General features: G+C 63.5%; 430 protein-coding genes, 8 tRNA genes and 5 pseudogenes (2 of these 443 running past the window's edge). 220 read left to right on the forward strand and 223 right to left on the reverse strand.

Features of this window, described 5'->3' with window-relative positions:
- Positions 1-569 carry the 5' portion of a VIT1/CCC1 transporter family protein gene (locus ACFQ2F_RS00255; RefSeq protein ID WP_379083985.1) on the reverse strand. Its footprint begins 169 nt before the window's first position, so the window shows 569 of its 738 coding nt (coding positions 1-569); the start codon lies at positions 567-569; the stop codon falls past the left edge of the window.
- A gap of 228 nt (positions 570-797) precedes the next feature.
- On the opposite strand from ACFQ2F_RS00255, the gene ACFQ2F_RS00260 reads away from it, so the two are divergent.
- The 9 genes from ACFQ2F_RS00260 to trxA (ACFQ2F_RS00300) all read left to right on the forward strand — a co-directional run bounded on the left by ACFQ2F_RS00260 (position 798) and on the right by trxA (ACFQ2F_RS00300) (position 16,723).
- Entirely contained in the window at positions 798-1,352 is a 555-nt protein-coding gene (locus ACFQ2F_RS00260) for a glyoxalase superfamily protein (protein WP_379083988.1), read from the forward strand.
- Between the two features lie 277 nt (positions 1,353-1,629).
- A complete protein-coding gene (gene ahcY, locus ACFQ2F_RS00265; RefSeq protein WP_379083991.1) occupies positions 1,630-3,018 on the forward strand; it encodes an adenosylhomocysteinase in 1,389 nt (462 codons plus the stop codon).
- 122 nt (positions 3,019-3,140) lie between these two features.
- On the forward strand, positions 3,141-4,772 hold the full coding sequence (locus ACFQ2F_RS00270; protein WP_379083994.1) for an outer membrane beta-barrel protein: 1,632 nt from the start codon (positions 3,141-3,143) through the stop codon (positions 4,770-4,772).
- 346 nt (positions 4,773-5,118) lie between these two features.
- Complete coding sequence (locus tag ACFQ2F_RS00275) at positions 5,119-7,503, forward strand: sensor histidine kinase (RefSeq protein WP_379083997.1); 2,385 nt, start codon at positions 5,119-5,121, stop codon at positions 7,501-7,503.
- A complete protein-coding gene (gene tsaE / locus ACFQ2F_RS00280) occupies positions 7,500-9,032 on the forward strand; it encodes a tRNA (adenosine(37)-N6)-threonylcarbamoyltransferase complex ATPase subunit type 1 TsaE (RefSeq protein ID WP_379084000.1) in 1,533 nt (510 codons plus the stop codon). The genes ACFQ2F_RS00275 and tsaE overlap by 4 nt, the downstream gene beginning before the upstream one ends.
- A gap of 11 nt (positions 9,033-9,043) precedes the next feature.
- Positions 9,044-9,766: a nucleotidyltransferase family protein gene (locus ACFQ2F_RS00285; protein ID WP_379084003.1), complete on the forward strand. Its 723-nt coding sequence runs from the start codon at positions 9,044-9,046 to the stop codon at positions 9,764-9,766.
- Positions 9,759-12,809, forward strand: a complete 3,051-nt coding sequence (gene addB / locus ACFQ2F_RS00290) for a double-strand break repair protein AddB (protein WP_379084006.1) — start codon at positions 9,759-9,761, stop codon at positions 12,807-12,809. Before ACFQ2F_RS00285 ends, addB begins: the two co-directional genes overlap by 8 nt.
- Positions 12,810-12,812: 3 nt before the next feature.
- Positions 12,813-16,307 (forward strand): double-strand break repair helicase AddA, encoded by a 3,495-nt coding sequence (gene addA, locus ACFQ2F_RS00295; RefSeq protein ID WP_379084009.1) that lies wholly within the window; start codon positions 12,813-12,815, stop codon positions 16,305-16,307.
- A gap of 80 nt (positions 16,308-16,387) precedes the next feature.
- Entirely contained in the window at positions 16,388-16,723 is a 336-nt protein-coding gene (gene trxA / locus ACFQ2F_RS00300) for a thioredoxin (RefSeq protein ID WP_379084012.1), read from the forward strand.
- Positions 16,724-16,783: 60 nt separating this feature from the next.
- On the opposite strand, the gene ACFQ2F_RS00305 is transcribed toward trxA (ACFQ2F_RS00300), so the two are convergent.
- The 11 genes from ACFQ2F_RS00305 to aroA all read right to left on the reverse strand — a co-directional run bounded on the left by ACFQ2F_RS00305 (position 16,784) and on the right by aroA (position 28,232).
- Positions 16,784-18,148: a bifunctional folylpolyglutamate synthase/dihydrofolate synthase gene (locus tag ACFQ2F_RS00305; RefSeq protein WP_379084015.1), complete on the reverse strand. Its 1,365-nt coding sequence runs from the start codon at positions 18,146-18,148 to the stop codon at positions 16,784-16,786.
- 10 nt (positions 18,149-18,158) lie between these two features.
- Complete coding sequence (accD, locus tag ACFQ2F_RS00310; RefSeq protein WP_379084018.1) at positions 18,159-19,283, reverse strand: acetyl-CoA carboxylase, carboxyltransferase subunit beta; 1,125 nt, start codon at positions 19,281-19,283, stop codon at positions 18,159-18,161.
- 43 nt (positions 19,284-19,326) lie between these two features.
- Positions 19,327-20,169: a tryptophan synthase subunit alpha gene (gene trpA, locus ACFQ2F_RS00315; RefSeq protein ID WP_379084021.1), complete on the reverse strand. Its 843-nt coding sequence runs from the start codon at positions 20,167-20,169 to the stop codon at positions 19,327-19,329.
- The gene (trpB, locus tag ACFQ2F_RS00320) at positions 20,166-21,392 is read right to left on the reverse strand and encodes a tryptophan synthase subunit beta (protein WP_379084024.1); all 1,227 of its coding nucleotides are present in this window, start codon (positions 21,390-21,392) and stop codon (positions 20,166-20,168) included. Before trpB ends, trpA begins: the two co-directional genes overlap by 4 nt.
- Before the next feature lie 21 nt (positions 21,393-21,413).
- Entirely contained in the window at positions 21,414-22,082 is a 669-nt protein-coding gene (locus tag ACFQ2F_RS00325) for a phosphoribosylanthranilate isomerase (RefSeq protein ID WP_379084026.1), read from the reverse strand.
- Between the two features lie 167 nt (positions 22,083-22,249).
- Complete coding sequence (locus ACFQ2F_RS00330) at positions 22,250-22,588, reverse strand: LapA family protein (RefSeq protein WP_379084029.1); 339 nt, start codon at positions 22,586-22,588, stop codon at positions 22,250-22,252.
- A gap of 137 nt (positions 22,589-22,725) precedes the next feature.
- The gene (ihfB, locus tag ACFQ2F_RS00335; protein ID WP_379084032.1) at positions 22,726-23,037 is read right to left on the reverse strand and encodes an integration host factor subunit beta; all 312 of its coding nucleotides are present in this window, start codon (positions 23,035-23,037) and stop codon (positions 22,726-22,728) included.
- A gap of 52 nt (positions 23,038-23,089) precedes the next feature.
- Positions 23,090-24,052 (reverse strand): signal peptide peptidase SppA, encoded by a 963-nt coding sequence (gene sppA, locus ACFQ2F_RS00340; RefSeq protein WP_379084035.1) that lies wholly within the window; start codon positions 24,050-24,052, stop codon positions 23,090-23,092.
- A gap of 87 nt (positions 24,053-24,139) precedes the next feature.
- Positions 24,140-26,014: a 30S ribosomal protein S1 gene (gene rpsA / locus ACFQ2F_RS00345; protein WP_379084037.1), complete on the reverse strand. Its 1,875-nt coding sequence runs from the start codon at positions 26,012-26,014 to the stop codon at positions 24,140-24,142.
- 226 nt (positions 26,015-26,240) lie between these two features.
- The gene (gene cmk / locus ACFQ2F_RS00350) at positions 26,241-26,882 is read right to left on the reverse strand and encodes a (d)CMP kinase (protein ID WP_379090537.1); all 642 of its coding nucleotides are present in this window, start codon (positions 26,880-26,882) and stop codon (positions 26,241-26,243) included.
- A 36-nt stretch (positions 26,883-26,918) separates the two neighbouring features.
- A complete protein-coding gene (aroA, locus tag ACFQ2F_RS00355) occupies positions 26,919-28,232 on the reverse strand; it encodes a 3-phosphoshikimate 1-carboxyvinyltransferase (RefSeq protein ID WP_379084040.1) in 1,314 nt (437 codons plus the stop codon).
- A gap of 105 nt (positions 28,233-28,337) precedes the next feature.
- Here aroA and ACFQ2F_RS00360 point away from each other — a divergent pair, with 105 nt between their 5' ends.
- Positions 28,338-28,760: a TIGR02300 family protein gene (locus ACFQ2F_RS00360; protein ID WP_379084043.1), complete on the forward strand. Its 423-nt coding sequence runs from the start codon at positions 28,338-28,340 to the stop codon at positions 28,758-28,760.
- Positions 28,761-28,899: 139 nt separating this feature from the next.
- Positions 28,900-28,975: transfer RNA gene (locus tag ACFQ2F_RS00365), tRNA-Ala, on the forward strand.
- A 215-nt stretch (positions 28,976-29,190) separates the two neighbouring features.
- Here the strand turns inward: ACFQ2F_RS00365 and ACFQ2F_RS00370 are convergent.
- From ACFQ2F_RS00370 to ACFQ2F_RS00380, 3 genes are all read right to left on the reverse strand, one after another.
- Positions 29,191-30,477, reverse strand: coding sequence for a glycosyltransferase (locus ACFQ2F_RS00370; protein ID WP_379084046.1), 1,287 nt, complete (start codon positions 30,475-30,477; stop codon positions 29,191-29,193).
- A gap of 95 nt (positions 30,478-30,572) precedes the next feature.
- Entirely contained in the window at positions 30,573-30,824 is a 252-nt protein-coding gene (locus ACFQ2F_RS00375) for a YdeI/OmpD-associated family protein (protein WP_379084049.1), read from the reverse strand.
- A 71-nt stretch (positions 30,825-30,895) separates the two neighbouring features.
- On the reverse strand, positions 30,896-31,645 hold the full coding sequence (locus ACFQ2F_RS00380) for a methyltransferase family protein (RefSeq protein ID WP_379084052.1): 750 nt from the start codon (positions 31,643-31,645) through the stop codon (positions 30,896-30,898).
- A gap of 134 nt (positions 31,646-31,779) precedes the next feature.
- On the opposite strand from ACFQ2F_RS00380, the gene ACFQ2F_RS00385 reads away from it, so the two are divergent.
- The 4 genes from ACFQ2F_RS00385 to ACFQ2F_RS00400 all read left to right on the forward strand — a co-directional run bounded on the left by ACFQ2F_RS00385 (position 31,780) and on the right by ACFQ2F_RS00400 (position 33,532).
- Positions 31,780-31,845, forward strand: a tRNA-OTHER gene (locus ACFQ2F_RS00385).
- A gap of 291 nt (positions 31,846-32,136) precedes the next feature.
- Positions 32,137-32,562 (forward strand): hypothetical protein, encoded by a 426-nt coding sequence (locus ACFQ2F_RS00390; RefSeq protein ID WP_379084055.1) that lies wholly within the window; start codon positions 32,137-32,139, stop codon positions 32,560-32,562.
- 197 nt (positions 32,563-32,759) lie between these two features.
- The gene (locus ACFQ2F_RS00395) at positions 32,760-33,209 is read left to right on the forward strand and encodes an Hsp20 family protein (RefSeq protein WP_379084058.1); all 450 of its coding nucleotides are present in this window, start codon (positions 32,760-32,762) and stop codon (positions 33,207-33,209) included.
- A 50-nt stretch (positions 33,210-33,259) separates the two neighbouring features.
- The gene (locus ACFQ2F_RS00400; RefSeq protein WP_379084061.1) at positions 33,260-33,532 is read left to right on the forward strand and encodes a BQ00720 family protein; all 273 of its coding nucleotides are present in this window, start codon (positions 33,260-33,262) and stop codon (positions 33,530-33,532) included.
- Positions 33,533-33,643: 111 nt separating this feature from the next.
- Here ACFQ2F_RS00400 and ptsN read toward each other — a convergent pair whose 3' ends face one another.
- The 8 genes from ptsN to ACFQ2F_RS00440 form a co-directional block, all read right to left on the reverse strand.
- Positions 33,644-34,108: a PTS IIA-like nitrogen regulatory protein PtsN gene (gene ptsN, locus ACFQ2F_RS00405; RefSeq protein WP_379084064.1), complete on the reverse strand. Its 465-nt coding sequence runs from the start codon at positions 34,106-34,108 to the stop codon at positions 33,644-33,646.
- Positions 34,109-34,170: 62 nt separating this feature from the next.
- Positions 34,171-34,764 carry a ribosome hibernation-promoting factor, HPF/YfiA family gene (hpf, locus tag ACFQ2F_RS00410; protein ID WP_379084067.1) on the reverse strand — a complete coding sequence of 198 codons (594 nt, stop codon included), beginning with the start codon at positions 34,762-34,764 and terminating at the stop codon, positions 34,171-34,173.
- A 234-nt stretch (positions 34,765-34,998) separates the two neighbouring features.
- Positions 34,999-36,585, reverse strand: coding sequence for an RNA polymerase factor sigma-54 (rpoN, locus tag ACFQ2F_RS00415; RefSeq protein WP_379084070.1), 1,587 nt, complete (start codon positions 36,583-36,585; stop codon positions 34,999-35,001).
- Positions 36,586-36,633: 48 nt separating this feature from the next.
- Complete coding sequence (lptB, locus tag ACFQ2F_RS00420; RefSeq protein WP_379090539.1) at positions 36,634-37,497, reverse strand: LPS export ABC transporter ATP-binding protein; 864 nt, start codon at positions 37,495-37,497, stop codon at positions 36,634-36,636.
- Positions 37,498-37,591: 94 nt separating this feature from the next.
- Positions 37,592-38,551 (reverse strand): LptA/OstA family protein, encoded by a 960-nt coding sequence (locus tag ACFQ2F_RS00425; RefSeq protein ID WP_379084073.1) that lies wholly within the window; start codon positions 38,549-38,551, stop codon positions 37,592-37,594.
- Complete coding sequence (gene lptC / locus ACFQ2F_RS00430; protein ID WP_379084076.1) at positions 38,548-39,297, reverse strand: LPS export ABC transporter periplasmic protein LptC; 750 nt, start codon at positions 39,295-39,297, stop codon at positions 38,548-38,550. Before lptC ends, ACFQ2F_RS00425 begins: the two co-directional genes overlap by 4 nt.
- A 182-nt stretch (positions 39,298-39,479) precedes the next feature.
- Positions 39,480-40,091 carry a ribonuclease D gene (locus ACFQ2F_RS00435; protein WP_379084079.1) on the reverse strand — a complete coding sequence of 204 codons (612 nt, stop codon included), beginning with the start codon at positions 40,089-40,091 and terminating at the stop codon, positions 39,480-39,482.
- An 85-nt stretch (positions 40,092-40,176) separates the two neighbouring features.
- Positions 40,177-40,263, reverse strand: a tRNA-Leu gene (locus ACFQ2F_RS00440).
- 124 nt (positions 40,264-40,387) lie between these two features.
- On the opposite strand from ACFQ2F_RS00440, the gene ACFQ2F_RS00445 reads away from it, so the two are divergent.
- Positions 40,388-41,371, forward strand: a complete 984-nt coding sequence (locus tag ACFQ2F_RS00445; protein WP_379084082.1) for a complex I NDUFA9 subunit family protein — start codon at positions 40,388-40,390, stop codon at positions 41,369-41,371.
- Here ACFQ2F_RS00445 and ACFQ2F_RS00450 read toward each other — a convergent pair.
- Positions 41,362-42,159, reverse strand: coding sequence for an undecaprenyl-diphosphate phosphatase (locus tag ACFQ2F_RS00450; RefSeq protein WP_379084085.1), 798 nt, complete (start codon positions 42,157-42,159; stop codon positions 41,362-41,364). The two genes, ACFQ2F_RS00445 and ACFQ2F_RS00450, sit on opposite strands and share 10 nt — an antisense overlap.
- Before the next feature lie 103 nt (positions 42,160-42,262).
- Between ACFQ2F_RS00450 and ACFQ2F_RS00455 the strand changes: the two genes are divergently transcribed.
- Genes ACFQ2F_RS00455 through ACFQ2F_RS00465 form a run of 3 tightly spaced genes read left to right on the forward strand, consistent with a single transcriptional unit; the run spans position 42,263 to position 44,982 of the window.
- Positions 42,263-42,952: a glutathione S-transferase family protein gene (locus ACFQ2F_RS00455; RefSeq protein ID WP_379084088.1), complete on the forward strand. Its 690-nt coding sequence runs from the start codon at positions 42,263-42,265 to the stop codon at positions 42,950-42,952.
- Between the two features lie 48 nt (positions 42,953-43,000).
- On the forward strand, positions 43,001-44,119 hold the full coding sequence (gene queG, locus ACFQ2F_RS00460) for a tRNA epoxyqueuosine(34) reductase QueG (protein WP_379084091.1): 1,119 nt from the start codon (positions 43,001-43,003) through the stop codon (positions 44,117-44,119).
- Positions 44,116-44,982 (forward strand): SDR family oxidoreductase, encoded by an 867-nt coding sequence (locus ACFQ2F_RS00465; RefSeq protein WP_379084094.1) that lies wholly within the window; start codon positions 44,116-44,118, stop codon positions 44,980-44,982. The genes queG and ACFQ2F_RS00465 overlap by 4 nt, the downstream gene beginning before the upstream one ends.
- 9 nt (positions 44,983-44,991) lie before the next feature.
- Here ACFQ2F_RS00465 and ACFQ2F_RS00470 read toward each other — a convergent pair whose 3' ends face one another.
- Complete coding sequence (locus tag ACFQ2F_RS00470) at positions 44,992-45,792, reverse strand: alpha/beta hydrolase (protein ID WP_379084096.1); 801 nt, start codon at positions 45,790-45,792, stop codon at positions 44,992-44,994.
- A 47-nt stretch (positions 45,793-45,839) separates the two neighbouring features.
- Between ACFQ2F_RS00470 and ACFQ2F_RS00475 the strand changes: the two genes are divergently transcribed.
- From ACFQ2F_RS00475 to ACFQ2F_RS00485, 3 genes are all read left to right on the forward strand, one after another.
- Positions 45,840-47,024 carry a glycosyltransferase family 4 protein gene (locus tag ACFQ2F_RS00475; protein ID WP_379084099.1) on the forward strand — a complete coding sequence of 395 codons (1,185 nt, stop codon included), beginning with the start codon at positions 45,840-45,842 and terminating at the stop codon, positions 47,022-47,024.
- 103 nt (positions 47,025-47,127) lie between these two features.
- Positions 47,128-48,093 carry a sulfotransferase family 2 domain-containing protein gene (locus ACFQ2F_RS00480; RefSeq protein WP_379084102.1) on the forward strand — a complete coding sequence of 322 codons (966 nt, stop codon included), beginning with the start codon at positions 47,128-47,130 and terminating at the stop codon, positions 48,091-48,093.
- 109 nt (positions 48,094-48,202) lie between these two features.
- On the forward strand, positions 48,203-49,489 hold the full coding sequence (locus tag ACFQ2F_RS00485) for an O-antigen ligase family protein (protein WP_379084105.1): 1,287 nt from the start codon (positions 48,203-48,205) through the stop codon (positions 49,487-49,489).
- Positions 49,490-49,520: 31 nt separating this feature from the next.
- On the opposite strand, the gene ACFQ2F_RS00490 is transcribed toward ACFQ2F_RS00485, so the two are convergent.
- Positions 49,521-49,832: a hypothetical protein gene (locus ACFQ2F_RS00490; protein WP_379084107.1), complete on the reverse strand. Its 312-nt coding sequence runs from the start codon at positions 49,830-49,832 to the stop codon at positions 49,521-49,523.
- 342 nt (positions 49,833-50,174) lie between these two features.
- Between ACFQ2F_RS00490 and infC the strand changes: the two genes are divergently transcribed.
- Entirely contained in the window at positions 50,175-50,696 is a 522-nt protein-coding gene (gene infC / locus ACFQ2F_RS00495) for a translation initiation factor IF-3 (RefSeq protein ID WP_379084109.1), read from the forward strand.
- Between the two features lie 58 nt (positions 50,697-50,754).
- Here the strand turns inward: infC and ACFQ2F_RS00500 are convergent, their stop codons facing one another.
- Positions 50,755-52,422 carry a putative bifunctional diguanylate cyclase/phosphodiesterase gene (locus tag ACFQ2F_RS00500; RefSeq protein ID WP_379084111.1) on the reverse strand — a complete coding sequence of 556 codons (1,668 nt, stop codon included), beginning with the start codon at positions 52,420-52,422 and terminating at the stop codon, positions 50,755-50,757.
- A gap of 306 nt (positions 52,423-52,728) precedes the next feature.
- Here ACFQ2F_RS00500 and rpmI point away from each other — a divergent pair, with 306 nt between their 5' ends.
- From rpmI to pheT, 5 genes are read left to right on the forward strand one after another with little or no spacing between them, the layout of a single operon-like run.
- The gene (rpmI, locus tag ACFQ2F_RS00505; protein ID WP_069094385.1) at positions 52,729-52,932 is read left to right on the forward strand and encodes a 50S ribosomal protein L35; all 204 of its coding nucleotides are present in this window, start codon (positions 52,729-52,731) and stop codon (positions 52,930-52,932) included.
- A 35-nt stretch (positions 52,933-52,967) separates the two neighbouring features.
- Positions 52,968-53,324, forward strand: a complete 357-nt coding sequence (gene rplT / locus ACFQ2F_RS00510; RefSeq protein ID WP_379084114.1) for a 50S ribosomal protein L20 — start codon at positions 52,968-52,970, stop codon at positions 53,322-53,324.
- A gap of 41 nt (positions 53,325-53,365) precedes the next feature.
- Positions 53,366-54,454, forward strand: coding sequence for a phenylalanine--tRNA ligase subunit alpha (gene pheS / locus ACFQ2F_RS00515; RefSeq protein ID WP_379084116.1), 1,089 nt, complete (start codon positions 53,366-53,368; stop codon positions 54,452-54,454).
- The gene (locus tag ACFQ2F_RS00520) at positions 54,454-54,900 is read left to right on the forward strand and encodes a GNAT family N-acetyltransferase (RefSeq protein ID WP_379084120.1); all 447 of its coding nucleotides are present in this window, start codon (positions 54,454-54,456) and stop codon (positions 54,898-54,900) included. The genes pheS and ACFQ2F_RS00520 overlap by 1 nt, the downstream gene beginning before the upstream one ends.
- On the forward strand, positions 54,897-57,311 hold the full coding sequence (gene pheT / locus ACFQ2F_RS00525) for a phenylalanine--tRNA ligase subunit beta (RefSeq protein ID WP_379084123.1): 2,415 nt from the start codon (positions 54,897-54,899) through the stop codon (positions 57,309-57,311). The genes ACFQ2F_RS00520 and pheT overlap by 4 nt, the downstream gene beginning before the upstream one ends.
- On the opposite strand, the gene mbfA is transcribed toward pheT, so the two are convergent.
- The 3 genes from mbfA to ACFQ2F_RS00540 form a co-directional block, all read right to left on the reverse strand.
- Entirely contained in the window at positions 57,308-58,261 is a 954-nt protein-coding gene (gene mbfA, locus ACFQ2F_RS00530; protein WP_379084126.1) for an iron exporter MbfA, read from the reverse strand. The two genes, pheT and mbfA, sit on opposite strands and share 4 nt — an antisense overlap.
- Positions 58,262-58,368: 107 nt before the next feature.
- A complete protein-coding gene (locus ACFQ2F_RS00535) occupies positions 58,369-59,751 on the reverse strand; it encodes a CapA family protein (RefSeq protein ID WP_379084129.1) in 1,383 nt (460 codons plus the stop codon).
- A gap of 9 nt (positions 59,752-59,760) precedes the next feature.
- Positions 59,761-61,413 carry a GMC oxidoreductase gene (locus ACFQ2F_RS00540; RefSeq protein WP_379084132.1) on the reverse strand — a complete coding sequence of 551 codons (1,653 nt, stop codon included), beginning with the start codon at positions 61,411-61,413 and terminating at the stop codon, positions 59,761-59,763.
- Between the two features lie 174 nt (positions 61,414-61,587).
- Between ACFQ2F_RS00540 and msrA (ACFQ2F_RS00545) the strand changes: the two genes are divergently transcribed.
- Genes msrA (ACFQ2F_RS00545) through ACFQ2F_RS00555 form a run of 3 tightly spaced genes read left to right on the forward strand, consistent with a single transcriptional unit; the run spans position 61,588 to position 63,841 of the window.
- The gene (gene msrA / locus ACFQ2F_RS00545; protein ID WP_379084135.1) at positions 61,588-62,193 is read left to right on the forward strand and encodes a peptide-methionine (S)-S-oxide reductase MsrA; all 606 of its coding nucleotides are present in this window, start codon (positions 61,588-61,590) and stop codon (positions 62,191-62,193) included.
- A 29-nt stretch (positions 62,194-62,222) separates the two neighbouring features.
- Positions 62,223-63,047, forward strand: coding sequence for a cytochrome b/b6 domain-containing protein (locus ACFQ2F_RS00550; RefSeq protein WP_379084138.1), 825 nt, complete (start codon positions 62,223-62,225; stop codon positions 63,045-63,047).
- Positions 63,044-63,841, forward strand: a complete 798-nt coding sequence (locus tag ACFQ2F_RS00555; protein ID WP_379084141.1) for a molybdopterin-binding protein — start codon at positions 63,044-63,046, stop codon at positions 63,839-63,841. Before ACFQ2F_RS00550 ends, ACFQ2F_RS00555 begins: the two co-directional genes overlap by 4 nt.
- 74 nt (positions 63,842-63,915) lie before the next feature.
- Here the strand turns inward: ACFQ2F_RS00555 and ACFQ2F_RS00560 are convergent, their stop codons facing one another.
- Together ACFQ2F_RS00560 and ACFQ2F_RS00565 are read right to left on the reverse strand one after the other, a co-directional pair.
- Positions 63,916-64,122 (reverse strand): hypothetical protein, encoded by a 207-nt coding sequence (locus ACFQ2F_RS00560; RefSeq protein WP_379084144.1) that lies wholly within the window; start codon positions 64,120-64,122, stop codon positions 63,916-63,918.
- A gap of 113 nt (positions 64,123-64,235) precedes the next feature.
- Complete coding sequence (locus ACFQ2F_RS00565; protein WP_379084147.1) at positions 64,236-64,442, reverse strand: hypothetical protein; 207 nt, start codon at positions 64,440-64,442, stop codon at positions 64,236-64,238.
- Positions 64,443-64,649: 207 nt separating this feature from the next.
- On the opposite strand from ACFQ2F_RS00565, the gene lepA reads away from it, so the two are divergent.
- Together lepA and ACFQ2F_RS00575 are read left to right on the forward strand one after the other, a co-directional pair.
- Positions 64,650-66,467, forward strand: coding sequence for a translation elongation factor 4 (gene lepA / locus ACFQ2F_RS00570; protein ID WP_379084150.1), 1,818 nt, complete (start codon positions 64,650-64,652; stop codon positions 66,465-66,467).
- 36 nt (positions 66,468-66,503) lie between these two features.
- On the forward strand, positions 66,504-67,619 hold the full coding sequence (locus tag ACFQ2F_RS00575; protein WP_379084153.1) for an AI-2E family transporter: 1,116 nt from the start codon (positions 66,504-66,506) through the stop codon (positions 67,617-67,619).
- On the opposite strand, the gene ACFQ2F_RS00580 is transcribed toward ACFQ2F_RS00575, so the two are convergent.
- Complete coding sequence (locus tag ACFQ2F_RS00580) at positions 67,616-69,721, reverse strand: AI-2E family transporter (protein WP_379084156.1); 2,106 nt, start codon at positions 69,719-69,721, stop codon at positions 67,616-67,618. The two genes, ACFQ2F_RS00575 and ACFQ2F_RS00580, sit on opposite strands and share 4 nt — an antisense overlap.
- 393 nt (positions 69,722-70,114) lie before the next feature.
- Between ACFQ2F_RS00580 and ACFQ2F_RS00585 the strand changes: the two genes are divergently transcribed.
- A complete protein-coding gene (locus ACFQ2F_RS00585; protein ID WP_379084159.1) occupies positions 70,115-70,393 on the forward strand; it encodes a hypothetical protein in 279 nt (92 codons plus the stop codon).
- 79 nt (positions 70,394-70,472) lie between these two features.
- On the opposite strand, the gene ACFQ2F_RS00590 is transcribed toward ACFQ2F_RS00585, so the two are convergent.
- Positions 70,473-71,624, reverse strand: a complete 1,152-nt coding sequence (locus ACFQ2F_RS00590) for a class I SAM-dependent methyltransferase (RefSeq protein ID WP_379084162.1) — start codon at positions 71,622-71,624, stop codon at positions 70,473-70,475.
- Positions 71,625-71,802: 178 nt separating this feature from the next.
- On the opposite strand from ACFQ2F_RS00590, the gene ACFQ2F_RS00595 reads away from it, so the two are divergent.
- Positions 71,803-73,008, forward strand: coding sequence for an alpha/beta fold hydrolase (locus tag ACFQ2F_RS00595; protein WP_379084165.1), 1,206 nt, complete (start codon positions 71,803-71,805; stop codon positions 73,006-73,008).
- A 90-nt stretch (positions 73,009-73,098) separates the two neighbouring features.
- On the opposite strand, the gene ACFQ2F_RS00600 is transcribed toward ACFQ2F_RS00595, so the two are convergent.
- The gene (locus ACFQ2F_RS00600; RefSeq protein WP_379084168.1) at positions 73,099-73,266 is read right to left on the reverse strand and encodes a DUF1328 domain-containing protein; all 168 of its coding nucleotides are present in this window, start codon (positions 73,264-73,266) and stop codon (positions 73,099-73,101) included.
- A gap of 144 nt (positions 73,267-73,410) precedes the next feature.
- Positions 73,411-73,854, reverse strand: coding sequence for a L,D-transpeptidase (locus ACFQ2F_RS00605; RefSeq protein WP_379090541.1), 444 nt, complete (start codon positions 73,852-73,854; stop codon positions 73,411-73,413).
- Between the two features lie 226 nt (positions 73,855-74,080).
- On the opposite strand from ACFQ2F_RS00605, the gene mepA reads away from it, so the two are divergent.
- Positions 74,081-75,244, forward strand: a complete 1,164-nt coding sequence (mepA, locus tag ACFQ2F_RS00610) for a penicillin-insensitive murein endopeptidase (protein ID WP_379084171.1) — start codon at positions 74,081-74,083, stop codon at positions 75,242-75,244.
- 22 nt (positions 75,245-75,266) lie between these two features.
- The gene (locus ACFQ2F_RS00615) at positions 75,267-75,662 is read left to right on the forward strand and encodes a DUF2237 family protein (RefSeq protein WP_379084174.1); all 396 of its coding nucleotides are present in this window, start codon (positions 75,267-75,269) and stop codon (positions 75,660-75,662) included.
- Between the two features lie 151 nt (positions 75,663-75,813).
- Here the strand turns inward: ACFQ2F_RS00615 and msrA (ACFQ2F_RS00620) are convergent, their stop codons facing one another.
- Positions 75,814-76,467, reverse strand: coding sequence for a peptide-methionine (S)-S-oxide reductase MsrA (gene msrA, locus ACFQ2F_RS00620; RefSeq protein ID WP_379084177.1), 654 nt, complete (start codon positions 76,465-76,467; stop codon positions 75,814-75,816).
- Between the two features lie 36 nt (positions 76,468-76,503).
- Entirely contained in the window at positions 76,504-76,821 is a 318-nt protein-coding gene (locus tag ACFQ2F_RS00625; protein WP_379084180.1) for a hypothetical protein, read from the reverse strand.
- Between the two features lie 341 nt (positions 76,822-77,162).
- On the opposite strand from ACFQ2F_RS00625, the gene ACFQ2F_RS00630 reads away from it, so the two are divergent.
- Positions 77,163-77,252 (forward strand) — tRNA-Ser (locus ACFQ2F_RS00630).
- Between the two features lie 313 nt (positions 77,253-77,565).
- Here the strand turns inward: ACFQ2F_RS00630 and ACFQ2F_RS00635 are convergent.
- A complete protein-coding gene (locus ACFQ2F_RS00635; RefSeq protein WP_379084183.1) occupies positions 77,566-78,552 on the reverse strand; it encodes an MBL fold metallo-hydrolase in 987 nt (328 codons plus the stop codon).
- A 32-nt stretch (positions 78,553-78,584) separates the two neighbouring features.
- Positions 78,585-78,815, reverse strand: a complete 231-nt coding sequence (locus ACFQ2F_RS00640) for a DUF1413 domain-containing protein (protein WP_379084186.1) — start codon at positions 78,813-78,815, stop codon at positions 78,585-78,587.
- Between the two features lie 139 nt (positions 78,816-78,954).
- On the opposite strand from ACFQ2F_RS00640, the gene ACFQ2F_RS00645 reads away from it, so the two are divergent.
- Positions 78,955-79,494 (forward strand): hypothetical protein, encoded by a 540-nt coding sequence (locus tag ACFQ2F_RS00645; protein ID WP_379084189.1) that lies wholly within the window; start codon positions 78,955-78,957, stop codon positions 79,492-79,494.
- 12 nt (positions 79,495-79,506) lie between these two features.
- Here the strand turns inward: ACFQ2F_RS00645 and ACFQ2F_RS00650 are convergent, their stop codons facing one another.
- Both ACFQ2F_RS00650 and ACFQ2F_RS00655 read right to left on the reverse strand, forming a co-directional pair.
- On the reverse strand, positions 79,507-80,415 hold the full coding sequence (locus tag ACFQ2F_RS00650) for an alpha/beta fold hydrolase (RefSeq protein ID WP_379084192.1): 909 nt from the start codon (positions 80,413-80,415) through the stop codon (positions 79,507-79,509).
- Positions 80,416-80,437: 22 nt separating this feature from the next.
- Complete coding sequence (locus tag ACFQ2F_RS00655; protein ID WP_379084195.1) at positions 80,438-81,508, reverse strand: NAD(P)H-dependent flavin oxidoreductase; 1,071 nt, start codon at positions 81,506-81,508, stop codon at positions 80,438-80,440.
- A gap of 226 nt (positions 81,509-81,734) precedes the next feature.
- Here ACFQ2F_RS00655 and ACFQ2F_RS00660 point away from each other — a divergent pair, with 226 nt between their 5' ends.
- Positions 81,735-83,993, forward strand: coding sequence for an ATP-binding protein (locus ACFQ2F_RS00660; protein WP_379084198.1), 2,259 nt, complete (start codon positions 81,735-81,737; stop codon positions 83,991-83,993).
- Positions 83,986-84,402, forward strand: a complete 417-nt coding sequence (locus ACFQ2F_RS00665; protein WP_379084201.1) for a response regulator — start codon at positions 83,986-83,988, stop codon at positions 84,400-84,402. The genes ACFQ2F_RS00660 and ACFQ2F_RS00665 overlap by 8 nt, the downstream gene beginning before the upstream one ends.
- A gap of 71 nt (positions 84,403-84,473) precedes the next feature.
- Here ACFQ2F_RS00665 and ACFQ2F_RS00670 read toward each other — a convergent pair whose 3' ends face one another.
- Positions 84,474-85,565, reverse strand: a complete 1,092-nt coding sequence (locus ACFQ2F_RS00670) for a linear amide C-N hydrolase (RefSeq protein WP_379084204.1) — start codon at positions 85,563-85,565, stop codon at positions 84,474-84,476.
- Positions 85,566-85,717: 152 nt separating this feature from the next.
- Between ACFQ2F_RS00670 and ACFQ2F_RS00675 the strand changes: the two genes are divergently transcribed.
- Positions 85,718-86,602 carry a DUF72 domain-containing protein gene (locus tag ACFQ2F_RS00675; protein WP_379084206.1) on the forward strand — a complete coding sequence of 295 codons (885 nt, stop codon included), beginning with the start codon at positions 85,718-85,720 and terminating at the stop codon, positions 86,600-86,602.
- 11 nt (positions 86,603-86,613) lie between these two features.
- On the opposite strand, the gene ACFQ2F_RS00680 is transcribed toward ACFQ2F_RS00675, so the two are convergent.
- Complete coding sequence (locus tag ACFQ2F_RS00680) at positions 86,614-87,534, reverse strand: transglutaminase family protein (protein ID WP_379084209.1); 921 nt, start codon at positions 87,532-87,534, stop codon at positions 86,614-86,616.
- 114 nt (positions 87,535-87,648) lie between these two features.
- Between ACFQ2F_RS00680 and ACFQ2F_RS00685 the strand changes: the two genes are divergently transcribed.
- The 15 genes from ACFQ2F_RS00685 (at position 87,649) to ACFQ2F_RS00755 (ending at position 100,758) form a co-directional block, all read left to right on the forward strand.
- Complete coding sequence (locus ACFQ2F_RS00685) at positions 87,649-88,527, forward strand: transglutaminase-like domain-containing protein (protein WP_379084212.1); 879 nt, start codon at positions 87,649-87,651, stop codon at positions 88,525-88,527.
- Positions 88,528-88,573: 46 nt separating this feature from the next.
- A complete protein-coding gene (locus tag ACFQ2F_RS00690) occupies positions 88,574-89,104 on the forward strand; it encodes a DUF421 domain-containing protein (RefSeq protein WP_379084215.1) in 531 nt (176 codons plus the stop codon).
- A gap of 106 nt (positions 89,105-89,210) precedes the next feature.
- On the forward strand, positions 89,211-90,131 hold the full coding sequence (locus ACFQ2F_RS00695; RefSeq protein WP_379084218.1) for a PfkB family carbohydrate kinase: 921 nt from the start codon (positions 89,211-89,213) through the stop codon (positions 90,129-90,131).
- A 140-nt stretch (positions 90,132-90,271) separates the two neighbouring features.
- Positions 90,272-91,675 (forward strand): hypothetical protein, encoded by a 1,404-nt coding sequence (locus tag ACFQ2F_RS00700; protein WP_379084221.1) that lies wholly within the window; start codon positions 90,272-90,274, stop codon positions 91,673-91,675.
- 185 nt (positions 91,676-91,860) lie between these two features.
- Complete coding sequence (locus tag ACFQ2F_RS00705) at positions 91,861-93,369, forward strand: hypothetical protein (protein ID WP_379084224.1); 1,509 nt, start codon at positions 91,861-91,863, stop codon at positions 93,367-93,369.
- 193 nt (positions 93,370-93,562) lie between these two features.
- On the forward strand, positions 93,563-94,699 hold the full coding sequence (locus tag ACFQ2F_RS00710) for an ABC transporter permease (protein WP_379084226.1): 1,137 nt from the start codon (positions 93,563-93,565) through the stop codon (positions 94,697-94,699).
- 3 nt (positions 94,700-94,702) lie between these two features.
- Positions 94,703-95,482: an ABC transporter ATP-binding protein gene (locus ACFQ2F_RS00715; RefSeq protein WP_379084229.1), complete on the forward strand. Its 780-nt coding sequence runs from the start codon at positions 94,703-94,705 to the stop codon at positions 95,480-95,482.
- Between the two features lie 7 nt (positions 95,483-95,489).
- Positions 95,490-96,731 carry an ABC-type transport auxiliary lipoprotein family protein gene (locus ACFQ2F_RS00720; protein WP_379084232.1) on the forward strand — a complete coding sequence of 414 codons (1,242 nt, stop codon included), beginning with the start codon at positions 95,490-95,492 and terminating at the stop codon, positions 96,729-96,731.
- Positions 96,732-96,850: 119 nt separating this feature from the next.
- Positions 96,851-98,164: a bifunctional sulfur transferase/dioxygenase Blh gene (gene blh / locus ACFQ2F_RS00725; RefSeq protein ID WP_379084235.1), complete on the forward strand. Its 1,314-nt coding sequence runs from the start codon at positions 96,851-96,853 to the stop codon at positions 98,162-98,164.
- Positions 98,165-98,182: 18 nt separating this feature from the next.
- Entirely contained in the window at positions 98,183-98,518 is a 336-nt protein-coding gene (gene bigR / locus ACFQ2F_RS00730) for a sulfite-sensing transcriptional repressor BigR (protein ID WP_379084238.1), read from the forward strand.
- Positions 98,515-98,928, forward strand: coding sequence for a YeeE/YedE family protein (locus ACFQ2F_RS00735; RefSeq protein WP_379084241.1), 414 nt, complete (start codon positions 98,515-98,517; stop codon positions 98,926-98,928). Before bigR ends, ACFQ2F_RS00735 begins: the two co-directional genes overlap by 4 nt.
- Complete coding sequence (locus ACFQ2F_RS00740) at positions 98,928-99,380, forward strand: DUF6691 family protein (protein ID WP_379084244.1); 453 nt, start codon at positions 98,928-98,930, stop codon at positions 99,378-99,380. Before ACFQ2F_RS00735 ends, ACFQ2F_RS00740 begins: the two co-directional genes overlap by 1 nt.
- On the forward strand, positions 99,374-100,150 hold the full coding sequence (locus ACFQ2F_RS00745; protein WP_379084247.1) for a sulfite exporter TauE/SafE family protein: 777 nt from the start codon (positions 99,374-99,376) through the stop codon (positions 100,148-100,150). The genes ACFQ2F_RS00740 and ACFQ2F_RS00745 overlap by 7 nt, the downstream gene beginning before the upstream one ends.
- A 35-nt stretch (positions 100,151-100,185) precedes the next feature.
- Complete coding sequence (locus ACFQ2F_RS00750) at positions 100,186-100,329, forward strand: hypothetical protein (RefSeq protein WP_379084250.1); 144 nt, start codon at positions 100,186-100,188, stop codon at positions 100,327-100,329.
- A 45-nt stretch (positions 100,330-100,374) separates the two neighbouring features.
- A complete protein-coding gene (locus tag ACFQ2F_RS00755; protein ID WP_379084253.1) occupies positions 100,375-100,758 on the forward strand; it encodes a hypothetical protein in 384 nt (127 codons plus the stop codon).
- 15 nt (positions 100,759-100,773) lie between these two features.
- Here ACFQ2F_RS00755 and ACFQ2F_RS00760 read toward each other — a convergent pair whose 3' ends face one another.
- On the reverse strand, positions 100,774-101,253 hold the full coding sequence (locus ACFQ2F_RS00760; RefSeq protein WP_379084256.1) for a DUF3617 domain-containing protein: 480 nt from the start codon (positions 101,251-101,253) through the stop codon (positions 100,774-100,776).
- A 169-nt stretch (positions 101,254-101,422) separates the two neighbouring features.
- Positions 101,423-102,205 carry a LuxR family transcriptional regulator gene (locus ACFQ2F_RS00765; RefSeq protein ID WP_379084259.1) on the reverse strand — a complete coding sequence of 261 codons (783 nt, stop codon included), beginning with the start codon at positions 102,203-102,205 and terminating at the stop codon, positions 101,423-101,425.
- A 91-nt stretch (positions 102,206-102,296) separates the two neighbouring features.
- Here ACFQ2F_RS00765 and ACFQ2F_RS00770 point away from each other — a divergent pair, with 91 nt between their 5' ends.
- From ACFQ2F_RS00770 to ACFQ2F_RS00785, 4 genes are all read left to right on the forward strand, one after another.
- Positions 102,297-102,956 (forward strand): acyl-homoserine-lactone synthase, encoded by a 660-nt coding sequence (locus tag ACFQ2F_RS00770; RefSeq protein WP_379084262.1) that lies wholly within the window; start codon positions 102,297-102,299, stop codon positions 102,954-102,956.
- Positions 102,916-104,205 (forward strand): cytochrome P450, encoded by a 1,290-nt coding sequence (locus ACFQ2F_RS00775; RefSeq protein ID WP_379084265.1) that lies wholly within the window; start codon positions 102,916-102,918, stop codon positions 104,203-104,205. The genes ACFQ2F_RS00770 and ACFQ2F_RS00775 overlap by 41 nt, the downstream gene beginning before the upstream one ends.
- Before the next feature lie 5 nt (positions 104,206-104,210).
- Positions 104,211-104,435: a hypothetical protein gene (locus tag ACFQ2F_RS00780; RefSeq protein WP_379084268.1), complete on the forward strand. Its 225-nt coding sequence runs from the start codon at positions 104,211-104,213 to the stop codon at positions 104,433-104,435.
- A gap of 206 nt (positions 104,436-104,641) precedes the next feature.
- Complete coding sequence (locus ACFQ2F_RS00785; protein WP_379084270.1) at positions 104,642-105,121, forward strand: hypothetical protein; 480 nt, start codon at positions 104,642-104,644, stop codon at positions 105,119-105,121.
- Here ACFQ2F_RS00785 and ACFQ2F_RS00790 read toward each other — a convergent pair.
- The 11 genes from ACFQ2F_RS00790 to mutS form a co-directional block, all read right to left on the reverse strand.
- Positions 105,118-105,960: a lysophospholipid acyltransferase family protein gene (locus ACFQ2F_RS00790; RefSeq protein WP_379084273.1), complete on the reverse strand. Its 843-nt coding sequence runs from the start codon at positions 105,958-105,960 to the stop codon at positions 105,118-105,120. The two genes, ACFQ2F_RS00785 and ACFQ2F_RS00790, sit on opposite strands and share 4 nt — an antisense overlap.
- An 8-nt stretch (positions 105,961-105,968) precedes the next feature.
- Positions 105,969-106,421, reverse strand: a complete 453-nt coding sequence (locus ACFQ2F_RS00795; protein ID WP_379084276.1) for a Fur family transcriptional regulator — start codon at positions 106,419-106,421, stop codon at positions 105,969-105,971.
- Positions 106,422-106,459: 38 nt separating this feature from the next.
- Positions 106,460-106,969: a ribosomal protein S18-alanine N-acetyltransferase gene (gene rimI / locus ACFQ2F_RS00800; protein ID WP_379084279.1), complete on the reverse strand. Its 510-nt coding sequence runs from the start codon at positions 106,967-106,969 to the stop codon at positions 106,460-106,462.
- Complete coding sequence (gene tsaB, locus ACFQ2F_RS00805) at positions 106,969-107,646, reverse strand: tRNA (adenosine(37)-N6)-threonylcarbamoyltransferase complex dimerization subunit type 1 TsaB (RefSeq protein WP_379084281.1); 678 nt, start codon at positions 107,644-107,646, stop codon at positions 106,969-106,971. The genes rimI and tsaB overlap by 1 nt, the downstream gene beginning before the upstream one ends.
- Positions 107,647-107,650: 4 nt before the next feature.
- Positions 107,651-108,265: a malonic semialdehyde reductase gene (locus ACFQ2F_RS00810; protein WP_379084284.1), complete on the reverse strand. Its 615-nt coding sequence runs from the start codon at positions 108,263-108,265 to the stop codon at positions 107,651-107,653.
- Positions 108,258-108,821 carry a NifU family protein gene (locus ACFQ2F_RS00815; protein ID WP_379084287.1) on the reverse strand — a complete coding sequence of 188 codons (564 nt, stop codon included), beginning with the start codon at positions 108,819-108,821 and terminating at the stop codon, positions 108,258-108,260. Before ACFQ2F_RS00815 ends, ACFQ2F_RS00810 begins: the two co-directional genes overlap by 8 nt.
- Positions 108,822-109,090: 269 nt before the next feature.
- Positions 109,091-109,759 carry a universal stress protein gene (locus tag ACFQ2F_RS00820; RefSeq protein ID WP_379084290.1) on the reverse strand — a complete coding sequence of 223 codons (669 nt, stop codon included), beginning with the start codon at positions 109,757-109,759 and terminating at the stop codon, positions 109,091-109,093.
- Positions 109,760-109,843: 84 nt separating this feature from the next.
- On the reverse strand, positions 109,844-110,881 hold the full coding sequence (trpS, locus tag ACFQ2F_RS00825) for a tryptophan--tRNA ligase (RefSeq protein ID WP_379084293.1): 1,038 nt from the start codon (positions 110,879-110,881) through the stop codon (positions 109,844-109,846).
- An 85-nt stretch (positions 110,882-110,966) separates the two neighbouring features.
- Entirely contained in the window at positions 110,967-112,538 is a 1,572-nt protein-coding gene (gene murJ / locus ACFQ2F_RS00830) for a murein biosynthesis integral membrane protein MurJ (RefSeq protein ID WP_379084296.1), read from the reverse strand.
- 66 nt (positions 112,539-112,604) lie between these two features.
- On the reverse strand, positions 112,605-115,379 hold the full coding sequence (locus tag ACFQ2F_RS00835) for a [protein-PII] uridylyltransferase (RefSeq protein WP_379084299.1): 2,775 nt from the start codon (positions 115,377-115,379) through the stop codon (positions 112,605-112,607).
- Positions 115,380-115,466: 87 nt separating this feature from the next.
- Positions 115,467-118,244: a DNA mismatch repair protein MutS gene (mutS, locus tag ACFQ2F_RS00840; protein ID WP_379084302.1), complete on the reverse strand. Its 2,778-nt coding sequence runs from the start codon at positions 118,242-118,244 to the stop codon at positions 115,467-115,469.
- Positions 118,245-118,439: 195 nt separating this feature from the next.
- Here mutS and rph point away from each other — a divergent pair, with 195 nt between their 5' ends.
- The 3 genes from rph to hemW are packed head-to-tail and all read left to right on the forward strand — an operon-like array spanning position 118,440 to position 120,974.
- Positions 118,440-119,153 (forward strand): ribonuclease PH, encoded by a 714-nt coding sequence (gene rph / locus ACFQ2F_RS00845; protein WP_379084305.1) that lies wholly within the window; start codon positions 118,440-118,442, stop codon positions 119,151-119,153.
- Between the two features lie 8 nt (positions 119,154-119,161).
- The gene (rdgB, locus tag ACFQ2F_RS00850) at positions 119,162-119,797 is read left to right on the forward strand and encodes an RdgB/HAM1 family non-canonical purine NTP pyrophosphatase (RefSeq protein ID WP_379090545.1); all 636 of its coding nucleotides are present in this window, start codon (positions 119,162-119,164) and stop codon (positions 119,795-119,797) included.
- Positions 119,772-120,974 carry a radical SAM family heme chaperone HemW gene (gene hemW, locus ACFQ2F_RS00855; RefSeq protein WP_379084308.1) on the forward strand — a complete coding sequence of 401 codons (1,203 nt, stop codon included), beginning with the start codon at positions 119,772-119,774 and terminating at the stop codon, positions 120,972-120,974. Before rdgB ends, hemW begins: the two co-directional genes overlap by 26 nt.
- On the opposite strand, the gene ACFQ2F_RS00860 is transcribed toward hemW, so the two are convergent.
- Complete coding sequence (locus tag ACFQ2F_RS00860) at positions 120,971-122,203, reverse strand: penicillin-binding protein activator (RefSeq protein WP_379084310.1); 1,233 nt, start codon at positions 122,201-122,203, stop codon at positions 120,971-120,973. The genes hemW and ACFQ2F_RS00860 overlap by 4 nt on opposite strands.
- A 178-nt stretch (positions 122,204-122,381) precedes the next feature.
- On the opposite strand from ACFQ2F_RS00860, the gene rsmI reads away from it, so the two are divergent.
- From rsmI to gshB, 3 genes are all read left to right on the forward strand, one after another.
- Positions 122,382-123,329 (forward strand): 16S rRNA (cytidine(1402)-2'-O)-methyltransferase, encoded by a 948-nt coding sequence (gene rsmI, locus ACFQ2F_RS00865; protein WP_379084313.1) that lies wholly within the window; start codon positions 122,382-122,384, stop codon positions 123,327-123,329.
- Positions 123,326-123,682 carry a YraN family protein gene (locus ACFQ2F_RS00870; RefSeq protein ID WP_379084316.1) on the forward strand — a complete coding sequence of 119 codons (357 nt, stop codon included), beginning with the start codon at positions 123,326-123,328 and terminating at the stop codon, positions 123,680-123,682. The genes rsmI and ACFQ2F_RS00870 overlap by 4 nt, the downstream gene beginning before the upstream one ends.
- A gap of 81 nt (positions 123,683-123,763) precedes the next feature.
- Positions 123,764-124,720, forward strand: coding sequence for a glutathione synthase (gene gshB / locus ACFQ2F_RS00875; protein WP_379084319.1), 957 nt, complete (start codon positions 123,764-123,766; stop codon positions 124,718-124,720).
- On the opposite strand, the gene ACFQ2F_RS00880 is transcribed toward gshB, so the two are convergent.
- Complete coding sequence (locus ACFQ2F_RS00880; RefSeq protein WP_379084322.1) at positions 124,717-124,932, reverse strand: 2TM domain-containing protein; 216 nt, start codon at positions 124,930-124,932, stop codon at positions 124,717-124,719. The two genes, gshB and ACFQ2F_RS00880, sit on opposite strands and share 4 nt — an antisense overlap.
- A 167-nt stretch (positions 124,933-125,099) precedes the next feature.
- Between ACFQ2F_RS00880 and ACFQ2F_RS00885 the strand changes: the two are divergent.
- Positions 125,100-125,834, forward strand: a pseudogene (locus ACFQ2F_RS00885) (magnesium chelatase domain-containing protein); the annotation flags it as partial.
- Between the two features lie 57 nt (positions 125,835-125,891).
- Here ACFQ2F_RS00885 and ACFQ2F_RS00890 read toward each other — a convergent pair.
- The 3 genes from ACFQ2F_RS00890 to ACFQ2F_RS00900 all read right to left on the reverse strand — a co-directional run bounded on the left by ACFQ2F_RS00890 (position 125,892) and on the right by ACFQ2F_RS00900 (position 127,827).
- Positions 125,892-126,632 carry a hypothetical protein gene (locus tag ACFQ2F_RS00890; protein WP_379084325.1) on the reverse strand — a complete coding sequence of 247 codons (741 nt, stop codon included), beginning with the start codon at positions 126,630-126,632 and terminating at the stop codon, positions 125,892-125,894.
- Positions 126,610-127,335, reverse strand: a complete 726-nt coding sequence (locus ACFQ2F_RS00895; protein WP_379084328.1) for a hypothetical protein — start codon at positions 127,333-127,335, stop codon at positions 126,610-126,612. The genes ACFQ2F_RS00890 and ACFQ2F_RS00895 overlap by 23 nt, the downstream gene beginning before the upstream one ends.
- A 252-nt stretch (positions 127,336-127,587) precedes the next feature.
- Entirely contained in the window at positions 127,588-127,827 is a 240-nt protein-coding gene (locus ACFQ2F_RS00900; RefSeq protein ID WP_379084331.1) for a DUF6471 domain-containing protein, read from the reverse strand.
- 102 nt (positions 127,828-127,929) lie between these two features.
- Here ACFQ2F_RS00900 and ACFQ2F_RS00905 point away from each other — a divergent pair, with 102 nt between their 5' ends.
- The 3 genes from ACFQ2F_RS00905 to ACFQ2F_RS00915 all read left to right on the forward strand — a co-directional run bounded on the left by ACFQ2F_RS00905 (position 127,930) and on the right by ACFQ2F_RS00915 (position 129,926).
- On the forward strand, positions 127,930-128,886 hold the full coding sequence (locus tag ACFQ2F_RS00905; protein WP_379084334.1) for an IS1595 family transposase: 957 nt from the start codon (positions 127,930-127,932) through the stop codon (positions 128,884-128,886).
- A gap of 344 nt (positions 128,887-129,230) precedes the next feature.
- On the forward strand, positions 129,231-129,425 hold the full coding sequence (locus tag ACFQ2F_RS00910; protein WP_379084337.1) for a hypothetical protein: 195 nt from the start codon (positions 129,231-129,233) through the stop codon (positions 129,423-129,425).
- Between the two features lie 90 nt (positions 129,426-129,515).
- Positions 129,516-129,926: a hypothetical protein gene (locus ACFQ2F_RS00915; protein ID WP_379084340.1), complete on the forward strand. Its 411-nt coding sequence runs from the start codon at positions 129,516-129,518 to the stop codon at positions 129,924-129,926.
- A 297-nt stretch (positions 129,927-130,223) separates the two neighbouring features.
- Here the strand turns inward: ACFQ2F_RS00915 and ACFQ2F_RS00920 are convergent, their stop codons facing one another.
- Positions 130,224-130,661, reverse strand: a complete 438-nt coding sequence (locus tag ACFQ2F_RS00920) for a hypothetical protein (RefSeq protein WP_379084343.1) — start codon at positions 130,659-130,661, stop codon at positions 130,224-130,226.
- A gap of 68 nt (positions 130,662-130,729) precedes the next feature.
- Between ACFQ2F_RS00920 and ACFQ2F_RS00925 the strand changes: the two are divergent.
- From ACFQ2F_RS00925 to pyrE, 8 genes and pseudogenes are all read left to right on the forward strand, one after another.
- Positions 130,730-131,572 (forward strand): annotated as a pseudogene (locus ACFQ2F_RS00925) (YifB family Mg chelatase-like AAA ATPase); the annotation flags it as partial.
- A 160-nt stretch (positions 131,573-131,732) separates the two neighbouring features.
- On the forward strand, positions 131,733-132,839 hold the full coding sequence (locus ACFQ2F_RS00930; RefSeq protein ID WP_379084346.1) for an OpgC family protein: 1,107 nt from the start codon (positions 131,733-131,735) through the stop codon (positions 132,837-132,839).
- Positions 132,785-133,600, forward strand: coding sequence for an SGNH/GDSL hydrolase family protein (locus tag ACFQ2F_RS00935; RefSeq protein ID WP_379084349.1), 816 nt, complete (start codon positions 132,785-132,787; stop codon positions 133,598-133,600). Before ACFQ2F_RS00930 ends, ACFQ2F_RS00935 begins: the two co-directional genes overlap by 55 nt.
- A gap of 168 nt (positions 133,601-133,768) precedes the next feature.
- On the forward strand, positions 133,769-136,033 hold the full coding sequence (locus ACFQ2F_RS00940; RefSeq protein WP_379084352.1) for a PAS domain-containing hybrid sensor histidine kinase/response regulator: 2,265 nt from the start codon (positions 133,769-133,771) through the stop codon (positions 136,031-136,033).
- A gap of 372 nt (positions 136,034-136,405) precedes the next feature.
- The gene (locus ACFQ2F_RS00945; RefSeq protein ID WP_379084355.1) at positions 136,406-137,260 is read left to right on the forward strand and encodes a GNAT family N-acetyltransferase; all 855 of its coding nucleotides are present in this window, start codon (positions 136,406-136,408) and stop codon (positions 137,258-137,260) included.
- Between the two features lie 97 nt (positions 137,261-137,357).
- The gene (gene hrcA / locus ACFQ2F_RS00950) at positions 137,358-138,455 is read left to right on the forward strand and encodes a heat-inducible transcriptional repressor HrcA (RefSeq protein WP_379084358.1); all 1,098 of its coding nucleotides are present in this window, start codon (positions 137,358-137,360) and stop codon (positions 138,453-138,455) included.
- Positions 138,456-138,534: 79 nt separating this feature from the next.
- Complete coding sequence (gene grpE / locus ACFQ2F_RS00955) at positions 138,535-139,200, forward strand: nucleotide exchange factor GrpE (protein WP_379084361.1); 666 nt, start codon at positions 138,535-138,537, stop codon at positions 139,198-139,200.
- A 95-nt stretch (positions 139,201-139,295) separates the two neighbouring features.
- Positions 139,296-139,829: an orotate phosphoribosyltransferase gene (gene pyrE, locus ACFQ2F_RS00960; RefSeq protein WP_379090547.1), complete on the forward strand. Its 534-nt coding sequence runs from the start codon at positions 139,296-139,298 to the stop codon at positions 139,827-139,829.
- Between the two features lie 156 nt (positions 139,830-139,985).
- On the opposite strand, the gene ACFQ2F_RS00965 is transcribed toward pyrE, so the two are convergent.
- Positions 139,986-140,585 carry an alpha-ketoglutarate-dependent dioxygenase AlkB family protein gene (locus tag ACFQ2F_RS00965; RefSeq protein ID WP_379084364.1) on the reverse strand — a complete coding sequence of 200 codons (600 nt, stop codon included), beginning with the start codon at positions 140,583-140,585 and terminating at the stop codon, positions 139,986-139,988.
- 82 nt (positions 140,586-140,667) lie between these two features.
- Between ACFQ2F_RS00965 and ACFQ2F_RS00970 the strand changes: the two genes are divergently transcribed.
- From ACFQ2F_RS00970 to pyrF, 6 genes are all read left to right on the forward strand, one after another.
- Positions 140,668-141,519, forward strand: coding sequence for a class I SAM-dependent methyltransferase (locus ACFQ2F_RS00970; RefSeq protein WP_379084367.1), 852 nt, complete (start codon positions 140,668-140,670; stop codon positions 141,517-141,519).
- A 282-nt stretch (positions 141,520-141,801) separates the two neighbouring features.
- On the forward strand, positions 141,802-143,730 hold the full coding sequence (gene dnaK / locus ACFQ2F_RS00975) for a molecular chaperone DnaK (RefSeq protein ID WP_379084371.1): 1,929 nt from the start codon (positions 141,802-141,804) through the stop codon (positions 143,728-143,730).
- Between the two features lie 106 nt (positions 143,731-143,836).
- Positions 143,837-144,994, forward strand: a complete 1,158-nt coding sequence (gene dnaJ, locus ACFQ2F_RS00980) for a molecular chaperone DnaJ (RefSeq protein WP_379084374.1) — start codon at positions 143,837-143,839, stop codon at positions 144,992-144,994.
- A 71-nt stretch (positions 144,995-145,065) separates the two neighbouring features.
- Entirely contained in the window at positions 145,066-146,142 is a 1,077-nt protein-coding gene (locus ACFQ2F_RS00985; RefSeq protein ID WP_379084377.1) for an AI-2E family transporter, read from the forward strand.
- Positions 146,143-146,249: 107 nt separating this feature from the next.
- Complete coding sequence (locus ACFQ2F_RS00990; RefSeq protein WP_379084380.1) at positions 146,250-146,816, forward strand: NADPH-dependent FMN reductase; 567 nt, start codon at positions 146,250-146,252, stop codon at positions 146,814-146,816.
- Positions 146,813-147,529, forward strand: coding sequence for an orotidine-5'-phosphate decarboxylase (gene pyrF / locus ACFQ2F_RS00995; RefSeq protein ID WP_379084383.1), 717 nt, complete (start codon positions 146,813-146,815; stop codon positions 147,527-147,529). Before ACFQ2F_RS00990 ends, pyrF begins: the two co-directional genes overlap by 4 nt.
- A 9-nt stretch (positions 147,530-147,538) precedes the next feature.
- Here the strand turns inward: pyrF and ACFQ2F_RS01000 are convergent, their stop codons facing one another.
- On the reverse strand, positions 147,539-147,853 hold the full coding sequence (locus tag ACFQ2F_RS01000; RefSeq protein WP_069094461.1) for a DUF167 family protein: 315 nt from the start codon (positions 147,851-147,853) through the stop codon (positions 147,539-147,541).
- Positions 147,854-147,880: 27 nt separating this feature from the next.
- The gene (locus ACFQ2F_RS01005; protein ID WP_379084389.1) at positions 147,881-148,177 is read right to left on the reverse strand and encodes a YggT family protein; all 297 of its coding nucleotides are present in this window, start codon (positions 148,175-148,177) and stop codon (positions 147,881-147,883) included.
- Between the two features lie 307 nt (positions 148,178-148,484).
- Between ACFQ2F_RS01005 and ACFQ2F_RS01010 the strand changes: the two genes are divergently transcribed.
- Positions 148,485-148,560: transfer RNA gene (locus ACFQ2F_RS01010), tRNA-Ala, on the forward strand.
- Between the two features lie 242 nt (positions 148,561-148,802).
- On the opposite strand, the gene ACFQ2F_RS01015 is transcribed toward ACFQ2F_RS01010, so the two are convergent.
- Entirely contained in the window at positions 148,803-149,147 is a 345-nt protein-coding gene (locus ACFQ2F_RS01015) for a DMT family transporter (RefSeq protein WP_379084392.1), read from the reverse strand.
- Positions 149,148-149,162: 15 nt separating this feature from the next.
- Complete coding sequence (locus tag ACFQ2F_RS01020; RefSeq protein WP_379084395.1) at positions 149,163-150,062, reverse strand: SDR family NAD(P)-dependent oxidoreductase; 900 nt, start codon at positions 150,060-150,062, stop codon at positions 149,163-149,165.
- A gap of 348 nt (positions 150,063-150,410) precedes the next feature.
- On the opposite strand from ACFQ2F_RS01020, the gene ACFQ2F_RS01025 reads away from it, so the two are divergent.
- The 3 genes from ACFQ2F_RS01025 (at position 150,411) to ligD (ending at position 154,889) form a co-directional block, all read left to right on the forward strand.
- Complete coding sequence (locus ACFQ2F_RS01025) at positions 150,411-151,301, forward strand: hypothetical protein (protein WP_379084398.1); 891 nt, start codon at positions 150,411-150,413, stop codon at positions 151,299-151,301.
- 108 nt (positions 151,302-151,409) lie between these two features.
- A complete protein-coding gene (ku, locus tag ACFQ2F_RS01030) occupies positions 151,410-152,294 on the forward strand; it encodes a non-homologous end joining protein Ku (RefSeq protein ID WP_379084401.1) in 885 nt (294 codons plus the stop codon).
- Between the two features lie 6 nt (positions 152,295-152,300).
- The gene (ligD, locus tag ACFQ2F_RS01035; RefSeq protein WP_379084404.1) at positions 152,301-154,889 is read left to right on the forward strand and encodes a DNA ligase D; all 2,589 of its coding nucleotides are present in this window, start codon (positions 152,301-152,303) and stop codon (positions 154,887-154,889) included.
- 15 nt (positions 154,890-154,904) lie between these two features.
- Here ligD and ACFQ2F_RS01040 read toward each other — a convergent pair whose 3' ends face one another.
- Positions 154,905-155,846 (reverse strand): NAD(P)/FAD-dependent oxidoreductase, encoded by a 942-nt coding sequence (locus ACFQ2F_RS01040; protein ID WP_379084407.1) that lies wholly within the window; start codon positions 155,844-155,846, stop codon positions 154,905-154,907.
- A 108-nt stretch (positions 155,847-155,954) separates the two neighbouring features.
- Between ACFQ2F_RS01040 and ACFQ2F_RS01045 the strand changes: the two genes are divergently transcribed.
- Positions 155,955-156,716 carry an extensin-like domain-containing protein gene (locus tag ACFQ2F_RS01045; RefSeq protein ID WP_379084410.1) on the forward strand — a complete coding sequence of 254 codons (762 nt, stop codon included), beginning with the start codon at positions 155,955-155,957 and terminating at the stop codon, positions 156,714-156,716.
- 48 nt (positions 156,717-156,764) lie between these two features.
- Complete coding sequence (locus ACFQ2F_RS01050) at positions 156,765-157,643, forward strand: diacylglycerol/lipid kinase family protein (RefSeq protein ID WP_379084413.1); 879 nt, start codon at positions 156,765-156,767, stop codon at positions 157,641-157,643.
- 12 nt (positions 157,644-157,655) lie between these two features.
- Here ACFQ2F_RS01050 and ACFQ2F_RS01055 read toward each other — a convergent pair whose 3' ends face one another.
- Both ACFQ2F_RS01055 and ACFQ2F_RS01060 read right to left on the reverse strand, forming a co-directional pair.
- A complete protein-coding gene (locus ACFQ2F_RS01055) occupies positions 157,656-161,252 on the reverse strand; it encodes an autotransporter outer membrane beta-barrel domain-containing protein (protein ID WP_379084416.1) in 3,597 nt (1,198 codons plus the stop codon).
- 321 nt (positions 161,253-161,573) lie between these two features.
- Positions 161,574-161,649 (reverse strand) — tRNA-Thr (locus ACFQ2F_RS01060).
- Between the two features lie 128 nt (positions 161,650-161,777).
- On the opposite strand from ACFQ2F_RS01060, the gene ACFQ2F_RS01065 reads away from it, so the two are divergent.
- Positions 161,778-162,518, forward strand: coding sequence for a DUF4336 domain-containing protein (locus tag ACFQ2F_RS01065; protein WP_379084419.1), 741 nt, complete (start codon positions 161,778-161,780; stop codon positions 162,516-162,518).
- A gap of 14 nt (positions 162,519-162,532) precedes the next feature.
- Here ACFQ2F_RS01065 and ACFQ2F_RS01070 read toward each other — a convergent pair whose 3' ends face one another.
- From ACFQ2F_RS01070 to hemC, 4 genes are read right to left on the reverse strand one after another with little or no spacing between them, the layout of a single operon-like run.
- Positions 162,533-164,359: a heme biosynthesis protein HemY gene (locus ACFQ2F_RS01070; protein WP_379084422.1), complete on the reverse strand. Its 1,827-nt coding sequence runs from the start codon at positions 164,357-164,359 to the stop codon at positions 162,533-162,535.
- Between the two features lie 33 nt (positions 164,360-164,392).
- Complete coding sequence (locus tag ACFQ2F_RS01075) at positions 164,393-165,829, reverse strand: COG4223 family protein (protein ID WP_379084424.1); 1,437 nt, start codon at positions 165,827-165,829, stop codon at positions 164,393-164,395.
- Positions 165,830-165,874: 45 nt separating this feature from the next.
- Positions 165,875-166,591 (reverse strand): uroporphyrinogen-III synthase, encoded by a 717-nt coding sequence (locus ACFQ2F_RS01080; RefSeq protein ID WP_379084427.1) that lies wholly within the window; start codon positions 166,589-166,591, stop codon positions 165,875-165,877.
- Positions 166,591-167,514, reverse strand: coding sequence for a hydroxymethylbilane synthase (gene hemC, locus ACFQ2F_RS01085; RefSeq protein ID WP_379084430.1), 924 nt, complete (start codon positions 167,512-167,514; stop codon positions 166,591-166,593). The genes ACFQ2F_RS01080 and hemC overlap by 1 nt, the downstream gene beginning before the upstream one ends.
- A 41-nt stretch (positions 167,515-167,555) precedes the next feature.
- Here hemC and tsaD point away from each other — a divergent pair, with 41 nt between their 5' ends.
- From tsaD to acs, 6 genes are all read left to right on the forward strand, one after another.
- Positions 167,556-168,644, forward strand: a complete 1,089-nt coding sequence (tsaD, locus tag ACFQ2F_RS01090) for a tRNA (adenosine(37)-N6)-threonylcarbamoyltransferase complex transferase subunit TsaD (RefSeq protein WP_379084433.1) — start codon at positions 167,556-167,558, stop codon at positions 168,642-168,644.
- Positions 168,645-168,727: 83 nt separating this feature from the next.
- Entirely contained in the window at positions 168,728-169,723 is a 996-nt protein-coding gene (locus ACFQ2F_RS01095; RefSeq protein WP_379084436.1) for an NAD(P)H-dependent glycerol-3-phosphate dehydrogenase, read from the forward strand.
- Between the two features lie 25 nt (positions 169,724-169,748).
- The gene (locus ACFQ2F_RS01100; RefSeq protein ID WP_379084439.1) at positions 169,749-170,039 is read left to right on the forward strand and encodes a YciI family protein; all 291 of its coding nucleotides are present in this window, start codon (positions 169,749-169,751) and stop codon (positions 170,037-170,039) included.
- 5 nt (positions 170,040-170,044) lie between these two features.
- Complete coding sequence (locus ACFQ2F_RS01105) at positions 170,045-170,476, forward strand: EVE domain-containing protein (protein WP_379084441.1); 432 nt, start codon at positions 170,045-170,047, stop codon at positions 170,474-170,476.
- A 37-nt stretch (positions 170,477-170,513) separates the two neighbouring features.
- Positions 170,514-170,903, forward strand: a complete 390-nt coding sequence (locus tag ACFQ2F_RS01110; protein WP_379084444.1) for a DUF1761 domain-containing protein — start codon at positions 170,514-170,516, stop codon at positions 170,901-170,903.
- Between the two features lie 99 nt (positions 170,904-171,002).
- Positions 171,003-172,961: an acetate--CoA ligase gene (acs, locus tag ACFQ2F_RS01115; RefSeq protein WP_379084447.1), complete on the forward strand. Its 1,959-nt coding sequence runs from the start codon at positions 171,003-171,005 to the stop codon at positions 172,959-172,961.
- Positions 172,962-172,975: 14 nt separating this feature from the next.
- Here acs and ACFQ2F_RS01120 read toward each other — a convergent pair whose 3' ends face one another.
- Positions 172,976-173,383 (reverse strand): hypothetical protein, encoded by a 408-nt coding sequence (locus tag ACFQ2F_RS01120; protein ID WP_379084450.1) that lies wholly within the window; start codon positions 173,381-173,383, stop codon positions 172,976-172,978.
- 19 nt (positions 173,384-173,402) lie between these two features.
- Positions 173,403-175,028: an FAD-dependent oxidoreductase gene (locus ACFQ2F_RS01125; protein ID WP_379084453.1), complete on the reverse strand. Its 1,626-nt coding sequence runs from the start codon at positions 175,026-175,028 to the stop codon at positions 173,403-173,405.
- Positions 175,029-175,201: 173 nt separating this feature from the next.
- Between ACFQ2F_RS01125 and ACFQ2F_RS01130 the strand changes: the two genes are divergently transcribed.
- Positions 175,202-176,317 (forward strand): acyltransferase family protein, encoded by a 1,116-nt coding sequence (locus tag ACFQ2F_RS01130; protein ID WP_379084456.1) that lies wholly within the window; start codon positions 175,202-175,204, stop codon positions 176,315-176,317.
- Between the two features lie 24 nt (positions 176,318-176,341).
- On the opposite strand, the gene ACFQ2F_RS01135 is transcribed toward ACFQ2F_RS01130, so the two are convergent.
- Positions 176,342-176,797 (reverse strand): globin domain-containing protein, encoded by a 456-nt coding sequence (locus tag ACFQ2F_RS01135; RefSeq protein WP_379084459.1) that lies wholly within the window; start codon positions 176,795-176,797, stop codon positions 176,342-176,344.
- A 206-nt stretch (positions 176,798-177,003) separates the two neighbouring features.
- Here ACFQ2F_RS01135 and htpX point away from each other — a divergent pair, with 206 nt between their 5' ends.
- From htpX to purH, 4 genes are all read left to right on the forward strand, one after another.
- The gene (gene htpX / locus ACFQ2F_RS01140; RefSeq protein WP_379084462.1) at positions 177,004-177,975 is read left to right on the forward strand and encodes a zinc metalloprotease HtpX; all 972 of its coding nucleotides are present in this window, start codon (positions 177,004-177,006) and stop codon (positions 177,973-177,975) included.
- 109 nt (positions 177,976-178,084) lie between these two features.
- Positions 178,085-179,437 carry an RsmB/NOP family class I SAM-dependent RNA methyltransferase gene (locus tag ACFQ2F_RS01145; protein WP_379084465.1) on the forward strand — a complete coding sequence of 451 codons (1,353 nt, stop codon included), beginning with the start codon at positions 178,085-178,087 and terminating at the stop codon, positions 179,435-179,437.
- A 215-nt stretch (positions 179,438-179,652) separates the two neighbouring features.
- Positions 179,653-181,413: a heparinase II/III family protein gene (locus ACFQ2F_RS01150; protein ID WP_379084468.1), complete on the forward strand. Its 1,761-nt coding sequence runs from the start codon at positions 179,653-179,655 to the stop codon at positions 181,411-181,413.
- 147 nt (positions 181,414-181,560) lie between these two features.
- Positions 181,561-183,147 (forward strand): bifunctional phosphoribosylaminoimidazolecarboxamide formyltransferase/IMP cyclohydrolase, encoded by a 1,587-nt coding sequence (gene purH, locus ACFQ2F_RS01155; protein ID WP_379084471.1) that lies wholly within the window; start codon positions 181,561-181,563, stop codon positions 183,145-183,147.
- Positions 183,148-183,156: 9 nt separating this feature from the next.
- Here purH and ACFQ2F_RS01160 read toward each other — a convergent pair whose 3' ends face one another.
- The 5 genes from ACFQ2F_RS01160 to ACFQ2F_RS01180 all read right to left on the reverse strand — a co-directional run bounded on the left by ACFQ2F_RS01160 (position 183,157) and on the right by ACFQ2F_RS01180 (position 187,916).
- Positions 183,157-184,482 (reverse strand): MFS transporter, encoded by a 1,326-nt coding sequence (locus ACFQ2F_RS01160; protein ID WP_379084474.1) that lies wholly within the window; start codon positions 184,480-184,482, stop codon positions 183,157-183,159.
- Between the two features lie 37 nt (positions 184,483-184,519).
- Positions 184,520-185,161 carry a TPM domain-containing protein gene (locus tag ACFQ2F_RS01165; RefSeq protein WP_379084478.1) on the reverse strand — a complete coding sequence of 214 codons (642 nt, stop codon included), beginning with the start codon at positions 185,159-185,161 and terminating at the stop codon, positions 184,520-184,522.
- A gap of 37 nt (positions 185,162-185,198) precedes the next feature.
- On the reverse strand, positions 185,199-185,972 hold the full coding sequence (locus ACFQ2F_RS01170; RefSeq protein ID WP_379084481.1) for a TPM domain-containing protein: 774 nt from the start codon (positions 185,970-185,972) through the stop codon (positions 185,199-185,201).
- 27 nt (positions 185,973-185,999) lie between these two features.
- Positions 186,000-186,611: a LemA family protein gene (locus ACFQ2F_RS01175; protein WP_379084484.1), complete on the reverse strand. Its 612-nt coding sequence runs from the start codon at positions 186,609-186,611 to the stop codon at positions 186,000-186,002.
- A gap of 165 nt (positions 186,612-186,776) precedes the next feature.
- Complete coding sequence (locus ACFQ2F_RS01180; RefSeq protein ID WP_379084487.1) at positions 186,777-187,916, reverse strand: mechanosensitive ion channel family protein; 1,140 nt, start codon at positions 187,914-187,916, stop codon at positions 186,777-186,779.
- Positions 187,917-188,352: 436 nt separating this feature from the next.
- Between ACFQ2F_RS01180 and ACFQ2F_RS01185 the strand changes: the two genes are divergently transcribed.
- Positions 188,353-189,960 (forward strand): L,D-transpeptidase family protein, encoded by a 1,608-nt coding sequence (locus ACFQ2F_RS01185; protein ID WP_379084490.1) that lies wholly within the window; start codon positions 188,353-188,355, stop codon positions 189,958-189,960.
- A gap of 91 nt (positions 189,961-190,051) precedes the next feature.
- On the opposite strand, the gene ACFQ2F_RS01190 is transcribed toward ACFQ2F_RS01185, so the two are convergent.
- Complete coding sequence (locus ACFQ2F_RS01190; RefSeq protein WP_379084493.1) at positions 190,052-190,714, reverse strand: TetR/AcrR family transcriptional regulator; 663 nt, start codon at positions 190,712-190,714, stop codon at positions 190,052-190,054.
- A 397-nt stretch (positions 190,715-191,111) separates the two neighbouring features.
- On the opposite strand from ACFQ2F_RS01190, the gene glnT (ACFQ2F_RS01195) reads away from it, so the two are divergent.
- The 4 genes from glnT (ACFQ2F_RS01195) (at position 191,112) to ACFQ2F_RS01210 (ending at position 195,466) form a co-directional block, all read left to right on the forward strand.
- Positions 191,112-192,467: a type III glutamate--ammonia ligase gene (gene glnT / locus ACFQ2F_RS01195; protein WP_379084496.1), complete on the forward strand. Its 1,356-nt coding sequence runs from the start codon at positions 191,112-191,114 to the stop codon at positions 192,465-192,467.
- 35 nt (positions 192,468-192,502) lie between these two features.
- Positions 192,503-193,849: a type III glutamate--ammonia ligase gene (glnT, locus tag ACFQ2F_RS01200; protein ID WP_379084499.1), complete on the forward strand. Its 1,347-nt coding sequence runs from the start codon at positions 192,503-192,505 to the stop codon at positions 193,847-193,849.
- A gap of 242 nt (positions 193,850-194,091) precedes the next feature.
- Entirely contained in the window at positions 194,092-194,967 is an 876-nt protein-coding gene (locus tag ACFQ2F_RS01205; protein WP_379084501.1) for an aldo/keto reductase, read from the forward strand.
- Between the two features lie 196 nt (positions 194,968-195,163).
- Complete coding sequence (locus tag ACFQ2F_RS01210) at positions 195,164-195,466, forward strand: hypothetical protein (RefSeq protein ID WP_379084504.1); 303 nt, start codon at positions 195,164-195,166, stop codon at positions 195,464-195,466.
- Between the two features lie 36 nt (positions 195,467-195,502).
- Here the strand turns inward: ACFQ2F_RS01210 and arsH are convergent, their stop codons facing one another.
- Genes arsH through ACFQ2F_RS01235 form a run of 5 tightly spaced genes read right to left on the reverse strand, consistent with a single transcriptional unit; the run spans position 195,503 to position 198,673 of the window.
- Positions 195,503-196,228, reverse strand: coding sequence for an arsenical resistance protein ArsH (arsH, locus tag ACFQ2F_RS01215; protein ID WP_379084507.1), 726 nt, complete (start codon positions 196,226-196,228; stop codon positions 195,503-195,505).
- Positions 196,215-196,640 (reverse strand): arsenate reductase (glutaredoxin), encoded by a 426-nt coding sequence (arsC, locus tag ACFQ2F_RS01220; RefSeq protein ID WP_379084510.1) that lies wholly within the window; start codon positions 196,638-196,640, stop codon positions 196,215-196,217. The genes arsH and arsC overlap by 14 nt, the downstream gene beginning before the upstream one ends.
- A gap of 13 nt (positions 196,641-196,653) precedes the next feature.
- Positions 196,654-197,730: an ACR3 family arsenite efflux transporter gene (gene arsB / locus ACFQ2F_RS01225; RefSeq protein WP_379084513.1), complete on the reverse strand. Its 1,077-nt coding sequence runs from the start codon at positions 197,728-197,730 to the stop codon at positions 196,654-196,656.
- Between the two features lie 56 nt (positions 197,731-197,786).
- On the reverse strand, positions 197,787-198,311 hold the full coding sequence (locus ACFQ2F_RS01230; RefSeq protein WP_379084515.1) for an arsenate reductase ArsC: 525 nt from the start codon (positions 198,309-198,311) through the stop codon (positions 197,787-197,789).
- A complete protein-coding gene (locus ACFQ2F_RS01235; protein ID WP_379084518.1) occupies positions 198,308-198,673 on the reverse strand; it encodes an ArsR/SmtB family transcription factor in 366 nt (121 codons plus the stop codon). Before ACFQ2F_RS01235 ends, ACFQ2F_RS01230 begins: the two co-directional genes overlap by 4 nt.
- Positions 198,674-198,813: 140 nt before the next feature.
- Here ACFQ2F_RS01235 and ACFQ2F_RS01240 point away from each other — a divergent pair, with 140 nt between their 5' ends.
- Together ACFQ2F_RS01240 and ACFQ2F_RS01245 are read left to right on the forward strand one after the other, a co-directional pair.
- Entirely contained in the window at positions 198,814-199,338 is a 525-nt protein-coding gene (locus ACFQ2F_RS01240) for an Lrp/AsnC family transcriptional regulator (protein ID WP_379084521.1), read from the forward strand.
- Between the two features lie 234 nt (positions 199,339-199,572).
- Positions 199,573-200,988 carry a glutamine synthetase family protein gene (locus ACFQ2F_RS01245; RefSeq protein WP_379084524.1) on the forward strand — a complete coding sequence of 472 codons (1,416 nt, stop codon included), beginning with the start codon at positions 199,573-199,575 and terminating at the stop codon, positions 200,986-200,988.
- Positions 200,989-201,007: 19 nt separating this feature from the next.
- On the opposite strand, the gene ACFQ2F_RS01250 is transcribed toward ACFQ2F_RS01245, so the two are convergent.
- Complete coding sequence (locus ACFQ2F_RS01250; RefSeq protein WP_379084527.1) at positions 201,008-202,222, reverse strand: hypothetical protein; 1,215 nt, start codon at positions 202,220-202,222, stop codon at positions 201,008-201,010.
- Between the two features lie 113 nt (positions 202,223-202,335).
- On the opposite strand from ACFQ2F_RS01250, the gene ACFQ2F_RS01255 reads away from it, so the two are divergent.
- Positions 202,336-202,929, forward strand: a complete 594-nt coding sequence (locus ACFQ2F_RS01255; RefSeq protein WP_379084531.1) for an SAM-dependent methyltransferase — start codon at positions 202,336-202,338, stop codon at positions 202,927-202,929.
- Between the two features lie 88 nt (positions 202,930-203,017).
- Positions 203,018-204,055 carry an FUSC family protein gene (locus ACFQ2F_RS01260; protein WP_379084534.1) on the forward strand — a complete coding sequence of 346 codons (1,038 nt, stop codon included), beginning with the start codon at positions 203,018-203,020 and terminating at the stop codon, positions 204,053-204,055.
- 26 nt (positions 204,056-204,081) lie between these two features.
- Here ACFQ2F_RS01260 and ACFQ2F_RS01265 read toward each other — a convergent pair whose 3' ends face one another.
- From ACFQ2F_RS01265 to ACFQ2F_RS01295, 7 genes are all read right to left on the reverse strand, one after another.
- The gene (locus ACFQ2F_RS01265; RefSeq protein ID WP_379084537.1) at positions 204,082-205,533 is read right to left on the reverse strand and encodes a gamma-aminobutyraldehyde dehydrogenase; all 1,452 of its coding nucleotides are present in this window, start codon (positions 205,531-205,533) and stop codon (positions 204,082-204,084) included.
- Between the two features lie 20 nt (positions 205,534-205,553).
- A complete protein-coding gene (locus ACFQ2F_RS01270) occupies positions 205,554-206,369 on the reverse strand; it encodes an ABC transporter permease (protein WP_379084540.1) in 816 nt (271 codons plus the stop codon).
- Entirely contained in the window at positions 206,359-207,309 is a 951-nt protein-coding gene (locus ACFQ2F_RS01275; RefSeq protein WP_379084543.1) for an ABC transporter permease, read from the reverse strand. Before ACFQ2F_RS01275 ends, ACFQ2F_RS01270 begins: the two co-directional genes overlap by 11 nt.
- Complete coding sequence (locus tag ACFQ2F_RS01280; RefSeq protein ID WP_379084546.1) at positions 207,306-208,295, reverse strand: ABC transporter ATP-binding protein; 990 nt, start codon at positions 208,293-208,295, stop codon at positions 207,306-207,308. Before ACFQ2F_RS01280 ends, ACFQ2F_RS01275 begins: the two co-directional genes overlap by 4 nt.
- A 157-nt stretch (positions 208,296-208,452) precedes the next feature.
- Positions 208,453-209,622: an ABC transporter substrate-binding protein gene (locus tag ACFQ2F_RS01285; RefSeq protein ID WP_379084550.1), complete on the reverse strand. Its 1,170-nt coding sequence runs from the start codon at positions 209,620-209,622 to the stop codon at positions 208,453-208,455.
- A 276-nt stretch (positions 209,623-209,898) separates the two neighbouring features.
- Complete coding sequence (locus ACFQ2F_RS01290; RefSeq protein WP_379084553.1) at positions 209,899-210,804, reverse strand: LysR substrate-binding domain-containing protein; 906 nt, start codon at positions 210,802-210,804, stop codon at positions 209,899-209,901.
- 78 nt (positions 210,805-210,882) lie between these two features.
- Entirely contained in the window at positions 210,883-211,839 is a 957-nt protein-coding gene (locus tag ACFQ2F_RS01295; RefSeq protein ID WP_379084556.1) for a LysR family transcriptional regulator, read from the reverse strand.
- Between the two features lie 116 nt (positions 211,840-211,955).
- Between ACFQ2F_RS01295 and ACFQ2F_RS01300 the strand changes: the two genes are divergently transcribed.
- The 5 genes from ACFQ2F_RS01300 (at position 211,956) to eutC (ending at position 217,125) form a co-directional block, all read left to right on the forward strand.
- A complete protein-coding gene (locus tag ACFQ2F_RS01300) occupies positions 211,956-212,666 on the forward strand; it encodes an SDR family NAD(P)-dependent oxidoreductase (RefSeq protein WP_379084559.1) in 711 nt (236 codons plus the stop codon).
- 67 nt (positions 212,667-212,733) lie between these two features.
- The gene (locus ACFQ2F_RS01305) at positions 212,734-214,008 is read left to right on the forward strand and encodes an aromatic ring-hydroxylating oxygenase subunit alpha (RefSeq protein WP_379084562.1); all 1,275 of its coding nucleotides are present in this window, start codon (positions 212,734-212,736) and stop codon (positions 214,006-214,008) included.
- Positions 214,009-214,014: 6 nt separating this feature from the next.
- A complete protein-coding gene (locus ACFQ2F_RS01310) occupies positions 214,015-214,785 on the forward strand; it encodes a creatininase (RefSeq protein ID WP_379084565.1) in 771 nt (256 codons plus the stop codon).
- A 132-nt stretch (positions 214,786-214,917) separates the two neighbouring features.
- On the forward strand, positions 214,918-216,282 hold the full coding sequence (locus ACFQ2F_RS01315; RefSeq protein WP_379084568.1) for an ethanolamine ammonia-lyase subunit EutB: 1,365 nt from the start codon (positions 214,918-214,920) through the stop codon (positions 216,280-216,282).
- Positions 216,283-217,125 (forward strand): ethanolamine ammonia-lyase subunit EutC, encoded by an 843-nt coding sequence (gene eutC, locus ACFQ2F_RS01320; protein ID WP_379084571.1) that lies wholly within the window; start codon positions 216,283-216,285, stop codon positions 217,123-217,125. It abuts the gene before it with no gap.
- Positions 217,126-217,128: 3 nt separating this feature from the next.
- Here eutC and ACFQ2F_RS01325 read toward each other — a convergent pair whose 3' ends face one another.
- The 4 genes from ACFQ2F_RS01325 to dinB all read right to left on the reverse strand — a co-directional run bounded on the left by ACFQ2F_RS01325 (position 217,129) and on the right by dinB (position 221,794).
- Positions 217,129-219,213, reverse strand: a complete 2,085-nt coding sequence (locus tag ACFQ2F_RS01325; RefSeq protein ID WP_379084574.1) for a vWA domain-containing protein — start codon at positions 219,211-219,213, stop codon at positions 217,129-217,131.
- The gene (locus ACFQ2F_RS01330; RefSeq protein ID WP_379084577.1) at positions 219,203-219,766 is read right to left on the reverse strand and encodes an RNA polymerase sigma factor; all 564 of its coding nucleotides are present in this window, start codon (positions 219,764-219,766) and stop codon (positions 219,203-219,205) included. Before ACFQ2F_RS01330 ends, ACFQ2F_RS01325 begins: the two co-directional genes overlap by 11 nt.
- Before the next feature lie 128 nt (positions 219,767-219,894).
- The gene (locus ACFQ2F_RS01335; protein ID WP_379084580.1) at positions 219,895-220,608 is read right to left on the reverse strand and encodes a type 1 glutamine amidotransferase domain-containing protein; all 714 of its coding nucleotides are present in this window, start codon (positions 220,606-220,608) and stop codon (positions 219,895-219,897) included.
- Positions 220,609-220,687: 79 nt separating this feature from the next.
- On the reverse strand, positions 220,688-221,794 hold the full coding sequence (dinB, locus tag ACFQ2F_RS01340; protein ID WP_379084583.1) for a DNA polymerase IV: 1,107 nt from the start codon (positions 221,792-221,794) through the stop codon (positions 220,688-220,690).
- A 130-nt stretch (positions 221,795-221,924) separates the two neighbouring features.
- Between dinB and ACFQ2F_RS01345 the strand changes: the two genes are divergently transcribed.
- The 6 genes from ACFQ2F_RS01345 (at position 221,925) to ACFQ2F_RS01370 (ending at position 227,524) form a co-directional block, all read left to right on the forward strand.
- A complete protein-coding gene (locus ACFQ2F_RS01345) occupies positions 221,925-223,196 on the forward strand; it encodes a DUF763 domain-containing protein (RefSeq protein WP_379084586.1) in 1,272 nt (423 codons plus the stop codon).
- A 144-nt stretch (positions 223,197-223,340) separates the two neighbouring features.
- Positions 223,341-224,486, forward strand: a complete 1,146-nt coding sequence (locus tag ACFQ2F_RS01350) for an alkene reductase (protein ID WP_379084589.1) — start codon at positions 223,341-223,343, stop codon at positions 224,484-224,486.
- A 178-nt stretch (positions 224,487-224,664) separates the two neighbouring features.
- Positions 224,665-225,441, forward strand: coding sequence for a transglutaminase-like domain-containing protein (locus ACFQ2F_RS01355; protein ID WP_379084592.1), 777 nt, complete (start codon positions 224,665-224,667; stop codon positions 225,439-225,441).
- On the forward strand, positions 225,442-226,152 hold the full coding sequence (locus ACFQ2F_RS01360) for an SDR family NAD(P)-dependent oxidoreductase (RefSeq protein WP_379084596.1): 711 nt from the start codon (positions 225,442-225,444) through the stop codon (positions 226,150-226,152).
- A gap of 73 nt (positions 226,153-226,225) precedes the next feature.
- A complete protein-coding gene (gene gntA / locus ACFQ2F_RS01365) occupies positions 226,226-226,912 on the forward strand; it encodes a guanitoxin biosynthesis heme-dependent pre-guanitoxin N-hydroxylase GntA (protein WP_379090549.1) in 687 nt (228 codons plus the stop codon).
- A gap of 6 nt (positions 226,913-226,918) precedes the next feature.
- Complete coding sequence (locus ACFQ2F_RS01370) at positions 226,919-227,524, forward strand: DUF1989 domain-containing protein (RefSeq protein WP_379084599.1); 606 nt, start codon at positions 226,919-226,921, stop codon at positions 227,522-227,524.
- A 12-nt stretch (positions 227,525-227,536) separates the two neighbouring features.
- Here the strand turns inward: ACFQ2F_RS01370 and ACFQ2F_RS01375 are convergent, their stop codons facing one another.
- Together ACFQ2F_RS01375 and ACFQ2F_RS01380 are read right to left on the reverse strand one after the other, a co-directional pair.
- On the reverse strand, positions 227,537-228,514 hold the full coding sequence (locus tag ACFQ2F_RS01375; RefSeq protein WP_379084602.1) for a DMT family transporter: 978 nt from the start codon (positions 228,512-228,514) through the stop codon (positions 227,537-227,539).
- On the reverse strand, positions 228,511-229,545 hold the full coding sequence (locus tag ACFQ2F_RS01380) for an LLM class flavin-dependent oxidoreductase (protein ID WP_379084605.1): 1,035 nt from the start codon (positions 229,543-229,545) through the stop codon (positions 228,511-228,513). The genes ACFQ2F_RS01375 and ACFQ2F_RS01380 overlap by 4 nt, the downstream gene beginning before the upstream one ends.
- A 189-nt stretch (positions 229,546-229,734) precedes the next feature.
- On the opposite strand from ACFQ2F_RS01380, the gene ACFQ2F_RS01385 reads away from it, so the two are divergent.
- The 5 genes from ACFQ2F_RS01385 to pncB all read left to right on the forward strand — a co-directional run bounded on the left by ACFQ2F_RS01385 (position 229,735) and on the right by pncB (position 234,541).
- The gene (locus ACFQ2F_RS01385) at positions 229,735-230,739 is read left to right on the forward strand and encodes a zinc-dependent alcohol dehydrogenase family protein (RefSeq protein ID WP_379084608.1); all 1,005 of its coding nucleotides are present in this window, start codon (positions 229,735-229,737) and stop codon (positions 230,737-230,739) included.
- 219 nt (positions 230,740-230,958) lie between these two features.
- Positions 230,959-231,627 (forward strand): DUF1326 domain-containing protein, encoded by a 669-nt coding sequence (locus ACFQ2F_RS01390; protein ID WP_379090551.1) that lies wholly within the window; start codon positions 230,959-230,961, stop codon positions 231,625-231,627.
- Between the two features lie 74 nt (positions 231,628-231,701).
- Positions 231,702-232,439 carry a DUF2182 domain-containing protein gene (locus ACFQ2F_RS01395; RefSeq protein WP_379084612.1) on the forward strand — a complete coding sequence of 246 codons (738 nt, stop codon included), beginning with the start codon at positions 231,702-231,704 and terminating at the stop codon, positions 232,437-232,439.
- Positions 232,440-232,531: 92 nt separating this feature from the next.
- Positions 232,532-233,197 carry a TetR/AcrR family transcriptional regulator gene (locus ACFQ2F_RS01400; RefSeq protein ID WP_379084615.1) on the forward strand — a complete coding sequence of 222 codons (666 nt, stop codon included), beginning with the start codon at positions 232,532-232,534 and terminating at the stop codon, positions 233,195-233,197.
- A 39-nt stretch (positions 233,198-233,236) separates the two neighbouring features.
- Positions 233,237-234,541 carry a nicotinate phosphoribosyltransferase gene (pncB, locus tag ACFQ2F_RS01405; RefSeq protein ID WP_379084618.1) on the forward strand — a complete coding sequence of 435 codons (1,305 nt, stop codon included), beginning with the start codon at positions 233,237-233,239 and terminating at the stop codon, positions 234,539-234,541.
- On the opposite strand, the gene ACFQ2F_RS01410 is transcribed toward pncB, so the two are convergent.
- Positions 234,538-235,410, reverse strand: a complete 873-nt coding sequence (locus tag ACFQ2F_RS01410) for an SDR family oxidoreductase (protein ID WP_379084620.1) — start codon at positions 235,408-235,410, stop codon at positions 234,538-234,540. The two genes, pncB and ACFQ2F_RS01410, sit on opposite strands and share 4 nt — an antisense overlap.
- A gap of 117 nt (positions 235,411-235,527) precedes the next feature.
- On the opposite strand from ACFQ2F_RS01410, the gene ACFQ2F_RS01415 reads away from it, so the two are divergent.
- Entirely contained in the window at positions 235,528-236,418 is an 891-nt protein-coding gene (locus ACFQ2F_RS01415; protein ID WP_379084623.1) for a LysR family transcriptional regulator, read from the forward strand.
- Positions 236,419-236,429: 11 nt separating this feature from the next.
- Here the strand turns inward: ACFQ2F_RS01415 and ACFQ2F_RS01420 are convergent, their stop codons facing one another.
- The 3 genes from ACFQ2F_RS01420 to ACFQ2F_RS01430 form a co-directional block, all read right to left on the reverse strand.
- Complete coding sequence (locus tag ACFQ2F_RS01420) at positions 236,430-237,320, reverse strand: phytanoyl-CoA dioxygenase family protein (protein WP_379084626.1); 891 nt, start codon at positions 237,318-237,320, stop codon at positions 236,430-236,432.
- Positions 237,321-237,455: 135 nt separating this feature from the next.
- Positions 237,456-238,073 carry a helix-turn-helix domain-containing protein gene (locus ACFQ2F_RS01425; protein WP_379084630.1) on the reverse strand — a complete coding sequence of 206 codons (618 nt, stop codon included), beginning with the start codon at positions 238,071-238,073 and terminating at the stop codon, positions 237,456-237,458.
- Between the two features lie 176 nt (positions 238,074-238,249).
- Positions 238,250-238,324: transfer RNA gene (locus tag ACFQ2F_RS01430), tRNA-Gly, on the reverse strand.
- Positions 238,325-238,615: 291 nt separating this feature from the next.
- On the opposite strand from ACFQ2F_RS01430, the gene trxA (ACFQ2F_RS01435) reads away from it, so the two are divergent.
- From trxA (ACFQ2F_RS01435) to ACFQ2F_RS01445, 3 genes are read left to right on the forward strand one after another with little or no spacing between them, the layout of a single operon-like run.
- On the forward strand, positions 238,616-239,527 hold the full coding sequence (gene trxA / locus ACFQ2F_RS01435; RefSeq protein ID WP_379084633.1) for a thioredoxin: 912 nt from the start codon (positions 238,616-238,618) through the stop codon (positions 239,525-239,527).
- Between the two features lie 25 nt (positions 239,528-239,552).
- Positions 239,553-240,239 (forward strand): LON peptidase substrate-binding domain-containing protein, encoded by a 687-nt coding sequence (locus ACFQ2F_RS01440; protein ID WP_379084636.1) that lies wholly within the window; start codon positions 239,553-239,555, stop codon positions 240,237-240,239.
- A gap of 9 nt (positions 240,240-240,248) precedes the next feature.
- Positions 240,249-240,452, forward strand: a complete 204-nt coding sequence (locus ACFQ2F_RS01445; RefSeq protein WP_379084639.1) for a Trm112 family protein — start codon at positions 240,249-240,251, stop codon at positions 240,450-240,452.
- A gap of 202 nt (positions 240,453-240,654) precedes the next feature.
- On the opposite strand, the gene ACFQ2F_RS01450 is transcribed toward ACFQ2F_RS01445, so the two are convergent.
- Positions 240,655-241,920: an FAD-dependent oxidoreductase gene (locus tag ACFQ2F_RS01450; RefSeq protein ID WP_379084642.1), complete on the reverse strand. Its 1,266-nt coding sequence runs from the start codon at positions 241,918-241,920 to the stop codon at positions 240,655-240,657.
- A gap of 101 nt (positions 241,921-242,021) precedes the next feature.
- Between ACFQ2F_RS01450 and ACFQ2F_RS01455 the strand changes: the two genes are divergently transcribed.
- The 12 genes and pseudogenes from ACFQ2F_RS01455 to ACFQ2F_RS01510 all read left to right on the forward strand — a co-directional run bounded on the left by ACFQ2F_RS01455 (position 242,022) and on the right by ACFQ2F_RS01510 (position 255,433).
- The gene (locus ACFQ2F_RS01455) at positions 242,022-242,915 is read left to right on the forward strand and encodes an acyl-CoA thioesterase (RefSeq protein WP_379084645.1); all 894 of its coding nucleotides are present in this window, start codon (positions 242,022-242,024) and stop codon (positions 242,913-242,915) included.
- Positions 242,916-243,155: 240 nt separating this feature from the next.
- Positions 243,156-243,494, forward strand: coding sequence for a P-II family nitrogen regulator (locus tag ACFQ2F_RS01460; protein ID WP_069094522.1), 339 nt, complete (start codon positions 243,156-243,158; stop codon positions 243,492-243,494).
- Positions 243,495-243,512: 18 nt separating this feature from the next.
- Positions 243,513-244,823, forward strand: coding sequence for an ammonium transporter (locus ACFQ2F_RS01465; protein ID WP_379084648.1), 1,311 nt, complete (start codon positions 243,513-243,515; stop codon positions 244,821-244,823).
- 422 nt (positions 244,824-245,245) lie between these two features.
- Positions 245,246-247,144 (forward strand): linalool dehydratase/isomerase domain-containing protein, encoded by a 1,899-nt coding sequence (locus tag ACFQ2F_RS01470; RefSeq protein WP_379084651.1) that lies wholly within the window; start codon positions 245,246-245,248, stop codon positions 247,142-247,144.
- Between the two features lie 196 nt (positions 247,145-247,340).
- The gene (locus tag ACFQ2F_RS01475) at positions 247,341-247,733 is read left to right on the forward strand and encodes a diacylglycerol kinase family protein (RefSeq protein ID WP_379084654.1); all 393 of its coding nucleotides are present in this window, start codon (positions 247,341-247,343) and stop codon (positions 247,731-247,733) included.
- Between the two features lie 8 nt (positions 247,734-247,741).
- A pseudogene (locus tag ACFQ2F_RS01480) lies at positions 247,742-247,885 on the forward strand (ammonium transporter); the annotation flags it as partial.
- Positions 247,886-247,967: 82 nt separating this feature from the next.
- Complete coding sequence (locus ACFQ2F_RS01485) at positions 247,968-248,675, forward strand: class I SAM-dependent methyltransferase (protein WP_379084657.1); 708 nt, start codon at positions 247,968-247,970, stop codon at positions 248,673-248,675.
- Between the two features lie 123 nt (positions 248,676-248,798).
- On the forward strand, positions 248,799-250,016 hold the full coding sequence (locus ACFQ2F_RS01490) for an aminotransferase class I/II-fold pyridoxal phosphate-dependent enzyme (protein WP_379084661.1): 1,218 nt from the start codon (positions 248,799-248,801) through the stop codon (positions 250,014-250,016).
- 3 nt (positions 250,017-250,019) lie between these two features.
- Positions 250,020-252,692, forward strand: coding sequence for a DNA translocase FtsK (locus ACFQ2F_RS01495; protein ID WP_379084664.1), 2,673 nt, complete (start codon positions 250,020-250,022; stop codon positions 252,690-252,692).
- Between the two features lie 123 nt (positions 252,693-252,815).
- Positions 252,816-253,718, forward strand: a complete 903-nt coding sequence (locus tag ACFQ2F_RS01500) for a LolA family protein (RefSeq protein ID WP_379084667.1) — start codon at positions 252,816-252,818, stop codon at positions 253,716-253,718.
- Positions 253,719-254,241: 523 nt separating this feature from the next.
- Positions 254,242-254,505: a hypothetical protein gene (locus ACFQ2F_RS01505; protein ID WP_379084670.1), complete on the forward strand. Its 264-nt coding sequence runs from the start codon at positions 254,242-254,244 to the stop codon at positions 254,503-254,505.
- A gap of 109 nt (positions 254,506-254,614) precedes the next feature.
- Complete coding sequence (locus ACFQ2F_RS01510; RefSeq protein WP_379084673.1) at positions 254,615-255,433, forward strand: exodeoxyribonuclease III; 819 nt, start codon at positions 254,615-254,617, stop codon at positions 255,431-255,433.
- A 58-nt stretch (positions 255,434-255,491) separates the two neighbouring features.
- On the opposite strand, the gene ACFQ2F_RS01515 is transcribed toward ACFQ2F_RS01510, so the two are convergent.
- Positions 255,492-256,172 (reverse strand): DJ-1/PfpI family protein, encoded by a 681-nt coding sequence (locus ACFQ2F_RS01515; RefSeq protein WP_379084676.1) that lies wholly within the window; start codon positions 256,170-256,172, stop codon positions 255,492-255,494.
- Entirely contained in the window at positions 256,173-256,859 is a 687-nt protein-coding gene (locus tag ACFQ2F_RS01520; protein WP_379084679.1) for a response regulator transcription factor, read from the reverse strand.
- 109 nt (positions 256,860-256,968) lie between these two features.
- Here ACFQ2F_RS01520 and ACFQ2F_RS01525 point away from each other — a divergent pair, with 109 nt between their 5' ends.
- Entirely contained in the window at positions 256,969-257,493 is a 525-nt protein-coding gene (locus tag ACFQ2F_RS01525) for a L,D-transpeptidase family protein (RefSeq protein ID WP_379084682.1), read from the forward strand.
- A 12-nt stretch (positions 257,494-257,505) separates the two neighbouring features.
- On the opposite strand, the gene ACFQ2F_RS01530 is transcribed toward ACFQ2F_RS01525, so the two are convergent.
- On the reverse strand, positions 257,506-258,195 hold the full coding sequence (locus ACFQ2F_RS01530; RefSeq protein WP_379084685.1) for a YggS family pyridoxal phosphate-dependent enzyme: 690 nt from the start codon (positions 258,193-258,195) through the stop codon (positions 257,506-257,508).
- Positions 258,196-258,335: 140 nt separating this feature from the next.
- On the opposite strand from ACFQ2F_RS01530, the gene leuS reads away from it, so the two are divergent.
- From leuS to holA, 3 genes are read left to right on the forward strand one after another with little or no spacing between them, the layout of a single operon-like run.
- Entirely contained in the window at positions 258,336-260,957 is a 2,622-nt protein-coding gene (leuS, locus tag ACFQ2F_RS01535; protein ID WP_379084688.1) for a leucine--tRNA ligase, read from the forward strand.
- Complete coding sequence (gene lptE / locus ACFQ2F_RS01540; protein ID WP_379084691.1) at positions 260,944-261,528, forward strand: LPS assembly lipoprotein LptE; 585 nt, start codon at positions 260,944-260,946, stop codon at positions 261,526-261,528. The genes leuS and lptE overlap by 14 nt, the downstream gene beginning before the upstream one ends.
- A gap of 23 nt (positions 261,529-261,551) precedes the next feature.
- On the forward strand, positions 261,552-262,556 hold the full coding sequence (holA, locus tag ACFQ2F_RS01545) for a DNA polymerase III subunit delta (RefSeq protein WP_379084694.1): 1,005 nt from the start codon (positions 261,552-261,554) through the stop codon (positions 262,554-262,556).
- A 20-nt stretch (positions 262,557-262,576) separates the two neighbouring features.
- On the opposite strand, the gene ACFQ2F_RS01550 is transcribed toward holA, so the two are convergent.
- The 4 genes from ACFQ2F_RS01550 to mnmG all read right to left on the reverse strand — a co-directional run bounded on the left by ACFQ2F_RS01550 (position 262,577) and on the right by mnmG (position 266,995).
- Positions 262,577-263,452: a ParB/RepB/Spo0J family partition protein gene (locus ACFQ2F_RS01550; protein WP_379084696.1), complete on the reverse strand. Its 876-nt coding sequence runs from the start codon at positions 263,450-263,452 to the stop codon at positions 262,577-262,579.
- A 95-nt stretch (positions 263,453-263,547) separates the two neighbouring features.
- Positions 263,548-264,390 carry a ParA family protein gene (locus ACFQ2F_RS01555; RefSeq protein WP_379084699.1) on the reverse strand — a complete coding sequence of 281 codons (843 nt, stop codon included), beginning with the start codon at positions 264,388-264,390 and terminating at the stop codon, positions 263,548-263,550.
- Entirely contained in the window at positions 264,387-265,079 is a 693-nt protein-coding gene (rsmG, locus tag ACFQ2F_RS01560) for a 16S rRNA (guanine(527)-N(7))-methyltransferase RsmG (RefSeq protein WP_379084702.1), read from the reverse strand. The genes ACFQ2F_RS01555 and rsmG overlap by 4 nt, the downstream gene beginning before the upstream one ends.
- Positions 265,076-266,995, reverse strand: a complete 1,920-nt coding sequence (mnmG, locus tag ACFQ2F_RS01565; protein ID WP_379084705.1) for a tRNA uridine-5-carboxymethylaminomethyl(34) synthesis enzyme MnmG — start codon at positions 266,993-266,995, stop codon at positions 265,076-265,078. The genes rsmG and mnmG overlap by 4 nt, the downstream gene beginning before the upstream one ends.
- A gap of 161 nt (positions 266,996-267,156) precedes the next feature.
- Between mnmG and ACFQ2F_RS01570 the strand changes: the two genes are divergently transcribed.
- Positions 267,157-267,600, forward strand: coding sequence for a VOC family protein (locus ACFQ2F_RS01570; RefSeq protein WP_379084708.1), 444 nt, complete (start codon positions 267,157-267,159; stop codon positions 267,598-267,600).
- A 58-nt stretch (positions 267,601-267,658) separates the two neighbouring features.
- Here the strand turns inward: ACFQ2F_RS01570 and mnmE are convergent, their stop codons facing one another.
- Entirely contained in the window at positions 267,659-268,978 is a 1,320-nt protein-coding gene (gene mnmE, locus ACFQ2F_RS01575) for a tRNA uridine-5-carboxymethylaminomethyl(34) synthesis GTPase MnmE (RefSeq protein ID WP_379084711.1), read from the reverse strand.
- 90 nt (positions 268,979-269,068) lie between these two features.
- Between mnmE and ACFQ2F_RS01580 the strand changes: the two genes are divergently transcribed.
- From ACFQ2F_RS01580 to ACFQ2F_RS01590, 3 genes are all read left to right on the forward strand, one after another.
- Positions 269,069-271,114: a thioredoxin domain-containing protein gene (locus ACFQ2F_RS01580; protein ID WP_379084713.1), complete on the forward strand. Its 2,046-nt coding sequence runs from the start codon at positions 269,069-269,071 to the stop codon at positions 271,112-271,114.
- A gap of 94 nt (positions 271,115-271,208) precedes the next feature.
- Positions 271,209-271,865: a peroxiredoxin gene (locus tag ACFQ2F_RS01585; RefSeq protein WP_379084716.1), complete on the forward strand. Its 657-nt coding sequence runs from the start codon at positions 271,209-271,211 to the stop codon at positions 271,863-271,865.
- On the forward strand, positions 271,862-272,248 hold the full coding sequence (locus ACFQ2F_RS01590) for an ArsR/SmtB family transcription factor (protein ID WP_379084719.1): 387 nt from the start codon (positions 271,862-271,864) through the stop codon (positions 272,246-272,248). Before ACFQ2F_RS01585 ends, ACFQ2F_RS01590 begins: the two co-directional genes overlap by 4 nt.
- A gap of 20 nt (positions 272,249-272,268) precedes the next feature.
- On the opposite strand, the gene ACFQ2F_RS01595 is transcribed toward ACFQ2F_RS01590, so the two are convergent.
- The 7 genes from ACFQ2F_RS01595 to hemE all read right to left on the reverse strand — a co-directional run bounded on the left by ACFQ2F_RS01595 (position 272,269) and on the right by hemE (position 281,813).
- Positions 272,269-273,048, reverse strand: coding sequence for a sulfite exporter TauE/SafE family protein (locus tag ACFQ2F_RS01595; protein WP_379084722.1), 780 nt, complete (start codon positions 273,046-273,048; stop codon positions 272,269-272,271).
- 41 nt (positions 273,049-273,089) lie between these two features.
- Complete coding sequence (locus ACFQ2F_RS01600; RefSeq protein ID WP_379084725.1) at positions 273,090-274,781, reverse strand: TIGR01244 family sulfur transferase; 1,692 nt, start codon at positions 274,779-274,781, stop codon at positions 273,090-273,092.
- A gap of 70 nt (positions 274,782-274,851) precedes the next feature.
- Complete coding sequence (locus tag ACFQ2F_RS01605; RefSeq protein ID WP_379084728.1) at positions 274,852-275,718, reverse strand: MBL fold metallo-hydrolase; 867 nt, start codon at positions 275,716-275,718, stop codon at positions 274,852-274,854.
- Between the two features lie 257 nt (positions 275,719-275,975).
- Positions 275,976-278,345: a transporter substrate-binding protein gene (locus tag ACFQ2F_RS15285; protein WP_449288915.1), complete on the reverse strand. Its 2,370-nt coding sequence runs from the start codon at positions 278,343-278,345 to the stop codon at positions 275,976-275,978.
- A gap of 356 nt (positions 278,346-278,701) precedes the next feature.
- Positions 278,702-279,967, reverse strand: a complete 1,266-nt coding sequence (rho, locus tag ACFQ2F_RS01620; protein ID WP_379084731.1) for a transcription termination factor Rho — start codon at positions 279,965-279,967, stop codon at positions 278,702-278,704.
- Between the two features lie 297 nt (positions 279,968-280,264).
- Complete coding sequence (gene hemJ / locus ACFQ2F_RS01625; RefSeq protein WP_379084734.1) at positions 280,265-280,693, reverse strand: protoporphyrinogen oxidase HemJ; 429 nt, start codon at positions 280,691-280,693, stop codon at positions 280,265-280,267.
- 76 nt (positions 280,694-280,769) lie between these two features.
- Positions 280,770-281,813, reverse strand: coding sequence for a uroporphyrinogen decarboxylase (hemE, locus tag ACFQ2F_RS01630; protein WP_379084737.1), 1,044 nt, complete (start codon positions 281,811-281,813; stop codon positions 280,770-280,772).
- A 423-nt stretch (positions 281,814-282,236) separates the two neighbouring features.
- On the opposite strand from hemE, the gene ACFQ2F_RS01635 reads away from it, so the two are divergent.
- From ACFQ2F_RS01635 to dnaQ, 5 genes are read left to right on the forward strand one after another with little or no spacing between them, the layout of a single operon-like run.
- Positions 282,237-283,076 carry a pyruvate, water dikinase regulatory protein gene (locus ACFQ2F_RS01635; RefSeq protein ID WP_379084740.1) on the forward strand — a complete coding sequence of 280 codons (840 nt, stop codon included), beginning with the start codon at positions 282,237-282,239 and terminating at the stop codon, positions 283,074-283,076.
- Positions 283,073-283,696, forward strand: a complete 624-nt coding sequence (locus ACFQ2F_RS01640) for a Maf family nucleotide pyrophosphatase (RefSeq protein WP_379084743.1) — start codon at positions 283,073-283,075, stop codon at positions 283,694-283,696. The genes ACFQ2F_RS01635 and ACFQ2F_RS01640 overlap by 4 nt, the downstream gene beginning before the upstream one ends.
- Before the next feature lie 10 nt (positions 283,697-283,706).
- Positions 283,707-284,546, forward strand: a complete 840-nt coding sequence (locus tag ACFQ2F_RS01645) for a shikimate dehydrogenase (protein WP_379084746.1) — start codon at positions 283,707-283,709, stop codon at positions 284,544-284,546.
- Positions 284,546-285,172, forward strand: coding sequence for a dephospho-CoA kinase (coaE, locus tag ACFQ2F_RS01650; protein ID WP_379084749.1), 627 nt, complete (start codon positions 284,546-284,548; stop codon positions 285,170-285,172). The genes ACFQ2F_RS01645 and coaE overlap by 1 nt, the downstream gene beginning before the upstream one ends.
- Positions 285,173-285,191: 19 nt before the next feature.
- Entirely contained in the window at positions 285,192-285,881 is a 690-nt protein-coding gene (gene dnaQ, locus ACFQ2F_RS01655) for a DNA polymerase III subunit epsilon (protein WP_379084752.1), read from the forward strand.
- Between the two features lie 21 nt (positions 285,882-285,902).
- On the opposite strand, the gene secB is transcribed toward dnaQ, so the two are convergent.
- Positions 285,903-286,409: a protein-export chaperone SecB gene (gene secB / locus ACFQ2F_RS01660; protein ID WP_379084755.1), complete on the reverse strand. Its 507-nt coding sequence runs from the start codon at positions 286,407-286,409 to the stop codon at positions 285,903-285,905.
- 337 nt (positions 286,410-286,746) lie between these two features.
- On the opposite strand from secB, the gene ACFQ2F_RS01665 reads away from it, so the two are divergent.
- Positions 286,747-287,478 carry a Tim44/TimA family putative adaptor protein gene (locus tag ACFQ2F_RS01665; RefSeq protein ID WP_379084758.1) on the forward strand — a complete coding sequence of 244 codons (732 nt, stop codon included), beginning with the start codon at positions 286,747-286,749 and terminating at the stop codon, positions 287,476-287,478.
- A 42-nt stretch (positions 287,479-287,520) separates the two neighbouring features.
- Positions 287,521-288,123: a Smr/MutS family protein gene (locus tag ACFQ2F_RS01670; protein WP_379084761.1), complete on the forward strand. Its 603-nt coding sequence runs from the start codon at positions 287,521-287,523 to the stop codon at positions 288,121-288,123.
- 830 nt (positions 288,124-288,953) lie between these two features.
- Here ACFQ2F_RS01670 and hslU read toward each other — a convergent pair.
- Together hslU and hslV are read right to left on the reverse strand one after the other, a co-directional pair.
- Positions 288,954-290,261 carry an ATP-dependent protease ATPase subunit HslU gene (gene hslU / locus ACFQ2F_RS01675; protein WP_379084764.1) on the reverse strand — a complete coding sequence of 436 codons (1,308 nt, stop codon included), beginning with the start codon at positions 290,259-290,261 and terminating at the stop codon, positions 288,954-288,956.
- 105 nt (positions 290,262-290,366) lie between these two features.
- A complete protein-coding gene (gene hslV, locus ACFQ2F_RS01680; protein ID WP_379084767.1) occupies positions 290,367-290,933 on the reverse strand; it encodes an ATP-dependent protease subunit HslV in 567 nt (188 codons plus the stop codon).
- 153 nt (positions 290,934-291,086) lie between these two features.
- On the opposite strand from hslV, the gene hisB reads away from it, so the two are divergent.
- The 4 genes from hisB to hisA are packed head-to-tail and all read left to right on the forward strand — an operon-like array spanning position 291,087 to position 293,655.
- Positions 291,087-291,680, forward strand: coding sequence for an imidazoleglycerol-phosphate dehydratase HisB (gene hisB / locus ACFQ2F_RS01685; protein WP_379084770.1), 594 nt, complete (start codon positions 291,087-291,089; stop codon positions 291,678-291,680).
- Between the two features lie 33 nt (positions 291,681-291,713).
- A complete protein-coding gene (locus tag ACFQ2F_RS01690) occupies positions 291,714-292,247 on the forward strand; it encodes a DUF2628 domain-containing protein (protein WP_379084773.1) in 534 nt (177 codons plus the stop codon).
- A 17-nt stretch (positions 292,248-292,264) separates the two neighbouring features.
- The gene (gene hisH / locus ACFQ2F_RS01695; RefSeq protein ID WP_379084776.1) at positions 292,265-292,915 is read left to right on the forward strand and encodes an imidazole glycerol phosphate synthase subunit HisH; all 651 of its coding nucleotides are present in this window, start codon (positions 292,265-292,267) and stop codon (positions 292,913-292,915) included.
- Positions 292,912-293,655, forward strand: coding sequence for a 1-(5-phosphoribosyl)-5-[(5-phosphoribosylamino)methylideneamino]imidazole-4-carboxamide isomerase (gene hisA / locus ACFQ2F_RS01700; RefSeq protein ID WP_379084779.1), 744 nt, complete (start codon positions 292,912-292,914; stop codon positions 293,653-293,655). Before hisH ends, hisA begins: the two co-directional genes overlap by 4 nt.
- Here the strand turns inward: hisA and ACFQ2F_RS01705 are convergent.
- A complete protein-coding gene (locus tag ACFQ2F_RS01705; protein ID WP_379084782.1) occupies positions 293,652-294,143 on the reverse strand; it encodes a DUF421 domain-containing protein in 492 nt (163 codons plus the stop codon). The genes hisA and ACFQ2F_RS01705 overlap by 4 nt on opposite strands.
- Before the next feature lie 141 nt (positions 294,144-294,284).
- Between ACFQ2F_RS01705 and hisF the strand changes: the two genes are divergently transcribed.
- Genes hisF through coaA form a run of 3 tightly spaced genes read left to right on the forward strand, consistent with a single transcriptional unit; the run spans position 294,285 to position 296,401 of the window.
- Positions 294,285-295,061 (forward strand): imidazole glycerol phosphate synthase subunit HisF, encoded by a 777-nt coding sequence (gene hisF, locus ACFQ2F_RS01710; protein WP_379084784.1) that lies wholly within the window; start codon positions 294,285-294,287, stop codon positions 295,059-295,061.
- 48 nt (positions 295,062-295,109) lie between these two features.
- Positions 295,110-295,433, forward strand: coding sequence for a phosphoribosyl-ATP diphosphatase (locus ACFQ2F_RS01715; protein WP_379084787.1), 324 nt, complete (start codon positions 295,110-295,112; stop codon positions 295,431-295,433).
- Between the two features lie 11 nt (positions 295,434-295,444).
- On the forward strand, positions 295,445-296,401 hold the full coding sequence (coaA, locus tag ACFQ2F_RS01720) for a type I pantothenate kinase (protein ID WP_379084790.1): 957 nt from the start codon (positions 295,445-295,447) through the stop codon (positions 296,399-296,401).
- A 25-nt stretch (positions 296,402-296,426) separates the two neighbouring features.
- Here coaA and ACFQ2F_RS01725 read toward each other — a convergent pair whose 3' ends face one another.
- Together ACFQ2F_RS01725 and ACFQ2F_RS01730 are read right to left on the reverse strand one after the other, a co-directional pair.
- Positions 296,427-297,467: a hypothetical protein gene (locus tag ACFQ2F_RS01725; RefSeq protein ID WP_379084793.1), complete on the reverse strand. Its 1,041-nt coding sequence runs from the start codon at positions 297,465-297,467 to the stop codon at positions 296,427-296,429.
- Between the two features lie 121 nt (positions 297,468-297,588).
- Positions 297,589-298,569, reverse strand: a complete 981-nt coding sequence (locus tag ACFQ2F_RS01730; protein WP_379084796.1) for an adenosine kinase — start codon at positions 298,567-298,569, stop codon at positions 297,589-297,591.
- Between the two features lie 106 nt (positions 298,570-298,675).
- Between ACFQ2F_RS01730 and ACFQ2F_RS01735 the strand changes: the two genes are divergently transcribed.
- Entirely contained in the window at positions 298,676-299,356 is a 681-nt protein-coding gene (locus tag ACFQ2F_RS01735; protein ID WP_379084799.1) for a sulfate transporter family protein, read from the forward strand.
- A 68-nt stretch (positions 299,357-299,424) separates the two neighbouring features.
- Here the strand turns inward: ACFQ2F_RS01735 and ACFQ2F_RS01740 are convergent, their stop codons facing one another.
- The 3 genes from ACFQ2F_RS01740 to nth form a co-directional block, all read right to left on the reverse strand.
- Positions 299,425-300,540, reverse strand: a complete 1,116-nt coding sequence (locus tag ACFQ2F_RS01740; RefSeq protein WP_379084802.1) for a linear amide C-N hydrolase — start codon at positions 300,538-300,540, stop codon at positions 299,425-299,427.
- Between the two features lie 201 nt (positions 300,541-300,741).
- Positions 300,742-301,857 carry a linear amide C-N hydrolase gene (locus ACFQ2F_RS01745; RefSeq protein WP_379084805.1) on the reverse strand — a complete coding sequence of 372 codons (1,116 nt, stop codon included), beginning with the start codon at positions 301,855-301,857 and terminating at the stop codon, positions 300,742-300,744.
- A gap of 91 nt (positions 301,858-301,948) precedes the next feature.
- Positions 301,949-302,764 carry an endonuclease III gene (nth, locus tag ACFQ2F_RS01750; RefSeq protein ID WP_379084808.1) on the reverse strand — a complete coding sequence of 272 codons (816 nt, stop codon included), beginning with the start codon at positions 302,762-302,764 and terminating at the stop codon, positions 301,949-301,951.
- A gap of 31 nt (positions 302,765-302,795) precedes the next feature.
- Here nth and ACFQ2F_RS01755 point away from each other — a divergent pair, with 31 nt between their 5' ends.
- Together ACFQ2F_RS01755 and ACFQ2F_RS01760 are read left to right on the forward strand one after the other, a co-directional pair.
- Positions 302,796-303,302, forward strand: coding sequence for a DUF2244 domain-containing protein (locus ACFQ2F_RS01755; RefSeq protein WP_379084811.1), 507 nt, complete (start codon positions 302,796-302,798; stop codon positions 303,300-303,302).
- A gap of 120 nt (positions 303,303-303,422) precedes the next feature.
- A complete protein-coding gene (locus ACFQ2F_RS01760; RefSeq protein ID WP_379090555.1) occupies positions 303,423-304,295 on the forward strand; it encodes a methylated-DNA--[protein]-cysteine S-methyltransferase in 873 nt (290 codons plus the stop codon).
- Positions 304,296-304,297: 2 nt separating this feature from the next.
- Here the strand turns inward: ACFQ2F_RS01760 and ACFQ2F_RS01765 are convergent, their stop codons facing one another.
- The 7 genes from ACFQ2F_RS01765 to ACFQ2F_RS01795 all read right to left on the reverse strand — a co-directional run bounded on the left by ACFQ2F_RS01765 (position 304,298) and on the right by ACFQ2F_RS01795 (position 312,304).
- Positions 304,298-304,924: a 2,3-bisphosphoglycerate-dependent phosphoglycerate mutase gene (locus tag ACFQ2F_RS01765; protein ID WP_379090557.1), complete on the reverse strand. Its 627-nt coding sequence runs from the start codon at positions 304,922-304,924 to the stop codon at positions 304,298-304,300.
- 17 nt (positions 304,925-304,941) lie between these two features.
- A complete protein-coding gene (gene dapB, locus ACFQ2F_RS01770; protein WP_379090560.1) occupies positions 304,942-305,739 on the reverse strand; it encodes a 4-hydroxy-tetrahydrodipicolinate reductase in 798 nt (265 codons plus the stop codon).
- 194 nt (positions 305,740-305,933) lie between these two features.
- Positions 305,934-307,925 carry a putative bifunctional diguanylate cyclase/phosphodiesterase gene (locus ACFQ2F_RS01775; RefSeq protein ID WP_379084814.1) on the reverse strand — a complete coding sequence of 664 codons (1,992 nt, stop codon included), beginning with the start codon at positions 307,923-307,925 and terminating at the stop codon, positions 305,934-305,936.
- 178 nt (positions 307,926-308,103) lie between these two features.
- Positions 308,104-308,610, reverse strand: coding sequence for a GNAT family N-acetyltransferase (locus tag ACFQ2F_RS01780; protein WP_379084817.1), 507 nt, complete (start codon positions 308,608-308,610; stop codon positions 308,104-308,106).
- A 141-nt stretch (positions 308,611-308,751) separates the two neighbouring features.
- Positions 308,752-309,021, reverse strand: coding sequence for a hypothetical protein (locus ACFQ2F_RS01785; RefSeq protein WP_379084820.1), 270 nt, complete (start codon positions 309,019-309,021; stop codon positions 308,752-308,754).
- Positions 309,022-309,210: 189 nt separating this feature from the next.
- Positions 309,211-311,043, reverse strand: a complete 1,833-nt coding sequence (typA, locus tag ACFQ2F_RS01790; protein WP_379084823.1) for a translational GTPase TypA — start codon at positions 311,041-311,043, stop codon at positions 309,211-309,213.
- Positions 311,044-311,173: 130 nt separating this feature from the next.
- On the reverse strand, positions 311,174-312,304 hold the full coding sequence (locus ACFQ2F_RS01795) for a site-2 protease family protein (protein WP_379084826.1): 1,131 nt from the start codon (positions 312,302-312,304) through the stop codon (positions 311,174-311,176).
- Between the two features lie 164 nt (positions 312,305-312,468).
- Here ACFQ2F_RS01795 and ACFQ2F_RS01800 point away from each other — a divergent pair.
- The 3 genes and pseudogenes from ACFQ2F_RS01800 to asnB all read left to right on the forward strand — a co-directional run.
- A pseudogene (locus ACFQ2F_RS01800) lies at positions 312,469-312,561 on the forward strand (pyridoxamine 5'-phosphate oxidase family protein); the annotation flags it as partial.
- A 109-nt stretch (positions 312,562-312,670) separates the two neighbouring features.
- The gene (locus tag ACFQ2F_RS01805; RefSeq protein ID WP_379084829.1) at positions 312,671-312,904 is read left to right on the forward strand and encodes a pyridoxamine 5'-phosphate oxidase family protein; all 234 of its coding nucleotides are present in this window, start codon (positions 312,671-312,673) and stop codon (positions 312,902-312,904) included.
- Positions 312,905-313,150: 246 nt separating this feature from the next.
- Complete coding sequence (gene asnB, locus ACFQ2F_RS01810; RefSeq protein ID WP_379084832.1) at positions 313,151-315,160, forward strand: asparagine synthase (glutamine-hydrolyzing); 2,010 nt, start codon at positions 313,151-313,153, stop codon at positions 315,158-315,160.
- A gap of 199 nt (positions 315,161-315,359) precedes the next feature.
- Here the strand turns inward: asnB and ACFQ2F_RS01815 are convergent, their stop codons facing one another.
- The 3 genes from ACFQ2F_RS01815 to ACFQ2F_RS01825 all read right to left on the reverse strand — a co-directional run bounded on the left by ACFQ2F_RS01815 (position 315,360) and on the right by ACFQ2F_RS01825 (position 317,531).
- Positions 315,360-316,577, reverse strand: coding sequence for an argininosuccinate synthase (locus ACFQ2F_RS01815; RefSeq protein ID WP_379084835.1), 1,218 nt, complete (start codon positions 316,575-316,577; stop codon positions 315,360-315,362).
- Between the two features lie 93 nt (positions 316,578-316,670).
- A complete protein-coding gene (locus ACFQ2F_RS01820) occupies positions 316,671-317,105 on the reverse strand; it encodes a hypothetical protein (RefSeq protein WP_379084838.1) in 435 nt (144 codons plus the stop codon).
- A 33-nt stretch (positions 317,106-317,138) separates the two neighbouring features.
- Positions 317,139-317,531: a GFA family protein gene (locus tag ACFQ2F_RS01825; protein ID WP_379084841.1), complete on the reverse strand. Its 393-nt coding sequence runs from the start codon at positions 317,529-317,531 to the stop codon at positions 317,139-317,141.
- A gap of 130 nt (positions 317,532-317,661) precedes the next feature.
- Here ACFQ2F_RS01825 and ACFQ2F_RS01830 point away from each other — a divergent pair, with 130 nt between their 5' ends.
- A complete protein-coding gene (locus ACFQ2F_RS01830) occupies positions 317,662-318,261 on the forward strand; it encodes a 2-hydroxychromene-2-carboxylate isomerase (protein ID WP_379084844.1) in 600 nt (199 codons plus the stop codon).
- 10 nt (positions 318,262-318,271) lie between these two features.
- Here ACFQ2F_RS01830 and ACFQ2F_RS01835 read toward each other — a convergent pair whose 3' ends face one another.
- The 3 genes from ACFQ2F_RS01835 to ACFQ2F_RS01845 all read right to left on the reverse strand — a co-directional run bounded on the left by ACFQ2F_RS01835 (position 318,272) and on the right by ACFQ2F_RS01845 (position 322,167).
- Complete coding sequence (locus tag ACFQ2F_RS01835; protein WP_379084847.1) at positions 318,272-320,350, reverse strand: acyltransferase family protein; 2,079 nt, start codon at positions 320,348-320,350, stop codon at positions 318,272-318,274.
- Between the two features lie 59 nt (positions 320,351-320,409).
- Positions 320,410-321,591 (reverse strand): 23S rRNA (adenine(2503)-C(2))-methyltransferase RlmN, encoded by a 1,182-nt coding sequence (gene rlmN, locus ACFQ2F_RS01840; RefSeq protein WP_379084850.1) that lies wholly within the window; start codon positions 321,589-321,591, stop codon positions 320,410-320,412.
- Between the two features lie 105 nt (positions 321,592-321,696).
- On the reverse strand, positions 321,697-322,167 hold the full coding sequence (locus tag ACFQ2F_RS01845; RefSeq protein ID WP_379084853.1) for an invasion associated locus B family protein: 471 nt from the start codon (positions 322,165-322,167) through the stop codon (positions 321,697-321,699).
- A gap of 356 nt (positions 322,168-322,523) precedes the next feature.
- Between ACFQ2F_RS01845 and ACFQ2F_RS01850 the strand changes: the two genes are divergently transcribed.
- Entirely contained in the window at positions 322,524-323,504 is a 981-nt protein-coding gene (locus tag ACFQ2F_RS01850; RefSeq protein ID WP_379084856.1) for an NADPH:quinone oxidoreductase family protein, read from the forward strand.
- Positions 323,505-323,535: 31 nt separating this feature from the next.
- Here the strand turns inward: ACFQ2F_RS01850 and ACFQ2F_RS01855 are convergent, their stop codons facing one another.
- A complete protein-coding gene (locus ACFQ2F_RS01855; RefSeq protein ID WP_379084863.1) occupies positions 323,536-323,949 on the reverse strand; it encodes a YkvA family protein in 414 nt (137 codons plus the stop codon).
- A 96-nt stretch (positions 323,950-324,045) separates the two neighbouring features.
- Here ACFQ2F_RS01855 and ACFQ2F_RS01860 point away from each other — a divergent pair, with 96 nt between their 5' ends.
- Together ACFQ2F_RS01860 and ACFQ2F_RS01865 are read left to right on the forward strand one after the other, a co-directional pair.
- Positions 324,046-324,597: a low molecular weight protein-tyrosine-phosphatase gene (locus ACFQ2F_RS01860; RefSeq protein WP_379084866.1), complete on the forward strand. Its 552-nt coding sequence runs from the start codon at positions 324,046-324,048 to the stop codon at positions 324,595-324,597.
- A gap of 137 nt (positions 324,598-324,734) precedes the next feature.
- Positions 324,735-325,133, forward strand: coding sequence for a VOC family protein (locus ACFQ2F_RS01865; RefSeq protein WP_379084869.1), 399 nt, complete (start codon positions 324,735-324,737; stop codon positions 325,131-325,133).
- On the opposite strand, the gene thpR is transcribed toward ACFQ2F_RS01865, so the two are convergent.
- Positions 325,118-325,678, reverse strand: coding sequence for an RNA 2',3'-cyclic phosphodiesterase (gene thpR, locus ACFQ2F_RS01870; RefSeq protein WP_379084872.1), 561 nt, complete (start codon positions 325,676-325,678; stop codon positions 325,118-325,120). The genes ACFQ2F_RS01865 and thpR overlap by 16 nt on opposite strands.
- Before the next feature lie 300 nt (positions 325,679-325,978).
- Between thpR and aat the strand changes: the two genes are divergently transcribed.
- A complete protein-coding gene (gene aat / locus ACFQ2F_RS01875) occupies positions 325,979-326,932 on the forward strand; it encodes a leucyl/phenylalanyl-tRNA--protein transferase (protein WP_379084875.1) in 954 nt (317 codons plus the stop codon).
- Positions 326,929-328,299, forward strand: a complete 1,371-nt coding sequence (locus ACFQ2F_RS01880) for an oligosaccharide flippase family protein (RefSeq protein WP_379084878.1) — start codon at positions 326,929-326,931, stop codon at positions 328,297-328,299. The genes aat and ACFQ2F_RS01880 overlap by 4 nt, the downstream gene beginning before the upstream one ends.
- Here ACFQ2F_RS01880 and ACFQ2F_RS01885 read toward each other — a convergent pair.
- Positions 328,240-328,539, reverse strand: coding sequence for a hypothetical protein (locus ACFQ2F_RS01885; RefSeq protein WP_379084881.1), 300 nt, complete (start codon positions 328,537-328,539; stop codon positions 328,240-328,242). The two genes, ACFQ2F_RS01880 and ACFQ2F_RS01885, sit on opposite strands and share 60 nt — an antisense overlap.
- 95 nt (positions 328,540-328,634) lie before the next feature.
- On the opposite strand from ACFQ2F_RS01885, the gene ACFQ2F_RS01890 reads away from it, so the two are divergent.
- A complete protein-coding gene (locus tag ACFQ2F_RS01890; RefSeq protein WP_379084884.1) occupies positions 328,635-329,396 on the forward strand; it encodes a phosphatase PAP2 family protein in 762 nt (253 codons plus the stop codon).
- Here ACFQ2F_RS01890 and ACFQ2F_RS01895 read toward each other — a convergent pair.
- The 5 genes from ACFQ2F_RS01895 to ACFQ2F_RS01915 form a co-directional block, all read right to left on the reverse strand.
- A complete protein-coding gene (locus tag ACFQ2F_RS01895; RefSeq protein ID WP_379084887.1) occupies positions 329,320-330,297 on the reverse strand; it encodes an SDR family NAD(P)-dependent oxidoreductase in 978 nt (325 codons plus the stop codon). The two genes, ACFQ2F_RS01890 and ACFQ2F_RS01895, sit on opposite strands and share 77 nt — an antisense overlap.
- A gap of 57 nt (positions 330,298-330,354) precedes the next feature.
- On the reverse strand, positions 330,355-330,792 hold the full coding sequence (locus ACFQ2F_RS01900) for a MarR family winged helix-turn-helix transcriptional regulator (protein WP_379084890.1): 438 nt from the start codon (positions 330,790-330,792) through the stop codon (positions 330,355-330,357).
- 60 nt (positions 330,793-330,852) lie between these two features.
- Positions 330,853-333,966: an efflux RND transporter permease subunit gene (locus ACFQ2F_RS01905; protein ID WP_379084893.1), complete on the reverse strand. Its 3,114-nt coding sequence runs from the start codon at positions 333,964-333,966 to the stop codon at positions 330,853-330,855.
- Positions 333,967-333,984: 18 nt separating this feature from the next.
- Entirely contained in the window at positions 333,985-335,355 is a 1,371-nt protein-coding gene (locus ACFQ2F_RS01910) for an efflux RND transporter periplasmic adaptor subunit (protein WP_379084896.1), read from the reverse strand.
- Between the two features lie 81 nt (positions 335,356-335,436).
- Positions 335,437-335,871 carry a hypothetical protein gene (locus ACFQ2F_RS01915; protein ID WP_379084899.1) on the reverse strand — a complete coding sequence of 145 codons (435 nt, stop codon included), beginning with the start codon at positions 335,869-335,871 and terminating at the stop codon, positions 335,437-335,439.
- 149 nt (positions 335,872-336,020) lie between these two features.
- Here ACFQ2F_RS01915 and ACFQ2F_RS01920 point away from each other — a divergent pair, with 149 nt between their 5' ends.
- From ACFQ2F_RS01920 to ACFQ2F_RS01930, 3 genes are all read left to right on the forward strand, one after another.
- Entirely contained in the window at positions 336,021-336,482 is a 462-nt protein-coding gene (locus tag ACFQ2F_RS01920) for a ferritin-like domain-containing protein (RefSeq protein ID WP_379084902.1), read from the forward strand.
- Positions 336,483-336,603: 121 nt separating this feature from the next.
- On the forward strand, positions 336,604-338,418 hold the full coding sequence (locus tag ACFQ2F_RS01925) for a DUF4153 domain-containing protein (RefSeq protein WP_379084905.1): 1,815 nt from the start codon (positions 336,604-336,606) through the stop codon (positions 338,416-338,418).
- Positions 338,419-338,489: 71 nt separating this feature from the next.
- Positions 338,490-338,762, forward strand: coding sequence for a DUF6582 domain-containing protein (locus ACFQ2F_RS01930; RefSeq protein WP_379084908.1), 273 nt, complete (start codon positions 338,490-338,492; stop codon positions 338,760-338,762).
- A 55-nt stretch (positions 338,763-338,817) separates the two neighbouring features.
- Here the strand turns inward: ACFQ2F_RS01930 and ACFQ2F_RS01935 are convergent, their stop codons facing one another.
- Positions 338,818-339,063, reverse strand: a complete 246-nt coding sequence (locus ACFQ2F_RS01935) for a hypothetical protein (protein WP_379084911.1) — start codon at positions 339,061-339,063, stop codon at positions 338,818-338,820.
- Positions 339,064-339,198: 135 nt separating this feature from the next.
- Between ACFQ2F_RS01935 and ACFQ2F_RS01940 the strand changes: the two genes are divergently transcribed.
- Positions 339,199-340,152, forward strand: a complete 954-nt coding sequence (locus ACFQ2F_RS01940) for a TQO small subunit DoxD (RefSeq protein WP_379084914.1) — start codon at positions 339,199-339,201, stop codon at positions 340,150-340,152.
- A gap of 90 nt (positions 340,153-340,242) precedes the next feature.
- Positions 340,243-341,016, forward strand: a complete 774-nt coding sequence (locus ACFQ2F_RS01945) for an SDR family NAD(P)-dependent oxidoreductase (protein ID WP_379084917.1) — start codon at positions 340,243-340,245, stop codon at positions 341,014-341,016.
- Between the two features lie 95 nt (positions 341,017-341,111).
- Here the strand turns inward: ACFQ2F_RS01945 and ACFQ2F_RS01950 are convergent, their stop codons facing one another.
- Entirely contained in the window at positions 341,112-341,798 is a 687-nt protein-coding gene (locus ACFQ2F_RS01950; RefSeq protein ID WP_379084920.1) for a type 1 glutamine amidotransferase domain-containing protein, read from the reverse strand.
- Positions 341,799-341,974: 176 nt separating this feature from the next.
- Positions 341,975-342,574 (reverse strand): TetR/AcrR family transcriptional regulator, encoded by a 600-nt coding sequence (locus tag ACFQ2F_RS01955; RefSeq protein WP_379084922.1) that lies wholly within the window; start codon positions 342,572-342,574, stop codon positions 341,975-341,977.
- A 165-nt stretch (positions 342,575-342,739) separates the two neighbouring features.
- Between ACFQ2F_RS01955 and ACFQ2F_RS01960 the strand changes: the two are divergent.
- The 4 genes and pseudogenes from ACFQ2F_RS01960 to ACFQ2F_RS01975 form a co-directional block, all read left to right on the forward strand.
- Positions 342,740-342,841, forward strand: a pseudogene (locus tag ACFQ2F_RS01960) (3-oxoacyl-ACP reductase); the annotation flags it as partial.
- A 138-nt stretch (positions 342,842-342,979) separates the two neighbouring features.
- The gene (locus ACFQ2F_RS01965; RefSeq protein ID WP_379084925.1) at positions 342,980-343,576 is read left to right on the forward strand and encodes a GNAT family N-acetyltransferase; all 597 of its coding nucleotides are present in this window, start codon (positions 342,980-342,982) and stop codon (positions 343,574-343,576) included.
- 193 nt (positions 343,577-343,769) lie between these two features.
- Complete coding sequence (locus ACFQ2F_RS01970) at positions 343,770-346,100, forward strand: glycoside hydrolase family 15 protein (RefSeq protein ID WP_379084928.1); 2,331 nt, start codon at positions 343,770-343,772, stop codon at positions 346,098-346,100.
- A 180-nt stretch (positions 346,101-346,280) separates the two neighbouring features.
- Positions 346,281-348,623, forward strand: a complete 2,343-nt coding sequence (locus tag ACFQ2F_RS01975; protein WP_379084931.1) for an FdhF/YdeP family oxidoreductase — start codon at positions 346,281-346,283, stop codon at positions 348,621-348,623.
- Here ACFQ2F_RS01975 and ACFQ2F_RS01980 read toward each other — a convergent pair.
- Together ACFQ2F_RS01980 and ACFQ2F_RS01985 are read right to left on the reverse strand one after the other, a co-directional pair.
- On the reverse strand, positions 348,620-350,302 hold the full coding sequence (locus ACFQ2F_RS01980) for an acyl-CoA dehydrogenase family protein (protein WP_379084934.1): 1,683 nt from the start codon (positions 350,300-350,302) through the stop codon (positions 348,620-348,622). The genes ACFQ2F_RS01975 and ACFQ2F_RS01980 overlap by 4 nt on opposite strands.
- 19 nt (positions 350,303-350,321) lie before the next feature.
- Positions 350,322-351,107: a hypothetical protein gene (locus ACFQ2F_RS01985; protein ID WP_379084937.1), complete on the reverse strand. Its 786-nt coding sequence runs from the start codon at positions 351,105-351,107 to the stop codon at positions 350,322-350,324.
- Positions 351,108-351,324: 217 nt separating this feature from the next.
- Between ACFQ2F_RS01985 and ACFQ2F_RS01990 the strand changes: the two genes are divergently transcribed.
- Positions 351,325-351,549, forward strand: a complete 225-nt coding sequence (locus ACFQ2F_RS01990; protein WP_379084940.1) for a hypothetical protein — start codon at positions 351,325-351,327, stop codon at positions 351,547-351,549.
- A gap of 295 nt (positions 351,550-351,844) precedes the next feature.
- A complete protein-coding gene (locus tag ACFQ2F_RS01995) occupies positions 351,845-353,626 on the forward strand; it encodes a tetratricopeptide repeat protein (RefSeq protein WP_379084943.1) in 1,782 nt (593 codons plus the stop codon).
- Between the two features lie 149 nt (positions 353,627-353,775).
- Here the strand turns inward: ACFQ2F_RS01995 and ACFQ2F_RS02000 are convergent, their stop codons facing one another.
- Complete coding sequence (locus ACFQ2F_RS02000; protein WP_379084946.1) at positions 353,776-354,366, reverse strand: YcxB family protein; 591 nt, start codon at positions 354,364-354,366, stop codon at positions 353,776-353,778.
- A 26-nt stretch (positions 354,367-354,392) separates the two neighbouring features.
- Positions 354,393-355,283, reverse strand: a complete 891-nt coding sequence (locus ACFQ2F_RS02005) for an HpcH/HpaI aldolase/citrate lyase family protein (RefSeq protein ID WP_379084949.1) — start codon at positions 355,281-355,283, stop codon at positions 354,393-354,395.
- 262 nt (positions 355,284-355,545) lie between these two features.
- Here ACFQ2F_RS02005 and sthA point away from each other — a divergent pair, with 262 nt between their 5' ends.
- The gene (gene sthA, locus ACFQ2F_RS02010; protein ID WP_379084951.1) at positions 355,546-356,964 is read left to right on the forward strand and encodes a Si-specific NAD(P)(+) transhydrogenase; all 1,419 of its coding nucleotides are present in this window, start codon (positions 355,546-355,548) and stop codon (positions 356,962-356,964) included.
- Positions 356,965-356,973: 9 nt separating this feature from the next.
- Here sthA and ACFQ2F_RS02015 read toward each other — a convergent pair whose 3' ends face one another.
- Positions 356,974-357,870: a LysR family transcriptional regulator gene (locus ACFQ2F_RS02015; protein ID WP_379084954.1), complete on the reverse strand. Its 897-nt coding sequence runs from the start codon at positions 357,868-357,870 to the stop codon at positions 356,974-356,976.
- Between the two features lie 114 nt (positions 357,871-357,984).
- Between ACFQ2F_RS02015 and ACFQ2F_RS02020 the strand changes: the two genes are divergently transcribed.
- Positions 357,985-359,187, forward strand: coding sequence for an MFS transporter (locus tag ACFQ2F_RS02020; RefSeq protein WP_379084957.1), 1,203 nt, complete (start codon positions 357,985-357,987; stop codon positions 359,185-359,187).
- 18 nt (positions 359,188-359,205) lie between these two features.
- Here ACFQ2F_RS02020 and ACFQ2F_RS02025 read toward each other — a convergent pair whose 3' ends face one another.
- Positions 359,206-359,793, reverse strand: coding sequence for an NADPH-dependent FMN reductase (locus tag ACFQ2F_RS02025; protein WP_379084960.1), 588 nt, complete (start codon positions 359,791-359,793; stop codon positions 359,206-359,208).
- A 184-nt stretch (positions 359,794-359,977) separates the two neighbouring features.
- Between ACFQ2F_RS02025 and ACFQ2F_RS02030 the strand changes: the two genes are divergently transcribed.
- The gene (locus tag ACFQ2F_RS02030; protein ID WP_379084963.1) at positions 359,978-360,595 is read left to right on the forward strand and encodes a methyltransferase family protein; all 618 of its coding nucleotides are present in this window, start codon (positions 359,978-359,980) and stop codon (positions 360,593-360,595) included.
- Positions 360,596-360,631: 36 nt separating this feature from the next.
- Here ACFQ2F_RS02030 and ACFQ2F_RS02035 read toward each other — a convergent pair whose 3' ends face one another.
- The 3 genes from ACFQ2F_RS02035 to ACFQ2F_RS02045 are packed head-to-tail and all read right to left on the reverse strand — an operon-like array spanning position 360,632 to position 362,225.
- A complete protein-coding gene (locus ACFQ2F_RS02035; protein ID WP_379084966.1) occupies positions 360,632-361,285 on the reverse strand; it encodes an FMN-dependent NADH-azoreductase in 654 nt (217 codons plus the stop codon).
- Entirely contained in the window at positions 361,282-361,752 is a 471-nt protein-coding gene (locus ACFQ2F_RS02040; RefSeq protein WP_379084969.1) for a GNAT family N-acetyltransferase, read from the reverse strand. Before ACFQ2F_RS02040 ends, ACFQ2F_RS02035 begins: the two co-directional genes overlap by 4 nt.
- A complete protein-coding gene (locus ACFQ2F_RS02045; RefSeq protein ID WP_379084972.1) occupies positions 361,749-362,225 on the reverse strand; it encodes a carboxymuconolactone decarboxylase family protein in 477 nt (158 codons plus the stop codon). The genes ACFQ2F_RS02040 and ACFQ2F_RS02045 overlap by 4 nt, the downstream gene beginning before the upstream one ends.
- A gap of 66 nt (positions 362,226-362,291) precedes the next feature.
- Between ACFQ2F_RS02045 and ACFQ2F_RS02050 the strand changes: the two genes are divergently transcribed.
- Positions 362,292-362,762, forward strand: coding sequence for a MarR family winged helix-turn-helix transcriptional regulator (locus ACFQ2F_RS02050; RefSeq protein ID WP_379084975.1), 471 nt, complete (start codon positions 362,292-362,294; stop codon positions 362,760-362,762).
- 169 nt (positions 362,763-362,931) lie between these two features.
- Here ACFQ2F_RS02050 and ACFQ2F_RS02055 read toward each other — a convergent pair.
- Positions 362,932-363,021: transfer RNA gene (locus tag ACFQ2F_RS02055), tRNA-Ser, on the reverse strand.
- Between the two features lie 154 nt (positions 363,022-363,175).
- The gene (locus ACFQ2F_RS02060) at positions 363,176-363,931 is read right to left on the reverse strand and encodes a hypothetical protein (protein ID WP_379084978.1); all 756 of its coding nucleotides are present in this window, start codon (positions 363,929-363,931) and stop codon (positions 363,176-363,178) included.
- A 326-nt stretch (positions 363,932-364,257) separates the two neighbouring features.
- Here ACFQ2F_RS02060 and rplU point away from each other — a divergent pair, with 326 nt between their 5' ends.
- From rplU to ACFQ2F_RS02095, 7 genes are all read left to right on the forward strand, one after another.
- Positions 364,258-364,869, forward strand: coding sequence for a 50S ribosomal protein L21 (gene rplU / locus ACFQ2F_RS02065; RefSeq protein WP_379084980.1), 612 nt, complete (start codon positions 364,258-364,260; stop codon positions 364,867-364,869).
- Between the two features lie 28 nt (positions 364,870-364,897).
- Positions 364,898-365,152: a 50S ribosomal protein L27 gene (rpmA, locus tag ACFQ2F_RS02070; RefSeq protein WP_069094616.1), complete on the forward strand. Its 255-nt coding sequence runs from the start codon at positions 364,898-364,900 to the stop codon at positions 365,150-365,152.
- 94 nt (positions 365,153-365,246) lie between these two features.
- Entirely contained in the window at positions 365,247-365,777 is a 531-nt protein-coding gene (locus tag ACFQ2F_RS02075; protein ID WP_379084984.1) for a GNAT family N-acetyltransferase, read from the forward strand.
- Between the two features lie 43 nt (positions 365,778-365,820).
- The gene (gene obgE / locus ACFQ2F_RS02080; protein WP_379084987.1) at positions 365,821-366,858 is read left to right on the forward strand and encodes a GTPase ObgE; all 1,038 of its coding nucleotides are present in this window, start codon (positions 365,821-365,823) and stop codon (positions 366,856-366,858) included.
- Complete coding sequence (proB, locus tag ACFQ2F_RS02085; RefSeq protein WP_379084990.1) at positions 366,846-368,003, forward strand: glutamate 5-kinase; 1,158 nt, start codon at positions 366,846-366,848, stop codon at positions 368,001-368,003. Before obgE ends, proB begins: the two co-directional genes overlap by 13 nt.
- Positions 368,000-369,295, forward strand: a complete 1,296-nt coding sequence (locus tag ACFQ2F_RS02090) for a glutamate-5-semialdehyde dehydrogenase (protein ID WP_379084994.1) — start codon at positions 368,000-368,002, stop codon at positions 369,293-369,295. Before proB ends, ACFQ2F_RS02090 begins: the two co-directional genes overlap by 4 nt.
- A gap of 13 nt (positions 369,296-369,308) precedes the next feature.
- Entirely contained in the window at positions 369,309-369,941 is a 633-nt protein-coding gene (locus ACFQ2F_RS02095; protein WP_379084997.1) for a nicotinate-nucleotide adenylyltransferase, read from the forward strand.
- Here the strand turns inward: ACFQ2F_RS02095 and ACFQ2F_RS02100 are convergent.
- A complete protein-coding gene (locus ACFQ2F_RS02100) occupies positions 369,935-371,005 on the reverse strand; it encodes a hypothetical protein (RefSeq protein ID WP_379084999.1) in 1,071 nt (356 codons plus the stop codon). The genes ACFQ2F_RS02095 and ACFQ2F_RS02100 overlap by 7 nt on opposite strands.
- 93 nt (positions 371,006-371,098) lie before the next feature.
- On the reverse strand, positions 371,099-371,560 hold the full coding sequence (locus ACFQ2F_RS02105) for a thermonuclease family protein (RefSeq protein ID WP_379085002.1): 462 nt from the start codon (positions 371,558-371,560) through the stop codon (positions 371,099-371,101).
- Between the two features lie 266 nt (positions 371,561-371,826).
- On the opposite strand from ACFQ2F_RS02105, the gene rsfS reads away from it, so the two are divergent.
- The 6 genes from rsfS (at position 371,827) to ACFQ2F_RS02135 (ending at position 377,482) form a co-directional block, all read left to right on the forward strand.
- Positions 371,827-372,255 carry a ribosome silencing factor gene (gene rsfS / locus ACFQ2F_RS02110; protein WP_379090562.1) on the forward strand — a complete coding sequence of 143 codons (429 nt, stop codon included), beginning with the start codon at positions 371,827-371,829 and terminating at the stop codon, positions 372,253-372,255.
- Between the two features lie 43 nt (positions 372,256-372,298).
- On the forward strand, positions 372,299-372,784 hold the full coding sequence (gene rlmH / locus ACFQ2F_RS02115) for a 23S rRNA (pseudouridine(1915)-N(3))-methyltransferase RlmH (protein ID WP_379085005.1): 486 nt from the start codon (positions 372,299-372,301) through the stop codon (positions 372,782-372,784).
- Between the two features lie 166 nt (positions 372,785-372,950).
- Positions 372,951-374,345, forward strand: a complete 1,395-nt coding sequence (locus ACFQ2F_RS02120; RefSeq protein WP_379085008.1) for a murein hydrolase activator EnvC family protein — start codon at positions 372,951-372,953, stop codon at positions 374,343-374,345.
- The gene (locus ACFQ2F_RS02125; RefSeq protein ID WP_379085011.1) at positions 374,342-375,721 is read left to right on the forward strand and encodes a S41 family peptidase; all 1,380 of its coding nucleotides are present in this window, start codon (positions 374,342-374,344) and stop codon (positions 375,719-375,721) included. Before ACFQ2F_RS02120 ends, ACFQ2F_RS02125 begins: the two co-directional genes overlap by 4 nt.
- Before the next feature lie 118 nt (positions 375,722-375,839).
- Complete coding sequence (locus tag ACFQ2F_RS02130; protein WP_379085014.1) at positions 375,840-376,904, forward strand: divergent polysaccharide deacetylase family protein; 1,065 nt, start codon at positions 375,840-375,842, stop codon at positions 376,902-376,904.
- Positions 376,905-376,963: 59 nt separating this feature from the next.
- A complete protein-coding gene (locus ACFQ2F_RS02135; RefSeq protein ID WP_379085017.1) occupies positions 376,964-377,482 on the forward strand; it encodes an RNA pyrophosphohydrolase in 519 nt (172 codons plus the stop codon).
- A 6-nt stretch (positions 377,483-377,488) separates the two neighbouring features.
- Here ACFQ2F_RS02135 and ACFQ2F_RS02140 read toward each other — a convergent pair whose 3' ends face one another.
- The 6 genes from ACFQ2F_RS02140 to ACFQ2F_RS02165 all read right to left on the reverse strand — a co-directional run bounded on the left by ACFQ2F_RS02140 (position 377,489) and on the right by ACFQ2F_RS02165 (position 384,908).
- A complete protein-coding gene (locus ACFQ2F_RS02140) occupies positions 377,489-379,843 on the reverse strand; it encodes an efflux RND transporter permease subunit (protein WP_379085020.1) in 2,355 nt (784 codons plus the stop codon).
- 188 nt (positions 379,844-380,031) lie between these two features.
- Complete coding sequence (locus ACFQ2F_RS02145; protein WP_379085023.1) at positions 380,032-380,436, reverse strand: F0F1 ATP synthase subunit epsilon; 405 nt, start codon at positions 380,434-380,436, stop codon at positions 380,032-380,034.
- A gap of 2 nt (positions 380,437-380,438) precedes the next feature.
- A complete protein-coding gene (gene atpD / locus ACFQ2F_RS02150; protein WP_379085025.1) occupies positions 380,439-381,890 on the reverse strand; it encodes a F0F1 ATP synthase subunit beta in 1,452 nt (483 codons plus the stop codon).
- Positions 381,891-381,908: 18 nt separating this feature from the next.
- Positions 381,909-382,796 carry a F0F1 ATP synthase subunit gamma gene (locus ACFQ2F_RS02155; protein ID WP_379085028.1) on the reverse strand — a complete coding sequence of 296 codons (888 nt, stop codon included), beginning with the start codon at positions 382,794-382,796 and terminating at the stop codon, positions 381,909-381,911.
- A gap of 22 nt (positions 382,797-382,818) precedes the next feature.
- Positions 382,819-384,348: a F0F1 ATP synthase subunit alpha gene (gene atpA / locus ACFQ2F_RS02160; protein WP_379085031.1), complete on the reverse strand. Its 1,530-nt coding sequence runs from the start codon at positions 384,346-384,348 to the stop codon at positions 382,819-382,821.
- Entirely contained in the window at positions 384,348-384,908 is a 561-nt protein-coding gene (locus ACFQ2F_RS02165; RefSeq protein WP_379085034.1) for a F0F1 ATP synthase subunit delta, read from the reverse strand. Before ACFQ2F_RS02165 ends, atpA begins: the two co-directional genes overlap by 1 nt.
- A gap of 317 nt (positions 384,909-385,225) precedes the next feature.
- On the opposite strand from ACFQ2F_RS02165, the gene ACFQ2F_RS02170 reads away from it, so the two are divergent.
- Complete coding sequence (locus tag ACFQ2F_RS02170) at positions 385,226-387,115, forward strand: chloride channel protein (RefSeq protein WP_379085037.1); 1,890 nt, start codon at positions 385,226-385,228, stop codon at positions 387,113-387,115.
- Between the two features lie 190 nt (positions 387,116-387,305).
- Here ACFQ2F_RS02170 and ACFQ2F_RS02175 read toward each other — a convergent pair whose 3' ends face one another.
- The gene (locus tag ACFQ2F_RS02175; RefSeq protein ID WP_379085040.1) at positions 387,306-389,492 is read right to left on the reverse strand and encodes a primosomal protein N'; all 2,187 of its coding nucleotides are present in this window, start codon (positions 389,490-389,492) and stop codon (positions 387,306-387,308) included.
- An 82-nt stretch (positions 389,493-389,574) separates the two neighbouring features.
- Here ACFQ2F_RS02175 and ACFQ2F_RS02180 point away from each other — a divergent pair, with 82 nt between their 5' ends.
- On the forward strand, positions 389,575-390,531 hold the full coding sequence (locus tag ACFQ2F_RS02180) for a tyrosine recombinase XerC (RefSeq protein WP_379085043.1): 957 nt from the start codon (positions 389,575-389,577) through the stop codon (positions 390,529-390,531).
- A 17-nt stretch (positions 390,532-390,548) separates the two neighbouring features.
- On the opposite strand, the gene ACFQ2F_RS02185 is transcribed toward ACFQ2F_RS02180, so the two are convergent.
- From ACFQ2F_RS02185 to zapE, 11 genes are all read right to left on the reverse strand, one after another.
- Positions 390,549-391,274 (reverse strand): lysozyme inhibitor LprI family protein, encoded by a 726-nt coding sequence (locus tag ACFQ2F_RS02185; RefSeq protein WP_379085045.1) that lies wholly within the window; start codon positions 391,272-391,274, stop codon positions 390,549-390,551.
- Positions 391,275-391,398: 124 nt separating this feature from the next.
- Positions 391,399-392,034: a hypothetical protein gene (locus ACFQ2F_RS02190; protein ID WP_379085048.1), complete on the reverse strand. Its 636-nt coding sequence runs from the start codon at positions 392,032-392,034 to the stop codon at positions 391,399-391,401.
- Between the two features lie 162 nt (positions 392,035-392,196).
- The gene (gene lpdA / locus ACFQ2F_RS02195) at positions 392,197-393,594 is read right to left on the reverse strand and encodes a dihydrolipoyl dehydrogenase (RefSeq protein ID WP_379085051.1); all 1,398 of its coding nucleotides are present in this window, start codon (positions 393,592-393,594) and stop codon (positions 392,197-392,199) included.
- A 42-nt stretch (positions 393,595-393,636) separates the two neighbouring features.
- Complete coding sequence (locus ACFQ2F_RS02200; protein ID WP_379085053.1) at positions 393,637-394,062, reverse strand: VOC family protein; 426 nt, start codon at positions 394,060-394,062, stop codon at positions 393,637-393,639.
- Positions 394,063-394,077: 15 nt separating this feature from the next.
- Positions 394,078-395,430, reverse strand: a complete 1,353-nt coding sequence (gene odhB / locus ACFQ2F_RS02205; RefSeq protein WP_379085056.1) for a 2-oxoglutarate dehydrogenase complex dihydrolipoyllysine-residue succinyltransferase — start codon at positions 395,428-395,430, stop codon at positions 394,078-394,080.
- A 59-nt stretch (positions 395,431-395,489) separates the two neighbouring features.
- Complete coding sequence (locus tag ACFQ2F_RS02210; RefSeq protein WP_379085059.1) at positions 395,490-398,381, reverse strand: 2-oxoglutarate dehydrogenase E1 component; 2,892 nt, start codon at positions 398,379-398,381, stop codon at positions 395,490-395,492.
- A gap of 67 nt (positions 398,382-398,448) precedes the next feature.
- Entirely contained in the window at positions 398,449-399,327 is an 879-nt protein-coding gene (gene sucD, locus ACFQ2F_RS02215; protein WP_379085062.1) for a succinate--CoA ligase subunit alpha, read from the reverse strand.
- The gene (locus tag ACFQ2F_RS02220) at positions 399,324-400,202 is read right to left on the reverse strand and encodes a class I SAM-dependent methyltransferase (protein WP_379085065.1); all 879 of its coding nucleotides are present in this window, start codon (positions 400,200-400,202) and stop codon (positions 399,324-399,326) included. Before ACFQ2F_RS02220 ends, sucD begins: the two co-directional genes overlap by 4 nt.
- Positions 400,199-401,365, reverse strand: coding sequence for an ADP-forming succinate--CoA ligase subunit beta (sucC, locus tag ACFQ2F_RS02225; protein ID WP_379085069.1), 1,167 nt, complete (start codon positions 401,363-401,365; stop codon positions 400,199-400,201). Before sucC ends, ACFQ2F_RS02220 begins: the two co-directional genes overlap by 4 nt.
- A gap of 163 nt (positions 401,366-401,528) precedes the next feature.
- Entirely contained in the window at positions 401,529-402,497 is a 969-nt protein-coding gene (gene mdh, locus ACFQ2F_RS02230) for a malate dehydrogenase (protein WP_379085071.1), read from the reverse strand.
- Between the two features lie 103 nt (positions 402,498-402,600).
- A complete protein-coding gene (zapE, locus tag ACFQ2F_RS02235) occupies positions 402,601-403,731 on the reverse strand; it encodes a cell division protein ZapE (protein WP_379085074.1) in 1,131 nt (376 codons plus the stop codon).
- Positions 403,732-404,090: 359 nt separating this feature from the next.
- On the opposite strand from zapE, the gene ACFQ2F_RS02240 reads away from it, so the two are divergent.
- The gene (locus tag ACFQ2F_RS02240; protein WP_379085076.1) at positions 404,091-405,524 is read left to right on the forward strand and encodes a DUF1254 domain-containing protein; all 1,434 of its coding nucleotides are present in this window, start codon (positions 404,091-404,093) and stop codon (positions 405,522-405,524) included.
- A 178-nt stretch (positions 405,525-405,702) separates the two neighbouring features.
- Here the strand turns inward: ACFQ2F_RS02240 and ACFQ2F_RS02245 are convergent, their stop codons facing one another.
- Together ACFQ2F_RS02245 and ACFQ2F_RS02250 are read right to left on the reverse strand one after the other, a co-directional pair.
- On the reverse strand, positions 405,703-406,170 hold the full coding sequence (locus ACFQ2F_RS02245) for a cupin domain-containing protein (protein ID WP_379085079.1): 468 nt from the start codon (positions 406,168-406,170) through the stop codon (positions 405,703-405,705).
- A complete protein-coding gene (locus ACFQ2F_RS02250) occupies positions 406,167-407,144 on the reverse strand; it encodes a cobalamin-binding protein (protein ID WP_379085082.1) in 978 nt (325 codons plus the stop codon). Before ACFQ2F_RS02250 ends, ACFQ2F_RS02245 begins: the two co-directional genes overlap by 4 nt.
- A gap of 144 nt (positions 407,145-407,288) precedes the next feature.
- Here ACFQ2F_RS02250 and ACFQ2F_RS02255 point away from each other — a divergent pair, with 144 nt between their 5' ends.
- On the forward strand, positions 407,289-407,702 hold the full coding sequence (locus ACFQ2F_RS02255; protein WP_379085085.1) for a hypothetical protein: 414 nt from the start codon (positions 407,289-407,291) through the stop codon (positions 407,700-407,702).
- Positions 407,703-407,705: 3 nt separating this feature from the next.
- Here ACFQ2F_RS02255 and ACFQ2F_RS02260 read toward each other — a convergent pair whose 3' ends face one another.
- The 7 genes from ACFQ2F_RS02260 to pqqA (ACFQ2F_RS02290) all read right to left on the reverse strand — a co-directional run bounded on the left by ACFQ2F_RS02260 (position 407,706) and on the right by pqqA (ACFQ2F_RS02290) (position 413,295).
- Positions 407,706-408,497, reverse strand: a complete 792-nt coding sequence (locus ACFQ2F_RS02260) for a succinate dehydrogenase iron-sulfur subunit (protein WP_379085088.1) — start codon at positions 408,495-408,497, stop codon at positions 407,706-407,708.
- Entirely contained in the window at positions 408,497-410,323 is a 1,827-nt protein-coding gene (gene sdhA / locus ACFQ2F_RS02265; protein ID WP_379085091.1) for a succinate dehydrogenase flavoprotein subunit, read from the reverse strand. Before sdhA ends, ACFQ2F_RS02260 begins: the two co-directional genes overlap by 1 nt.
- A gap of 4 nt (positions 410,324-410,327) precedes the next feature.
- The gene (gene sdhD, locus ACFQ2F_RS02270; protein ID WP_379085094.1) at positions 410,328-410,702 is read right to left on the reverse strand and encodes a succinate dehydrogenase, hydrophobic membrane anchor protein; all 375 of its coding nucleotides are present in this window, start codon (positions 410,700-410,702) and stop codon (positions 410,328-410,330) included.
- Between the two features lie 3 nt (positions 410,703-410,705).
- On the reverse strand, positions 410,706-411,113 hold the full coding sequence (sdhC, locus tag ACFQ2F_RS02275; RefSeq protein ID WP_379085097.1) for a succinate dehydrogenase, cytochrome b556 subunit: 408 nt from the start codon (positions 411,111-411,113) through the stop codon (positions 410,706-410,708).
- Between the two features lie 168 nt (positions 411,114-411,281).
- Positions 411,282-411,827, reverse strand: a complete 546-nt coding sequence (locus ACFQ2F_RS02280) for a superoxide dismutase family protein (RefSeq protein ID WP_379085100.1) — start codon at positions 411,825-411,827, stop codon at positions 411,282-411,284.
- Between the two features lie 120 nt (positions 411,828-411,947).
- A complete protein-coding gene (locus tag ACFQ2F_RS02285; RefSeq protein ID WP_379085103.1) occupies positions 411,948-413,003 on the reverse strand; it encodes a MaoC family dehydratase in 1,056 nt (351 codons plus the stop codon).
- Positions 413,004-413,205: 202 nt separating this feature from the next.
- Positions 413,206-413,295 (reverse strand): pyrroloquinoline quinone precursor peptide PqqA, encoded by a 90-nt coding sequence (pqqA, locus tag ACFQ2F_RS02290; protein ID WP_379085106.1) that lies wholly within the window; start codon positions 413,293-413,295, stop codon positions 413,206-413,208.
- A 75-nt stretch (positions 413,296-413,370) separates the two neighbouring features.
- On the opposite strand from pqqA (ACFQ2F_RS02290), the gene ACFQ2F_RS02295 reads away from it, so the two are divergent.
- Positions 413,371-413,577: a hypothetical protein gene (locus ACFQ2F_RS02295; RefSeq protein ID WP_379085109.1), complete on the forward strand. Its 207-nt coding sequence runs from the start codon at positions 413,371-413,373 to the stop codon at positions 413,575-413,577.
- Here the strand turns inward: ACFQ2F_RS02295 and pqqA (ACFQ2F_RS02300) are convergent.
- The 3 genes from pqqA (ACFQ2F_RS02300) to ACFQ2F_RS02310 all read right to left on the reverse strand — a co-directional run bounded on the left by pqqA (ACFQ2F_RS02300) (position 413,574) and on the right by ACFQ2F_RS02310 (position 414,681).
- Positions 413,574-413,735, reverse strand: a complete 162-nt coding sequence (gene pqqA / locus ACFQ2F_RS02300; RefSeq protein ID WP_379085112.1) for a pyrroloquinoline quinone precursor peptide PqqA — start codon at positions 413,733-413,735, stop codon at positions 413,574-413,576. The genes ACFQ2F_RS02295 and pqqA (ACFQ2F_RS02300) overlap by 4 nt on opposite strands.
- Positions 413,736-413,837: 102 nt before the next feature.
- Positions 413,838-414,323, reverse strand: a complete 486-nt coding sequence (locus ACFQ2F_RS02305) for a cupin domain-containing protein (protein ID WP_379085114.1) — start codon at positions 414,321-414,323, stop codon at positions 413,838-413,840.
- 34 nt (positions 414,324-414,357) lie between these two features.
- Positions 414,358-414,681: a nuclear transport factor 2 family protein gene (locus tag ACFQ2F_RS02310; RefSeq protein WP_379085117.1), complete on the reverse strand. Its 324-nt coding sequence runs from the start codon at positions 414,679-414,681 to the stop codon at positions 414,358-414,360.
- A 104-nt stretch (positions 414,682-414,785) separates the two neighbouring features.
- On the opposite strand from ACFQ2F_RS02310, the gene ACFQ2F_RS02315 reads away from it, so the two are divergent.
- Positions 414,786-415,691, forward strand: a complete 906-nt coding sequence (locus ACFQ2F_RS02315) for a LysR family transcriptional regulator (RefSeq protein WP_379085119.1) — start codon at positions 414,786-414,788, stop codon at positions 415,689-415,691.
- 109 nt (positions 415,692-415,800) lie between these two features.
- On the opposite strand, the gene pqqA (ACFQ2F_RS02320) is transcribed toward ACFQ2F_RS02315, so the two are convergent.
- The 3 genes from pqqA (ACFQ2F_RS02320) to ACFQ2F_RS02330 form a co-directional block, all read right to left on the reverse strand.
- Entirely contained in the window at positions 415,801-415,890 is a 90-nt protein-coding gene (pqqA, locus tag ACFQ2F_RS02320; protein WP_069094653.1) for a pyrroloquinoline quinone precursor peptide PqqA, read from the reverse strand.
- A gap of 182 nt (positions 415,891-416,072) precedes the next feature.
- Positions 416,073-416,201, reverse strand: coding sequence for an MFS transporter small subunit (locus tag ACFQ2F_RS02325; protein ID WP_379085122.1), 129 nt, complete (start codon positions 416,199-416,201; stop codon positions 416,073-416,075).
- 14 nt (positions 416,202-416,215) lie between these two features.
- On the reverse strand, positions 416,216-417,583 hold the full coding sequence (locus ACFQ2F_RS02330; RefSeq protein WP_379085125.1) for an L-lactate MFS transporter: 1,368 nt from the start codon (positions 417,581-417,583) through the stop codon (positions 416,216-416,218).
- A gap of 171 nt (positions 417,584-417,754) precedes the next feature.
- On the opposite strand from ACFQ2F_RS02330, the gene ACFQ2F_RS02335 reads away from it, so the two are divergent.
- Positions 417,755-418,429, forward strand: coding sequence for a carbonic anhydrase (locus ACFQ2F_RS02335; RefSeq protein ID WP_379085128.1), 675 nt, complete (start codon positions 417,755-417,757; stop codon positions 418,427-418,429).
- Here ACFQ2F_RS02335 and ACFQ2F_RS02340 read toward each other — a convergent pair.
- From ACFQ2F_RS02340 to ACFQ2F_RS02350, 3 genes are all read right to left on the reverse strand, one after another.
- Positions 418,426-419,046 carry a fused MFS/spermidine synthase gene (locus ACFQ2F_RS02340; RefSeq protein WP_379085131.1) on the reverse strand — a complete coding sequence of 207 codons (621 nt, stop codon included), beginning with the start codon at positions 419,044-419,046 and terminating at the stop codon, positions 418,426-418,428. The two genes, ACFQ2F_RS02335 and ACFQ2F_RS02340, sit on opposite strands and share 4 nt — an antisense overlap.
- 52 nt (positions 419,047-419,098) lie before the next feature.
- Positions 419,099-420,001: a spermidine synthase gene (locus tag ACFQ2F_RS02345; protein WP_379085134.1), complete on the reverse strand. Its 903-nt coding sequence runs from the start codon at positions 419,999-420,001 to the stop codon at positions 419,099-419,101.
- A gap of 83 nt (positions 420,002-420,084) precedes the next feature.
- Positions 420,085-421,110, reverse strand: a complete 1,026-nt coding sequence (locus ACFQ2F_RS02350) for an aspartate-semialdehyde dehydrogenase (RefSeq protein WP_379085137.1) — start codon at positions 421,108-421,110, stop codon at positions 420,085-420,087.
- 185 nt (positions 421,111-421,295) lie between these two features.
- On the opposite strand from ACFQ2F_RS02350, the gene ACFQ2F_RS02355 reads away from it, so the two are divergent.
- The gene (locus tag ACFQ2F_RS02355; RefSeq protein WP_379085140.1) at positions 421,296-422,660 is read left to right on the forward strand and encodes a PQQ-dependent sugar dehydrogenase; all 1,365 of its coding nucleotides are present in this window, start codon (positions 421,296-421,298) and stop codon (positions 422,658-422,660) included.
- Between the two features lie 26 nt (positions 422,661-422,686).
- Here ACFQ2F_RS02355 and ACFQ2F_RS02360 read toward each other — a convergent pair whose 3' ends face one another.
- A complete protein-coding gene (locus ACFQ2F_RS02360) occupies positions 422,687-423,079 on the reverse strand; it encodes a DoxX family protein (RefSeq protein ID WP_379085143.1) in 393 nt (130 codons plus the stop codon).
- 189 nt (positions 423,080-423,268) lie between these two features.
- Between ACFQ2F_RS02360 and ACFQ2F_RS02365 the strand changes: the two genes are divergently transcribed.
- Positions 423,269-423,631 carry an Mpo1-like protein gene (locus ACFQ2F_RS02365; protein WP_379085146.1) on the forward strand — a complete coding sequence of 121 codons (363 nt, stop codon included), beginning with the start codon at positions 423,269-423,271 and terminating at the stop codon, positions 423,629-423,631.
- A gap of 25 nt (positions 423,632-423,656) precedes the next feature.
- Here ACFQ2F_RS02365 and ACFQ2F_RS02370 read toward each other — a convergent pair whose 3' ends face one another.
- Complete coding sequence (locus ACFQ2F_RS02370; RefSeq protein WP_379085148.1) at positions 423,657-424,445, reverse strand: hypothetical protein; 789 nt, start codon at positions 424,443-424,445, stop codon at positions 423,657-423,659.
- Positions 424,446-424,635: 190 nt separating this feature from the next.
- On the opposite strand from ACFQ2F_RS02370, the gene ACFQ2F_RS02375 reads away from it, so the two are divergent.
- Positions 424,636-425,406 carry a hypothetical protein gene (locus ACFQ2F_RS02375; protein ID WP_379085151.1) on the forward strand — a complete coding sequence of 257 codons (771 nt, stop codon included), beginning with the start codon at positions 424,636-424,638 and terminating at the stop codon, positions 425,404-425,406.
- Here the strand turns inward: ACFQ2F_RS02375 and leuB are convergent.
- On the reverse strand, positions 425,403-426,503 hold the full coding sequence (leuB, locus tag ACFQ2F_RS02380; protein ID WP_379085154.1) for a 3-isopropylmalate dehydrogenase: 1,101 nt from the start codon (positions 426,501-426,503) through the stop codon (positions 425,403-425,405). The two genes, ACFQ2F_RS02375 and leuB, sit on opposite strands and share 4 nt — an antisense overlap.
- Positions 426,504-426,597: 94 nt before the next feature.
- Between leuB and ACFQ2F_RS02385 the strand changes: the two genes are divergently transcribed.
- Positions 426,598-427,017 carry a hypothetical protein gene (locus ACFQ2F_RS02385; protein ID WP_379085157.1) on the forward strand — a complete coding sequence of 140 codons (420 nt, stop codon included), beginning with the start codon at positions 426,598-426,600 and terminating at the stop codon, positions 427,015-427,017.
- 228 nt (positions 427,018-427,245) lie between these two features.
- On the opposite strand, the gene leuD is transcribed toward ACFQ2F_RS02385, so the two are convergent.
- From leuD to ACFQ2F_RS02460, 15 genes are all read right to left on the reverse strand, one after another.
- The gene (gene leuD, locus ACFQ2F_RS02390; RefSeq protein WP_379085160.1) at positions 427,246-427,851 is read right to left on the reverse strand and encodes a 3-isopropylmalate dehydratase small subunit; all 606 of its coding nucleotides are present in this window, start codon (positions 427,849-427,851) and stop codon (positions 427,246-427,248) included.
- Positions 427,852-427,998: 147 nt separating this feature from the next.
- Positions 427,999-428,586, reverse strand: a complete 588-nt coding sequence (locus tag ACFQ2F_RS02395; protein ID WP_379085163.1) for a hypothetical protein — start codon at positions 428,584-428,586, stop codon at positions 427,999-428,001.
- A gap of 99 nt (positions 428,587-428,685) precedes the next feature.
- On the reverse strand, positions 428,686-429,084 hold the full coding sequence (locus tag ACFQ2F_RS02400; RefSeq protein ID WP_379085166.1) for a metallopeptidase family protein: 399 nt from the start codon (positions 429,082-429,084) through the stop codon (positions 428,686-428,688).
- Positions 429,081-429,851 carry a class I SAM-dependent methyltransferase gene (locus ACFQ2F_RS02405; RefSeq protein WP_379085169.1) on the reverse strand — a complete coding sequence of 257 codons (771 nt, stop codon included), beginning with the start codon at positions 429,849-429,851 and terminating at the stop codon, positions 429,081-429,083. The genes ACFQ2F_RS02400 and ACFQ2F_RS02405 overlap by 4 nt, the downstream gene beginning before the upstream one ends.
- A 17-nt stretch (positions 429,852-429,868) precedes the next feature.
- On the reverse strand, positions 429,869-431,299 hold the full coding sequence (gene leuC, locus ACFQ2F_RS02410; protein ID WP_379085172.1) for a 3-isopropylmalate dehydratase large subunit: 1,431 nt from the start codon (positions 431,297-431,299) through the stop codon (positions 429,869-429,871).
- A 255-nt stretch (positions 431,300-431,554) separates the two neighbouring features.
- Positions 431,555-432,283: a 50S ribosomal protein L19 gene (gene rplS, locus ACFQ2F_RS02415; protein ID WP_379085175.1), complete on the reverse strand. Its 729-nt coding sequence runs from the start codon at positions 432,281-432,283 to the stop codon at positions 431,555-431,557.
- Positions 432,284-432,587: 304 nt separating this feature from the next.
- Positions 432,588-432,848 (reverse strand): hypothetical protein, encoded by a 261-nt coding sequence (locus ACFQ2F_RS02420; RefSeq protein WP_379085178.1) that lies wholly within the window; start codon positions 432,846-432,848, stop codon positions 432,588-432,590.
- A 115-nt stretch (positions 432,849-432,963) separates the two neighbouring features.
- Entirely contained in the window at positions 432,964-433,668 is a 705-nt protein-coding gene (gene trmD, locus ACFQ2F_RS02425; RefSeq protein ID WP_379085181.1) for a tRNA (guanosine(37)-N1)-methyltransferase TrmD, read from the reverse strand.
- A gap of 3 nt (positions 433,669-433,671) precedes the next feature.
- Positions 433,672-434,259 carry a ribosome maturation factor RimM gene (rimM, locus tag ACFQ2F_RS02430; RefSeq protein WP_379085184.1) on the reverse strand — a complete coding sequence of 196 codons (588 nt, stop codon included), beginning with the start codon at positions 434,257-434,259 and terminating at the stop codon, positions 433,672-433,674.
- Between the two features lie 6 nt (positions 434,260-434,265).
- Positions 434,266-434,796: a 30S ribosomal protein S16 gene (gene rpsP, locus ACFQ2F_RS02435; RefSeq protein ID WP_379085187.1), complete on the reverse strand. Its 531-nt coding sequence runs from the start codon at positions 434,794-434,796 to the stop codon at positions 434,266-434,268.
- A gap of 59 nt (positions 434,797-434,855) precedes the next feature.
- Positions 434,856-436,379 carry a signal recognition particle protein gene (gene ffh / locus ACFQ2F_RS02440; RefSeq protein WP_379085189.1) on the reverse strand — a complete coding sequence of 508 codons (1,524 nt, stop codon included), beginning with the start codon at positions 436,377-436,379 and terminating at the stop codon, positions 434,856-434,858.
- Positions 436,380-436,805 carry an integron gene (locus tag ACFQ2F_RS02445; protein WP_379085192.1) on the reverse strand — a complete coding sequence of 142 codons (426 nt, stop codon included), beginning with the start codon at positions 436,803-436,805 and terminating at the stop codon, positions 436,380-436,382.
- Positions 436,805-437,224: an integron gene (locus ACFQ2F_RS02450; protein WP_379085195.1), complete on the reverse strand. Its 420-nt coding sequence runs from the start codon at positions 437,222-437,224 to the stop codon at positions 436,805-436,807. The genes ACFQ2F_RS02445 and ACFQ2F_RS02450 overlap by 1 nt, the downstream gene beginning before the upstream one ends.
- 250 nt (positions 437,225-437,474) lie before the next feature.
- The gene (locus ACFQ2F_RS02455; RefSeq protein WP_379085197.1) at positions 437,475-437,765 is read right to left on the reverse strand and encodes a hypothetical protein; all 291 of its coding nucleotides are present in this window, start codon (positions 437,763-437,765) and stop codon (positions 437,475-437,477) included.
- A 118-nt stretch (positions 437,766-437,883) separates the two neighbouring features.
- The gene (locus tag ACFQ2F_RS02460; protein ID WP_379085200.1) at positions 437,884-439,125 is read right to left on the reverse strand and encodes an amidase; all 1,242 of its coding nucleotides are present in this window, start codon (positions 439,123-439,125) and stop codon (positions 437,884-437,886) included.
- Between the two features lie 108 nt (positions 439,126-439,233).
- Between ACFQ2F_RS02460 and dapF the strand changes: the two genes are divergently transcribed.
- Both dapF and mtaB read left to right on the forward strand, forming a co-directional pair.
- Positions 439,234-440,103, forward strand: coding sequence for a diaminopimelate epimerase (dapF, locus tag ACFQ2F_RS02465; RefSeq protein ID WP_379085203.1), 870 nt, complete (start codon positions 439,234-439,236; stop codon positions 440,101-440,103).
- A 42-nt stretch (positions 440,104-440,145) separates the two neighbouring features.
- Positions 440,146-440,611 carry the 5' end (the start) of a tRNA (N(6)-L-threonylcarbamoyladenosine(37)-C(2))-methylthiotransferase MtaB gene (mtaB, locus tag ACFQ2F_RS02470; protein ID WP_379085206.1) on the forward strand. It continues 791 nt past the right edge of the window, so 466 of the gene's 1,257 nt are visible here — the first part of the coding sequence; it begins with the start codon at positions 440,146-440,148; the stop codon falls past the right edge of the window.

Here is a 440,611-nt window from a genome sequence, read left to right on the forward strand (position 1 = left end):
ACGATGTAGCTTTCCGGCGTCAGCAGAACGAGGAGCAGCGGCGGCAGAGCGCCGGCGGTGAAGGTCGCCGCCGAGGTGAGCGCCGCCTGGATGGGCCGTGCCGTGGTGATCTCCGAAATGCCGAGCTCGTCGCGGGCATGGGCCTCCAGCGCATCCTTCGCCATGAGCTGCTTCGCCACTTCGTGGGCGAGCTTCGGCTCGACGCCCCGGCCCACATAAATTTCGGCGAGCTCCTCGGTCTCCTTCTCCGGCATGGTCGCAAGCTCGCCGCGTTCTCGGTTCAGGTCAGCGGTTTCCGTATCGGATTGAGAGCTGACGGAGACGTATTCACCGGCCGCCATGGACATGGCGCCGGCCACCACGGCCGCCACGCCGGCCAGCAGAATATCGCCCTTGGCCGACGACGCGCCCGCCACACCGAGGATTAGGCTAGCGGTGGAAATGATGCCGTCATTGGCGCCGAGCACGGCCGCCCGAAGCCAGCCGATGCGGGAGACGAGATGGGTCTCGGCATGGGCTGCGCGCAGATCGCGCCCTTCCTGATGGGGGTCGGTCTTGGTGGAGGTCATGGCTCGGCTCCTCATCTCGTTAGGCTGAAACCATACTGCTTAGAGATTGCGTCTGCCTGAACGGCGGAATATTTTTGTCGAAGGCCGATGCAGCCTGCCGCTCGCGCCCCGCACGGGGTTCGGTGAATGCATCCGAACACGAAGCCTTCGCACGATCCTTCTTCGACACGGCGATCGCGTCAGCAATGCGAGCCCTGATCCCCATCGCCGAGCAAGGATTGATGCATCATGGCTGACACCATCCAAAGACCTTTGGCCGACCCCAAGAGCATGGCGAAGCGCCTGCTTGCATCGCTGTCGGAGCGGGATATCGACGTCTCCCACAGCGAAGCTCTCGAGATCGTCGCCCGCCAATTCGGGATGCGCGACTGGAACGTGCTCGCCGCCCAGTTCGATGACGGAGCCGGCACCGGCATCCGCTTTACGGAGACCTGCCCGGTCCTGCGCATCTTTGACGAGGACAAGGCCAAGGAATTCTATGTGGAGTTTCTCGGCTTCACCCTCGATTGGGAGCACCGTTTCGGCGACGACTTTCCCCTCTACGCTCAGGTCTCCCGGGCTGGGCTGACGCTCCATCTTTCGGGTCATCACGGCGACGGCACGCCGGGCTCGGGCGTGTTCGTTCGCATGCAAGGCGTGCGGGACTTCCAGGCCGAGCTGATCGCAAAGAACTACCGGCATATGAAGCCGGGGCTGGAGGAAGCGCCCTGGGGCCTCGTGACCTCGGTGACCGACCCGTTCAACAACCGCATCCATTTCTGCGAGTCGGAGGCGGGGTCGTAGACGCTGCGACCGAGAATGCGTGTCATCCCTGCGAAAGCAGGGATCCAGTAACCCCTGTGGTCGCGATCACGGGAACACCGGGGTTACTGGATTGCCCGGTCAAGCCGGGCAATGACGGCGATATGGGTAGAGGCTTATCAAAGGCCGACAATTTGCCCCAATTGGCCCCTAGCCTGCGGCGGCGAGAGTGGATATATAAGGACTTCTTTATATCTTTATCGGACGCAAACGGGCCGCGAGGGCCCATAACCCGAGTGCAACGAGTGGACGCCGCCAGATGAACTATCACGTCAAAGACATCGAGCTCGCCGATTGGGGCCGCAAGGAAATCGCCATCGCCGAGACGGAAATGCCCGGCCTGATGGCGGTGCGCGAGGAATACGGTGCCGCGCAGCCGCTGAAAGGCGCCCGCATCGCCGGCTGCCTGCATATGACCATCCAGACCGCCGTGCTGATCGAGAGCCTGAAGGCCCTCGGCGCCGATGTCCGCTGGGCGTCGTGCAACATCTTCTCCACCCAGGACCATGCGGCCGCGGCTATCGCGGCCACGGGCACGCCGGTCTTCGCCTATAAGGGCGAGACCCTGGAAGAGTATTGGGACTATGTCGACCGGACCCTGGACTGGGGCAATGGCGAGACCGCCAATCTCATCCTGGACGACGGTGGCGACGCCACGCTGATGGTGATCTTGGGCGCCCGCGCCGAGTCCGATGCTTCGCTGCTCGAAGATCCGGAGAACGAGGAAGAGCGCGTCCTCTACGAGACGATCAAGAAGCGCCTGGAGAAGGAACCGGGCTTCTATTCCAAGGTGCAGGCGAACATGAAGGGCGTCTCGGAAGAGACCACCACCGGCGTGCATCGTCTCTACGACATGCAGAAGGAGGGCACGCTGCCCTTCCCGGCGATCAATGTGAACGACAGCGTCACCAAGTCGAAATTCGACAATCTCTACGGCTGCCGCGAGAGCCTGGTCGACGGCGTGAAGCGCGCCACCGACGTGATGCTCGCCGGTAAGATTGCCGTGATCTGCGGCTATGGCGATGTGGGCAAGGGCTGCGCCGAATCCCTGCGCGGCCAGGGCGCCCGGGTGACGGTCACCGAGATCGATCCGATCTGCGCACTGCAGGCCTCCATGGAAGGCTATGAAGTCGCCACCATGGAAGACGTGGTCGAGAAGGGCGACATCTTCGTCACCGCGACTGGCAATGCCGACGTGATCACCACCGATCACATGAGCCAGATGAAGGACCGCGCCATCGTCTGCAATATCGGCCACTTCGACTCCGAGATTCAGGTCGCGGGCCTGAAGAACTACAAATGGCACAACGTGAAGCCGCAGGTGGACGAGATCGAGTTCCCCGACGGCCACCGCATCATCCTGCTGGCCGAAGGCCGGCTGGTGAATCTCGGCTGCGCGACCGGTCACCCGAGCTTCGTGATGAGCGCCTCCTTCACCAACCAGGTGCTGGCGCAGATCGAGCTCTGGCAGAACAACGAGAAGTACGAGAACAAGGTCTATGTGCTGCCGAAGCCGCTGGACGAGAAGGTGGCGGCGCTGCATCTGGGCCGGCTGGGCGCCAAGCTCACCAAGCTGACCGAAAAGCAGGCCAAGTATATCGGCGTGCCTCAGGAAGGCCCGTATAAGCCCGAGCATTACCGCTACTAGGGGCGTTTCTTCCCGGAAACGCTTACCCACAGTCTCTGCCGCCCCTGTACGCTCTTCATGGCGTACAGGGGCGAATCATTTCACACTTCTCCCTTCGGATCGCCGCTTGGGGGGACGGTCGAATGGCGGGCCGCGCGGGGACTTTATTCTTCACATTGCTATTGCCGATGGGACTGGCGGCACCGGTTGCCGCCGAGCCCGCGGTGCCGTTCGACTGGACGGGCTTTTATCTCGGCTATCACACGGGCGGGGCGCTCGACCTCGCCGATGTGAGCGATCCGTTCGGCGCACCCATCTTCGGCGACGAGGTGCGCAGCCCCGGCCCCATCCATGGCGGCCAGATCGGCTATAGCTGGCAATCGGGCAGTTTCGTTTATGGGCTTGAGGCGGAGGCGAGCCTTGCCGATCTAGAAGGCTCGAATTCCTGCTTCGCCTATAGCGGCTTCTATATCAGCGCAAATTGCCGGCGTAAGATCGACGCGATGGGGACGCTCACCGCACGGGCCGGCTTCCTGCTCGATAGCGACACGCTTCTCTATGGCAAGGCAGGCCTGGCTCTCGTCCATAGCGAGACCACCACTACACCGAATGCGAATTTGGCTTCTGCGGTTCGCGAAAGTGGGACCGACCTCGGATGGACGGTCGGCGCAGGCCTGGAGCGGGCGATCGGCGGCGGCTGGAGCCTCAAGGGCGAATATGCCTATCTTTCCTACGATGCGGCTCTGTCGGCGCCGGTGAGCGCCGCCCAGCCCGCCCCACCAGCCGGTCCTTTCGCCATCGTGACCGGCAGCCCGAGCGGCATCTCGTCGGATCTGCATCAGGTGAAGCTCGGCGCGAATTACCGCTTCGGTCAGGGCGATGCGACCTCCCTGTTCCGGCCTTCGAGGGAGCCCGGTCTTCCCAACGGCTATTCTTTGGAGGTCGGTGCCCGTTACACCTATGGCTGGGGTCAGTTCCACAAGGATCTCGGCATTCAAGGGGCTGGCGACTACACGCTTGCCTCGCGACTGACCTATGAGAACACCGACAGCAATGGCGGCGAGGTGTTTGCACGGCTCGATACGCCGTCGGGCGTCATGGTCAAGGGCGTGCTGGGCGGCGCGACCAGCGGCGGCAAGATGAACGACGAAGACTGGGACCTGCAGTTTTTAACCGCAGCGATCCCTTATTCGAACACGGTCTCCTCCGTCGACAACGAGATCAAATACGGCACCGTCGACGTCGGCTACGCCTGGTGGCGGGGGCAGCGCTATTCCATCGCCCCCTTCATCGGCTACAGCCAGTTCCGGCAGGACATGGACGGCAACGGGTGCCGCCAGATCGCCAATCCCAATTCCGACTGCGCGACCGAGATTCCGGTGAGCGTGCTTGGGATCAGCGAGGACGATACCTGGCACGCGCTCCGGCTGGGTAGCGCGGTGCAGGTCGACCTGACGGAACGCCTGAGCTTCGCAGGCGAAGCCGCCTATCTGCCTTACGTCGATTTCGACGGGATCGACGATCACGTCCTGCGGAGTCTGATCTCGCCGGAAAGCGGGCGCGGCATCGGCGTGCAGCTCGAGGCCACGCTCTCCTACGCCATGACCGATGCTTTCAGCCTCGGTGTCGGCGGGCGCTACTGGTCCATGTGGACCGAGACGGGCAACGTGAATTTCGGCGGGTTGGGATACATCATCCCCATGCGCTACGCCTCGGAGCAAGCGCAGCTTCTCTTCCAGGGCTCCTATCGATTCAGCACCGGCGGCGGCTCCTGATTCCGGGTCGGGACGCCCTCCCCGCGCTTGAGCGTTGCCCGTCCGCATCCGGTTAATGATTGCTTAACTCGATACGGTGTCCCGTGGTGGGCAAGAGTCATCGATGTGGCTAAGCTACACGTGATTCGCCGACACGCGCTGGCGGACCTGCACTCTCCCGTACATCGTTTTGCGCAGCGTTCAGCACTTCCAGCGTGGACGGCTAACTGGAGTTCACGCAATGCGGACCAAATGGGGGAGGGCTGCATCAGTGGCGGTATGTCCGCGGCACCTTTTTCCGTCTGCGTTGCTATCCTTCTGCCTGCATCTCGCGGCGAGCTCCGAAGCCGCCGCGCAGGACGGAGGCTTGGACGGCAGCGGGCTGGATATCCGGCTTCTTCTGATTCTCGGCACCATGATCGGCGTGATGGCCTTCGCCATCGGCACGGCGCTCTATGCGATGCGCATGACCCGGCAATCGCGGGCGCGGGCCGAGGCAGCGTCGGCCGAGGCCGAGACCCTGCGCAGCCGGAAGATGCGGCTGGAATCGATCCTCGCCGCGGAGCCTCAACTCCTCTTCGCCTGGACCGAGTCTCAGGCGCCGAAGCTGCTGATCGCCAACCTCCCCCAGAGCCTCGGCGTTCCGAGCGCAGCGGACGCCTTCATGCGGTTTTCCGAATGGCTGCCCCAGGACGGCGTCGATAGCCTGAAGAAGGCGATCGCGTCCCTGACCGAGACGGGCCATGGGTTCAACCTGATGCTCGCCACTCTTGCGGGCAAGCATATCGAGATCGACGGGCGGGCCGCCGGGCCCTGCCTGACCCTGAAGGTGCGCGACGTGACCGGCCAGCGGCTCGACGCGGCCCGGGTGGGTGAGCGGCACCGGCTTCTGGATGCGCAGGTCGGCGCGCTGAAATCCCTTCTCGACAGCATGCCAGAACCGGCTTGGCTGCGCGGCCCGGACCGAAACATCACCTGGGTGAACCAGGCCTACGCGGAAGCGACGGAAGCGGATGCCGCGACAACCGCCGTGCAGGAGCAGATCGACATCCTGCCGCCCGACAACCGCAAAGCGGCGGAAAAGAGCTTGGCACGCGTCGGCGAATTCCGCGATCAGATCCTGGTCTCGACGAGCCGGGGCGCGCAGCGCTATTCCGCCCAGGTCGTGGGCCGAGGCGGCGTCTCGGCCGGGCTCGCCCGCGAGGTCATTGGCTCCACCCAAAGCGACCGGAGCTTCGATGCCCAGCTGCGCGGCTTCGACCGCATGGCCACAGCGTTTGCCGTCTTCGACTCAGAGCAGCGGCTGGTTCATTTCAACCAGGCCTATGCAGATCTCTGGAAGCTCGACAGCGACTGGCTCGCCAACCGCCCCTTCGATGCGGAGATCCTGGATAAGCTGCGCTTCGCACGTCAGCTGCCGGAGAAGGCCGACTATCGCGATTGGAAGCAGAGCTGGCTGGAGGTGTATGGCCGCGACGCCCAGTTCGACGATGAATGGCACCTGCCCGACGGGCGCGCGCTCCATGTCGTGATCGACAGCGTGCCGGGTCAGGGCGTGACCTATCTCTATGAGGATGTCACCGAGCGGTTTGCCCTGGAGAGCCGCTACAACGAGATGACCCAGGTGCAGCGCGAGACCATCGACACGCTGCGCGAAGGCGTCGCCGTGTTCTCCCAGGACGGCGCGCTTAGGCTCTACAACAAGGCGTTCGCGAACCTGTGGCGGCTCAATCCGCGCCAGCTCGACGGCAACCCCCATATCGACGAGGTGATCGAGAGCTGCCGGGTTCTCTATAACGACGACGAGGAATGGGCGCGCACCAAGGCGGCCGTCACCTCCATCACCTCGGAGCGCTACCCCTACGAGAGCCAGTTCGACCGGGAAGACGACAGCGTGATCGCGGCGGCCGCCCTGCCGCTTCCCGATGGGGGCACACTGCTCACCTATGTCGACGTCAGCGACTCGGTCCGCGCCGAGCGCGCCCTGATCGAGAAGAACGAGGCGCTCGAGACCGCCGACCGGCTGAAGACCACCTTCATCCGCCATGTTTCCTACGAGCTTCGGACGCCGCTCACCAATATCGTCGGCTTCACCGACTTCCTGCTTGACGTCGCGCCGGACCCCCTGTCGGAGAAGCAGGTGGAATATCTCGGCGACATCCGCTCTTCGGGCCGCACCTTGCGGACCATCATCGACGACATTCTGGATCTCGCCAGCATCGATGCCGGTGCGCTGCATCTGGAGAAAGACGGGGTCGATGTCCGCAATGTCGTCTCGTCACTGGAGACGGCGCTGGCGGACGAGCTGCAGCGAAACGGCGTGCAGCTCTCCGTGAAGATCGGCGAGAATGTCGATCGGGTGACGGCGGACCAGCAGCGGCTGGACCAGATTCTGTACAATCTCGTCTCCAACGCCGTCAGCTTCTCGCCGAGCGGCAGCGCCGTGCAGCTGACCTGCAGCGAAGAGGACGACATGATCCGCTTCTGCGTGAAGGACGAGGGTCCGGGGATTCCCGACGAGATGCAGGATTCCATCTTCGAGCCATTCGAGAGCCGGGCGTCCGGCGCAGGCCGCCGCGGTGCCGGACTGGGGCTCGCCATCGTGAAAAGCCTCGTGGAGCTCCATGGCGGCCGTATCGCGCTCAGCACCGAGGTCGACCGAGGCACCGAGTTCCGGGTCTGGCTGCCGCGCGGCGGGCACGATGCGTCCGAAGGCTCTAGCGCCGACAAGAAATCCAGCCTTGCAGGATGAGCGACACCCAGTGGCGAGTTGAGAGAGTGGATCTGGCCGGCCTCGACCGGCTGGCGCAGCTGATCGGCCTGTTTCTGCTTCCGGGCGATTTCGTCGGTCTCGAAGGGCCGCTGGGCGCGGGCAAGACGACATTCGCGCGGGCGCTGATCCTGCGGCTCGGCAGCACCGAGGAGGTGCAGAGCCCCACCTTCGGTCTTGTGCAGAGCTACACGACGCCGCGCTTTCCTATCCATCACTGCGATTTCTACCGGCTGGAAGCGGGCGAGGCCGAAGAGCTTGGGCTGGAGGATGCACTGGCCGACGGGGCTGTGCTCGCCGAATGGCCGGAGCGGGCGGATCGGGATTTCGCCGACGACCGGCTCTCCATCGCATTTCATGAGACGGACGATCCGGAGACCCGCGACCTGGTTCTGACCGGCCATGGCGGCTGGGCCGGCCGGCTCGATCGGATGAGGGCGCTGCATGTCTTCCTCGACGGGACCGACTTCGCCACCGCCCAACTCGAGTTCGTGCAGGGCGATGCCTCGACGCGGAGCTACGCAAGGGCGGTGCTCCATAGCGGCGACAGCGCGATCCTGATGAATTCGCCGGCCATGCCGGACGGTCCGCCCATCGAAGACGGCAAGCCCTATAGCCAGCTCGTCCATCTGGCGGAGAGCGTCACGCCGTTCGTGGCGGTGGGGATCGCCTTGCGGGACCGTGGGCTCTCGGCGCCGGAGATCTATGATGGCGATCTCGATGCCGGCTTCCTGTTGCTGGAGGATCTCGGCGATCACGTCTTCACGCCGTCCTACGGTCACGGCGATAGCCAGGCGGCGCTGATGCGCGAGGCGGTGGATGTGCTGCTGGCCTTGTCTGAGGCCCCGCCGACCGGCCCGCTCCCAATTCCAGGGCACGCGCCCTATACGCTGCCCCATTTCGATCCGAACGCGATGCTGATCGAGGCTTCGCTTTTGATCGACTGGCTGTGGCCGGCCGTGCAAGGCCGCACACCCGAGGCGGCGGAGCGCGAGGCTTATCTGGATGTGTGGCGGCCGTTGCTGGAGTCAGTCGCACCTGAAGACCCAGGGTGGGTCCTGCGGGACTACCATTCCCCCAACCTGATCTGGCTGGAAGAGCGGGAAGCCGTGCGCCGCGTCGGGCTGCTGGACTTCCAGGACGCGATGATCGGGCCGCTGGCCTACGACCTCGTCTCACTGCTGCAGGACGCCCGCATTGACGTGCCCGCACCGCTCGAGGCGGAGCTGCTCGACTACTACTGCTCGCGCCGGGACGACATGGACCCGGCTTTCACCACGGAAGACTTCCTGCGCGACTACGCCATTCTTGGCGCCCAGCGGGCGAGCAAGATCCTCGGCATCTTCGCACGCCTCGCCTCGCGCGACGGCAAGCGGCGCTATCTCGACCACATGCCGCGGGTGGCGCGCTATCTTGAGCGCAGTCTCCATCACCCGGACTTGTCCGGCCTACGATCGTGGTACAAGGATGCGCTTCCGGAGGCCGACGCGCTTCCGCCCCCTGGCCTTTGAGAGACCGCCCTTTGACTTCCGTTTCTACCGCCATGGTGCTCGCCGCAGGTCTCGGCACGCGCATGCGTCCCTTGAGCGAAAGCCGGCCGAAGCCGCTTGTGCCCGTCGCAGGCAAGGCGTTGATCGATCATGTGCTGAACGGGCTGGCGAACGCTGGGGTCAACCGCGCCGTGGTCAATGTCCACTATCTGGCGGATATCATCGAAGACCATCTGAAAGCGCGTTCCGGTGCGCCGGAGATCACCATATCCGATGAGCGCGATGCCCTGCTGGATACTGGCGGCGGAGTGAAAAAGGCGCTGCCCCTGCTCGGCGACGGCCCGTTCCTTATCCACAACTCGGATGCGCTATGGCGGGAGAACGGGACGTCGGCCCTTAACGCGCTTGCCGAGCTGTGGGACCCTTCCGCCATGGATGCACTGCTTCTCTTGGCGGAGCGGGAGACGAGCCTCGGCTATCCCGGCAAGGGCGACTTCTTCCTCGACGATGCCGGGCGGCTGACCCGCCGGGGCGATGCGCCCCTCGCGCCCCTGGTCTTCGCCGGCGTGTCGCTGTGCGATGCGCGGCTGTTCGATGATGCGCCCGATGGCGCCTTCTCCCTTAACGTACTTTGGGACCGCGCGCTTTCTGCCGGACGGCTCTATGGCGCGACGCTCGACGGTGAGTGGATGCATATCGGCACGCCGGATGCGGTCGCCCAGGCGGAAGCGCGGCTCGAGGAAACCGGTGGCTGAGCCCTCGGGACAGCGCCCGCGCCTCTACACCATCCCGCCTTCGGCGCCGTTTCTTGAGACGCTGGCGAAAGCGATCCTGTCGGGCGACCTGCCACAGGCAGGCGGGGCCGCGCCGGACCCCTTCGATCTTCCCGATCTGACCATCTATCTGCCGACCCGGCGCGCGGCACGGGGGCTTCGCGAGGCATTCCTCGCAGCGGCCGGCGGCAAGACCCTGCTGCTGCCGCAGATCCGCGCGCTGGGCGATCCGGAGGAGGAGACTCTGCTGTTCAGCGCCGAGCTGAACGAAGGCGAGGGCGTGGCGGGGAAGCCAGCTATCTCCAACTTGCAGCGGCGCTTCGCCCTGATGCGGCTGATCCTCGCCTGGGAAAAATCCCTGCCGAAGAATGAAGACCAGCCGCCACCTATCACGCCTGCGCAAGCCTCCCATCTCGCCGACGATCTCGGGCGCTTCATGGACGAGATCGGCCGCGAGGAGGCGGATATCTCCGAGCTCGAGTCGCTGGTGCCGGAAGAGCTTGCCGGGCACTGGGCTCAGACCATCGACTTCCTGAAGATCGTGACGGAGAATTGGCCGGATTATCTCGACGAGAACGGCCTGGTCTCGCCGGCGGAGCGGCGGCGGATCCTGATGGATCAGGAGCGGGAGCGGCTTGCCGCGATCGGCGATGCCCCTGTGATCGCGGCAGGCTCGACCGGCACCGTGCCCGCCACGGCGCGGCTGCTGCAGACCATCGCGACCCTGCCCAATGGGGCTGTCGTATTGCCCGGGCTCGATCTCGCTCTCGACGATGAAAGCTGGGACGCGCTTGGGCGCCATCCGGAGCATCCCCAGGCCGGCATGTGGGAGTTGTTGCGGCGGCTCGAGGTCGAGCGGTTCGAAGTCGCGACCGTGGCCGGTGCAGAGCCCGACACGCGCCGCCAGGCAAGGCTGCGTCTGGTCAGCGAGGTGTTGCGCCCGGCGGAGACGACGGATCGCTGGCAAGCTCTGCCGGGGGATGAAGAAATCGCCGGGGCACTAGACGGCGTGTCACTGATCGAGGCGCCGGGCCCTCAGGACGAGGCGGAGGCCATCGCGCTCATCCTGCGCAGTGTCGTGGAAGTGCCGGACCGGAAGGCCGCGCTCATCACGCCGGACCGGGCGCTTGCGCGCCGGGTCGCTGCGCGGGTCCGCCAGTTCGGTCTGGCCATCGACGATTCCGCCGGCACCCCCGTCACGCGGACTGTGCCGGGCGCGTTTCTCTCCCTGGTGCTGGATGCGGTGGATTCGGACTTCGCGCCGCCGGAGCTGATGGCACTTCTGAAGCATCCGCTGACGCGTCTGGGACGCAATGCTGGCGCCATGCGGACGGTCGCGCGGCTGCTGGAGCGGGCAGCTTTCCGAGATGTCTATCTCGGTCAGGGCTTCGCCGGCATCCGCGCCGCGGTAACGACCGAGCCGGACCGGCCTCACGCAGCCCGGCGGCTGAAGGGCGAAGAGATCGAGAAGGTGCTCGCTCTGGTCGACGAGCTGGAGGCCGCCTTCGCCCCGCTCACCGGTCTGGGGCGCGAAGCAACGGCCTCCGCTTTCGCCGAGGCCCATGCCGCGTCCGCCGAGGCTCTGGCGACCGACGAGACGGGCACGAGCGACCGGCTGTGGCTGGGGGATGCTGGCGAGGCGCTCTCGGTCTTCTTGCGGGATCTGATCGCGGAAGGCGGCGGGACGACATTACGCGCTGCCGACTACCCGGCGTTCTACCGCAGCCTGCTGGCGGGCCAGGTGGTGCGTCCGTCCCGTGGCGCTCATCCGCGGCTCTTCATCTGGGGTCCGCTGGAAGCCCGGCTGCAGCAAACCGATGTGGTGATCCTCGGCGGGCTCAACGAGGGCGCATGGCCGAAGCCGCAAGAGCCCGGCCCCTGGCTCAACCGCACCATGCGGACGGCGTTGGGGCTCCCCGCGCCGGAGCGGCGGATCGGGCTGTCGGCTCATGACTTCGCTCAGAGCCTAGGCGCGGACCACATCTTCCTCACCCGCTCCCTTAAGGTGGACGGGGTGCCCACGGTTCCGTCGCGCTGGGTGCAGCGGCTGACGGCTTTGACCGAGGCCATTGCGGCAGACGACGCGCTGAAGCCGACCGCGCCTTGGACCGCCTGGGCGAAGATGCGGGATCACGTGGAGAGCTTCTCTCCTGTGGAGCAGCCGGCCCCCAAGCCGCCGCTCGATGCACGCCCCCGCAGGCTGAGCGTCAGCCGCATCGAGCGCTGGATCGCCAATCCCTACGACGTCTACGCCCGGGACATCCTGCGGCTCGAGCCCCTGCCGCCTCTCGGCCAAGCGGCCGATCCGGCGCTGCGGGGCAAGGTGGTGCATGCGGCCCTATCGATCTTTGCCGCACGCTATCCGGATCATCTGCCTGACGATATCGCGGCCACGCTGATCTCTATCGCCGACGAGCTTTTCGCAGGGCTCGGCGGAGCGGCCCGGATCGAAGCGTTCTGGCGGCCCCATTTCGAGAACTTCGCCCGCTGGTTCGCCGAGACCGAGCCCATGCGCCGGGAAGGCGTGAGGGAGATCGTCAGCGAGGTGCGCGGCAGCTTGCGGCTGGATGCGGTCGATTTCGAGCTCTCGGCCCGGGCCGACCGGATCGATCTCCGCGAGGACGGGACGCTCGCGATCTACGACTACAAGACGGGCGCTCCGCCGGCGCCGAAGGCGGTGGACGGGATGCATGCACCGCAGCTCCCTCTCGAAGCGGCGATCGCGCGCCTCTCCGGTTTCGGCGAGATCGGGCCACACCCCGTTTCGGCGCTCCGCTACATCCAGGCCTCCGGCCGGCGGGATGGCGGCGAGGAGCGCGAGGCCGGCCAACAATCGCCCGAGGCTCTCGCCGAGGAGGCGGTGGTGGCGCTCGCCGGGCTGGTGAAGGAGTTCGACGACGAGGCCCGCGCTTACGAAGCGATGCGCCGAAGCGGTACCCATTTCGGCAGCGCCTATCGCTACGACGATTACGCCCAGCTCGCCCGGGTGGACGAGTGGGGCAATGCCGGCGGCGAGGGAGAGTAGGCGATGAGCGAGCTGCTTCAGATCGCCGACCGCAACCAGGCGAAGGCCTCGGAGCCGGAGGCGTCCGTCTGGGTGTCCGCCAATGCGGGCACGGGCAAGACGGCCGTGCTGGTCCGGCGCATCTTGCGGCTGTTGCTGGCAGGCTTCGCGCCGGAATGCATCCTCTGCCTGACCTACACCAAGACGGCGGCAGCGGAGATGCAGAACCGTCTGCTCGATACGCTCGCCGGCTGGGCGAGGGCGGAAGACGAGAAGCTGCAGGAGTCGCTCACGCGGGTGCTGGGCCGGGCGCCGGAGCTCAAAGACATGGTGACGGCGCGGCGGCTGTTCGCCTGCACCCTGGAAGCGCGGGGCGGGCTGAAGATCCACACCATCCACGGCTTCTGCGAACGGCTGCTGCAACGCTTTCCACTGGAGGCGGGCGTGGCACCAAATTTCACCATCCTGGAGGAGCGCGAGCAGGCGCGGCATTCGTCGGATGCCTTCGATGAGGTGCTGGGCAAAGCCGCGGCAAACCGGGACAGCCGGCTGGGCCGCGCGCTGACCCGGGTCGTACGGCTCGCGGGCGAGGATCAGTTCCGCACGGTAATCCAGGCAGCGCTGGAGAAGCGGCACGCTCTCTTGGAGCTTCAAGGGCTGCACGGTCAGGCCGATGACTGGCCGGACCGGGAATGCGCAGCACTGAAAAGTCTGTTCGGGCTGGAGGCGCGCAGTGACGCAGGCGCGCTCCAGGCCTCGCTTGGGGATGTGCTTTCCGACGCGGAGCTAGCCGATCTCGTCGAAGCGATCACGGCCTATGGCGGCACGACGGGCGACGACGAGCGGGTCCTGAAGGCCGCTGCAAACGCGAAGGGAACGAAAGGCCCGGCCCGCGCCGCGGCGCTCCGGCCGATCTTCTTCACGGGCGAAGGCAAGGCGCGGTCGCGGGTTTGCAGCGCGGCGGTCAAGAAGGCCGCCCCCGATCTCTGCGCCAAGCTCGACGTGGCCCAGAGCCGCTATGCCGCAATCGACCGGGATATCCAGGCGCTCACCTGCGCCGAGGCCAGCACCGCCCTGCTGACCCTGGCCGATGCCATCCAAGGCGCCTACACCCGTGCGAAGCAGGCGGAAGCGGCGCTCGATTACGACGATCTCATCGAGAAGGTCCTGCGGCTCTTCAACCGGAGCATGGCGGCGGCCTGGGTGCTCTACAAAATCGACGGCGGGATCGACCACATCCTGGTGGACGAGGCCCAGGACACAAACCCGGCCCAGTGGCAGATCGTGAAGGCGCTTGCCGCGGAATTCTTCGCCGGAGAAGGCGCGAGCGCGCGGGTACGGACCCTGTTCGCCGTGGGCGACGAGAAGCAATCCATCTACAGCTTCCAGGGGGCGGACCCGGCCCAGTTCGGCTCCTATGGGCGCCAGTTCGCCGCTCAGGCCAAGCAGGCGGAGCAGCTTTGGCACGACGTCCCCCTCAACCTTTCCTTCCGCTCCGTGGCGCCGGTGCTGCAATCGGTGGATCAAGTCTTCTCAAACGCATGCGCGGCAAGGGGGCTGAGCTGGCAAACGGAAACGGTGATTCAGCATCACGCCTTCCGGGAGGGCCAGGCCGGGCTGGTGGAGCTGTGGGAGGCCGAAGAGGAGGAGAAGCCGAATCCGACGCCGCCCTTCGAGCCGTGGAATGAGGAGCGCGCCATCAAGCGGGCGGTCGAGGCCCTGGCCGAACGAATCGCCCGGACCATCCGACGCTGGCTGGACGAGAAGGAGATGCTGCTTTCCGCCGACCGGCCGGTGCGGTCCGGCGATATCCTGATCCTGGTGCAGCGGCGGAACCCGTTCGTGCCTTCCATGATCCGCTGGCTGAAGCGGTTGAACATTCCGGTGGCGGGCGCCGACCGCATGGTGCTGACCGATCAGCTCGCGGTGCAGGATTTGCTGTCTCTGGCGGATGTCCTGTTGATGCCGGAGGACGATCTCGCCCTGGCCGTGGTGCTGAAGAGCCCGCTCTTCGGTCTCGACGACGACGACCTCTTCGCGTTGGCCCATGACCGGCGGGGCTCGCTCTGGCGGGCATTGCAGGATCGCGCTGACGACTCGCGGTTTGCCGAGGCGGCGATCACCCTCGCCGACTGGCTCGGCATGGCGGACCTGATGCCGCCCTATGAGTTCTTCGCACATGTGCTGGGCCATGACGGGCAGGATATGCGCAAGCGCTTCCTGACCCGGCTCGGGCCGGAGGCGGCGGAGGCGATCGACGAGATGCTGGAACTGGCGCTCGCCTATGACGGGGAGGAGGCGCCTTCGCTTCAGGGCTTCGTGCATCAGCTCCGGGCGGGCGATCTGGAGATCAAGCGGGATATGGAGCAGGAGCGCGACGAGGTGCGCATCATGACCGTGCACGGGGCCAAGGGGCTCCAGGCGCCGGTGGTGTTTCTGCCCGACACCTGCCGCCTGCCCAATCACGGGCGGCGCACTCTGTTCGAGATCCCCCGCCCCAACACGCCTGAGGATACGCGCGCCCATATCGTCTGGGCGGCAGGCGCCAAGGGAATCGGGCCGCTGGACGACGCCAAGCAGACCGCGAAGGATGCGGAGCTGGAGGAGTATCACCGGCTCCTCTACGTGGCGATGACCCGGGCGCGGGACCGGCTCTATATCTGCGGCTGGAAGCCGGGTAAGGAAGGCAACGGCTCCTGGTACGACCTGGCGCGCATCGCCCTGCGCGGTCTCCTGACTGAGACGGAAGACGCCGAGGGCCGGCCCGTCTACCGGCTGACCTCGCCGCCGGAGAAGGTTGTACGGGAAGAAGATCGACGGGGTGGTGAGGACACGGCGGAAGCCCTCCCCGACTGGGCCCATGGGCCGGTGCCGGAAGAGCGCGGCATGGCCCCGCTCACGCCATCGGGCATCGAGACGGAAGCGCCTCCCGGAACAGCGAAGAGCTTCGAATCGCCACCGCTGGGGCCGAAGGCGCTGGCAGAAGATCATCGCTTCACCCGAGGCCGGCTGGTCCATGCTCTGCTGGAGCATCTGCCGCAAATCCCGGTGGAAGAGCGGGAGACGGCAGCAAAGCGCTTCATTGCCGTGCGGGGCGCGGGACTGCCGGAAACCCTGCAGGACGAGATCGTAGCCGAATCGCTCGCCGTTGCCGGACATCCGGACTTCTCTGCCCTCTTCGCGCCCGGAAGCCTGGCCGAAGTGCCCGTGGTGGCACGAATCGGAAGCGGCGAAAGCGCGCGGCTGCTCAGCGGTCAAATCGACCGGCTGGTCCTCTCCGAGTCCGAAGCGCTGATCCTCGATTACAAGACAAATCGTCCGCCCCCGTTGGAACCGGAGGACGTCGCACCCGCTTATATCTCCCAGTTGGCGGCCTACCGGATCGCCCTCAAGGATCTCTATCCAAACAGGAAAATCCGCTGTTGCCTGCTATGGACAGACGGCGCACGCCTGATGGAAATCCCCGAAGACCAACTTGCACGGGCCGAAACAAAGATATTGCAAGGAAGCCAGTCTTGACGCCGATGGGGGGCATACCTAGGTTGCCCCTTAGGCGACGGGCTTCTTCCTGAGGCCCGCCTGCGGCAGAGGAGAAAAACATGGCAACCTCCACGATTTCCGACGACACCTTCGAAGCCGAAGTTCTGCAATCCTCGACCCCTGTGGTGGTGGATTTCTGGGCCGAATGGTGCGGACCCTGCCGTCAGATCGCGCCGGCGCTGGAGGAGATCGCGGAAGAGTATGGCGGCAAGATCAAGGTCGCCAAGATCAATATCGACGAGAATCCGCGTACGCCCTCCCGCTACAATGTGCGGGCGATCCCGACCCTGATGATCTTCAAGGACGGCGAGCTGGCCGCGACCCATACGGGTGCGCAGCCGAAGAGCCGTCTGGCCGAGTGGATCGAGGGCACGATCGGCGCCGCTGCGGCGTAGCCGGACAACCGTCCTTCTCGAAAATCTGAAGAAAATAGCCGGCGGCTAGGCGCGCTTATCTCAAGCGCGGCTGCCGCGGTGGTAGCGCATGGCGTGGCCCGCTAGATAAAGCGAGCCGCAGATGAGGATGCGCGCCGTGTCGCCGGCGTCGGCCTGAGCCCGCTCAAGGGCTTCGATCAACCCGTCAGTGGCTACGGCCTCGAACCCCTCCTGGGTGGCAATGTCAACCAGCACGCCGGGCTCGAAGGAATTGTGCTCGTCGGGGATCGGCACTGTGTAGATGCGCTCGATGAGCCCCTTGAAGGGCGCGAGGAAGGCCTCAGCCTCCTTGCCTTCCATCATACCCCAGATGAGTTGAAGCGGCGCGGGCGCCTTCTCGTCCATCTCGGCGAGCGCCAGGGCTACGGCCGAGCCGCCGGCGGCGTTATGTCCGCCGTCGAGCCAGATCTCCGTTCCTTCGTCCACATGATCGTAGAGCGCGCCGGGCGCGAGCCGTTCCAGCCGGGCCGGCCATTTGGCGTTGGCGAGGCCGGCTTCCAGGGCCGGCGCCGTCAGCTCCTCGCCGAAGATCAGGCTGGCGGCGGCGATGGCCGCGCCGGCGTTCTCAACCTGATGCTGGCCCACCAGGCGCGGCAGGGACAGATCGAGCAGCACGGACTCCGTCTGGAAGACGAGCCGCTGATGCTGCTCGAAAACGTTCCAATCCCGGCCCGCCACGTGGAGCGGCGCGCCGATCTCGGCTGCGCGCCGCTCGATGACCTTAAGCGCTTCGGGCGGCTGGCGGCCGACGATGCAGGGCACGCCGGGCTTGAGGATGCCGGCCTTCTCGGCGGCGATCTTCTCGATCGTGTCGCCAAGGAAAGAGACGTGGTCGATGGAGATCGGCATGATAACCGTGAGCAGCGGCTTCTCCACCACGTTGGTGGCGTCCAGCCTGCCGCCCAGACCCGTCTCCAACAGGAGCAGATCGGCCGGCGCCTCGGAGAACGCGACCATGGCCGCGGCAGTGGTGATCTCAAACAGGGTGATCAGCTCGCCGCCATTAGCCTCTTCGGCACGGGCCAGGCATTTCACCAGATCTGCTTCGGGAATCGGCTTGCCGCCGCCCTCGCCCGCCAGCACGACGCGCTCGTGAAAATCCACCAGATGGGGCGAGGTGTAGACATGAGCCTTCTTGCCCATCGCTTCCGCGATGGCGCGCAGGAAGGCGATGAGCGATCCCTTGCCGTTGGTTCCGGCCACATGAACGATCGGCGGAAGCTTCTCTTCCGGGTGGCCGAGCGCAGCCAATAGCCGCTCCATGCGCCCCAGGGACAGGTCGATGACCTGAGGGTGGAGCTGCTGCAGCCGCTCAAGCAGCGTGGCGCTGGTATAGGTGCCGGAGAGAGGCGAGGCGCCCGCGAGATCGGGTGGACGTTTGTTCAACCTAGCTGGCCTAAGCGTTGGGCGGGCGATCGGATTGCTGGCCATCGCCCGATGCGTGGCTCTGCCGGTCGGCGGAATCGTCATTCGCCACGTCGTCGGCATCGGACTCGGCGGAAATCGGGCTGGCGCCATTCCCCTTCGATGCGCTGTGGGGGCGCTCGTGAGGCTCTTCGACCATGGCCTCGCCATCCTCAACGGTGATGGAGGAGTCGGGCATATCCTTAGCCTCGACGCCGTTCATCTCCTCGGGGACGGAAACCTCGGGGATCGCGACCTGACGGCCGCTTTCGCGCTCCATCAGAAGATGGCAGATGCGGGACAGCGTATCCCGGAGCTCGTGGCGGTGAACCACCATGTCCACCATGCCGTGCTCCAGCAGGTATTCGGCGCGCTGGAAGCCCACGGGGAGCTGCTCGCGAATGGTCTGCTCGATGACGCGCGGTCCGGCAAAGCCGATCAGGGCGCCCGGCTCGGCAATATGGATGTCGCCCAGCATGGCGTATGAGGCCGTGACGCCGCCGGTCGTCGGATGGGTGAGCACGACGATGTAAGGAAGCCCCGCCTCGCGAAGCTCCTGCACCGCGACCGTGGTGCGCGGCATCTGCATGAGGGAGAGAATGCCCTCCTGCATGCGCGCGCCGCCGGAGGCGGCAAACAGAATGAAAGGCGTTTTGCGGTTGACCGCGGTGCGCATGGCGGTCACCACCGCCTCGCCCGCCGCGCGGCCCAACGAGCCACCCATGAAGGCGAAATCCTGCACGGCGGAGACAACCTTCAGGCCATCCACGGTGCCTTCGCCGGCCACCACCGCATCGTTAAGGCCGGTCTTGTTGCGGGCATCCTTAAGGCGCTCGGTATAGCGGCGCTCGTCGCGGAATTTCAGGGGATCGGCGGACACCTCGGGCATCGCGATCGGCTCGAACACGCCCCGGTCGAAAAGCGACTTGAGCCGCGTCTCGCCGCTCATGCGCATGTGATAATTGCTGCCGGGCACCACGAAGCCGTTGGCCTCGAGATCCTTGTAATAGATCATTTGCCCGGTATCGGGGCATTTCACCCAGAGGTTATCCGGCACCTCCTTCTTGCGAAGGATGTTGCGGATCTTGGGCCTGACAACTGAATTGATCCAATTCACGGGTCTTAAACTCTCACAACCGGCAAAAAGATGCGAATTTCCGTTAAATCGCGGCGGCCTTCTCGGGCTGGCGGAGCGCATCGCTCAAGCTCTTCACCAGCTCCAGAACCCGGTCCCGGGTGGCAGCCGCCGCCCGCCCGTTCTCATCCAGGTTCTCTTCGATCGTCTTCACCAGGGCCGAGCCGACGACCACGCCCTCGGCGCCTTGCGACAGCGCCCGGGCTTGGTCCGGGGTCTTGATCCCGAAACCAACGGCTACGGGAAGATCGGTCTTGGCTTTGATACGCCCCACATGGGCTCGCACTTTGGCAGCATCGGGAGCGCCCGTGCCAGTGATCCCGGCGATGGACACGTAATAGACGAAACCTGAGGTGTTGGCGAGGACCTTGGGGAGCCGCCGCTCGTCGGTGGTGGGCGTGGCGAGACGGATGAAGTTCAGTCCCGCCTGCATGGCCGGCAGGCAAAGCTCCTCGTCTTCCTCCGGGGGCACGTCGACGACGATGAGCCCGTCCACACCGGCGTCCAGGGCCTCCTTCAGGAAGGCGTCGACGCCGAAGACGTAGATGGGATTGTAGTAGCCCATGAGCACGATGGGCGTCTCGCCATCGGATTCACGGAAGGCGCGCACCATATCGAGGGTCTTGTGCATGTTCTGGCCGGCCTTGAGGGCCCGCTGAGACGCGGCCTGGATGGCCGGTCCGTCAGCCATGGGATCGGAGAACGGCATGCCGAGCTCGATCACGTCGGCGCCCGCCCCCGGCAGCCCTTTCAGCAGATCCAGGGAGGTGTCGTAGTCCGGATCGCCGGCCGTGACGAAGGTCACCAGAGCGGCGCGGCCCTCGCGCTTCAGGGCGGCGAAGCGTTTATCGATACGCGTCTCGGTCATCCCATCTCCATGCCGAGGTGGTCGGCGACGGCGAAGATGTCCTTGTCGCCGCGTCCGCACATATTCATCACGAGCAGATTGTCCTTTGGCAGAGTCGGCGCCAGCTTGATCACATGGGCCAGCGCGTGAGACGGCTCCAGCGCCGGAATGATACCCTCCAGGCGCGTGCAGAGCTGGAAGGCGTCCAGCGCCTCCTTGTCGGTGACGGGCACGTAGTTCACCCGGCCCGTATCCTTCAGCCAGGAATGCTCAGGCCCAACGCCGGGATAATCCAGACCGGCGGAAATGGAATGGCCTTCGAGGATCTGGCCGTCGTCGTTCTGGAGAAGATAGGTGCGGTTGCCGTGGAGCACGCCGGGCTTGCCGCCAGTCATGGAGGCCGCGTGGCCGTTCTCTGTATCGACACCGTGACCGCCCGCCTCGACGCCGTAGATTGCCACCCCCGGATCGTCCAGGAATGGGTGGAACAGGCCGATGGCGTTGGAGCCACCGCCGATGCAGGCGACGAGGGTGTCGGGAAGACGCCCCTCCATCTCCATCATCTGTTCGCGGGTCTCCTCGCCGATCACCGACTGGAAATCGCGCACCATGGCCGGATAGGGGTGCGGACCGGCCGCCGTACCGATGATGTAGAAGGTGTCCTCCACATTGGCGACCCAGTCGCGAAGGGCGTCGTTCATGGCGTCCTTCAGGGTGCCAGCGCCGGAGGTCACAGGCTTCACCTCGGCGCCCAGCAACTTCATGCGGAAAACGTTGGGCTTTTGGCGCGCGATATCGGTGGCGCCCATATAGATGACACAAGGCAGGCCGAAGCGGGCGGCCACCGTGGCCACGGCCACGCCGTGCTGGCCTGCACCTGTCTCGGCGATGATCCGCGTCTTGCCCATGCGCCGGGCGAGCTGGATCTGGCCCAAACAGTTGTTGATCTTGTGAGAGCCGGTGTGGTTCAGCTCGTCGCGCTTGAAGTAGATCTTCGCGCCGCCAAGCTCCTCGGTCATGCGCTCGGCGAAATAGAGCGGGCTCGGCCGGCCGCCGTAATGGGCCAGCATGCTCTTCAGCTCCGCCTGAAACTCCGGATCCTCCTTGGCGTCGTTATACGCCTTCTCCAGATCGAGGATCAGCGGCATCAGGGTCTCGGCAACGAAGCGCCCGCCAAACAGGCCGAAACGCCCCCGCTCGTCGGGGCCGTTGCGATAGCTATTCAAGGTCTGCGATGCAGCCATAATCTTCTTTCCGCAAGCGCCTCACTGGGCGGCTTGCTGCTCCTCCGCTTCGGACAGCTTCGCGACATTGATGAAGGACCGGACCAAGTCCGCATCCTTTACGCCCGGCGCGCTTTCGACGCCCGACGAGACGTCCACCAGATCCGGATCGGTCACGGCCACGGCCTCTAGCACGTTGCTGGCATCGAGGCCGCCGGACACTCCGAAGGGGCGCGGCACGCCCGGCTCGGACAGCAGCTCCCAGTCGAAGGCCTCGCCGCGGCCGCCGGGAATCTTGCTGCCCTTGGGCGCCTTGGCGTCGAACAGGATGATGTCGGCGATCTCGACATAACCGCCGGCCTCCTCCACGTCCTCGGCCTTCTCAACGGGCACGGCCTTGATCACCGGCAGCTCGCTGCGAACCTTGATCGCGGCGACGCGCTCCGGGCTCTCTTTTCCATGGAGTTGCAGGTAATCAGGGTTCACGGTGGTTACAATACGATCGATCATCTCATCGTCGGGATCGACCAAAACCGCAACGGTGGGCACGCGGCCGTCGATCGTCTTCACGAGAGCCGCGCCCTCCTCGAGGGAGACATTGCGCGGAGAGGGCGGGAAAAAGACTAGGCCGAGATAGTCTGCGCCGGCCTCAATGGCCACCTCGGCGATCTCTTTCGTCTGAACGCCACAAATCTTGATCTTTACCGACACGATCTACGCTTCTTCCGAAGAAAATTCGTCAATTTTGGAGAAATCTGCCCGCATTGCCCGTTCGTGATCCGGACGCTGTCGCAGCCTCCGCAGACTAGGCAATCCGGGCGTTCGAGTCTATCCGCGGCGCCTTCCTTCCCTAACGGAGAGCGACCGGGTGTGCCGTGTTATTCGGCGGTCAGCCGGGCCTGATGAGGATTGGCCTCGCGAGATTCCAGCTCCCGCTCCAGCCGGTCCGCCTGGCGGCGGAGATCGTAGGCCTCTCGGCGCCGGTTGCGGGCCGTCTTGCGCCACTTGCCCTGGCTGAGCCAGGTGGCGAACCCGCCGATCAACAGGCCGAAGGCGAGGCTTCCAAAAATGAGCAGGAAGAGCGGCACCTCGATCACGAAGCGGCCCGCGAAGGGGTCGAGCACCAGATCGACGGGCGCACGGTTTGCGACAGCCAGAGCGATCAGGATGATCGCCAGGGGCAGAACGATCAGGACGAAACCGAAACTACGCCACACCGGGCCTTACCTCATGCAACTGGGTGCCTCATGGATTTGGGCGCTTGGGCAAATCCGAAGCTTCGCATGCGCGTTCACCTTCCGGCAGCCCGCAAACTTCGGCCCGGCCTCGCCCAAGCTCTCGCTTGGCTTCGGCCTCAGCTCGCTTCCGCTTGGGGCTGGTTCTCGTGCTCTCCGTTCAAGCGCTCGCGCAGCTCCTTGCCGGTCTTGAAGAAAGGCACGTATTTGTCCTCGACGAAGACCGTGTCGCCGGTGCGCGGATTGCGCCCCTGGCGCGCCGCACGGTGCTTGACGGTGAATGCGCCGAAGCCGCGCAGCTCCACCCGCTCGCCGCGCGCAAGTGCTGCAACGATCTCATCCAGGATGATGTTGATGATGCGCTCAACATCCCGCTGAAAGAGATGCGGGTTCGCAGCGGCAATCCGCTGGATCAATTCAGATTTTATCATATTACGCCCCGCTCGGCCGGTCGTTATTCCCGATATCGGCCGTACCCCCCAACTAACGGTTGTTAACGTGCCAAAGCGAGACCAGACCGTCAAGCTGGAGGGAGTCGGTGAGTGCTCCAGCGACTTGTCTCATCTCCTTCAATGGTAAGCCAAAACTGGTCGCGACGCTGCCGAAGAGCTGGGTGAAGAGACCCTCGTCCTCCTCTTCAACCGTCCAGTCGATAACCTTGGTGCTCATGGCGATGCCTTTTTCGTCCGCCAGCCATTTGCGGGCGGCGCGCTCGTCGCCAACGACGTCGGCCAGATCGTATTTCACAGCCTGGCGGCCGGAGTAGACGCGGCCCTCTTTCAGGCCCGGGACGTCGTCAAGATCGATCTTGCGGCGCTCCTTCACCAGGCCGAAGAACCAGTCCTTGGCGTCGTCGACCATCTCCTGGGTGAGCTCGCGGGCGGGCTCGCTGGCCGGCTCGAATGGGTTCGGCACGGCCTTGAGCTTGCCGCTGCGAACCTCCTCAACCTTCACACCGACATGGTCCAGCAGCTCGGTGACGTTCACCCACTGGAAGATCACGCCGACGGAGCCGGTGATGGTGTTGCCCAGAACGAAGATACGGTCGGCTGCGATGGCCGCAATATAGCCGCCGGACGCCGCGAGCGTGCCGCAGGTCGCGACCACAGGCTTCTTTTCGGCCAGGCGCCGGATCGCGAGAAACAGGGTTTCGCCGCCGGTGGTGGTGCCGCCGGGGCTATCGATGGCGATGATGACCGCCTTGACCTGATCGGCCTTGCGCAGACGCTCCAGGAGCTCGGTCTGCTTGCGGTCGTCGGTGATGATGCCGTTGATTTCGACCCGGGCAACATGAGGCAGGACACCTGCCTGGCCGGCAAACTTCGCGTTGCTCAGCAGCACCGCCATGATCAGCAGCAAGCCAAGGGTCACGGCCGCGAAACGCCAGAAGGTCAGGCGCCGTCGGGTTCGGCGGCGGTCGATCAGAACTTCGCTGTCAGGAGCCATCAGTCATGCCCGGCGGGTTCGAGATTGCCGCTATATAGCATGAAAGCCGCGCCCCGAAGCGGAATTCGGGGCGCGGCGATAGGATCGTTACTTGTCCGTTTCGGAGGACTCGTCGGACGCTTCGTCCTTGGTCTCTTCGGCGGATTCGTCAGCCGTTTCTTCGGCCTTGTCCTCAGCCTTCTCTTCGGCTTTGGCGGCGGCCTTGGTCTTCTTCTTCGGCTTGGCTTCTTCCTCGGCCGGGGCTTCGTCGCCATCGCCAGCCTTGTTCAAAGCCGCACCGAGAATGTCGCCGAGGGACGCACCGGAATCGGTGGAGCCGTACTGGGCGACCGCCTCCTTCTCTTCGGCGATCTCGAGCGCCTTGATGGAGACGTTGACCTTGCGGTTCTTCGGATCGAACTGGGTGATCACGGCGTCGAACTTCTCGCCAACGCCGAAGCGGTCGGGCCGCTGCTCGGAACGCTCGCGGGACAGGTCGGCGCGGCGGACGAAGGCCGGAAGATCGAAATCGACCAGCTTCACATCCAGGCCGCCGTCCTTGACGTCGGTGACCTCGCAGGTGACGCGGGCGCCCTTCTTGAGCTTCTCGGCACCGGGCTCACCTTCGAAGGGATCGCCGCCGAGCTGCTTGATGCCCAGGCTGATGCGCTCCTTCTCGGCATCGGCCTCGAGCACGACAGCCTTGGCCATCTCGCCCTTCTTGTAGTCCTTCAGAGCCTCTTCGCCCGACTTGTTCCAGTCGAGGTCGGAGAGGTGAACCATGCCGTCGATACCGCCTTCGAGGCCGATGAACAGACCGAACTCGGTGATGTTGCGGATCTCGCCCTCGATTTCGGTTCCGGCCGGGTGGGACTCGGCGAAGGCCGACCAGGGGTTCTCCTGGGTCTGCTTCAGGCCGAGAGAGATACGACGCTTCTCGGCGTCGACCTCGAGCACCTGCACCTCGACCTGCTGGCTGGTGGAGATGATCTTGCCGGGATGAACGTTCTTCTTGGTCCAGCTCATCTCGGAGATGTGGATCAGACCCTCAACGCCCGGCTCCAGCTCCACGAAGGCGCCGTAGTCGGTGATGTTGGTGACCGTGCCCTGGAAGCGCGCACCCACCGGGTATTTCGATGCGATGCCTTCCCACGGATCGGCCTCCAGCTGCTTGATGCCGAGGCTGATGCGCTGGGACTCGGTGTTGATGCGGATGATCTGCACCTTCACCGTGTCGCCGACATTGACGATCTCCGACGGGTGAGACACGCGGCGCCAGGCCATGTCGGTGACATGAAGCAGGCCGTCGATGCCGCCCAGATCGATAAAGGCGCCGTAGTCGGTGATGTTCTTGACCACGCCCTCGATGACCTGGCCTTCCTCGAGACGGCCGACGATCTCGGAGCGCTTCTCCGCGCGATGCTCTTCCAGAACCGAGCGGCGGGAGACGACGATGTTGCCGCGGCGGCGATCCATCTTGAGGATCTGGAAGGGCTGCGGCACGTTCATGAGCGGCGAGACATCGCGCACGGGGCGGATGTCGACCTGGCTGCCGGGCAGGAACGCCACGGCGCCGTCGAGGTCGACGGTGAAGCCGCCCTTGACGCGGTTGAAGATCATGCCTTCGACGCGCTCGTTGTTCTTGTACTTCTCTTCCAGGCGGACCCAGCTCTCTTCGCGGCGGGCTTTCTCGCGCGACAGAACGGCTTCGCCGAGCGCATTCTCGACGCGCTCCAGGTAGACGTCGACGATGTCGCCGACATTGAAATCTTCGGATTTTGCAGTGGCGCCGAATTCCTTCAGAGCCACGCGGCCTTCGGTCTTCAGACCGACATCGATAACCGCAACGTCCTTCTCGATGCCGACGACGGTGCCCTTAACAACGGTGCCTTCTTCGAGCGCGACATTGGCAAGAGATTCTTCAAGAAGCGCTGCGAATTCGTCGTGGCTCGGCTGTTCTACGCTGGTTTGCGGTTCGCTCATCAATACTCCTAAGCCCCTTTGGGCGTCTTGCGACGGTCTTGTCCGTCCTCGTCCGATCGTTTCCGATCGTCCAAATTGCTGTTCAAATACCCGAAGACATGCGTCAGATCGCTGCCGTCATCTCTTCTGGTAGCTCTGTTCGGGCTGCAAGCTGCGCCTGTTCGTCCGGCCGCGATTTTTTCAGTGGCGGAAAGGCGAAATAGGGGACCGCGATTAGGGGGCTTCTTTAGGAAGCGGACCCGGTGCGGCCCAAAGCGGCATCGATCACATCGATGGCAGCCTTGAACGCCGCGTCTATACTCAAATTCGTGGTGTCGAGCAAGTGCGCGTCGTCAGCTTTGAGAAGAGGCGCGGCCTCTCTTCCCTGGTCCCTCTCGTCCCGGCGGCGAATATCGGCCAGGACCTCGTCCTCCGTAACCTGGACGCCGCCATCGATCAGTTGGAGATAGCGGCGGTGGGCGCGTTCCTCCGGAGTGGCGGTGACGAAGAGTTTCACGGTGGCGTCGGGGCAGATGACGGTACCGATATCCCGGCCGTCGATCACCGCGCCGGCGGGCTGTTTTGCGAAGCTTCGCTGATAGGCCAGCAGAGCTGTCCGGACCTTGGCATGGGCCGCAACGATCGAGGCGGCCTCGCCAACACCACGGGCGCGCAAGCCCGGATCCTCAAGAGTATCGGGGTCGATCTTCTCCGCGGCCGCTACCGCCGCGTCCTCGTCGCGCGGATCGCCGCCGGCGATGACCGTATCGCGGGCCACGGCCCGGTAGAGCGAGCCCGTGTCGAGATAGGCCAGCGCGTAATGCACCGCCACGCGCTTGCTCAAGGTGCCTTTGCCGCTCGCGGCCGGCCCGTCAACGGCGATGATCATCATGAGCGGCTCCCCCGGAGAACGTGTCGCTACACTCTAGCTGATCTCGGCGCCCATGCCCGACAGGAGCTCGACGAAGCCGGGGAAGCTGGTGGCGATCATGCTGCCGTCGTCCACGGTGACCGGCTCCGCCGCCCCTAGCCCCAAGATCAGGAAGGACATGGCGATGCGGTGATCCATATGGGTGGTGATCATGGCGCCGCCTTCGACCGCACCGGCGCCCTGGACGATCAGATTGTCGCCATCGACTTCCGCCTCCACGCCACAGGCGCTAAGCCCTGCGGCCGTTGCGGCCAGGCGGTCGCTTTCCTTCAATTTCAGCTCGGCGAGCCCTTCCATGCGGGTCTCGCCCTCGGCGAAGGCCGCCAGCATGGCGAGCACCGGATATTCGTCGATCATGCTGGGAGCGCGGTCGGCCGGGACCGTGACGCCTTTCAGGCTGCTGGTCCGGGCGCGGACATTGGCGATGGTCTCGCCGCTCGCCTCGTGCTGATCCAGGATCTCAATATCGGCGCCCATCTCCTGCACTGTGTCCAGGAAGCCGGTGCGGGTCGGGCTCATGAGCACGCCTTCGACCGTCACGTCGGAGTTCGGCGTGATGAGCGCAGCGGCCAGCAGGAAAGCGGCCGAGCTCGGATCGGACGGGACGTAGACGCTAGCGCCCGTCAGCTCCGCATCGCCGCAGACGGTGACGATCTTGCCGCCGCCCTCGCGATCCTCCACAGAAATCTCCGCACCGAAATAGCGCAGCATGCGCTCGGTGTGGTCCCGGGTGGGCATGGTCTCGATCACGCTGGTGCGGCCCGGCGCATGGAGTCCCGCCAACAGGATCGCCGACTTCACCTGGGCGGAGGCCACGGGAAGCTCGTAGCGCAGGGGGATCAGATCCTGGGTGCCGCGCAAGGTGAGTGGCAGGGTCGTTCCCTCGCCTTCCACCTCAAGCCCCATCTCCTGGAGAGGCGTGAGCACGCGAGCCATGGGACGGCGGCAAAGAGATTCGTCGCCTGTGAACTCCGCCGTCATGGCGTGGCCTGCGACGACACCCATCATGAGCCGAGCGCCGGTTCCGGAATTTCCGAAATCGAGCGGACCGTCGGGCTGCTTCAGTCCACCGACCCCCCGGCCGATCACCGTGTAGCGATCGCCATCCTTGGAAACATCGGCGCCGAGCGCCGCGACCGCGCGGGCCGTGGCGAGGATATCCTCGGCTTCGAGCAGACCGCTAATCTGGGTGCGGCCCGTTGCGAGCGCGCCGAGGATGAGGGCGCGGTGAGAAATCGACTTATCGCCGGGAACTTTGAGACGACCGGTGAGGCCCTCAGATCGGCGTGCGGTCAGAGGCTGTGACATTGGCAAAATTCGATGATGTTGCGACTCGACCATTAGCTTTTGACAGCACTGAAAAGCCGTGGCAATGGGGTGAAAAATTGGGTTGATGGAGCACGAGGGGTCCAAATGTCCACATCTGCCCGGGGAACCAAGCGTGTTTGCCCCAGCTGTGGGGCGAAATTTTACGACCTGAACAAGTCGCCGATTACCTGCCCCGTCTGCCAGGCGGCCTATCAAGCACCGTCTGGGCGCCGGAGCAAGGCGGCGGCTGTTGCCGAAGAGCCGAAGCCGAAAGCCAAGGCCAAGGCGGAAGAGGAGGATGTCGAAGTCGTCGAGGAGGACGCGGACGTCATCAGCCTCGAAGATGCGCGGGAAGACGAGACCGACGATAACGACGACGACGATGAAAACATCGATCTCGGCGACGACGATGCGGATATCCCCGACGATAATGACGACGACGATACATTCCTCGAAGACGACGAGGACGACGAAGAAGGCGTCAGCGGACTGATCGGCGGCGCAAAGGACGACGACGACGACACCTGATCTTCACCAAAAATTTGATTCGAAACCGATCTACCCATGCATGGGCTTGCGTTTGGCCGCTCGCTCATTTACTTGATCGGTCTCGCTTCGGGCCCCAGATAAATCTGGCCGGCGAACGAGGCGAGCTTCACACCAAGATGGGGCCATAGCTCAGTTGGGAGAGCGCGTGAATGGCATTCACGAGGTCGGCGGTTCGATCCCGCCTGGCTCCACCATCTCTCTTTTGATCTCACGCTAGCGTGCTTTGCGCGCAGCTCCGATGGGCGGCCTGACCGGCCGGCGGGCCGTCGCCCTTGCGAGTGCTAAGGCGCTCGGTTTTCCAATTCTCGATTTCGCTCACGCTGATCCGCTTCGCGGATAGCTCCGCGAGGGCGCGCTGACCGCGCGACGCCCGGTCGGGCTTGCGAGCGCTAAGGCGCTCGATCTTTCCTCACGACAATTCGCTCACTTTGGCCAAGCGCTCGATGAGGCCGACGGCGTTGGCAACGCCGTGCTCCTTTCGGATCTCGGCGCCGAGGCTTGCAGCTTTGTCGATGATATCCTGATTGGTCGTCGCCTCCTTCAGCGCCGCCGCGAGCTTATCCACCGTCAGCCTCTTTCGCGGAATCGCCTTCGGTCCCGCTCCGAGCGCATAGACGCGGGAGGCCCAAAACGGCTGGTCGGCGAAGAACGGGACCAGCACAGACGGCTTTCCTGCACGCAAGCCTGCCGCCGTGGTGCCGGCGCCCCCGTGATGGACGACGGCGGCCATCTTTGGGAACAGCCACTCGTGGGGCGCCTCATCGATCTTGAGGATCGTCTCGGGCAGGTCGTCCGCGCTCAGCCCTCCCCATCCTGTCGCGATGATGCCCCGCAAACCCACCCGTTGCAGGGCTTCGACAACGATCTCCGCCATGCGTTTAGGATCGCGTCCGGCCATAGAGCCGAAGCCGACATAGACGGGCGGCGGACCGGCCTCCAGGAAGTCAGTCAGCGTCTGGGGCGGTTCCCAGTCATTTGGACCGTCGAGAAACCAGTAGCCGGTGATGTAGGCGTAGTCAGGCCAGTCGTCGGGCCGGGGAAGTACGGCCTCGCTATGAGCGTGGATGATCGGGATCGGCGTCCCGTCCGCTTCTTTCAGAAAATCGAACTCGGCGATAGGCGGCAGGTCCAGCCCGGCGCGAAAGCTGCGCACGTATTTGCGCCAGACGCGATTCACAAGGAGATGGATCAGCCGGTAGCTCGCCCGATTGTACCAGGCTCCCAGGTTCCAGTCGGGGGCGACCACAAAGCGCCACGCGCCGGTCGGCACGAACATGGGGATGGGCGTTGCGAGCGCGCACCCGATGCCGAGTTTCTCGGCGATGTGGGGCGCGGCTCCGCCCTTGGAATGAAAGACGATGAAGTCGGGCTGGAAGGTTTTCGCGACCTCCCAGCTTTCGCGCATCAGCTGCTTCTGCAGCGGCGCGACCTGGCGCGCCATGGTGTAGGTCCGCTTGGCGATCTCGTAGAGATTGCCGGCCTTCTCGATAAGCTCCTTTCCCTGGTCCGTATCGATGATGGAGAGGAGGTCGTCGTTCAAATAGCCGTAAGCGAGGCCGTTGCTCTCGACGAATTCCTCGAAGCGGACGCTCGTTGCGAGCATCACCTCATGGCCGGCGTCCTGCAGCCCTCGGCCCAGCGCCACGTAGGGCTGGACGTCGCCCCGGCTGCCATAGGTGATGATGAGAACCTCCATGGCCTCAGATCATAGCGCACGCAGGCGTGTCGTCCGCCTGGGCGCGACAACGCGAAATGCTCGATTGGTCGTGCTTGAGCCGCTGCGCAGGACGATTAGCGATGGGGGCAGCCCGGCCAGCAGCACGGGCGGCGCTTGCCATCCTCAAGGTTTTCACAACCCCAGGCGATACGCTTCTTCCGCGTCTGCTCTTTCTTGGCGGATTCGATCCAGCAGATCCATTCGTTGCGCGCGAGAGGCGTAATATCCTCCCACGTCTTCAACGCGCGCTCGTTCGATCGAAGAGCGTCCTCGAAATCGGCCGGCAACCCATGCACTGTGCCGCCCGATACCGCAGTGTGATCCATCTCTGCACCGTCCTCAGCCGCAAAGTCTAATCTCCGTACGGCTGGCTTTCCAGACGCCAGCGTCGGGGCGGCTAGATCGAATTGAGCAGGCTCGTCCGGCGGCGCAGCAGCTTCGAAGTGCAATAGAGCGCCACGCCGAGTGCAAGGAACGCCAGCCAGTCGGGCTCTCGGCGGATCCATTGCACGAGACCTTCGTGCTCGAACAGCACATCCTCGACGATCTCGAACAGGGTGAAGACGCTCACCACCAGAAGCCAGCCCGGGGTCTCCCGCCGGAACACCTTGCGGACGGAGAAGCCGCGGCTGGGCGCACGCCACAGAAACGGATTGGGGAAGAAGGCCGGCACCCGCGCGCTCCAGCGCCGGTAGCGCTCGCCGAACTTGCCTTCCAGGAAGCTCTCCTCGGCGGAGGCGATTCGCTCGTAGTAGAGGAAGAATGCCAGGGTGCCGATCAGGAAGAAGCCGAGGCTCTCGAAGAGCAGCAGGAAGCCGGCAAAGATCAGAAAGTTCGCGGTGTAGAGCGGATGACGCACGATCGAATACGGGCCCTTGGTGTTCAGGCGGTCCGCTTTCTGCTGCTTGGTATTCCGGCCGGAGGTGTTGGGTGGGGTGTAGCCGACGGTGAAGGCCCGGAGGGCGAGACCGGAGAGGGAGACCAGCAGCGCGAGGTGCTGGATAAGCTGCTCTGCGCCTTCCCCGCCCGTGTCCCGCGCCATGAAGACCGCGAAGTAATAGATCGCGAGCGGCAGGATCAGGAACGGCAGGAAGGAGCGGTAGCGGAACAGCGTCGCCCCGTGCTTGGTCATCTCATCGCGCAACATACGTAAAGTCCCCGTCGGCACTGCAATTTGCGGCAAGTTGCGAAGAAAATGCGGCCTCACAGCGACGTGGCTAGTTCACCTGGATATATCCTTGGGTGACGGGAAAGGTCGGTCTCAATCGACAAAATTTGGTCGTAGCTCAGTAGGGAGCGTGCGTGATGGCATTCACGAGGTCGGCGGTTCGATCCCGCCTGGCTCCACTATCTCACGCTAGCGCGCTACGCGCGCAGTTCCGATGGGCGGCCTGACCACCGGCCGGCGGGCAATTGCCCTTGCGAGCACTAGGGCGCTCGGTCCTCCATTCTCGATTTCGCTCATGCTAGTCCGCTTCGCGGGGGCGAGCTGACCGCGCAGCGCCCGGTCGGGCTTGCGGACGCTTTGCGTCCGATTCTGCGCCTGACGCTGATCTGCTGCGTACGGAGTTCCGATGCCCCCAACGTGCAATCAGAAAGCATGCTATTTATAGATTGTTCTACGGTGGAGGGAGTCTGATGGGGGATTTTGACGCTTTAGCTAACCAATTTTCCGGACGGCGGTTTGCCGAGCTCATCTTGGAGCATGCATCTAAGCAGAGTCCGCGCGAAGTGATTACGGCTCTCTCAGCTCTACAATCCGGCCTTTCGCCTGAGTTGAAAGAACCCGTTGTCGAGCTAGTGGATTTTGTAAATGCAATGCCTCAGCCACAGTTGCGGAAGTTCTTCTCGGGCGATTGCGGCGACAAATTTCTTGAACTGATGGACGTTATAAAAGGCTTTCTCATTTCTAACTATGGCCTTCAGGTATCGCGGAATGAGGCGTTCGACATATTCAATATTATCGTTCTGAACTACGCGGCAGCTTGCCAATCATTCCCGCAAACGAACGCCGCGATGAGAAAGGCAGCAGGGCACGGTTTTCTGCGGCGTCTTCTCACGTAGGAGGTGGCGGGGGGTCGAATCGGCATTTGCTTGCGTTTTTCAACGCCTTGAAAGGCTTGAGAAGCTCCCCATATATCGCTCATCGGTAAAGCCCGGTGCCTATAGGTAGGGCCGGGTGACGCTTTTCGAGGTGCCGGTTGGGCTTCGAAAACGAGCCGGGATGTCTGAAGCCGCTTAAAGGTTAAGGGCTTTTGTCGATGTCGCGGATGACGTATCTCCACGGTGCGGTTTGGCTCGGTTCCAGCCGAGACGGACCTGCGAGCGAGGGCAAATCCCCGCAAGGGAAATCCCGACCCGACGGCTACCCTCCCTTTAACATCGAGCTTGTGCCGGAAACGGCAGATCGTCCTGAATCCTTGCGCATCACGCTCGCAGTCGCGGGCTTCTCGCGGGAGGATCTCCAGGTGACAGCCGGCAATGGCGAGCTGGTGATCGAGGGCCGGCAAAGCGATGCTGAGGACAGCGTTTCCCGGGAGTATCTCCACAGAGGAATCGCAGCCCGGCAATTCAAGCGGAGCTTCGGACTGGCGCATGGCGTCGAAGTCTGCGAGGCTGAGCTACACAACGGTCTCTTAACCGTCGAGCTCCGCCGACCGCGAAGGGCGGAACCGGTCAGAAAAGTGGGCATCGTCACGGGCGATCAGTAATGGCCGCTTCGAAACGTCCCGCTGCAGAGCCTCTGCACGAGGAGATGGAAATGAACGAGCACGAAAAAGAAGACCGCGAACAGTTTTTGCCGATCAGCGAGGGCGAGCTCGCCATGCTGGGCGACGGCGAGGTGGCTTACATCAAACAGCTCGATGCCGGGATTGCCCAGAAGCTTTTCCCGTCCCTGCGCGAGGCCCCGCAAGGAATCGATCTCTACGCCGTGCTCGGTGCGGACGGCACACCGCTGGCGCTGACCGATAGCTGGAACGCCGCCGTGGCGAATGTCATGGAGAACGATCTCGTGGCGGTGAGCCTGCACTAAGAGTTCATACCGGCAACAAGGCGCTTGGCGTCAGTTGCCCCTGAAATTGAAAAGGCCCAGTCCGCTTAAAGCGCGCCGGGCCTTTTCTTTGTCTTCCGTCCGCTATCCGCTTCAGGCGGCGTTGGAGGCGGCCTCTTCGGTCAGGATGGCGTAGAGGGCCGACTGGTCCTTGGCGCCGCGCAGCTTCTCCCGGGCGTAGTGATCGCGCATCACGCGGGAGACCCGCGCCAGGGCCTTCAGGTGGTCGGCGCCCGCGCCTTCCGGCGCCAGCAGCAGGAACACCAGATCGACCGGCTCGCCGTCGGCCGCATCAAAGTCCAGCGGCGTGGCGAGGCGGGCGAACATGCCCATGATGTGTTTGAGGCCGGCGATCTTGCCGTGCGGGATGGCGATGCCCTGCCCTAAGCCGGTGGAGCCCAGCCGCTCGCGCTGGAGCAACACGTCAAACACATCGCGCTCTTCGAGGCCCGTCAGCTTGGCGGCACGGGCCGCAAGCTCTTGGATCAGCTGCTTCTTGCCGTTCGCCTTCAGCGCCGGCACCACCGCGTCGGGGCCGATCAGGTCGCCTAATTCCATGGTGAAAATCCCCACCCAATGAAGATCGCTCGATTCGCCCGCTTCGGCGGGGCTTCTGCGTCTTATGCGTCGTTTTGCGCGTCGTCGCCGGCGAGGCCCTTGAGATCGAGCCAGCCGATATTTCCGTCGGCGCGGCGATAGACCAAGTTTATGGCGTTATTGCCAGCGTTCCGAAAAACCACCACCGGGTAATCGGAGAGGTCCATTTGCATGACCGCGTCGCTCACACTCATTTCGTGCACGACGGTCTCCGATTCGGCAATGATAACCGGATCGCCATCCTCGTTTTCCAGACCTTCCTCTTCGGGAGACTGGATCACGTATGACGCCGCAGGCCATTGATTCCGAACGGTTTCCATACCGCCATGGGCCTTCAGGCGCCGTTTGTAGCGTCTCAGACGCTTATCCAACCGTTCGCAGGCAAGATCTGCGCTCTGGTGCGGGTCGGCCGCGTCGCCGTGGGCTTCCAGGGTCGCCCCTTGCCACAGATGAACGGAGCATGCGGTCCGGAACTGACCGTGCTCCTTCTCGATACGCACATGGCCGGACGGTTCGCGGCCGAGATATTTGTCGAATATTTGAGCGATCCGGTCCTGCACATAGGTCCGCATCGCGTCCCCGACGTCGAGGTTCTTGCCAGTAATCTGTAATGTCATCGTCTATTTGCGAGGCTGCTGGGACCCGTCTTTTGCGCCATTCTCTCAGGGGCGCCGCGGAGCCGCTTTCTAAGCGGAGGGTTTTGTTTTCCGGGCCTTCGCCGGGCGTTTCCCTGGTCGAGCCAACCCAATCGCGGGCGGAAGCTAGCCTTCCCTTCTTATGGTGTCAAACGCATTCAGGGCTGCCTACAACCGTTCTAAACCGCTCCTTTCGGGCAGCCGGTGGGCCTAGTCTCAAGCGGTGGCGCTCAGCGCGAGCCGCTTCAATCTGCGGCGCTGCACGGAAGACGGTATCCGCAAGGATTCGCGGTACTTCGCAACCGTCCGGCGCGCGATGTCGATTCCGTCGTCCTTCAGTTTCTCCACGATCTTGTCGTCGGAAAGGACGTCCTGTGGCTGTTCCAGGTCGATCATCTCCTTGATGCGGTGGCGGACCGATTCGGACGAATGGGCATCGCCATTGGCGGTGGCCGGCACCGAGGAGGTGAAGAAGTATTTCAGCTCGAACAGGCCGCGATTGGTGGCCATGTATTTGTTGGCGGTGACCCGGCTGACGGTCGATTCGTGCATAGAGATGGCATCGGCGACCTGCTTGAGATTCAGGGGCCGCAGATGGCGCACGCCGTAGGTGAAGAAGCCGTCCTGCTGGCGGACGATCTCCTGAGCCACCTTGAGGATCGTGCGGGCGCGCTGGTCGAGGCTCTTCACCAGCCAGTTGGCGGTGTGGAAGCACTCGGTCAGGTATGTCTTGTCTTCCTTGCGCTTCGCGGTCTTGGAGACCGTCGTGTAGTAGCTCTGATTGACCAGGACCTTGGGAAGGGTCTCGGTGTTGAGCTCCACATGCCAGCTGCCGTCGGGGAGCTCACGCACCATGACATCGGGCACGATGGGCTGGGCGGGGCTTGCGCCGAAGCTTAGGCCGGGCTTCGGATCGAGGCGCTTTATCTCCTGGATCATCTCGCAGAGATCCTCGTCGGAGACGCCACAGAGGCGGCGCAGCGCGGGCAGATCGTGGGCCGCCAGCCGGTCGAGATTGTCCAGAAGCGCCGCCATGGCGGGATCGCAACGGTCGCGTTCCTTGAGCTGGAGAGCGAGACATTCCTGCAAATCCCGGGCGAAGACGCCGCAAGGCTCGAAGGTCTGCAGCACGGCCACAACCTCCTCCACCAGCTCCAGGGGCGCGTCGAGCTGTTCGGCGCTTGCCTCCAGGTCACCCTGGAGATAGCCGGTCTCGTCCACATTATCGATGAGGTGATGGCCGATGACGCGCTGGACCGGATCGGTGATCGTGAGATTCAGCTGCTCCGACAGATGCTCGCGCAGGGTCTTGGACTGCGCGACATAGGCCTCGAGATTGGGCGCATCGCCGTCGTCATGGCCCTGGCCCCGCACCATGTCGAGCCCCTGGCCGTTCCAGGCCGGCTCGGGCTGGGCCGGCGGGGCGGAGGCCTCGTTGTCCGGGAAGATATCGCCGGGATCGGCGTCCAGGCTGTCGTTGGAGGCGGTGCTGTCCTTGGATTGAAGGTCGAGCCACTCGCCGTCGCCTTCACCGTCGCTACCGTCGCTCTCTGAGGACGATTTGCGGCCGTCGTGGCCGTCATAGCTGTCAGCGCCGTTGCTGTGCTCGGACTGGCGCTCGTGGCCCGGCGCAGGGTCATCGTCCTGGGAGCGTTCCAGCAGCGGATTGCGCTCCAGCTCACCGTCGACGAATTCCGTCAGCTCGAGATTCGACAGTTGCAGCAGCTTGATAGCCTGCTGCAGCTGCGGCGTCATGACGAGAGTCTGCGCCTGACGAAGTTCGAGCTTTGTGGTGATCGACACTTACACCTACTCCACGATCAGCGACACTATACACCCAGGATCGGCCGATCAGATCCTAAACTGGTCACCCAGATAGACGCGCCGGACATCCTCATTGGCGATGACCTCCTGAGCCGTTCCGTGGGTGAGGACGGAGCCATCATAGATGATGTAGGCGCGGTCGATGAGTTCGAGCGTTTCGCGCACATTGTGATCGGTGATGAGAACGCCGATCCCACGCCCGGTAAGATGCCGGACAAGGGCGCGGATGTCGTTAACGGCGATCGGATCGATGCCCGCGAAGGGCTCGTCGAGAAGCATGAAGGACGGACGGGTCGCCAGGGCGCGCGCGATTTCGACTCGGCGGCGCTCGCCGCCCGAAAGGCTGAGGGCAGCTGATTTGCGCAGGTGCGTGATGCGAAACTCTTCAAGCAAACCATCAAGCTGATCTTGCCGCGCCTTCTTGTTCGGTTCCACCATTTCCAGCACGGCCAGGATATTCTCTTCCACATTGAGCCCGCGGAAAATGGAGGCTTCCTGCGGCAAATAGCCAATGCCGAGGCGGGCGCGGCGGTACATGGGGAGCTTGGTCACGTCCCGCCCATCGATGGTGATGGTGCCGGTGTCGGCCGGAATCAGGCCGGTGATCATATAGAAGACGGTGGTCTTGCCCGCGCCGTTGGGGCCGAGCAGGCCCACGGCCTCGCCGCGACGGATGTCGATGCTGACGCCGCGCACGACCCGGCGCTTCTTGAAGGCCTTGGTGACCTCCCGGATGGAAAGGCTGCCGGCCGGCGCCTGGCGGGCTTGCGGCCTTGCGGGTTGAGGCGGCTGTCCCGGATGCGGCTGGCCCGGTTGCGGACGGCTCCGCTGGGCCTGGGCAGGATCTGCGCCCTGCTCCGCGAGCGCCCGTTGGTCTGGAAACGACAGCAACTTGCCCACTAACCTTTCCGTTTCGTGATGCGTTGGCGTGAGCCGCCTAGCTTAGCTTGGGCGTTCGCAAGAACCGGTCAATCGCTCGTACCGGTCAATTGCTCGGCGGGAACAGCGGTGTCGGACCGCCTTCTTCATCCGCCTCTCCGGACTTGCCCTTCTTCTTCTTCCCCTTGCCGCCCTCGTTGGGCATGAAAAGGGCGCGAATGCGGTTATTGGCGGCAGCGTTGCCGGTGTTTTCGAACCTGCTTTCACCCGTCGCCAGATTGATGACTAGCTTATTCCCCTTTAGCACATTCTGGCCTTGGGTTAACACAACATTGCCACCTACGGTTACCAGCTCGCCGGGCACATCATAGATCGCCCAGTCGCTGTGGGCCGTCTGATCCTTGCCCTTTGAGAGCTCCACATTGCCGCGCACGGTGACCGTTTCGTCGGTCATGTCGTAGACGGCTGTCTCGCTCCTGGTCTTCTGGTCCTTGTCGCTTTCGATCAGGACGTTACCGGTCAGCGTGACGGTCTGGGCTTCCACGTCGTAGAGCAGATGGTCGCCCTTGGTGCTCTGGTTGTCCGCGCTCTTGATCTTGACGTTGCCCTTGGCCTCGATCTTGGTGAGCTGGCTTCCGGGGCCTTGCTCACCTTGCGCCGCGTCCGACTGATCAGATGCGTCGCTTTGGGTCTGAGCGCCCTCTGCCTCAGCCACCTGGGTCGGCCCATTGCCCATCGGGTTCGCCGAGCCCTTGTAGAAGACGTCCAGCCTTGTGGTGGTGAGGACGCTATCGCCTTGCACCGCTCTCACATTGCCGGTGAACACGGCGACCTTCTCGGCGTCGTAGACCGTGAGCTTCTCCGAGGCGATATCGATGGGCTGGTCGGAATTCTTCGAAAGGCCTTTGAAGGCGCCGGGCTTGGCGCCCACGGCGCCCGAGCTGCTGGTGATCGTCTGGGCCGTCGCGGGTGCGCTCAGCGCGAGAAAGATCGCGCCCAGACCCGCGGCGACGGCGAGGGCGCTCCGGATCGTCCGGGCCTTGCGGGTTTGCCGGCGCTGCATCATGGCAGGGTCTTCCGCGTCGGCATCGGCGCCGACGCCGGGGCGGCACCGGACCCCTGGCCGCTCACCGCCTCTTTCGCCTTGTTCGCTTTCGGCACCAGGTGAACCCTCACCTCGCCGGCGAACTCCAGCTCTTTCTTCGCCGAATGGAAGGTGAGCGTTTTGGAGCGGATGGTGCTGCCGTCCATCTGGAAGACCACCGGATTGGGCGAATGGAGCACCTGCTTGGCCATGTCGATCTCGGCGAGGGAAAGCTGGCCTGTGATGCCGGAGCTGGTCTGCACGCGGATCTTCTCGTTCATCACGAGCTTTTCGTTCTCGCTGTCGAAGGTGCCGCGCAGCGCGCTCATGCGGGACCATCCCTCATCGCCGTTGTTCACATCGGCCTTGATCTCGTGAAGCTTGATGAGATTTGGGTTCGCCACCTCCTGATCCGCATAGGCGGCACTGATGACGTAGTCGCCGTTCTCCTCATCTACGCCCTTCAGGGTCGGATTGGTCATCCGCAAGGCGCCGTCGGTCACCTCGATACCGCTGATGCTCGCCTCCACGTCGCCGACGGTCACCTTCATGCTGGAGGAGATGAAATAGGCTGCCAGCACGCTCACCGCCACGACAGGCAGGGCGATCCGCAGGATGCGCACGGCGCGGCTATGGCGGGCCGCCTTGACGAAGGCGCGATTCCGCTCTGCCTGGGTGCGCAGGTGAAACGTCTCGCCGCGCTGGCCTCTGAGAGTTTCCGTCGTCATGGATAAGCGGGCTTGCTCCTTGAGCGCTGTCGGATGACCCGCTCGCGGCGACCTAGCGTGACGATTTTGATGATAATGCGACGCGAGGTTCGCGCGGGCCGCAACTTCCGGCGCTTTCCCCCGCAGCTTAACGTCTTTCGCTCAGCTTGTCTTACAGGGGTTTTCAGGCCCCGACGTCCACCCTAATGGGCGAACGGGTCGAGATCGTACCAGCCGGACAGGTCGAGAGCGGCGCGAATGGGCAGAAACGCAAAGCAGCCTTGGGCCAGGGCGGTACGCCCCTCGCGGGCCAGCATGGCGTCCAGGCGCATCTTGATCTCGTGCAGATAGAGCACGTCGGCGGCGGCGTATTGTACCTGCTCTTGGGTCAGCTGCTCGGCGCCCCAGTCGGAGGATTGCTGTTGCTTGGAGATCTCCACGCCCAGAAGTTCGCGGCAGAGATCCTTCAGCCCATGCCTGTCGGTGTAGGTGCGGGCGAGCTTTGAGGCGATCTTCGTGCAGTAGACCGGGCCGGTCATCACGCCCAGGTAATGCTGCATCACCGCCATGTCGAAACGGGCGAAATGGAACAGCTTCAGCACCGACTGGTCCGTAAGGAGCTGCCTCAGCACCGGCGCGTCGTACTGGCCGTTGAGCTGCACCAGATGGGCATTGCCGTCGCCGGAGGAGAGCTGGACCAAGCAGAGCCGGTCGCGCATGGGATTTAGCCCCAAGGTCTCCGTGTCGATGGCGACCTGCTGGACGCCGTCGAAAAGCCCTTGCGGCAGATCGCCCTTATACAGCTTCACTGTCATCGGCGATCGTTACCCTCGTTCGCGTTGGATTTTCGGTTCGTCAGGATCGACTGGCGCGCCGCTCAAGCGGCGAAGATCCGAAGAATGGTGCCCAGGAGAAGACTCGAACTTCCACGCCCTTTCGGGCACTAGCACCTGAAGCTAGCGCGTCTACCAATTCCGCCACCTGGGCCAAGGAGGTTCTGCCTATTATCGGCGCAGGCGCTTGTCAATCGGATCAACACCGCTTGAGGCCGGCGCCAGGCTGTTATACTTCGCTAGATGGGAGTGAATCGTGTGCGAGTAAAGAGGCTGAAATGGCGGTCGATCTCAACTTAACAAGCCGGGTCACGATCTTCGGTGGCTCTGGCTTTCTCGGGCGCCATATCGTTCGCGCCATCGCCAAGACGGGCGCGCGCATGCTGATTGCGGTGCGCCGGCCCCATTTGGCCAATTATCTCCAGCCTTTGGGCGGTGTGGGCCAGATCAACTTCGTGCAGGCCAATGTCCGCTATCCGGAAACCCTGGTGCGGGCGGCCGCCGGCTCCGATGCGGTGGTCAATCTCGCGGGCATCTTGGCGCCGAGCGGCAAGCAGACCTTCGAATCGATCCATGCGGAAGGCGCGGAGAACGCCGCCAAGGCGGCGGTCGAGGCCGGCGTCTCGACCATGGTTCATATCTCGGCCATCGGCGCCGATCCCGATTCGCCCGCTGCGTATGGACGCACCAAGGCGGCCGGCGAAGCTGCGATCCTGAAGCATTTTCCAGATGCGACGATCCTGCGCCCGTCCATCGTGTTCGGGCCGGAGGATGATTTCTTCAACCGGTTCGGCGCCATGGCGCGGATGTCGCCCGCTCTGCCGCTGATCGGCGGCGGCAAGACAAAGCTTCAGCCGGTCTTCGTGGGCGACGTGGCGAAAGCCGTGGTGGCAGGCCTCGTGGGCCGGGCCCGCGGCGGCTATATCTACGAGCTCGGCGGGCCTGAGATCCTCACCATGGAGGACGTGATGCGCCGGGTGCTGGCCTATACGGACCGCAACCGGATGCTGGTGAACCTGCCGTTCTGGGCGGCGAACTTCATGGCGCAGTTCCTTCAGTATCTGCCCAACGCGCCGCTAACGCCGGATCAGGTCCGCATGCTGCGGGACGACAATGTGGTGAGCGAAGCGGCCGAAGAGGCCGGACGGACCCTGGAAGGGCTCGGCATCACCGAGGTGCCGATCCAGGCAGTCGTGCCGGATTATCTGGAGCGCTTCCGGCCGCGGGGTCAGTTCTCGCCGCGCCCGCCGGCTCACGTATAGAGCAGCACCACCAGGAAGCCGGAGAGCACCATCCGGTAGATCACGAAGGGCAGGAAGCTCACCCGCTTCACGATCGCCATCAGGAACGCGATGGCCGCCAGGCCCGCGAAAAAGGTCAGGCCGGCGCAGATGAAGCTGTCGGCGGAAATGGTGTCGCCGGCGGCCAGCGCATCACCCAGGGTCAGGGTGCCGGCACCCAGCATGGCCGGGATGCCCAGCAGAAACGAAAAGCGCGCCGATTCGGTGCGGGTGAAACCCAAGAACCGCGCCGCCGACATGGTGATGCCGGAGCGGCTGGTGCCGGGAATCAGGGCCAGGGCCTGGGCCACGCCGATGAAGACCGCCTGGAACAAAGTCATGTTCTGCATGGTCTTCACCTGCTTGCCGACCATGTCGGCAACCAGCATGACGATGCCGTAGAAGAAGGTGTTGAAGGCGACGACGCCGACGCTGCGTTCCAGCTCGGCGAAGCCGAACTTCTTCAGGAAGAGGCCGAAGATGATGGCAGGAATCGTGGCGACGACGATGAAAACGGCGAGCTTGCCTTCTTCGGTGAGCTTTCCCTGTAGAAGCTCGAAGGCACCGCCAATCAGGCGAATGACGTCGCGCCAGAAATAGATCAGGATGGCGAGCAGCGTGCCCAGATGGACCATCACGTCGGTGAACTGTCCCTGGTCCGGCCAGCCTGTGAGATAGGGGATGAGAACCAGATGCCCGGAGGACGAAATCGGCAGGAATTCCGTGATGCCCTGCACGACGGCAAGGACGATGATCTGCTCGATCGACATGAGCCCCCTTTTCTAGCCGCCTTGTTACGACCGGCTGCAGGTTCTATACGGAGCGACCGACTCGCGCGATGCTTTTTGCGGCTCCACGGCGCCGAATAGGTCGATGTCCAAACTCCTACACTATCCCCTATGTCCATTATCCCGCTCCGTGCGGCTTGCGCTTGCGGAGTGCGGCGTGGCCTTCGAACTGCAGGAAGAACGGCCATGGGAATGGCGGCCGGACTTTATCCGACTGAACCCGGCCGGGTCAGTACCGGTTTTTGTCACAGACGACGATTTTCCGATCTGCGGCGCCTACGCCATCTCGGAATATTTCCAGGAGACGGAGCTTTCGGACGGCGAGCCGCTCAGCTTTCAGCTCTTCCCAGGCGATCCGGAAGAGCGCGCCGAGGTGCGCCGGCTGATCGACTGGTTCCACCGGAAGTTCAACGATGAGGTGACCGCCTATATCCTGGACGAGAAGGTATTCCGCAGCTTCGGGCCGCGGAGCACGTCGCCGGACATGGAGGCGATGCGGGCAGGCCGTGAGAATTTGCGCTATCATCTGGCCTATATCGGCCATCTGATCGATGCGCGGAGCTGGCTTGCCGGCGAGGCCCTGAGTTTCGCCGACCTGGCCGCTGCGGCGCATCTTTCCGCGCTGGACTATCTCGGCGAGGTGCCCTGGGAAGAGTTTGAGCCGGCGAAGAACTGGTATGCGCTTCTGAAGTCGCGCCCGTCTTTCCGGCCGTTGCTGACGGACCGGGTGCCCGGCTTCACGCCGCCGGATAGCTACGCCGATCTGGATTTTTGATCGCGGGCTTTGGCCCCTGGACGAGCCCCAGACGAGGGGCGATGTGCTTTGACCCTGAAGGACGAAATCGCAAACGAGGCTGACGCGCTGGGTTTCGATGCGGTGGCTTTCACGTGCGCCGATGCGCCAGAGCACGCAGGGCCGGGGCTGGAGGAATTTCTCGCCCACGGGCGGCAGGGCGATATGGGCTGGATGGCCGATAATGCCGACCGCCGGAAAGATCCTAAGACCCTTTGGCCCGAGGCGCGGAGCGTCATTCTGCTCGGCGTGAATTATGGGCCCGAGGGCGATCCGATGGCTGCACTCCAGCGCCGCGAGATCGGAACGGTCGCGACCTACGCCAAGCGGCGCGACTATCACGACGTCATCAAGAAGAAGCTGAAGCAGCTCGCACGCTTCGTTCAGGGCGAATCGGGTGCGGATGTGAAGGTGTTCGTCGACACCGCGCCGGTCATGGAGAAGCCGCTGGCCGCCAAGGCCGGGCTGGGTTGGCAGGGCAAGAATACCATGCTGGTGAGCCGCAGCTTCGGCTCCTGGCTCTTTCTCGGCGCGATTTTTACCACCGCAGAGATCGAACCGGACGCGCCCGAAGCCGACCATTGCGGCGGCTGCACGCGCTGTCTCGACATCTGCCCAACGGACGCTTTCGCCGGGCCGTATAAGCTCGATGCGCGGCGCTGCATCGCCTATCTCACCATCGAGCACAAAGGCCACATCCCGGCGGAATTCCGCAAACCCATCGGCAACCGGATCTTTGGCTGCGAGGACTGCCTGGCGGTCTGCCCCTGGAACAAGTTTGCTGGTGCTGCCAAGGAGGCGAAGCTCGCGGTGCGGGAGGAGACCGACAATCCACCCCTCGCCGAGCTGCTGGATCTGGACGATGCGGCGTTCCGGGAGCGCTTCCGCGGCACGCCCATCAAGCGGACGGGGCGTGACCGGTTCCTGCGCAACGTGCTGATCGCGGCGGGCAATTCCGGCGATCGGGGTCTGCTGCCGCAAGTCGAGCGGCTTCTCTCCGACGAATCGCCTTTGGTTCGGGCCATGGCGGTCTGGGCGCTGAAGGAGCTGGCGCCGGCGCGGGCCGACGAGCTGCGGCCTGCGCATCTCGACCGGGAGACGGACCGCGAGGCCGCATCCGAATGGGACGAGACGAAGGTCGCGGCATGAGCAAGCTATTCTGTTTCGGACTCGGGTTTTCCGCCGAGGCGCTTTCGGCACGGCTGAAGCGTGAGGGCTGGGAGATCGCCGGCACAGTGCGCAGCGAGGAGAAGGCGGAGCGCCTGCGTGGGCTGGGCTACGAGATGGTCACCTTCGAAGGGCCGGAGGGCAAGGCGAAAGTCCTGAGACTGCTCGAGGGCACCACGCATCTGCTGCTTTCCATCCCGCCGCGGGATGGCGATCCGGCCCTTGAGATCTTCGCCGACGAGATCGGCGCCCTGAAGAGCCTCCAATGGATCGGCTATCTCTCGACAGTGGGGGTCTATGGCGATCACGAAGGCGCAGCCGTCGACGAGACGACGACGCCGAAACCCGAAAAGGATCGCAGCAAGGCGCGAGTGGAGGCGGAAGCCGCCTGGCTGGCGCTCGGCGAGGAGATCGGCGTACCGACCCAAGTCTTCCGGCTTGCGGGCATCTACGGGCCCGGGCGGAGCGCGGTCCAGAAGGTCCAAGACGGCACGGCGAAGCGGATCGTGAAGCCTGGCCAGGTGTTCAGCCGCATCCATGTGGAGGACATCGCGACAGTGGTGGCGGCCTCCATCGATAAGCCCCGCCAGGGCGCAATCTACAACGTGGCCGACGACGAGCCGGCCCCGCCCCAGGACATCATCGCCTATGCGGCGGAGCTGCTGGGCATCGAGCCGCCGCCGGAGGTGCCGTTCGAGGAGGCCGACATGTCGCCCATGGCGCGGAGCTTCTACAGCGAGCGGCGGCGGATCGTGAACGACCGGATCAAGTCGGAGCTGAAGGTGACGCTCGCCTATCCGACCTACCGGGAAGGCTTGCGCTCACTCGTGCCGCCACAGGACTAGCGATCCAGATTAGTTTTCGACGAGCCCCTGCAGGGTCCGCTCCAGGCGCTTCAAATCTTGAGGCCGGGACAGGCGATGGTCGCCGTCCTTGATCAGATCCAGCTCCACATCGTCATTGGCCAGGAGATCCATCAGGGCAAAGGCGTGGCGCCAGGGCACGTCCGGATCTTCCATGCCTTGCAGGATGCGCACCGGGCAGCCGGGATCGAGCTTGCCGCCGCCCAGGAGATGATTGCGCCCCTCCTCGATGAGAAAGCGGCTGATGGGATACGGCTCATCGTAGTCGGACGGCGCGTAATAGACGCCGTCCTCCTCCAACTTCTGGCGCGAGGCGGGCGAGAGCTTCTGCCACATCAGCGCTTCGGTCATGTCGTGGGCCGGGGCGATCAGAACCATGCCGGCCAGCCGGTCGCTCATGTCCTGACGCGCCAGATGGCGGGCGAGGAGCAGCGCGATCCAGCCGCCCATGGACGAGCCGATGACGATGGTCCGGCGGGCGTTCATCAGCTCGAACATGGCAACCGCCTCTTCCAGCCAGTCGCCGATGGAGCCTTGCGCCACATCGCCGCTGGAGAGGCCGTGACCGGAAAAATCGAATCGGGCGAAGGGCAGGGAACGAGACGCCGCCCAGTCGGTCAGCGCCGCGACCTTCGTCCCCGCCATGTCAGAGAGAAAGCCGGAAAGCCAGAGAAGGCTCGGCCCTTCGCCTTGCATATCGCCATCGGTGCGATAAGCGATACGCCTGGGCTCCCCATCGGGCGTGCTGCGCGGGGGGCCGAGCTGCAGGAATTGCGGTTCGTCTTCGCTCACCGTATCACACCACTTCTTTTCGCTTCCTCGAGGATGAGCTTCCGCCCATGGCCGGCCCGACCATAATGCAGATCGTCCCCCGGGTCGAAACCGGGGGCAGCGAGCAATCGGCGCTGGAGATCAACGCCGCGCTGGTGCGCGCCGGGGCAACCTCCGTGGTCGTCTCCCAAGGCGGCCGGATGGCGGACAAGATCGAGGCGGATGGCGGCAAGAACATCATCCTGTCCGCGGCGAGCAAGAATCCCATCACCATGGTGAGCAACGCGGCGAAGCTCGCCCGGCTGATCGAGACGGAGTTCGTCGATCTCGTTCATGCGCGAAGCCGCGCGCCGGCCTGGAGCGCGCTCTACGCGGCGCGGGCCATGAAGCGGCCCTTCGTGACGACCTATCACGGCTCCTATGCGAGCCCGGCGCCCTTCAAGACGACCTATAATAGCGTGATGGCGCGCGGCGATCTGGTGATCGCCAACTCCCAATGGACCGCCCATATGGTCCATGAGCGCCACGGCACCCCTTACGAGAAGATGCCCGTGATCCCGCGTGGGCTGGATGCGAGCGAGTTCGATCCGGCGCGCGTCACGGAGGAGCGCAAGGCGCGGCTACGGGCCGCGTGGGGGCTCCAGCCCGACGACGTGGTGCTGCTCCAGGCAGCGCGGCTCACCGGCTGGAAGGGGCAGCGGACGGTGATCGAAGCGGCGGCGCGCATGAAGGCGCAAGGCCGTCTCGGGCGTGCCGTGTTCATTCTCGCGGGCTCCGCGCAAGGGCGCGACAAGTATGAGGCGGAGCTGCGCGAGATGATCGCAAGCGCCGGGCTGCAGGATCGCGTTCGCATCGTCGGCCATTGCGACGACATGGCCGCGGCTCATGCGCTGGCCCATGTCACGATCATCGCGTCCGTTCAAGCGGAGACATTCGGGCGGGCGAGCATCGAGGCCCAGGCCATGGGCTCGCCGGTGATCGTGACCGCTATCGGCGCGACGCCGGAGACCCTGGTGCCTCAGCATAGGGACGCCGCTAACTTCACTGGATGGCTGGTCCCGGCAGGCGATCCGGGCGCTCTCGCCGAGTTGCTCGCCGAGACTCTAACGCTCTCCAAGGCCGACCGCGACGAGATCGGAGCGCGCGCCCGCGACCATGTAGCGCGTAATTTCTCTCTCGCCTCCATGCAGCGCCGCACGCTATCGGTCTACGACACGCTCTTGGGCACGAACCTCGCCGAGCGCTTCGGCTAATTTGCCGCAAACCTGCCTCACTTCTGCCCTCACCGGGTAACCATCTATTAAGCATATTGGGGCGATCTTTAAGCTCCCCGTTCGCTTGCTCTTGTTGCGTATAATGCTGATCGAAAATCCTGAGACATTCCAAGGCGCTCCGCTGAAACCCAAGGGCGAGGACGCACCCGTCTACTACCTGTTTCACGTGCCGAAATGCGCCGGCCGGACCATCGACCGCCACCTGTCGCTTTACGCCCAGGAAGGCCGGTATTTCCGGGCCAAGAAGCGTAGAGGAATCGGGCGCCTTTTCTCACCGCGCCACACCCTTGCCGGCATGCCCGACCCACGCCAGCTGAACGCTGTCGGGAGCCATTATCTCGGGGCGTCGATGGAGCGGATCTGCGAGGGAAGGGAGATCCGGCGCGCGCTGCTGCTGCGCGATCCGGTGAGCCACATGGTCTCCTATTACAATTTCCGGATGCAGCGCTACATCGCGCAGGGCATGCAGCCCTACAGCTTCGAGCTGGCCTATCGCGCGACCCAGCGGGACTTCATCACCCACTACATTCTGCGCAACTTCCTGGAGATCCCTCTGCCCCGGCTTTGGCTTATGACCCGGCCGCAGAAATGGACTCTGGTGAACGAGTTCCTGTCGCGGTTCTGGTTCGTCGGCGACTACCGGAAATGCTCCGAGCTGATCTCGGCCATGGCGCCGGATCTGGGCGTTCCGGCCCGGGCCGTGCCGCAGAACACCTGCACAGGACACTCCAACCACCCGACATGGCGGCCGCTCAGCGTCGCCGATCTGTCGCCGGAGCTGATTCGCCGGATCCGCGAGGAGAATTCCCTCGACCAGCGTCTGTGGCAGACATGGCGCGGGGCCGGTCTCGACGTCCAGAGCGTGAACGAGACGGCGCTGATGGCGCCCGCCAAGCTTCAGTTCTCGGTGCAGGAAGCCGCAAGGCTCGTCTACCAGGTGCGGCGCCGGGTGGCGCGGCGCTGGAACATGCCCGAGCAGCCCGTACCGGCGCCGGAGCCCGCTCCTGTCCAGGCTCAACCGGTCAGCCGCGCCGTGCAGGCCGGCTAAGTGCGGCTGGAGAGCCACAGAAGCGCTCTTTTTCCTTTCCCTATAGGCTTCGTCAGCTGATTGCGGTATTGCGGTTCGGCACGACACGGTTGCCCTGGGGGATAGGAGTATGAGGTCTTTCGGCGTCTGGCTGGCCGCCGCGCTGACGCCGCTGATCGGTATCGCGTCCTTCCTCTGCCTCGTCACTCCGCGCATCACCGTCGTCGCTCTCGCGCTCTTCGCTCTGGTGATCCTCTCCCTCGCCCTGCTCGAGGGATCGCGGCTGCGCGACCTGATCACCCCCGATCTCGGGTTCTGGCTCTTCGTCGGGACGGGCGTCTATCTCGCCATCAACGCGACCTGGTCGGAAGATCTGGGCCGCGCCCTGAACAAGGCGGTCCTGTTCATCCTGTTCGCCTTGTTGAGCATCGGAACGGTTCGGGCCGTGCTCGCCTGGCCCGAGGAGCGAGCGAGACGCGCCGCCAGGGGGTTCGTCATCGGCGTCGCGCTCGGCAGCCTCTATCTCTTCATCGAGGTGATCTCCGATCAGATTCTGGTGCGGGGCCTGTTCAACCTGCTCCCGTTCACGCGGCCGGGCGACTTCAAAGGCATGGTGGTGGAGGACGGGGTGATCCTGTCCATCCGCCTGGCCGAGCTCAATCGCGGGATCGCGCTTCTCCTGATGAGCCTGTGGCCGGTGCTGCTTTGCGTCGTCGGACGGCGGCGCGGTCTTCAAGGCTGGCTGATCGGCGGCGCGGTGTTCGCTTATGCCACGTTCATCATCCTCGCCTCGGAGCACAACACGTCGCAAATGGCGATCGTCGTGACCCTGGTGGCGTTTCTGGCGGCCTATTTCTTCCCCAGGCCAAGCTGGCTGGCGGTAACCGCCGCCTGGTGCCTGAGCTTCGTGGTGGTCGTGCCGCTGGCGATCACCGCCTACCAGGCCGACCTGCACCATGCGAAATGGCTGCCCTACTCGGCCCAAGCCAGGATTGTGCTCTGGTCCTACACGGCCCACGCGGTGCCCGATGCCCCGGTGCTGGGCATCGGAGGAAGCTCGAGCCGCGCCATGGCCGCGGAACCGGAAGCGATCGCGAAGGCCAAGGCCGCGAAGGAAGAAGGCAAGGCCTACGCCTGGCAGGCGGGGCCCCATGCCCATAACCAATATCTGCAAGCCTGGTACGAGCTCGGCCTTGTCGGCGTGGTGCTGGTGCTTGCCTCGGGCGCCTGGGTGCTCTGGATCATCGGGCGGCTGCCGGACGCACAGCTTCCCTACATGGTCGCCCATTTCGCGGCCTTCGCCGCACTTTCGGCTTCGGCCTGGGGGATGTGGCAGACATGGCTGATGGCTCTGCCCGGGCTCGCGGCGGTCTATGGCGCGATTGCGGTCGCCGCGACGCGAAAGCCCGCGGCCTGAACTCTTCCGCGCCGTCGGCCCGGCGAGGCGGTCAGTAGCAAAGCCTGGCGCCGGCCGTGCAAACCACCGGCGAGACGACGCCGCGCCAGCAGATCGTGTAGCTCTGAGACGTGACGATATCCGGCTTGAAATAAAGGTCCGGGGTCACCGTGCTCCGCCAATAGGGGTTGGGCTCAGCCCGCTCGGCGCTGCGCACGGGATTGATGCCTGGATGCTGACGCCGCCAATCGGCGATCGCGTTTTCCAGTGCCTCGTTGGCCCCTTCGACCGCAGCCTCCTGCACCACGCCGTCATCGGTGCCGGAGATCTTCACGCAGGCCCGAAATTGCGCCTGAGCGTCCATCGGCGCCAAGGCTGCCAAACCGGAAAAAATCAGCGTGGCAGCCAGAATTGTCCTTAAGCGAATCGATGCAGATGAGAAAACTTCCATCCCGTCCCCGTCTCAATGTCCCTACCGTCGCGATGAAACCTGTTACAAGGGATCGCGGTTTAACCTAGCGCAGTCGCGAAAGGGGCAATCCTTCTTTATCGGAATGGCCCCTGCCGATTGACTTGTCAGCCAGGTTTCCCATCCTATAGAAAATCGCTTGCAATCGGTCACGCGAGCGCGCTTGGAATATAATTTTTATCAGCAGCGCTCGACGATTTGGACAATAGAGGAGTTCGACACATCGCAAGACGGCCTATGAAAAAAGCTCCCACACGGGAGGGGCCCCGCACCAACGAGGCCATCAATTCTGAGAAGATTCAGCTGATTAACGCGGAAGGCGACAATATCGGCGTGGTCGACCTGGAAGAAGGGCTCTCGCAAGCCGGCGAGGCCGGGCTCGATCTGGTCGAGATTTCACCGAATGCCGATCCGCCGGTCTGCAAGATTCTCGATTACGGGAAGTACAAGTATCAGGCTCAGAAGAAGGCAGCCGAAGCGCGCAAAAAGCAGCGCACGGTGGAGGTCAAAGAGATCAAGATGCGGCCGAACATCGATGTGCATGACTACGACGTGAAAATGCGCTCGATGCTCCGGTTCTTCGAGGACGGCGACAAGGTCAAGGTGACCCTCCGGTTCCGCGGCCGCGAAATGGCGCACCAGGATCTCGGCATGGACCTTCTGAAGCGCGTCCGCGAGGACGTCATCGATCTGGCCAAGGTCGAGCTCGAGCCGAAGCTCGAAGGCCGCCAGATGATCATGGTGCTCGCACCGCGCTAGTGGCAGCAGCCGCGTTTCCGGCGGCTCAGTCTTTCGACATCACGCGCGCCGATCGCCGTTACGCGATGCGGCGCGCTTCTTTTTCCGGCAGGGTTTGGATGGCGGGGAGCTCCGGTACCGGTGCACCGAACAGATAGCCCTGGCCGGTCTCGCAGCCTAAGGCTAGCAGGGTCTCGGCGAGAGCCTGGCTCTCGATCCCCTCCGCCGTGGTCTGCAGCTCCAGGGCGCGCCCGAGGCGGATCATCGCCTCGACGATACGCAGCTCCTCCGGATTTCTCATGATCTTCGCGACGTAGCTCCGATCGATCTTCATGGCGTCCAGCTTCAGCTCGCGCAGATGGTAGAGGCCGGCATAGCCGGTGCCGAAATCGTCCAGGGCCACGCGCAGGCCCAGCGCATGGAGCTGGTCGAGGGTGGCTTTCGCCTCGTCGATGCGCGTCACCATGGCCGTCTCGGTGATCTCGATCTGCAGGCGCTCGGGCGGAAACCGGGTCTCGGCGAGGATGCCGCCAATGGTCGTGGTGAGCAGGCTGTCGGCGAATTGGCGCGGCGAGAGATTGATGGAGAGGTAGGGGGCGTCGGACGCGATCCCGATGTCCTGAATGCTCCGGCGCAGAAGGCTGTAGGTCAGCCGTCCGATGAGCCCCGTCTCCTCGGCGATGGGGATGAAACTGTCCGCCGTGAGAAGCCCCTGCTCGGGGTGGTGCCAACGCGCGAGAACCTCGTAGCCGACGACATCGCGGGTCCGGAGATCGATCAGGGGCTGGTAGTAGGGCCGGATCTGGCCGCTGTTGATGGCGCCGCGCATTTCCCCTTCCAGGACGAAGCGCTGCTGCAGCCGTTCGTCCATGTCTTCGTCGAAGAAGCGATAGGAGCCGCGCTGCTCGCTTTTGGCCCGGTACATGGCCATGTCGGCCCGGTGCAGCAGCATATCGATGCTGTCGTCTTCTGGAATGTCGAATTGCTCGGGGGGCGTGTCGCCACGATAGACCGCCGTGCCGAGGCTCACCCCGATCCGCAGCTCCAGGGCCGAGATATGCATCGGCTGAGGTACCTCGTCGACGATGCGCTTGGCCATGTCGCTCGCCGCTTTGCCGTCGCCTTGATAGCGGTAGAGAATGCCGAATTCGTCGCCGCCCAGCCTGGCGACGAGGCCCTGATTGCCGGCAATTCGGAGGAGGCGTTCGGCGACGGCCTTCAGCACCTTGTCGCCCAGGCCGTGGCCATAGAGGTCGTTGATCGGCTTGAAGCGGTCGAGATCGAGCAGAAAGATGGCGCAGCCGCCGTCTTTCGGCAGGTGATCGACCCATCGCGGGAAGGCTTCCAGAAAGTAGCGGCGGTTGGGCAGCCCGGTGAGGGTGTCGTGGCGTGCCAGACGATGGGCATGACGCTCCGCCTGCTTGCGCTGGGCGATCTCGCCGCGAAGCTGCTGCATGCGCCGCGCGGCATAGAGGAAGCCTGCGATACCGGACAAGGTCAGGGCGTGGAGCAGCTCGTCGAGCTCGTAGAATTCGTTGGCGTGGAACCAGCGTTCCAGAGAATCGTGGAAGTCGATCCTGTAGAGGATGCCGTAGAGCACCAGCGTACCAATGACGAAGAGGATGGTGTCGCTGGCGGCCGGATTGCGCTCCCGAAGCCGCCGCCAGGCATGGCGGGCCCTGCGCCCTGCTCGTTCGAGCAGCGCGAAGTCCGTCTTCTGCCTTAGGACCTCAATCAAAGCTGGCATTCCTCCCGCAAACGTTGCGTCGCATGGAAATGCATCTAGGTTGGGATTTCGTAAGCGCGGCGCGTTAACTTGGCTAACAACTGGTTAAAGCCGGTTCTCCTGCGGCGGAGGGCAGAAGGACGCCCCCTCCGGTACTTGCTAAAAACGGCCAATTGGCCTTATAAGGCGCGCTTGAACCAATGCAGGAGCGGCCTGGCGGGGCATGCCATGGCGGCTTGCAATGCTTCATTCATCCATAGAGGGATGTTTTCCAACGCCGGACCGGTGGCCCGCGCCCCGGTCCCTATCGAGAATTAAGGAAGCAAAATGCCCAAGATGAAGACCAAGAGCGGTGCCAAGAAACGCTTCAAGATCACGGCCAATGGCCGGGTCAAGTGTCAGGCCGCCGGCAAGCGTCACGGGATGATCAAGCGTACCAACAAGTTCATCCGGGATGCCCGCGGCACCTTTGTCCTGTCCGATGAGGACGCAAAGGTCGTGAAGAAGCATTTCCTCCCTTACGGCCGATAGAGCCTAAGGCTGAGACCTCTTAAAGGAGCACCGATATGTCTCGTGTGAAACGCGGCGTCACCAGTCACGCCCGCCACCGTAAGGTTCTGACCCAGGCGAAGGGCTATCGGGGCCGCCGGAAGAACACCATTCGCGTCGCCAAGCAGGCCGTCGACAAGGCGGGTCAGTACGCCTATCGCGACCGCAAGGTGAAGAAGCGGACCTTCCGTTCGCTGTGGATCCAGCGCATCAACGCCGCGGCCCGCCTGCACGGCCTCACCTATGCCCGGTTCATCGAAGGGCTGAAGAAGTCCGGCATCGAGCTGGACCGCAAGGTGCTGGCCGACATCGCCGTGCGCGAACCGGATGCCTTCAAGAGCCTGGCAGAGACCGCCGCTTCGGCGCGCAGCTAGGCATCGCGTAAGGACGTTCGAAACTCAAGGACTGAGAAGCGATGGCTGCGCCCGAGCTCGACACCCTAAAGGCCGAGCTTCTGGCGGCCATTGGCGATGCGGACGATCTCGCAAGTCTCGATGCCGTGCGCGTCTCCGCGCTCGGCAAGAAGGGGCGTGTCTCCGGGCTGATGAAATCGCTCGGAGAGATGCCGCCTGAGGAGCGCAAGAGCTTCGGCCAGGCGGTCAATGCGCTGAAGGACGAGATCGGCGCGGCTCTCCAGGAAAAGCATGACGCGCTGTCCCGCGCCGCCCTGTCTGAGAAGCTGGCGGCGGAGCGGGAAGACGTCACCCTGCCCGTACAGCCCGGTCCGCTGGCGCAAGGGCGCATCCATCCGGTGAGCCAGGTGATCGACGAGATCACCGAGATCTTCGGCGACATGGGCTTCGCCATCGCCGAAGGGCCGGATATCGAGACGGACTTCAACAACTTCACCGCGCTGAACATCCCGCCGGAGCACCCCGCCCGGCAGGATCACGACACGTTCTATTTCTCTCCCGACGAGAACGGCGAGCGGGCCGTGCTGCGGACCCATACGAGCCCGGTGCAGATCCGCACCATGCTCGCCGAGGAGCCGCCGCTTCGAATTATCGCGCCGGGCCGCGTCTACCGCTCCGATTCCGATCAGACCCATACGCCCATGTTCCATCAGGTCGAAGGGCTGGTGATCGACGAGGAGACCCATCTCGGCCATCTGAAATGGGTGCTGGAAGAGTTCTGCAAGGCGTTCTTCGAGGTCGATAGCGTCAAGATGCGCTTTCGCGCGAGCCACTTCCCCTTCACCGAGCCCTCCATGGAGGTCGATATCGGCTACGCCAAGGTGGGTGACGAAATCCGCATCGGCGAGGGCGACGAGTGGCTTGAGATTCTCGGCTGCGGGATGGTCCATCCCAACGTGCTGCGGAACGTGAATATCGATCCCGACCGCTATCAGGGCTTCGCCTTCGGCGTCGGCATCGACCGGCTTGCCATGCTGAAATACGGCATGCCCGACCTGCGGGCGTTCTTCGCCGCCGATCTGCGCTGGCTGAAGCATTACGGCTTCAGCGCGCTCAATGTGCCCACTCTGGCGGGCGGGCTGTCCGGCTGATGAGCGTGTCGGTGATCCATCTCCTGAGCGATTCCCAGGTCGAGGACCTGGTGGCGCTCTATCAGAAGGAATGGTGGTCCAAGAGCCGGACGCTCCACGACGTGCGGACCATGCTGGCAAATTCCGATCTGATCTTCGGCCTGGTCGACGACGAGACCGGCCGGCTGGTCGGCTTCGCGCGCGTGCTGACCGACATGGTCTATCGCGCCATCATCTACGATGTGATCGTCGCCGACGACCGGCGGGGCCAGAATCTCGGCAAGCGGCTGATGGACGCCATGATGGCCGACAACGTGCTCACCAGCGTCGCGAGCGTCGAGCTTCACTGCCTGCCTTCCATGGAAAGCTTCTACGGCAAGTGGGGCTTCGTTCCGAACAATTCGGGGACCCGACCTTTACGCATTCGCCGCGGCGATGCGCCGATCGGCGATAAGGCAAGCGCATGAAGTTCACCCTTTCCTGGCTGAAGGAGCATCTCGATACGGATGCGAGCCTTGAGGAGATCGCCGAGAAGCTGACGGTGATCGGGCTGGAGGTCGAGGAGATCGTCGATCCGGCGGAAGCCTTCAAAGCCTACCGCGTGGCCCAGGTGGTCGCGGCGGAGAAGCATCCGGACGCCGACAAGCTTCAGGTCTGCACTGTCAATACGGGCACCGAGACGCTGCAGGTGGTCTGCGGCGCACCGAACGCGCGGGCGGGCATGAAGGGCGTGTTCGCGCCTGTGGGGACCTATGTGCCCGGCATCGATCTGACGCTGACGAAAGCGAAGATTCGCGGCGTGGAATCCTTCGGCATGCTCTGCTCGGAACGCGAGCTTGAGCTCTCCGACGAGCATCAGGGAATCATCGATCTTCCGGCGGATGCCGAAGTCGGAAGCCCGGCAGCGAACGCGCTGGGGCTGACGGATGCGATGATCGACATCGCCATTACGCCGAACCGTCCGGACTGCCTGGCGGTCTCCGGTATCGCGCGGGACCTGGCCGCGGCGGGGCTCGGCACCTTCAAGGACGAGGCCGTCGAGCCGGTGAAGGGATCTTTCAAGAACCCGCAGCCCATCGCGCTGAAATTCGACGCCGACACGGCAGATGCCTGCCCGGTCTTCGCCGGGCGCGTCGTCAAGGGCGTGAGGAATGGGCCGAGTCCGGACTGGCTGCAGGCGAAGCTCAAGGCCATCGGCCTGCGCCCCATAAACGCCCTGGTCGACATCACCAACTACATCTCCTTCGACCGGGCGCGCCCCCTACATGTCTATGACGCGGACAAGCTGGAAGGCACGATCTGCGCGCGCCTCGGAAAGACGGGCGAAAAGTTCGAAGCGCTGGACGGCAAGACTTACGAGGTCGATACCGAGGCCACGGTGATCGCCGACGACGAAAAGGTGCTCGGCTTCGGAGGTATCATGGGCGGCGAGGAGACGGGCTGCACGGAAGAGACGACCAACGTCTTCATCGAGAGCGCCTATTTCGATCCGATCCGTACCGCCAAGACGGGCCGCCGCTTCAACATCGTTTCGGATGCACGCTACCGGTTCGAACGGGGCGTCGATCCGCAATTCGTCGTGCCCGGCTTGGAGCTCGCGACCCAGATGATCCTGGACACTTGCGGGGGCGAACCCAGCGAGATCGAGGTGGCCGGCGAGGCGCCGGAAGGCCGCCCCGGCTTCGGATTCGATCCGGCGCGGGTGAAGCGGCTGACCGGGCTCGACATCTCCAACAAGGAGATCGAGGTCACCCTTGAGAAGCTCGGCTTCGAGCTTGCGGGGAGCGCGCCCAATCTCGAAGTGACCCCGCCGAGCTGGCGGCCCGATATTTTCGGCCCCGCCGATCTCGTGGAAGAGATCGTCCGGTTGGTCGGCGTGGACAAGGTCGCCCCGACGCCCATGCCGCGCGCTTCCGGCGTCGCAAAGCCCGTGCTGACGGACAAGCAGATCCGCCAGCGTCTCGCACGTCGCGTGCTTGCGTCACGCGGGCTGGTCGAGGGCGTGACGTGGTCGTTCATTCCGGAAGCCCACGCCAAGCTGTTTGGCGGTGGCGCGCCTGCGCTGAAGCTCGACAATCCCATCTCCACGGAGATGAGCGATATGCGGCCGAGCCTTTTGCCGGGTCTCGTGACCGCGGCCCAGAGGAACAAGGATCGCGGCTTTTCCGATGGCGGGCTGTTCGAGCTTGGCCAGGCCTATTCGGGCGCGAAGGCGGAAGATCAGTATCTGGCCGCGAGCGGCGTTCGCTTTGGCAATGTCTCGCTCGAAGGGCTTGGCCGCGACTGGCAGGGCGATGCCCCGAAGGCAGACGTATTCTCGGCAAAAGCCGATCTCGCCGCGCTGCTGCAGAGCTTCGGGCTGGATCCGTCCAACTTGATGGTCGTGGCGGAGGCGCCCGACTGGTTCCACCCGGGCCGCTCCGGCTCCTTCAAGCTGGGGCCGAAGGTGACGCTGGGCGTGTTCGGCGAGCTGCACCCGGAGACCTTGCGGGCCCTCGATGCGGACGGACCGATGGCTGCTTTCGAGCTCTATCTCGACGCGCTGCCGAAGCAGAAGAAGAAAGGCTCGGGCCGCTCGGCGCTCGGTGCCTCCGACCTTCAGGCGGTACGCCGCGACTTCGCATTCCTGGTGGATGGATCCGTTCCCGCCGGCGATCTCCTGAAAGCCGCGCGCTCCGCCGACAAGGCGCTGATCACGGAGGTGGGGCTGTTCGACGTCTTCACGGGCAAGGGCGTGCCTGACGGCAAGAAGTCTCTCGCCATCGAGGTGACGCTGCAGCCGACGGAGAAGACGCTGACGGACAAGGAAATCGACGCGGTGGCGGAGAAGATCGTCGCGTCTGTCGTGAAGGCCACCGGCGGCGAACTGCGGGGCTAAGCGCTCCCGATCAGCACGCCGACGACGAAGACGATCGTGCCGCCGACGACCACCTCGAAGACCGCCTGAAGGAAGCGCGTGTCCATGTAGCGGGCGCGGACCCAGGCGATGGCCCAGAGCTCGATCACCACGATCACGCAAGCCACGACGAAGGCCGTCCAGAAATGGGGGATCAGGAACGGCAGGGTGTGGCCGAGACCGCCGACCGCCGTCATGAGACCGGTGATGAAACCGCGCATCCAGGGATGGCCGCGGCCGGTGAGCGAGCCGTCGTCGGAGAGCGCTTCGGCGAAGCCCATGGAGATGCCCGCGCCGATTGAGGCGGCGAGGCCCACCAGGAAGGTGGCCCAGGTGTCGCCTGTGGCGAACGCAGCAGCGAAGATCGGCGCCAGGGTCGAGACCGAGCCATCCATGAGGCCGGCAAGGCCCGGCTGCACCACCTGGAGCACGAAGAGGCGGCGGCGCGTCTCGGCTTCGGCCTTCTCCACCGAGGTGGAGATGATCTTCTCGCCGAGCTTCTCGGCCAGGGCTTCGTGGCTCTGCTCGGCCTGGGCAAGATCGCCCAGCAGCTTGCGAACGCCCGCATCGGTCGCCTTGGGGATGGCGCGCTCGTAGAAGCGGCGGGTCTCAAACTCCATCTCCTCCACTTGCTTGCGCACGCGTTCGGGCCCTAAGGATTTCACCATCCAGAGGGGCTTGTGGGAGACGAAGCCGGAGATGTCCTGGCGGCGGATGAGCGGGATGTGGTCGCCGAACTTTTCGCGATGCAGGTCGATCAGCCATTGGCGGTGGCTGTCCTCCTCCTTCGCCATCTCGTTCAGGACTTCCGCCGAGGCCGGGTAGTGCTCTTCAAGCGCGCGGGCGTAGTCGCGGTAGATGCGCGCGTCCTCTTCCTCCAGGGAGATCGCCAGGGCAACGATCTGCTCCTCGTTCAGCTCTGAAAACCGCATGGTCCGGCCCGTTTTATGACTTCAGCTTTCGTAATTTAGAATTGTTCTAAAATACAGAAGCGAGGGCGGGAGAGCAAGGGGCCGGGAGCTATGTCCGACTTTGAGGACTAAAACCAGCTGAAGGGATTGAAGGGCTTCACCTTGGGCTTGGGCGGCTCCTTCGGCTTCTCCTTGCAGGCTTCGGCGATCTGATGGAGCAGACGGTCGGAGGGGCGGCTCGCGGGCTGCCAGGCTTCGCAGAGCCGTCCGACCTTGCCGCTGAGCGCATCCGCTTCTGGCGCGCAGTAGAGGCCTGAGCCGTCGGGCTGCGGTGTGAACTGAACGCCGCGGGATTCCTCGCGATTGCCTAGGCGGGCACCGAGATAATTCAGCGCAGCGATCCGGTTGTGAGCTGCCGAGACCGGTTCAAAGCGTTTCGGCTTGAGATGGGTTTCACGGATGGGGATCGCCTCGATGGCCATGACCTCGAAACGTCCGGTCGGCCCACGCGCCAGATGGACCTTGGCCAGCAACCCGTAATCCCGGCAGACGCCGAAGCGCGCCATGTTGGTGGTGCCTGGGTGCAGGAAGTTGCCGAGCCCATAGAAGATCAGGGAATCGCCGGCGAGCTCTACGCCCTGCACCACGTGGGGGTGATGACCGACGATGAGATCGATACCCTCCTCGAGCGCGGCTTCGTTGCGGAAATCCTGGATCTGGCGGCCGTCGGCGAAGACGCGGCCCTCCTTGCCGTAATGGACCGACAGGATGCGGTAGTCGGCTTCCATCCCGGCGAGCCGGTCGAGGGTGGCACGAAAATCCTCTTTCAGACGGTATGAGGCCTGGCCCGGCTTGTTTTCACCGGCGCGGTGCTGGGGCCTGGCGCCCGTGATGATGCCGGCGGCGGCGAAGCCGATGCGTGTGCCGTCCACCTCGAGACAGGCGGGCCGCGTCGCCTCCTCAAAATTCGCGCCCACGCCTGCAAAGGCGATCGGCTGTTCATGGCGGGCGACGGCGAGATGAAACAGCGTCTCTTCCACGCCTGCCGCGCCGAAATCCATGGAGTGGTTGTTGGCCAGGGAGAAGAGATTGAAGCCACGACCGATGAGGCTGTCGAGCCCGTTCGGATGGCTGCGGAAGTTGAACGACGTGCCCTGCTCCTTGTCGTCGGGCGGGATGTCGTTCCGGTCCGTGACCACGGTCTCGATATTGGCGAAGGCGAGATCGCCGTCGATCTCCGCGGCGATGTCTTCCGAGGACTCCTGGAAGCTCCAGAGCTCGCCCTTTCGGAATCCTTCCGCCTCGACGATCTGGCCGGAGCGGTTGAAGCCGGTATCGCCTGCGAGAATGATGGTGAGAGTTTCGGGCCCGTCGTCCGGTCCGCGCGCAGCGACGGCATCGGCCGCGATCACATTCTCGGTGCAGCGTGTGACGGTCTTGGTGTGGCCCGTCGAGGTCACGGCGAGAAGAGCGAGGGGCAGGAGAAGCGCTTTTGAAATCCCCAGCCCCATATCCGCCCCTTACGCGCTTCGCGCCTCGGCGTAACCGCCAGCCGACGGCTCGCGGGGGATGAGCTGATGGTCCCGCGCGTAGAGCATCATGGCGCGCTCGGCCAGCGCGGTGATGGTGAGCAGCGGATTGCAGCCGATGGAGCGCGGGATGATCGCGCCATCGCAGACATAGAGCCCGGAGTGGACGTCCTCCCCGGTGGTGCCGGAGAAGACCTGGCCCTTGTGATTGACGACGCCTGTGCTGGCATCCTCGCCCATGCCGCAACCGCCCAACGGGTGGGCCGTGGCGGGCTTGGCGCCGGTGGCGGACAGCGGATGCTTGATATAGCGGGCGCCGACGCTTTCGGCCGCTTTGGTGAGCGCGTCGTCGACGCGCGAGAAGACCGCCTCCTTCTCCACGCCGGGCCAGCGGAGCTTGGTCTTGCCCTTCTCCAGAACCAGTTTGCCGGAGGCGCTGTCGTGGGAGACCACGAAGAAGGTGTGAAGGTGCGAGAGCGGTCCCTGATAAACGCCCTTCACCAGGCTCTGGGCGGCGCCGAGAAGCCGGCCGCCCGAGAGGAAGAAGACGGGCAGCAGCGGGGCGAGCGCGGACGGGAGAACGCCTTCCTGGATGGTCATGCTGCGGGCGAGGTCGGTTTCGTCGGGCAGCTCGATCTGGCCGGTGACGCAAGCGCCCACGGTGTCGCCTTCGAATTTCGGCGGGATGCCGACTCCGATGGCATTGACCCGCGTCTCTTTGCCGAGTGCGAATGCGATGATGTCGCCATTGGCAGAGAAGTGCTCGCCGAGCTTGTCCGATACGGACAGACCGTTTTCGCGGGAACGCAGCAGGATCTCCGTGGAGCCCAGAGTGCCGGCGGCCAGCACAACGCTCTCGGCACCGACGGATGCCAGCGGCACCTCTTCGCTGCCCGTGGGGCGGAAATGGATGCGCCAGCCCGCGCCTTCGCGAGAGAGATGATCGACGGCAAGCTCGGTGAAGATCTCCGCGCCATGAGCATGAGCGTCGGGCAGATAGGTCATGGCGACGGTATTCTTCGCGCCGATATTGCAGCCCGAGCAGCAATCGCCGCACAGCTCGCAGGCCGGCTGCTCGACGCCGAAGGCATTCACGCTGTCTTCGAAATTGACGACCACCGGTGCTGCCACGGGCCGCTTGCCGATGCGCTCGCCGATCTTGTCCAGCGCCTTGAACTTGGTGATGGAGTCAGCGTGCATGTAGCGGGCGGGGCGAAGCGAGGCGCGCGCCGCGTCGTAGCCGCGGGCGAGCAGACCGTCTTCGCGGATCTCGTCCGGCCAGGCCGCGTCGGCGAAGACCCGGGCGTCGGGCTGGAGCGCCACGGCGGCATTGATGAGAGAACCGCCGCCCAGGCCGCAGCCGACCAGCACGTGCATGTCCTCGCCCATGCGGAAATCGTAGAGGCCGGTGGCGGAGCCGGAGCGCATCTTGCCACCGCGAATCTGAAGCTCGCGGCGCAGCTCGGGCAGGCGCGCGGGAAAGTCGCCATTGGCGAACTCGCGGCCCCGCTCGATCACGCAGACCCGCTTGCCGAGCCGCGCGAGACGGGACGCTGCGACGCCGCCGCCATAGCCGGAGCCGATGACGACCACGTCATAGGCGCTCTTCATCTGCTCGGGGATCGACGACAGGCGGTTCGGCATGTCTCATCCATAGCGAAATCGAAGGATCATCTAAAGACCGCGTTGGGCCCATGAAGCCGACCAGGCGGGCTTGCCCACAGGGAGTCACTTCATATCACGGCTTTGCGATTGGCTATTTCCGCCGCCCCGCGCGCTCCGTATCCTCCCCTCAAAGACCAACAAATGGAGCATTTGATGACAGGGAAGCGGATCGGATGGAGGGGTGCGACGCTGCTGACGGGCGTATTGCTCGCTCTCGGCATCTCAGCGGGGGCCGCGCGGGCCGCGGACAGCGAGACGGCCATCTTCGCCGGCGGCTGCTTCTGGTGCGTGGAAGACGCCTTCGACCATGTGAAGGGCGTGACGGAGACCATCTCCGGCTATGCGGGCGGCACGAAGCCCAACCCGACCTATGGAAGCCATGAGGGCTACAAGGAGGCGGTGAAGGTTACTTACGATCCGGACCAGGTCACTTACGCGGAGCTGCTGGATACCTTCTGGCACAATGTCGATCCGTTCGATCCGCGCGGTCAGTTCTGCGACAAGGGCCCGGCCTACGAGTCGGCAATCTTTATCGGCAATGCGGAGGAGAAGGCGCTCGCGGAGAAGACCAAAAAGGAGATCGCCGAGCGCTTCGATCAGGAGGTGGCAACCGAGATCGTGCCGGAGACGACCTTCACGGCAGCTGAGGATTACCACCAGAATTATCACTCGGTGAATCCGATCAGCTATAAATTCTACAAGTGGAACTGCGGCCGTGCCCAGCGGCTGGAGCAGATCTGGGGCCCGGCTCATTCATGACGCCGGACTTTTCGAGATAGGGGCGAGCGATGGCGCAGAAGAAGCTGGTCTATCGCCATTCCGGATGGGTGCGCTCCACCCACTGGATCAACGTGCTCGCGCTGCTCGTTCTCTTGATGAGCGGGCTGCAGATCTTCAACGCGCATCCTGCGCTCTATTTCGGCTCGGCCTCTACATTCGACGCACCCGCTGTCGCCATGACCTATGAGCGGACCGACGAGGGCTATCGCGGCGTCACGGAGATCTTCGGCAAGAGCTACGACACCACGGGCTGGCTCGGCGGCGGTGAGGATGCCGACGGCGAGTTCACCCGCTACGGCTTCCCCTGGTCGATCACTCTGCCCGGTTTCCGGTCGCTCGCCATGGGCCGGCATTGGCACTTCTTCTTCGCTTGGGTCTTCGTGATCAACGGGCTGATCTATCTGATCTATTCGCTCACGAGCGGCCATCTGCGACGCGATCTGACGCCGGACGGCAAGGAAATAAAAGGCATCGGCCACAGCATCGTGGAGCATGCCAAGTTCCGCTTCGATCACGGCAACAGCTACAACGTGCTGCAGAAGCTCTCCTATCTCGTGGTCATTCTCGTTCTGCTGCCGCTGATGCTCGGCACTGGGCTGACCATGTCGCCGGGCATGGATGCCGCCTTCCCATGGCTGCTCGATATCTTCGGCGGCCGGCAATCGGCGCGGACAATCCATTTCATCTCCGCCACCCTCATCGTGCTGTTCGTGGTGGTGCACGTGTTCATGGTTCTGGTCTCCGGGGTCTGGAACAACCTCCGCTCCATGGTGACCGGGCGCTACGCGGTGCGGACAGACGAGCCTGCCCACGCGAAGGAGGCCGCGGAATGAGCGAGCACGAGAAGAAAGAGAAGCCGGGCATGGACCGGCGGAGCTTCCTGGCCCGGGGCGGCGCGGTGATGGGCACGCTCTTGCTTGGCGGCTGCGACGAGCTTTCCCGAAACGACACGGTGAAGCGGATCCTGGCGAGCGCCGAAGGTCTGACGGAAACGGTGCAGCGGGCGCTGCTGACGCCGGAGTCCCTCGCGCGGGAATATGCGCCGGAGGATATTTCGCCGGACTTCAAGGCGAACGGCTCCACCAATCCCCAGACGCCGGACTATCTGAAGCTTGCCCAGAACGACTTCAAGGATTGGCGGCTCAAGGTCGGCGGACTGGTGGAAACTCCGCTGACGCTTTCCCTGGACGAACTGCGTGCCATGCCGTCCCGCAGCCAGATCACGCGCCATGACTGCGTCGAGGGCTGGAGCTCCATCGGCAAGTGGACGGGCGTTCAGCTCTCCCATGTTCTCGATCAGGCCAAGCTGAAGGAGAACGCGAACTACGTGGTCTTCTACTGCCTCGATGATCTCGGCCGCCGGGGCACCGAGGAGAGCCGCTACTACGAGTCCATCGCGCTGGTGGACGCCTATCACCCGCAGACGATCCTCGCCTACGACATGAACGACGAGACCCTGCCTATTCCCCACGGCGCGCCCCTGCGCGTCCGTGTGGAGCGGCAGCTCGGCTACAAGATGGCGAAATACATCCGCGCCATCGAAGCGGTGGAGAGCTACGACGACATCCGCGGCGGTGAGGGCGGCTTCTGGGAAGACCGCGGCTACGCCTGGTACGCGGGCATCTAACGGCTAGACAGCAGACATGAAAAAAGCCCGCCGGCAGGACCGGCGGGCTTTCAATTTCTTCAGCTCAAACGAGCTTACATCGTGCCGCCAGAGGCTTTGCACTCCTCACGGAACGCCTTGCGCATGGCGCGGTCGTCCGGATAGTGCTCCTTGGCCAGCTTGCGACAGCTCATGCTGGACTTCATGCCGTCCATCATGCCGGCCTGCACAGGCGCGGAGACGACGAAAGCGCCGCCGAGGAAAGCGAAAGCGGTGGTCGCGAGAACAATTTTCTTGATCATTAGGAGTACTCCTGTTGGTGGCATCGGCTTTCCGGCCGATACCGAAGAGACCCCGCTACCGAACCCTCGGTGCGCTGGTGTGGGCAAAAAAATGGGAGCTCTTTTAGAGCTCCTTACATGTTGGACTCAGTGGCCTCTTTGCAGTTCTTCCGGAACTCTTTGCGCATTTCGCGGTCTTCCGGGTAGTGCATCTTGGCCATCTTGCGGCAATCCATGCCCTTCTTCATGCCGTCCATCGGGCTCGCGTGAACCGGGGCCGTCAGGGAAGCGGCACCCACAAAGGCGAGCGTGGTAGCGGCGAAAAGAAAAGTCTTAAACATCTAAGTAGCTCCATCTTTGAAAGGTGGGGAATAGGCTGTCCGCCTGTTCCTCCAACGCAGCGATCAATATTTGAGTTCGGCCATTTGACCAGAAAAAAATTGTGATTTTATCGGGACAACCGAACATGGTTTCGCCTTTATTTCGCAGGCCTTGCGAGTTGATAACTCCGCTTGACCGACGTTGCGCCCCTGCTACAAGCCCAGGCTATGAGCGAAACGCCCTTTACCCCGCAGTCTCACATCCGCAATTTCTCCATCGTCGCCCATATCGACCACGGGAAGTCGACGCTCGCCGACCGCTTGATCCAGCTCTGCGGCGGGCTGACCTTGCGCGAGATGAAGGAGCAGGTGCTCGATTCCATGGATATCGAGCGCGAGCGCGGCATCACCATCAAGGCCCAGACCGTCCGCCTGGAATACAAGGCGAAGAACGGCGAGATGTACGAGCTCAATCTCATCGATACGCCGGGTCATGTGGACTTCGCCTATGAGGTGAACCGGAGCCTGGCGGCCTGCGAAGGCTCGCTGCTGGTGGTCGATGCGACCCAAGGCGTCGAGGCCCAGACGCTCGCCAATGTCTATCAGGCGATCGAGGTGAACCACGAGATCATCCCGGTCCTGAACAAGACCGATCTGCCTGCCTCGGAGCCGGAGCGGGTTCGCGCTCAGATCGAGGACGTGATCGGGCTCGATGCCTCGGATGCGCTGGAGATCTCCGCCAAGACGGGCGCGGGCGTGGAAGACGTGCTGGAGGCCATCGTCCACCGGCTTCCCCCGCCGGACGGCGAGGTCGAGGCCCCGCTGAAGGCGCTTCTGGTGGATAGCTGGTACGACGCCTATCTCGGCGTGGTCGTGCTGGTGCGCATCATCGACGGCTCGTTGCGCAAAGGCATGCGCATCAAGCTGATGCAATCGGACGCCTCCTATCAGGTGGACCGGGTCGGCATTTTCCGCCCCAAGCAGGAGGTGCGCAACGCACTCGGTCCGGGCGAGATCGGCTTCTTCACCGCCTCCATCAAGCAGGTGGCCGATACCCAGGTCGGCGACACGGTGACGGAAGAGAAGCGGCAGACGGCGAAAGCACTGCCGGGCTTCCAGCCGGCGCAAGCGGTCGTGTTCTGCGGTCTCTTTCCGCTGGACGCATCAGACTTCGAAGATCTGCGCGAGGCGGTCGCCAAGCTCCGGCTGAACGATGCGAGCTTCTCCTACGAGATGGAGACATCGGCAGCGTTGGGCTTCGGCTTCCGCTGCGGCTTCCTGGGCCTGTTGCACCTTGAGATCATCCGCGAGCGGCTGGAGCGCGAGTTCGATATCGAGCTCATCGCGACGGCGCCCTCGGTCATCTACAATATCTACAAGACGGACGGCTCCATGGAGGAGCTGCACAATCCGGCGGACATGCCGGAGGTGCAGAAGATCGACCGCATCGAGGAGCCATGGATCGAGGCGACCATCCTGCTGCCCGACGAGCATCTCGGCGCCGTGCTCAAGCTTTGCGAGGACCGGCGCGGGCGACAGAAGACGCTTACCTATGCGGGCCCGCGGGCCATGCTGGTCTATGAGCTGCCCCTCAACGAGGTGGTGTTCGATTTCTACGACCGGCTGAAATCGGTCTCTCGCGGCTACGCGAGCTTCGACCATCACATCACCGGCTACGAGGCGGGCGATCTCGTGAAAATGTCGATCCTGGTCAATGACGAGCCGGTGGATGCGCTTTCGGTGATCGTCTCCCGGAACCGGGCGGAATCCCGCGGCCGGGCCATGGTGGAAAAGCTGAAGGATCTTATCCCGAAGCATCTCTTCAAGATCCCGGTGCAGGCGGCGATCGGCGGCAAGGTCATCGCCCGCGAGACCATCAGCGCCATGCGCAAGGATGTGACCGCCAAGTGCTATGGTGGCGACATCACCCGGAAGAGAAAGCTTCTGGAAAAGCAGAAGGCCGGCAAGAAGAAGATGCGCTCCTTCGGGCGCGTCGACATTCCCCAGGAGGCCTTCATCGCCGCGCTCAAGATGGACGCGGATTAGACGCGGGCTTCGGCTCGCGGGGTTCGGACAAGACCGATGGCAGGCGAGCAAAGCGACCGATCTGACGGCCAAGAGCAAGTAGGCGAAGCCCCAGGCGAGCAGGCGCTCGGCGGGCGGGATCGGCTGAAGGCCTATGTCCTGCTCGCGCTGACCGTCGGCGCCGTCATCCTATGTGCCCTGCTCGCCCTGCCCTTCCTGCCCTCGCTCACCTGGGCGCTGGCGCTGGCGATCCTTTTCACGCCTGCGAACCGCTGGCTGGAGCACAAGATCGGCAGCCGGGATATTGCCGCGGGCATCTCCGTGGCGCTGATCGGCGTGATCGTGGTGGCGCCGGCCACCTATCTGTTCGGACGGATCACCTCGCAAGCCGCCAGCGGCGCGCAGATGCTGAGCGAGACGGTCGCCACCGGCGCCTGGCGGACCAGCCTCCAGAAGAGCGAGTATTTCGCGCCCATCCTCGACTGGCTCGAGCAGGTGAATTTCAGCGGCGTGTTCGATGCGTTCGCATCGTGGCTGACGGATGCTAGCGCCTCCTTCGTCACCGGCTCGGTGATGGGCGTCATCTCCCTGGTGCTGACCTTCTATCTGCTGTTCTACTTCCTGCGGGACCGGTTGAGTGCGCTCGACTATTTGCGGGGCATCTCGCCCCTGACCGCGCCGCAGACGGAAGCGCTGTTCAAGCGCATCCAAGACATCATCTACGCGACGCTCTACGGGACCCTGACGGTTGCCCTGGTTCAGGGCGCGCTGGGCGGTCTCGCCTTCTGGTGGCTGGGGCTTCCGGCACCGCTTCTATGGGGCACGGTGATGGGGCTGTTCGCCCTGGTGCCGGTGCTGGGCGCCTTCGTGGTCTGGATTCCGGCGGCCGCGTTGCTGGCCCTGGAGGGAAGCTGGGAGAAGTCGTTGATCCTGATCGTCTGGGGCGCGGTGATCGTCGGCGGCATCGACAACGTGCTCTACCCCATGCTTGTGGGGCGGCGCCTGCAGCTCCATACGGTGCCGGCCTTTATCGCCATTCTGGGCGGCCTGTTCTTCTTCGGCGCCTCGGGCCTGCTGCTCGGGCCCATGGTGGTGGCGGTCACCATCTTCCTGTTCGAGGTCTGGCATGTGGAGCAGCGGGGCGTGGGACCGACTGAGCGGGGAGAGCCTTAGGCCACCTTGTCGGCGCTCGTCTGCCCGCCGCTCTTCTTGCCGTTCGTTTTGCCAGGCTTGATGGGCTTGCTGTTCGAGACTTCCGTGGCGCCGGGCTCGACACCGGCAGCCTCGTTGGCTTGGTCGACGCAATAGTCGACAGCCTCGCGCAGGCTCGTCGCGTAAGCATCGGCATTGGCGGCCAGCTTCACCTCGGCGAGTTCTTTGTCATCGGCATCCTCCACCCAGTACCCGACAAGGATGGTGCATTCGGTGGGGAGAATGCGGCGCAGGCGCATGATGAGATAGCGCAGATGCGCCGGGCTCTCCTCCAGGCCCAGATAGGACAGGCAGACAAGCTTCGCCTTGGTCTGCTGAAGGCTGGTGATATTGCCGGCGGAGATTGCATCGGGACCGATGGCCTCGGCGCCGAGCCCGCGCTTCTTCAGAAGCTCGGCCAGCATGGCGCCCGCCGCCTCGTCGAGCCGGGTACGGCCACCGATGCAAAGCACCGGCGTTTCCACCTGCCACTCCTTGGGCAGCTTGTCCTTCTCGACCATGAGAAGGTCCTGGGCATCGTCTACGCCCCGCTCCTCCTCCAGAGCGAGAAGATGGGCCAACCCTTCCTCGCCCTCATGCTCCTCGACCACTTCCGCCGCCTCGCGCTCGACCTCGCGTTCGTCAGGGTCTTCGCGGCGCAGAACGCTGAACCAGCGCTTCGGCCCGAGATGGCCGAGATTGGCGATCACCTCCTCCACCGTATTGGCGATGCGGGAGATCTGTTCGGTCTCAAGCGTGCCACGCTTGTAATCGGCTTGGGCGAGCTGCAGGCCGCCGACGGCGATGTTGTCGAGATAGCTTTGGAGGCTCTGATCCTTGAGGCAAAGCTCGGCCTGATAGGTGGATTCCGCCGCGTCGCCGGTGAGCGCGCGCTGGTAGAAGGATTGCTGAGGACTCAGGGCGGGCCGGTCGCCCAGCAGCACCTCCAGGAATTGCAGCCCCTCCACATGACGCCCCAGAACCATGAGGCAAACGGTGATGGGCATGGCGAGCAGCAGGCCGAGGGGGCCCCACAGCCATGTCCAGAAGATAGTCGAGCCGACGACGGCGATGGGCGACAGCCCCGTACCGTGACCGTAGACCAGGGGCTCCACCACCTGACCCATCACAGGCTCGGAAATGAGATAGAGCGCGCCGGTCATCAGGAAGGTATCCCAACCGGGATCGACGGCCGCCGCCAGAAGCAGCGGGAAGGCCGCGGCGATGTAGGAGCCGATATACGGCACAAAGCGCATGAGGGCCGCGAGCAGCCCCCACACAGCGGGGCTCGGCACGCCGATCAGCCAAAGTCCGCAACCGATGAAGACGCCATACAGGGAGTTGATGAGGAGCTGTCGCAGAAAATACTGGCTGAGGCGTCGGGCGGCATCGTTCATGGCGCCGGTGGTGCGCTGCAGGTCCGATGACCCCACCAGACGAATGGCCCGGTCGCGCAGATCCTCCCGCTGCATGAGGATGAAGACGCAAAACAGGAAGACGATGCCGATCGTAGCAAGCGGCGGCAGAAGCGTCTCGATGATGTTCTGATAGACCGGGAGCACCCCGTCATCGTCGCCGATCACTTGCACTGGGATAGGGGCCGGCTTCGCTTGCTCGTCTCTCCTTTCCTGGGTGTCCTGCCCGTCATTCTCGTCTCGATCTGCCTCAAGCTGTTCTTGCAGCCGCCTGAGCGTATCGGTCGCCTTCTCCAGAGCGGGCGATCGGGCGGTCGTCTTGCGGAAGGCGTCGATCTTCTTCGACAGTGTGTACTGATAGCGGGGCAGATCGCCGGCAAGCTCGGTCACCTGTTGGGACATGAACCAGCCCATCCCGACGATGAGGGCGAAAGACGCACTCACCAGGAGCGTCACGCCGATGACTCGCGGCACTTTCAGCTTGCGCAGGAAAACCAGCGGCGGGGTGAGAACGAAGGCCAGCAGGATAGCGAGCGCCAAGGGCAGCAGCACGTCGCGGCCGATATAGAGCCCTGCCATGACGATGGCGGCTATGAGCAGATTCTGGAGGATGGCCGTCCGCGCATCCGTGTTGCCGGAAAAGAGCGATGAAAAGGAGCCGGGCGGCATGCGCTGTTACTGCCTCTCGTATTGCGCCCCCGATCTCTCGCAGGCGCGACCGCTCCGGGAAAGCCCGGAGATCTCAACCACCGGGACAATAACAGCGGGAGGTGCTTGGAGTTCCGGGATGCTCGCCCTCGAGCGTTTTTCGCACAGTCTCGGCGGGCCGGGCGTTAGAGGCCTGGAAACCAGAAATCCCGATGGCGGTGCCGCACCTGGCCGCGGCATGGCAGTTTTTTGCGACTGGATGCGTCGCAAACGGCGCTTTCGGCGTTAGGCCAAGCGAGACCGCCCGCCTCGAAAGGTTTTCTGGAGAGCTCAATTCGGAAAGCCGGAGGTTCGAGACGCGTGGCCTCGACTGGTTCATGTCCGATCCATTGGTAACCAGAGGACTTCAGTACCATGAAGACATTCCTTGCCATTTTCGCTCTCGCCGGCGGGCTGTTCGTGGCCGGCGCCATTCAGCCGGCCTCGGCCGCCATGCCCATCCCGGAACTCGGGACCGAGTACACGGCGCCCGTGACGGAAGCCGCCTGGCAATGCGGTCCCTATTCCTGTTATTGGCGGCCGGGCTATCGCGGTTACGTTCCGCCCCATGCCCGCTATTGGGGTCCGCCCACGCGGCCGGACTGCTATTGGAAGTACAAGGCACGGAAGAACAAGTGGAAGCTGAAGTGCTAAGCTTCGCTTCTTAAGTTCTGCGAACTTGGAGCCGGCGTCCCTCTGGGGCGCCGGTTTCTTCTTGGGTGAAGGGCGAGCCCTACGGTCCCCAGGTCGCGTGTTCCGGCTTGTGCAGGATCAGGCGGAAGCAATCGAGATTGCGGGTGAAGAACTCGTTCGCCGCGCCCCAGAGATAGAGCCGGAATTTCCGGAACTCGAAATCGCCGAAGCTCTCCTGGATGTACTCCTTATGGGCGTCGAGATTTTTGGCCCATTGCTGGAAGGTCAGGAAGTAGCTCCAGCGGTCGGAGTGGCACTCATCCAGCAGGAGGGGCGTCTTGGCGAGCTTGTTTATGAAGTCGTCGAGGACCAGGAAGGAATGGTTGCCGGGATAGATGTGCCGGACCATGAAGGTGGAGAGCTCGAACTTCTTCCAGGCCGCCGAGCCGTCGAGGAAGACGCGGCCGCCGGGCTTCAGCAGATCGGCAAACTTCCGGAGCACCCGCTCGTAGTCCGGCAGGTGCTCGATCACCCCCATAATGACGATGGCGTCGAATTTCTCCTCCGGCTCGTATTCCAGGAAGTCCACCAGCTGGATGTCGAAATCGTCGCCGAAATTGGCGAGCTTGCCGCGCAGGAAGTCCCGGGACACTTCGGAGTTGGTGATACCGGTGAAGTGGACGCCTGCCTGGAGGGCGTGACCGGCAAACGCACCCCAACCGGGGCCGATCTCCAGCACGCGGGTGCCCTTGCCCAGCTCGCATTTCTCGATCGCCCAGTCGAATTTCCGCTCCAGCGCCTTTGAAAGCGGCTCGTCGTCGGACTCGTAGATGCCCTGGCTGTAGGCCGGAAAGGTCGGATCGAGAAAGCTCAGGAAGAGCTTCGGGTCGGCGTTGTAGTGGGACGATATGGCCTGCTTGTTGGTGTAGACCTGCCCGAAAATCATGGGCTCGACAAAGCGCCAGGCGGCCACCAGGGGATGCTGATCGTCGAAATCGTGGCGCATCGAGAAGGGCTTCAGCATGTCGCCCTCCAAGTCGATATCGCCGTGGATATAGGCCTCCGCAATGTTCGCCTCATCGAGGCTGCGGACAGCCCGCACCGCCTTCTCATTTTTCAGGGTGACGAAGAATTCCGGCGCGCCCTGGCCGATCACGCGCTTCTCGCCGTCGGGCAAGGTGATCTCGAACGGGGTGGAGACGTCGCCGACCCGCTTGACCAGCGCATCGATCACGGCGGTTCCGGCTGCCATGGCACATTCCCCCGTTTCGGCTGCCCGCACCCAGTTGGACAATTTCGGCAGTCATTGTTTCCGAATGTCGCGACCAATATCAAGGATGCTGGCACAATTTCATGAAACTAGGCTTTGCTTATTCCATATTGTCGCTGAAAGTCTTCGCCACGCCCGTTTCCGAACAAGGACGCGCCCGATGCTTTGTCCCTTCAAGTCTTCTTTTCTCCACCAATTCTCTTTTCGTCCTTTCACTTTCCTGGCCGCCCTCTTAGGCCTTCTCGCCTGTTTCGGCGCAAGCCCTGCAGTAGCCCTCTACGACGTCAATCCGAGCGAGATCCCCGGCAAGCCGGGCACGGTGATCCGGGTCTGGCCGCTGCAGGGCGGCGGTCCGGGGGGTGGCGAAGCGTTCCGGATCCTCTATCGCTCAACGGGTTTGCGGGGCGAGCCGATCGCGGTCTCCGGCGCGGTCTTTTTACCCGGCGGCCCAGCGCCCGCCGGCGGCCGGGAGATCATTGCCTATGCCCATCCCACCAGCGGGGTGATGCCGGCTTGCGCCCCGTCGCTGCGGCCCGACACAGCGGGAATGATCTGGGGTTTGAGACAGATGCTGCAGGCCGGCTATGTGGTGGCGGCGACGGATTATCCGGGCTTGGGTACGAACACCATGCACCCGTATCTCTACGGGGTGAGCGAGGCCCGGTCGGTACTGGATTCGGTACGCGCGGCACGGGCCCTGGAGCACACCCAGGCGAGCGAGCGCTTCGTGGTGTGGGGCCACAGCCAGGGCGGCCAGGCGGCGCTCTTCACGGGGCAGATCGCCGGATCCTACGCGCCGGAACTGAAGCTGATGGGCGTGGCGGCGGCAGCGCCTGCCACTTACCTGTTGGAGCTGTTCGAAGACGATTATCACGACGAGGGCGGCAAGATCCTGACCGCCATGGCGCTCCTCTCCTGGTCCCGCATCAAGGGCGTGCCGCTGAAGAACGTCGTGGAGCCCCAAGCCATGGACGCGTTCATGCGGACGGCCGAGCAGTGCCTCGAATCGCCAGGCGATGCGCTTACCCTCCAGAAGGATGCCAAGCCCCTCCAAGCGGGCGGCTTTCTGAAGATCGATCCGGTGAAGACGGAGCCGTGGCGCTCGATCATGCAAGAGAACTCGACAGGACGGCAGCGCATTCCCGTGCCCGTGTTCCTTGCGCAAGGGACTGCTGACACGACCGTCAATCCGGCCGTGACGAAGCAGTATGGCGGCGCGCTCTGCAAGCAGGGCACGCGGGTGCATTTCGTGGAGATGCCGGGCACCACCCATACATTCGCGGCAAGGGACAGCGTCTCTGCCGCGTTGCAATGGATGGAAGGCCGTTTTCGCGGCGCGCCTGCGCCGAGCAGCTGCGGCGGCTAGGCTGGCGTGAAACCAAAAGTATGAAGAGATGAGCGGGCGCCGAGGCGCGATGCCTCAACGCCCGCTCACCATTGCAGGGCTCGCCCCTAGCTATACGGCGACAAGCGCCAAGATCAGCACGATCACGAAGATCGCGAGGAAGATGTAGAACAGGATCTTCGCGATGCCCGCGGTGGCCGCGGAAACGCCGCTAAAGCCGAAGAAACCGGCGATCAGCGAGATCACGAAAAAGATCAGCGCCCATTGCAGTAAATCCATATCAGCCTCCAATATCGGCAGGCCCGCCAACGGACATGTGGCGGTCTGCCCAAAAGCCCCAGATGGCCTAATAGCCACTAAACCAAAGGCGAGAAGAGGCGATAGAGTTCCAACATTGCCCAACGCTGAACGCCGGCCGAGACCCTAGTTCCGGATCAGGATGGTCGTATTGGAACGGCCGTTCTGCTGCACGAGCGAGTAAAGCTTCGCGGCATTGTTCGGGTGAAGACGAACGCAGCCATGTGAGGCCGGTCGCCCCAGATGCTTCACCTCGGTGGAGCCGTGGATCGCGTAATTGCCCGAAAAGAAGATGGAATACGGCATCGGCGCACCGCCATAGAGGCTGGAGCGATGATTTGGCGACAGCATGTACGGCTTGAATGTGCCGGTCGGCGTGCGATAGCCGGGCCGGGCCGTCGACACCTTCCAGGTGTGCTTCGGACGCCCATCGACGAAAACCTGCATCCGCTGGGCGGACAGGCTGATTTGCGCCACGACCTGAGCGGCGTGGGCGATGGTGGTGAACAGTGCCACGGCCACCACGACCGTGAGCAGCAGAATGGCGGCAGCCTGCAGCAGACGCTTCAAGAACATTACGGTTACTCCCTACCCAGAACCGTATTTTGACCATGCGGCTTACCGCTCTGGCCCCCCAACGTGATGGAGACTAGCCGTGCGCGTTGAATATCCGGTGAATTCGGTTCAGCATCGGCAAGTAAATCGGGAAAATGGTGCAAGACGGTGAACCGTGCCTAAGCTGCTGTGCCAATTAGCGCCAAATCTTACGCAACACCCGGGTGATTCACGCAGCAAGATGCTGAGAGTCGCCGCTCTTTTCGTCTTCGGCGCGCTGTTTGCCGGGCTCTTGCCGGTGGGCGATGTCTACGGCGAGCAAGCGGAAGCAGCGCCTTTGCCGGAGCGGAAGCCGCCTGTGCCGGAAGGATCAGAGACATCCTCCGCCCCGGCGATCACCGAAGACACGCCTGCCAAAGAGCTGTTTTCCTCCGTTACCTCCGGCGCGCCCATGACGCCCAAGCCGATCGGCTTCTACACGGCCGGCTGCCTGGCCGGCGGCAAGGCTCTCCCTGAGACCGGCCCCGCCTGGCAGGCCATGCGGCTTTCCCGAAATCGCAACTGGGGCCACCCCATGCTGATCGATTATCTGGAAGAGCTGGCGAAGGAGGCAAAGGAGAAGGACGGCTGGTCCGGGCTTCTGGTGGGCGATCTCTCCCAGCCCCGGGGCGGGCCCATGATTACCGGCCATACGAGCCATCAGGTGGGGTTGGATGCGGATATCTGGCTGACCCCCATGCCGGACCGGGTGCTGACCGACAAGGAGCGGGAGGAGATCAGCGCGGTCTCCATGCTGAAGGACCCGTTCACGGTGGATCCCGATATCTGGACGCCTGCGCATACGAAGCTGATCAAGCGCGCCTCGGAAGACCGTCAGGTGGCGCGGATCTTCGTGCATCCGGCCATCAAGAAGAAGCTCTGCGAGACGGCCGGGAGCGACCGGGGCTGGCTCGCAAAAGTGCGCCCCTGGTGGAACCACTATTATCACTTCCACGTCCGGCTGAATTGCCCCTCCGGGCTTTCCGGCTGCCGCAATCAACCGCCCGTCGGAAGCGACGATGGGTGCGGGGCGGAGATCACCAACTGGATGGTGAAGCTGCGTCAGTCGGAAGTCTGGAAGGCGGAGGAACTGCCGAAGCCCGGCAAGGCGCCGGCGGAAAAGCCGCCGCTCACCATGTCCGACCTGCCCGATCAATGCGAAAGCGTGCTCAAGTCCGGCGACGCTCAGATCCTGCCGAAGCCGGGGGAACCGTCCCCCATGTTGCGGGCGATCGCCAGCAAGGAGGCCGGCCCGCCGATCCCCACGCCGGATGCGGGTATGCTCAACATTCTGCGCAATGGCGGCGACCCGACCAAGGACGCAGTTCCCATGCCCGACCGGAAGCCGGAGCCGGGCACGGATTAGACCTCTGACCGAAGGAGCGAGGGTGCAAGACAGAGTGGAAGACGAGACGGAAGAGCAGAAGAACGTGTTCGGTGAGCCGATCGGCACATGCTCAGACCGGCCGCTGACCGGCTATTACCGGACCGGCTGCTGCCACACCGGCGCGGACGATCTGGGGATGCATACGGTCTGCGTGGAGGTGACGGCGGAGTTTCTGGAATTCTCCGCCAGCCGCGGCAACGACCTCTCCACGCCGATGCCGGATTTCGGCTTTCCGGGGCTGGAGCCCGGCGACCGGTGGTGCCTTTGCGCCAGCCGCTGGCTGGAGGCGCTGGAGGCCGGAAAGGCGCCGCGGGTGTGCCTGGCGGCGACCAATGCCGCGACCCTGGAGGTGATCGATCTAGAAGACCTCAAGCGCCATGCGCTGGATCTTTCTTGATGTCACGCCGCCACAACTCGTGAGAGTCTGCTCCACGTCATCCTGAGGCGCTCGCGTAGCGAGCCTCGAAGGACGACGTGGCCCGACCGCCCATCCTTCGAGGCCCGGCACCTTGTGCCGGTCACCTCAGGATGACGGTCTTCTCGGGTGGCTACTCTGCGGCCACGCCCGTGCCGAGGGGGCAGGAGATTCCAGTGCCGCCGAGACCGCAATAGCCGTTCGGGTTCTTCGCCAGGTATTGCTGGTGATAGTCCTCGGCGAAGTAGAACTCCGGCGCGTCTTCGATCTCCGTCGTGATCTCGCCGAGCCCCTTCGCCTGCAGAGCCTTCTCATAGGCCTGCTTGGCGGCTTCGGCCGCGCGGCGCTGCTCATCCGAAAACACATAGATACCGGACCGGTACTGGGTGCCGATATCGTTCCCCTGGCGCATACCTTGGGTCGGATTGTGGGTCTCGAAGAAGGCCTTCAAAAGCGCCTCGTAGGAGATTTCGTCGGGATCGTAGACAACCAGAACAGCCTCCGTATGGCCGGTGCGCCCACTGCAGACCTCCTCATAGGTCGGATTCGGGGTCGAGCCGGCGATATAGCCGACGGCCGTCACGTAGACGCCGGGAAGCTGCCAGAAGGCGCGCTCCGCCCCCCAGAAGCAGCCAAGAGCGAAGACCGCCTGTTCCAGATGCTCCGGATACGGGCCTTTCAGCTTGTGGCCCAGCACGTAATGCTTCTCAGCCGTGGGTATGGGCGCGTCGCGGCCGGGGAGCGCCTCTTCCGGGCTCGGGACGACCAGGGATTTCAAACCGAACATGACATCTCCTTTTCCCGCCCCGGACCGTTCGGGGGTCTAGTTGATGAAGACTTCGGTCCGTTCGCGCTTCTGGCCAAGCCAATAGAAGAGAATGCCGAGCACGCCGAAGATGGCCCAGGCGGGTAAGCCTAATATGGGAAGCGCGGCGCCCTCCCAAAAGCCTTCGCCCGCGGTCTCGGAAACCCAGCTTTGCGATGCGGCGAAGCTTTCCGGCGCCAGCTCCTGCCATTGCTGAGCGAGCGGCGTGATAACGATCTCACCGCCCGCGCCGAGGCTCTTGGTCCCGTCGACGACGAGCGCAACCATGGCGAAGAGCAGCAATATGACGCCGATTGCGCGCGAAAGACGGTGCATTGCGGAAAAGACTTTGTTTGTTGGCCCCGTCACATAAATACGGCGGGCCCCCGATTGGTTCAATTTCGAAGCGCGCAACTATCCTCATTCAATTGCACGTATGGGCCTTCACGCCGCTTGAACCGGAGAGGCGCTTCGCTATAGTGCGCGCCTTCATCCGGAGCGGCCTGATTGGTTTGCGGCGCTTCCTTCTCGAAAGGGCGTACGCTTTGCTTCGATGAAAATTAGGAGAGGTGGCCGAGTGGTCGAAGGCGCACAGCATATGGCAACGCCATATGCGTCTTTAGAGAAGAGCGTGCGCTCATCTTCGACAACGCGGGGTACAGCTCCGACGAAAATTAGGAGAGGTGGCCGAGTGGTCGAAGGCGCACGCCTGGAACGCGTGTAGGCGGGCAACCGTCTCGAGGGTTCGAATCCCTCCCTCTCCGCCATTTTCCGAATTGGCCATAAATCTAGATCTGCCTTCAGAGGCTGTGCGTTCGAACCCTCGATCTTGATTTGGACGGCGTGGTATAGCCACGCCTATGGGTTCGAACCCCTCCCTCTCCACCATCCTGCTTCGCGCGAAAGCGCTATGCAGGATGCCCTCCGAAGCTTTAGCGAAGGAGGGCTGTTCTGTCTCACGCCAGTTCGCTTCGCTCACAGCTCCGATCGGCGGCCTGACCGGCCGGCGCCCAGTCAGGCTTGCGAGCGCTGAAGCGCTCGATTTCCTCATCTCAAGTGATTTCACTGCGCTCGCGGCGCCTACCGAGCGCTGCCATCCCAGACATGTCCCGGTTCGGCGGCGGGGAAGGTCTCTGGCGGGATTTGGTTTTCGGCCAGGGCTTTGATGAGCGCTTCGGCGGGGGCGTTGCGGCCTTCGTCGGTCAGCTTGAAGACGCCCCAGTGAATGCCGAGCGCCTGAGGCGCTCCGAGGTCGGTCATCATCTGGACGGCTTCGGCGGGGTTGGCGTGCTGGGGCTTCATGAACCAGCGCGGCTCATACGCCCCGATGGGCAAAAGCGCGAGGTCCGGCGGACCGATGCGCTGGCGGATCTCCTTGAAGAGGCTGCCGTCGCCATAGCCGGTATCGCCGGCGAAATAGACGGTCCTGTCGCGCCCGCGGATGGCATGGCCGCCCCATAGGGCCATGCGGATGTCGCCGATGCCCCTCCGCGACCAATGCTGGGCGGGCAGGATGGTGATCTCGATCTCATCGCTGAGCCGAATGCTTTCCCACCAATCGCCGGTCCAGATGCGCGCTTTCGGAACGCGGCGCTTCATGATGGCGTCGTTGCCGAGGGGTGCCACGATCATTGGGTCGTCCCGCGCGACCAGCTTTCGCAACGTCGCAATGTCGAGATGATCGTAGTGATTGTGGCTCAATAGGACGCCGTGGATCGGCGGCAAATCTTCGAAGGCGACGCCAGGCGCGCAGACCCGTCTTGGACCGGCGAAGGAGAACGGGCTGCACCGGTCGGACCAGACTGGATCGGTCAGGATGTTCATGCCGTCGATTTGAACGAGCACCGTTGCGTGGCCGACGACCGTGGCCCTCAAGCCCGAGACCTTATGATCCGGAGCCGTCGTGCGGACCTCCACCTCGGCCGGCCACTTCACGCTTTCGGAATTGGTCTGCCAGCGCAGCACATCCCGCAGGGTCCTGTCCGGCGTTCGCGGCGCAGTATTGAAGAAGCGCACGCCGTCGAAATGGCCGTTGGCGGGGCCTGCGTAGTAGCGGTTTTTCGGCATGACGGCGGACTCAGTCTCCCGGCGCGTGGACGCTATTTCCCCGCCCAGCGATAGACGCGGCCGCCGCCCTTCTTGCGGCCGGTGTCGGCGACGCCGGGCAGGCGGCCGGCGCGGACCGCATCGAGGAAGGCGTGGCCCAGGCGCACTCTGTCGCCGATATAGAGATCGTCCCAGCCGGGGCCATAAATTTCCGGAAAATGGAATTCACCGGCGGGACGCTTGGCGATGTGGGAGTGCAGCCGGGCGATATCCAGCTCTGGCATGGTTACGTCCTTCTGTGGTCTCCGGCGGGCATTGGAAAACCTGCCATGCGGAAAATGGCAGACATCCATCGGATTTCGTTTCGCGTTGGTTGGTACCATGGCACGGTTCGGGCGTGAGCGCGGGGAGGCAAAACGCGGCATGGCAGGTCTCAGGAACAGCATCATTGCGGGCATCGTGATTCTCGGCGCCGCCGCCCTGCTCTTCGTCTGGTGGGGGCGCGGCGATGACAGCCTCTTCTCATCGATCCCGGAAGCGAGCGAAAACTTGGCGGCCGCGGGCCCACCCCAGCTCAACTGCGTCTTCTACAAGTTCGTGGCGTCGCGGCCTCATCTGGAGTTCGTGTTCAACGTCGAAGACGAGGTGGGCCGCCCGCGCTTCGAGCAGCTTTACGTCTCGCTGTTCAACGGCCGGGAGCGAACGGTCGATGTGAAAGAGCCGCCCTATCCCGTTTGGCAGTTCGATCCTTCGACGGAGCCGAAGCGGCTCTATGCCGACATCGAGGTCAACGACACCTCACTCTCAGGCAAGCATAGCGAGCCCATCGTCATCGAGCTCTACAAGTACAATCCGGGGGCGAGCGGTCCGGGCTGGAAGGAAGCCAGCCTGAAAAGCGTTCACTATCAGAACCTGCCGGGGCAGTGCCGGCAGTCGGTCGCGACGGCGTCTTCCTCGGACTGAGGGAGCGCGCCGTCAGTCGGCACTCTCGGGTTGCGATGTGCTTTCGTCCGCGCCGTCCTTGCCGAGCCAGCTCAGGATCGCCTGGGCCGTCACGTCGGGAAATTCCTCGTAGAAGGAAAGCTTGCCGCTGGAGAGCTCCAGCCCCTGCACGTTGTCGAGCGACGCCAGAAGCTGCATCTCGGCCTTGGATTTCCGTGGCGCATCGTGGGCGTAGAGCAGCAAGATGTTCTCGCCCGCCTTGCTCCCCGCGGTGAAGAAGCTCCGCTGATCGGGGAACGGGTCGAGCTCGCCGGCCACGAAGCGTAGCGATGCGTAGCGGGCGCCGGGCGCTTCCGTTACACGCCGCTTCTCCCACATGCGCTCTTCGGTCAGCCAGTCCGGATCGCGATAGACATGGCCGCGCGCCATCATGCCGATCACGGGTTTGTTGACGTTGAGGCGATAGACGCCCGCGCCGATCCCGGGCAGGTCGACGGCGCGGGCGAGGCTGCGGAATAGGCCCATGCGCTTGCCCGCCATAGTGGGGAGCGGCCCGCGCCATGTGGGTGAGAGCAGCGCCAGCTTGCCCAGGCTGCCGGACGCCTCGGCCGCCTGACCGATGGCATATCCGGCGCCATGGCCTGCCGCGATCGTAGCCGCCGGCTCGTATTCGGTGGCGAGGAAGCGCAGGAATTTCCGGTAATGGGCCGGCCGCCAGTCCACCTTCGGCCGGGGCAGATCGCCGAAGCCCGGCCAGTCGACCGCAATGGTCGAAAAAGCCTCCCCGAGTTGCTGCTGCAGCCCCCAAAGCTCTCGCCTTGTGGAGATGGAGCTCAGCGCCGGCAGCATGAGCAGGGTCGGACCCTGGCCATAGCGGGTGAGGCCCAGTTCAAGCGGCTCGCCGTCCGCCTTCCACGCGATTCGTCCTTCGATTCCATCCATGGCCCCCGGTAACACGAAAAGATCATGGTCGGGATGTGGCAACAGCCGCACGCCATTCCTCGCCAAGGCGAGCGACCAGCGCGGCGGCCGGCATGGGCCGGGCGAGCGGCGCGCCCTGTCCGGCCCATTGCGGGCCGAAACCGGTCTCTCCGGCGGCTTTCGCTGCGGCGTTCAAGGCTTTCGCGGCGTCGTAGGCGATCGGATAGTCGGGGATGCCGTCTCCCAGCTTAGACGCCAGGACGGTGAAGTGATTCGCAAGACAGCGGGCAGGACGGCCTGAGATGGACGCGATCATTTCGGTGCGATAGGCCGCGTCGCTCTGGAGGGCCTTCCGGTAGCCTTCGTCGGCGGCGGATTCCGGGCAGCCGATGAAGGCAGTGCCGAGCTGGGCGGCGACGGCACCGAGATCGAGTGCTGCTGCAATGCCCGCCCCATCCATGATGCCGCCCGCAGCAATCACGGGGATGGGCAACTTCTCCACCAGGAGGCGCGTCAGCGCGAAGGTGCCGAGCCTGGTGTCTTCCCGCTCCGGATCGAAGATGCCGCGATGCCCGCCGGCCTCGTAGCCCTGGGCCACAACGGCGTCCATGCCCGCGGCGACCGCGGCTTCGCCTTCGGCGAGATTGGTGGCGCTGGCGACGAGGATTGCGCCCGTCTTCTTGAGCGCTGCCACCTTCTCCGGCTGCGGCAGGCCGAGATGAAAGCTGATGACCGGCGGGCGCTGCTCCAGCAGCACATCGAGCATGGCCTCGTCGATCAGGAAGCTCGTATTGATTTCCCGCAAGGCTGCCGGCGGTTCGGAACCGAAACTTTCGAAGGACGGGCGCAACCGGTCCAGCCAGGCGGATTCGCGCGCCGGATTTGGCGTGGCGGGACGATGACAGAAGAGATTGACGTTGAAGGGCCGGTTGGACGCGGCACGGATGGCCACGATCATCTCCTTCGCGCCATCGGGGCCCGCGCTCGCCAGCCCGACCGACCCCAGCCCACCAGATTCGGACACGGCGGCCGCCATTTTCGGGGTGGCGGTGCCCGCCATGGGCGCCTGAAAGATGGGAAACTTGAGACCGAGCCGGCTCAGGAGATCGTGCATGGCGGGGAGCATAGCTTCGCGGCCTCATGGGAGACAGGTACAGGTTTGCGGAATCCTGGGGGGCGCCGGAATTTCCATCCCTTCGCACCTCTGGAGTCTGGCTTCAGGAGCCTCTCAAATCCCAAACAATTGATGGTGGGTGATTTACCAGCGGTAGAGACTCCCTCCTTACAACCTGTTGGTTAATTTGACGCGCCCGCAAGGAGCGTCTTTCAGGATTTCGTCGATGAGAAAGACCGCTCGGGTGCAGCCGAAGCCTGGGATGCTCAGAACGAGCTTGCGCAACAAGATCGTCCTCATGGCGCTCGGCATTGCGATGCTCGCCTCGGTGGCCATGGGCGTGGCCACCTATCGCCGGTCGGCCAACCTGGCGGAGGATCTCGGCGCGGCCAAGCTCGCGGGCGAGACCAAGCTGGTCGCCGAGAAGCTGTCGGAATCCCTGCGCAACATGCAGGCCGACACATCGATCCTCTCCCTGACCCCGCCGATCGAAGGGATCATCCGCGCCGGGCGCTCCGGCGGGGTGGATCCGCTCGACGGATCGAAGCTAGAGACCTGGAAGGCGCGGCTGGCGACCATCTTCTCCTCGATGCTCCAGGTGCGTCCCGCCTATTCCCAGATCCGCTTCATCGGCATGGCGAACGGCGCCCGGGAGATCGTGCGGGTGAACCGCCGGCCCGACGAGTTCGAAGTGGTCGAGGAAGACAAGCTCCAGACCAAGGGGCACCGGCCCTTCGTCAAGCTGGGCCTCACCTTGTCGCCCGGCGAATGGAGCTTCTCGGACGTCACGATCCGTTGGGATTTCGGCCGGGAGGAAGAGGATGGCCGGCCCAACATCCGCGGGCTCTATCCGATCTTCGACAAGGACGGGGAGCGGTTCGGCGTCATCGTCATCAATGCCGATTACGAAATCCTGATGCGGGAGGCACTCAAAGCGGCGCAGCCCACTAGCTACACGATCGTTGCGAACTCCGTGGGCGACTACATCGTCTACGATCCCGAGCGCGGCCCGAGCGATCTCTACTTCCACTTCGATCCGGGCTACGCGAAACCGGTAGCGCTCGCCGCCGATGCAGTGGCGGACGAGCGCGGGCTGATCCGCGACGGCAACTACGCCTTCTTCGGTGCGCAGACGGTGATCGACCTGGCGCGCAAGAACCTCGTCCTCGATGTGCTCACCCGTGTCTCCAAGACAGAACTTTTGGCGCCCGCCTACGCGGCAAACCGCGACAGCATCCTGTTGGGCCTTGCGCTGTTGTTGATCACATGCACCGCAGCGTTCTGGCTCGCTCGTCGCCTGACCCAGCCTCTGGAGGAGATGACCGAGGAGGTCGAGAGGTTCGGAGAAGGCAGGACGGATCTGCGCCTTCCCGTACGCCAGCCCGATGAGATCGGCGCCCTGGCCCGCGCCTTCCAGGATATGACTGGCGAGCTGGTCGAGAGCGAGGCAAAGATCCGCGCCATCATCGACAATGTCGCCGACGGCCTCGTCGTGACGGACGAGAACGGCAAGATCGAAATGTCGAACCCGGCCTGCAAGGCCCTGTTCGGCTATTCCGGACAGCGCATAACCGGTCGTGACGTGGCCGAGTTGCTCCCCGGCGGCCTGCAGAGACGGGCCGGCCGTATGGCGGTCGAGGTTCCGGCGCGACGGGACGATGGATCGACCTTCGAAGCGGAGCTCTCGGTGAGCAAGCTGCGGGTGAAGGACCGCGAGCTTTATTGCGGCATCGTGCGCGACGTCAGCGAACGCAAGAAGGTGGAGAGGATGAAGAACGAGTTCGTCTCCACCGTGAACCACGAGCTGCGCACCCCACTCACCTCTATCGCGGGGTCGTTGAGCCTTCTGCAGGTGAAGGCGGCCGGGAAGCTGGATGAAAAGAGCGCACGGCTGATCGAGTTGGCCCAGACGGGGGCGGAGCGTTTGAGTCGTCTCGTGAACGACATTCTGGATGTCGAGAAGATCCAGGCCGGCAAGCTCGACTACCGTATGGAGGAAATCGACCTGGTCACGCTCGTGCCGGAGGTGGTCGCCCGGGCGGAGCCGCTCGCGGACCGCCATTCCGTCCACTTCACCTTTGAGAGCACGCTGGAGAGCGCGATTGTCGAAGCCGATGCGGACCGTTTCGAGCAGGCGATGGTGAACCTTCTCTCCAATGCCGCAAAATACACCAACCCCGGCGATGCGGTGGACGTTCGGATCCACCAATGCGCGCCGGGACGGGTCTCCGTCTCTGTCACCGATCACGGACCAGGCATCCCGAAGGAGTTCGAGAAGGACGTGTTTGAGCGGTTCACCCGGGCGGACACCTCGGGCGCTCAGAAGAAGGGCAGCAGCGGTCTCGGGCTTTACATCACCAAGACCCTGGTCGATGCCTTCGGCGGCAGGATCAGCTTCACCACGGAAGAGGGCAAAGGCACCACGTTCGATGTCCGGCTTCCCCTCATCGAGGCCTCAGCCATGGAGGAACGGAGAAGTGCCTGAGGAACTGAAGCGCATTCTTTATCTCGAGGATGTCGGGGAGATCGCCGAGATCGGCTTGATGGCTCTGGAAGACCTGGGCGGCTTCTTGGTGAAGCATTGCGCCACGGGACAGGAGGCGATCGATAGCTTCGCCACGTTCAAGCCGCAGCTCTGCCTGTTCGACGTCATGCTGCCGGACATCAGCGGGCTGGAGGTGCTGGAGGTCATCCGCGCCATGCCCGAAGGGGCGGACGTGCCCGTGGTCTTCATGACCGCCAAGGCGCAATCTCATGAGCAGGAGCATTACCGGGAATGCGGGGTGATGGAGGTGATCGTGAAGCCGTTCAACCCGCTGCAGCTCAGCGACCACGTGCGATCGATCTGGGCAGCCCATCAGGCAAACCAAAACCCCACCGCTCTAAGCGCCTAGCGCAGCGCCGGCCTCGAAGCGCTGCGCTTGGCACGCCGCTTCGAGGCCGACACGGCTTCAGCTTTCGGCGATCAGCTGCCGGGAACGGTCATGAACTTGAAGGGCGTAGCCTTCTCGAAATGATCGGTCGCGTCGCCAGCATAGTAGTGGCCGCCGGCGACGGGCAACTTCCTGAAGCCTGCCTCCTTGGAGAAATCGATCTCCGACAAGCGCACCCAGAAGGCGTTCGGCGTGGTGGCGGAATCGAAGAAGTAGACCAGGTTCTTCTGGTCCGACGCCGTGCGCCAGATGGTGGACGCGATATTGGGCTGGTCCGGCGTGGTGATGCCCAGCGGCACGCTGACGCCGCGGATCACCGAAATGGTCTGAGCTACCGCCTGGTTGGCGTAGGTCTGGTTCGGCACGTCGGCGATGTAGTTCTTGGCGAGCTTCTTAGTCACCGCATCCATCAGGAACGACGCCCGCACATAGCGGTCCGCGGCGCGGTTGGTGCCCGGCAGGAAGGCCATGCCGCCCACGGTCTTCCAGTAATCGTTGAGGGCGATCTGCTGACTGTAGACCGGCGAATTGGTCATCACGTTGTACTGCTTGCCGTGATGGACCACGAGCTTGCCATCCACATATTCGAAAATCGCCGAATCGCCGCTCGGATCGGAGATGGACAGATGGAGAGTGGCCGGGGAGCCGTTGGGCAGATCGGCGGTCACGATCCGCAAGGGATGCGCCTCCAGATTCTGGACGGCCTCGGAGACGGTCGCGAAATTGTCCAGCACGTATTGGGCCCAGAAGCTGATGGCCATGGGCGGGTGCTCGGTGTCGTCGCCGTATTGGGACTCGGCGAGGTAGAGAAGATTGGCGACGAGGCCCTTCTCGTTCATGCCGTCGGCGCTAGCGATGTTGTAGGCCGAGGCGATGACGCTGCCGTATTTCGACGTCCAGGTCGGGGAGTCCGGCCCTGCGCCCCCGTTCCGCTCGACGCCCCTGGGAAATATCCAGAGATCGGTTTGCATGTCCTCTTTCCAGTCCATGCTACGGCCGGTGATCACGGTGCCGTCCTGGCCGATATAGACGGCACGGGTGCAGGCGGCGGCCGGCGGCGCGACGGTGGCGGCAGCCAGCAGGCCGGCCGCGAGATAGGTTGCGAGAGTCTTCGTCGTCTTCATCGATGGCGCTCCTCGGGTCCGATCGAAATGGGTGTGCGCTCCGGTCTACCCGAAACATCGTTAGATCGCAGCGAACGGAAAGGCTCAAAATCGAGTTATCCGACCATGACAGAGCGCGATGAGAGAAACAGGCTGTTCGGCCGGGGGATTGATTGAGCCGCAAAGGGACCATCCGCATCGGGATCTCGGGCTGGAACTATAAGCCGTGGCGCGGAGTGTTCTATCCAGAAGGGTTGCCCCAGAAGCGGGAGCTGGAATACGCTTCGGAGCAGTTCCGGACCATCGAGATCAACGGCACGTTCTATTCCATGCAACGGCCGTCGAGCTTCTTGAGCTGGCGGCAGCGCACGCCGGACGGGTTCGTCTTCTCGCTGAAGGGGCCGCGCTACATCACCCATATGAAGCGTCTCAAGGACGTGGAAAAGCCGCTGGCCAACTTCATGGCATCCGGCGTGCTACGGCTTGAGAAGAAGCTGGGCCCGATCCTCTGGCAGTTTCCGCCGCGCATGAAATTCGATCCGGAGCGCTTCGAGAGCTTCTTTCAGATGCTGCCTCATGACACCGAAGCGGCGGCCGAGCTCGCCAAGGAGCATGACGACAAGATCAAGGGTCCGGAGCAGGTCTGGCTTCAGACGGATGCGAAACGGAAGATGCGCCATGCGGTGGAGATCCGCCACGACAGCTTCCGGGACGAGGCCTTCATCGACCTTCTGCGGAAATACGATATCGCCCTGGTCTGCGCCGATACGGTGGACTGGCCGCGGCTGATGGATCTGACGTCGGACTTCGTCTATTGCCGCCTGCACGGCTCGGAGGAGCTCTACGCCTCGGGCTATGACGACGGCGCGCTGGACGATTGGGCCCGGCGGGTGGACCGCTGGGCGAAGGGCGGCGAGCCGCAAGACGCAGAACGGGTCGGCGGCCGCGCTGACAAGCGGCCATCAGGCCGCGACGTCTATGTCTATTTCGACAACGACATGAAGGTGAAGGCGCCGCGGGACGCGAATGGTCTGGCGGCCCGCCTCGGGCTTACGTGAGACTGACGGCTCTAGGCGACGCCGACTTGAACGACACTTCGCTCCTCGCCCGGCTCATCGTCGGTCCGGGTGACCGAGACTTCGACATCCATGCTCACGAAGGCCTCCGCGGGACCGCGATAGTATCCGCTGACAGGAAGGGCCTGGTCGGGGGTGCGGGTCGTAGCAACGCGGACCAGGTCGCGACCGCGGACGATCTGGTTGGTCGGATCGAACTCAACCCAGCCGGCGCCCGGCACGAATATTTCAGCCCAAGCGTGGGTGGCGCCACCGCCGACGAGCTGGCTCTCTCCGCCTTCTGCGGCGGCATCGTAGAGGTAGCCTGTCACGAAGCGGGCCGCAAAGCCGAGCGTGCGCACCGCTTCCATGAAGAGAAAAGCGTAATCACGACAGGTTCCGCTTCCGGCCTCCAGCGTTTGGGCCGGCGTTTGAACCCCATGCTCCTCGCGGCGTTGGTAATCCAATTCGGCGTGAATGGCGCCACTCAACTGATGGAGCAATTGCATCGTGCGCTCCGGCAAGACGGGCATCACGGTGCGAATCCAATGCTCGATGGCAGGCCTGTCCTGGGCAACCTGCACGAAGAGAAACGGCGAGAGGTCGATGCTGTCGTCGGGATCGTAGCGAAACGGATAGGTGGAAGCATGCTCCTCGATCTGCAGCTCGGGTTCGTCGAACACGTAGCGCCGCAGCACAAGTTCGCTTCCAATAAACAATTCTTCCGCCGCATGGTGAAACGAAAGCAGTGCAACCGAGTTTCCGAACGTGTCGAAATGCCAACTGACTTCTGCGGGCGGAGAAACCGCCAGGCGGGAATCCAGTATCCGCATGTCATGAGCATCGCGGGGACGGATCAACAGGCGGTGGGGTCCGAACTCGACTGGCCTGTCGTAGCGATAGCGTGTCCGATGGGTAATGCGGAGATTTCTCATAATCGTTGAACTGCCATCAATGGACCAAAGGTCCCTTGTTGTTCGTTAGTCAATATAGGATCGATTCTTTCGCGGCCCCTTGGCCGCCAACAATTGGAGAGGCGGAATACGCCCATGTACATTCGTGTCGGCTTTGAAATCGTTCTGGATTGTTCACCCAGCACGCCGTTGCTTTTGGCCCTCAGCCCGCACTCCAGCTACGACAACCGCGTGATCGGGTCCGATCAACTCCGGGCGCACCCATCCGTTCCGCTTGAGGAGTATCTTGACGAGTTCGGAAATCGTCGCACCCGGCTCGTGGCGCCTGGCGGGCGGATCACGCTCTCAACCGATTTCATCGTCGAGGACAACGGCGAACCGGACCCGGTGAACCCTACCGCGCGGCAGCTGGAAGTCGCGGAGCTGCCACCGGATACACTCTCCTATATTACCGCCAGCCGCTATTGCGAGGTCGACGAGCTAGGCGACCGGGCCTGGCAACTTTTCGGTCAGACCCAGCCGGGTTGGCCGCGGGTGCAGGCGATCTGTGACTGGGTCCATAACCATCTGACCTTCGGCTACCAATTCGGCCGGCCCACCAAGACGGCCAATCACGCGCTTCTGGAGCGGACCGGCGTGTGCCGCGATTTCGCTCAGCTCGCGATCGGCTTGTGCAGGGCCATGAACATCCCGGCCCGCTACGCGTCGGGCTACCTCGGCGATATCGGCGTGCCGCCGAGCGGCCCGGGAGATTTCTGTGCCTGGTTCGAGGTCTTCCTCGGGGACCGCTGGCACACTTTCGATGCACGCTACAACACGCCCCGGATCGGGCGCGTCCTCATGGTGCGGGGCCGTGACGCCGCCGATGTCGCCATGATTACGGCCTTCGGGGACTATGAGTTGAAGCTCTTCAGAGTGTGGTGCGACGAGGTGCCGGGCATTCAATCGGAAGATACTTTGGCGCGACTTTTGACGGGCTTACCCGACTCGCCTTCGCTCATGGCCGTGGTCTAGGGCTCCATCGATGGAACCGATCAGTCTCCGCAAGCGCTAGTCTGCCATGGATTGGTCGGCGATATTCTTTCAAGGCTGGGCAGATATCGGACGGACCCTCGTGGTGGGCGTGCTCGCCTATATCACCCTCGTCGTCTTCCTGCGCATCTCCGGCAAGCGTACGCTGGCGAAGCTGAACGCCTTCGATCTCGTGGTCACCGTGGCGTTGGGCTCGATTTTGGCCTCGATCCTGTTGACGGAGAAAGTCTCGCTGTCGGAAGGGGCGACGGCGCTTGCCGTGCTGATCGGACTGCAGGCCCTGGTGACTTTCGTGTCGGTCAGATGGCACGGAATTGCCGACCTCATTCGCTCAGACCCGGCTCTTTTGGTGCATCAGGGCGCCTTCTGCCTCGGCACGATGAAGAGCGAGCGGATCACCACCGACGAGGTGCTGAGCGCGATCCGGTCCACCGGCGGGCACGAGGTGACCGATGCCCAGACCGTCGTATTGGAAAGCGACGGTTCGCTCAGCGTCTCTCTCGGCGACACCGGCACGTCGAAACGCGAGTCCAGCTCCTCAAAATCCTCAGGACCTTAAGACCCCGCTGTCATCGCCGCTTCGTCGGGCTTGGATATCCGGGCTCACTGAAGCAGCATGATCGGGTGTCGTTGTGACCGAGCTTGATGACGGAGCGGACTGCGCCGTGCGTGATATTTGCGTACTCGCCCCCTGGCCCATCTTCACCGTGACCATCGAGCGGGGCATGGAGGGGAGCGACGAGATCTATTTTCATGCCGGGGGCCAGGGGTTCTGGGTCGCCCGCATGATCGCCAATCTCGGCAGCCGGCCGATCCTGTGCGGGCCGCTGGGCGGCGAATCCGGCGTGGTGGTCCGGGCGTTGGTCGAGGCCGAGGGGATCGAGCTTCGCCCCATTCGGACAGAGCGCTGGAACGGCGGCTATGTGCATGACAGGCGCTGCGGCGAGCGGAAGACCGTCGCGACCATGCCGCCGGGGGCGCTCAACCGCCACGAGACGGACGATCTCTACGACACGGTGCTCACCGCAGGCATTCATTCCGGCGTGGTGGTGATGACCGGGGTGATCGAAGAGGACATCCTGATCGCCGATTTCTACAAGCGGCTCGCTCTCGATCTCAGCCATAACGGCGTGGCCGTGGTCGCCGATCTCTCGAAAGAGGCGCTTCTGGCGCTGGATGGCGGGGTGACCTTCCTCAAGGTGAGCCATAGCGAGCTGATCGGGGCCGGGTTCTGCGAAAAGGAAGACGAGGAATCGGTCACCCAAGGTCTGCTGGCGCTAAAGGAGGCCACCGGCGCGACCAACGCCATCGTCTCCCGTGCCGATCAGCCTGCGCTTGCGCTGCTTGAGGACCGGCTGGTGCGGGTGACACCGCCGCGCTTCGAGGCTCTGGATCATCGCGGGGCGGGCGACTCCATGACGGCGGCGCTCGCCGTGGCCGAGGCGCGGGAGCTGCCGCCCGACGAGGCGCTGCGCATGGCGGCGGCGGCCGGGGCCCTGAACGTCACCCGCCATGGGCTCGGGACCGGAAAGCTGGAGCATATCCAGGAGATCGCTGCGCACGTATTGGTGGAGGATCTCCAATGATGACGTCTCGAAGCGCACGTCCCGTATGGGCGCGTAAAGGCTAAAGGCAGAGATTTTTCGCCGAAGCCCCGAGATATTGGTATAGCTGGACTTTTCGGGCCCACCCGGCCAGAGACCGGGGCAAATAGGGAGTGTGGGGCGTGTTTCAGAACTTTTCTCTTTCCCGTAAATGGCTGGCCGCGAGCTGGCTGGTCGCGTTGCCGCTGGCCGCCGTGCTGGCTGGCGCGCCTGCCCATGCGCAGGAAATGAAGTGGGACTTCTACAAGAAGACCGACATCACGCCGCCGGCCGCCGTGCTGAGCTTCGGCGTGCCGAAGACCGATAATCAGCAGTTCCGCGCGAGCTGCGAAGGCTCCGATCCCATCATCACAGCGTTTGCCGCCGATGTCGCCGGGCTGCCTGAGGGCGCGCCGCTCGACGTCGTGTTCACCGGCAATGCCTACACCGAGACCGTCAAGGCACGGGCTTCCGGCGTACAGGGTGAAGGCGAAATCACCGGCTTCGTATTCAACACACGTCCCAACGATCCGCTTTGGGTCGCCATGGCCGAGCTAGAGCAGATCAGCTATTCGGCAGGCGGCAAGCCGCCGGTGCCGCTGGCGCTGGACGGCTCCAACAAGCAGGTGAAGGACTTCCTCGACACTTGCGACAAGTACGCGATGCAGGAAGCCGCCGAAGATCCCATCCAGGGCATCGAAGGCGAAGCGGGCATCACCGAGAAACAGGCCTTCAAGGAGGCCAAGGAAGTCGACACGATCGATGCCTACGAGGCTTTCCTGAAGAACTTCCCGAACGGGCTGCGGGCCGACATGGCGCGTAACCGCATCAATCGCCTCAGCCGCAAGGGCGAGGTCGACGCCATGCCGACCGGGCCGGCTCCGACCATGAAGACGGTCGATCTGGGACCGGGCAGCGCCGCGTGGACCAACTACAATCTGGCGCTTCAAGGGGGCACCGCTTCTGTCTATGCCGCGGGCGTGACCGCCAAGGGCATGAAGCTCACCACCTACTGCACGCCGGCCAAGCGGCTCATCATGTTCGTGCAGCAGAGCAAGCCAGGCTCATATCCGCAGTATGACGCGCGGGTGGCGGAAGGTCTTTCCACGCCGATCGGCGCGGGCTTCGATCCCGGGGCGGGCAAGATGATCATCAGCTTCCCGAATGGCGCAGAGTTCGCCGGCACGGCCTACTACCAGCCTTCCGACGGCAGCATCTCCGTCACGTCGCCGACGGACCGGGACGGCTTCCTGCCGAACGAGCAGGAGGTCCAGAGCATGCTGACCCAGTCCACCATGTCGTTCACGGCAGCGCCCTTCAAGGCGACCTTCCAGCTGAACGGCAGCAAGAAGGCGATCTGCGATGTGCTGAACCGCTGCGAGGCGGTGGTGCCGGCCTGCGGCGCCGAAGGCGTGCTGATCGAGGAGGCCCCATCTTGCGGCCTCGGCAAGATCCGCATCGACAATCAGTGCATGGAACGCGAGGAAGCTCGCGCCTATTGCGGCCCGGGCTACAAGCCGGGCAAGGGGACTTGCGTCCCCCGCTAGGCGCTTCGCACTCTTGAACTTACGGCCTTAGGGCCGAACGAAACTGCATGGGCCGCCCGGACGATCTGGCGGCCCATCGCGTATCGGCACATCAACTCCTCGTGGGAACCCGCTACCCTGCTCCCGTAAAGGCTGTATGCTCTTGGGATACTCAAAAGCGTATTGGGCGTCTCTAGGGGGTTGTCGTGATTTCCATTCTTTTGGGTCGTGCTGCGCGCGCGGCGGTTTTCCTGTCTTTAGCGATCGGCCTCACCCTCTCCAGTGCCTGGGCGCAGGACATGGAATGGCAGGTCTATAAGTTCGCGGACGAGACGCCGCCATCGGCCAGCCTGAGCTTCGGTGTCCCCGAGACAGATCACCTCCAGGTCCAAGCCACTTGCCAGGGCGCGGATCCCATCGCCATGGACATCGGGGCCGATGTGTCGGGCCGGCGAGAAAACGAGCGGGTGGACGTGCTGTTCACCGGCGATGCCTACGACCAATCCCTAGAAGCGCGCGTTTCCGGCCTGCGGGCCGAGGTCGGCATTACCGGCGTCACGATCGATACCCGGCCGGACGACCCACTTTGGGGCGCCATGAGCGAGCTGGACGAAATCGAATACAAGGTTGGCGACAAGCCGTCCGAGACCCTGGATCTGGATGGGGCCGGCCCGAAGATTGAAGAGTTCCTCGAGGCCTGCAAGCAATACGCCGAGGAGGCTGCGTCGAAAGAAGCGGCTGCAGCAGAGGAATCCGGGCCCGGCATCACCGAGAAGGAAGCCTATGAAGAGGCCAAGGATGTCGGCACGGTCGAGGCCTGGGAAGCGTTCGTGAAGAACTTCCCGTCCGGGTTTCGGGCGGATCTCGCACGCGCCCGCATCAGCCGGCTGAGCGATCAGGACGGGCCAGACACTGCGCCAGCGGAACAGGCTTCGCCACCGCCTGCTCCACCGCCCGCCCCAAGGCTGGGCACCGTCGATCTCGGACCCGGTTCGGCCCGCTGGACAAACTTCAACTACGGGCTGGACGAGGGGAATACCCCGACCTACGCGGCAAGCGTGCAGGCGAACGGCGTGAAACTCATCACCTACTGCACGCCGGGCAAGCGGCTGATGGCGATCCTGGAAGAGTCGCCCCTTGGGGCTTATCCGCAATTCGAAGAACGGGTGAAACAGGGGCTTTCCAATCCGATCGGCGTCGGCTTCGATCCGTCTGCCGGCAGGATGCTGATCAACTATTCCAACGGCGCCAGCGTCGCGGCGTCAGCCTACTATCAAGGTCTCGACGGCAGCATCTCGGTAACGGACCCGAATGCGCAAGGCGGCTTTCTGCCTGCCGGCGCCGAGGTCTTCAACCTGATCAAGGAATCGACAGCCTCCTTCAGCGCACCGCCCTTCCAGGCGACGTTCCAGCTGAAGGGCAGCAAGAATGCGATCTGCGCGGTTCTGAACCGGTGCGGTGCGTCCGCGCCCGTCTGCGCCAAGCCGAAGCCGGTCAAGCGGCCCAAGAGCAAGCCCCGCAGCGGCTGCCGCTCCGGCCAGATCAAGGTCGACGGCAAATGCATGTCGCGGTCGAACGCAATCAGCTATTGCGGCCCGGGCTATACCCCGCGCGGGGGACGCTGCGTGTCGCAGGCGCCGGCACAGCCTCAGGCGCCGCGCTGTCCGCGCGGTCTCGTCTGGAGCGATCAGGAAGGTTGCCACGAGGACGACTAGCCGGTCGTAGGTCGCCAGTGAAATGAGCCCCGCCGCAATTTCCGGCGGCGGGACCACGTACGCTTTATTATCCATCCGCTGCCGTCCGCGTTCGCTTTGCCGGAACAGGTATGCGACAACCACGGGCTTGCAGGCAGCAGCACTCGATCCCACCTTGCGGTGACGAAGAGGGACGAGCTTCCGGGAGGCATGCTTGAGCGGCGAAGCTCTACTGACAAGTCGGTTCGACGATGGCGTGCTGGCCCTGACGGGCGGCGGGTCCTGGACTGCGCGCAATGCCGGCGAGCTTGAGCGTCTGCTCGAGGCGCAGCGGGAAGACGCTGGCGCTGCCAAGGCGATCTCCATCGATATGAGCGGCGTGAAGGAGTTCGACAGCTTCGGCGCCTGGCTGCTGGAGCGCCTGACCCGGGAATGGCAGGCGGAAGGCAGCAAGCTCACCGTCAAGAAGCTGCCGAAGCAGGATCACGGCCTCTTGGAGGAGATGCGCCAGGTCAACCGGACCGAGGCGGAGCCTTCTGGTCGCGGCAATCTGGTTCTGGACGGGCTGGCACGGTTCGGCCGCGGGGGCGCTTCGGTGCTCGACGATGCGGCGGAGTTCGCCAACATGCTCGGCGCGCTCACCGCGGCGGGTGGCCGGGTTCTCGGACGCATCGGGACCTTTCGGTTCACCTCTCTCGTCAATCAGCTCGACCGGGTCGCCTGGCATGCGATCCCCATCATCGTGCTCATCACGCTTCTGATCGGCGGCATCATCGCTCAGCAAGGGCTGTTCCATTTCCGGCGCTTCGGCGCTGAGGATTACGCCATCGATCTGGTCGGCGTGCTCGTGGTGCGCGAAGTCGGCGTACTGATCGTCGCCATCATGGTGGCCGGCCGGTCGGGCAGCTCGTACACCGCAGAGCTTGGCTCCATGATGATGCGCGAGGAGATCGACGCCTTGCGCACCATGGGGTTCAACCCGGTCGAGGTGCTGATGCTGCCCCGGGTGCTGGCGCTGACCCTGGCCCTGCCCGTGCTCACCTTCATCGGCTCCATGGCAGCACTGCTCGGCGGCGGGATCGTGGCCTGGGTGTATGGCGGGATGAGCCCGGAGATCTTCATCACCCGCCTCAGCGACGTGCTCACGGTCGACCATTTCAAGGTCGGCATGATCAAGGCCCCCTTCATGGGTCTCGCCATCGGCGTCGTCGCCTGCGCGCAGGCCTTGAAGGTCAGAGGCTCGGCGGAATCCCTCGGCCTGCAAACGACAATCTCGGTGGTGAAGTCGATCTTCCTGGTGATCGTGCTGGACGGCTTCTTCGCCATCTTCTTCGCATCCATAGGCATCTGATCCATGGCTGAATCCGTCATCACTGCTGAGGATCTGGAGGTCAGCTTCGGGCGAAACAAAGTCCTCGACGGGCTGTCGCTCTCGGTGAACCGCGGCGAAATCCTGGGCGTCGTGGGCGCCTCGGGCTCAGGTAAGTCGGTGCTGCTGCGCACCTTGATTGGCCTGGTGACCAAGACCCGCGGCAGCGTCAGCGTGCTCGGCGTCGACCAAGACACGGCGTCCGAAGAAGAGTGGCAGGCGGTGGAGCGCCGCTGGGGCGTGCTGTTTCAGCGTGGCGCCCTGTTCTCCTCGCTCACGGTCCTGCAGAACGTCCAGTTCCTCATGCGCGAGGTGCTCGCCATCTCCCAGGAGCTGATGGACGAGGTCGCCATGGCTAAGCTCGAGATGGTCGGGCTCACGGCGGCTGATGCGGAGAAATACCCCTCCGAGCTTTCCGGCGGCATGACAAAGCGCGCAGCACTGGCCCGCGCGCTCTCCATCGATCCGGAGATCATGTTCCTCGACGAGCCGACCTCCGGCCTCGATCCCATCTCGGCCGGCGAGCTCGACGAGCTTATCAAGACTTTGCAGCAGACCCTGGGGCTGACCGTGTTCATGGTGACCCATGATCTTGAGAGTCTGTATGCGATCTGCGACCGGGTGGCGGCGATTGCCGACGGCAAGATCGTGGCCGATGGGCCGATCTCGACGATGCTGAAAGAAGAACACCCTTGGGTGAAAGCCTATTTCCGAGGCCAGCGCGGCAGCCTATTCGCCGCGCAACGTGAACAGCCCGCACTGTGAGGCAACTATGGAAACGCGCGCACGCTATATCCTGATCGGAACCTTCATGCTGGCCGCCATCGTGGCCGTCTTCGCCTTCGTCTTCTGGCTCGAGAACGAGGGCGGGTTCTCGAAGAAGAGCGAGTACGACATCCGCTTCTCAAGCCCGGTCTCGGGGCTGTATGCGGGATCGCCGGTGCTGTTCAACGGCATCCGGGCCGGCGAGGTCACCAGCCTCGCCCTGGATCCGAAGCGGCCGGAGCGCGTCATCGTCTCGATCGCGGTGGAGGAGAATGTGCCCGTCCGCAAGGACACCAAGATCGGCGTGGCCGCGCAAGGGCTGACGGGATCGAGCGCCGTGACCCTGATCGGCGGGTCTGAGGATGCCCCGGCGCTGGAAGCGAAGAATGGCAAGCCGCCGGTGCTGATCGCGCCGCCCGACGCCAGCTACGACCTCGTGCAGGCCGCCCAGGGCGTGCTGAGCAAGACCGATGCGATCCTGACCGAGAACCGCAAAAGCCTGCACACGCTGCTGACCAATTTCGAGAACTTCTCCCAGACCCTGTCGGATAACTCGAGCAAGCTGGAAGACATGATCGCCGGCATCTCCGATTTCGTCGGTGCGGGCGACGACGGCGCGCCTAAGGTCAAGGTGTACGAGCTGGCGGCGGCGAGCGGCTTCGAGGGCGAAGCGGAGGAGCCCGACTGGCAGCTCCTCGTCTCCGATCCCATGGCGCAGCTTTCCATGACGTCGGAGAGCATCTCGAATGTCACGGCCGACGGGGAGACCACGACCCTGAGCGATGCCCAGTGGACGGATTCCATCCCGAGCCTGATCAACGAAGCCATGATCAAGAGCTTCGAGAATGCCGGTTATCTCGGTGCCGTGAGCCGGTCCACCGACATATTCGATGCGGACTACAGGCTGGAGACCGACCTGCACCGCTTCGACGTGGTGACGGAGGGCGACAAGTCCATGGCGACCATCGACTTCGTGGCCAAGGTGGTGGACCAGAACGGCGAGATCATCGGCGCCAAGGAGTTCAAGCGCTCCACGCCGATTTCCGCGCCGGAGGCCAAGCTGGCCGCACCGGTCCTGAACGAGGAGTTCACCGAGATCCAGAAGGAGCTTGTCCCCTGGACCATCGAGGTGATTGCGAACGCGCCGAAGCCCGATGACGGCGCCTCCATGGAGGGTGGCGACGATCTCGATATGGGCGGAGACGAAGACCTCGCACCGCCCCAGGACGTGGCACCCCCCGCTCCCTAGAAGCGGCCCGCTCTACAGATTCCAATCGCGACTCGCTGACAGTTCGCCGCACCGTCCTTGACGCTCCGAAGTTATATATTATATGCAACTATATAATAATGATATTCGGAGAGGAGATCATGGATTACGTTCGTGTCACCGACCGCTTCGCTGTCACCAAGCAGCCGCGGTTGGACGATTTTGAAGCGCTGGCGGATGAAGGTTTCCGCACGCTGGTGAATGCCCGCCCCGAGGCGGAAGAGTCCGATCAGCCCAGCTCCAAAGACGAGCAGGGCGCGGCCGAAAAGGCCGGCATGGACTATGCCCACGTTCCGGTCGGCGTGAAGTCGATCACCTATGAGGACGTGCGCGATTTCCAGAAAGCGATGGAAGGCTCAGATGGGCCGGTTATCGGCCACTGCAAGAGCGGCCTGCGGGCGCTCGCGCTTTATACGATCGGCGAGGTGGTCGACGGACGCATGCGCGCGGACGAGGTCGCCGCATTCGGCAAGCGGCTGGGCTTCGACCTTTCCCTGGCCGAGACCTGGCTGAACGATAACGGGAGCAAGCCCCTCAGCGAGGGAGCACCGACCGTGCGCGGCTTCTATGAGCACCGGACTGGCAGCGCCCAATACGTGGTGTCGGACCCGGCGACGAAGCAGTGCGCGATCATCGATCCCGTGCTGGATTTCGATCCCAAGTCGGGCCAGCTCTCCACGGAGCAGGCGGACAACATCCTCCGCTATATCGAGCGCGAGGGGCTGACCGTCGCGTGGATCCTGGACACCCACCCCCATGCGGATCATCTGTCCGCCGCCCGGTATCTGAAGGAGAAGACCGGCGCGCCGACGGGAATCGGCGAGCATGTGGTCGACGTCCAGACGCTCTGGAAGGACTACTACAACTGGCCGGAGTTCTCCGCCGACGGGTCTCAGTGGGACCACCTGTTCAAGGACGGCGAGACCTTCAAGGTCGGCGATCTGGACGGCAAGGTCATGTTCTCGCCGGGGCATACGCTGGCGTCCGTCACCTATGTGAGCGGCGATGCAGCTTTCGTGCATGACACGATCTTCATGCCCGATTCCGGCACGGCGCGGGCCGACTTCCCCGGCGGCAACGCGAAGACGCTTTGGGAGTCGATCCAGGCGATCCTGGCGCTGCCCGACGAGACGCGGCTGTTCACCGGCCACGACTACCGACATGGCGGACGCCCGCCGCTCTGGGAGAGCACGGTTGGCGAGCAGAAGCGGAAGAACGAGCATCTGCACGATGTGGACGAGGCGGAATATGTCGAGATCCGCGAGGGGCGCGATGCGACCCTGCCGATGCCCGAGCAGATCCTGCATGCGCTGCAGGTGAACATGAACGGCGGACGGCTGCCCGAGCCGGAAGCGAATGGCCGACGCTATTTCAAGTACCCGCTGGATCTGCTGACCGGCGCGGCTTGGGAATAGCAGATGGGAGCAGCAAGGATGGCTGAGGCGAAGGCCCTAGCGAAGGGCATGCCGCTTGCGGAGATGGAGCACCGGGCGGGCGAGGTGGCGAAGCTTTTGAAGACCCTCGCCCATCCGGCCCGTCTAATGCTCGTCTGCACGCTGGTGGAGGGCGAGTTCTCCGTCGGCGAGCTTGAGGAGCGGCTGGATCTTCATCAGCCGAGCCTCTCCCAGCAGCTCACGGTGCTCCGGGATGCGGGTATCGTGAAAACGCGCCGGGAATCGCGGCAGATCTTCTATCGGCTCACCGAGGAGAAGGCCGCCCAGCTGATCGAGGCGCTGTACCACATCTTCTGCGAGGAGCACGCCCAATGAGCGTCTACCTGCTTTCCCTCCTCGGCGGCATGTTGATCGGCCTGTCGGTCGCGCTCTTCATGCTGCTGAACGGCCGGGTCGCCGGCATCAGCGGCATCGTCGCAGGGCTGTTCCGTAAGCCCGACGAGCGCCTCGTGGCCAACCTTCTGTTCGTCGCAGGCCTGGTGGCCGGCCCGGTGCTTTACTACGCATGGTGGGCCGAGTGGCCGGTCTTCCGGCCCGAAGGCGGCCTGCTCCTGTTCGCGGCCGCCGGACTTCTGGTGGGCTTCGGCAGCCGGCTCGGGTCAGGCTGCACCAGCGGCCACGGCGTGGCCGGGCTGGCGCGGTTCTCGCCCCGGTCCATGGCGGCGGTGGCGACCTTTCTCGCATGCGCTATCGCAACGGTCTTCGTGATGGGGAGGTTTCTGTAATGGTCGCATTGCGTTTGGCCTCTGCCCTGGTTCTCGGCGCGATCTTCGGCTTCGGGCTTGCGATTTCGGGCATGCTCGATCCGACCCGGGTGCGTGGCTTTCTCGACATCGCCGGCAACTGGGACCCGAGCCTCGGCTTCGTGTTGGGTGGTGCTGTGATGGTCGCGATCCTCGGACGTCTAGTTCAGCTGCGCCTTTCCCATCCCCTCTTCGCCGACCGCTTCCAGCTGCCGGAGAAGACGGAGATCGACGGGAGGCTGATCGGCGGGGCCGCCATCTTTGGGATCGGCTGGGGCATGGCAGGGCTGTGCCCCGGGCCGGCGGTCGCGGATCTCATGCTGGGTGCGCCCGTGGTTCTCGTCTTCGTGCCCGCCATGCTCATCGGCATGGCGCTGCACGACCTGCTGGTCGCCAAGCCTGCGGCCGGGTCGGCTGCGGAGTCGTCATGCTGACCATCGCCCTGGCGGTCGGCTGCGGGGCGCTGGTCGGCTTCGCCCTCGGGCTGATCGGTGGCGGCGGCTCGATCCTGGCCACGCCGCTCCTGCTCTACGTGGTCGGCATCGAGCAGACCCATATCGCCATCGGCACCAGCGCGCTCGCCGTCTCAGTCAACGCCTTCGGCAATTTCGCCACCCATGCCCGGGCCGGCCATGTCTGGTGGCGCTGCGCCATCGTGTTCGCCGCCATCGGAACCCTCGGCGCGCTCGCCGGTTCGACCTTCGGCAAGGCCATGGATGGCGAGCGGCTGCTCTTCCTGTTCGGGCTGGTGATGATCGTGGTCGGCGCCTTCATGCTGAAGCCGCGGCAGCCCACCAATGCCGCGCCCCACGACACCAACCTGAAGACCTGCGTGCTGACCGGTGCCGTGGCGCTCATCGCCGGCGGGGTCTCGGGCTTCTTCGGCATCGGCGGCGGATTTCTTATCGTGCCCGGTCTGATCCTCGCGACCGGCATGCCGACCATCAACGCGGTTGGCTCCTCGCTCCTGGCCGTCGGTGCCTTCGGGCTTGCCACGGCTCTGAACTACGCCCAGTCCGGCCTGATCGACTGGCCCGTGACGGCCCAGTTCATCATAGGCGGTCTGGCCGGCGGATTTGCCGGCATGGCCGCAGCGAAACGGCTCGCCGGCTCCAAGGACATGCTGTCCCGGGTCTTCGCCGTGCTGATTTTTGTCGTCGCCGGCTATATCCTCTACCAGAGCCGCGGCGCCTTCCTGAGCTAGGGCTGCCCCATCGACCCGCTTCCCGGATTCGCCTCATGGCCGTCGACGAAAGCTTCTTTGCGCCCAGAACGCCGGTGGGCATCGTCGCGGTGGGAGATCAGGGCGAGGCGCTGGTGCTGCGTGCGATCCTGGAGAACCTTGGCGCTGTGGTAAGCCTCCATCTTCCCGGCACCCCGTAAGACTTCCTGAAGGTCGTCGGCCAGGGGGAAACCGCGCCGCCGATAATGATCATCTCCGGCCATGGGGACGAGGGCGGTTTCATCTTCGGTGAGTTCGCACCCGAGATCGATGTTTCCGCGCTGTCGAACGGACATCTCAGCGCGGAGGCGATCGGAGCCCGGGCAAACCTCCCAGAGACGGTCGTGATCAGCACGGCGTGCGGGACCGGCGGCAAGGCGTTCGCGTCCGCCTTTCTCGATGGCGGGTCGTCGGCCTATATCGCGCCGGAGGGCTATCCAGACGGCGCGGATGCGGCGCTCTTCGTTCACCGCCTGATGCACGGGATGCTCCGAGCGGGTCGACCGCTGGAGGACGCTTTTCGGCTGGCTCAGGTCACCGACGAACCCGAGTGCCGCTTCACGCTCTATGGCGGGGAGTCGCGAGGCTAGCGATTTTTCCGCCCACTACTGCTTCTTCTGCTCTTTGGCCTCTTCGCCCTCGGTGCAGTCGGGACCGATATATTTGCCATCGATGGTGACGCCGAAACGGTCCTGGCCGCCCATGGGCGGGTCGAAGCTCATCTTCACCACGGCGTGGTACCGCTTATCGAAATCGCCGTTGAGGGCGGTGGAGATGATCTGGGTGGCGTCCTTCACCTTGCAGGTCACGTTGACGATGGTCTCGGAACCGGCTTCCAGGACTTCCGGCTCGCCGCATTTTCCGGCGTTCTTCGGCACGGCGATGTTGTCGTCCTCGGTCACGCAGACATCGAAGACCCGCTTGCCGATGCCCGGCGTCACGGTGGTGAGCTGCCAATGACCGGGCTTGCGCTTGGGAATCTCCGTGGCATTGGCGCTCGAGACCTGAAGCAAGAGACCGGCCAGAACGGCCGACGCGGCGGTGAAGCAGATGCTGGAAATGCTTAAGCTTTGAAAGCGGAACATAGGACGGCGCTTCCTCTTGGTTTTTGGTGTTCGGGGCTTGTTTGCTGTTCTTTGGTTGCCCGATTGGCGCGGACCATAACGCAGAGGGGGCTTAGAAAAGTGCCCAATCTCCTTGCCCAGAGTTCCTAGGCTTTGCCGTCCTGGGGTCAGCCGCGGAAGCGCGCCGTCCTCAAACGTCGATTAGGCCGAGATAGATCGCCTTGACCACCGCATGGGTCTTGTTGCTGGCGTTCAGCTTGGCGATAGCGTGGCGGAGATGGGTCTCCACGGTGGCCTGGGAGATGAACAGGATATCGGCGGTGTCGGCCACGGTCTTGCCCCGGGCCGCCCAGGAGAGCGCGTCGCGCTCGCGGTCGGTGAGGGCCACGGCCGTGCGCGGATCGGCCTGGGTCTCCAGCAGCCCCTGGCGGTTGCGGTGCTGCTCGGCGATGATGTCGATCGCCCGCTGCGCCCAATAGATCATGATCAGGTGCAGGTCGTAGCGCTTCCGCGACAGCAGGAAGCGGTATTTCTTCACCGGATCGGTCCAATAGAAGGCGGAAGAGGACGAAAACACCCGTCCCAGCGGGTCCGTGTAGTGGAACGGAACCACAAATCCTTCCGTGAAACCGTGGTCGTGGGCCGCTTCCATGACCTTGCAGGCGCCGGATTTTCGGCCCGAACCGTCGTAATCCGGGACTTGCACCTCGGCCCAGGAGAAGGGTGTGTTGCTTCGTCTTACCCGCGTGACGCAGGGGTCGACATGTACAAACCCATTAGAAATGTAGGTTTGAACCCAATTCTCGGGCGTCGTTCCAATATAGTACGGGATATCAACATGCGGATTACCAGCGTCCAGCATGTTGAATGAAGAAAATCCGAAATCCTCGATGATATCTTGCAGCGCGTGCTTTAGCTCATCTGTCGAGCTGCAAGTCTCAATGGATCCGATCGCCTCTTCCAATTTAATCATTACTTAAACTCCCGATTTTTCGGGACTGGTGCTCCTTGCCCGTGGGCGTGACAGTGGAGGCGAGTTTCACATTAAGACGGCGGTCCAGGTCATGGATAACGTTTCGCAATCCTACCGCGCGGTTTTCTGCCGAGCCAAAGACGATCCGCACACTGTCTATGGCTTACAGCGGTTTCGCAAGGCACTCTTTGTAGACGAACTCGGCTGGGACCTCGCCACTTTCGGCGATCGGGAATCCGATCAGTTCGATACAGACGCCGCCATTCACTGCGCCCTGATGCGGGGCGACGAGATCATGGGCGGTTTTCGCGCAATTCCTACGAACAATAGTTACCTCGTCAAGGACGTGTTTCCGCAGCTCGCAACATTGCGTGCCTATCCCTCGCGCGCAGATGTGTGGGAGATAAGTCGCTTCGGTGTGGCTCCCTGCACCGAGCGACTTCATCTCGCGCGGGTACTCTATTCCTTGATGTTCCGCTTCGGCTATTCGCGCCGGGCTACGGCCCTCGTCGCCCTGGCCGACCTCACCTATGAGCGGTTCCTTACCCGGCTCGGCATCCGTACGCGGCGCTACGGCCCTCCCCAGATCATCGGCACCGACCGCTCCGGGCGCCAGCTTCGCGCCGTGGCGGGCGAAATCCCGCTGCAGGACCAGGCCGGCGAGAAATTTCAGACGCTTCTTTCACTAGCCAACAAATTGGACGTTCAAGATGAGACACTTGTTCGCGGATCTGAGCGCATTTCGGCGTGACCCTCTCGGCTTCATGCTGGAGAAGGGCAATGGCACCGACGCACCGTTGGTCAAGCTCGCCCTCGGCCCTCAGCCGGTCTATCTGGTCAATTCACCCGAGTTGGTGAAGCCGGTCCTCAATCACACCGAGGAGGAGATCGACAAGGGCAAGTACATCAAAAAGCTGAAACCGGCCTTCGGCAACAGCTTCCTCCTGATGAGCGGCAAGGAATCCAAGCGCCGCCGCGAAGTGGTGCACGCCAAGCTCGGCCGTTCCACCGTGCTGGAGCAGGTGCCGGCCATGGCGGCGACCATCCGGCAGCTTGCCGGTGCGCTCGCCCTGGAAGAGCAGTTCAACGTCCATAAGGTGACCGGCCCGCTGACCTTGCGGCTGATCTCCGTCGCCCTGTTCGGCCATCAGGTGCTTTCGCCGGCCGACGAGCTTGCGCTGCTCCGGGCGGTTCACCTCATCGAATACGAACTTGAGCAGGACATGTTCCGCATCTGGCCGCGGGGCCCGAAATCCTGGCTGCGGCGCCGGCGGAAATATGCCGAAGCCCACCGGATCATGGGTCTGGTCGTGAAGCGGGTGCGCGAGAATGCGGGCAGCTCCAGCGTGCTCACCTCTCTGGAGGAGATGGGCCTTTCGGACAACGACATCCGGGACGAGATCCTGACCATGCTGCTGGCGGGCCATCACACGACGGCGTCCGCGGCAGTCTGGCTCCTCTACTACCTGACCACCCAGCCCGGTCTGGCCGACCGAATCGCTCGGGAGTGTTCTACGGTTACCGACGACTCAGGAGACATCATCGCGGCGGACCTGAAAAACGCGCCCACTAGCATGGCGCTCGCACGGGAGGTGCTCCGGCTCTACCCGTCGGCCTGGTGGTTCTCGCGGGAGACCAAGAAGACCGTCGAAATCGGAGGGGAAACGCTGAAGAAGGGCAGCGCTCTGATCATCTGCCCCTGGCAGCTCCAGCGCCATCCGGCCTATTGGGACGATCCGAACTCGTTCCGGATGGACCGTTCCTTCAACAGCAAAGCCTATATCCCCTTCGGGGTCGGCCCGCGCACCTGCGTCGGCATGGGGGTGGCCTTGCTGGAGCTCCAGCTTCTGGCACTGGAATTCGCCTCCGCTTATCACCTGTCGGCGGTGAGCGAGGTGCCGGCACCGCAGCCGAGGGCGTCTCTCACCCTGGTGCCGCCACCGATCGAGCTCAGCCTCACCATTCGTGAGAACATTGCGTTCGACGAAGCGGCGGCCTGATCGTCGTGTCGGCGAATCGCATCAATCAGGAACTCGGGCCGGACACTGTTACCGGCCCGAATTCCGACGTTTCCAAAGACAAATCCGATTCCATCTGGCCGATGATCGCCGCCATCGATTATCTGATGGTCGAGATGAAGGACATGAGTCCCATGAGCGCTCATTTCCTGCGAATGGCGCGCCAAAACCTTCTCGACGAGTTTTTCGCCAAGAAAACCTCCGATAAGTAGGCGCGCGCGAGCGGGATCGGTAGGAACGCCCGCGCGGCAGCTTCCTGTGGAAATCGTGAGGCTTGCGAGAAAAAGCGCTGCAAGCTCAAGCTCTTCTGTCATCTTGCCATTTTCCTGCCCGAGAGACATGCGGAACTGGGGTCCCAGCGGCCCGCCGGTCTCTCTGGCGCGTTCGAGGCCGCTCATTTGTAAGGAGGCGGGGGTACATGCGTGACATTCGTAGAGATTTGCAGGATCGGGCCCAGCTGCTCGAGGAGGAGATCACGGCTGCGCAGACGCAGTTCGAGCAGAAGGTGGAGCAGCTCAAGACCGAGCGCGACACCCGGATCCACGAGATCAAGGACGAGCTCAATGCGCTGGGCCGGCTGATCGATGCCGAGAAGCGGCGTATGGAAGGCGGCGGCGCTTCCCAGCCGTCTGCCGAAGTGGCCACGCTTCCGCCGAACCAGCAGGCGCTGATCGACTTCGTCCTGCGCAAGCTCGGCGAGAATGGTCCGATGACCCTGGATCAGCTGCGCAATCTTTCGATCCAGGAAGGCTTCTTCTCCGATCCCGAAGCGGCGGGACGCGGCATGCAGACGATCCTGATGGCTGTGGCCCGCGGCGGCCGAATCCGGCAGCTGCCGAATGGCACGTTCGCGCCGGCGCTGCTCATGGACACGCTGCGCCAGCGGCAGGCCGTCTAGGCCGGCTCGGCGATTTCGCCGTCAATCGGTGCGGCGGGGCTTTGCGGCTCGAGCGGCTTTCCACGGGCCAGCTCGATAACGTCCCGCCGTACTCTCTCTTCCGTGTAGCGGGCCAACTCCTTCCGGCCCGCGAAATCATCCAGCGGCACAGGCGGCCCGAGACGGATCGAGACATCCAGGGGCCCGAGGCCCAGCAGCCGCCAGCCGTGGCTTCCCATATCCATATCGCCGTACCAGCCGATAAGGTGGCGCTGACGGCTGCCCACGGGCAGGCCGTAGATCTTGCGATAGGTGATCGCCAGGGTCTGGACGGAGATGTCTGGATGGACCGCCTCGTCTCCTGACGGCTTCACGGCGGCGAAAAGCGACGTCTTGAAGGGCAGCACGGTGTTGCCGTCGCTGCTGGTGCCCTCGGCGAACAGAACCACCGTATCGCCCGCTTCCAGCCGCCGCAGGATCTCGCTGGTTTTCTCCGTAACCTCGGTCTTCCGTTCGCGATTGACGAAGACCGTGCGCTGAAGCTTGGCAAGCCAGCTTACGAAGGGCCAGCTCGAGATCTCCCGCTTGGCGATGAAGGAGACCGGCGCGATTGCGGAGATCACCGGGATGTCGAGCCAGGAGACGTGGTTGGAGACGAGGAGCACGCCCTTATCCGATTCCACGCTGCCTTCCAGAGAGACGCGAATCCCTAAAATCTTGCAGACCCAGCGATGGTACCAATGGGGGAAGCGGCGAGCGTAGTTCGAGCCGGAGCGCACGAAGAAGAGCTGGAGCGGCATCAGCGGCACGGTGAAGAGCAGGAACGCCGCCAGCACGACGAAGGCTCGGATATGGCGCATGGTGTCCCTCAGCCTTTCCGCTTCTTGAGCGGCATGCCGAACAGCTCCAGCCGGTGGCCGGTGAGACGGTAGCCCAGCTCCTCGGCCACGCGCTCCTGAAGGCGTTCGATCTGCTCGTTGCGGAATTCGATCACTTGGCCGGTGTTCACGTCAATCAGGTGATCGTGATGGGCATGATGGGCGGGCTCATAGCGGGCGCGCCCATCGCCGAAATCGTGGCGCTCCAAAATCCCCGCCTCTTCGAGACGCCGGACCGTGCGATAGACAGTGGAAAGCGAGATGCGCTGATCCTGGGCGTGGGCCCGGCGGTGCACCTCCTCGACGTCCGGATGATCGTCGGCGTTGGAGAGCACGCGCGCGATGACCCGGCGCTGATCCGTCATGCGCAGGCCGTTTTCCGCGCAAAGGCGTTCAATGCGGGTTTCAGGGGCAGCGGACTTTTGGGCAACAGGCTTGGTCATCGCTCTCGCTTTTCGGCAAAGATTCGCCCGCTCAGTTGCTACCGGCTCGGCCCCTGTTCGGCAAGGCGGTCGTCACCGAGCCGCTCGTCAGTAAGCGCCTCGTCCAGGGTCAAGCTCAGAATAGCTGCGTCGCCGCCATCGGCATAGTAGGCGGCCCGCCGGCCCACAGGCTTGGCGCCAAGCCCGCGATAAAGGGTGAGCGCGGCTGCGTTTTCCTCATCCACCTCAAGGAAAAGATGCTTGGCGCCTCGGGACTTGAGCACCGCGATCGCTGCTTCCAGAAGGCTACGGCCAATGCCCATTCCTCTGGCTTCAGGCATTACGGCCAAGGTGAGGATTTCCGCCTCGTCAGCCGCCATGCGGGTCAGCAGAAAGCCGGTGGCCGCGCCGTCCTCGGCGCAGAGGAAGCAGACGCAATCGGGCGCGGCGAGGAAGACTTCCAAAAGCTCCGCATCCCAGGGGGAAGCGAAACAGGCGGCATGCACGTCTGCCAAAGCGTCGGCGTCCTCCACCGCGGCCGGGCGCGCCACGATGCCGCCCGCCGGCATCAGAGCCTCTCCACGGCTTTGCCGACCTGCGGCTTGGCATCGGGCGGACGCAGATAGAACGGCTTGAGGCTTGTGATTGGCTCGGATGCTTTGCCGGCGAGCTTGGCCAGCGCTGCGGCGTCAGGCTGAAGCTCAGGCGCGGCCGTCACCAGATCCGGCTTGGCCGCTTTGGCCAGCGCCTCGGCCCCGCTTCCGAGCACCACGCGAATGTCCTCCGGCAGGGAGGCCGCGGCTTCGTCCGGATGGAGGAGCGTGGGACCGGCACGCAGAGCGCCGTCAGCCTCGAAAGTCGCGAAATAGAGAGAATCGCGTCTTGCATCGATGGCGATGGCGAAGGGCGCAGCGTCATTCAGCCCGTCCTCGACGGCACGGGCCGCCATGACGGACAGGGAATCGGTGCCCCAGAGCTCGACGCCCATGGCGAGCCCAAGACCGCGGGCGGCGGCAATGGCGATGCGGACACCGGTGAAGCTGCCGGGGCCGGTTGTGGCCGCGACCCGGTCGAGATTGGCAAAAGCAAGGCCTGCGTCGGTCATGGCCGCCTCGATCATGGGCATGAGGGCTTCAGCGTGGCCGCGAGCCATGGCGGCCTGACGGTAGGCCAGGATCTCGCCGGTCTCGGACGCCACCGCAGCAGAGCAGTTGCTCATGCTGGTATCGAGCGCCAGGAGCCGCATGAGATCAAACGATCTCGGCGATGTCGTCGAAATCGGGCCGAGGGCTGCGCGGCATCAGCTCGCTGTCGTCGCCATAGCCGATATTGCAGAGGAAGTTCGCCTTGTAGGGCGTGCCGGCGAAGAAGGCCTCGTCGACGCCCTTGGCATCGAAGCCGGACATGGGGCCGCAATCGAGGCCGAGCGCCCGGGCGGCGATAATCAAATAGGCGCCCTGGAGCGTGCCGTTGCGAAAAGCCGTCTCCTGGATCTTCTCAGGCTTGCCCTCGAACCAGCTCTTGGCGTTGGTGTGGGGGAATTGCTCGGGCAGCCGCTCGTAGAACTCCAGGTCGTGGGCGATGATGGCGCAGACCGGAGCCTGCATCGTCTTTTCCTGGTTTCCCTCGGAGAGGAGCGGCTTGAGCTTCTCCTTGGCCTCCGGCGACTTCACGAAGACGAAGCGGGCCGGCAGGGTGTTTGCGCTGGTCGGCCCCATCTTCACGATGTCGATCAGCTGATGAAGGAGCTCGTCCGGCACCTCCTTGTCCAGCCAGGCGTTATGGGTCCGCGCGGCGTGGAAGAGCTGATCCAGCGCGGCCTCATCGAGGGCGAGCTTGGGGAGCGGCGTTTCGGAGTCAGACATTCAGGGGGCGGACTTCCTCGACCTCGGGGATGAAATGGCGCAGCAGATTCTCGATGCCATGCCGCAGGGTCGCCGTGGAGGACGGGCAGCCGGAGCAGGCGCCGCGCATATGCAGGTACACGATGCCGTCGCGGAAGCCCTGGAAGGTAATATCGCCGCCGTCCTGAGCCACTGCCGGGCGGACGCGAGTCTCCAGAAGCTCCTTGATGGTGGCGACGATCTCCTCGTCTTCCGGCTCGTAAAACTCCTCGTCGATGGGGAGATCGGGCTGCTGCTCAGCCGCAACCTCCGCGCCGGAGATATAGTGCTCCATGATGGCGCCGAGGATGGCCGGCTTCAGATGCTGCCACTCGGAATCGTTCTTGGTGACGCTGATGAAGTCCGGGCCGAAGAAGACGCCGGAGACGCCCTGGATGTTGAACAGGCGCGCCGCCAGGGGCGAGTTGGCCGTCTCCTCGGGCTTCAGGAACTCCATGGTCCCTTCGCCCAGAACCGGCTGGCCGGGAAGGAACTTCAGCGTCGCGGGATTCGGTGTCGCTTCGGTCTGAATAAACATGGCTTGCCTATACCTTGTCTCGGCGACTGGTCCCAGTCGGATGACCTGCCAGTCGCCTAAATCGCGTGCACGCCCCATGGGGCGGCATGAACCTAGATTAGAATTGTTCTATACGTAGGCACGGGCCTTTGAACTGTAAAGTGAATCATAGCCGCCCGGTTCCGTCCTAGGAAGATTTCGGGGCCGAGATTCGGTCCTTTCTCCCCGCTTTGCGCGGTCTTGTCGCCCGCTCGCAGGCTTGTCCGTACCACGGTCGCAGGAGCGCGGGCTCACGCCATGGCGAGGATTTCTTCCGTGTTGAGGCAGCCCGGCACGACCGTAATGGGGATCTGGAAGGTTCCGGCGCGGCCCGCCACCAGGGAGGTCACGAGCGGCCCCGGGCCGGACGGATCGCGCGAGGCACCGAGGACCAGCACGCCGATATCGTGATCTTCCTCGATGAGTTGGGTGATCTCCTCGGCCTTGTGGCCTTCCCGGATGATCTCCTCGGGCACGATCTTCTCGAACCCCATGGCCTTGAGCTTGCGGCCGAACAGGCGGAACACGGCGCGGGCCTTGTTGTGCCCCTCTTCGCGGGCGATTTCCTCGACGCCCAGCCAATGCTGAAAGTCGCCGGGCTCGATGACATAAGCCAGCGCGAGCTTGCCGTCGGTGCGCTTGGCACGGCTGGCGGCATAGGCGAGGGCGCTTTCGCATTCCGGCGTCTCGTCCACCACGACCAGCAATTTGCGCTTATGGCCTTCGTGGAAAACCTCGCGCTTCTTGCGCGGACGGGGTGTCGACGTCGATGCGGACTTCGCGGCCGCAGGCTTCTTGGCTGCAGCCTTCTTGCTTGCCGGCTTCTTCGCCGTCGCCGGTTTCGCTGTCTGCCCCGTCTTGGCAGTGCGTCCGGTCTGCCGCTTCGCCGCAGGTTTCGCTTTTTGAGTGGTCTCAGCCATGGCGCGCATGCTGCCACTAAGGCGCTCGCCCAACAAGAAATTCCGACGCCTGACGATGCGCGCGAAACGTGTGCTTTGCCCCTATCAGCTCCCGATCAGGCCGACGATTTCCTTGGTTTTGGCCAAAATCGGGTCCGCGATCTTGCGAGCGCGGGCGGCGCCATCGCCCAGAATCCGGTCGATTTCGGCCGGATCGTTCAGAAGACGCCGCATTTCGTCACCGATGGGGGTGAGCTTCTCCGTGGCGAGCTCGGCCAGCGCCGGCTTGAAGGTGGAGAAGGTCGCCCCGCCATACTCGGCCAGCACGGCAGCTTGGTCCGTATCGGCGAGGGCCGCATAGATTCCTACCAGATTGCGGGCCTCGGGCCGCTCTTTCAGCCCTTCGACCTCGGAGGGAAGCGGCTCCGGATCGGTCTTCGCCTTCCGGATCTTCTTGGCAATGGTGTCGGCATCGTCGGTCATGTTGATGCGCGACATGTCGGAGACTTCCGATTTCGACATCTTCTTCGACCCGTCGCGGAAGGACATGACGCGGGTGGCCGGTCCGGAGATCAGCGGCTCGGGCAGCGGGAAGAATTCCTCCGGCGCGCCCAGCTTGGCGATCGATTCGGCGTAGTCGTTATTGAACTTCTGGGCGATGTCGCGGGCGAGCTCGAGATGCTGCTTCTGGTCTTCGCCGACCGGCACGTGGGTCGCGTGATAGATCAAAATGTCCGCCGCCATGAGCACCGGATAGTCGTAGAGGCCGACGGAGGCGTTCTCGCGATCCTTGCCCGCCTTCTCCTTGAACTGGGTCATGCGATTCAGCCAGCCGATACGGGCCACACAGTTGAGAAGCCATGTGAGCTCGGCATGCGCCCCGACCTGGCTCTGGTTGAAAACGATGTGAGCCTTGGGATCGATGCCGGCGGCGATAAAGGCTGCCGTGACCTCGCGGATATTGTGGGTCAGCTCATCGGGCTCCTGCCACATGGTGATGGCGTGGAGATCCACAACGCAGTAGAGGCACTCGTGCTCCTCCTGCAGGGCGACGAATTTCTTGATCGCTCCGAGATAGTTGCCGAGATGCAGGTTGCCGGTGGGCTGGACGCCGGACAGGACGCGGGTGTGTGAAGCGGCCATGCTTCTTCGATCTCCTTCTTCGAACCTGGGGCGTTATGGCGAAGGGGGCGGCGGGAGGCAAGAGTCGGCGCGCGAGATGGTGACCTTACGCGTTCAGGTTCTTGCGCAGACGGCGCAGGCTGATGGCGCCCAACAGCTCCGCGGCACCGAAATAGATTGCGAGGCCACCGCCGATCAGGATCAGAAGCGCCGTTCCCTGGATCAAGAGCCCCTCGCCGGGCCAGAACCAGCGGTCCAGCCACCCTTCCAGAACGTAGATCGCAACCCCCATGACGACGCTAGCGATCAACGTGCCGCGGAAGCGCTTCCTGAAGGTGACGTCGAAGGCGAGGCCGTCGCGGCGGTTGAGCTGAGCCGCCAGGAGGCCCGCATTCAGCCAGCCGGCGAGCGCCGTTGCGATGGCAATACCGACCGCGCCCAGGATGTAGAAGAGCCCTAAGCTCATCACCGCGTTGGCCGCCAGAGAGTGACCGGCGCAGATCATCGGCGTCTTGGTGTCCTCGCGGGCGAAGAAGAGCGGGTTGAAGATCTTCACCAGCACATAGGCCGGAAGGCCAAGGGCGAAGGCGGTGAGCATGTCGGCGGAGGCGCGGGAATCGGTCGCCGAGAACGCGCCGCGCTCGAAAAGCACCCGGATGATCGGCTCGGCAATGAGGACCAAGGCGACCGTCGCCGGGATGGTGAGAAACAGCGCGAACTCGATGGAGCGGTTCTCCGCATCGAGCACCGCGGCATGATCCCCCTGGCGCAGGCGATGGCTCAGCTCGGGCAATAGCACCACGCCGATGGCGACGCCGATGACGCCGAGGGGAAGCTGAAAGATGCGGTCGGCATAGTAGATCCATGAGACCGCGCGCTCCTGGAGCGAGGCGATGATGGTGCCCAGCATGATGGAAAGCTGCGCGATGCCGCCGGCGAGCAAACCCGGTGTCGCAAGCTGAATCAGCCGGCGCATCTCGCCGTTCCAGACCGGCGGGCGGAGCTTCAGGGTGATCCCGACCTTGGCGGCGGTGAAGACCATGACGGCGACCTGAACCAGCCCTGAGATCGTCACGGCCCAAGCCAGGACATGCGCGACCAGGGGCTGGTTCTCGGAGATGCCGAAAGCGACCGCGCCGAGCAGGGCCAGGATCAGGACGATATTGAGCAGGGTCGGCACAAAGGCGGCGATGGCGAAGCGGCCGAGCGCATTCAGCATGCCGCTATAGAGCGCGACGAGCGACATGCAGAGCAGATAGGGCAGCGCGATGCGGCCCAGGCTCACGGCGAGGGCGAACTTGTCGGGGTCGGCGGAAAAGCCCGGTGCAAGCGCGAACATGAGCCACGGCATGGCGATCTCGCCCAGCACCGTGAAGACAATGAGCACCAGCGCCAGGCCGGCCATGGCCTGCTCGGCGAAGACCCGGGCGGCCGCCTCGCCATCTCCGCCATTCTTGCCATGATAGCGCTTGGTGAAGAGCGGCACGAAGGCGGAGTCGAAAGCGCCCTCGGCGAAGAGGCGGCGAAACAAATTCGGAATGCGGAAGGCGACGAAGAAGGCATCGGCCGTTGCGCTCGCGCCCAGAAGGGCGGCGAGCAGCATGTCCCGGGCGAAGCCGAGCACGCGGCTCAAGACGGTCATGCCGCCGACGGTGGCGAAGGCGCGATATAGGGCCATGGGCTTCGGAAGCTTACCGGCGGGACGGCGGGGCAGCGGGCGTTTTCGTCATTCGGTCCGGCCTCTTCATCCGGCCACCGGCTCCTCGGCCGTCTCGCCGGCCAGCACCCGTTCCAGCCCTTCGCGGATCGCTGCCTCCCGGCGGCGGCTGTCGATCTTCTTGCCTTGGAGGTCAGTGACGTAGAAGACGTCCACCGCTTTCTCGCCGAAGGTGGCGATATGGGCGGTGGCGATGTCGAGCTTCAGATCGGTGAACTCGCGGGTGATCTCGTAGAGCAGACCCGGGCGGTCGAGACCGTTCACCTCGATCACCGTGTGGTCGTCGGACAGGGTGTTGTCGATGATCACCTGGGGCTCGACGGTGAAGGCCGCCACCTTGGAGCGGGGTTTGCGATCCTCGGCGATGATATCGGAGAAGTGGAGCTCACCGCTCAGCAGCTTCTCGATGGTCTTGGCGATGCGGCCCGCGCGCCGCTCCTCATCCTCGGCGAGATCGAACTCCCGCTCCAGATGGATGGTGTCGAGCGCCATGTCGTCGAGGGTCGTGGAGATCTGCGCGTCCGCGATGTCGGCGCCAGCGCGGTGGCATGCGCCGGCGATCATGGAGAGCAGGCGCGGATGGTTGGGCGCCAGGATGCTGATCTGGGTGACCGCCCGGAACGCATCCGTCGAGATATGGGTGGCGAGCGGCTTGCCCTTCTCCTCGGCCTCACGGACCAGCTTGGCGTGCTCCATCATGAGATCGTGGTCGGTGCGCAGCCAGTAATCCGGGCTCTGGCGCTCGATGAAGCGCTCGGCGATCTCCTTGGGCCAGTCGGAGAGACGGTCGCGCAGATCCTCGCGGGTCTGGTTGATGCGCTGCTCGCGGCTGAGCGCCGTGCCACCGCCGAGCAGCGGCTCGGTCTCGAAATAAAGCGTGCGCAGGAGCTGACCTTTCCAGCCCGTCCAGACGCCGGGGCCGACGGCGCAGATATCGCAGACCGTGAGGATGAGAAGCAGCTTGAGACGCTCGCGGCTCTGCACCAGAGCGGCGAACGCGCGGATGGTCTTGGGATCGTTCAGATCGCGGCTCTGAGCGTACTGGCTCATGTCCAGATGGTGCTCGATGAGCCAGGCGACGGTCTCCGTCTCGGCCGCGGAAAGCCCCAGGCGCGGACAGAGATCGCGGGCCACTCGCGCGCCGGCGATGGAGTGATCCTCCTCGCGGCCCTTGGCAATGTCATGCAGCAGGCAGGCGACGTAGAGGACCCGCCGATTGTCGATAGTGTTGATGATCTCGCTGGCAAGCGGATGCTCACGCTCGTAATCGCCGTTCTCAATGCGTGAGAGATAGCCGACGGTGCGGATCAGATGCTCGTCCACCGTGAAGTGGTGATACATGTTGAACTGCATCATCGAGACCACCCGGCCGAAATCCGGGATGAAGCGCCCCAGTACGCCGGCCTCATTCATCTTGCGCAAGATGTCTTCGACATTGCGGGACTCGGTGAGCAGCTGCATGAACATCTTGTTCGCCGCCGGGTTCTCCCGGAGCTTGTCGTCGATCAGCCGGAAGTTGGAGCGGATCGCCCGCAGGATGCTCGGCGAAAACGAGACTTGGTGACGGTCGGCCACGATGAAGAGGCGCAGGAAGTTGAGCCGGTCGCGCTCGAAGACCTCCTTGTCGGCGAAGATGCGCCCGTTCTCGATGCGGAAATCCGAGGTGTAGCGGACCTTCAAACGCTGACGCCAACCGAAAGGCGCGAGCAGGGCGTTCAGGGCCGGCGAGGATTTCAGCTGCTTCATCTCCAGCGCCGTGCAGACGATGCCGGTGAGATCGCCCACCTCCTTGGCCACCAGGAAGTAGTGCTTCATGAAGCGCTCGACGGCCTGGAGGCCGGCATGGGAGCGGTAGTGCAGCCGCTCTGCCATTCGCTGCTGCAGGTCGAAGGTCAGGCGCTCCTCGGGGCGTCCGGTCAGGAAGTGCAGATGGCAGCGCACGGTCCAGAGGAAATGCTCGCAGCGGACGAAGCTGCGGTATTCGCCGCGGGAGAAGACGCCGGCGGTGACGAACTCCTCTTCGCCCTTGTCGGGATGAAGATGCTTGGCAAGCCAGTGCAGGGTGTGGAGATCGCGCAAGCCGCCCTTGCCCTCCTTGATGTTGGGCTCGACGCGGTAGCGCGATGCGCCGGAACGGGCGTGGCGGTCGTTCCGCTCCTCCAGCTTGGCGTCGATGAAGGGGATCGGATTGGTCTCCAGCACATCGTGGAGAAAACGCCGTTCGAAGTCGGCGAAGAGAGCCTCGTCGCCGAGGATCAGCCGCGCATCCAGGAGCGCGGTCCGGATGGTCATGTCGGAATGGGCGAGCTTGACGCAATGGTCGATGCTGCGCGTGGCATGGCCGACCTTCAGCCCCAGATCCCAGAGCAAATAGAGCATGAACTCGGCCACGCTCTCGCCCCAGGCGGTCTGCTTGTGGGGCAGCAGGAACATGATGTCGATATCGGAGCCCGGCGCGAGACGGCCGCGGCCATAGCCGCCCGTGGCGACGATGGCCATGCGTTCCGACGACGAGGGATTGTCGACCCGGTAGACATGGCGGGTCGCGATCTCATAGCTGAGCCGGATCAGGGCGTCCTGAAATTCGGAGAGGTTCTCGGCGCATTTCACGCCGTCGCCGTCGGCCTGAAGCTGCCGCTCTGCGTGGGCGTGGGCCTCCTTCATCAGAGACTTGAAGCGATCGACCAGGGCAGCACGCAGCGCCGTCTCCTTGCCGGCATGTTCTTCGGCAAGGACCGCCATCTCGTCTGAGAGCGCCTCGAAGTCGAAATAGGGCGCCGGAACGATCGCTGTCTGGTCCATAAACGGTTCCCGTGCGGCACGGGCGGTGAGTGTTAGGGCGAAAAGCTTAACATAGGGCGCATCGGCCCCGGTTACGCGCCCTTCAGGTCACTCGCCCTTCGAGAGGTCCTTCAGCTTGTAGAGCGCTTCGAGTGCTTCTCTAGGCGTCATGCTGTCGGGATGCAATTGGTCCACGGCCTCTTCCAGGGGTGACACGCCCGGTTCCTCGTCGTGCGCCGCGGCCGCGCTGAACAGCGGCAGGTCGTCGGCGAGGTCCGAGGGCTTTGGCCGTCCGTCGGCCCGCTCGAGCTGCTCCAGCACTTCGGCCGCGCGGGCGAGGACCGGCTTCGGTAGGCCGGCGAGCTTTGCCACGTGGAGACCGTAGGAGCGGTCGGCGGCGCCTGAGACCACCCGGTAGAGGAAGACGATCGAGTCCTTCCACTCCTTCACCTCGACGGTGGCGTTGGCGGCACGCTCCAGCTTGTCGGCCAGCGCCGTCAGCTCGTGATAATGGGTGGCGAAGAGGGTGCGCGATCCGTTCACCTCGTGGAGATACTCAAGCGCCGCCCAGGCCAGCGACAGCCCGTCGAAGGTCGCCGTGCCCCGGCCGATCTCGTCCAGCACCACGAAGGAGCGGTCGGTCGCCTGATTGAGGATAGCGGCGGTCTCGACCATCTCGACCATGAAGGTGGAGCGGCCGCGGGCCAGATCGTCCGCCGCGCCGACCCGGCTGAACAGCCTGTCCACTACACCGATATGGGCCGAGGATGCCGGCACGAAGGCGCCCATCTGAGCCAGGATAACAACGAGCGCATTCTGGCGGAGGAAGGTCGACTTGCCGGCCATGTTGGGGCCGGTGACGACCAGAATGCTCGCCTCGTCCTCCTTGCCGTTCGCCACCAGGCGGCAATCGTTGCCGATGAAGGTGCCGCCGCCGGATTTGGCGAGGCTCCGCTCCACCATGGGGTGGCGCGCGCCTGAGACGTCGAAGACAAAGCTCTTGTCGACCTTGGGCCGGGCGTAGTCCTGATCGATGGCGAGCTCTGCGAGGCTGGCATAGCAGTCGAGCTCGGCCAGAGCGGCACCAGCTTCCGAGAGAGGGTCCCGGGCCGCGAGGATGCGCTCGGAGAGATCGTTGAAGATGGCAAGCTCGCAGGCGAGCGCCCGGTCCGCCGCCATGGTGATGCGCGCTTCGAGCTCGGACAGCTCCGTGGTGGTGAAGCGCATGGCGTTGGCCATGGTCTGGCGGTGGATGAACTTCTCCGCATGGGGCGGCTCGGAGAGGGTGCCGGCCTGGGCGGCGGTCATCTCGACGAAATAGCCCAGCACATTGTTGTGGCGGACCTTGAGGGATTTGATCCCGGTCTCGCTCGCATAGGTCGCCTGGAGCCCTGCGATCACTTTCCGGCTGCCGTCGCGGAGCGATCGGTTCTCGTCGAGATCCGCATCGTAGCCGGCGGCGATGAACCCGCCGTCGCGCTTGTTGAGAGGCAGGTCAGATCCCAGCGCCTCGGTCAGCGCGCGCTCCAGATCTTCGGGCAGCGCCTTCAGCCGGTCGGCGATGGATTGCAGCTCGTCCGGAAGACCGAGCCCGTCTCCCTGAGTGGCAAGCTCGCCCGCCAGGCCTTTGGCGGTGGCGATGGAATCCCGCACAGCGCCGAGATCGCGGGGGCTGGCGCGCCCGAGCGACAGCCGGGCCAAAGAGCGGGCGAGATCGGGCGCTTCCCGCAAGGTTTCGCGCAGACGCTGACGGAGGAGCGGCCTGTCGGCGAGATGGGCGACGGCCTCCAGCCGCTGATTGATGGCCTTGGGATCGGTGAGCGGGCTTACCAGGCGATGGGCCAGCTCGCGGGCGCCTGCGCTCGTCACCGTCCGGTCGATTGCCGCGAGAAGGCTGCCGCCCCGGTCGCCTTGGGTCGATTTGGTCAGCTCCAGATTGGCGCGGGTCGACGCATCGATGGTGAGGAGATCGCCAGTGGTGTGACGCTTCGGCGGGCGGAGCAGCGGCGCCTTGCCGATCTGGGTGATGTGGACATAGGTGAGGAGGCCTGAGAGCGCCGCAAGTTCCGGCTTGGCGAACTCGCCGAAGCTGTCGAGGGTCGCGACCTGAAGCGCCTCCTGCAGCAAAGTCTCCCCGCGCCGGGAATCGAAATGGGCCTTGGGCGCGGGCGTGAGCGCCGTGCCCAGCTCCTCGATCTGACCGCGGAGCTTTCCGTCCTCGGCAAGGTCGTCTCCCATGAGGACCTCGCGGGGCGCAAGCCGCATCAGCTCGCCGATGAGATCGGTCTCGCGCACGAGCGTCGTGAACAGTTCGCCGGTGGAGATATCCAGCGCGGCGATGGCGAACGCACCGGTCTCGGCACCCGGCCCCCGGAAGATGGCGGCAAGGAAGTTGTTGCTGCGCGCATCGAGCAGGGTGTCTTCAGTGAGCGTACCCGGGGTGACGAGGCGGACCACGTCGCGCTTCACCACGGCCTTGGAGCCGCGCTTCTTGGCTTCGGCCGGGTCTTCTAGCTGCTCGCAGACCGCGACCCGGTGGCCGGCCCGGATCAGGCGCTGGAGATAATCGTCCGCCGCATGGATCGGCACGCCGCACATGGGGATGTCCTCGCCCAGATGCTTGCCGCGCTTGGTGAGCGCTATCCCCAAGCAGCGGGAGGCGATGACGGCGTCTTCGAAGAAGAGCTCGTAGAAATCGCCCATGCGGTAGAAGAGCAGGCAGTCGGCATTGGCCGCCTTCAGCTCCAGATACTGGGCCATCATGGGCGTTGCGCCGGGCGGCGGCGTCTTAGGCGCTGACGAGTCGGGGGCGGGGCCGGACGAGATCTCGTCCGCCGTCACCGCAGCCGTCTGCTCGTTGTTTTCCGTCTTCGCGGTTTCCGCCATGACCATCGTTTTCTTGTCGCGAAACTGCGGTGGTATCCCTTGCGCCCGCGTCCGGCAAGGTTGGGCGCGGGCTTATCCAAACCTTCACCAACCTCGATCCGGCCTTGCGCCCAGCCTTCGCGCGATTGGGCCTTTTCCCCGTCATAGGCCTCCTCTAGGGTGCGCCTCCTTTAGGATAATTCGGAGAAGTCCCTCATGCGCCCATCGAAACGCGCCGCCGACGATCTGCGCCCCGTCAGCCTGGAACGTGCGGTCTCGCTTCACGCGGAAGGCTCCTGCCTGGTGAAATTTGGCGAGACCCATGTGCTGTGCCTGGCGAGCGTGGTCGAGAGCGTGCCGCCCTGGCTGAAGGGCGGGGGCCGCGGCTGGGTCACCGCGGAGTACGGTATGTTGCCGCGCTCCACTTCCGAGCGCATGCGGCGCGAGGCGGCGGTGGGCAAGCAGGGGGGACGCACGCAAGAGATCCAGCGGCTGATCGGGCGTTCCTTAAGGGCCGTGACCGATCTCCAGGCGTTGGGCGAGAAGCAGATCACGATCGATTGCGACGTGATCCAGGCCGACGGCGGCACGCGGACGGCCGCGATCACCGGCGCCTGGGTGGCGCTGCACGATGCGCTGGCCTGGATGGCCGCGCGGAGCATGGTGCGGGAGAACGTGTTGAAGGACCAGGTGGCGGCGGTCTCGTGCGGGCTGTATGGCGACGAGGCTGTGCTCGATCTCGACTATGCGGAGGATTCCGAGGCGGAGGCCGACGCCAATTTCGTGATGACGGGGAGCGGCGGCATCGTCGAGGTGCAGGCCACGGCGGAAGCCGATCCGTTCAATCAGGAGCAGTTCGACACGCTCATGGGCCTCGCCCGCAAGGGCATCGGCGAGCTGGTTTCCCTGCAGAAGATGACGGTGGCTTGAGCGCGGCGATGACGGCGGAAGAGACATCGCGCCCGAAGGCACTCCATGCGGGCGACCGGGTGGTGGTGGCGAGCCACAATATCGGGAAGGTCTGGGAGATGGCCGAGCTGCTGGCGCCGTTCGGCATCGAGACGCTTGCCGCGGCGGAGCTTAACCTGCCGGAGCCCGAGGAGACGGGTAAGACCTTCATCGAGAATGCAGAGCTGAAGGCGCGGTCGGCCGCGGAAGGCGCAGGCCTGCCTGCGCTCGCCGACGATTCCGGGCTCGAAGTGGCGGCGCTCGACGGTGCGCCGGGCCTTTTCTCGGCGCGCTGGGGCGGACCGAAACGGGATTTCGGTCTCGCCATGGAGAAGGTGCATGCCGCGCTGGAAGAGGTCGGCGCGGAAGACCGCACCGCCAACTTCACCTGCGCACTGTCTCTTGCCTGGCCGGACGGCACGGTGCGAAGCTTCGAAGGCAAGGTGTTCGGCCAGATCGTCTGGCCGCCCCGGGGCGACAAGGGGTTCGGTTACGATCCCATCTTCGTCGCCGACGGGCTGGAGCAGACCTTCGGCGAGATCGACCAGGACGAGAAGCACGCCATGTCCCACCGTGCGGTGGCGTTCAAGCAGATGATGGATGCGCTCTATAACAGCGATGCGTGAGGCGGCGACGCCCGAAGCAGGCGCCTCGGATGAGCCGTTCGGGCTTTACGTCCATTGGCCGTTCTGCCTCGCCAAATGTCCCTATTGCGATTTCAACTCCCACGTCCGCCATGGCGGCGTCGATCAGGCGCGCTTTCTGGAGGCGTATCTGACGGAGATGCGCTGGTTCGCCGAGCATTCCACCAAGCGTCCCATCTCAAGCGTCTTCTTCGGGGGCGGCACGCCCTCCCTCATGGAGCCTTCGACGGTCGAAGCGATTTTGGGAGAAGCCGGACGGCTCTGGGGCTATGGCGACGATGTGGAGATCACCCTGGAGGCGAACCCGACCTCGGTCGAAGCGGAGCGGTTTTCCGGCTATGCCAAAGCGGGGGTGAACCGTCTTTCCATCGGCATCCAGGCGCTCAACGACGAAGATCTGCGCCGTCTGGGGCGACAGCACACGGCCAAGGAAGCCTTGGCCGCCCTCGATATCGCAAGGGCTCATTTCCCGCGTATCAGCTTCGATCTGATCTATGGGCGCGAGGGCCAGTCGGTCGCCGCCTGGGAGGCGGAGCTTTCGGAAGCGCTCACTTACGCCGCCGATCATCTGTCCCTCTATCAGCTCACCATCGAGCCGGACACGCCGTTCGCGGCGCGCTATGCGGCGGGCAAGCTCAAGCTCCCCCCCGGCGAAGAGGCGGAAGAGCTTTATCGGCTGACCCAGGCGCTTTGCGAAGAGGCGGGGCTCCCGGCCTACGAGGTCTCGAACCACGCCAAGCCGGGCTACGAATCCCGGCATAACCTCGTCTATTGGCGCGCCCACGACTATGCGGGCATCGGCCCCGGCGCCCATAGCCGGCTCGCCATCGACGGCACGCGGCAGGCGCTCTCGGCGCTGAAACTGCCGGAGGGCTGGTGCGAGGCGGTCGATGCGAAAGGCAACGGGCTGGAGACGGCGGAGCCTCTGAGCGACGAAGAGCGGGCCGAGGAATATCTGTTGATGGGATTACGGCTCTCGGAAGGGATCGAGCTCGACCGGCTGGCCGCCATGGACGGGCGCCAGCTCCACGGCTCGCGTCTCGCGCCGCTGATCGCCGAGGGGCTTCTAAGCCTGGATGAGACGCGGGTCACCGCAACACCGAAAGGCCGGATGCTGCTGGACCGCCTGATCTTCGAGATCGCCGAGGCGCGGAGCTAGTTCTCCACGAAGGACCGATTGCCGTAGACCCCGGCGCGGGACGAGAAGCTCTTCGGGGCCTGGTCGATCACGCGCGGGCCGGAAGACTGCACCTCCAGAATCGCAAGACCGCGCTCCGCCGTGCCGTCCGGCAGGAGGCGGAACAGCCCGTCCACACCGGCAAAGCCCGTGGAGCGGGTGAGCTGGGCGGACGTGTAGCGGTCGCCCGGCGGATTGTTGGAGAGGGATACGGCGAGGCTCACCGCATCGTAGGACAGGCTCGCAAGCCGCGGGGGCTGGCTGCCATAGGTGTTCTTATAGCGTTGAGAGAAGCGGTTCCAGCCGCCCGGGTCGGGCGCCGGATACCAGCCGCCGACAAGCGCTGCGTTGTTGCCGATGCCGGGGTAATTCCACTGGCCGGTGCCCAGAAGCTGGGTCTTGCCGCCTGCGATGCCGTTCTGCGCGAGCATCGGGGCGATGGTGCGGAGCTCGTCGGGTCCGGCAGGCAGGAACAGGGCGTCGACCTGCTGGCCCGACTTCACCGCATTGGCGACCTTTCCGACCGGGCCGCTCAAGCTTGCGCCGCCCGTCGAATAAGTGGCGCGGACCACGGTGCGCCCGCCGGCGGCCGCGACCGTCTTGGCGAACTCACGCTCGGCGATGGTGCCGTAGGCGCTTTCGGGGATCAGCACGGCGAAGTTCTTCTTGCCGCGACCAAGAGCATAGGACGCGATGCGGTCCACATCGGCACCCGCCAGGAAGCTCATGAGATAGACGTTGTTGCCGGCCACATTGCGGTCGCTGGAGAACGCGATCACCGGAATGCCGCCCCGCCGGGCCACGGGCGCCACGGCGCGCACCTCGTCGGCGAAGAGCGGACCAATAATCAGCTCGGCATTCTCCGACACCGCGCTTTCGGCCGCGGCCGCGGCGCCTTGCGGGGTGCCTTTAGTGTCCTTGGGAATCAGGGTGACGTTGGGATTGTTGAACTCGAACAGCGCCAGCTCGCCCGCCTGCCTGAGCGCCTTGGCGATTTCGGGCGTGTCGCCCGAGCCGGAAATCGGCAGAAGGAGCGCGACCTTCACGCCGCCGGAGCCGGTGGGCGCGAGACCGCCTTCGCCTTCGGAATAGCCGCCGCCTCCGCCGCCGGGACCGCTCGCGCAGGCAGCCACGATGAGCCCGACGAATATCGCGCCCAGGACGACGCGCGCCGCGCTCAGATGCGCGCGCAATTTCTCGAAAGACCGCATCGGCCTCAATTTCCGCCTTCCCCTGCTTTCAGCCAAATTTTCTTGATCCAGATCTCTTTCAATCCGGGAGGTTTGGCCGATTTACGGCGACTATAGCATGGGCTGGTTGCGCTGCCAGAGAGAGCACGGTTTCGCCGCTTGCACGCATGTCGCAGGGTTTGCGTTATAAGGTCGCCTCATGAGCACAGAAGACGACACAGCGGACGAAGGCAACGCGAGCGCGCTTCGGGCCAGCGCGCTGCGCATGCTAGAGGATCTGGCGGCGAAGCCGCTCATGCCGGGGCTCCATCTGGTGGCCACGCCCATCGGCAATCTGGGCGACATCTCCTTGCGGGCGCTAGACTGCCTGGCGCGGGCGGATCTGGTGGCTTGCGAGGACACCCGCCACAGCGGGAGGCTCCTCGCCCATTTCGGGCTGAAGGCGCGGCTTCTCCCCTATCACGAACACAACGCGGCGAACGCAAGGCCGAAGCTGCTCGGCGCTCTGCGGGACGGTGCGGCGGTCGCGCTGATCTCCGATGCCGGCACGCCGCTCATTTCCGACCCCGGCTACAAGCTGGTGCGAGAGGCGCTGGCCGAAGACATCATGGTCACCGCGATCCCCGGCGCCTCTGCAAGCCTCGTCGGCTTGAGCGTTTCCGGCTTGCCCTCGGACAGCTTCTTCTTCGCCGGCTTCCTGCCGCCGAAATCGGCCGCACGGAAGACGCGGCTGGAGGAGCTGGTGGCCATTCCCGGCACGTTGATCTTCTACGAGACAGGCGCGCGGCTCGCCGCCGCCCTGCCCGACATGGCCGAAATTCTCGGAGACCGCGCGGCGGCGGTCGCCAAGGAGCTGACCAAGCTGCACGAGCAGGTGGCCCGGGGCACGCTTTCAAGCCTGGCGGAAGAGTTCGCCGGCGACGAGCCGCCCAAGGGCGAGTTCGTGGTGATGGTGGCGCCGCCGAGCCAGGAGCAGAGAGAGGCGAGCGATGCGGAGATCACCGCCGCGCTAGAGGACGCTCTCGCAACGGAAAGCATGCGCGATGCCGTACAGGCCGTGACCGACGCCTTCGGCGCCAAGCGGAAGCGGGTCTACCGGCTCGGCCTGGCGCTGCAGCAGGGCAAGGGCGAGGGCGACGCGCGTTGAGGGAGGCCCGGGTCAAAGCCTATCGCCGGGGCGTCTTCGCCGAGACGCTGGTGGCGCTTTGGCTTCGGCTCAAGGGTCATCGCATCATCGGGCGGCGCTATAAGACACCGGTCGGCGAGATCGATCTGATCGCCCTGAAAGGGCGTCAGCTCAGCTTCATCGAGGTCAAGCGGCGCAAGACAATGGAGGACGCGGCATGGACCCTGCCGACACGCCAACGGCGGCGCATCATCCGCGCGGCGCAATACTGGCTTGCCGGCAATCCCCGCTTCCACGGCTACGATATCCGCTTCGACGTGGTGCTGACGGCACCGCTCCGCTTCCCCACCCATATCGAGAACGCGTTTAGCTAAAGGCCGCATTGGCCCTTTGGCGGCTCGCGTGAAGCGCTTATATGGGGCGGACGCAAGCACCCCGCATCCCAAGGACTTATCATGGCGCTCAAGACCGCATTCCAGATGGACCCGATCGAGGGGATCGACATCAAGGGCGATTCCAGCTTCGCACTTCTGCTGGAGGCTCAGGAGCGCGGCCACGAGATCTTCTATTACACGCCGAGGAATCTCTCCCTGAAGGACGGGCGGATCGTCGCCAAGGGCCAGACCCTGAAGGTCGACGACACGCCGGGTGCGCACTACCACCTTTCCGATCCGCGGGTGGAGGATCTCGGGCATCTCGACGTGGTGCTGCTGCGCCAGGACCCGCCTTTCGACATGGCGTATCTGACGACGACCCATCTGCTTGAGCGGGTCCAGGGCGAGGCGCTGGTGGTGAACGACCCGGCCTGGATCCGGAATTCACCGGAGAAGATCTTCGTTCTCGATTATCTCGACCTGATGCCGCCGACCTTGATCACCCGCTCGCTCGACGAGGTGAAGGCGTTCCGGGAAGAGCATAAGGACATCATCGTGAAGCCGCTGTTCGGCAATGGCGGGGCCGCAGTGTTCCGCATCGCGCCGGGCGATACCAACCTCAACGCGCTGGTGGAGCTGTTCGGCATCGTCTTCAAGGAGCCGATGATGGTTCAGCGCTATCTCCCGGAGGTGCGCAAGGGCGACAAACGCATCATCCTGGTGGATGGCGAATTCGCCGGCGCCCTGAACCGGGTTCCGGCCGAGGACGAGACCCGCTCCAACATGCATGTGGGCGGCACGCCCCATCTGTCGGAGCTGACCAAGCGGGAGAAGGAGATCTGTGAGCGCCTCGGCCCGGAGCTGAAGCGGCGGGGCCTGATCTTCGTCGGCATCGACGTGATCGGCGACTACATCACCGAGATCAACGTGACCTCGCCTACGGGCATCCGCGAGATCAAGCGCTTCGGTGGCGACGATATCGCCGTGATGATCTGGGACGCCATCGAGCGGAAGGTGGCGGCGAAAACGGCCCGCTAGCGCGGGTGGGTCGCAGCAGTCTGTTCGCGCTCACAGCGCCGGTAGGCGGCGAAGGCATGGGCCGCGACGCCGACGCCCCAGCCGCCCAGCACCCATAGGAACCAGAGATTGTCCGGGTTGCGGGCGATGTTGAGGATCGCCAGCGCGACGATCACCACGCAATAAGCGGCGAAATGAATGATCAGCCCGCGCGGGGGGAAACCTTTCGGCATGGCGTTCTCCTTCTCTTCGTTGAAGCGAGCCTACCAGGTCGTATCCCCGACGAAAGCCGTAGAAATCGTCCCGAAGAATCAGCGCCTTCACCGATGTTCTTATATTGTTCTTGCTCCTTCGGTCGGTTGCGGCTAAGCTTTCCGCACGTTCCGGGTTGGGGGTGCCGATGTTTGCACGGGTCACGACGGTTGCATTCGAAGGGATCGAGGCGCGCGCCGTCGACGTCCAGGTCCAGATCGGGTCAGGCCTCCCTGCTTTCACCATTGTAGGACTGCCCGACAAGGCGGTCGCCGAAAGTCGTGAGCGGGTGCGCGGCGCTCTGAACGCCATCGGGCTGGCGCTCCCGCCGAAGCGGATCACGGTCAATCTGGCGCCCGCCGATTTGCCCAAAGAAGGAAGCCACTACGATCTCCCCATCGCTTTGGGGCTGATGGCGGCGGCCGGTGCGGTGGCGCCGGACGCTATCGAAGGTTTCGTGGTGCTGGGAGAGCTGGCGCTCGACGGCTCCGTGGCCTCCGTGGCGGGCACTCTCCCTGCAGCGATCGGGGCGAATGCCCTCGACAAGGGGCTTATCTGCCCCAAGGCCTGTGGCGCGGAAGCTGCCTGGGCGGCGGACGACATGGCGATCCTGGCGCCCGGCAATCTTCTCGCTCTCATCAATCACTTCAAAGGCCTGCAGTCCCTGGCCCGGCCCGAGCCCGCGGAAGAGGTCGAGGAAGAGGCCATGCCGGACCTGAAGGACATCAAGGGCCAGGAAAGCGCCAAGCGCGCCCTGGAGGTGGCTGCGGCTGGCGGACATAACTTGCTCATGGTTGGCCCGCCGGGGTCGGGCAAATCCATGCTGGCACGGCGGCTGCCTTCCATCCTGCCGGCGCTCGAGCCATCGGAGATGCTCGGTATTATGTAGCAAACTCCGGAACGCGGGGCGCGCCGTGAGGCGCATAGGGCGCTGGTGCGCCTACGGCTTTTTGCCGACGTTGATGTTGATTGCGTCGTCGGACTTAAGTTCGGCGATGTATGCCGGGAAGGCTTCGACCCCGGCAACGGTCAGCCAGGCGGACAGTTTGATCGCAAGCTCTTGGCGTGCCTGCGAAGACGAATCGCGAATGCCAATTTGCACTCGCACATCATTCGCTGACCCCGCATCCTCAATCACGATATCGCCAATTTGCGGAGCAATCTTAACCCAACCGGCGCGTTGCAGCAGGCCATCTATCTGCCGCTTTAAAGCGATTGCCTCCGGATCACCGTACACGTTGAAGGAGTACTCTTGGCCTTTGTACGGGGCCAGCAGCTTCACCAACTCGTCTTGGTGCGTCGGGGAAATCGACCGAGGCGTTTTCAACTTCTCAAGTTCTAGTTGGGCCTCGGCCGCGAGCCTGTTTGCCTCAGCGGTATCCTTTTCAAGTTCAGCAATTCTTTCCTGCGACCTACTCAGCGCTAGTTCGGCATCGGCTGCCTGCTTTTCCAAAGAGGCGGTTCGCCACTCGTTGTGCGCTTCGATAATGTTGTTTGCCTGCCACTGCCGAAATGCCGCTGCGGCGGTGAAGCAGGCGGCTACAGCTGCAATCAATCCGAAGACTAGCAGACCGACGCTTGAGGCATCATACCAACGGATCGCCCAGTCCAAGTCGGCCGGTTCTACAGGCATTCGTGGGCCGTCCGCATCGGCGTTCTCAATCGCCGTCATTGCCGTCATTGCAGCACCGATCTTTCTGATCGGCTGGGTCGGGTGGAATCTCTGTTTCTCTAGGCGTCACCTTCCAACCCGGCGGAAGCCACTCCGGCGGATTTTCTCGGGCCTTTCGCTCATCTTCCTCCATTGCCTGCTCCTGGTGATCGCAATCGGACTCGCTACAGTTCCAGTACTCGCACGGGAAGTGGAAAATATCCCCCCAGGTACTCACTGCGACGTGGAAGCAAAATCTAGTTGTGTGGGGAGTTGGCGAAAACCGGTCGTGGTATCGTATGGCGCCGACGAGAATGCCGCGCTGCTCAACAGTGACCGAGTGTTTATCGGAAGACAACCAGGTGGTGAAGGTGATACCAGGCGATATCAGCTCGAAAGTGGCTTGCGGCCCTACCGTCATACTTCCTTTGGTAAGCCGGAACACGTTCTCCTCAGCATCGAAGGCCTCAGCCGGGTCCGCTGGCCATGCATCAGGCCATTGGACATAGTGAACTACATATTTAAGCCCCTTTGTTGGTGTGCCGCCGCTGTTTCTGGCAGTGAGCTCTGGGGCCCAAGTGCTCTTGCCGTCCTCTTTTTTAAACAACGTCATGTCCAGTCGCACATCAGAGACGAAAGCGCGCTGAACGGCCACGTAAGACTCGCGGGTATATTCGGCAGTTTTGACCAGGGGCTCGTAAGCACGACGCATTTCGCGAAGCTGAAACAGCACGAGCCAAGTAGTCAGGAAAACAAGCCCAAGCGTGGCCCACTCTCGCCACTCACGGCTACGATCTGCGGTTTTTTGATGCTCGCGATCTGTGCGTCGCTCCTCCGATACGGAGTCGCTAAAAGCCGCAATAGCGTCGGCTACGGCTTGCTCGCTATCGCTACGGCGTGGCCCATTGGGGCGGTTGGACTGTTTCTTGTAATTTACGGGCCGGACGGGCTGTCGCTTCTTTCGCAAGTTCCCTGACCGTGGCTGTTAAACGTCCTCAATCCTCACGTTCTCACAACCTATAGCCGCAAGGGAAGCTAGAAAGAACCCGGCCGGGAATGTGCCCCGGCTCATCTTGCTCGCCACGGACGCCCTGGTTTCTTTTAAACCCTGTTTCGCTAGCAGTCCCGCCAGCTCTTCATGCGTCACGTTCCGGCGCTTCAGCTCCGCCTTCAGATACTGCTTTGCCCGGTCGGACCAGCCCTGTTCAGTCTTGGATTCTGCCATTCCAGTATCACTTTCGATGTTGAAATAGCATATTCGACATGTTCGGCATTGACAAGAGGACTCATAGATATCATATTCGCTATAACACTAGCGGATATGACAATGACACAGCATTTCCTCCTTTCAGCCGAAGCCCGCTCGCTAAGCCTAGCGAAGGTGGCTCGTCTGTCTGACGAGGAGGCTTGGGAAGCATTCAAAATGGTCCGCTGGTCCGAGACGGAAGGCGAGCCCTTCTGTCCTCGCTGCGGCTGTGCTGGCCTCTACACCTATTCCAAGCGGAAGCTGTGGGAGTGCAAAGCTTGCAAGCATCAGTTCTCCGTCACGTCTGGCACCATCTTCGCCAGCCGCAAGCTGCCCATCCGTGACATTCTCTTGGCTATCGCGATCTTCGTGAACAGCGCCAAAGGCCACAGCGCCTTGCAGCTTAGCCGCGACCTCGACGTCCAATATCGGACGGCCTTCGTGCTGAGCCACAAAATCCGCGAGGCTCTCGCCGAGACCGCTGACCGCTCGCTTGAAGGTCACGTCGAAGTCGACGGCGCTTATTTTGGCGGATACGCCAAACCGGCCAACCACAAAGAGAACCGTCGCGACCGTCGCCTTGTAGCAAACCAAACTGGCAAGCGCCGTTGCGTGGTTGTGATGCGGGAGCGCGAAGGCTCATGCCTTCCCTTCGTGTTTGGATCTGAGGACGAGGCCACAAAGGTCATCGGCAAGCACGTGCTGCCGGGTAGCACCATCTATGCCGACGAAGCGGCCTGTTGGGACGTCCTACACGCCCGCTACCTCACCAAGCGGATCAACCACAGTGAGTGCTATTCGGACGGTGAAGCCTGCACCAATCAGGCGGAGAGTTTCTTTAGCCGTCTACGCCGCGCGGAGATCGGTACGCACCATCATATCTCCGGCCGCTACCTCCATGCCTATGCAGCTGAAATGGCGTGGCGTGAAGACAATCGGCGTATCGACAATGGCGAGCTCTATCTGATGGCGACGTTTGCCGCGCTCAAGCATCCGGTTTCTCGCCAGTGGAAGGGGTATTGGCAGAGATCGGCCTAATCGACCTGTGGATAAAATAACTCAGTATCTGCGAATACTGGGGAGAATCAGCACAAACTGTAGGGTGGGGCTGTCGAATCCGATATGAAAAAGGCCAGACTTGTTAGTCTGGCCTTTCCATTATGGAGGCGTGGCAGAGTGGTTTAACGCAGCGGTCTTTAAAACCGTCGGGGCCAGCCCTCAGAAGCACCCCCGTGGGTTCGAATCCCACCGCCTCCGCCACAGAAGGGGTCGTTCCGAAAGGAGCGGCCCCTTTGACGTTGTAGCTCCGAAGATCGCATGAGTCGACTCAACGCAGCAAGCAATTTATTGTCGTTTTTTAACAAGAAATTGTTGCGCGCAGCATGGTCGAAAAAAAGAAGACCGTCCCCTTGAGGATCATGGTGTCCTCCCGGTTGCACGATTATCTGAGCCTCCTCAAGGATACCACCATGTTAGGAGCCTCGGAGAACGATGTAGCGGCGTTTCTCTTGACGCAGCGGCTAGAGGCCATGCTGGCCGAGCGCTATCACGAAAATCAAAAGGTGCCGAAGGAGTAGCGGTGATCCGCTGCCTTAAGATAGCATGCGGGATCGCGAGCGTTGGAAGCTCGTAGATTGGCGTGGTCGCGACGCTCTATAGTGCGTCCCATGCCGATCGAAATCAGCCATCTCATGCAAACTGCCATGGGGCAGAAGGACGCCATAAAGGTGGGTGACCTGCCCCGTCAGGTGGCCAAACATATGGGCTGCCATCCAGCGGTCGTATATTTGGGCGGGGCCGAATTGCACAAGATCACGCTGAAGCACAAGGACATAAGTGCCGAACGGCTTCAGATGCTCTTTATGGCCATTCGAGATGGCGAGTACCGCACGGACGACCAGAACCGCGCCCGACACCTGACGGTCATTTGGGAGTTTCCGGAAACCCGAGAAACGTATGTCATTGGGCTCAAGTCAGCCTCTAACGGCGGCGAGGTCTGGATCTGTACGTACTACAAGATAAGCGGGCGGAAACTCGACAAGAAGCTGAGGAAGACCACGCGAATCTATCAGAGGTAAGTCGGGCACCCGTGGGCTACGGGTGCCCGCTATTTCCGCACATGATGGGGCCTGCCGGGAACCCCATGTTGCGCACACGCCTGCCCATTGGCGCGGCTACGGCTGGCAGAATAGTACCGTGTCACATGTGCAGCGGTCTTTAAGAGATCACGCGGTGACCAGCGAATCTATAACTCATTATTTTTCAAAAGGGAATCCCGCTCCGATCCACTTTGTTCCACAGGTCTGCACACAGATTCTAAGTGACTCAAAACTCTGAATTTTCTGAGCCTCTGACCGGTTATCCACACCGCCAAGTCATGGAGCAATTTCCCAGAGCACATACTGCCCCGGCCCTTGCTCAGACCGCACCACACCATTGGTGCGCTGGCCCCGTAGAGCTACCCCCACACGCTTCGTCATCAGCCGTAGGAGTCGCTGATCGTTCTTGTCCAGCGCCCGCTCTATGAGAAGCTGTAAGGCGATATCGCGCGTTGTGAGGGGTTCTGCGGCCTGTCTGAGGATCGACAGGCATATGCGGGTCATCTCACCCCGGTTGCTCCAGTCTTTGGGCGGACGGAAGGCCTTGGGCTTGATCGCTTCCACCTGATAGTCGGGGTCGAAGAGCCTTAGCGTGTTGTCCAAGTTCTCTAGGTCTTGGACCATCTGGCGTAGGCGCTCGTGGGCGTTCTCGATGTCGCCTGCCAGAAGCGCCCGTTTCTTCACAAGAGCGGTGATTACGTGAGGGTCGGCCATGCCCTCAGCATGGCAGGAAGCTGCGGATTAGTGGACCCATCCGTTCCGGAGTTTGCTACATAATACCGGAGATGCTGGAGGTCAGCATGATCCGCAGCCTCGCGGGCGATTTGAACGGCGGTGCGATCGGGCGGGCGCGGCCCTTCCGCAGCCCCCACCATTCGGCGTCCATGGCGGCGCTCGTGGGCGGCGGCACGCGAGCACGGCCGGGCGAAGCGGCGCTGGCCCATCTCGGCGTGCTGTTCCTGGACGAGCTTCCCGAATTTCAGCCCCAGGTGCTGGATGCTTTGCGGCAGCCCCTGGAGAGCGGGGAATCGGTTATCGTGCGGGCTAATCACCGGGTCTCCTATCCATCGCGCATCCAGCTCGTTGCGGCGATGAATCCCTGCCGCTGCGGGCGCGCTGGCGAGCCGGGTTATTCCTGCCGTCAGGGCAATACGTGTGCGGAGCGCTACCAGGCTCGTATCTCCGGGCCCCTGCTCGATCGGATCGACCTGCAAATCGAAGTGCCGGCGGTGAGCGCCGCCGATCTCGCCTTGCCTGCGGCTTCCGAGGGAAGTGCCGAAGTCCGCCGCCGCGTGGTGGCGGCAAGGCAAATCCAGGCGGCACGGCTAAAGGAGCTCGGTCAGAAAAAGGCGCGCACCAATGCCGAATGCGAAGGCAATCTGCTGGAAGAGATCGCCGAGCCGGATGCGGCCGGTCTTACTCTGCTGCGGGAAGCGGCGGAGACCTTGGGGCTCAGCGCGCGGGGGTATCACCGTTCCCTACGGGTGGCGCGGACCCTCGCCGATCTCGACGGCGAGACCAAGGTGTCCCGGCTGCATATCGCCGAAGCCCTGAGCTATCGCGGCGAGACATTGCGCGGCCAGCGTGCCAATGGGCCGGCCCTCAACCGCCTCGCTTGCGCCTGATCCGGAAATTTCCCCCTCATCGCCACAGAAAAACGCCAATGTCGCACTGGCATCGCCACGCTGAGCCGTTACACTCCGGCGCTGCCGAGGGGAAGTATGTGCGGCTGCGGTGCCCCGTTCGGGCTCGCCCCACAGTAAAGTCAAGGATTCACGGGGGCGGATGCGCGGGCCGAACGCTATCGACTTCTGGCGTGGATACGCCCTCATCTGCATATTCGTCGACCACATCCCCGGCAACCCGCTGGAACGGATCACCTTACGCAACTTCACCATTTGCGATGCGGCGGAGCTGTTCGTGTTTCTTGCCGGGTGGTCGATCTCGCTCGCAACCGGCGGACCTGCGCGCGCCCATACGTCGGGGCGGGTCACGATACGCTTCCTCTCCCGCATGGTGGAGGTCTACCGGGCCCAGATCACCATCACGGTGATCGCGCTCGCGATCCTCGCCGGGGCCGCGCTCTGGCTGGAAAACAACCTCTATCTGGAATGGCACAACGCCGAGCCGGTGTTCACCGCGCCGGTCTGGACGACGCCGGCGCTTGCGCTGATGACCCATCAGCTCGGTTTCTTCAATATCCTGCCGCTCTATGTGGTGCTGCTCGCCATGGCGCCGCTGATCGTGATCATCGGGCGGTACTCGCTCGCGCTATGCGGGCTGGTGTCCTTCGCGGTCTATGCGGTGACGCTGATTTTCCGCATCAACCTGCCGTCCTGGCCCTATGCGGGGGAGTGGTTCCTCGACCCGTTCGCGTGGCAATTTCTTTTCACGCTGGGCTTCATCGCAGCGGAGCTTGCGGCCCAAGACCGCATCCAGCCCTTGATGAAATGGATTTTTTGGCCAGCAGCCGCGATTTTGGCGGTCGGTGTCGTGGTGCGTTTCATCGGATATTATCCGGATCCGATGCAGGTGCCGTCGCCACGCCTGTTTTTTTCGTTCGACAAGACCTATCTCTCTCCTGCAAGGCTGATCAGCCTGCTGGCGTTGGTGATTTGCTTTTCCGGGGCGTATAGCCGGATCGCCGCATTCAGCGAGCGCCTGGTGACGGTGTTCTCAAGCCTCGGGCGAAACTCGCTGGCAGTGTTTTCGATTGGCTCTTTGTTAAGCCTGATCGGGCAAATCGTACGGTTTGAGTCCGGCGGGCTGGTTATTGTGGACCTTGCCTATTCCGCTCTTGGAATCGGGCTGATGATATTTACCGCGTGGTTCGTGGAATGGCGCATAAGATCAAAACGGCCACCCTCGCAATCCTCTGCCTCGCTGGCGTGAGCGGATTCCTGCTGCTTGCGCCCGCCGAGCCGCTGCAGACCGAGCCGCCGCGCGCGGAACTTCCCAAGCCAAAATACACTGCCGCTCCGAGCTGCGTCGGAGACGAAGGCACGCGGCCGCAACCCGCCGCTCTAAAGGCCTTCCCAAAAGCGCTTCAATCGGACGAGACGCTGACCGTGCTGGTGGTCGGGCCTGCCGCCTATGAAGACGGCCCCTTCGCTAACGAGGAAAGCTATCCGAACCGGCTTGCCCGCTATTTGACGTCCATCTTCAAGGAGCAGGATATCGAGCTCATCTCCCGCAATATCTCCGGCGAGGTCGCAGAGGATGCGGCCGAACGTTTGCGGGCGGAGATCGTCGAGACCGATCCCGATCTTGTGGTCTGGCAGGCGGGCTCGGCGGATGCGCTCGCCCGGGTCGACCTCAAGGAGTTCGAAGCCGCCTTCACCGAGACCCTCGACTGGCTCGAGGAGCACGGCATCGACGTGGTTCTGGTGGACCCGCGCTACGTGCCGGAGCTGGCCGACGATCCGGCCTATCGGCGCATCGTGGGCGCTATCTGGTACTACGCGGCGAAGCGGGACATTCCGCTGGTCCGGCGATACGACATGATGCGCAGCCTCACCCTGCCCGACGACAGCAATGCCGCGCCGCCGGAGCACCGGCTCACCGGATTCGACCATCGGTGCATGGCGCGCAAGGTGGCCGAGGTCATCGTGGTCAGCAGCAATGCGGACCATTTCGACAAGCGCCGGCACTAAAGTCTTTCTCAAACCTTTTCTGGTTGATGTTCTCGTTTCGGGCGCATTCCCGCGTCCGCCTATTGGCGGTGATCGAGTTTGGCGTATCAAGACCACAGCCCTGAGGCTGCCCTTCCTGCGGCGGGACGCAGGCGGCTCGTCTCGCGCCTGACGCGGGCGTTCCGGGCCGTGACGAATGACGCGCCCATCGTCTCCATCGTGGCGGCCCTGCTGTTCGGCAGCCTGAGCATCGCGGCGATCGCCGCCGGCACCATCGGCGTGCTGCTCTTCTTCGCCATGATGACCGGTATGGCGCTCGGCGCCGCCTTTTTCATCGTCTTGCAAACCCGGGAGCTCGCCTCGGTCCAAAAGCTCGACCAGGTCGGCGAAGGCGTCGATGCCAGTCTCGAAGCCCTGCAGGATCTCCAATGGGAGGTTCAAGAGCGCGAGGCGCGCTACCGCGATCTGCTGGATCATCAGGACGACGTGATCCTGCGCCGGGACGCGGACGGCCGGCTCACCTTCATCAACGATTCCTATTGCCGGGTGTTCGGCGTGACCCGTCAGGAGGCGCTGGGGCAGCCCTTCCGCCTGCCTCTGGCGGAAGACGCAGTCGCCCCCGCCGGGCTGGAGCTGGGCGGTGCATCGCGGCGACGGAGTGAGGTGGTGGAGCTGGAGACCGCAAGCGGCCCGCGCTGGTTCATCTGGGAAGATTTCGCGATCACCGATCCGAGCGGCGCGCTCACCGAAGTTCAGAGCGTCGCCCATGACGTTACCGAGCAGCGAGAGGCGGAGCGTGCACTGGCTCAGGCCCGGGACGATGCGGAAAGCGCCAGCACGGCGAAATCGCGCTTCCTCGCCTCCATGAGTCACGAGATCCGCACGCCCATGAACGGCATCCTCGGCATGACGGGGCTGCTGCTGGACACACAGCTCTCGCCTGAGCAGACCACCTATGCGAGGGCCATCGGCAGCTCCGCCAAGACCCTGCTTTCCCTGATCGACGAGGTTTTGGATTTCTCCAAAATCGAAGCCGGCCGGATCGAGCTCGAGGCGGCGCCGTTCGACATCGCCGAGACCATGCAGAGCGTGATCGAGCTTCTGGCGCCCCGGGCCCGGGAGAAGGGACTTACCATCGGCTGGTTCGCCGATCCGGGTCTTCCCCGCACGGCCATCGGCGATCAGATGCGCGTGCGCCAGATCCTGATGAACCTGATCGGCAATGCCATCAAGTTCACCGAACAAGGCGGTGTCGGGCTCCGCCTGGTCGGCGCAGACGATGGCGCAGGGCTCCGCTTCATGGTGAGCGACACGGGCGCCGGCATTCCGGAAGCGAAGCTGGAGCAGATCTTCCTGGAATTCGAACAGGCGGATTCCGGGCCGAGCCGCCGCCACGGCGGAACAGGGCTCGGGCTCGCCATCTCCAAGCGGCTGGTGGATGCCATGGGCGGAACGATCCAGGTCACCAGCACGCCAGACGAGGGCACCAGCTTCACGGTGGATCTGCCCCTCGACTCCCCCGCAGATTCGAGCCCTATCGCCGAGGACTGGCCGCAAGCGGAAGGACGTTCCGTGCTCGTGGTTCTTCAGGGCCAGGTGGAAGCAGCGCTGTCCGCAGAACTGCTCAATGCTCTCGGCGCGGAGACGGCGTTGCGGAGCGCCGAGACGCTTTCCGGCCTCGGCCCGGCAGGCCGCAGCGATCTTGCGCAATACAACGCGCTTCTGACCGACAAGGCGAGCTTGAAGGCCGTGCCCTTCAACCTGCTGGAGGCGTTCGGCAAGGCCGATGGCGACGCCAAGCGGGCCGTCGTGGTGCTGGACCCCAACGAGCGTCCCGAGATCGACGCCCTGAAGACGCGCGGGTTCGACGGGTATCTGATGCGGCCGATCCGGCCCCGCTCCATGCTGATCCAACTCGTTGGCGATCCGGCGTCCGAGGCCGCAGCCCCGGCGCCAAGCACGGAAGCCCCACCGCGCTGCACCTCACCCGCCGGAGACGCGCTCTCGGTGCTGCTCGCCGAGGACAACGACATCAATGCGCTGCTCGCAAAGGCCGTGCTGGAGAAGGCGGGTGCTGCGGTCGAGCGGGCCGCCAACGGCCGGGAGGCCATCTCCCTGGTGAAGGATGCGCTCCGTGACGAGAAGCCCGGTTTCGACCTGGTCCTGATGGACATCCATATGCCCGATATGGACGGGGTGGAGGCCGCAGGCCTTATCCGCGCGCTCTACGAAGACGGCGCAAAGCCCGGCGCAGGCCGCCCGCCCATCGTGGCGCTGACCGCCAATGCCTTCGCCGAGGACCGGGCCGCCTATCTGGAGGCCGGGCTCGACGACTATCTGGCAAAGCCCTTCGAGAAGAATGAACTGTTGAGCCTGATCGGGCGTTGGCAGATGGCGGGCTTAGGGGATGCGGTTTCGCGCACGGAGGCGGCTTCCGGAACGGGAGCCGCCTAGGGCCACCGGCGCGGGCGACCTTATTACTTCCTTCCATGCTTAGAATTGCCGGGCTGAGCCGTCCATGCACAGGACGAGCGAAAGTTGTCACATAGGCTTCGAAGAGGATTGCTATCGGGGCGTCATTGTGGCCGAATCAAGCTCTCTCAGGTGCGTGCCTCGTGAACCCTGGGATTTTGGAGTCGGCCATAGCGAGATGGCGGACCCCACGCTCCAAACGGAGATGGACCGCCGCAGCCGAAACCAGACTTTGGCGCTGAAGATTTGCGCGGGGGCATCATGTTTCCAGGACTGACATTCCGGCCGGCCTATGGGGGCGGGCAAGCGTTCGTCGGCCGTAAACGATTCACTCCTCAGGCTTTCCAGGCATTCATGCTGCGGGAGCCGCCCAAGAGCTATGGCCGCATCGGGCCGCTGGAGGTTCGCCTGGCCCGCAAGCGGGGCGATATCCGCCGCGCCCAGCGCCTGCGCTACAAGGTCTTCTACGAAGAGATGTCCGCGAGAGCCGATGCGCTGACCATGCTGTCTCGCCGGGACGAGGATCCCTACGATCCGATCTTCGATCATCTGCTGGTGCTGGATCACACCAATGCACTGGCGAGCCGCGGCTGGCGCCGGCCTCAGGTGGTGGGCACCTACCGGGTGCTGCGCCAGGAGGTGGCGGACCGGCATGACGGGTTCTACACCCAGCAGGAATACGACATCGCGCCGCTGATCCAGGCCAAGCCGGACTACAACTTCATGGAGCTGGGCCGCTCCTGCGTGCTGAAGCCCTACCGGACCCGCCGGACCGTGGAGCTGCTGTGGCACGGGCTTTGGTCCTATGTGCGCGAGAACGGCGTCGACGTGATGCTGGGCTGCGCAAGCTTCGAAGGCATCGATCCGAAAGCCCATGCGCAGGCCTTGAGCTTTCTGCACCACACGGCTCTGGCGCCAGAGGAATGGCGGGCCCGGGCCCATGACCACCTTCATGTGGACATGGACATGATCCCGGCCGATCAGGTGCACATGAAAGCGGCCATGAAGGCTCTACCGCCGCTGATCAAGGGCTATCTGCGGCTCGGCGCCTATGTGGGCGACGGTGCGGTCATCGACCATCAGTTCGGCACCACGGACGTTCTGATCGTGCTGCCGGTGGAAGCGATCCGCTCGCGCTACTTCAGCCATTTCGGCGCGCCGGACTCTCTCGGCTCCGCTCTGCTGCCCGCCGGAAACGCGCTGAACTAGCGGTCACGACGGCCAATTGGCGTTTCGTGCGCGATTCCACGCCTTTCGGCGCGTTACGGGTTTGACGCGCCGATGTGCGGTGCATAAATTTCAACCCATGCGATACGACGATATCAGCGCGGCGCTTGGCGCTGCGCAGGGCGCCCAGGACGGATTGACCCGTCTGAACGAGCGGTCGCGCGAGATCTTCAAGCGCATCGTCGAGACCTATCTCGCAACCGGCGAGCCGGTCGGGTCCCGCAATCTCAGCCGTTCCTTGCCCATCACCCTGTCGCCCGCCTCGGTGCGCAATGTGATGAGCGATCTGGAGGCGCTGGGGCTGATCTATGCACCTCATACCTCCGCCGGTCGGCTGCCCACACAGTCGGGTTTGCGGTTGTTCGTGGACGGCCTGCTCGAAGTGGGCGATGTCAGCCCCGCGGAGCGCGATCAGATCGAGCGCCAAATCTCCGGCGACGGCAAGCACCGGGCGGTTGAGGATTTTCTCACCGAAGCCGGCGCCATGCTGTCGGGCCTGTCGCGCTGCGCCGGGGTGGTGCTGGTGGACAAGCATACCAAGGCGCTGAAGCAGATCGAGTTCGTCAATCTCGGCGGCGGACGGGCCCTCGTGGTGCTGGTCGGCGAGGACGGCGACGTGGAGAACCGGATCATCTCGATCCCTGCGGATCTCCCGGTCAGCTCGCTGCAGCAGGCCTCCAACTACATTAACGCCCGGATCGGCGGCGCTACGATCGAGGATGCGAAGAAGCGCATCGAGAAGGAAATCGAGGAAAAGCGCGTCCAGCTCGACGAGCTCACCACCGACGTGGTGACGGCGGGGCTGGCCACGTGGTCCGGCGAGGAAGAAGGCGGCAAATCGCTGATCGTCTGCGGCCGGGCCCATCTCCTGGAAGACGTGAAGGCCATGGAGGATCTGGAGCGGGTGCGCCTGCTCTTCGAGGACCTGGACGCCAAGGAAGAGCTCATCCGTCTTCTGGGCCTCGCGGAGCGCGCCGACGGGGTGCGCATCTTCATCGGGTCGGAGAACAAGCTGTTCTCGCTGTCCGGCTCGGCGCTCGTCGTCTCCCCCTTCGAGGATTCCGAACAGCGGATCGTCGGCGTGTTGGGGGTTATCGGACCGACCCGTTTGAACTACGGTCGGATCATTCCGATGGTGGATTACACGGCGAGGCTCCTGGGCCGGCTGGTTCCTTAACCTTTTGCGGCCTTGATTTCCTTTGCTTTGCGGTCGATATCCCCGAGAACTCCAGCTTTAGAAAACAATCGGTGCGGCTATGACTGACGAGACGACCGGTCCTCGCGACGAAGACGAGGAGACCCCTGAGAACGCCCAGACCGAGGACGCCGAGGCGGCCGAGGCGAAAGCGGACGACGAGACGGACCTCGCGGCCGAGAATGCCGATCTGCGCGACCGGCTGCTGCGGACCATGGCGGAGATGGAAAATCTGCGCCGCCGGACGGAGCGCGAGAAATCCGACACCTCGAAATACGCGGTGACCAATTTTGCGCGCGACGTGCTGACGGTTGGCGACAATCTCCGCCGGACCATCGAGCACGTGCCGGCCGAGGCCGCTGCCCAGGACCCGGCGCTGAAGAGCTTCCTGGAAGGCGTGGAGCTCACCGAGCGGGAGCTGCTCAACATGCTCGAGCGTCACGGCGTGACCAAGCTCGACCCGCTGGGCGAGCGTTTCGACCCGAACAATCACCAGGCGATGTACGAAGTGCCGAACCCCGAAGTGCCGGAAGGCACGGTGGTGGACGTGATGCAGGCAGGCTATACCATTGGGGATCGCTGCCTGCGGCCGGCGCTCGTGGCCGTGTCCAAGGGCGGTGCGCGGCACCAGCCGCAGGGCAACGCCAAGCCGGCCAATGACGACTATCCGGACGGGTCGGACGACGGCAGCGAAGCGGTGGAGGATGAGGGGCTCCGCAAGGGCTGATACGCCTCCGAAGGCAACGAAAGAAGAAGACGAGGCGTAGAGAAGTGCCGTTGAAAGCGAAAGAGCGGGACGCAGCGGAAGAACGGGCGCGTCTCATGCAGATCATCCGCGAGCGGTCCTACGCTTTCGGCGTCAGCGTCACCCTCGCCTCGGGGCGCAAGAGCAACACCTACTTCAACATGAAGCCGACGATGCTTCATCCCGAAGGCGCGTTCCTGTCGGCTGCCCTTCTGCTGGACGAGATATCCAAGCTCGATGCGGATTACGTCGGCGGGCTGGAGCTCGGCGCCGTGCCCATCACGGCCGCCGTCACCGCCCGCAGCTTTGCGCTGGGCCATCCGCTTCCCGCCCTCATCATGCGGAAGAAGGCGAAGGACCACGGCACTCAACAACGTCTGGAAGGGCTAACCGCGGAGGAAAGCCTTAAAGACAAACGGGTCGTGGTCGTCGAGGACGTGACGACAAGCGGCGGCTCGACGCTTCAGGCCGTCGAGGCCGTGCGCGACATGGGCGGCACGGTGGAGCATGTGGTCACCGTGCTCGACAGGGATGAAGGCGCCACCGAAACGCTCAAAGACCACGGCATCACGCTGATCTCCCTGTTCAAGCAGAGCGATTTCACGGGTTAGGCTGACGGGGCTCGTCCTACCGCAGCATCGTCATTGCCGGGCTTGACCCGGCAATCCATTCCACTGGCCTTGCGACAAGTTGAGACGTAACGGCATGGATGCCCGGATCAAGTCCGGGCATGACGCCTGAGGATGAGGTGAGCGCGCCAAGCCGACCTAAGCCGGCGTTACCCGGCGCAAGGTGAGGTTGATGCGGCCGCCCTTGGGCAGAAGGTCAGAGCTTCCGGCCACGATCCGGTCGATGCCGTGATAGATCAGCCGGTCCTCGCCGCCGAAGATCACCACGTCGCCCGATTCCAGCTCGATCCGCCGTGTCGGGTCCTTTCGCGTAAGCCCGCCGATGCGGAACATCGCCGTGTCGCCGAGGGAGACAGAGACAACCGGCGCGTCATAGGTCTCCTCGTCCTCATCGCGGTGAAGACCCATCTTGGTGCCCTTGTCGTAGTAGTTGATCAGGCAGGCTTCGGGCGGCGCCGGGAAGTCGGCGACCTCCTCCCAAAGCTTCAGCAGCACGTCCGGGATAGGCGGCCAGGGCTCACCCGTCGCCGGATGAACCGGCTCGTAGCGGTATCCCTTCTCCTTGTCGGTAAGCCAGCCGAAGGCGCCGCAATTGGTCTGGCGGACCGACATGGGCTTGCCCGTGCGCGGCATGGTGGGCGTGTAGAGGGGGGCCGCTTGCACCACCTCGCGCAGCTCGGCCACGAGCGATTCCTGGGCGGCGCGATCGAACTTCTGTTGCAAATGTTTCACAGACAATTGGCCGTTCCTCCCTGTCCCGCAGAAGCGATCCGCGATAGGATGCGGCCTGCGGCATTTCTCAAGCTCAGGCTCCCCCAACGTGGCCTCCCTCGCGGACGAAAAGACAAGCGCGCGCGTCAACCCGGACGGCTACGTCCACTCTCGCGACATGGCAGAGTATGAGCGCCTTCGCAAGCAGGCGCAGATGTGGGAATCGGCGACGCGCCGTGTCCTCCAGAAGGCCGGGCTCAACCCGGGCATGCACTGCCTCGATGTGGGGGCCGGGCCCGGCGCTGTCATGCAGACCATGGCGCAGGGCGTGGGGCCCCAAGGGGCGGTGACGGGGATCGAGATCGATCCCGGACTCGTCGGCATGGCGCGCGAAGCGCTGCGCCACCGCAGCGGGACGACCTTCGATGTCGTCCAGGGCGATATCAACACGTTCGACGGCGACCTGCCCGGCGCCCCCTTCGACCTAACCTTCTGCCGCTGCTTCCTGATGCATCTGCCCGACCCGGTTGCGGTGCTGTCCAAGATGCGCGACTGGACCAAGCCCGGCGGCGTGGTGATCGCGCAGGAATTCGATTTCGGGAGTTTCTCGGTCGAGCGGGAGTGCTCGGCCATGGATGCGTTCTCCGAGCTCTTCGAAGGCGTCTTCGCCGCCCATGGCCGGCGCATGCGCCAGGGGCGCCAGTTGCCGGCGCAATTTGCCGCGGCGGGGCTGGACGACCTTGCCGGACTCCACTCGGAAGTCCGCTACTTGCCGCTCTCCGAGATGGCGGGCATGTTGACCGGCGTGTATCGAAGCCTGTTCGATGCCGGTGTCGAGCTCGGGCTCACAGATGAGGCCAAAATGGCCCAGTTCGAGGCAGATTTGCAGGCGGCAAGCGACGAAGGCCGTTATTTCTGCCTGACGCCGACCCTGATCGCGGCCTGGGCCACCGTGCCGTGATTGCTCGTTAAGAATTGCTTCGTAAGACTCACCGGCGCTTCGGCGGCGGAAACCACGCAAGCCCCTGGTGAAACCCTTGGGTTCTTATGGGGTTTTGGCCGCCCACTCGCCTTGCGGGTAACAAAGCTCGCCCCTATATAACCGCGGAAACCCAGTCGAAATTCCGGCTGGCTCGCCTAGATGAATTAAGGGGACCGTGCGTCCGCGGACAGTTTCAAAAACGGGCGCGTCTCCCGGGTGCCATCGGGCCCGGACGGTCTGCCAGAGAAGAGAGGTTTGAACATGGCGAAAGTAATTGGCATCGACCTCGGCACGACGAACTCTTGTGTCGCGGTCATGGAAGGCAAAGATCCGAAAGTGATCGAGAATGCCGAGGGCGTACGTACCACGCCGTCGATGGTGGCCTTCACCGAAGACGGCGAACGGCTCGTCGGACTGCCGGCGAAACGACAGGCCGTCACCAATCCTGAGAACACCCTATTCGCGATCAAGCGTTTGATCGGCCGCCGTTTCGACGATCCGACGGTGGCGAAGGACCAGAAGCTGGTCCCGTACTCCATTGTCAAAGGCGACAATGGCGATGCCTGGGTCGAATCCCGCGGCAAGAAGTACTCTCCCTCGCAGATCTCCGCTTTCATCCTTCAGAAGATGAAGGAGACCGCGGAGTCCAGTCTCGGCGAGAAGGTTGAGCAGGCGGTCATCACCGTTCCCGCCTACTTCAACGACGCACAGCGTCAGGCCACCAAGGACGCCGGCAAGATCGCCGGCCTCGAGGTCCTGCGCATCATCAACGAGCCCACCGCAGCGGCGCTCGCCTATGGTCTCGACAAGAAAGAGGGCAAGACCATTGCCGTCTACGACCTCGGCGGCGGCACGTTCGATATCTCCATCCTGGAGATCGGCGACGGCGTGTTCGAGGTGAAGTCGACCAACGGCGACACCTTCCTCGGCGGTGAAGACTTCGACATGCGTCTGGTCGACTACCTGGCCGACGAGTTCAAGAAAGAGCAGGGAATCGACCTGCGCAGCGACAAGCTCGCCCTGCAGCGCCTGAAAGAGGCTGCTGAGAAGGCGAAGATCGAGCTGTCCTCCACGTCCCAGACCGAGGTGAACCTGCCGTTCATCACGGCCGACCAGTCCGGCCCGAAGCATCTCACCATGAAGCTGACCCGGGCCAAGCTGGAGAGCCTCGTTGAGGATCTCATCCAGCGGACCATCAAGCCGTGCGAGAACGCGCTGAAGGATGCCGGCCTGAAGGCGGCCGAAATCGACGAGGTCATCCTGGTCGGCGGCATGACCCGCATGCCGAAGGTCTCCGAGGCGGTGAAGAACTTCTTCGGCAAGGAGCCTCATAAGGGCGTGAACCCGGACGAGGTCGTGGCCATCGGCGCTGCGATTCAGGCGGGCGTTCTGCAGGGCGACGTCAAGGACGTGCTGCTGCTCGACGTGACGCCGCTGTCGCTCGGCATCGAGACCCTGGGTGGCGTGTTCACCCGGCTGATCGACCGCAACACCACGATCCCGACCAAGAAGAGCCAGACCTTCTCCACCGCGGAGGACAATCAGAACGCGGTGACGATCCGGGTCTTCCAGGGCGAGCGTGAGATGGCGGCCGACAACAAGATGCTCGGCCAGTTCGACCTGGTGGGTATTCCGCCGGCTCCGCGCGGCGTGCCGCAGATCGAGGTCACCTTCGACATCGACGCCAACGGCATCGTGAACGTGGCGGCGACCGACAAGGCCACCGGCAAGGAACAGTCGATCCGCATTCAGGCGTCCGGCGGTCTCTCCGACGAAGACATCGAGACGATGGTCAAGGAAGCGGAGAGCCACGCGGAAGAGGACAAGAAGCGCCGCGAGACCGTCGAGGTGAAGAACCAGGCCGAGGCGCTGGTTCACTCCACCGACAAGATGCTCGCCGAGCACGGCGACAAGGTCTCCGCGGAGGACAAGGCGACGGTCGAGTCCGCGCTCGAGGAGCTGAAGACCGCTCTGGAAGGCGACGACAAGGACGCGATCAGCCAGAAGGTCGACGCCCTGGCCCAGGCTTCCATGAAGCTCGGCGAGGCGATGTACCAGTCCAACCAGGACGCTGGCGGCGCTGAAGCCGGCGGCGAAGGACAGGCCTCCTCGTCCGGTTCGGGCGACGAGGACGTCGTCGATGTCGACTTCGAAGAGGTCAAGGACGACGACGACCAGAAGTCAGCGTGACGCTAGTCCGAGAGACGGCCGGGGCTCAGTAGAGCCCCGGCCCCATCCAGCCAAAAGAGACTGCGCCGGGCCTGCTTGAGTCCGAAGCGCAAAGTCCGGAGGGGCGATGTCGAAACGTTGCTATTACGAGACATTGGGGGTCACTCGCAGCGCGGGTGATCGGGAGATCAAGAGCGCTTTCCGCAAGCTCGCGAAGGAGTGCCACCCCGACACCACCCAGAACGATCCCGAGAGCGAGCAGAAGTTCAAGGAAGTCAACGAAGCCTACGAGGCGCTGAAAGATCCCCAGCGCCGGGCGGCCTATGACCGGTTCGGCCATGCCGCGTTCGAGAATAACGGCTTCGGCGGCGGCGGTGCGCATGGATTCGGCGCGGATTTCTCCGCCTCCATGTCGGCCATGTTCGACGATTTGTTCGGCGAGTTCATGGGGCCGCGCCAGCGCCGTCCGCGCAGCGGGCGCGAGCGTGGCGCCGATCTCCGCTACAACATGGAGATCACCCTGGAAGAGGCCTTCGAGGGCAAGACGGCGCAGATCCGTGTGCCGACCTCCGTGGTCTGCGAGAAATGCGAGGGTGCGGGTGCCAAGCCCGGCACCTCGCCGTCGGTCTGCGATACATGCGGCGGCATGGGCAAGGTGCGCGCCACCCAAGGCTTCTTCACCATCGAGCGGATATGTCCGACCTGCGACGGTCGGGGCGAAGTGATCAAGGATCCCTGTGGCGCCTGCAACGGCCAGGGCCGCGTGATGCAGGAGCGCACGCTTTCCGTCACCATTCCCGTGGGCGTGGAAGACGGAACCCGCATTCGCCTGGGCGGCGAAGGCGAAGCAGGCATGCGCGGCGGACCGCCGGGCGACCTCTATATCTTCCTCTCCATCAAGCCGCATGAGTTCTTTCAGCGGGACGGGGCCGACTTGTTCTGCCGGGTGCCGATCGCCATGACGACGGCGGCGCTGGGCGGCGAGATCGAGGTGCCGACCATCGATGGCGGCACGACCCGGGTGAAGATCCCGGAAGGCTCCCAGAGCGGCCGCCAGTTCCGGCTGAAGTCGAAGGGCATGCCGATTCTGCGTTCCCGTCAGATGGGCGATCTCTACATCCAGGCGGAAGTCGAGACGCCGAAAAACCTGACGAAACGCCAGAAAGAGCTGCTGAAAGAGTTCGAAGAGGCTTCGAACGAGAAGACAAACCCGGAATCCACCGGTTTTTTTGCTCGTATGAAGGATTTTTTCGATAGCATCGGCGATTGTTCGAAGGAGGACTAGGCGGGCAAGGCCTCCAGTCCCTTCGATCGTAATCCAGCGCGGCGCCGCCCGCGCGTCTGGGGGAGAAGCCGATGGCCGCCAGTTCCGGCGAGAAAAGTCAGTTATCGAAAGATCTGCAGCGTCGGCCGGTCCTCCGGGACGCCATGATGGCCACGACGGGGGTGATCATCGTCGTGGCGATCGCGATGGTGCTTTGGTTCGCCCGGGTGCCCGTGCTGCTCGCCTTCGCCGGCGTTCTGCTCGCCATCGTCCTGCATGGCGGCAGCGAGTGGATTAATCAGAAGACCGGCATTCCGCGGATGATCGCTCTGGGCGGGCTCATCGTGCTCGCCATCGGCGGCATCGCCGCAGTGATCGCCTCTGCCGGACCGACTATCGTCAATCAAACCGGCCAGTTGGTGACCAGCATCGGCACGGGCATCACCAATCTCTCCCAGGAGCTCTTCGACCTGGAAGAGGGCGAGACGCTCTTCCAGAATTTCAAGATCCAGGACATCGTCAACGATCTCCAGCCCTGGGGCCTCGCCTCGGGGGCAACCGCAGTCGCGGGCAACGTGCTGAGCGTCGTCGCCGGGGGCTTCATCGTTCTGTTCTTCGGCATTTACGTCGCGGCCGACCCCGGAACCCATGTGAAGCTGATCTCCCAGGTGGCCGCGCCGCGCGACCGAAAAAGCACCGTCGCGCTTCTGCGGGAGACCGGCGACGTGCTTCGCCGCTGGATCATCGGTCAGGCGATCGCCATGGCCGCGATCGGAGCCCTCACCTATGTCGGCCTCTTGATCCTGGGCGTCCCCATGGCCTTCGCGCTGGCGCTGTTCGCGGCGTTGGCCGGCTTCCTGCCCTATCTCGGCCCGATCATCGGCGCGGTGCCTATATTGCTGGTGGCGGGCGGCGACAGCCTCCAACTGGTCCTCTACGTGCTCATCCTCTATCTCATCGTGCAGGGGCTTGAGAGTTACCTGCTGACGCCGCTGATCCAGGCGCGGGCGGTTCGGCTGCCGCCGGCCGTGGTGATCCTGAACCAGCTGGTCATGGGCGCACTGTTCGGCATTCTCGGCATTGCGCTTGCCACGCCGCTCGCCGCGGCGGCAACCATCCCCCTGCGCCACTGGTTCGGCGCGCCGGACGAGGACGAATCGTCGGGCTAGGCTCGGAGAAGAGCCGCTCCGTTGCGGCCACTCCTGTCGCTTGCTACGAAACCTCCCCCGCCGGGGCGCGTTGGCTCAACGCGTTTCAACGAACAGAGAGGTTCACGATGAGGCTGTTGTTTTTCGCCGGCTCCACCCGCGAGGGTTCTCATAACGTCAAGCTCGCCAAGCATTGCCGGCACATCGCCGAGGCCAATGGCGTGGAGGCGATCTTCGTCAGCCTCAAGGATTACGAGCTGCCGCTCTACAATGCCGATCTCGAAGAGAGTGAAGGCGTTCCGAAGGCGGCCCGGGAGTTCAAGGCACTGATGGGCGAGTATGACGGGGTGTTCATCGCCTCACCGGAATATAATTCGTCCGTTACGCCCCTGTTGAAGAATACGCTCGACTGGGTTTCGCGCGTGAAAGAGGGCGAGGACGTCTTCAAGACGCGCCCCTTCGCCATCGGTGGTGCATCGCCCAGCTATTTCGGCGGGTTTCGCAGCCTGCTCACCCTGCGTCAGGTTCTGGAGCTCGGCCTCGGCGCCCATGTGGTGCCGCAGCAGGTGATCGTGCCGTCAGCCCACGATTCCTTCGAGGACACCGGCCACCTGAAAGGCGACATCAAACAGAAGATGGCCGCTGATACGGTGGAAGCCCTGGTGGTGGCCGCCAAGCGCCACAAGGCGGTATGAGCGCGGCCCCTGGCCATCCACGTGACCGGCTGATGGTTGCCATCGACGTCCCCGGTCCGGACGAGGCCAAGGCGTTGATCGAGACCATCGGCGACGCGGCGGGGGTGTTCAAGATCGGGCTGGAGCTGCTGTTCTCCGGCGGCTTCGCCCTGGTGGACGAGCTTGCCGCCAAAGGGCACAAGATTTTTCTCGACGCCAAGCTTCTCGATATCGAAACGACCGTGGAGCGGGCGACCGCGGCGATCGCGAAAAGCGGTGCGGCGTTCCTCACGGTGCACGCCACGGACACCAAAACCTTGGAAGCGGCCGTGCGGGGCCGCGGCTCCTCGGACCTCAAGCTGCTCGGCGTGACCGTGCTCACCAATCTCGGCCCGGCCGATCTGAAACAGCAAGGCATCATCGAGCCGGCCGTCGCGCTGGTGCCCCAGCGGGCGCAGCTGGCTGAGGAAGCCGGCTTCGATGGGGTCGTGTGCTCCGGCAAGGAGGCGAGCGCCTTGCGGGAACGGCTGGGACGGGATTTCCTGATCGTGACGCCGGGCATCCGGCCGGCAGGCGTGGCCGCCAACGACCAGACCCGGGCGGTGACGCCGGAGGCGGCAATCAAGGCGGGGGCCAGCTATCTCGTGGTGGGGCGCCCGATCACGAAGGCGGACGATCCGCGGGGCGCGGCAGAGAAAATCGTCGAAGAGATCGACGCGGCGCTCAGCGCCTAGCCTCGGGTCTTAAGCCTCGAGATCCTTCACCCGGGAGCGGACGACCACGTCGAGGGTCTCCGCATCGCCCTCCAGGCGCACCTGCTTCAGGCGGGACTTGCCGCCCTTCTCCACCGAGACATTGGTGTGAGGCAGGCCGATCCATTTGGCGATGAGCTTCTCCAGCGCGGAATTGGCCTTGCCGTCTTCCGGCACAGCGCGGACGCGGGCCTTGAGAACCGGCGCGCCGTCGAACTCCTCGATCCCCTCGACCTGGTCGCGGCCGGATTTCGGCGTCAGCCGGACGGCCAGCAGGACACCTTCGGAATCGCGGCGGAACGGCATGGGTCGTATGGACACTGGTTCGCTCCCCTAGCCGAGCACGGCGGGCGCGATGAAGCCCCAAAGGATGACCCTCTGGATGAACATCAAGATGAGGATGAGGATGACCGGCGAGATATCGATTCCGCCGAGATTCGGCAGGATCGCGCGTATGGGCCGCAAGGCGGGTTCCGTCAGCCGATAGAGCGTATCTGCGATGGAAAGAACAATCCGGTTCGACGTGTTGACCACGTTGAAAGCGATCAGCCAGCTCAAAATGGCGCTGGCGATAATCACCCAGATATAGAGCGTAATGAGAAAGTCGATGAATTGTAGCAGTGCGAGCATCGGCGCCTCCGGTTGCGCGCATCATGTAACGGAGTGGGGCGCTTCAGGGCAAGCGCGGAAGGGGCAGCAGGGGGAGACAAGACGAAGCAAGGTGAACGGGGCGCGAACCGCCTCGGCCGGCCTGCTGGCCCGCTCGCGGGAAGTTGATCGGGAGGCGGCCGGTCCCTCAGCGCCTACCCCCTCGCGTCGCTTGACAGGGAACGGGCCCGCTCCCTATATGGCCCCATCTCCGATGCGGACCGTTCCCAAGCGGTCTTGGCGCTTCGGAGACACATTTCGGCGGGCGATCCACCGACCTGCCTTATCTGGGGCCGTAGCTCAGTTGGGAGAGCGCAGCAATCGCACTGCTGAGGTCAGGGGTTCGACTCCCCTCGGCTCCACCATTTATCTATCTCACGGCAGTTCGCTTCGCTCACGCCTCCGATGGGGCGCGCTGACCGCGCGGCGCCCAGTCGGGCTTGCGAGCGCTGAAGCGCTCGATCTTTCTCTCACGACGTATCGCGTCTGCGAGGGCGCGGCCTGACCGGCCGGCGGGCAGTTGCCCTTGCGAGCGCTGAGGCGCTCGGTATCTCGCTCACGATCATTCGCGGCGTTCGCGTCTGCGAAAGCGCGGGCTGGCCGCTCCCTAATGCGGCGTGACCTTGGAGAAGCCGTTGACGATCACGACGCCGGCGACGATCAGCGCGATGCCGATTGCGGCGGGCCAGTCGAGCTTCTGATCGAAAACCACGTAGCCGAAGATTGCGATCAGAATGATGCCGACGCCGCCCCAGGTGGCGTAGGCGATGCCGATCGGCACGGCGCGCAGCGCAAGCGCAAGGCAGTAGAACGACGCTATGTAGGCGGCGAGCATGACGAGAGACGGCCCCACCCTGGTGAATTGATGGGACGCCTGAAGCGCCATCGTGCCGACCGTTTCCAGAACGATGGCGAGAAGAAGCGCCGCGTAGGCGAGCAGTGTCGGATGCATGTTTGACCGTTTTTCTTAGTTTGTCCGCTGGCTTACGGGGATTTGCGTCTGCTCGTCGGTGTCCTTGCCGGGAATGGGGCCAGGGGGAAGGGCGATGCCGTCTTCCCCCAGAACGCGGAAAAGCATGCCCATGAAGGGCACCAGGATGAAATTCGGCGTGAAGTGGCCGAGAAGCGCGAGCAGTTTGTTGCGGATGCCTGGGACGATGATCTTGCCGCCGCGCATGAAGGCGCGATAGCCGCGGGAGGCCACCTGCTCCGGCGTCATGACAGGCAGCATGTAGAGATAGCGCGAATAGGTGGCGCCGGCCTTGCCGTGCAGATCCGTGGCGATGACGCCCGGCACCAGGGCCGAGACGGTTACCCCCGAATACATGAGCTCGTAGGCGAGCCCCCGGCTGAAGGCGGTGACGAAGGACTTCGAGGCAGCGTAGTTCAGCTCGTAGGGCGTGGGCTGGAAGCCGGTCATGGAGCTGACATTCATGATGCGCCCATGGCCGCGGGCCAGCATGCCGATCATCAGGCGGCGGGTCAGGTCGACGACCGCGCCGATATTCAGATCGACCATCTTCAGAAGCGTCTCGCGGTCGCCGTCCTGGAAGAAGCCGCCGAGCGCAAGGGCGGCGTTGTTCACCAGGAATTCCGCGTGCAGCCCCTTTTCTTGGAGCGCAGCCTCAACGCCAGCACGTCCTTCCGGAACGCTGAGATCCTGTGAGGTGGTCTCTACCGTCACCCCATGGGCCTTGGAGAGCTCGTCTGCCGCTTTCGCAAGCTTGTCCGCGCTGCGGGCGACGAGGAGGAGATCGTGGCCGTCCTTGGCGAATTGATGGGCCAGGGCGAGGCCGAGCCCTTCCGTGCCGCCGGTGATCACGGCGACCGGTTTGGTGTCGCTCTTCGCCTGGGGCGCGCTCTCCATAGTTTTCCCTCGCGTCGTAACGTCGATCTCGCTCGATCCTGGCTCGGGCCCATCTGCCTCAGCCAATCATGCCTTGGCCGGTCTTGCTTTGACCGCTCATGCCATCGACCGATCCTGCCATTGGCCGATCCTGGCCTGGCTTGGAGCGTTATAAGCCATGTGCTCCGCCCTTTCAGCGCTCACGCCCCAATGGTCTAATGTCGCAGCGCCATATGAACAAAGCTTAGAAAAGGGGTGGTTACCATGGTTCGGACCGTTGGCGGGAGAGTTCGAGGCGGCGGGATTGCCGCCGCTGTGGTCCTTCTCTTGGCGCTGGGCACGCCATTGGCATCGCCGGCGGCGGCCGAGATGACACTTCGCGAGGCCGTGCTGGCCCAGAGCGGCAAATATCTCGAAGCGCCCGATATCGAAGGCGAGACCAAGGGTGTGAGCATTGAGGTGGGCTCCATCGACGAGCCGACGGAGCCGGTCTCTATCTCCAAGGGCGATGTCTCGGCCGAAGTCTCCTACGAGGAGACCCAACCAGGCGAGGATGCCGCGTTCTCGTCCACGGTGACGGTCCTGGAGGGCGGCGAGAAGGTCGCCGAGATCGAGATCGACGAATACAGCACCCGCTATCCCTATCCGGTGCAGATCGTGGAGATGGACCCGGCCAACGATACGCCGGAGGTGGTGGTCTCGACCTATACGGGCGGCGCACATTGCTGTGGGGTGCCGCAAGTTGCCACCAAGAATGCCGGGGCCGACACCTGGTCGGTGGTCGATCTGGGCGAGTTCGACGGAGAACCACCCCTGGCGAAAGACTATAACGGCGACGGCCGGTCGGAATTCATCGTCGACGACAACGCCTTCCTCTACACCTTCGGGGCTTACGCCTTCTCCGTGGCGCCTCAGGTCATTCTCGTCATCGAGGACGGCGAGGTGAAGAATGTCAGCGCCGATCCGGCATACGAAGCCGTCCAGAAGAGCTGGATGAAACAGCTCGTCGATATTGCCCGCAACGACTACGCCAACGCCTATCTCGCCGGCTATGTGGCCCAGAAGAGCCTGCTGGGCGAGGGTGAGGGGGCGTGGAAGCTGATGCTGAAGCATTACGACAAGACAGACGATTGGGGCCTGCAGGCCTGCGACAAGCCGCTGACCGATGCGGGCGTGTGTCCGGGCAAGGAGGTCACCCTCCCCTATCCGAAGATGCTCAAACGGGTTCTTAGGGAAAACGGATACAAAATCGGCGGTTGAGACGCGGAGATCCACCAACCCGCCGGGAACCGGGCGGTTGCAAGCTCCGTTGACTCATTTTTGGCGGCCTGAAGAGGCTGCCCTTACCTGTCGAGGAGTATTTGCGTCATGGCGTTGCCCCGCCCCTATTGGACCGGCCAATTGCGGCTGTCCCTGGTGACCATCCCGGTCAAGCTCTACTCCGCCACGAGCTCCGAGCGGCAGATCGCGCTGCATCAGATTCACGAGCCTTCGGGAAAGCGCATCCGCTATCAGAAGGTGGCGCCGGGCGTCGGCCCCGTGGATACGGACGAGATCATCAAGGGGTTCGAGTACGAGAAGGGCAAATACGTCCTGCTCGAGCCGGAAGAGATCGACGAGCTGAAGCTTGAAAGCAAGCAGACGATCGAGCTGGTCCGGTTCGTGGAGCAGTCGGAGATTGATCCTCGCTATTTCGAAAAGCCCTACTATGTGCTGCCCGACGGCGAGAATGCCGAAGAGGGCTATGCGGTCATCCAGAAGGCCTTGAGCGAAGCCAAGAAGGTGGGGCTCGGCCAGGTGGTCATGCGCGGCAAGAGCAGCCTTGTGGGCATCAAACCCTGCGGCAAGGGGCTGCTCTTGGAGATGCTGCGCCAGGCGGACGAGGTGCGCGCGGCCGATCAGTTCTTCGACGAGCTCCCGGACGTGAAGGTCGACAAGGAAGCGCTGGAGCTCGGCGAAGAGCTCATCAAGCGCAAGACCGGCCCGTTCGAGCCGGAGAAGTTCAAGGACGACTACACCGACGCCATGTGGGAGTTGATCCACGCCAAGATCGAAAAGCGCGAGCCGGAGTTCATCGCCGAGGCGCCGGCGTCCGGCAAGGTTATCAACATCATGGATGCGCTGAAGAAGAGCGTCGGCGATCAGGACAACAAGAAGTCGTCGTCCAAATCCCGGTCGACGAAATCGAAATCCACCAAAAGCACGGCGAAGAACGACAACAAGAGCAAGACGCCGCGGAAGAAATCAGCGTAATCCGCCATGGCGAGCCTCGACGATCAGGACCTTCTCGCCGAGTACCGGTCGCGGCGGGATTTCGACAAGACGCCGGAGCCGAAGGCGAAGCGCAACAAGAAATCCGGCAATAGCTTCGTCATCCAGAAGCATGCCGCGACCCGCACCCATTTCGATTTCCGGCTGGAGCTGGACGGTGTGCTGAAGAGCTGGGCCGTGACCAAGGGGCCGAGCTTCGACACCTCGCAAAAGCGCCTCGCGGTCCGCACCGAGGACCACCCGCTCGCCTACGGCACGTTCGAAGGCGTGATCCCCAAGGGCGAATATGGCGGCGGCCCGGTCATGCTGTGGGACCGAGGCACCTGGGAGCCGGTGGGCGATCCTCATAAGGGCCTGGAGAAAGGCCATCTCGATTTTATCCTCCATGGGACACGCCTAAAAGGCGAGTGGCATCTGGTCCGCATGAAGAAGGACAAGCGCGGGGGCAAACGCGAGAACTGGCTGCTGATCAAGGCGTCGGACAAGTATGCCGAGGACGGCAGCGAGCCGACGCAAGACTACGAGACCAGCGTGGAGAGCGGCCGCGACATGGATCAGATCCGGACCGGCGAGAGCGCGGTCTGGTCTTCCGACAAATCCAAGAAGCCGGGCGCGAGCAAGGCCGGCAAGAAGCGCTGGCACGGCAAGCCGCCCCCGCCCAGCCGCAAGGCGACAGCGCCGGAATTCATCTCACCGCAGCTTGCGGCCCTCGACGACGAGGTGCCGGAAGGCGACGACTGGCTGCATGAGGTGAAGTTCGACGGCTACCGCATCCAGGCACGCAAAGAAGGCGACCGGGTCACGCTTTACAGCCGCAGCGGACTGGACTGGACGGTGCGGTTCCCCGCCATCGCCAAGGCGCTGACCAAGCTACCTTGCAAGGAAGCGCTGATCGACGGCGAGGCGGCGTTCGTGCTGGAGAACGGGCTGACGGATTTCAAATCTCTGCAGGAGCATATCGATACGGACAATCCGGCGATCCGCTACTACGCATTCGATCTCCTGGAACTCGACGGCAAGGACCTGAAGAAGGAGCCTCTGGCCGAGCGGAAGGAAAAGCTGCAGGCGCTCTTCACCAAAAAGAAGCTGCCCGACCGGCTGATCTATTCCGACCATATTCGCGGTCAGGGCGAGGCGTTCTTCGGCCAGGCCTGCCGGACGGAACTTGAAGGCATCATCTCCAAACGGGCGAACGCGCCCTACAAGTCGGGCCGCAGCAAGACCTGGCTGAAGGTCAAATGCGGGCGCCGGGCGGAGTTCGTGATCGGCGGGTATTCGAAGTCGAGCGCGCAAGGACGCCCGTTCGCATCGCTTTTGCTGGGCACCTACCAGGACGGCAACTTCGTCTTCGCGGGCAAGGTCGGCACCGGCTTCAACACCGGCGACATGAAGCGGCTGGCGGCCAAGTTCGAGAAGCTGACCCGGAAGACCCCGCCCTTCGCCGAGGTGCCCTCAGCCGACAAGCGCGACGCGGTTTGGCTGACCCCGAAGCTCGTCTGCGAGATCGCCTTTACGGAATGGACCAAGGATGGGCGTTTGCGCCATCCAAGCTTCCAGGGTTTGCGAGAGGACAAGCCGGCCGAAGACGTGACCCGCGATCCGCCGGAGAAGGAGGTCGGCGAGATGGCCGAGAAACCGAGTGAGCCGCCGGCGAAAACCATCCAGAAGAAGGGTGGCAAGCCGCAAGATGAGTTTGCGGGGGTGACGCTCACCAGTCCGGACCGGGTGCTGTTCCCGCAGCAGGATCTCACCAAGCGGGACATCGCCGAGTATTACGAGACCGTGGCCGAGGCGATGCTGCCTTATGTGGTGAATCGGCCGATCAGCCTGGTGCGCTGTCCGGAAGGCCGCACGCAGGAATGCTTTTTCCAGCGCCACGCCATGAAGGGAATGAGCAAAACGATCAAAGAAATCGCGATCCCCGGCGGCGAGACGAAGAAGAAATATCTCTATATCGACGACGCGGCGGGGCTGTTCAGCCTGGTGCAGATCGGCGTGCTGGAGATCCACGATTGGGGCGTCTCCATCAAGAAACTGGATAAGCCCGACCGTCTGGTCTTCGACCTCGACCCGGATGAGGGGCTCGATTTGGAGACCCTGAAAGCGGCGGCCATCGAGACCCGGGACTTCCTGGCGGATCTGGGCCTCACGAGCTTCCTGAAATCCACCGGCGGCAAGGGGCTGCATGTGGTGGCGCCGATCACGGCGCGGTCCGGCTGGGATGAGGTGAAGGAATTTGCCAAGGCGGTGGCCGATGCGCTGGTGACCGCGCGGGGCGACCGCTACACGGCCAACATGTCCAAGCGCGCCCGCAAGGGAAAGATCTTCGTCGATTATCTGCGCAATCAGCGGGGCGGCTCGGCGATCGTCAATTTCTCCACCCGGGCCCGGGAAGGCGCGCCGGTTGCCTGCCCTCTACGTTGGGACGAGCTCGGGGGGCTGAAGACGCCTTCCCCCTATACGGTGGAGACCCTGCCGAAGCGGCTGGCTTCACTGAAAGGCGATCCTTGGGAGGGCTTCTTCAAAACGCGCCAGTCCATCACCAAGAAGGCGAAGAAAGACTTGGGGCTCGAGTAGGCCCGGACGAGACGGCTATGTCGGTTCGTCGGGCAGCGGCTCGCGCGTCCTTCCATCGTCCCGCTCGCGCGCCCGCAGCTTGTTATGGATGTCGGTCGCGGCCAAGGCGCCCTCGGCCTGGGCAATGGAGATCTGGTTCAGGCCAAGCACAAGATCGCCTGCCGCATAAAGCCCTGCGACGCTGGTCTCCATATGGCGGTTCACCTGCATGCAAGCATCGTCGTTGGTGGCCGCACCCGCCCTGTGAGCGAGCTCGCTCCGGGGCGTAAGTCCCAGCGCGCCGTAGATCACATCGAAGCGATGCTCCTCGCCGGCGATGCCCAGAGCTTCAATGGTATCGTTCTCGATATGAACCTGGTCGATTACGGATTCCATCAGCTCGATGCCGTCCTGCTTCAGCGCGGCCCGGTCGTCCGCCGAGAGCGGATTGTCGGGGTCGAGATGGATCAGGGTGACGTCCTCGGAATAGGTGGTCAGGAACTGGGCTTCCCGGACGCCTTTCGGCCCCTTGCCGAGAATGCCGATGCGCTTGCCGATCACCTCGTAGGCATCGCAGACCGGGCAAAGCCGGATGAGCCCGCGATCCACAGCGCCTTCCACACCGGGCAAATCGGGATCGTTGTCCTTGGAGCCTGAGGCGAGAATGACGAAGGGCGCGCGGATTTCTCCTTCGGACGTCTCGAGTACGAAGCCGTCCGCCCCCCGCTCCAGATCGGTGACGCGAGCCTTCAGGAACTGAGCGCCGTAGTCCGCCGCCTGTTCCCGGATTCGCGCAACGAGCTTGTCGCCCTCAATGCCGCCGGGGAAGCCCGGATGGTTATGGGTCTTTGGAATGCGCTCCGCGCGGCCCGTGCCATCGTCGATCACGAGGGCCTTGCGGCGAAAGCGGCCCAGATAGATCGCGGCGCTGAGCCCTGCCGGCCCTCCCCCGATGATCACTGCGTCCCAATCCGGCATTTTTCTTTACTCCCGCTTAGAGATTGCGGCGCTTCAGCATTGAAAATTTATTCACTGAATCTCGCGCATTTTAGCGGCATGACGGGTGGCGCTACACACAAGACCGCGGTGACGACGGTCGCACTTCTCTTGCTCGGTATCGGGGCGATCCTGGCCGGCTGCTCCATGAATCCGTTCGGCGCAAGCCGCGGTGAGTGGCGCAGCAAGGGCGAGGCGCGATGCATGTCGGCCGGTGTGGTGCAGCGATCTCCCTATATCCAAAAAGTCAGCCGCGTGAAGGGCGGTGGCGCGTGCGGCATGGACAGTCCTTTGAAGGTCTCGGCGCTACAGGGCGGCCGGGTCAAGATGGAGCCCGCGGCCACCATGAACTGTCCGGTGACGGTCAAGGTGGATGAGTGGCTTTACAAGGTGGTGCAGCCGGCGGCCAATCGCTGGTTCCGCCAACCGGTGGTCGAGCTCGACCAGATGGCATCCTATAGCTGCCGGTCTCGCAACGGCGTGCGAGGCGCAAAAGCGTCGGAGCACGCCTTTGGTAACGCGCTGGATGTCGGCGGGTTCACGCTGGCCGATGGCAATACGATCTCCGTAAAGGGCGACTGGAGCCGCGGGACGCCTGCCCAGCGCGCCTTCCTCCGCGAGGTCTATAACGGCGCCTGCGATATGTTTCACACGGTGCTGGGACCGGGCGGCGACCGGCATCACAGCGACCACATCCATATGGATCTGCTGATCAGCAACGGCGACAACGGCAGCAACTATTGCCGTCCGCGGAAGCAGAAGATCCCCGATCTGCGCTACGCGCCGCAGACGCCCATGGCCGTGGCCCCGACCGGCCGCGAGCCCATCAATCCCCTCTCCTTCGCGCAATAACTCCGGGAGTGCCGGAACTGCAGCTCTCCGGCCGGAGTTCGGCCTGAGATGCGTGCTCTGCTTATGCATAACCCGACGTCCGGCGACGGCGACGATCCGAAGGCCCTGATCTGCGATGGCTTGCGGGCGTCAGGCTATGAGCCGGCTTATTTCTCCACCGACGAAGACGAGTACAAGGAGGCGATCAAGACGGAAGAAACCGATCTGATCGTCATTGCCGGCGGAGATGGGACCGTCTCCAAGGTGCTTGCGCGCGCGCCGGACCGCTCCGTTCCAATCGCCATTCTGCCCGCCGGCACGGCGAATAACATCGCCGGCTCCCTCGGTATCGAAGGTGCCCCGGAAATCCATGCCAAGCATCTGTCGGGTGCGCCGACGAAGCCGCTGAACATCGGCATCGCGACGGGCCCCTGGGGCGAGAAGCGCTTCCTGGAGGGAATCGGCTTCGGTGCGTTTGCCAAGCATCTGGACGGCAGTGCCGAAGGCGAGACACGGGAAGACGAACTCGCCGATGCCCGGGCCATGCTGCGCGATGCCATCGTCGCAGGCAGACCCGAACGGTTCGAGATCGATGTCGACGGCGACAAGATCGTCGGCGATTTCCTGTTCGTCGAGGTGATCAATATCGGCAGCACCGGCCCCGCTCTCATGCTGAGCTCGGACGCCAAGCCTGGCGACGGGATTCTGGATATCGTCTATCTGCCGGTGGCCGATCGCGTGGCGATGACGCGCTGGCTGGAACAAGATGAACCGGAAGGCCCCATGCCCCTGAAGCGGACGCAGGGCCGACGCGTTTCGGTGGTCACCGAAGGCGGCATCCTGCGGCGGGACGATAATGTCTGGTTCGAGCCGGAGAAGGCCCAGATCATCCGCATCAGCCTGGAAGACGAGCCTTTTCAGGTCCTCATCCCAAACCTACCCAACTAGCCCGCAGCGCGCCTACCAGTTCACCCGGACACCCGCCCGGCCGGCCACGCCTTCCACACCGTCGCCAAAGATGAAGTCAGTCTTGGCGAACAGAGCGGTGTTGGCGTCGGGATTGAAGAGATTGAAGCCCGTCGAGACTTCGCCCCAGCCGTCGGCAACTTCATCGTAGAAGACATAACTGCGGCCCGGCGAATCGAGGGTCGTCCGGTTGCTGTCGGTGAAGTCTTTCCAATAGCTGCCGATGACGAAGGGCTCGATGGTCGTCGTCTCCCAGACTTCGAAGGTGGTGCCGAGCCGCATGCCCAGCCGGCCGCGAATACTCTCATTGTCTTCGAAGCTGACGTAGTTTCCGCCGTTGGAGAGGTTCTCAAGATCCGTCCAGGCCACGGCGATGGTGGCCAGGGGCTCGACGAAGAGGCCTTGCGAATAGCCGCCGAAGCGATAGCCCATATCGGTGCGCCCGCCCCAGCTGATGCTGTCGAAGCTGTCGGGATAGCCCCGCGCGCCATTGGCGTCGAAGGACAGATACTGCCCTTTCAGCAGGGTATCGACGAAGAGATTGCCTTTCAGATAGGTGGCGTAGACGCCGAACTCGCCGCCCTTGAGGTCGAACTCCCGCACGATCACGTCGTAGTCGAGCTCGCCCAGCGCCACGCCGCCGAGAATACCGAAGACGAGCATGTCGTCGTCGGTGAGCACATTCTCGGTGCCGAAATCGAGACCGGTCTGCATGTCGGCGACATCCAGATCGCGGTTCAGATTGTAGTTGTAGGTGCGGCCATAGGCGCGGGCCGTGTCGCGGTCCTCCTGCTCCATCCAGGCGCCGCCGCCCTTCACCCAGAAGGCGGGGACGAAGGACTGGCCGGCGCCGGCCTCGGCCGCCTCATAGCCATAGCCCTGACCATAAGCCTGGCTTGCCGGGGCAGGTGCCTGTTTCTGGCGATGCAGCAGAACGCGTAAGTCCGCGCTCCGGTCGAACCAGGTCTCGTTGGTGATGTGGAACGTGTCCTGGGCGGCCGTCATCAGCTGGGGCAGCATGCGCGCCCCGCCGCCGGCAAAGCTCTTCAATTCCCAAAAGCCGGAGCCCGTGGGCACGAAGAACAGATCGTAGTCGAAGAAGCCCGCATCCACCGGCTGGTCCATGTGAAAGCCCAGGGCATCCGGCGTCTCGCCGGTGGCGAAGATGATCGGGATGCCGTCCGGGTTATAGATGCCGGAATTGAGGTTGGTGTTGTTGACGACGAGCTGGGTGCGGCCCTTCACGTTGCCTTCGATCATGACGATGTCGCGGCTCGAGCCGTCGTCGCGCAGGAAGACGTCCATGCCCAGCGTGGCACGGCCCCGGCCGGTATAGGTGGTGCCGCCCCTTCCCGCATCGGCGGAGATCGTCAGGGTGTCGCCGGTGCCGCCGTCGATCACCGTGATCTCGCCCCGGTTCACGACACGATCGAGATTGATCAGGCTGGTCTCTTCCCGGGAGGTCCTGTCCCGTGCGGCCTGCACCACGCCGCCCGACTGGTTGACGAATATGTCGTTGCCGGCGCCGAAATCGCTGGTGCGGCGAGCGAAGAAGGTGCCCCCCGGGCCGTTCTCGAAGCGGTCGGCTAGGTCGCTCAGTTCGACGAAGCCGCTGATGGTGCCGCCGCCGTGGTTGTAGATGGTCGTGGCGGCTCCATCTGTTTCGATGGCGAACATGTTGCCGGCGGAGATTGCGCCGGTGTTCTCGATGTCGATGCTGGCTTCGACCACATTGCTTGCGCTGGTGGTCACCGTGGCGCCGGAGACCGAGGTGCTCGGGGTGACCGTGTTGGAGACGGCCAGGGTCGGGGCCTCGATGGTGGCCAAGATGCCCCGGGTGCGTCCTCGAACATCGCCGCTGTTCTGGATGGCGATTTCGCTGGTCACCCTGTTGGTCTGGGACACGTTGGCGGACTGGGTGGCGCTGCCCGACACGGAGCCGGCGTTGCCCAAGGTCACGGTCGCATCGTTTTCGAGCCGGATGCCGCCGTTCTCGATTTCCGCCGCGATGCCGACCTGGTCTGAGTTGATCTTGGCCCGGTTGACGATCTCGACCCTGCTCTCGATCACGTTGGACTGTTCGAGGTCGATGGATTGGGTGAGGTTTCCACCGACGGACGCGCCGCTGTTGTCGTTCTCGATATCGGCGACGTTGGACAGATAGATCCCGTCGTTCTCAACCACGACCGCGATACCTGCGCGCCCGGCGTTGATGGTCCCTCCATTGTCCACCTGAACCAGATTGGAGATGCCGTTGAATTGGTCGGACGAGGACGATTGGGTGAGGTTGACGCCGACGGTGCCCGTGTTCTCGTTCGTCTGATCGGTGCTGTTCTGCACCAGGGTAAAGTCGCTGTTCTCGATATCCACGCCGATGCCGTAGCCGCTGCCTGAGGTCAGCGCACCGGTGTTGGTCACGACTGCGGTGTTCTCGATCACGTTCGCCTGGTCGTAGGCCAGGCTCTGGGACAGGGAGCGGCCGGCATTGCCGAGACTCTGGTTGATATGCGCCGTCTGGAAGGTATTCTCGATCAAGTCGATATCGCTGTTTACGATTTCCGCGGCGAGGGCCACGGAAGATCCCCGCACCGCGCCGGTGTTGTCGATATCGATCTCACCGCTGATATCGTGCTCCTGGCCGATATTCAGCCGCTGCACGATGTTCCGGCTCAGATCCTCGTCGTTGTAGTTCCGGTCGTAGGTCGTGTTGCGCAGCTCCGGCAGGTTCTCGGTCTCGATGGCTGCGCCAATGCCGATCCGGCCGGCTTCGACATTGCCGCTGTTTTCGATGGCGATAGCGCTGTCGATGGCGGTTCGGTTGGTCCGGGTCAGAGACTGGCTCAGATCGCGCCCGATGACACCGACGCTCACATTCTCCGCGACGGACCGGTTCCGGAAATAGGCGATGTTGTTGTTGAGGATCTCCGCCTGGATGCCGGTCGTCCCGGCGTCGATGTTACCGCTGTTGCGCACGGAGAGCATGTTCAGGATGCGCGAGCGCTGGCGCACGGTGACGTTTTGCGACAGGTCGACGGTCAGCACACCGGCATGTCTGTTGGTGTTCTCCGCATCGGTGAAGAAGCGGGAGAAGTTGCGGTTAGCGATGCCAGCCGCAATACCCGTCCGGCCGGCGGTGATGGGGCCGCTGCTGCGAACGACCACGGCGTTGGCCAGCAGATGGTCCTGATAATGGGTCAGCTGTTGCCCGAGGCTGACGGTGGCGATGCCGAGATCGACATTCTCGTCGTCGGCGAAGCTGAAGAACTGGAGGTTGAGCTGATTGGTGATCTGGGCGTTGATGCCGACGGCGGGGTCGATGGAGCCGCGGTTGATGACGACGACGTCGTTGTCTTGGAGCGTGCCCTGCTGGTGGAAGATCCTCTGGCGCGAGAACAGGGTGACCGGGGAGATGCTTCCATTCAGGATGACGCGGCTCAGGCTGTGGACCGGGCCGATGTTGAAAATCGAGCCGTTCAACGTGGTGTAGCGCTTCCGCGCGTTGAAGCGGCTGGCGATCTCGATATCGATGGAGTCGTCGATGAAGATGATGGTGTTGGCCCGGGCCGGCGCTGGGACACCGAGCTGACACATCGCCAAGACTGCAAATGAAAAAATAATTCCAGCCGTCCAATTCAGACGGCCGGAGCCGAGCGCCCCCCGCACGTTGCGCATTCCCCCCGCTCCCAAAAATACGCGGCGGCGGACCGAACATAAAATGACCGCCGACCGATACGCTTAGTCGTTTCCTCTCACCCGCCTCCCTGATGGCGGAGATGGAGCGGCGACGCTATCAATGAACGGGAGTGCGCGTGTGACGATGTGCCGGTAATCCACACAATCCTAAGGGTAGGGGCGCTTATCCACAGGAGCGGTGGAAAGTTGCGCGGCGGATTGGTCGTGCGGGAAAGACGGTGGTGCCGCCTGCGTGACTCGAACACGCGACCCCATCATTACGAATGATGTGCTCTACCAACTGAGCTAAGGCGGCTTAATTCGGCGCCTCGTCATGGAGGCGGCGTACCCTCGAGGGGGTGGTGCGCCCGTCATTACTGCCAATGTGGGGCGGATGCAAGGCGGGAGGCGGTCCTCCCGCGCTCAAATGCTATAGGGGAGCTCATGACCGAATCCTACGCACCCTACCTGCCCCTGAACCGTCTGAAGCCCTTCGGGCCCGATATCTGGATCGTCGACGGGCCAGAGATCGAGTTCGGCTATCTCGGGATGAAGCTGCCCTTCCCGACGCGGATGACCGTGGTGCGGTTTCCGGACCGGACCTTATGGGTCCATTCTCCGACCAAGCCGGAAGACGGACTGCTGGACGAGATCCGCGGTTTGGGCGCGGTCCGCCATCTCATCGCGCCCAACACGATCCATTATTGGTGGGTGCCGGACTGGGCCGACCTCTTTCCAGAAGCACAGGTCTGGGCTGTGCCGGGGTTGGAGAAATCCGCCAAGCGGCAGGTACGCGTGGATCATGTGCTCGGCGAGACCGCGCCGGACGCCTGGGACGGCCATATCGAGCAGGTGCTGGTGCCCGGCGATCTGATCACCGAGGCGGATTTCTTCCATCACGCGTCGCGGACGCTCGTGCTGACGGATCTTATCGAGAATTTCGAGCCGGAGCGGGTGCGCTCGAAGCTGTATCGCTGGCTGCTCAAGACCTTCGGGGCTGCGGACCCGGACGGAAAAGCGCCTTACGACATGCAGCTCAGCTTCCTGCGTTATCGCAAAGAGGTGCGGAAGGCCGTGGAGCAGATGATCGCCTGGGCGCCGGAGCAGATCGTGATCGCTCATGGGCGCTGCTACGACATGGATGCCGTCAAGGAGCTGAGGCGGGCGTTTCGCTGGGTGCTTTAGGGCCGAGCCGAACGCTAGCGGATATGGGCGCGGCGATAGCGCTCCAGATCGGATTCCTCATCCTCGTCTTCGCCGATGCCGGGGTCGTCGGGCGGGCGGGACGGGACATAGTCGGGTGCCTCGCCTGAGGTTCGGGCGTTCGCGTCGGCCATGCCCTGCTTGGGCAACTCGCGCTCCGGCGGCTCTGTAGGCCCGCCGTCGTCCTCCCCGGCCCATTGGGCCACGATGGGGGCTGGCTCGTCGGGATCGGGCTGGGCCGTCTCCTTCTTCTGCCGCTCCTCTTCCTCTGCGCGCAGCTCTTCCTCGGTGGGCGGCGGCGGAGTGACCACGGGCTGGGTCATGGGCCCGACCTCTTCCGGGGCCTTGGCCTTGTGTTCCGGCGGCAGGATCTCGGCGTGGGGCTCTTCAGGTTCCTCCGACGCTTGCGGTCCTTCAGATGCTTGCGGCTCTTGGGGATCATCGACCGGGAGCGGCGCCGGCATGGGCTCTTCGACCGGCTCCGGCTCTTCCATGGGCTCAGGCCGTTCCTCGATCACGAAGCTCTCGTCGACCTTGCCGATGGCGTCGACCGGCTGCTTCCACTCGAACGCATCGACCTCGCCGGTGACCGGCGAAACGGGCATCCAGCGGTCGGAGATATAGCCGTCGGCCACCCAGGCCCGGTCGCGGGGCGCCCGCATGGCGCGCGCCAGCCATTCGCGCTCGCGGCCCCGGTCGCCGAACTCGCCCGCCTCGATGCGGGCCATGAGGGCGCAGATGCGCGCCGATGGGCGATCGTCGAGATACGGCTGAAGGCAAAGCCGCGCCTCTTCCCATTCCTGGGCCTCGATGGCGGCATTTGCGATGGCGAGCGGCGCCTCGATGCCTTCCGGATTATAGGTGGTGAGATATTTCACCCGCTTCAGCCGCTCCTTGGGCGGCGCGCCCGGATCGGCATAAGCGTAGACCAGTGCCAGATCCGGGTGGGGCGCCAGCTTCCAGGTCTTGGAGATGACCTTGCCGGCCCGCTTGGTCTCGCCCTTAGAGGCGAGGATGCGGCCGGCGATCTCGGCGGCCGGGATCAGATCCGGCGCGAGACGCTGGGCTTCGGTGGCAAGGGAGAGGGCCTGATCGGGCTCGACGGATTCCAGCTCGTCCGCCTCCGCCGTGAGCAGGACGGCGCGGCGGCGCAGCGCCTCCTTGGCATCGATGTGATCGTGCTTGCGGGCGATGGCGAGGGTGCCGAGCGCACCCTCCCAATCGCCACTCCTGGTCTGGAGATCGAACAGGGCATTGACGCTCCAGGCGAGGTTCGGATTGCGCTCCACGGCCTGCTCAACGAATTGGCGGGCGGCCTCCGGATCGTTGCGGCGCTTGGCCTCCAGGAACAGACCGCGCAAGCCGAGCAGCTCCGTGTCGGGATTGTCGAGCATGGCTTCGAAGGCACGGCGGGCGGATTCCCGGTCTTCCTTGAGCTGCGCGGTCTGGGCGCGCAGCAGCGCGGTGAGCGGCTCGTTGGGAAGCAGGCGGCGGGCGGTGGCGGCATTGTGCTCCGCGCCGGCGCGGTCGCCGATGCCGATGGCGAGCAGACCGCCGGTCAGCGCCTCGAAGCCGTGGCGGCGGCGGCGCTGCTTCATGCGGGCTGCAATGGCGCCCGGCCGGGTGATCAGGAAGGAGAAGAGCCCCCAGATCGCGATGAGCAGCACGGTGGCGATGACCACACCGAGGACACCGACAAAGGCGGTGGTCTCGATCTGATAGCCGAACCATTGCAGCTCGATGGTGCCCGGCTGGTCGGCGAGCCAAGCGAGGCCGAGGGCGGCCAGCGCGATGACAACGATAAAGACGAGGACACGGATCATAGGAGCAGGATCATTGAGAGCGAGATCATGAGATCAAAGGCCGGACGCGGCGGGCGCGTCCGCTTGAGGAGATGCGTCTGAGGATTGGGCGAGGTCGTTGGCAGCGAGGCGCTTCAGGGTCGCCTGGGCGCCGGTCCGCGCCTTGGCGGCGGCAAGCCAGTCTTCCATGGCGTCCTTCGGCTCAGGCTTCAGGCTTTCGACCTCATCGATGGCCTTGTCGAGATCGCCTTCGTCAAGGGCGCTGCGGGCCCGGGTCAGAATGGCCTCGGTGCTGTCCCCTTTGCCGGCCCCGTCGAGACGGCGCACGGTCACCACGGAGCTGGCGCTCGACAAAAGCGTATCGAAGAAGCCTTCCTCCGCCGGCTCGACCTCGGTGGAGAGCGCATTATCCCGAGCGGGCTCAAACGCGGTGATGAGTTCGGGCATGGTCGCGATACCGTCAGCGGCATGGGCTGGAAGCGGCGAAAGACCCGTGCTGGCCGGCGCAATGCCTTTGAAGTCGTCCAGCTCCGCCTCGTAGGGACCGCCGCTCAGGACGGCGGTGCGCAGATCGGCAAGGGAGGCTGTCAGCGCGGCGCTGCGGGCCTCGTTGCTGGTCTTCTCCACCGCGGAAGAAATATTCGGCAGCTCGGTCTCGAGCTTGGAGACGCGCTCCTTCACCGCCTCCAGATCGGATTCGTCGACAGTATTGCCGGCATTCTCTTTCGCTTGAGCCTGAGACAGGCTTGCGACCTCGCTCTTCAGGCTGTCCATCTCCTGAGAGAGGCTCGCGATCTTCTGAGCATCGGCAGCGCTGCTATCAGAGGCCTGGCTTTCGGCCTTTGGGAGGTCGGCCAGGCGCTGGTCGATCTTGCTCTCCAGGCGCTTCTCGGCCTCGCCGATCTGCTGGCTCACGGCGGCGGCATCGGCCACGGAGCCGCCGTTCTTGGCCTGATCGGCCATGGAATCGATGGTGGATTCCAGCTTGGCCACGCGATCTTGCAGGCTGAAGAGATCGTCCTGAGAAACCTCGGCGTCAGGATTCCGGCTCTCCAGGGCGTCGAGCCGCGCTTCCAGCTCGGGCGTGGTCTTCGTCACGAGGGAGGGGTAGTAGGTCACGGCGAGAAAGAGCGCGACGACGCCAATGACGCCGCCGATCACGCCGGCAAAGACATGGCTGAGGAAACCGCCACCGGAGCGGGCCGGAGGCGGCGCGGCAACTGCCTCATCCTCGTCTGTCTGCGATTCTTCTGAAGAGCCGTCGCCTTCGTCTGAAGAAGCTTCATCCGAGGCGCTATCGCTGCTTTCGGCGGAGGACGCTTCCGTCTCGGGCATCTCTTCAGACGCGGCGGAGTCCTGCTCGGTCCCGGCGGACTGGGTTTCGGCACTCTCGTTTTCGGACGGCACCTCTTCCGCAGTGCCTTCTATGGTCTGCGTGGGACGCTTGTCGGCGTCTGCGTCCTTGTTCTTGTCGCCAAAAGGATCGGCCATAAACCCCTACCCGCTGTTTGCCCCGCGTCTTTCAGTCTCTGCCATTCAAGAGGATGCAGCCTCCGCAGCAATGAGCGCAAGGAGTTCTTCCTGGCTCGGCTCCGCTGCTACGCGCAGCTTCAGGCCAAAACCTTCAACATTTGTTGCAACGGCTTGAGATAGGCAGAAACAGTAGAGAGACGCCAGGTCGGCGGCATTGTTCCGGTTCAGCCGCGCAAATATCTGGGCGGTGCGCGGCGACATGAGGATGACGCCGTCGAGGGTGTGATGGCGAAGCGCGTCGACCGCTTCCGCCGTCAGGCTCTTCGCCGGTACGGATCGATAGAGCACCGGCGCCTGGATATCGAAATCATGGCGCTCAAGGGCCAGCTTGAGGTCGAAGGCCAGGGTTTCGCCGGCGAGATGGATGAGCGTGCCCCGAAACGGATCGAGCCGCTCGACGATGAGCTCCGCAAGTTCCTCTCCGGTTCCGGGACCTTCCGTTACCTCCTCAAAACCCATTTCGTGGGCCATGGAGGCGGTTCCGGCACCGACCGCGAGGAGCGGCAGGCGAAGGGCGACGGTCCGCTGGGTGAGCCGGTCGAGGGCCCGCAAGCCGTTGCGACTGGTGGCGATGAGCGCCTGAGCCCGGTAGAGATCCATGGGCGGGCGCAGGAACTCGATTTCAAGCAGCGGCGACAGGATAGGCGCGTAACCGCGCTCCTTGAGGAGCTGCGCCTGGGCCGCGGCGTCCGGCTGGGGCCTGGTCACGAGCAAATGCATCAATCGAGCTCAACAAGGAAATCCGGTCCTGCCCGTTCCAAGAGCTCGGCCGCGGCATCGGTTCCGAGCTTGGCCGCATGGATATGCTCGCCTTCGCGGCTCGTCTCGAACCATTCGCTGCCGTCCGGCATCAAAATCATACCCCGGAAGGTGAACCGGTCGCCATGGAGCTCGGCGAGACCGGCGATGGGTGTGCGGCAGGACCCGTCGAGCCTGGCGAGAAAGGCGCGCTCGCAGGAAATCGCGATCTCGGTCGGGCGATGATGGAGCGGCTTCAGCCAGTCGATCACCTCCTTGTCCTCGCTGCGGCAGGCGACGCCCAGCGCGCCCTGGCCGACGGCGGGAAGCATCTCTTCAGGCTCGATGACGGCGGTGGCGTGCTCGGTCAGCTCCAGCCGCTTCAGGCCGGCATAGGCGAGGAGCGTGGCATCCGCCTTCTCCTCCGCCAGCTTGCGGAGCCGGGTCTGCACGTTGCCGCGGAAGGTGTCGACCTTCAGATCGGGACGGATCCGTTTGACCTGGGCTTGGCGCCGCAGGCTCGCCGTGCCGACGAGAGCGCCTTCGGGAAGATCACGCAAGGTGGCGGCCTTGTGGCTGATGAAGGCATCGCGCACATCGCCGCGTTCAGGGATCGCAGCGATAATCATGCCGGCGGGCAGCTCGGTGGGCAGATCCTTCATGGAATGGACTGCAAGGTCGATGGCGCCCGAAAGCAAAGCCTCGTCGATTTCCTTGGTGAACAAGCCCTTGCCGCCGAACTCGCGCAGGGGCTTGTCCTTGATGCGGTCGCCGGCGGTGGAGAATACGTCGACCTCGATTTCGCCGGGGAAGCCCCCGGATTTGAGCAGATCGCGCACATGCTCCGCCTGCCAGAGGGCGAGCGGGCTTCCGCGGGTACCGATATGAAGGGTGCGTTGGGTCATTCGTTCTTCAATCGAAACGCGGCTGCGGTGTAAAGAGGCCTATGACGAAAAGCGCAAAAGAGCTGACGGTGCTCGGCATCGAGACGAGCTGCGATGAGACGGCTGCGGCCGTGGTGCGCCGGAAGGCCGACGGTAGGGCTGAGATCCTCTCCAATGTGGTGCGGGCGCAGCTCGATCTCCACCGGCGTTATGGCGGCGTGGTGCCGGAGATCGCCGCGCGGGCCCATGTGGAGCTGCTGGATGCCGCCATTCAGCAGGCGCTTGACGATGCCGGGCTCACCCTCGACGAGATCAACGCCGTGGCCGCCACCGCCGGGCCCGGGCTGATCGGCGGGCTGATCGTGGGCGTGGTGACGGGCAAATCCATCGCGCTCGCAAGGGGACTGCCCTTCATCGCGGTCAATCATCTGGAGGCCCACGCGCTCACGGCGCGGCTGACGGACGGGATCGGCTTTCCTTATCTGCTCCTGCTGGTCTCCGGCGGCCATACCCAGCTTCTGGCGGTGGAGGATGTCGGCCGCTATCGCCGGCTCGGCACGACGCTGGACGATGCGCTGGGAGAAGCCTTCGACAAGACGGCCAAGCTCTTGGGCCTGCCTTATCCGGGCGGGCCGGAGGTCGAGAAGCTGGCACGAGAGGGCGAGGCGAACATTCCGCTTCCCCGGCCCATGCTGGGGCGCGAGGAGCCGCATTTTTCGCTCGCCGGGCTGAAGACGGCTGTGCGCCAGGCGGCACAGCAACGGGCGCCGCTTTCCGATCAGACGGTCGCCGATCTTTGCGCCAGCTTCCAGGAGGCGGTGGCGGAGATCGTGGAGGACCGTACGGCGCGCGGCATGGCGCTCTATCTCGAACGGTTCGGCGAAGACGCGCCGCGGCAGCTCGTGGTGGCGGGCGGCGTGGCGGCCAATCAGCGGCTGCGGGAGGCGCTGGACGGGCTCTGCCAGCGCAAGGGCTTCACGCTCCATGCCCCGCCTCTCTCCCTCTGCTCCGACAACGGGGCGATGATCGCCTGGGCGGGGCTTGAGCATTTCGCTAAGGGCGAGAGCGACGGTATGGACGCGGAGGCCTGCGCCCGCTGGCCTCTCGACCCGGAAGCCCCGCCGGCGATCGGCGCTGGCGTGAAGGCCTAGGCGCCCTCTGGTCGCGGGCCTGCACGGCGGCTACACTCGGGCTAGAGGAACGCGCCGTACGAACAAGCAGGGCAGGGAGCAGAATGGACCTTCAGTCAGCCGGCATCGTTGGAGCGGGCGCCTGGGGTTGCGCGCTGGCCCAGACGGCAAGGCGCGCCGGGCGGGACGTGACGATCTGGGGCTACGAGCCGAGCGTCGTCGACGAGATCAACGACAGCCATCGGAACAGCACCTATCTGCCCGGCATCACGCTGGATGAGGAGATCCGCGCCACGGCCACCCTCAAGGACGTGGCGGCGTGCGACGTGATCCTTCTGGTGACGCCGGCCCAGCATGCGCGCTCCATCACCAGCGAGTTGGCCTTTCATCTCCGGCCCGAGCAGATCGTGATCATCTGCTCCAAGGGGCTGGAGCAGCAGACCGGCAAGCTGCTGTCCGAGGTGGTCGGCGAGGTGGCGCCGGGCGCCGAGGTGGGCGCGCTGTCCGGGCCGGGTTTCGCAGACGAGATCGCGCGTGGGCTCCCGTCGGCCGTGACGCTTGCCATGGCCACGGAGGACGAGGCGGCGCGGCTTGCTGAGACTTTCAGCCATCCTTCTTTTCGCTGCTATGCGAGCGCCGACGTGATCGGGGCGCAGCTCGGCGGTGCGGTAAAGAACGTGCTGGCCATCGCGGCGGGGATCGTCCAGGGCAAGGGGCTCGGGGCCTCGGCCCATGCGGCGCTCGTGACACGGGGATTTGCGGAGCTGACACGGCTCGGCATCGCGCTCGGGGCCAAGCGGGAGACCATGGCCGGGCTTTCGGGACTGGGCGATCTTCTGCTGACCTGCGGCAGCTCCGTTTCGCGCAATATGTCGCTCGGAATCGCGTTAGGGGAAGGGCGGTCCTTAGGGGACGTTTTGAAGAGCCGGAGTTCGGTGACTGAAGGCGTCTTCACGGCCGGCGCGGTGGTGGAGATCGCCGCGGCCAAGGGAATCGACATGCCGATCTGCCATTCGGTCCATGCGGTGATCGCAGGCATGCAGACGGTGGACGAGGCGATCGAGGGGCTGCTTTCCCGGCCGCTCAGGTCGGAAAGCTGAAAATTCGAGGAGGAAACAAGCGCCAATGCTCTACGCAGTGATCTGCACCGACAAGCCGGGGAGCCTGCCGCTCCGCCAGGAGAAGCGGCCCGAACATCTGGAACACCTGAAGAGCCTGGGCGATCAGCTGAAGCTGGCCGGGCCGTTCACCGAGGATGACGGGGTCACCATGAACGGGAGCCTGCTGGTGATCGAGGCGGACACGCCCGAAGCGGCGCGGGCGCTGGTCGAGAAGGACCCCTTCTTCGTCCATGGCGTGTTCGAGAATGTCGAGATTCGTCCCTGGAAGTGGACGGTCAACAATCCGAACGGCTGAACCCCATGGCGTATTGGCTTTTTAAATCGGAGCCCGGCACCTGGTCGTGGGACGACCAGAAAGCTGCCGGCGCCAAGGGCACGGAGTGGGACGGTGTCCGCAACTATCAGGCGCGCAACTTCATGCGCGACATGAAAAAGGGCGACCTCGGCTTCTTCTATCACTCGGTGAAGGAGAAGCAGATCGTCGGCATCGTGAAGGTGAGCGCCGAGGCGCACCCGGATTCCACGGACGATACGGGCAAATGGGAATGCGTCGATCTCGTCGAGGTCTGCGACGTGCCGGAGCCCGTGCATCTCGATCAGATCAAGGACGAGCCGAAACTCGAAGAAATGGTGCTCGTGAACAATTCTAGGCTTTCAGTCCAGCCCGTTTCGGCACAAGAATGGGATATCGTCTGTCGGATGGGCGGGCTGAAGAAGCCGCCCAAGGCATAGACCCGGGACACGGGCGAAAAGGACGAGGGGAGGAAGCATGTCGGTGAACATCGTTTCGGTCGTCATCGCTGCGGTGGCCGGATTTCTGGTCGGATGGGGCTGGTATGCCCTGTTCGGGAAGATCTGGCAGCGCGGCCTGGGCGATCCCGAGATGAAGCCCCGGCCTGCCCCCTTCATCTTTGCGGCCATCGCCAATCTGCTCATGGCGGTGATATTTTCCGGCGTTCTCTTCCATACGAGAATGTGGACGATACGCGGCGGCATCATCAGCGCGGCCCTGCTCTGGGCGGGCTTCGTGCTGACGACGGTCACCGTTAATCAGAGCTTTCAGGGCCGGCCGGGCTCGGTGATCGCGATCGATGCGGGCCATTGGCTCGTGGTGATGATGGTGATCGGCGGAATTCTCGGCGCGTTCGGCCCAACCTAGAAGCGGGAGAAGCATCCGCACGGGTGAGTGTGAGTAGCGGGAAGCGGAACACCAAGAAACCGCACCGCTTAGCGTAAGGTGGCTTTAGGGAGGCGCCCAATGACGACGGCAAACAAGATCTACTACGTCCCGGACGATGTGAAGGAGCGCGCCTTCATCGATCGGCCCACGTATCACTCGATGTACTACGAGAGCGTCGAGGACCCGGAAAAATTTTGGGGCGAGCACGGCAAGCGGCTGGATTGGATCGAGCCCTACACCAAGGTCAAGAACACCAGCTTCGAGTATCCCAACGTCTCGATCAAATGGTTCGAGGATGGCGTGCTCAACGTCTCCCAGAACTGCGTGGACCGGCATCTGAAGACCCGCCCGGATCAGACGGCAATCATCTGGGAGCCCGACGATCCGGAGACCCCGGCGAAGCACATCACGTACAAGGAGCTTCACGAGGAAGTCTGCCGGTTCGCCAACGTGCTTCTGGCCAACGGGGTCAAGAAGGGCGACACGGTCACCATCTACCTGCCGATGATCCCGGAGGCCGCCTACGCGATGCTGGCCTGCGCGCGGATCGGCGCGATCCACTCCATCGTGTTTGCCGGCTTCTCGGCGGAGAGCTTGGCGGGGCGCATCGAAGATTGCGCCTCCAAGGTCGTGATCACGGCGGATGAGGGCCTGCGCGGTGGCAAGAAGGTGCCCCTGAAGAAGAACGTGGACACCGCCCTCAACCACGCACCGGTGGTTGAGAAGGTGATCGTTGTCCGTCACACCGGCGGGCTCGATCCAGAGATGGTGAGCAACCCGGGCGTCGATGTTGACTACTCCCGCGCCCGCGAAGAGGTGGCGGATGTCTGCGCGCCGGAGGAGATGAATGCGGAGGATCCGTTGTTCATCCTCTACACGTCAGGCTCGACGGGTAAGCCCAAGGGCGTGCTGCACACCACGGGCGGCTATCTCGTCTACGCTTCCATGACCCATCAATACGTCTTCGATTATCACGACGGAGACGTGTTCTGGTGCACGGCCGACGTCGGCTGGGTCACGGGCCACAGCTACATCGTCTACGGCCCGCTGGCGAACGGCGCGACCACGCTGATGTTCGAAGGCGTGCCGAGCTATCCCGACGCCTCGCGCTTCTGGCAGGTGGTCGACAAGCACAAGGTCAACATCTTCTACACGGCGCCGACGGCGATCCGTGCGCTGATGGGGGCGGGCGACAAGTTCGTGGAGGGCACGTCGCGGGAGTCCTTGCGGCTGCTGGGCTCGGTGGGCGAGCCGATCAATCCGGAAGCCTGGGAGTGGTATTACGAGAAAATCGGCGAGGAGCGCTGCCCCATCGTCGATACCTGGTGGCAGACGGAGACGGGCGGCATTCTAATCTCGCCGCTGCCGGGCGCCACGGATCTGAAGGCGGGCTCCGCCACCCTGCCCTTCTTCGGCGTGCAGCCGGCGTTGATGGATGCGGACGGCAACATCCTGGAAGGGCCGGCCACGGGTAATCTCGTGATCCTCGATTCCTGGCCGGGGCAGATGCGCACGGTCTTCGGCGATCACGAGCGTTTCGTGGAGACCTATTTCTCCGCCTATAAGGGCAAGTACTTCACCGGTGACGGGTGCCGCCGTGACGGCGACGACTACTACTGGATCACCGGCCGCGTGGACGACGTGATCAATGTCTCCGGCCACCGGATGGGCACGGCGGAGGTGGAATCCGCCCTGGTCGCTCACCCGAAGGTCTCCGAAGCCGCGGTGGTGGGCTATCCCCACGACCTGAAGGGCCAAGGCATCTATTGCTACGTCACCCTGATGGAGGGTGAGGAAAGCTCAGACGATCTTCGGGTCGAGCTTCGCAAATGGGTGCGCGAGGAGATCGGCCCGATCGCATCGCCGGACAAGATCCAGTTCGCGCCGGGCCTCCCCAAGACCCGGTCGGGCAAGATCATGCGGCGGATTCTGCGCAAGATCGCCGAGGACGATTTCTCCAATCTCGGAGACACCTCGACACTGGCGGATCCGGGCGTGGTGGACGATCTGGTGGAGAACCGGCAGCACAAGGCTTAGCCGCGGCGGCCACATTAAGCGTATTTTGCCGCGGCGCCGCAGAGACGGATTTCTGTCTCGGAGAGAACCCAGCCGTCGACGGTTCTAGCGGCGCCTGCGGCGAAATCCGCTGCGCATTGCCCCTGCAAGGCCTTCCGGCGGCTGTCGGGACAGGTCATCTGAGCGGCCTCGAGGAGGCGTGGACGCTGGCTGATGAAGTCGTCCAGGGCCGCGTCCTCGACGAGATCCGGATAGAGGGCGAGTACGCGCCGGCCTACGGTCCGGGCTGCGGTACGCAAGGTTTCATCGTCCAAAGAAGCGAAGAAATCCGGCGTATTCCGGGGTACGCCGCGGCAGGCGAGAATGGCGCCGCCATATCCCACCACGCCCAGTGTTGCGATGCCGGCAAGGCCGAGAAACGCACGCCGCGTTATTTTGGACATAGCCTCTCTCCTTTGCCGCCTAGGCCTCATCCTTCGGCATCCGATGGTGATAAACGTCATCGAGATGGGCCGCGAGGCGAACCGCAAGGGCGGTGATGGTTAAGGTCGGATTCGCAGTGCCGCACGTGGTGAAGACCGAACTGCCGGCCATATAGAGATTCTTCGTTGCATGGACCCGGCAATGGGAATTCACCACCCCTTGGCGCGGGTCCTCATGCATCCGGGTCGTGCCGATATGGTGGTAGCCCGTATAGATGTCTTGATCGCTCGGCGGGAGTCCGAGACCCAGCTTAACCCGGCCGAGTCCCGCTTCTCCCATCGCGATGCCGATCAGCTCGTGAGTCCGGCGCAGCGAGAGCAAGTCGGCCTCCGAGATTTTCCAATCGAGCGCGGCACGCTGCATTCCGAAGCGATCCTTCTCCTCGTAGAGCGTGACCCGGCTGTCCGGGTTGGGCGCCTGTTCGGCATCCTGCTTGAAGTCGACACGGACGATACCGCCGTGGGAATGCACCTTCCGCATCACATGGCGCGTGATGCCGGTGGCCACGCTGCCCGGATCGTCGAGGATCGTACACAGGCGGGACGACAGCTGATCCGGCACCTGCCCGTCGGCCATGGCCTTGGCGATGGAGGAGAAGGCGACCCATGAATGGTCGCGGAAATCGTCGTTGAACGTCTCGTCCTCCCAAATGGGGGCGAGGAAGGCGGTGTTATTGCGCAGGCGCTCGGTGCGGAGCACATCCGCAGGGAGCTTGAGGCCGACATAGACGGAAGCCTCGCCCTCGGCGTTCTTCACCTCTTGGGTGGCGTAGAAGTCCAGACTGAGCTGCGGATCGGCCGGGACGAAACTGCCCAGGGTGCAATTCAAATGGTCCATGTAGTAACGGCCGACGAGGCCATTCTGATTGCCAATACCGGCCGGGCGATCCTTGGTGAAATTCAGCAAGAGACGGGCGTTTTCGATGCCCCCGCAGGCGATCACGAAATGGTCCGCCTTCACTCTCACGGTCTTGCCGTGAAAGGTCTTGAGCTCGGCACCCGTAATCTTGTCCGCCGCGTCGATGTCGAGGTCGGTGAGATTGGCGTGATAGTAGCAGCGGATCGTCTTCGACGCCTCGATGGGGGCCATATAGCTGGCGGCAAAGCGGGTTGGCGGGCTGTTCTGATAGACCGCGTTGCCGACCTTGGCCGGGTCGAGCGGCAATGGCTCGCCTTCGAGCTTCCCCGCCCAATCGTCAGTCCCATAGGCGAATGGCCCTAGCTGTAGGTAGGGCTGGGCCCGGGCATAGAACGGGTCCAGATCGGCGCGGGTGATGGGCCATCCGCTATGGGGAATCGCCTTTCGCTTCTCAAAATCGATCGGGTCGAGCGGGGCGCATAATCCGGTCCAATGACCGGTGGTGCCGCCGAACTGGCGCAGGCGCGAATAGGCGAGATCGGTATGCTGATCGCCGATCACCTCACCATCGTAAATCTTCTGGGAATCCGCCTGGAATTCGAGACCGCCCCCCTCCAACAAGAGACAGTCGATCTTCTTCTTCGCCAGCTCCAGGGCCAAAGTTATGCCCGCCGCGCCGGCGCCGAAAATGCAAATCGGAGCCGTGAGCTCTGCAGCTTCGTCCAAAGCTTCAAGGTCGGTCAGCATGCGCCCTCACCACAAGCGGAGCGTGGCAGGCAAATGCCGTCCGCGCGCGGGCGGGACGGTAGGTCGATCCTCTGAACGCTTGTTTAAACCAATACTCTAAACACGGGGGCATCGGTGCAATCCGGCTCTCGAAAGCGGAGCGATTTTAACATTAACAAATCGTTTCTCTCTCCGTGGACGTAAAATCCGGCTTTTGTACGCCGATGAAAAATTTCCAGTCGATCCACTATCTGCGCGGCATCGCTGCCTTCGGTGTGCTGCTCTACCACGCCGTGGTTTACGTGTCCGGCTATGGCAGCCATCAGCTCCCCGCCAACCTGGCGGCGATCGGCATGGCCGGCGTCGACATCTTTTTTGTCATCAGCGGCTTTATTTTGGTGGTGACCATGAATCCCACCAGGAGCGCCGGCGAATTCATGGCGGGACGGGTTGCCCGTGTGGGCCTGCCGTATTGGAGTGTGCTGCTAGCGCTCGCTTGCGCGTCTTTGGTGATCCCCAGCGCGTTTCGCAACATCGATTGGAACGGTCTCGACCTGATGGCCTCGTTCCTGTTCCTGCCGACCGTAATGAGTCACGGCGGGCTCTTTCCGATTCTCGAGCCGGGATGGACCCTATGCCTTGAGATGCTTTTTTATATCCTGCTTGCCGCGAGCTTGAGCCTCGCGCCGGCGTTCCGATCCGTTGCGATCTGCGCGGCGCTTGGGGCCTTGGTCGGGGCCGGTCTGATCCTGGACCTACCCCCAGGGGAGGGGCTCGGCTGGTTCTTCACCCAATCCGTGCTTTTGGAATTCTGCTTCGGCATCGCGATCGCCCAGATCTATATGCGCGGGATCGAAATCGGCAGGGGCGCTGCCATGATGCTGTTGGCGTTGAGCTGCATTGGATTTGCCATTGCAGCCTTCCATCCGCCCGAGGCGTTCGCGCCGATTAGAGTTTTGACGTTCGGCATCCCGGCGACTTTGCTCGTGGCGGGGGCGGTGTTCCTGGAACGCGCGGGCGGCTGGTTCGGGAGCCGGACCCTGATGTTCCTGGGGACCGTTTCCTATTCGCTCTATCTCACCCACGCGCTGGTGCTCGGCGTCACCGTCAGGCTTATGGCGGGGCGCCTGCCCGGCCTCGGCGGGGACATCGTGATGCTGACGGTGGCGATTGCCGTGTCGCTGGTGGGAGCGTTCGTCTTCTACAGAATCGTGGAGCAGCCATCCCTTTGGTTCTCCGCGAGGGTCAAGAAGCTGCGGCCGGCCAGCCCCCAGACCCCACTTTCTGCGCCGAGCAATCTTGCAACCTAGCCCGGCGCGCTTCTGCGTATCAGACTACGCCGCGGTCATGACGCTGGTGATCTGGGAGAGATAGACCTTCCAGGCGCGGCGGACGCTGTAGGTGAACTCGTCTTCCAGAGACCGCTCCAGAGTCCAAATCAGCGCATCGGCCATGGTGGTGTAGTCGTCGGCCTTCATCCCCTTCTGGCGGAGCCGCGTGCCCAGCAGGCGAAGAGCGGACTTGGCGCCCTGACGCTGCTTCAGGGAAACGACGGCCAGGCGCAGGGTTGCCATCATCTTGACGGCGTGCGGCTTGATGGGACCCTCGAACTGCTCACGCATCTTCGGGTCGATATCGAACAGGCGCAGGAAGAACAGGATGCCGACAAGCTCCGATGCCGGCTCGAGCCGATTGAAGCTCGCGCGCACGAGTTCGCGCTCGGACGTGCTGAGACTGAATTCGCTGAAATCGACTTCGGTAACGGTCGAGGAAAGAGCTAAAGCGGACATGATCGGCAACTCCGTAAAATTGTTCGCATCACTATCGCTCCAGGCACCTTGACCAACCGTTAAGGTAAGCAAGCCGCTAACGATCTTTTCCATAAACTCAAAATGCTGACCTGACTTGGCATCTTGAGAACGGACCGCCCGCACCCAACATATCGGTGGGCCGGAAGACGCGTTTTCCGGCGTTTTCGAGGAGATCGACGACTGTGATGGGCTATCTGAGAACGGCGATCCTGCTCGCGGCGATGACCGCGCTGTTCATGGGGGTCGGCTTTCTGATTGGCGGCCAGGGCGGAATGATCATCGCCTTTCTGGTCGCTGCGGGCATGAACCTGTTCGCCTACTGGAATTCGGACAAGATGGTGCTGCGCATGTATGGCGCACAGCCCGTCGATGCGCGTTCGGCGCCGGAGCTCCACCAAATGGTGCAGGAGCTCTCACAGGCCGCCGGCCTGCCCATGCCGAAGGTCTATGTGATGCAGAACGAGCAGCCCAACGCGTTTGCGACGGGCCGCAATCCGCAAAACGCCGCCGTCGCGGTCACCACCGGTATCCTGCGCACCCTTTCGCGCGACGAGCTGGCCGGCGTGGTCGCCCACGAGCTGGCCCATATCAAGAATCACGACACCCTGGTGATGACCATCACGGCGACCATTGCCGGTGCGATCTCCATGCTGGCCAATTTCGGCCTGTTCTTCGGCGGGCGGGACAATAACGGCGCCGGTCTGATCGGCACACTTGCGATGGTTTTCCTCGCACCGCTCGCCGCCGGTATCGTGCAGATGGCGATCAGCCGGACCCGCGAATACGAGGCGGACCGGATCGGCGCGGAGATCTCCCAGGCGCCGTTGATGCTGGCCTCGGCTCTGCAGAAGATCGCGGGCGCGGCGCACCGCATTCCCAACCGGGAGGCGGAGCGCAATCCGGCCTCGGCGTCCTTGTTCATCGTCAATCCGCTGTCCGGCGCGCGGATGGACAATCTCTTCTCGACCCATCCCAATGTCGAGAACCGCATCGCCCGGCTCAACGAATACGCCAAGGACTGGGGTCTGGCGCGGCCCGGCGCTTCGTCGGAGTCGATCAGCCCGCCGGCCAAGGAAGCCTATTCCGGCCCGTGGGGTAGCGCGCGCGGCCGCAATCGCGGGTCTTCTCGGGGGCCTTCTGAAGGTCCTTGGGGCTAAGCACGTAAGAGAAGACGCCGCTTCGGCGTTAGTCCTTTGGGGGTTGACCCTTGGGGCCCGATAGCGGAGCAGTGCGGCGTTCCCTTCTCAGTTCGAAAAAGCGAGTCCGATGGCATCCGAAGCAGCGACGTCCAGAGCGAGCGAGGCGCAGGTCGGGCTGGCAGCGCGGCGGGCGGCAGCCGATGTGCTCACCGCGGTGCTCATTAAGAAGCAGCCGCTGGATCTCACCCTCGGCAAGTCGCTCTCGACCGGGCATATGGCCAATCTGCCGCCCCGGGACCGGGCGCTGACCCGGGCCATCGTGATGGCGAGCCTGCGCCATAAAGGCCAGCTCGATGCGGTGCTGCTGCGGTTTCTTGAGAAGGGGTTTCCGGCGAAATCCGGCACGCTCTACGCCATTCTGCTGTCGGCGGCCGCCCAGCTCATTTTCCTGGAGACGCCGCCCCATGCTGCCATCGGGCTTGCGGTGACGCTGGCCCAGTACGACCACCAGGCGAAGCGCTTCGACAAGCTCGCCAATGCGGTGTTGCGCAAGGTTTCCAGCCAAGGCCCGGCGATCGCCGCGGACATGGATGCGCCGAAGGCGAACACGCCGGAGTGGCTGTGGGAGCGCTGGTCGCGCTATTTCGGCGAGGAGAATGCCCGGGCCATCGCCGAGCTCAACATGCTCGAGCCGCCCCTCGATCTCACCGTGAAGAGCGACCCGGAAGGCTGGGCGAACCGGCTGGGCGGTCACGTGCTGCCTGGCGGCGGCGTGCGGCTCATTCCAAAGGGCCGGATCGAGGCCATGGACGGCTACGACGACGGCGCCTGGTGGGTGCAGGATCTGGCCGCCTCCCTGCCGGCCAAGCTGTTCAAGGACATTGCCGGCAAGCGGGTTCTCGACCTTTGCGCGGCGCCGGGCGGAAAGACGGCGCAGCTCGCAGCGGCCGGCGCCTCGGTGCTTGCCCTCGACATCTCCGAGGCCCGGCTGAAGGTGCTGAAAGAAAACATCAAGCGGCTCGGTCTTGCCTGCGATACGGCGCTCGGGGACGCCTCGACCTGGTATTCCGAAGAGCGTTTCGACGCGATTCTGCTCGATGCGCCCTGTTCCTCCACAGGCACCATCCGCCGACACCCCGACATCGCCTATCTCAAGACGGAAGCCGATCTCCCCTCCATGGTGACCCTACAGCGGCGGCTGCTCGACAACGCGGCGAAGCTGCTGAAGCCTGGCGGAACGCTCGTCTTCTCCACCTGCTCCCTGGAGCCGGAGGAGGGAGAAGGGCAGATCGCCTCCCTGCTGACCCGCAACAATAGGGTGAGCCTTGATCCGATCGCTAAGGATGAGGTTTTCGGCCATGCCAATTGGCTGACGCAGACCGGCACGCTGCGGACGATACCGCCCGCCTTCAAGATGGAAGCGCCGGGCCTCGACGGGATGGACGGCTTCTTCGCCGCGCGGCTGGTCGTCGCAAGCTAGTCCACAAGACTTTATCCCCTATATATCCACAGGATTTCCGCAGCATCTTCATGGGTTCATCCTAAGGTTGATGCCCAGTTCTTGCTGCAATCGGAAACTCTTGGGAACTCGCCGAGTTTGATCTTGATAACCGTCATGGAAGCTTCGACAATCATTCCGAGCTTCGGGGAACCTCTAGGGGTAGCGGGTCCCGGGGCGAGTGGAGAAGAAGTACGATGGGGGCTGAACTTCTCGCCGTGCAGGGGCGCGCGGTGAGCAGCGGTCAATCCTATCGCGGACCCGGCGCGTTTCGCCGGTTGATGCTGAGTGGGGTGGCCAGGCTGCGGTATCCGGGCAGTGACGCGGAGCAACTGTTGCTCGCGCCGCAAGAATTGCGGACGGCCGATCCAAGCTTTTCGACAGAAATCTTCAACGGGCATTTCGGCCTGGCCGGCACCCATGCGGTGATCGGCAGTCATTCACCGTTCGAGATCATGGCGCCGTCTGAGGCCTGGACCCGGGAGCTGCACGGCTTCGGCTGGCTGCGGAATCTCCGGGCGGCCGGCAATGCGCTGGCCCACGAGCAGGCCCAGGGGCTCTTCGCCGATTGGGTGAAGCAACAAAAGACGGTCCCGGCGTTAGCCTGGCGCCCCGATGTGGTCGGGCGGCGGGTGATCTCCTGGCTCGCCAACTGCATGGTGGTGCTCGATACGGAGAATGTGGACGCCTATCACAGCTTCATGCATGAGCTGACGGCGCAGCTCCGCTATCTCTCGGCCATGCACCGGGAGGCGCCGGACGGGGCGCCCCGGCTCGTCTCCGTCATGGCGCTGGTCTATGGCGGGCTCTGCATCGCCGATCAGCAGCCGGTGGTGAAGCGCTACACGCGGCCCCTGGCCAAGGAGCTGGAGCGGCAGATCCTGCCCGACGGCAGCCATATCTCCCGCAATCCGATCGTCCTGGTGGAGCTGCTGCTCGATCTTCTGCCGCTGCGGCAATGCTTCGTGGCACGGGACCTTACGCCTCCGCCGGAGCTGACGAGCGCCATCGACCGGGCCATGACCGCGTTGCGGTTCTTCCGGTTCCGGGACGGCGACCTCGCGCGTTTCAACGGCACGGGCGCGACGCCCTCCGATGCTTTGGCTACGCTGCTCGCCTATGACGAGTCACAGTCTCATCCGCCTCGGGCGGCGACGGTCGGCAAATACGGTCGGCTGGAGCGTGGCACCTCGGTGCTGCTCGCCGATATCGGTGCAGCGCCGCCATTGACCTTGAGCCGCCATGCGGCGGCCGGCTGCCTCTCCTTCGAGCTGGTGGTCGACGGCACGCCGGTCATCGTCAATTCAGGCGCGCCGGGGCCGGAGCATGGGGAGTTCGCCGCCATCTCCCGGGCGACGGCCGCTCATTCCACCCTGACAGTGGAAGAGGAGTCCTCGGGGCTTTTCGAGCGCATGGGACAAGCCGCGCCGGTCCGGCCGGATGCCACACTGATCGGACCGCCGGAGGTTACCGGCGAGGTGATCGACGAGGGCGAGGCGCTCGAGCTGAAAGGCCGCCATGAGGGCTACAAGAAGACCTTTGGACTGGCCCATTCCCGGCAGATCGTGCTGGCGCCTACCGGCGCCCTTATCAGCGGGCGCGACGTGCTCACGCCCGTGGGGCCGCGGGCCAAGGGCGTGCCCGTCGGCGCGCTGGCCTATACGGTGCGTTTCCATCTCCACCCGGAGGTGCGCGCTGCCGTGACGCCCGGGGGCAGGAGCATCGAGCTCACCTTGCGGAACGGCGAGATCTGGCATCTCTCGTCCAATGCGCGGGAGATCGGGCTGGAATCCAGCCTCTATTTCGGCGACGAGCGCGGCCCGCGGGACAGCCTGCAGGTGGTGCTGTCAGGCTTCGTGGGCGACGAGGAGGCACGCACCTCCTGGTCCATCGAGCGGGTGAGCGCGAGTCCGAAAAAGGCCGAAGCCACGGCGGCGCGCAAGCCGGAGATGGTGTAGCGACACCTCCGAAGAGCGGCGATCGTATTCGTCCGGGCCTTGCGGGTTCGCTATTCGAGACCTTGCGGCTTCGGCTTGCTTTGCCGCTCTTCCCGATTCGTGATAACCGCCCCTTCTCATCATCCCAATTCCCAGGACTGCCGCCTCATGGATCAGCGAAAGATCGGCCGCGCGCTACTCTCTGTCAGCGATAAGACAGGCCTCGTCGATTTTGCACGTGGGCTTGCGAAGCGCGGCGTGAAGCTCGTTTCCACCGGCGGGACGGCCCGCACGCTGAAAGAGGCCGGGCTGGAGGTTCAGGACGTCTCGGATCTCACCGGTTTTCCGGAGATGATGGACGGGCGGGTGAAGACGCTCCATCCGACGGTGCATGGCGGGCTGCTCGCCAAGCGGGACGATGCGGACCACGTCGCGGCCATGGAAGCCCACAACATTCCGCCCATCGATCTGCTGGCGGTCAATCTCTACCCCTTCGTCAAGACGGTCGAAGGCGGCGCGGACTACGACACAGCAGTGGAGAATATCGATATCGGCGGTCCGGCGATGATCCGCGCGGCAGCGAAGAACCATGACGGCGTGGCCGTGGTGGTGGAGCCCGGGGATTACGAGCGGCTTCTAACGGCGTTGGACGAGGGCGATGGGGCGACGCCGCTTTCCCTGCGCAAGGAGCTGGCGGCCAAGGCCTATGCCCATACGGCGGCCTATGACGCAGCGATCTCCCGCTGGTTCGCCGAGCAGATCGGCGACGACACCCCACAGACCCGCACGATTTCGGGTCAGCTTTCTTTGGCGCTCCGCTACGGCGAGAACCCCCATCAGGAGGCCGCCTTCTACAAGACGGGCGAGAAGCGCTTCGGGGTTGCGAGCGCGGAGCTGGTTCAGGGGAAGGCGCTCTCCTACAACAATCTCAATGACACGGATGCAGCCTATGAGCTGGTTGCCGAGTTCGATTCGAACGAGACGGCGGCCATCGCCATCATCAAGCACGCCAATCCGTGCGGCGTGGCCCAGGCCGCGACCCTGAAAGAGGCTTACGAGAAGGCGCTGGCTTGCGACTCCGTGAGCGCCTTCGGCGGTATCGTGGCGGCGAACCGGAAGCTGGATGCGGACGCGGCGGAAGAGATCGTCAAGATTTTCACCGAGGTGATCATCGCGCCCGATGCGAGCGACGAGGCGAAGCAGATTATCTCGCAAAAGAAGAATCTGCGGCTTCTGCTGGCGGGCGGGCTGCCCGATCCTACCGAAGCCGGGCTGACCTTCCGGTCGCTGGCCGGGGGCTTCCTGGTTCAGGGGCGGGACAACCAGACCCTCGATAGGGCCAATCTCAAGGTCGTGACCAAGACCCAGCCGAGCGAGTCGCAGCTCGCCGACATGATCTTCGCCTTCACGGTCGCCAAGCATGTGAAGTCCAACGCCATCGTCTACGCCAAGGACGGGGCGACGGTCGGGATTGGCGCCGGGCAGATGAGCCGGGTGGACTCTACCCGCGTGGCCTATTGGAAGGGCGAGGCGGCGGCAGAAGCGCTGGGACTCAAGGATGGCCTAACCGAAGGCGCGGTCGTCGCGTCCGACGCCTTCTTCCCCTTCGCCGACGGGATAGAGGTGCTGGCGGAAGCGGGCGCGACCGCCGTGATCCAGCCCGGCGGCTCCATGCGGGATGAAGAGGTGATCGAGGCGGCCGACCGGCTCGGCCTCGCCATGGTCTTTACCGGCTTGCGCCACTTCCGGCACTAGTTTGCGGCACTAATCCCGGGCACTTGCCGGCAACCTCACTTTCATCAGCAGCCACAGCCCTGCGAGCAGGAACGCCACGGAGGTGGAGATACCGATGCGCTGGCTGTTGGCCAAATAGGTCACCGCGCCGATGGCAAGCGGCGCTGCGAAAGCCGTGACCTTTCCGGAGAAGGCGAAGAAGCCGAAGAACTCCGTCGTCTGGCCTTCCGGAGTCAGCCGCGCCATGAGGGTGCGGCTCGCCGCCTGGATGGGGCCTGAAGCAATCCCGATCAGCATGGCGAAGACGAGATAGGCCTGCTCCCCCACGGACGCGAAGAGCGGGGCGCCCTCTTCGGCGGGCGCGACCTGGAGCACGAACAAGATCTCGTCGGGGTCGATGGAAAGCACGCCGATCGCGCCCACGATCAGCAGAAGCAGCATGGCGGCGATAACGGGCTTCGGTCCGAACCTGTCGTCGAGATGACCGCCCGCCCAGGCACCGAGGGCCGCGGCGACAGCCAGGATGATGCCGAACAGGCCCATCTCCGTGGCCTGCCAGCCGAAGACGGTCGCGGCATAGATGCCGCCGAAGGCGAAGATGGCGCCGAGACCGTCGGCATAGAGCATGCGGGCCAGCAGAAAGAGCGCAGCCTGACGGTGTTCCCGCACGAGTTTGCGGAGCTGAGTGATAAGGCCAGGCCTGCGCGTCGGTGCGACTTTACGGGCGGCCACCGGCCTGTCCGGCGTGAAGAGGAAGAGGGGCAGGACGAAGACGACGTACCAAAGGGCCGAGAACGGCCCGACGAAGCGGTCCCCTTCCCGGGAGGCCGTACCGAGCGGGAGGAGCGGATCGAGCCCCAACAGGGTCTTGCCCGTATCGGGATCGGCCACGAGGAGGCCCGCGACCACAACGAGGCTCAGCAAACCCCCGACATAGCCTGCCGCCCAGCCCGTGCCGGAGAGCTTGCCGAGATTTCGGTTCGGCACGAGGTCGGGCATCATGGCGTTGTTGAAGACGGCGGCGAGCTCCGCCGCCATCAGGGCGATGCCGAAGGCTACCAGAATAATCAGCGCTCGGCCGGGATAGGCCGGGTCGGCGAGCCACAGGCCGCACAGCCCGACAACGAGCAGCACGGAGAAGAGCGCGATCCAGGGTTTGCGCCGCTGATGGCGCGCGTCGGCATAGCCGCCAAGAATGGGCGCCAGGATCGCCGCAAGGAGCTGCCCGAACCCCGTGGCGTAGCCCCACAGGCTCGCCCCGAGGATGGGATCGGCGGAGAAGCCGTTCACGAAATAGGGCGCGAAGAGAAAGGTGACGACCAGGGTGTAGAAGGGCTGGGTCGCCCAATCGAACATGATCCAGCCGAATAGAGCGCGAGGGCGGCTTCCGCCGCTAGCGGACGGTGGCGTCGCCATCCAGCACGATCAGATGATTGGGAAGCTCGTCGCATTCCATCCCGTCGGGCGGGAAATGCTCGGCCAGGACGTCGCCGCAGCGGGCGATGGCCCTGGTGAAGGCTTCCGTCTGATCGCCGGCGCGAATGCGTTCAAGGAAGATCTCGACGATGCCGTCCCAGACCTCCTGATCGACCTTCTCGAACACCGCCTCGTCTGCGATCACCTCGGCAAAGCGCTCGGCCATGGAAACGAAGAGCAGGATGCCGGTGCGGCCCTGGGTCGTGTGAAGGTTCTGGGCGAGGAACTGATCGACGGCCTTGGCATGCGCCCGGGCGCGCTTGATGCTCGGCGGCACCAGGGAAAAGCGCAGCGCATCCAGGCGCAGGATCGGCAAGAGCAGCAGGAAGGTGACGAGCTGAATGGCGTAAACCAGGTCGAGAGCCCAGTCGGTGAAGACCATCAAGGGGATCGGCACAGCCAGCGCGATCAAGGCGGACCAAAGCACGGTGAAGGAGGCGTAGCCGTCCGAGGCGTGGGCGACGATTACAACGATCTCGCCCGAGGTCCGGGTCTCGGCGCGGGTGATGGCCTGGGCGATCTCGGCCCGGTCTTCGACGGTGAAGTCTATCTTCGCCACGAATGGACCCCTTCGTTTTCGTGAATCATGGCCGACCTCACCAGCTCCCCGACGAGCCGCCGCCACCGAAGCCGCCGCCCCCTCCGGAGAACCCTCCGCCACCGCCGAATCCGCCGCCGCTCGAGCCGCCGCCCCAGCTAGACCGACGTCCGCTGCCGGTACCCGGTCCCGGACCGTAGCTCAGAACGTAGACCACATAGGCGATGATCACGATCCAGATGATGATCGTGATCCAGTCGACCTCGTCGTCGGCGTATTGGGGGGGTACGGCGCGCTGCTGGAGCTCTTCCTCATGACCGGTAAGCGCCAGGGTGATGTCGTCCACGCCGGATTCGATGCCGCCGGGAAAGTCGCCGTTGCGGAAGCGCGGCAAGATCGAGTTCTCGATGATGAGATGGGTGAGGATGTCGGTAAGCTTGCCTTCCAGGCCGTAGCCCACCTCGATGCGCACCTTCCGCTCCTTGGGCGCCACGATCAGCAGCACGCCGTTGTCGAGCTGCTTGGTGCCGATGCCCCAATGGCGGCCGAGCTGATAGCCGAAATCCTCGATGGTCTCGCCCTGCAGGCTCGGCAGGGTGACGACGACGAGCTGGTCGGAGGTCTCATCCTCCAGGGCTTTCAGCCTGGCGGTGAGGTCCGTTTCCTGGCTGGGATTGAGAAGGTTCGCGTCGTCGACCACCCGGCCGGTCAGTGCCGGGAAGTCGGGCGCGGCATGGACCGTGGCCGGAAGGAAGAGATACAGAGCCAGGACGGTGAGCACGCCTGCGAGACAGGCCATCGTCGATCGCAGCTGCCGGCCGGGATGCGGCATGGCGTGCCTCCGAATTCCGCTCAGGCCCTAGAAGCTCACCTTGGGCGCCTCGTCGCTCCCCGGATTGGCCGAGAAGTTCTGCATAGGCTCGGAGTCAGGATACATCAGCGCGCGCCACCAGCGGCCGGGAATAGTCCGGAGCTCGGTGTTGTAGGCGCGGACCGCCTCCACATAGTCGCGGCGGGCGACGGCGATGCGGTTCTCGGTGCCCTCGAGCTGAGACTGGAGGGCCAGATAATTCTTGTTGGCCTTCAGGTCCGGGTAGTTCTCCACCACGACAAGGAGCCGGCCGAGAGCGGAGGACAGCTCGCCCTGGGCGTCCTGGAATTTCTGGAAGGCTTCCGGATTTGTGGTGATGTCCTCCGGAATCTGCATCTGGGTCGCCTTGGCGCGGGCCTCGACCACGTCGGTCAGCACCTCACGCTCATGGGCGGCTGAGCCCTTCACGGTCTCCACGAGATTGGGAATGAGATCGGCCCGGCGCTGATACTGGTTCTCGACCTGGCTCCAGGCTGCCTTGGCCTGCTCTTCGAGGGTGGGAATGGTGTTGATGCCGCAACCGGCGAGAAGCGTGGCGGCAAAGCCGATGAGCGCCGCGCGGACGATTAAGCGCCGCGGCGCCTGCGAGATAGCCAACATCCGATTCCTCCCTCGGAAATTCGTGCTTGTCGCGAATGGCGGGACACGTTGGCCCAGCCCGTGCCCGGCGCCTGCCCCCGTTGCCATTGGCGCAAGCCCCAGCCTGTTTCGATGTATGGGGCGGAAACCGCCAAGGCAAGCGGTTTCCCGGGACCTTGCAGCCCGTCAGGCCCTGGATTGCTGGCCTTCGGCGCGCCCGTCGCCGTCCGGCTGAAGGCGGACCGGGATCTTGCCGCCGGCCTCCGTAAGGGCCGAATCGAAAGCCTGAAGATGCAGGGTCCGGGTCGGGAAGGCGAAGTCGATGCCCTGCTCGCCGAAGGTCCGGAAGATGCCGAAATTGATCGCCTGCTGAACGTCCATATAGACGCTGTAGTCCTCGCTCAGCACGTAATAGACGATCTCGAAATTGAGCGAGGAATCGCCGTAGGTGGCGAAGTGTGCGCGGTCGAACCGGGCGCGTTCGGTGTTCTCCACCACGTCCTCGATGATGGACGGAATTGCTTCCAGCTTGTCGGGCGTCGTGTCGTAGACGATGCCGATATGGAACACGATCCGGCGCTCGGCCATGCGCTTGTAGTTGTGGATCCGCGAGGTGATCAGGTCCGAATTGGCGCAGACGATCTGCTCGCCGGACAGGCTGCGGATGCGCGTCGTCTTGATGCCGATCTTTTCGACGTTGCCTTGCTGGTCGCCGAAAATGATGAAGTCGCCAACCTCGAAGGGCCGGTCTAGGACGATGGCCAGGGACGAGAAGAGATCGCCCAGCACGTTCTGGGCGGCCAGGGCGACGGCCACGCCGCCGATGCCGAGACCGGCGATCAGGGCGGTGATATCGAAGCCGACATTGTCGAGGATCAGCAGCAGCGCCAGGGACCAGATGGTCACCCGGGCGAGAGCCTGCATGAGCGAGATTGCGCTGCGGATGGGCGCCTTGGTCCGGGTGGTGGCGAAGCGCCAGACGAGACCGGCGCGGGCGATCCGGTCCGCCCAGACCGCACATTGCAGGAAGAGCGCGATGACGAAGACCGTCTCGATCAGGTCTTCGGATGCGTTGGGCAGGGAGAGCACCGTGCTGCCCGCATAGATCGACGCGACGACAATGAAGATGGTGGAAAGCCGTTCGACCAAATCCGCGAAGATATGCGACCAGGCCATATCGGCTTCGGGACGCGGCTTCGGCAGCCGCTTCAGCAGGATGAAGCGCAGGCCCATCAGCGCGCTGGCCGTGACCGCGATGATGATCGCCGCCAGGATCCAGAGGGTGATGATGTTCCCGTAGATCTCGTTTTCCAGGTACTGAAGCATGCCTTCCCTATGCGCTAGCGGCGGTCACCCGGCCCCGGATGGCCTTTCCTCTCCCATAGCAGTGTGCCGGGATCAAGATGCGGGCCTCAGAGCGACGGAAATGTGATTCGGTGCCTAACGGGTCCTGAAGCGCTGCAACAACTGTTGCTAGAAGGAAACAAACGATAAGAATCTGTCTCGGCGGAACGCTTCCATTCAGCTCTCGTTCACATGGATGTGCAATTGTTTAGCTGAGCGGCTGTGTCCAGATTATAAAAGTTTTCCGTAACTTGCGGTCTGTCAGAGTGTGACCTGAACGGCCCGGTGCGGAAGACCTTAGCGATCGGCACGTTTCGTGGAGGCATGTTTGGCCTTCACAATGGAGCCATGAGTCACGAGTTTAGTCTCCCTCCCGTAGGAGCGGGCATCTAGAGAGGGGATTGGGGTGTTAACACGCATGACGATTGAGACGGCCATCCGGGCCGTACGAGACGGCGGATATCGCAGTTTTCCGGCGATTGCGTCGGCAGGCATCCTGGCCGCAGCGATTTCGCTGGCGCCGGTGAATGGGCCGGCCTTCGCAGCCGATAAGAACAAGGACGCCGAAGCGACCGATCCGGTGACCCAAGCGGCCGCCAGCGACGAGCCGATGACGCTGATCGTCGCTCTGGACGCCCAGAAGGTCGACATCTATCGCGGGACCAAGCTCATCACGAGCTCCAGCGTCTCCACCGGCATGCGCGGCCACACCACGAAGAGTGGCGTGTTCAGCGTGTTGGAGAAGAAGCGCCGGCACTATTCCAACCTTTATAACGGCGCGCCTATGCCCTGGATGCAGCGGCTGACCTGGTCGGGGACCGCGCTTCATGCGGGCGCTCTTCCGGGCTATCCCGCCTCCCATGGCTGCATCCGCCTTCCTTACAACTTCGCGCCGAAGCTGTTCGAGATGACGGGTGTGGGCGAGAACGTCGTGGTTTCGCGCAATCGTCCGGAGCCGCGTATCATTGAGCACGCCAAGCTGTTCCAGCCGCTGCCGATGCCGACCCCGCCGGTGGTCTCCAAGGCCGACCGGACGAAGCAGAAGGCTAGCGCGGAGCAGGGCGAATCCCAGAGCTTTGCCGATGCCGCGAGCCCGGTGATCCTCGCCAATGCCGAGATGTCCTCGGACGACGCGGCGGCGAAAAGCGATGCCGACGAGCATGCGATTGATCCGTACGACATCGCGAGCACCGACGACGCCGGCTCCGACATGGTGGATCGCGGCACCGATCACGCGATAGACGTTGACCGTCCGCTGTCATTGGCGGCCAAGAAGCTGAATGCTGGCGGCCTCGATGCCGCTGCGGCGGCCGCTGAGCCGCGCAACGAAGCGCCGCTGCGTATCCTCATCACCAAGGCGACTAAGCGCGACCGGATCCGCGGCGTGCAGTTCCAGCTCGCCGATCTGGGCTACCTGACGCCGCAGATGTTCGACGGCACCTTCGGGAGCCTGACCATCGACGCGATCAAGGATTTCCAGCGCGATCACGACATGCCGCCCTCCGGCGCCGTCACCGACGATGTAGTCAAGGCGATCTACGAGGCCAACGGCAAGGACATGCCGCCGAACGGCCATCTGTTCGTGCGCCGGGAGTTCGACCGCGTGTATGACGTGCCGGCGGCGATCTCCATGCCCAACCAGGATCTGGGTACCCATGTCTTCACGGCGATGAACTTCTCTTCCGGCGACACGAAAGCCCGCTGGATGGCCATCAGCACCAATGACGGCGATCCCTATGCGGCGCTGGACCGGGTCGAGATTCCGGAAGAGGCGCGCCAGTGGATCTCCGAGCGGCTGACGCCGGGCTCCTCGCTGATCATTGGCGATACCGCGATCAACACTGCCGCCCTGCCCGAAGGCGCCGACTATGTCGTCCTTGCGGAAGATCCCGGCAAGCCTGCCGCGCGGCCGGTGAGCACTTACAGCCGTCCGCAGCAGCCGCGGGTGGAACAGCGCCGCTACTACTACGAGCCGCGCCGCCGCGAGCGCCGACGGACGGGCGGCCCCTTCTGGTTCCGCTACTAAGCCGCACCGCAAAACGACAGACGAAAAACAAAGGCCTGGCGTCATATGACGTCAGGCCTTTTCGTTCCGGCAGTGTCCGTGGGTCAGGTCCTCAGCGGAGCCTCGGGGAACCCTCGTCGAGATCCTCGGCATGCATCAAGCCTAGGGCGTAATTGCGCAAAGAGTGCACGGCCGCCTTGGCGTCGAAGTCTGGGTCGATGACGGAGCGGACCATGACGCCGTCGAGATAGGTTGAGAACAGCTCGATCATGCGGTCGATCTCGGCGGCGCTGAAGCGGCCCTTGCTTGCTTCGCTCATGGCTGCGGCGAGGATATCGTGCTCGCCTTCGTAGAACCGCTTGATGGCGTCGTCGATGCGGGCGACACGCGTGGCGGAGCTCGCATAGTCCACGCTGATCTTCACGAATTTCCGGATCAGCTCGAGCTGCTCGACATGGGTTTCGAGCCAGTTGGCGATCACCGCTTCGGGATCGCCGTCCGCCGGGCGCCGCGCCTCGAACGCCTCCATGGTGCGCTGGACGGCGGTTTCGACCGTATCGCGGAACAGATCTTCCTTGTCGTCGAAGTAGTAGTAGATCATCGCCGTGTTGAGGCCGGTGGCCTGGCCGATCTCCTTGATGGTCACGGCGGAGAAGCTCTTCTGGGCGAAGAGGTCCAGGGAGACGTCGCGGATGCGCGCGGCGTTCTTGGAAGCCCGCTGGCCGCTGCGGCCGGCCGACTTCACCTTGCGGGCAGCCGTTGCCGACGATGTCATACGGCGGGCTTTGACGGCCGGAGCCTTGCTCTTTCGCGCCGCAGTCCCGGCGGAGGTCTTCTTTGCCGGGCCGGGCTGCGAACGCGAAGCGGTAGCCTTCCCACTCTCGGCTTTCGTCCCCGTCTTGCGGGTCCCTTTTTTCGTTCCGACGTTCTTGCCGCGCATTCCGTTCCCGCCCACTCCTTCCTCACCCTAGCGGAGCGAACGCGAATTTCCACAATTTGTAGGCGTGAAATCGCCTGCGCCCGATGATTAGGCAAAGTCTGCCGCATAAGTCGGCAATCTAGGCATGCACAGCGTGTTAATTAATGAATTAATTGAACTCCCAAATGGCATGCTCGTTGCTTGAACTTTCGGGATGAATGCCCGGCAACATCGCGGCGAACGAAGGAACGTAATGACCCAGAAAACACACTACCCGCAGACGAAGGATGGGCTCGAAGCCGCTGGCGTGAAATATCTGGCCGCCAGCTTCGTGGATATGCACGGCGTGTCGAAAGCCAAGATGGTGCCGATCCACCACTACGACCGGATGATGGAAGGATCGGAGCTGTTCACCGGCGCGGCGCTGGACGGCGTACCTCAGGAGGTCAGCGACGAGGAGGTCGCCGCAGTGCCGGATCCGGCATCGGCGAAGATCCTGCCCTGGGACCCGGAGGTAGCCTGGTTCGCCTCGGACTTGCGCTGCGAGGGCAAGCCTTTCGAAGCCGGAAGCCGCAACATCCTGAAGCGGGTGCTGAGCCAAGCGGAACATCGGGGATACGGCCTGAATCTCGGCATGGAGGCGGAATTCTTCGTGCTGGAGGACACACCGGACGGCGGGTACACGCCGGTCTCCAAGCGGCACAATCTGGAGAAGCCGGCCTACGATCTGGCGCGTCTCCTGGACAACAAGGCGTGGTTCGGTCCGCTGGCGGAAGCCATGGATGGGCTCGACTGGGGTCTCTACTCCTTCGACCACGAGGACGGGATCGGCCAAGTCGAGTTCGACTTCAAATTCTTCCCCGCCCTTCAGATGGCCGACAACTACGTCTTCTTTCGCATGATGGCGAATGAGATTGCCCGCCAGCATGGGGCGTTCGCCACCTTCATGCCGAAGCCATTCGGGGACCGGGCCGGGTCGGGCGCGCATTACAACATGTCGCTCTACGACCTGGAGTCGGGCGGGAATCTCTTCGCGGCGGATGACGACCCGCGCGGCAACCACCTCTCGACCCTCGGCTATCAGTTCACCGCCGGCATTCTGAAGCACCTGCCGGCCATCTGCGCCGTCGTGGCACCGTTTGTGAATAGCTACAAGCGGCTGGTGAAGCAGGGCTCCATGTCGGGCTTCACCTGGGCCCCGATCTTTTGCTGCTACGGCAACAACAACCGGACCAACACGGTGCGCATCCCGCTGGAAGGAAAACGTGTGGAGCTGCGAGCCGCGGATAGCGCCTGCAATCCGTATCTGGGTGCTGCGCTGGTGCTTGCCGCCGGTCTGGAAGGGATCGAGCAGGAGCTCGACCCCGGCGAGCCCCATACGGAGAACATGTATCTCAAGACGCAAGAGGATCTGGAGAACGCCGGCATCGAGATGCTGCCCAAGACCCTCAACCACGCGCTTGATGCATTCGAAGCCGATCCGCTCACCAAGACCGTGTTCGGCGAGGCGATGCATGGCTCCTGGCTCGATTTCAAGCGCCAAGAGTGGCTGGCCTACATGAACCATGTCTCCGACTGGGAGAAGGATCGGTATCTGAAATTTTTCTAGGGGATTCGGGAACGAGAACTCTGAGGGAGATCAGCGTGAGCAAAGACTACCCAACGAAAGAAGAGCTGGAACAAGCCGGCGTGAAGTATCTCGCCGCGAGCTTCGTGGACATGCACGGGGTGCCGAAGGCGAAGATGGTCCCGATCCATCACTACGACCGGATGATGGAGGGCTCGGAGCTGTTCACCGGCGCGGCGCTGGACGGCGTGCCCCAGGAGGTGAGTGACGAGGAGGTGGCTGCGGTCCCGGACCCGGCGTCCGCCAAGATCCTGCCCTGGGACCCGGAGGTGGCGTGGTTCGCCTCGGACCTGCGCTGCCACGGCAAGCCCTTCGAGGCGGGCAGCCGCAACATCCTGAAGCGTGCGCTCGACAAGGCGGCCGAAAAGGGTCTCGGCATGAATCTCGGCATGGAGGCCGAGTTCTTCGTGTTCGAGGACACCGAGGACGGCACGTTCGAGCCGGTCTCCAAGCGGCCCCAGCTCGACAAGCCCTGCTACGACCTGGTGCGCCTGCTCGACAACAAGCCATGGCTGCGGGACATCGTGGAAGCGGTGGAGGAGTTCGATTGGGGCCTCTACTCCTTCGACCACGAGGACGGCGTCGCCCAGGTTGAGCTGGACTTCACCTATTTCCCGGTCCTGGAGATGGCGGACAATTTCGTCTTCCTGCGCATGATGGCAGGCGAGATCGCGCGCCAGCACGGCTATTTCGCCAGCTTCATGCCGAAGCCCTTGAGCGAGCGAAGCGGCTGCGGGGCGCATTACAACATGTCGCTCTACGATCTTGAGTCGGGCGACAATCTCTTCGCCACGGACCACGATCCGCGCGGCAACAATCTCTCGAAGCTCGGCTACCAGTTCATCGCCGGCGTGCTGAAGCACCTGCCGGCCATCTGCGCCGTCGTTGCGCCGACCGTGAACAGCTACAAGCGGCTGGTGAAGCAGGGCTCCATGTCCGGCTTCACCTGGGCGCCGATCTTCTGTTGCTACGGCGACAACAACCGCACCAACACCTTGCGCATTCCGCTGGAAGGCAAGCGCGTCGAGCTGCGCGCCGCGGACGGCTCCTGCAATCCTTATCTGGGTGGCGCCATGGTGCTGGCGGCAGGGCTGGAAGGCATCGCCAACGATCTCGATCCCGGCGAGCCCCACACGGAGAACATGTATCTGAAATCCGAAGCTGAGCTGAAGGAGATGGGCATCGAGACTCTGCCCAAGACTCTGGAAGAGGCGCTCGACGCGTTCGAGGCTGATCCGCTGTCGAAGGAGGTGTTCGGCGAGGCGATGTTCGATTCCTGGCTCGATTTCAAGCGCCAGGAATGGCTCGCCTACATGAACCACGTCTCCGACTGGGAGAAAGAGCGCTACCTCAAGTTCTTCTAGATCGTTTCCGTTAGGCGGCGCCTGCACTGCCGTCACCAACGGCGCCGCTTGGCTGACCCTTCCGTACCCGTGATCCCTTGGCGGGGCGGAAGGGTCAGAGCGGTGGCTGCGCCTCTTGAGCGCGGCGGCATTGCGAGCGATGAGTGCGATCCCTACCTTTCTCGCTGAAGCGGGTCTTGCGGCCTCGCAAACCATTCGACGTCCCACACGTTCTTTCAGCGAATATTCCAAGGAGATTGCCCATGTCGACGACACCATCGGCGGCCGCCTCCGGCCAATTCAAGATCGGCGACATCACCGTCAACCGGCTCGGCTTCGGCGCCATGCGCATCACCGGCAAGGGCGTCTGGGGCGATCCTCAAGACCCGGAAGAGGCAAAGCGCGTGCTGAAGCGCCTGCCGGAGCTGGACGTCAATCTCATCGATACGGCCGACAGCTACGGCCCGTTCGTCAGCGAGGATCTCATTCACGAGGTCCTCTCCCCCTACAAGGACATGCTGATCGCCACCAAGGGCGGGTTTGCCCGCCTTGGGCCGGCGATCTGGGAGCAGCTCGGCCGCCCCGAATATCTGAAGCAATGCGTGCTGATGAGCATGCGCCGCCTGGGGGTCGACCACATCGACCTTTGGCAGCTTCACCGGATCGATCCCAAGCTCCCCGCGGAGGAGCAGTTCGAAGCGATCGCCGAAATGCAGACGGAGGGGCTGATCCGCTATGTGGGGCTGAGCCAGGTCTCGGTGGACGAGATCAAGCTGGCCCAGAAATACTTCCCCGTGGTCACGGTGCAGAACCGGTTCAATCTCGTGGACCGCTCCAGCGAGGACGTGCTCGATTTCTGCGAGAAAGAGGGAATCGGGTTCATTCCCTTCTTCCCGCTCGCGGCCGGCGACCTGGCCAAGCCCGGCTCGGTCCTCGACGGCATCGCCAAGAAGCTCGACGCAAGCCCCGGCCAGGTGGCGCTTGCCTGGACCTTGAAGCGCAGCCCCGTGATGTTGCCTATCCCCGGCACCAGCAAGGTGAAGCATCTGGAAGAGAACGTTGCGGCAGGGTCGCTTGAGCTCACGGATGAGGATTTCGCCGCACTCGATGAGCAAGGTAAGGAAGCCGAGGCAGCGTAAGGCTTCCCTGGAAATGGCTGGTGCCTTTCGGCCTGCGCCACGTTTACATCTCGACAAGCGGTGCCCCGTTATCGTCATGTTTGACCGGAATCGATAGAAATTCGGTCACGCTTTAGTCACCCGCTTTGTCTAGGTCTCAAGGCTGGGGGCGTTTCGGGACCGCATCGGGTCGCGTCATGCGAGGATCGTTCGCACTATGAGCCATTCGGAGAAACCTGCTCCGTCTTATATCCGGGTCGGCAGCCGCCGCATCCGGGTCCCCCGCCGCAAAGCGGTCCGTGTCGGCATGGCGCTGACCCTCATCATCAGCGGCATCCTGCCCACACCGCCGGGTCCGGTCTTCACCGTCCCCATGGGCTTAGCGATTCTCTCGATCGATTATCCGAGGCTACGGCGCTTCCGCCGCAAGGCGATCGTCCGGCTTGGACGGCGTCGCCAACAGCGCCTGCAGCGCAAGGCTCTCAACGGCGCCGCTCAGCCTGCCATGAGCCGAAGCTGAGCTCTCACCAGACCGGTCCCGCCTCGGCGGGGCCTCTCATATCTTCTTGAGATCCGTGCGGGCTTCGAGCTCGGCGGCCTCCTCTTTGCGCTCGCTATAGCGGTCCGTCAGATAGTCCGAACAATCGCGGGACAGCAGCGTGAACTTGATCAGTTCCTCCATCACGTCGACCACCCGGTCGTAGAAGGGGGACGGCTTCATGCGGCCGTCTTCGTCGAACTCCTGATAGGCCTTTGCGACGGAGGACTGGTTGGGGATGGTGATCATCCGCATCCAGCGGCCGAGGACGCGCATCTGGTTCACCGCATTGAAGCTTTGGGAGCCGCCGGAGACCTGCATCACCGCAAGCGTACGGCCTTGAGTCGGGCGAATGGAGCCAACGGAAAGCGGAATCCAGTCGATCTGAGACTTCAGGACCGCGCTCATGGAGCCGTGGCGCTCCGGGCTTACCCAGACTTGGCCTTCGGACCATTCCGAAAGGCTTCGCAGCTCGGCGACTTTCGGATGATCGGCTTCGACCGCGTCGGGCAGCGGAAGACCTGTGGGATCGAAGATTCGGGTCTCGGCCCCGAAACGAACCGCCAGTCGCTCGGCTTCCTGCGCCAGGAACCGGCTATAGGACCGCTCGCGCAACGATCCGTAGAGAAAGAGGATGCGCGTCGGGTGCGTCGAGCGGGCCCCTGTGAGCTCGTCACGATCGGGGACGCGCAGGGATGCCTCGCTGATATTCGGAAGATCGGCCAAGCTGTTATTGGCCCACACGCTTGCCGCTGGAATCGACGACCGCCTCGCCGTCCTCCTTGGTGAATGCGCCTTTCTGGCCGGGCAGGATATCGAGCACCGTCTCCGACGGGCGGCAGAGCTTGGTCCCGAGATCGGTCACCACGAAGGGCCGGTTCAGCAGAATCGGGTGCTCCTCGATGGCATCGAGAAGCTGGTCGTCGGTGAGGCTCTCGTCGTCCAGCCCCAGCTCTTCGAACGGCGTGCCCTTCTGGCGCAGGGCTTCGCGCACCGTGAGCCCCGCATCGGCGATCAACTTCTTCGTCTCGGCCTTAGACGGCGGCGTCTTCAGATATTCGATCACCGTGGGCTCGATGCCGGCATTGCGGATCATGGCCAGAACGTTGCGGGACGTGCCGCATTTGGGATTGTGGTAGATGGTCGCTTTCGTCATGGGTTTCCCTGGTTCACGCGGTCTCTTCGCCCGTTCTCGTCTCGTTGCGTGCCGCCGCGGCCTGCGACGCTCCCCGCTCATACCAGCCCTTGGTGCGATTGACGATGGCGACCACGCTGAGCATCACGGGCACCTCGATGAGCACGCCGACCACGGTCGCGAGCGCCGCGCCAGACTGGATGCCGAACAGGCTGATGGCGGCGGCGACCGCCAGCTCGAAGAAGTTCGACGCGCCGATCAGGGCGGAAGGCGCGGCCACGCAATGCTGCTCGCCGGTCCAGCGATTGAGCAGATAGGCGAGGCCGGAATTGAAATAGACCTGGATCAGGATCGGCACGGCCAGCAGCGCGATCACATAGGGCTGGGCCAGGATCTGCTCGCCCTGGAACGCGAAGAGCAGAACGAGAGTGGCCAGCAACGCGGAGAGCGCGATGGGCTGGATTCGGTTCAGCAGCTTTGCGAGCGCCGCTTCGCCGCCGTGATGCAGTATGCGGTTCCGGATGAGCTGGGACGCGATCACGGGCACCACGATATAGAGCCCGACGGAAAGCAGCAGCGTCTCCCACGGCACGGTGATCGCCGACAAACCGAGCAGCAGCCCGACGATGGGCGCGAAGGCGAAGATCATGATGGTGTCGTTCAGGGCGACCTGGGTCAGGGTGAAGTGGGGTTCGCCCTTGGTGAGGTGGGACCAGACGAAGACCATGGCGGTGCAGGGCGCTGCGGCCAGGATGATGAGACCGGCGATATAGCTGTCGATCTCGGCTGCGGGCAGCAGGTCGCGGAAGAGATAGCCGATGAAGACCCAGGCCAGGGCCGCCATGGTGAACGGCTTCACCGCCCAGTTGATGAACAGCGTCACGCCGATGCCGCGCCAATGCTCCTTCACCTTGGACAAGGCTGCGAAGTCGATCTTCAGCAGCATGGGCACGATCATCAGCCAGATGAGCACCGCGACAGGCATGTTCACATTGGCGATCTCCGCGTCGCCCAGGGCCTGGAAGACACTGGGGAAGAGATGGCCGAGCGCGATGCCGGCGACAATGCAAAGGGCGACCCAGAGGGTCAGCCAGCGTTCGAAAAATGGCATGAGGTGTGCTCTCTCGGTGTGAGGCTCTCTTGGTGCGAGGCTTTTGCGTCCGCGCCTTAGGCGCTCTCGCGACGCGTCGTGCTGCCTTCGGTCTCGCCGATCTCGCGCAGGCGATTACCCAGCGCGATCGTATCGAGGCTCTTGATCGGCAGGGACGTGAAAATAGAGATGCGGTTTCTCAGATAGCGGAGCGCGGTGACGAAGGCGGCCTCCTTCTCGAACTCCGCGCCTTCGACGGCGGCCGGGTCCTCGATGCCCCAATGGGCGGTCATGGGTTGGCCAGGCCAGACGGGGCAGACCTCGCCTGCGGCGTTGTCACAGACCGTGAAGACGAAATCCATCTCCGGCGCGTCCGGCGCGCTGAACTCCTCCCAGCCCTTCGGGTGGAGGCCGTCGGTCGGATAGTTGAAGCTCTCCAGGGTCTTGATCGCCAGGGGGTTCACCACCGGCTTGGGATGGCTGCCGGCGGAAAACGCCCTGAAGCGGCCATAGCCCTCCCGCCGCAAGATGCTCTCCGCCATGATGGAGCGGGCGGAGTTTCCGGTGCACAGGAAAAGTACGTTGAAGGGACGCTCGGTCATTGTTGCTTCCTCGATTGGGGGCGGTTTTCGCCACAGCAGGACTGAAGATCGGCAATCAGCGGCTCGCAGATCTCCTCCCGCCCGCCGCAGCAATCCTTCAGCAGATAGCCGGCCAGGGCCTGAACGGTCTGGAGCTTGGCGCGATAGATAATGGAGCGACTCTGACGCTCCGCTTCGACAAGGTCGGCGCGGGTGAGGCTCGCCAGGTGCGAAGACATGGTGTTGTGGGGCACCTGAAGCGCACGAGCGATATCGCCGGCGGGAAGCCCGTCCGGCGCATGGCGCACGAGCAGGCGGAACGCCTCGAGCCGGGTTTCCTGGGCGAGGCTGGCGAAGATCTCGATGGCGTCTAGTGTTTCCATATGTCGAGACTACTCGACATATGGAAACGAATTCAAGAGGAATTCTTATGGGCGGTACGCGTGCGTCAGATGAAGCGGTGGGCGTGCCCTTAAGAGGGCTGCTAATGTATGGGGGACGGCACGACGACGAAGAGGCTTTGATGGCGGCGAATTCCGACCGGAACGCGGACTTAGAAAACGAGAACGGTGCGCGCTCGCCCCGGTCTTCGCCCCATGACGCGCTGAACCGGAAGATCGTGCAGCTGCTGCAGGCGGACGGGCGGATGAGCTTCCGGGAAATCGCCGAGCAGCTCGATGTCTCCGAAGGCACGATCCGCAACCGCGTGGCATGGATGCGGGAGGCCGGCGTGATGACCATCGCCGCGGTGGTCGACCCCACGGTGATGCAATACACAGCCGACGCCATGCTCGGGATCAAGGTGGCGCCGGATGCGACACCGGCCCAGGTGGCCGAACGGCTCGGCCGGCATAACGAGGTGGTCTACGTGTTGTGGGTGAGCGGCCGCTACGACCTGCTGGTGGAGGTCGTGCTGAACGCGGACGAAGACCTCACCGGGTTCCTGACCGAGCATTGCTACGACCAGTCCGACATCGCCTCGGTCGAGGTGATGACCGGGCTCAAGATGTACAAGAACCAATTCCTGCTGAAGCGCTATTTCGACTAGGGCGCCCACAGGCTTTCCCCTCTCCACGCACTTCTTTTCCTCACCTATCGTACCGCCTTTCCACATCAGACGGGGAAAACCGGCTGCCTGATCCCTAAGCAGGCTGCCGCATGTCTGCGCATATATTGCTTTTAACGCCCTTATTTGCGTTTTCCGCAATTTTTACCTTGCACCTTTGCGCTTTACGTAGCCTGGTTGGTCTCAAGCCAACACGAACATGACAGGAGGCCAGCCATGGGCGCCTATGTGGAGCGTTTCGAAGATGCCCTGCCAACGAAAGGCAAGGTCGACGAGGTCCGGCGCGAGCTCGACGCCGCCGGGGTTAAGGCCGTGCTCTCCTGCTGGATCGATCTGTTCGGCCAGCCGAAGACCAAGCCGGTGCCGATCGAGGATTTCGACGATCTGTGCATGGGCAAGGGGCCGCAATTCGCGACCCATTCGATCTCCTTCGTACCGGAGCTGACGCCCGCCGATCCGGACCAGGTCATGGTGCCCGATCTCGACGCGGTCTATGTCTGCCCGTGGGACACTTCCATCGCGATCATCTTCGCCGATCTCTTCCATGAAGACGCGCCCTACAATGTCTGCCCGCGCCAGGCGCTGAAGCGGGCGGCGGCAAAGGCGAAAGACAAGGGCTATCTTGGCTTCGCCGGCGTGGAGCCGGAGTTCATCGTCATGCGCTATGACGAGAACGGCCAGCCGGTGAAGGCGATCGACGACGAGCCGGCCGGCGGGCCCGATCTACGGCGCCAGGCTTTCGGCTACGACGTCGAGTACTCGCTCGCTTCGATGCCGTTCTTCAGCGTCGTGATCGAGATGCTCAACGGGCTGGGTTGGGAGCTGCACGACGTGGTCTGCGAAGGCGGCTATTCCCAGTTCGAGCTCGATTTCGGGTTCACCGACCTGGTGGAGATGGCGGACCGGCTGGTCTTCCTGCGCATCCTTCTGAAGGAGGTGGCGAAGTCCCAGGGCATGTTCGTCACCTTTATGCCGAAGCCGACGCAAGGAGACTGGCGGTCCGGCGCCCATATCAACTTCTCGCTCCAGGCGGCGGACAATCCCGGCACCAATCTCTTCGGCTCGAAGTCCGACGGGTGGAGCAAGACGGCGATGGCGGCCGTGGGCGGGCTGATGGCCCATGGCGAGGCGCTGACGGCGATCACCTGCCCGACGGTCAATTCCTATAACGGGCTAGTGCCGCGGGTCGGCGGCTTCGAAGGCGGCACGGTGACCTGGGCGCCGACCAACATCACCTACGGCCACAACAACCGCTCGGCCCAGTTCCGGCTGCCCCAGAACCGCTACTGCATCGAGAACCGGGCGGCGGATATGTGCATGAACCCGTATCTCGCTTTCGCCCTGACCCTGACGGCGGCGCTGGACGGCATCACCTCGGAGACCGATCCCGGTGCGCCGACGGATCGCGACCTCTATTCCATGACCGACGAAGAGTTTACCGAGCTGGGCATCAAGCGGCTGCCGCGCAATCTCTTCGCGGCGACGGAAGCTCTGCGCGCCGATCCTATCGCTGAAGAGGTGATGGGACCGGTGATGCTGAAATCCTATCTCGCCTACAAGACGGACGAGTGGGAGCGCTATCACCAGGCGGTCACAGACTGGGAAGTGAGAGAGTATCTGCGGCTGTTCTGAGCCGGCACCTGCCCACTCGTCAGACTTCGGCGGGAATCGCGAAGAGCACCACGAGGAGTCCGATCACAACGCCGAGGGCGAAAAAGGCCGCGCGCCAGCGATGGCCGTTGCGCCAGGCCGCGAGCGCTGCTTGCAGGGACTGCAGGGCGTAGTAGGCCACGAAGATCTTCGAGGCGTAGGCGATGATCTCGTAGATATCGGCGATCCAGGTGATGACGATGGCGGCGAGCGCCGTGACCAGGTTGCCGAGCTCCACGCTCAAGCGCTTCTTGCTGGTCTCCGAAACGAGGCCGCCAGCCCCATTCATGTCGGCGACGGCCGCGGAGAACTGGGACGCCAGGGCCACAATGATGATCATGGGGCCGACAGTGGCCCCCAAGGGTGCGAGCATATCGATGATCGCCGTCTCGCCACCCTCCTTCGGCAGGTTGCCGGTGAAGTACTGCGTCACCAGCAGGATGAAGCCGATATAGATTGCGGTCGCGACCCATTGGGCCCAGCGCATGGTCTTCACCCGGGTGGCCGTGTCGTAGGCCGCGCCGAGATAGCGCGACGTCTCGAAGCCCTGTACCAGGACGATGAGGCCCAGCAGGATCTCGATCTCCTTCAGACCGCGGGGGTGGTCGGGCGTCGCCCACGCGAAGGTGCCGTTCATGAATGCGAGCACCGTCGCCAGGATGAGGGCTGCGAAGAGGCCGCCGATCACCGACAGCTTCAGCCCGACCGCGCCGAGCTCCAGATGCTCAAGCGCCCGCAAGCCACCGCGCAAGCCCACCAGACCGATGGATCCGATAACGGCCGTGGCGCCGACCCGGATCCAGAACTGTGCGGTGATGTCGTCCAGCCTGAGGCCAAAGGCCGCGAAGAGGTTGAGGTAGTAAGCGACGGAGACGAAATAGGCGAGGAGCAGGGCGATATCGGCGGCCCGCTCGATGAGGCTAACGGTCCACGACGCGGTGCCCTTTTCCAGCACCGGCTCCACATGGACGATGTTGTAGCGGATGGCCGCGCCGAAGAAATACGCGATGGCGCAGAGCCCCGCCATGGCGGCCCAAGCGAGATCGCCCGCCGCATGGGCCAGGATCGGGCCGGCAACGAGGAAGCCGGAGCCGATGATGGAGGCGAGCGGGGTGACCGTCGCTTTCCAGAGAGGCGATTTGAGAAGCCGGGGATGGAAGAAGACGATGGCGAAAAGAAACGAGGCGCCCAGCAAGGCAATTCCGGTCGCCGTCATCGAATGCTCCATTTCCGCCAGGGGAGCCCCGCGTTCAATCAAGTTCGGCCAAATGCGTCAAGGCGCGTTAGGCTGGCTGCGACATCGGAAAAATGCGGCAAGGAGACAATGCGATGTGGGATGAGCGATTCCAGCAGCCTGGGTATTTCTACGGTACGGAGCCGTCGGCGTTTCTGAAGCGGGAAGCGCAGCATCTCCGACCCGGCCGCAAGGCGCTCTCCATCGCAGACGGGGAAGGCCGCAACTCCGTCTTCATGGCCGAGAAGGGGATGGAAGTGACCGCCATGGATGGCTCCGAAGTCGCCGTTGAGAAGGCCAAGAAGCTCGCCGCGGAGCGCGGCGTGGAGGTCGATTATCGCGTCGGCGACATCACTAGCTGGGACTGGCAGCCGGACGCCTATGACGTGGTGGCCGGTATCTTCTTTCAGTTCTTGAATCCCGAAGAGCGGAAAGAGGTCTTCGAGGGGCTGCGGCGGTCTCTGCGCAAGGGCGGCGTGCTGCTGCTGCACGGCTATCGGCCCGATCAGGTGGATTACGGTACGGGCGGCCCGCCGTATCGAGAGAACATGTACACCGAGACCCTGCTCTGGGAGGAGTTCGCCTCCCTGGAAGTTCTGCGGCTGGAGGCTTATGACGCGGAGATCCACGAGGGTCAGGGCCATAACGGCATGTCAGCCCTCATCGACCTGGTCGCCCGGAAGATCTGAGGGCTTTTCCTCCCCCTATGGACTCTCTTCACCAATAAGCAGCTAGACTAGGTCCGAGATCGAAGCGGATCGTCTGAAGAGGGCTGGGTTGGCCGATACGAATTTCTGGAGATGGAAGCTCCACATGCGCTGGCGGGAGGGGCTGAAGGAAGCCTCGGCGTGCGCGGCGGCGGCGGGCATCGCCTGGTTCCTGGCCCAGCTTCTGTTCGGTCACCCGACCCCGGTCTTTGCCGCGGTGAGCGCCATCGTCTGCCTTTCGCCGGGCCTGCCGAACCATGTCCGCCAGGCGGCAGGGCTGATGACCGGCGTGGCCGTCGGCATTGTAGTCGGCGAACTCGCGCTTCTCGCACCCGACACCTTGCCGGTTCTGCGCATGGTGGCGGCGACCTTCTTCTCCATCCTGCTCGCGTCCGTTTTCGGTGCACCGCCCGTGGTCCCCATCCAGGCCGGCGTCTCGGCCGTGCTCGTCCTTGCGATCGGCTCGGACACGGCGGGCGTGGTGCGCCTGATGGATGTGGTGGTAGGTGCGGCTGCGGGTCTGTTCTTCAGCCAGGTGGTGATGACCCCCGACCCGATCCGGAGCATCAATCAAATTGCCGAGCGTTTGCTGCGGGATTTGTCGGGCGGATTGCGAAGCTGCGCCAAGGCGCTCTCCGACGACGATCTGGACGAAGCCAACGCAGCGCTGCATTCCCTGTCGCTCGCCCATGCCGATCTGGTCGGTCTCGGCACAGGCATCAAGGCGGCACGTTCCGACGCGCGTTGGTCGTTGCGCGGACGCATGGCCGCCGAGGAAGTGCAGGAGTTGGCGGCGCGCTACGAGCGCCACGCCATCCGGCTCTACGCGTCCTCTCTACTCTTCGCGGAGGCCATGGCGAACGCGATCCGGAAAGGGGCGAATGAGCCGCCTGACTCCCTCAAGCAGCGCATCCTGCTGATCGCTGAAAAATGCGACACGCTGGCTGCCCGCGGCTCCTTCGGGCCGCAAAGCGCGATGCGGGATCTCCCGCCATTGGCCGAGATTGTGCCCAAGGACCGGCTGTGGTCGCCGGTGATCCACCGGCTCGAGCTGATGGAGGATGCGCTCGCCGCCTTCGGCCGGCCCTCGCCGGTCAGCGACGACTAGCGCACCTCCTGCATTGTCGCTGCGCCCTAGTGGGCGATCATGACATGGCGGACGACCGTGTAGTCCTCCAGACCATAGAGCGACATGTCCTTGCCGTAGCCCGACTGCTTCATGCCGCCATGGGGCATCTCGTTGGCCAGCATGAAGTGAGTGTTGATCCAGGTGCAGCCGTATTGGAGCCGGGCCGCGGTCTCCATGGCCTTGCCGATATCGGTCGTCCAGACCGACGAGGCGAGACCGTAGTCGGAGTCGTTGGCCCAGCCGACTGCCTCGTCGACCTCCTTGAAGCGGGTGACCGAGACGACGGGACCGAACACCTCGCGGCGCACGATCTCGTCCGACTGGAGCGCACCGGCCACGACGGTCGGCTGATAGAAGAAGCCGCCGCCTTCACCGGGCTTTCCGCCGGCGGTGATCTCAATGTGGCTCTGCTCGGAGGCGCGCTCCACGAAGCTCGCGACGCGTTCGCGCTGGCGGGCGGAGATCAGCGGGCCGATCTCGTTGGTGGTGTCGTCATCAGCACCGTAGACGATCTTGCCGGCGGCGTCGGACAGCTCGGCCACCAGCTTCTCGTAGATCTTGTCGCCCGCATAAACGCGGCAGGCGGCGGTGCAGTCCTGGCCGGCATTGTAGTAGCCGAAGATGCGAAGCCCCTCGACGACCGCTTCGAGATCGGCATCGTCATAGACGATCACCGGGGCCTTGCCGCCGAGCTCCAGATGGGTGCGCTTGACCGACTTGGCGGCGGCCTGGAGCACCTTCTTGCCGGTGGCGATATCGCCGGTGAGCGAGATCATGTTGATCTTGGGATGGTTGATCAGGGCGTTGCCGACGGTCTCGCCGCGGCCGAGCACGATGTTCACCACACCTTCGGGAAGGACGTCGGCGAGGATCTTCGCCATGCGCAGCGCCGTCAGGGGCGTCTGCTCAGACGGCTTGAACACCATGGTGTTGCCGCCCGCGATGGCCGGGGCCATCTTCCAGGCCATCATCATGAGCGGGTAATTCCACGGGGCGATGGAGCCGACGATGCCGATGGGATCGCGGCGGATCATGGAGGTATGGCCCTCCAGATATTCGCCGGCCGTGGACCCCGGCATGCAGCGGACGGCACCTGCGAAGAAGCGGAAGCAATCGACGATGGCCGGGATCTCCTCGCCGGTCACCTCGTTGATGGGCTTGCCGCAGTTCAGGGCTTCCAGCTTGGCGAACTCTTCCGTCTGAGATTCCAGAGCATCGGCGATCTTGAGCAGATAGCCGGAGCGCTCCTGGGGCGTGGTGCGGGACCAGGTCTGGAACGCCTTCTCCGCGGCGGCGACCGCCTTCTCAACTTGCGCTTCCGAGGCTTCCGGAATGTGGAGGATCACCTTGCCCGTCTTCGGGTCGACGATATCCTCGGCCGTCTCGGCGCCAGCCTCGAAGCTGCCGCCGATCAGCATTTCCGTATCGACTTTCGCGGTATCTACTTTGGTATCCATCTTGGGCCTCCTTGAGAGGGTTATTTCTCGCGTGCCGCGAGATTGTCGCCGCCCCGGGTCAGGTAATAGGCGGCGAGGATCGGGAAGAAGGTGACAAGGACGACCACCATGGCCACGACATTGGTGACCGGGCGCTGCCGCGGGCGGACCAGCTCCTCCAGCATCCAGATCGGCAAGGTGGCCTGCTGACCGGCGGTGAAGGTGGTGACGATGACCTCGTCGAAGGAAAGCGCGAAGGCGAGCATGCCGCCTGCGAGAAGCGCGGTGCCGATATTGGGCATGATCACGTAGGCCAGGGTCTGGAAGCCGTTTGCGCCGAGATCCATGGACGCTTCGATCAAATTGCCTGAGGTGCGGCGAAAGCGGGCGACGGCGTTGTTGTAGACGACGACGATGCAGAAGGTCGCGTGGCCCAACACGATGGTCCAGAACGAAAACGGGATGTCGGCCAGGTTGAAGGCCGAGCGCAGGGCGATACCGGTGATGATGCCGGGCAGCGCGATGGGCAGGATCACCAGGAGCGAGATGGTCTCGCGGCCGAAGAAGCGGCTGCGGGAGACGGCGGCAGCGCAGAGCGTGCCGAGCACGAGGGCGCCGGCGGTAGAGACGGCGGCGACGCGCACCGAGAGCCAAAGCGCCTGCCAGACATCGGGCCGGTTCCAGGTGACCCCGAGCCAATCGAGGGTAAAGCCCGGCGGCGGCCACTGGTAGGATTTCTCTTCGGTGGTGAAGGCGTAGACGAAGATCAGCAGGATCGGCAGGTGCATGAAGAGCAGGCCTGCGGTCGCCGCGATCTTGAGTGCCAGGGGCGAACGCGTATTGGGATCAGAGCGCATTGAAGGCCCCCATGCGTTTCGCCATCCAGAGATAGAGGCCCATGATCACCATGGGCACGACAGTGAAGGCGGCGGCGAGCGGGATATTCCCCGCGGTGCCCTGCTGGGCGTAGACCACCTGGCCGATGAAATAGCGCGACGAGCCGATGACGCCGGGGACGATGTAGTCGCCCAGCGTCAAGGAGAAGGTGAAAATCGAGCCTGCGATGGCGCCGGGGAGCGCCAGGGGGAAGATCACGTTCCAGAATGTCTCGCCGGGCTTGGCCCCGAGATCGGAGGAGGCCTCCAGCAGATTGTTGGGCACGCGCTCCAAAGAGGCCTGGAGCGGCAGGATCATGTAGGGCAGCCAGATATAGACGAAGACCAGGAAGGTGCCGGTGTAGCTGACCGACAATGAGTAGCCGCCGATCACGGGAAGCGAGAGATAGGCTTCCATGAGCCAGTAGAGGTGCAGCTTCTGGAAGATCCAGTTGAGGATGCCTTCCTGGGCGAGGATCAGCTTCCAGGCGTAGATCTTCACCAGATAGCTCGACCAGAGCGGCAGCATGATGCCGAGATAGAAGAGCGCCTTCCATTTCCCGCGCGCATATCGGGCGGCGTAGTACGCGATCGGGAAGGCGATGATGGCGGATGCGATTGTGACGCTCGCCGCCATCAGCACCGTGCGGATGATGATGTCGATATTGGCCGGGGTCGTGAACAGCTCGCGATAGGTGGCGAGCGTGAAGGTGTAGTCGATCCGGCCGGTGAAGTGATCAATGGAGAAGAAGCTCTGAGCCAGCAGCGCGAAGAGCGAGCCCAGATAGACGATGCCGAGCCACAGGAGCGGCGGCGTCAATAGCAGGAAAAGCAGGAGGAGCGGGTGGCGCCAGAAGGCGTCGGAGGCGGCCCCGGTGGGACCGGCGCGCGGCGGCAGGATGGCGGCTTGCGCGGTGCTCACGCCTCGTCCTCCATCAGATGCAGATCCGACTTGTTCCAGGAGATGCGCGCCTTCTCGCCTTGCTCGGGCAGCTTGGCGCCGGCGGGGATGAGGGCATTGATCTCCCGCCCGTCAAAATCGAACACGCAGCGATATTGGGAGCCGAGATAGCTTGAGGAGAGGAGCGTCGCTTCATGGCCACCGGTCTTCACCAGGCGCACGGCCTCGGGGCGCAGGCTCGACCAGCAGCTCTTTCCGGCAAGGCGCTCGGTGAGCTCGGGCGGCAGCACGTTGGAGGAACCTACGAAGTCGGCGACGAAGCGGGAGCGGGGCTTGCGGTAGATTTCTTCCGGGGAGCCCACCTGCTTGATGTGCCCTTCGTCGAAGACGGCGATGCGGTCGGCCATGGAAAGCGCTTCGCCCTGATCGTGGGTCACGAAGACGAAGGTGATGCCGAGACGCTTCTGGAGGTCCTTCAACTCCTCCTGCATCTGCTCGCGGAGCTTCAGATCGAGAGCGCCTAGCGGTTCGTCGAGGAGCAACACCTTCGGCTTGTTTACGAGGGCGCGGGCGAGAGCCACACGCTGGCGCTGACCGCCGGAGAGCTTGGCCGGGCTGCGGTCGCCGTAGCCGGGGAGCTTCACAAGCTCCAGCATCTCCTCGGCCTTGGCGCGGCGCTCCTTCTTGGAGACCTTCTTCATCTTCAGGCCGTAGGCGACGTTGTCGATGACGGAGAGATGAGGGAAGAGGGCGTAGTCCTGGAACACCGTGTTGACGTTCCGGCGATAGGGCGGAATGCCTTCGGCGCGCTCTCCGAAAATCTCGATATGGCCTTCGGTCGGCCGCTCGAAGCCGGCGATCAAACGCAGGGACGTGGTCTTGCCGGAGCCCGATGGACCGAGGAGCGCGAAGAACTCGCCTTCGCGGATCTCGAGGTCGAGCCCGTCTACGGCGCGGATCGGGCCGTAATGGCGCGAGACGTTTATGAAACTGACGGCAGAGGTCACAGCGGCGGGGCTCACTGGGGCGGAAGTCGAAGCGGTTGACGGCTTTTCAGATGAAGCCTTGGCAGATGACGCCCTGGCGGGTTTCCCAGGGCGAGCAGGCCGGACGTCTTCAGACGGTGTCGTCCCGACGTCCGGCCCGTTGGCCTGATCGGCGATATCAGCGTCCGCCGATGACACCGATATAATCCGAGACCCAGCGGTAGTACGGGATGCACTCGTCTTGGCTGTCGCAATCGGCGACAGGGGTCCGCCAGAAGCTGATCTTCTCGAAATCCTCGAAGCCGTTGGTGGCGCAGCCCTCCTCGCCGAGGAGTTCGTTGCCCTTACAGGCGGCCGGAACGGTCGGCACGGAGCCAAACCATGCGGCGAGATCGCCCTGGACCTTCTTGTCCAGCGAATGCTCCAACCATTTATAGGCGCAGTTGGGATGGGCGGCGTCCACATGCATCATGGTGGAGTCGGCCCAGCCCGTGGCGCCCTCTTCGGGGATCGTCGAGGCGATGGGCTGATCCTCGCTCTTCAGGAGGTTCACCTGGAAGGGCCAGGCGCTGGAGGCGACCATGCCTTCGTTCTTGAAGTCGTCGATCTGAATGAAGGCGTCGTGCCAGTAGCGGCTGACAAGCTTGCGCTGCTGACGCAGCAGGTCGAGGGCGGCCTTGTACTGCTCCTCGTTCAGCTCATACGGGTCCTCGATGCCGAGATCCGGCTTGTGGGCCATCAGATAGAGCGCGGCGTCGGCCACGTAGATCGGGCCGTCATAGGCCTGAACGCGGCCCTTGTTGGACTCGCCGTCGGGAAGCTTCTGCTCCTCGAACACGACGTTCCAGCTCTTCGGCGCCTCCTTGAAGACGTCGGTGTTGTACATGAGGACGTTCGGGCCCCACTGATACGGCACGCCGTAATGGGTGCCGTCGACGGTGTGCCAAGGGGCGTCCTTCAGCCGGTCGTCAACGGTCTTCCAGCTCGGGATGAGGTCGGTGTTGATGGGCTGGACACGCTCGCCGGCCACGAGGCGGAGCGAGGCGTCGCCGGATGCGGTGACCAGATCGAAGCCGCCTTCGTTCATCAGGGCGACCATCTCGTCGGAGGTGTTGGCGGTCTTGACGTTGACCTTACAGCCGGTCTCTTCCTCGAACTTGGTGACCCAGTCATAGGCCTTGTCGGTCTCGCCGCGCTCGATATAGCCCGGCCAGGCGACGATCGAGACTTCGCCCTCGCCGTCGCCGATTTCCTGCACCATCTCGGCGGCAGAGGCCGCGACGACGGTCTGGCCCATGAAGGCCGTGATGGCCACGAGGGCCGTGCAACTCTTGAAAAAACGGTTCATACGCAACGTCTCCCAGCTCGGCAGCACCCGTCTTGCGGGTACGCTCGTTATCCTGAAATTAGCGTACGCCCCGATTTCGCATTCGCAAATTCAATTATAAGAACGGTGATATCGGTTTTTCCGATACCTAGGTTTGGGACGGCAAAATACCGGTCACCTCTCCCGGCGGGGAGAGGTCGGTCCGAAGGACCGGGTGAGGGGGAGAAAGACTCGATAGGTGAGCGCCCCCTCTCCCCCAGGGGAGAGGGGGCAGGCCGTGCCGGGCCGCACCGTAGGCTATCGCAGCATCCGCTGGGCCTGGGCGACGCCGATGAAATCGCGGGCGGCGCGAGGCAGCGGTGAGCCCTTGCGCCAGACGATACCGACCTGGACCACGGGCAGGCGCCCGGAGACGTCGCGGCTTTCGATGCGGTCGCCTTCGAGGGACCAGGGGCGGTAGACCAGATCGGGGAGGAGCGCGACGCCCGCGCCGGTCGCGACCAGGCTGCGGACGGCCTCCACGGAGCGGGTGCGGAAGGCGACCCGGGGCTTGGTGCCCAGGGCGCTCAAGAGCTTTCCCGTGGCTTCCTCGATCTCCTCCATGTTGAGCATGATCAGGGGCTCAGCGGTGATATCGGTGAGCTGGACGCTCTCCGCGGTGCCCAGGGGATGGCCCAGAGGGAGCCATAGCCGATAGGGAGAGACCTCCAGGATCTCCGCCTGGAGCGCGAGCCGGTCGCGCAAGGACGAGATGACCGTGATGGCGACATCGAGCTCGCCGCCGATCAGGAGATGCTCCAAATATTCGCCGTTGTCCTCGATGGCCGTGACATCCACGGCGGGGAAGGCACGCTGGAAGCGGGCCAGGATATCGGAGAGCACATAGCCCGCCACGAGAGATGTGACGCCCAGATGGAGCGAGCCGCCTTCATCGGTGTTCTCGTCCTGGCTGAAGGCGTGTCGGGCGTCCGACACCTGGGCGAGAATGCTCGTGGAATGGCGCAGGAATTGGTGGCCCTTATGGGTGATGTTGAGGCCGCGGGCATGGCGGTCGAACAGGGTGACGCCGAGATCGCGCTCCAGATCCTTGACCGCTTCGGTGATCGCGCTCTGGGAGATGGACAGGCTCTGGGCGGCCTTGGAGATGCTCCCCTTGTCGGCCACGGCGACGAAATACTGAAGCTGGCGGAGTGTGAAAGCCACGGGCGTCCTATCTCGGATCTATGCCGGCAATCCTAGTGCAGATTTTCGGATTTCGCGTGAGGAGCGGCATGGGCTGGATCATATGGGCAAGCCGCGAGCGGCGAGACGGCGGCGGATCTCGGCGAGAAAGAGCTGGGTCGGCAAGGTCTGCTGGGCTTCCGGCTTGGTGACCAGATAGAGCAGGTAATTGGGCAGCATGGGGTCGGGCAGCATCGGCCACAGCTCCTGCTTCTTCACCCCTTCATCGGCGATCATGGTAGGCAGAAACCCTATGCCGTAGCCGGTGCCGATCATGCGGCGGGCCTCGATGAGGTTCTCCGCCTCTCCCGCCGGAGCGAGACCGAGCTGATAGCGATCTCGGAAATGGCGGACATCCTCCGGCTCGTCGGAGCCGGTCACGATCACGCGCTCCTCGCCCAAGACCTCCGGATTATTGACCTTGGCGCCCCAGAGCGGGTGATGGCGGCTGCAATAGAGCTGTTGATATTCGCGCATCAAGGGCTCGTAGAAGAGATCGGCACGGGGAGCGGCGTCGAAGGCGATGCAGACCTCGGCGGCATCCTTGACCAGGGCCTGAAGCACCAGGCGCCGGGGCGCGATGTCGATGCGCAGGCGAATGCCGGGATGGCGCCGCGCCAGGGAGCCGATGGTCTCGTCCAGCTCGCGAGAGGCGACGCCGGAGACGGCGCGGATGGTCAGCAGCCCCTCCACATCGGCGGAGGCGCCGGCGACGGATTGGGGCAGGACCTGGATCTGGCGGAAGAGCTGGTCGACGAAGCCGGCAACCACGCGGCCGGATGGGGTGAGCTCGACGCCTTTCGACGACCGGATGCAAAGCTCGGTCTCCAGGTGATCCTCCAGCCGCTTCAGGGCGAGGCTCACGGAGGGCTGCTGCAGATTGAGCCTGCGGGCGGCTGCGCCGATGCCGCCGGCCCGGGCGATCTCCCGGAAGATCTTGAACAGGTTGAGGTCGATCCGCCGGAATAGAGCCGGATCGATAGGCATGGTCTTGGAGCTGTGGGGACTCTCTGACATGTCCCCCTAGTTTGTCCCGGGTCATAAATCTGATCAATGACTCACATTGCCCGTTTGCGGCTTCGCAAGCGTTCGAGGATATCCGACGCTTTAGGCTCTTCGCCACGGAGGACGATGTGGAAACGGGCCTAAAGGGAAAGCGCGCCCTGGTGACAGGCGCGGCAAGCGGCATTGGCAAAGCCATCGCGAAAGCGCTGGTTGCCGAAGAAGCGGAAGCGGTCGGACTGGACATCGAGGATGTCTCCGGCTGCGGCTTCGAGGTGATCGGCACGGATATCGCGTCGGTCACCGCCGTTGAGCGGGGGATCGACGAGGCCATCGCGCGGCTTGGCGGGCTCGACATTCTGGTCAATTGCGCCGGGATCGAGATACCTTCGTCGCTGCGGGATCTCGAGATCTCCGATATGGACCGCATGATCGCGGTGAATTTGCGGGGCCCGATCCTGGTGACCCGCGCATCGCTCCGGCATCTCTCCGAGGGCGCCCGCATCGTGAACATCGCTTCCGAGCTCGCCTATCTCGGCCGGGCCGGATCTTCGGTCTATGCCGCCACCAAGGGCGCAATGCTCTCCTTGAGCCGCTCCTGGGCGCGGGAATTCTCGCCCAACATTCTGGTCAATGCGGTGGCGCCGGGCCCGATCGATACGCCGCTTCTGGATTTCGACAATGCACCGGAGGAGGTGAAGGCGATGGATGTCTCCAACCCTCTGGGCCGGATCGGCCGGCCGGAGGAGGTCGCCTCCATGGTGGTGTTCCTGGCGAGCGAGCGCTGCGGCTACGTCACCGGGCAATGCTTCAGCGTCGATGGCGGCGCGGCGATGCATTGAGGCATTCGCATTCCGCCCACAGGGCGACCGAGCAGCACGGATATTGGGATTTGATGGGAGAGGAATCGTGACCGATCTGAATGGCGGATCAAGCCGCGAAGACAAGCTGAACGCGCTCGTCGAGGACATCGTCGAGACGGCAGCCCTGCCCCTGAAGCGGGCTTCGACCCTGCCGGCCGCGGCCTACACGGATGAGGATTACTTCCAGCTGGAGCGCGAGAAGATCCTGGCCGCCGGGTGGATGTGCATTGCCCATGTCTCCCAGCTGAAAGAGCCGGGGGCTTACGTGGCCGTCGATCTTCTCGATGAGCCGCTCATGGCGGTGCGTGACCGCGAAGGCGAGATCCACGTACTGTCCCGGGTCTGCGCCCACCGGTCGATCGACATTCTCCCCGAAGAGATGGATATTCCTCGGGAGGGACGGAAGAGCGTCTTCGTCTGCCCCTATCACAGCTGGGCCTACAATCTCGACGGCAGCTTGCGCGGCTGCCCGGAGATGCAGAATGCCGAAGGCTTCGACAAGTCCGACTGGCGCCTGGCGTCCTTCCGCAGCGAGATCTGGAACGGGTTCGTGTTCGTCAATCTCGACGGCAAGGCGGAGCCGCTCGCCGAGCAATACGCAGATTTCGACAAGGCCATCGCGCCCTGGAACGTGGGCGAAATGGAAGTCGTCATCGAGCTGGAGTGGGAGTGCGAGTTCAATTGGAAGGTGATGATCGAAAACTGGATGGAGTCCTATCATCACATCGGCGCCCACAGCCAAACCCTGAACGTCACCATGCCGGGCCAGCACACCTGGTCGAGCGCCGAGCATCCTCACTTCATCCACGCGCATCTGCCCTTCACCGACAAGGCGCGGGAAGAGGTGCAGGACGTGGCGAAGGGCGGCGAGAAAGCCTCCAGCTATTTCATGCCGGTCGAGGGGTTGAGCGAGCAGCAGCTCACCGAGTGGAGCCTGTTCGTGGGCTTTCCCTGCTTCATGTTCCTGGCCGGCAACGACCGGACCTTCTGGTACCGCTTGCTGCCGATCTCGGCGGAGCGCTGCAAGCTGATGACCACCACGCTGGTCTCCAAGAAGGCGCTTGAGGCGCCGGACTTCGAAGAGACTTTGAAGAGCGAGACGGAGATGCTGCGGGAGTTCCACACCGAGGACATGCAGATGAACGTCGCCGTGCAGCGGGGGCTTCATTCTTCGAAGGTGGTGCGCGGGCGATTGAGCCATCTTGAAGAGCCGATTTGGCTGATCCAGCGCTATGTCGCAGCCCGGCTGCAGGACAGCTATCCGCAGAAGGCGGAGCGTGCGCCCTATTACGGGCCGTTCGCGGAGGCGAGCGCGGGCTAGCTCTCCATGGACGAGGTCTACATTTCCGAAATCAGCTGGCCGGTCTTCGAGGAGAAGATCGCCGCCGGCGCGCCGGTCTTCCTGCCGGTCGGCGCAACGGAGCAGCATGGGCCGCATCTGCCGCTAGGCGTCGATGTCTTTCTGCCGGCGGCGGTCGCAGCCAACCTCGCGCGCAGGCTCGGCGGCCTCGTCGCGCCACCGATTCCTTACGGCTACAAGTCGCAAGCTCGCTCGGGCGGCGGACAGCAGTTTCCCGGCACCACCAGCCTTTCGGCGCATACTCTGACGCTCGTGGTGAAGGACGTGATCCACGATCTGGGGCTGCATGGCGCACGGCGCTTCGTCATCGTGAACGGGCATTGCGAAAACGCCTGGCCGCTGGTGGAAGGTCTCGACCTCGCCATGACCGAGCTGCGCCGGGACGGTATCTCCGGCACGAAAGCCATGCGGCTGGAGTACTGGGATTTCATCCGGCCCGAGACTTTGGAGAGGCTGTTTCCCGACGGCTATCCGGGGATTGAGCTGGAACATGCGAGCCTGCTGGAGACCTCGCTGATGCTGCTGGTGCGGCCGGATCTCGTATCGCCCGAGCTGATGCCCGATGACGGGCCGGCCGAGTTCCCGCCCTATGACGTCACGCCGGTGCCCAAGGGGCTCGTTCCGGCTTCGGGCGTGCTGGCGGTCGCGCAAGGCGCTACGAAAGAGTCGGGACAGCTTCTGATGGACGACTATGTCACGCTGATTTCGGAGGCCATCGCGAAGGAGTTCGATCTCTAGGGCCGCGCCCGTTTGGTCGATTTCGGGATTGGCCCTTGAGCTTCTTTGAAATCGTGCTTTGCTAGGCTTCGCATCCATTTGCGGTGTTGCTGGTTATCTCTGGCAAGGACGAACCTCAGCCAAGGAAGACGAATGGGCACTCAAGAACCTCTCAAGACACTCCTCGCCAAGGCCTCGCCAGCGCGCTCCGGCGACTTCCTCGCCGAGATCGCGGCGGAGAGCCAGGAAGAGCGCGTGAAGGCGCAGCGCCGCCTCGCCGACACCACCCTTTCGGACATTCTCAATGAGCCGCTGATCGAGCCGGACGAGGACGAAGTCTCCGCACTGATCTACGCGCAGCACGACAGCGAAAAATTCGCCGCGATCGCCAATTGGTCGGTCGGCGAGTTCCGCGAATGGCTGCTCTCCGAAGAAGCGACCACGGAAGCGATCTCCGATCTGAAATGGGCGCTGACGCCGGAGATGATCGCCGCCGTTTCGAAGATCATGCGCAACCAGGACCTTATCGCGGTGGCCAAGAAGCGCCCCGTGGTGAGCAAGTTCCGCACCACGGTCGGGCTCCCCGGTCATCTTTCGGTACGCATCCAGCCGAACCATCCCACGGACGATCCCAAGGGCGTCGCCGCTTCCATCGTGGACGGTCTGCAGTTCGGCTGCGGCGATGCAGTGATCGGCATCAACCCGGCGACTGATAGCCCTGCCGCCATGCGGCGCCTGCTGGAGCTGATCGAGGAGCTGCGGCTTCGGCTGGAATGCCCGGTGCAGTCCTGCGTGCTCGCTCATGTGACCACGGCCATCGACTGCATGAACCGCAGCGCACCGGTCGATATCGTTTTCCAATCCATCGCAGGCTCGGAGAAGGCCAACTCCTCCTTCGGCATCAATCTCGCCATGCTGAAGGAAGCGCGCGAAGCCGCGCTGGCGCTGAACCGCGGCACGGTCGGCAACAACGTGATGTATTTCGAGACCGGCCAGGGAGCGGCGCTCTCGGCCGACGCCCATCACGGGATCGACCAGCAGACCATGGAGGCACGGGCCTACGCCGTGGCCCGGGAATACGATCCGCTGCTGGTGAACACGGTGGTCGGATTCATCGGGCCGGAATATCTCTATGATGGCAAGGAGATCATCCGCGCCGGGCTGGAGGACCATTTCTGCGGCAAGCTGCTCGGCGTGCCCATGGGCGTGGACGTCTGCTACACGAACCACGCCGAGGCCGATCAGGACGACATGGACAATCTGCTGACGCTGCTGGGCGTTGCGGGTGTCAATTTCATCATGGGCATCCCCGGCTCCGACGACATCATGCTGAACTACCAGTCCACCTCGTATCATGACGCGGCCTATATCCGCGAAGTGCTGGACCTGAAGGCGGCGCCGGAATTCGAGGAGTGGATGACGCGCGTCGGGTTGTTCGACGAGACCGGCCACCTGCTGCCCCAAAGCCACGAAGATTCCGCGCGCCTTCTCGGCAAGGCGGATCTGGAGGCGGCATAAGTGGCAAAGGAACCTGTCTCCCCAGACAAGAAGCGGGTCTCGGCTGAAATGAAGCCGGCGGCGCCCGCGGGCCATCCGCTCGCACCGCTCAAGCGCTACACGGATGCGCGGATCGGGCTCGGCCGGTTCGGCGCGGGCCTGCCGACCTCTGCACATCTTGATTTCGCTGAGGCTCATGCCCGGGCGCGGGACGCGGTCCATGCGGAGTTCGACGAGGACGCGTTGGAGAAGGCGCTCGCCGACACCGGGCTTCCGGTGGTCCGCGTGAAGAGCCAGGCGGAGGATCGCGCCACGTATTTGCGGCGGCCCGATCTCGGCCGGAAGCTGAGCGACGATTCAGTGAAGTTCCTCGGTGAGATGAAGGAGGACGACAGCTACGACATCGTCATCATCATCTCCGAAGGGCTCTCGGCCCATGCGGTAAACACCTATGCCGCCGAGACGGCCGAGGCGCTCATCGGCGACCTTCCGAAGGATACGGATATCGCGCCCATCGTTCTGGCGCGTCAGGGCCGGGTGGCGCTCTCCGATCCCATCGGACAAGCGCTCAGCGCGAAGCTCGCGGTGATCCTGATCGGCGAGCGGCCGGGACTTTCGGCAGCGGACAGTCTCGGCGCCTATCTCACCTACGACCCGAAGCCGGGACGCAACGACGCCGACCGGAACTGCATCTCCAATATTCGCAAAGGCGGCATCAGCCCGAAAGAGGCGGCGAAGAAGATCGCCTGGCTGACCTCCCGCGCCTTCGAGCTCGGGCTTTCGGGCACCAAGCTGAAGGACGACGCGGAGGATCAGCTTGAGGGCAGTTCCGCGCCGTCCCTCGAGGGACCTTCTAACAGCTAGCGTCTATCGCTGGTGCGGCAGAGCATTAGCCGTCTTGGCCGCGCGGACGAGCTGGGTGAATTCCGCGCGGTAGCCGTACTCGTCTTCGCCTTTCGCGCCATTCGCGATCTTCAACGCATCGTCGTAGTCGAAGCTGCCGGTGTATTTGCCGCCACGCAGAAGTTGACCGAAGCCGGCGACGGCAGTCGCGAAACGAGCGCTCTCGGGAGCTGCGTCAAAGCTCTCGACTTCCTCGCCCTGGCCGATGGGCATTTCCACCAGCTTGCTCTTGTCGGCATCGGGCCGCTTGTAGCGGAGCTTCAGAAAGCCATACTCCTCGCCCGCATTGTCAGCGGGCTTTGCGCTTTCCGCATCGCCGTAACGGAGCGGCTCGTTCAGGCGCGGACCGCCGGCGGGCACGATCTCATAGAGCGCGGTGACCGCCTGGCCGGAGCCCACCTCGCCCGCGTCGACCTGGTCGTTGTTGAAGTCCTCGCGGGCAAGTGCACGGGTCTCGTAGCCGATCAGGCGATACTCGGCGACGGTGGCCGGATTGAACTCTACCTGGATCTTCACATCCTTGGCGATGGGGAACAGGGTCGAGCTTGCCTCTTCCACCAGAACCTTGCGAGCCTCGCCGATGGTATCGATATAGGCCGCCGCGCCGTTGCCGTTCTGGGCGAGCGCCTGCATCAGCGCGTCATTGTAGTTGCCGCGGCCGAAGCCGAGGACGGAGAGGAAGATGCCCTTGTCCCGCTCGCGCTCGATGAAGCCCTTCAGCTCGTCCTGGTTGGTGATGCCGACATTGAAGTCGCCGTCGGTCGCCAGGATTACGCGGTTCACGCCATCCTCTTCGAAATTGCGCTGGGCGAGGCTGTAGGCCTGGCGGATACCTTCGCCGCCCGCGGTGCTGCCGCCGGAGGTGAGCTGATCGAGGGCGGCGAGGATCTTTGATTTCTCCTTCACGCTTGTGGGCTCCAGCACCGTCCCGGCGCTGCCCGAATACGTCACGATCGCGACTTTATCCTCGGGCTTCAGCTCATCCACCAGCAAGGCGAGGGACTGCTTCAGCAGCGGGAGCCGGTTTGGCCCTTGCATGGAGCCCGACGTGTCGACCAGGAAGACGAGGTTCGCATTGGGGCGTGCGGCATCGGCGATCTCGTAGCCCTGGATGCCGATGCGGATCAGCTTGCGCCCTTCGGCCCATGGGCTCGGGAAGATCGCGATGTCGGTGGCAAAAGGCTCGTCGGCCGACTTCGGAGGCGCATAGCCGTAATCGAAGTAGTTGATCAGCTCCTCGGTGCGCACGGCGTCCGGCTGGGGCAGGACGTTGCGGTCCAGCGACGAGCGGACGAAGGCGTAGGACGCGGTGTCGACATCGATAGAGAAGGTCGAGACGGGATCGTCCGCCGTAATGTGGAATCCGCTCTCCGGCTCGCCATCGAACTTGTCCCAGCCGATGGGCTCCATGGGCTGGACCATCTGATCCGGCATCAGCGCGCGGGTACGCGGCGCGTAGTTTTGGGCATATCCCTCGGCGCTGGGTGCGGCCTGGGGAGCTGCGTAGTTCTGCATATCGCGGAGGTTCGCCGAGTGCCCATCCTGGTAGAATCCGCCGGCGGCCGGCGGCGGATTAGGCTGCGGCTCTGATACGGCGACGTCGCTTTCGGCCGCTTCCTTCCGCTGAGGGGCAAGCGGCGGCGCGGCCTCCTCTTCCAGCTCGGGCTTCGACTGACCGGCATCTTCGTCGACCGGCGTCATCTCGCGCTGAGCGACCGGCTCGCGCAAGCTCGGGTCGTGCCAATAAAGCCAGCTGCCGGCGCCGGCGACGAGCAGAGTCAGGCAGGCGGCGATGAGCGGGCGCCGGTAGAGAGAAGTCCGGCGGGCAGGATCAGAATAGGTGGTTGAGTGCATCTTCAAGCCCTTTCGCGATGGCGGGGTTGAGGGGGCCATCTGCCGCTTGTGACGCATCTCGCCGTCTGATCCTTGGGCGCTGCCGGCATTTTCCTTGTCGAAGCGCTGCAGGGCGGCTTCGATCGCGGACGCCTTCTTCTTCGGCTGCGGGGTTTCGGGAAAGCGGATCATCTCTTCGTCTTTCTCAGGAGCCATCGTCGTCGGTCCCCTCTCCTTTGAGCTTTCGCCGCGCTTCGTGCATGCGCCAGGAGACCGTGGATTCGGCAATCCCTAAGAGCTTTGCGGCTTCCGCGTGGCTCAGCTCTTCGCCCGCCACCAGGATCACGGTCTCCCGCAAGCTCTCGTCGAGGGCGGCGAGGTCCGAGGCGAGCCAGCTTCGCCGATAGAGATCGCGCCCATCGGGGCGCGGCGTAAGCGCCGCGACATTGGCCGCGCCCTCCATCAACCGGGCTCGGGCTTGCTTGCGCCGGAAGTGATCGCGGCAGGCATTCATCACAATGCCGGTCAGCCAGGTCGTGAACTTGGCATCGCCGCGAAAGCTGCCGAGCTTGGTGACCAGGCCGCAGCAGATTTCCTGGGCGATATCCTCGGCATCTTCGCGGGAGCCGGTGTTCCGCCAGGCGATGCGATGGATGCGGTCGTAGTGCCGCTCGAGCAACGCCGCGAAGGCGGCACGATCGCCACTGACCGCTGCCGCCACGAGCCGATCGTCGGACCGCTCCCATTGCACCGTTTCGGTTTCGCCCAAGGCCTGCTTCCAGCGCTCGCGTTTCGCCTGCGCCCATCCTAGCGGATCGGCGCTTCATACGGTGAGACGCTGCTGGCTAGAGAATCCTTGGCGGTGGCAGAAATTTTTCGCGACCCGCTTGTCGCTGCCTAGTTGGTGGCGGGCGCGGTCTGCTTCACCGCTTCGAGGGTGAGCTTGGCGGCTTCCGCCGAAGAGGCCGGGTTCTGGCCGGTCACCAGCCTGCCATCGACGATGGCGAAGGGCTGGAAGTCGTCGACCTTTTCGTAATTGGCGCCGAGCTCCTTCAGCCGGTCCTCAAGCAGAAACGGGACCTTGTCCTTCAGGCCCACGGCGACCTCCTCGCTGTTGGTGAAGGCGGTGACGCGGCGGCCCTTCACGATCGGATCGCCGTTCTCGTCCTTGGCGTTCACGAAGCCTGCCGGTCCGTGGCAGACCGCGGCAACGACTTTCTCACTCGCCCACGCCTTGGTCAGCAGATCGGCGAGCGTATCGCTCTCGGGCAGGTCCCACATGGTGCCGTGTCCGCCGGGCAGGAAGACCGCATCGTATTTGGAGACGTCGACCTCGGAGATCGGCTTGGTGGTCTTCAGGGCTGCGGACGCTTTCTCATCCTTCTTGAAGCGCTCCACGCTTTCCGGCGTGCCGCCATCGGGCTCCAGAGAACGCGGATCGATGGGCGCTTCGCCGCCTTCAATGGACGCCAGGGTCACGTCGGCGCCCTCGTCGACGAAGGCATAGTAAGGCGTCGCCAGCTCCTCGAACCAGAGTCCCGTAGGTTCACCGCCCGGCCCCATGGTGGCGGCGGAGGTGAGAATGACGAGCACGTGCAGCGGATTGGCCATGAAGAGTTCCTCTGTCGATTGGTTTCGGCCGGCGTTCCTCATCTAGAAAGCCGCGAGAGCCGAGACAAGGCTGCCGCTCTCAGGACTCGGCCAGCAGATCGAATTGGCGCTGCGATTCCATCTCTGCCTCGGTCGCAAGCGGGAAGCCTGAGACGGTCACACCGAGGAGGCGGATGCCCTTCTCGCCGACGGGCGCGCGGCGCACCAGCATGCGGCTGATCTCGTAGAGCGCGTCCCGGCTGGAGACCACTTGCGGCTGGCTATGGCTGCGCGTGATCTGTTCGAAATCGGCGTATTTCACCTTCACGGTCACAGTGCGGCCGAAAGCGGTGTTCTTCTCGCACCATTCCCAGACTTTCTCCGCCAGCTTCAACAGGGCTTCGTCCACCGCAGCGAGATCCATGAGGTCTTCCGCGTAGGTGCGTTCCGTGCCGGAGGATTTGCGGATCCTGTCGGGGGTGACCCGGCGGTCGTCTTCCCCTCGGGCGATGGTGTAGTACCAGCGCCCGGCCTTGCCGAAATGGCGGGTGAGATCGTCCAGCGCCATGGCGACCAGATCGGCGCCGGTGAAAATCCCCAGCCCATTCATCTTCCGTGTCGTGGCCGGCCCGACGCCGTGGAACTTGCCGACGGGCAGCGAGGCGATGAAGGCCTGCCCAGCGCCCGGCCGGATGACGAACTGACCGTTGGGCTTACGCTGGCCCGAGGCGAGCTTGGCGAGGAACTTGTTGTAGGAGATGCCGGCCGAGGCTGTGAGGCCTGTCTCGTCGGAGATGCGCTGGCGAATTTCCCGGGCCGTCTCCGTTGCCGTCGGGATCGCCCGGCGGTTTTCGGTGACGTCGAGATAGGCCTCGTCCAGAGAGGCCGGTTCGATGAGCGGCGTGTATTCGGTGAAGATCTCGCGGATCTCCTTGGAGATGGCGCGATAGGTATCGAAGCGCGGCTTGATGAAGATCAGGTCGGGGCATTTGCGAAGCGCGGTCGTCGACGGCATGGCCGAGCGCACCCCGAAGACCCGGGCTTCGTAGCTGGCGGCCGCCACCACACCCCGGGCCGCGCCATGACCGACGGCCACGGGCTTACCTCTCAGCTCCGGATTGTCCCGCTGCTCCACGGAGGCGAAGAACGCATCCATATCGATATGGAGGATCTTGCGGATGGCGGCTTTGCGCGCGGAGTCGGACATCGGCACCGGCTATAGCATCTCTCCAGGGGCCCTGCTTGCCGCCACCAAAACACCGGAGCACTGGAAGCGGGCGGCGGAATCATGATATTTCGTTCCGCATTCGTTCGCAATCTCGAGGCACGGATTCACCATGGCGAGACGCGCCGGCAGCGCCGATCTGCCGCTCCATAACGGGCGGGTCCCCGCCTGGCTTGGGCAGCGGATGACCAAGCTCGGGGCGGTGATCGCGGAAGCAATCGTGCACGAATACGGGCGCGACGAATTCCTGCGCCGCATGGCCCATCCCTTCTGGTTTCAGTCATTCGGTTCGGTGATGGGCATGGATTGGCATTCCTCAGGCATCACCACATCCGTGATCGGCGCCTTGAAGCGCGGATTGAACCCCATCGCAGGCGAGCTCGGCATCCATGTCTGCGGGGGGCGGGGCAAGCATTCCCGCGCCACGCCGGGCGAGTTGCTCGATATCGGCGACCGGGTCGGGCTGGACGGCGGTGCGCTCGGCCAGGCGAGCAAGCTAGTGGCCAAAGTGGACAGCGCAGGCGTCCAGGACGGGTTCGACCTCTATCTGCACGGCTTCATCGTCACCGATGACGGGCAGTGGGTCGCGGTGCAGCAGGGCATGAACGGCGATAAGCGCCAGGCAAGGCGCTATCACTGGCTGTCGGAAGATCTGAAGAGCTTCGTTGATGCGCCCCATTCGGCTATCGATGGGAAGAATCAGGGCGAGATCGTCAATCTCACCGACCGCAGGGCGGAGGCCTCTCGGACGGGCCAGCTGTCGCTGCTGAGCGATTTCGGGCCGGACAAGATCATTGGAGAGGTGGCGGCGCTGCGCCGGTCGGCGGAAGCCGCGCCCCAGCCGGCCCAAGGCATGCTGCCCCATCTTGTCATGCCGGAGCATCACGATTTGCGCGCCGGCGACGTAGTGCTGCGGCGGCTGCATGGCGCGTTGGCCGCGGCGGCCGATGCGGGACCGAAGGATTTCTCCGATCTTCTGATGGTACCGGGGGTCGGCGCGCGCACGGTCTTCTCACTGGCCCAGGTCGCCGAGGTGGTACATGGCGCGCCCTGCCGCTTCTCCGACCCGGCACGTTTTTCCCTGGCCCATGGCGGTAAGGACCGGCACCCCTATCCCGTGCCGACGCGGGTCTACGACAAGACGCTGGCCGTGCTGCGGGACGCGCTGCACAAGGCCAAGCTCGGCAATGACGATCGGCTCGCCGCCATCAAGCGGCTCGATACCCAGGCGCGGCAGCTGGAGCGGCGCGTGGGCGGACCGTCCTTCGACGCCTTCGTCGACGACGAGCGGGCCCACTCTCACGAGTATGGCGGCCGGAGCGTGTTCGGCCGGGAAGAGGCGCCGGCCGCAAAGCCATCCCGCCCAAGGAAGGCTAGCGCCTGAGCCACATTCTCTGTACCGTTCGGTCCGTTTCCTTGAAGCGCGCCGCTCCGCGCCTATCTCGTTTGGAGCGGCCCATTCCGCCGTATGCCCGGAACACCCTCGCCGTCCCGGGTCTTTCCAGATTTTCTACTTGAGGAGTTGTTCATGTCCACGGACGAGGCCGTTTCCCCGCTGTTTCGCGAACTCAAGATGGGCGACCTGACCTTGCCCAATCGCATCGTCATGGCGCCGCTGACCCGGGCGCGTTCCACCTATCCCGGCCATGAGCAGACGCCGCTTCATGCGCTCTACTACGCGCAGCGGGCGGGCGCGGGCCTGATCATTTCCGAAGCGACCCAGATCAGCCAGGAGGGCCAGGGCTATGCCTGGACGCCGGGCATCTTCACCGACGAGCAGGTGGAGAGTTGGAAGGTCGTCAACGACGCGGTTCATAATGCGGGCGGGCGGATTTTCTGCCAGCTTTGGCATGTGGGGGCCATCTCCCATTCCGTGTTTCAGCCCGATGGCGGCCAGCCGGTTTCCTCAAGCGTGTGGACGCCGGAAGGCCAGGCCTTCGTGGGCTCCTATCTGGACGAGGGGCCCATGGTGCCCCACCCGGCGGCGCGGGCGCTGGAGCTGGAGGAGATTCCCCGGCTGATCGAGGACTACCGCCATGCCGCGCGTTGCGCCAAGCGGGCCGGTTTCGACGGGGTCGAGCTCCATGCCGCCAACGGCTACCTGATCGACCAGTTCCTGCGCTCCTCGGTAAACAAGCGCGAGGACCAATATGGCGGGTCGCTGGAGAACCGGCTGCGGCTGCTGCTCGAGGTGATCGATGCCTTGTGCGAGGAGCTGCCCGCTGAGCGGATCGGCGTGCGGCTTTCGCCCGTCGGCGGACCGGGCAAGAGCTACGACGACAATCCGGAGACGACCTATGTCGCGGCCGCGGAAGCGATCTCCGACAAGGGGCTCGCCTATCTTCATGCGATCCGCCCCAATGGCCATACCAGCAAGGGCGCGGACATGGAGCAGGGCAACGCTCTTTCGAAGGCGATGCGAAAGGCCTTCGGCGGCGTCTTCATCATCAACGGCGAGCTCTCGCCGGAAGAGGGCGCCAAGTGGGTCGCGGATGGCGATGCGGATGCGGTAGCCTTCGGTCGCCTCTATCTCGCCAATCCCGATCTGCCGGAGCGAATCGCTGACGGCGGTCCCTATAACGAGGCAGACGGCGCGACCTTCTATGGCGGCAGTGCGGAAGGCTATGTGGATTACCCGACCCTGCAGAAGACCCAGACGGCGCTCTCTGGCTGATCGTCCGGGCCGATCTCAGGCCCTGCCCCTAGCCTTCGAAAGTCTCATGCACTAGAGCCGGTCCGGTGATCCTTTCGCCGCGGCCGGCTTTTTTGCGGGAAGCCCCGCTCCTTCGTGGAGCAAAGCTCCGGCAGCGGCGTTATCCGTTTCTCACAATAACAAGGTAAGCCCCGCACCCATGAAGCTCTCCATCCATTCGATCCTCGACTATCAATTCGACGAAGCGACCGATGTGCTGCTGCAGCTCGAAGCCGCCGCCATCCCCGAGCAGAGCATCGAGGCTGCGCATATCGATATTTCCGATAGCGCGTATTTTGCGCGCGTCGCGGCCCAGGACGATATCGGCGAGCGCATCTGGTTGCGCATTCAGGGGCAGCTGAAGGTGGACTACAAGGCGACGGTGAAGATCGACCGCATTCTGGCCGATTGCGACGACCTTCCCTTGGTGCCGCCCCATCAGCTTCCCGGCGAGACCGTGCAATACACGCTGCCATCGCGCTATTGCCCGTCCGACCGGTTCAAGACCTTCGTCATGACGGAGTTCGGCGATGTCGAGGACGGCAAGAAGGTCACGGCCATGCGCGACTGGATCCACGATCATCTGAGCTACGTGCCGGGCGTCAGCACCGCGGAGACCACCGCCCTCGACACCTTCGTGCGCCGCCAGGGCATCTGCCGGGACTATGCCCATGTGATGATCACCCTGGTGCGCGCAGCCGGCATCCCCGCCCGGATCGCCAGCGTCTACGCGCTTGGCGTCGAGCCGCAGGACTTCCATGCCGTGGCGGAAGTCTTCGTCGGCGGGGAATGGCATCTGGTGGACCCGACCGGCATGGCCGAGGAAGGCGGGATGGCCAAGATCGGCGTCGGGCGGGATGCGGCGGACGTTCCCTTCCTTACTGCGTTCGGTCAGGCCAAGATGAACAATCAGAGCGTCTCGGTCGAAGCAGTTTGAATGACCACGACAACACTTGAAGGAAGAACCGCGCTGGTCACCGGTGCGGCGAGCGGTATCGGCAAGGCGATTGCCGAGGCTCTGGCGGATGCGGGCGCGCAAGTGGTCGGGCTCGACCTGAAAGCAGGCGACAGCGTCGTGCCGATCCTTGCCTGCGATGTCTCGTCGGAAACGGAGGTCGCGTCCGCCATCGGTCAGGCGGCGGAGACCCTGGGACGCTTCGACATCCTGGTGAACTGCGCCGGGGTCGGAAAGCCTTCGCGTCTGGAAGACCTCGAGACCGACGATCTCGACCGGCTGCTCAGCGTGAATCTGCGCGGCCCGATCCTCGTGACGAAGACGGCGCTGAACCATCTGCCCAGGGGTGCGCGCATCATCAATGTCTCTTCGGAGCTCGCCTTTCTCGGCCGCGCCGGTGCCTCGGTCTATTCGGCCACAAAGGGTGCGCTGGTCTCGCTGACCCGCTCCTGGGCGCGGGAGCTCGCCCCCGACATTCTCGTCAATGCCGTCGCGCCGGGGCCCATCGATACGCCGCTGCTCGAGTTCGAAACCATGAGCGCGGACGCGAAAGCGCTGGAGACCGCAAACCCGCTCGGGCGCATCGGCACGCCGGAAGAGGTTGCGGCCGTCGTTGTGTTCCTCGCCGGCGAGGGCGCGAGCTACATGACGGGGCAATGCGTCGGCGTCGATGGCGGCGCCACCATGCGCTAGCCCGGCCGGGACCGCTCGCCTGCTGCCAGCCGTGTGCGTGCAACCAAATCTGCCGCCTACGGGTTTAGCAGGGATGTCGTGTCTTGAGTCCACTCTTCCCGATAAATTTCAAGCATTTGTGGCGAACCCAGCCTTCCCCTGCGTGGGGGCGAAGGCGGCCTTGTCGCGCGATCAGATGCGGATCTTCGTGGCCGGAGACATCTCCAGCAATCGGGACGATCCGTCGATCTGGCGGCATCTTCGCGACCAGGTGAATTGGTACCGGATCAGTCCTTCGCTGTTTCAGAGTTGTGTGATCCTTTTCGAAGAGCCGACCGACCTTTCGGAGGAGGGGTTCGAAGCCTGTCTGTGGGAGCGACTGCGTTCCCTGAGCGATGAGGACGTGGCGCACGGCCAGCGCCACGATGCCCGGGTGAGTGCCGACCCTGAAGATCCTCACTTCTCCATGAGCTTTGCCGGGGAGGCTTTCTTCGTTGTCGGGCTGCATCCGAACGCCAGCCGGCCTGCGCGCCGGTTCGAGGTCCCGGGCCTGGTCTTCAATCTGCACGATCAGTTCGAGCAGCTCCGGCGCCACGGCCAGTATGACAGGCTCCGTTCCAGCATCTTGGCGCGCGACATTTCATTTTCGGGATCGCGCAATCCCATGCTGTCGCGGCATGGCGAAATTTCCGAAGCCAGGCAATATAGCGGCCGCGCGGTTGGACCGGGGTGGCAATGTCCGCTGCAAACGCGCAGAGCCGACGAGCTGGAAAGCGTTTAGAAGCCTATGCCCGAAGTCATCGAGCCACGCAGCGGGGTCGCATTCCGGCTCGCCAAGGGCCAGCGGCTCACCGTGATCGATCCGCAAGGCGAGCAGGTCTCCGACATGCTTGCCTTCGCCCAAGACGACACACGGGAGGTCATCTCCTCCGGGCGATCGCTGGATTACGCCTCTAAACTTTTCTTGAGCACCGGGGACCCGCTCTATTCCAACCGGTCGAACATCATGCTGCGGATCGTCCACGACGATGTCGGACGGCACGACTTTCTTCTGACGCCCTGCTCCAAAGATACGTTCCGCATCATCTATGGCGACGAGGCGCCCCATCGGGGGTGCTTCGGCAATCTCGCCGAGGCGCTGGCCCCGTTCGGCATCGAGCCGGATCAGATTCCGGTGGCCTTCAACATCTTCATGAATGTGGAGATCGACGGGTCGACGGGCGCGCTCACCGTCGCTCCGCCCAAGAGCCGCGCGGGCGACCGCATCGTGTTCGAGGCCGAGATGGATCTAATCGTCGGCCTGACTGCCTGCTCCGCGCTCCAATCGAACAATTACGCCTTCAAGCCGATCCACTATCAGGTGGAAGACGCACCTTCGGCCACCAACCGCTGATCGTCGGGCACGCTATGGCTCGCCTTCCGCCAAGGCTTCGTCCATCCGTGCGCGGGATTTGGCCGCCGGCCCTTCGCGATTGACGAGCCAGAGCGCAACGCCGATCAGCAGGCCACCCAGCCCCTCGATCCAGCTCAGATGGGCGTCGAGAATCAGTGCCGACAGAACCACGGTGAAGAACGGCGCCAGGAAGAGATAGCTACTCGCCCGGGTCGCACCGCCCTTGGAGAGCGCCAAGAACCAGAGCCCGAAGGATCCGGTGGAGGCGGGAATCGCCAGCCACAGGAACCAGCCCCATTGAGCGGGTGTGGTTTCGTCGGGCCAATGCTGGCCGAGCGCATAGGCGATGAGCAGCAGCAGAATTGCGCCGAACAGCATCTGCCAGAAGCTGAGGGTCCAGGCGCTCACGGGCAACCGGGCGCGCTTGGTCAGGATCGTTGCGCAGGACCAGCACAGCGCAGAAGCAAGCGCTGTGAACTCACCGAGGAGAGCGTCGGCCTCGAAGAGCTCACCCGGCTTTGCCCCCATGGCAAGCGCCACGCCCACGACACCGAGGACGTGACCGGCGATGCGCTTTCCGTGCAGCTCCTCGCCGAGGAAGATGCGGCTGAGCATCGCCACCCAGATGGGATTGGTGAAGAGCAGGATCGCCGCGGTGGAGGCGGAGATCGACACCATGGCGAGGAAAAGCAATCCCAGCACAGCTGTGGTCTGGAGCAGGCCGATCAGCATGATCAGCGCCGTCTCGCGTAGACCGAGGGTCCCGGGCACCAGGGACGGCGTGAAGCCCGCCGGCTCAAAGGCGATGATGGGCAGGGTGGCCAGCGCGGCCACCACGAAACGCCAGCCGACCAGCACGATGGGCGGGAAACCATCGTTCAGCAGGATTTTCGCAGCGATGAAGCTGGAGCCCATGAGAAAGGTCGCAGCGATGAGGGCCACGACGAAGCCGAGGCCGGCGAATCGTGCGGCAGCAGAGGCAGGCGTCATTCGGCGAGTATATCGCGAACCTTCGGGACGACCTGTGTGGCATAGAGCTCGATGCAGCGCATGAGCTTCTCGTGGGGCAGCGTGCCGGCCGAATATTTCAGGTCGAAGCGGGAGACGCCCAGCGTCTTTATGGTCGCGGCGATCTTCTGCGCCACAGTCTCCGGTGACCCAACATGGAGCGCGCCAGAGTTCGCCTCCGCATCGAAACGATCCCGCTCCAAAGGCGGCCAGCCGCGATCCCGTCCGATACGATCGAGCATCACCTTGTAATGGGGCCATAGCTCCTCGCGGGCCTGCTCGTCGGTCTCGGCGACATAGCCCGGGGAATGGACGCCGATGGGAAGCTGAGGCTTGCCCATCTCCTCCAAAGTTCGGCGATAGAGATCGACGTAAGGGCGGAAGCGCGCCGGGTTGCCGCCGATGATGGCCAGCATCATGGGCAGACCATAGCGCGCAGCGCGGATGACGGATTCCGGACTGCCGCCGACACCGATGGAGGTCTTCAGGGGCGGGTTCTCGATCTCCGGGAAGATGCGCTGATCGGTAAGGCCCGCCCGAGTCTCACCCTCCCAGGTCACGGGACCGCCTTCGATCAGCTTCGTGAAGAGATCCAACTTCTCGGTGAAGAGCAGCTCGTATTGGGAGAGCTCGTAGCCGAAGAGCGGGAAGGATTCCGTGAAAGAGCCGCGGCCCAGGATGACCTCGGCGCGGCCGTTCGAGACCGCGTCCAGCGTGGCGAAGCGCTGATAGACGCGCACGGGATCGTCGGAGGATAGCACGGTGACGGCGGACCCAAGACGGATGTGGCTGGTGCGCGCGGCGATGGCCGCCAGCACCACCTCGGGCGAAGAGATGGCGAAGTCTTCCCGGTGGTGCTCGCCGAGGCCGATGAAGTCGAGACCGAGGGAATCGGCAAGGACGCCCTCGTCCACGACATCGCGGATGACCTGCGCCTGGTGCTTGTCGGAGCCGTCTTCCCCTCGCGTCACATCGCCGAAGGTGTCGAGGCCGAATTCGATTTTGTCGCTCATGGTGTGGCGCAGTTGGGGAGGCCGGAAATCGCCTGCAAGGCACATGGAGGTAACCGCGGCGCCGTCGGCACGAGGCCCGTCAGCGGACTGTGCGACTAGCCGCCGGACTTTGAAATCTCACCGTGCGGACCTCATCTTCAAAGGAACCCACCGCACATCCCGTCCCATCCATGAAAGGAAGTCATTCCGATGAAGGCCATCAATGTTGAGAAGCCCGGCGGTCTCGATCGTCTCAAGCTCGTGGACATGGATGCTCCCGGCGATCCGGGCAAAGGCGAGATCCGGGTGAAGCTCCATGCGAGCTCCCTGAACTATCACGACTATGCCGTGGCGAAGGGCGCGATCCCGACAGAGAACGGCCGCATCCCCATGTCCGACGGCGCCGGTGTCGTCGAGGCGGTTGGCGAAGGCGTGGACGAACTCGCCGTCGGCGACCGTGTGGTCTCCTGCTTCTTCCCGCCCTGGCTCGATGGTGGGCCGACCATCGCCGATTTCTCGAGCACGCCGGGCGACGGGATCGACGGCTATGCCCGCGAAGAGGTGGTGACGCCGGCGAGCTGGTTTACGAAAGCGCCGGAGGGCTGGAGCCATGAAGAGGCCGCGACGATCACCACAGCCGGACTCACCGCCTGGCGGGCGCTGGTCGTCGATGGCGGGCTGAAGGCCGGCGACATGGTCCTGGCGCTGGGTACGGGCGGTGTCTCGATATATGCGCTGCAGATCGCCAAGGCCATGGGGGCGCGTGTCGCCATCACCTCGTCATCGGACGAGAAGCTGGAGAAGGCGAAAGCGCTGGGGGCGGACTTCACGGTCAACTATCAACGGGACGAGAAATGGGGATCGACCGTGGCCGAGTGGTCCGGCGGCGGCGTCGACCATGTGATCGAGGTGGGCGGTCCCGTCACGCTGAAGCAGTCGATCCGCGCCTGCCGGACGGGCGGACATATCGCGCTGATCGGCATTCTCACCGGGCGCAGCGGCGATGTGCCGACCATGCTGCTGATGGCGAAGCAGATCCGGCTGCTGGGCCTGATCGTCGGCAGCCGCAAGCATCAGCTCGATTTCGTCGATGCGCTGAACGCCACGGGCATCAAGCCGGCGATCGACAAGACCTTCCCGCTCGCCGAAATCGCTGATGCCTTCGCCTACGAAGAGGCGGGCAAGCATTTCGGCAAGATCTGTTTGGAGATGTAGAAGCTCAAATTTCGACCAGTCGTCCTATTCTGTGTGGGTTCAAGTGACTCGGTTGCAAGCTTTCCGGCGACTTAATCGGTCTGATCACCCACGAATTCCCCGACCGAACCCTCAAATCTTGACGGTCGTCCTATAATTGCTAGTCTTGCGTGCCGGCTGACATTGTCTTTGCGGTAGCGAGACTCGGTCGAAAGGATTGAAGGAGAGAGGGTGACTGTCATGACTCACGTACCTGGAGCGTCCGCGACGATTCCTGAGTGGCGCATTTCTGGGGAATGGTTCGACGTCTGCTCCTGCAACGCGCCATGTCCTTGCACGATGGCGCAGGCGCCGACGTACGATCAGTGCGACTTCCTTTTCGCCTACCGGATCAACGAGGGGTTCTACGGCAGCACTGCAATGAAAGGGCTCAAGGTCGTCATGCTCGCCAATCTGGAGGGGAATGTCTGGGATGGCGGTCCGGTGAAGGCTTGCGTATTTTTCGACGCGTCTGCCGATGATGCGCAGAAGGAGGCGCTCGAAGCGATTTTCACCGGCAAGGCCGGCGGCTGGATGAAGCAATTCATACCCGCCGTTCGTGAAGTCACCGGGGTGGAGTTCGCCGAAATCGCCGTTGAGATCGACAGCGATCTCGAACGCTGGAAGGTCTCGATCCCAGGAAAGGTGGAGGCTAGCGGCGAGGCGTTGACCGGCCCGACCGCCGATCCCTCCAAGCGCGTGCAGACCTTCAATCCTCCCGGCAGCGAAGTCGGGCCAACGGACGGCCCTGTGACATGGGGAAAGAGTCTCGTCGGGAAGTGGAACGCGTTTGGTTTCGATCAGAACATCCCAGCAGGGCAGAACAGCAAGCATATTCCCTTCGAATGGCATGGGCCTGACGCGGAATGACCGCGGGGACGGCTTCACCTCGCGTGCCGAGGGCGATCTTCGGACGCGCCTCATCGGTGCCTGGATGGAGCATCGTGATCGTCACGCTGGCGCTTTTGGCGTGGCTCGCCGCTCTCCTGACAATGTCGACTATGGACGAGGGGCCGGGCACGCCGCTCCACAGCTTGCCGATCTTCTTGATCGGATGGGTGGTGATGCTCACCGCGATGATGCTGCCATCGGAGCTCAATTATGTCGGCACGTTCGTAAAGCTCGTGAGCGGTCAGAAGCAGGCTGGCAGCACCGTCACGTTGTTCATCGCCGGATACGCTCTTGCCTGGGTCTGTTATGGGCTTGCCGCCTTTGCTCTGGACGCGGTCTTGCGGCTCGCATCCTTTGAGACACTTTCCTGGGCCAGGTCCGGCCCGCTCTGGGCCGGTATGGTGCTCGTCCTCGCTGCCCTCTACCAGTTGTCGTCTCTGAAAGAGCGCTGCCTCGATCACTGCCGCGCGCCGATATCCTATTTCGCCCGGCATTGGCGGCCGGGCCGTCTTGGCGCGCTCGTCATGGGGGCACGGCACGGGGCGGTCTGTGTCGGGTGCTGCTGGGCGCTGATGGCCGTGATGTTCGCCGTCGGTGTGATGAATCTCACCTGGATGGCCCTTCTGACACTCATCATGTTCGCCGAGAAGATCGTGCCGGGCGGCAAGACCTTAGGCGTTCCGATTGCCCTCTTGCTTCTCACGATGGGGGTATGGGTGGCCCTGTCTCCCGACACGGCACCGATGCTCGCGGATCCGCTGGTTTTCCGGAGCCTCTGCGGGTCCTTGTGACTGAAAGCAGTGTTAGGAAAGAGGGAGAATGCGTTTGGCGGGGCTGATCTGCCCCGTGAGACCAGGCAAGGATAGAGCGAGGCGGCTTCGCGATGGGCGGTATGTGGCAAAGTGGTGACGGTGGGCCTGAAGGCACGCAAGCCGGTGCTCAATCGTCCACGACGGACAAGGGGCAGGCGCGCAAACGCTCGATCCTCGATGCGGCCAAGAATATTCTGGTCGAAGAGGGATTTGCCGAACTGTCGTTCCGCCGCATAGCCCAGCGGGCGGGCATCAAGGTCGGCAACGTCACCTATTACTACCCGAACAAAGAGCAGCTCATGGACGACCTGGCGGTCTACATTTTCGAGCGCTGGGATGCCGGGTTTCGACGTCGGGTGCCGGAACACCTGACCGACAAGATGGAGATCTTCGACTATTCGATCCGCTACATGATCGAGGAAAACAAGCGCGAGAGAACGAACGCGCTCCTGCAAGAGATGTGGGCTATGGCGAGTCGGAGCGAGGTGGTGATGCGCATGCTCGATGTCTTCTATTCAAGGATGCGGAGCTGGATCGACGACATGCTGGCCAAGGTCAATCCGACGCTGTCGGAGCGCTCGCGCCAACTCCGGGCCGGACTCATCACCGCGCAGATCGAGGGGCTGATGGTTCTGATCGGCCCAAGACGTATTCCCCATGACGAGCTGCGTGGACTCGAGGAAGAGGCCGTCGCCGCCATACGTCAATTGGCGATTGCAGAGGATCGGGCATGTTGAGCCGTTGCCTTCGCACCGTGATCGGGCAAGGGTCGGGCCATGGCTTTCACCGATATCGCGACCCGCACCTATAACCACGGCTTCCGGCTCGATCCGATCGTCCGCAGCCTGCTGGATACGGATTTCTACAAGCTGCTGATGCTGCAGCTGATCCGGAACGTCCATCCGGATGTGTCGGCGCGGTTCTCGCTGATTAACCGGACGCCTTCGGTGCGGCTGGCCGACATCATCGACGAGGACGAGCTGCGCGCCCAGCTCGACCATGCCCGGACCTTGCGCTTCTCCAAGAAGGAGCTGATTTGGCTCGCCGGCAACAGCTTCTACGGCAAGACCCAGATCTTCAGTCCCGACTTCATTGAGTGGCTCGAAGACTTCCAGCTGCCGGACTATGAGCTGCGCAAATCGGACGGCCAATACGAGCTGCATTTCGACGGGCCCTGGACCCATACGACCATGTGGGAGATCCCGGCGCTCACCATCGTCAGCGAGCTGCGATCGCGTGCGGCGCTACGCTCCCGCGGCCGGTTCGCCCTCGACGTACTTTATGCCCGGGCAAAGGCGAAGCTGTGGGAGAAGGTGGTGCGGCTCTCCTCGCTTCCCGATCTGAAGCTGTCGGATTTCGGTACGCGCCGGCGGCACAGCTTTCTGTGGCAGCGCTGGTGCGTCGAAGCGCTGAAGGAAGGCTTGGGCGAGCGCTTCATCGGCACCTCCAACACGCTGCTCGCCATGGATGCGGATCTGGAAGCTATCGGCACCAACGGCCATGAGCTGGCCATGGTGGAAGCCGCGCTTGCGAAAACGGACGCGGCGCTCGCCGCCGCGCCCTACCGGGTGCTGGAGCATTGGCAGTCTCAATACAGCGGCAATCTCTTGATCGTCCTTCCCGACGCGTTCGGCACCGCGGCGTTCCTGCGAGATGCGCCCGATTGGGTGGCGGGCTGGACCGGGTTCCGGCCCGATAGCGCGCCACCCATCGAGGCTGGCGAACAGATCATCGATTGGTGGCGCGAGAAGGGATGCGACCCGCAAGGGAAGCTACTGATCTTCTCCGACGGGATGGATGTGGAGACCATCGAAGAGGTCTATCGCCATTTCCACGGAAGGGTGCGGATGAGCTTCGGCTGGGGCACCAATCTCACCAATGATTTCCGCGGCTGCGACCCCGACGGGGGCAACGCGCTGGATCCCATCTCGCTGGTCTGCAAGGTGACGGAGGCGAACGGCCGCCCGGCGGTCAAGCTTTCAGACAATCCTGAGAAGGCCACCGGCGACGCAGCCGAGATCGAACGCTACATGCGCGTGTTCGGCACGGCTGGGCGAACGGTCTCGCCCGTTGACGTCTAAGCGGCGTCTGCCGCGATCGTGGCAGCAAAGTCGCGATAGCTATGTAGCGGACGGCCCAGGATCTCGGTCAGCCGTTCGACATCGCCGTCGTCCGGAATCATGCCATCGCTCACGTAGCGCTCGGCCATCAGACGCATTTCATAGGCCATCCATCCGGGCATGAAGCTGGCCATATTCGCCTGGAACGCGGTGGGATCGTCGCCGCCGTAGACGATAGGGCGGCCTAGCAGCTCCGACCAGATCGCTGCGACGTCGGCCCCGGTCAGCGTGTCGGGCCCCACCAGATTGATTGTCTCGATCGGCAGCTTGCTCTCCGAGCGGTCGCGGCGGATCAGCTCGATGGCAGCGACTTCGGCGATATCCCGCGCATCGACCATGGCCACCCCCTTACCGCCAATCGGCATCGGGTACACGCCGTGGTTCAGAATGGTGTCTTTGACCATCGCTTCGTTGTCGATGAAGTAGCTCGGGCGCAAGATGGTGGCGTTGAAGTCCATCGCAGCAAGCATCCGTTCCGCACCCGACTTGACCGCGAAATGGGGGACGTTGACGAAGCGGTCGGCATGGATCACCGAGAGATAGACGACACGTTCCACCCCCGCTTCACGGGCCAGGTTGAGCGTCAAGATCGCCTGGGTGAACTCGTCGCCAGTAACGGCATTCAGCAGGAAGAGGGTGCGTACGCCCTTGAAGGCTGCGCGCATGGATTCGATGTCGAGCATGTGACCCTGCGCAATCTCGACACCGGCCGGGAGGTCGGCCTTCGAAGGATCGCGGGTCAGCGCACGGACGTTGGCGCCACGCTTAACCAGTTGGTCGACGACTTTGCGGCCGACGCGGCCGGTGGCGGCAGTTACGAGGATGGTCATGAGGATCACTCCGTTCAGGGTTAGAAGACACCCTGGAAATTAGTGATCCACAGGTGGGCGAATAGACGCTATATCTGGACAGACCGTCTCAGTGGTGGAACAGATAGATCTGCTCATATGGACCTGCTTGCTCTGGCCGATTTCAGTCTGGTCGCCCGCCATGGCGGCTTCGGCAAAGCAGCGCGCGCTGCCCACCGTCCGAAGGCCACCTTGTCGCGCCGGGTTGCGGAGCTTGAGGCAAGCCTGGACCTTCGTCTGTTCGAGCGTGGCGGGCGGGCACTCAAGGTGACCGAGGAAGGGCGCGCTCTATTCGAGCGCACTCACACGCTGCTCGGCGAGCTCGAAGAAGCGACGGCAGCGATCGCGTCGGGTGGGCAGACTCCGCGCGGGCGGCTGCGGATCAGCGCCCCACTGCTGTTCTCGCAAACCGCGATGGGCGGGCTCGCGGCGTCCTTCGCACTGAAATATCCCGAAGTGCGGATTGAAGTGACCACAGAGGACCGTCCCGTCGACATGATCGAGGAAGGCTATGACCTGGTGATCCGGGTCAACCCGGCTCCAGACGAAAGTCTGGTCGGCCGCACGTTCCTGCGCGACCGGCTTGTGGTGGTCGCGCACCCCGACCTTGTTCGGCCGGCGGAAGGCGAAGCGGTCCCGGCGATCGTCAGGTCGACAAACGATAGCTCGCCCTGGCGGGTCTTGGGCCCGGATGGGGAGGAGGATATCCGGATCGAGCCGGTCATGACGCTATCGTCGCTCATCATGGTGCGCGATGCGGTACGCGCCGGCGTCGGCGCCGGACGCCTCCCCGTTTCTCTCGTAAGCCACGATCTGGCCGACGGAACGCTGGCTCATTGGGGCGACGTGGCTGGTCCGGAGATCGCGCTGTGGACGCTTTACCCCTCGCGGCGCCTGCTCAGCGCCCGGGTCGCTGCCTTTCTTGATCACCTGAAGCAGGCTTTCCCAAAAGGCACCCCGGACGAGTTGGCGGCCCATATCGGCCGGTGAGAGGTCCCGCGCTAGCTAGCGAGGGAAACGCTTCCCGATACGAACGGCCCGCGGGTGACATATTCATCGAGACCCGGCGTGCGGTAGCCGTCCCGGCGCCAAGTGATGGGGAAGTGGCTTTCCTCAACCTCATTGGAGCCGAAGCGCATATAGCGGCCATACATGGGCCCGTTGCCGACGCTGAAGTTCTCGGGCGCAAACTTTACATCGGAAGAGACCATGTGGATGGCGAGGCTGCGGCGGGGCACATCCATGGTGTTGACCCGGCTGCCATGCCAAAGCCAGCCATCGTGGAAGGCGCCACCGCCGGGCGGGACCTCGATCGGCACCATGTCGATTTCGTAGCCTTGGGCCTCGGCCCATTCACGGGCTTCCTTCAGATCGTCTTCCGGCCCGTGGAACTGCATGATGGGTTGTGCCTCGCCCCATTTGTGGGAGCCGCGCAGATACATCAGGGTGCCGCCCTCGGCCGTTGTCTTGTCGAGCGCGATCCAGCAGCTTGCCATGCCGGGCTTGTCGAACCAGGTGGCATACATGCTGTCCTGGTGGAAGCCGATGGGGCGGCCGCCCGGCGGCTTCCAGAGCAGATTATCCACCATGAGGCGTGCGCCATCCCAGCCGGCCAGCTTGGCGCAGGCCTCGCCGATACCTGAATCCATGACGCTGCGCGCAACGGTCAGGTCGGCGCGCCAGCCGTTGCAGATCTGCTTGGTGTAGGGCTTGTCGCCTTGCGGCAGGTTCACTTCGTCTGGCCGCACGCCGGTTTCGAACTCGCCTTTCTCGAAGAGCGGCTCGTAGCGGGAGAGGATTTCAGCGGCGGCCTCCTCGCCGATGATGTTGTCGACGATCAGGAAGCCATCCCGGCGATATTGCTCGATCTGGTCTTCGGTCAGCTTCAGCATGATTGGGAGCCCTCCTGGTGTCGCCGACGGCGGGGTGGATCAACCGATCCTGCCTCCAGCCGATTTGCATCTTGCGTATCTTTATTTATTCAGATGCAATTTACGGGCGATGTCAACAGGCTCCAGGAAAAGGAGTCAGGTGTCGTAGATGATCGTGCAGAGGAGCGCGATCTCCTCGCTGTGAAGCCTTTCGGGGCCATGCTCGATATGGGCGGCGAAGGTGAAGGCATCGCCCGGATCGAGACGGTAGATCTCTTCGCCGTAGCGGTAGTCCATGGAGCCGCTGAGCATGTAGATGATCTCGGTGCCGGGGTGACGGAAGCGCGGATAGATGTCGCTGTCCTTATCCATGGTGATGAAGAAGCTCTCATAGGGACGGTCCGGGCCGCGACTATAGGAGAGCAGCTTGTAGACATGACCATGGACGCTGCCCGATCGTGTGACCTTGGTCTGCTGGTCGGGCTTCAAGAGCTGAGCCTTGCCGCGGGGCTGCTCCACCTCGGCGAACAGATCCGCCAGGGTGATGCCGACCGCCTGGCAGAGCCTTTCCAGGCTTTCAAAGCTGGCCGCAATATTGCCCGTCTCGATGCGGCTCAGGGTCGCCGGCGACAGGTTTGCGCCGGCGGCAAGCTGGCTCAATGTCAGATTGTGATTCTTTCGGTAGCGCCGAAGCACGTCTCCGATCCGCTGGCCGATCGGAGCATCGGCGCTCACCGCTTCCGGCACGCCCGGCTCCAGGAGAGGGCGCTTCACCGTCTCTTCGTGTTTCGCTGACCGGCGCGCTTTGGGCTTGGTTTTGTCCATCCTGCGCAGAGACTACTCGCCGCCCAGACTGTGGCAAGCGAATGCGGCGCGTCCTCGCATGAAGGAATGCGCAGACGCGACCCCGCCGGCGCGCGATCAATGGTTGTGTGTTTTCTGAGAAGAAATGGAGCGGGCGATGAGATTCGAACTCACGACCCCAACCTTGGCAAGGTTGTGCTCTACCCCTGAGCTACGCCCGCTTAAGCGTGTCCGCGCCAGGCCTCTAAGGCATTGCTGGCTGGAAGGCGGGTTTTAGTAGATCGCCGGTTGCTTGTCCATAGGGGTCTGCCAGACAAAACAAACTCTTTGCTTCGCTCGGCCGGCCCGTCCGGCGCCTGTGCCGAACGCTCCCTCGCGGCCTTCGCCACTCGCTCAAACTCCTGCTTCCTGCTCGGCTTCGCCAAACTCTTGCCGCGCCCGGTTGCCAAAAGGTCGTTCGCGGACCATTTTGACGGTCCGCTCCTCACATAAGCACAATAGGCAAGACGATCATGAGCATGGACGGCCCTATCCTGACGGAAGGCACGCCGGCCCCTGGAGCAGGGGGCTTCATCAAGAACACCACCACGGCCGAGTTCGTGAAGGATGTGGTGGAAGCATCCCGCGACGTGCCGGTGCTGGTGGATTTCTGGGCGCCGTGGTGCGGCCCCTGCAAGCAGCTCGCGCCGTTGCTGGAGAAAGCCGTGCGGGCGGCCAAGGGCCAGGTGCGGCTGGTGAAGCTCAATATCGACGAGCATCCGGAGATTCCGGGCCAGATGGGCGTGCAGTCAATCCCGGCGGTGTTCGCGTTCAAGAACGGTCAGCCCGTAGACGGGTTCATGGGCGCCATGCCGGAATCGAAGATCGAGGCCTTCATCGCGCGGCTCATCGGGGCGGACGATCAGGGCGCCGACCTGGAGGCGGCCGAGCAGGCGCTGGCCGCGGACGAGGTGAATTTGGCTGCCCAGATGTTCGGCCAGGCGTTGCAGGAAAATCCTGAGAACGTGCAGGCCGCCGCAGGGCTCGCGAAATGCTACATCAAGGCTGGCGACGTGGCTCGCGCCGAGCAGACCCTGCAGATGATCCCGGAGGAGAAGGCCAACGACCCCGCCGTGATGAGCGCCAAGGCCGAGCTGGACCTGGCCCAGAAGTCGGAAGATACGGGCGATATCGATGCGCTGCGCGAGGCGGTCGAAGCCAATCCGGACGATCACCAGGCGCGCTTCGATCTCAGCCTCGCCCTGAACGGCAAGGGCGATCACATGGGCGCGGCCGAGGAGCTGCTCACGCTCTTCCGTAAAGACCGCGACTGGAACGATGGGGCCGCGCGGACCCAGCTGCTCCAATTCTTCGAGGCTTGGGGGCCGAAGGATCCGGCAACGGCGAAAGGCCGGCAGAAGCTTTCCTCCATGCTGTTCGCTTAAGGCTTGCGAGAAAGGAAGCGCCTTCGTGACGGACGGGCTCACCGATCATTACCGCTCTCCGGCCGATTTGCCGGAGAACCTCCCTCTTTTCCCCTTGCGCGGCGCGATCCTGCTGCCGAGAGCGGCGCTGACCTTGAACGTGTTCGAGCGGCGCTATCTGGAGCTCGTCGACTATGCGTTGCGCAATGACCGGGTGATCGGCATCGTTCAGCCCGATCCGCAGACGGGCGACGCGGAGTCGCCGGAAGGCAAGCAATACCCTTTGCGCGGCACGGGCTGCGCCGGTCGACTGACGGCCTTCACCGAGTTGGAAGACGAGCGCATGCTCATCACGCTGACCGGCATCGCGCGGTTCGGCGTGGATGAGGTGAGCTCCGATTTCGCTTTTCGCATGTGCCGCCCGGATTTCGCCGCCTATACCCATGACTTCACGCCGGGCTACGGCGAGGAGGAGGTCGACCGGCCGGAGCTGATCTCCACCTTGCGGCATTATCTGGAGGTCAATCAGCTGCATGCCGATTGGGACCGGATCAACGGCGCAAGCACGGAGCGGCTGGTCAACACATTGTCCATCCTGAGCCCCTACGGTGCGGAGGAGAAGCAGGCGCTGCTGGAAGCGCGGGACCTGAAGGCCCGGGCCGAGGCGCTGGTCGCGCTGGCCGAGATCGAGCTCGCCATGGGCGACGACGACAGCGGCACATCTCTGCAATAGAGGTCACTGATGCCCCAAGAGAAAGATCCGGCCCAATCCGCACTCGATCCCAAGCTGCTTGAGATTCTTGTCTGCCCGCTGACCAAGACGTCTCTGGTCTACGATGCGGACGCCCAGGAGCTGATCAGCCGGGCGGCGCGGCTCGCCTATCCCATCCGCGACGGCATTCCGATCATGCTGCCTGAGGAGGCCCGCAAGCTGGAAGAGGACTAGGCGGCTCTAGCAGTTCCTTCTGCGTCATTGCCGGGCTCGACCCGGCAATCCATGCCGCTTCCTTGCAGCGTGTCCCTGGTTTCCCATTAGGACGCCGAACCTGGTGCGCCGTAACGGCGTGGATGCCCGGATCAGGTCCGGGCATGACGACCGTATCTGGAGTAGCGTTGATGGCACTAAGCACACGGTCATACGTGCTCAGCTAAAGCGGCTTTCCCTGGAGGAGCTTGGGCAAGCGGCCTGTCCCGCCTGCGGCTTCCCTCACCAAAAAGCGCTTCACGCCCGGCAGGCGGTCGACGACGCCGAGGCCGAAATCGCGAAGGCTGCGCGCGATCGTGCTGTCGTTGGAGAACAGCCGGTTCATCATGTCCATGGCAAGCGCGGAGATGGCGCTGTCGAAGCGGCGCCAGCGGGCATAGGCCTCCAGCTGGGCTGCATCGCCCGCATCGAGTCCGAGCCGCGCGCCCTCCACCAGAAGCTCGGTCAGGGCCGCCACGTCGCGAAGCCCGATATTGAGCCCCTGCCCCGCGAGCGGATGGACGCCATGGGCCGCGTCACCGATTAGCACCATACGCGGACCTACGAAGCTGCGGGCCAGATGCAGGCTCAAGGGAAAGTCTTGGCGCGGACCGGCAAGGGTCAGAGATCCGAGCTGGCTGCCGAAGCGCTTTTCGAGCTCGGCCAGGAAGCCCGCATCCTCGAGGGCCATGATGCGCTCCGCCACATCCTTCTCCTCGCTCCACACGATGGAGGTGCGGCTGCCCGTGAGCGGCAGAAGCGCGAAGGGACCTGCGGGCAGGAAGTGCTGGACGGCCTTGCCGTTGTGAGGACGGTCATGGGCGACGGTGGTCACGATGCCCCGCTGATCGTAATCCCAGGTCACGGTCTTGATGCCGGCTTGGTCGCGGAGCTTGGAGCGGCGGCCATCGGCAGCCACCAGCAGGCTCGCATCGATCGTGCCACCGCTTTCCAGAGTGCAGGCGATGCTGAACGGACTCGGCGCGATCTCCGTGACGGCGTCGGGGGCGAGCACCTCGATCCCCGGCTCGGACGCGACGGCATCCGCAAGCGCCCGCAGAAGCGGCTCGTTCTCAACGACATGAGCGCTCGACTGGCCGGCGCCGGTCTCCAGGGTATTATCGAAGCCGATATAGCGGGGCCGCGGACCGTCCGTCTCGAGGGGCGAATCCGTGATCTCGATCCTCTCGATGGGCTGGGCGCGGTCTGCAATGGCCTCCCAGACGCCTAAAGCCTGGAGCAGGTTGCGGCTGGCGGCCGTCAGGGCGGAGGCGCGGGCATCGCGGATCTCGGCCTCCAGTGGCCGGCGATCGACCAGGATGACGCGGAAGCCTTTCGGCGCGAGGCGGGCGAGCGCCAGGGCGAGGCTGAGACCGACAAAGCCGCCGCCGGCGATCAGAACGTCGGTGCGTTTATGGTTTGCGTCATCGGGACCGTTGCTGGGAGTCACGCTGTTCTGCTTCACTCTAGTAAGGAAGTCCGCTGAGTCGTCTGCCGTCAGCGCGCATCGCTTCGGCGCGCGATCATCTTAGCAAGACAAGGTCATACTGCATGAGCCGCGCCCTCGATACGCTTCTTTCCGTCCTCGATCTGGAAACCCTGGAAGTCAATCTATTCCGGGGCCGCAGCCCCCAGGTAGGGTGGCAGCGGGTCTTCGGCGGGCAGGTGATCGGCCAGGCCCTGGTCGCCGCCTGCAGAACCGTGGAGAACCGTACGGCCCATTCGCTTCACGGTTACTTCCTGCGGCCTGGCGACCCCAAGGTGCCGATCATCTACGAGGTGGACCGCTTGCGGGATGGCAAAAGTTTCACCACCCGGCGGGTGATCGCCATTCAGCACGGCCAACCGATCTTCTCCATGGGTTGCTCCTTCCATCGGGCGGAGGAGGGTCTTGCCCATCAGATGCAGATGCCCGAGGTGCCGGGACCGGACGAGTGCCCGAGCGAAAGCGAGCTCAAGGGCGCATTGATGGAGAAGCTGCCGCCGGAGATGCGGGCTTATTGGAAGGGCGAACGGCCGATCGAGCTGCGGCCCGTGGATCTGACCCGGTATCTGGAGCCCGGCGGCCATGCGGCCACCCAGAGCGTTTGGATGCGGGCGAGCGGCGATCTGCGCCAGCTCGAGACGCATGACGACTCCCAAGCCGACGATCTGCCGCTCCACCAATGCCTGCTGGCCTACGCATCGGATTTCACCCTGCTCGATACGGCCCTGATCGCCCATGGCAGGTTCGTCTTCGATCCGACTTTGATGCTGGCGAGCCTCGACCACGCCATCTGGTTTCACCGGGAATTCCGGGCCGACGAATGGCTGCTCTACGTTCAGGACAGCCCGAGCTCTTTCGGGGCGCGCGGCTTCTGCCGAGGGTCGGTTTTCACCCAAGGAGGCGAGCTCGTGGCCTCCACCACCCAAGAGGGCCTGATCCGTGAGCGATCTGCACGGTAGTTTTGCACAACTTGTGGGCAAAAACGTCTGATTGCCCTTTTTATGAGCAGCTAGCATGGGGTAAGCTTGGGGCTGGCTGCGTTAACCCGTCTTAAAAATGTATTAAACCCAACGAGTTGCCGAATTGGTGTCGAGTTGGCACGCGGTTTGACTCTGATTCCGGGTTCACGCGGCCAAAACGACCGAGCTGGCAACAGCAATTTTGTATTTGAGAGGCCGCAAAATGGAGGGGTTATCGAGATGAAGTTGGTGACGGCAATCATCAAGCCGTTCAAGCTCGACGAGGTGCGACAAGCACTGACCGAGCTTGGCCTGCAGGGCATGACCGTGACGGAAGTCAAAGGTTATGGCCGGCAGAAAGGCCACACAGAAATCTACCGGGGCGCTGAGTACGCCGTGAACTTTTTGCCCAAGATCAAGATCGAGGTCGCGGTTCCCGCCGCTTCGGTCGACAAGGCCGTGGATGCCATCGTGGCAGCGGCGAAGACCGGGCAAATTGGTGACGGCAAGATCTTCGTCACGCCGGTCGACCAGACGGTCCGCATCCGGACCGGCGAAACTGACGAAGCAGCACTCTAAACAAGGGGGAGGGTACCGATGACAACCCTTAAGAAATATCTCTGGGGGGCCGGAGCAGTCGTTGCTGCGTTGGCACTCCTTCATATCGAACCGGCTTTGGCGCAGGAGGAGACGCCGACGCTGGATACGGGCGACACCGCGTGGATGCTGACATCCACTCTCGTCGTTCTAATGATGACCATTCCGGGCCTTGCGCTTTTCTACGGCGGTATGGTTCGCAAGAAGAGCATTCTCGCTGCGATCATGCAGTGCTTCGCTACCTGCTGTATCGGCACGGTGGTGTGGTTCGTGATCGGCTATTCGCTGGCCTTCAGCGATGGCGGCAGCCTGAACGCCTATGTCGGCGGTCTCAGCAATGTCTTCCTGAAAGACATGGCGTTCGACTCCCTGTCGGGCACCATTCCTGAGACCGTGTTCATGACCTTCCAGATGACCTTCGCGATCATCACCCCTGCGCTGATCACCGGCGCCTGGGCCGATCGTATGAAGTTCTCTTCGATGGTCCTGTTCATGATCCTCTGGCAGATCATCGTCTATGCGCCTGTCACCCATTGGGTGTGGGGCGGCGGCTTCCTCTCCGAGGAGGGCGTGCTCGACTTCGCCGGTGGTACGGTGGTGCACATCAATGCCGGTATCGCCGGTCTGGTGGGCGCGATCTTCCTCGGCAAGCGTCTGGGCTACGGCGAAGAAAACATGGCTCCGTATAACCTCGTTTACGCGGTTATCGGTGCTTCTCTGCTGTGGGTCGGCTGGTTCGGCTTCAACGCCGGTTCGGCTGTTGCCGCTAACGAGACTGCCGGCATGGCCATGGCCGTCACCCAGATCTGCACCGCCACGGCGGCGCTGGCCTGGATGTTCGCCGAATGGATCGTGCACGGTAAGCCGAGCGTTCTCGGCATCATCTCCGGTGCGGTTTCCGGTCTCGTGGCCATCACCCCGGCTGCCGGTTTCGTGGACCCGATGGGTGCGCTGTGGATCGGTATCGCTGCGGGTATCATCTGCTTCTTCTTCGCCACCACGGTGAAGCGGGCTCTCGGTTACGACGACTCTCTGGATGCCTTCGGTGTCCACGGTGTCGGCGGCATCGTCGGCGCGCTTCTGACCGGTGTGTTCGCGGTCGAAGCAATCGGTGGCACCCCGGGCGCGCTGGAAGGCAATGTCGCTCAGATCTGGGTCCAGTTCGTGGGTATCCTGGCCACCGTCGTGTGGTCTGCGATCGCCACCTTCGTGATCCTGATCGTCTGCAACATCCTGTTTGGTGTGCGTGTGCCTGAGGCCGTTGAGGTCGAAGGTCTCGACATCAACCTGCATGGGGAGACCGTGCAGTAAGGACCATCGCCCGCCCACCTGGCGGGGGACGAAACAAATAACAAGATTGGTAGAGCCCAAGTCTCCTCCTCCCTTGACTGTGAGCTCTCACCTCGGGCCCCGGCTTTCGCCGGGGCCCTTTTTATTTGTGGGGGCGTTCTTCGTGGGAGCGGCTCTCCACCCACACGCTTCGCCCGACCGGGGCCGGCCGCAAGTGCCTCTCATCACCGAGATCGCGGCCTCCGATAATTCTCCACCGCTGTGCAGAAGCGCTTGGCGCGCCGCCCTATCGTTGATTGCAGACTGATCGGGAAAACGCGCGTCCGAATGGGGCTCACCCCCTCATTCTATAAATAACTTTGTATTGTAAAGTGCTTACTGTTATAGATGCGCTTGGTAGGCGCGAAAGGAACAGATCCGCAATGCGCCGGGAGGGGCTTATGATGGCTATTTACTTTGCAATACAAAGTACTTTCAATGCGTTCCGCTGGTTTGAGAGGACATGGGCAGAATGCTCGGCGGGCACGAGGCGGCGCGGCGGGTTCGTCGCCCTCCACGCCTTGGTTGCCGGCGCAGGCACGGTAGCGGGCTTCGCAGCGGACTCCGCCAGCATTGCCGCTTTCGGCTTGGGCCTGGCCTTCCCAGGCGCCGGCTTCCTAGCCCCGGATCTGGTCGGAATCGACACGCTTTTTGAGACCGGCTGCTATGTGGTTGCCGCTGCCGCTCTCTTTTCCGGCGCCCTGGTGCTCTGGCTGGCCACCGGCAATGTGATCGCGCCGCCCGTCACCTGGCTCGGAACGGCCATGTGGGCGGCCCTGCTGGCGGATGACAGTAGCCGTTCGCTCTCGCCGCTCTACACCTTGCTTCCGTTCGGTGCGGTAACGGCAACAATCGCCCTGGCGCTAATCCAGCGGCCGAAACCCCGAAGCGCTGAGCCTGCGCCGCGCGTTCACTTCACGCGGACCGATCTGCCGCGTGAGGCGAAAGCTCTTTCGCCGCGAACGGTGGAGCTGACGCGTCTTCTACTCGACCGATGCCTGCAGAGTCGCGATGCCTTCGCGGGATTCGATCACCGCGACCAGTTCCAGACCGCAGCGCTGCGCTATCAGCTCAACTTCATGTCCTATGCGCTCTCCCTTTTGCAGGTGGAATGCGTGCCCGCCTTCGACGGATATCTGCTTGAGGCACAAGAGGCGCTCGCCGACAAGATGCAGGCCTATGAGGTCTGGTCCTATTGGCGGGCGGAGAACCTCTGGGGAAATCTGTCCCTCGATGCCGACCCCGTCTCCCGGGACAACATCATGTTCTCCGGCTTCCTCGCCACCCAGCTTGCGCTCGCCTGGAACGCTTCCGGCGGTCGGGACGTCACGGGTGGCGGGCTTAGCTTCCGTCTGCCGTCCGGTCGTGCGTTTGAGTACAGCCAGCGGGAGCTCCTGGATACAGTCTCGTCCGGCTATGACCGGTCGCCCTTTGTGCTGCAGGCCTGCGAGCCGAACTGGATCTACCCTCTCTGCAATCTGATCACCGCCGCGGGTCTCAAGGCATCCGATAGTGCCTTCGGGACGGATCGTTGGACACGGCTCGCGCCGCACTTCCATCGCGCGTTGCAGCGCGACTTCACCCGACCGGACGGTTCGCTGATCCCTTTCCGGTCGGCGCTGACAGGTTTCGCATCACCGGTGGGCGGCGGGGCCGTAATGCAGACCCTACCGTGTCTCTTTCTGAATGGTTTGTCTCCGGACCTTGCGCAGCGGCACTGGGGTCTCGGGCGAAGAGCGATAGAGAGCCGCGGCGCAAGGCGCGCTATCTGGCCGGTCGATACGGGCAACTACCGCTTATCGCGCGCCGGCGGCTATGCGGCCTCCGCTGCCGCGGCTGCGGAGCTTGGCGATGACGATATGGCGTCCATCCTCCTGCACCACCTTGAACACGAGCATCCCGCTGTCAGCGATCGCGGCGCGATGCATCGTCCCGGCGTTTCTCTCTGGGCCCATGCGCTGGAATTGATGGCGCGTGTCGGGCGGCATGATGCGCTGGCGCGGCTCATCTCGGAGGGACCTCAGACGCGGTCCGGCATCCGGCTGGCAGAAATCTCCTACGATACTGCGAGCGTCGCTTCGGCTCATGCCGAGGGGAACGGTATTCGATTCGTCCTTCAGCCGCACATTCCCGGAGCGCTTGCTTCCATGCGTTTCACAGGGTTCGCGCCTGAGCAGAACTGCGTTCTTCGGCGATCTGACGGGACCGGCCACAGCTTCATGAGTGACGCAACCGGCGAGGTTTCGGTGAAGATCCGGATCGACCGGAGAAGCTCGTTGGCCCTCCACGCGGCGGGGGCGTAGGGCCATGGTCTGTTGCGTTCTGCTAGCTGCAATGCTTGCCGCGTTTGGGGCTTCCGTCCGCTGGCTGTTCGGAGGGCGCGATGCTGCGGCGCGAGATACCATGGCCTGGCGGCTTCTATCGCCAGACGGTGCCCGCGAGCCATCAGCGCTTGAGTGCACCGCTCAGCCAGGGCGCGACGGATGGCTTATCCGCCGCATGCGAAGCTTCGGATTTGCCTTCGAAGGGCTTGGTTTCGTAGTGCGGACCCAGCCTCATATGCGTATTCATCTTCTCGCGGCCGCGCTGGCCATCGCATTGGGCGCCATACTTTCCTTGTCGGCGACGGAATGGCTCTGGGTGATCGCGGCGATCGCCGCGGTGCTGGCGGGGGAGTGTTTGAACACGGCTATCGAGCATCTCTGCGATGTTGTCTGCCCGGAGGAGAACATCGCCGTGAAACGTACCAAGGATGTTGCGGCCGGCATGGTGCTGATCGCCGCTATCGGCGCTGTGGCCGTCGGCGGGGTGATCTTCCTGCCGAAGCTGGAGGCGTCGCTGCATGCCGAAGCAGGCTCTGCCTTTCCCATGATATGCGAGAGCGCATCCTGAACCGGCTTGCCGGTTCGGCTGTTGCCGCTAACGAGACTGCCGGCATGGCCATGGCCGTCACCCAAATCTGCACCGCCACGGCGGCGCTGGCCTGGATGTTCGCCGAAAGGATCGTGCACGGTAAGCCGAGCGTTCTCGGCATCATCTCCGGCGGTGCGCCCGTCTCTCCTCTGGCCGCTGCCCCTTGGAGCAGCCATAAAGGCGCTTCCCCAAAATGCGACTTGGAGAACGCACATGCGCGATGCGCACAACGGATGGGAAGCGTCGGCTGCAGCCTGGCTCGCCGATATGGAGGGCGGCGGTGACTTCGGTCGTTTGCACGTACTCGATTCCCCAATGCTTGAACGCGTCCGCGAAGGGCGCTTCAAAACCGCCCTCGATATAGGGTGCGGGGAAGGCCGCTTTTGCCGGATACTCCGGACGGAAGGGGTAGAGCCTACCGGTGTCGAACCCACCGAGAGACTGCGCGCGGCGGCGCAGCGCCGCGATCCAGACGGTCTTTATGTGGGGGCGGTCGCCGAAAACCTCCCGTTCGAGGACGAGACATTCGATTTGGTTGTCAGCTACCTGACATTGATCGACATCGAAGGCATCGAGGAGGCCATCAACGAGATGGTGCGCGTGCTGAACCCCGGCGGTTCGCTGCTTATTGCGAACCTCAACTCCTTCAGCACGGCGGGAGATTGGATCACAGTCCCAGGTGGCCAAACTCGCTTTCAGATTGACCGATATCTCGATGAGAGGCCGGAGTGGGTAAGCTGGCGCGGAATTTCAGTCCGCAACTGGCACAGACCGCTCAGCCGATACATGCAGTTGCTCCTCACCACCGGCTTGCGGCTCACGCATTTCGACGAGCCCGCCCCTTCAGGAGGCGACGCGTCCACAGCCGACCGACATCGCCGATGCCCCTATTACAACATCATGGAGTGGCGAAAGACCTGATGCCGCGCCGACCTGCAACGTCGAGGAGCCTCTCTAGTTGCGTCCAAGATTTCGCCGAGGATGCCGAGGGCGGCCCTGTAAACTGGCTTGCCGCCCGTCCGATGAGGCCGTAACACCGCGTTTATGGCCTCACCGACCTCCATTCCGACCCTGGCCGAGCTCGACCGGCTGGTCGCCTCGCCGTTTCAGAAGCTTTCCGCTCTGCTGGACGGAATCGCGCCGGGGGCCGAGCCGATCAATTTCTCCCTCGGCGAGCCGCAAGGGGCGCTGCCGGAGTTCGTGGCGCCTGTGCTGAACGAGACCATGGCCGATTTCACCCGCTACCCGCCGATCCGGGGCACGGCGGATCTGCGGAGTGCAATCGCGACGTGGCTGGGCCAGCGCTATCCGACGCTCAAGGGCGAGATCGGCGCGGACACTCATGTCCTGGCCCTGAACGGCTCCCGGGAAGGCTTATTTTCGGCGATCTTTCCGGCCAGGGCCCGGCGTGCGGACGTCGAGACCCCGGCTGTTCTGATTCCGAACCCGTTCTATCAGGCCTATGCGGCGGCGGCGGTCGCGGGCGGAGCAGAGCCTGTTTTCCTCGATTCGGAGGCCGAGACCGGTTTTTTGCCGGATCTCGATGCGCTGAGCGACGATCTGCTGGACCGGACCATCGTCCTTTACCTCTGCTCTCCCTCGAACCCCCAAGGAGCTGTTGCGGACGGGGCTTATTGGGAAAAAGCCGTCAAATTGGCGCGAAAGCACGATTTTCTGCTGTTCGCGGACGAGTGTTATTCGGAGATCTATACGGAAGAGCCGCCTGAGGGCGCGCTGGAGGTGGCGTTCGCCGCCAATGGCGGTTTTTCCAACGTTCTGAGCTTCAATTCCCTGTCGAAACGCTCAGGTCTGCCGGGCCTTCGATCGGGCTTCATTGCAGGTGATTCGGAATTTCTTGCCAGTTTCGGTCGTTTTCGCAATGTGGCCTGCCCCCAGACGCCGCTGCCGCTTCAGGCGGTCGCCACGACGGCCTGGGCGGACGAGGCGCATGTCGCCGCGGGACGGCGGATTTATGCGGAAAATTTCGATGTAGCGGATGAAATTCTGGGAGATTGCTTCGGCTATCAGCGGCCTCAAGGGGGCTTCTTCCTGTGGCTCGATATGAGCGCCGCAGGGGGCGGCGAAGCGGCCGCGAAAACCCTTTGGAAAGTATGTGGTGTCAAAGTGCTGCCGGGTGGGTATCTCGCCCGCGAGGACTTTAACGGACGAAATCCGGGCCAGGACCATGTGCGGGTGGCACTCGTGCACGGCCCTGCCGTGACGCGCGAGGGATTGGCGCGGATCGTCACCACATTGGGTTAGTTTATGGCAGTACGCGGTCGTAAAGCGGAACGCCGGCTTTTGCCGGGCGCGGTCCAGTCGGGCTTGCGCCAACTTCTGATGAGCGGATATGGGCTCGGGATCCTGATCCTGGCCTGCGGGGCGTGGGCCAGCCTGGCCACTTGGTCGGTCACCGATCCGAGCCTCAACAACGCCACGCGCACCACGCCGCACAATGTTCTGGGCCATTGGGGCGCGGGACTTGCCGATATCACCTTCCAATCGGTCGGGCTTGCCTCGATCCTGCTGTTCCTGCCGCTCGCGGCCTGGGGCTGGCATCTGATCTTCGGCACCGTGCCGGGGCGAATCCGGGCTCGGCTTCTCGCCTGGCCGGTTTCCGTCGTGCTGCTCGCCGGTGCCTTCTCCGCCCTGCCCCAGCCGAAGACCTGGCCGTTGCCGAGCGGGCTCGGCGGCATCATCGGCGAAGTCCTGGTGGCGGCTGCCGGCATCATCGGGCCCTTCCTGCCGGGTGCTGCGATCTCCTTCGTGGCCGGGCTCGGCTTCTTCATCTTCGGCACTTGGCTGCTGCTGTTCGCCTGTGGCACCAAGCTCTCTAGCCTGATCGCCCTGTGGGGCCCGACTGCAAGCCGGACCGGCGAATGGGCCAATGCGTCCCTGGGCGCCGCGCTCCATGCCACCATGCACACCTCGGCGAAGGTGAAGCGGGCGCTGACCCCGGAGCAGAAGCCCGAGTGGGACGAGGACCCGGAAGATGAGGAATGGGAAGAAGAGGAGCGCAGGCCGAAGAACGCGCTCCAGAGAGATGCTTCCCTCTACTACGAAGAGGCCGAGGACGAGGACGAAGACGAAACGCCCGAGGACATCCTTGCAGCCAAGGCGCGCCGCGCGCCGCCGCTTCCCAAGGCACCGGGCGACCCCGACGGCCGGATCGAGCCCACCTTCGACCTCATGGGAGCCAGACCCTATACGGCCGCGTCATACGACGACGATGATGAAGAGGGCGACGCGCCGGATTACGCGGACGACCGAGCCTCCTCCTACGACGACGATGACGATATGGACGGCACTGAGACCGAAGACGTCACCGGCGTCCAGATCACCCATCGCAAGCAGGACGAACCGAAGCGCCGGATCGCCAAGCGCTTCCCCTCCATGGACACGCCCTATACGCCGCCGGCCCTGAAGCTGCTGCAGCAGCGTCCGCGTTCGGCCGCCTCCAACGATCTCTCCGACGAGGAGCTGCAGGAAAACGCCGCCATGCTGGAAGGCGTGCTGGCGGATTTCGGCGTGAAGGGCGAGATCGTGAATGTGCGGCCGGGCCCCGTGGTTACGCTCTACGAGCTGGAACCGGCACCGGGCACGAAGTCATCCCGGGTCATCGGCCTGGCGGAGGACATCGCGCGGTCCATGAGCGCCATCGCGGCGCGCGTGGCCGTGGTGCCTGGGCGCAATGCGATCGGCATCGAGCTGCCCAACGAGACCCGCGAGACCGTTTACTTGCGCGAGCTGATGGAGAGCAAAGACTTCCAGGAGACGGATGCCAAATTGGCGCTCGGCCTGGGCAAGAATATCGGTGGCGAATCCGTGGTCGTGGACTTGGCCCGCATGCCGCATCTTCTGATCGCCGGCACCACGGGTTCGGGTAAGTCCGTGGGCGTGAACACGATGATCCTGTCCCTGCTCTATCGGCTGTCGCCGGAGCAGTGCAAATTCATCATGATCGATCCGAAGATGCTCGAGCTCTCCGTCTATGACGGCATTCCGCATCTCCTGGCGCCGGTCGTGACCGACCCGAAGAAGGCGGTGGTCGCCCTGAAATGGACCGTCAAGGAGATGGAGGAGCGCTACAAGCGCATGTCCAAGCTCGGGGTCCGGGACATCAAGGGCTACAACAAGCGCGTGCTGCAGGCCGAAGCCAAGGGCGAGGTGCTGACCCGCACCGTGCAGACCGGCTTCGACCGCGAGACCGGCCAGGCCATCTACGAGCAAGAGGAGATGGATTACGATCCGATGCCGTACATCGTCGTGATCGTCGACGAGATGGCCGACCTCATGATGGTGGCGGGCAAGGATATCGAAGCGGCGGTGCAGCGCCTGGCCCAGATGGCGCGTGCGGCGGGCATCCACCTGATCACCGCGACCCAGCGGCCGAGCGTCGACGTTATCACCGGCACCATCAAGGCGAACTTCCCGACCCGGATCAGCTTCCAGGTCACCTCGAAGATCGACAGCCGCACGATCCTAGGCGAGCAGGGCGCGGAGCAGCTGCTCGGCCAGGGCGACATGCTCTATATGGCGGGCGGTGGCCGCGTGATGCGCGTACACGGTCCCTTCGTCACCGACGACGAGGTGGAGAAGGTTGTCCGCTATCTGAAGAAGCAGGGCGTGCCGGCCTATCTCGACGCCGTAACCGACGACAGCGATGCCGACGAGGACGACGACGGAGACAGCGGCAGCGCGGGAAGCAGCGGTCCCGGCAACTCCAACTCGGGCGACGAGCTCTACGACAAGGCGGTCGACGTGGTGCTGCGGGACAAGAAGGCCTCGACCTCCTACGTTCAGCGGCGTCTGGGCATCGGCTACAACAAGGCCGCGACCCTGATCGAGCGCATGGAGGAGGAAGGCGTGATCAGCGAGGCCAATAGCTCCGGCAAGCGCGATATTCTGGTAGGCGACGAGACCCAGGCGCCTTATTGATCGGGGCGGGGCCGCGGTAACGGTTTTTTGCCGCGCCCCCTCGCCTCGAAGTTGACCATTTTTGGCGGAATCATTTAACCATTGACCGTGTGAATTCTCGGCACGGGCCTGAGGGGATCCTTGATGAACCGCCGATACAGCTGGCTATCCGCCAGCCTTGCCGCGACCCTATGTTTTGCGTTCCCGGCCGCTTCCGCGCTGGCCCAGGAACAGGGCACCACCGTGGTGCCGAAATCTACGACGAAGAAGCCGCGCTCCACGGCGACCGGCAACGTTCCCGGGACCGGCGAAAAGGCCGACGGAAGCGGCGCGAATGCGCTGCGCCCCGCCCAGGACATCCCGCCCATCGAGCCCGATAAGGCGCCGCCGCCCCCACCCGTGGAGGCCGAAGCGCCCGCTGGCGAAATCGACAACGCCGAAGCGGATGCCGGCGCCGGCTGGGAAGCCGCTGTCGAGGAAAGCGGCCCCCGCCCGCTGATCGGGGCTGAGCGCGAGCAGGCGATCGCCCGGGTGAACACCTATTTCAACGAGATGGACAGCCTGCAGGGCACGTTCCGTCAGATCGATTCCGACAACAAGGTCGCCACGGGGCGCTTCTACGTGAAGCAGCCCGGCAAGCTGCGCTTTGACTATGCGCCGCCGAGCCCGCTGAAGATCGTCTCGGACGGGGCGTTCCTCGCGATCGAGGATTCCGACCTGAAGACCATCGAGAAATATCCTCTGAAATCCACACCGTTCCGGCTTCTTCTGGCAGAAAATGTCGACGTGGCCCGCGACGCCAACGTGCTGGGCGTGTCCCGGGGCGGCGGCGAGCTGGCCATCCAGCTGCAGGACCGCAAGGGCGGCACCGGCGGAGCGATCAAGCTGGTTTTCGAGACGGCGCCGGAGTTTCAGCTCTCGGAATGGGTAATCACCGACGCGCAAGGGCTGACCACCCAAGTCACGCTGGACAATCTGGCGCCCGGCCGGAAGGTTGCGTCTGACTTCTTCAAGTCCAAGCAGCAGCCCTTCAACCCGTACCGGTAACCATGAGCTGCCCGGAAGACCGGGCCATGAAGATAACAGTCTGAATTTTCTATTGCGGAATCAGACCGTTATTTAATTTCTTCGTTCGCTTTAACGCCACGTTAAAGTTTTTCTAAGGTACGCGTTGAAAAACGCCAAGACGCCCACTATTTCTGCCGGAGAAGCGATCACATCGCCAAATCGGTAGTGCCCCCCCGTCTAGCCGAAGATGTGGTCGCTCGCACCGGCGTCCCTCCCGGTGCGTGCGCTGAGTAAGCGCTTCTAGCGCCCGGCCATGCGCAGCGGCCGGGCGCTTCCTTTTTGGGCTCCCATTCGCGATCGACAAAATTTCTTCGGCCCCGGCGCGGCGTTCGATTGTTTTTAGTTTCGAAGAGCTTTCTTCATCTTCCGCTCACCTCGCATTAGACCGTCGCAAAAGGTTTGCAGACTCTTCCCAGCTGAGCTGTTAAGGTTTCTTTCAGTGGCGCCTCTCGACTCCCCCCTACAGTCAACCTGCGATGGGCGCTGCACTAAGGTGACAGCAATGGCTTCCAAGCTGCAATCCGCGGGAAGCATGCACGATGCTTCCTACTCGGAGGCCTTCGACTCCGAGAAGCTTGATCTCGTGCAAGAAGCGTTCGATGCCGCCTGGCTCGAGCTGCGCACCGTGGGCTTTTCTCAGAATGAAGCCACCGACGGTGAACTTCGTTCCCTTCTCGGTGAGAAGATCATGGCGCTCGCCGCAGCCGGCGAGTTCGACCGCAATGAGCTGGTTTCGCGAGCTTTGAAGGGCTTCCGCGGGCTTTAATCCACCGTCTATCCTCAACATCATCCACAGACTTTGGGCTTCCGGGTTGGCAGTCCCGAACGGAGCAGTCTAGAGACGGACGGCCCTTTTTCGCCGGAGCGTCTTCTTCATGCAGTTTCGCCTTGCCACCTGGAACATCAACTCGGTGCGTCTCAGGCTCGACCTGATCGACAAGCTGAACCGCGCCTATCAGCCGGACATCCTGTGCCTGCAGGAAATCAAATGCGCAGAGGAACATTTCCCGCGGGACGCCATCGAGGCGCTCGGGTATCCCCACGTCGCGGTATGCGGTCAGAAGGGCTATAACGGCGTCGCGATCCTGTCGAAGATCCCGTTCAGCCCCGGCGATATGCGCGATGTCTGCGGCCGGGGTCATGCGCGGCATCTTTCAGTGAAGCTGGATGGGCCGACCGGCCCCTCACCGGTCGAGATCCACAACCTCTACGTACCGGCAGGCGGCGACATTCCCGACCCGGCGGTGAACGACAAGTTCAAACACAAGCTGGATTATCTGGAGGCGATGGAGAGCTGGTTCTCAGGCCTCGGCAACCGGGACCAGAACCGGATGATCCTGGTCGGCGATCTGAACGTCGCGCCGCTGGAGACCGATGTCTGGTCCCACAAGCAGCTTCTCAAGGTGGTGAGCCATACGCCGCCGGAGGTGGAGCGGCTGAACCGCGTACTGGCCGCCCATGAATGGGTCGACGTCATGCGCCGCCATGTGCCGCCGGAGGAGAAGCTGTTCACCTGGTGGAGCTACCGCAACCGGGACTGGCGGAAATCCAATCGCGGGCGGCGGCTCGACCATGTCTGGACCACCCCGGCGCTGGGGAATTCCGCCCACGCCATGACGGTGGCGAGCGAGGCCCGGGATTGGGAGAAGCCGTCGGACCATGTCCCGGTGATCACAGATTTCGCAATCGACTAGGTCTGAGGTTTTGGCTGGATCCCGGCGCTCGCCGGGATGACGGCAGTGGGTGTTCCGGCTAGCGGTGCTTCTCGGCGTATTCCTTCGCCAGGGCCTCGCGCTCGGCGCGGATCTGGGACGTCTTCGCCCTGACTTTCTCCACCACATCCTCCGGCGCGGTCTCCGGCGAGCCTGCCTCGAAGGGCGGGGCGGGCGCGTATTCGAGCTGGAGCTGGACAGCTTCGGCTGTTTCACGGCCGGCAAGCTCTTTCGCCAGGGCCAGGCCGAAATCGATACCCGCCGTCACGCCGCCGCCCGTCGCGAGATTCCCATCGATCACATAGCGCGCCTTGACCGGCTCCGCGCCGTAGTCGGTCAGGAGATCGAGGGCGTTCCAATGGGTGGTGGCGCGTTTTCCGTGAAGCAGTCCGGCCGCGCCGAGCACCAGCGCGCCGGTGCAGACCGAGGTGACGTATCGCGCGCCATCCGCCTGGCGACGCAGAAAGGCGAGGGTTCCGGCGTCGGTCAGGAGCGGGTTCACGCCGAGGCCGCCAGGCACGCAGACGATGTCGAGTTGCGGACAATCGGCCATGGCCACGGTCGGCTGGAGGACGAGACCGGTGGCGGTGCGAACCGGCGAAAGATCCTTCGCCACGAGATGGAGCTCGGTGTCGGGCAGGGAGGCGAACACCTCGTACGGTCCGGTGAGGTCGAGCTGCTGGACGTCGGGGAATAGGAGGAAGCCAATCGCGAGCGCCATCTAGGGCACCAGCTTGTAGCCGCCGGTCTCCGTCACCAGGATCTCGCTCTGTGCCGGATCCTTCTCGATCTTGCGGCGCAGGCGATAGATATGGGTCTCGAGCGTGTGGGTGGTGACGCCGGCGTTGTAGCCCCAGACCTCGTGGAGCAGCACGTCGCGGGTCACGACCCGTTCGCCGGCGCGATAAAGATATTTCAGGATCGAGGTCTCTTTCTCGGTGAGCCTGATCTTGTCGCCGCCCTCGTCGACGAGAAGCTTGGCGGCGGGCTTGAAGCTGTACGGCCCGATGGTGAAGACGGCATCCTCGCTCTGCTCGTGCTGGCGGAGCTGTGCGCGGATGCGGGCGAGCAGCACAGCGAGCTTGAAGGGCTTGGTCACGTAGTCATTGGCGCCGGCGTCGAGGCCGAGAATCGTATCAGCGTCCGAGGCCTGCCCCGTCAGCATGACGATCGGCCCCTTGAAGCCGCCGCGGCGCAGCAGCTTGCAGGCCTCGCGGCCATCGAGATCGGGCAGATTGACATCGAGGAGCACGAGGTCGACATGCTCCTCCTTAGCGCGCTTGAGACCCTCGGTGGCGGTCTCGGCGAGAAGGCTCTCGAACTCGTCGTGCAGCGCGAACTGCTCGCTCAACGAGTCGCGCATCCCTTCGTCATCGTCGATGATCAGAATTCTGCGCGCATTGCTCATGAGATTTCGCGAATGTCGTTACCGTATGGTGTGAGTTGTAAGCGGAGCGGCTTGCCGGAACAAGCATAGCGATCACCGTCATCCTCCATGCTGAGAAACGGGTAATCGGATGGTTCAAAAGAAAATCCTGGTGACACGTCTGCCGGGAACACGATCCAAGGGGCTGATGCATCTCTCGAACGGGGTACGCAACTGCGCGCTCGGCAGATCAGGGGTCTCGGCGCTCAAGCATGAGGGCGACGGCACCACGCCGGTGGGACGTTATCCGCTTCGCGCGTTGCTCTATCGCGCGGACCGGGTGAGCCGCCCGCAAACCGAATTGCCGGTTCATGCGATCGGCGATGACGACGGGTGGAGCGACGATCCGAAGGATCGGAACTACAATCGCATGATCCGCCTGCCCAGCCTTCGCAGCGCCGAGGGGCTGAAGCGCCAGGACCACCTCTACGATCTGGTTCTGGTGATGGGATATAACGACCTCCCGAGGGTGCGCGGGAAGGGCAGCGCCGTCTTCGTTCATCTGGCGCGTCCGGGCTACACACCAACTGAAGGCTGCGTCGCGCTATCGAAGCGGGATTTCTTGGCGCTGCTCGCCGAGATCGGGCCGGAGACCGAAATCGAGATTCGCGGCTAGGCGTGCTCTAAATCAAGTGTAGTCGCGCGCACCGAAGATGGCGGTACCGACGCGGACGTAAGTTGCGCCGAACTGCACGGCCTTCTCGTAATCGCCGCTCATGCCCATGCTGAGCTCAGGCAGATCGAGCTGCCCGGCCAGCTTTTCCAGCAGGGCGAAATGCATGGCGGGCTCTTCGTCGAGAGGCGGGATGCACATGAGGCCGGCGATCTCCAACCCCAGCTCGGCGCGGCACATCTCCACGAATTCGGCGACCTCGGCTGGCGGAATGCCCGCCTTCTGAGGCTCTTCGCCGGTGTTGACCTGGATGAGAAGCTTCAGGGTCCGGCCCTGCTCCTCCATCTCCTTGGCGATGGCCTTGGCGATCTTCGCCCGGTCGACGCTCTGGATGCAGTCGGCGATGGCGACGGCATCTTTCACCTTGTTGGATTGTAGCGGCCCGATGATGTGGAGCTCGATATCGGGATAGCGTTCTTTCAGATCGGGGAACTTTGATTGGGCTTCCTGGACACGATTCTCACCGAACACGCGCTGACCCGCGGCGATCGCTTCCTCGACCGCCTCGGCCGGATGGGTCTTGGAGACGGCGACGAGCTTCACGCTTTCGGGATCGCGCCCGGCGGATTTCGCGGCGGCGGCGATGTCGTCCCGGACTTCGGCGAGACGGCCAGCGATGGTTTGAGAGTCTGAGTCAGCTGACATGGCAGGCACCATAAGAGGGCGACGCGGACGCGCAAGCCCTTCTCCACTTCAAGACGGGGCAACAGCTCAGCTTGACCGCCCGGCTCATTTAGGGTCGATTGCGCGGCAAATCTCAAAGCTGATCGACGGACAGACACAGAATGGCAGCGGAGCGTTACGACGCGGCGGCGCGGGAGCGCTATTGGCAGGAAAAATGGGACAACTCTGCGGTTTTCGCCGCGGACGAGGCCGATTCGCGCCCGAAATACTACGTGCTGGAGATGTTCCCCTATCCGTCGGGGCGCATCCATATCGGCCACACCCGTAACTACACCATGGGCGATGTGGTGGCGCGGTTCATGCGGGCGCGCGGCCATAACGTGCTGCATCCCATGGGCTGGGACGCCTTCGGCATGCCGGCGGAGAACGCGGCCATCGAGCGCGGCATCCATCCCGGTGAATGGACGTACGACAATATCGCCACCATGCGCGACCAGCTCAAGTTGATGGGCTTTTCCATCGATTGGGCGCGGGAATTCGCTACCTGCGATGTCGAATATTACGCCCAACAGCAGAGCCTGTTTCTTGATCTCATGGAAGCCGGGCTGGTGGAGCGGAAGACCCGCAAGGTTAACTGGGACCCAGTCGACCAGACCGTGCTCGCCAACGAGCAGGTGATCGACGGCAAAGGCTGGCGGTCAGGCGCGCCGGTCGAGCAGCGCGAGCTGGCCCAGTGGTTCTTCAAGATCACCGAGTTCGCCGACGAATTGCTGGAAGGCCTGGAGACGCTGCAGCGCTGGCCGGAGAAGGTCCGGCTGATGCAGTCGAACTGGATCGGCCGGTCGGAAGGTCTGCTGCTGCTGTTCGAGACGGTCGCCGATACGGCGCCGGAAGACGTGCCGACGATCCAGGTCTTCACGACTCGGCCGGATACGCTGTTCGGTGCGAGCTTCCTGGCGATTGCGGCAGACCATCCGCTGGCAAACGCGGTCGGCGAGAAGGACAAGGCTGCTGCCGACTTCATCGCCGAGTGCCAGCGCCACGGCACGAGCGCGGCGGAGCTGGAGACCCTGGAGAAACGGGGCTTTGATACGGGCGTGCGGGTGGAGCATCCGGTGATCGAAGGCGCCACCCTGCCCGTCTATATCGCCAACTTCATCCTCTCCGAATACGGTACCGGCGCGATCTTCGGTTGCCCGGCCCACGACCAGCGCGATCTGGAATTCGCCCGGAAATATGATCTGCCGGTCACGCCCGTGGTGCTGCCGCCGGATGCGGACGCGGCGAGCTTCGCCATCGGCGACGAGGCCTATACGGGCGACGGCACGATGATCAATTCCGGCTTCCTGGACGGGATGGATGTCGACGCGGCCAAGGCGGCCATGAGCGATCGGCTGGAAAAGCAGACGGTTCGCAACACCCAGCAGGGCGAGCGGAAGATCCAGTTCCGCCTGCGCGACTGGGGCATCTCCCGGCAGCGCTATTGGGGCTGTCCGATCCCGATGATCCACTGCGAAAAGTGCGGGATCGTTCCGGTGCCGAAGGAGCATCTGCCGGTGAAGCTGCCCGACGACGTCTCCTTCGAAAAGCCGGGCAATCCGCTCGACCATCATCCGAGCTGGAAGCACGTCAAGTGTCCCAGCTGCGGCGGCGGCGCCCGGCGCGAGACCGACACCATGGATACGTTTGTGGATTCGTCGTGGTATTTCGCGCGTTTCACGGCGCCGCGGGCCGAGACACCGACCGTGCCGGAGATCGCCGATGAATGGCTGCCGGTCGACCAGTATATCGGCGGCATCGAGCACGCGATTTTGCATCTGCTCTACGCCCGCTTCTTCACCCGGGCCATGCACCGCACCGGCCATGTGGGGCTGGACGAGCCGTTCGCCGGCCTGTTCACCCAGGGCATGGTGACCCACGAGACCTACCGGACCAAGGACGGCCAATGGGTCGAGCCCAGCCTGGTGCGGATCGAGGGCAGCGAAGGCGACCGCAAGGCCTTCCACACTGGGACGGGCGAGGAGATCGCCATCGGCTCTCTGGAGAAGATGTCAAAATCCAAGAAGAACACGGTGGGGCCGGAAGAAATCGTCGATCAGTACGGCGCGGACACGGCTCGCTGGTTCATGTTGTCGGACACGCCGCCGGAGCGGGATATTCAGTGGACGGAATCGGGCGTCGAAGGCAGCTATCGCTTCCTGCAGCGCATGTGGCGGATGACCGGCGAGGTGGCAGCGCTTGGCGAAGCGCCTGCCGAAGCGCCTTCGGACATGAGCGATGCGGCAACCGACCTGCGGCGCGCGACCCACAAGGCCATCGCCGCGGTGACGGCTTCGATCGAGAATCTGCGCTTCAATTCAGCGGTGGCGCAGATCTACGAGCTGTCCAACGCGCTGTCGTCGACCCTGAACAAGGCGGGCGACACGCCCGATGCCGGTCTTCACTTCGCGCTGGCGGAGGCGACCAAGAAGTTGGCGCGGTTGGCCGCCCCAATGGTGCCGCATCTGGCGGAAGAATGCTGGTCCATGCTCGGCCATCACGGACTTTTGGCCCAGGAAGCCTGGCCTTCGCCGGATCCCGCGCTGGTGGTCGACGATCAGGTGACCATCGCCGTTCAGGTCAACGGCAAGAGGCGAGACGAATTGACGATTGCACGAGACGCCTCAAAAGAAGATATTGAGGCTGCAGCATTAAAACTGGAAAATGTTGCGCGCGCCATCGGGGGCAGGGAAATCAAGAAGATCGTTGTCGTGCCGCAGAGGATCGTCAATGTCGTGGCGTAACGGCCATATCATGGGTGATACCAACGTCAGTGACGCCCGTGGCCGGTCTTTCCGCAAGGTTGGCCGGACAGTGGTGATGCTCGCCCTGCTGGCTGGCGCTGGGCTCACCTTGAGCGCCTGCGGCGGCGTGCGCCCGCTTTACGGCACCTCGGCGAGCGGCGAATCCACCAAGGCGATGATGGCCGCGGTGGAAATTGCGCCGATTCCGGGTCGTGTCGGACAGCGTGTGCGCAACGAGCTGATCTTCGACACGACCGGCGGCGGGACGAAAGCGCCGAGCCGATATACGCTCAAGATCGTGCTGCGCGAGAAGGTCACCAAGGAAATGGTGCTCCGGAGCGGTGACGCGACCGGCGAGGTCGTGACCCTCGATGCGCAGTATCAGCTGGTGAACAAGGCCGACAATCAAGTGTTGAAGACCGGCGTCGCCACAGGTCGCGCGGCCTACGACCGCTACGACAAGACCTTCTCCAACGTCCGGGCGCAGTACAACGCTCAGGATCGCGCCGCCGATACGGTGGCGGATAGCATCCGCACTCAGGTCGCGGCCTTCCTCGCCACATCGGCCTGATCCCGTCTCACGGGAATTTTGTCATGGTCGCCGTCAAATCCTCCGGCGTTTCCCGTTTTCTGAAATCGCCCGACCCGGCCTGCCGAGCCGTGCTCGTCTATGGTCCGGACACCGGTCTCGTTTCCGAACGCGCCGCCGCGCTGCAGAAGCGCTTCGCCGAGGGGGCGGAGGAAGCAGAGGTCGTGAGGCTCGACGATCGCGACTTCGCGGAAATGGACGGACGGCTTTCGGTGGAGCTCGGCACTATGCCGATGTTCGCCGACCGCAAGGTTGTGCGGGTGGCGGCGGGCGCGCGGCTCAATCCGGATGAGCTGAAGGCTGCCTTGGCCGAGCCGCCGGAGACAGCGCTGATCGTCGAAGGCGGCAATCTCAAACCGGATTCCGCTCTTCGCAAGCTGTTCGAGAAGCTGCCCCATGCGGCAGCACTTCCCTGCTACGCGGAAGAGAAGAATCTCGGCGCACTGATCGACGAGGCCTTCGCCGCCGCGAAGATGAATATCGATCGGGAGACGCGGACCTATCTGATGAACCGGCTGGGCGCCGACCAGGCGCTGTCACGCTCGGAGATCGACAAGCTCATTCTCTACGCCGCCGGCAAGGACCGGGTCGGCCCCGACGATATCGATGCGGTGGTCGGCGACAGCGCCGAAGTCGCGGTGGAGAATTTCGTCTATCTCGTGAGCGGCGGCGATTCCCGCGGCGCGTTACGGCAGCTTGGGCGGCTGGCGGGGGCCGGCACCCCGCCCCAGGTGGCGCTTGCCGCGCTCGGCCGTCACTTCATGAAGCTGCACATGGTCGCCGCGGCTGAAGCGGCGAACGGTTCGGCGGATGCCGCCTTGCGCAAAATCCGCCCACCGATCCATTTCAAGCGGCGGGATGCGTTCTTACGGGACAGCCGCCATTGGGGCTCTCACCGGCTGCAAGCGGCTCTGCCGCGCATCCAGGATGCGGTGATGAAGGCCAGACTTTCGCCCGCGCTGGAGCAGGCCCATGCCGAGCGGCTGGTGCTTGCTCTAAGATCCCGCTGATAGCGATTTATCGTTTTAAATCAGTGACTTAGTCCGCGCAGGAGACGCTCGCGCACGTCCTCCAGCTGCTCCAGAGTCGAGTAGCGGATGCGCAGCTCGCCCTTCTCGCCCTTGCCCGGACGAAGCTCCACCTTCAGGCCGAGCACCTCTTTCAGTTCCTCCTCGGCGGCCCGGGTATCGGGATCCTTCGCAACGCTGGCCTTGCCGGACGACTTCTTCGCCTGCCCGCCATTCTGGACCAGCGCCTCGGTCTGCCGAACCGACAGCCCTTCCTTCACGACACGGGCGGCGAGCAGCTCGGCGTCCTGGCGGCCGATGAGCGCGCGGGCGTGGCCGGCAGACAGATCGCCGGTGGCGACATAGCGGCGGACCGCTTCGGGCAGCTTCAGGAGACGCAGCGTGTTGGCGAGATGACTGCGGCTCTTGCCGATGACCCGGGAAAGATCCTCCTGGGTGTAGCCGTGACCGTCCATGAGGGAGCGATAGCCTTCCGCCTCCTCGATGGCATTGAGATCCTCGCGCTGAACGTTCTCGATAATGGCGAGCTCGACCGACTCCTGATCGGTCAGCGAACGAATGACGACCGGCACCTCGTGGAGGTTCGCCTTCTGTGCCGCGCGCCAGCGACGCTCGCCCGCGACGATCTCATAAGTGTCCTTGCCTTCCTGGGGCCGGACGATGAGCGGCTGGACGAGGCCGCGCTCGCGGATCGAATCTGTGAGCTCAGCGAGATGCTCGTCGTCGAAATGGCGGCGCGGATTGAACTTGCTCGCCTTTAGGGCCGAGAGCGGCAACATGCGCTGATCTTCGATCTTGGTGAAATCGGCCTCGACGCCGTCGCCCAGCAGAGAGGTCAGGCCGCGGCCCAGCCGCTTCTTTTGAGTGGTCGCTGTCATGGTCTTTCCGCCGACGATCCGGCGCCTCCTCCGCTAGCCCCGCCAAGAGTCCGGGGCGATCCTCTACGCCGCAACTGACTTATTCCTCTGCCGCCTCACGCCGCCCGCATCCGGCGCTCGCGCTCGATCACCTCCGAAGCGAGCTTGATATAGGCCTGGCTTCCGGCGCAGCGATAATCGTAGAGCAGCACCGGCTTGCCGTGAGACGGGGATTCCGCCACCCGCACATTGCGGGGAATGATCGTGGAATAGACCTTGTCGCCGAGCACCCGCCGCACGTCGTCGACCACCTGGTCGGAGAGCGCGGTGCGCTGGTCGTACATGGTGAGCACGACGCCGTGGATATGGAGCTTCGGGTTCAGGCGGCCACGGATCTCCTCCACGGTGCTCAGGAGCTGGGCCAGACCTTCCAGCGCGAAGAACTCGCATTGGAGCGGCACGAGCACGGCGTCGGCTGCGGCCAGCGCGTTCACGGTCAGAAGGTTCAGGCTCGGCGGGCAATCGATCAGCACATAGGTGGTGCGCTCGGCCGGGTCCTCGCCGGCGACCATGGCGGCGATGGCGTCGCGCAGACGATAATGCCGGCCGCTTGCCATGCCCGTCTCGCGCTCGAACGCCATGAGGTCGATGGTGGCGGGCGAGATGGTCAGGCCCGGAACGGAAGTCTGGAACCGCGCATCCTTCAGGGTGCTGGTGCCGCTCATCACATCGAAGGTGGAGACACCGCGATCTTCCGCGCCGACACCGGTCGAGGCATTGCCTTGCGGATCGAGATCGATGATGAGCACGCGCTCGCCCACCGCGGCCAGGGCCGTGCCGAGATTGATGGCCGTCGTTGTCTTGCCGACGCCGCCCTTCTGATTGGCAAGCGCCAGGGTGCGGGTGCGGGGAGCAGGGCTGCCGCTGCCGCCACCACCGAATTTCGGAAAGCTGATCATCGCTTGGTCGCCTTTTGGCGGGAGTGTCGAAGACCGGTTACGTCCACGATGGTCGACTCCTTCGATGTGAGGCTCGGATGGGTCTCCACGCGGAAGCGCCAATCCTTCTTCGCTTCGTCGATCTCGCGGGAGGCGTCACGCCCCTTCAGGAACAGGCCTCTCGTCTCTTCGCCGAACAGGGGCTCTGCGAGCCCGAGCAGTTTGGGCAGAGGCGCGAGCGCGCGGGCGGAGATAATGTGAGGCGCTTCAGATAGGCTGTTTCGGCGGAGATTTTCAATGCGGACGGGGTGGATCTCCACAGGGGCGTCAGTCGCAGCGGCGACTTCGGCCAGGAACCGGCATTTGCGCTGATTACTCTCGACGAGATGCATTTTGAAGTCCGGGTCGCCCGATTTCAGGATCGCCACAACGAGTCCGGGGAAGCCTGCCCCCGAGCCCAAATCCAGCCAGAGTCGGGCTTTCGGCGCAAGCAAAGTTAACTGCGCTGAATCGGCGAAATGACGCGTCCAGACGTCTGGGAGCGTGGATTTTGCGATGAGATTCGTCCAGCTCTGCCACTCGCTGAGGAGCTCCTGATAGCGCTCCAGCCTGTGGATAGTTTCACGTGAAACATCAAAGGCTTTCGCGAAGGCTTTCGGACCGTCCGCATTGAGGGCGGGCTCCGCGCCGTCGAGAGCGTCCTCGCTCACGCGGATTTCACCTTCGCAGGCGCGTTCTTCTCCGCCTTCGCCTGACGCTTCACATGGGCCAGGATCAGCATCAGCGCGGCGGGGGTCATGCCATCGAGACGCGCCGCCTGGCCTAGGCTTTCCGGCCGGCGCTTCTGCAGCTTCTCGCGCAGCTCATTCGAGAGACCGCTGATGGCCTCGTAAGCAAAGTCCTGCGGGATCCCGATGGCCTCGTCCTTGCGGAAGGCGGCGATGTCGTCTTCCTGGCGCGCGAGATAGACGGCGTAGCGGGCGTCGGTGGCGAGCTGCTCGGCGATCGTTCCGTCGAGCGTATCGAGCTCGGGCCAGAGACCAACGAGATCGCTGAACACGATGTTCGGATAGGAGAGCAGGTCGAAGGCGCTGCGCTTCTTGCCATCCTGATTGAGCTTCAGCCCGGCCTTGGTCGCAGCGCTCGGGCTGATGACGAGTGACTTCAGCAACGCTTCGCCTTCGGTCAGGGCGGCGCGCTTCTTCTCGAACATGGCGGCGCGCTCTTCGCCGACACAGCCGATGCGGATGCCCATGGGCGTGAGCCGCTGATCGGCATTGTCGGCACGAAGGGCAAGCCGGTATTCGGCGCGCGAGGTGAACATGCGATAGGGCTCGGTGACGCCGCGGGTCACCAGGTCGTCGATCATGACGCCGAGATAGCCGTCGGCGCGGGTGACGATGAAGGGCTCGGCCTCGCCGCGTGCGGTCAGCGCGGCATTGATGCCTGCGATGAGACCTTGCGCGCCCGCCTCCTCATATCCGGTCGTGCCGTTGATCTGGCCGGCAAGGAACAGACCCGGTGCGACCTTCACTTCAAGGCTCGCACGCAGCTCCCGCGGATCGACGTAGTCGTATTCGATGGCGTAGCCGGGCCGTTTCACGTGAACGTTCTCGAGCCCCGGGATCGTCTTCAGGAAGGCGTGCTGCACCTCCTCGGGCAAGGACGTCGAGATGCCGTTGGGATAGATAGTGTCGTCGTCGAGACCTTCCGGCTCCAAAAAGATCTGATGGGCCGCGCGGTCCTTGAAGCGGACGACCTTATCCTCGATGGACGGGCAGTAGCGCGGACCGACGCTTTCGATGTCGCCGGAATAGACGGCGGAGCGGTCGAGGTTCTCCGCGATGACCTTGTGGGTCTCTTCGGTCGTGTAGGTGATGTGGCAAACGGTCTGGGGCGTCTCGATGCTCTCGGTCAGAAACGAGAAGGGGACCGGAGGCTCGTCGCCCGCCTGCACGTCCAGCTTCGACCAGTCGATGCTCGCCCTATCGAGGCGGGGCGGGGTGCCGGTCTTCAGACGGCCCATCTGGAGACCGAGCCCGTAAAGGCGCTCCGAAAGTCCGAGGGCAGGGGCTTCGTCCATGCGGCCTGCGGGGATCTTCTGCTCGCCGATATGGATTAGCCCGCGCAGGAAGGTGCCCGTCGTCAGGACAACGCTGCGCGCGCCGAAGATCCGTCCGTCTTCGGTAACGACGCCGGCGATGCGGCCCTCCTCGACGATCACATCGTCCACGGCGCGTTCGATGACGTCCAGATTTTCTGTCTCAGCGATCGCCGCCTGCATGGCCTCGCGATAGAGCTTTCGGTCGGCCTGAGCGCGAGGCCCCTGCACGGCCGCGCCCTTGCTGCGATTGAGCAGACGAAACTGGATGCCGGCCTTGTCGGCGACACGGCCCATAAGACCGTCCAGCGCATCGATCTCGCGGACCAGATGTCCCTTGCCCAAACCGCCGATGGCGGGATTGCAGGACATCTCCCCGATGGTCGAATGCTTATGGGTCAGCAGCGCCGTCTTGGCGCCCATGCGAGCGGCCGCAGCCGCGGCCTCGCAGCCAGCGTGGCCTCCGCCGATCACGATGACGTCGTAGGCTTGCGCACTGCCATTATGCTGATCGTCCCGGATCATGGGTCGAACGCCGTCTCTCGATTGTTTCAAGGGATCTTGCGCTGGAGATAGCGCGTTGCGAGCCTCGATACAATCGGCTGGGGGTTTGCGGCAATTTTCGCAGGCGCCATTCTCCCATGGGTTGCTAAGCTGATGTCTTCGGTCGGAAGGGGAATCGTTGAATGGTCAAACATGCGCTGCCCGCTGGAACGCCAGTGCTCCAGCCTTATCTCGTGGTCAGCGATCCGGACCGCCTCATCAATTTCATCCGCACGGTCTTCGGCGGCACCGAGGCCATGCGTATTCATCGCCCGGATGGGACGATCATGCATGCTGAGGTGCGGATCGGGAATTCCGGCGTGATGATCGGCGGGGCGACGGAGAAGGATCCGGCCCGTCACACCATGCTGCATGTTTACGTGGCCGATCTGGAGGGTGCATTCGCGACGGCCTATGCCCATGGAGCCGAGCAGATCGCACCGCCGATGGATGCGGGGGACGGGGACCGTCGCGGGGGCTTCCGCGATCCGTTCGGCAATGAGTGGTGGGTCGCGACCCGGATAGAGACCCTGAAGACCAGCGAGATCGAAAAGCGGCTCAGAGAGAAGGCGCCGTCAAACTCATGAAGCGATGTTTCACGTGAATCATTTCAGGGCCTGAGCCGCCCGGATTGTTTCACGTGAATCATTTTCCGATGCAGAACTCGCCGAAGATAGCGCCGAGGATCTCCTCGACATCGATATGCCCCGTGAGCCGGCCGATATGCCGGGCGGCGATGCGGAGCTCCTCCGCCGCCAACTCGTGCTCTCCCTCCTCATTCAGAAATCTCTGAAGCGCCGACGCGGCGGCTTCGATCTCTGTCCGGTGACGCGCACGGGTGATGGCGGGCGGTTCGCCGCCTTCTTCCAGACCGTCCGCCGCACGCCGCTTGATCTCGTCCAGAAGCGACCCGATTCCTGCGCCGGTCTTCGCAGAGATGGGAAGCACTTCGACCGCGCCTGCATCGGCCACCTGGTCGATCTTGTTGAGAACGGGGAAGGGGGCGAGCTTCCCCAGATCGGCCGGCGGGTCGGTCTGCGGGTCGGTCGCATCAATGAGCCAGAGCACCAGGTCCGCATCGCTGGCCCGGGACAGGGCCCGGCGCATGCCTTCGGATTCGATCTCCCCGCCGCCTTCGCGTAGTCCCGCCGTGTCGGTAAGGATGACAGGAAGACCATCGAGATCGAGATGCACCTCGACAAGGTCGCGCGTGGTGCCCGCCTCCGCCGAGACGATGGCGACGTCCCGCGCAGCAATGGCATTCAGCAGGCTCGACTTGCCCGCATTGGGCGGCCCGGCGATGACGATGCGAAAGCCCTCGCGAAGACGTTCGCCAGAGCGCTTCTGAAGTTCGGCGGTCAGCTCCTGGAGGAGAGCGCTGGCTTCCTGCTTCGCCTGGACCATGGCGTCGTCGGCGACGTCTTCCTCGTCAGAGAAATCGATGCTCGCTTCGGCCAGGGCCTGGGCGCGTAGGATGTGCTCCCGCCAGCCTGTCGCCCTATCCCGCAACGACCCTTCGGCCTGGGTCAGCGCCTGATTTGCCTGGGCGGCCGTCTCCGCATTGATGAGATCGGCCAAGCCTTCGACGGCGCTCAAGTCGAGTTTGCCGTTCTCGAAAGCGCGGGAGGCGAATTCCCCCGGCTCGGCCAGGCGCACGCTCTCTCGCGTTAACGAAGCATTAACCACGTTCTGACTGACCGCCCGGCCGCCATGAATATGGAGCTCAGCCATGTCCTCGCCGGTAAAGCTCGCAGGCCCCGGAAACCAAAGCACGAGACCGCGGTCCAGCAAGGAACCGGTGGCGGGGTCTGTCAGTCTCCTCAGGGTGGCGCGGCGCGGCGCGGGCAGGGCGCCGGCGAGCGCGGTCACCAGATCGCGCGTCCCGGGCCCGGAGATGCGCAGCACGGCGATGGCGGCGCGGCCCTGACCACTGGCAAGGGCGATGATGGTGTCGGTGGTCGGCATTGGAAGCGGCAATTCTTTTTCGTCGCGTAAACCACAAGAGAAGCGCGGCAGAGGTTACCCTGTCCTCGATCCATTCACGACAGGAGCATCATGACGGACAGCACATCCCATAATCGTCTCGGCGAAGAGACCAGCCCCTATCTGCTGCAGCATCGGGACAACCCTGTCCATTGGTGGGCGTGGGGCGACGACGCGCTGGCCCACGCGAAAGAGACGGGCAAACCGATCCTCCTGTCGGTCGGCTACGCGGCCTGCCATTGGTGCCACGTCATGGCTCATGAGAGTTTCGAGGACGACGAGGTCGCCGCGGTCATGAACGAGCTCTTCGTCAACATCAAGGTCGATCGCGAAGAGCGGCCGGACGTCGACTCCGTCTACATGAGCGCATTGCATCAGCTTGGCGAGCAGGGCGGGTGGCCGCTCACCATGTTCCTGACGCCGGATGGCGAGCCCTTCTGGGGCGGCACGTATTTCCCGAAGGAGCCGCGCTTCGGCCGGCCGGGCTTCACCCATGTGCTGAGGGAGATCGCGCGGATCTATTCAGAGGAACCGGACAAGATCCGGAAGAACGCCGAAGCGCTTAAGGAGCGGCTGCAGCCGGCAGCACCGCGCCAGGCAGGCGCACCGAACGAGCCGCTGCTGGAAGATCTTTCCACTCGCTTTCTGCAGGCGGTCGATCCCGACAATGGCGGTCTCCAGGGCGCACCGAAATTTCCGCAAACACAGTTCTTCTCGTTCCTCTGGCGGACGGGTCTGCGCTACGGAAACAAGCAGTCGCAAACTGCCGTGCAGCTCACCCTGAACCACATCGCCCAAGGGGGCATCTACGATCATCTCGGCGGCGGCTTCGCCCGCTACACCGTGGACGACAAATGGCTCGTGCCGCATTTCGAGAAAATGCTCTACGACAACGCCCTGCTGCTTGACCTCATGACCGAAGCCTGGCGCGAGACCAAGGCGCCGCTCTATGCCGCACGGATCGCGGAGACGGTAGCCTGGCTGACGCGCGAGATGACCGTCGAGGGTGGAGGCTTCGCAGCATCGCTCGATGCGGACAGCGAAGGCGAGGAGGGCAAGTTCTACGTCTGGAGGAAGGACGAGATCGAAGAGGTTCTGGAGCCGGAAGAGGCGGCGCTATTTTGCGGCGTCTACGATGTGCGCGCGGGCGGCAACTGGGAAGGCAAGACGATCCTCAATCGGCTCGACACCATCGAGCTGATGGATGACGGAACGGAAGCGAAGCTTGCCGAGATGCGCGCAAAGCTGTTCGCCAAGCGTGCCGAGCGTATCCGGCCCGGCTTCGACGACAAGGTCCTCGCCGACTGGAACGGGCTGATGATCGCAAGCCTCGCCCGGGCCGGCGAGGCGTTCGGCAAGGACGACTGGATCGAGGCCGCAGCCCGCGCCTTCGACTTCGTCTGCGAGCACATGGAGATCGACGGACGGCTCCTCCACGCCTATCGCGAGGGGAAGGCCAAGGCGCCGGCGGCGGCCGCCGACTACGCCAACATGATCGGCGCGGCTCTGGCACTCGCATCGATCACGGACGACGGCCAATATCTCGACAAGGCGAAGGGCTGGGTCGAGGTGCTCGATCGCCATTACTGGGCGGACGAGATGGCGGGCTACTACTTCGCCGCGGACGACACGACGGATCTGATCGTGCGGCCACTCAACGCTCATGACGACGCGACGCCGAACGCCAACCCGACCATGATCGAAAATCTCATGGCGCTCTATCTCTGGACCGGCGAAGAGCGTTACCGGGAGAGGGCGGAAACGATCCTGAATTTCTTCTCGGGTGCCGCAGCGCAAAACGCCGTTGCCCATGCGGGTCTGCTCACCGCATCCCTCGATGTGATGGCACCGGCCCACGTCGTTCTGGTGGCGCCCGAGGACGGCGATGCGGAGGCTTTGCGCAATGCGCTGCGGGAGGTCTCGCTGCCAGGCGCTGTGGTGCAGGTGGTCGGGGAAAACGCGTCTCTGCCGGAGAGCTCTCCGGCTCACGGCAAGACTGCGGTGGACGGCAAGCCGACCGCTTATGTCTGCGTCGGGCCGCTCTGCTCGCCGCCCGTGACCGCGCCGGAGAAGCTCGCCGAGGCCATCAAGGCTGCGCGGGAAGTGCGCCCGGTCTAGCGTCTCGGGAGCGCTACCGGATTTCTTCGCTTAACGAATGTGGAAAGCGTCGGTCTGACTTGCGCAGATCACGAAGTGATGCCATGCATCGTGCATGACAGACGCTTCCGACGAACAGCTCGTCCTCCAGCCACCGAGACCGCTTCGCATCGGCGATGCGGTGCCAAGCTTCACCGCCCGGTCGACGGCCGGCGAAATCTCCTTCGACGATTACCGCGGACGCTGGCTGCTGTTCTTTTCCCACCCGGCCGACTTCACCCCGGTCTGCACCAGCGAGTTCGTCAGCATCGCGCGCGCAGCCGACAAGTTCGCCGAGCTCGACTGCGCGCTGCTCGGTCTCTCCGTCGACAGCCTCTATTCCCACGTGGCCTGGCTGAAGGCGATCGAGGAAGGCTTCGGCGTGACCATTCCGTTCCCGCTGATCGAGGATCCGTCCATGGCGATTGCACGCGCCTACGGCATGCTCGATGCGACGGCTCAGGATACGTCGACGGTTCGCGCGAGCTACTTCATCGATCCCGACGGGATCATCCGGGCAATGACCTGGTACCCGCTGGAGATCGGCCGTTCCGTGGATGAGATGCTACGGACCATCGCGGCACTGCAGCGGACGGCTGGCGGGGACGTCGTCGCGCCGGCCGACTGGCAGCCCGGCGACGATCTGCTCTATCCAGCCATGCCGACCATGAGCGATGCGCATCTCGGCGGGGAGTCGCCGACCTGGTTCTGCCGCAAGCGGGAAAGCGAATGAGCAGCGAGGGGTTCGACAGGAAGAGTGTGACCGAGGCGGCCGAGCGTTTGAAGATCTTCGCCCAGCCCCAGCGGCTGATGATCCTCGCCTGCCTGATCGGTGCCGAACGCCATGTGGGGGAAATCGACGAGATCACCGGCATCGGACAGCCTGCGCTCAGCCAGAAGCTCGCCGAGCTTCGCAAGGCGGGGCTGGTCACGGGACAGCGGATCGCCAAGCAGGTGCATTACCGACTGGCGAGCGAGAGCGTCGCGCTAACAGTGAAGCGGGTCATGGCCAGCGTGGACGGTCCGGCGGGACCAGCGCGCATCACGACAACGCCGCGGGCCACCCCGACCGACTCCAAGCAGGCCGGCGCGGCGCGCTTCGCCAAGATCGGCTAGCGCGGCCCGGCGGCCAGCTCTTACATCACCAGAGTTTCGAAGAGCATGTAGCCGGCGACCGCGAAGACGAGACCGGCGAAGGCGATGTTCAGCGCACCCTTACGCAGGGAGAGTGCACGGGCCGCCACGGCGCCGGCCAGACCGCCTACCACACCCCCCAGAATGAAGACGGCCGCGAGGGGCCAGTCGACCATGTCGGAGAGAGCGTAGTTGAAGGCGGTGGTCAGACCGAAGGCGGTGACCGCCACGAGGGACGAGCCCACGGCATAAAGCGTCGGCATGCCGGTCGAAGCGACCAGCCCAGGCACGATGAGGAAGCCGCCGCCGATGCCGAAGAAACCGGAGAGAGTTCCCGTCATGGCGCCGTAGCTCAGCACCTTCGGCATCTTGTCGACACCGCACTGGGCACCGGCGTCTCCGGTGTGGCTGCGCTTCACCAGCATCATGACGGCTACGGCAATCATCAGCAGGGCGAAGACGATCAGAAGCTTCTGCCCGTCGACCACCTTGCTGATGGAGGAGCCGATCAGTGCGCCGAAGATTCCGGCTGCGCTGAACACCAGCCCGCAGCGCCACTTCACATGGCCGTGGCGGGCGTGGTTGGCGAGATTGGCCGCGGCGCTCACGGCGACGGCCAGGGCGCTGGTGCCGATCGCAAGATGAGGATCGGGCACCTGCACCAGATAGACGATCAGCGGCACGGCGAGGATCGACCCGCCGCCACCGAACAGACCGAGGGTGAAGCCGACCAGGGCGCCGGAGCCGGCGCCGAGGGCGTATTGCAGTGGATCGAGCATCATGGCTTTTGCCGCCGTCGTTTCGAGGGGGAGGGAGGCGGCCGTTAGGCCGCCTCGTTTTCCGGCTGCTTGAAGCTCGGCTTGGCCATGGGCTCGCGTCCTTTCAGCATCGCCTTCCAGTAGATCGACGGGAGCACCCGCTCCTTCAGAAGCCAGGCCATGTGGGACGGCTTCAGATCGTCGATGAACCATTTGGGGAAGCTCGGGACGCGACGACCGCCATAGGCGAACTCGGCGAGGATGACCTTGCCGCGCTCCACCGTGAGCGGGCAGGAGCCGTAGCCGTCGTAGATCGCGTCCGCCGTCTGGCGGCCGTAGCCCATATCCCTCAGCACGTTCGCTGCCACGACCGGCGCCTGCTTGCGAGCGGCCGCTGCTGTCTTGGCGTTGGAGGTGCCGGCAACATCGCCGAGCCCGTAGATATCGGGATACTTCGCGTGGCGGAGCGTCGCCGGGTCCACGTCGAGCCAACCCGCCTCATTGGCGAGCGGCGAGACGCGCACGAAGTCCGGCGCCGTCTGGGGCGGGACGACATGGATCATGTCGAAGTCGCGCTCGACGATCTTCGTGTTGCCCTCGGCGTCGGTGGTCTCGAACCAAGCCTTCTTGGCCGGCCCGTCGATGCGGACCAGCTTGTGGCCGAAGGAGAGGTCGATACCGTAAGCCTTCACATACTCCATCAGCGAGGGCACGTAGTCGGCGACGCCGAACAGGCTCGGCCCGGCATTGAGGAACTCGACCTCAGTGTTCTCCAGCACGCCATTGCGGCGCCACTCGTCGCAGGAGAGATACATCGCCTTCTGTGGGGCGCCGGCACATTTGATCGGCATGGGCGGCTGGGTGAACAGCGCCTTGCCGCCGCGGAAGCTGTGCACCAGCTCCCAGGTGTAGGGCGCCAGATCGTAGCGATAGTTGGAGGTCACGCCGTTCCGGCCGATGGTCTCCTCCAGACCTTCAATGCCGGCCCAGTCTAGCTTGAGGCCGGGCGCCACGATCAGCTTGCCGTAGCGGACCACACGGCAGCCTTCCAGGATGACCGCGTGCTCCTCGGGCTCGAAGGCAGCAACCGCCGCCTTGATCCACTTCACGCCGTCGGGGAGAAGGGTCGCGAAATCCCGGCGCGTGTAGGTGGGATCGAAGACGCCGCCGCCCACCAGGGTCCAGCCCGGCTGGTAGTAGTGGATGTCGGCCGGCTCGATGATGGCGATGTCGAGATCGCTCTGACGTGCCAGCAGGCTGGCCGCAGCCGAAATGCCGCCGGCGCCACCGCCGACGATGACGATGTCGTGGTAGGGCGCATCGCCTTCGACGGGAACGCGGCCGCCATTGGCGATGCGCTTCACCGCACCGGAGAGGTCGTAACCCGCCTGGCGCGCCCGCTCCAGGATCTCAGGCAGGGGCCGGGCACCCGCCTCGGACAGAGCCCACAAAGTGGCGGTACGGGTGCCGGAGCGGCAATAGCCCAGCACGGGCTTCGGCAGGGCGGCCATGGCCGCACCGAAAGCGGCCGCCGATTCATCGCTCACCTTGCCGCTATCGACGGGGATATAAACCGCCTCGAGACCCTCTTTCCGGGCGGCGGCTTCCACCTCAGGGAAGGTCGGCTGGTCGACGCCTTCGCCGTCCGGCCGGTTCACGATGATGGACCGGAAGCCAGCCTCCTTGAGCGCGGCAATATCGTCGAGCGCGATCTGGGGGCTGACGGAGAGCTGTTCTGTAAGCTTCTTTATTTGCATGGGGGAGTCTCCTCCTGACGGCGGCAGCCTCGGCGCGGCTTGCGCGCCGAGGGGATCTGCCGGGATCGGTTTAGAGCTGGTTGAGGGGGACCTTCAGGTAGCGGCGGCCATCGGGTTCCGCTTTCGGCAATTCGCCGGCCTTCATGTTCACCTGCAGGGACGGAATGATCAGCTTCGGCATATCGAGGGTCGCATCGCGCGCCGTGCGCATGGCGACGAACTCGTCCTCTGAGATGCCGTCGCGCACATGGATGTTGTGCTCGCGCTGCTCCGCCACCGTGGTCTCGTTGAGGATGTCCCGCCCGTTGGGGCCGTAGTCGTGGCACATGAAGAGGCGGGTCTCCGGCGGCAGGGCCAGGACCTTCTTCATGGAACGATAAAGCGTCCGGGCATCGCCGCCGGGGAAGTCGGCCCGGGCCGAGCCGCTATCGGGCATGAACAGAGTGTCGCCGACGAAGGCCGCATCACCGATCACATAGGTCATGCACGCGGGCGTGTGGCCGGGGGTGTGAAGGACATGGGCCTCCATCTTACCGATGGAGAACGTGTCGCCGTCTTCGAAAAGGCGATCGAACTGAGAGCCGTCGCGCTGGAACTCCGTGCCCTCGTTGAAGACCTTCCCGAAGGTGTCCTGAACGATGCGGATATTGGAACCGATGGCGATCTTGCCGCCCACCGCGTCCTGAATGTAGGGCGCCGCGGAGAGATGATCGGCATGGACATGGGTCTCGAGCAGCCACTCGACCTTCAGCCCGTGCTCCTTCACGAAAGCGATGATCTTGTCGGCGGAGTCGTAGGCGATGTGGCCCGATGCGTAATCGAAATCGAGAACGCTATCGATGACGGCACATGCGTTGCTGTCGGGATCCTGCACCACATAGGAGAACGTATTGGTGGGCGGATCGAAAAACGTGGTGACGATCGGATGATTGGACATGCATTCCTCCATGAGGGACGGCTCTGATCCGGGTTTCAACGCTCGATTTCCCATTTCTGCAGGTGAGAAACCCTTGGATTACCGTATTTTCCCAGTCGTGAAGGCCGCAATATAACTCTATTACGCTACTCTGTATATATTTCTTTCGTTAGTTACAGTCTTTCGCAATTAATAGCACGCGCCCAAGCGGGCGCACCACCTCCGCAAGGCGGCAAAGGTTTCCGATCGTTGCTGAAGGAATTGGCGAAGTCGCGCGGCTAGCTGGCGATAGCCAGGGCCTCGGTCTTGTCGGTGGTCTTGGCTTTGCGCGCGGGTCCGCGGCTCGCATCCGTCAGAAGCCATGGGCTCCAGGGGCGTGGCGCGAGCAGGCTCTCGCTATGCCAGATGGGCACGATGCGGGCGTCCGCGGTCATACGGCCGATGAAGCCCGGCTTGTGGAGGTGGTGATTGGCTTCGTCCATCACGACCTCGTAGCCGCTCGGCGCGACCAGGTTCATCCCGGCCAGGGCGGTGCGCACGGAGTCGGTGTCGGTCATGCCGGCTTTCTCGACCGCCTTGGTCCAGAGATTGAAGCCGATCCAGGTTGCCTCCATGGGATCGTCGGTGACGACATTGGGCGCGCCGGAGAAGCGGCGCCAGTCGTGCACGAAGCGGCGGTTTTCGGGCGAGTCGATCTCGTGGAGATAATTCCAGGCGGCAAGGTGACCGGCGAGCTCGGGCCCGGCCAGCGCCGGTAGCTCCGCTTCGCCGATGGAGAGCGTCATGGCCGGAATGGATTGGGCGGTGACATCCTGCTCGGCGAGCTCGCGGAAGAAATAGATGTTCGCGTCGCCGCTGACGGTCGTGATGATAGCCGCATCGCCGCCCGCGCCGAAGCGCTTGATCCAGGCGACAGTGTCCACCCAGTCCCGATGATCGAACGGGGTGTAATGCTCGGCGATGGCGTTCTGCTTGATCCCCTTGGAATGGAGGTAAGCGGTGAGGATCGCATTGGTCGTGCGCGGATAGATCGTGTCCGTGCCGAGCAGGAAGAAGCGCTTCTTACCTTGGGCCAGGAGATAGTCGACGGCGGGGATCGCCTGCTGCTGAGGCGTCGCGCCCGTATAGAAGATGTTCGAGGATTCCTCCTCGCCCTCATACTGGCTCGGATAGAAGAGCAGGCTGTTGAGGGATTCGACCACGGGCAGCACTTCTTTCCGCGAGGCGGACGTCCAGCAGCCGAAGATGGCTGAGACGCCGTGCTCCTCGATGAGGCTCTTGGCCTGTTCCGCGTAGCGCTTGGGCTCGGAGCGCGGGTCCATGATCACCGCTTCCAGAGGACGGCCCAGCACACCGCCTTGGGCATTGCACTGCTCGATCATCATGACCAGCAGCTCCTGGAGGGGACGTTCGCTCGCGGTCATGGTGCCGGAGAGGGAGTGGAGGATGCCGATCTTGATGGCGCCGCTCTCCAGATTGTCGAAATAGCTTCCTACGGTGGAGACGAGACCTTGGGACCGGCCGATCAACTCCTTGGCCGTGCCGATCACCTGCTCGCCAGCCTGGTCCACATGACCGACCGCAGCGCCGATCCCGGGAAGCGCATCGGCGATTTGGCGCGCCACGCCGTTGGCGTGATTGGCGATCTCGTCCAGCTCCGCCGTCTGCTCCTCGAGTACGTTGCGCAGCACTGTGTTCGCATCGTTGATGCGGCCGACGCTGCCGGTTACCTGGCTAAGGGCCGAGGCGGTCTCCTCCACGGCGCTTTGGATGTCGCGAACCTGAGAAGAAATGTCGTTGGTCGCCTGGGCCGTCTGGGTGGCGAGCCGCTTCACGTCATTGGCAACGACCGCAAAGCCTTTGCCCGCCTCACCGGACCGGACCGCCTCAATGGACGCGTTCAGAGCAAGCAGAGAGGTCTGACGCGCGATGGTCTGGATCAGCCCGACCACCTCCCCGATGCGGGTGGCGGCCTGGGCGAGGCTGCGGACGGTTTCGTCGGCACGTGTAATATCGGACACTGCCCGCGCGCTCACATCCTTGGAGTCGGCTACGTCACCGGCGGAACGGCGCATGCGGAACAGGATCTCACGGGCCGCAACGCCCAGCGCATGGACGTCGGCACCCGCGGCGGAAGCCGAGCGGGAGGCGGCTTCGACCTGATCGTGCATCTGCCGGTTCTGATTGGAGAGCTCTGCCGCCGTGTGGCCGATCTGATCGATGCCATGGCTGAAGGCCTGGGTCACCTGATCCACGGTGGAGCGGAATTGATGGGTGAAGAAGCTCCGGCCCGCATAGTGCAGCCGCGCTTCCGCCTCCCGGCGGCGCTGATCGACCACCCGGGCGTCGGCTTCGCTGGCGGCGGCGCGCAGCTCAGCGATGGATTTGCTTAAATCGGCGAGGGGACCGTCAGGCTGGTTCGGGATCTCGGCATAGCGATCGCCCGCGGCGACCTTCTCCGTCGCATCGGCGACGATCCGCAGATGGCGGTTGATTGCCCAAGCGCCCAGAAGGCCCCCGGAGGCCGAGCCGACGAACCCCAGCAATATGCCGCCGGCCAGGGTTCCCAGCACGGCGACGAGCGCTGTTCCCAGAATCGGCAGTAGGATCCACCAACCCGGCCATTCAGCCCGTAGGTTATAACGCATTCTCTCTCCCATAGCGTCACGGGAGAGTTTAGCCGGGAGACCTTGCCGAGTTCTTTACGCGAACCACGTCTTAACTGCACAATTTATGGTCATAACCGCCCAAACATTGTACAATGTACTGCGTTTAAAGTCGTTTCGATATATCTCCCAAGACTAACCTGCGACATTCTGTACGCGCACCTTGCGTTCTTCTGAAGATCGCTTGAAAGCGTCCGGACCGTGTCCTGTGGGGAAAACGCTTTAAACGCGCAGAAGCCAATAAAAAAGCGGACCAGCTGCTTGCCGTCCGCTTTCTTTTTCCAGGAATGCCGCCTTTGCATCCTGCGCAGCGCGCCGGATGGAGGCGATTATCTGGCTTAGGTGTTCATGGAGTCGAAGAACTCGTCGTTGCTCTTCGTCTGCTTCAGCTTGTCGAGCAGGAACTCGATCGCGTCCTGGGTGCCCATGGGGTTCAGGATACGGCGGAGCACGTACATCTTCTTGAGCTGCTGCTGCTCCACGAGGAGCTCTTCCTTGCGGGTGCCGGAACGGGCGATGTCGATGGCCGGGAAGACGCGCTTGTCGGCGACCTTCCGGTCGAGAACGATTTCGGAGTTACCCGTGCCCTTGAACTCTTCAAAGATGACCTCGTCCATGCGGCTGCCCGTATCGATCAGGGCGGTGGCGATGATGGTGAGCGAGCCGCCTTCCTCGATATTACGCGCCGCGCCGAAGAAACGCTTCGGCCGCTGGAGCGCATTGGCGTCCACACCGCCGGTCAGCACCTTGCCGCTCGACGGAACCACCGTGTTGTAGGCACGGCCCAGGCGGGTGATGGAGTCCAGCAGGATGACCACGTCGCGCTTGTGCTCGACCAGGCGCTTGGCCTTCTCGATGACCATCTCGGCGACCTGGACGTGGCGCGAGGCCGGCTCGTCGAAGGTGGAGGAGACCACCTCGCCGTTCACCGAGCGCTGCATGTCGGTCACCTCTTCAGGGCGCTCGTCGATGAGCAGCACGATCATGTAGCATTCGGGGTGATTGGCGGTGATGGAGTGGGCGATGTTCTGGAGGATCACCGTTTTACCGGTGCGCGGCTGTGCCACGATGAGCCCGCGCTGGCCCTTACCGAGGGGCGCCACGATGTCGATCACACGGCCCGTCATATCCTTGCGGGTCGGATCGTCCACTTCCATCTGCAGCCACTCATCGGGATAGAGCGGTGTCAGGTTGTCGAAGTGGATCTTGTGGCGCTGCTTGTCGGGCTCCTCGAAATTGATCGTGTTGACCTTGAGAAGCGCAAAGTAGCGCTCGCCCTCTTTCGGGCTGCGGATCTGACCCTCGACCGTGTCGCCGGTGCGCAGTCCAAAGCGGCGAATCTGGGAGGGTGAGACGTAGATATCGTCCGGACCCGCGAGATAGTTCACGTCCGGAGAACGCAAGAACCCGAAGCCGTCCTGCAGAACCTCGACCACGCCGGTGCCGGTGATGTCGACGTCGCGGGCCGCGAGCTGCTTCAGGATCGCGAACATCAGCTCCTGCTTACGCATCGAGCTTGCATTTTCGACCTCGACCTCCTCAGCGAAGCTCAGGAGCTCCGTAGGGGTCTTTTCTTTCAAATCTTGCAGCTTCATTTCCTGCATGCGCTGCTAACTCCAAGGGAAGCGGTAGATAGGTTCTGGGAAGGTGACACCTTGTGGAAGGAGGAATCCGACTTCGATCCCAAGTGTCGCGATAGGAAGGAATTGACCTTAAGCGGGAATAAGCAGGTCTGGTGCCTGCACCGCTCCGGAAAACCCGATTTTTTTGAAATTTCCGGGGTGGATAAGACATTCCCGGATCGGATGCGAGTCACCTTATAACAGAGTTTGTCGCCCACGGGAACAGCTTTACCGCGTGCAATAGCGCAAACAAACCCGGATCAGGTGCAGGCGGGTCGCCTAGAACGGCTTCACCACCGCCAGGATCACGATCAGCACCATCAGAACCGTCGGCACTTCATTGGCGATCCGGTAGAATTTCGGCGAGCGCTTGTTCTCGTCATTGGCGAACTGGCGCCGCCATTTTCCCAGGATGCCCGTGTAAGCCGACAGCAGGATCACCAGCAAAAATTTGCCGTGAAACCAGCCGTCCTGGGACCAGTTGATAACGTAGTAGACGAGGATCAGGCCGAAGATCCACGCAGCCAGCATCGCCGGGTTGATGATGTAGAAGTAGAGTCGGCGTTCCATCACCTTGAAGGTTTCGGACTGTGGCGTGCCGGCGCCAGCTTCCGCGTGATAGACGAAAAGCCGGGGCAGATAGAGCAGCCCCGCCATCCAAGCGATGATGGCGATGATGTGGAAAGCCTTGATGTAGGCGAGCAGCATCGAGATCCCAGTCGCTGTTGCCGTTCCCTGAAGCGAATCGAAAGTCCGTGCTTCCTTCGATCACGCAGCACTAGCCTTACTTGCTTCGGACCAGGCTCACAAGGCGGCTGACATGCTCCGGTGGCGTCTGGGGCAAAATGCCGTGGCCGAGATTGAAGATGAAGGGCCGGTCTCCGAGGATTTCGAGGATCTCCTTCACCCGACGGTCGAGATGCTCGCCGCCCGCCATGAGCAGGACTGGATCGAGATTGCCCTGAACGGGAAGCAGGTTCTGGAGATTGTCGGCGATGAAGCGCAAAGGCAGGCTTGTGTCGCAGCCGATGGCATCGATGCCGGTCTTCCGGGCATAAGGAATTGCTGAGGGGCCAGAGCCTTTCGGAAAACCGATGATGGGCACCTCCGGCGCCTCCGCCTTCACCTTGGCAACGAGGGATTTGGTGGCGGCGATTGACCAGCGAGCGAATTCATCCTCCGCCAGGCTGCCCGACCAGCTGTCGAAGATCTGCAGCACCTGGGCGCCAGCCTTCACCTGGTTGATCAGGTATTCGGCTGACACCTCCACCAGGAGATCGATCAGACCCGCGAAGGCTTGTGGGTCCGTGTAGGCCAGGGCCCGGGCTTCCGCCTGATCCTTACTGCCGCCGCCGGCGATCATGTAGGTGGCCACGGTCCAGGGCGCCCCGCAAAACCCAATTAGCGCCGTCTCGGGATTGAGCTCTGCGCGCACACGGCGAAGCGCCTCGTAGACAGGGGCGAAGACCTCCGACGTTGCTGCCCTCTCCAGGGTCGCAATCGCCTTGCCATCCGTCAGAGGATCGAGCTTCGGCCCTTCCCCCTTCACGAACTCCACCTGCTGGCCCATGGCGAAGGGCACGATGAGGATGTCGGAGAAGATGATCGCCGCATCGAGATCGAAGCGGCGCAAAGGCTGGAGCGTTACCTCTGCGGCGAGCTCAGGCGTACCGCAAAGCTCCAAGAACGATCCGACTGAAGCTCGGATCTCCCGATACTCCGGCAGATAGCGTCCCGCCTGGCGCATGAGCCAAAGGGGAGGGGTCTCAGTGATCTCCCCTTGAAGGGTTCGCAGCAGGCGGTTGTTAGTGGAAAGGGTGTCGGACATGGCTTCCCTTAAACTAAGAGAAAGAAAGATTCTCTTAGATTGCTTCTTCTTCTTTTAGGCTGGGGGTTGCGCATATTCCGCTTCGTCCCCGAATTATCAACGCCGGACTTCACAAGCGGTTTGGCCGAACCGTGACAGCCAGAAGACGCTTGTGGATAGGCGCGGCCGTGTTCGCACGCAATCGCTGCTGTGCCAAGCCTTGGGCGTAGGGTGCGGCGATGTTGAAGACTGGCGTTTCCGAATGTGGATTTGGCGCGTGTGGATTTGGGGAGCGAATTTCGCTTTTCCGGACTCTGGAAAACCGACACAAATTGTCCACGCGGGCGAATCTGTGAACAAATCTGCGGGTAAATAAGGACGGCGGTTGAGAGTTTTCCGAGCCCCGGAGATTGTCCGGGAGTCGTTAGACAGTTATCCAAAGATATGAACACGGATATCCCGCCCAGCTTCCATCTTCATATGGTGTCGGATGCGACCGGCGAGACGCTCGTTGCGATCTCCAAGGCGGCGCGGGTGCAGTACGCCCAGTTCCGGGCTTACGAGCATGTGCATTCTCTGGTCAGAACGCGCCGGGAGCTCGACCGGGTGTTGCGGGATATCGAGGCAACGCCTGGCATCGTGCTCTATACCCTGGTCAACCGGGAGCATATCGATGCGCTGGAAGAGACCTGCCGGCGGGTGAACGTGCCGTGCGTACCGGCGCTGCTTCCGATCCTCCAGGTTTTGGAATCCTATCTGGGTACGCCGTCGACACCGTCGGTCGGTGCTCAGCATGCACTCGATGCCGATTATTTTCGCCGGATCGAGGCGCTGAATTTTTCCATGATGCATGACGACGGCAATCTGCCGCCGCGGCTGGACGATGCGGATATCGTGCTGGTCGGCATCAGCCGGACCTCGAAGACGCCGACCTCGATCTATCTCGCCAATCGCGGATTCAAGACGGCGAACGTTCCCCTGGTGCGTGGCATGCAATTGCCGCCCCAGCTCGAAAGCGTGAAGCGCGCGCTAGTGGTCGGGCTGATCGCCTCGGCCGACCGGATCGCCCAAGTGCGTCACAATCGGGTGCTAGAGCATTTCAAGTCCCATGTAGAAGACTATGTGGATCGGGATGCGATCGCAGCCGAGATCGCCGAGACGAAGCAGATATGCGCGCGCCACCGCTGGCCCATCATCGATGTGACAAGGCGGTCGATCGAGGAGACGGCCGCGGCCATTCTGAGACTCTATGACGATCGCGAGGACCCGGTACTCGAGCCATGACCACATTCGTTCAGAACAATCGCCCGCCTCTCATCCTTGCCTCGTCCAGCCGGACCCGGGCCAAACTGATCGAGTCGGCCGGGCTCACCGTCCTGATGCAGGCGCCTGGATTGGACGAGGCGGCCATGCGACAGGCGGTCAGCGGCGAAAAGCTGCTGCGCCCGAACGATGTTGCCGAGGTTCTGGCACGGGCCAAGGCCGAGGCGATCAGCGATCTTGCCAAGGAGGCCTATGTGATCGGCGGCGATCAGGTTCTGGCGCTGGGCGATCAGGTCATCGGCAAGTCCGACAGCATGGAGGAGGCCCGCCGGCTTCTGCTCGACCTGTCGGGCAAGACCCATGAGCTGCATACTTCCGTGGCGTTGGCCAAGGACGGCGCGGCCGTCTGGGCCTATACGGATGTCGCGCGGCTGACCATGCGAAAGCTGACCCCGGAATTCATCGGCCGTTATCTTGCCGCCGCCGGCGAGCAGGTGCTGGGCTCGGTGGGGGCCTATCAGCTCGAATCCCTCGGGGTTCAGCTCTTCGAGAAGATCGAGGGCAACTACTTTTCGATCCTGGGCCTGCCGTTGCTGCCGCTTCTGGCGGAGCTTCGTGCGCGTGATGTGATCGAAGGATAATCGATCCGGTATGATCAAAGCTTGCGTTATTGGATGGCCGATCGAGCATTCCCGCTCGCCCATGATCCACGGCTATTGGCTGCGCAAACACCGCATCAACGGCAGCTACGAAAAGGTCGCCGTGGCGCCGGAGGATATCGAGAGCTTTCTGAGCTCCCTCGGTGCGCAAGGCTTTGCAGGCTGCAACGTTACGCTTCCCCATAAGGAGGCCGCGCTTCGCGCCGCCGACAATGTGCACGCGGCGGCGCGGTCCATCGGGGCGGCCAACACCCTGTGGCTCAGCGAGGACGGGCGGCTGGAGGCGGACAATACGGACGCCTACGGCTTCATGACTCATCTCAAGGAATCGGCGCCGTCGCTTCGCTTGCAAGGCGCGACCGCCATGCTGCTTGGTGCGGGCGGTGCGGCACGCGCCATTCTCTACGGGCTGCAGAAGGCCGGTGTGGAGCGGATCGTGATCGCCAACCGGACGGAAGCGCGTGCGGCTGCATTGGCTGAAGCCTTCGACCACGGGCTGGAAACGATCGCCTGGGATAAGGCGGAGGGCGCGCTGAAAGACTGCGATCTCCTGGTCAACACGACGAGCCTCGGCATGGACGGTCAGCCGCCGCTCGAGATGTCGCTTAAGACTCTGCCGAAAGAGTCGGTCGTCGCCGACATCGTCTATACGCCGCTGGAGACGCCGCTCCTGGCCGAGGCCCGCGCCCGCGGGAATGCTTGCGTCGATGGGCTCGGGATGCTGCTCCACCAGGCGGTGCCGGGATTCGAACGCTGGTTCGGCGTGCGGCCCGAGGTGACGAAGGAGCTGCGCGATCTGGTGGTCGCCGATCTGAAGGTAGAGGACGGCTGATGCTGGTGATCGGACTCACAGGCTCCATCGGCATGGGCAAGACCACGACGGCGGCCTACTTCGCGGAGCGTGGGATCCCGGTCTGCAGCGCCGACCAGATCGTCCATGATCTTTATGAAGGTGAGGCGGTGCCTCAGATCGAGGCGGCCTTTCCCGGCGTCGCGCCGGACGGCAAGGTGGACCGCGCGCTGCTGGCGAAGGAAGTCGCCGGCCATCCGGGAAAGCTCCGGGAGCTGGAAGCGATCATCCATCCGCTCGTGGTGAAGGGCGAGATGGAATTCCTGCGCGATCAGGCGAAACGCGGTGCGGAGATGGTGGTCCTGGAGATCCCACTTCTTTATGAGGCGGGCGCCGAGGTACGGGTCGATACTGTCGTCGTGGTCAGCGCGCCGCCGGAAGCCCAGCGGGAACGGGTGCTCGCGCGCGCCGGCATGAGCGAAGAGAAGTTCGAATCCCTGCTGGCCCGTCAGATGCCCGACGCCGAAAAGCGCGCCCGGGCGGATTACGTTGTGGACACGGGCGGCAGCCTGGAAGACGTGGCGCGTCAGGTCGATAAGGTGATTGAAGATTTGCGCGGCCGCGAGGGCGCGGTTTGGGATAAGCTGCGGGGGCGGCTGGAAAGCTAGATTTTCAGCAGGGTGTTTTATGCGCGAGATCATTCTCGATACGGAAACCACGGGACTGAAGCCGGCGGACGGCCACCGGATCGTCGAGGTGGGCTGCATCGAGCTTCTGAACTGCATCCCCACGGGGCGGGAGTGGCACTGCTTCCTCAATCCCGAGCGGGACGTGCCGAACGAAGCCTTCCAGGTGCATGGGCTCTCGGCGGACTTTCTCGCCGACAAGCCGCTCTTCACCGATGTGGCGGACGAGCTTCTGGAGTTCGTCGAAGGCGCCAAGCTCATCATGCACAACGCGCCGTTCGACTTCGCCTTTCTCAATGCGGAGTTCGAACGCTGCCAGCGGATGCTGCTCGCCTGGGAGAATGTGGTCGATTCTCTTGCTCTGGCGCGGCGGCGCCATCCCGGCTTGCCGGTCAGCCTCGATGCGCTTTGTAAGCGCTACGGCGTCGATCTTTCGGCCCGCGAGAAGCATCACGGCGCCTTGGTCGACTGCAAGCTGCTGGCTTCGGTCTATGTGGAGCTGGTCGGCGGGCACCAGGCCCGGCTCGAGCTTGCAGTGAATAGCGGCGATGAGAGCCCGATCGGCGGGATTGCGCCGGTGGCCACGGCCCGGCCGGCGCCGCTGCCGTCACGCTTAAGTGCCGGCGAAGCGGAAGCCCATGCGGCTTTCATCCAAGGGCTCGGCGAAGATGCGCTCTGGAATCGCCTTTAGGCGGGTGATCCCTGTCCTCACCTAATTCTTCTGGCTGCCGCCGGCTTCTTTCTGGGCGTTTTCGAGATTCCGCCGGTAGAGCGTGCGGAAATCGATCGGGTCGAGCAGCAAAGGCGGGAATCCGCCATCCCGGCTGGTATCGGCCATCACGCGGCGGGCGAAGGGAAACAGGATCGCCGGGCAGTCGATGAAAAGAATCGGCTGCAGGATCTCCTGACCGGCGCCCTTGATGCGGAACATGCCGCCATAGAGAAGCTCGATATTGTAGACGATGGCTTCGTCGGTCTGGGCGCGGGCCTCCAGGCTCAGAACCACCTCATAGAGATCCTCGCCGCTTCCCGAGGCCTGCACATTCACGGATACTTCCAGCCGCGGCTGCTGATTCTTGTCAGGCTGCAGGCTCTTCGGTGCGTTCGGGCTCTCGAAGGAGAGGTCCTTGATGTACTGGGCCAGGACGTTGAGCGTGACCTGCTGGCCGCCAGGGGCTGCCTCTTCGCCGCTCTCGCCAGGTTGCGTCTCGTCTGCCATCGGTGATACTGCCTTAAGTCGCTTCTTCGGTGCTGCTTTGCATGCTTCTCGCTCAGCGGCGCTTGCGCTGTCGCTAGCACGGTCTCCGGATGCTCGCAAATGACATCCCTGCGGCAAAGCCGGCCCCAATCAGCCGGTGGACGATAGGTTCGCGCTTGGTTTGAGGTTGGCGCGCGGGAAGCGATGCCTTAAGTTGCGAAAAAGCCCGATCACCGGGTTTTCCCGACAGAGAAATCTTCGGTTCCGGTGGCAAAAGCTTAAATCAGTCCCAATATCATCTCATATGCCTTTTGCTGATGATGCGGGCATCTTTCCGATAAGCGGGTAACGACAAACGATGAGTGAAGTTTTCGACATCTATACCCTGCTCTTCCTGGTGTTGGCGGTGGTGATTTTCTTGCGCCTCCGCAGCGTGCTGGGCAGACGCACCGGAAACGAGCGCCCGCCATACGACCCGTATTCGCCGAGCGAGAATTCGGTCGGGCAGCATAAGTCGAGCGACACGGTCGTCGATCTGCCGCGCGGCCGCACCCACAGCCAGCAGGCCGAGGCGGAACCACAGCCCTCGGCTGCCGATATCGAGGCGCGCTTGGAAGACCATGCACCGAAAGACAGCGATCTCGCCAAGGCTCTGACCGAGGTGATGCGCGCCGATCCGACTTTCGATCCGGACCAGTTCCTGGAAGGCGCCAAGGTGGCCTATGAGATGGTCATCGCCGCGTTTGCCGAAGGGGACGAGGCGACGCTGCAGCAGCTCGTTGACGACGAGGTGTTCGAGAGCTTCCGCCGCAGCATGGCCGAACGCCAGGAGCGCGGCGAGCGGGTCGAGACCTCGCTGATCGCCATCAACAAGGCCGACATCATCGAGGCAGAGGTGAAGCAGGGGGTCGAGCAGATCACCGTGCGGTTCACGAGCGAGCTCATCACCTTGGTGCGCGATTCCGACGGCGACATCGTCGAAGGCGATCCGGAGACCGTTCGCGACGTGAACGATATCTGGACCTTCGCCCGGGAGATCTCCTCCCGCGATCCGAACTGGCAGCTTGTGGCTACCCAGACCGCCAATTAAGGCCTTGCCGCCCGGACAGCTCGATTTGCCAGGGGCAAGACCATGGGCAAAACGCGAAAAGGCGGCAGGGATCTTCCCGATAAGGACGATGACGACGCGGCGCTCTGGGAGCAGATCGCAGGCACGGTCGTGCCGCTGAAGAAGCGGGACGTTCGCGCCGCGCCTCTGCCGAAGCCGCCCACCAAGATCCGCCCTCCCAAGAAGCTTAATGACGCTGAAGACGCACCGGCCGCGCCGACGCCGTCTCTGAAGACACCTCCGCCGAAGCCCGGCCCGCCGGCGCCGGCCTCGATCGCGCTCGACCGTGGCACGGCGCGCAAACTGGAAAAGGGGCGGCTTCCCGTCGAAGCCAAGCTCGATCTCCACGGCATGCGCCAGCGGAACGCGCATTCAGCCTTGCGGCGATTCCTAATGGATGCCCAGGCGAAGGGGTTTCGCCATGTGCTGGTGATCACCGGCAAGGGCACGGCGAAGGCGTCGTCGGAAAACTTCTATATGGAAGAACCGCGGGGGGTTCTGCGCCAGCAGGTGCCGGGCTGGCTGACCCAGCCGGATCTCGCACCCGTGGTGGTCAGCTTCTCAGAAGCCCCCCAGCGCCTGGGCGGCGCCGGCGCTCTCTATGTGCGGCTGCGGAGGGTGCGGTAGGAGCTAGTCATCATGCTCGAACGGTTCGCACATTTCTCGCCATTGGGTGTCCGTTAACGGCGCGTGCCAGTATCCACCCATCTCCCACGCCCACATAACATCTCCATCTTTTGGATTAGAATACAGCGTGAATCTCACAGGTCTTCCTGTTGATTGGGGATCAACCGGCAGTATTAGCAAGTCACGGGGATCATGAGGGGCGGCCAAGACTCGGAAGACCCTTTGCGCATCCTCTGAATGCCATGTCTTGACGAAAAAGGATTCCCCGTTCGGTAGTTCGTGAAATGCAATTAGCTTGTGAGCTAGGTTGGGTGGCTCCGATTCAAGCGCTTGACGTATCGCGACTTCCTTCTCATTCGTGAAGCCTAGGTCGAGGATGGTAGATCCGCCTCCCGGTGCTGGAGGTATCCAGATCGTGCTTTTGGGAGGAGCATCTTCTAAGGCCGTTGAAAGGTGGTCCGTAGAAATTCCCACGCGAAGTACAGAAACAATCTGATTGGTGCCCTCGGGTGGAGTACTTCCTCGACGCCAACTCTGCATCAAGCGGTCACCACCTCCCCTAGGTAAGCCGGATTCTTTCGTGAATGCGCGCCGGCACGCGTTCGGAGTGTGGAAGCTAAACTTTTCGATTCCGCCCATTGATCTATGAGCGGCGTAAACTTCTGATCGGTTGGACCAGATGGCCCAGATACTGGACCGAGGTTGCCCCTCGTTTCCGACCGCTACACGACGCTCAAAGCGCTTCCGTCCCATCAGATCGCGTAAGACTTTCCCTTATCGACGGGCCAATCCTGGCAACTGTCAAATCTTACAATCTAGAGTAGCGAAACTTACAGAATAAACTTCGAGAGGTCGGCGTTCTTGGCCAGGTCGCCGATATGCTCGCGGACGTAAGCGGCGTCGACGACGAGGGTCTGGTTGCTCTGGTCGGAGGCCGTAAAGGAGACCTCGTCCAGGATGCGCTCCATGACCGTGGAGAGACGGCGGGCGCCGATATTCTCCACATTGGTGTTCACCTCCACCGCAATATCGGCGATGGCGTCGATGGCATCGTCGGTGAACTGAATCTCCAGGCCTTCGGTCGCCATGAGCGCCACATACTGCTTCACCAGGGACGCCTTGGTCTCGGTGAGGATTCGGCGGAAGTCCTCGCGGTCCAGCGCGCGGAGCTCCACCCTGATGGGCAGTCGACCCTGGAGCTCGGGCAGAAGATCGGAGGGCTTCGCCACATGGAAAGCGCCCGAGGCGATGAACAGGATGTGGTCCGTCTTCACGGGCCCGTATTTCGTGCCGACGGTGGTGCCCTCGATCAAGGGCAGCAGATCGCGCTGCACGCCTTCGCGGCTGACATCGGCGCCGGCGCGCTCGGTGCGGGCGCAGATCTTGTCGATCTCGTCGAGGAAGACGATGCCATCGTTCTCAACCAGCTTGATGGCTTCCTGGACGATCTGATCGGTGTCGATGAGCTTGTCGGATTCCTCGTTCATGAGGAGCTCGAAGCTGTCTTCCACGGTGACGCGGCGGGATTTGGTGCGGCCGCCCATGGCCTTGCCGAGCATGTCGTTGAGATTGATCATGCCGACCTGGCTGCCGGGCATGCCGGGGATCTCGAAGGAGGGCATGCCGGAGCTGTTGTCGGCGACCTCGATGTCGATCTCCTTCTTATCGAGCTCGCCCGAGCGCAGCTTCGCGCGGAAGGATTCCTTGGTGGACTGGCTGGCGCCGTGTCCGACCAGGGCTTCGACGACGCGCTCCTCGGCGTTGAGCTGGGCGCGAGCCTTCACCTCCTTGCGCTTGACGTCCTTCACCACGGAGATGCCGGCTTCCAGCAGGTCGCGGATGATCTGATCGACGTCGCGGCCGACATAGCCGACCTCGGTGAACTTGGTGGCCTCCACCTTGATGAAGGGCGCGTTGGCGAGCTTGGCGAGACGGCGAGATATCTCCGTCTTGCCCACGCCGGTCGGGCCGATCATCAGGATGTTCTTCGGCAGAACCTCTTCGCGCATCTCACCTTCGAGCTGCTGACGGCGCCAGCGATTGCGCAGGGCGATGGCCACGGCGCGCTTGGCGTCCTGCTGACCGATGATGTGCCGGTCCAGCTCGGATACGATCTCGCGGGGTGAAAAGTCGCTCATACTCTTCTCTACTTGCTCAGCTCAAATTCGGTGCAGTGCTTGATAGGGGGCCTCGTGGCCTCATGGTTTGAGACACGTTCCACCCTTTGGCGGAGGCCGCGGTCATCACGCGGCCGTATCCAAGGTCTCAACCACGATTGAATCGTTGGTGTAGACGCAGATGCGCGAGGCGATCTCCATGGCCTTGCGGGCGATTTCCTCGGCGGTTCTGTCGGTGTCGAGAAGAGCCAAAGCCGCGGCATAGGCATAATTGCCGCCCGACCCGATGCCCATGACCGCATTGTCGGGCTCGAGCACGTCGCCCGTGCCGGTCAGCACAAGGGACTCGTCCTTGTCGGCGACCAGCATCATCGCTTCCAGGCGGCGCAGGTAGCGGTCGGTCCGCCAATCCTTGGCAAGCTCGACACAGGCGCGCTTCAGCTGGTCCGGAAACCGCTCCAGCTTGTTTTCCAGGCGTTCGAACAGGGTGAAGGCGTCCGCGGTCGCCCCGGCGAAACCGGCAATCACCTTGCCGTTGCCGAGGGGGCGCACCTTGCGGGCGTTTCCCTTGATCACCGTCTGGCCGAGGGACACCTGTCCGTCACCGGCGATCACCACCTTGCCATCCTTGCGGACGGTGAGAATGGTGGTTCCGTGCCAGATTTGGGGGGAGGAGTCTGTGGGACCCGTCATGATGTCTCGCGATATGGGTTGGCAATTTTACGGTTCAAGGCCTAGACCTTGCGGCAAAGGGGTATCAGGGATCGTGCCTGGAAACCAATTTGCAAAGACCTTTGGGTTATCATCTCGAGTATGCAGAAACCGGCAGACGATACTGGGGGCGAAATGACGCCCCGCCGCGCCGAGATCGACCGCTCCACCAAGGAGACGGAGATTTCCGTGCGCGTCGATCTCGACGGCACCGGCGCTTACGACGTGGCGACGGGTGTGGGCTTCTTCGACCACATGATCGAGCAGCTCGCGCGCCATTCGCTCATCGACATCACGTTGAAGGCGAAGGGCGACCTGCATATCGACCAGCATCACACGGTAGAGGATTCCGGCATTGCGCTGGGCCAGGCGGTGGCGCAGGCGCTCGGCGACAAGACGGGCATCACCCGCTACGGGTCCTGCTATCTTCCCATGGACGAGACGCTGACCCGAGTGTCGCTCGACGTGTCCGGCCGGCCTTATCTCATCTGGGATGTGGAGTTCACCCGGGCGAAGATCGGCGAGATGGACACGGAGCTGTTTCGGGAGTGGTTCCAGGCCTTTGCCCAGAACGCCGGGATCACGCTCCATGTGACAAATCTCTACGGCGAGAATAACCATCACATCGCCGAGACCTGCTATAAGGCGCTGGCGCGGAGCTTACGGGAGGCCGTCTCGCTCGACGAGCGGCAGGCCGGGCGCGTGCCGTCGACCAAGGGTCGGCTTTAGAGATTTCGCGCTGGTCGAAAGGGAGCCGCGAACGTGGCGCTCTATTCCGTATACGAGCCTGAGGAGCCGCCCGCCGATCTGGTGGAGCGGGCGGACAGCCTCGTCTTCGTGAAGGACGGGTTCTGCTGGCCGGCCTTCTTCGTGGCGCCGTTCTGGCTGCTCTATCACCGCGTATGGGTCGGGCTCGGCCTCTTCATCGGTGGCTTCGTCCTGCTCGATGTCCTGCTCTCGCTGAGCAAGGCGGGTGAAGCGATCAGCGGCTGGGCCGTGCTTGGCTATATGTTTTTCTTCGCCATGGAGGCGAACGGTCTGCGGCGCCATTCGTTGGAGTGCAAAGGCTATGAGCAGATCGGCATGGCCGTCGGCAGCCGGGACGAGGCGGAGATTCGTTTCTTCGCCGAGTGGTTGCCGGGTCAGCAGGCGATGGGCCCGAACCTTAAGACCGGGAAGACTGCTTCGGCCAAGGCGGCCGCGGCGAAGATGAGCGCAAAGACGCAAAGCCCGACATCAGCCGCTCCGTCGCGGTCCAGTGATGACGGGATCATCGGTTCCTTCCCCAACGCTTAATCTCACGAGTTCACGACGTGCATCTTGCGATCATCGATTACGGCTCCGGCAATCTTCACTCGGCCGCCAAGGCGTTCGAGCGGGTGGCTAAGGAAGAAGGCTCCGATCTCGCCATCAAGGTGACCTCGGACCCTGAGGAGGTGCGCGCGGCTGAGCGTGTCGTGCTGCCGGGCGTCGGCGCCTTCGCCGATTGCCGCGCCGGGCTTATGGCCGTGGACGGCATGGTGGAAGCGCTGGATGAGGCGGTGCACGAACAGGGCAAGCCGTTCCTCGGCATCTGCGTCGGCATGCAGCTCCTCGCCACCCGCGGGCTGGAGCATGGCGATACGCCGGGGCTCGACTGGCTCTCCGGCGAGGTGCGCGCCATCGACACCGGCAATCCGGATCTGAAGATCCCCCATATGGGCTGGAACACGCTTCAGTTGGAGAAGCCCCACGCGCTGCTCGAGGACATCGAGACCGGGCCGGAAGGATTGCACGCCTATTTCGTGCACTCCTATCACTTCGTGCCGAGCGAGGCGGATGCTCTTGTGGCCACGACGGATTACGGCGTGCCGCTCACGGCGCTGGTGGCCAAGGACAATATCGCTGGCAGCCAGTTTCACCCGGAGAAGAGCCAGAAGCTCGGCCTCTCCCTGATCAAGAATTTCCTGAAGTGGCGTCCATGATCCTTTTTCCCGCGATTGATCTGAAAGACGGCGAGTGCGTGCGGCTGGTCCAGGGCGAGATGGACAAGGCGACGGTGTTCAATGCCGACCCCATCGCCCAGGCAGAGCAATTCGCCCTGCAGGGCTTCCGTTATCTTCACATCGTCGATCTGAACGGCGCCTTCGAGGGCAAGCCGGTGAACGCCGAAGCAGTCGAGGGCATCTTGAATGCGATCCATATCCCGACCCAGCTCGGCGGCGGCATCCGCGATCTCGCCACGATCGAGATGTGGTTGGAGAAGGGGGTCGCGCGGGTGATCCTCGGGACTGCGGCGGTGCGCGATCCGGAACTCGTCAAAGAAGCGTGCAAGAAATTCCCCGGGCAGATCGCAGTGGGGATCGATGCCCGGGACGGGAAGGTCGCCATCGAAGGCTGGGCCGAGGCCAGCGAGCTTTCCGCGGCCGAGCTTGCGGCCCGGTTCGAGGATGCGGGTGTGACCGCGATCATCTACACGGATATCGCCAGGGACGGCGTGCTGAAGGGGCTGAACCTGGAAGCCTGCAAGGCCTTGGCCGAGCAGACGTCGATTCCGATCATCGCCAGCGGCGGCCTCGCTTCGGTCGACGATGTGAAGCGTCTGCTTCAGCCGGAATACGCGATGCTCGAAGGCGCGATCGCGGGCCGGGCGCTTTATGACGGACAGCTGGACGTCGACCGCGCCCTGGAGCTGATTGCCGAGGCCGACGCGAAGCGAACTTAAGCCGCTTTCCCGGGAATCACGGTGATCACGCCGTTGGGCGACAGGGTCATCAGCCGGGCCTGGTTGACCTTTTCCAGGCCTGCGCCGTGGAGCGCTTCCAGAATATCGGCGTGGGAAACCCCGTGACGGTGACAGTCCGCCTCGACGAGCTTGCCGTTCTTGGCCAGCACGATTGGGTCGCCCTCCAGAATGCTCGCGGCGGTCTTGCTCCTGGAAACGGCTTGGGCGAGCAGCCAGTGAAGCCCCATGAGCACGGTGACGGCGGCCATGGTGCCGCCGAGCGGGGCGTTGCCGGTGAGCGCACGGCTCAAGGCGGAGCCTGCAGTGACGGAGACGATGACGTCGAGGGCCGACCATTGGCCGAAGGTGCGGCGGCCGGCGGCGCGGATGAGCAGAAGGCCGTAGAAAAAGATCACGGCCGCCCGGGCGCATTCCTGCTCCCAGGTCGTATCTCCCGCCACGCCGAAGATGGTGTCGATCATGTCCATCGATTCGCCCCAGGCCCGAATCATAGGCGGGAGGATTCGCCGCTGTCGATGGACCCTGGATCAAACGGCTCCCGGCCGTTAGATAGGCTGGGGATAACGGGCGATGAGGCCCGGTTTTTGCAAGAGTCGAGACGAGACAGAATGCTGAAAGTGCGTGTCATACCCTGCCTGGACGTGAAGGATGGGCGCGTCGTGAAGGGCGTCAATTTCGTGGATCTGCAGGATGCGGGCGATCCGGTGGAGGCCGCGACGGCCTATGACGCGGCGGGGGCAGACGAGCTCTGCTTTCTCGACATCACCGCCAGCCACGAGGATCGCGACGTCATCTTCGACGTGGTGGAGCGGACGGCGGAGCGCTGCTTCATGCCGCTCACTGTGGGTGGCGGGGTGCGCACGGTCGACGATATCCGTAAGCTGCTGGAGGCCGGCGCCGACAAGGTCTCCATCAACACGGCGGCGGTGAAGAATCGCGGCTTCGTGAAGGAGGCGGCGGAAAAGTTCGGCGCTCAGTGCATCGTCGTCGCTATCGACGCGAAGCGGGTCTCCGGCGAGGGCGAGGCACCCCGTTGGGAGATCTTCACCCATGGCGGGCGCGAGCCGACGGGGATCGACGCTATCGAATACGCGAAGGAGGTCGTGGCGCTGGGTGCGGGCGAGATCCTGCTCACCTCCATGGACCGGGACGGCACGCGGGCCGGGTTCGATCTGGAGCTGACCCGGGCCATTGCCGATGCGGTCACCGTGCCGGTGATCGCCTCTGGCGGCGTCGGCAATCTGGACCATCTGGTTGAAGGCGTGCGGGACGGCCATGCCAGCGCCGTCCTGGCGGCCTCCATCTTCCATTACGGCGAATATTCCATCGGCGAGGCCAAGCAGCATATGGCAGATGCCGGCCTCGCCATGCGGCTTGACGTTTGACGCCGCACCCCCATTCCCCGAAAGCACATTCCGGTGTATGAGCGGCAGATGAGCAGCACCATTCTCGAAGAGCTTGCGGCCACCATCCGGTCGCGGCGCGATGCCGATCCGGACGTGTCCTATACGCGCCGGCTGATGGACGGCGCGCCCCACAAGCCCGCCAAAAAGCTGGGCGAGGAGGCCGTCGAGACGGTGATCGCCGCCATGTCTGAGGACGACAAGGCGCTCACCTCTGAGGCGGCCGACTTGGTCTATCATCTTCTGGTCGTGCTGGAGTGCCGGAATATCGACCTGGCCGATGTGCTCAAAGAGCTCGAATCCCGGGTCGGCACCTCCGGTATCGAAGAAAAACAGCGGCGCTCCGCCCGCTAGCCAGCCGATTCATGAATCCTCGCCCGACAGTCGATTTTTCGCCGTTTGCCGAGTATTCCCGCGAGGAATGGGCCCGGCTGCGCGCCGACACGCCCATGCCGCTGAGCGATGCGGAGCTGGAGGGGTTGAGCGGCCTGATCGAGCGGGTGTCGGCGGACGAGGTGGTGGAGATCTATCTGCCCATGAGCCGCCTGCTAAATCTCTATGTGGAGGCGGCGCAGACCCTGCATCAGGCCAGCGCGGAATTCCTGCGCAAGGCCGACAACAAGATGCCCTTCATCATCGGGCTTGCTGGCAGCGTAGCGGTCGGCAAGAGCACCACGGCCCGTGTGCTGCAGGCGCTTCTGTCGCGGTGGCCGAGCCATCCGAAGGTCGATCTGGTGCCGACGGACGGGTTTCTCTATCCGAACCGCGTGCTGGAGGAGAAGGAGCTTCTGAACCGGAAGGGTTTTCCGGAGAGCTACGACCTCACCTCCCTGCTGACCTTCCTGGCGGATGTGAAGTCAGGCCGGTCGAAGGTCCGCGCGCCGGTCTATTCCCACCTGATCTACGATCTAATGCCCAACCAGGTGATCGAGATCGAACGGCCCGATATCGTCATCGTCGAGGGGCTGAACGTTCTGCAGCCGGCGAAGAAGCTGCCGCAGGACGGCGAGGCAATCCCCTTCGTGTCTGATTTCTTCGACTTTTCGATCTTCATCGACGCGGAAGAGGATCTGATCGAGAGCTGGTACATGGAGCGCTTCATGCGGCTCCGGCAGACCGCGTTCCGCGATCCGGCCTCCTACTTCCACCGCTATGCGGATATCTCCGACGAGGAGGCGCAGCGGACCGGCCTTGCGATCTGGCGGGAGATCAATCTCGTCAATCTGCGGGAAAATGTGCTGCCGACCCGGCAGCGCGCGGATCTGATCCTGACCAAGGGCGAGGATCACGCGGTGGAGACGGTGGCGCTCCGCAAACTATAGAAGCGCCACCTTCTCGTCCCCCAACTTATTCGTAGTAGAGGCCTTCCGGACCGAGGCCGATATTCAGGCGCAGCATGGTCCGGCTGGCGAAGGCGTCCGTGTCGTCGATGCGGGTCACGTCGCCGGTGTTGGAATTGGAGTACTGCATCTCCGGCACCCAGGAGATGTACTCGTAGGTGCTCATGAGGGAGACGCTGGTCCGCGGCGTGAACTGCTTGCGGGTCTCCAGGGTCAGACCACCGATGAAGGCCGTGTCGTCGGTGGAGAGCCCCAGGCTGTTGCCCGGCACGCGGCCCTGATAATCGGTGTCGACACCGTAGACACCGGCATAGGCCTTGAAGCCCGCCTCAAGCCCCAGACCCGACCGGAAGTTCTGGAAGATCGGCAGCTCGTAATCGCCGCCAATGGCCAGATAGGCACCGTAGTAGCTGGTATCCAGCGACTCGTTATAGGTGCCACCGTTGATCCCGCTCAGAGTGCGGAAGTTGATCGAGGTGTCCTGGTTGATCTCGCGGATGTCGCCGCCCAGCGCCACGTAGGTGGCGTTGATGATCGGCACGCCCGGGGTGCCTTCCATGTAATAGCGGCCTTCGAGCTGGGTGCCCCAGTGATCGACATCGCGCTTGGTGCGCTCGCGCAGATCCACGCCCACCGGGGTGGTCGCGTTGGCGCCGGTGAGATTACTGGCCTCGCAGCTCTGAGCAGCGCTCGCCGCGCAGCGGACGCCCTTCTCCTGGTCGATGCCGCTCCAGAAGCCCCCCAGCGCGATCGCGGTGGAGGCGCCCCACGGCACCAGCAGCTCGCCGCTCACGGCGCCGCCGAACTCGTCCTCGAAGCCGTTGCTGTTGGGATATTCGCGGTTGCCGCTGGGACCGGATCGATACCCGAATCGGATATCGGGCAAATCCAAACGGCTCAAGCCGCCGCCAATGGAAAGCTCGGCCTCGCCCACCTTCGTGGTGGCGACGCCAGGCATGCTGTAGTCCTGCGCCGAGGCGGGATAAGCCACTCCAGCCAGTGCGACAGCACCGATAAGTCCAGCCGTGATATGCCCGATACGCAGCATGTAAGTCCCTCCTCGCCGATCTAACTTGTCAAAATAACTGCGAGAGCGGGTAAACGTAACTGGCATAAGATAAATTTCGGCTGGGCGTGATAATTCAGCCACAAGCCACCAACAGCCCCGATCAGGCGTCGCTGAGCAGGGTTTTTAGCGAGATTTCCGGCCGTGCGCCGATATGGGAGATCACCTCGGCTGCGGCGAGGCTGCCCAGCCGTCCGCAGGTCTCCAGGGTCTCGCCACGGGACAGCCCGTAGAGGAAGCCCGCAGCATAGAGATCGCCGGCGCCCGTGACGTCCACTACTGATTCGACGTTTTCCGGCGGAATCGACACCGGGCTGCCGTCGGCGAACACCATGGAGCCCTCTTCGGAGCGGGTCAGGACGGCGAGCTCGCAATCGGCCGCCATGCTTTTGGCCGCATCGTCGAAATTGTTGGCTTCGTAAAGGGCCGTCGCCTCCTTCTCGTTGGCGAAGACGATATCGGCCCCCTCCTTCACCAGCTTCAGGAAGTCGTCCCGGTGCCGGTCGACGCAGAAGGCGTCGGACAGGCTGAGCGCCACCTTGCCGCCGGCCTCGCGGGTCATGCGGGCCGCCTCGTGGAAGGCCTTCTTCGCTTCGGGCTGGTCGAACAGATAGCCTTCAAGGAACACGATCTTGGCGTTGTCGATCAGTTCCTTGCTGAGATCGGCGGTGGTGAAGCCCGTGCCGGCTCCGATGAAGGTGCTCATGGTGCGCTCGCCGTCCGGGGACACCATGACCAGGCAGCGGCCGGTGCCGATATCGCCCGGGGACGTGTCGTAGGAGACACCGAGGGAGGTGATGTCGTGGCGGAACACCTTGCCGAACTGATCGTGGCCGACCTTGCCGATGAAGCCGACCTTTGCGCCGAAGGAGGCGAGACCGGCGATGGTGTTGGCGACGGAGCCGCCGGAGCGTTCGGTCGCGGGGCCCATATCGCTGTAGAGGTTCTCGATGGCGTCTTCCTCGATGAGCTGCATGAAGCCCTTCTGCAGGTCATGCTTGGTGAGAAAGCGATCCTCCACACGGGCGATCACATCGACGACGGCATTGCCGATGCCTACGACGTCATACTCACGATTCTCCATTCAGCGCGCTCCCTTCTGAAAATTGTGGGGTGGATGTTTCGGCTTATGACTGGCACCGAAAGCAGCCAGCACTATAGTCGCGCGGCCTTAGAAAACGGAACCGCTTATGATCAACGCTGCACTCGAAGCTTTTCGCGACCTTCTCACCCCGCCTTTCCGTGCCGTTGCGCTGAAGGTGCTGGGTCTGACGATCCTGCTGCTTGTCGTGACGATCGTCGGGATCGAATGGGTGTTCGGCTATCTCGTGGAGTGGCCGAGCTGGGTCGAGAACTTGATTCAGGTGCTTGGCGGGTTGGTGCTGGTGGTCGGATCCATGTTCCTGATCCCGCCCATCTCTTCTCTTATCGTGGGCCTCTATCTCGATGAGATCGCCGAAGCGGTGGAGCAGCAGCATTACCCGGAGCAGCCGCCGGGCGAGGAGCTCCCCGTGGGGATCTCCGTCTGGCTGGCGATCAAGTTCTTCTTCGTGGTGATCGGCGTCAATATCCTGGTGCTGCTTCTACTGATCGTGCCCGGGGTCAATCTGGTCGCCTTCTATGTGGGCAACGGCTACCTTCTGGGCCGGGAGTTTTTCGAGATGGTGGCCATGCGCTACATGCCCGTGGCGGAGGCCAGGGCGTTCCGGAAGCAGAACAGCTTCTACGTCTTCCTGTGCGGGCTGCTGATCGCGGGCATCGCTTCGGTCCCGATTCTGAATTTGCTGACACCGCTCTTCGCCACCGCCTTTATGGTGCATGTCTTCAAGCGCATGGCGATGCGCAAGCAGATCGGTCTCCCGGCGGCGTAGCCCTAAACGGGTGCGAGAAGGGCCGCACCTTGCGGCACGGCCCCTCTCTCGATTGCTTCTCTTTGCCGCTACTGCCGAAGGCTGGCGGAGTCCTTGGCCTTGGGCGCCTTGAGTTTCGGGATCTCGTAGGTCTGATCGATCGGGATCGCGATCATCTCCTTGGCGTCGAGATCGAAGTCGTTCAGATCGACCTCGCGCAGGGCCTGAAAATCCTCGGTCTTGAAGTAGTAGCGCTTGCCGGTCATGTCGGCGACGGTCGACCACTCGGTGATCTCGTTCACGCCCTGGCCTTCGCGCACGAAACCGGCCGGGATGTCGAAGTTGTTCACGATATGCTCGGCCATGCGGACGCCGCTATCGGTGTCGGGCTGCACCTCCGAAGAGATAGCCAGGCCCAGGACGCGAATGAAGCGCGACGGCGGGGTCGGATCGCCCGGCACGCCGAGCATGCCGCTGCCCTGACCGAAGGACGCGATGGTTTCGCCATCGATCTTCAGAGGCGGCACGTTGAACGGTGAGAGCTTCACATAGTTGCGCAGATTGGTCAGGTGCCAGTCGAAGCCCGGCGAGTTGGTCATCACGCCCAGCGGGTTGTCATAGACCTTGAGCTTGCCGTCGACGGGTTCGATCACGATGGAGTTCCCGTTCGTGTCGTGCAGGGTGTAGTGCAGCGGCAGGGAGGTGATGTCACCTACCTTGAAGGGCAGCGGGAAGTCGGCGAGCTGCACGTTGGCGAGCGCCGCTTTGACTTCGTCCGTGGTGGCGAAGTTGGTCAGAACCCAGCTCAGGAACTGCCAGGGACCCATGGCTTTCGCCGCATCGGCCTCGTCGGCGGGCACGTAGCCGGCATAGCCCGGGAAATAGAGGGTGCCGCCGGTCAGGCCTTTCTCGTTCATGCCGTCAACGATGAACGGGGTGTCAAGAACGTTCATTCCGGTAGCGGCGTATTTGGCCTTCCAGGTCCAGCCGCCTTGGCCCGATTTTGTGGCGGCCTCGTAGGCGTAGCCACGCGGGACAACGACGATCTCGGACTTGAGGGGGATGCCGAACTCCATGGTCCGGCCGTAGATCGGGTCGCCGTCCTTGGTTTTGATGAGGAAGCTGGTGCAGGCGTTCGCGGCGGGTGCGAAGGCAAGCGAGGCAGCGGCAGTCAGGCACGCAAGATTGCGAAGGGCAGACAGCATTATCGTCACTCCGGAAAGTGGATCAATTGAACCGGGTGCGAGCTAACCATCTGATCGTAAAGATCTTTGCTGCTTCGCACATTCAAATTGTCGATATCGGGACTTATCTCGGCGAGTGGCCATGTCTCGGTGGGATCCGGAAATGAAAAAGGGCCGCGCTTTCGGCACGGCCCTTCTTCGCGTCCACAAAGGGTGCTGCTGTTACTGCAGGCTTGCGGAGTCCTTGCCCTTCGGCGGCATGACCGCCGGGATCTCGTTGACCTGGTCGATGGAGATTTCGACCAGGTTTTTGGCGTCGAGGTTGAAATCCTTCATGTTGATCTGGCGAAGGGTCTGATCCTCGTAGGTCTTGAAGTAGTAGATCTTGTTCCTCGTGTCGGCGATGACGCTCCACTGGGTGATGTCGTCAGGTGCCGCGGTGCCGGGCCGGGAATAGCCTTCCATCAGATCGAAATTGTTCAGGATGTGCTCAGCCGTGTTGACCGCTTTTTCGGTATCAGGCTGGACCGCCGCGGAGATCGAGTAGGCGAGCACGCGGATGAAGCGCGACGGCGGGGTCGAGTCGCCCGGAATGCCCAGCATGCCGCTGCCCATACCGAAGGAGGCGAAGGTCTCGCCATTGATCTTCAGAGGCTCGGCGGGATAGGGCGAAAGCTTCACGTAGTTGCGCAGATTGGTCAGGTGCCAATCGAAGGTCGGCGCGTTGGTGAGAACGCCCAGCGGATTGTCGTACACCTTGAGCTCGCCGTTGATTGGCTCGACGACGATAGAATTCCCGCTCGCATCGTGAAGTGTGAAGTGAAGCGGGATCGATTTAAGTCCGCCCAGATCGAAGGGCGGCGCGAAATTGGCGAGCTGAATATCGGCGAGCCCCTTCTTCACCTCATCGACGGTGGCGTAGTTCGTGAGCGCCCAGGTGAGGAACTGCCAGGGGCCCATGGCCTTCTGGAGGTCAGCCTTCTGGGGATCCACATAACCGACATAGTCGGGGAAGTAGAGCATTCCGCCGGCGAGACCCTTCTCGTTGATGCCGTCGACGAGATCGGGGGTGCCCAGCCAGTTCATGCCGGTAGCGGCGTATTTGCCGGTCCAGCTCCAGCCCTTCTTGCCGGGCAGGCTGGCCGCTTCATAGGTGATGCCGCGGGGAACGACGGCGAGGTTCGACTTCAGCGCAAAGCCGAACTCCATGGTGCGCCCGTAGATCGGATCGCCGTCCTTGGTCTTGATGAGGAAGCTCGTGCAGGCGTTGGCCGTAGGCGCAAAGGCCAGAGAAGCCGCAGTGGCTACGCAGAGCAGGGTGCGCAATGAGGAAAACATCGAAGTATCTCCGAAACAATCTTAGTCCAGCGGTCTGAAGATCTAGCTGGAAAGTCTGAAAATCCTTTTCGGAGGATCGAATCAAATTTCGCTAACTTGCCGCAGGGGCCGGTGTTTTTGGCTTGAACAGGCAGATATCGGCAATGACGCAGCGCCAGCATTCGGGCTTGCGCGCCTTGCAGATGTAGCGGCCGTGCAGGATCAGCCAGTGATGGGCGTGGAGCTTGTACTGGTCGGGGACGACCTTCTCTAGGCAGAGCTCGACATCGAGGGGCGTCTTGCCCGGCGCGAGCCCGGTGCGGTTGGACACGCGGAAAATATGGGTATCCACGGCCAGGGTCGGCTGGCCGAAGGCGACGTTCAAAACCACGTTCGCGGTCTTCCGGCCGACGCCTGGCAGCGACTCCAGAGCGTCGCGGTCCTCCGGCACCTTGCCGCCGTAGTCTTCCGCCAACGTCTTGGATAAGGCGACGATATTCTTGGCCTTGCTGCGGAATAGGCCGATGGTTTTTATTTTGTCGATCACCTGCTCCTCGCTTAAGCGGGCCAGCTTCTCCGGCGTGTCCGCGAGCGCGAAGAGGTCCGGCGTCGCCTTGTTGACCGAGGCGTCGGTCGCCTGGGCGGACAGAACGACGGCGACGAGCAAGGTGAACGGACTCGAATAGTGGAGTTCGCTCCGCGGATCCGGATCGATCTCCTGGAACCGGCGGAACATCTCCTCGATTTGCGGCTTGCTTAGTTTCGAGCGATAAGTTTTCGCTCGGCGAGACTTGCTTGGGCCAGACTTCGTCGAACCGGATTTGGCGTTTTTCGGCGCTTTTTCCGGTTTCTTGGCGCGTTTCGCCTCAGTTGACCGGTTTGATTTGGGTTGAACCGCCACGCTTGGCCTTCTACCTAATTTCGGCAAGGAGGCACCCTGAGGTGCCTGGCGCAAAGCTATGACAGACCAGTCGCAACAGTCTCAAGAGGAATTCGAGCCTGAGGAAGAATCCCGCTTCCGGGCGCTGCTGACGCCGAACCGGTCGCTCGGCCCGAAGGGTTTTCTCATCCTCATGTGCTTTATCTCCGGCATCAGCTTCACCGCGGGGCTGATGTTCTGGATGATGGGCGCCTGGCCGATCATGGGCTTCTTCGGGCTGGACGTGGCGCTGATCTATATCGCCTTCCGGGCAAGCTATAAGGCGGGGCGCCTGCATGAGACGGTGGAGCTGACCGACGAAGCCCTGACCGTCACCCGTGTGCAGCCTTCGGGCCGGTCGCAATCCTGGACCTTCAATCCTTACTGGGTACGGATTGCGGTGGAGCGGCGGGTGGGCCTGTGCAGCGAGATGTCCCTTGCCAGCCATGGCCAGAAGCTCGTCTTCGGCGCCTTCCTCACGGACGAGGAGCGGGAAGAGTTCGCCGACACGCTGCGTTCGGCCATCGCCGAGGGGAAACCGGCTTAGGGTTCTCCCCTCCAAAGCCACTTCTTAAGAGCGCAAGTTTCGGGTCGCTTCCTGGCCGCCGGCCTCCTAGGCTTTGTCCGCTATCAGGAGGTTGCCGTGCTGACCGAACCCCAATCCGCAGTGTCGAACGATAGGAATGCGCCTCTAAGCTCCGAGGCCCCATCGGACTACGAGCGCGTGTCGGCAGCGGTCCGCTTCGTCACGGAGAATGCGGACGACCAGCCATCGCTGGAGGACCTCGCCCGGCATGTGGGGCTGAGCCCGTTCCATTTTCAGCGTCTCTTCAAGCGCTGGGCCGGGGTGAGTCCGAAGGTTTTTCTCCAGGCCCTGACCCTGGACCGGGCGCGGGCCATGCTGCGAGACCAGGCGAGCGTGCTGGAGACGGCACATTCGGTCGGCCTGTCGGGCGGCGGGCGTTTGCACGATCTCTTCATGACCCAGGAGGCGATGACGCCGGGCGACTACGCCCGCGGCGGTGCGGGGCTCGAGATCGCCTATGGGTTTCACGCTTCCCCCTTCGGCGAGGCGCTCGTCATGCAGACCCGACACGGTCTTGTGGGACTGGCCTTCTGCGATAACGCGGATGCGCGGGCGCAAACCTTCGAGGACATGCGGCGGCGCTGGCCGCGAGCGACCTATGTGGAAGATCCGGCCGCGACGAGACGAAGCGTTCAGAGCATATTTGGTGGTGCCGGGCAGGCGGACGAGCCGCTCGACATCATGCTGATCGGCACGGATTTCGAGCTCCGGGTCTGGCGGCAGCTCATGCAGGTGCCCATGGGCGAGGTGACGAGCTATGGAAGGATTGCCGAGGCCATCGGCAGGCCTGGTGCGGCGCGCGCCGTGGGCCGGGCGGTGGGACGCAATCCGCTCTCCTTCGTGGTGCCGTGCCATCGGGCGCTCGGCGCAGGCGGATCGCTCACCGGCTATCATTGGGGCCTGGTGCGAAAGCGGGTGCTGCTGGGCTGGGAAGCGGCGCGGCTGGCGCGCTGAGCCTATTCCTCGTCCTTGAGGTCGTAGCGCTTGGCGATGCTGCCGTCCTCGTTCAGACGGTAGATGCGCGGCACGGCGGTGGCGAGCGTCAGCTCCTCGATCTGCTCGGGGCTCATGCCTTCCAGGTCCATGATGAGGGACCGCAGGGAATTGCCGTGGGCGGCCACGAGTACCGACTTGCCGGAGACGACCTCGGGAAGGATCCGTTCTTCGACGAAGGGTATGACCCGTTCGGCGGTGGTCCGGAGGCTTTCGCCGCCGGGCGGCGTCGCCTCGAAGCTGCGGCGCCAGGTGTGGACCTGGTCCTCGCCCCAGCGCTCGGCGGCTTCCGCCTTGTTAAGACCGCAGAGATCGCCGTAGTGGCGTTCGTTGAGGGCGACATCCTCGACCACCGTAATGTCGTCCTGGCCGAGCTCGTCGAGAATCAGCTTACAGGTGTCCTTGGCGCGGCGAAGCGCGCTGGTGAAGGCGAGATCGAAATGGAAGCCGTGGCTCTTCAGGGCGCGGCCCGCCCGCTGGGCTTCCTTGATGCCTAGAGAAGTGAGGGCGACATCGCGCCAGCCGGTGAAAAGGTTCGCTTCGTTCCATTCGCTCTGGCCATGACGGACCAGCACAAGCGTCCTTTCCAACCCTTCCGTCATCGTATTCACAATCCGAGAACGTCGGCCATGGAGTAGAGGCCTGGCGGTTTGCCGAAGCCCCATTGTGCGGCTTTGACGGCGCCGCGGGAGAAGATGCCGCGATCGGTGGCGATATGACCGAGCTCGATACGTTCGCCGGGTCCGACGAAAACGATCTTGTGCTCGCCCACCACGTCGCCGCCGCGCATGCAAGAGAAACCGATATCACCGACGCCCCGTTCCCCGGTCTGGCCTTCGCGGGCGAAGACGCCTTTGTCCTTCAGGGAGACGCCGCGCGCCTTGGCCGCGGCCTCGCCGAGCATCAATGCAGTGCCGGACGGCGCGTCCTTCTTATGGCGGTGATGAAGCTCGACGATCTCCACATCGAAGCTGTCGTCCAGGGCCTTGGCCACCTTCTCGGTGAGGTTCGCGAGCAGGTTCACGCCCATACTCATATTGCCGGCCCGGATGATGGTGGCGTGGCGGCTGGCCGCCTCCAGGGCGTCGATATCCTCGTCGGACAGGCCGGTCGTGCCGATCACGTGGACGATTCGGGCCTGGGCGGACAGGGCGGCGAATTCGACAGTCGCTTTCGGGCTGGTGAAGTCGAGCACGGCCTGGACCTCGGCGAACAGCGGCACGGGGTTGTCCGTGATGGTGACGCCCAAGGGCTCCAGCCCGGCGACCTCGCCGACATCCTTGCCGATGAATTCGGAGTCCGCCTGCTCCACGCCGCCGGCGACCGTGCAGCCGGGCGTCTCGGCCACAGCGCGGGTCAGGGCCTGGCCCATGCGCCCGCCAGCGCCGAGCACCGCGATCTTCATATCTTGGTCTGACATTGTCGAGAGCGCGTCGGGTTAAGGTGGGTTCTGGCACGGCGCGAAGCGCCGGTGCCGTTCTATGACCTGACTTCTAAGACTTGGCTTGCCCGGTCACAAGACCGGAGGCGGGTTTGTTTTGTCTGCGGAGACAATTTATCCCCCGCCCGTGCCCCGGGTCAGCGTGCGGTTCGACTAGCTCAAGCGACAAGAGAGGATTTTGGTTCCTGCTCTTTCGCTTCTTCGTGCTCGGGCACCTCGTCTTCAGGCGCGCCGTAGTAGAAGCCCTGCACCTGATTGCAGCCCCATTCCCGCAAGGTCTCGGCCTGGGCGGCGTTCTCCACGCCCTCGGCAGTGATGGTGACATGGAGCGATTTGCCGAGGCCGACGATGCTGCTGACGATGGCGCTGGCTTCGGCGTTCTGGCCTAGAGACTCGACGAAGGATTTGTCGATCTTGATCTTCTTGACAGGGAAGCGGGTCAGATAGCTGAGGCTGGAATAGCCCGTGCCGAAATCATCCATGGCGATGGAGACGCCGAGCCGGTCCAGGGCCTCCAGCATGGCGACCACGGATTCGGTGTTCTGAAGCAGCAGCTTCTCGGTGATCTCCAATTCCAGGCGGGCGGGGTCGAGCCCGGTCTCTTTCAGCACGCGCTTCACCATGGCCACGACGTTCTGCACCTTGAACTGGGCAGGGGAGAGATTGACGGCGAGCTTGGCGTCGTCGTCCCAGGTCGTAGCGTAGTGGCAGGCGGTGCGCAGGATCCATTCCCCGATGGGAGCGATTAGGCCGGTCTCTTCCGCGAGCGGCAGGAAGACGGAGGGCGGAATGTCGCCGTCGGTGGGGTGACGCCAGCGGGCCAGGGCCTCGTAGCCGGTCAGCGCGCCGGTCTTGAGGTCGAATTGCGGTTGGTACTCCACCCGGAGCTCGCCCTTGCGGACGGCGACGCGCAGATCGTTCTCCAGACGCCGGCGCTTCTGCAGCGCGGCATCCATGGACGGCTCGAAGAAGCGGAACGTATTCCGGCCCTCCTGCTTCGCCCGATAGAGCGCGAGGTCGGCGTTCTTGAGGAGCTCGTCGCCGGTGGTGCCATCCTCCGGCGCGATGGCGATGCCGATACTGCCGGAGCTGACGACTTCATGGCCGTCGAGGCGATAGGTTTCACCCAGGGCGCCGGTGATCCGGCGCGCCAGGGGCAGGATATCCTCAGGCGTCTCCAGCTGCTCCGCGACGATAGCGAATTCGTCGCCGCCGAGACGGCCCACGAGATCGACCTCACGGACATTGGAGCGCAGGCGGGCCGCGACCTCCTGCAGCAAAAGGTCGCCGGTCGGATGGCCGAGGGTGTCGTTGATGTCCTTGAAGCGGTCCAGGTCGAGACAGAGCACGGCCATATAGGTCTCGTGGCGCCGGCAGCGACCGACCGCGCGATCGAGGGTCTGGCGGAGTTGCAGCCGGTTGGGCAGCCCGGTCAGGGAATCGTGCAGAGCGAGAAAGCGAATCTGATCCTCAGCTTTCCAGCGCTCGCGGATGCGGCGGGACGCGATGGCGGCCGGAACCGAAAAGCCCATGACAATCAACAAGCTGGTCGCAAAGCTCACGACGGTCAGGGCCGTGTCGGTCATGTTCGCCGCGGCCTTCTGGTCGATGCGGAAGGCATAGATACGATCGAGGCTGCCGTCGGCCGAGCGGATCGGTACGAAAGCCAGGGGCTCGCCGGGCCCGGCATCGAAGCCGTCGGAAAACTGCATGTGGCCGGTTTCGATCGCTTGGTCGAGGCCGGCGCTCGCCGCCGGGTTCTGCAGCATGGTGGAGAGGTTCTTCGAATCGAAATCGCCGCCGGTGGCCAGCACCTCGCCCTCGGGCGAGAGGATGGCGAAGCCGGCGAGGCGGCTCACGTAATCGTCGGGCTCCTCATTGCTCCCGCCTCCGACCCAATCCAGGATCAGATTCTCCAGGCCGGGCCCGGAGTGACTTTTCTCGTGGAGATCGTAGACTTCCGCATTCGCAACGGAATCGGCATGGCTTGCCAGCACGTCGGGATCCAGGGTGCGGGTCGGAAGGCCCAGCACCTCTTTATCCAGCTTTCCGCTCCGGGAGAGGCTCGTATCCACAATCTTGGTCCAGCTGATTGTGGCGTCGCGCGCGTCGGTTTCCAGAACGTGCTGAAGAGTGGTTCGCCCGGTCATTACGCCAGCCACGACCGTCAATAGGCCGAGGATGACGAGGCCAACCATTATCAGTCGGTCGCGTCCAGCAAAGTCAGGCATGAATGTAGCGCTCCCATAGCCGCCGGTGTAGGGAGCGCTTATACGGGCGTTATGTTAAGACCAGACCAATTGGGGCGGTTAGCGGGTGGTAAAGAAACTATCTCCAAGCGAAGGCAATCTTGCGCAAGGACATGTCTCCGAAGCGCTCAGAGCCTTCCGCGACGGGCTCTCCGCCACGATTGAGATAGAAGTTGCAAGCCGCGTCATTGTCAGCCAAAGCCCAGACAACAAGGCCTTTCACGCCGGCATTGGCGAGACATTTCCGGGCGCCGGAAAAAAGCTGCTCTCCGAAGCCGAGCCCCTGATAGACGGGGTGGATATAGATCTCGTAGATCTCGCCCTGGAACGCGGAGCGGCGAAGGCGGCTGCGTCCGTAGGTTGCATATCCCAGGGCTTCGCCACCAAAGTCGAGGACGAGCATCGCGTTCTTGCGGACGATTGCCGTGTCCCACCAGCCGGGGCCGCGCAGGGCGATCAGTCGTTCGAGTTGCTTATGGGGAATGATGCCTTGATAGGCGCCGCGCCATGCGTCCGCATAGACTTCCGCGAGCTTGGGCGAATCGTCAGGACGCCCTCTTCGAATCTGCGCGACCTTCGTCTCCATAAGCAAAGATTAGCCACTGCTTCGACGATTCGCAAAGACAATGCTTGCTTGACTCGTGCGTAAGATTCGCTCTCACGCAAAAAGGGCCGGACATTCCTGCCCAGCCCTTTGAACCATCGAATTATCGAATGCGTGTGACGGCTAGTCGCGGGACATCACGATGATGTTGAAGTCCTCATCGAGCTTGATGTCGTACGGGCCGATCTCGCATTCCGCATCGTCGATTTCGAAGATGCCGGACTTCTCGGCGTCGTAGTCGCCGCCCTTACAGCCGATCGCGGCGAGAGCTTCCTCGATCTTCGTCACCTCCTCATCGGACGGCGGGATGTCCTCGTCGGCGAGGGCAACGTTGGAGAAGGAGAGCGCAGCGGCGAGCGCCAGGGAAGCGGCGAAGGTCGTGGTCTTGAACATCTGGATTCCTCTTATGCATTGAATCTGGCAATTGGGGCCGCGGGGAATCGCGGCATCAATTTGCCAATCCATAAGAGCAAAGATCCCAAGCGGCCGGGAGATGGTCCCGGACAACTGGTGAAAACCAAGCAATGGTTTTCGGGATAATCCGGCAATCAATTTGCCATCCGGAGCCTGAGTGAGGCGTAATTACGCAGGCACCGTCCCGGCTTCCTTAGCGCGCTCGGCCCGCTTGCGGACATTCGGATCGAGATGCTGCTTGCGGAGGCGAATCGATTTCGGGGTCACCTCGACGAATTCGTCGTCGGCGATCCAGGCGAGCGCCCGCTCCAGGGTCATCTTAATGGGCGGGGTAAGCTTCACCGCCTCGTCCTTGGAGGTCGTGCGGATGTTGGTGAGTTTCTTGCCCTTGAGCACGTTCACCTCGAGATCGTTCTCCCGGGTGTGCTCGCCGACGATCATGCCCTGATAAACCTTCCAACCGGGCTCGATCATCATCGGGCCGCGGTCTTCCAGATTCCACAAAGCGTAGGCCACGGCCTCGCCGTTCTCGGTGGAGATGAGCACGCCGGTGCGGCGGCTCGGGATGTCGCCGCGGAAGGGCTGATAGCCGTGGAACAAGCGGTTCATGATCGCCGTGCCGCGGGTGTCGGTCAGAAGTTCGCCCTGGTAGCCGATGAGGCCGCGGGTCGGCGCCTGGAACACGAGCCGCAGGCGTCCACCGCCGGACGGCTTCATCTCGACCATCTCGGCCTTGCGCTCGGAGAGCTTCTGGACGACGGCGCCGGAATGCTCCTCGTCGACGTCGATGATGACTTCCTCGATGGGCTCCAGCACCTGGCCGTCCTCGTCCTTCTTCAGGACCACGCGCGGACGTGAGACGCCGAGCTCATAGCCTTCCCGGCGCATGTTCTCGATCAGGATGGCGAGCTGCAGTTCGCCTCGGCCGGAGACGATGAAGCTGTCCTTCTCGGCCGTGTCGGAGATGCGGAGCGCCACATTGCCTTCGGCCTCCTTCATCAACCGGTCGCGGATGACGCGGCTGGTGACCTTGTCGCCTTCGGTGCCGGCGAGGGGGCTGTCATTGACCATGAAGGTCATGGAGACGGTCGGCGGGTCGATGGGTTGGGCCTGGATCGGCTCGGTGACCTGGGGATCGCAGAACGTGTCGGCCACCGTGCCCTTGGTGAGGCCTGAAATGGCGACGATGTCGCCGGCCTGGCCGTCTTCCACGGGCTGACGCTCGATGCCGCGGAAGGCCAGGATCTTCGAGACCCGGCCCTGGTCGACGACGTCGCCCTTGGCGTTGAGCACGTGAATATTCTGATTGGGTTTCAGGCTGCCGGCGGAGATGCGCCCGGTGATGATGCGGCCGAGATAAGGGTCGGATTCCAGCAGCGTGCCGAGCATGCGGAAGGGGCCGTCCTCAACGGTTGGGGCTGCGACGTGGCGCAGGACCAAATCGAAAAGGGGCGCCATGCCCTGATCCTTCGGGCCGTCCTCGTTCTCGGCCATCCAGCCTTCCTTGGCGGAGCCGTAAAGGATGGGGAAGTCGAGTTGCTCGTCGGAGGCATCGAGTGCGGCGAACAGGTCGAAGACGTCATTGATCACCTCATCGGGACGTCCGTCGGGCTTATCGACCTTGTTGATCACCACAATGGGCTTAAGACCGACCTGAAGTGCCTTGCCGACGACGAATTTCGTCTGGGGCATGGGGCCTTCGGCGGCGTCGACCAGGACGATGGCGCCATCGACCATATGAAGAATACGTTCGACCTCGCCTCCGAAATCGGCGTGGCCCGGCGTATCGACGATATTCACGCGAGTGTCGTTCCAGACCACCGAGGTGGCCTTGGCGAGGATGGTGATGCCACGCTCTTTCTCCAGATCGTTGGAGTCCATGACGCGCTCTGCAACGCGCTGGTTCTCGCGGAACGTGCCTGATTGCTGGAGGAGCTTGTCGACCAGGGTCGTCTTGCCGTGGTCGACATGGGCGATGATGGCGATGTTACGTAGCTGCATGGAGCCTTGAACCGATTGGGGCCTTAAACCAAAAAAGCGGGCCCGCTTATTCGGACCCGCGTCTGTCTCTGCCTGCCATATATAGAGGGTGCGTGACGCTTGCAATGCGTCGTCTCACCCCTCCCGCCTGCTATCTGAGGTTGCTCCACGGTCCGACATAGCCGCCGCTGCCCTTACCGCTGTCCTTGGGATGGGCGCCGTTCAGCATCATGAGCTCGCCGAGATTCTCCGGGGTCAGCAGGCCGACGAGCTTGCCGTCCGGGCCGGTGACGCCGACGGCGGGCTGGCGTTTCTCGGTCAAGGCGCGCAGCGCCGACTCCAGGCTGGCGCGTGCGGACATCATCGGGATCTCCGTCTGCATCGCTTCCAGCACGGGGGTCTCGGGGCCGGTCTGTTTCATGGCCTTGACCATGGCATCCCGGGTCAGCAGCCCGCGCATATGGCCGGCGGCATCGACGACGGGAAATTCCTTCTGGGTGGTGCGGATCAGGGCGTCGGCCGCATCGGCCACGGTGGCCTTCATGTCGAGGGTCTCGAAGGCGGTGATCATCGCATCCGACACAAGCGTGCCCTTGGCCACGGCCTTGAGCTGGGCCTGAGAGGCCTCGCCTGAGGCGGCCAGGAAGATGAAGCCCGCGATGATGATCAGCATGGGATTGTAGAACAGGCCGAGGATGCCGAAGACCACGGCGAAGCCCTGGCCGATATTGGCGGCGAGCTCCGTGGCGCGGGCATTGCTCATGCGCATGGCAAGCAGAGCGCGCAGCACCCGGCCGCCATCCATGGGAAAGGCGGGGATCAGATTGAACAGCACCAGGACGATGTTGGCACCGGCGAGCTTGGCCGCGAGGGAGACACCGGGGTCTTCAAGCGCCGTGAGATTGTCTGGAGCGAGTTGCGGTCCCACCCAGAGAAGCAGAAGACCTGCGATCACGACATTCACGGCGGGGCCGGCGACCGCCACGATCAGCTCCTCCATGGGTTTGTCGGGCATGCGCTCCATGGAGGCGATGCCGCCGAAGGGCCAGAGCGTCACGTCGCGAGTCGGCACGCCGTAGCGGCGGGCGGCGAAAACATGGCCCAGCTCGTGGAGCAGCACGCAGAGGAAGATGAGGACGATGAAGGTCGTGCCCTGCCAGGCGGCCGCGGCGCCACCCCGGCCGTAGAACACCATCCAGAGCCAGACCAGAAAGATCAGGAAGGTGATGTGAATGCGGATTTCAGTTCCGCGGATGGAGCCGAGGGCTAGGGACCAGCGCATCTCGTCTTCGCGATTGCCTCCGTCTTGGATTCCGCCTGGCCGTCGCTGTGCGTTCCCGGTCTCGTTTGAAACCAAAGGCGTGGGCACCGTGTTCAGGCGGTATGAGCGAACATACAGATAGAGATAGAGTTTGGGAGATTATCGACAAGGCGTTCATCTGCATGATGGTGACTCGCTTCTCCGATGGTCTGCGGGCGCGGCCCCTGGAAGCCCGTTCCGACAAGGACAAGGGGCTGATCTGGTTCCTCACCGATGTGCGGGGCCACAAGGATGAGGAGATTGCGGCCCATCACGAAGTCTGCCTGACCTTCGTCTACCCGGAAGACAGACAAGGCGTATCTGTCCGTCTCCGGTCACGCGGAAATCATGCGCAATACGGAGAAGGCGGAGGAGCTCTGGAACAAGGAGCAGACGGCCTGGTGGCCGGAAGGGCCGAGCGATCCGAATGTGCGGGTAATCCGCTTCGATCCCGAACGGGCCGAACTGTGGGACGGGCCGAAGAACTCCGCCGTGGCGTCTTACGAGTTCAAGAAGGCGCGGGCGACGGGCGAGCCACCCAATCTCGGCGAAAACCTGAAATCTACAGTCGACATGGATTGACGGTGGCTCTGCCGGGACCCTTGATTTAATTCGATAATCGCGCTTTAAGCTCGCGTTCTCGTTTTCCACGATTCGCGCTAAGATTGACGCTTCGGTCATAGAATTGCCGCGTCAACTCGGGCATGTTGGAAGCTCGAGACCATTGGGCGGCGGAGACGGTTGGCCAGCCAGACTTCATTCCATCATTTTTCATTCCGCGCCGCGGGGCGATTGGCTCCACGGCGCTATTTTTGAGCGCGTTTTTTTATGTGCGGATTAGCAGGAATTATCGACCTCAAGGGCCGGCGGGACATCGATCGCGACCAAGTTGCCCGCATGACCGCGACGCTGACCCATCGCGGGCCGGACGATAGCGGATTTCACTTCGGGCCCGGTGTCGGGCTGGGGCACCGCCGGCTGAGCATCGTCGGACTGGATGACGGGCGGCAGCCGATCTTCAGCGAAGACGGCCAGATCGCCGTGGTCTGCAATGGCGAGCTGTTCGATTATCGCGAGCGCAAGGCCGAGCTGGAAGACAAGGGCCACGTCTTCAGCACCCATAGCGACAGCGAGATCATCGTCCATCTCTATGAGGAGTACGGCGAGGATCTGTTCCCTTATCTGAAGGGTCAGTTCGCCTTCGTGCTGGTGGATTTCCGGAAGGGCGTGGTGCTGATGGCCCGGGACCGGATGGGTATCTGCCCGCTGTTCTGGTCGAAGCAGGGCGACTTCCTCTATGTCGGCTCGGAGATCAAGGCGCTGCTCGCCTCCGGCGACGTTCCGGCCGAAGCCGATCCGCGCGGGCTGGACCACATGTTCACCTTCTTCGCGCTGACCTCGCCCCGCACTGCGTTCGCCGGAGTGAAATCCCTGCAGCCGGGGAACTTCCTGCGCGTCGCGCTCGATGGCTCCGGCCGGGCGGCCGAGCCGGTGATCCGCAAATACTGGGATTTCGACTTTCCCGATTGGGGCGATGAGTACGATCCTGCCGAGACCGAGGCTGTCGACGGGTTCGAGGCCGCCTTCCGGCAGGCGGTCGATCTTCGCCTCCGGGCGGATGTGCCGGTCGTGGGGTATCTCAGTGGCGGCGTGGATTCAGCCTATGTGCTGGCCATGGCGGCGAAGGTAGCGGGCCGTCCCCTGCCGAGCTTCACCGTCGGGATGCAAGGTACCTCGCTCGACGAGACCGAGCACTCGGCGGAAGCGGTCGCTGCGATCGGCGGCGAGCAGACCGTGATCGAGGCCCACTCTAATCTGATCTCGGAGAACTATGCGGCGCTCGTGACCGGCGCCGAGGCCCCGGTGCTGGATACGTCTTGCGCGGCGCTGCTGGCCCTGTCCCGCGGTGTGCGGCAGCAAGGCTACAAGACCGTGATCGCTGGCGAGGGCGCCGACGAAGGCTTCGCCGGCTATGTCTGGTTCAAGGTGCGGGAGGCGGGGCGCCTTCTCGACTTCGGCAACACGTTCCGGCCCAGCGCGACTATGGGCAGGGTGCTCCGCAAGATCGGGGCGCCGGGTTCCAGCTTCTCGGAATTTGCCCGGAACGATGCTCTGACCGGCGGGCCCCAGGCGCAGTCGCAGCTCTACAATCTCGTGGCGACGGCCCGGAAGCGCTTCTACAGCGACGAGATGTGGGAGCGCCTCGACGGCCATGTGGCCTATGAGGATATCGATCTGGACCTGGAGAAGATGAAGCGCTGGCACCCGCTGAACCAGTCGCTCTATCTCGGCTACAAGGTGCATCTCCCCGGCCTGCTTCTCAGCCAGAAGGGCGACCGGGTGGCCATGGCGAACGGGGTCGAGGTTCGCTACCCCTTCCTGGACGAGGACGTCATCGACTACGTGTCCAAGCTCCATCCGCGCTGGAAGCTGAACCGTTGCGTCCGCGACAAATACCTGCTGCGCAAGGCGGCGGAGCGGATCCTGCCGAAGCGGATCGCCCAGCGGCCAAAGAACATGTTCCGGGCGCCCCTTGCCGAAAGCTTCCTGGCCGATCCGCCCGCCTTCGTGCGCGATCTCCTCAGCCCCGAAAGCCTCCGCCGCACCGGCTATTTCGATGCGGCCCAGGTGGAGCGCGACCGGGATGTGCTGGCCAAGGGCGACAAGAAACTCGCGACCTTCGCCAGCTTAGGCCTCGGCGGCGTGGTCGCCACCCAGCTTTGGCATCACCTCTATCTCGGTGGCGACCTTTGCGAGCTGCCGGAGGTCGACCTGAACCCGGTGGCTTGCGAGCGCAGCGAAGGCCGTCTGGCCGAGGCGGTCGCGGCAGCGGAGTAGTTCGCGGCCTCTGTCTACTGAGATTGCTGCGAGTGCCGCCGGCGGCCTCTCCCTTTGGGAGAGGTGAATTGATGCCATCGCCTCAAAACGAAGCGTCATGCCGTTCCATCGCGACAAACCGCGAGGCCAGTGGAATGGATTGCCGGGTCAGACCCGGCAATGACGAGGACTTCGAAGCAGCCTTTGCGACGCTGTTTCCCTACTTATTCCGCAGCTTGCCCAACGTGCGCAGGCGCAGCGCATTGAGGCGGATGAAGCCCTTGGCGTCGATCTGGTCGTAGGCGCCGGCGTCGTCCTCGAAGGTGACGAGATCGTCGGCATAGAGGGACTTGTCGCTCCTCCGGCCGGTGACGATCACATTGCCCTTATAAAGCTTCAGCCGGACCTCGCCCTCGACATGCTCCTGGCTCTTGTCGATCAGGGCCTGGAGCATCTCGCGTTCGGGTGAGAACCAGAAGCCGTTATAGATCAGCTCCGCGTAGCGGGGCATGAGCTGGTCTTTCAGATGAGCGGCCTCCCGGTCGACGGTCAGGCTTTCGATAGCGCGGTGGGCCGGCAGCAGGATGGTGCCGCCCGGCGTCTCGTAGATGCCGCGGGACTTCATGCCGACGAAGCGGTTCTCCACCAGGTCGACCCGGCCGATGCCGTTGTCGCGGCCGAGTTCGTTGAGCTTGGTCAGGATCTCGGCTGGGCTCATGCGCTTCCCGTCGATGGAGACGGCATCGCCCTTCTCGAACCCGATGATGATCTCGGTGGCCTTGTCGGGGGCGTCCTCGGGCGAGACCGTGCGCTGGAAGACGTATTCCGGCGGCGCCTCGAACGGGTCTTCGAGCACCTTTCCTTCCGAAGAGGAGTGAAGAAGGTTGGCATCGACCGAGAAGGGTGCCTCGCCCCGCTTGTCCTTGGAGACCGGGATCTGGTGCTTCTCGGCGAACTCGATGAGGTCTGAGCGGGAGACGAAATCCCATTCCCGCCACGGCGCGATCACCTTGATGTCCGGGTTGAGCGCATAATAGGCGAGCTCGAAGCGCACCTGGTCGTTGCCCTTGCCGGTCGCGCCATGGGCCACGGCGTCGGCGCCGGTCTCGCGCGCGATCTCGATCTGGCGCTTGGCGATCAGGGGCCGGGCGATGGAGGTGCCGAGCAGGTAGACGCCTTCATAGAGCGCATTTGCCCGGAACATGGGGAAGACGTAGTCGCGGACGAATTCCTCGCGGAGATCGTCGACGAAGATCTCCTTGATGCCGAACATCTCCGCCTTCTTCCGCGCCGGCTCCAGCTCCTCGCCCTGGCCGAGATCGGCGGTGAAGGTGACCACCTCGCAGCCATAGGTCTCCTGAAGCCATTTGAGGATGATGGAGGTGTCGAGGCCGCCGGAATAGGCGAGCACCACCTTCTTGATGTCTTGTTCGGCCATGGACGCGCTTTCTGAAATTCGTCGCGGAATGAGATGCGGGACTTATAGGAAACTGGGCGGGCGGGGCAAGCGGCGCTTCCGCGCTCCCAAGCCTCAAGCGCCGCGGCCGCAGATGAGCCAGAAGACAAAGCCGCCGGTGAAACCGGCCGTGGCGAAGATCGCCGTGGCCTGGACCGGGGGCAGAGTTGCCATCTCGTCGGGCGTGCCGACCAGCAGAGGCACGGCAAGGAGCGAGAGGCCGCCGGCGAGCACGTAATACATCCAGCTGGTGAACTTCAGCACTTCGCCGATCACCACAGCGACGAGCGCGGGCAGCACGGTGAGGGTGGGCGCCACGGCGGCTGTGAACATGACCAGGCCGAAGACCTCGCCACCCTCCTGCATCATGGGATCGTGGGGCGCGGCCTGGCGGAGCTCGTCGCCGACCCAGAGCGCACCGAGGAGCAACAGAACGACGAGCGCGATACCGGAGGCGAAGAGGAAGGAGACCACCACCCAAAGAACGCGGAAGATCGTGCGGGTGATCACAAAGTTCTCCTCAAGGATGGCACGGGGTGCGGCTTAGACCGTCTCCGACTTGGGAAGGTCGTCGTCGAGGCCGTAGTAGTCCGATTTGGACCCGACAAAAATATGTTGTCCGAGCTGGATGCCGGTGGGCGGGGTGAGCGACCCGGCAGCCACATAAAAGTCCGGCTCGGATTCCGAGCGCCAGAAGAGGCTGCTGCCACACCGATTGCAGAAGCCGCGTTCTGCGTCGTCAGAGGAGCGAAACCAGGTGAGGCTTCCCCGGTCCGCGATCTCGATCTGATCGGGTGCGCAGGTGAAATTTACCGCGAAGTGCCCGCTGGTCTTGGCGCATTGCCGGCAGTGGCACGCGATGGCATCGCTGACGTTGCCGGAAATCTCATAGGTCACGTCGCCGCAAAGGCAGCCGCCTCGCCTCTTCTCGCTCATCCGGTCTTCTCCCGTCGCTGGATTGCGGCAATGTGCTTTCAACCCAACCGGCGTGCGATGCGTCGCTTGGCCGGTTGCCAACGCTTGGCTCGATCACACAATCTCTGCAAGTGGCATAGGGGAGGACGTCATGCCAAGCATCGATTTCTGGTACGAATTTGCAAGCAGCTACTCCTATCCGGCCGTGATGCGGATTGCGCCGCTGGCCGAGGATGCAGGCGTCACCGTGAACTGGCGCCCCTTCCTGCTGGGACCGATCTTCGCCAACCATGGCTGGGCGGATTCACCCTTCAATCTCTACCCCAGCAAGGGGCGCTATATGTGGCGCGATCTGGAGCGGATCTGCGAGAAGGAAGGACTCCCGCTCAGCCTGCCACCGGTATCGTTTCCGCAGAACGGGCTAAAGGCGGCGCGGATCGCCCGTGCGCTGCGCGACGACGGCTTGACGCCGGATTTCACGAGGGCGGTGTTCAAGGCGAATTTCGTCGAGAAGAAGTGCATCAGCCTGGATAACGTCCTGGCCGAGATCCTCCAGGGACTCGGACTCGATGCGGAGGCGGTTCTCGCCAAGGCGGAGACCGACCTGAACAAGGCCCATCTGCGCGCCGATACGGATGAGGCGATGCGGCTCGATATCTTCGGCGCGCCCTCCTTCACGGTCGGCGATGAGCTCTTTTGGGGGAACGACCGCCTGGAAGACGCGATCGAGTGGGCGGTGAAGCGGGGCTAGGCGCACCGTTCTAAGGTGGCGTTGGTCTCTCGAGCTTGCTCAATCCGGGTTCGCCAAAGAGGGGATCGAAATGCTCCGATAGGGTCTCGGCGAAGGATTTCGTCAAATGGTGGCTGTCCCAGAGGATCAACCGACCACCGACGACGGGATGGCATTTGCGTGCCGGACAAATGGCGTCGGTCAGATCAATGACCTGAATCCTTGGCGTCTTGCCGTATTTCAGCTCCGGGTATCTTCCAGCTTTCTTTTCCCATATGCACGCCTCCTCGTCCCCCGGGTGAGCCAGAAGACACACTGGAAGATCGCCTTTCCTGGAAGGCACATCGCGTAGAATTCGTATGTTCGCATTCGTGCTTGAAAGGAGGCGTCCGTTAAGGGCGTCCTCGCCGGCGCGTCTTACCTTCAGCGCGTCTCGGCCTCGAAGCAGACGAAAGGAGCTGTCGAGGACGGGTGGACCGCTCATGTTGGCGAGGAAGATCAGCTCGGGATCCATCTCGATAATTTCGCGGATCGTACGCTCACGCCAGGCGTGGCACTCGTGATAGGGCCTATTGAGCTTCTTGTAGTAGGTGGGCGCCTCGATAGATGCGCAGGATGCCTTTGTGCGTACGACCAGCTTCCAGCCAGCCCGCTTTGCGGCAGCGTCCACGGCCGGAAACCAGGCAGCCGCATGGGAGTCTCCGAAAATGACGGCGACTCTCTCGCCATCCGTATTCCCGTATACGCAAGCGCTCGAATAAACCGCGTCATGCGACAGCAAGCAGTTGTCGTGTTTCAGTTGTGATCGATCGTCAAACACCGACTCCACGGCGATCTTCCGGCCGTCGTTCAGGAGAATGAACTGTCGCGCGAAGGTGGATTCTCCGACGAGCCCAAAAGCAGCGGCACCGACGGACAAAACGGCTCCGAAAATAAGCGAGAGGGAGACCGAGCCGGTGAGCACCGGCCAGTAGCGAGCAGGCTGCTCAACAATCGCATACGTGGCGAAGGCTAGGGCCAGGGATATTAGAATCAGGAAGCAAATTCCGACGGCGGAGATGTGCGGGATAATCGCTTCCCCAATCACCAAGACCGGCCAATGCCACAGGTACCAGGAGTAAGAACGGCGCCCAATACCGGCTAGAAGCGGATGCGAAAGAGATCGTCCAACCCATCCCCCGGCATGGCCGGCAGGCGCATCGACGTTTCGCCCCGAGAGGATGATGGAGGCGGCCCCGAAGGTAGGAAGTAGAGCGAACAGGCCGGGGTATCTCGACGCTTCATCGAGGAAGAATGCGGCTGCGAGGATGGAAGCGATCCCGCAGGCGGCCAAGAGATTGCGCACCCCCGTCGCCAGTGAGCCGAAAGCAATTAGAGCGACAACACCACCGACGCAAAGCTGCCATGCACGGGTGTGGGTGCCGAAAAAAGCAAGAGGTTGATTGTCGGCGGTGAGGATGAGGCAGAGCGCAAAGGAGAGAACGCTAACGGTGATGGTCGCGGTCAGGATGGCGCGGGTGTCGCCCCCGCCGAGGAGGCGTCTTCCAGCAATCAAAGCGAAGCCGAGGATCAATGGCCACACCAAGTAAAATTGCTCTTCGATTGCGAGCGACCAATAGTGGAGAAAGATGCTGGGGGCCTGATCCGAGGCGAAGTAATCGGTCGCCCTATCGGCGAACCTCCAGTTGATAAAATAAAGGGCCGCCGCCGGCATCTCTTTTGCTGCACGGCTGGCCTGAAGAGCCGGCAAGAATAGCGCAGCGGCGATTAGCGAGACGCAAAGAACCAGAACCGCTGCGGGCAGAATCCGGCGCATCCGCCGGGCCCAGAAATCACGCAGGCCAATACGTCCCGTAAGAGCAATCTCACGTACCAGCAGCCCGGTGATGAGGTAACCCGAGATGACAAAAAAGACGTCGACGCCAACGAACCCACCCGGCGTAACGGGGAAGCCTGCGTGAAACAGGACCACGAGGACGACGGCGATAGCACGAAGTCCGTCAATATCGCTTCTGTATCCCGACTCGACGCGGCGGAAGAGCTTTCGGGTTGGGCGAGCCGTGCCGACAAGCGTTTCGATGGTAAACTGCCCCCAGTTGTTGTCGCGCATTCTGCGCGCGACCTAAAACTGAAGGACCTCACGACTGAACTCAAGTTATGCGTGTGGGGTTAGCTAACGTCTCCGGCCGCGGCGCGCTGGCTGGCGCGGAGCTTGACGGATGCGCTCTTGAGCTGGCCGCAGGCGGCCATGATGTCCCGGCCGCGCGGTGTCCTGACCGGTGATGCATAACCCGCCCGGTTCACCACATCGGCGAATTTCTCGATCTGGTCCCAGTCGGAGCATTCGTAAGGCGAGCCCGGCCAGGGATTGAACGGGATTAGGTTGATCTTGGCCGGGATCTTGGCCAGCAGCCGGACCAGCTCCTTGGCATCGGCGATGCTGTCGTTGATCCCGTCCAGCATCACGTATTCGAAGGTGATGCGCTTGGCGTTGGAGAGGCCGGGATAGTTGCGGCACGCCTCCAGCAGGTCGGCGATCGGCCATTTCTTGTTGATGGGCACGAGCTCGTTTCTGAGATCGTCCCGAACGGCATGGAGCGAGATGGCGAGCATGGTGCCGGCCTCTTCGCCCCAGCGCGGGATCTCGGGCACCACGCCGGAGGTCGACAGGGTGATGCGCCGCTTGGACAGCGAAATACCTTCGCCGTCGGCGACGATGGCCATGGCGTCGCGCACGCCATCGAAATTGTAGAGCGGCTCGCCCATGCCCATGAGCACGACATTGGTGATCTTCCGGTCCGCGTTGGGCAGGCCCGTCTTGTCCTCAGGGCCTTCAGCGCCAGGCCAATCGCCCAGCCGGTCGCGCGCCAGCATGACCTGGGCCACGATCTCGCCGGCCTCCAGATTGCGCACCAGGCGCTGGGTGCCGGTGTGGCAGAAGCTGCAGGTGAGCGTACAGCCGACCTGGCTGGAGATGCACAGGGTGCCGCGGTCGTCCTCGGGGATATAGACGGTTTCGACCTCGCGCCCGTCCTTCAAGCGAAGCAGCCATTTGCGGGTGCCGTCCTGAGACACCTGCTCGGAGACGATCTCGGGCCGGGCAAGGCTGTAGCTTTCGGCAAGCTGCTCGCGCAGACCCTTGGCCACATTGCTCATTCGCTCGAAGTCGTCGACGCCGCGCACATACATCCAGTTCCACAGCTGGCCGACGCGCATGCGCTGCTGCTTATCGGGAACGCCTAGGACGGCCAGGTGCTCGGCGAGCGCTTCCCGGTTCAACCCGATAAGGGATGGCAGGGCGGTTCCGCGCGAAGGGCTCGCGGCCTCGGATATGGCAGGTGCAGTAAGCATGGCCCAGACATAAGGCCTTAGGGCTCAAATGTGGAGAGGAATGCGCAGATTGTGCGGGCAACGTCGGGCGCGCCGGATCTCCCCAGCACGCCCGTCAGTGCAGCTCTAGAAGGAGCACTCTCGCTCGATCTCGCCGATTGCCGCCGTGATACCGCTCAGCGAATACTTATCGGTGGTCTTGGTGCCGCGGGACGAGGTGCCGGTCACGGTCAGGTTGGCGCCGGCCTTCATGGCCTCGACGACCTGGTCCTCACCGGCCCGGGTCTCGACATAAGCGCCTTCATCCTTGGTGTAGAAGCTGTAGTTCTTGCCGTCGATGTTGACGGTGACCTTGGCGCCGGGGCTGAACGGATAGCCCATCTTGATGCTGACTTCGTTCTTGATTCGGTCGGACGGATACCGACTGACGTAAATGTAGATCGGACCGCGCCGGACATCGCTCGGCTCAGACGAGAGCGGCTGCGATACCACGAAACAGGCCTTCGGGCTCGAGGCGGATACGTAAGCGGACCAATGATTGAAGTTCTTCAGAAGCTTGGCGTTCTGGGCAAAAGCAGGTGCGCAGCTGAAAGCCAATAGAAGGCATGCAGCACGAATAGCTCGGTGCATCTTTGGTTCCCCGACTCGGATGCTGACTGAAAGACATTCGGTTTCGGTTGGGAACAAGACCATATAGATTCGCCATGGGTTTGGCCAGATTTCTGACCGGGTTATAGGGCAGTTGCGCAGGCGGCGCGGTGAAGCACCGGCTCCCCCGAAAACGAATAGTCGGCGACGGGCGATCTCTCCCGAGCGCGGGTCTGACCAGGGGTGTCGCGATTGCTCTGTGTACGTCATAATTTGCAGAGATCCCTGGGCGATGGAGAGTTCAGGGATTGAGGATTTCAAATGGCGGCCGAGACGGGCCGGCGAAGCGCGGAGACATCTCGATCATGCGAGCGGCACAATTCAACGAGTTTGGCGGCATCGGCGCACTGCATGTTGAGGAGGTCGACGAGCCTGTCGCGAAGGAAGGCGAGGTTGTCGTCCGCGTGACCGCGGTCGGGCTGAACTTCTTCGATACGCTGATTCTGCGGGACAAGTACCAGATCACGCCACCGCTTCCCTTTTCGCCGGGAGCTGAGATCGCTGGCACCATCGACAGTCTGGGAGAGGGGGTCTCGGGGCTGGAGATCGGTCAGCGGGTGGTGGCGTTCATCGGCGGCAATGGCTGCCGGGAAAAGGTGGCGACGAAAGCGCGCAACGTGGTGCCGATCCCCGTTGGTGTCAGCGATGAGTTCGCCGCCGGACTTCTGGTCACTTACGGGACGGCGCTGCACGCCTTCAAGGACCGGGCGAAGCTGCAGCCGGGCGAGACGGTCGCCATCCTCGGTGCGTCGGGCGGCGCGGGACTTGCCGCCATCCATGTGGCCAAGCTGATGGGCGCGCAGGTGATCGCCGTGGCGTCTTCGGGAGAGAAGCTTGCCTATTGCCGCGAGCACGGCGCCGATATGGGGCTGAACTACAAGGAGAAGAGCCTGAAGTCAGGCTTGCGCGAGCTCACCAACAATCATGGCGTCGACGTGCTCTACGATTGCGTCGGCGGCGACAGCGCGGAGCCTGCCCTGCGGTCCATGGCCTGGGAAGGGCGTTATCTCGTCATCGGCTTTGCCGCGGGCGAGATTCCGAAGCTGCCGCTCAATCTCGTGCTGCTCAAGGGTTGCGCGATCATCGGCGTGTTTTGGACGTCTTTCATCGAGCGCTCGCCCGATGCCCATCGCGACAACACGCTGCAAACCCTGCAATGGGCCGAGGAGGGGAAGATCGCGCCGCATATTCAGGCGACGTTCCCGCTCGTGGAGACGGGCAAGGCGCTCTCGCTGATCGAGCAGCGCAAGGTGTCGGGCAAACTGATCGTCAGGCCCCAGGACTAGGTTTTTTAGAAGGTTTTGCGTTCCGGCGCGCTTAGGCGTCTTCCGTGTCGCTGTCGGGGAATTCCCGCTCCAAAGCGCGGGCGGCTGCCGCCCGATGTGCCGGGGTGATATGGGACGACACCAAGCTCAGCACGCCGGTGAGGAGCGCTGCGTCATCGGCGAAGCCGAGACCCAGAACGATGTCGGGCATGAGATCCATCGGCAGGATGAAATAGGCGATGACCGCCAGAAGCATGCCGCGGACGCGCAACGGCGTCTGGGAATCCAGCGCGCAGTAATACCCGGCCACCAGATCCTCCATGAAGGGGACCCGGCCTGCGACGCGCTTCAGCTTGCTCCAGAAGTCGCGGCGGACCTTCTCCTCGCGTTGGGCGACGCGTTCGGCAGTCAGCGCTTGGCCCATGGCCTCCTTGCGCAGAGACTCCGCATCGTCAAAGGCAGTCATACTTCATCCTCCAAACCGCTAAGGTGTTAGCGGATGCGCTAAATTTAGGGTTGCAGGGCCGCGACCGCAAGATGCCCGCGCGGTCGAGGGGTGTGCTTGCAAAGCATTGAGGCCCATGCAATTCAAACGGCCATGACCGAGGATCCGCGCCACAAGCTTCTCTTTATCTGTCTCGGGAATATCTGCCGTTCGCCCATGGCGGAGGGGGTATTCCGGCGCGTGATCGCGGAAGCTGGCGTGGCCGACCGCTTCGAGATCGATTCCGCGGGGCTTGGGGATTGGCATGTCGGCCAGGCGCCCGATACCCGCGCGCAATCGGCCGCCAAGGGGCGGGACATGGACATCTCCGGCCAGGCTGCGCGGCAGGTGGTGCTGGAGGATTTCGACCGGTTCGATCTGCTGCTTGCCATGGACCGCAACAATCTGGCGGAGCTCAAGGCACTCGCGCCGGAAGGGACTGAGGGGAAGATCCGGCAGTTCCTCGATTATGCGCCCCATCTGGAGGCCATCGACGTTCCGGACCCGTTCTTCGGTGGGGACGAAGGCTTCGACCATGCGCTCGATCTGATCGAAGCGGCGAGTGAAGGGCTGCTGGAGTCCCTGATCGGGGACGGCGCCTCGGAAGAAAAGACCGCCTCGAAGGACTGATCGCCGCTTGCGGCCGCCGGTCCGCTTCGCCTATCACCGGTCGCCCCGGAGCACCGCCTCCTTCACATCACTGGAAGGTCCGTTACCGGCTTCGGCACCGCCTGGAGATCCGCCTTCCGCGTAAGGAGGGTTCTCCAATGAGCATGATCGATCCAGATAGCATCGGTTTCGGACGCATCGCGGCGACCTTGCCCGTGCAGGACATGGCGCGGGCGCTCAGCTTCTATTGCGGCACGCTGGGCTTCACCAAGATCTTCGAGAACGGCGATCCGGTCGGCTTCGTCATTCTGAGGCGCGACGGGGCGGAGCTTCATCTGACTTTGCAGAAGGCGCACAAGCCGGCCACTTTTCCGGTGGCGCATCTGATGGTTCAGGACGCAAACGGTCTCGCGACGCTTTGCGAGGCGAGCGGTCTTCGAATCGTGAAGGGGGTGCGGGACAAAGAGTACGGCTTGCGCGCCTTCGTGTTCGAAGACACCGAAGGCAACCGCATCGATGTCGGTCAGCCGCTAAGGTCTGCTCATCCGGCGGAGTGATAGAGCGGCTGGTGCTCCAGCGGGTATTCGGCTTCCACCACATAAGGCCCGCCGCCGATCGAGGCGCGCGACGAGAACAGCACGAAGCGGTCGACCGTGAAAGGCTCGGAGAAGAAGCCGCCCTGGCTTTCCAGATAGCCCGCCACGGAGATGGGCTTGGTGCCTCTAAGGCGCGCGATGGTGACGTGCGGCGTGAAGTTGCGCGCCTCGGGTGGCAATCCGGCGAGGCGGGCGGCTCGTTCGTGGGCCCGCTGCAGATTCAGCAGGGGCTCCGACGGGCGGAGACTCGCCCAGAGGGCGCGGGGTTTCTTGCCGCCGAAGCTGCCGAGCCCGTCGAACTGAAGCTGAAAAGGCTCGATGTCGATATGGCCAAGATTGGCGGCGAAGTCGCGGGCTGTGCCGCCATCCACGTCGCCGATGAACCGTAAGGTGAGGTGATAATTCGCCGGATCGATCCAGCGCGCGCCGGTCAGGCCTGTGCGCAACAGGCTCATGCGGTAACCGATCGCTTCTGGGATTTCGATGCCGGAAAAGAGTCGCGGCATGGCAGCCTCATTTCGTCGCGTGGCGCGGCATGGCGAGGTGGGGCGACTAACACCGCCCGCTTCCATCCTCAGGCGAGTTTCGCGGCAGATCAAGCGCCGGCAGGCCGCAGGGACCGCCGAGACGCCGCTCGCCCACAGCAAATTTCTGGGCTGAGAGCCTCAATTTAGCCCCTGCCGTTAAGGAGTTTTTCGAATGGCAAGTGCGATAATTGGTGATTGGCGTACCACCTTTCTAAGAAAATTTTCGCAAAAGGCGGGTCTTAAGGTCGGGTACGGCCTCGGTCCGAACGGTGCTTCATAATGAGCAACGCCAATTACAACGCACTTCAGAGCTCCGCGGCCATCCCGCGGGAGCGGCGGGCGGCGGTGCGCTTCTTCGAGAGCTGGCCGGATCGCCTGCGCCGTTGGACGCTCGGCCTCGCCTACGCGCTGAAGGCGCAGCGGATCCGCCTGCTGCCGCGCATCTGGTTTATGAGCCTCGCCCAGCTTTTCAGGCCGGAAACCGAGTGGAACCAGCTGCCCGCCGCCCCGGGACATGACGACTGGCGCGGACTGGTCGGGATCAGCGACGATCTCTCGGTCGAGGCGCTGCTTGCGAACTACAAGCGCGGCTACTTCCCTTTCTGCCATATGGGTCCGATGAAATGGTGGTGTCCGGCGGAGCGCGCCGTGATCGACCCGGCGGAAACTCATGTCGGCAAGAATCTGCGCCGCCTCCTGCGGCAGGAGAAGTTCCACGTCACCATGGATAAGCGCTTTGCCGAGGTGATCGAGGCCTGCGCCAAGCCGCGGTCGGGCAAGGTACCGCTCACCTGGATCACGCCGCGGATCAAGAAGGCCTATTACGCGGCTCATGAGGCCGGCCATGCCCATTCGGTGGAGGTCTGGGACGAGGAGGGCAACCTCGTCGGCGGTCTCTACGGCCTGGCGGTAGGCAAGGTGTTCTTCGGCGAATCGCAATTCTCGCACGCCGATCATGCTTCGAAGGTCGCGCTGGTCGCCCTGCACCGCTATCTCGCCCAGCACGGCTTCAAGCTTCGGGACGCCAAATGGATGACGCCGCATCTGGCGAGCTTCGGCTTCCACGCCATCTCGCGGGACGAATTCCTCAAGGTTCTCCAGAAGGAGGCCAACAGGCCGAGCGAGCCCGGCAAGTGGCGGGCGGATCCGGATCTCGTGGCCGATGCGCCCAAGTCAGAGATCAAGTCCGACACGCCGGAAAAACAGAAATCGTCGCCTGAGATCACTGCATGACGATGGAGGGGCTCGCCTCATCCCGAATGCTGTCGCGCGTCGCGGCGCTGCTCGGCAAGACGAAGTCTCTGGTCACGGTCTCGTCCTTCGTATCGGTGGCGCGTATCGCTGGTGCGGCCGCCGGCTTCATCACCCAGGTTCTGCTCGCCCGGTATCTGCAGGCCAGCGCGCTCGGCGTCTTCTATTCCGTCGTCAGCCTGGTGGCCGTCGCAGGGCTGGTTGCGGCTTACGGCTATCCGGCTATCGCCCCCCGCTTCATCTCCCGCTACCGGGAGAAGGGACGTCCCGACCTGGTGCTCGCCTTCATCAACCGGGCGCGCCGGGAGGCGACGCTCTACGTGCTGATCGGCGCCGTCGGCATCGTCGCCTTCGGCCTGCTCTGGCCCGGTCTCGACGATGTGACGCGCATGGCGCTGATCGCCGCGGCCGCAGCCCTGCCGGCCAGCGCGTCCTTGCGGGTGAACGGCTCTTTCGCCGGATCCCTGCGCCGGTTCCTGCTGGCCTATCTGCCCGATACCGCCATCCGGCCGTTCCTGCTGTTCTTCGGGGTCCTGGCCTTCATCGCGCTGGGCATCCAGTTCGATGCGGCGGACGTGACTTGGCTGGTCGCGGGCATCACGACCGTCATCGCCTTCGCCCAATACGCGCTGGTTCAGCGGGACGTGCCGAAGCTGCCCGCCGCGCCGCCGCCGAAGCGCCTGGTGCGAATCTGGCGGCGGGAGGCGTTGCCCCTGATCATCGTGGTGATGTTCATCGAGTTCTTCGCCGACGTGGACATCCTGATGCTCACGCCCTTCGTCAGCCAGGCGGAGATCGGTATTTTCGGCGTTTGCCTGAAGATCGCGGTGCTGGTGGGCTTCGCGGTGCAGGTGGCGCAATACATCGTCCAGCCTGATCTGGCGGACGCCCATGCGCGCAAGAGCTACGCGCCCATCAAGAAGGCGATGTTGAAGGCTTTGGGCTTCCCGCTCGCGGCCACGCTCGGGGCCATGGTGGTGTTCGCTCTGTGGGGCAACAAGCTTCTGTTTCTGTTCGGGCCGGAATTCGCCGGCGCGAAGGTGCCGCTCCTGATCCTCATCGTCAGCCAGCTCGTGCGGGCACTGTTCGGACCGAACGTGGCGCTGCTCACCGTGCTCGGCGCGCAGACCCAGAACGCGATTCTGGCGACCTGCTCCATCGCCGTGCTGTTCCTGGGCAATATTCTGCTGGCGCCCGCCTACGGTGCGACGGGCGCTGCGATCTCCGTGGTGATCGCGATGACGTTCTGGATGGTCGGGACGTCGGTCCTGCTCTACCGGCTGAGCGGGCTAAGGACGGATGCGCTCTTCCTGCTGACCGGGGGCGCCCGGCAGTCCGAAGACGGTTGACGCAGCAACGGGCTTTGCGCCCAGCATCGCGGCGCCGTCCTCGACGGTCTCACCTTCGAAGAACGCGCCGAACATGAGCCACAACAGAAACGCGGTGATCGTCGCGATGGCGATCAGCGCGCCGACCTTTCCGAAATGCAAGGGCATTTGCTTCTCCTCCCCCAAGCTTCGATTTTTGTAGCCTCGATTTTTCCAGGCGTCGTTTTTATGACCGGAGAGGATACACAAGTCGGCCTTCATGGCTAGCTTTGACACAGACCGTATCGGCGGGCTTGATGGGCGCAAATCAGCGAAGAGAGGCGCATGCCTCCGGTCATCGAGGGGCGGGATCAGAGATGCAGACATGGTGGGAGCACTTTCGGGCGGCGGCGCACCGCCTCTACGCGAAGTCGCCGGGGATCGAGGCTGTCCCGCTGGCGCTGGTTTTTACTATTGCTGCCGGCGTCTGGGTCTTCATCGAGATCGCCGACGAGGTGATCGAGGGCGAAAGCCGTGCCTTTGACGAATGGCTGATGCTCTCCTTGCGCAGTCCGGGCGACAATGCCAATCCGCTAGGCCCGGCCTGGCTGGAGGAGACGGCGCGGGATGTGACCGCGATGGGATCGACCTTCGCGCTGGTGTTCATTTCCCTGGTGGTGTTCTTCTGGCTCGTGATGACCAAGCGGCCCCATGCGGCCTTGCTGCTCTCCATCGCGCTGATCGGCGGCGCGCTGCTCAACAACGCGCTGAAGTTCCTGTTCGACAGGCCGCGGCCGGATCTCGTGGCCCATGGCACGGAAGTCTTCACCCTCAGCTTCCCGAGCAGCCACGCCATGCTGTCCGCCACCATCTACCTGACGCTCGGCGTGATGGTGATGCGCTACAGCTCCGCGCTCCGGCTCAAGGTCTATGCCATGAGCGTGGCGGTGCTGCTCGCCGTGATGGTGGGGGTCAGCCGGGTCTATCTCGGCGTCCACTGGCCGACGGATGTCATCGCGGGCTGGGCTGTCGGTGCGGTGTGGGCCAGCGCCTGCTGGCTGTTCATTCTGTGGCTGCAGCGGCGCGGGCAGGTGGAGAAGTCACCGGTGACTCCCCTCGAGCCGGCGCCAGACTCGTGAGCGCGGCACTGACGTCGTAGAGGTCTGCCGCCAGATCGTCGTCCTCCGCCTTGGGCGAGCGCCGGGCATGTTCACCCGTAAAATAGATATAGCTGCCAGACGAGCCGAAGATCCCCGGACGGTCGATGAGCTCGGCAAGCATAGCCGACGACCTGTCTGCGGAGCTCATGTCCTTCATGACTCCCGAGAAGAGGGGGAGCACGCGCTGCAGAAACCAGAGCAGCACGGCGGGCGCTTCGCGGCCTAGCCGCGTATCGGGCATGAAGCCGGGATCGAACGTATAGAAGCCGCGACCGGGGTGGCGGCGGGCCATTTCCCGGACGAACAGCATGTTGCAGAGCTTGGACGTCGCGTAGCGGTCCAAACCCTGTTGCCGCGGGGAGTCACCGTCTTCGCCGATCTTGCCGTAAGCGACGGCTCGCGCTGACGGGAAAAGCGCGCCGCGGAAACCGAACCGCCGCGGCATGGGCTCGCTTTCGTCGTGGGTGCCGCTGCCGGTCGTGGTGACGACGGCATCGGGCGCGAGATTTGGCAGCAGCTCCTGCACCAGCAGGAAGTGGCCGAGATGGTTGGTGGCGAAGGTCAGCTCGAAACCGTCTTCGCTCATGCGGTTCCCGGCCATCTGGAGACCGGCATTACAGACGATGGAGTTCAGTTGCTGGGAGCCCTGCCGGTCCTTGAGCTGGGACGCGAAGTCCCGCACCGAACCAAGCTTAGAAAGATCGAGCTCAAGAATGGTGAGGCGATCCGGGCCGGCGAGGCTCCGGAGCTCATTGGCGCTTTGCGGGTTCCTTGCCCCGACATAGACGTGGCCCGCGCCCTGCATCAGCAGACGGTCCACGAGACGCAATCCGATTCCGGAGGTGGCTCCGGTCACCAAATGCAGGCCATCGGCGATCATGACTATCCCTCTCGATTGCACACAGTACAGTCGATGTATAGTCCGAACTTCGTATATTCAAGATGGGAGGCCGGCGACCTTGCCGATCAGGGCGACGAAGGCGTCGCGCTCGTCCGCGTCCAGGCGGGAGAGCATCTCCTCGCACTGGCCTTCCTGCTCGGCGAGAAGGGCCGCGGCGGTTCTTTCCCCTTCTTCGGTGGGAGCGAGCTTGATGATCCGCCGGTTCTCTTCCGTCCGCGACCGGCTGATCAGGCCGCGCTTGCTCAGGCGCTCCAGAATTGTGGAGGCCGTGGTCGGCACGACGCCCAAGAAGCAGGCCACGTCGCTCGCGATGCAGCCGGGATTTCGGGTGATGTAGAGCAGCGCGTGCATGTCGGACGGATTCAGCTTTGAAATTTCGCAGCTGCCGGGCCTCTCCGCAATCTTATAGGCGCGGGTGAGGGCGTCGACCGCCGCGCGTACGGCTTCGATTTGGGATTTTCGAATCTTCGTCACGGCTCGGACATTACGGGATACGGAGTTTGGGTGGAAGGAGGCTTATGTGTGCGCCCCTTGCTAGATCGCCGATTCTTCCTTCTCTGAAGTGTCTTCTGTGCTCGGCGCGAACCATTTGTAGAGCGCCGGGATCACCAGGAGCGTGAGGATGGTTGAGGTGACGAGGCCGCCGACTACCACGGTGGCGAGCGGTTTCTGGACCTCACTGCCCGCGCCGGTCGCGTAGAGCAGCGGAATCAGGCCCAGCGCGGTTGTCGCCGCGGTCATGAGCACGGGTCGCACGCGCAGGCACGCGCCCTGGATCGAGGCCTCGTCGACATCCAGGCCGTCGGCGACCAGACGGTTCAGATAGGTGACGAGCACCATGCCGTTCTCCAGGGCAATGCCGAACAAGGCGATGAAGCCGACGGACGCGGGTACCGAGAGGTTTTGTCCTGTCATCAGCAGGCCGAGAATGCCGCCGACCAGGGCCAGCGGGATGTTCAGCATGATGAGGCCTGCGCTCTTGAGCGAACCGAAATTGACGAAGAGCAGCAGCATGATGAGCCCCAAGGTGACCGGCACGACGATGGCGAGCCGCTGGTTCGCCTCTTGCTGCAACTCGAACTGGCCGCCCCAATTGACGAGATAGCCGGGCGGCAGATCGACCTCCTCAGCAATTCGCTCCTCGCCCTCGGCGACGAAGCTGCCGATGTCGCGGCCGCGCACATTGGCCTGGACGGTGATGAAGCGCTGGCTATCCTCCCGGGTGATCTGGCGGGGGCCGACGATGGAGTCGATTTCCGTCACCTGATCGAGAGAGACGAGCGGTCCCGCCGGCGTCTGGAGCACGATGCGTCGGATGGCTTCCTCCGTGTCGCGCCTGTCTTCCGGATAGCGCAGCAGAATATCGAAGCGGCGGACGCCTTCCAGAATCTGGCCGGCCGCCGAGCCGCCCACGGCCGTGGAGACGACTTCCTGAACGTCGTCGACATTGAGGCCATAGCGGGCGACCGCCTCCCGGTCGATGCGAATGCGAAGCTGGGGCGTGCCGATGACCTGATCCATCTGCACGTCGGCGGCGCCTTCCATGTCAGAGACGACACCACGCACTTCGCTTGCGATGCGGCGTAGCTCCTCGGAGTCCGGTCCGAAGATCTTCACCGCAAGCTCCGCCTTGGTGCCGGTCAGGAGTTCGTCGGTGGCCGCCGCGATGGGCTGAGTGAAGTTGAACTGAACGCCGGGGAAGTCCTCGAAGGCTTCCGCCATCTTGGCGATCAGATCGTCGTAGGCGATGTCCTCCGGCCATTCGCTCTCCGGCTTCAGGCCGACGAAGCTTTCTGCGTTGTTCACCGGATCGGCATGGGCGCCGACCTCGCCGCGTCCGACACGGCTGACGATCCGCTCCACTTGCGGAAATTCCTTCATCAGGCGCCGTTCGAAACGGGTCGTGGTCTCCTTGGCTTCGTCGAGGGAGATTGAGGGGGCCATGGTGAGGCGCACCAGGAGATCGCCTTCCTTCAGGGCTGGGGTGAACTCCGAGCCCAGCATGGGGAAGGCCAGGGCGCCGATGACGACCAGCACGGCGGCGAGACCGGCCGCCAGCCAGCGGGCCTTCACGAGGAAAGCGACCATGGGCCGGTAGAGGGCGATGAGGGCGCGCAGGATTCCCGCCTCTTCGATGCTGCCGCCACTGCTCCGCCGGCGCATGATGATCTCAGACAGGGCCGGCGCGATGAGAAGCGCGAAGATCAGCGAGCCCAGCATGGCGAGCGACACGGTCAGAGCCAGGGGCCGGAAGGTCTTGCCCTCGACGCCCTGGAGCATGAAGAGGGGCAGGAAGACGATGATGATGATCGCGATGGCGAAGAGCACGGGCCGCAGCACCTCGGCGCAGGCCCTTGCGACCAGCTCGCGGCGGGAGCCCTTGGTGTCTGGATCGTGGATGACCCGGTCGACATTCTCCACGATGACGATGGCCGCATCGACCATCATGCCGATGGCGATGGCCAGGCCACCGAGAGACATGAGGTTCGCCGAGATGCCGAGAAGCTGCATCATGATGAAGGCGAAGCCGATGGAGAACGGGATCGAGAGCGCCACCACAATGCTGGGGCGGATGCCACCCATGAAGGCGAAGATGACCAGCGCCACGAGGGCGATGCCTTGGAGCAGCGCGTTGGTGACCGTTCCGACCGCCTGGCCGACGAGCGCCGACTGATCGTAATAGGGGACGATCTTCACGCCTTCTGGGAGCGCAGTCTGGATCTTTGCAAGCTCGGTCTTCACCCGCTCGATCACGGACGACGTGTTGGTGCCGATCAGTTTCAGCACGAGGCCGGCGACCACCTCGCCCTTGCCGTCATGGGTGGCGAGACCTTGGCGCACCTCGCCTCCGATCATCACCTCGGCGATGTCCCGCAAGTAAACGGGCGTGCCGTCCACGGTCTTGACGACGATATTTTCCAGATCGGCGATGTCCTCAGCCAGGCCGATCGAGCGGACAACGTATTGCTCGGAATTCTGGACGATGAATTGGGCGCCGACATTGGCGTTGTTGGCTTCGACGATGTCGAGCACGTCGGCGATGGTGAGGTCGTAGCGGAGCAGGGCTTGGGGCTCGATCACTACCTGGAACTGCTTCACGTAGCCGCCGAGGGAAAGCACCTCGGTGACGCCGTGCACGGTTTGAAGATTGAACTTCACCACCCAGTCCTGGAGCTCTCGCAGCTCCTCCAGACTGTAGGTGCCGGTCTCGTCCTTCAGATAATAGAAGAGGATCTGGCCGAGGCCGGTGGTGATGGGCCCCATCTCCGGCTCGCCGAACCCTTGTGGGATCTCTTCCGCGGCGACCTGCAGCCGTTCGTTCACGAGCTGGCGGGCGAAATAGATATCCGTGCCGTCCTCGAAATAGACGTTCACCACGGAGAGCCCGAAATTGGAGGTCGAGCGTACTTCGGCGAGGTCGGGCAGGCCGTTCATGGCCACCTCGACGGGGTAGGTGACGTAGCGCTCGACGTCTTCCGGGGCGAGGCCTTCGGTTTCGGTGAAGACCTGGACCAGGGTTGGCGTTACGTCGGGGAAGGCGTCGACGGGGAGCGAGCGATAGGCGAAGGCGCCGGCGACGATCACGCCGATCCCGAGCACGAGCAGGATCAGGCGCTGGGCTAGGATGGTCTCGATGAAACGGTTCATGTCGCGATTCTCCCCGGCCTAATGGTGATGGCCGCCGAAGCTGCCCTTGGACATCTCGGCTTTCAGGGTGAAGGCGCCTTGGGTGACGATCCTCTCGCCGGGCTTCAGGCCGTCTGTGATGACGATGTCGTTCTCGCCTTTCGGACCCAAGGTCACGGGGCGGGGCTCGAAGCCATCATCCGTCTCGACGAAGACGGCCGGCTTGTCCTCTACAGTCTGGACGGCGATGCGGGGGACCTTCACGGCATCGCCGGAATCCACCGTTACCCGTGCGGTGAGGAACATGCCCGGGCGCAAGCGGCCGCCCGCCGGATCGGCGATGATGCGGGCGATGGCCGTGCGGGTGCCTTCCTCGATCTGGGGCGTGACGAAGGCGATGGTCTCTTGGGCGATCACGTTGCCGCGATCGTCGAGGATCTCCACGGTCTGACCCTTCTCGATGCGGTCGAGATCGCCGGGGAAGACGCTGAGATCGATCCAAAGGGTGGAGAGGTCCGCCACGACGAAGGCCTGCTGCTCCGCGTCTATGAATTCGCCGAGCGTGATGTGCCGCTTCACCACGTGGCCGTCGAAGGGCGCGGTGAGCCGGTAGGTGGTCAGCACCGTCTCCTTCTCGTTGCGGATATTGTCGAGCTGACCCGCGCTGATCCCGAGCGCGTACAGCTTCTGTTCGGTGCCGCGCCGCGCGATGCGGGCCTCTGCCAGGGCCGACTTGGCATCGAGATAGGTGCGCTCCGAGGTGATCTTCTTGTCCCAGAGCTGCTGCTCGCGGGCGTATTTCGTCTCCTCAAGGTTCTCCCGCTCAAGGGTGGCGAGAAAATCGGACTTGGCATCGGCGAGCTCGCGGCTATCGAGTACCGCGAGAAGGTCGCCCTCCTTCACGTCGTCGCCTTCGGTGGCGTTCACCTCCGTTGCAATGCCGGAGACGCGCGGCACCACATGAGCCAGGCGGTCACCGTTGTAGTGAACCTCGGCGGGCAGAGTGAAGCTGTCGGTGACGGCGCCGGTCTGGGCCTGCGCGACCTCGATGCCGAATTCCTCGCGCTGCTCTTCCGTCAGGTGGATCGGGCCATGCTCTTCGTGGCCGTGCCCCTCGTGGCCTTCATTGTCCGCGTGGCCTTCGTGTCCGGCTTCTTCCTCGCCGTGATCATGACCTTCGTGATCAGGCTCTTCGGCGCCATGGTCATGCTCCTCGTGGCCAGTCTCCTCGGCTCCGTGATCATGACCCTCATGGGCAGAGTCTTCGGCGTGGGAGCCGTCTTCCTCGGCTCCGAGATCGCCGCAGGCGGCGAGGCTCAGTGTGAGAGCGAGGACAGCGAACAGCGCGACAAGCGCGGACGCGGGATGAGCGATTCGGGCCGGGTGCACCGGCTTTTTCTTGAGATGCATCGTTGAGAGCCTTGTTCCGTCGAAAGATGCGCGTGCGCAAAGGGCCGGGCTTCAGAAGAAGTCCGGCGGGCGGAACAGGCTCTAGGTGCGAAGAACGACGGTCTTCAGAAACGTCAGATGCGGTGAAGGCGGTGCGGTCGCCGGCGGCGGTGGCGCGGCAAGCGTCTTGGCGCGGGCCGGCACGCTGCTGAGGACCGGGGTGGGCAGGGTGCCCTTGGCCGGAGCATTCAGCTTCGTCATCGCCTTGGTGGCGGCTGCGCCCGGCGGGGAGGTCAGATCGAGACAGGGCACGCCGTGGTCCTGACCGTGAACGGCCAGGGTGACGCCCCGATGGACTGAGTGGTCGTGATGGACCGCTTCGGCGTCATGGCAGGAAACGAGATGAGCCGCCTCCACGGCCACATGGCCATCCGCGCCGATGCAGATCACGGCGTTGGCGCTCACGGGTGCAAGGCTGAGCCAGGTCAGGAAGGCCAGCAGGAGCCGGAAGCCGATATGGAAGCTGCGATGCATCATCTGTGTCCCTTAGAGCGCAGAATGGGGCACGCGATCAAGTGCGGCGCGCAGACGTGGTTGCAGTTGGATTTCACCGCAGCCATGCGTTTCAGAAGGCCGGCCGCGCTCCCATATATTTTTCAGGGGTATTTTTGAGATGAGGAAACGAAATGGCTGAAAAGACTATTACGCGCGACCAGCTTGCGGAGCTCCTGAACGAGGATCTTGCGCGCGAGTATCAGGCGATCATCGCCTATGTGGTCTATTCCCAGGTCATCCAGGGTGCGGAGTATATGAGCATCGCGGCGCAGCTCGAGCAGCACGCTCATGAGGAGCTGCAGCACGCGCTGACGATTTCGCGGCAGATCGACTATCTCGGTCATACGCCGACGGTGAAGGCGAAGCCGGTCAAGGTCTCCGAGGATGCGCGGGAGATGCTGCGCTTCGACCTCGAAAACGAGAACGAGACCGTGCGCAACTACCGGCGCCGCGTCCGCCAATGCGAGGCGTTGAACGAGTTCGCCATGGCCGAGCAGATCCGGGAGATCCTGGTCCAGGAGCAGGACCATCAGATCGATCTTGCCACGGCGCTCGGCGAGGACGTGCCGGATGTCGGAACGGCGGACGCGTAACGCTCGCCAGGCCTGACGGCCTTCTGATCTGCGCTTTGGCGCGCCCTTTCCCGCGGCCGGATGAGGACGTATTGTCCGGTCCGCTGCGGGGAGGTCTGAGACTGCGAGGGGGCAGGTGGGTATGGCCGAACTATTCCGGAAAATCAGGTGGCGGGAGGCCGCGGCGAATATCGCCCAGGATGCGGTGGCGGGAATCGTCCGCTTTCCCATTCCGGTGGCGCTGTGCGTGGCGATGTTTCTGCTGGCGCGTTCCGACCTGGAGGCGGGGATGTATTTCCGCCTCTTCGCGATCTGGGTCTGCGGCTCGCTGCTTTTCATCTCGCTGCAATTGAACCGCGAACGCCAGGGCTGGGGCGCGCTCACCGTCTACGTTCTAGGGCCCGTGCTGTTCGTCGCCGTCGCTGCGATATTCTTGGCGTCGTGGCTCCCGTCGATTCCCTACGACTTTCTCGCCAGCGGGTTGTTCCTTCTGGGGTTTGCTGCGCCCTATCTGCGCAAGGAGCAGCAAGGCACCGCCTTCTGGACCTACGCTGCCAAGCTTGCCCTGAATGGCGTGCTATCGGCGATTGGTGCGACGATCCTGTTTCTCGGTGGCTGTGCGATTATCTACAGCATCAAATACCTGTTCGGGGTGGATCTGAACGCAATCAGGGTCGTCAAATTCATTGGCGAAGCGAGTCTCTATCTGGTCTTTCCGATCGCCGTGCTTGCCGGCATCCCGAGCGATTTCAACCAGACTGCGGACCGCTATCCGAAGAGCCTGAGGCTGATCGCAGATTATGCGGTGATCCCGCTGCTCGCGATCTACACCGTGATCCTCTACGCCTATATGGCGAAGATCGCCCTGGCCGGCGAGTTGCCGGAAGGGGGCGTTGCCTATCTCGTCGTGGGCTACGCCGTGGCGGGGGTCCTCACCTATCTATTGGTCTATCCGCTTGAGAGCGGGCTCGCTGCGCTGTTTCGCCGGGTCTTCTTCCCTCTTCTCATCTTGCCGCTCATTCTGCTGGCCATCGCGATCGGCGTGCGGATCGAGGAATACGGGCTCACCGAACACCGCTATGCCTTGCTGCTCTGTCTGGTCTGGCTGACGATCTCGGTTGGGCTGGCGGTCCTGCTCGATCGCATGCGGGCGCCGGCGCTCATCGTGTGGACGCTTGCGCTGCTGCTGATCGGCGCTTCAGCGGGGCCGTGGAGCGCTGTCGGCATTTCGACCTGGAGCCAAGTCGGGCGGCTCGAAGCGGTGCTGAAGCACAGCGGCGTTCTGGTGAACGGGAAAATGACGCAGCCGTCGAAAGAACCGAGCCGGGCTGACCGGGTTGCCGTGAGCGGTATCGTCGACTACCTCGCAGGCACCAATAAGCTGCACGAGATCGGACCTTGGATCGGCGATCCGGAGCATCCCGGGCTGCCCCCGGAGTCCTTCGATATGACCGCGAAGACGGCGGTCGAGCGGATGGGGTTCGATTATGTGCAGGCTTACGAGCGCGTTACGGACGCGCCGCGGCGGTTCTCTTTCGGAACCGACCGGGGCGCCATTGTGCAGAAAGTCACCGAGGTCGCCGGGTATGATTATCTGATCGCTCTTTCGCTTTCTCCTGATGAGAAGCGCGCACAATCGCTCGAAGAGAGGTTCGCGCTCAAGGCGGGCGAGGCCGAGACGGACGAGCTCGTCGCGAAATACGATCCGGATGCTCTTTCCATGGAGATCGCGGTCCCTTCGAAAAAAGAAAGGGTTCGGTTCGATCTTGCGCCGCTTATCGAGCGTTTTGCCGATACCGCGCGGTCGATCCAGCCCGATGAGCTCACCATGGAAGAGAGTGATGGGCCGCTTCGCGTGCGTCTCGAGCTTCGGCGCATACATGGCTCGGTTTCGCCAGAGGGCGACCGGCCCAAGATCAAGTATTTCTACGGAAAGCTTCTGATCGCATTGGAATAAGCTTTCGGAAAACCAAAAGGCCGGATCGGCGTTCTCCCTCGGGGGCTCACCAGAGTCGAAGGAGGTTACCGATGCAGACCACCTGGAAACCCCATACCAAGCATGGCGAGCTGACGAAGCAGTCGGATCTGCCCGATAGCGTTTTTGCCTTTCCCGACGAGCGCAAGGAGCCGCTGACCGATGCCGACCATGTGCGCAACGCGCTGGCCCGTTTCGATCAGGTCGAGGGCGTCTCCGACAAGGAGCGCGATCTCGCCTTCGCCAATATCAAGAAGGCGGCGGAGCATTACGGCGTCGATGTCGAGGAAAAGAGCTGGCACGAGCTGGGCCGGAAGCCGCATTAGCGCTGGCCGATGAAGGGCTAGACCTACGTGCCCAGCTGTCGTCTCGGCCCAGGCTCTAGCCCTTGTTTTCTTTCTTCTTGGTCACGGTCTCGCCCTTGGCGCCCTTCCGGACCACCAGGTCGCGGTCGGCGTCGAAGACGTCGTCCATCATGAACTCGGTCGGCCGTTCGGCTTCGGAGCGGTAGGTGCCTGCTTTCGCGCCGTAGCGCAGGATGCCGAGCTTCGCGAGAAGGTCGAGTATCTTCATGCTGTCCGCGCCCGGCCACCCATTGTCCCGGGGGCCTTTCTCTTGGTTGGTCATCGACGGGAAGGCTGCTCGCTGGGCCTCCGCACCCAAGTATTGCGTTCTCGCTTGCGGGTAGCAAGAAAGGCATGGCCTCGCGCCAAGGTGCGGCGGTAAGACTGAACCGGTCAACGCGACGCAGGGGAGGACAGCATGGCGGACACGGCATTCGACGATCGCTTCGACTGGGTGAAGGCGCTGGCCTTGCGAGCATCGGCCTTCGCCATGGGCTTCACCTTCGTCTCCGCGGCCTGGCGGCGTTTCTACAATGCGCCGGCGAAGCTGGACATCACGAGCCCCCACGACGTCGCCAACAAGCTGGTGCATGCCGCACCGGGCTCGCCCATCGAGGGCGTGATCCATTGGCTGCTTGAACGGCCGCAGCTTACCGAGGCGGCCACCTATCTGATGACCATCGGTGAGCTGTTGGCGGGGCTCGGGCTGGTGTTCGGCTTCATCACCCGAGGCGCAGCGGTCGGTGCGGCGCTCCTCAACGTGGCGCTGATGCTGATCTTCGGCTGGCAGGGTTATGAGTGCCTGGACGAGTGGACCATGGCGGCGCTCGGCTTCGCCATCTCGGTCAGCGTCATGCTCTACGGGCCCGGCGTCTGGTCCCTCGACGGGCTTGTGGGCATCGACCCGTTCGGACGGCTCTTCACGCGCCCCGTCGCCATCGTTCTCACGCTTGTCTCCGTCGTCTTCACGGTGGGCTTCTACCAGTACTATTTCGGCATCGACGAGCTTCACCGGCGGACCAGCGTCAGCCAATATTCCATCGTCGCCGAGCCGGGGCCTGAGCCCGGTGTCGCCACGCTCTATGTGAATGCGGGCGGCTCGTCGGGCGGGGCTTACGTCCGCTCCATCGCCTTCAAGCTGGAGAACGGCGAGACCATCGAGCAGGCGGGCGACGAGGTCGATGTGGAGAAGAGCTATTTCGAGCCCTGGGCCGCGTCGGGCAAGCAGATGGACGGCGTTCTCGTGCTGAAGCTCGGCTCGAAGACCGATATCCGCATCCCGAAGGGCGCCACCTCGGCCACCATCGATCTGATCGGCAACAAGGATCAGACGGTGAAATTTGAACCGCCGGCCAGCCCTCTGGAGGAATAGGCAAGGAAGGCGCAGCTTCCGCCATTTCGCATTTCGGTCGTGTCCCCAAATCTCTCGTCAGGATCCATTCCTGAACGGGAGATTTCGGACATGACCGACGGAAACAACGAACTTCAGAAGATTGCCATCGTCACCGGTGGCAGCCGAGGGCTCGGCCGCAACACCGCCATCAACCTGGCGGAGCGCGGCGTCGACCTCATCCTCACCTACCACGAGAACAAGAACGAGGCCGACAAGGTCGTCGCGGAGATCGAGAGGCTGGGTCGCAAAGCGGCCGCCTTCCAGCTCGATATGGGCGATACGTCCGCCTTCGACGGCTTCGTGGCGCATGTGAAGGAGACGCTCTCCGCCTGGGGCCGCGAACGGTTCGACTACCTGGTGAACAATGCCGGGATCGGGCTGCATGCGTCCTTCGCCGAAACGAGTGAGGAAGATTTCGACCTGCTCTACCGGATTCATCTGAAGGGGCCGTATTTCCTGACCCAGACGCTGCTGCCGCTGCTGGCCGATGGCGGGCGGATCGTGAACCTGTCGAGCGGTCTGGCGCGCTTCTCGCTTCCCGGCATGTCAGCCTATGCGTCGATGAAGGGCGCGGTGGAAGTTTTGACCCGCTATCTCGCAAAAGAGTTGGGAGATCGCGGCATCGCCGTGAACACGGTCGCGCCCGGCGCCATCGAGACCGATTTCAGCGGTGGCGTGGTGCGCGACAATCAGGAAATGAACGAGCGCGTGGCCTCCATGACCGCCATGGGCCGCGCCGGCCTGCCCGACGATATCGGACCCATGATCGCCGATTTGCTCACGGGCGGAAACCGCTGGGTCACGGGACAGCGGATCGAGGTGTCCGGCGGCATGTTTGTGTAGAAATCCATGAAAATGGCGGCGGGTCAGGAGCCCGCCGCCATTTTTGTTTGCGCGAGGAAAGCCGGTTTAGGCCTTACGGTCGTCCTAGGCGGCGATCACGCGGACTCCTTGACCATCTCCAGGAGAAGATGGGCCGCCTCTGCCGAAGAAGCCGGATTTTGTCCGGTGATCAGCAGTCCGTCGCGAACGGTATAGGAGCTCCAGTCCTCTCCCTTCGAGAATGACCCGCCGTTCTCCTTCAGCATGTCCTCAACGAGGAAGGGCACGATTTCGGTGAGCTCCACGGCCTCTTCTTCGGTGTTGGAGAAGCCCGTCACCGACTTGCCGGCGACCAGCGGCTTTCCGTCCGCTCCCTTGACGTGGCGCAGGGCGCCCGGGGCGTGGCAGACCAGCGCAACGGGCGTTTCGGATGCGAGCGCCGTCTCGATCAGTGAGATGGAGTTCTTATCCTCGGCAAGATCCCACAGGGGACCATGACCGCCGGGATAAAACACCGCGTTGAAATCCCCGACCGAGACCTCCGAGAGCCTGACCGTCGAGGCAAGCGCTGCTTGTGCGTCCTTATCGGAGTCGAAGCGGCGCGTGTCGTCGGTTTGGAAATCGGGCTCGTGGCTTTTCGGATCGAGCGGAGGCTGACCGCCCTTCGGCGAGGCGAGCACAACCTCCACGCCAGCGTCCTTGAAGACGTAATAAGGCGCAGCAAACTCCTCGAGCCAAAAGCCGGTCTTCTTCCCGGTGTCGCCAAGCTCCTCATGTGACGTCAGAATCATCAGGATCTTCATTGGTTCGTCCTTTCTCTCTCTCTCTCTTCAGTTTTCGGTGTCCCAAGCCTGTCTCGCTCCATCGGAGCGTTGCTTAGTGGGTGGTGACGTCCGGCCCCATGGAAGAAGTAGACCGGTCGTCTAGATTAGGATGGACAAAGTGCGCAGTGTTGCCAGGAATCATTGGCCTTCCGATTCTATTTTTCGAGTTTCAAGCTGCGCCGGGTCGCAATCATCGCCGTCTTCAGCGGTGCGTCGTTGCGCGTGATCTTGGATAGCAAGCTGGCACCGAGCCAGGTCTGATAAAGCGTTTCGGCCAGAAGCTGGGAGTCGGCGACAGGGGCGAGGGAGCCATCGGCCACGGCCGCGTCAATGGCCCGGGCAAGCCTCTCGACAATGCTCTTCGTGCCACTCAAGAGAACGAGACGCATGGCATCCGAGAGGTCTGCGACTTCCGCAGAGAGCTTGACCACAAGGCATTTGCTTGCCGTGTCCTCGGCCCTTTGGGTTTCCAGCCATTTGTCCCAATAGCTCATCAGGTGCGCCGCACCGTCCATGCCTGGCTGGCTGAACCTCTCTTCCATTTCGATCAGGTAGTCCTTGAAATACCGTTCCAGCAACGCCGTGCCGAAGGCCTCCTTCGATGGGAAATAATGGTAGAAGGAACCCTTCGGTACGCCCGCCTTGGCCAGGATTTCGTTCAGCCCGACGGCCGAAAAGCCTTTTGCGCTCATCACGGCCTGAGCGGTGTCCAGTATTTCATTGCGCGCGTCAGTGCTGTGGGAGGTTGCTGCCATGGAGACTATATAGGGTGAAATAGACCAGTCGTCTAGTAGGGAATCCAGATTGGCATCCGATCTCTCTCGTTCTCGGCTCTCGCTCTCGCCTCTCTCCGCGCTTGTGTCCTCCTAGGCAGCATCCCACGATTGTGCGGATGACAGACCGAACCCGCGCAGGATTTGCTGACGAAATCGATCGGACCCATGCTCGCCGACCTTCTGACCGGCGGAAACCGGTGGGTCACGGGACAGCGGATCGAGGTGTCCGGCGGCATGTTCGTGTAAGGGCCGGAAGCGCCCCTGCGCTCAACTGTCGCTAGGCTTTGCCACGGTCTCTCACAGTTCCTATCTCTCAATTGTTGCGGTGCAACATAGTGCGCCTAACATATTGAGAGAGCGGCCTGAATTTGGGCCAAAAAGCCAATGGCTATCGTTCAAACAAGATTCCATCCCGCGGTCCCCGCGGCGGCACCTGTCGAAGCGCCGATCTCGCTTCGGGAGCGGCTTGCCCGCCGCGAGGTCACGCTGAGGGCCGCGGACGGGCAGGCTTACGTCGTGCGTCCCATCCGGCCGACGGATGCGGCGTCCCTGATGCGGGGCTACGACGCCCTGGAAAACATGTCCAAGTGGTTCCGGATGCAGCATGCGCTGCCCCATCTGTCGCCGGCCATGGCGCTAGATTTCTGCACGCCCGATCCGGCGCGTGATATCTGCCTCGTCGTCGAGGGCAAGGGCGCGCTCGCCGGCGAGATTCTCGGTGGCGCGCGGATTGCCGGTCAGGCCGATAGCCGCACGGCGGAGTTCTCCGTCTCGCTCCGGCCGGAGGCGCGGCATCTGGATCTTGCGCGTCAGGCGCTGGAGACGGTCTTCGCCGCTGGTCGCGAAATGGGATACGTGCGGGTCTATGCCACGATCCACGTCGACAACACGCCAATGAAGACTCTCGCGCGACGGCTGAAATGCCGGTTGCGGCGCGATCCCGAAGACGGTGCGCTGATGATCGCGGAGCGCAATCTCTAGTCGCAGGTAGGCATTCCTCCCTCACCCGATTTTTCGCAGGAATCGGACAATTTTCTCCTCTAATGTCACGCGGATGTTAACGCTTGGGGCCTTAAGCTCGCCCGCAGTGTTGACCTGAACCGGCCAGTGATCGGTGCCTTCGAAGAGAACGGCGCGGCGCTGGCCTCTTGCGATTGACAGTGGGGGCTTTGCCATGAGCGGCGGAGAAGCATTCGGAGCGCCCGGCATTCCGCCGACCTGGGCGTCGAGCGACAAGGATTTCGTGACCACGTCGTTGGGCACCGCGCGGGTCTGGGCGAGCATCGGCCATGGCAATGTCAACGAGATCTACTGGCCCTCGACGGGCCGCCCGGAGATCCGCGATTTCGGCTTCTACCTGATTGGCGATGGGCGCTGGGTCGATCTCAAGCGGGTCTGCAAATACACGCTGTCCAAGCCCAAGCCTTCCCTGCCGCTGCTGACCGTCACCCATACGGGCGACGACTACCGGCTGACCCTCGAAGTGCTTCCTGACCCCCATCGCGACGTTCTGCTTGTCCGCTACGACCTCGAGGGGCCGTATCGGCTGGGCATCATCGCAGCACCCCATCTGGGAGAGAGCGGCTACGACAACGATGCCTGGGTGGAGGGCGGCTTGCTCTATGCCTCGATCCCGGGCCGTGCAGTCTGCATCGGCGCGGATTCGCCTCTCGAAGATCAGAGCGTCGGTTTCGTCGGCGCCTCGGACGGTTGGCAGGATCTCAACGCCCATAGCCGCTTCACCTTCGGTTTCACGAGCGCACGCCGCGGCAATATCGCCATGTCGGCCTCGCTGGCCCAACCGAACGGCGTGATTGCGCTGGGCATCGCGCCCCATGCAACGGGCGCGCGGACGCTTGCCATGTCGTCGCTCGCGCAAGGCTATGACAGCGTGCGCGAGACGTTCCTGGCCCAGTGGGAGGATTGGGGCAGCAAGCTCAGCCTGCCCGCGCCGGAGGCGGGACTGGCCGAGGAGGCGCTGACCACGGCCACGGTACTGCGCGCCCACGAAGACCGTATGTTCCCGGGCGCCGTGGTCGCTTCCATGAGCACGCCTTGGGGCAACTCCACCAACACGCTCGGCGGCTATCATCTGGTTTGGCCGCGGGATGCGACGCTCGCGGCCTTCGCGCTGCTCGCCGCCAACCAAGCGGAAGACGCACGGCGCATGCTCGCCCACATGATCGGCGTGCAGCAGCCCGATGGCCACTGGACCCAGAACTACTTCCCCGACGGGGTGCCCTTCTGGACCGGCATTCAGCTCGACGAGGCGGCCTTCCCCGTGCTGCTGGCGGCGAAGCTTCGCGAGGGCGGGCATCCGGACCTGCCGGGGACCACGGAGATGGTGCGGCGCGCCATCGCCTTCATCGCCAAGAATGGGCCCCAGAGCGATCAGGACCGCTGGGAGGAAAATCCCGGCATCAGCGCCTTCACCATCCCGGTGCTGATCTCCGCCTTGGTTGCGGCCGCGCCGTGGCTCGAAGGTCAGGATCAGGCCTATGCCCTCGATCTCGCCGACGACTGGAACGAGCGGATCGAGGAGTGGTGCTACGTGACCGGCACCCCCATGGCCGAAAAGATCGGCGTCGACGGGTATTACGTGCGCATCGCGCCGCCAGAGATGGATGGCGGAGTGACCGGCACGCTCACCTTACGCAACCGGGACGGCGAGACGATCCGGGCCTGTGCGCTGGTCGCGCTGGACTTCTCCTATCTGGTGCGGCTGGGCTTGCGGCAGGCGACGGACCCGCGGGTGCAGAACACCATCAAGGTGGTCGATCAGGTGCTCAAAGTTGATACGCCGTCGGGCCCGGTCTATCGCCGCTATAACGAGGACGGCTACGGGGAGCATGACGACGGCTCGCCCTATGACGGCGACGGTGTGGGCCGCGCCTGGCCGTTGCTCACCGGCGAGCGCGGGCATCTGGCGCTGCAGGCCGGCGAGGACCCGATCGAATATCTGAAGACCATGCGGAATTGCGCCAGTCCCGGCGGGCTGCTGCCGGAGCAAGTCTGGGATGCGCCAGCGATCCCCGAGCATCATCTCGTCCCGGGCCGGCCGTCGGGCAGCGCCATGCCGCTGGTCTGGAGCCATGCGGAGTTTCTGAAGCTGCTGATCGCGCGCCAGGCGGGTCGGCCTGTGGAGCTGCTGCAGGCTGTGGCCAAGCGCTATGGCGCGGCCGCGCCCAAAGCTAAATACATCCGCTGGCGGAACGAGGTGCCGGTGCCTTCGCTCTGCACGGGCAGGGCACTCCTGATCGAGGACCGCCAGCCCTTCACGCTGCATTTCGGCTGGGACGGCTGGCAGGATGTCGGCGACGTGCCGGCCCAGCAGCTGCCCTTCGGCCTGTGGGGCGTGGCGATCGAGCCGAGCCGCTATGAAGGCCGCAAAGCGCTGAACTTCACCCGCCGCTACACGAGCGGTTGGGAAGGCCAGAACCACACAGTCGAGATCGCCGCTACGGAAGAGCAGCGGACGCTTAAGCATGTGGGGAAGGTGGGCTGATCGGGCCTGCTTCAGTCACAAAAAATGTCTGAAGCCTCGAGCATGCGTTTTTGTTGGACGGGAATCCCATCTCGGCCCCCACCGCAAAAGCGGAACCATGCCCCCGCCAGGCGCCTATATCTTGAGTGCACAACCCAGGGGTGACGCGGTTTCCGGTCGCCCTCATGCGGGAAGCTCAAGATGGCCAAACAAAAGCCACGCGAAAAATCGCGCGTTCGGATCGCTCCCTATGACGGCCCGGTGGGCGGCTGGGGCTCGCTGAAGGGCGTGACCGAGATCATGTGGCGCGAGGCCGTCCCTCTGTCGGACTGGCCATCTCTCCTCAAGCAAAACAAGTCGGACGGGTTCGCCTGCGTGAGCTGTTCCTACGGGCGGCCGGACGAGCCGGGCCTGTTCGAGATCTGCGAGAACGGCGCGAAGGCGACCGCCTGGGAAATCACGGACAAGCGCTGCGGGCCCGACTTCTTCGCCGAGCATACGGTGGCGGAGCTGGAGAGCTGGTCGGACCTCGAGCTGGAAGAGCAGGGCCGGCTGACCGAGCCCATGCGCTGGGATGCGGACAGCGACAAGTATGTGCCGTGTTCTTGGGACGAAGCGTTCGAAGGCATCGCATCCGAGCTGAGGGCGCTGGAGCCCGAAGAGACCGTCTTCTACACCTCCGGGCGCGCCTCGCTGGAAGCCTCCTACATGTATCAGCTGCTCGCGCGGCTCTACGGCAACAACAACCTGCCCGACAGCTCCAACATGTGCCACGAGAGCACGTCGGTGGCGTTGCCCCAGACCATCGGCCAGGCGGTCGGCACGGTGAAGATCGAGGACTTCAAGCACACAGAGTGCGTGATGTTCTTCGGCCAGAATGTGGGGGTGAACAGCCCGCGCATGCTGCACCAGCTCGAAGCCGTGCGGAAACGGGACGTGCCGATCCTGTCGTTCAATCCGCTCTTCGAGCGGGGGCTGGAGCGCTTCACCAATCCGGCCTCGCCCATCAAGATGCTGACCGGGGCCGAGACCCAGATCAGCACCCAGTATCATCAGCTGAAACCCGGCGGCGATCTGGCGACCCTGGTCGGCATGACGAAGACGCTGTTCGCCATGGACCAAGAGGCGAAGGCGGAAGGCCGGGAGCGCATCCTCGATACGGACTTCATCGAGAAACACACTCACGGTTTCGATGAGTTCACCGCCGCCATGGACCAGTTCCTCTGGCGGGATATCGAATCCGCTTCCGGTCTGACGCGGGCGGATATCGAGGCCGCGGCCAAGGTCTACGGTCAGGCGGACGCCGTGATCGCCTGCTACGGCATGGGGTTGACCCAGCACCGCTCCGGCGTGCTGGCGATCCAGATGCTCAGCAATCTTCTGCTGCTGTGCGGCAATATCGGCAAGCCCGGCGCCGGCATCTTCCCTGTGCGCGGCCATTCCAACGTGCAAGGGCAGCGCACGGTCGGGATTACCGAGAAGCCGAAGCTGGCGCCGCTCGACAAGTTCGCCGAGCAATTCGGATTCGAGCCACCCCGTGAGAAGGGACGCGATACGGTCGAGGCCTGCCAAGGCGTGCGGGACGGGAGCGTGAAGGCGTTCGTTTCGCTCGGCGGCAATTTCATCCGCGCGATTCCCGAGACGGAGATCATGGAGCGGGCCTGGCGCGACATGAAACTGACGGTGCAGATCATCACCAAGCTCAATCGCGGCGCCATCGTGCACGGGAAGACTGCTTACCTCTTGCCCTGTCTCGGGCGGATCGAGCTGGACCGGCAGAAGTCAGGTATCCAGTTCGTCACCGTGGAGGATACGACCGGGCGATATCACGCGAGCTACGGCTATTCGGAACCGGCCAGCGAGCATCTGCTCTCGGAGCCGGCCATCGTGGCGGGGATGGCGAAAGCGTTGCTGCCGGAGAACCCCAAGGTCGATTGGGATGGCTGGGTCGCCGACTACGCCAAGGTGCGCGATGCGATCGCGACGAGCTATCCGGAGATCTTCCACGACTTCAACACCCGCATCAAAGAGAACCCTAAGGGCTTCGACCGGCCGCTGCCGGCACGGGAGCGCGAGTGGGAGACGCCGACGGGGAAGGCCAACTTCATCTCGCCGCGGAGCCTTTCCGAAGATCCCGACCTCCCGGCCACGCGGCTGGGAGTTCTCACCCTCATCACGCTCCGCAGCAACGACCAGTTCAACACCACGGTCTACGGGCTGGACGACCGGCTGCGCGGTATCGACGGCACGCGCATGGTCCTCCTGATGAACGAGGCGGATATGGAAGAGTGGGAGCTCAACGAGGGTGACGAGATCGACCTGCATGGTGCGGCGGCCGACAACGTTCCCCGCGTGGTGCGCGGCTTGCGGGTCGTGAAATACAACATCCCGCAAGGCGCCTGCGGCGGCTATTACCCGGAATGCAATCCCCTGTTGCCGCTCTGGCATCACGCCAAGGGCAGCAACGTGCCGGCGGCGAAATCCATCCCCGTGCGCATCGTGAAGCGGGAGGGGGAGAGCGATAGTTTGCCGCTCATTGCTTAGCGGGCAAGAACGCTGCTCATGATCGCATCGAACTGCGCGAGCCGCGGGTCCGGCTCTGCGCTGGGGACGGAGTCGGGCGCAAACGTCGTGCGGTAATAGGCATCGCAGACGGGGAGCAGCGCATTCTCGCCGGTCTCGCCCAGCTCCCAGGCTACGTGCTCGCAGAGCAGCGCGTAGCAGAGAACATCGCTCATGCTGTGCAGGAAGCTGTCGGCTGATGCTTCCTTGGCGGCATCGTCTGCCGATTGCAGCTTTGTGAGCGACTCGGCGATCCCTTTACGCAAATCCTTCAACCGCTCCTTCTCGCGCGCCATCTCATCGGGCAGCGCCGCTTCGATGGCTTCGAGCTTGCCCGTGAAGAGTTGTGCGCCCGGGACCTTGCCGGCGATGAGGCGGAGGAGCTCCAGGGCCTGGATCTGCTCCGGCCCTTCCCAGACGGGCAGCACCATCACGTCGCGATAGAGCCGCGCGATCGGATAATCCTCGGTGTAGCCGTTGCCGCCGATGAGCCCGAGCGCCTTCTGAACGCACCAGACCGCCTGCTCCGCCGTCTTGTATTTCGCGAGCGCCGTGACGAGGCGCGACCAGAGCCAGGCTGCGTCATCGTCCGTGCCCCAGGCTGCATCGAAGCTCTTGGCCGTTTCGAAGGCGAGCAGGGTGCCGGCGATCCATTGGGTGGCGATCTCCAGCAACCGCTTACGGACCAGGGCGTGGTCGATGAGCTTTTTCCCGAAGGTCTGCCGGGTCTCGGCCCAGCTCATCGCCTCCATCAGCGCCCGGCGCATGACGCCCGCGGCGGCCATGGCGTTATGGGCGCGGGAGCAGCCGAGCGCCGCCATCATCACCCGCAGACCCTCGGGCGGCGGCGCCACCTCGTAGGCCAGCGCGCCGTCGAGCCGGACCTCACCGGTGGCAAGCGCCCGGGTGCCGATCTTCTCCTTCAGATGGGTGATCTCGTAGGCGTTGGGCGTCTCCCAGTCGCCGTCGATATGGCTGGGGATGAGATAGAGGCCGAGCCCCTTGCCGCCGTCCGGCGCGCCTTGTGCCCTCGCGGTCGCGAGCGCCAGGCCGGAGCCGGCATTGGAGGTGAACCATTTCTGGCCCGTGAGCCGGACCGTGCCTTCGCTCTCGGGCGCGGCCTTCGTCTGGGTCTCGCCCACGTCGCTGCCGCTATGCTTCTCGGTCGCCCAGGTGCCACCGCTCTTGGTCTGGCCGTCGGTGCGGGTCAGCTCAGGGAGAAACTTCTCGCGCACAGCGTCGGGCGCGTAGGCCGCCACGATCAGGGCGACGGGGTGGGTCATGGCGAAAGGGCAGCCGATGGAGATATCGGCTTGGGAGACCAGATATTGCCCGATCAGGGGCCAGAGCTGAGAGGCGGACGTCTGCTCGTCGAAGACGTCGGCAATGAAGCCCCGCGCATAGACCTCCTGATGGCAAGCCTCATAGCGCGGGTTGAGAAAGATGGCTCCGCGCCGCTCCCCAGGATGGGCCGGATCGACGGGCACATTCTTCCAGACCGGCGGATGAATCCGATCGCTATAGGCGGCTTGTTCCTCCAGCTCGCCGGCGCAAAACGCCCCGAAGCTCTCCAGCTCCTCCGCGCGGGCCTCCAGCAGCTCCGGTGCGATCCGGCGGAGGATGGATTGGGTGAAGAGGTCTTTGGCGGGGTCGGGGCGCATCGCCTCTCTTGGTACTCCGCTACATCATGAAACTGCCACGGTCGGCATAGCCCTTGGGGCGAACCATCAATGATGCAACTCGATCGAGGCGATCTTTGCGACAGTTGAAGGTCCAATCTCGACCGGTATCGTTTCCAACCTGAAGCCAAGCTCCGTTTCGACGTTCAAGCCAGCCTGAAGCAAACAAGTCGCCGGCATGAAAGCCGGCATTCGCGCACTGAATCCATCGTTCTCCGTCTGATTCTGGCCAAAAGGCAACATGGATGGAGAGTTCATCGAATCCAATATCGCGGACTGAAGCGATGGCCGGTATGCCGTCGGTAGTGAATCGGTAGATGTACGTCTCGTCATGCTCAGCCCCGGGCCAGCGGTTGTCGCGGGGAAGCACTGTGAAGAGCCGCTGCTCTATTCCAGCGTTGCTCGCGGAGACCATTGCGTTTCGCCAAGCGCGCTTACGTTTGGACTTTGCGTAGTCCACCCGCTCAAAACCAGGCGATATCGTACGTACTATGCCGGGGCAGCCCTCGATGGGAAGGGCATCAAAGTCAAAGGAAGAGTTCGTCAGAGAGGGGCTCGAAGAGATCGTTCTGAGACGCTGCAAAAAGGCGTTCGCATCAAGCAGCACATAGTCAGGATCTACCGGATCAACGCTAGACATCCTCGTTATCAGTGCCGCGTGACTCTTGCAGTCACAAGCTGCCGCAAGAGCCTCGGTTAGATGGGTTGATTTCTCATCCGGAAAGTAAGCTGTAAGAGTTCGCTTTACGTACTTGAGCGCGGGCTCGGTCAGAGGAATGGCAGTCATTGAATCTACCCTTCATATCGACGGCTGATGTCCGCAGATTACTCATCGCCGGGATAGAAAGGGCGACCCACATTGAATCTATCTTCTTTGACTCTGCGGCAAGTCTGGCGAGATGGCCGGGAGTTCATTTAGGCATTCCATCGACTCCCTTCAAGGAACCTCCCCGCGCCCGTCCGAATTCCCCTTATCCCCCAGAGAGATAAGAGGAGGATACGCCATGGCTTTCCATATGGAGCGACACGAGGGAAGGGCGGACCCTTCCGTTCTACTGACTTGGCGGTTTCGCCATAGCCTCGGACGGCGGAAGCCGATGATGCCGGGGCCGCGCTCGGAGCCTGCGCGGGAGCCCGCCTTCCGCCATTGGCGCTGGAACCGTCAGGCGGCGAGCAAGGCCAAGGTGCCGATCAAACAGGTGATCGCCCATCCGAGCCGCCTGGGATAAGGGCGACACGCTGAAGTTTGCAGAGCGCCGCTTTGGGTCCGGTCCAGTGAGACCGGGCCGGGCGGCGTTTTTTGTGCGGGGGCTCAGCCCACCAAGGCTTTGCCTTCGGCGGCCTGAACGCCGTGCTCGTGTTCGGCCCGAACCTGGCTTAGGCGCTACTTCCCCACATCGCTGTTTCCCCACGTAACGGCGCTGCCATTCGCCATCCTTCATGAGCTGCCGCCGAGTCTCTAGACCAGCGCCGTGTGCTCTTGTATTTCAAAAGATACAATCTGCGGTTTCAGGGGCGGTGGTTATGCGTGTTGGGATTTTAGCCCTTTTGGGGCTCTTGGCGGGTGCGCTGCCGGCGCTGGCGGACGAACGGGCGGACTGCAATCAGCGCGGCAATTGGGACGCGAAGCTCGCCGCCTGTTCGGCGCTGCTCAAGACCGATCCTAACGACGTCGACGCCCTGATCGAGCGGGGCATCGCCCGCACGGAATCCAGCGACTTCGACGGCGCGCTCGCCGACCTCAACAAGGCCATTGAACGCGAGCCTAAATCGGCCCGTGCTTATACCCATCGAGGGCATGCTTATCAGCGGCATCGCCGCTTTGACGAGGCCTTGGCCGACGTCAATAAGGCCATCGAACTGGATCCCAATTCAATCAGCGCCCTTGGTTACAGGGCCGCGACCCATGTGATTATGGGCGACGTCAATATGGGCGCCGCCGATGCCGAGCGGACACTGCAGATCGATCCGAACTCGGCGCTGGCCCATCACGTGCTTGGTATGGCCTACAGCGGAAAGGGCGACCAGGATCGAGCGCTAGAGGAGTACTCGAAGGCCATTGAGCTGGATCCAAACTTTGCGCCGTCGTTCGTCAATCGAGGAGCAGTTTACAATAGGAAGGGCGATCCTGACGCGGCGTTGCGCGATCTCTCAAAGGGGATTGCACTCAGTCCCGGCCTCGCTGGGGCTTATGTCAATCGCTCTTCTTCATACTTAAAGAAGGGAGAGTTTGAGGCAGCACTGGCTGATCTCGACAAGGCTATCGCGCTCGATCCGCAATGGGCCGCTCTCTATACGCGCCGCGGTGAATTCTTTACGAAGCAGGGAAAACTCGATAGGGCCCTAGCGGATTTCGACAAGGTTGTTGAGCTTAGTCAAAGGCCGGAGGAGGCATACTCACGTCGTGGTCGTGCCTATCGTCTAAACGGTCAGTTTGAGCGCGCAATTGCCGACTACTCCAAGCTGATCGAGCTCAATCCCAAAAATGCAAAAGCCTATGCCGAGAGAGGTTCTGTCTATTCGGAACAAGGGAAAACGGATCTGGCGAAAGATGATTATGACAAGGCCATTGAACTCGATCCAAAGTTTGTCTCTATCTACACTGAGCGCGCTAATGTCTATGTGCGAAAAGGGCAGCTTTCCCGCGCTATTGCCGAATACACCACAGCCCTGAAGATTGCGCCTGAAAACCCTGATACTTATCGAGCGCGCGGCGGCTGCTATCGGAAGAATGGGCAGCTCGACCTGGCAATCGCGGATTTCAATAAATCCATCTCATTGAGTCAGGGCAACACATTTGCCTATTTGAGCCGAGCTAACGCCTATCAAGAGAAAGGCCAGTTTTCGCGCGCTATCGCGGACTACTCCAAATTCATCTCTATGAACCCCGAGGACTCTGGACCGTATCACAATCGGGCGGTGGCTTACTCTCGCAAGGGGATGCACTCCAAGGCGATTGCCGACTTCACAATGGCCATCAAATTCAACCCGAAAGATGGACAGGCCTATTTCAACCGGGCGGCAACTCATCAGAATCTTAAGCACTGGTCTCTTGCTCTTGCCGACTATGCCAAGGCCATCCGGTTGGGCCATCGGAAGTTCGATGCCTACTTCAACCGAGGAGACATCTATCTCAATATGAGAGAAGAGAGGTCCGCAGTTGCCAACTACACTGAGGCCATTGCTTTGAACCCGAAAGACTACCTTGCTTATGAGCGCCGTTCTTTTGCGTATGACAGGATGGGGAACCTTTGGAAGGGTGCTGCAGATGCCTGGACGGCCGGCAAGTTGAAAAAGCGCCGCTAGGTAAAAGCCTGCCTCCGGTTGCTCACGACTTCCCCAAACGCCTCCGCCAAGAATGCGTGCCCGTCCGCGCCCTGCTAGTCGCCGTGGGCCATGATCACGCCCTCCGCGGGCCAGCTTAGGACCTTGTCCTGCGCGACGCGGGCCGGCGCTTACGCCTCCGATTTCACGAAGCCGAAGCGGGGCTTTTCGGGAACGCCGGCCGCGCGTAGATGCCCGACGATGTCTGCGAATTGCGCAGGCGAAAGCGCCCGCTTCGGGATGGCGTGGAAGAGATTGCCCGCCTGATAGAGGAGCAGGGTCTGCGGCCCGTCCAGCCAGCAATGGAAGATCGTCCAGGGCATCTCGTTGGCGCCGACCTGGCTCCGCGTCCTGATCGCCTCTTCGTCCCATGCGACCTGATGCTCGCCGCCGAGCGCCTTGTGCTCGCGATAGATCTTGCGGGCGCGACGGGGCGTGATGACGTAGCCGATGGCGAACCCGCCAATGGTGACGACTAGGCCCACCAGCACGGCGCCGGCGATCTGTCCCGGCGGTGTCGGCGCGCCCCAGTTCATCAGATAGACGAGGCCGATATAGAACACGCCGATGCAGCCGGCGAACTTTAGAAAGGTCTGCCAGCTCGCGGAGCCGGACCACCACGCCATGTGGGCGGCGACCATGTCGTCTTCGGTGTATTGAAAGCGGACGGCGTCTTCGGCCTGCTCCGCCTGCGGCTTATCGGTCGTCGATGTGTCGGTCATTGGCGATTCCTCCCTCGCCGCGGACCTTACCCCACCAAAGCTTCGCGGTCTGCGATCTGCTCGGCGATATCGACGGTGCGCTCGGCCATGGTGAGGTGGAGGCGCTCGACCATCTGGCCCTCCACCACGATCACCCCTTCGTTCTCGTTCTCGGGCTTCCGGAAGGCCTCGATGATCTTGCGGGACCATTCGACCTCGGAAGCCGACGGGGTGAAGACCTCGTTGCAGGGGCCGACCTGGCTCGGATGGATCAGGGTCTTGCCGTCCATGCCGAGGCTGCTGCCGCGTTCGCATTCCTCGCGCAGGCCCTCGGTGTCGTTGAAGTCGTTATAGACGCCGTCGAGGATATCGAGCTTGTAGGCGCGGGCGGCGACCAGGGTCATGGCGAGCCAGGGGACCACGGCGAAGCGGTCGTAATGGGCGTGGGCCCGGGATTCGCGGATCAGGTCGTTGGTGCCCATGACCAGGCAGCACAGCCGGTTGTCCTCATAGACGGCGGTGGCGGCGATGGTGCGTGCGTTCAGGATGGCCATGGGCGTCTCCATCATGGCCCACAGCCGAACCTTTTCCGGGGCGTTGCAGCTCTGCAGGATCTTGGCGGCGGAGATGATGTCGCCGGAATGGATGACCTTGGGCACGAGGATGGCGTCGGGCGCCGCCTCGCAGGCCGCGTGCAGATCGTCGGTCCCCCAGGGGGTCTCGAGCGCATTCACCCGGATCACGGTCTCGTGGCCCTCGTAGCCACCTTCCTTCACCGCGGCGCAGACCTGATCGCGGGCCTCGGCCTTGGAATCGGGGGCGACGGAATCCTCCAGATCGAAGATCAGCGCATCGGCGGGGATGGTTTTCGCCTTCTCGAGGGCGCGCTTGTTGGAGCCTGGCATATAGAGTGCGCTACGGCGCGGACGACCGTGCATGTTTTTCCTCCATTGCTGTTTCTGGGAGTGCCGTTCCTGCATTCGCGGGTTTGTTGCGGCGCAACATAGCCCGGCTTCGGCCGGCGGGAAACCAAAGCGTGTCCGGACCGGCCGTAAATAGTGTCACAGCCTGTAGCGGCTCATTTCACAGCGTCCGGGCCAAAAAGAGCGAAGTCAAAACCTCAAGCCACTTGTTTCGCGGTTGCACAATGCTGCAAGCTTCGAGCGAGGGAGGAACGGCGTCTAACCGTTTCGGGGGATTATGGACAAGGTTGATATGCTGGTGATCGGCAGCGGGCCTGCTGGTCGGCGCGCGGCTGTGCAAGCGGCGAAATTCGGCAAATCGGTATTGGTGGTGGACCGGGGCCGGCGCCTCGGCGGCGTCTCTGTGCATACGGGCACGATCCCGTCCAAGACTTTGCGGGAAACGGTGCTGAACCTATCCGGCTGGCGGGAGCGGGGCTTCTACGGCCGCGCCTACCGGGTGAAGCAGGACATCACGGCGGTGGACCTGACCGAGCGGCTCCACAAGACGCTGGATCACGAGGTGGAGGTGCTGGAGCACCAGTTCATGCGCAACATGGTGGCCTTCGCCCTGGCCGAGGCGCGATTCGTAGCCCCCAACACGGTCGAGCTGAAGACCGATACGGACGAGCTCTCCCGCGTCGAATTCGACAAATGCGTGATCTGCGTGGGTACCAAGCCTTATCGCCCCGACCATGTACCCTTCGACGGGAGCCGCGTCTTCGATAGCGACGAGATCTTGGAGATCGACCGGCTGCCGCGTTCGCTGACGGTGATCGGCGGCGGGGTGATCGGGGTGGAATACGCCACCATCTTCTCGGCGCTCGACGTGCCGGTGACGCTGATCGAAGGGCGCGACACGATCCTCGATTTCATCGACAAGGAGGTGGTGGCCGATTTCGTCCATCAGATGCGCGATCGCGGCATGGTGGTGCGGCTGGGTGCGGCGGTGAAGGAGATCACCAAGTCCGAGCGCGGCGTCCAGGTGGCTCTGGAGGATGGGCGGAAGGTGAACACCGAATGCCTACTGTTCGCCGCGGGGCGCTCGGGCAGCGTCGGCAGCCTCAATCTCGGGGCACTGGGGCTGGAGGCGGACAAGCGCGGGCGGCTTAAGGTCGATCCGGACACGTTTCAAACGGACTTGCCGAACATCTATGCGGCGGGCGACATCATCGGCTTTCCGAGCCTAGCGTCGACGTCCATGGAACAGGGGCGGCTCGCCGCCTGCCACGCCTTCGACATGCCAGCTTCGCCGCCGCCGGAAGCCTTCCCCTACGGCATCTACGCGGTGCCGGAGATCTCCACCGTTGGGCAGTCCGAAGAAGAGGTGCGGGAGAGCGGCGTGGCCTACGAGTGCGGCGTGGCGCGCTTTCGAGAGACCAGCCGCGGCCACATCATGGGGGTGAACTCAGGCTTCCTGAAGTTGATCTTCGCGCTCGATACGCGCCGGCTGCTCGGCGCCCACATCATCGGCGAAGGCGCCACGAAGCTGATCCATATCGGCCAGGCGGTGATCAACCTGAAAGGCACGGTCGACTTCTTCGTGGAGAACACCTTCAACTATCCGACGCTGGCGGAAGCCTACAAGGTGGCCGGGCTCGACGCCTGGAACCGCATGGGGCAAGCGGCTGCGGAGGTCGCGGTGGTTGATGGTTGAGCCGATTCCTTACCTCGAGCCTTCCGCAAACAGGTTCTCCGCCACGAAATCGACGAAGAGGCGGAGCTTCGGTGAGATGTGACGGCTCGTGGGCCAGAGGATGCGGAACGTGCCACCATGGTCGACGAATTTATCCAACACGGTGACCACGGCGCCCTCCGCGATCGCAGTACGCACGGCGAAATCGGGCAGACAGGCTATACCTAAGCCGCTCTTTGCCATCTCGATCAACGGCTCGATGACGGTGGACACGGCCGTTGCTGGAATGCTGGACATGTCCGATCCGGCCGCGTCCCGCAAGGGCCAGTCCTCCAGCTTGCCAGTGCTGGGATAGCGGTGCCGCAGGCAGCGGTGGGCGGCGAGATCGGAAGGTGCTTGCGGCGTTGCATGCTCGGCGAAATAGGCGGGGGCGCCCACGAGCCGGTAGCGGAATTCGCCGAGCTTTCGCGTCATCAACCTCGAATCGCTGACCTCGCCGGTGCGGATCACCGCGTCGAAGCCTTCCTCGATCACGTCGGTCAGGCGGTCGGTGAAATCCAGGTCGAGCGTGATCGAGGGCCATTTCTGCATGAAGGCGGACAGGGTCGGCATCAACAGCATGCCCACCAGTGGCAGGCTCACGCGCAGCACCCCACGCGGGTCTTCCCGGCTCTGGGAGAGCTCGAGCTCAGCGGCTTCTATCTCGCCCAGGATGCGGCGGCAGCGTTCCAGAAACAGGCGGCCTTCCGGCGTCAAGCTGACGGCCCGTGTCGAGCGATGGAACAGCCGGACGCCGAGACGATGCTCTAGGCGCGCGATCGCTTTGCCCACGGCCGAGGAGGAGATGCCAAGTTGTCGGCCTGCAGCTGTGAAGCTGAGGGTATCTGCGGCCTGAACGAAGACGTTGAGTGCACTGACACTATCCATGTCGCGGCACGATAGCGGACATAAATGTCCGAAGTCATCGGAATTTTAGCCTCTTTCTCCTCAGTTGCGCCGTTGGCATGTCTGGCGGCAGCGCAACTGCAGACCGAGGATTCCATGACTTCAGCCTTGCCCGCCGACCGTTTCGCATCATCTGCTGACGACCGGCTTCCCTGGTCCGGCCTTTTGGCGCTGGCGCTGGCGGCCTTCATCACGATTCTAACTGAGGCGCTGCCTGCTGGCCTGCTGCCCCAGATCAGCCGTGGCCTCGGCGTTTCCGAAGCGGCGGCAGGCCAATTGGTCACGCTGTATGCGGTTGGCTCCCTGCTGGCCGCGATCCCGCTGACGCTCCTGACCCAAGGTGTGCGCCGCCGTCCGCTGCTCTTGACGGCGATTGGCGGGTTCCTGATCGCCAATTCGGTCACTGCCGTCTCAGAGAGTTATGGCGTGACGCTGGTGGCGCGCTTTCTGGCCGGCGTTTCGGCGGGGCTGCTCTGGGCGCTGGTGGCCGGCTATGCGGCGCGCATGGCACCGGAGCACCTCAAGGGGAGAGCCATCGCCGTGGCCATGGTTGGGACGCCGCTGGCGCTTTCCTTCGGCGTGCCGGCGGGTACGTTCCTTGGAGCCATCATTGGCTGGCGCGCCTGCTTCGGCATGATGAGCGGTCTGACCGTCATTCTGATCGTTTGGGTGCTGGCGGCGGTGCCGGATTTTGCGGGTCAGTCTGCGGGTACGCGGACGCCGCTGAAGAGCGTCTTCACGCGGCCCGGCATCCGACCCGTGCTGTTCGTCACGCTCGGCTTCGTTCTCGCCCACAACATCCTCTACACCTATATCGCGCCATTTCTCGCCGAGGCCGGCATGGTTGACCGGACGGATCTGGTGCTCCTCGTCTTCGGAATCGCATCGCTGTTCAGCATCTGGATCGTCGGGGTGCTGATCGACAGGCTGCTGCGTGAGCTGACCTTGATCAGCACCGCGCTCTTCGGCGCCTCGGCGGTGGCGTTATGGATATGGGGTGACGTGCCGGCAGTGGTCTATGGCGCTGCAGCCGTCTGGGGACTTGCTTTCGGCGGCTGCGCCACGTTGTTTCAGACCGCCAGCGCCAAAACTGCGGGACCGGCGGCGGATCTTGCCCAGGCGATGTTGGTGACAGTCTGGAACTCGGCGATCGCCGCCGCAGGCGTCTTCGGTGGATTGCTGCTCGCCCGTTTCGACGTTGGAGCCTTTCCGCCCAGTCTGCTGGTCCTGCTCCTCGCGACCTTCGTGATTACGCTGGTCTCCCACCGGCACGGCTTCCCTCGCCACCATTGGGCCTGAGCTCCCGATCAGCGGATCTTAGTACGGCAATGGCCTCTTCTCCCGATGGGCCTTGGCGGCCTCGGCCCACCAGGTGAGGTCGTCGGCGAATTGGGGGAAGGAGTCTTCCAGCGCCTCGCCGCCCTCGCCTTGGGGCTGGCCGTTTTCGGTGAGCGTCTGGCCGATCTGTCCGACGTTGATGGTAGTGGGCACCACGGGCATGCCCATCTCGTTCAGGGTCACATGCCAGGCCATGCTGGCGCGGGCGCCGGCGATCCTGCCGGCGGAATAGCTTGCGATGGCGGCGGGCCGGCCGAACCATTCCTCCAGATAGTGATCGGTCAGGTTCTTCAGACCAGGCTGCACGCCCCAGTTATATTCGCCGGTGACGAAGACGAAGCCGTCGGCGGCGCGGATCTTCTGGGCCAGGGTCTCCATGGCGTCCGGGGCTTCGCCTGACTCGTATTCCTTGTACATGCGGTCGAGCATCGGGAGGTTCACCTCCTTCGCATCGATCAGCTCCACGTCGTGGCCACGCTCAACGAGCTGGCTGATGAGATAGCGGGCGAGGCGGATGCCCATCCGGTCGGAGCGATACGAGCCATAGAAGACGAGAAGAGAGAGCATGGGGACCTCGGCGGAAGTGCTTATGCAGATCCATAGACGCGGGCGGCAGATATTGTTCCGCAACGACTTCGAATGGAAGGGAAGTCCTAGAAGTCATGTGCGGCAGCGCCGCAGCGGGCGGGCGAAGAATTGCCGTATTTGCCCCTGACGGATGATCGCCTCCCCCAGTCGCCGAAGGCATCCCATGCGCTCCAACGCCGCCAACAAGCCCGCCAATCAAAAAGCCCGTATCCGGCTGCTCCAGTTCGGGGCGGCACTGTTTCTCGTCGGTTTCATGGCGATACAGCCTGTCTTCTCCCATGACGGCAGCGATACGATCGAATGCATCGGCGTGTCGCTCGTGCTGCTCTGCGTGGCCGGGCGGGCGTGGAGTTCGCTTTATATCGGCGACAAGAAGAACCGCGAGCTGGTGACGGCGGGGCCTTATTCCATGACCCGCAATCCGCTCTACTTCTTCTCCATGCTTGGTGCCGTCGGCATCGGACTGTTCGCCGGATCGTTGGTGCTCGCCGGCCTCCTGGGGTGCCTCACCTACCTCATTCTGACGACGACCGCGGTCAAGGAGGCGATCCATCTCGACAGCCTGTTCGGCGAAAGCTACCGCGACTACGAGGGGCGGACTCCGGAGTTTTGGCCGCGACCCATGCTCTACAGCGACGCCGAGCAGGTCACGTTCTCGCCCGATGCTTTGAAGCGCACGGTTCTGGACGGCCTGCTGTTCATCGTGGCGCTGCCTGCGATCGAATTGCTCGAGGTGGTGAAGGAGTCCGGGTACATGTCGGCCGGATTCACGCTGTTGTAGAACTTGTCGTCGCGTTCGGATGTCTGGGCGTATCCGCTACTGTCGGCTGGGGAGCCCCCGAGTCTGGCGTAGGATGGGTGCCACGTGTCCCACAATGGCGTCGAGTTTCTCCGCTGCGACCCGTTCGGCGGCTTCCGCCTCTGTCTGCCACCTGCTTAAGCCCTCCATGAGGAGAATAGCGACATCGTGAATCCCGATCGTCGCGAAGATGTGGCGCAGGTAGGGTGTCGCGAAGTCGGAATTGCTAGGCGGGGGACCGGTGAGGCATCCGCCGCAGGCCACGATCAGGACGACAGGACGGTCCGCGAGCATTCCGAGCTTGCCATCGGGCGTAAGGCGAAATGTCCGGCCCGGGCAGACGACCATGTCGATCCACGCCTTGAGCACGGCAGGGACCGTGAAATTGTGGATCGGCATGTCGAGCACGACCGCGGCGGCGGTCTCGAGCTCACGAATGAGCGTTTCTGAGGTCTCAAGTGTCTGTTGACTGCCAGGCGAGCGTAAGCCGTCCGGGCGGAGGCTAGCTTCGACGAAACCACTATCTGGGAACGGCGGCGGCGAAATAGCCAAATCGCGGCGCGTCACTTCACCGGGCGCCGCGGCTTGCAGTCTCTCGACCAGAATGGAGCCAATCTTCCGGCTATGCGATCTTGTCCCGCGTGGGCTGGCGCTGACATGGAGAATGCTCATCGCTTTTCTCCTCTCTCCTTGTCGAGAAGAAGAAAGGAAAACTTCAGGGCCCGGGCGAGCAACCCTTCGCGGAAGTAGAAGCGATGGCCTAGAGCGTTGGAGAGTGGGGTGTCGAGGATCAGGCGCTCAAATCCGAGGCGGCGGCCTTCGGCCTTCAGGCGATCCATAAGCAGCCGACCGGCTCCGCCGCCCCTGTTTTCGGCGTCGGTCACGAGATCGTCGACATAGAGATGGGGCCCGAAGATGAGGTTTTCCTGAACCCTGAAGCCTGCCAGAGCGACCGGCTTACGGTCATCCCAAAGGGCGAGCAGCCGGTAGCCGGCGCTGCGTTGTCGTCTCCACCGCTCAACGAACTCGTCCTCACACGATAGATGCGGCCGCAGCTGACGCATCACGGGGAAGCATTGCGCGACCTCTTCCTCCGTCTCGGCGAAGCGCAGATCGCAACGCTCAATTCGGGGCATCATACGTTTGCCGTCTGCCGGACCGGCGGCGGGAAGCAGAGCCCGATGGCAATGCGGTTCCAGGCGTTGATCGCGCCGACCGTGACCGTCAGGAGAGTAGCGTCCCGCTCGCCAAGCGTTTCGCGAAGGTTCGCCCATTCGGCGTCGGACGCAGCGTCGTCCTTCAGCCGCGTCAGCGCCTCCGCCCAACGCAAGGCAGCCCTCTCGCGCTCGGAGAAGATGCCCGCATCACGCCACGCTGCCACGAGCCCGAGCTTCGTCTCATCGATCCCGAGTTTCCGTGCGATGTTGAGGTGAAGCTGGATGCAGAATGCGCAGCCGTTGATTTGAGATACACGAAGCTTCACGAGCTCCGTGAGCTCTTTCTCTAGCCCTCCCTCATCAACGGACCTGCCGAGCGCGACCAGGGCATCGTGGGCCGAAGGCTGGGTCGTTCTGAAGGTCTCGTAGGTGGACCTGCTCGAATTGTCGGGCATCAGTGGCCTTTCGCTATTTCATGAGGCAATATAAGAACACGAACATAATATAAGAACTCTGACATTATGGACAAGCCACAGTCTGGAAACCGCCCGCTCGTTCCGGCGCCCGGCGAGGGTAAGCGCGGCGAAGACGGGTATATCGGTTATCTGTTGAGGCAGGCGGCGAACGCGTATGAGACTCATCTTTCGCGGATACTGCGCGATCTGGCGGTCACGCCGCCGCAGTTTTCCGTGATGACGATGATCGCCGCCTATCCCGGGGTCTCGAATGCCGACATTGCCCGGCTAACATTTCTAACGCCCCAGACGGTGAGCGTGATCATCGGCAATCTGATGAAGGCCGGCGTCGTTGCACGGCGGCCTCATGCGATTCACGGGCGTATCCAGCAGCTCGAATTGACCGAAAGCGGGAAAAAGCTGCTGGATGCGGCGAAAGCGCGGGTCAAGGCCGTCGATGCCGAGTTGATCCAGGACCTCAGCAGCGCGGACGAAAAGGTCCTGAGGCGCTGGCTTACCAGCGCTTCTTCCAGGTGATCCCGTCGGGGCCATGACCGAAGCGAATCGGCGTGAGCTCAAAGATGGTGGAGAGGGAGGGCTTCGAACCCCATAGGTGCTGCTTCGCAGCGCCGTCATTCAAAACGAATCCGAGGGTTCGACTTTCCAAACTGGGCAGAGACGATCGGCGTCTATCGGCAAATCAGAATGGCGGAGAGGGAGGGATTCGAACCCTCGGAACGCTTGCGCGCTCAACGGTTTTCGAGACCGCCCCGTTCGACCACTCCGGCACCTCTCCGTCTTAGGGCGCGTATAGCTGATATAGGGTCGTTCGCGCGGAGGGGCCTTGTAACGTTTGTGGGTTTTCCCCGCAAGATGGGGATTGCCGGTCCGGCCCGGGTCTTCGCGACCGACATGCGTGCCCGGCGCTGCCTACGAATCTCTGCGCTTGGCTAATATCCCAGCGCGTCGGCGAAGCGGCGGAAATGCTCGTCGTAATAGTCTTGCGCGCGGGGCGCCAGTGCGCCGTAGGGATCGCGCTCCCTGAAGGCCCCTGTGGACTGGCCCGGCAGTCTCTTCATCCCCGCGGGTGAGGCCTTCTGAAGCGCGCGGACGAATTGCGGCCTCGTGTCCAGGCGAAGAAACTTGGCAATCTCCATGAAATAATCGGGATCGTCGGTCGCGAACAGATCTTCGCAGCGGACCCGCCGGAAATCGTCCCGGTCGAAGCAATCTGCGAAGGAGGCCTGCCGCTGGTACAAGCCTTCGAAGTGGATCATGGCAACGATCTGGCGCTCGGCTTCGTCGTCGGTCGCGTTCAAGGCTGCTGTCAGCGACATGCCGCCGAGATGGGGCTGGGACTTCTTGATCGCCCAGTCCTCGACGCCGGGGAGATGGTATTTGACCGCGCTCAGGATGAAGCTCGCCGGATGGCGGGTGAAAACGAGGAAGCGCGCGTCGTCGATTTCCAGGAGGCCGTTCCGCTCCAGGACGCGAAGGCCAAAGTTCCGGCACCGGACATTCACCGGGACCCCAGCAACATCGTGGTTGGGGATCGTGTCGGCTGCCGGCGGCTGCACGCTCTCCACGAAGCGGGTCCCCCGATCGTGGCGGTGAACCTTCATGGTGTAGTTGTTCCCGCATTTGTGGAACAGGATGAAGAGGTTCAGCACGGCCGGCGCGGCTCCCCAAAGCTCGATTTCAACCAAACGCTCATTCGGCGCGGGCATGCGCCGGCGGTGAGACCGTCCGATCGCCAATGGATTAGCTGTCCCTGATGCGAGAGCAAGGGCTAATGTGAGGGGCACCGACCGCATGCATCCGACATCTACTCTGCCGGCCGCTTGGGCACCTGGCGGTTCCAGGGCCGAACAGCAATTGACATCTTGGATGCGTCTTCTATATTCCGCGCCGATCCGGCCCTTGGCCCGCGGTTTCGCGGCAAGCGGCCTTTTTGTGTCGCTCCAGCTATCGACGGGGGTGACGCGAGGCGCGGCCGGCCCCATATCAATCGCGAGATAAGCGAGATTTAGACATGTTCGCGGTCATTCGCACAGGCGGCAAGCAATATCGCGTTGCGCCGAACGACATTATCGAGGTCGAAACCGTCACCGGCGAGCCGGGCGAGACGGTCGAGCTTGGCGAGGTTCTCATGGTCGGCGGCGACAAGCCGGAAACGGGCGCGCCGCTGGTTTCGGGCGCTACCGTGGCCGCTGAGGTCGTCGAGCAGAAGCGCGCCGACAAGATCCGCGTCTTCAAGAAGAAGCGCCGGTCCAACTATCGCCGCACGGGCGGGCATCGTCAGCATCTGACGGCCCTGAAGATCACCGAGATCCTGACCGGCGGGAAGAAGCCTTCCAAAACGGCGGCCAAGAAGGCCGACACGTCGGCGAAGGTGACGGACAAGGCGGCCGAGGAGAAGGCTCCGGCGAAGACCGCCGCGAAGTCCAAGGCTTCGGAGACGAAGACCGAGACCAAGCCCGCCGCAAAGGCGAAGGCGCCGGCCAAGAAGGCCGCGACCTCCAAGGCTGCGGACACGGACGCCAAGCCTGCTGCGAAGAAGGCGGCTGAGAAGAAGCCCGCTGCCAAGACGGCAGCGAAGAAGGCTCCTGCCAAGAAGCCTGCGGCGAAGAAGTCCGACGACTAGGGCGTACGAGCGCGAGAAGGATTGAACCATGGCACATAAGAAAGCAGGCGGCTCGTCCCGTAACGGTCGCGATTCCGAAGGCCGCCGCCTCGGGCTTAAAAAGTCCGGCGGCCAGCACGTGATCCCGGGCAACATCATCATTCGCCAGCGCGGCACCAAGTGGCATCCGGGCGAGGGTGTCGGCATGGGCAAAGACTACACGATCTTCGCCAAGATCGAAGGTGTGGTCGAGTTCCAGCGCAAAGCGCAGGATCGCGTCTTCGTTTCGGTCAAGCCGAGCTAGGCCAGGCCCGCCCTTCGGCGCGGCCTGTTTTCGGTCGGCGCCGCAAGCCTTTCCCATGTGGCGCCGGTCAAGCGGCAGCCACCAGGAAAGCGCGATGAGACTCCAGACTTCCAGGCTGATCTTGCGCCCGCTCTCCATGGGAGACGCGGGCCGCATCGCGTTGCTCGCGGGAGACCGCGATATCGCGCGTATGACAGCCTCGATCCCCCATCCCTATAGCGAATGGCAGGCGGCGGAATGGCTGAAATCCGTCGCTGCGGGCGAAGAGGGCACGGTGTTCGCCATCGAGGCCGAGGGCCGGCTGATCGGCTGCACCGGGTATCGCTCCGACGACGGCGGCGAGACGGCCGAGATCGGCTATTGGATCGGCAAGCCCTTCTGGGGCAATGGCTACGCCACGGAAGCCGTGTCTGAGGTGATCTCCCACGCTTTCGCTACGGAAAGCTTCGATGCGCTGATCGGCGGCCATTTCGAGGACAATCCGGCTTCGGCGCGGGTGCTGGCGAAGCTTGGCTTCAAGCGCTGCGCAGAGGAGCTCCGCGCTTGCGAATCCCGCGAGGGCAAGGCCCGCTGCGTGCTTTACCGGCTGGCGCGGCCCGAAACCATGCGAGAAGCGGCCCGCTAACCATTTTCCGCTAGAAAGGCCGCTATCGACGCGGGATGACACGATGAAATTTCTCGATCAGGCGAAGGTCTATCTGAAGGCCGGGGACGGCGGTAATGGCTGCGTCTCGTTCCGGCGCGAGAAGTTCGTCGAGTTCGGCGGGCCCGATGGCGGCAATGGCGGGCGCGGCGGCGATGTGATCGCCGAATGCGTGGCCAATCTGAACACGCTCATCGACTTCCGCTACCAGCAGCATTTCAAGGCGAAGCGCGGCACCAACGGGGCGGGCCAGAACCGGACCGGGGCCGGTGGCGCGGATTCGATCCTCAAGGTGCCGCCCGGAACCCAGATCTTCGCCGAGGATCAGGAGACCCTTCTGGCCGATCTGACGGAGCCCGGCGAGCGGGTGGTGCTTGCCCATGGCGGCAATGGCGGGTTCGGCAATCTCCACTTCAAATCCTCCACAAATCAGGCGCCCCGGCGGGCCAATGAAGGGCAGGAGGGTGAGGAGCTGACGGTCTGGCTGCGGCTGAAGCTGATCGCCAATGCCGGTCTGGTGGGGCTGCCCAATGCAGGCAAGTCAACTTTCCTGGCGGCGGTCAGCGCGGCGAAGCCCAAGATCGCCGATTACCCCTTCACGACGCTGCATCCCAATCTCGGGGTGGTGCGCGCCGAGGGCCATGATTTCGTGCTGGCCGACATTCCCGGGCTGATCGAAGGCGCTCATGAGGGTGCCGGCATCGGCGACCGGTTCTTGGGTCATATCGAGCGCTGCGATGTGCTGCTCCATCTGGTGGACGGCACTCAGGAAGATCCCGTCGAGGCCTACGAGACTGTGCGGGGCGAGCTGGAGCAGTACGAGGCGGGGCTTACGGAAAAGACCGAGCTGCTGGCGCTCAGCAAGATTGATGCGGTGCCGGAAGACGAGTTGAAGGAGAAGGTTGCGGCGCTGAAGAAGGCGGCCGGCAAGGCGCCGATGCTCGTCTCGGCGGTCTCGGGCGAGGGGCGAGACGAGGTCGTGCGTGCCTTGAGCGAGGCGATCCGCTCCTGTGAGGCCGCGGCCAAGGAGGCCGCCACGCCCAAGCAGGGGTGGCAGCCGTGAGCGCGCGGGCCGAATGGAAGGAGGCCACGCGGATCGTCGTGAAGATCGGCTCTTCGCTGCTGGTGGACGGCGCGACGGGTCAGCTCAAGGCCGATTGGCTGGAGTCCCTGCTGGACGATGTGAGCGCGCTGCGGGAAAGCGGCAAGGAGGTGATCCTGGTCTCCTCGGGCTCCATCGGTCTGGGGCGTCATGCGCTCGGGTTTCCTAAGGGCCCGCTGAAGCTGGAGGAAAGCCAGGCGGCCGCGGCTGTCGGCCAGATCGATCTGGCCCATGCCTACGATTCCAAGCTGGCGGAGCGCGGGCTGGTGGCGGCGCAGATCCTGCTGACCTTGGCCGATACGGAGACGCGGCGGCGCTATCTCAATGCGCGCAACACCATGACCACGCTTCTGAAGGTGGGCGCGGTGCCGATCGTGAACGAGAACGACACGGTGGCGACGAGCGAGATCCGCTACGGCGACAACGACCGGCTGGCGGCGCGGGTGGCGACCATGATGAGCGCCGATTGCCTGGTGCTTTTGTCGGATATCGACGGATTCTACACGGCGCCGCCGGGCCAGGATCCGGAGGCGACGCGCATCGAGGAGATCCGGGAGATCACGCCGGAGATCGAGGCCATGGCCGGCGATGTCGGCTCGGAGCTCTCCAAGGGTGGCATGGTGACCAAGGTGGAGGCGGCCAAGATCGCCGTCGGCGCCGGCACCCATATGGCGATCACCAGCGGCAAGGTGCTGAACCCATTGTCCGCGCTCTCCAAGGGTGAGGGCGGGAGCTGGTTCCTGGCCCATGGCGATCCCGTCACGGCGCGCAAGCGCTGGATCGCGGGGTCCCTGGAGCCCAAGGGCATGCTCGTGGTCGATGCCGGCGCGGCGGAGGCGCTGTGCAACGGCAAGAGCCTGCTGCCGGCCGGCGTGAAACGGGTCGAAGGCCAGTTCGAGCGCGGCGATGCCGTCGCCATCCGGACGCTCGCCGGCGACGAGTTGGGCCGGGGCCTGGCGGCCTACGACCATGCCCAGGCGGCCAGCATGATCGGCCGTAAGAGCAGTGAAATATCGAAGATTCTCGGCTACCGTGGCCGCGCCGAGCTGGTCCACCGGGACGATATGGCGTTGAAGAGCTCGGCAGCGAACCGAAAGGGCGAATGATCATGGACGCGGCGGTGAAACGACAGGAACCGCAAAGCCTGGATGCGCTGATGCTCGGCATCGGCGAGGCTGCGCGGTCGGCCGCTCATGGGCTTGCGACGGCTTCCGAAGAGAAAAAGAACGCGGCGCTTCACAAGATGGCCGACGCGGTTCTGGCGCGGAAAGACGAGATCTTGGCGGTCAACGCCGAAGATGTGCGCGCCGCAAAAGAGCGCGGCATGGAAGACGCCTTCGTGGACCGGCTGACCCTCACCCAAGAGCGGATCGAGGGGATGGCCAAGGGTTTGCGGGATATCGCGGGCCTCGCCGATCCCGTCGGTCAGGAGATGGCGTCCTGGGAACGGCCCAACGGCCTGAAGATCGCCCGCGTCCGCGTGCCGCTCGGCGTGATCGGCATCATCTATGAGAGCCGCCCCAACGTGACAAGCGATGCGGGCGGGCTTTCCCTGAAATCCGGCAATGCGGTGATCCTGCGCGGCGGCAGCGATGCGCTTTCCACGTCCCAGGCCATCCATGGCGCCCTGGTCGAGGGACTGACGGCGGCGGGCCTGCCGGAAGCGGCGATCCAGCTCGTTCCTGTCACGGATCGCGCTGCGGTTGGCATGATGCTCGGCGGGCTGAACGGTTCGGTGGACGTGATCGTGCCCCGGGGCGGCAAGAGCCTGGTCGCCCGCGTGCAGGAAGAGGCCCGGGTGCCGGTCTTCGCCCACCTGGAAGGCATCTGCCACGTTTATGTGGAGCGCTCGGCCGATCTTCAGATGGCCAAGGATATCGTGCTCAACGCCAAGATGCGGCGAACGGGCATCTGCGGCGCGGCGGAGACGGTGCTGGTGGACCGCGCCATCGCCGAGACCCATCTGAAACCGCTGATCGAGACGCTGATCGATGCGGGCTGCGAGGTCCGGGGCGACGAGGCCGTGCGGGAGGCCGACGACCGGGTGGTCGCGGCGACGGAAGCCGACTGGCTGACCGAGTATCTGGCGCCTGTGGTGGCCATGAAGGTTGTGGCCGACCAGCGCGAAGCCATGGACCATATCGCGGCTTACGGTTCCCAGCACACGGATGCCATCGTGAGCGGCGATCAGTCGGCGGCCGACCGGTTCCTCACGGAAGTCGACTCGGCCATCGTGCTGCACAACGCCTCCACCCAGTTCGCCGATGGCGGCGAATTCGGCATGGGGGCGGAGATCGGTATCGCCACGGGACGTTTCCATGCGCGCGGACCCGTTGGCGTGGAGCAGCTCACGACCTTCAAATACGTGGTCCGCGGCAGCGGCCAGACCCGGCCGTAAGGGCCTCACTTCCTTGGTTGCTGCTCCCCGGACCATCGATCCCCAGGCCAGAACGCCCTTGGCCTTCCCCGGCATGCGCATCGGCCTGCTGGGGGGATCGTTCAATCCGGCCCATGAAGCCCACCGGCACATCACGCTGACGGCCCTGAAGCGGCTGCAGCTCGACCAGGTCTGGTGGCTGGTGACGCCGGGCAATCCGCTGAAAGAGCAGACGGGGCCTGGCATAGAGGAGCGGGCGGCTTCGGCGGCGGCCATGGCGCGCCACCCCAAGATCGAGGTCACAGATTTCGAGAAGGGTCATCGTTCGGCCTACACGGTCGATACGATCCGCTATCTCAAGCGCCGCTATCCGGAAACCCGCTTCGTCTGGCTCATGGGGGCGGACAACATGGCCGACATGCACCGCTGGAAGGATTGGCGGGCGCTGTTTCAGATGGTGCCCGTGGCGGTGTTCGACCGTCCGGGCTTCCGGATGAAGGCCCGGGCCGGCAAGGCGGCGCAGTTCTTCGCGCGAGATTTCGTCGATTCGGGCGATGCGGCGGGGCTGGCGCTCATGCACCCGCCCGCCTGGACCATCGTCACCCTGCCCCTGTCGTCGCTGTCCTCTACGGAAATCCGCCAGAACGGGCGGCCAGATGCCTATTGAGGAGTAAATTTGGTGAGCAACTCGTTGGGATTCACTTGAGGCTTCTCAGTGTCGGTGTAGTCGCCTTGATCCTCCTCCCCAACTAGCTCCACGATAATGATGGCGAATCCGTCTCCGGAAAGAACCTGGTAGGAGGTCGAAAATAGCGAATCCTCGGTCTGGCAGGCTCCGTGGGCCTGGAAAGCCATGCCTCCGTCTTCAGTGGGGGTCGGAGGCAAGCGTTTAATTGCACTGTTTTGCGTACAAAGCTTCGCCTGATCTTGAAGCAGGCTTACGAAGACGGCTTCACCAGAAATGCCAGTCCCAGTTAATACAGTCATCCCACCAACTGAATCGGCCCCATATTTCCAGTTGACGGGCAAGTTGTTGAAGTAATTCTCTTCTTCAGACGTAATTGTATACGGTAAACCTGCCTTACCCAGGTAGATTGCCGCAATCTCCATGGTTTCGGCCCTGGACAATACAGACAAGCTGGATTGAGGAGGTGTGGTGGAAGTTTGGGTTCCTGCCCGGGGGCTCCCGAATGCACCGCTGGGACTACCATCGAAAGCGCCCGCTTGTTGGGACCGTGCCAGACCAGCCTTGAAGCAATCCAGGGTTTTCATCGAAGCAGCGTAACTGCCCTTCAACGAAAACTCAGAGGTTCCCAAAGAGGTGATGATAGCTAGTCTATAGCCTCTCATGATCGAGACGAGTTTCTCGGGAGAGTGCCCAAAATTTATAAGAACGCCGTTGTTCAGCCAAGTCGCGGTTGAGGTTCCAATGGGACGTCCGTCAACGCGAATCCGAACAGGAAGGCTACCTGTCCGGCCTTTCGGCCAGCGGTCATTAAATAGGGATAATGACAAACCCCCGGTGTGATCTACGTTGATCATGAAGAAGGTCGCGTCTCTGTAAGCAGTGCCTGCGGAGCAGAATACAAAACCGCCGGTATCGTCGTCGAAAACCGCGCTTACGGTCCAGTTCCCCGCAGAGCCATACGATAACGTCTCAGCTCTCGAAGGCGTGCAGCCAAGACCCAGCAGTACGAGCAGTGAAAGTGCTGCGGCGATAATTTTTGACATCGATATCCCCCCAACGCGACATCAAGATTGTATTAATAATTTTTCTCAACCGCGAGTCTCTTCTGAAGTTTGTGGATGAGACTTCGTCATGCCTTATTCGGCAGGCGTAAGCGCGCTCTGCTTGGTGTCGCAGGGCTTGCCTTCGCCCTCGCCGGAATAGCGTCCGCCTGACATGCTCACCAGATCGCAGGCGAAGCCGTGCTTCACCATATCCACGGCAATGTCGCGGGTCCCGACGAAGCATTGCGCCGAAATGGCTTCGCCGTCGGTGGGCTTGCCCTTCTCGTCACACGGTGTGCCGCCCCCAACTTGCGTGCATTTGATGAGATTGCCGCCGAGAATGGTCATCAGGGCGTCGGAGGATTCCTGGAAGCCGTCCTCGCCCTCGGATGGCGCCTTGATCCCGCAGAGGTGGATTTCCTTGCAGGCGCGGCCTTCGCACAAGGTGAAGCTGTCGCCGTCGATGATCCTGTCGGGGAAGCCCAGAAGCGTGCCTGCGGCGGCCGGCGCGGCCGTCCCGAGAAGCAACGCAAGTGCCAAAAGTACCCGTACCATTGCCATTTCCTCCCATGCTGTTTTGCAACTTAAGCAACAGGCGGAAGCGGCTGTCAAAGCAATCGGAGACGCCGGTTTGAGGCGCGCGGGACACGGGTCGAGGGCGGTGGCGATCAAATCGTCATCCGAATCAACTATCGCTATTGAAAGGCCCCCCTGGGACATACTATCTTTGGGGTGTCTTCGCGGGTTTGCTTGGAGGGGCTAGTAGTAGCGTTCAGGCAAGCTTGGCGAGTGTGCAACGACAGAAGGATGTCTATCGCAAAATGCGCTCATCTAGTGAGGGTACCGAACACGGTGCTCCTCCCGCCGGGCTCAATCACTTCAGTGCGAGCTCGGGGCAGTTGCCAGATCCGGCGCGTCTGTTGAGCATTGTTCAGAATGCTCTCGACGACGCCAAAGCCGAAAACGTCGTAACAATCGATCTCAAGGGTAAGACCTCGATCGGCGATCACATGATCGTCGCCTCGGGCAGGTCCCAACGGCATGTCGGTGCTGTCGCCGACCAGCTGGTCAAGGCGCTGAAGCAAGAAGGCTTCGGCCGGGCCAGGGTCGAAGGCATGCCGCAATGCGACTGGGTCTTGATCGATACCGGCGAGATCGTGATCCATATCTTTCGTCCAGAGGTTCGCGAGTTCTACAATCTGGAGAAGATGTGGTCCGCCGACCGTCCTATCGAGCGGCTGGCGGTATAGCAGGCTTTCCGCGCACGCGGTCTGACCGTGGGGCGATAGCCCTATGATGCGGCTCCAGATCGCGGTGGTGGGAAAGTTGAAACGGGGGCCTGAGCGGGAGCTTCTGGCCACCTATCTCGACCGCGCTCAGGCGAGTGGGCGGGCGATGGGGTTCGGTCCCTTCACCCAAGCCGAGCTGGCCGAGGCGAAGCTGCCTGACGCGGATGCGCGCAAGGCTGCGGAAGCCGACGCGCTGCTTTCCAAGATCCCAACCGATAGCAAGATCGTGGCTCTCGATCCCGGCGGCCGCACGCTCTCCAGCGAAGCGTTCGCCGAGAGGCTGCGGGATCTGCGGGACGAGGCGGTGCCCGGTGTCTGCTTCGTGATCGGCGGGGCGGACGGGTTGGGCCAGCCGCTGTTGGAACGGGCGGATGAGACCTTATCTTTGGGTCCCATGGTCCTGCCCCATGGGCTGGCGCGCATCGTGCTGGCCGAGCAGCTCTATCGGGCCATGACGATCCTGGCCGGTCATCCCTATCACCGGGGCTAGGCGTGACTATCTCACGACGAGCTGCGGTTCTAAGTGCCTCGCTGGGTTAAAGAATGTTAACCAGAGTGCCTTGATTCTGCCCCAGGTCTCCGGTGAGGTCCGCCTCAATTGAAGCGTCTCGCCGGAAGCTGCCTTTCGCCCGCCTCCATCGGAACGCATTTCGCGCATGGCTGGTCCATTGTCCTTCGGGTCACGTATTCCCTCTCGTGTGGCGCTGATGCTTGCTTTCGCGCTTTCCCTGCTCCCGGCCTCGGCGCCGGCTCAGGACGAGCCGGAAAGCGGCAGCCCGCCGTCGATCGACGAGGAGCTGACCCGGGACGAGGCAAAGCAGAAGCTCGAAGCCACACAGGAAGAGCTGGAAGCGAGCCGGTCGCGTGAGGAAGGTCTCGCAGAGGACGTCGTCGAGCTCGCCAAGGAACGGGCAAAGCTCAACGAGGCGTTGATCGAGGCAGGCCGCCGGGTTCAGGCCAGCGAAGCGAAGCTGTCGAAGACAGAGGCCAAGCTGAAGGAGATGAGCGATCAGGTCGAAGCCGTCCAATCGTCGATCACCGACCGTCAGCGGACGATCGTCAAGATGCTGAGCGCCATGCAGCGCATCGGCCGGACGCCGCCGCCGGCGCTGGTGACCCCGCGGGAAGACGCGCTCGCCTCGGTGCGCAGCGCCATGCTTCTGGCGAAGGTGTTTCCCGAGCTGAAATATCAGGCCGATCTCCTCTCAGACGAGCTGGACCGGCTGGTCGCCCTGGAAGAGGGTATCCGCGAGGAGCGCGACCGGGAGAAGCAGGACGCCGAAAAGCTGGCGGACGAGCGCAACCGGCTGGATCAGCTGCTCAAAGCCAAGAAGCAGCGGCTTCAGGCCAGCCAGAGCGAGCTTGTGGCCGTGAAGGAGCAGGCGGAGGAGCAGGCCCAGCAGGTGGGCACCCTCGGCGAGCTGGTCGAAAAGCTGGACGAGCGTATCGCGAAGGCGGAAATCGCGCAGTACGAAGCCGAAATGGCCGCGGAGCAGGCGCTCCGGAAGCGCCAGGAGCAGCAAATGCTGGGCGGCGAGGACGATAATCTGATCGAGGTGAAGCCGGAGAGCAAGAAAGTGGCCTTCGCCAGCCCCGACCGCATGAAGCCGGCCATGCCGTTCGACGAGACCAAGGGCGAATTGCCGCTGCCGGCGCAAGGCAGCTATATCGCCAAATTCGGTGACGACGACGAGCTAGGCGGGACCCGGAAAGGCGTTTCGCTCTCGACCCGGCCCCGGGCGCGGGTCACGGCCCCCGCCGATGGCTGGGTGGTCTACTCCGGACCCTTCCGCTCCTACGGGCAACTCTTGATCCTAAATGCGGGCGGGGGGTATCATATTTTGCTTGCGGGCATGAACCGTATAGATGTGACCGTCGGTCAATTCGTTCTCGCCGGCGAACCCATCGCTGAGATGGGTGTGGCTTCCGGGAACGACGATAAGGACGGGGCTGCCTCTCGCCCGGCTCTCTATGTTGAATTCAGGAAGGACGGACGACCGATAGACCCCGACCCGTGGTGGGCCGAGCTGTCCGATAAGGTGCAAGGATGATGCGGAAATCCGAATACGCAGTGTGGACTCTGTTGCTGCTGGCGGTCATCGCTGCCGGCTCTGCGATGGTCAGCCTCGCCAAGAGCGAATCCGCCTCGGCGGCTAATTCCGAGATTTATCAGCAACTCGACCTGTTCGGCGAGGTGCTGGAACGGGTGCGGGCCGACTATGTCGAGAAGCCCCAGGACAAGGAGCTGATCGAATCCGCCATCAACGGCATGCTGACGGGCCTCGATCCCCACTCCTCCTACCTCAATCCTGAGCATTTCCGGGACATGCAGGTGCAGACCCGCGGCGAGTTCGGCGGGCTCGGCATCGAGGTCACCATGGAGAACGGTGTGGTCAAGGTGGTGTCGCCGATCGACGACACACCGGCGGAGCGTGCCGGCATCCTGGCCAACGACCTGATCACCCATCTGGACGGCAAGGAGATCCAGGGGCTGACGCTGCAGGAAGCGGTCGAGAAGATGCGCGGGCCGGTGAACTCGCCTATCGAGCTGACCGTGGTGCGCGAAGGCGAGGATGCGCCGTTCAAGGTCAAGATCACCCGCGACATCATTCACATCAACCCGGTGAAATACAGCGCCGAGGACGATGTGGGCTATATCCGGATCACCACCTTCAACGAGCAGACGACGCCGAATCTTCAGCAGGCGGTCGACGAGCTAAAGAAGGAGATCGGTCCCGACAAGCTCAAAGGCTGGGTCATCGACCTGCGCAACAATCCGGGCGGTCTGCTGGACCAGGCGATCTCGGTCTCCGATTCCTTCCTGAACAAGGGCGCCATCGTGCTGACGCGTGGGCGTAATCAGGAAGAGAGCCAGCGCTCCAACGCCCGGGACGGCGATATCCTGGACGGCAAGCCGATCATGGTTCTGATCAATGGCGGTTCGGCGTCCGCGTCGGAAATCGTGGCCGGCGCTCTGCAGGATCACAAGCGCGCCACCACCATCGGCACCCGCTCCTTCGGCAAGGGGTCGGTGCAGACCATCATTCCGCTGGGCGACGGTGCGCTGCGGCTGACCACGGCGCGGTACTACACGCCGTCGGGACGCTCCATCCAGGCCAAGGGCATCGAGCCTGATCTGGTGGTCGAAGAGGAGCTGCCTGAGGATCTGAAGAAGAAGGCCGAGGCTGCGGGCACCCGTGGCGAGGCCGATCTTCGCGGTCACCTGCGGAACGAAGGCGACGAGGACGCAGAGGAGGAAGCCTCCGGCAGCTCGGCCTATGTTCCGAAGGACAAGACCAAGGATACACAGCTGATTTACGCGCTGGATATTCTGCGCGGGAAGAAGACCGTCGAAGCCGAGCTGAAGAAGCAGGCGGAGGCGAAGCAGGCCAAGAAGGCTGAGGCCAAGAAGGCGGAAGCCAAATAGGCATGCAGTAGACTGTGCCGTTGTCTTGGCGGCGAGGAAGATTGGGCGCGGGCCGGGCCGATGAGGTCTCGGGTCCGCGCTTCACTGGGGGAATAATGCGCGGGGAGGTACGAGCACGATGAAGGCGTTGGCCATCACGGCGACGCTCGTGGTGCTACTGTTGAGCTTGGGCATTGCCGTTCTTGCGGTACTGCCTTCGCCGCAGCCAGGCGAGCAATCCGTTATCATAGACGTGGTGCCGGAAGGGCAGCAGGGTGCTCCAGAGGGCGGACAGCCGGCACCCGGCAACGACCAGCGCTCCGAGGTCGAGCTTCCGCAACTTCCGGAGCAGGAGACCGCCGGCCTGACCGTGGCCGGTGGGGGCAATACGAAAGAGAAGGCCTTGCCGCCAGCTCCGGCGGAAGGCTTAGTAGAACAATCCGAGTACGGACCCCTTCCGAGGGTCGGACAGAACGGTGAAACGCCGGCCAAAGCCTATGCAGCGCGGGTCCCGCCGGGTGCGAGCGCCGATCAGCCGCGGGTGGCCATCCTGATGGACGGGCTCGGCCAGGCCGAGGTGATCACCCAGGTGCTGCTGCATATGCCGCCCCAGGTCAGCGTCGCGCTGGGACCCTATGGCCGCGGCATGCAGGACTGGGTCGCCAGGGCCCGCGAGAAGGGACACGAGGTCTTCCTGCAGATCCCGCTCGAGCCACCCGATTATCCAAACAACGATCCAGGGCCCCATACGCTTCTCACCGATGCGGGTGAGGCGGAAAACCAGGGGCGCCTCAATTGGCTGATGTCACGCTTCACAGGATATGTGGGCGTGACAAATTATTTTGGGACAAAGTTCCAGGCCACGGAATCGGTCATGCGGCCGCTGCTCACAGAGCTGAAGGACCGCGGGCTCGTCTATGTGAGCGATGGGTCCGCGCCGGATTCGACCGCGCCCGGCATCGCCCAGAGCCTCGATCTCCCGTTCGGCGCTGCGGTCGTGCAGATCGACGGGCAGCAATCCGAGGAAGCCATCAAATCCACCCTGGCAAAGCTGGAAGAGACGGCGCGGGACAAGGGGACGGCGATTGCGGTCGCCGAAGCGGCCCCTGAGACCGTGCGGCAAATCCTTTTCTGGGCCGGAAAGCTGAACAAGAAGGGGATCGCGCTCGTTCCCGTAAGCGCGGCGGTTTCCGCTCGCAGCTAAACGCTCCAGCCCACGACGTCATTCCTTATTCAATTTCCCTCTGCAAACGTTTCTGCGACATGACAAACGAAACCAAATCTTCGCTGCCCTACCGGCCTTGCGTCGGTGTGATGCTGGTCAATGCACAGGGTCTCGTCTTCGTCGGCCGGCGTACGGACCGCCAGGACGATACGGAAGGCGAAGGCGATTGGTGGCAGATGCCCCAAGGCGGCATCGATAAAGGGGAAGAGCCCGATGTGGCGGCAAGGCGGGAGCTCTGGGAAGAGACCGGCGTGACCTCCGTCGAGTTGATTGGGGAATCCCGGGACTGGTATCGCTACGATCTCCCCTCTGAGCTAGTCGGGATCGCCTGGAAAGGGCGCTATTGCGGCCAGACCCAGAAGTGGTTCGTGGCGCGCTTCGAAGGCGATGAGAGCGAGATCGCTCTGGACGGCCGGCCCGGTCACGATGCGGAATTCGATGCCTGGCAATGGGTCGAGCTCGAGACGCTCCCCGACTTGATCGTGCCGTTCAAACGCCCGGTCTACGACCAGATCGTCGACGAGTTCGCGCCGCTGATCGCGAAGCTGCGCGCTTAGCACTTCCTAGGTGGCGCTCGCCTTTTCGGGGGCTGCGGGCGGCTCGCCCCGGAACCGGCTCATCATCCGGCGGATTACCAGGACGAAGGCTGGTAGCAGCACCAGATCGCCGATCAGGGCAGCGATGAGGGTCAGGGCCGCCAGCTTGCCGAACAGCCTGAGCGAGGGCAGGGACGACAGCACGGTGATGCCGAGCCCGAAGGCCAGGATGGTCGAGGTGAGCACGAGGGCCGGCCCGATGAGCACGGCCGCCCGGCGCACGGCGATCGCCGGATCCTGATCTTCGCGGTCTTCCAATCGCAATCGGTTCAGATAATGCACCGTCGCGTTCAGAGAGAGGCCGAAGGCCACGATCAGCGCCACGATGGAGGCGAATTGCAGGCCTTCGCCTGAGAGGGCCAAAAGGGCACCGGCCGAGAAGACCGGGAACAGTATTGGCACCACGCTCACCACCACCACGAGCCAGGAGCGGAAGATCAGGCCCAGGAACAGGGCGATAACGGCGATCTCCACCGTGAGGCCCATATTCAGGTTCTCGATCATGGAGGCGCTATTGCGGGCGGCGATGGCCGACAGGCCTGTGACCTTGATCTCAAACTTGGGATTGTCCTCCCGCAGCTGATTGAGCCGGGTCTCGAGCTTCTCCACCACGGGCAGCAGATTGCTGACATCGATATCTGGCACGCGGCCCGTGACGACGGCGGCATGCTCCTGCTCATTGATGAAGCGGTTGGTGAGATAGGCGGGCAGGATGCTCACATATTCCTGCAGCTTCTCCGGCGTGTCTTCGTCGGTCCGCGCCAGCCAGCGCTGGAGAGTTGCGATGGACCAGACATTGCCGACATCGGGCTCGGCCTGGACGGCGTCGTGAACCTCACCGATCAGCTGCAGCACATCCGGATCGTAGAGCGACTTGCCGTCGGGCCAGTCGATCATCACGTGGAGCGGGTTGGCGCCGGTCAGCTTGGCATCCAGCTGGGCGGAGGCCTCGACGGCTTGTTCCTTGTCGGGCACCTGGTCGGCCAGGCGATAGCGTGGCGGCAGGGTGCTGTAGATGATGCCGAGCGCCAGAACGGCGATCACGCCGAGGCTGAGGATGGCCAGAGGCCGTTTGACCACGAAGTCGGCGAGCCAGGCGCAGCCGTTCTTCAGAGCCTCCATGAAGGGATTATCGCGATCTTCCGAGATGCCGAGATGGTGATGCTCGCGGATCAGCAGGCGCACCAGCAGCGGCACGATGGTGATGCAGACAACGAACGCTAGAAGGGTGGAGAGCGCGCCGGCGATGCCGAAGGTCCGGATCAGGGCGGAATCGGAGAAGAATAGCGCCAAGAACGAGACGGCAGCTGTTGTGCTGGACAGCACGCAGGCCGGGCCCACCACCAGCAGGGCGTAGCGCGACGCGTCGATTGGCGATCTGCCCCGCAGCATGCGGTCGCGGGCCGCCACTGTGAGCTGCATGGAATCGGAGAAACCGAGCACCATGATCAGGGGGATCATGACGTTCAGGAACAGATTCAGCTTGAAGCCGAGCCAGCCGAACATGCCGAGCGACCAGACGATCGCGATCACGGGGGGCAGGGCGGCGACGGCCATGAGCGAGAAGCGCCGGAAGAAGGCGAACGCGATGACCGCGCCGAACAGGAAGCCCAGGGCGTTGTAGAGGTTCCGGTCGCGCTTAACCGCGTTGCGGATCTCAAGCTGCATGACCGGTGCGCCGGACATCTTCACGTTCAGGCCGCTGCCGTCGAGATCTTGCTTGGCGGTGTCCTTGATCTGCTTGATGACCGACTCCAGCCCCTTCTCGGCGACGATGTCGCGGTCCAGAGCCAGCAGGATCAAGGCCAGGGTGCCGTCGTCGGAGAGCAGCTTGCCCTTGATGATCTCGTTGTCGCGGACCTGCTGAATCAGTAGGTCGTATTCCTCGCCATCGGGCAGATCGTCGGGGAAGACCGGTCCCGGGACCTTGCCGGGCTCGGGCGCCTCGCGGGCGGAAAACAGCGATACCTGGCCTGCCATGCCGTCCACGAAGTGGAGATCCACGGCGAGATTACGCAGGGCGATGATGGAATCGCGGGAGAGCAGCTCCTGCCCCGTAACCACGATCAGCACATCGTATTCGCTGGAGGGAAAGCGCTCCGAGAGGCTTTCATAGGTCGTGAATTCGGGGCTGTCGGTGCGGAACAGCTCGGAGAGCGAATCGTCGACCCGCAGGCGCTGCATGCCGAAGAAGGCGCCGATGGTGATCAGGACGACGATCCCGACCAGCAAGAGACGAGGTAGGCTGAGAGAAAGGAGACCGAGGCGCTCGATCCCGAAAGTCAGCGACCGCCTTGGGATATTACTCGACTTCAGACGCATTCCGCCTCCGGCAGCGAACCGGGCGGCCGAGATGCGTCAGCATCTGCCCCCAGGCTCGTCCCTCCCCAATAGTCTGGCCGAGGTTATAGCAAAGGTTGGGCGGGTCCGGCCAACACGATCGTGTGGCCCAGATATCGTGTGGCTTGGGAGAGACAGTTGCAGCGCCGGAGCGCTGCACGTTTTTGTCTCTAGAGACCGAGGGTGGTCTTCACCTGACGGAGATAGTCGAGGCGGAGCTGAAGCTTGTCCTTCTTGATGGGATCTTCAGCATCGTTCACGTCTTCCTCGGCGTCCTGGATGGCCTGATTGAGTTTCTCGGCATCCAGATCGTCGCGGTTGATGGCTGTCTCGGCAAGGACCGTCAGGCCGGTCGGGTTGGCTTCGGCGAAGCCGCCCTTCACGAAATAGCGTGCCTCGCGGCCTCCGGCGTAGACGACATCCAGAAGGCCCGGCTTCAGGGTGGTGATCAGGGGCGCGTGGTTGGCGAGGACGGTCATGTCGCCCTCCGCGCCCGGCACCAGAACGGACTCCACGTCTTCGGAGACGAGGAGCCGCTCGGGCGATACCAGTTCGAAATTGAACGCTTCAGCCATTGCTACGCAGCCTCTGCAGCCAGCCTCTGGGCCTTTTCCTTGGCTTCCTCGATGGTGCCGACCATGTAGAAGGCGGCCTCCGGCAGATCGTCGTACTCGCCGGAGCAAAGCCCCTTGAAGCCCTTGATGGTGTCGGCGAGGTCGACGAACACACCGGACACGCCGGTGAACACCTCAGCCACATGGAACGGCTGGGAGAGGAAACGCTCGATCTTGCGGGCCCGGGCCACGGTCAGCTTGTCCTCTTCGGAAAGCTCGTCCATGCCCAGAATGGCGATGATGTCCTGGAGCGACTTGTAGCGCTGCAGGATCTCCTGAACCTCACGTGCCACCTCGTAATGCTCCTCACCGACGATGGCCGGCGACAGCATGCGAGAGGTGGAGTCCAGCGGATCCACGGCCGGGTAGATGCCCTTCTCCGAGATGGCGCGGTTCAGGGTGGTTGTGGAGTCCAGATGGGCGAACGAGGTCGCAGGCGCCGGGTCGGTCAGGTCGTCGGCCGGGACGTAAATGGCCTGCACCGAGGTGATCGATCCCTTATGGGTGGTGGTGATCCGCTCCTGCAGGGCGCCCATGTCGGTGGCCAGGGTCGGCTGATAACCCACAGCCGAAGGAATACGGCCGAGAAGCGCCGACACCTCAGAGCCCGCCTGGGTAAAGCGGAAGATGTTGTCGACGAAGAAGAGCACATCCATGCCCTCGTTCCGGAAATGCTCCGCAACGGTCAGGCCGGACAGGGCCACGCGGGCGCGGGCGCCGGGCGGCTCGTTCATCTGGCCGTAGACAAGCGCGCATTTGGAGCCTTCCGCGGAGCCTTCCTTGGCCGGGTCCTTGTTCACGCCGGACTCGATCATCTCGTGATAGAGGTCGTTGCCCTCGCGGGTACGCTCGCCGACGCCGGCGAACACGGAGTAACCGCCGTGGGCCTTCGCGACGTTGTTGATGAGCTCCTGGATGAGCACGGTCTTGCCCACGCCGGCGCCGCCGAACAGGCCAATCTTACCGCCACGGGCGTACGGGGCGATCAGGTCGATCACCTTGATGCCGGTGATCAGGATCTCGGCTTCCGTCGACTGGTCGACATAGGCGGGAGCGGGCTGATGGATCGGGGCAGTCTGCTCGGCGCCGATTGGGCCGGCCTCGTCGATCGCCTCGCCGATTACGTTCATGATCCGGCCCAGGGTCTTCTCGCCGACGGGCACCTCGATCGGGTTGCCCGTATCGCGGACGTCCTGGCCGCGCACCAGACCTTCGGTGGAATCCATGGCGATGGTGCGGACGGTGTTCTCGCCAAGATGCTGGGCGACCTCAAGAACCAGGCGCTGACCTTGGTTTTCGGTCTCAAGCGCGTTCAGGATGGCCGGAAGATGCTCGTCGAACTGCACGTCGACAACGGCGCCGGTGACCTGACGGATATGTCCGGTCGCGGCTTCTGATTTGTCAGTCTTCGCCATGATTTCTTCCTTCGTCGTTTACAGCGCCTCGGCGCCGGAGATGATTTCGATCAGCTCCGTGGTGATCTGCGCCTGACGGGTACGGTTGTATTCCAGAGACAGCTTGTCGATCATATCGCCGGCATTGCGCGTGGCGTTGTCCATCGCGCTCATGCGGGCGCCCTGCTCGGAGGCCGCGTTTTCCAGCAGCGCCTTCAGGATCTGGGTGGTGACGTTGAGGGGCAGGAGATCGGCCAGGATCTCTTCCTCGTCCGGCTCGTATTCATAGACCGCGCCCTTGAGCTGCTCCTCCATGGAGGGAGCATCTTCGGGGATCTGAGCCGGAATTATCTGCTGAGCGGTCGGGATCTGGCTGATCACCGACTTGAACTCCGAATAGAACAGAGTGACGACGTCGAACTCGCCTGCTTCGAACCGGGAAAGGGCCTTCTGGGCAATGCTCTCGGCGTGGACGAAGCCAACATTCTTGGCTTCGCGGAGCTCGATCACCTCGATGATCTTGTCGCCATGGTCCCGGCGCAGCTGATCGAAGCCCTTCTTGCCGACACAGATGATTTTCACATCCTTGCCGGCGGCAAGGAGCTTATTCAGATGCTCGCGCGCCTTCTTGACGATGGAGGAGTTGAAGCCGCCACACAGACCGCGATCCGCGGTGCACACGATAAGAAGATGACTCTGGTCACTGCCGGTGCCGACCATGAGGGGCGGACCGCCTTCCTGGCCTTTCAGCGCATTTGCGAGATTGGCCAGCACAGCTTCCATGCGCTCGGCATAGGGCCGTGCGTTCTGGGCAGCCTCCTCGGCGCGGCGGAGCTTGGCCGCCGCCACCATCTGCATGGCCTTGGTGATCTTTTGCGTCGCCTTGACGCTCGAGATCCGGTTTTTGAGATCCTTTAGGGATGCCATTTTCTAACCGCCACTCCTTCTCTTACGAGAAGGCCTTCGCGAATTTGTCGACAGAACCCTTCAGCTTCTCGGTGAGCTCGTCGGAGAGCGCCTTCTTCTCGCGAATTTCGTCGAGAAGATCGGCATGATCCTCGCGAACGAAGCGGAGAAGCTCCTCTTCGAAGCGTCCGACCTGGTTGACCTTGAGATCGTCGAGATAGCCGTTCACGCCGGCATAGATGACGACGACCTGCTCCTCGACCTGAAGCGGCGAGAACTGAGGCTGCTTCAGAAGCTCCGTGAGACGCTCACCGCGCTTCAGAAGGCGCTGGGTGGTGGCATCCAGATCGGAGCCGAACTGGGCGAACGACGCCATCTCGCGATACTGGGCCAGCTCGCCCTTAATCTTGCCGGCGACCTGCTTCATGGCCTTCACCTGGGCCGCGGAGCCCACGCGAGACACGGAGAGGCCGACATTCACCGCCGGGCGAATGCCCTGGTAGAAGAGGTCCGTCTCCAGGAAGATCTGGCCGTCGGTGATGGAGATCACGTTGGTCGGGATATAGGCCGACACGTCGTTCGCCTGGGTCTCGATGACCGGCAGGGCGGTGAGCGAACCGGACCCCATGTCCTCGTTCATCTTCGCCGCGCGCTCTAGCAGGCGGGAATGGAGATAGAAGACGTCGCCCGGATAGGCCTCACGTCCCGGAGGACGGCGAAGCAGCAAGGACATCTGACGATAGGCCACGGCCTGCTTGGACAGGTCGTCATAGGCGACCAGGGCGTGCATGGCGTTGTCGCGGAAGAACTCGCCCATGGCGCAGCCAGCAAACGGGGCCAGGAACTGCATCGGGGCCGGGTCGGAGGCCGTTGCGGCGACGACGATGGAGTAATCCATGGCGCCGCGGTCCTCCAGGACCTTCACGAGCTGAGCGACTGTGGAACGCTTCTGACCGACGGCGATGTAGATGCAGTAGAGCTTCTTGGACTCGTCGTCGCCTTCGTTGATCGCCTTCTGGTTCAGAATGGAGTCCAGAATAATGGCGGTCTTGCCGGTCTGACGGTCGCCAATGATCAGCTCGCGCTGGCCGCGGCCGATCGGGATGAGGGCATCCACGGCCTTCAAGCCGGTCTGCATGGGCTCGTGCACCGACTGGCGGGGAATGATGCCCGGCGCCTTCACGTCCACGCGGCGCTTCTCGTCGGATTCGATCGGGCCCTTGCCGTCGATCGGGTTGCCAAGGGCGTCCACGACGCGGCCCAGCAGGCCTTTGCCGACCGGCACTTCCACGATGGCGCCGGTCCGCTTGACCGTGTCGCCTTCCTTAATGTTGCGGTCGTTGCCGAAGATAACGACACCGACATTGTCGACTTCGAGGTTCAGGGCCATGCCCATGATCCCGTCGCCGAAGTCGACCATCTCGCCGGCCTGGACGTTGTCGAGGCCATAGACGCGGGCAATACCGTCGCCGACCGACAGCACCTGCCCGATCTCGGAGACTTCCGCCTCCTGGCCGAAATTCTTGATTTGATCTTTGAGGATCGCGGAGATCTCAGCGGCCTGGATGTCCATCAGCCAACCTCTTTCATGGCGTGCTTCATACTATTGAGTTTGGTGCGAAGTGAGGAGTCGATCATGCGGCTGCCGACCTTGACGACGAGCCCGCCGAGCAGGCTGGGGTCGACACGGGTGGAGAGCTGCACGTCCTTGTCGAGGGCGGCTTTCAGCGCCTGCTTCAGCGCGGTGACCTGCCCATCCTCGAGCTCCGTTGCGGTGACGACTTCCGCGCTCGTCTCGCCGCGATGACGCGCGGTGAGCTTGCGGAAGGCTTCGATCATGTCGGGGGCGGCGAAAAGCCGGCGATTTTTCGTGATGAGCTTGAGGAAATTGGCGGTCAGGCCTTCGATCTCGATTTTATCGAGAACGGCCGAAATCGCCCTTGTCTGCTCGTCGGCGCCGAAAACCGGGCTTTTGACCAGGCGGACCAGGTCTTCGCTGGCGTCGAGCGCCTCGCCGAAGTGGTTGAGATCGGCTTCAGTCTTCTCTAGCGCCTTCTCTTCCAGCGCGAGCTCGAAAAGGGCAAGGGCGTAACGGCCCGCTACGCCTGTCACTATCGGGTCTTCGCCTGCCACGTTACACGCTCATTCTTAGCCAGGGGACTGATTTTCCTTTTCAGTCCGGTCGATTGTCGCCACGTAAAATCTGGGATTGTCACTTCCGCGTCAACGGGCCAAGGCGACACGCTGAGCGCCCCCGGAAATGCCGGCTTGCCTCTAACATGGCGGCGAGGGGGGCGCAACTTTTGAAGTACCCGATACGGGGCAGATTGCTTAATGGCGCATTGCTCTTGGCAGGCGTTGAGTGCTAACGGGCCCCGAAACGCGATTTTCGGCTCTAAATCGGCGTGAGAGCCTGCGGTCGCAGCAAAGGCTGGGTGCAAGTTGGTCGCATGACACAGGACGAGAAGGACGACGGCGGGAAAGGCCCGAAAGGCGGCGAGACGGATGGGACGGACGAGGAGTCCGTGCTTCAGCCGGTGCAGACGGAAGATACAGTCCAGGCGATCGAGGAGGAAGAAACCCTCCGCATAAGCCTTTGGATGCTCTCCTTCCTGGCGCTGGTCGTGGGCATCGTTACCGGATTCGGCGCCATCCTGTTCCGCGGCTTGATCGGCGTCATCCATAACGCCTTCTTCTTCGGCCAGTTCTCCTTCGACTTCGAGCACAACAGCTTCATCCCCGAGAGCCCCTGGGGGGCTGGCATCATTCTGGTGCCGGTGATCGGCGGTCTTATCGTGACCTGGCTGGTCAGCACCTTCGCGCCAGAGGCCAAGGGCCACGGCGTGCCGGAGGTGATGGACGCGATTTACTACAAGTCGGGCATCATTCGGCCCGTGGTGGCGGTGGTGAAGTCCCTGGCCTCAGCCATCTCCATCGGGTCGGGCGCGTCGGTCGGCCGGGAAGGGCCGATCATCCAGATCGGCGCGGCGCTGGGCTCGACCCTGGGCCAGGTGATCACCGTGCCGCCGGGCCAGCGCATCATCCTGGTGGCGGCGGGCGCGGGCGCGGGCATCGCGTCGACCTTCAACACGCCCATCGGTGGGGTGATGTTCGCCATCGAGCTGATGATGCCCGAGGTGAGCGTGCGGACCTTCCTGCCCGTGGCCCTGGCGACGGGCACGGCGACCTTCATCGGCCGGTACTTCTTCGGCCAGGACCCGGCCTTCCTGGTGCCGATCCTGCCGCCGGTGGACGTGGATGCCGCGACCGGCGTGCTCCTCCTCCTCTATGCCCTGCTCGGCGTGGTGACCGGTGTCGCGGCGGCCATCTTCGTGCGCGGGCTCGCCTGGACCGAGACGGTCTTCGAGAAGATCGAGGGCCGCTATATCCGCAATATCATCGGCATGACCCTGGTCGGGCTGATGATCTACGGCCTGCATGTCGCCTACGGGCACTATTTCGTGGCGGGCGTCGGCTACCCCACCATCCAGGCAATTCTGGAAGGCAGCATGTCGGGGGTGTGGTTCCTGCTGCTCCTGGCGGCGGCCAAGCTGGTCGCGACCTCGCTCAGCCTGGGCGCGGGCGCGTCGGGCGGTGTGTTCTCACCGTCCTTGTTCATGGGGGCGACCGTGGGCGGGGCGTTCGGCGTCGCCATGTCGTTACTGTTTCCGGAGCTCGGGGTCAGCGTGCCCTCCTTCGCCATGGTGGGCATGGGCGCCATGGTCGGCGGCGGCACGGGCGCGGCCATGACCGCCGTGACCATGATCTTCGAGATGACCCGGGATTACGACATCGTGCTGCCGATGATCCTGGCGGTGGCGCTCGCCATCGGCACGCGGCGGCTATTGTCGCGGGAGAATATCTACACCCTGAAGCTGGTCGCCCGCGGCCATGTGATCCCCAAGGCGTTGCACGCCAATATGTTCCTGGTGCGCCGGGCGAACGAGATCATGGAGACCGACGTGGTGCTGGCGCCGGCCGATATGACGCTCGACGATTTCCTCGCCCAGCCGCCTCATGACGGCGGCATCCGCCATGTGGCCGTGCGGGACGAGAACCATATCGTCGGCGTGCTCTATATCGACATGTCGTTCCGCCAGGCGCCGGAGAAGGCGACCTCGACCATCACCTTGCGGGACATCGCCCATCGCAACTTCACCATCGTGCGGGAGGACGACATCGTCTTCGACGTGATCCAGCGCATGTGGCGGAAAGAGGCGATGATGGCGCTGGTCATGCGCGGCCGCGGCATCGCGCGCGCCGACAACATCCTCGGCGTGATCACCAAGGAGCATGTGGCGGACAGCGTGGCGTCGAGCGTGAAGGTCTATCCGGGGTAGGGTTGTGCCGGATGGTTCACCTCTCCCCGGCGGGGAGAGGTCGGATGCGTAGCATCCGGGTGAGGGGGGAAAGACTCGATATCTGTCCACCCCCTCACCCCAACCCTCTCCCCAAGGGGAGAGGGGGTAGGCGCATCGGCATGGATGCCCGGATCAAGTCCGGGCATGACGAAGGAGAGAACCGCCAGCCTCACAAAAAACTATACGGGTCGATATCCACCACGAGCCTCAGATCGGCCCGGGGCTTGGGGGCGTTCTGGAGCCAGAGGCGGATGTAGTTCTGCAAATCGGCCTCCCGGGCGGCCTTGACCAGGAGCCGGTAGCGATAGCGGCCGCGGATGACGGCCAGCGGCGCTTCGGCCGGGCCCAGCACCTCGATCTTGTTGGCGGGCGGGGCGGCGCGCGCGACGTCGCGGGCGAAGGTTTCGGCGCGATCCCGCAGGCTCGATGAGACGAGGATTGAGGCGAGGCGGCCGAAGGGCGGCATCTCCGCATCGCGGCGAGATTCGATCTCCCGGGCCAGGAACGCATCCCGGTCGCTTTCCACCAGGGCCTGAATGACCGGGTGCTCCGGCATATAGGTCTGGATCAGACCTTTCCCCTTGATCGCCTCGCGCCCCGCGCGGCCCGTGACCTGGCTCAAGAGTTGGAAGGTGCGCTCCGCGGCGCGGGGATCGGCCTGGGTGAGGCCGAGATCGCCGTCGACCACGCCCACAAGGGCCAGCCCCGGAAAGTGATGGCCCTTGGCGACGAGCTGGGTGCCGATGATGATATCGGCCTCACCCGCCTCGATCTCCCGCAAGGTCCGGCGCAGCTCCTCGATGCCGGTCAGCTGATCGGATGACAGGATGATGCGGCGTGCCTCGGGGAAGCGCTCGGCGATTTCCTCGTCGATGCGCTCCACACCGGGGCCGCAAGGCGTGAGCGAATCCTCCGCGCCGCATTGGGGGCACTCGTCCGGCACGGGTAGGAAGGTGCCGCAATGGTGGCATTCCAGGCGCCGGCGGAAGCGGTGCTCTACCAGCCAGGCGGAGCAGTTGGGGCATTCGAAGCGGTAGCCGCAATTCCGGCACAGGGTCAGCGGCGCGTAGCCCCGGCGATTGAGGAAGAGGAGCGCCTGCTGTCCGTCCTCCAGGGTCTCCTCGATGGCGTTTACCAGAGGCGGGGCCAACCAGCGGCCGCGCTCCGGCGGGCTCTTCCGCATATCGATGGCTTCGATCTCGGGGAGGGTGGCTTGGGCGTAGCGGCTTTCCAGCTTTATGTGGCGATAGCGCCCGGCCTCGACGTTCACGATGCTCTCGATGGAGGGTGTGGCGGAGGAGAGCACCACGGGACATTTGCCGAGATTGCCGCGCAGCACGGCCATGTCGCGGGCCTGATAGGTGACGCGGTCCTCCTGCTTGTAGCCCTGGTCGTGCTCCTCATCGACGACGATGAGGCGGAGATCCGGAAAGGGCAGGAAGAGGGCGGAGCGCGCGCCGACCACGAATTTCGCCTGGCCATTGGCGACGGCGCGCCAGACCCGGCCGCGCATGTTGGACGTCATGCCGGAATGCCATTCGGCGGGTTTGGCGCCGAAGCGCCGCTCGCAGCGGTCGATGAACTGACCCGTCAGCGCGATCTCCGGCATCAGCACCAGGGCCTGGCCGCCGGTTTTGAGGGCTTGCGCGATGGCCTCGAAATAGACCTCCGTCTTGCCCGAGCCTGTGACGCCGTCGAGCAGGGTGACGACGAAGCCGTTCTCGGTGTTGGCGCAGAGTTCCTTCGCGGCGCCCGATTGCAGGTCCGAGAGCTCGACATTTTCGCCGGTGAGATCGAAGGACGCCTCCCAGGGGTCGGGCAGCACCTCCTGAAGAAGTGTGCCCGTGTTCACCAGACCGTCGATCACGCCGCCGGAAACGCCGGCCATCTCCGCCAGCTCCGACTTCTTGAAGATCATGCCGCTGGAGGCTGCCTCCAGGACGCGGGCGCGGGCCGAGGTCATGCGCTCCGGCTCCGGCCCGCCGGCGCGCACACCGAAGCGGATGGCCGGCGGCTCGAACGCCTTGGAGGCGCTCATCATCATACGCAGCACCATGCCCGGCGGGGTCAGGGTGTAGTTGGCGACCCAGTCGCAGAATTTGAGCGAGATTTCGGGCAGTGGCGGGACGTCGTCGAAATGGCTCTCGATGGCGCGGAGCTTGGCCGGATCGACGGATTTGCCACTGCTTTCGTGCCAGACGACGCCCATGCGCAGGGCCGGCCCCAGGGGCACTACCACGAAGTCGCCCGGATGCAGCTCCTTTCCCTCCGGCACCAGATAGTCGTAGGGCGCGGGCAGGGCGAGGGGCAGCAGAACCGGGACTGTCTTGGCGCTGGTCAGGGCTTCGCGACTCATCTCTATGATTAAGCGGGCTTAAGGACTCCTAGCGCATCATGACGGGCAATTCGTCTCTTGCGATAGAGAGAGGGCCCCTTCGATGGCAGAGAAAACGAAGCGCGCCAATGTGGCGGGTGCTCCGGACGTGCAGGATGCGGCCGGCCGGTGGCTCACCTACCTGGCGGTCGAGCGGCAGCTCTCGCCCAAGACCGGGGAGGCCTACGCCCGCGACCTGGACCAGTTTCTGACCTTCCTGGCCGGCGATCTGAACCGGCTGCCGGATATCCCTGCGCTCATGGCGCTGAAGCCCCGGAACTTCCGCAGCTTTCTCGCGGCACGCCGTGCCGAGGATGTGGGGAGCCGGAGCCTGTCCCGCACGCTGTCGGCTTTACGCATGTTCTTCCAGTTTCTGGAGCGGCGCGGCTACGGCAAGAATGATGCTGTGCGGGCCGTTCAGCTGCCGAAGCTGCCCCATTCCGTGCCGAAGCCGCTGACGGCGCCGAAGGCGACGGCACTTGTCGATAGCGCCGAGATCGCCGGGCCCGATGCGCCGGACTGGGTGACCGCGCGGGATACGGCCGTGCTCACGCTTCTCTATGGCTCAGGCCTACGTATCTCCGAGGCTCTCGGGCTGACCCGGGAGGATGCGCCGGTCGGCGGGCGGGACATGCTGCGGGTGACGGGCAAGGGCAACAAGGCGCGCGTTGTGCCAGTGCTTTCCGTCACGCGGGAGGCGGTCGAGCGCTATTTGAGGCTCTGTCCGTATCAAATGTCGGCGGCCGATCCGCTCTTCGTCGGGCAGCGGGGCAAGCAGCTCTCGCCCCGCATCATCCAGCTCATGGTTGCGCGGTTGCGCGGCGTGCTCGGCCTGCCGGAGACGGCGACGCCCCATGCGCTGCGCCATTCCTTCGCGACCCACCTTCTGGGCGCGGGCGCGGATTTGCGCGCCATCCAGGAGCTGCTGGGCCATGCCAGCCTCTCGACCACCCAGGTCTATACCGAGGTCGACCGCGAGCATCTGCTGCGGACCTACGAGGCGGCGCACCCCCGGGCTTGAGGGCACTCGCCCGCCCCTCAAGCGCCGCCGCACATATGCTGGGAATCGGGGAGCGACCAGGCGCCGCCGGTGCGAACGTTGGTGGTGGAGTAGTATTTTCCGCGGTCGTCGCCGGGCGGGCAATCCTCCGGCAGCGAAACGAGGCAGATCAGCACTTCGTCTCCGATCTCGGAAGCGGCGAGTTCCGGGATGTAGTCGTAGGACACCTGGTAGCCGCCATTGGCGTAAGTCACCGCAGAGCCTGAGCTGTCCAGCTCATCTTCGGGCTCGACGAGTTCCTCACCAAAGCGGGTGGTGATCGAGGCAATCTTCGACTTGGTGCACCGGCCCACCTTGCCCGGCATTCCCTTCGTCAGCTTTGCGCCGCTTTGCTCGAACAAGGTCAGCACGTAGCGGCCGACCCAGGGCGGCATAGGCACGTCCGCGCCAAAATCCTGCAGCATGACGAGCTGGTCGGCCTGGTTGTTGAGGATGCAGAGCTTGTCCGAACCGCATTGGGCGCGGTTGGCCAGGCTCTGGCGCATCATCGTCTTGGCGTCCTTCTTCATCGCCGGGGTGAGCTGCCCGTAGGCGATCGCCACGGCCTGGTCCATCTGAGCGAGCTTGTCGTCGGCGCAGATGGCCTTTTCGTCGGCGGCGTTTGCCTTGGCGCAATTGAAGCTGGGCTGGGCGGCCTCGGCGCTGCTTGTAAGAATAGTTGTCGCCGTCGCGATTAGGAACGCAGCGATGACTTTGCGCGGCATAGGCGACTTCCTCTTAAACCTTCGGCGCTCGCATTGCGGATAGAGGCAACCTTTCGCGGAGTGCACGATTTGTGTAGCAGCAAGTCATCGGGGAGGATTTGGGACAAAATGCGCGTGATGCAATTCAGACGCCGAACATTTTAGCTCCCAGAGTGACGACGCTCCCGGCCGCCACTTGGACACCAAAGTCAGTCGCGATCTCGGTGAATCTGTCTAGCCAGCGCTTCAGTCTCGCGGGATCCTTGGGTTCCTTTTTGGTCTCATCCCTAAGGGTCTCAACGACATCGAGAATGGACGCGCGCTCGGCATCGTTTAGCGCCTGAACAGTCGGGGCCTTCTCGAAGGTATCGAGCGCGTCGAGGAATGCATCGAGGTCAGTTTGGCTGACATGCTGCGAAAATTGACCTACGCCGCCTTGCTGGATAGCACCCGGGCTGTTGATGATTGCGTTGACGACAGAGATATCGGACTTCGGCTTCAATTTCTGATCCCCAAGCATTCCGTGACGGAAGTCAGCAACCACTAATTCTTTCTTCTCTATGAGCTTATCGCGAAGTTCATTCGCCATCTCTCCATTTATACCTGAGAGGCCCCGCTTCAGTATAGTATTGTAGTCCTGTTTGACAATATTGACGACCGCATCAAGAGCTTTGAAACCATATTCTGCAAGAAGTGACGCTTGCTGGGTTGCGTCTCCCTTTTCCGCATTGGCTAGAAATGAGGCCATTCCCGTGATCTCACTCGAGTAAAGCTTCTCCATCGCTGAATTGACTTCCTTGAGGGTGTTGCCACTGTTCAACATTCCTTTGGCACTTGCCCGCCTCAAAATGCTAGTGCATTTCTCGCTAGCGTCTGAGCAGAGGCGCTGGTGCCGGTGCTGGAGATTCGACCGAAGGTAGTTTTCCTCGATAGTGTCCATGGCTCACATATGAATAGCACGTCCGTCGGCGGCCATGGCCGCTTCTTTGATGGCCTCGCTGAGGGTCGGGTGGGGGTGGCAGGTACGGGCCAGGTCTTCCGCCGAACCGCCGAACTCCATGAGGACCGCCGCTTCCGCGATCATGTTGCCCGCATCGGGTCCTAAGATGTGCACGCCGAGCACCCGGTCGGTTTCCTTGTCGGCCAGCACCTTCACGAAACCGTCTGTGGTGCGGTTCACCTTGGCGCGGCCATTGGCCATGAAGGGGAACTTGCCGACGGTGTACTCGATCCCTTCATCCTTCAGCTGCTCTTCCGTCTTGCCGACGGCGGCGACCTCCGGCTCGGTGTAGACCACGCTCGGGATCACATCGTAATTCACATGCCCCGCCTGGCCGGCGATGATCTCGGCAACGGCGACACCTTCGTCCTCCGCTTTATGGGCGAGCATGGGGCCCTTGATGACATCGCCGATGGCGTAAGCTCCAGGAAGGTCGGTGCGGTAATGATCGTCGATTTTGATGCGGCCGCGCTTGTCGGTCGCGATGCCGACATCCTCCCCGCCCAAGCCTTCCGTGTTGGGGATGCGGCCGATGGAGACGAGCACGACATCGCAATCGATGGTCTCCTGCTTTCCACCTTCGGCCGGTTCGACGGTGACCTTGGCGCCCTTGGCGGTCTTCTCGATGGAGACGACCTTGGTGGAGAGCTTGAATTCCATGCCCTGCTTTTTCAGGATTTTCATGAACTGCTTGCCAACCTCGCCGTCGAGGCCGGGGGTGATGCGGTCGAGCATCTCCACGACCGTGACCTCGGAGCCGAGCCGCCGCCAGACGGAGCCGAGCTCCAGACCGATATAGCCGCCGCCGATCACCACCAGCTTTTTCGGCACCTTGGGTAGCTCAAGCGCGCCGGTGGAGGAGACGATCACCTCTTCGTCGATATCCACGCCGGGGATCTTGGCGACCTCCGAGCCCGTGGCGATGACGATGTTCTTGGTCTCCAAGGTCTCTTTCTTGCCGTCGTCGGACGTCACTTCGACCTTGCCTTCGCCGAGGATCTTGCCCGTGCCGTGGAAGGCATCGACCTTGTTCTTCTTGAGCAGAAACTCGACGCCCTGGACGTTGCCGGCGACGCCGTCATCCTTGAATTTGAGCATGGTCTTGAGGTCGAGCTCCGGCTTCACCTTTACGCCCATCACGCCGAACCCGTCGGCCGCTTCCGCGAAAGCCTCGCTGGCATGGAGCATCGCCTTGGACGGGATGCAGCCGACATTGAGGCAGGTGCCGCCATGGGTGGCGCGCTTCTCCACCACGGCGGTCTTCAGCCCGAGCTGGGCGGCGCGGATGGCGCAGACATAGCCGCCGGGGCCGGTGCCGATCACGATGAGGTCGTAAGCCATGGTTCCGTCCTCGGTCTCGTCTTTCTCAGTTGCAGGGCAAGCTCAGTTACAGGGCAAGAAAGCCTGGAAGGCCCAAACATGGCCGAATGGGTCGCGGACGCGCCCATGGCGCACGCACCATTCCAGCAGGTCCTGGGTTTCGAAAACCACTTCGGCGCCGCTTTCGACTGCCCGCCGCATAGCATCGGTCACTGCGTCGGGTGTGGAAAGTGTGATGGTGAGGGCCACGCTGGTCGGCCATTCCTCCGGTGAAAACACCGCGCCGTTGCACTCCGGGACCTCATCGTGGATCGTGAATTGTCCGCCGAAGATTTCCAACTGCGCAAAACGGACCCGACTGCCGCCCTCGTCCACGAGCTTTACGACGCATTCTGCATCGAAGGCCTTTTCGTAGAAGGCAATGGCGTCGAGCCCGCCCAGAACGCACAGATGCGGATATAGCGGCGGCAGGTTCGGTTGTTCTCGCAAAAAAGGACTCCAGACTTAGAGCCCGAGCAGGAGCCGGGCCGGGTTCTCGATCGCTTCCTTGACCTTCACCAGGAAGGTGACGGCGCCTTGGCCGTCGACGACGCGATGGTCGTAGGAGAGCGCAAGATACATCATCGGGCGGGCGACGATATCGCCATCGCGCACCACGGGGCGCTGCTCGATGCGGTGCATCCCCAAGATCCCCGACTGAGGCGCGTTCAGGATTGGCGTGGAGAGCATGGAGCCGTAGACGCCGCCATTGGAGATGGTGAAGGTGCCGCCCTGCATGTCTTCCATGGAGAGCTTGCCTTCCCGGGCGCGCTTGCCGAAGGCGCCGATGGTCTTCTCGACATCGGCGAGGCTCAGCTGATCGGCATCGCGCACGACGGGCACGACGAGGCCCTTATCGGTGCCGACGGCGACACCGATATGGTAGTAATTCTTGTAGACGATGTCGGTCCCGTCGATCTCCGCATTGACCTCGGGCACCTCCTTCAGGGCGTGGCAGCAGGCCTTCACGAAGAAGCCCATGAAGCCGAGCTTCACGCCGTATTTCTTCTGAAACGCGTCCTTGTATTCGGACCGCAGGGCCATGACCTCGCCCATGTCCACGTCGTTGAACGTGGTGAGCATGGCGGCGGTATCCTGAGCGCTCTTCAGGCGCTTGGCGATGGTCTGGCGCAGGCGTGTCATGGGCACGCGCTCTTCGCGCTCGGCATCGTCCAGGGGCGATGGCTGGCGGGGCGGGGGCGCTTCCTTGGTCCGTTCGCGAGCCAGAATCTCCGCGACAGCGTCACCGCCGGCCCCATTGCCTGACGGCGCACCGCCGACCTTGGCGCGGGCCACATCCTCTTTGAGAACCTGGCCGCGGCGGCCCGTTCCCTGAACTTCGTTGGGCTGGAGCCCCGCTTCGGCCATGGCTTTGCGGGCAGCGGGCGATGGCGGCATGTCCGTGGCCGGGGCTTGCTGAACGTTGCTGTTGGCGGCTTCCTCGCGGGGGGCGGGCTCTCGCTTAAGGGGAGCCTCCTCCTGCTTGGCTGCCTTCTCAGGCGCTGGCTCGGGCGCTGGGGCCGGCTGGTCCTTGCCGTTCCCCTTGCTCTCACTCTTGGTCTCGGCGGGGGCAGCGCCTTCGCCTTCCCCGATGGAGCCGAGAACAGCGCCGACCTCGACCGTGTCGCCGGGATTGGCGGCAATCTCGGACAGCACGCCGGCGGACGGTGCGGGCACCTCCACGGTGACCTTGTCGGTCTCCAGCTCCACCAGCGGCTCGTCGGCCTTCACCGCCTCGCCCGCCGATTTGAACCATTGTCCGACCGTCGCCTCGACGACGCTTTCGCCCAGTGTCGGTACGCGGATTTCTGTGGCCATGGCCTTGTCCCGTTCTCTTTCTTGTGCCGCTTCAATCTTGTGATGCTGCCGGACCTCCGTCAGCTCAGCGCCTCGTCCAGCAGTGTCTCAAGCTCGTTCATATGCTTGCTCATGAGCCCCGTGGCGGTTGCCGCCGATGCCGGCCGGCCGGCATAGCGGGGCCGCGTGTGCTTGGCCTCCAGATGCTTCAGCACCCATTCCAGATTGGGCTCCATGAAGCTCCAGGCGCCCATGTTGCGCGGCTCCTCCTGACACCAAACCATCTCTGCTTGGCGGAAGCGTGAAAGCTCCTGCAGAAGGGCGCGGGCCGGTACGGGGTAGAGCTGCTCGATGCGCAGCAGGTAGATGTCGTGGATATCGCGCTTCGCCCGCTCCTCATAGAGATTGTAGTAGACCTTGCCGGAGCAGAGCACGACGCGGCGGATCTGATCGTCCGGCACCAGGGTCATCTCCTCGTCCTTGCCGCTCTCGGCATCGTCCCAAAGCACCCGGTGGAAGGTCGAATCCGGCCCGAAATCCTCGATCTTCGAGATCGCCCGCTTGTGGCGGAGGAGCGATTTCGGCGTCATCAGCACCAAAGGCTTGCGGAACTGGCGATGGAGCTGGCGGCGTAGGACGTGGAAATAGTTGGCAGGCGTCGTGCAGTTACAGATCTGCCAGTTGTCGTCTGCGCTGCTTTGCAGGAAGCGCTCAAGCCGGGCGGAGGAATGCTCCGGCCCCTGGCCCTCGTAGCCATGGGGCAGCAGCATGACGAGGCCCGACATGCGCAGCCATTTCCGCTCGCCGGATGAGATGAACTGGTCGATCACGACCTGGGCGCCGTTGACGAAATCGCCGAACTGGGCCTCCCAAAGTACTAGCGCGTTGGGCTCGGCGAGGCTGTAGCCGTATTCGAAGCCGAGCACCGCCTCTTCCGACAGCATGGAGTTGATCACCTCGAAGGTGCCTTGCTCTTTCGAGAGGTGCTTCAGGGGTGTGTATTTCTTCTCGTTCTGCTGGTCCATGAGCACCGAATGGCGCTGGGAGAAGGTGCCGCGCTCCACGTCCTGGCCGGAGAGCCGGACCCGGTAGCCCTCCAGGAGCAGGGTGCCGAAGGCGAGCGCCTCGGCCATGGCCCAATCGATCTTGTCGCCCTCCTCCACCATCTTGCGGCGCCCTTCGAGGATGCGGGCGATGGTCTTGTGGGGGTGGAAGCTGGCCGGATAGGATGAGAGCTTCTCGCCGACCTCGCGCAGGACATCGAGATCGACTCCTGAGGTGCCGCGGCGCGCGCCTTCCTCCGCCAGGCTGATGCCGGACCATTTGCCGTCCAGCCAGTCGGCGCGGTTGGGGCGGTAGCTGTCGGCGGCCTCGAACTCCTCTTCGAGGGTATTGCGGAACTCCTCCTTGATGTCCTCCACCTGCTTGGCGGTCAGGAGACCTTCGTCGACGAGCTGCTGGCCGTACACCTCCATGACCCGCGGATGCTTGCGGATGCGCTGATACATCAGAGGCTGGGTGAAGGCCGGCTCGTCGCCCTCGTTATGGCCGTGGCGGCGATAGCAGAACATGTCGATCACCACGGGCTTGCCGAAGAGCTGGCGGAACTCGATGGCGAGCTTGGTGACGTAGACGACCGCTTCGGGGTCGTCGCCGTTCACGTGGAAGATCGGCGCGTCGATCATCTTGGCGACGTCGGACGGGTAGGGCGATGAGCGGGCGAAGCGCGGCGCCGTCGTGAAGCCGATCTGATTGTTGACGATGAAATGGATCGAGCCGCCGGTGCGGTGGCCGCGCAGGCCCGACAGGCCGAAGCATTCCGCCACAACGCCCTGGCCGGCGAAGGCGGCATCGCCGTGGAGCAGCAAGGGAAGCACCTTGCGGCGCTCCTTGTCGCCGAGCTGGTCCTGCTTGGCACGCACCTTGCCCAGCACCACGGGATCGACGATCTCCAGATGAGACGGGTTTGCGGTGAGCGACAGGTGAACTTGGTTGCCGTCGAAGGTGCGGTCGGACGACGTGCCGAGATGATATTTCACGTCGCCGGAGCCCTCCACCTCGTCCGGGTGGGCGGAGCCGCCCTTGAACTCGTTGAAGATCGCCCGGAAGGGCTTGCTCATGACGTTGGAGAGCACGTTCAGCCGGCCGCGATGGGGCATGCCGATGACGATTTGCTCCAGCCCGAGCTGACCGCCGCGCTTGATGATCTGCTCGAGCGCCGGAACCATGCTCTCGCCGCCGTCGAGGCCGAAGCGCTTGGTGCCGGTGTATTTCACGTCCAGGAAGCGCTCGAAGCTCTCCGCCTGGATCAGCTTGCTGAGAATGGCGTTCTTGCCCTTCTCGGTGAATTTGTACTGCTCGTGCTCGACCTCCATGCGCTCCTGGATCCAGCGGCGCTGCTGGGGATCGGAGATGTGCATGTATTCGGCGCCGATATGCTGGCAGTAGCACTGCTTCAGGATGCCGAGGATCTGGCGGAGCGTGCCGGTCTTGAGTCCGAGGAGCCCGCCTAGGAAGATCGGCCGGTCGTAATCGGCTTCCGTGAAGCCGTAGGTGGCAGGCTTGAGCTCTGGATGCTGTTTCCGCTTGGTGAGCTGGATCGGGTCGAGATCGGCGACGAGATGGCCGCGCTGACGATAGGAGCGGATGAGCTGGGCGGCACGCAGGGTGTCGTTTGCCGCTGCGGTGGCCGATTCGTCGGAGGGAAGAGGCGGGGCGGGCGCTTCGCGCAGCTCCGCGACGACGCTATCGGGGAAGCCCTCGTCGTTGCTCAGGCCCCAGGACGGGCCTTCGGCCTCGCGCAGAACGGCATCGGCCTCGTCGCCGAGGGTCTCGAAGAATTGCCGCCACTCTGGATCAACGGCGCTCGGATCGCGCATGTAGCGCGCATAGAGCTGCTCCATATAGGCGGCATTCGCGCCATGGAGGAACGACGTACGGGCGAAAACGTCGTTCGATGGTTGCCTGGTCATCGACCTTACCTCGCCGGAGGTGCTGTCCGGCTGCAGGCACGATTGTGCACTGCACAGTTATGTTAGCTCATGCACCATTTAATACCTTCAAGAGGGTGCTTCCAAGGGCCGCAGGCGATTCAGACACGGTAATTCCTGCCGCCTCCATGGCGGCGACCTTGTCCTTGGCCGCACCCTTGCCGCCGGAGATCACCGCGCCGGCGTGACCCATACGGCGGCCGGGCGGTGCGGAGGCGCCGGCGATGAAGCCGACGGTCGGCTTCTTGGTCTTCGCCTCGGCGAGATAGGCCGCGGCCTCTTCCTCAGCAGATCCGCCGATTTCGCCAATCATGATAATGGCTTCGGTGGCCTCATCCTCCAGGAAGAGCTCCAGGCAGTCGATGAAGTTCGTACCATTTACGGGATCGCCGCCGATGCCAATGCAGGTCGACTGGCCGAGGCCGGCCGCCGTGGTCTGGGCCACCGCCTCGTAGGTGAGGGTGCCAGACCGCGACACTATGCCCACCTTACCGGGGCGATGGATGTGGCCGGGCATGATGCCGATCTTGCACTGGTCCGGGGTGATGACGCCCGGGCAGTTGGGTCCGATGAGGCGGGATTTGGTGCCGCAGAGCGCGCGCTTCACCTTCACCATGTCGAGCACCGGGATGCCTTCGGTGATGCAGACGATGAGCGGGACCTCGGCGTCGATGGCCTCGAGGATCGCGTCGGCCGCGAAAGGCGGCGGCACGTAGATCACGGACGCGTTGGCGCCGGTCTCGGCGACAGCCTCCTGGACGGTGTCGAAGACGGGCAGGCCGACATGGGTCGTGCCGCCTTTGCCGGGGGTTACGCCGCCGACCATCTTGGTCCCGTATTCGATGGCCTGCTCGGTGTGGAAGGTGCCCTGGGCGCCGGTGAGGCCCTGGCAGATAACGCGGGTGGATTTGTCGACGAGAACGCTCATGCAGCAGCTTTTTTGATGTTGGGATCCCGTTCGAGGATCGCGTTGATGTTGTCGTCCAGAGGCAGGCGGATTGGATTGAGCAGGGTCATCTTGAGCCCGCAATCGGCCGCCATGGCCTTGAGCGAGGTAGGCGTGAAATAGTTCACGTGGTCGGGGTGCCGGAAACCGCACCATTTGCCGCCACGCAGATGGCGGTTCACGCTGGCGAAGTTCGGCACGCGGATGAAGATCGCGCCTTCGGGCTTTAGAACGCGAACGGCCTCCTGCAGCAGCGCCTTGGGCTGCTTCTCGTGCTCCAGGAAGGAGCGCAGCAGGATCGCCTCGAAATGCTCGTCCGGAAACTGCTTTACGCCTTCGACAGCAGGCGCATGGACGGCATAGCCGCCGCGGGCGCGCATGCGCTTGTCGGCTTCCGCCGCGAGCCCTTCGGAAATCTCGATGCCGAACGGCACGAACGTGTCAGGCAGGCGCCGGCCTTCGCCGCAGCCCACGTCCAGCACATGGCCGCCGGGATAGCGGCCGGCGATGTAGTCGAGCAGGTTCTTCCGCATCAGGGAGAGGCGCCAGCGGGTGGCGCGATCCAACCACATCAGCGCCGGGCTTTGGGTCTTGCGGCGCTTTTTCTCCGCCGCGCGCGTCTTCTCCCAGGCGTAGTCCTTGGAGAGAGCCTCGTAATCCGGCGGGTTCTTCAGATAGACGAAGCCGCAATCGACGCATTCCACGACCGCCCAGGGCGGGGCGGAATAGGCCTCCAGGGGCTCGAACGCCTGGGTGCAGCAATGGGGGCAGGCGCGGGTCGCCGGCGGCGCGGCGCGCACGCCCTCGTCAGTCGCGGATGTCTCAGTCGCGGATGTCCTGGCGAGCGCAGCGCTCATTTGCCCTCCACGGCGGCGACGATCTTCTTGGCGGCGTCTTCCAGGTCATCGGCGGCGATGATGTCGAGGCCGGAGCCTGCAAGCAGCTCCTTGCCCTTCTCGACATTGGTGCCTTCCAGACGGACGACCAGGGGCACGGCGATGTTGGTCTCCTTCGCCGCGGCGATGATGCCCTCGGCGATGACGTCGCAGCGCATGATGCCGCCGAAGATATTGACCAGGATGCCCTTCACGTTCTCGTCGGAGAGGATGATCTTGAAGGCCTCGGTCACCTTCTCCTTGGTGGCGCCGCCGCCGACATCGAGGAAGTTGGCGGGCTCGCGGCCGTAGAGCTTGATGATGTCCATGGTGGACATGGCCAGGCCGGCGCCGTTCACCATGCAGCCAATATCGCCGTCGAGCTTCACGTAGGAGAGATCGTATTTGGAGGCTTCGACCTCGGCCGGGTCCTCCTCGTGGATGTCGCGCAGCTCGGCGATGTCCTTGTGGCGGAAGAGCGCGTTGTCGTCGAAGCTCATCTTGGCGTCGAGACAGCGGAGCTGGTCGTCCTCGGTGACCACCAGCGGATTGATCTCGATGAGGCTGCAATCCTTCGCCAGGAACAGCTTGTACAGTGCACCGATCAGCTTGCCGCACTGCTTGGCGAGATCGCCTTCGAGCTTGAGGGCCTTGGCCACCTTTCGGCCATGGAAGGGCTGAAGTCCGCTCGCTGGGTCGACGCTGAAGGTCAGGATCTTCTCTGGCGTCTCGGCGGCGACAGTCTCGATATCCATGCCGCCTTCGGTGGAGGCGACGAAGGCGACGCGCCCGTCGGCCCGGTCCACCAGCATGGAGAGATAGAGCTCGCGGGCGATGGGCGAGCCTTCCTCGACATAGATCTTGCGGACCAGCCGGCCTTCGGGACCGGTCTGGGGGGTGACCAGGGTCATGCCCAGCATGCGGTCGGCTTCCGCTTTGATCTCGTCGACGGTCTTGACCAGCTTCACGCCGCCGCCCTTGCCGCGGCCGCCGGCATGGATCTGGGCCTTCACCACATAGGTGTCGGTCTCAAGATGCTTCACCGCCTCGGCGGCTTCTTCCGGCGTGGTGGCGACATGGCCGTTTGCGGTGGGAGCGCCGAATTCCTTCAACAGCGCCTTGGCCTGATATTCGTGCAGATTCATCGGGGCGGGCTACTCGCTGGCAGTTGGTTTCTTATTGGCACCGGTTTCTGGCATCGACGATGAGCAACCGCAAGGCTACGCGCTCGCGATGACAGAAGCTTGCCTCTCGGCGCCGGGCTCGTCGCTTAAGACTTATCGCGCTTTCTGAGACTTTCCGAGGCTCTTACGATTTGCCGAGGTTCGGGGCGATCTTTTGACACGCCTCGACCAGGGTTTTGACCGAGTCCACGGATTTCGTGAACTCACTCTTCTCGGCGCTCGTGAGATCCAGCTCGACGATGCGGTCGATACCCTTGGCGCTGATGACCGCCGGAACGCCCGCATAGAGCCCCTTGATGCCGTACTCGCCGTTCAGATAGGCGGCGCAAGGCAGCATGCGCTTCTGGTCCTTCAGGTAGGATTCGGCCATGGAGAGCGCCGAGACGGCGGGCGCATAGAAGGCGGAGCCGGTCTTGAGCAGGCCGACGATCTCCGCCCCGCCGTCGCGGGTGCGCTGAACGATCTCGTCCAGGCGCTTCTGGGTGATCCAGCGCATCTTCACCAGATCGGGCAGCGGGATGCCGCCGATGGTGGAATAGCGGGTGAGCGGCACCATGGTGTCGCCGTGGCCGCCAAGAACCAGCGCGGTGACGTCCTTCACCGAGACGTCGAACTCCTCGGAGAGGAAATAGCGGAAGCGGGCGGCATCGAGCACGCCGGCCATGCCGACCACCTTGTGATGGGGCAGGCCGGAGGCTGTCTGAAGCGCCCAGACCATGGCATCGAGCGGATTGGTGACGCAGATGACGAAGGCGTCGGGCGCGTATTTGCGAAGCCCTGCGCCCACCTGCTCCATGACCTTGAGATTGATCTCCAGGAGATCGTCGCGGCTCATGCCGGGCTTGCGCGGTACGCCGGCGGTGACGATCACCACATCGGCGCCCTCGATGGCGGCGTATTCATTGGCGCCGACGAGCTTGGAGCCATAGCCCTCGACGGGCGAGGATTCGGCGATATCGAGCGCCTTGCCTTGCGGCACGCCTTCGACCACGTCGAAAAGAACGACCTCGCCGAGTTCCTTGATGGCTGAAAGATGCGCCAGCGTCCCACCGATCTGTCCAGACCCGATGAGCGCAATCCGACTACGTGGCATATGACCCCCCAAAACACGTGACAGCGGGCCAGTTTAATCGAGTGCCGTGCGATAGCAACTCTTGGGAGTATCGGAGGGGCGCGGACCGTCGACTGCCCGGGTTTCAGCCGTTTTCCGCGGGCTGATCCTCGGTGGTTTTCGCTTCCAGCTCGGCGTGGCGCTGCTTCAGATAGTCGACGGAGCGCATCTCCATGAGGCGTGAGGCGGTGCGGGCGAAGCCGTCCGGATTGTGGCCCTGGTAGAGATCGTCGGGGCTGGCTTCGGCGGAGGCGATGAGGCCGACGCCGTTGTCGTAAAGCGCATCCACCAGGGTGGTGAGGCGGCGGGCCACGTTCTGCTGCTCCGGCCCCAGCACTGGAATGCCGTCCACGATGACCGTGTGATAGCTGTGGGCGATGCGCTGATAGTCCTGAGGCCCCAGCGGCTTTTCGCAAAGATCGCCGAAGGGGAAGCGGGCCACGCCCAGGGCGGCCTTGGGCACTCGGATATGGCGGCCCTTCACGGTCAGGGTCTCCTCTTCGCCGTCCTCGCGGCCGGTCAGCTTCTGCCAGCTTTGATCGAGGGAGGCTTTGGCAGCGTCGTCCACCGGCGTCAGATAGAGGTCGGCGCCCGCCAGGCGCTCCAGCCGGTAGTCCTTCTCCGATTCCAGCGCCTGCACCTCCATACGCTTCTGGATGAGGTCGATGAAGGGCAGGAAGAGCTGGCGGTTCAGGCCGCCCTTGTAGAGGTCCTTGGGCGGCGTGTTGGAGGTGGCGACGATGGTGACGTCCTTTTCGAAGAGCGTCCGGAAAAGGCGGCCCACCACCATGGCGTCGGCGATATCGGTGATCTCCAGCTCGTCGAGGCATAGCAGGGTGAGGTCCTGGGCGAGCTCGGTTGCGGCGGCGCGGACGGCCTGCTGCTCGGTGCGCTTGCGGGCTTCCTCGATGGCGTCGTGGGCCTCGCTCATGAATTCTTGAAAATGCACCCTCCGCTTCTGCTTGCTCTTCACGGTCTGGAAGAAGAGGTTCATGAGCATGGTCTTGCCGCGGCCGACCGGTCCCCAGATGTAAAGGCCGGGGATGGGGTCGGGCTTTTTGGCGAAGGGATTGAGGCGGTCGATCAGTCCGGGCTCCGGCCGGCTCTTTAGCCGCTCCTGCAAGGATTGCAGGGCGCTCGCGGCCTTCTCCTGCGCGGGATCGAAATCGATCTCGCCGCTTTCCACCAGGGCTTCGTAGTTCTTTTTCACGGTCATGATCTGTGTCTCGTCCCCCGGCGACAGCCCTCCTGGCGCCACTATGGCAACAGGAGGCTAAGGACTTCTCAAGCGCAACGGGACACGACCACGCAGAACCGCGTGGCCTGCAATTCGCAGTAGCAAGTCCGCAACCTCGGCGCGATACGTTCCGAATTCCACGATGCCGGCGTCCTCCGGCCGCCCGAAAATCCCCCAAAAGAGGTCGCACGGTGGACTGGGACGAGACGTCCGCCCGCCACGTTGCGGGATGCTCAGCCCATCATTGCTGGGTTGCCCGTCGTGGGCCCGAGCGACAGATCCTCGTTCCGATGGATTCTAGCCGCCGGCCTTCAGGCCGGTGCAACGGAGTACATATTATGAAACGCGCTATTTTTGCATTGGGTCTGATTGCGGTCCTGGCCGGGTTCTCCGGCGCAGCCCTCTCAGAGCCATCCAAGATTACCAAGGAAGAGGCCCATCAGATCGGGGTCGACGCCTATCTCTATTTCTATCCGCTGATCACCATGGACCTGACGCGGCTGCAGTCGCTGAACCTGCCGCCCGACGAGGGACTCAGCGGCCCGCCGAACAAGTTCTTCAATATGCCGGCCTTCCCGCCCGCCGATATGCGCCAAGTGGTGCGGGCTAATTTCGATACGCTCTACTCCTCCGCCTGGCTCGACCTGACCGATGGGCCCGTGGTGATCTCCGTGCCGGATACGGACGGGCGCTACTATCTGCTGCCGATGCTGGATATGTGGACCGACGTGATCGCTTCCCCCGGCGCGCGCACGACCGGAACGAAGGCTGGAACCTTCCTGATCACGCCGCCCGATTGGCGGCCGGAGCTGAAGGACGACTTTGCCAAGGAATTGGGGTTGCCGGAGGGGACGCAGCGGATCACCGCCTCGACCCCCTGGCTTTGGGTGATCGGACGCACCAAGACCGACGGGCCTGCCGACTATCCCGCGGTGCATAAGATCCAGGCCGGATACAAGATCACGCCGCTTGCCGATTGGGGTAAGGACGTGCCGGCGCCGGACTGGAAGCGCGATCCGTCGTACGATTCGAAGACGCCGCCGAAGCTCCAGATCGATTCCATGGAGGCCGATAAGTACTTTTCCTATGCCGCGGAGCTTCTGAAGGAGCACCCGCCCCACTTCACCGACCAGCCGATCATCGCCCGCATGAAGCGGATCGGCATCGAGCCTGGCAAGAGCTTCGACCTGGAGAGCGCGCCGGAAGCGGTTCAGGCCGGGCTGAAAGATGCGCCGAAAGACGCTCAGGCTCTGATGGCTTGGAAGTTCCCGACCATTGGTCGGGTCGCCAACAACTGGTCGATGAACACCGATACTGTGGGTGTCTACGGCAACTACTATCTGAAGCGCGCGATCATGACCCAGCAGGGGCTCGGCGCGAACGTGCCGCAGGATGCCATCTATCCGTTGAGCCTCGGCGACAAGGACGGCAACTCCCTGGACGGAAGCAAGAACAACTATCGCATCCATTTCCCGAAGGGAGAGCTTCCGCCGGTGGAAGCGTTCTGGTCGGTCACGCTCTATGACGACCAGGGCTTCCCGGTGCCCAACAGCCTCAACCGGTTTGCTTTGAGCAGCTGGATGGACATGAAGAAGAATGCCGACGGCTCGCTCGACCTGCTGATTCAGAAAGAAAAGCCCGACGGCGAGATGGAGGCGAACTGGCTTCCGGCGCCCAAAGCGCCGTTCACGCTCACGATGCGGCTCTACGCGCCGGATTCCGCCGCTTTGACGGGAGAATGGAATCCCCCGCCCATTGAGGTGAACAAGTAGTCCTGGATTAGGTGGGCCGCCGGGACAACTGCTCCGGTGGCCGTCTCCTTCGAGGCATGGACGCGGGCCGAAGAGTACGGCGACGCCGTGCATGGACGTCATCCTGAGGTGCACGCCAAAGGCGTGCCTCGAAGGGCGTCCATGCCACCTCCAGGATGACGGAGCAGGTGCGCTGCCGCTACCGGTCCACCTCTTCCACCAGGGGCGCATCCTTGGGCTTGATGCGGATGACGTAGAGCTTGGCCGCATCGATGGCGTGCTCGTTTAGCCCACGATGGACGGCGTTGGGATCGAGATGGAAGACGTCGCCGGTCTTCAGTTCAGTCCTCTCGGTGGCTTTGCCTTCGGTCTCAACCTCCACGGTGAAGGGGCCATCGACCACATAGACGATCTCCTGGGCATCCGGGTGGATGTGCCAGGGGAGCGTGGTTTGGGCTGGGATCGTGTAAAGCTGGGCCTTCACCTCTTCGTCCGGATCGCTCGCCAGATCCTCGGTCAGCAGGTCTTCGGCCGTCGTGCTCTGCTCATAGGCGGAAGCACCTTCGCCGGACTTCATATCGCGCGCGAAAGCCGGCCCTGTGACGCAGAGACTCGCCGCAAGCAGGGCGAGGGCCGGAAGCGTGGTGCGGAGGAGGAGCGTCCTCATGCGGCTGAGCTTGCAGTCTGGACGGGGCTTCCGGAATAGTGGACCCAGCCCTTGCCTTCGAAGCTCGGCGGGAAAAGATCGGGGTGGAGGATCTCCGCCAGGATCTGCAGGCTTTCCACCACGCGCGGCCCGGGGCGGTTGAAATACTGGTTGCCGTCGGCGACGAAGACCTTGTTCTCGCGGACGGCCTTCAAATCGTGCCAGCCGGGACGCTGCTCCAGGCTCGGCATTTCCTCCAGGGTGCGTTCGATATCGAAGCCGCAAGGGTGGACGAAGATCACGTCCGGGTCCTGCTTCACGATATCGTCCCACTCGACCCAGGGAGATGGCTCGCCCGGCTTGGCGAGAAAATCGATGCCGTTCGCCATCTCGACCAGCTCGGGCATCCAGTTGCCGCCGCCCATGAGGGGATCGACCCATTCGATCATGGCGACGTGCGGCGTGGCTTCCGCCTTGGCGGTGAGTCCGGAAAGCCATGTCATGCGATCCCTGGCGTTTTCGATAAGCCGCTCGCCAGCGTCGACATCGCCGATGGCCTTGGCCACCTTTCGGATATCCGACCAGATGTCGTCGAGGCTGTCGGGGTGGAGCGAGACCACCTCGGCGCCCTGCTTGGCGAATTGGCAGACGGCGTCCTCGACATCGGAGAGGCTGACGGCGCAGACCTCGCAATGGTCCTGGGTCACGATCACGTCGGGATCGAGCTTCTCCAGAGCGTCGGCGTCGACGCGGTAGACGGACAGGCCCTCCTGGACGATGGCCTTCACCCGCTGGTCGATATCGTAGCTGGTGCCGTCGATGGGGAATTTGGCCTCGGTGAGCTGGGGGAGCTGAAGCACGTCTTCCGGGTAATCGCATTCATGGGAGCGGCCGACGAGACGGTCGCGGGCGCCGAGCGCGCAGATAATCTCCGTGGCAGATGCGATCAGCGAGACGATGCGATCGGGTTTGGCGTTTGGTGCAGCTTCGGACATGGGCGTAGGATAGCCTCCTCATATGCGATTTGGCGAGACGGCGTTTGATGCCCAACTGAGAGCGTATCCGTCCGGCCATCGTGTCGCGGCCGGTGCCTTTGCACGGCCACGATTTCGGCGCGATGGGTTGAGAGAAGGGCCGCCATGACGACCAAGCCTTGCATTTTGGCCTTCGGGGCCGCTTTGGCCGGCGCTGTCAGCCTTGCCGGCTGCACCCATCCGCTTGATTCCTACGAGCGGCTCACGGCACCGGATCTCACCAAACCCTATATCGGCCGCACGAAGGCGCAGATCGTCTCCTGCGCGGGCGAGCCCCATAGCAGCATTTCGAAGCCCGGGGGCGAGATCCTGATTTATCGCTATAGCGGGGCCGGTCCGGTGCCGGGCGGCACGCCGAAGGACTGGAGCTGTTCCGCCAGCATGATGTTCAGCGGCGACCGGCTGCAAGAGATCAGCTACGCGCCGAAGGACGTGGAAAGCCCCTATACGGAGAACGGCAAGAAAAAGCCGAACCTGCCGAGCTGCACCTTCAGCCTGCCGCGCTGCTCTGGCGCTTAAACGCTACTCTCCCCGCTCCACCATCAGCGCCCGGATCGAGGCGATGGATTTGGCCGGGTTCAGGCCCTTGGGGCAGGACTTGGTGCAGTTCAGGATCGTCCGGCAGCGATAGAGCTTGAACGGATCTTCCAGATCGTCCAGGCGCTCGCCGGTATGCTCGTCCCGGCTGTCGTTGATCCAGCGATAGGCCTGGAGCAGCGTGGCGGGGCCGAGATATTTGTCGCCGTTCCACCAATAGGACGGGCAGGACGTGGTGCAGCAGGCGCACAGGATGCACTCGTAGAGTCCGTCGAGTTCCTCGCGCTCCTCGCGGCTCTGGGTCCATTCCTTGCCCGGCGTCGGGCTGTCGGTCTGGAGCCAGGGCTCCACGGAGCGGTGCTGGGCGTAGAAATGGGTCAGATCCGGCACCAGGTCCTTCACTACCGGCATGTGGGGCAGGGGATAGACGGCGATCAGGTTATGGCGCGCATCGTCCGCATGCATGGTGCAGGCAAGAGTGTTGGTGCCGTCGATATTCATGGAGCATGAGCCGCACACGCCCTCACGGCAGGAGCGGCGGAAGGTCAGAGTGGAATCGACGTTGTTTTTGATCCAGAGCAGGGCGTCGAGAACCATCGGCCCGCAATCGTGCGTGTCCACCCAATAGGTGTCGACGCGCGGGTTTTCTTCGGTGTCGGGATCGTAGCGATAGACCTTGTATTCGCGCCAGCGGCCCTCTTCGGCGTCCTTGGGCGGCGGATTCCAGGCCTTGCCCTTCTTGATCTTGGAGTTCTTGGGAAGCGTCAGCTGGACCATTAGTAGACCCGCTCTTTGGGCTCGATATAAGCGATCTCGTTGGACAGAGTGTAGCTGTGCACCGGGCGATAGCCGAGCTTCACCTCGTGCGTTTCAAAGTCGCCCCAGGCAAGCGTGTGCTTCATCCAATTCTCGTCGTCGCGCTTGGGGTAGTCCTCGCGGGCATGCGCCCCACGGCTTTCCTCTCGGTTCAGCGCGCCGTTCACGGTGACGGCGGCCTGGCAGACGAGGTTGTCGAACTCCAGGGTCTCGATGAGATCGGTGTTCCAGACCAGGGACCGGTCGGTGACCTTCACGTTCTTGGCCTCTTCCCAGATCTCTTTGATGCCGTCGACGCCCTGCTGGAGCGTCTCCTCGGTGCGGAAGACGGCGCAGTCGTTCTGCATGGTCTTCTGCATCTTGAGGCGGAGCTGGGCGGTCGGGATGTCGCCGTCGGCGTAGCGAAGCCGGTCGAGGCGCTCGATGGCGTTTTGGCCCGCATCCTTCGGAAGGTCCGGCATGGAGGCGCCGTCGCCGGCGAGCTCCGCACAGCGCTGGGCCGCGGCCCGGCCGAACACCACCAGGTCGATGAGCGAGTTGGAGCCGAGGCGGTTGGCGCCATGCACCGACGTGCAAGCGGCCTCGCCCACGGCCATCAGCCCCGGCATCAGGGCATCCGGATCGTCCTCGGTGGGGCGGATCACCTCGCCGAACATGTTCGTGGGGATGCCGCCCATGTTGTAGTGGACCGTCGGGAGCACCGGAATCGGCTCGCGGGTCACATCGACGCCGGAGAAGATGCGGGCGGATTCGGAGATGCCGGGCAGGCGCTCGGCCAGCATCTTGGGCTCCAGATGACTCAGATTGAGGAACACGTGCTCCTTGTTGGGCCCGCCCCCGCGGCCCTCGCGGATCTCGATGGTGATGGCGCGGGAGACCACGTCGCGGGACGCGAGGTCCTTGGCGGTCGGCGCATAGCGCTCCATGAAGCGCTCGCCCTCGCCATTGGTGAGGAAGCCGCCCTCGCCGCGGGCACCCTCGGTGATCAGCACGCCCGCGCCATAGACGCCGGTCGGGTGGAACTGGACGAACTCCATGTCCTGAAGCGGCAGGCCGGCGCGCAGCACCATGGCATTGCCGTCGCCGGTGCAGATATGAGCCGAGGTGCAGGAGAAGAAGGCGCGTCCATAGCCGCCGGTCGCCAGAATCACCTGCTTGGCCTGATAGCGGTGCAAGGTGCCGTCCTGGAGGTCGAGGGCCACCACGCCGCGGCAGACACCCTCGTCGTCCATGATCAGGTCGATGGCGAAATACTCGATGAAGAAATCCGCCGAGTGGCGCAGGGCCTGGCCATACATGGTGTGCAGCATGGCGTGGCCGGTGCGGTCGGCCGCCGCGCAGGTGCGCATGGCCTGGCCTTTGCCGAAATCTATGCTCATGCCGCCGAAGGCGCGCTGCAGGATGGTGCCGTTATCGGTGCGGGAGAACGGCATGCCCCAATGCTCGAGCTCATAGACGGCCTGGGGCGCATGCTTGCAGAGGTATTCGATGGCGTCCTGGTCGCCGAGCCAGTCCGACCCCTTCACCGTGTCGTACATGTGCCAGCGCCAGTCGTCCTCGTGCATGTTGCCCAGAGACGCGGCGATGCCCCCTTGGGCGGCCACGGTGTGAGAGCGGGTCGGGAAGACCTTGGTGATACAGGCGGTGCGCAGGCCGGCTTCGGAGCAGCCGACCACGGCGCGCAGACCCGCGCCGCCGGCGCCGATCACCACCACATCGTATTTGTGGTCGACGAGGGGATAGGCGCGGCCGTTCACGGAAGGCGCGTTGGGGCTCTGGTCGTTCATACGGTTAGCTCCCCAGGCTGATCTTGATGATGGCGAGGGCCGAAGCCAGGCCGACGCCGATGGCGAAGAAGCCGGTCAGGAACAGCATGGTCATGCGGATCCAGTCGCCATGAATATAGTCTTCTACGATCTCCTTGAGCCCAATGCGTAAATGGAGCGTTGCGGAGAGCATGAGGCCCAGCATCAGCACGGCCACGATGGGGTTGGCGAGATAGGCCCGCACCTCCTCGTAGGGGCTGCCGATATGGAGCAGGATCGAGAAGATTAGGAACAGGACGAGCGGAATGTTGGCCACCGCCGTGAGGCGCTGGCGCCAAAAAGTCTCCGGGCCCTTGTGGGCCGCGCCCAGTCCGCGGGCTTGCGCTAGCGGGGTTGGCATCTTCTAGAACGATCCTTTCAGCCAGACGCCGCAGATCCAAAGCGCCAGATTGAGCACCGTGGAGCCGACGATGGTCGCCCAGGCGAGAAATTCGATGCTGGGCTTGTCCAGCATATGGAGCGTGTCCCAGATCAAATGACGTACGCCGCCCAGCATGTGGTGGATCAGCGCCCAGGTGAACAGGAACAGCAGGATCTGGCCCGGGATGCTGCCGTAAAAGGCGTTCACCGTCGCATAGGCCTGCGGTCCCGTGCTCACCGCGATGAGCCACCAGGCGAGCAGGGCAAAGCCCACCGCCAAAGCCGCGCCGGAAACCCGGTGGGCCATGGACATCATCATGGTGAGCATCGGCCGGTAAACCTGAAGATGCGGCGATAGCGGCCGCTCTATCTCTGTCCTGCCGTCGCTCATATGCTCAAATTTTGAATTTCCCAGAGACTCAGTCTTATCGCACGCTTCGCAGTGCGGCAATCATGCTGCTCTGCGCCACGTGGTAGCGGCAAAGGTCTCGCGCTAGACACGAAAAAGCCCCGGCCATGAAGCCGGGGCTTTCGCAAATTGCCTTGCGAGCCGGCGTTCCTACTTCTCGATCACGCCGCAAGCGATCCGGTTGCCCGCGTCGCCCGAGGGCTGGCTCTTATAATCGTCGGCGCCGTCGTGGATCACGATGGCCGAGCCGTCATCGTCGAAGAGATAGCCTTCGGTGTCTTCCAACAGGCCCTCGTCCTCGGTCACGCTGACTTCGGAGTTGTAAACCTCGAAGGTCAGCTTGCCGGAGTCCGGTACGGTGATGTTGGGCATGTCGCCTGCATGGGGCCCGTCCTCGGTCATGTAACCGTGGGTATCGTCGTCCGGATTGAAGTGCCCGCCGGCGGACTTGAAAGGCGGCTCGCATTTGCCGGTCTCATGAATATGGAACGCGTGGGTCCCGGCCGACAGGTCGGTGATCTCGACGCTCAGCAAGGTGCCGTCGGCGGCCATATCCTTCAGCTCGACGGTGCCGATCTCCTTGCCGTCGGTGTCCTTCAGGGTCGCCGATGCGGCGGAAGCCGCCGCAGGCGCCGCAACGAGCGCGGTGCCGAAGGCGAGCAGCGTTGCGGCGCGTTTGATGGAATATCCAGGCATAAAAATCTCCCAAACGGTTAGAGACACGGCCGGCGTCAATTGCCGGCTCCAGTTCACATATGGGCCTAACGCGCGAGTTGTCCGATTGTTTGCGGCTAGTCAAAATCGCCGCGGTCGTGGTTAGCGCGGCAGAATTAGCCAGCAATCGAAATCGAGAACGACCGAATCTTCGTATTTGCCGTCTTCTTTGACCCCGGGGAAATCGGCCGGATCGCAATCCTTCACGCCGAAGAGGCGGACGCGCAGGGCACCGAGATCGTCGCGGCCGTCGAGCTCCGCCTTATCCAGGATCTCGCTCCAGGCGTAGATCGTGTCGCCGGCGAAGGACGGGGCGACATGGGCCGCGCCGTTCAGGGCCGCCCAGTGGAAGGCGTTGGACAGGCCGTTGAACTGAAGGTTCCGGGCGATGGAGATGATGTGGCCGCCATAGACGAGGCGGCGGCCGAAGCGGCCCTGGCCTTCGATATGCTGATTGAAATGCACCCGCGCGGTGTTCTGGAACAGGCGGGTGGCCATCTGGTGCTCGGCCTCCTCAATGGTCTGGCCGTCGAAATGGTTGATCTTCTGGCCGATCTCGTAGTCGCCCCAGCGCAAGGGCGAGCCGGCGAGATCGAAATCGTAGTGGTTCATGTCGAGCGACGGGAGCGCATCGCCCAAGGTGTCGGCTTCGACGCTCTTCTCAAGCTCGGGAATCACGGTTTCGGGCGCCGGGGCATCGAGATCCCGCTTGTTGACCATCACCCAGCGGGCGAATTGCAGCACGGTCTCGCCGGCCTGGTTGGTGCCGGTGGTGCGCACGTAGACGACGCCGTTCTTGCCGGACGAGTTCTGCTTGATGCCGATCACCTCGGAGGTGGCGGCGAGGGTGTCGCCCGGATAGACGGGCTTCAGGAAGCGGAACTCCGCATAGCCGAGATTGGCGATGGCGTTGCGGGAGACGTCCGGAACCGTTTTGCCGATGACGATATGGAAGACGAGATCGTCCGGGATCGGCGCGACCGGATAGCCGATATCCTGGGCGAACTTGTCGGAGGATTGGACGGCGAAGCGGGGGCCGTAAAGCGCGGTGAAGGTGCTGACATCGCCGACGGTCACGGTGCGTGGCGTGGCGTGGACGATGGTTTGACCGAGCTCGAAATCTTCGAAAAAATTGCCTGCGGCGGGATTTTTGGTCATGCGGTCCGGGAATTCGCTGTGAATTGAGGAAACTGGGCCAAGCGTAGGCCTGCCCTGAAACGGCGCGACCATATCGGCGCGGGTCGGCGCTGTCATCCCCGCGTTTCAGGCTGTGACACCCCGTTAGCGCACAAAAAAAGCGGCGCCCGCATCTCGCTGGGCGCCGCCTTTTTCTATACTGATCTAACTGATCTGCGCTTGATTAAGCGCGGTCCAGCTCGGCCGGAAGATACGTGGTCACTTCCATACCGGCATCGGACTCAGTGATCTCAGGTTTCAGCCACTGTTTCATAGCGTCCTCCTTTCGCGTTCCTAATAGATGTGGGGAGGCCAGATTACGTTTGCCTGAATCTCAGATGAAAATGAGATGAAAATCGGTTTTTTTGACCGGAAAATACGGAGTTTTAGGGCCAAATCGGCCCGAAAACGTAAAAATATCCAAAAATGGGGTTTGGAGCGGTTCGAGGCGACAGCGTTTCGGATTGCGGAAGAAGCGCGCAACAAAAAAGGCGGCGCCTGCAATCGCGAGGCACCGCCTTTTTCTAGAATTCGCTTTGTATCGCTAAGCGATTAAGCGCGGTCCAGCTCAGCCGGAAGATAGGAAGTCACTTCCATACCAGCTTCGGACTCAGTGATCTCGGGTTTCAGCCACGTCTTCATTGGGACATCTCCTCTTTCCAATTCTGATTGTAGATATAGCAGCCTCAGATGAGTACCGCATGACTCGCACATTAACGGAAAATGAAAGCGCGTCGAGGGGGCTATGGGCTATTTCGCTTAGGAAAACTGCCAAAAAGCCAAGACCCGCCTTCCGGCTCCGACAGCGCACGGTGCCTAGTCCTTTCCGCGTGGATCGTCATCCGGATTGGTGTACTTGATGTTCCAGGGGCCGGTCGCGGTCAGCAAGACCACGGTTTCCTCCTCGTTCCAGAGGTAATGGGCGTGCTCGGCCGGCAGGGTGAAGCTGGCGCCGACATCGAGCTCATCGCCCTTGCTGCGGTCGAGCTTCTCCCCATGGCCGTTCCAAACCGTGCCCTTGAGCACCGTGACGACCTCGGTGAACGGGTGGGTGTGTGCGGGGATCTCGTAGTTCGGCGGAAATTTGAGATACGCCAAGAAGACGCCCGGCTTGCTCGGATCGCCGATCAGGAGTGCGCTCTTGGCCCCTTTCGGAAGCAGGGCCTCGTCCTTCCAGTCGATGCTGCCAAGCTCGAAGTTCTGCGCCTGGTCGGTTGCCATGCGCTCAATCGACAGAGCGCTATCGGCCTGGGCCGAAGCCGTAAATGCCAGAACGATGGCGCTCGCCAAAAGAAGTCTCATCTTTTCCTCCTTGTCTGTCCGCCTCTAAAACAGGTCATGCACCGATATCGAGATGCGTGATCTCTCCGGTGCGATGCCGGAATGCAAAGACGAGCACTGCGGGACTGCCAGGAAATTCGCCTGTTACTTTGGCGCGGACGTTCACGGCATCGCCGTTCTGAACGGCGTCGAGCGGCTCGACGGCGTGATGGTACTGTGCTTTCGCTCCACGCCACCATTTTTCGATAGCGTCGCGGCCGACATGGGTCTGACCTTCGTCGCGCACGACAGCGTCTGCGGCGAAGGCCTGGATCAAGGCCTCGCCGTCATTCTTCTTGTCCGCGTCAAGATAGGTCTGGATTGGCGGGGGCAAATCCATGGGAGCGTCCTCATCTTCGTTGCTGCACTCGTCCCCATCTAGCCATGGACAGCCATCTCGATAAGCGGGATATTTCGGGACGATAAATTGCGAAAACCAGGACAATGTCTCGCCCAGGGCTCAAGGAACTCGATGCGGTCATCGCGATTGCGCGGCGCAACTCGTTCCGCGCCGCGGCGCTCGATCTCGGCATCTCGACGACCGCCCTCAGCAACGCGATCGCAAAGCTTGAATCGAACCTGGGCGTTCGATTGTTCAACCGCACGACCCGCAGCGTTTCGCTGACCGACGCGGGGCGGGAGTTCGTCGGCCACGTCCGCCCGGCGCTGCAGGATATCCACGACGCCATGGACGCCGTGCGGTCGCAGCAATCCACGCCGTCTGGCACGCTCCGTATCAACACCTTTCCGACGGCGGCGCGAGAGATATCGGATCCGCTCGTGATCGAGTATCTCAAGCGCTATCCCCAGGTGCATATCGACCTCGTCACCGAGGGCCGGATGATCGATATCGTGTCGGAGGGGTTCGATCTCGGCGTGCGGGTCGCCGCCCTCGTCCCGAAAGACATGATCGCCGTGTCGTTGGGCCGCCAGCAGCGATATGCCGTCGTCGCTTCCCCAGCTTATCTGGAGGAGCACGGCACGCCGCGCACTCCAGCCGACCTCGCCAAGCATCGCTGCATTCGAGTTCGCCTGCCCAACGGTGCTCTTTTTCGGTGGCGCTTCGAGAAGGACGAGCACGTTGTTCAGGTCGACGTGGACGGGCCGATCACATTGGATGAGGCGAGCCTGGCCCGCGCGGCTGTCTTGAGCGGTATCGGACTCGGCTTGTTCATGGAGCAGGATGTCCTGGACGACATCGAGGGCAATCGGCTCGTGCGGGTGCTGGAGGACTGGACGCCGCCATTCGCAGGGCTCTGCCTCTACTATCCCGGGCGGCGCAATCCTTCCTCCGCGTTCAAGGCCTTCATCAGCCTTGCCCGAGAAGTCGCGGCAGCACGGGCGCGATGAGGTGGCTTCAGCTGGAAAGTCCAGCGTTTCTCTCGCGATCAGGCAAAAAGAAAGGCGACGCCGCGTTTGCGGGCCGCCCTCCTTAATTCCGCTTCTCTCGCTTACGCGATTACGCGCGGTCCAGCTCAGCCGGAAGATAAGAAGTCACTTCCATACCAGCTTCGGACTCGGTGATCTCGGGTTTCAGCCACGTCTTCATGGTCAGTCTCCTTTTGGCGTTTCTGTGAGCCTGACGGACAAAACATCCGTCCTGCCGACATGGTTCAATGTAGGGTGCGACAATGAGTACCGCATGAAGTGGACATGAAAAGATTCTGACAGGCCGATTAAGCGGGGTTCACCCTCGCCCGGCCTGTTCTCCTTCCTGTCCGCCGCGGCAGCTCACTGAAAGAGCTGCATGGCGTTGGCCAGGGTCTGCAGAACGCCCCAGGCCAGTGGGATCCCCACAAAGGCCCAGGCCAGGACCAGCTTGATGGTGTTCTGGCCGGAGATGTCGGTGTGTTCGGTCATCGGGTTCCTCCGGGTCAGGCTTTCGCCGGTTCTGGCTGCTCGTGGTACTTCTCATGCACCGGGCGCATCATGAGGTTGCAGAGGAAGCCCAAGAAGAGCAGCCCCGCCATGATGTACATGGTGACGTTGTAGGCGTCGGCCTTCGGCACCCCGCTTTCGATCTGATACTCGCGGATGTAGTTCACCAGCACAGGCCCGAAGACGCCCGCCGCCGACCAGGCGGTGAGCAGCCGGCCGTGAATGGCGCCGACATAGCGGATGCCGAAGATATCCTTCAGATAGGCTGGGATGGTGGCGAAGCCGCCGCCATACATGGAGATGATCACCGCATAGCAGGCGACGAAGAGCGCCATACTGCCGATCGCGCCGGTCCAGGGCACGGCGGCATAGAGGGCCATGCCGAGCAGGAAGAAGATCATGTAGGTCGTGCGGCGGCCGATATAGTCCGACGTCGAGGCCCAGAAGAAGCGTCCCAGCATGTTGAACAGGCTGAGCAGGCCCACGAAGCCTGCTGCTGCGGCTGCGGTGATGCCGGGGAACATCTCCTGGCTCATGGCGGAGGCCTGGCCGAGCACGCCGATACCGGCGGTGACGTTCAGGCAGAGCACGCCCCACAGCAGATAGAATTGCGGGGTCTTGAGCGCGGTGTCGACATGGACATTCGCATTGGTGACCATCTTCTTGGATTGGGCCGGCGCGGTATAGCCTTCCGGCTTCCAGCCTTCAGCGGGTACGCGCACGATGGTGCCGCCCACGAACATGAAGATGATGTAGATGATGCCCAGCGTCAGGAATGTCTGGGCGACGCCCACGCTATCCGGCGTGGAGAAGTAATTCATCAGCCAAACGGACAGGGGCGAGGCGATCATGGCGCCGCCGCCGAAGCCCATGATGGCCATGCCGGTGGCCATGCCCGGGCGATCCGGGAACCAGGTCATGAGGGTCTTCACCGGCGAGATGTAGCCGATGCCCAGACCGCAGCCTCCAAGCACGCCGTAGCCGAGGTAGATCAGCCAGAGCTGGTGCAGATAGACGCCGAGGGCGGAGACCAGAAAGCCGCCGCCGAACAGGACGCCGGCGATAAACATGGCCTTGCGCGGTCCCTGGCGGTCCAGCCAGCTGCCGGTGAAGGCGGCGGCGAGCCCGAGAAAGACGATGGCGATGGAGAAAATCCAGCCCAGCTCGGTGAGCTTCCAGTCGTCAGGCGCGGATTCGGTGATGCCGATCAGCTTGGTCATCGGCAGGTTAAACACGCTGAAGGCGTAAACCTGCCCGATGCACAGATGCACGCAGAGTGCTGCCGGCGGCACCAGCCAGCGGCTGAAGCCCGGCTTCGCAACGATATGTTCGCGGCTGAACCAGTTCGAGGCGTTTTCCGCCATTTCGCTTCCCCCCAAAGGATTTTAGTTTTCCATTGTTGTGCGACAGTTTGACCAGCCGAGGCAAGGCCGGGCAAGCAGAAGCTGCGCGCCGTGTGATCCCAATGGCTGGACAAAAACGTATCAGGCTGGAAATGTTCGCGCGGATTGGAGCAACAAGGAGGGTGAAAGACAGTGCCGCTTCCAAAGGATCTCGTTGAAGGTCATCGCCGGTTCCGGCGGGATACCCACGCTTCCGAACGGGGCCGCTATCGGCAGCTCGCGGAGCTCGGTCAAACGCCCACGGCTTTGGTGATCGGCTGCTGCGATGCGCGGGTCGACGTCTCCAAGATTTTCGACGCGGAGCCAGGCGAGCTGTTCATCCTGCGCAATGTCGCCAATCTGGTCCCGCCCTACGAGCCGGAGGGCTTCTATCACGGCACGTCTGCGGCCATCGAATTCGCCGTGCTGGGCCTGAAGGTGCCCCACATCATCATCATCGGCCATTCCCATTGCGGCGGCATCTCGGCGTTCCGGAAGATGCGCGAAGGCGAAAATATCGCCTCCGACGGACCGAGCTTCCTGGGCGGCGACGACAGCTTTATCTCACGCTGGATGACGCTTCTGGAAGGCATCGAGCTGAACGAATCCGACGTCGCCACCTATGGCGAGGAAATGGCTCTTGAGCTCGCCGGCGTGCGGTCTTCGCTTGCCAAGCTGCGCAGCTTCCCGGCGCTCAAGGAGCGCGAGGCGCAAGGCCTCGTCTCCCTGCACGGGCTGCATTTCGACATCGCCGAAGGCAAGCTGGTCGGGCTGGAGCCTGACTCAGGCCGCTTCGTGCCGGTGGTCGAGGACGAGGCTGCCGTCTAGTTGCTCCAGCCGGCAGCCTTCTCCACGTGCAGTCTTCCGGCGCAGAGCCACAGGAGGCCCGCGGCGACGAAGGCGATGGCCGCGAAGGCATAGGTCGCGGTGTCGGAGCCGATATTGGGGATGACGTAGAGCGCCGTCCCCAATGTCCCCACGATATTGCCGAAGGTGGAGACGCCGTAGATGGTGCCGGCGGTGCTGCCCGTTGTGCCGATATCGTGGATCATCAGACGCACGGCGATGGGCGAGAAGGTCCCCAGGCAGGTGATCGGCGCCAGGAGAAGCACGCAAGACGCCACCATCACGCCGGTCACCTCGCTCTCGAAGGCCAGCATGATCTTCTCCAGCAGCAGGTCCGACGCTATAGGCACCAGCAGGAGCCAGAGCGCGGCGAGGCTCGCGCTGATGGCCGCCAGGCGCAAGGTGGGGTAGCGGTCCACGAGATAGCCGCCGATGAAGTAGCCGATCGTCATGGCGAGAAGCACCACGGCGATTAGAGCCGCCCAGGTGTTCACGCCGGTGCCGAAATAGGGCGCCAGGTAGCGGCTGGCGATCATCTCGAATCCCATCAAGACGACGCCCAGAACGAAGGCGCACAGATAGACCATTGGGCGGGCCAAGACTCACCTCCTGCTTTGTTCGGATTTCGATTTTCGGATTGCCGTCGTAGCGTCAGCCGGCGTCGCGCTCGGTCGAGTGGAGCGCTTCGACGGGTGCGTAATCGTCGGTGAGGATCTGACCGTCGAATTCGGTCAGGGTCTGACGATTTTTCAGGAGCTCGGACGGCGGGTAGTGCGGATCGGCCTCCCGCTGGAGCCTTGCGGCGTGCTCCTGCAGCTCTTCGTCAGATTTGCGCGGGCCGTCATAGGCGACGATGATGAAGTTGGTCGCCGCTTTGTAGACATCGACATTGTCGTAGACGCTGCCGATGGTGGCGGCGGCCGCATCGTAGAGCTGGGTGTTGGATTCCAGGTTCTGGACCAGCACGCCGCCCGGATTGAGGTGGCGCTGGGTCAGCTCGAAGAATTCCTTGGTCATCAGATGGAACGGGATCGACGGGCCCTGATAGGCGTCGATCAGAATCGCGTCGTATTTCTCCTTGGCGCGCAGGAGGAAGATGCGGCCGTCCCGGATCGCCACGTTCAGCCGCGGACCCTGCTCCAGGAAGAAGTACTTCTCCGCCATCTCGGCCACCACGGGGTCGAGCTCGACGCCCTGGATCTCCAGGTCGGAGTAGGTCTTGTGGAGGTAGGAGACGACGGTGCCGCCACCCAGCCCGATCTCCAGGAGGCTTTCGGCCTTCTCCGGATAGGCCATGCCGACCGTCATGTACTGAGCGTAGGCGGACGGCAGCTCCAGCGGATCGTCGGGATTGGCCTTGGATTCCACGTAGAGGCGTTCGTTCATGCCGAAGGACAGGCTGAGATAGCGCCCGTGGCTGTGAACGAAGATCGAGGTGTATTTGGATTCCCGGCGCTCGATGAGCTCCGGCTCGTCGGCTGCCTGCAGAGCGGTCGGCAGCGCGGTCAGCAAAAACGCGGCGGCGGCGGCGAGCTTTGCCGTCACTGTCAGCATTACTTCTCTCCCTAAACGTCGTGCTGGAATTTTTGAGAATTTTCGCACGACGCTCAGGGGCTGTAATTGGCAAGTGAGCTAAATCACGATGCCTTGTTTAGCAAATTTCGGTTGATGACTGTCTCCGCGATCTGGACGGTGTTCAGGGCGGCGCCCTTGCGCAGGTTGTCCGAAACCACCCAGATGTTCAGCCCGTTGTCGATGGTGGAATCCTCGCGGATGCGGCTGATGAAGGTCGCGAACTCGCCGACGCATTCGACGGGCGTGACATAGCCACCGTCCTCGCGCTTATCGACGACCATGCAGCCCGGCGCTTCGCGCAGGACATCGCGGGCCTCTTCCGCCGTGATCGGCTTCTCGAACTCCAGATTGACCGCCTCGCCGTGGCCGACGAAGACCGGCACGCGCACGGCCGTCGCGGTGAGCTTGATGGATTTGTCGAGGATCTTCTTGGTCTCGGCCGTCAGCTTCCATTCTTCCTTGGTCGAGCCGTCCTCCATGAAGACGTCGATATGGGGAATGACGTTGAAGGCGATCTGCTTGGTGAACTCCTTGGGCTCTGGCGTGTCGGTGACGAAGATGCCCCGGGTCTGGGTCCAGAGCTCGTCCATGGCGTCCTTGCCGGCGCCGGAGACCGATTGATAGGTGGCGACCACGGCGCGCTTGATCTTGGCCAGCTCGTGGAGCGGCTTCAAAGCGACGACAAGCTGCGCGGTGGAGCAGTTCGGGTTGGCGATGATGTTCTTCTTCTTGAAGCCTTCCAGGGCATCGGCATTCACCTCCGGCACGATCAGCGGAACGTCCGGATCCATGCGCCAGCAGGAGGAATTGTCGATCACCAGGCAGCCGGCGGCGCCGATCTTGGGCGCCCATTCCTTGGACACGCCGGAGCCGGCGGAAAGCAACGCGAAATCCACGCCGGAGAAGTCGAAGGTCTCGAGGTCCTGGCATTTCAGGCGCTTGTCGCCATAGGAGATCTCGACGCCGACGGAGCGCCGCGACGCGAGCGCGTAGACCTCGTCGGCGGGAAACTCCCGCTCAGCCAGGATATTCAGCATTTCGCGCCCGACATTGCCGGTCGCGCCGACCACGGCAACCTTGTAACCCATGTAAGCTCCTCTTTCCGGCGGCGCTTGAAGCCGGCCGCCTCCTCGCCGATGTATGGGAGGCCGGGCCGAATGTAAAGCTGGGCTCCGGCGTGGGCTTCATATTGGAAGTATTCGCGTCTTGGAAGTTTTGCCTGGCGGCGCCATGCGACGTTTTCCGGCACCGAGGCATCAGGAGGATTTCAGACATGCATTTGCGGAGAGCGGCCGGATCGGCGGCCATCATCTGTCTGACGGCGCTCACGCTGTCGGCCTGCGGCGATACGGCGGATCTGCCGGAAGAGGAGACGCGCGGGCCAAATCCCACGATCCCTGAGCCGACGAACGCTTTCATGCCTACGGTCAATGTTGCCAAGGCAACGGGCTGGGCCGACGGGGAGATGCCGACGCCGGGCGAAGCGCTTTCGGTGACGGCGTTCGCCCGGGACCTGGATCATCCGCGCTGGCTCTACGTGCTGCCCAATGGCGATGTGCTGGTGGCGGAGACCAACGCGCCGAAGCAGCCGGAAGACGATGGGGGCGGAGGAGTCGTGAGCTATATCCGCTCCCTCGCCACGGGCTGGGCCATGAGCGAGGCGGGCGCCGGGCGCGAGAGCCCGGACAAGATCATGCTGCTGCGGGACGGCGATGGCGACGGGGTGGCGGAGACCTCGAAGGTCTTCCTGACGGATCTTCATTCGCCCTTCGGCATGGCGCTGGTGGGCGACGACTTCTATGTCGCCAATGCCGATGCGGTGATGCGCTTTCCCTACGAGGAGGGCGCGACCGAGATCACGGCGAAGGGCGAGAAGCTGACCGATCTGCCGGGCGGACCTATCAACCATCACTGGACGAAGTCCATGGTGGCTGGGCCGGACGGCAAATATCTCTATGTGGGCGTGGGCTCAAACAGCAACGTGGCCGAAAACGGCATGGAGGCTGAGGAGAACCGCGCGGCGATCCTGCAGATCGATGTCGAGACCGGCGACTCCCGCGTCTACGCCTCGGGCCTGCGCAACCCCGTCGGCATGGACTGGAAGCCGGACAGCGATCAGCTCTGGGTGGTGGTGAACGAGCGGGACGAGCTCGGCAGCGACCTGGTGCCCGACTATCTCACCTCGGTGCAGGAGGGCGGCTTCTACGGCTGGCCCTATAGCTATTGGGGCGAGCATGTGGACGAGCGGGTGAGCCCCCAGAAGCCGGAGCTGGTCGAAAAGGCGATCGTTCCGGATTATTCGCTCGGCAATCACGTGGCGCCGCTGGGGCTCACGTTCTCTCGCGGCGATCTGCTGCCGAAGCGCTACGCCAAAGGCGCCTTCGTGGGCGAGCACGGTTCTTGGAACCGCAAGCCCCATTCCGGCTACAAGGTAGTGTTTGTGCCGTTCCAGGACGGCGCGCCGAAGGGCCAGCCGATCGATATCCTGACCGGCTTCCTCAGTGATGACGAGAAGGCGCGCGGGCGGCCCGTGGGCGTCGTCATGGACGAGGAGGGCGCACTGCTGGTGGCCGACGATGTCGGAAACACGATCTGGCGGGTGACGCCGAAGAGCGAAAAGACGGCGGCCCATGAATAGGGCCGCCATCGGATATTGAGCGGACTTTAGGGCCGCCGACCCAGCAGATGATCGAGTGCGAGCGCCCCCGGCCCGGAGCCGACGAGCACGAGGAAGCCGCCAGCGATCGAGATGTCCTTGAGGAAGCCGGTCAGTTCCTTCGCCTCAGTGGGCGTGTGGAAGATGAGCGCCGCCAGGATGCAGAACCCAGCCAGCAGGAAGCTCCAGAACCGGGTGAATAACCCGACGAAGACGAACAGCCCGCCGATCAGCTCGACGATGATAACGAGCGGCAGCAGGATCCCCGGCACGCCAACGGACTCCATGAAACCCGCAGTGCCTTCGTAGCCACCGATCTTGTCCCAGCCAGCTTTGATAAACAGCAGGGCCAGCATGATGCGCCCGGCCGTGCGAAACCACGGCGATAGACTATCGACCATTGTAGAATTCCTCCCCTCCGATTTCTCTCGTTCCTCGGCATGAGGCGAGGCGCAAGTTCGGCGCCTCCGAGACAGCGGCACTGTAGCTTCTCCCGGTAACGCTGTTTAGCACTTGTGCGCGGAACGCTTGCCAATCTTGGGGGAAGCTGCGAAGGAGGCGGCTGCAATCGGGCACAGAGGGATGGAAGAATGTCTGACCAGCACGCAACTTACGACGATTTCTGGCAGCGCTATCTCAGGGACCACGGACGCTCGGGGACGCGCGCGCTGCACTTTCTCGGCACGACCTTGGCAGTCGCCTGCATCATCGCCGCGGCGATCACGTTCCGGCCCGGCCTGCTGATTCTGGCCCTGGTGTGCGGCTACGGCTTCGCCTGGTTCGGTCATTTCGTGATCGAGAAGAACAAGCCCACCATGTTCGGCCATCCATTCTGGTCGTTCGCCTCGGACTTCCGCATGACGTGGCTCTGGTATACGGGCCGTCTCGGCGAGGAGCTGGCGCGCGCCGGCGTGTCCAACGACGAGATGCAGGAGCACGAAGAGCAGGCTTAAGGGCCTTCAACGGCTTCTAGGATTGCTAGCGTAGCGCGGTGCGATCGCTGCCGCGCCGCTCCACCTTCTGCTCGTTCGGATCAGTGACGCCGTCATCCCCGGGCTCGTCGTCGGGTTCATCGACGTCCTCTTCCGGCGCCGGGGCATTCTCCGGTTTCGCTCCCACATCAGCGCATTTCTTGCTGGTGAACTGGTTCACAAGCTTCACCACCTCCGGCCCCAGCACGTTGGTCTGGTTGTCGAGGCCGGTCCCCGAATAGACCAGGGGATAAATGGCGAGCGGTGCATCCACATCGCCCCAGTTGACGCTCGCCTTCGTCGCCTTGCCGTCCTTGAAGGTGACCTTCGGGGCGAGGTTCACCACCACCTCGTACGGGTCGCTCTCGCTCTTACGGTCGAGGCGGCAGATCACGGTCTGATCGGGCAGCTCAACCGTCTGGCTGGGCTTGGTCATGGCGTCGCGCAGCGCTTTCCGCTCCACCTTCAACTTGGATTCGCAGACCGCCTTGCCCCAAGGCCAGGACATGCGGTCGTCCACCATGTCCTCGATATCCTCCTCACGCCACGTCTTCACGATATCGCAGGTGATGGTGCCTTCAGCCGGCACCTCGCCGGCCAGGGCCTTGCAGATCTTCACCTTGCAGGCATGGCGGGAGACCTTCTCGGTCTTCTCCTCCGGCGTCAGGACGCGCTTCTTCTTTTTCGTAACCTTGTCGGCGGCTTCGGTTTTCGTCTCGTCCGCGGCCAAGGCCGCAGTTCCGAGGCTTCCGCCCAGCAGCAGGGCAGACAGCAGATATGCCGGCGCAGATCCCATGATCGTCCATCCCTTCGAGGTCCTCATAAGGGGGAAGTATGGGCGGCAAGGGGGTCGTCGTCCAGACGGGCTTTGGATGCGGCGAAGGGTGAGTAGACCCAGTGAACTCAGATTGCTAATTTGTACGTCGTACGGACGCAGAATAAGGGCCGCAGGGACGGGCCCAGTCGTCTGGGGGAAGGCGGGGACAATGAAAAATCTGGATCATGCCGCGGCGTGGATGCGCGCGGCGCTGCTTGGGACGTTTGCGATCGCGATTCTGGCGCTGAGCAGCGCGCCGGCGGATGCGCAATATTACGTGCGCTCGCCGGAAGTGGAGAAGGGCGAGCTGAAGCTCGAGGAGCACGGGGCGATCTATTCCGGCCCTGGCGAGGAAGAACGGCGGCGCCACTCCCACGAGGTGGAAGCGCTCTACGGCTTCACGGACCGGTTCGAGGGTATCGTCGAAGGGTTCTTCGTCCAGGATATCGGTGAGGATTTCGAATTCGACGAGGTGGAAATCGGCGGCCAGTACGAGCTTATCGAGCGGCACGGCGACGGGCTTGGCCTCGCCTTCCGCGGCATCTACGAGATCGCGCTGCAGGACGGCGAGCCGGACGAGATCCTGTTCGGTCCGCTTGCGAAATACGTGGCCGGGCCAAACTCGGCGACGATCAACACCTTCTTCGTCGGACAGCTCGGCAGCGAGCGGGAAATCGACAGCCTCGAGATGAAGCTCTACTGGCGGCTGAAGCACGAATTCGGCGAGACCTTCGGCCTCGGGGTCGAAGGCTATAGCGAGATCGAGGACATCTCCCAGGCAGGCTCCTTCGACGACCAGAAGCACAGGGTCGGGCCTGTCGCCTATTTCGAGTTCGAGGACATGGGGCCGGAGATCGAGCTGGCGGCCGGCACCCTGTTCGGGGTGTCAGACGCCACCTCGGACGTGACCTTCAAATTCGATATCGAACTGGCGTTCTAGGCGTTCAGCGCCGACAGGATGGCGTCGCCCATCTGGGTGGTGCCGACCTCGTGCTTGCCGTCCTGCATGATATCGGCGGTGCGATAGCCCTGGTCGAGCACCTTGGCGATCGCGCCCTCGATCCGGTCGGCGAGGCCGCCGAGGTCGAAGGAATAGCGCAGGCACATGGCGAAGCTGGCGATGGTCGCGATGGGGTTTGCGATGTCGCGGCCGGCGATGTCAGGCGCGGAGCCGTGCACGGGCTCGTAAAGCGCCTTGCGCCGGCCGTTCTCATCCTCGGCACCCAGCGAAGCCGAAGGCAGCATGCCGAGCGAGCCGGTCGCCATGGAAGCCTCGTCGGACAGCACGTCGCCGAACAGATTATCGGTGACGATGACGTCGAACTGCTTGGGATAGCGGATCAGCTGCATGGCGCAGTTGTCGGCCAGGATGTGCTGGAGCTGGACGTCTGAGAACTCGTCCTTGTGGACACGGGTCACCACCTCGTTCCAGAGCACGCCGGTCTTCATGACGTTCCGCTTTTCGGCGGAGTGGACGAGGTTGCCACGCTTCTGAGCCAGCTCGAAGGCAACCCGGGCGATGCGCTCGATCTCGTAGGTCTCGTAGACCTGGGTGTCGACGGCGCGTTTCTGGCCGTCGCCGAGGTCGGTGATCTCCTTGGGCTCGCCGAAATAGACGCCGCCGGTCAGCTCGCGCACGATCATGATATCGAGACCGTCGACCAGCTCCCGCTTGAGGGAGGAAGCGTCGGCCAGCGCCGGGTAGCAGATGGCGGGCCGTAGATTGGCGAACAGCTCCAGATCCTTGCGAAGGCGCAGCAGGCCGGCCTCGGGGCGCTTGTCGTAAGGAACGTCATCCCATTTGGGTCCGCCGACCGCGCCGAGCATGACGGCATCGGCCGAAACGGCCTGCTTCATGGCCTCTTCGGAGATGGCTTCGCCGTGCTCGTCATAGGCGCAGCCGCCCACCAGGTCCGACGTGGTCTCGAGCTCGGCTTCGCCGGTCTCGTTGACCCATTGGACCAGACGCTCGACCTGGGCCATTACTTCAGGACCGATCCCGTCGCCGGGTAGCAACAATAGTTCAAACGAAGCCATGGAATTGGACGTCTTTCGCGTTAAGGAGAGCAAGTCTGGCGGCGAAGGCTTTGCCGCGCGAAAAGTTCGTGGCTCTGGGTAATAGGAGAGCGGAATGCTGACAAGGGTCCTGTTGACGCTGATTATTTTGATGGGTGGCGTATCGGGCGCTCTGGCGGGCGAGCCTGAGATCGTCGCGCTGGGACTGACCGATCATGCCACCTCGGCTGCCGAGGCTGAGAAGGGCGAGGCGCTGGCCGTGCCGGGGCAAAAGTCCGGTGGTGTCGCCTATGTGGTCGTCGACGGGCTGGACAAAGGCGACGAGGTCACCGTGCGCCTGATGAATGAAGGCAAATCGCTGATGCACAACGTTGCGACGGCCGAGACCGCCGGGGGCAAGGTGTTCCTGCAGGCCGGCAAGACCGGCGTGCCGGCGGGCGGCTGGCCGGAGGGTGACTACACCGCGAAGGTGGAGATCAAGCGTGGAGCCGACATGCTGGTCGAAAAGACGTCCGAGGCGATGAAATTCGAATAGAGGCGGTTGAGGGGCCGGCCCCGCACGCTTGACGCGTGTCCTCACGTGGCGAAAGCTGAGCGCTTCGCTGATTGGGGGACAGATATGACGGAAGAGAAAGAGCCCAGCACGGGCTCCAAGATCGTGGGCTATGCGGTGCCGATCCTCGGTATCATTCTCGGGCTGATCGGGATCGGCTTTGCCGCCGGGGTGTTTGGCTAGGGACCGGCAGCGCTCGTTGCCGCCAGGCTAAATCCAGGGGCGGGCGGCGGCGTTCTCGGCCTCGAAGCGCTCGATGGCGTCGCCCTTCTCGAAGGTCAGCGCGATGTCGTCGAGGCCCTCCAGCAGGCAGCGCTTGCGGAACGGGTCGACCTCAAAGCTGATCGTGCCGCCATCGGGGCCTTTGATCTCCTGGTTCTCCAGATCCACCGTGATCGTGGCGTTGGCGCCGCGGGACGCATCGTCCAGGAGCTTGTCGATGTCTTCCTGGGGCAGGGTGATCGGCAGAATGCCGTTCTTGAAGCAGTTGTTGTAGAAGATGTCGGCGAAGCTCGGCGCGATGATGCAGCGGAAGCCGAAATCCAGCAGTGCCCAGGGCGCGTGCTCGCGGGATGAGCCGCAGCCGAAATTGTCGCCGGTGATCAGGATCTTCGCCTGGTCGTAGGGCGCGTTGTGCAAGACGAAGCTTTCGTCCTTGTTGCCATTCTCGTCATAGCGCAGCTCCGCGAAGAGCCCCTCTTTAAGACCGGTGCGCTTGATGGTCTTCAGGTACTGCTTCGGGATGATCATGTCGGTGTCGATATTGATCATCGGCAGGGGCGCGGCGACGCTGGTCAGGGTTACGAATTTTTCCATCGGTCTTCGGTCTGCTCTTTCAAGGTTCGAGCTTGTCGCGGAATGTCTTCTCAGGCGCGTATATAGGGCCTGAGCGGAAATTTCTCCAGCGCTGGGATCTTGCGGTTAGGGCCAGGCTAACGGGCTCGGTCTGCCTACCGGCGGGCTCTATCGGCTGGCTTGCCGGTTCTGGCCGAGGGCCTCGGCGTAGCACTGACGCATGCGCTGACAGCGGTCGGGTCCTGGCGGGTGGACGCCGTCGCCCTTCAGCTTGGAGATGAAGCGGCAGATGTCGTTCATGCCGTTATTGTCGAGCCAGCCGCGCTTCACGCCGTTCCGAATGGAGTAGCAATCCGCCTTGGTCTCGCTGGCGCCGATGAACTGATGCCCGCACTCGTGGTGGTAGATGTAGAACTTCACCGGGGTGGAGAGCCCCTCCAGCCGCGCCGGATTCAGGATCACGTAGCCGGGAAATGCGCCGCCCCAGCTGTCGAGATCGGCGTTCATCACCGTGGGCCGGGTGCCGCAGGTGACAGCATGGCCGTCGAGCTTCAGCTGGCCGTGATCGATCTTCTGAGCCTTCGGCCCGACGATCTTCATATATTCTTCGAGAGACGGGTTCCGGGTGGCGGGGCCCATCATGCTGGGCGCGTCAAGTCCCGACGGGGCGTAGGTTTCGCCCACGCCCATGCTGCAGGCGGCGACCAGAAAGCTGCTCGCCACGACGCCCAGAGTTATGCTCAGCCACCGGTTCATGGTCTATTCACCATAGCGGCGAGCACGGGCGCTAGGCAATTGGCGCAGATGCAACACCTTCGATGTTTTTAATGCCCCTCGCAGCACGCTATTCCCCCGTCAGCTGCGTTCGATCTCTTCCATATCGTCATCAGATAAGCCGAAATGATGACCAATTTCGTGAATCAGCACATGAGCGATGATGGCATCCAGCGGATCGCCGTCGGCGTGCTGAAAATTGATGATCGGGCTGCGGTACAAGAACACCATGTCCGGACCGCCCGGCACGTCGAAATTGCTTTTCCGGGCGAGATCGACGCCGTGATAGAGGCCGAGCAGCTCGTAGGGTGAGTTCAGCCCCATCTTGAGGAGCGTGTCCTGGTCGGGGAACTCCTCGATCCGGATGGCGAGGTCGCCGCACTGGTCGGTGAATTCCTTGGGTAGGCTCTTATAGACGCGCCAGGCGACCTTCTCGAACTCGTCGAGGGACGGCCCGTGCTCGGGCTTGTGCTGGGTCATTTCGTGGCTTCCGAGGGCTTCTTGGCGATGACGATGGCTTCGCGCAGCGAGAAGGTGAGGCCGTCTTCAGTCTCTTGCGGTTTCAGGAAGTCCTTCAAGGGCTCTTCCTCCAGCATGGAACGCAGGCGCTCCACGGTCTGGGGCTTGCAGCGCATGCGCTCCACCCAGGGGTCGAAGGGGATCTCCTGATCCATGACCTCGGCGCTTTCCACCTCCAGCCCGGCGGCGTCGATGAGGTCGGTCCATTCTTGCAGCGACAGCGCCCGGCCGTGACTCGGGTCGCGGAGCTTCTCGAACGCGTTGTAGCGGAAGGCGAGGTCTTCGTCGGTGGGCGAGATGTTGTCGACCAGGGCGAAGGTGCCGCCGGGGATCAAGACGCGGGCGGACTCCCGGACGAAAGCTGCCGGATCCGGAAAATGGTGCGCGGCCAGGCGGCAGGTCACCAGGTGATAGCTGGTGCTGGGAAACGGCAGGTCGTCTGCGGGCGCGATCGCCGTGACGACATTGTTCAGCCCGCGCTCCTTGGCCAGGCGCTTCGCCTGTTGGAGCATTTCTGGGGTGATGTCGCTGGCGGTCGCCTTGGCGATCCTGGGGGCGAAGAGCAGGGCGGTGTGGCCCGCGCCGGTCGCGATATCCAGATGGCGCCAGTGGCTCTCGGGCAGGATGAGATTGGCGAGCTTGGCCAGCGACGGCCCCGCGGCATGAACCTGGGAGGCCGCGTAATCCGCCGCCGATTCACCGAATTTCTGTTGAACGAGGGAGGTCATCTCGCCCTCTTAGCCGGTTAGTGAGGCCGGCGGATGTCGACGAAATGACCGGCAATGGCTGCTGCAGCCGCCATCTGCGGCGAGACCAAGTGGGTCCGGCCCAGACGGCCCTGACGGCCCTCGAAGTTGCGGTTCGAGGTGGACGCACAACGCTCGCCGGGGGCCAGCTTGTCGGGGTTCATGGCCAGGCACATGGAGCAGCCCGGCTCGCGCCATTCGAAGCCGGCGGCCAGGAAAATCTTGTCCAGGCCTTCGGATTCGGCCTGAGCCTTCACCAGGCCGGAGCCGGGAACGATCATGGCGTTCAGGTTCTCGTTGACATGCTGGCCTTCGACGACCTTGGCCACGGCGCGCAAGTCTTCGATGCGCCCGTTGGTGCAGGAGCCGATGAAGATGCGGTCCAGCTTCAGGTCGGTGACCCTCTCGCCGCCCTTCAGACCCATATATTCCAGGGAGCGGACGGCGGCCTTGCGCTTGATCTCATCCTCGATCTCTTCCGGGTTCGGAACGTGGCCGGCGACCGACACCACCTGCTCGGGGCTGGTGCCCCAAGTGACTAGCGGCGGCAGATTCTCCGCATGGAGGACGATTTCCCGGTCGAACTCCGCATCGTCGTCTGAGAACAGCTTCTCCCACTCGCGCATTGCCAGCTCGAAATTGCCGGCTTTCGGCGCGCGGGGGCGGCCCTTGATGTAGTCGAAGGTGCGGGCGTCGGGAGCGATCAGCCCGGCGCGGGCGCCGCCCTCGATGGACATGTTGCAGATGGTCATCCGGCCTTCCATGGAGAGGCTCTGGATGGCTTCGCCGGCATATTCGATGACATGGCCGGTGCCGCCCGCCGTGCCGATTTCGCCGATGATGGCCAGGATGATGTCCTTGGCGGTCACGCCTTCGGGCAGCTCGCCGTCGACGCGGACCTTCATGTTCTTGGCCTTCTTCTGGATCAGCGTCTGGGTGGCGAGCACATGCTCCACCTCCGAGGTGCCGATGCCATGGGCCAAGGCGCCGAATGCGCCATGGGTCGAGGTGTGGCTGTCGCCGCAAACGATGGTGGTGCCGGGCAGGGTGAAGCCCTGCTCGGGCCCGACCACGTGGACGATGCCCTGGCGCCGGTCGCGCTCGTGATAATATTCGATGCCGAACTCGGCCGCGTTCTTGGCCAGCGCCTCCACCTGGGTGGCGCTTTCCGGATCGTCGATGCCGTGGCTGCGGTCGGTGGTCGGAACGTTATGGTCGACAACGGCCAGGGTCCGCTCCGGCGAGCGCACCTTGCGTCCGGCCATGCGCAGGCCCTCGAAGGCCTGGGGGCTCGTCACCTCATGCACCAGATGCCGGTCGATATAGAGCAGGGCCGTGCCGTCCTCCGCCTCATGGACGAGATGGGCATCCCAGATCTTGTCATACAGGCTGCGGGGACGATTGCTGATGTGATGCGGCTGTTCTGGCATGGCTACTTAATTTGCAACGGTTCTAAAGTCTTTCAAGGCGACAGATAGCGTCTCACGTGGCGGTTTACAATTCCGCACCGTCGCCGCAAGCGCGCATGCACGACATTCGTCATGCCCGGACTTGATCCGGGCATCCATGCCGTTTCGGTGCAGCAAACTCAGTGGTCGATTTGGACAGCCGACACACGTTGCGAGGTAACGGCGTGGATTGCCGGGTCAAGCCCGGCAATGACGCGTGAGCTAGGGCCGAGGCCCTTAGCTCTTCTCGGCGTCGCCTTCGTCCTTGGAAGCCTCTTCCGCAGGCGCCTCTTCGGCCGGAGCTTCGGCAGCGGCCTCGTCGGAAGCCTCTTCCTGCTCGGGGACCTCGTCCGCCGTGGTCTCGGCCATGAGGGCGACGGCCTGCTTTACCCAGTCGTCACGCTCAACAGCACCGTCGAGCTCCAGGGTCTCGTCCATCTTCGCGATCTCGTCGTCGGACAGATTGGCGATCTGAGCGAACTGGATAATGCCGACCTTATTGAGCTTGCGCTCCATCTCGGCGTTGAGGCCCTCGATGAGCTTGAGATCGTCCGCCTCGCCCTTGGGACGCTTGAAGCCCTTGAAGATATCCTTCTTCTTCGTACGGGCGTCGATGCGCTCCGGGATACGGGCGGCCTTACCGCGGCGGCCACGGAGATAGTAGAGCTTGGCGCGGCGGACCTTGCCGCGGCGCACCACCTCGATGGATTCGATCATCGGGGAGTGGACGGGGAAGACGCGCTCGACGCCCTCGCCGTAGGAAATCTTGCGGACGGTGAAGTTCTCGTGGAGCCCGGCACCGGAGCGGCCGATGCAGACGCCTTCATAGGCCTGGATACGGCTGCGGTCGCCTTCGATCACCTTCACGTTGACGCGGACGGTGTCGCCGGCCTGGAATTTCGGGACCGAACGCTGCTTGGCGAGTTCGGCAATCTGCTCGCGATCGAGCTCTTCGATAATGTTCATCGTCTGATCCTTTCAGGACGCCGGCCGGCCAGCCTTCTCTCCTCAACCCCTGAGGGAGTGGCCGATCTCAAGCGAACGCCATTCTTTTTGATTGAATGCATGCCCGATTGCTCGAGCGCTTCCCAAACCCGGGCGGACCGTACCGTCCGAGTGCGGAAGCTGGCGGTTTTCTAGTCGAAAGGATGCGTCTTGTCTATGGCTGGCGGCGGCTGGCCAAGACGAAAAATTCAGGGCGCGCCGGCGGCCGGCGCGGCCCTGTTTCGTGCTTCCGGATCGGGACGTTTCGGTCTCGACGTCTCGGACGCTATTTGGATTTCAGCTTCTGACCCATGGCCGGCGTGATCTCACCGTCGGCGACCAGCGCATTGACGCAGCGGTCGGAGAGCTGGAAGCGGACTTTGCGCATGCACGCGCGAAGGCCCTGGCTTTCGATGCTATGGGAGGAGCAGTGACGCTCGTAATCCGTCTTGCAGTCGCGCTTCTGGCGCGGCGTGACGGGACCGGCATAGACGGCGCTCGCGCCGAACAGGACGGTCAGAAAGAGTGCAAAAGCTTTAGTGTACATGGTGCGGGCCCCTGAACGTTCGCCTGATTAACGCCGCACGTTAGCCAAAGTTCGCTACAGTTGCGAGTCAGTCCGCCACAGGCTGCCGAATTCCTACACAGATGATTTGATTCAGTTATTTCTCATTGCCGGAATACCGCGACCAAAGGTCGGGTCGGCGGGCGCGGGTGATTTTCTCGGCCTCTTCGCGGCGCCACTCGGCGATTTTTCCGTGATCGCCGGAGAGCAGGACCTCCGGGATCTTGCGGCCCTCGAAGTCCCGGGGGCGGGTGTAGTGAGGATACTCCAGCAGGCCGTTGGAGAAGCTTTCCTCGTCCAGGGAGATGTCGTTCCCGGTGACTCCGGGAAGTTGCCGCACGACCGCATCGATCAGCACCATGGCGGCGAGCTCGCCGCCGGACAGCACGTAGTCGCCGATGGATATCTCCTCGACGCTGCGGGCATCGAGCGCCCGCTGATCGACCCCTTCGAAGCGGCCGCAGAGCAGGATCGCGCCGGGGCCCTGGCTGAGCTCATGGGCCTTCGCCTGGGTCAGCGGCGTGCCGCGGGGGCTCAGATAGATGGTGGGGGCGTCCTTCGGCATGTGCTCGCGGGCCGCATCGATAGCCGCGACCGCGATATCGGGGCGCATGACCATGCCCGCGCCGCCGCCGGCGGGCGTGTCGTCGATGGAGCCGTGCTTGTCGGTGGCGAAGTTGCGGATGTCGCGGGTGCCCAGCGACCAGAGCCCGTCCTTGAGGGAGCGGCCGGCGAGGCTCATGCCGAGCGGCCCGGGAAACATCTCGGGGAAGAGGGTGAGCACCTCGGCAAGCCAGACCATCGGCTATTCCTCCTCGCGTGACGGCGCGTTTCTTGTCGGCTCGTCTTCGGCGGGCTCATCTTCACCCGGCTCGTCGATCAGGCCTTCCGGCAGGTGGATCGTCAAGCGCCCGGCTTCGATATCGACGTTAGGCACCGCCTCTTCGGTGAAGGGCACCAGAATCGTCTGGCCGCTTTCGGGCTGCAGCTCGATGATATCGCTTGCGCCGAAATTGTGGACCGCCGTCACCACGCCAAGTTCGGCGCCTTCTCCGTCGATCGCCGTCAGGCCGACGAGATCGGCGTAGTACCACTCGTCGGGCTCGCTTTCGGGGAGCCTGTCCCGGTCGACATAGAGCTTGGTGCCGGTCAGCGCCTCGGCTTCGTTCCGGCCGTTCACGCCTTTGAACTTGGCGATCAGCCCCTTGGGGCCTTCGCGGAGGTGGGCGATCTTGAAAGTTCGATCGCCCGCTTCCGTCTGTAGCTTGCCGTAATCGGCGATTGCCGCAGGGTTTTCGGTATAGGAGCGGAGGCGGAGCTCGCCCTTCAGGCCATGCGCCGCCCCGATCTCACCCAGGAGGAGGCGGTCATCCGCCTTCTCGCCTGCGGCCATCGCTCTTTACGCCTTCTCTTCGTCGGCCACTTCTTCTTCAGTGGCCTCGGCAGACGCTTCGGGCTCGCCGGCAGCTTCGTCAGCCGCGGCCACGGTTGCCTCGTCGGCGCCCTCGACGGAAGCCTCTTCCTCGGCCGCGGCAGCATCGTCAGCGGCTGCGGTCTCGGCGTTTTTAGCTTCTTCCTCAGCGGCCTTCTTGGCCTCTTCGGCCTCTTTCCGCTCTTCCTCGCGCTCGGTGCGCTTCTTGCCCCACTGGGCCTTCTGAGGATTGTTGCGGGCCTCGCGCTTCAGAATGCCGGCGGCGTCCAGGAAGCGGTGCACACGATCGGTCGGGCGCGCGCCCACACCCAGCCAATGCTTCACGCGGTCCTCGACCAGCTGCACGCGGTCTTCGGAATCGCGGGGCAGAAGCGGGTTATAGGTGCCGATCTTCTCGATATAGCGGCCATCGCGGGGGAAGCGGGAATCCGCCACCACGATGCGGTAGTAGGGGCGCTTCTTGGCACCGCCCCGGGACAGTCTGATCTTCAGCGACATTTTTCGTTACTCCTGAGCTTGTCTTAATTCCGGATTGTCTGTGAGCGACCGGTTTCCGGTCACTTCTTTCTCTTCTTGAACTTGGCCTTCTGGCTCGGCAGGCCGGGAAGACCGCGGGGCATACCCCCGGGGCCTCCGAGTCCGCCCAGTCCCGGCATGCCGCCGGCGAGGCCGGGCGGCAGCTTGTCGGGGAAGCCTTCGGGCAGATCCTTCATGTCTTTCGGCATCTCGCCTTCGGGCATCTCGGGCATTCCGCCGCCGCCGAACAGGCCGCCGAGCCCACCGCGCTTGCCCACCTTTTTCATCATGTCGGCCATCTGCCGGTGCATCTTGACCAGCTTGTTGATCTCCTGCACCGAGGTGCCGGAGCCGGCCGCCACACGCTTCTTGCGGGAGGCGTTGAGAACCTTGGGGTTCTTGCGCTCCTTCTTGGTCATGGACGAGATGATCGCCTGCTGGCGGTTGAGCACGCTGTCGTCCAGATTTGCGGCGTCGATCTGCTTCTTGATCTTGCCGATGCCGGGCAGCATGGAGAGCACGCCGCCCATGCCGCCGAGCTTCTTCATCTGCTCCAGCTGATCGGACAGATCGTCGAGATCGAAGGTGCCCTTCCGCATCTTCTTGGCGGCGGCTTCAGCCTTCTCCACCTCGACATTCTCGATCGCCTTCTCCACCAGGCTGACCACATCGCCCATGCCGAGAATGCGGTTGGCGATACGGTCGGGGTGGAAGTCTTCGAGTGCGTCGATCTTCTCGCCCGTGCCCAGCAGCTTGATGGGCTTGCCGGTGACGGCGCGCATGGAGAGCGCGGCGCCGCCGCGTCCGTCGCCGTCGATACGGGTCAGCACGATGCCGGTGAGCTTCACGCACTCGTCGAAATTCTGGGCGAGGTTCACCGCGTCCTGACCGGTGAGGGCGTCGGCGACCAGCAGGGTCTCGTGCGGGGTGGACGCCTTCTCGATGGCGGCCGTCTCGGCCATCAGCTCTTCGTCGATATGGGTGCGGCCGGCGGTGTCCAGCATCAGCACGTCGTAGCCGCCGCGCCTTGCAGCATCCATGGCGCGCTTGGTGATGGTCACCGGGTCCTCGCCTTCCACGATGGGAAGGGTCGCGACGTCGGTCTGCTCGCCAAGGATCTTGAGCTGCTCCTGGGCGGCGGGCCGGCGCGTATCCAGCGACGCCATCAGGACCTTCTGCTTGTCGCGGGTCTGAAGGCGCCTGGCGATCTTGGCGGTGGTGGTTGTCTTACCGGAGCCTTGGAGGCCGACCAGCATCATGACCACGGGGACCGCGGCAGCCAGATCGATGGGCTCGGGCTCGCGGCCCAAGGTCTCGACCAGCTCGTCATGGACGATCTTGATGACCATCTGGCCGGGGGCGACGGACTTCACCACCTCCTGGCCGACGGCCTTCTCCTTCACGCGCTCGACGAAGTCCTTCACCACGTCGAGGGCCACATCGGCCTCGAGCAGAGCGCGGCGGACCTCACGCATGGCTTCGGAGACGTCTTGCTCCGTCAGCGCACCGCGGCGGGTGAGCTTATCGAGAATTCCCGATAAGCGGTCTGAAAGGCTCTCGAACATCTAACCGGCTACCAAATCCACGTATTTGTGCTCGACCCAGCCCGATTTGCAGGGTCCCGAATAAGCGCGCGGCTCAGGCCAGGGGGTTCCGACACCGCAAGTCTGGTCCTGCTTGGAATAGACGATGCCTTCCCAATTCTCCTTGCGGTCGCACATGGACACGCCCTGGCCCTGCCTGATCTCATCGACCACGGGATAGTCCGGGCCGGGCCCGGCCCGCACGGGCAGCACGGCGTCTGGATCGTCGGCAAGCCCGACGATCTGGCCCCAGGAGCCGCAAGCATCGCTGCCGGCGCCGTCCTGACCCGCCATGACCGGAATGGGCTCAAGCTCAGCAAACGCGGCTCCGGCCAGTATGACCGGAGCCAGAGCGGCCGCCAGAAGCCAAGCCCGGCGGGGCTGGGATATGACGCTACAGTCGGGCATCAGCCGGCGGCTTCCCTCACATAGTTCTGGTGAACCCAGCCGGAGTAGCAAGGGCCCTGATAGGCGGCGGCTTGGGGCCAGGGCGAGGAGACCCCGCAATCCTGATAGCCGGGATAGACCACGCCGAGCCACGAGCCGCTCTGATCGCAGATATAGACGGCGTCGCCGTTATGGAGCTGGTCGAGCATGGCGTAGCTGCCGTCGGGACCGGCGCGCACGGCGAGGAATCCATCGCCATTGGGGTCGAGACCGGCGACTTCGCCGATGATGCCGCAAGCGTCGTAGCCGGCGTTCTGGCCGGGGACGACGGGGATCGCACGCTGCTGGGCCAGGCCGAGCGCCGGTACGATGCCGATCGCCGCGGCGGCGAGCAGCGCATTCAGAGCCAAGGTCGGCATATTCAGGGCCAGGGTTTTCATGGCCGGAGTCCTTTCAGTGTGGCTTCGGGAGCCACAACCTTACAACAAGCGATCAGGCAAAGCGGAATTGCTTCCGTGGGCGCATCGCGCTGACGGAAGTTGACCCCCCTGCCTCCGGGCTAGTCCTAGCTTTTCGGAAAGCCGTGTGCAGGGCGGCGGCTCACACAATTCGAGCTGCCTAGAATTTCGCAGGTGTTTTGAGCGCTACGCCTGGAGAAGTCAAGCTGGCAGGCGGCGGGATTAGAGGCCCTTAGCTCTTGTAGGCCACCTCGAGCCCCTTGGTGAGATCCTCCACGGTCATCACCGGCTGCAACTCGATTTCCGCATCCAGCTCCGAGAAGAGGGGCTCGGCGAAGGTCGGGATGTCCGACTGGTCCTTGAGATCGAAGACAAAGATGGCCGCCCGGGCGCCGTCCTCGGTGAGGAAGTAGGTGGCCTCTGGCTTCAACCGCTCGATGGTCCCTTCGATAATGCGCCCGAAACGCCCGGCCTCGAGGGCGCGGTTGGCGGGCTCCATAGGAAAACGGGCTTTGAGCATCATGCGCATGGAATGGTCTCCGGAAATGGCCTAGGGCGAATTTGCGTCGATTTCTGACATAGGGGAGGAAGGCCCCGAATGACAGGGCTAGTGAACATTCTCACTCAAGGCGAAAGGCACGCTACCCCGCCAGCTTCACCGCCAGGTCGAGCAGGGCTTCGTCGCCGCCGTGCCAGCCGATGAAGGAGAGGCCGACAGGGCAGCCGTCCACCTCGCCGGCGGGAATGGTGATCTGGGGCAGGCCCGCGTGCCCCGCCAGGCAGGTCGCCTGTAGGGTGAGCTTGCGGAACTGGGCGGTCGCCTCGCCTTCGGCCTCATCGCGCCTGGGCGCCAGGGTCGGGGCGGTGGGGATAGCCATGATGTTGCCGGGCTGGGCTTGCGCCTGAAGCCGCATGGTGGCCTTCTCGCGCAGCTTCTGGGCCTCGTCCGCCTCTTCGTCGGTAATCTTGGCGGCCGTCTCGAAGCGCTCGGCGATGCCCGGGCCGAGCTTCAGCCCGTGCTTTTCGATGATGGGAAGCAGGGTTTCCTGGATCTCGTGGCCCTGGAGGATGCGGAATGCCTCGCGCCAAGGCTCGATGGCGTCGCCCACGATGCGGCGCGGATCGGCGGGCGGAAGCTTGTCGCCGATATGGGCGAGCGCCTGGCCCAGCACCTCCACGATACGCGGGTCGGCCTGATCGAACATGTCCTCGACTATGATGAGCTGGCCGATGGCGCCTTCCACACGGCGTTCGTCGAGCAGCACATGGCCGACATCGCGAAACAGCTCCGGATCGCGGGAGAAGAAGCCGGCAGTGTCAAAGCGGGGCGCCATGGGTGTCGCGCCCTCAAGACTGATGCGGGCGAAGGTGGGGCGCAGGCCGTAGAGACCGCAGAAGGCGGCCGGGATGCGCACCGATCCGCCCGTGTCGGCGCCAAGGGCGAAGTCGCACATGCCGGCGGCCACGGCCGCCGCGGCCCCGCAGGAGGAGCCGCCGGTATGGCGGTCTTCAGCGCGCGGGTTGATGGGCGCGCCGTAATGAGCATTGTCGCCGAGCAGGCTATAGAAGAATTCGTCGCAGATGGTCGATCCCGTCAGCCTCGCGCCGGCATCGAGCAGGGCCTGGACGGCGGGCGCGGTCTCGTCCGCCGGTTCGGCGATCTCATAGAAGCCCGGATTGCCGTTTGAGACCTTCAGCCCCTCGACCGCGAACATGTCTTTGATCATGAAGGTCCGCCCCTTTAGCGGCCCGCTCCCGGCGCCTTCAATGGGCTGCTTCGGGCTGTGGGGGACAAGGGCGTGAACGGGGTCGTTCGAGAAATCTGCAGGCATGAGACTTAATCGAGGTCCAGGGATCGACGTTTCAAGAATATGAGAAAGCATCACTAGGCGAGAGCCTAGGAGACGCCATATAACGGGCGAAGTTCCTTTAACGGTGAAGACGCGCGGACGCAAAAGCCGCGGGCGGACATCGCCGGACGAGATATGGCAATGGCTGATCAGATCCACTTTCGCAAGATGAACGGGCTCGGCAACGACTTCGTCGTGCTGGATACGCGCGTCCACGACGTGCCGCGCGATCCCGAGACCATCGCGGCCATCGCCAACCGCCAGACAGGCATCGGCTGCGATCAGGTGATCGTGCTGGAGCCGACCTCGCGCGCCGACATGTTCATGCGGATCTACAACGCCGACGGCAGCGAGGTGGGCGCGTGCGGGAACGCGACCCGCTGTGTCGCGGCGCTTGCCGCGGTGGAGCAGGAGCGGCTGTCGGTCAGGATCGAAACGGCGGCGGGCATCCTGCCAGCAGAGGTCGGCGCCGACGGCATGGTCGCCGTCGATATGGGCGTGCCGCGGCTCCGCTGGGATCAGATCCCGTTGGACGAGGAATTCCACGACACGAAGCGGATCGAGCTGCAGCTCGGGCCCATCGACGATCCGGTTCTCCACTCGCCGGCGGTCGTCAATGTCGGCAATCCTCACTGCATCTTCTTCGTCGACGATCTCGACGCTCACGATCTCGGCCGGTTCGGGCCGCTGGTGGAGAATTTCCCGATCTTTCCGGAGCGGGCGAATGTGTCGCTCGCCCAAGTCACCAGCGACGATGCGCTGAAGCTTCGCACCTGGGAGCGGGGCGCTGGCTTGACGAAGGCCTGCGGCACGGCGGCCTGTGCCGCGGCCGTCTCGGCGGCGCGGCGGAAGCTCACGGGCCGGACGGTCAAGGTGAGCCTGCCGGGCGGCGATCTGGTCATCGATTGGCGGGAGGACGACGACCATATCCTGATGATCGGTCCTTATGCGCTCGACTTCGAAGGCACGCTGCCCGAGGGCCTCGTTAAGCAAGAGTCGGCGCCACTTTGAAGCTCTTCACGGGCCGCCCCTTTTTCGTGTTAGACACCCAAAATGTCCGATCTTGAGATCATTACTTTCGGCTGCCGCCTGAACACCTACGAGTCCGAGGTTATGCGGCGCCACGCGCAGGACGCGGGTCTGGAAGACGCCGTGATCGTGAACACCTGCGCGGTGACCGAAGAGGCCGTGCGCCAGGCGCGCCAAGCGATCCGGCGCGCGCGCCGGAAGCGGCCCGATGCCAAGATCATCGTGACCGGCTGTGCCGCCCAGATCGACCCGGAGCATTTCGCCGGCATGGGCGAGATCGACCATGTGGTCGGCAACCAGGAGAAGCTGGAGGCCAAGACCTTCGGCGGGCTCTCCATCGGCGGCGAAGAGCGGGTCCAGGTCAACGACATCATGTCGGTGCAGGAGACGGCCGGCCACCTGATCGAAGGATTCGGCAATCGCGCCCGCGCCTATGTGCAGATCCAGAACGGCTGCGATCACCGTTGCACCTTCTGCGTGATCCCCTATG

This window comes from Methyloligella solikamskensis (genome assembly GCF_042676065.1).
Classification (GTDB): domain Bacteria; phylum Pseudomonadota; class Alphaproteobacteria; order Rhizobiales; family Methyloligellaceae; genus Methyloligella; species Methyloligella solikamskensis.

Excerpts from the sequence above, each read along its gene's own strand:
- mutS (WP_379084302.1), bottom strand. The coding sequence starts at position 118,244 with ATGGCGGAAACCGCGAAGACGGAAAACAACGAGCAGACGGCTGCGGTG.
- ACFQ2F_RS00790 (WP_379084273.1), bottom strand. The coding sequence starts at position 105,960 with ATGCGCCATATCCGAGCCTTCGTCGTGCTGGCGGCGTTCCTGCTCTTC.
- ACFQ2F_RS01160 (WP_379084474.1), bottom strand. The coding sequence starts at position 184,482 with ATGTTCGATTGGGCGACCCAGCCCTTCTACACCCTGGTCGTCACCTTT.
- ACFQ2F_RS01605 (WP_379084728.1), bottom strand. The coding sequence starts at position 275,718 with ATGTCCAATCATCCGATCGTCACCACGTTTTTCGATCCGCCCACCAAT.
- rimI (WP_379084279.1), bottom strand. The coding sequence starts at position 106,969 with ATGCCGGCGGGCGGCATCGTGGCGCGCCCGGCCGCGGTGGAGGACGCC.
- pncB (WP_379084618.1), top strand. The coding sequence starts at position 233,237 with ATGGCTTTCACCGATATCGCGACCCGCACCTATAACCACGGCTTCCGG.
- rph (WP_379084305.1), top strand. The coding sequence starts at position 118,440 with ATGCGCCCATCGAAACGCGCCGCCGACGATCTGCGCCCCGTCAGCCTG.
- ACFQ2F_RS01555 (WP_379084699.1), bottom strand. The coding sequence starts at position 264,390 with ATGATCAGCTTTCCGAAATTCGGTGGTGGCGGCAGCGGCAGCCCTGCT.
- ACFQ2F_RS01000 (WP_069094461.1), bottom strand. The coding sequence starts at position 147,853 with ATGCCGTTCCGCCGCGATTCCGAAGGTGTCCTGCTGGCCGTCCGGCTG.
- ACFQ2F_RS01945 (WP_379084917.1), top strand. The coding sequence starts at position 340,243 with ATGACCGACGGAAACAACGAACTTCAGAAGATTGCCATCGTCACCGGT.
- ACFQ2F_RS01375 (WP_379084602.1), bottom strand. The coding sequence starts at position 228,514 with ATGACGCCTGCCTCTGCTGCCGCACGATTCGCCGGCCTCGGCTTCGTC.
- ACFQ2F_RS02075 (WP_379084984.1), top strand. The coding sequence starts at position 365,247 with ATGAGACTCCAGACTTCCAGGCTGATCTTGCGCCCGCTCTCCATGGGA.
- ACFQ2F_RS01985 (WP_379084937.1), bottom strand. The coding sequence starts at position 351,107 with ATGACTGCCATTCCTCTGACCGAGCCCGCGCTCAAGTACGTAAAGCGA.
- leuB (WP_379085154.1), bottom strand. The coding sequence starts at position 426,503 with ATGGCTTCGTTTGAACTATTGTTGCTACCCGGCGACGGGATCGGTCCT.
- ACFQ2F_RS01180 (WP_379084487.1), bottom strand. The coding sequence starts at position 187,916 with ATGCTTCAGTACCTGGAAAACGAGATCTACGGGAACATCATCACCCTC.
- ACFQ2F_RS01410 (WP_379084620.1), bottom strand. The coding sequence starts at position 235,410 with ATGACCATCCTCGTAACTGCCGCCACCGGCCGCGTCGGCCGCAAAGTC.
- lptC (WP_379084076.1), bottom strand. The coding sequence starts at position 39,297 with ATGACGACGGAAACTCTCAGAGGCCAGCGCGGCGAGACGTTTCACCTG.
- ACFQ2F_RS01175 (WP_379084484.1), bottom strand. The coding sequence starts at position 186,611 with ATGTTGGCTATCTCGCAGGCGCCGCGGCGCTTAATCGTCCGCGCGGCG.
- ACFQ2F_RS00990 (WP_379084380.1), top strand. The coding sequence starts at position 146,250 with ATGAGGCTGTTGTTTTTCGCCGGCTCCACCCGCGAGGGTTCTCATAAC.
- sucD (WP_379085062.1), bottom strand. The coding sequence starts at position 399,327 with ATGAGCGTTCTCGTCGACAAATCCACCCGCGTTATCTGCCAGGGCCTC.
- ACFQ2F_RS02130 (WP_379085014.1), top strand. The coding sequence starts at position 375,840 with ATGAAGGCGTTGGCCATCACGGCGACGCTCGTGGTGCTACTGTTGAGC.
- obgE (WP_379084987.1), top strand. The coding sequence starts at position 365,821 with ATGAAATTTCTCGATCAGGCGAAGGTCTATCTGAAGGCCGGGGACGGC.
- ku (WP_379084401.1), top strand. The coding sequence starts at position 151,410 with ATGGCGTTGCCCCGCCCCTATTGGACCGGCCAATTGCGGCTGTCCCTG.
- ACFQ2F_RS01510 (WP_379084673.1), top strand. The coding sequence starts at position 254,615 with ATGCAGTTTCGCCTTGCCACCTGGAACATCAACTCGGTGCGTCTCAGG.
- ACFQ2F_RS00375 (WP_379084049.1), bottom strand. The coding sequence starts at position 30,824 with ATGGATCACACTGCGGTATCGGGCGGCACAGTGCATGGGTTGCCGGCC.
- ACFQ2F_RS00550 (WP_379084138.1), top strand. The coding sequence starts at position 62,223 with ATGGCGCAGAAGAAGCTGGTCTATCGCCATTCCGGATGGGTGCGCTCC.
- dnaK (WP_379084371.1), top strand. The coding sequence starts at position 141,802 with ATGGCGAAAGTAATTGGCATCGACCTCGGCACGACGAACTCTTGTGTC.
- ACFQ2F_RS01735 (WP_379084799.1), top strand. The coding sequence starts at position 298,676 with ATGATCAACGCTGCACTCGAAGCTTTTCGCGACCTTCTCACCCCGCCT.
- rlmH (WP_379085005.1), top strand. The coding sequence starts at position 372,299 with ATGATGCGGCTCCAGATCGCGGTGGTGGGAAAGTTGAAACGGGGGCCT.
- ACFQ2F_RS01730 (WP_379084796.1), bottom strand. The coding sequence starts at position 298,569 with ATGGAGAATCGTGAGTATGACGTCGTAGGCATCGGCAATGCCGTCGTC.
- ACFQ2F_RS01350 (WP_379084589.1), top strand. The coding sequence starts at position 223,341 with ATGTCCACGGACGAGGCCGTTTCCCCGCTGTTTCGCGAACTCAAGATG.
- dapF (WP_379085203.1), top strand. The coding sequence starts at position 439,234 with ATGGCTGATCAGATCCACTTTCGCAAGATGAACGGGCTCGGCAACGAC.
- ACFQ2F_RS01270 (WP_379084540.1), bottom strand. The coding sequence starts at position 206,369 with ATGCGCTCTGATCCCAATACGCGTTCGCCCCTGGCACTCAAGATCGCG.
- ACFQ2F_RS00775 (WP_379084265.1), top strand. The coding sequence starts at position 102,916 with ATGAGACACTTGTTCGCGGATCTGAGCGCATTTCGGCGTGACCCTCTC.
- aat (WP_379084875.1), top strand. The coding sequence starts at position 325,979 with ATGAGCAACGCCAATTACAACGCACTTCAGAGCTCCGCGGCCATCCCG.
- ACFQ2F_RS01850 (WP_379084856.1), top strand. The coding sequence starts at position 322,524 with ATGCGAGCGGCACAATTCAACGAGTTTGGCGGCATCGGCGCACTGCAT.
- purH (WP_379084471.1), top strand. The coding sequence starts at position 181,561 with ATGGATCAGCGAAAGATCGGCCGCGCGCTACTCTCTGTCAGCGATAAG.
- ACFQ2F_RS01110 (WP_379084444.1), top strand. The coding sequence starts at position 170,514 with ATGTCGGTGAACATCGTTTCGGTCGTCATCGCTGCGGTGGCCGGATTT.
- ACFQ2F_RS02030 (WP_379084963.1), top strand. The coding sequence starts at position 359,978 with ATGCGCTCCAACGCCGCCAACAAGCCCGCCAATCAAAAAGCCCGTATC.
- ACFQ2F_RS02190 (WP_379085048.1), bottom strand. The coding sequence starts at position 392,034 with ATGGAGAAGCTTTACTCGAGTGAGATCACGGGAATGGCCTCATTTCTA.
- ACFQ2F_RS02385 (WP_379085157.1), top strand. The coding sequence starts at position 426,598 with ATGCTGACAAGGGTCCTGTTGACGCTGATTATTTTGATGGGTGGCGTA.
- ACFQ2F_RS01355 (WP_379084592.1), top strand. The coding sequence starts at position 224,665 with ATGAAGCTCTCCATCCATTCGATCCTCGACTATCAATTCGACGAAGCG.
- ACFQ2F_RS01550 (WP_379084696.1), bottom strand. The coding sequence starts at position 263,452 with ATGACAGCGACCACTCAAAAGAAGCGGCTGGGCCGCGGCCTGACCTCT.
- pyrF (WP_379084383.1), top strand. The coding sequence starts at position 146,813 with ATGAGCGCGGCCCCTGGCCATCCACGTGACCGGCTGATGGTTGCCATC.
- ACFQ2F_RS02280 (WP_379085100.1), bottom strand. The coding sequence starts at position 411,827 with ATGCCTGGATATTCCATCAAACGCGCCGCAACGCTGCTCGCCTTCGGC.
- ACFQ2F_RS01265 (WP_379084537.1), bottom strand. The coding sequence starts at position 205,533 with ATGGATACCAAAGTAGATACCGCGAAAGTCGATACGGAAATGCTGATC.
- ACFQ2F_RS00575 (WP_379084153.1), top strand. The coding sequence starts at position 66,504 with ATGGCAGGCGAGCAAAGCGACCGATCTGACGGCCAAGAGCAAGTAGGC.
- ACFQ2F_RS00715 (WP_379084229.1), top strand. The coding sequence starts at position 94,703 with ATGGCTGAATCCGTCATCACTGCTGAGGATCTGGAGGTCAGCTTCGGG.
- arsB (WP_379084513.1), bottom strand. The coding sequence starts at position 197,730 with ATGCCATTTTTCGAACGCTGGCTGACCCTCTGGGTCGCCCTTTGCATT.
- ACFQ2F_RS00490 (WP_379084107.1), bottom strand. The coding sequence starts at position 49,832 with ATGGACGCTCAGGCGCAATTTCGGGCCTGCGTGAAGATCTCCGGCACC.
- ACFQ2F_RS00560 (WP_379084144.1), bottom strand. The coding sequence starts at position 64,122 with ATGATCAAGAAAATTGTTCTCGCGACCACCGCTTTCGCTTTCCTCGGC.
- ACFQ2F_RS01950 (WP_379084920.1), bottom strand. The coding sequence starts at position 341,798 with ATGAAGATCCTGATGATTCTGACGTCACATGAGGAGCTTGGCGACACC.
- ahcY (WP_379083991.1), top strand. The coding sequence starts at position 1,630 with ATGAACTATCACGTCAAAGACATCGAGCTCGCCGATTGGGGCCGCAAG.
- ACFQ2F_RS01380 (WP_379084605.1), bottom strand. The coding sequence starts at position 229,545 with ATGAGCGACAAAATCGAATTCGGCCTCGACACCTTCGGCGATGTGACG.
- ACFQ2F_RS01400 (WP_379084615.1), top strand. The coding sequence starts at position 232,532 with ATGGGCGGTATGTGGCAAAGTGGTGACGGTGGGCCTGAAGGCACGCAA.
- ACFQ2F_RS01170 (WP_379084481.1), bottom strand. The coding sequence starts at position 185,972 with ATGCCGCATCCCGGCCGGCAGCTGCGATCGACGATGGCCTGTCTCGCA.
- ACFQ2F_RS02145 (WP_379085023.1), bottom strand. The coding sequence starts at position 380,436 with ATGGCTGAAGCGTTCAATTTCGAACTGGTATCGCCCGAGCGGCTCCTC.
- ACFQ2F_RS01150 (WP_379084468.1), top strand. The coding sequence starts at position 179,653 with ATGGGGGCTGAACTTCTCGCCGTGCAGGGGCGCGCGGTGAGCAGCGGT.
- rdgB (WP_379090545.1), top strand. The coding sequence starts at position 119,162 with ATGACGGCGGAAGAGACATCGCGCCCGAAGGCACTCCATGCGGGCGAC.
- ACFQ2F_RS01585 (WP_379084716.1), top strand. The coding sequence starts at position 271,209 with ATGACAGACGCTTCCGACGAACAGCTCGTCCTCCAGCCACCGAGACCG.
- trmD (WP_379085181.1), bottom strand. The coding sequence starts at position 433,668 with ATGGTCTGGCTTGCCGAGGTGCTCACCCTCTTCCCCGAGATGTTTCCC.
- ACFQ2F_RS01640 (WP_379084743.1), top strand. The coding sequence starts at position 283,073 with ATGACCACATTCGTTCAGAACAATCGCCCGCCTCTCATCCTTGCCTCG.
- dapB (WP_379090560.1), bottom strand. The coding sequence starts at position 305,739 with ATGAAGATCGCGGTGCTCGGCGCTGGCGGGCGCATGGGCCAGGCCCTG.
- hemW (WP_379084308.1), top strand. The coding sequence starts at position 119,772 with ATGCGCTCTATAACAGCGATGCGTGAGGCGGCGACGCCCGAAGCAGGC.
- ACFQ2F_RS01865 (WP_379084869.1), top strand. The coding sequence starts at position 324,735 with ATGAGCATGATCGATCCAGATAGCATCGGTTTCGGACGCATCGCGGCG.
- ACFQ2F_RS01745 (WP_379084805.1), bottom strand. The coding sequence starts at position 301,857 with ATGTTTTCCTCATTGCGCACCCTGCTCTGCGTAGCCACTGCGGCTTCT.
- ACFQ2F_RS02120 (WP_379085008.1), top strand. The coding sequence starts at position 372,951 with ATGGCTGGTCCATTGTCCTTCGGGTCACGTATTCCCTCTCGTGTGGCG.
- ACFQ2F_RS00750 (WP_379084250.1), top strand. The coding sequence starts at position 100,186 with ATGGCCGTCGACGAAAGCTTCTTTGCGCCCAGAACGCCGGTGGGCATC.
- ACFQ2F_RS01335 (WP_379084580.1), bottom strand. The coding sequence starts at position 220,608 with ATGGCCAATCCGCTGCACGTGCTCGTCATTCTCACCTCCGCCGCCACC.
- ACFQ2F_RS01345 (WP_379084586.1), top strand. The coding sequence starts at position 221,925 with ATGGCGAGACGCGCCGGCAGCGCCGATCTGCCGCTCCATAACGGGCGG.
- rimM (WP_379085184.1), bottom strand. The coding sequence starts at position 434,259 with ATGGCCGCAGGCGAGAAGGCGGATGACCGCCTCCTCCTGGGTGAGATC.
- ACFQ2F_RS01525 (WP_379084682.1), top strand. The coding sequence starts at position 256,969 with ATGGTTCAAAAGAAAATCCTGGTGACACGTCTGCCGGGAACACGATCC.
- mbfA (WP_379084126.1), bottom strand. The coding sequence starts at position 58,261 with ATGCGGTTTTCAGAGCTGAACGAGGAGCAGATCGTTGCCCTGGCGATC.
- ACFQ2F_RS02255 (WP_379085085.1), top strand. The coding sequence starts at position 407,289 with ATGACGACCAAGCCTTGCATTTTGGCCTTCGGGGCCGCTTTGGCCGGC.
- ACFQ2F_RS01190 (WP_379084493.1), bottom strand. The coding sequence starts at position 190,714 with ATGACATCGTCGGCAACGGCTGCCCGCAAGGTGAAGTCGGCCGGCCGC.
- ACFQ2F_RS02210 (WP_379085059.1), bottom strand. The coding sequence starts at position 398,381 with ATGACCAGGCAACCATCGAACGACGTTTTCGCCCGTACGTCGTTCCTC.
- ACFQ2F_RS00740 (WP_379084244.1), top strand. The coding sequence starts at position 98,928 with ATGGTCGCATTGCGTTTGGCCTCTGCCCTGGTTCTCGGCGCGATCTTC.
- ACFQ2F_RS00425 (WP_379084073.1), bottom strand. The coding sequence starts at position 38,551 with ATGATGCAGCGCCGGCAAACCCGCAAGGCCCGGACGATCCGGAGCGCC.
- lptE (WP_379084691.1), top strand. The coding sequence starts at position 260,944 with ATGTCGTGGCGTAACGGCCATATCATGGGTGATACCAACGTCAGTGAC.
- ACFQ2F_RS01420 (WP_379084626.1), bottom strand. The coding sequence starts at position 237,320 with ATGCTGAAGCTGACCGAAGACCAGATCGAGCAATATCGCCGGGATGGC.
- ACFQ2F_RS00945 (WP_379084355.1), top strand. The coding sequence starts at position 136,406 with ATGCTGCGGGAGCCGCCCAAGAGCTATGGCCGCATCGGGCCGCTGGAG.
- ACFQ2F_RS01780 (WP_379084817.1), bottom strand. The coding sequence starts at position 308,610 with ATGGAGACGAAGGTCGCGCAGATTCGAAGAGGGCGTCCTGACGATTCG.
- ACFQ2F_RS01185 (WP_379084490.1), top strand. The coding sequence starts at position 188,353 with ATGACGATTGAGACGGCCATCCGGGCCGTACGAGACGGCGGATATCGC.
- ACFQ2F_RS01825 (WP_379084841.1), bottom strand. The coding sequence starts at position 317,531 with ATGAGCGAGAAGAGGCGAGGCGGCTGCCTTTGCGGCGACGTGACCTAT.
- ACFQ2F_RS02135 (WP_379085017.1), top strand. The coding sequence starts at position 376,964 with ATGACAAACGAAACCAAATCTTCGCTGCCCTACCGGCCTTGCGTCGGT.
- ACFQ2F_RS01020 (WP_379084395.1), bottom strand. The coding sequence starts at position 150,062 with ATGGAGAGCGCGCCCCAGGCGAAGAGCGACACCAAACCGGTCGCCGTG.
- ACFQ2F_RS00645 (WP_379084189.1), top strand. The coding sequence starts at position 78,955 with ATGGCAGGTCTCAGGAACAGCATCATTGCGGGCATCGTGATTCTCGGC.
- ACFQ2F_RS00755 (WP_379084253.1), top strand. The coding sequence starts at position 100,375 with ATGATCATCTCCGGCCATGGGGACGAGGGCGGTTTCATCTTCGGTGAG.
- ACFQ2F_RS00360 (WP_379084043.1), top strand. The coding sequence starts at position 28,338 with ATGTCCACATCTGCCCGGGGAACCAAGCGTGTTTGCCCCAGCTGTGGG.
- hemE (WP_379084737.1), bottom strand. The coding sequence starts at position 281,813 with ATGTCCGACACCCTTTCCACTAACAACCGCCTGCTGCGAACCCTTCAA.
- zapE (WP_379085074.1), bottom strand. The coding sequence starts at position 403,731 with ATGACCGTGAAAAAGAACTACGAAGCCCTGGTGGAAAGCGGCGAGATC.
- ACFQ2F_RS02420 (WP_379085178.1), bottom strand. The coding sequence starts at position 432,848 with ATGTACACTAAAGCTTTTGCACTCTTTCTGACCGTCCTGTTCGGCGCG.
- ACFQ2F_RS00915 (WP_379084340.1), top strand. The coding sequence starts at position 129,516 with ATGCCGATCGAAATCAGCCATCTCATGCAAACTGCCATGGGGCAGAAG.
- ACFQ2F_RS02245 (WP_379085079.1), bottom strand. The coding sequence starts at position 406,170 with ATGAGGACGCTCCTCCTCCGCACCACGCTTCCGGCCCTCGCCCTGCTT.
- hisF (WP_379084784.1), top strand. The coding sequence starts at position 294,285 with ATGCTGAAAGTGCGTGTCATACCCTGCCTGGACGTGAAGGATGGGCGC.
- ACFQ2F_RS01570 (WP_379084708.1), top strand. The coding sequence starts at position 267,157 with ATGGTCAAACATGCGCTGCCCGCTGGAACGCCAGTGCTCCAGCCTTAT.
- ACFQ2F_RS00920 (WP_379084343.1), bottom strand. The coding sequence starts at position 130,661 with ATGGCCGACCCTCACGTAATCACCGCTCTTGTGAAGAAACGGGCGCTT.
- ACFQ2F_RS01475 (WP_379084654.1), top strand. The coding sequence starts at position 247,341 with ATGCGAAGCTTCGGATTTGCCTTCGAAGGGCTTGGTTTCGTAGTGCGG.
- ACFQ2F_RS02345 (WP_379085134.1), bottom strand. The coding sequence starts at position 420,001 with ATGCTGACAGTGACGGCAAAGCTCGCCGCCGCCGCCGCGTTTTTGCTG.
- rsmI (WP_379084313.1), top strand. The coding sequence starts at position 122,382 with ATGAGCACAGAAGACGACACAGCGGACGAAGGCAACGCGAGCGCGCTT.
- ACFQ2F_RS00815 (WP_379084287.1), bottom strand. The coding sequence starts at position 108,821 with ATGTTTATTCAGACCGAAGCGACACCGAATCCCGCGACGCTGAAGTTC.
- ACFQ2F_RS02295 (WP_379085109.1), top strand. The coding sequence starts at position 413,371 with ATGAAAATCGGTTTTTTTGACCGGAAAATACGGAGTTTTAGGGCCAAA.
- ptsN (WP_379084064.1), bottom strand. The coding sequence starts at position 34,108 with ATGGAATTAGGCGACCTGATCGGCCCCGACGCGGTGGTGCCGGCGCTG.
- ACFQ2F_RS00435 (WP_379084079.1), bottom strand. The coding sequence starts at position 40,091 with ATGACAGTGAAGCTGTATAAGGGCGATCTGCCGCAAGGGCTTTTCGAC.
- ACFQ2F_RS01995 (WP_379084943.1), top strand. The coding sequence starts at position 351,845 with ATGCGTGTTGGGATTTTAGCCCTTTTGGGGCTCTTGGCGGGTGCGCTG.
- ACFQ2F_RS00370 (WP_379084046.1), bottom strand. The coding sequence starts at position 30,477 with ATGGAGGTTCTCATCATCACCTATGGCAGCCGGGGCGACGTCCAGCCC.
- ACFQ2F_RS02175 (WP_379085040.1), bottom strand. The coding sequence starts at position 389,492 with ATGAGTCGCGAAGCCCTGACCAGCGCCAAGACAGTCCCGGTTCTGCTG.
- ACFQ2F_RS02310 (WP_379085117.1), bottom strand. The coding sequence starts at position 414,681 with ATGGATTTGCCCCCGCCAATCCAGACCTATCTTGACGCGGACAAGAAG.
- ACFQ2F_RS02005 (WP_379084949.1), bottom strand. The coding sequence starts at position 355,283 with ATGCACGGTCGTCCGCGCCGTAGCGCACTCTATATGCCAGGCTCCAAC.
- ACFQ2F_RS00455 (WP_379084088.1), top strand. The coding sequence starts at position 42,263 with ATGTCCAAACTCCTACACTATCCCCTATGTCCATTATCCCGCTCCGTG.
- hpf (WP_379084067.1), bottom strand. The coding sequence starts at position 34,764 with ATGACATTACAGATTACTGGCAAGAACCTCGACGTCGGGGACGCGATG.
- htpX (WP_379084462.1), top strand. The coding sequence starts at position 177,004 with ATGGGCTATCTGAGAACGGCGATCCTGCTCGCGGCGATGACCGCGCTG.
- aroA (WP_379084040.1), bottom strand. The coding sequence starts at position 28,232 with ATGTCACAGCCTCTGACCGCACGCCGATCTGAGGGCCTCACCGGTCGT.
- murJ (WP_379084296.1), bottom strand. The coding sequence starts at position 112,538 with ATGGCCCTATATCGCGCCTTCGCCACCGTCGGCGGCATGACCGTCTTG.
- ACFQ2F_RS02140 (WP_379085020.1), bottom strand. The coding sequence starts at position 379,843 with ATGCGTCTGAAGTCGAGTAATATCCCAAGGCGGTCGCTGACTTTCGGG.
- ACFQ2F_RS00880 (WP_379084322.1), bottom strand. The coding sequence starts at position 124,932 with ATGCCGAAAGGTTTCCCCCCGCGCGGGCTGATCATTCATTTCGCCGCT.
- addA (WP_379084009.1), top strand. The coding sequence starts at position 12,813 with ATGAGCGAGCTGCTTCAGATCGCCGACCGCAACCAGGCGAAGGCCTCG.
- ACFQ2F_RS01470 (WP_379084651.1), top strand. The coding sequence starts at position 245,246 with ATGGCTATTTACTTTGCAATACAAAGTACTTTCAATGCGTTCCGCTGG.
- ACFQ2F_RS02260 (WP_379085088.1), bottom strand. The coding sequence starts at position 408,497 with ATGGTCCAGCTGACGCTTCCCAAGAACTCCAAGATCAAGAAGGGCAAG.
- ACFQ2F_RS01520 (WP_379084679.1), bottom strand. The coding sequence starts at position 256,859 with ATGAGCAATGCGCGCAGAATTCTGATCATCGACGATGACGAAGGGATG.
- ACFQ2F_RS02025 (WP_379084960.1), bottom strand. The coding sequence starts at position 359,793 with ATGCTCTCTCTTCTCGTCTTCTATGGCTCGTATCGCTCCGACCGGATG.
- atpD (WP_379085025.1), bottom strand. The coding sequence starts at position 381,890 with ATGGCGAAGACTGACAAATCAGAAGCCGCGACCGGACATATCCGTCAG.
- ACFQ2F_RS01635 (WP_379084740.1), top strand. The coding sequence starts at position 282,237 with ATGAACACGGATATCCCGCCCAGCTTCCATCTTCATATGGTGTCGGAT.
- ACFQ2F_RS00900 (WP_379084331.1), bottom strand. The coding sequence starts at position 127,827 with ATGGCAGAATCCAAGACTGAACAGGGCTGGTCCGACCGGGCAAAGCAG.
- ACFQ2F_RS01595 (WP_379084722.1), bottom strand. The coding sequence starts at position 273,048 with ATGATGCTCGATCCACTGCAATACGCCCTCGGCGCCGGCTCCGGCGCC.
- ACFQ2F_RS02155 (WP_379085028.1), bottom strand. The coding sequence starts at position 382,796 with ATGGCATCCCTAAAGGATCTCAAAAACCGGATCTCGAGCGTCAAGGCG.
- ACFQ2F_RS01925 (WP_379084905.1), top strand. The coding sequence starts at position 336,604 with ATGGCCGAACTATTCCGGAAAATCAGGTGGCGGGAGGCCGCGGCGAAT.
- ACFQ2F_RS01065 (WP_379084419.1), top strand. The coding sequence starts at position 161,778 with ATGACCGAATCCTACGCACCCTACCTGCCCCTGAACCGTCTGAAGCCC.
- arsC (WP_379084510.1), bottom strand. The coding sequence starts at position 196,640 with ATGACGAAAGCGACCATCTACCACAATCCCAAATGCGGCACGTCCCGC.
- sthA (WP_379084951.1), top strand. The coding sequence starts at position 355,546 with ATGGACAAGGTTGATATGCTGGTGATCGGCAGCGGGCCTGCTGGTCGG.
- ACFQ2F_RS01775 (WP_379084814.1), bottom strand. The coding sequence starts at position 307,925 with ATGACCGGGCGAACCACTCTTCAGCACGTTCTGGAAACCGACGCGCGC.
- tsaE (WP_379084000.1), top strand. The coding sequence starts at position 7,500 with ATGAGCGACACCCAGTGGCGAGTTGAGAGAGTGGATCTGGCCGGCCTC.
- ACFQ2F_RS01250 (WP_379084527.1), bottom strand. The coding sequence starts at position 202,222 with ATGACGGCGACCGGAATTGCCTTGCTGGGCGCCTCGTTTCTTTTCGCC.
- ACFQ2F_RS01005 (WP_379084389.1), bottom strand. The coding sequence starts at position 148,177 with ATGCTCGCACTGCTACAATTCATCGACTTTCTCATTACGCTCTATATC.
- rlmN (WP_379084850.1), bottom strand. The coding sequence starts at position 321,591 with ATGCTTACTGCACCTGCCATATCCGAGGCCGCGAGCCCTTCGCGCGGA.
- ACFQ2F_RS00935 (WP_379084349.1), top strand. The coding sequence starts at position 132,785 with ATGGCGCATAAGATCAAAACGGCCACCCTCGCAATCCTCTGCCTCGCT.
- ACFQ2F_RS00685 (WP_379084212.1), top strand. The coding sequence starts at position 87,649 with ATGTACATTCGTGTCGGCTTTGAAATCGTTCTGGATTGTTCACCCAGC.
- ACFQ2F_RS02285 (WP_379085103.1), bottom strand. The coding sequence starts at position 413,003 with ATGACCAAAAATCCCGCCGCAGGCAATTTTTTCGAAGATTTCGAGCTC.
- ACFQ2F_RS02355 (WP_379085140.1), top strand. The coding sequence starts at position 421,296 with ATGCATTTGCGGAGAGCGGCCGGATCGGCGGCCATCATCTGTCTGACG.
- ffh (WP_379085189.1), bottom strand. The coding sequence starts at position 436,379 with ATGTTCGAGAGCCTTTCAGACCGCTTATCGGGAATTCTCGATAAGCTC.
- ACFQ2F_RS01975 (WP_379084931.1), top strand. The coding sequence starts at position 346,281 with ATGGCCAAACAAAAGCCACGCGAAAAATCGCGCGTTCGGATCGCTCCC.
- rpmI (WP_069094385.1), top strand. The coding sequence starts at position 52,729 with ATGCCCAAGATGAAGACCAAGAGCGGTGCCAAGAAACGCTTCAAGATC.
- ACFQ2F_RS00380 (WP_379084052.1), bottom strand. The coding sequence starts at position 31,645 with ATGTTGCGCGATGAGATGACCAAGCACGGGGCGACGCTGTTCCGCTAC.
- rplU (WP_379084980.1), top strand. The coding sequence starts at position 364,258 with ATGTTCGCGGTCATTCGCACAGGCGGCAAGCAATATCGCGTTGCGCCG.
- ACFQ2F_RS01145 (WP_379084465.1), top strand. The coding sequence starts at position 178,085 with ATGGCATCCGAAGCAGCGACGTCCAGAGCGAGCGAGGCGCAGGTCGGG.
- ACFQ2F_RS01455 (WP_379084645.1), top strand. The coding sequence starts at position 242,022 with ATGAGCCGCGCCCTCGATACGCTTCTTTCCGTCCTCGATCTGGAAACC.
- ACFQ2F_RS02375 (WP_379085151.1), top strand. The coding sequence starts at position 424,636 with ATGAAAAATCTGGATCATGCCGCGGCGTGGATGCGCGCGGCGCTGCTT.
- ACFQ2F_RS01725 (WP_379084793.1), bottom strand. The coding sequence starts at position 297,467 with ATGCTGCGTATCGGGCATATCACGGCTGGACTTATCGGTGCTGTCGCA.
- acs (WP_379084447.1), top strand. The coding sequence starts at position 171,003 with ATGACGACGGCAAACAAGATCTACTACGTCCCGGACGATGTGAAGGAG.
- ACFQ2F_RS01040 (WP_379084407.1), bottom strand. The coding sequence starts at position 155,846 with ATGCCGGATTGGGACGCAGTGATCATCGGGGGAGGGCCGGCAGGGCTC.
- coaA (WP_379084790.1), top strand. The coding sequence starts at position 295,445 with ATGAATCCTCGCCCGACAGTCGATTTTTCGCCGTTTGCCGAGTATTCC.
- mdh (WP_379085071.1), bottom strand. The coding sequence starts at position 402,497 with ATGCCACGTAGTCGGATTGCGCTCATCGGGTCTGGACAGATCGGTGGG.
- ACFQ2F_RS02330 (WP_379085125.1), bottom strand. The coding sequence starts at position 417,583 with ATGGCGGAAAACGCCTCGAACTGGTTCAGCCGCGAACATATCGTTGCG.
- dnaJ (WP_379084374.1), top strand. The coding sequence starts at position 143,837 with ATGTCGAAACGTTGCTATTACGAGACATTGGGGGTCACTCGCAGCGCG.
- ACFQ2F_RS00720 (WP_379084232.1), top strand. The coding sequence starts at position 95,490 with ATGGAAACGCGCGCACGCTATATCCTGATCGGAACCTTCATGCTGGCC.
- ACFQ2F_RS01910 (WP_379084896.1), bottom strand. The coding sequence starts at position 335,355 with ATGCATCTCAAGAAAAAGCCGGTGCACCCGGCCCGAATCGCTCATCCC.
- ACFQ2F_RS01895 (WP_379084887.1), bottom strand. The coding sequence starts at position 330,297 with ATGATCGCCGATGGCCTGCATTTGGTGACCGGAGCCACCTCCGGAATC.
- ihfB (WP_379084032.1), bottom strand. The coding sequence starts at position 23,037 with ATGATAAAATCTGAATTGATCCAGCGGATTGCCGCTGCGAACCCGCAT.
- rsfS (WP_379090562.1), top strand. The coding sequence starts at position 371,827 with ATGCGCTCATCTAGTGAGGGTACCGAACACGGTGCTCCTCCCGCCGGG.
- ACFQ2F_RS00500 (WP_379084111.1), bottom strand. The coding sequence starts at position 52,422 with ATGCCAGCTTTGATTGAGGTCCTAAGGCAGAAGACGGACTTCGCGCTG.
- ACFQ2F_RS00520 (WP_379084120.1), top strand. The coding sequence starts at position 54,454 with ATGAGCGTGTCGGTGATCCATCTCCTGAGCGATTCCCAGGTCGAGGAC.
- ACFQ2F_RS00635 (WP_379084183.1), bottom strand. The coding sequence starts at position 78,552 with ATGCCGAAAAACCGCTACTACGCAGGCCCCGCCAACGGCCATTTCGAC.
- ACFQ2F_RS00835 (WP_379084299.1), bottom strand. The coding sequence starts at position 115,379 with ATGGACCAGACAGCGATCGTTCCGGCGCCCTATTTCGACTTCGAGGCG.
- ACFQ2F_RS01500 (WP_379084667.1), top strand. The coding sequence starts at position 252,816 with ATGAACCGCCGATACAGCTGGCTATCCGCCAGCCTTGCCGCGACCCTA.
- ACFQ2F_RS00795 (WP_379084276.1), bottom strand. The coding sequence starts at position 106,421 with ATGACCAAGCCTGTTGCCCAAAAGTCCGCTGCCCCTGAAACCCGCATT.
- ACFQ2F_RS00625 (WP_379084180.1), bottom strand. The coding sequence starts at position 76,821 with ATGCACCGTCTTTCGCGCGCAATCGGCGTCATATTGCTGCTCTTCGCC.
- ACFQ2F_RS01885 (WP_379084881.1), bottom strand. The coding sequence starts at position 328,539 with ATGAAGGCCGACTTGTGTATCCTCTCCGGTCATAAAAACGACGCCTGG.
- ACFQ2F_RS00810 (WP_379084284.1), bottom strand. The coding sequence starts at position 108,265 with ATGTCTGACTCCGAAACGCCGCTCCCCAAGCTCGCCCTCGATGAGGCC.
- trpA (WP_379084021.1), bottom strand. The coding sequence starts at position 20,169 with ATGACCGAGACGCGTATCGATAAACGCTTCGCCGCCCTGAAGCGCGAG.
- rpsA (WP_379084037.1), bottom strand. The coding sequence starts at position 26,014 with ATGAGCGAACCGCAAACCAGCGTAGAACAGCCGAGCCACGACGAATTC.
- ACFQ2F_RS01715 (WP_379084787.1), top strand. The coding sequence starts at position 295,110 with ATGAGCAGCACCATTCTCGAAGAGCTTGCGGCCACCATCCGGTCGCGG.
- ACFQ2F_RS02045 (WP_379084972.1), bottom strand. The coding sequence starts at position 362,225 with ATGCCCGACAATTCGAGCAGGTCCACCTACGAGACCTTCAGAACGACC.
- ACFQ2F_RS01370 (WP_379084599.1), top strand. The coding sequence starts at position 226,919 with ATGCCCGAAGTCATCGAGCCACGCAGCGGGGTCGCATTCCGGCTCGCC.
- grpE (WP_379084361.1), top strand. The coding sequence starts at position 138,535 with ATGACTGACGAGACGACCGGTCCTCGCGACGAAGACGAGGAGACCCCT.
- ACFQ2F_RS00670 (WP_379084204.1), bottom strand. The coding sequence starts at position 85,565 with ATGAAGACGACGAAGACTCTCGCAACCTATCTCGCGGCCGGCCTGCTG.
- ACFQ2F_RS01890 (WP_379084884.1), top strand. The coding sequence starts at position 328,635 with ATGCAGACATGGTGGGAGCACTTTCGGGCGGCGGCGCACCGCCTCTAC.
- ACFQ2F_RS02365 (WP_379085146.1), top strand. The coding sequence starts at position 423,269 with ATGTCTGACCAGCACGCAACTTACGACGATTTCTGGCAGCGCTATCTC.
- pqqA (WP_069094653.1), bottom strand. The coding sequence starts at position 415,890 with ATGAAGACGTGGCTGAAACCCGAGATCACCGAGTCCGAAGCTGGTATG.
- ACFQ2F_RS01025 (WP_379084398.1), top strand. The coding sequence starts at position 150,411 with ATGACACTTCGCGAGGCCGTGCTGGCCCAGAGCGGCAAATATCTCGAA.
- hrcA (WP_379084358.1), top strand. The coding sequence starts at position 137,358 with ATGCGATACGACGATATCAGCGCGGCGCTTGGCGCTGCGCAGGGCGCC.
- ACFQ2F_RS02400 (WP_379085166.1), bottom strand. The coding sequence starts at position 429,084 with ATGACCCAGCACAAGCCCGAGCACGGGCCGTCCCTCGACGAGTTCGAG.
- pheS (WP_379084116.1), top strand. The coding sequence starts at position 53,366 with ATGGCTGCGCCCGAGCTCGACACCCTAAAGGCCGAGCTTCTGGCGGCC.
- ACFQ2F_RS02100 (WP_379084999.1), bottom strand. The coding sequence starts at position 371,005 with ATGTCAAAAATTATCGCCGCAGCACTTTCACTGCTCGTACTGCTGGGT.
- ACFQ2F_RS01120 (WP_379084450.1), bottom strand. The coding sequence starts at position 173,383 with ATGTCCAAAATAACGCGGCGTGCGTTTCTCGGCCTTGCCGGCATCGCA.
- ACFQ2F_RS00985 (WP_379084377.1), top strand. The coding sequence starts at position 145,066 with ATGGCCGCCAGTTCCGGCGAGAAAAGTCAGTTATCGAAAGATCTGCAG.
- ACFQ2F_RS01805 (WP_379084829.1), top strand. The coding sequence starts at position 312,671 with ATGCGCAATACGGAGAAGGCGGAGGAGCTCTGGAACAAGGAGCAGACG.
- hisA (WP_379084779.1), top strand. The coding sequence starts at position 292,912 with ATGATCCTTTTTCCCGCGATTGATCTGAAAGACGGCGAGTGCGTGCGG.
- ACFQ2F_RS00600 (WP_379084168.1), bottom strand. The coding sequence starts at position 73,266 with ATGGATTTACTGCAATGGGCGCTGATCTTTTTCGTGATCTCGCTGATC.
- cmk (WP_379090537.1), bottom strand. The coding sequence starts at position 26,882 with ATGATCATCGCCGTTGACGGGCCGGCCGCGAGCGGCAAAGGCACCTTG.
- ACFQ2F_RS01905 (WP_379084893.1), bottom strand. The coding sequence starts at position 333,966 with ATGAACCGTTTCATCGAGACCATCCTAGCCCAGCGCCTGATCCTGCTC.
- gshB (WP_379084319.1), top strand. The coding sequence starts at position 123,764 with ATGGCGCTCAAGACCGCATTCCAGATGGACCCGATCGAGGGGATCGAC.
- ACFQ2F_RS01920 (WP_379084902.1), top strand. The coding sequence starts at position 336,021 with ATGGCTGAAAAGACTATTACGCGCGACCAGCTTGCGGAGCTCCTGAAC.
- ACFQ2F_RS00450 (WP_379084085.1), bottom strand. The coding sequence starts at position 42,159 with ATGTCGATCGAGCAGATCATCGTCCTTGCCGTCGTGCAGGGCATCACG.
- ACFQ2F_RS00660 (WP_379084198.1), top strand. The coding sequence starts at position 81,735 with ATGAGAAAGACCGCTCGGGTGCAGCCGAAGCCTGGGATGCTCAGAACG.
- ACFQ2F_RS00395 (WP_379084058.1), top strand. The coding sequence starts at position 32,760 with ATGTCGCGGATGACGTATCTCCACGGTGCGGTTTGGCTCGGTTCCAGC.
- ACFQ2F_RS01495 (WP_379084664.1), top strand. The coding sequence starts at position 250,020 with ATGGCAGTACGCGGTCGTAAAGCGGAACGCCGGCTTTTGCCGGGCGCG.
- sdhC (WP_379085097.1), bottom strand. The coding sequence starts at position 411,113 with ATGAGCGACGGCAGGACAGAGATAGAGCGGCCGCTATCGCCGCATCTT.
- dnaQ (WP_379084752.1), top strand. The coding sequence starts at position 285,192 with ATGCGCGAGATCATTCTCGATACGGAAACCACGGGACTGAAGCCGGCG.
- ACFQ2F_RS01125 (WP_379084453.1), bottom strand. The coding sequence starts at position 175,028 with ATGCTGACCGACCTTGAAGCTTTGGACGAAGCTGCAGAGCTCACGGCT.
- rpsP (WP_379085187.1), bottom strand. The coding sequence starts at position 434,796 with ATGTCGCTGAAGATCAGACTGTCCCGGGGCGGTGCCAAGAAGCGCCCC.
- ACFQ2F_RS02020 (WP_379084957.1), top strand. The coding sequence starts at position 357,985 with ATGACTTCAGCCTTGCCCGCCGACCGTTTCGCATCATCTGCTGACGAC.
- ACFQ2F_RS02305 (WP_379085114.1), bottom strand. The coding sequence starts at position 414,323 with ATGAGACTTCTTTTGGCGAGCGCCATCGTTCTGGCATTTACGGCTTCG.
- ACFQ2F_RS00555 (WP_379084141.1), top strand. The coding sequence starts at position 63,044 with ATGAGCGAGCACGAGAAGAAAGAGAAGCCGGGCATGGACCGGCGGAGC.
- ACFQ2F_RS00580 (WP_379084156.1), bottom strand. The coding sequence starts at position 69,721 with ATGCCGCCCGGCTCCTTTTCATCGCTCTTTTCCGGCAACACGGATGCG.
- ACFQ2F_RS00445 (WP_379084082.1), top strand. The coding sequence starts at position 40,388 with ATGGCGGTCGATCTCAACTTAACAAGCCGGGTCACGATCTTCGGTGGC.
- ACFQ2F_RS01055 (WP_379084416.1), bottom strand. The coding sequence starts at position 161,252 with ATGTGTCAGCTCGGTGTCCCAGCGCCGGCCCGGGCCAACACCATCATC.
- ACFQ2F_RS01795 (WP_379084826.1), bottom strand. The coding sequence starts at position 312,304 with ATGCGCTGGTCCCTAGCCCTCGGCTCCATCCGCGGAACTGAAATCCGC.
- ACFQ2F_RS01830 (WP_379084844.1), top strand. The coding sequence starts at position 317,662 with ATGCCAAGCATCGATTTCTGGTACGAATTTGCAAGCAGCTACTCCTAT.
- ACFQ2F_RS01515 (WP_379084676.1), bottom strand. The coding sequence starts at position 256,172 with ATGGCGCTCGCGATTGGCTTCCTCCTATTCCCCGACGTCCAGCAGCTC.
- mnmG (WP_379084705.1), bottom strand. The coding sequence starts at position 266,995 with ATGATCCGGGACGATCAGCATAATGGCAGTGCGCAAGCCTACGACGTC.
- ACFQ2F_RS01590 (WP_379084719.1), top strand. The coding sequence starts at position 271,862 with ATGAGCAGCGAGGGGTTCGACAGGAAGAGTGTGACCGAGGCGGCCGAG.
- ACFQ2F_RS01245 (WP_379084524.1), top strand. The coding sequence starts at position 199,573 with ATGGGCGCCTATGTGGAGCGTTTCGAAGATGCCCTGCCAACGAAAGGC.
- ACFQ2F_RS01815 (WP_379084835.1), bottom strand. The coding sequence starts at position 316,577 with ATGGCCGAACAAGACATCAAGAAGGTGGTGCTCGCCTATTCCGGCGGC.
- mepA (WP_379084171.1), top strand. The coding sequence starts at position 74,081 with ATGCTGAGAGTCGCCGCTCTTTTCGTCTTCGGCGCGCTGTTTGCCGGG.
- ACFQ2F_RS00465 (WP_379084094.1), top strand. The coding sequence starts at position 44,116 with ATGAGCAAGCTATTCTGTTTCGGACTCGGGTTTTCCGCCGAGGCGCTT.
- ACFQ2F_RS00735 (WP_379084241.1), top strand. The coding sequence starts at position 98,515 with ATGAGCGTCTACCTGCTTTCCCTCCTCGGCGGCATGTTGATCGGCCTG.
- ACFQ2F_RS02105 (WP_379085002.1), bottom strand. The coding sequence starts at position 371,560 with ATGGTACGGGTACTTTTGGCACTTGCGTTGCTTCTCGGGACGGCCGCG.
- hemC (WP_379084430.1), bottom strand. The coding sequence starts at position 167,514 with ATGACCCAACGCACCCTTCATATCGGTACCCGCGGAAGCCCGCTCGCC.
- leuD (WP_379085160.1), bottom strand. The coding sequence starts at position 427,851 with ATGGAAAAATTCGTAACCCTGACCAGCGTCGCCGCGCCCCTGCCGATG.
- gntA (WP_379090549.1), top strand. The coding sequence starts at position 226,226 with ATGTCGTGTCTTGAGTCCACTCTTCCCGATAAATTTCAAGCATTTGTG.
- mnmE (WP_379084711.1), bottom strand. The coding sequence starts at position 268,978 with ATGCCGACCACCGACACCATCATCGCCCTTGCCAGTGGTCAGGGCCGC.
- ACFQ2F_RS00565 (WP_379084147.1), bottom strand. The coding sequence starts at position 64,442 with ATGTTTAAGACTTTTCTTTTCGCCGCTACCACGCTCGCCTTTGTGGGT.
- ACFQ2F_RS02180 (WP_379085043.1), top strand. The coding sequence starts at position 389,575 with ATGGCAGAGAAAACGAAGCGCGCCAATGTGGCGGGTGCTCCGGACGTG.
- ACFQ2F_RS01600 (WP_379084725.1), bottom strand. The coding sequence starts at position 274,781 with ATGCAAATAAAGAAGCTTACAGAACAGCTCTCCGTCAGCCCCCAGATC.
- trpS (WP_379084293.1), bottom strand. The coding sequence starts at position 110,881 with ATGGCCGCTTCACACACCCGCGTCCTGTCCGGCGTCCAGCCCACCGGC.
- ACFQ2F_RS00480 (WP_379084102.1), top strand. The coding sequence starts at position 47,128 with ATGCTGATCGAAAATCCTGAGACATTCCAAGGCGCTCCGCTGAAACCC.
- ACFQ2F_RS00390 (WP_379084055.1), top strand. The coding sequence starts at position 32,137 with ATGGGGGATTTTGACGCTTTAGCTAACCAATTTTCCGGACGGCGGTTT.
- ACFQ2F_RS01080 (WP_379084427.1), bottom strand. The coding sequence starts at position 166,591 with ATGCATTTGCTCGTGACCAGGCCCCAGCCGGACGCCGCGGCCCAGGCG.
- sdhD (WP_379085094.1), bottom strand. The coding sequence starts at position 410,702 with ATGCCAACCCCGCTAGCGCAAGCCCGCGGACTGGGCGCGGCCCACAAG.
- ACFQ2F_RS00910 (WP_379084337.1), top strand. The coding sequence starts at position 129,231 with ATGGTCGAAAAAAAGAAGACCGTCCCCTTGAGGATCATGGTGTCCTCC.
- rpmA (WP_069094616.1), top strand. The coding sequence starts at position 364,898 with ATGGCACATAAGAAAGCAGGCGGCTCGTCCCGTAACGGTCGCGATTCC.
- ACFQ2F_RS15285 (WP_449288915.1), bottom strand. The coding sequence starts at position 278,345 with ATGCGTTATAACCTACGGGCTGAATGGCCGGGTTGGTGGATCCTACTG.
- ACFQ2F_RS02360 (WP_379085143.1), bottom strand. The coding sequence starts at position 423,079 with ATGGTCGATAGTCTATCGCCGTGGTTTCGCACGGCCGGGCGCATCATG.
- ACFQ2F_RS00690 (WP_379084215.1), top strand. The coding sequence starts at position 88,574 with ATGGATTGGTCGGCGATATTCTTTCAAGGCTGGGCAGATATCGGACGG.
- trxA (WP_379084633.1), top strand. The coding sequence starts at position 238,616 with ATGAGCATGGACGGCCCTATCCTGACGGAAGGCACGCCGGCCCCTGGA.
- ACFQ2F_RS00680 (WP_379084209.1), bottom strand. The coding sequence starts at position 87,534 with ATGAGAAATCTCCGCATTACCCATCGGACACGCTATCGCTACGACAGG.
- ACFQ2F_RS00770 (WP_379084262.1), top strand. The coding sequence starts at position 102,297 with ATGGATAACGTTTCGCAATCCTACCGCGCGGTTTTCTGCCGAGCCAAA.
- ACFQ2F_RS01075 (WP_379084424.1), bottom strand. The coding sequence starts at position 165,829 with ATGGCCGATCCTTTTGGCGACAAGAACAAGGACGCAGACGCCGACAAG.
- ACFQ2F_RS01285 (WP_379084550.1), bottom strand. The coding sequence starts at position 209,622 with ATGAACCGTTTTTTCAAGAGTTGCACGGCCCTCGTGGCCATCACGGCC.
- ACFQ2F_RS01295 (WP_379084556.1), bottom strand. The coding sequence starts at position 211,839 with ATGTCAGAGAGTCCCCACAGCTCCAAGACCATGCCTATCGATCCGGCT.
- pyrE (WP_379090547.1), top strand. The coding sequence starts at position 139,296 with ATGCAGATCATCCGCGAGCGGTCCTACGCTTTCGGCGTCAGCGTCACC.
- ACFQ2F_RS01460 (WP_069094522.1), top strand. The coding sequence starts at position 243,156 with ATGAAGTTGGTGACGGCAATCATCAAGCCGTTCAAGCTCGACGAGGTG.
- ACFQ2F_RS00760 (WP_379084256.1), bottom strand. The coding sequence starts at position 101,253 with ATGTTCCGCTTTCAAAGCTTAAGCATTTCCAGCATCTGCTTCACCGCC.
- hemJ (WP_379084734.1), bottom strand. The coding sequence starts at position 280,693 with ATGCTGCTCGCCTACATCAAGGCTTTCCACATCATCGCCATCATCGCT.
- ACFQ2F_RS01665 (WP_379084758.1), top strand. The coding sequence starts at position 286,747 with ATGAGTGAAGTTTTCGACATCTATACCCTGCTCTTCCTGGTGTTGGCG.
- ACFQ2F_RS00930 (WP_379084346.1), top strand. The coding sequence starts at position 131,733 with ATGCGCGGGCCGAACGCTATCGACTTCTGGCGTGGATACGCCCTCATC.
- ACFQ2F_RS01240 (WP_379084521.1), top strand. The coding sequence starts at position 198,814 with ATGGCGGCGAATTCCGACCGGAACGCGGACTTAGAAAACGAGAACGGT.
- ACFQ2F_RS02405 (WP_379085169.1), bottom strand. The coding sequence starts at position 429,851 with ATGACCTCCCTCGTTCAACAGAAATTCGGTGAATCGGCGGCGGATTAC.
- msrA (WP_379084135.1), top strand. The coding sequence starts at position 61,588 with ATGACAGGGAAGCGGATCGGATGGAGGGGTGCGACGCTGCTGACGGGC.
- ACFQ2F_RS01940 (WP_379084914.1), top strand. The coding sequence starts at position 339,199 with ATGGCGGACACGGCATTCGACGATCGCTTCGACTGGGTGAAGGCGCTG.
- ACFQ2F_RS01070 (WP_379084422.1), bottom strand. The coding sequence starts at position 164,359 with ATGATCCGTGTCCTCGTCTTTATCGTTGTCATCGCGCTGGCCGCCCTC.
- tsaB (WP_379084281.1), bottom strand. The coding sequence starts at position 107,646 with ATGCGGCTCCTGGCGCTCGATACCAGCATGAGCAACTGCTCTGCTGCG.
- ACFQ2F_RS01105 (WP_379084441.1), top strand. The coding sequence starts at position 170,045 with ATGGCGTATTGGCTTTTTAAATCGGAGCCCGGCACCTGGTCGTGGGAC.
- ACFQ2F_RS00270 (WP_379083994.1), top strand. The coding sequence starts at position 3,141 with ATGGCGGGCCGCGCGGGGACTTTATTCTTCACATTGCTATTGCCGATG.
- ACFQ2F_RS00485 (WP_379084105.1), top strand. The coding sequence starts at position 48,203 with ATGAGGTCTTTCGGCGTCTGGCTGGCCGCCGCGCTGACGCCGCTGATC.
- lpdA (WP_379085051.1), bottom strand. The coding sequence starts at position 393,594 with ATGGCTTACGACCTCATCGTGATCGGCACCGGCCCCGGCGGCTATGTC.
- ACFQ2F_RS01325 (WP_379084574.1), bottom strand. The coding sequence starts at position 219,213 with ATGGCTCCTGAGAAAGACGAAGAGATGATCCGCTTTCCCGAAACCCCG.
- ACFQ2F_RS02350 (WP_379085137.1), bottom strand. The coding sequence starts at position 421,110 with ATGGGTTACAAGGTTGCCGTGGTCGGCGCGACCGGCAATGTCGGGCGC.
- ACFQ2F_RS02040 (WP_379084969.1), bottom strand. The coding sequence starts at position 361,752 with ATGATGCCCCGAATTGAGCGTTGCGATCTGCGCTTCGCCGAGACGGAG.
- ACFQ2F_RS01095 (WP_379084436.1), top strand. The coding sequence starts at position 168,728 with ATGGACCTTCAGTCAGCCGGCATCGTTGGAGCGGGCGCCTGGGGTTGC.
- atpA (WP_379085031.1), bottom strand. The coding sequence starts at position 384,348 with ATGGACATCCAGGCCGCTGAGATCTCCGCGATCCTCAAAGATCAAATC.
- ACFQ2F_RS00745 (WP_379084247.1), top strand. The coding sequence starts at position 99,374 with ATGCTGACCATCGCCCTGGCGGTCGGCTGCGGGGCGCTGGTCGGCTTC.
- pqqA (WP_379085106.1), bottom strand. The coding sequence starts at position 413,295 with ATGAAACAGTGGCTGAAACCTGAGATCACTGAGTCCGATGCCGGTATG.
- ACFQ2F_RS01645 (WP_379084746.1), top strand. The coding sequence starts at position 283,707 with ATGATCAAAGCTTGCGTTATTGGATGGCCGATCGAGCATTCCCGCTCG.
- ACFQ2F_RS01310 (WP_379084565.1), top strand. The coding sequence starts at position 214,015 with ATGGACGAGGTCTACATTTCCGAAATCAGCTGGCCGGTCTTCGAGGAG.
- ACFQ2F_RS00475 (WP_379084099.1), top strand. The coding sequence starts at position 45,840 with ATGGCCGGCCCGACCATAATGCAGATCGTCCCCCGGGTCGAAACCGGG.
- ACFQ2F_RS02450 (WP_379085195.1), bottom strand. The coding sequence starts at position 437,224 with ATGAAAACCCTGGCCCTGAATATGCCGACCTTGGCTCTGAATGCGCTG.
- lepA (WP_379084150.1), top strand. The coding sequence starts at position 64,650 with ATGAGCGAAACGCCCTTTACCCCGCAGTCTCACATCCGCAATTTCTCC.
- ACFQ2F_RS00785 (WP_379084270.1), top strand. The coding sequence starts at position 104,642 with ATGCGTGACATTCGTAGAGATTTGCAGGATCGGGCCCAGCTGCTCGAG.
- ACFQ2F_RS00820 (WP_379084290.1), bottom strand. The coding sequence starts at position 109,759 with ATGGCTGAGACCACTCAAAAAGCGAAACCTGCGGCGAAGCGGCAGACC.
- ACFQ2F_RS02015 (WP_379084954.1), bottom strand. The coding sequence starts at position 357,870 with ATGGATAGTGTCAGTGCACTCAACGTCTTCGTTCAGGCCGCAGATACC.
- ACFQ2F_RS02240 (WP_379085076.1), top strand. The coding sequence starts at position 404,091 with ATGAAACGCGCTATTTTTGCATTGGGTCTGATTGCGGTCCTGGCCGGG.
- hslV (WP_379084767.1), bottom strand. The coding sequence starts at position 290,933 with ATGACGGGTCCCACAGACTCCTCCCCCCAAATCTGGCACGGAACCACC.
- thpR (WP_379084872.1), bottom strand. The coding sequence starts at position 325,678 with ATGCCGCGACTCTTTTCCGGCATCGAAATCCCAGAAGCGATCGGTTAC.
- typA (WP_379084823.1), bottom strand. The coding sequence starts at position 311,043 with ATGCAGCTACGTAACATCGCCATCATCGCCCATGTCGACCACGGCAAG.
- ACFQ2F_RS01990 (WP_379084940.1), top strand. The coding sequence starts at position 351,325 with ATGGCTTTCCATATGGAGCGACACGAGGGAAGGGCGGACCCTTCCGTT.
- trpB (WP_379084024.1), bottom strand. The coding sequence starts at position 21,392 with ATGGCTGCATCGCAGACCTTGAATAGCTATCGCAACGGCCCCGACGAG.
- ACFQ2F_RS02170 (WP_379085037.1), top strand. The coding sequence starts at position 385,226 with ATGACACAGGACGAGAAGGACGACGGCGGGAAAGGCCCGAAAGGCGGC.
- ACFQ2F_RS01050 (WP_379084413.1), top strand. The coding sequence starts at position 156,765 with ATGCGTGCTCTGCTTATGCATAACCCGACGTCCGGCGACGGCGACGAT.
- ACFQ2F_RS01785 (WP_379084820.1), bottom strand. The coding sequence starts at position 309,021 with ATGTTCAAGACCACGACCTTCGCCGCTTCCCTGGCGCTCGCCGCTGCG.
- trxA (WP_379084012.1), top strand. The coding sequence starts at position 16,388 with ATGGCAACCTCCACGATTTCCGACGACACCTTCGAAGCCGAAGTTCTG.
- ACFQ2F_RS00765 (WP_379084259.1), bottom strand. The coding sequence starts at position 102,205 with ATGATTAAATTGGAAGAGGCGATCGGATCCATTGAGACTTGCAGCTCG.
- ACFQ2F_RS02325 (WP_379085122.1), bottom strand. The coding sequence starts at position 416,201 with ATGACCGAACACACCGACATCTCCGGCCAGAACACCATCAAGCTGGTC.
- rplT (WP_379084114.1), top strand. The coding sequence starts at position 52,968 with ATGTCTCGTGTGAAACGCGGCGTCACCAGTCACGCCCGCCACCGTAAG.
- ACFQ2F_RS02460 (WP_379085200.1), bottom strand. The coding sequence starts at position 439,125 with ATGCTTTCTCATATTCTTGAAACGTCGATCCCTGGACCTCGATTAAGT.
- ACFQ2F_RS02035 (WP_379084966.1), bottom strand. The coding sequence starts at position 361,285 with ATGAGCATTCTCCATGTCAGCGCCAGCCCACGCGGGACAAGATCGCAT.
- ACFQ2F_RS01755 (WP_379084811.1), top strand. The coding sequence starts at position 302,796 with ATGACAGACCAGTCGCAACAGTCTCAAGAGGAATTCGAGCCTGAGGAA.
- ACFQ2F_RS00860 (WP_379084310.1), bottom strand. The coding sequence starts at position 122,203 with ATGCGGTCTTTCGAGAAATTGCGCGCGCATCTGAGCGCGGCGCGCGTC.
- ACFQ2F_RS01385 (WP_379084608.1), top strand. The coding sequence starts at position 229,735 with ATGAAGGCCATCAATGTTGAGAAGCCCGGCGGTCTCGATCGTCTCAAG.
- ACFQ2F_RS01530 (WP_379084685.1), bottom strand. The coding sequence starts at position 258,195 with ATGTCAGCTGACTCAGACTCTCAAACCATCGCTGGCCGTCTCGCCGAA.
- sucC (WP_379085069.1), bottom strand. The coding sequence starts at position 401,365 with ATGAATCTGCACGAATATCAGGCCAAGGCGCTGTTGAAGGAATTCGGC.
- ACFQ2F_RS01580 (WP_379084713.1), top strand. The coding sequence starts at position 269,069 with ATGACGGACAGCACATCCCATAATCGTCTCGGCGAAGAGACCAGCCCC.
- coaE (WP_379084749.1), top strand. The coding sequence starts at position 284,546 with ATGCTGGTGATCGGACTCACAGGCTCCATCGGCATGGGCAAGACCACG.
- ACFQ2F_RS01230 (WP_379084515.1), bottom strand. The coding sequence starts at position 198,311 with ATGACCGAGCGTCCCTTCAACGTACTTTTCCTGTGCACCGGAAACTCC.
- ACFQ2F_RS02370 (WP_379085148.1), bottom strand. The coding sequence starts at position 424,445 with ATGGGATCTGCGCCGGCATATCTGCTGTCTGCCCTGCTGCTGGGCGGA.
- ACFQ2F_RS02220 (WP_379085065.1), bottom strand. The coding sequence starts at position 400,202 with ATGAGCGCTGCGCTCGCCAGGACATCCGCGACTGAGACATCCGCGACT.
- ACFQ2F_RS01670 (WP_379084761.1), top strand. The coding sequence starts at position 287,521 with ATGGGCAAAACGCGAAAAGGCGGCAGGGATCTTCCCGATAAGGACGAT.
- ACFQ2F_RS00890 (WP_379084325.1), bottom strand. The coding sequence starts at position 126,632 with ATGACGGCAATGACGGCGATTGAGAACGCCGATGCGGACGGCCCACGA.
- ACFQ2F_RS01705 (WP_379084782.1), bottom strand. The coding sequence starts at position 294,143 with ATGGACATGATCGACACCATCTTCGGCGTGGCGGGAGATACGACCTGG.
- ACFQ2F_RS01255 (WP_379084531.1), top strand. The coding sequence starts at position 202,336 with ATGTGGGATGAGCGATTCCAGCAGCCTGGGTATTTCTACGGTACGGAG.
- sdhA (WP_379085091.1), bottom strand. The coding sequence starts at position 410,323 with ATGAACGACCAGAGCCCCAACGCGCCTTCCGTGAACGGCCGCGCCTAT.
- ACFQ2F_RS00535 (WP_379084129.1), bottom strand. The coding sequence starts at position 59,751 with ATGGGGCTGGGGATTTCAAAAGCGCTTCTCCTGCCCCTCGCTCTTCTC.
- ACFQ2F_RS01235 (WP_379084518.1), bottom strand. The coding sequence starts at position 198,673 with ATGGAAACACTAGACGCCATCGAGATCTTCGCCAGCCTCGCCCAGGAA.
- ACFQ2F_RS00260 (WP_379083988.1), top strand. The coding sequence starts at position 798 with ATGGCTGACACCATCCAAAGACCTTTGGCCGACCCCAAGAGCATGGCG.
- dinB (WP_379084583.1), bottom strand. The coding sequence starts at position 221,794 with ATGTCCGACTCCGCGCGCAAAGCCGCCATCCGCAAGATCCTCCATATC.
- ACFQ2F_RS01205 (WP_379084501.1), top strand. The coding sequence starts at position 194,092 with ATGTCGACGACACCATCGGCGGCCGCCTCCGGCCAATTCAAGATCGGC.
- ACFQ2F_RS02315 (WP_379085119.1), top strand. The coding sequence starts at position 414,786 with ATGTCTCGCCCAGGGCTCAAGGAACTCGATGCGGTCATCGCGATTGCG.
- ACFQ2F_RS02250 (WP_379085082.1), bottom strand. The coding sequence starts at position 407,144 with ATGTCCGAAGCTGCACCAAACGCCAAACCCGATCGCATCGTCTCGCTG.
- asnB (WP_379084832.1), top strand. The coding sequence starts at position 313,151 with ATGTGCGGATTAGCAGGAATTATCGACCTCAAGGGCCGGCGGGACATC.
- ACFQ2F_RS00540 (WP_379084132.1), bottom strand. The coding sequence starts at position 61,413 with ATGCCGAACCGCCTGTCGTCGATCCCCGAGCAGATGAAGAGCGCCTAT.
- ACFQ2F_RS01135 (WP_379084459.1), bottom strand. The coding sequence starts at position 176,797 with ATGTCCGCTTTAGCTCTTTCCTCGACCGTTACCGAAGTCGATTTCAGC.
- ACFQ2F_RS02455 (WP_379085197.1), bottom strand. The coding sequence starts at position 437,765 with ATGATGCTCAAAGCCCGTTTTCCTATGGAGCCCGCCAACCGCGCCCTC.
- odhB (WP_379085056.1), bottom strand. The coding sequence starts at position 395,430 with ATGGCCACAGAAATCCGCGTACCGACACTGGGCGAAAGCGTCGTCGAG.
- ACFQ2F_RS01360 (WP_379084596.1), top strand. The coding sequence starts at position 225,442 with ATGACCACGACAACACTTGAAGGAAGAACCGCGCTGGTCACCGGTGCG.
- tsaD (WP_379084433.1), top strand. The coding sequence starts at position 167,556 with ATGACGAAAAGCGCAAAAGAGCTGACGGTGCTCGGCATCGAGACGAGC.
- ligD (WP_379084404.1), top strand. The coding sequence starts at position 152,301 with ATGGCGAGCCTCGACGATCAGGACCTTCTCGCCGAGTACCGGTCGCGG.
- ACFQ2F_RS01915 (WP_379084899.1), bottom strand. The coding sequence starts at position 335,871 with ATGATGCATCGCAGCTTCCATATCGGCTTCCGGCTCCTGCTGGCCTTC.
- pqqA (WP_379085112.1), bottom strand. The coding sequence starts at position 413,735 with ATGTGCGAGTCATGCGGTACTCATCTGAGGCTGCTATATCTACAATCA.
- ACFQ2F_RS01015 (WP_379084392.1), bottom strand. The coding sequence starts at position 149,147 with ATGCATCCGACACTGCTCGCCTACGCGGCGCTTCTTCTCGCCATCGTT.
- pheT (WP_379084123.1), top strand. The coding sequence starts at position 54,897 with ATGAAGTTCACCCTTTCCTGGCTGAAGGAGCATCTCGATACGGATGCG.
- ACFQ2F_RS02050 (WP_379084975.1), top strand. The coding sequence starts at position 362,292 with ATGGACAAGCCACAGTCTGGAAACCGCCCGCTCGTTCCGGCGCCCGGC.
- ACFQ2F_RS01100 (WP_379084439.1), top strand. The coding sequence starts at position 169,749 with ATGCTCTACGCAGTGATCTGCACCGACAAGCCGGGGAGCCTGCCGCTC.
- ACFQ2F_RS02125 (WP_379085011.1), top strand. The coding sequence starts at position 374,342 with ATGATGCGGAAATCCGAATACGCAGTGTGGACTCTGTTGCTGCTGGCG.
- ACFQ2F_RS00590 (WP_379084162.1), bottom strand. The coding sequence starts at position 71,624 with ATGGCAGCCGGAACCGCCGTGATCGATGCGCTGGTCAAGCGGGTCGGC.
- ACFQ2F_RS01210 (WP_379084504.1), top strand. The coding sequence starts at position 195,164 with ATGAGCCATTCGGAGAAACCTGCTCCGTCTTATATCCGGGTCGGCAGC.
- blh (WP_379084235.1), top strand. The coding sequence starts at position 96,851 with ATGGATTACGTTCGTGTCACCGACCGCTTCGCTGTCACCAAGCAGCCG.
- leuC (WP_379085172.1), bottom strand. The coding sequence starts at position 431,299 with ATGCCAGAACAGCCGCATCACATCAGCAATCGTCCCCGCAGCCTGTAT.
- ACFQ2F_RS01315 (WP_379084568.1), top strand. The coding sequence starts at position 214,918 with ATGGGCACTCAAGAACCTCTCAAGACACTCCTCGCCAAGGCCTCGCCA.
- ACFQ2F_RS00650 (WP_379084192.1), bottom strand. The coding sequence starts at position 80,415 with ATGGATGGAATCGAAGGACGAATCGCGTGGAAGGCGGACGGCGAGCCG.
- ACFQ2F_RS00400 (WP_379084061.1), top strand. The coding sequence starts at position 33,260 with ATGAACGAGCACGAAAAAGAAGACCGCGAACAGTTTTTGCCGATCAGC.
- ACFQ2F_RS01740 (WP_379084802.1), bottom strand. The coding sequence starts at position 300,540 with ATGCTGTCTGCCCTTCGCAATCTTGCGTGCCTGACTGCCGCTGCCTCG.
- ACFQ2F_RS02000 (WP_379084946.1), bottom strand. The coding sequence starts at position 354,366 with ATGACCGACACATCGACGACCGATAAGCCGCAGGCGGAGCAGGCCGAA.
- hisB (WP_379084770.1), top strand. The coding sequence starts at position 291,087 with ATGACGCCCCGCCGCGCCGAGATCGACCGCTCCACCAAGGAGACGGAG.
- leuS (WP_379084688.1), top strand. The coding sequence starts at position 258,336 with ATGGCAGCGGAGCGTTACGACGCGGCGGCGCGGGAGCGCTATTGGCAG.
- ACFQ2F_RS00905 (WP_379084334.1), top strand. The coding sequence starts at position 127,930 with ATGACACAGCATTTCCTCCTTTCAGCCGAAGCCCGCTCGCTAAGCCTA.
- ACFQ2F_RS01465 (WP_379084648.1), top strand. The coding sequence starts at position 243,513 with ATGACAACCCTTAAGAAATATCTCTGGGGGGCCGGAGCAGTCGTTGCT.
- ACFQ2F_RS01980 (WP_379084934.1), bottom strand. The coding sequence starts at position 350,302 with ATGCGCCCCGACCCCGCCAAAGACCTCTTCACCCAATCCATCCTCCGC.
- bigR (WP_379084238.1), top strand. The coding sequence starts at position 98,183 with ATGGCTGAGGCGAAGGCCCTAGCGAAGGGCATGCCGCTTGCGGAGATG.
- ACFQ2F_RS01970 (WP_379084928.1), top strand. The coding sequence starts at position 343,770 with ATGAGCGGCGGAGAAGCATTCGGAGCGCCCGGCATTCCGCCGACCTGG.
- holA (WP_379084694.1), top strand. The coding sequence starts at position 261,552 with ATGGTCGCCGTCAAATCCTCCGGCGTTTCCCGTTTTCTGAAATCGCCC.
- ACFQ2F_RS01965 (WP_379084925.1), top strand. The coding sequence starts at position 342,980 with ATGGCTATCGTTCAAACAAGATTCCATCCCGCGGTCCCCGCGGCGGCA.
- hslU (WP_379084764.1), bottom strand. The coding sequence starts at position 290,261 with ATGAGCGACTTTTCACCCCGCGAGATCGTATCCGAGCTGGACCGGCAC.
- ACFQ2F_RS01880 (WP_379084878.1), top strand. The coding sequence starts at position 326,929 with ATGACGATGGAGGGGCTCGCCTCATCCCGAATGCTGTCGCGCGTCGCG.
- secB (WP_379084755.1), bottom strand. The coding sequence starts at position 286,409 with ATGGCAGACGAGACGCAACCTGGCGAGAGCGGCGAAGAGGCAGCCCCT.
- ACFQ2F_RS02185 (WP_379085045.1), bottom strand. The coding sequence starts at position 391,274 with ATGCCGCGCAAAGTCATCGCTGCGTTCCTAATCGCGACGGCGACAACT.
- ACFQ2F_RS00640 (WP_379084186.1), bottom strand. The coding sequence starts at position 78,815 with ATGCCAGAGCTGGATATCGCCCGGCTGCACTCCCACATCGCCAAGCGT.
- ACFQ2F_RS01505 (WP_379084670.1), top strand. The coding sequence starts at position 254,242 with ATGGCTTCCAAGCTGCAATCCGCGGGAAGCATGCACGATGCTTCCTAC.
- ACFQ2F_RS01955 (WP_379084922.1), bottom strand. The coding sequence starts at position 342,574 with ATGGCAGCAACCTCCCACAGCACTGACGCGCGCAATGAAATACTGGAC.
- infC (WP_379084109.1), top strand. The coding sequence starts at position 50,175 with ATGAAAAAAGCTCCCACACGGGAGGGGCCCCGCACCAACGAGGCCATC.
- glnT (WP_379084496.1), top strand. The coding sequence starts at position 191,112 with ATGACCCAGAAAACACACTACCCGCAGACGAAGGATGGGCTCGAAGCC.
- ACFQ2F_RS01445 (WP_379084639.1), top strand. The coding sequence starts at position 240,249 with ATGCCCCAAGAGAAAGATCCGGCCCAATCCGCACTCGATCCCAAGCTG.
- msrA (WP_379084177.1), bottom strand. The coding sequence starts at position 76,467 with ATGTTCGGTTTGAAATCCCTGGTCGTCCCGAGCCCGGAAGAGGCGCTC.
- ACFQ2F_RS01835 (WP_379084847.1), bottom strand. The coding sequence starts at position 320,350 with ATGCGCGACAACAACTGGGGGCAGTTTACCATCGAAACGCTTGTCGGC.
- ACFQ2F_RS01415 (WP_379084623.1), top strand. The coding sequence starts at position 235,528 with ATGGACCTGCTTGCTCTGGCCGATTTCAGTCTGGTCGCCCGCCATGGC.
- ACFQ2F_RS01490 (WP_379084661.1), top strand. The coding sequence starts at position 248,799 with ATGGCCTCACCGACCTCCATTCCGACCCTGGCCGAGCTCGACCGGCTG.
- ACFQ2F_RS01935 (WP_379084911.1), bottom strand. The coding sequence starts at position 339,063 with ATGACCAACCAAGAGAAAGGCCCCCGGGACAATGGGTGGCCGGGCGCG.
- ACFQ2F_RS00655 (WP_379084195.1), bottom strand. The coding sequence starts at position 81,508 with ATGCACGATCTCCTGAGCCGGCTCGGTCTCAAGTTTCCCATCTTTCAG.
- ACFQ2F_RS01855 (WP_379084863.1), bottom strand. The coding sequence starts at position 323,949 with ATGACTGCCTTTGACGATGCGGAGTCTCTGCGCAAGGAGGCCATGGGC.
- ACFQ2F_RS02395 (WP_379085163.1), bottom strand. The coding sequence starts at position 428,586 with ATGAACCGGTGGCTGAGCATAACTCTGGGCGTCGTGGCGAGCAGCTTT.
- ACFQ2F_RS02090 (WP_379084994.1), top strand. The coding sequence starts at position 368,000 with ATGATCATGGACGCGGCGGTGAAACGACAGGAACCGCAAAGCCTGGAT.
- ACFQ2F_RS00595 (WP_379084165.1), top strand. The coding sequence starts at position 71,803 with ATGCTTTGTCCCTTCAAGTCTTCTTTTCTCCACCAATTCTCTTTTCGT.
- ACFQ2F_RS01930 (WP_379084908.1), top strand. The coding sequence starts at position 338,490 with ATGCAGACCACCTGGAAACCCCATACCAAGCATGGCGAGCTGACGAAG.
- rho (WP_379084731.1), bottom strand. The coding sequence starts at position 279,967 with ATGCAGGAAATGAAGCTGCAAGATTTGAAAGAAAAGACCCCTACGGAG.
- ACFQ2F_RS02445 (WP_379085192.1), bottom strand. The coding sequence starts at position 436,805 with ATGCCCGACTGTAGCGTCATATCCCAGCCCCGCCGGGCTTGGCTTCTG.
- ACFQ2F_RS01390 (WP_379090551.1), top strand. The coding sequence starts at position 230,959 with ATGACTCACGTACCTGGAGCGTCCGCGACGATTCCTGAGTGGCGCATT.
- ACFQ2F_RS00585 (WP_379084159.1), top strand. The coding sequence starts at position 70,115 with ATGAAGACATTCCTTGCCATTTTCGCTCTCGCCGGCGGGCTGTTCGTG.
- sppA (WP_379084035.1), bottom strand. The coding sequence starts at position 24,052 with ATGGCTCCTGACAGCGAAGTTCTGATCGACCGCCGCCGAACCCGACGG.
- rplS (WP_379085175.1), bottom strand. The coding sequence starts at position 432,283 with ATGAACATTATCGAAGAGCTCGATCGCGAGCAGATTGCCGAACTCGCC.
- ACFQ2F_RS01485 (WP_379084657.1), top strand. The coding sequence starts at position 247,968 with ATGCGCGATGCGCACAACGGATGGGAAGCGTCGGCTGCAGCCTGGCTC.